General features: G+C 65.5%; 412 protein-coding genes, 1 other RNA gene, 7 pseudogenes and 1 riboswitch (1 of these 421 cut by a window edge). Of the genes and pseudogenes, 205 read left to right on the top strand and 215 right to left on the bottom strand.

The features are described 5' to 3' along the window. The 3 genes from ASG11_RS07170 to queF form a co-directional block, all read right to left on the bottom strand. Window positions 1–1183: the 5' portion of a glycoside hydrolase family 130 protein gene (locus ASG11_RS07170; RefSeq protein ID WP_055777048.1), read on the bottom strand. 104 nt of this gene lie to the left of the window's left edge; 1183 of the gene's 1287 nt are visible here — the first part of the coding sequence; it begins with the start codon at window positions 1181–1183; its stop codon lies beyond the left edge, outside the window. Window positions 1184–1228: 45 nt separating this feature from the next. After that, window positions 1229–3499: a glycosyltransferase family 4 protein gene (locus tag ASG11_RS07165; RefSeq protein WP_055777046.1), complete on the bottom strand. Its 2271-nt coding sequence runs from the start codon at window positions 3497–3499 to the stop codon at window positions 1229–1231. 179 nt (window positions 3500–3678) lie between these two features. Continuing rightward, window positions 3679–4125 carry a preQ(1) synthase gene (gene queF / locus ASG11_RS07160; protein ID WP_055777043.1) on the bottom strand — a complete coding sequence of 149 codons (447 nt, stop codon included), beginning with the start codon at window positions 4123–4125 and terminating at the stop codon, window positions 3679–3681. A gap of 134 nt (window positions 4126–4259) precedes the next feature. On the opposite strand from queF, the gene sseA reads away from it, so the two are divergent. The 3 genes from sseA to ASG11_RS07145 all read left to right on the top strand — a co-directional run bounded on the left by sseA (window position 4260) and on the right by ASG11_RS07145 (window position 7605). Beyond that, entirely contained in the window at window positions 4260–5099 is an 840-nt protein-coding gene (sseA, locus tag ASG11_RS07155) for a 3-mercaptopyruvate sulfurtransferase (RefSeq protein WP_055777040.1), read from the top strand. A gap of 142 nt (window positions 5100–5241) precedes the next feature. Continuing rightward, window positions 5242–6438: a cystathionine beta-lyase gene (metC, locus tag ASG11_RS07150; RefSeq protein WP_055777037.1), complete on the top strand. Its 1197-nt coding sequence runs from the start codon at window positions 5242–5244 to the stop codon at window positions 6436–6438. Between the two features lie 393 nt (window positions 6439–6831). Further along, window positions 6832–7605 carry a TorF family putative porin gene (locus tag ASG11_RS07145; RefSeq protein ID WP_055777034.1) on the top strand — a complete coding sequence of 258 codons (774 nt, stop codon included), beginning with the start codon at window positions 6832–6834 and terminating at the stop codon, window positions 7603–7605. A 295-nt stretch (window positions 7606–7900) separates the two neighbouring features. Here the strand turns inward: ASG11_RS07145 and ASG11_RS07140 are convergent, their stop codons facing one another. The 8 genes from ASG11_RS07140 to ASG11_RS07105 form a co-directional block, all read right to left on the bottom strand. Continuing rightward, window positions 7901–8320 carry a DUF3035 domain-containing protein gene (locus ASG11_RS07140; RefSeq protein ID WP_055777031.1) on the bottom strand — a complete coding sequence of 140 codons (420 nt, stop codon included), beginning with the start codon at window positions 8318–8320 and terminating at the stop codon, window positions 7901–7903. After that, window positions 8313–8855: a signal peptidase II gene (gene lspA / locus ASG11_RS07135; RefSeq protein WP_055777028.1), complete on the bottom strand. Its 543-nt coding sequence runs from the start codon at window positions 8853–8855 to the stop codon at window positions 8313–8315. Before lspA ends, ASG11_RS07140 begins: the two co-directional genes overlap by 8 nt. Beyond that, complete coding sequence (gene ileS, locus ASG11_RS07130) at window positions 8852–11737, bottom strand: isoleucine--tRNA ligase (RefSeq protein ID WP_055777025.1); 2886 nt, start codon at window positions 11735–11737, stop codon at window positions 8852–8854. The genes lspA and ileS overlap by 4 nt, the downstream gene beginning before the upstream one ends. A gap of 336 nt (window positions 11738–12073) precedes the next feature. Further along, entirely contained in the window at window positions 12074–13003 is a 930-nt protein-coding gene (locus ASG11_RS07125; protein WP_055777022.1) for a bifunctional riboflavin kinase/FAD synthetase, read from the bottom strand. Window positions 13004–13179: 176 nt separating this feature from the next. Continuing rightward, window positions 13180–14346, bottom strand: a complete 1167-nt coding sequence (locus ASG11_RS07120; RefSeq protein ID WP_055777019.1) for a dipeptidase — start codon at window positions 14344–14346, stop codon at window positions 13180–13182. A 19-nt stretch (window positions 14347–14365) separates the two neighbouring features. Next, entirely contained in the window at window positions 14366–14833 is a 468-nt protein-coding gene (locus tag ASG11_RS07115; RefSeq protein WP_055777018.1) for a dihydrofolate reductase, read from the bottom strand. 42 nt (window positions 14834–14875) lie between these two features. After that, window positions 14876–15397, bottom strand: a complete 522-nt coding sequence (locus ASG11_RS07110; protein WP_236697413.1) for a hemerythrin domain-containing protein — start codon at window positions 15395–15397, stop codon at window positions 14876–14878. 74 nt (window positions 15398–15471) lie between these two features. Beyond that, entirely contained in the window at window positions 15472–16266 is a 795-nt protein-coding gene (locus ASG11_RS07105) for a thymidylate synthase (RefSeq protein ID WP_055777015.1), read from the bottom strand. A 34-nt stretch (window positions 16267–16300) separates the two neighbouring features. Here ASG11_RS07105 and ASG11_RS07100 point away from each other — a divergent pair, with 34 nt between their 5' ends. Next, window positions 16301–16759 (top strand): JAB domain-containing protein, encoded by a 459-nt coding sequence (locus tag ASG11_RS07100; RefSeq protein WP_330218893.1) that lies wholly within the window; start codon window positions 16301–16303, stop codon window positions 16757–16759. Between the two features lie 3 nt (window positions 16760–16762). Here ASG11_RS07100 and ASG11_RS07095 read toward each other — a convergent pair whose 3' ends face one another. The 5 genes from ASG11_RS07095 to ASG11_RS19250 form a co-directional block, all read right to left on the bottom strand. Further along, window positions 16763–17467, bottom strand: coding sequence for a class I SAM-dependent methyltransferase (locus tag ASG11_RS07095; protein ID WP_055780476.1), 705 nt, complete (start codon window positions 17465–17467; stop codon window positions 16763–16765). Window positions 17468–17496: 29 nt separating this feature from the next. Continuing rightward, the gene (gene prfB, locus ASG11_RS07090) at window positions 17497–18624 is read right to left on the bottom strand and encodes a peptide chain release factor 2 (protein ID WP_055777012.1); all 1128 of its coding nucleotides are present in this window, start codon (window positions 18622–18624) and stop codon (window positions 17497–17499) included. Window positions 18625–18741: 117 nt separating this feature from the next. Continuing rightward, window positions 18742–21279, bottom strand: coding sequence for a penicillin-binding protein 1A (locus tag ASG11_RS07085; protein WP_055777010.1), 2538 nt, complete (start codon window positions 21277–21279; stop codon window positions 18742–18744). Window positions 21280–21373: 94 nt separating this feature from the next. After that, a complete protein-coding gene (locus tag ASG11_RS07080) occupies window positions 21374–21790 on the bottom strand; it encodes a hypothetical protein (RefSeq protein ID WP_201781292.1) in 417 nt (138 codons plus the stop codon). A gap of 88 nt (window positions 21791–21878) precedes the next feature. Continuing rightward, window positions 21879–22334: a hypothetical protein gene (locus ASG11_RS19250; RefSeq protein ID WP_236697412.1), complete on the bottom strand. Its 456-nt coding sequence runs from the start codon at window positions 22332–22334 to the stop codon at window positions 21879–21881. A 412-nt stretch (window positions 22335–22746) separates the two neighbouring features. Between ASG11_RS19250 and ASG11_RS07070 the strand changes: the two genes are divergently transcribed. Together ASG11_RS07070 and ASG11_RS18355 are read left to right on the top strand one after the other, a co-directional pair. Then, window positions 22747–22971, top strand: coding sequence for a hypothetical protein (locus ASG11_RS07070; RefSeq protein ID WP_055777007.1), 225 nt, complete (start codon window positions 22747–22749; stop codon window positions 22969–22971). Between the two features lie 377 nt (window positions 22972–23348). Then, window positions 23349–25340, top strand: coding sequence for an ATP-binding protein (locus tag ASG11_RS18355; RefSeq protein WP_168371710.1), 1992 nt, complete (start codon window positions 23349–23351; stop codon window positions 25338–25340). Window positions 25341–25394: 54 nt separating this feature from the next. On the opposite strand, the gene uvrA is transcribed toward ASG11_RS18355, so the two are convergent. Continuing rightward, window positions 25395–28277 carry an excinuclease ABC subunit UvrA gene (gene uvrA / locus ASG11_RS07065; protein ID WP_055777004.1) on the bottom strand — a complete coding sequence of 961 codons (2883 nt, stop codon included), beginning with the start codon at window positions 28275–28277 and terminating at the stop codon, window positions 25395–25397. Between the two features lie 197 nt (window positions 28278–28474). Here uvrA and ASG11_RS07060 point away from each other — a divergent pair, with 197 nt between their 5' ends. Next, window positions 28475–30586 (top strand): TonB-dependent receptor domain-containing protein, encoded by a 2112-nt coding sequence (locus ASG11_RS07060; RefSeq protein ID WP_055777001.1) that lies wholly within the window; start codon window positions 28475–28477, stop codon window positions 30584–30586. A 325-nt stretch (window positions 30587–30911) separates the two neighbouring features. Here the strand turns inward: ASG11_RS07060 and ASG11_RS07055 are convergent, their stop codons facing one another. The 3 genes from ASG11_RS07055 to ASG11_RS07045 form a co-directional block, all read right to left on the bottom strand. After that, window positions 30912–31694, bottom strand: coding sequence for a SapC family protein (locus ASG11_RS07055; RefSeq protein ID WP_055776998.1), 783 nt, complete (start codon window positions 31692–31694; stop codon window positions 30912–30914). 65 nt (window positions 31695–31759) lie between these two features. Next, the gene (locus ASG11_RS07050) at window positions 31760–33232 is read right to left on the bottom strand and encodes an FAD-binding oxidoreductase (RefSeq protein ID WP_055776993.1); all 1473 of its coding nucleotides are present in this window, start codon (window positions 33230–33232) and stop codon (window positions 31760–31762) included. Between the two features lie 116 nt (window positions 33233–33348). Beyond that, a complete protein-coding gene (locus ASG11_RS07045; RefSeq protein WP_055776990.1) occupies window positions 33349–33936 on the bottom strand; it encodes a PEPxxWA-CTERM sorting domain-containing protein in 588 nt (195 codons plus the stop codon). Window positions 33937–34244: 308 nt separating this feature from the next. On the opposite strand from ASG11_RS07045, the gene ASG11_RS07040 reads away from it, so the two are divergent. From ASG11_RS07040 to ASG11_RS07030, 3 genes are all read left to right on the top strand, one after another. Continuing rightward, window positions 34245–34715 (top strand): hypothetical protein, encoded by a 471-nt coding sequence (locus tag ASG11_RS07040; protein WP_055776987.1) that lies wholly within the window; start codon window positions 34245–34247, stop codon window positions 34713–34715. Between the two features lie 107 nt (window positions 34716–34822). Beyond that, on the top strand, window positions 34823–36361 hold the full coding sequence (locus tag ASG11_RS07035; RefSeq protein WP_055776985.1) for a DEAD/DEAH box helicase: 1539 nt from the start codon (window positions 34823–34825) through the stop codon (window positions 36359–36361). An 11-nt stretch (window positions 36362–36372) separates the two neighbouring features. Next, the gene (locus ASG11_RS07030; protein WP_201781291.1) at window positions 36373–36585 is read left to right on the top strand and encodes a DUF1289 domain-containing protein; all 213 of its coding nucleotides are present in this window, start codon (window positions 36373–36375) and stop codon (window positions 36583–36585) included. Between the two features lie 242 nt (window positions 36586–36827). On the opposite strand, the gene ASG11_RS07025 is transcribed toward ASG11_RS07030, so the two are convergent. From ASG11_RS07025 to ASG11_RS06995, 7 genes are all read right to left on the bottom strand, one after another. After that, on the bottom strand, window positions 36828–37463 hold the full coding sequence (locus ASG11_RS07025; RefSeq protein WP_055776982.1) for a glutathione S-transferase family protein: 636 nt from the start codon (window positions 37461–37463) through the stop codon (window positions 36828–36830). Between the two features lie 16 nt (window positions 37464–37479). Further along, the gene (locus ASG11_RS07020; RefSeq protein ID WP_055776979.1) at window positions 37480–38337 is read right to left on the bottom strand and encodes a dienelactone hydrolase family protein; all 858 of its coding nucleotides are present in this window, start codon (window positions 38335–38337) and stop codon (window positions 37480–37482) included. Window positions 38338–38669: 332 nt separating this feature from the next. Then, window positions 38670–39770: an MBL fold metallo-hydrolase gene (locus ASG11_RS07015; protein ID WP_055776976.1), complete on the bottom strand. Its 1101-nt coding sequence runs from the start codon at window positions 39768–39770 to the stop codon at window positions 38670–38672. 186 nt (window positions 39771–39956) lie between these two features. After that, on the bottom strand, window positions 39957–40634 hold the full coding sequence (locus ASG11_RS07010; protein WP_055776973.1) for a DUF1013 domain-containing protein: 678 nt from the start codon (window positions 40632–40634) through the stop codon (window positions 39957–39959). Window positions 40635–40739: 105 nt separating this feature from the next. Further along, window positions 40740–41765 carry a glycosyltransferase family 4 protein gene (locus ASG11_RS07005; protein ID WP_055776970.1) on the bottom strand — a complete coding sequence of 342 codons (1026 nt, stop codon included), beginning with the start codon at window positions 41763–41765 and terminating at the stop codon, window positions 40740–40742. A 5-nt stretch (window positions 41766–41770) separates the two neighbouring features. Next, complete coding sequence (locus ASG11_RS07000; RefSeq protein WP_055776967.1) at window positions 41771–42661, bottom strand: UDP-2,3-diacylglucosamine diphosphatase; 891 nt, start codon at window positions 42659–42661, stop codon at window positions 41771–41773. 201 nt (window positions 42662–42862) lie between these two features. Continuing rightward, entirely contained in the window at window positions 42863–43864 is a 1002-nt protein-coding gene (locus ASG11_RS06995) for an NAD(P)H-quinone oxidoreductase (RefSeq protein WP_201781290.1), read from the bottom strand. Between the two features lie 75 nt (window positions 43865–43939). Here ASG11_RS06995 and ASG11_RS06990 point away from each other — a divergent pair, with 75 nt between their 5' ends. The 5 genes from ASG11_RS06990 to ASG11_RS06970 all read left to right on the top strand — a co-directional run bounded on the left by ASG11_RS06990 (window position 43940) and on the right by ASG11_RS06970 (window position 50642). Beyond that, window positions 43940–44137 (top strand): DUF1192 domain-containing protein, encoded by a 198-nt coding sequence (locus ASG11_RS06990; protein WP_055780460.1) that lies wholly within the window; start codon window positions 43940–43942, stop codon window positions 44135–44137. 150 nt (window positions 44138–44287) lie between these two features. Then, window positions 44288–46603 (top strand): ATP-dependent Clp protease ATP-binding subunit ClpA, encoded by a 2316-nt coding sequence (clpA, locus tag ASG11_RS06985; RefSeq protein WP_055776964.1) that lies wholly within the window; start codon window positions 44288–44290, stop codon window positions 46601–46603. Between the two features lie 154 nt (window positions 46604–46757). Then, a complete protein-coding gene (locus ASG11_RS06980) occupies window positions 46758–48455 on the top strand; it encodes a GGDEF domain-containing protein (RefSeq protein WP_055776961.1) in 1698 nt (565 codons plus the stop codon). Between the two features lie 67 nt (window positions 48456–48522). Further along, a complete protein-coding gene (locus ASG11_RS06975) occupies window positions 48523–48720 on the top strand; it encodes a hypothetical protein (RefSeq protein WP_055776960.1) in 198 nt (65 codons plus the stop codon). Between the two features lie 299 nt (window positions 48721–49019). Continuing rightward, window positions 49020–50642, top strand: coding sequence for an AMP-binding protein (locus ASG11_RS06970; protein ID WP_236697499.1), 1623 nt, complete (start codon window positions 49020–49022; stop codon window positions 50640–50642). Here the strand turns inward: ASG11_RS06970 and ASG11_RS06965 are convergent. The 3 genes from ASG11_RS06965 to ASG11_RS06955 all read right to left on the bottom strand — a co-directional run bounded on the left by ASG11_RS06965 (window position 50602) and on the right by ASG11_RS06955 (window position 53259). Then, on the bottom strand, window positions 50602–51369 hold the full coding sequence (locus ASG11_RS06965) for a PAS domain S-box protein (protein WP_055776954.1): 768 nt from the start codon (window positions 51367–51369) through the stop codon (window positions 50602–50604). The two genes, ASG11_RS06970 and ASG11_RS06965, sit on opposite strands and share 41 nt — an antisense overlap. Before the next feature lie 157 nt (window positions 51370–51526). Continuing rightward, on the bottom strand, window positions 51527–51850 hold the full coding sequence (locus tag ASG11_RS06960; RefSeq protein ID WP_055776952.1) for a hypothetical protein: 324 nt from the start codon (window positions 51848–51850) through the stop codon (window positions 51527–51529). A gap of 50 nt (window positions 51851–51900) precedes the next feature. Continuing rightward, on the bottom strand, window positions 51901–53259 hold the full coding sequence (locus ASG11_RS06955; protein ID WP_055776949.1) for an NAD-dependent succinate-semialdehyde dehydrogenase: 1359 nt from the start codon (window positions 53257–53259) through the stop codon (window positions 51901–51903). A gap of 102 nt (window positions 53260–53361) precedes the next feature. On the opposite strand from ASG11_RS06955, the gene ASG11_RS06950 reads away from it, so the two are divergent. From ASG11_RS06950 to ASG11_RS06920, 9 genes and pseudogenes are all read left to right on the top strand, one after another. After that, on the top strand, window positions 53362–53601 hold the full coding sequence (locus tag ASG11_RS06950) for an exodeoxyribonuclease VII small subunit (RefSeq protein ID WP_055780456.1): 240 nt from the start codon (window positions 53362–53364) through the stop codon (window positions 53599–53601). Between the two features lie 5 nt (window positions 53602–53606). Then, window positions 53607–54506 (top strand): polyprenyl synthetase family protein, encoded by a 900-nt coding sequence (locus ASG11_RS06945; protein WP_082472641.1) that lies wholly within the window; start codon window positions 53607–53609, stop codon window positions 54504–54506. A 109-nt stretch (window positions 54507–54615) separates the two neighbouring features. Beyond that, a complete protein-coding gene (coaD, locus tag ASG11_RS06940) occupies window positions 54616–55122 on the top strand; it encodes a pantetheine-phosphate adenylyltransferase (protein WP_055776945.1) in 507 nt (168 codons plus the stop codon). A 255-nt stretch (window positions 55123–55377) separates the two neighbouring features. After that, complete coding sequence (locus tag ASG11_RS06935; RefSeq protein WP_443024478.1) at window positions 55378–56112, top strand: peptidylprolyl isomerase; 735 nt, start codon at window positions 55378–55380, stop codon at window positions 56110–56112. 31 nt (window positions 56113–56143) lie between these two features. After that, window positions 56144–57181, top strand: coding sequence for a tRNA preQ1(34) S-adenosylmethionine ribosyltransferase-isomerase QueA (gene queA, locus ASG11_RS06930; RefSeq protein WP_055776940.1), 1038 nt, complete (start codon window positions 56144–56146; stop codon window positions 57179–57181). A 150-nt stretch (window positions 57182–57331) separates the two neighbouring features. Beyond that, window positions 57332–57439 (top strand): annotated as a pseudogene (locus tag ASG11_RS18350) (PEPxxWA-CTERM sorting domain-containing protein); the annotation flags it as partial. 408 nt (window positions 57440–57847) lie between these two features. Beyond that, a pseudogene (locus tag ASG11_RS18345) lies at window positions 57848–58042 on the top strand (S-adenosylmethionine:tRNA ribosyltransferase-isomerase); the annotation flags it as partial. 136 nt (window positions 58043–58178) lie between these two features. Further along, window positions 58179–58835 (top strand): PEPxxWA-CTERM sorting domain-containing protein, encoded by a 657-nt coding sequence (locus tag ASG11_RS06925; protein WP_055776937.1) that lies wholly within the window; start codon window positions 58179–58181, stop codon window positions 58833–58835. Window positions 58836–59021: 186 nt separating this feature from the next. Then, a complete protein-coding gene (locus tag ASG11_RS06920) occupies window positions 59022–59891 on the top strand; it encodes a hypothetical protein (RefSeq protein WP_055776934.1) in 870 nt (289 codons plus the stop codon). On the opposite strand, the gene ASG11_RS06915 is transcribed toward ASG11_RS06920, so the two are convergent. Beyond that, window positions 59888–61414 carry a hypothetical protein gene (locus tag ASG11_RS06915; protein WP_055776931.1) on the bottom strand — a complete coding sequence of 509 codons (1527 nt, stop codon included), beginning with the start codon at window positions 61412–61414 and terminating at the stop codon, window positions 59888–59890. The two genes, ASG11_RS06920 and ASG11_RS06915, sit on opposite strands and share 4 nt — an antisense overlap. Before the next feature lie 227 nt (window positions 61415–61641). Between ASG11_RS06915 and ASG11_RS06910 the strand changes: the two genes are divergently transcribed. Beyond that, entirely contained in the window at window positions 61642–61839 is a 198-nt protein-coding gene (locus tag ASG11_RS06910; RefSeq protein WP_055780450.1) for a hypothetical protein, read from the top strand. 632 nt (window positions 61840–62471) lie between these two features. Here the strand turns inward: ASG11_RS06910 and ASG11_RS06900 are convergent. Continuing rightward, the gene (locus ASG11_RS06900; protein WP_168371709.1) at window positions 62472–63233 is read right to left on the bottom strand and encodes an FkbM family methyltransferase; all 762 of its coding nucleotides are present in this window, start codon (window positions 63231–63233) and stop codon (window positions 62472–62474) included. A 264-nt stretch (window positions 63234–63497) separates the two neighbouring features. Then, complete coding sequence (locus ASG11_RS06895; protein WP_055776922.1) at window positions 63498–64541, bottom strand: GGDEF domain-containing protein; 1044 nt, start codon at window positions 64539–64541, stop codon at window positions 63498–63500. A gap of 136 nt (window positions 64542–64677) precedes the next feature. On the opposite strand from ASG11_RS06895, the gene ASG11_RS06890 reads away from it, so the two are divergent. The 4 genes from ASG11_RS06890 to ASG11_RS06875 all read left to right on the top strand — a co-directional run bounded on the left by ASG11_RS06890 (window position 64678) and on the right by ASG11_RS06875 (window position 67864). Then, window positions 64678–65178: a hypothetical protein gene (locus tag ASG11_RS06890; RefSeq protein WP_055776920.1), complete on the top strand. Its 501-nt coding sequence runs from the start codon at window positions 64678–64680 to the stop codon at window positions 65176–65178. A gap of 5 nt (window positions 65179–65183) precedes the next feature. Further along, entirely contained in the window at window positions 65184–66326 is a 1143-nt protein-coding gene (gene tgt, locus ASG11_RS06885; protein ID WP_055776916.1) for a tRNA guanosine(34) transglycosylase Tgt, read from the top strand. Window positions 66327–66328: 2 nt separating this feature from the next. Beyond that, window positions 66329–66523: a hypothetical protein gene (locus ASG11_RS06880; RefSeq protein ID WP_082472795.1), complete on the top strand. Its 195-nt coding sequence runs from the start codon at window positions 66329–66331 to the stop codon at window positions 66521–66523. A gap of 252 nt (window positions 66524–66775) precedes the next feature. After that, window positions 66776–67864, top strand: a complete 1089-nt coding sequence (locus ASG11_RS06875; protein WP_055776910.1) for a cell wall hydrolase — start codon at window positions 66776–66778, stop codon at window positions 67862–67864. A gap of 130 nt (window positions 67865–67994) precedes the next feature. Here ASG11_RS06875 and ASG11_RS06870 read toward each other — a convergent pair whose 3' ends face one another. Beyond that, on the bottom strand, window positions 67995–69074 hold the full coding sequence (locus ASG11_RS06870) for an N-acetylmuramoyl-L-alanine amidase family protein (RefSeq protein WP_055776908.1): 1080 nt from the start codon (window positions 69072–69074) through the stop codon (window positions 67995–67997). A gap of 497 nt (window positions 69075–69571) precedes the next feature. Between ASG11_RS06870 and ASG11_RS06865 the strand changes: the two genes are divergently transcribed. The 6 genes from ASG11_RS06865 (at window position 69572) to ASG11_RS06840 (ending at window position 77440) form a co-directional block, all read left to right on the top strand. Next, a complete protein-coding gene (locus ASG11_RS06865) occupies window positions 69572–72319 on the top strand; it encodes an Rne/Rng family ribonuclease (RefSeq protein ID WP_236697410.1) in 2748 nt (915 codons plus the stop codon). 199 nt (window positions 72320–72518) lie between these two features. Beyond that, window positions 72519–73166 carry a hypothetical protein gene (locus ASG11_RS18340; RefSeq protein WP_236697409.1) on the top strand — a complete coding sequence of 216 codons (648 nt, stop codon included), beginning with the start codon at window positions 72519–72521 and terminating at the stop codon, window positions 73164–73166. A gap of 290 nt (window positions 73167–73456) precedes the next feature. Beyond that, window positions 73457–74821 carry a M48 family metalloprotease gene (locus ASG11_RS06855; RefSeq protein ID WP_055780448.1) on the top strand — a complete coding sequence of 455 codons (1365 nt, stop codon included), beginning with the start codon at window positions 73457–73459 and terminating at the stop codon, window positions 74819–74821. Then, window positions 74818–75564 carry a DsbA family protein gene (locus ASG11_RS06850; protein ID WP_443024442.1) on the top strand — a complete coding sequence of 249 codons (747 nt, stop codon included), beginning with the start codon at window positions 74818–74820 and terminating at the stop codon, window positions 75562–75564. The genes ASG11_RS06855 and ASG11_RS06850 overlap by 4 nt, the downstream gene beginning before the upstream one ends. A 173-nt stretch (window positions 75565–75737) precedes the next feature. Further along, window positions 75738–76667 carry an ABC transporter ATP-binding protein gene (locus ASG11_RS06845; protein WP_055776897.1) on the top strand — a complete coding sequence of 310 codons (930 nt, stop codon included), beginning with the start codon at window positions 75738–75740 and terminating at the stop codon, window positions 76665–76667. Continuing rightward, window positions 76664–77440, top strand: coding sequence for an ABC transporter permease (locus ASG11_RS06840; protein WP_055776894.1), 777 nt, complete (start codon window positions 76664–76666; stop codon window positions 77438–77440). Before ASG11_RS06845 ends, ASG11_RS06840 begins: the two co-directional genes overlap by 4 nt. Here ASG11_RS06840 and ASG11_RS06835 read toward each other — a convergent pair. From ASG11_RS06835 to ASG11_RS06800, 8 genes are all read right to left on the bottom strand, one after another. Next, on the bottom strand, window positions 77437–79281 hold the full coding sequence (locus ASG11_RS06835) for a CocE/NonD family hydrolase (RefSeq protein WP_055776891.1): 1845 nt from the start codon (window positions 79279–79281) through the stop codon (window positions 77437–77439). The two genes, ASG11_RS06840 and ASG11_RS06835, sit on opposite strands and share 4 nt — an antisense overlap. A gap of 239 nt (window positions 79282–79520) precedes the next feature. Beyond that, the gene (locus ASG11_RS06830) at window positions 79521–79784 is read right to left on the bottom strand and encodes a hypothetical protein (RefSeq protein ID WP_055776888.1); all 264 of its coding nucleotides are present in this window, start codon (window positions 79782–79784) and stop codon (window positions 79521–79523) included. Window positions 79785–79872: 88 nt separating this feature from the next. Then, window positions 79873–80160, bottom strand: coding sequence for a hypothetical protein (locus ASG11_RS06825; protein WP_055776885.1), 288 nt, complete (start codon window positions 80158–80160; stop codon window positions 79873–79875). Between the two features lie 246 nt (window positions 80161–80406). Continuing rightward, window positions 80407–81375, bottom strand: coding sequence for a class II fructose-bisphosphatase (glpX, locus tag ASG11_RS06820; RefSeq protein WP_055776882.1), 969 nt, complete (start codon window positions 81373–81375; stop codon window positions 80407–80409). Between the two features lie 73 nt (window positions 81376–81448). Further along, window positions 81449–82273: a 2,3,4,5-tetrahydropyridine-2,6-dicarboxylate N-succinyltransferase gene (dapD, locus tag ASG11_RS06815; protein WP_236697408.1), complete on the bottom strand. Its 825-nt coding sequence runs from the start codon at window positions 82271–82273 to the stop codon at window positions 81449–81451. Next, window positions 82270–82938 (bottom strand): pyrimidine 5'-nucleotidase, encoded by a 669-nt coding sequence (locus ASG11_RS06810; protein ID WP_055776878.1) that lies wholly within the window; start codon window positions 82936–82938, stop codon window positions 82270–82272. Before ASG11_RS06810 ends, dapD begins: the two co-directional genes overlap by 4 nt. 181 nt (window positions 82939–83119) lie before the next feature. Continuing rightward, window positions 83120–84433 carry an amidohydrolase family protein gene (locus tag ASG11_RS06805; RefSeq protein WP_055776875.1) on the bottom strand — a complete coding sequence of 438 codons (1314 nt, stop codon included), beginning with the start codon at window positions 84431–84433 and terminating at the stop codon, window positions 83120–83122. Continuing rightward, the gene (locus ASG11_RS06800) at window positions 84430–85842 is read right to left on the bottom strand and encodes an amidohydrolase (RefSeq protein ID WP_055776872.1); all 1413 of its coding nucleotides are present in this window, start codon (window positions 85840–85842) and stop codon (window positions 84430–84432) included. The genes ASG11_RS06805 and ASG11_RS06800 overlap by 4 nt, the downstream gene beginning before the upstream one ends. Window positions 85843–86032: 190 nt before the next feature. Between ASG11_RS06800 and ASG11_RS06795 the strand changes: the two genes are divergently transcribed. Beyond that, window positions 86033–86383, top strand: a complete 351-nt coding sequence (locus ASG11_RS06795; protein WP_055776869.1) for a response regulator — start codon at window positions 86033–86035, stop codon at window positions 86381–86383. A 44-nt stretch (window positions 86384–86427) separates the two neighbouring features. Here ASG11_RS06795 and ASG11_RS06790 read toward each other — a convergent pair whose 3' ends face one another. The 4 genes from ASG11_RS06790 to ASG11_RS06775 all read right to left on the bottom strand — a co-directional run bounded on the left by ASG11_RS06790 (window position 86428) and on the right by ASG11_RS06775 (window position 90418). Further along, window positions 86428–87141 carry a phosphocholine cytidylyltransferase family protein gene (locus ASG11_RS06790; RefSeq protein WP_236697406.1) on the bottom strand — a complete coding sequence of 238 codons (714 nt, stop codon included), beginning with the start codon at window positions 87139–87141 and terminating at the stop codon, window positions 86428–86430. A 2-nt stretch (window positions 87142–87143) separates the two neighbouring features. Next, a complete protein-coding gene (locus ASG11_RS06785) occupies window positions 87144–88238 on the bottom strand; it encodes an inositol-3-phosphate synthase (RefSeq protein WP_055776866.1) in 1095 nt (364 codons plus the stop codon). Window positions 88239–88304: 66 nt separating this feature from the next. Beyond that, window positions 88305–89144 carry a CDP-alcohol phosphatidyltransferase family protein gene (locus ASG11_RS06780; protein WP_055776863.1) on the bottom strand — a complete coding sequence of 280 codons (840 nt, stop codon included), beginning with the start codon at window positions 89142–89144 and terminating at the stop codon, window positions 88305–88307. Window positions 89145–89260: 116 nt separating this feature from the next. Continuing rightward, the gene (locus ASG11_RS06775) at window positions 89261–90418 is read right to left on the bottom strand and encodes an acyl-CoA dehydrogenase family protein (RefSeq protein ID WP_055776859.1); all 1158 of its coding nucleotides are present in this window, start codon (window positions 90416–90418) and stop codon (window positions 89261–89263) included. 127 nt (window positions 90419–90545) lie between these two features. Here ASG11_RS06775 and ASG11_RS06770 point away from each other — a divergent pair, with 127 nt between their 5' ends. Next, window positions 90546–91550 (top strand): fumarylacetoacetate hydrolase family protein, encoded by a 1005-nt coding sequence (locus ASG11_RS06770; protein WP_055776856.1) that lies wholly within the window; start codon window positions 90546–90548, stop codon window positions 91548–91550. Between the two features lie 137 nt (window positions 91551–91687). Here ASG11_RS06770 and ASG11_RS06765 read toward each other — a convergent pair whose 3' ends face one another. After that, window positions 91688–91906, bottom strand: coding sequence for a hypothetical protein (locus ASG11_RS06765; protein WP_168371708.1), 219 nt, complete (start codon window positions 91904–91906; stop codon window positions 91688–91690). Between the two features lie 198 nt (window positions 91907–92104). Here ASG11_RS06765 and ASG11_RS06760 point away from each other — a divergent pair, with 198 nt between their 5' ends. The 4 genes from ASG11_RS06760 (at window position 92105) to pepF (ending at window position 98024) form a co-directional block, all read left to right on the top strand. Then, window positions 92105–93394, top strand: coding sequence for a thiamine pyrophosphate-dependent enzyme (locus ASG11_RS06760; protein WP_055776849.1), 1290 nt, complete (start codon window positions 92105–92107; stop codon window positions 93392–93394). Window positions 93395–93453: 59 nt separating this feature from the next. Next, window positions 93454–94458, top strand: coding sequence for an alpha-ketoacid dehydrogenase subunit beta (locus ASG11_RS06755; protein ID WP_055780440.1), 1005 nt, complete (start codon window positions 93454–93456; stop codon window positions 94456–94458). Between the two features lie 101 nt (window positions 94459–94559). Next, entirely contained in the window at window positions 94560–95912 is a 1353-nt protein-coding gene (locus ASG11_RS06750) for a dihydrolipoamide acetyltransferase family protein (protein WP_055776847.1), read from the top strand. Between the two features lie 243 nt (window positions 95913–96155). Continuing rightward, a complete protein-coding gene (gene pepF / locus ASG11_RS06745; RefSeq protein ID WP_055776844.1) occupies window positions 96156–98024 on the top strand; it encodes an oligoendopeptidase F in 1869 nt (622 codons plus the stop codon). Window positions 98025–98069: 45 nt separating this feature from the next. Here pepF and ASG11_RS06740 read toward each other — a convergent pair whose 3' ends face one another. Together ASG11_RS06740 and ASG11_RS06735 are read right to left on the bottom strand one after the other, a co-directional pair. After that, entirely contained in the window at window positions 98070–98579 is a 510-nt protein-coding gene (locus ASG11_RS06740) for a hypothetical protein (protein WP_156363681.1), read from the bottom strand. Window positions 98580–98743: 164 nt separating this feature from the next. Further along, on the bottom strand, window positions 98744–99799 hold the full coding sequence (locus ASG11_RS06735) for a mannose-1-phosphate guanylyltransferase/mannose-6-phosphate isomerase (protein WP_082472635.1): 1056 nt from the start codon (window positions 99797–99799) through the stop codon (window positions 98744–98746). 417 nt (window positions 99800–100216) lie between these two features. On the opposite strand from ASG11_RS06735, the gene ASG11_RS06730 reads away from it, so the two are divergent. From ASG11_RS06730 to ASG11_RS06705, 6 genes are all read left to right on the top strand, one after another. Further along, window positions 100217–101605, top strand: coding sequence for a TIGR03013 family XrtA/PEP-CTERM system glycosyltransferase (locus tag ASG11_RS06730; protein ID WP_055776837.1), 1389 nt, complete (start codon window positions 100217–100219; stop codon window positions 101603–101605). Window positions 101606–101609: 4 nt separating this feature from the next. Then, window positions 101610–103661: an XrtA/PEP-CTERM system histidine kinase PrsK gene (prsK, locus tag ASG11_RS06725; RefSeq protein WP_055776834.1), complete on the top strand. Its 2052-nt coding sequence runs from the start codon at window positions 101610–101612 to the stop codon at window positions 103659–103661. 172 nt (window positions 103662–103833) lie between these two features. Beyond that, window positions 103834–105186 (top strand): PEP-CTERM-box response regulator transcription factor, encoded by a 1353-nt coding sequence (gene prsR, locus ASG11_RS06720; RefSeq protein ID WP_055780437.1) that lies wholly within the window; start codon window positions 103834–103836, stop codon window positions 105184–105186. Continuing rightward, window positions 105179–107356, top strand: a complete 2178-nt coding sequence (locus ASG11_RS06715) for a tetratricopeptide repeat protein (RefSeq protein ID WP_082472634.1) — start codon at window positions 105179–105181, stop codon at window positions 107354–107356. Before prsR ends, ASG11_RS06715 begins: the two co-directional genes overlap by 8 nt. A 150-nt stretch (window positions 107357–107506) precedes the next feature. Beyond that, window positions 107507–108319: an ATP-binding protein gene (locus tag ASG11_RS06710; RefSeq protein WP_055776831.1), complete on the top strand. Its 813-nt coding sequence runs from the start codon at window positions 107507–107509 to the stop codon at window positions 108317–108319. 39 nt (window positions 108320–108358) lie between these two features. Then, entirely contained in the window at window positions 108359–109402 is a 1044-nt protein-coding gene (locus ASG11_RS06705; RefSeq protein WP_055776829.1) for a sensor histidine kinase, read from the top strand. A gap of 289 nt (window positions 109403–109691) precedes the next feature. On the opposite strand, the gene ASG11_RS19490 is transcribed toward ASG11_RS06705, so the two are convergent. The 3 genes and pseudogenes from ASG11_RS19490 to ASG11_RS19480 form a co-directional block, all read right to left on the bottom strand. Next, the gene (locus ASG11_RS19490; RefSeq protein ID WP_443024477.1) at window positions 109692–109919 is read right to left on the bottom strand and encodes an ABC transporter C-terminal domain-containing protein; all 228 of its coding nucleotides are present in this window, start codon (window positions 109917–109919) and stop codon (window positions 109692–109694) included. A gap of 324 nt (window positions 109920–110243) precedes the next feature. Then, a pseudogene (locus ASG11_RS19485) lies at window positions 110244–110579 on the bottom strand (ATP-binding cassette domain-containing protein); the annotation flags it as partial. A gap of 516 nt (window positions 110580–111095) precedes the next feature. Next, window positions 111096–111482 (bottom strand): annotated as a pseudogene (locus tag ASG11_RS19480) (ATP-binding cassette domain-containing protein); the annotation flags it as partial. A 100-nt stretch (window positions 111483–111582) separates the two neighbouring features. On the opposite strand from ASG11_RS19480, the gene ASG11_RS06690 reads away from it, so the two are divergent. The 3 genes from ASG11_RS06690 to ASG11_RS06680 all read left to right on the top strand — a co-directional run bounded on the left by ASG11_RS06690 (window position 111583) and on the right by ASG11_RS06680 (window position 114080). Then, window positions 111583–111888, top strand: a complete 306-nt coding sequence (locus ASG11_RS06690; protein WP_055780429.1) for a PepSY domain-containing protein — start codon at window positions 111583–111585, stop codon at window positions 111886–111888. A gap of 47 nt (window positions 111889–111935) precedes the next feature. Further along, a complete protein-coding gene (locus ASG11_RS06685) occupies window positions 111936–112601 on the top strand; it encodes a response regulator transcription factor (RefSeq protein WP_055776818.1) in 666 nt (221 codons plus the stop codon). Window positions 112602–112682: 81 nt separating this feature from the next. Further along, window positions 112683–114080, top strand: coding sequence for a sensor histidine kinase (locus ASG11_RS06680; RefSeq protein ID WP_055776815.1), 1398 nt, complete (start codon window positions 112683–112685; stop codon window positions 114078–114080). A gap of 120 nt (window positions 114081–114200) precedes the next feature. Here ASG11_RS06680 and ASG11_RS06675 read toward each other — a convergent pair whose 3' ends face one another. After that, window positions 114201–115199 carry an LLM class flavin-dependent oxidoreductase gene (locus ASG11_RS06675; protein ID WP_055776812.1) on the bottom strand — a complete coding sequence of 333 codons (999 nt, stop codon included), beginning with the start codon at window positions 115197–115199 and terminating at the stop codon, window positions 114201–114203. Between the two features lie 256 nt (window positions 115200–115455). Between ASG11_RS06675 and ASG11_RS06670 the strand changes: the two genes are divergently transcribed. After that, on the top strand, window positions 115456–116877 hold the full coding sequence (locus ASG11_RS06670) for a DEAD/DEAH box helicase (RefSeq protein ID WP_055776809.1): 1422 nt from the start codon (window positions 115456–115458) through the stop codon (window positions 116875–116877). 128 nt (window positions 116878–117005) lie between these two features. On the opposite strand, the gene ASG11_RS06665 is transcribed toward ASG11_RS06670, so the two are convergent. After that, on the bottom strand, window positions 117006–117671 hold the full coding sequence (locus ASG11_RS06665; RefSeq protein WP_055776807.1) for a nitroreductase: 666 nt from the start codon (window positions 117669–117671) through the stop codon (window positions 117006–117008). Between the two features lie 92 nt (window positions 117672–117763). Between ASG11_RS06665 and ASG11_RS06660 the strand changes: the two genes are divergently transcribed. From ASG11_RS06660 to ASG11_RS06650, 3 genes are all read left to right on the top strand, one after another. Continuing rightward, on the top strand, window positions 117764–118933 hold the full coding sequence (locus ASG11_RS06660) for an acetyl-CoA C-acetyltransferase (protein WP_055776804.1): 1170 nt from the start codon (window positions 117764–117766) through the stop codon (window positions 118931–118933). 126 nt (window positions 118934–119059) lie between these two features. Continuing rightward, complete coding sequence (locus ASG11_RS06655; RefSeq protein WP_055780427.1) at window positions 119060–119842, top strand: SDR family NAD(P)-dependent oxidoreductase; 783 nt, start codon at window positions 119060–119062, stop codon at window positions 119840–119842. 149 nt (window positions 119843–119991) lie between these two features. Then, complete coding sequence (locus ASG11_RS06650; RefSeq protein WP_055776801.1) at window positions 119992–120426, top strand: acyl-CoA thioesterase; 435 nt, start codon at window positions 119992–119994, stop codon at window positions 120424–120426. Window positions 120427–120536: 110 nt separating this feature from the next. Here ASG11_RS06650 and ASG11_RS06645 read toward each other — a convergent pair whose 3' ends face one another. After that, window positions 120537–121316, bottom strand: a complete 780-nt coding sequence (locus tag ASG11_RS06645) for a crotonase/enoyl-CoA hydratase family protein (RefSeq protein ID WP_055776799.1) — start codon at window positions 121314–121316, stop codon at window positions 120537–120539. 112 nt (window positions 121317–121428) lie between these two features. Then, entirely contained in the window at window positions 121429–122961 is a 1533-nt protein-coding gene (locus ASG11_RS06640) for an acyl-CoA synthetase (protein WP_201781288.1), read from the bottom strand. Window positions 122962–123103: 142 nt separating this feature from the next. Here ASG11_RS06640 and ASG11_RS06635 point away from each other — a divergent pair, with 142 nt between their 5' ends. Further along, window positions 123104–123541 (top strand): PaaI family thioesterase, encoded by a 438-nt coding sequence (locus tag ASG11_RS06635; protein WP_055776793.1) that lies wholly within the window; start codon window positions 123104–123106, stop codon window positions 123539–123541. Then, window positions 123541–123921: a PaaI family thioesterase gene (locus ASG11_RS06630; protein WP_055776790.1), complete on the top strand. Its 381-nt coding sequence runs from the start codon at window positions 123541–123543 to the stop codon at window positions 123919–123921. Before ASG11_RS06635 ends, ASG11_RS06630 begins: the two co-directional genes overlap by 1 nt. Window positions 123922–124048: 127 nt before the next feature. Here ASG11_RS06630 and ASG11_RS06625 read toward each other — a convergent pair whose 3' ends face one another. Then, window positions 124049–125179 (bottom strand): PQQ-dependent sugar dehydrogenase, encoded by a 1131-nt coding sequence (locus ASG11_RS06625; RefSeq protein WP_055776788.1) that lies wholly within the window; start codon window positions 125177–125179, stop codon window positions 124049–124051. 229 nt (window positions 125180–125408) lie between these two features. Here ASG11_RS06625 and rimP point away from each other — a divergent pair, with 229 nt between their 5' ends. The 15 genes from rimP to ASG11_RS06550 all read left to right on the top strand — a co-directional run bounded on the left by rimP (window position 125409) and on the right by ASG11_RS06550 (window position 138641). Continuing rightward, entirely contained in the window at window positions 125409–125996 is a 588-nt protein-coding gene (gene rimP, locus ASG11_RS06620; RefSeq protein ID WP_055776786.1) for a ribosome maturation protein RimP, read from the top strand. A 3-nt stretch (window positions 125997–125999) separates the two neighbouring features. Next, the gene (nusA, locus tag ASG11_RS06615) at window positions 126000–127601 is read left to right on the top strand and encodes a transcription termination factor NusA (RefSeq protein ID WP_055776783.1); all 1602 of its coding nucleotides are present in this window, start codon (window positions 126000–126002) and stop codon (window positions 127599–127601) included. Beyond that, window positions 127601–127828, top strand: a complete 228-nt coding sequence (locus ASG11_RS06610) for a tautomerase family protein (protein WP_055776779.1) — start codon at window positions 127601–127603, stop codon at window positions 127826–127828. The genes nusA and ASG11_RS06610 overlap by 1 nt, the downstream gene beginning before the upstream one ends. Window positions 127829–128035: 207 nt before the next feature. Then, window positions 128036–128752, top strand: a complete 717-nt coding sequence (locus ASG11_RS06605) for a DUF448 domain-containing protein (protein WP_055776776.1) — start codon at window positions 128036–128038, stop codon at window positions 128750–128752. Continuing rightward, window positions 128749–131454 carry a translation initiation factor IF-2 gene (gene infB, locus ASG11_RS06600; protein WP_055776773.1) on the top strand — a complete coding sequence of 902 codons (2706 nt, stop codon included), beginning with the start codon at window positions 128749–128751 and terminating at the stop codon, window positions 131452–131454. The genes ASG11_RS06605 and infB overlap by 4 nt, the downstream gene beginning before the upstream one ends. 48 nt (window positions 131455–131502) lie before the next feature. Next, on the top strand, window positions 131503–131904 hold the full coding sequence (rbfA, locus tag ASG11_RS06595; protein ID WP_055776770.1) for a 30S ribosome-binding factor RbfA: 402 nt from the start codon (window positions 131503–131505) through the stop codon (window positions 131902–131904). 31 nt (window positions 131905–131935) lie between these two features. Beyond that, on the top strand, window positions 131936–132202 hold the full coding sequence (locus ASG11_RS06590) for an AbrB/MazE/SpoVT family DNA-binding domain-containing protein (RefSeq protein ID WP_055776768.1): 267 nt from the start codon (window positions 131936–131938) through the stop codon (window positions 132200–132202). Further along, window positions 132199–132591: a type II toxin-antitoxin system VapC family toxin gene (locus tag ASG11_RS06585; protein ID WP_055776765.1), complete on the top strand. Its 393-nt coding sequence runs from the start codon at window positions 132199–132201 to the stop codon at window positions 132589–132591. Before ASG11_RS06590 ends, ASG11_RS06585 begins: the two co-directional genes overlap by 4 nt. Continuing rightward, entirely contained in the window at window positions 132591–133175 is a 585-nt protein-coding gene (locus ASG11_RS06580) for a thymidine kinase (protein ID WP_055776762.1), read from the top strand. Before ASG11_RS06585 ends, ASG11_RS06580 begins: the two co-directional genes overlap by 1 nt. A gap of 6 nt (window positions 133176–133181) precedes the next feature. Continuing rightward, window positions 133182–134138, top strand: a complete 957-nt coding sequence (gene truB / locus ASG11_RS06575; RefSeq protein ID WP_055776758.1) for a tRNA pseudouridine(55) synthase TruB — start codon at window positions 133182–133184, stop codon at window positions 134136–134138. A 19-nt stretch (window positions 134139–134157) separates the two neighbouring features. Then, the gene (gene rpsO / locus ASG11_RS06570) at window positions 134158–134427 is read left to right on the top strand and encodes a 30S ribosomal protein S15 (RefSeq protein WP_055776754.1); all 270 of its coding nucleotides are present in this window, start codon (window positions 134158–134160) and stop codon (window positions 134425–134427) included. Between the two features lie 233 nt (window positions 134428–134660). Further along, the gene (pnp, locus tag ASG11_RS06565) at window positions 134661–137033 is read left to right on the top strand and encodes a polyribonucleotide nucleotidyltransferase (protein ID WP_055776751.1); all 2373 of its coding nucleotides are present in this window, start codon (window positions 134661–134663) and stop codon (window positions 137031–137033) included. Window positions 137034–137208: 175 nt separating this feature from the next. Beyond that, window positions 137209–137589, top strand: coding sequence for a hypothetical protein (locus tag ASG11_RS06560; protein WP_055776748.1), 381 nt, complete (start codon window positions 137209–137211; stop codon window positions 137587–137589). Window positions 137590–137739: 150 nt separating this feature from the next. Next, complete coding sequence (locus tag ASG11_RS06555; protein ID WP_055776745.1) at window positions 137740–138414, top strand: hypothetical protein; 675 nt, start codon at window positions 137740–137742, stop codon at window positions 138412–138414. Window positions 138415–138467: 53 nt separating this feature from the next. Next, window positions 138468–138641 (top strand): hypothetical protein, encoded by a 174-nt coding sequence (locus ASG11_RS06550; protein WP_156363680.1) that lies wholly within the window; start codon window positions 138468–138470, stop codon window positions 138639–138641. A 160-nt stretch (window positions 138642–138801) separates the two neighbouring features. On the opposite strand, the gene ASG11_RS06545 is transcribed toward ASG11_RS06550, so the two are convergent. Beyond that, window positions 138802–139086: a chorismate mutase gene (locus ASG11_RS06545; protein WP_055776739.1), complete on the bottom strand. Its 285-nt coding sequence runs from the start codon at window positions 139084–139086 to the stop codon at window positions 138802–138804. Between the two features lie 117 nt (window positions 139087–139203). Between ASG11_RS06545 and ASG11_RS06540 the strand changes: the two genes are divergently transcribed. Continuing rightward, window positions 139204–140217, top strand: coding sequence for a polyprenyl synthetase family protein (locus tag ASG11_RS06540; RefSeq protein WP_055776737.1), 1014 nt, complete (start codon window positions 139204–139206; stop codon window positions 140215–140217). Window positions 140218–140248: 31 nt separating this feature from the next. On the opposite strand, the gene ASG11_RS06535 is transcribed toward ASG11_RS06540, so the two are convergent. After that, window positions 140249–140599 carry a DUF3147 family protein gene (locus tag ASG11_RS06535; protein WP_055776734.1) on the bottom strand — a complete coding sequence of 117 codons (351 nt, stop codon included), beginning with the start codon at window positions 140597–140599 and terminating at the stop codon, window positions 140249–140251. A 4-nt stretch (window positions 140600–140603) separates the two neighbouring features. Next, window positions 140604–141581: a cation diffusion facilitator family transporter gene (locus tag ASG11_RS06530; protein WP_236697405.1), complete on the bottom strand. Its 978-nt coding sequence runs from the start codon at window positions 141579–141581 to the stop codon at window positions 140604–140606. A 114-nt stretch (window positions 141582–141695) separates the two neighbouring features. Between ASG11_RS06530 and hrpB the strand changes: the two are divergent. Both hrpB and ASG11_RS06520 read left to right on the top strand, forming a co-directional pair. Beyond that, window positions 141696–144207: pseudogene (gene hrpB / locus ASG11_RS19475) on the top strand (ATP-dependent helicase HrpB). A 28-nt stretch (window positions 144208–144235) separates the two neighbouring features. After that, entirely contained in the window at window positions 144236–144517 is a 282-nt protein-coding gene (locus ASG11_RS06520) for an ETC complex I subunit (RefSeq protein ID WP_055776726.1), read from the top strand. Between the two features lie 163 nt (window positions 144518–144680). Here the strand turns inward: ASG11_RS06520 and ASG11_RS06515 are convergent, their stop codons facing one another. Genes ASG11_RS06515 through ASG11_RS06500 form a run of 4 tightly spaced genes read right to left on the bottom strand, consistent with a single transcriptional unit; the run spans window position 144681 to window position 147374 of the window. Then, window positions 144681–145199, bottom strand: coding sequence for an NUDIX hydrolase (locus tag ASG11_RS06515; protein ID WP_055776723.1), 519 nt, complete (start codon window positions 145197–145199; stop codon window positions 144681–144683). Beyond that, on the bottom strand, window positions 145196–145867 hold the full coding sequence (locus tag ASG11_RS06510; protein ID WP_055776720.1) for a TPM domain-containing protein: 672 nt from the start codon (window positions 145865–145867) through the stop codon (window positions 145196–145198). The genes ASG11_RS06515 and ASG11_RS06510 overlap by 4 nt, the downstream gene beginning before the upstream one ends. After that, the gene (locus ASG11_RS06505; RefSeq protein WP_055776717.1) at window positions 145867–146757 is read right to left on the bottom strand and encodes a TPM domain-containing protein; all 891 of its coding nucleotides are present in this window, start codon (window positions 146755–146757) and stop codon (window positions 145867–145869) included. Before ASG11_RS06505 ends, ASG11_RS06510 begins: the two co-directional genes overlap by 1 nt. Before the next feature lie 26 nt (window positions 146758–146783). Then, window positions 146784–147374, bottom strand: a complete 591-nt coding sequence (locus ASG11_RS06500) for a LemA family protein (protein ID WP_055776711.1) — start codon at window positions 147372–147374, stop codon at window positions 146784–146786. A gap of 82 nt (window positions 147375–147456) precedes the next feature. On the opposite strand from ASG11_RS06500, the gene mscL reads away from it, so the two are divergent. Then, window positions 147457–147897, top strand: a complete 441-nt coding sequence (gene mscL / locus ASG11_RS06495; protein ID WP_055776708.1) for a large conductance mechanosensitive channel protein MscL — start codon at window positions 147457–147459, stop codon at window positions 147895–147897. Between the two features lie 131 nt (window positions 147898–148028). Here the strand turns inward: mscL and ASG11_RS06490 are convergent, their stop codons facing one another. Next, window positions 148029–148460: an RrF2 family transcriptional regulator gene (locus ASG11_RS06490; RefSeq protein WP_055776704.1), complete on the bottom strand. Its 432-nt coding sequence runs from the start codon at window positions 148458–148460 to the stop codon at window positions 148029–148031. A 42-nt stretch (window positions 148461–148502) separates the two neighbouring features. Between ASG11_RS06490 and ssrA the strand changes: the two genes are divergently transcribed. From ssrA to ASG11_RS06480, 3 genes are all read left to right on the top strand, one after another. Further along, window positions 148503–148854: a transfer-messenger RNA gene (gene ssrA, locus ASG11_RS18335) on the top strand. A gap of 139 nt (window positions 148855–148993) precedes the next feature. Then, a complete protein-coding gene (locus ASG11_RS06485; protein ID WP_055776701.1) occupies window positions 148994–151834 on the top strand; it encodes a M16 family metallopeptidase in 2841 nt (946 codons plus the stop codon). Further along, the gene (locus tag ASG11_RS06480) at window positions 151834–152136 is read left to right on the top strand and encodes a hypothetical protein (RefSeq protein ID WP_055776698.1); all 303 of its coding nucleotides are present in this window, start codon (window positions 151834–151836) and stop codon (window positions 152134–152136) included. The genes ASG11_RS06485 and ASG11_RS06480 overlap by 1 nt, the downstream gene beginning before the upstream one ends. Before the next feature lie 386 nt (window positions 152137–152522). On the opposite strand, the gene ASG11_RS06475 is transcribed toward ASG11_RS06480, so the two are convergent. The 4 genes from ASG11_RS06475 to ASG11_RS06460 are packed head-to-tail and all read right to left on the bottom strand — an operon-like array spanning window position 152523 to window position 156020. Beyond that, window positions 152523–153104, bottom strand: a complete 582-nt coding sequence (locus tag ASG11_RS06475) for an ABC-type transport auxiliary lipoprotein family protein (protein ID WP_055776695.1) — start codon at window positions 153102–153104, stop codon at window positions 152523–152525. 11 nt (window positions 153105–153115) lie between these two features. Next, on the bottom strand, window positions 153116–154081 hold the full coding sequence (locus ASG11_RS06470; RefSeq protein WP_055776692.1) for an MlaD family protein: 966 nt from the start codon (window positions 154079–154081) through the stop codon (window positions 153116–153118). Beyond that, on the bottom strand, window positions 154081–154923 hold the full coding sequence (locus ASG11_RS06465) for an ABC transporter ATP-binding protein (protein ID WP_055776689.1): 843 nt from the start codon (window positions 154921–154923) through the stop codon (window positions 154081–154083). The genes ASG11_RS06470 and ASG11_RS06465 overlap by 1 nt, the downstream gene beginning before the upstream one ends. Next, window positions 154923–156020, bottom strand: coding sequence for an ABC transporter permease (locus tag ASG11_RS06460; RefSeq protein ID WP_055780424.1), 1098 nt, complete (start codon window positions 156018–156020; stop codon window positions 154923–154925). The genes ASG11_RS06465 and ASG11_RS06460 overlap by 1 nt, the downstream gene beginning before the upstream one ends. Before the next feature lie 62 nt (window positions 156021–156082). On the opposite strand from ASG11_RS06460, the gene ASG11_RS06455 reads away from it, so the two are divergent. Beyond that, window positions 156083–156751: an HAD family hydrolase gene (locus ASG11_RS06455; protein ID WP_055776686.1), complete on the top strand. Its 669-nt coding sequence runs from the start codon at window positions 156083–156085 to the stop codon at window positions 156749–156751. A 20-nt stretch (window positions 156752–156771) separates the two neighbouring features. Here the strand turns inward: ASG11_RS06455 and ASG11_RS06450 are convergent, their stop codons facing one another. The 3 genes from ASG11_RS06450 to ASG11_RS06440 form a co-directional block, all read right to left on the bottom strand. Then, the gene (locus tag ASG11_RS06450) at window positions 156772–157977 is read right to left on the bottom strand and encodes a DUF445 domain-containing protein (RefSeq protein ID WP_156363781.1); all 1206 of its coding nucleotides are present in this window, start codon (window positions 157975–157977) and stop codon (window positions 156772–156774) included. A 293-nt stretch (window positions 157978–158270) separates the two neighbouring features. Further along, complete coding sequence (locus tag ASG11_RS06445) at window positions 158271–161417, bottom strand: efflux RND transporter permease subunit (protein ID WP_055776680.1); 3147 nt, start codon at window positions 161415–161417, stop codon at window positions 158271–158273. A gap of 5 nt (window positions 161418–161422) precedes the next feature. Then, the gene (locus ASG11_RS06440; protein WP_055776677.1) at window positions 161423–162595 is read right to left on the bottom strand and encodes an efflux RND transporter periplasmic adaptor subunit; all 1173 of its coding nucleotides are present in this window, start codon (window positions 162593–162595) and stop codon (window positions 161423–161425) included. 281 nt (window positions 162596–162876) lie between these two features. Between ASG11_RS06440 and ASG11_RS06435 the strand changes: the two genes are divergently transcribed. Next, on the top strand, window positions 162877–163137 hold the full coding sequence (locus tag ASG11_RS06435; protein ID WP_055776675.1) for a GlsB/YeaQ/YmgE family stress response membrane protein: 261 nt from the start codon (window positions 162877–162879) through the stop codon (window positions 163135–163137). Window positions 163138–163233: 96 nt separating this feature from the next. Beyond that, window positions 163234–163965, top strand: coding sequence for an SIMPL domain-containing protein (locus tag ASG11_RS06430; protein WP_055776672.1), 732 nt, complete (start codon window positions 163234–163236; stop codon window positions 163963–163965). 66 nt (window positions 163966–164031) lie between these two features. Here ASG11_RS06430 and ASG11_RS06425 read toward each other — a convergent pair whose 3' ends face one another. From ASG11_RS06425 to ASG11_RS06415, 3 genes are all read right to left on the bottom strand, one after another. Further along, window positions 164032–164283, bottom strand: coding sequence for a GlsB/YeaQ/YmgE family stress response membrane protein (locus ASG11_RS06425; RefSeq protein WP_055776669.1), 252 nt, complete (start codon window positions 164281–164283; stop codon window positions 164032–164034). Between the two features lie 153 nt (window positions 164284–164436). After that, window positions 164437–164736 (bottom strand): CtrA inhibitor SciP, encoded by a 300-nt coding sequence (gene sciP, locus ASG11_RS06420; protein ID WP_055776666.1) that lies wholly within the window; start codon window positions 164734–164736, stop codon window positions 164437–164439. 118 nt (window positions 164737–164854) lie between these two features. Beyond that, the gene (locus tag ASG11_RS06415) at window positions 164855–165082 is read right to left on the bottom strand and encodes a hypothetical protein (RefSeq protein WP_055776663.1); all 228 of its coding nucleotides are present in this window, start codon (window positions 165080–165082) and stop codon (window positions 164855–164857) included. Window positions 165083–165214: 132 nt separating this feature from the next. Between ASG11_RS06415 and mnmA the strand changes: the two genes are divergently transcribed. Next, on the top strand, window positions 165215–166324 hold the full coding sequence (gene mnmA, locus ASG11_RS06410) for a tRNA 2-thiouridine(34) synthase MnmA (protein WP_055780421.1): 1110 nt from the start codon (window positions 165215–165217) through the stop codon (window positions 166322–166324). Between the two features lie 111 nt (window positions 166325–166435). On the opposite strand, the gene ASG11_RS06405 is transcribed toward mnmA, so the two are convergent. The 3 genes from ASG11_RS06405 to pdxH form a co-directional block, all read right to left on the bottom strand. After that, window positions 166436–167227 (bottom strand): PhzF family phenazine biosynthesis protein, encoded by a 792-nt coding sequence (locus ASG11_RS06405; protein ID WP_055776660.1) that lies wholly within the window; start codon window positions 167225–167227, stop codon window positions 166436–166438. A gap of 83 nt (window positions 167228–167310) precedes the next feature. Further along, window positions 167311–168255: a cation diffusion facilitator family transporter gene (locus ASG11_RS06400; protein ID WP_055776659.1), complete on the bottom strand. Its 945-nt coding sequence runs from the start codon at window positions 168253–168255 to the stop codon at window positions 167311–167313. Further along, window positions 168252–168836 (bottom strand): pyridoxamine 5'-phosphate oxidase, encoded by a 585-nt coding sequence (pdxH, locus tag ASG11_RS06395; RefSeq protein WP_055776656.1) that lies wholly within the window; start codon window positions 168834–168836, stop codon window positions 168252–168254. The genes ASG11_RS06400 and pdxH overlap by 4 nt, the downstream gene beginning before the upstream one ends. Window positions 168837–169189: 353 nt before the next feature. Here pdxH and ASG11_RS06390 point away from each other — a divergent pair, with 353 nt between their 5' ends. The 8 genes from ASG11_RS06390 (at window position 169190) to ASG11_RS06360 (ending at window position 177563) form a co-directional block, all read left to right on the top strand. Continuing rightward, window positions 169190–171673: a circularly permuted type 2 ATP-grasp protein gene (locus tag ASG11_RS06390; protein ID WP_055776653.1), complete on the top strand. Its 2484-nt coding sequence runs from the start codon at window positions 169190–169192 to the stop codon at window positions 171671–171673. A gap of 133 nt (window positions 171674–171806) precedes the next feature. Then, window positions 171807–172685, top strand: coding sequence for a transglutaminase family protein (locus ASG11_RS06385; protein WP_055776650.1), 879 nt, complete (start codon window positions 171807–171809; stop codon window positions 172683–172685). 196 nt (window positions 172686–172881) lie between these two features. Beyond that, entirely contained in the window at window positions 172882–173817 is a 936-nt protein-coding gene (locus ASG11_RS06380) for a DnaJ C-terminal domain-containing protein (RefSeq protein ID WP_055776647.1), read from the top strand. A gap of 20 nt (window positions 173818–173837) precedes the next feature. Next, on the top strand, window positions 173838–174803 hold the full coding sequence (locus ASG11_RS06375; protein WP_082472631.1) for a YihY/virulence factor BrkB family protein: 966 nt from the start codon (window positions 173838–173840) through the stop codon (window positions 174801–174803). Further along, window positions 174800–175603 (top strand): enoyl-ACP reductase FabI, encoded by an 804-nt coding sequence (fabI, locus tag ASG11_RS06370; protein ID WP_055776638.1) that lies wholly within the window; start codon window positions 174800–174802, stop codon window positions 175601–175603. Before ASG11_RS06375 ends, fabI begins: the two co-directional genes overlap by 4 nt. Before the next feature lie 63 nt (window positions 175604–175666). Next, on the top strand, window positions 175667–176086 hold the full coding sequence (locus ASG11_RS18330; protein ID WP_082472630.1) for an endonuclease domain-containing protein: 420 nt from the start codon (window positions 175667–175669) through the stop codon (window positions 176084–176086). Further along, on the top strand, window positions 176083–177159 hold the full coding sequence (gene aroC, locus ASG11_RS06365; RefSeq protein WP_055776634.1) for a chorismate synthase: 1077 nt from the start codon (window positions 176083–176085) through the stop codon (window positions 177157–177159). The genes ASG11_RS18330 and aroC overlap by 4 nt, the downstream gene beginning before the upstream one ends. A gap of 101 nt (window positions 177160–177260) precedes the next feature. Further along, the gene (locus ASG11_RS06360) at window positions 177261–177563 is read left to right on the top strand and encodes a hypothetical protein (protein WP_055776631.1); all 303 of its coding nucleotides are present in this window, start codon (window positions 177261–177263) and stop codon (window positions 177561–177563) included. A gap of 184 nt (window positions 177564–177747) precedes the next feature. On the opposite strand, the gene ASG11_RS06355 is transcribed toward ASG11_RS06360, so the two are convergent. The 5 genes from ASG11_RS06355 to ASG11_RS06340 all read right to left on the bottom strand — a co-directional run bounded on the left by ASG11_RS06355 (window position 177748) and on the right by ASG11_RS06340 (window position 183540). Further along, a complete protein-coding gene (locus ASG11_RS06355; protein ID WP_055776624.1) occupies window positions 177748–179037 on the bottom strand; it encodes an adenylosuccinate synthase in 1290 nt (429 codons plus the stop codon). 109 nt (window positions 179038–179146) lie between these two features. Continuing rightward, the gene (locus ASG11_RS06350; RefSeq protein WP_055776623.1) at window positions 179147–180259 is read right to left on the bottom strand and encodes an ATP phosphoribosyltransferase regulatory subunit; all 1113 of its coding nucleotides are present in this window, start codon (window positions 180257–180259) and stop codon (window positions 179147–179149) included. Further along, a complete protein-coding gene (locus ASG11_RS18325; protein WP_082472629.1) occupies window positions 180256–180621 on the bottom strand; it encodes an endonuclease domain-containing protein in 366 nt (121 codons plus the stop codon). The genes ASG11_RS06350 and ASG11_RS18325 overlap by 4 nt, the downstream gene beginning before the upstream one ends. A gap of 96 nt (window positions 180622–180717) precedes the next feature. Next, the gene (gene serA, locus ASG11_RS06345) at window positions 180718–182295 is read right to left on the bottom strand and encodes a phosphoglycerate dehydrogenase (RefSeq protein WP_055776621.1); all 1578 of its coding nucleotides are present in this window, start codon (window positions 182293–182295) and stop codon (window positions 180718–180720) included. Window positions 182296–182397: 102 nt separating this feature from the next. After that, entirely contained in the window at window positions 182398–183540 is a 1143-nt protein-coding gene (locus ASG11_RS06340) for a phosphoserine transaminase (protein WP_055776617.1), read from the bottom strand. Window positions 183541–183688: 148 nt separating this feature from the next. On the opposite strand from ASG11_RS06340, the gene ASG11_RS06335 reads away from it, so the two are divergent. From ASG11_RS06335 to ASG11_RS06320, 4 genes are all read left to right on the top strand, one after another. Further along, complete coding sequence (locus ASG11_RS06335; RefSeq protein ID WP_055776614.1) at window positions 183689–184030, top strand: PadR family transcriptional regulator; 342 nt, start codon at window positions 183689–183691, stop codon at window positions 184028–184030. Further along, on the top strand, window positions 184020–184601 hold the full coding sequence (locus tag ASG11_RS06330; protein WP_055776609.1) for an HAAS signaling domain-containing protein: 582 nt from the start codon (window positions 184020–184022) through the stop codon (window positions 184599–184601). The genes ASG11_RS06335 and ASG11_RS06330 overlap by 11 nt, the downstream gene beginning before the upstream one ends. Before the next feature lie 24 nt (window positions 184602–184625). Continuing rightward, window positions 184626–185288: an extensin family protein gene (locus ASG11_RS06325; protein ID WP_082472628.1), complete on the top strand. Its 663-nt coding sequence runs from the start codon at window positions 184626–184628 to the stop codon at window positions 185286–185288. 65 nt (window positions 185289–185353) lie between these two features. Then, window positions 185354–186247, top strand: a complete 894-nt coding sequence (locus ASG11_RS06320; RefSeq protein ID WP_055776606.1) for a TIGR00730 family Rossman fold protein — start codon at window positions 185354–185356, stop codon at window positions 186245–186247. A gap of 47 nt (window positions 186248–186294) precedes the next feature. On the opposite strand, the gene ASG11_RS06315 is transcribed toward ASG11_RS06320, so the two are convergent. Both ASG11_RS06315 and ASG11_RS06310 read right to left on the bottom strand, forming a co-directional pair. Further along, window positions 186295–186585: a GIY-YIG nuclease family protein gene (locus ASG11_RS06315; protein ID WP_055776602.1), complete on the bottom strand. Its 291-nt coding sequence runs from the start codon at window positions 186583–186585 to the stop codon at window positions 186295–186297. Between the two features lie 171 nt (window positions 186586–186756). Further along, complete coding sequence (locus tag ASG11_RS06310; RefSeq protein WP_055776599.1) at window positions 186757–187440, bottom strand: c-type cytochrome; 684 nt, start codon at window positions 187438–187440, stop codon at window positions 186757–186759. Window positions 187441–187525: 85 nt separating this feature from the next. Between ASG11_RS06310 and ASG11_RS06305 the strand changes: the two genes are divergently transcribed. Beyond that, complete coding sequence (locus tag ASG11_RS06305; protein ID WP_055780414.1) at window positions 187526–188431, top strand: prephenate dehydratase; 906 nt, start codon at window positions 187526–187528, stop codon at window positions 188429–188431. On the opposite strand, the gene ASG11_RS06300 is transcribed toward ASG11_RS06305, so the two are convergent. Then, window positions 188428–189591 (bottom strand): alpha-hydroxy-acid oxidizing protein, encoded by a 1164-nt coding sequence (locus tag ASG11_RS06300; RefSeq protein ID WP_055776596.1) that lies wholly within the window; start codon window positions 189589–189591, stop codon window positions 188428–188430. The genes ASG11_RS06305 and ASG11_RS06300 overlap by 4 nt on opposite strands. Window positions 189592–189795: 204 nt before the next feature. Between ASG11_RS06300 and ASG11_RS06295 the strand changes: the two genes are divergently transcribed. Both ASG11_RS06295 and ASG11_RS06290 read left to right on the top strand, forming a co-directional pair. Then, window positions 189796–191094 carry a dicarboxylate/amino acid:cation symporter gene (locus ASG11_RS06295; protein WP_055776593.1) on the top strand — a complete coding sequence of 433 codons (1299 nt, stop codon included), beginning with the start codon at window positions 189796–189798 and terminating at the stop codon, window positions 191092–191094. Between the two features lie 192 nt (window positions 191095–191286). Continuing rightward, window positions 191287–192585 carry a glycoside hydrolase family 130 protein gene (locus tag ASG11_RS06290; RefSeq protein ID WP_055776590.1) on the top strand — a complete coding sequence of 433 codons (1299 nt, stop codon included), beginning with the start codon at window positions 191287–191289 and terminating at the stop codon, window positions 192583–192585. Window positions 192586–192609: 24 nt separating this feature from the next. Here the strand turns inward: ASG11_RS06290 and ASG11_RS06285 are convergent, their stop codons facing one another. The 3 genes and pseudogenes from ASG11_RS06285 to ASG11_RS06280 form a co-directional block, all read right to left on the bottom strand. Further along, window positions 192610–193062: a MaoC family dehydratase gene (locus ASG11_RS06285; protein ID WP_055776586.1), complete on the bottom strand. Its 453-nt coding sequence runs from the start codon at window positions 193060–193062 to the stop codon at window positions 192610–192612. Between the two features lie 133 nt (window positions 193063–193195). Then, complete coding sequence (locus tag ASG11_RS19470; RefSeq protein ID WP_443024476.1) at window positions 193196–193399, bottom strand: acetyl-CoA carboxylase biotin carboxyl carrier protein subunit; 204 nt, start codon at window positions 193397–193399, stop codon at window positions 193196–193198. 450 nt (window positions 193400–193849) lie between these two features. Next, a pseudogene (locus tag ASG11_RS06280) lies at window positions 193850–195124 on the bottom strand (acetyl-CoA carboxylase biotin carboxylase subunit); the annotation flags it as partial. Between the two features lie 74 nt (window positions 195125–195198). On the opposite strand from ASG11_RS06280, the gene ASG11_RS06275 reads away from it, so the two are divergent. Next, window positions 195199–195528: a GIY-YIG nuclease family protein gene (locus ASG11_RS06275; RefSeq protein ID WP_055776580.1), complete on the top strand. Its 330-nt coding sequence runs from the start codon at window positions 195199–195201 to the stop codon at window positions 195526–195528. A gap of 45 nt (window positions 195529–195573) precedes the next feature. Here ASG11_RS06275 and ASG11_RS06270 read toward each other — a convergent pair whose 3' ends face one another. Both ASG11_RS06270 and ASG11_RS06265 read right to left on the bottom strand, forming a co-directional pair. After that, the gene (locus tag ASG11_RS06270) at window positions 195574–197175 is read right to left on the bottom strand and encodes a carboxyl transferase domain-containing protein (protein ID WP_055780411.1); all 1602 of its coding nucleotides are present in this window, start codon (window positions 197173–197175) and stop codon (window positions 195574–195576) included. A gap of 115 nt (window positions 197176–197290) precedes the next feature. Further along, window positions 197291–198460, bottom strand: a complete 1170-nt coding sequence (locus ASG11_RS06265) for an isovaleryl-CoA dehydrogenase (protein WP_055776577.1) — start codon at window positions 198458–198460, stop codon at window positions 197291–197293. Between the two features lie 163 nt (window positions 198461–198623). Between ASG11_RS06265 and ASG11_RS06260 the strand changes: the two genes are divergently transcribed. Beyond that, a complete protein-coding gene (locus ASG11_RS06260; protein ID WP_055776575.1) occupies window positions 198624–199301 on the top strand; it encodes a response regulator transcription factor in 678 nt (225 codons plus the stop codon). 16 nt (window positions 199302–199317) lie between these two features. Then, complete coding sequence (locus ASG11_RS06255; RefSeq protein WP_055776572.1) at window positions 199318–200655, top strand: sensor histidine kinase; 1338 nt, start codon at window positions 199318–199320, stop codon at window positions 200653–200655. A 178-nt stretch (window positions 200656–200833) separates the two neighbouring features. On the opposite strand, the gene ASG11_RS06250 is transcribed toward ASG11_RS06255, so the two are convergent. Continuing rightward, window positions 200834–203464, bottom strand: a complete 2631-nt coding sequence (locus ASG11_RS06250; RefSeq protein WP_201781287.1) for a TonB-dependent receptor — start codon at window positions 203462–203464, stop codon at window positions 200834–200836. A gap of 393 nt (window positions 203465–203857) precedes the next feature. Here ASG11_RS06250 and ASG11_RS06245 point away from each other — a divergent pair, with 393 nt between their 5' ends. The 4 genes from ASG11_RS06245 to ASG11_RS06230 all read left to right on the top strand — a co-directional run bounded on the left by ASG11_RS06245 (window position 203858) and on the right by ASG11_RS06230 (window position 208715). Then, a complete protein-coding gene (locus tag ASG11_RS06245; protein WP_055776569.1) occupies window positions 203858–204079 on the top strand; it encodes a hypothetical protein in 222 nt (73 codons plus the stop codon). Window positions 204080–204140: 61 nt separating this feature from the next. After that, window positions 204141–204359: riboswitch (cobalamin riboswitch) on the top strand. Between the two features lie 109 nt (window positions 204360–204468). Further along, complete coding sequence (gene metE / locus ASG11_RS06240; RefSeq protein WP_055776566.1) at window positions 204469–206772, top strand: 5-methyltetrahydropteroyltriglutamate--homocysteine S-methyltransferase; 2304 nt, start codon at window positions 204469–204471, stop codon at window positions 206770–206772. Window positions 206773–206776: 4 nt separating this feature from the next. Continuing rightward, a complete protein-coding gene (locus ASG11_RS06235) occupies window positions 206777–207565 on the top strand; it encodes an acyl-CoA thioesterase (protein ID WP_055776563.1) in 789 nt (262 codons plus the stop codon). Between the two features lie 58 nt (window positions 207566–207623). Beyond that, window positions 207624–208715: a catalase family protein gene (locus ASG11_RS06230; protein WP_055776560.1), complete on the top strand. Its 1092-nt coding sequence runs from the start codon at window positions 207624–207626 to the stop codon at window positions 208713–208715. A gap of 145 nt (window positions 208716–208860) precedes the next feature. Here ASG11_RS06230 and ligD read toward each other — a convergent pair whose 3' ends face one another. Together ligD and ku are read right to left on the bottom strand one after the other, a co-directional pair. Beyond that, window positions 208861–211320: a DNA ligase D gene (ligD, locus tag ASG11_RS06225; protein ID WP_055776557.1), complete on the bottom strand. Its 2460-nt coding sequence runs from the start codon at window positions 211318–211320 to the stop codon at window positions 208861–208863. Between the two features lie 30 nt (window positions 211321–211350). Beyond that, window positions 211351–212220 (bottom strand): non-homologous end joining protein Ku, encoded by an 870-nt coding sequence (ku, locus tag ASG11_RS06220; RefSeq protein ID WP_055776554.1) that lies wholly within the window; start codon window positions 212218–212220, stop codon window positions 211351–211353. Between the two features lie 111 nt (window positions 212221–212331). Between ku and ASG11_RS06215 the strand changes: the two genes are divergently transcribed. From ASG11_RS06215 to ASG11_RS06205, 3 genes are read left to right on the top strand one after another with little or no spacing between them, the layout of a single operon-like run. Further along, on the top strand, window positions 212332–213951 hold the full coding sequence (locus tag ASG11_RS06215) for an NAD(P)/FAD-dependent oxidoreductase (RefSeq protein ID WP_055776551.1): 1620 nt from the start codon (window positions 212332–212334) through the stop codon (window positions 213949–213951). Next, a complete protein-coding gene (locus ASG11_RS06210) occupies window positions 213948–214505 on the top strand; it encodes a pseudouridine synthase (protein ID WP_055776547.1) in 558 nt (185 codons plus the stop codon). Before ASG11_RS06215 ends, ASG11_RS06210 begins: the two co-directional genes overlap by 4 nt. Window positions 214506–214563: 58 nt before the next feature. Further along, window positions 214564–215442 carry a hypothetical protein gene (locus ASG11_RS06205; protein WP_055776544.1) on the top strand — a complete coding sequence of 293 codons (879 nt, stop codon included), beginning with the start codon at window positions 214564–214566 and terminating at the stop codon, window positions 215440–215442. A gap of 113 nt (window positions 215443–215555) precedes the next feature. Here the strand turns inward: ASG11_RS06205 and ASG11_RS06200 are convergent, their stop codons facing one another. From ASG11_RS06200 to ASG11_RS06155, 10 genes are all read right to left on the bottom strand, one after another. Continuing rightward, the gene (locus ASG11_RS06200) at window positions 215556–215984 is read right to left on the bottom strand and encodes a nuclear transport factor 2 family protein (protein WP_055776540.1); all 429 of its coding nucleotides are present in this window, start codon (window positions 215982–215984) and stop codon (window positions 215556–215558) included. Continuing rightward, a complete protein-coding gene (locus tag ASG11_RS06195; protein ID WP_055776537.1) occupies window positions 215981–217672 on the bottom strand; it encodes a class I adenylate-forming enzyme family protein in 1692 nt (563 codons plus the stop codon). The genes ASG11_RS06200 and ASG11_RS06195 overlap by 4 nt, the downstream gene beginning before the upstream one ends. 286 nt (window positions 217673–217958) lie before the next feature. After that, complete coding sequence (locus ASG11_RS06190) at window positions 217959–218756, bottom strand: DUF1295 domain-containing protein (protein ID WP_055776534.1); 798 nt, start codon at window positions 218754–218756, stop codon at window positions 217959–217961. 115 nt (window positions 218757–218871) lie between these two features. Beyond that, a complete protein-coding gene (locus tag ASG11_RS06185) occupies window positions 218872–219636 on the bottom strand; it encodes an SDR family oxidoreductase (protein WP_236697404.1) in 765 nt (254 codons plus the stop codon). Beyond that, the gene (locus ASG11_RS06180) at window positions 219636–220166 is read right to left on the bottom strand and encodes a nuclear transport factor 2 family protein (RefSeq protein ID WP_055776533.1); all 531 of its coding nucleotides are present in this window, start codon (window positions 220164–220166) and stop codon (window positions 219636–219638) included. The genes ASG11_RS06185 and ASG11_RS06180 overlap by 1 nt, the downstream gene beginning before the upstream one ends. Beyond that, window positions 220163–221971 (bottom strand): AMP-binding protein, encoded by a 1809-nt coding sequence (locus ASG11_RS06175; protein WP_055776530.1) that lies wholly within the window; start codon window positions 221969–221971, stop codon window positions 220163–220165. The genes ASG11_RS06180 and ASG11_RS06175 overlap by 4 nt, the downstream gene beginning before the upstream one ends. A 2-nt stretch (window positions 221972–221973) precedes the next feature. Next, a complete protein-coding gene (locus ASG11_RS06170; protein WP_168371707.1) occupies window positions 221974–222402 on the bottom strand; it encodes a nuclear transport factor 2 family protein in 429 nt (142 codons plus the stop codon). Window positions 222403–222484: 82 nt separating this feature from the next. Beyond that, complete coding sequence (locus ASG11_RS06165) at window positions 222485–223708, bottom strand: acetyl-CoA acetyltransferase (RefSeq protein ID WP_055776524.1); 1224 nt, start codon at window positions 223706–223708, stop codon at window positions 222485–222487. A 45-nt stretch (window positions 223709–223753) separates the two neighbouring features. Further along, the gene (locus tag ASG11_RS06160) at window positions 223754–225112 is read right to left on the bottom strand and encodes a spinster family MFS transporter (RefSeq protein WP_055776521.1); all 1359 of its coding nucleotides are present in this window, start codon (window positions 225110–225112) and stop codon (window positions 223754–223756) included. A 200-nt stretch (window positions 225113–225312) separates the two neighbouring features. Continuing rightward, a complete protein-coding gene (locus tag ASG11_RS06155; protein ID WP_082472626.1) occupies window positions 225313–225756 on the bottom strand; it encodes a nuclear transport factor 2 family protein in 444 nt (147 codons plus the stop codon). Between the two features lie 207 nt (window positions 225757–225963). Between ASG11_RS06155 and ASG11_RS06150 the strand changes: the two genes are divergently transcribed. From ASG11_RS06150 to ASG11_RS06095, 12 genes are all read left to right on the top strand, one after another. Continuing rightward, window positions 225964–228198, top strand: a complete 2235-nt coding sequence (locus tag ASG11_RS06150; protein ID WP_168371706.1) for a TonB-dependent receptor — start codon at window positions 225964–225966, stop codon at window positions 228196–228198. A gap of 82 nt (window positions 228199–228280) precedes the next feature. After that, complete coding sequence (locus ASG11_RS06145; protein ID WP_055776513.1) at window positions 228281–229759, top strand: carotenoid oxygenase family protein; 1479 nt, start codon at window positions 228281–228283, stop codon at window positions 229757–229759. A 9-nt stretch (window positions 229760–229768) separates the two neighbouring features. Continuing rightward, window positions 229769–230833, top strand: a complete 1065-nt coding sequence (locus tag ASG11_RS06140) for an NAD(P)H-dependent amine dehydrogenase family protein (RefSeq protein WP_156363679.1) — start codon at window positions 229769–229771, stop codon at window positions 230831–230833. Further along, window positions 230830–231975: a beta-ketoacyl synthase N-terminal-like domain-containing protein gene (locus ASG11_RS06135; RefSeq protein ID WP_055776507.1), complete on the top strand. Its 1146-nt coding sequence runs from the start codon at window positions 230830–230832 to the stop codon at window positions 231973–231975. The genes ASG11_RS06140 and ASG11_RS06135 overlap by 4 nt, the downstream gene beginning before the upstream one ends. Next, a complete protein-coding gene (locus ASG11_RS06130) occupies window positions 231972–232904 on the top strand; it encodes an NAD(P)H-dependent flavin oxidoreductase (RefSeq protein WP_055776504.1) in 933 nt (310 codons plus the stop codon). The genes ASG11_RS06135 and ASG11_RS06130 overlap by 4 nt, the downstream gene beginning before the upstream one ends. Window positions 232905–232964: 60 nt before the next feature. After that, on the top strand, window positions 232965–233945 hold the full coding sequence (locus ASG11_RS06125) for a winged helix-turn-helix transcriptional regulator (protein ID WP_201781286.1): 981 nt from the start codon (window positions 232965–232967) through the stop codon (window positions 233943–233945). A 94-nt stretch (window positions 233946–234039) separates the two neighbouring features. Next, the gene (locus tag ASG11_RS06120) at window positions 234040–234909 is read left to right on the top strand and encodes an NAD(P)-dependent oxidoreductase (RefSeq protein WP_055776501.1); all 870 of its coding nucleotides are present in this window, start codon (window positions 234040–234042) and stop codon (window positions 234907–234909) included. Next, entirely contained in the window at window positions 234906–235970 is a 1065-nt protein-coding gene (locus ASG11_RS06115; RefSeq protein WP_055776498.1) for an aromatic ring-hydroxylating dioxygenase subunit alpha, read from the top strand. The genes ASG11_RS06120 and ASG11_RS06115 overlap by 4 nt, the downstream gene beginning before the upstream one ends. 105 nt (window positions 235971–236075) lie before the next feature. Then, a complete protein-coding gene (locus tag ASG11_RS06110; protein ID WP_055776495.1) occupies window positions 236076–237512 on the top strand; it encodes an aldehyde dehydrogenase in 1437 nt (478 codons plus the stop codon). 35 nt (window positions 237513–237547) lie between these two features. After that, window positions 237548–238384, top strand: a complete 837-nt coding sequence (locus tag ASG11_RS06105) for a p-hydroxycinnamoyl CoA hydratase/lyase (RefSeq protein ID WP_055776492.1) — start codon at window positions 237548–237550, stop codon at window positions 238382–238384. A gap of 79 nt (window positions 238385–238463) precedes the next feature. Continuing rightward, window positions 238464–240611, top strand: coding sequence for an acetate--CoA ligase family protein (locus tag ASG11_RS06100; RefSeq protein WP_443024475.1), 2148 nt, complete (start codon window positions 238464–238466; stop codon window positions 240609–240611). Next, on the top strand, window positions 240608–241078 hold the full coding sequence (locus ASG11_RS06095) for a DUF3237 domain-containing protein (RefSeq protein ID WP_055776489.1): 471 nt from the start codon (window positions 240608–240610) through the stop codon (window positions 241076–241078). Before ASG11_RS06100 ends, ASG11_RS06095 begins: the two co-directional genes overlap by 4 nt. A gap of 6 nt (window positions 241079–241084) precedes the next feature. Here ASG11_RS06095 and ASG11_RS06090 read toward each other — a convergent pair whose 3' ends face one another. Together ASG11_RS06090 and ASG11_RS06085 are read right to left on the bottom strand one after the other, a co-directional pair. Next, the gene (locus ASG11_RS06090; protein WP_055776486.1) at window positions 241085–241552 is read right to left on the bottom strand and encodes a MarR family winged helix-turn-helix transcriptional regulator; all 468 of its coding nucleotides are present in this window, start codon (window positions 241550–241552) and stop codon (window positions 241085–241087) included. 28 nt (window positions 241553–241580) lie between these two features. Beyond that, window positions 241581–242885, bottom strand: a complete 1305-nt coding sequence (locus ASG11_RS06085) for an MFS transporter (protein ID WP_055776483.1) — start codon at window positions 242883–242885, stop codon at window positions 241581–241583. Between the two features lie 120 nt (window positions 242886–243005). Between ASG11_RS06085 and ASG11_RS06080 the strand changes: the two genes are divergently transcribed. Continuing rightward, complete coding sequence (locus tag ASG11_RS06080; protein WP_055776480.1) at window positions 243006–243266, top strand: hypothetical protein; 261 nt, start codon at window positions 243006–243008, stop codon at window positions 243264–243266. An 18-nt stretch (window positions 243267–243284) separates the two neighbouring features. Here the strand turns inward: ASG11_RS06080 and ASG11_RS06075 are convergent, their stop codons facing one another. From ASG11_RS06075 to ASG11_RS06065, 3 genes are all read right to left on the bottom strand, one after another. Beyond that, on the bottom strand, window positions 243285–244337 hold the full coding sequence (locus ASG11_RS06075) for a metallophosphoesterase (protein WP_236697402.1): 1053 nt from the start codon (window positions 244335–244337) through the stop codon (window positions 243285–243287). 142 nt (window positions 244338–244479) lie between these two features. Beyond that, a complete protein-coding gene (locus ASG11_RS06070; RefSeq protein WP_082472623.1) occupies window positions 244480–246102 on the bottom strand; it encodes a phospholipase D family protein in 1623 nt (540 codons plus the stop codon). Between the two features lie 3 nt (window positions 246103–246105). Beyond that, window positions 246106–247053 carry a DUF808 domain-containing protein gene (locus tag ASG11_RS06065; RefSeq protein ID WP_055776474.1) on the bottom strand — a complete coding sequence of 316 codons (948 nt, stop codon included), beginning with the start codon at window positions 247051–247053 and terminating at the stop codon, window positions 246106–246108. A 220-nt stretch (window positions 247054–247273) separates the two neighbouring features. Here ASG11_RS06065 and ASG11_RS06060 point away from each other — a divergent pair, with 220 nt between their 5' ends. After that, window positions 247274–247741, top strand: a complete 468-nt coding sequence (locus ASG11_RS06060) for a hypothetical protein (protein ID WP_055776472.1) — start codon at window positions 247274–247276, stop codon at window positions 247739–247741. Between the two features lie 51 nt (window positions 247742–247792). Here ASG11_RS06060 and ASG11_RS06055 read toward each other — a convergent pair whose 3' ends face one another. The 3 genes from ASG11_RS06055 to ASG11_RS06045 all read right to left on the bottom strand — a co-directional run bounded on the left by ASG11_RS06055 (window position 247793) and on the right by ASG11_RS06045 (window position 254852). Next, window positions 247793–250222, bottom strand: a complete 2430-nt coding sequence (locus tag ASG11_RS06055; RefSeq protein WP_055776469.1) for a TonB-dependent receptor — start codon at window positions 250220–250222, stop codon at window positions 247793–247795. A 122-nt stretch (window positions 250223–250344) separates the two neighbouring features. Then, entirely contained in the window at window positions 250345–253935 is a 3591-nt protein-coding gene (locus tag ASG11_RS06050; protein WP_055776465.1) for an ABC transporter permease/M1 family aminopeptidase, read from the bottom strand. 5 nt (window positions 253936–253940) lie between these two features. Next, window positions 253941–254852, bottom strand: coding sequence for an ABC transporter ATP-binding protein (locus tag ASG11_RS06045; RefSeq protein ID WP_055776462.1), 912 nt, complete (start codon window positions 254850–254852; stop codon window positions 253941–253943). 223 nt (window positions 254853–255075) lie between these two features. Here ASG11_RS06045 and ASG11_RS06040 point away from each other — a divergent pair, with 223 nt between their 5' ends. The 3 genes from ASG11_RS06040 to ASG11_RS06030 all read left to right on the top strand — a co-directional run bounded on the left by ASG11_RS06040 (window position 255076) and on the right by ASG11_RS06030 (window position 259430). Further along, window positions 255076–255936, top strand: a complete 861-nt coding sequence (locus tag ASG11_RS06040) for a fatty acid desaturase (protein ID WP_236697401.1) — start codon at window positions 255076–255078, stop codon at window positions 255934–255936. Further along, on the top strand, window positions 255933–256742 hold the full coding sequence (locus tag ASG11_RS06035) for a phosphate/phosphite/phosphonate ABC transporter substrate-binding protein (protein ID WP_201781285.1): 810 nt from the start codon (window positions 255933–255935) through the stop codon (window positions 256740–256742). Before ASG11_RS06040 ends, ASG11_RS06035 begins: the two co-directional genes overlap by 4 nt. Before the next feature lie 210 nt (window positions 256743–256952). Next, the gene (locus tag ASG11_RS06030; RefSeq protein ID WP_055776458.1) at window positions 256953–259430 is read left to right on the top strand and encodes a TonB-dependent receptor; all 2478 of its coding nucleotides are present in this window, start codon (window positions 256953–256955) and stop codon (window positions 259428–259430) included. Window positions 259431–259476: 46 nt separating this feature from the next. Here the strand turns inward: ASG11_RS06030 and ASG11_RS06025 are convergent, their stop codons facing one another. Together ASG11_RS06025 and ASG11_RS06020 are read right to left on the bottom strand one after the other, a co-directional pair. Beyond that, complete coding sequence (locus tag ASG11_RS06025; protein WP_055776455.1) at window positions 259477–260439, bottom strand: DUF6607 family protein; 963 nt, start codon at window positions 260437–260439, stop codon at window positions 259477–259479. Window positions 260440–260447: 8 nt separating this feature from the next. Further along, on the bottom strand, window positions 260448–262775 hold the full coding sequence (locus tag ASG11_RS06020) for a TonB-dependent hemoglobin/transferrin/lactoferrin family receptor (protein WP_055776452.1): 2328 nt from the start codon (window positions 262773–262775) through the stop codon (window positions 260448–260450). Window positions 262776–262854: 79 nt separating this feature from the next. On the opposite strand from ASG11_RS06020, the gene ASG11_RS06015 reads away from it, so the two are divergent. Beyond that, window positions 262855–263685: a DUF4198 domain-containing protein gene (locus ASG11_RS06015; RefSeq protein WP_082472622.1), complete on the top strand. Its 831-nt coding sequence runs from the start codon at window positions 262855–262857 to the stop codon at window positions 263683–263685. A gap of 21 nt (window positions 263686–263706) precedes the next feature. Here ASG11_RS06015 and ASG11_RS06010 read toward each other — a convergent pair whose 3' ends face one another. The 5 genes from ASG11_RS06010 to ASG11_RS05990 form a co-directional block, all read right to left on the bottom strand. Then, window positions 263707–266127, bottom strand: a complete 2421-nt coding sequence (locus tag ASG11_RS06010; RefSeq protein WP_055776445.1) for a TonB-dependent receptor — start codon at window positions 266125–266127, stop codon at window positions 263707–263709. Window positions 266128–266286: 159 nt separating this feature from the next. Then, the gene (locus ASG11_RS06005; RefSeq protein WP_055776442.1) at window positions 266287–267876 is read right to left on the bottom strand and encodes an alkaline phosphatase D family protein; all 1590 of its coding nucleotides are present in this window, start codon (window positions 267874–267876) and stop codon (window positions 266287–266289) included. A 71-nt stretch (window positions 267877–267947) separates the two neighbouring features. Further along, window positions 267948–269384, bottom strand: a complete 1437-nt coding sequence (locus tag ASG11_RS06000; protein WP_055776439.1) for an efflux transporter outer membrane subunit — start codon at window positions 269382–269384, stop codon at window positions 267948–267950. After that, window positions 269381–272506, bottom strand: coding sequence for an efflux RND transporter permease subunit (locus tag ASG11_RS05995; protein WP_055776436.1), 3126 nt, complete (start codon window positions 272504–272506; stop codon window positions 269381–269383). Before ASG11_RS05995 ends, ASG11_RS06000 begins: the two co-directional genes overlap by 4 nt. A gap of 1 nt (window position 272507) precedes the next feature. Continuing rightward, window positions 272508–273635 carry an efflux RND transporter periplasmic adaptor subunit gene (locus ASG11_RS05990; RefSeq protein WP_055776432.1) on the bottom strand — a complete coding sequence of 376 codons (1128 nt, stop codon included), beginning with the start codon at window positions 273633–273635 and terminating at the stop codon, window positions 272508–272510. 240 nt (window positions 273636–273875) lie between these two features. Here ASG11_RS05990 and ASG11_RS05985 point away from each other — a divergent pair, with 240 nt between their 5' ends. From ASG11_RS05985 to ASG11_RS05945, 9 genes are all read left to right on the top strand, one after another. Continuing rightward, complete coding sequence (locus ASG11_RS05985; protein WP_055776429.1) at window positions 273876–274604, top strand: response regulator transcription factor; 729 nt, start codon at window positions 273876–273878, stop codon at window positions 274602–274604. A gap of 8 nt (window positions 274605–274612) precedes the next feature. Continuing rightward, the gene (locus ASG11_RS05980) at window positions 274613–275968 is read left to right on the top strand and encodes an ATP-binding protein (protein ID WP_055780388.1); all 1356 of its coding nucleotides are present in this window, start codon (window positions 274613–274615) and stop codon (window positions 275966–275968) included. A gap of 266 nt (window positions 275969–276234) precedes the next feature. After that, entirely contained in the window at window positions 276235–279171 is a 2937-nt protein-coding gene (locus tag ASG11_RS05975) for a TonB-dependent receptor plug domain-containing protein (RefSeq protein WP_055776426.1), read from the top strand. Window positions 279172–279321: 150 nt separating this feature from the next. Then, window positions 279322–279828 carry a 2Fe-2S iron-sulfur cluster-binding protein gene (locus ASG11_RS05970; protein ID WP_055776422.1) on the top strand — a complete coding sequence of 169 codons (507 nt, stop codon included), beginning with the start codon at window positions 279322–279324 and terminating at the stop codon, window positions 279826–279828. Beyond that, complete coding sequence (locus ASG11_RS05965) at window positions 279825–280817, top strand: FAD binding domain-containing protein (protein ID WP_055776418.1); 993 nt, start codon at window positions 279825–279827, stop codon at window positions 280815–280817. The genes ASG11_RS05970 and ASG11_RS05965 overlap by 4 nt, the downstream gene beginning before the upstream one ends. After that, window positions 280814–283147: a xanthine dehydrogenase family protein molybdopterin-binding subunit gene (locus ASG11_RS05960; protein ID WP_055776415.1), complete on the top strand. Its 2334-nt coding sequence runs from the start codon at window positions 280814–280816 to the stop codon at window positions 283145–283147. Before ASG11_RS05965 ends, ASG11_RS05960 begins: the two co-directional genes overlap by 4 nt. A 128-nt stretch (window positions 283148–283275) precedes the next feature. Further along, complete coding sequence (locus ASG11_RS05955) at window positions 283276–283497, top strand: hypothetical protein (RefSeq protein ID WP_055776412.1); 222 nt, start codon at window positions 283276–283278, stop codon at window positions 283495–283497. A 189-nt stretch (window positions 283498–283686) separates the two neighbouring features. Next, complete coding sequence (locus ASG11_RS05950) at window positions 283687–283992, top strand: antitoxin Xre/MbcA/ParS toxin-binding domain-containing protein (RefSeq protein WP_055776410.1); 306 nt, start codon at window positions 283687–283689, stop codon at window positions 283990–283992. 219 nt (window positions 283993–284211) lie between these two features. Next, complete coding sequence (locus ASG11_RS05945) at window positions 284212–284883, top strand: spermidine synthase (RefSeq protein ID WP_055776407.1); 672 nt, start codon at window positions 284212–284214, stop codon at window positions 284881–284883. 173 nt (window positions 284884–285056) lie between these two features. Here the strand turns inward: ASG11_RS05945 and ASG11_RS19240 are convergent, their stop codons facing one another. From ASG11_RS19240 to cyoA, 8 genes are all read right to left on the bottom strand, one after another. Beyond that, complete coding sequence (locus ASG11_RS19240) at window positions 285057–286301, bottom strand: NF038122 family metalloprotease (RefSeq protein ID WP_055776404.1); 1245 nt, start codon at window positions 286299–286301, stop codon at window positions 285057–285059. Window positions 286302–286573: 272 nt separating this feature from the next. Continuing rightward, window positions 286574–287113, bottom strand: a complete 540-nt coding sequence (locus ASG11_RS05935; RefSeq protein ID WP_055776401.1) for a response regulator transcription factor — start codon at window positions 287111–287113, stop codon at window positions 286574–286576. Then, complete coding sequence (locus ASG11_RS05930) at window positions 287110–288420, bottom strand: ATP-binding protein (protein WP_055776397.1); 1311 nt, start codon at window positions 288418–288420, stop codon at window positions 287110–287112. The genes ASG11_RS05935 and ASG11_RS05930 overlap by 4 nt, the downstream gene beginning before the upstream one ends. Window positions 288421–288429: 9 nt before the next feature. Further along, the gene (locus ASG11_RS05925) at window positions 288430–289113 is read right to left on the bottom strand and encodes an SURF1 family protein (protein WP_055776394.1); all 684 of its coding nucleotides are present in this window, start codon (window positions 289111–289113) and stop codon (window positions 288430–288432) included. Further along, window positions 289110–289487, bottom strand: coding sequence for a cytochrome o ubiquinol oxidase subunit IV (gene cyoD, locus ASG11_RS05920; RefSeq protein ID WP_055776391.1), 378 nt, complete (start codon window positions 289485–289487; stop codon window positions 289110–289112). The genes ASG11_RS05925 and cyoD overlap by 4 nt, the downstream gene beginning before the upstream one ends. Continuing rightward, the gene (gene cyoC, locus ASG11_RS05915) at window positions 289484–290113 is read right to left on the bottom strand and encodes a cytochrome o ubiquinol oxidase subunit III (protein WP_055776388.1); all 630 of its coding nucleotides are present in this window, start codon (window positions 290111–290113) and stop codon (window positions 289484–289486) included. The genes cyoD and cyoC overlap by 4 nt, the downstream gene beginning before the upstream one ends. Before the next feature lie 3 nt (window positions 290114–290116). Further along, window positions 290117–292123, bottom strand: a complete 2007-nt coding sequence (gene cyoB / locus ASG11_RS05910; RefSeq protein WP_156363678.1) for a cytochrome o ubiquinol oxidase subunit I — start codon at window positions 292121–292123, stop codon at window positions 290117–290119. Window positions 292124–292131: 8 nt separating this feature from the next. Continuing rightward, window positions 292132–293220, bottom strand: a complete 1089-nt coding sequence (gene cyoA, locus ASG11_RS05905) for a ubiquinol oxidase subunit II (RefSeq protein ID WP_055776385.1) — start codon at window positions 293218–293220, stop codon at window positions 292132–292134. A 113-nt stretch (window positions 293221–293333) separates the two neighbouring features. Between cyoA and ASG11_RS05900 the strand changes: the two genes are divergently transcribed. Beyond that, window positions 293334–294653: an MFS transporter gene (locus ASG11_RS05900; protein WP_055776382.1), complete on the top strand. Its 1320-nt coding sequence runs from the start codon at window positions 293334–293336 to the stop codon at window positions 294651–294653. Here ASG11_RS05900 and ASG11_RS05895 read toward each other — a convergent pair. Next, entirely contained in the window at window positions 294650–295543 is an 894-nt protein-coding gene (locus ASG11_RS05895; protein WP_055776379.1) for a LysR family transcriptional regulator, read from the bottom strand. The two genes, ASG11_RS05900 and ASG11_RS05895, sit on opposite strands and share 4 nt — an antisense overlap. Before the next feature lie 172 nt (window positions 295544–295715). On the opposite strand from ASG11_RS05895, the gene ASG11_RS05890 reads away from it, so the two are divergent. From ASG11_RS05890 to ASG11_RS05870, 5 genes are all read left to right on the top strand, one after another. Next, entirely contained in the window at window positions 295716–296351 is a 636-nt protein-coding gene (locus ASG11_RS05890; RefSeq protein ID WP_443024474.1) for a PepSY-associated TM helix domain-containing protein, read from the top strand. An 11-nt stretch (window positions 296352–296362) separates the two neighbouring features. Then, window positions 296363–296842 (top strand): DUF2271 domain-containing protein, encoded by a 480-nt coding sequence (locus tag ASG11_RS05885; protein ID WP_055776372.1) that lies wholly within the window; start codon window positions 296363–296365, stop codon window positions 296840–296842. 13 nt (window positions 296843–296855) lie between these two features. Next, on the top strand, window positions 296856–297695 hold the full coding sequence (locus ASG11_RS05880) for a DUF4198 domain-containing protein (protein WP_055776369.1): 840 nt from the start codon (window positions 296856–296858) through the stop codon (window positions 297693–297695). 343 nt (window positions 297696–298038) lie between these two features. After that, the gene (locus ASG11_RS05875) at window positions 298039–299043 is read left to right on the top strand and encodes an FAD:protein FMN transferase (protein WP_236697400.1); all 1005 of its coding nucleotides are present in this window, start codon (window positions 298039–298041) and stop codon (window positions 299041–299043) included. 179 nt (window positions 299044–299222) lie between these two features. Next, window positions 299223–299591, top strand: coding sequence for a reverse transcriptase-like protein (locus ASG11_RS05870; RefSeq protein ID WP_055776366.1), 369 nt, complete (start codon window positions 299223–299225; stop codon window positions 299589–299591). Between the two features lie 22 nt (window positions 299592–299613). Here the strand turns inward: ASG11_RS05870 and ASG11_RS05865 are convergent, their stop codons facing one another. From ASG11_RS05865 to ASG11_RS05840, 6 genes are all read right to left on the bottom strand, one after another. Then, on the bottom strand, window positions 299614–300603 hold the full coding sequence (locus ASG11_RS05865) for an aldo/keto reductase (RefSeq protein WP_055776363.1): 990 nt from the start codon (window positions 300601–300603) through the stop codon (window positions 299614–299616). A 123-nt stretch (window positions 300604–300726) separates the two neighbouring features. After that, on the bottom strand, window positions 300727–301554 hold the full coding sequence (locus ASG11_RS05860) for a GDSL-type esterase/lipase family protein (RefSeq protein ID WP_156363677.1): 828 nt from the start codon (window positions 301552–301554) through the stop codon (window positions 300727–300729). Next, window positions 301551–302249 carry a TetR/AcrR family transcriptional regulator gene (locus ASG11_RS05855; RefSeq protein WP_055776360.1) on the bottom strand — a complete coding sequence of 233 codons (699 nt, stop codon included), beginning with the start codon at window positions 302247–302249 and terminating at the stop codon, window positions 301551–301553. The genes ASG11_RS05860 and ASG11_RS05855 overlap by 4 nt, the downstream gene beginning before the upstream one ends. Before the next feature lie 112 nt (window positions 302250–302361). Continuing rightward, window positions 302362–304596 (bottom strand): TonB-dependent receptor, encoded by a 2235-nt coding sequence (locus ASG11_RS05850; protein WP_055776357.1) that lies wholly within the window; start codon window positions 304594–304596, stop codon window positions 302362–302364. A 443-nt stretch (window positions 304597–305039) separates the two neighbouring features. Continuing rightward, the gene (locus ASG11_RS05845; protein WP_055780378.1) at window positions 305040–306620 is read right to left on the bottom strand and encodes an AMP-binding protein; all 1581 of its coding nucleotides are present in this window, start codon (window positions 306618–306620) and stop codon (window positions 305040–305042) included. Between the two features lie 43 nt (window positions 306621–306663). Further along, window positions 306664–307980, bottom strand: coding sequence for a spinster family MFS transporter (locus ASG11_RS05840; protein ID WP_201781284.1), 1317 nt, complete (start codon window positions 307978–307980; stop codon window positions 306664–306666). Between the two features lie 188 nt (window positions 307981–308168). Here ASG11_RS05840 and ASG11_RS05835 point away from each other — a divergent pair, with 188 nt between their 5' ends. Both ASG11_RS05835 and ASG11_RS05830 read left to right on the top strand, forming a co-directional pair. After that, window positions 308169–308468: a hypothetical protein gene (locus ASG11_RS05835; RefSeq protein WP_156363676.1), complete on the top strand. Its 300-nt coding sequence runs from the start codon at window positions 308169–308171 to the stop codon at window positions 308466–308468. A gap of 16 nt (window positions 308469–308484) precedes the next feature. Continuing rightward, the gene (locus tag ASG11_RS05830) at window positions 308485–309438 is read left to right on the top strand and encodes an alpha/beta hydrolase family esterase (RefSeq protein ID WP_055776349.1); all 954 of its coding nucleotides are present in this window, start codon (window positions 308485–308487) and stop codon (window positions 309436–309438) included. Between the two features lie 57 nt (window positions 309439–309495). Here ASG11_RS05830 and ASG11_RS05825 read toward each other — a convergent pair whose 3' ends face one another. The 3 genes from ASG11_RS05825 to ASG11_RS05815 are packed head-to-tail and all read right to left on the bottom strand — an operon-like array spanning window position 309496 to window position 311125. Beyond that, window positions 309496–310140, bottom strand: a complete 645-nt coding sequence (locus ASG11_RS05825; RefSeq protein WP_055776348.1) for a heme exporter protein CcmB — start codon at window positions 310138–310140, stop codon at window positions 309496–309498. After that, a complete protein-coding gene (gene ccmA, locus ASG11_RS05820) occupies window positions 310131–310721 on the bottom strand; it encodes a heme ABC exporter ATP-binding protein CcmA (protein WP_055776346.1) in 591 nt (196 codons plus the stop codon). The genes ASG11_RS05825 and ccmA overlap by 10 nt, the downstream gene beginning before the upstream one ends. Then, the gene (locus ASG11_RS05815; RefSeq protein ID WP_055776344.1) at window positions 310718–311125 is read right to left on the bottom strand and encodes a metallopeptidase family protein; all 408 of its coding nucleotides are present in this window, start codon (window positions 311123–311125) and stop codon (window positions 310718–310720) included. The genes ccmA and ASG11_RS05815 overlap by 4 nt, the downstream gene beginning before the upstream one ends. Window positions 311126–311174: 49 nt before the next feature. On the opposite strand from ASG11_RS05815, the gene ASG11_RS05810 reads away from it, so the two are divergent. Then, window positions 311175–311468 carry a 4a-hydroxytetrahydrobiopterin dehydratase gene (locus ASG11_RS05810; protein WP_055776343.1) on the top strand — a complete coding sequence of 98 codons (294 nt, stop codon included), beginning with the start codon at window positions 311175–311177 and terminating at the stop codon, window positions 311466–311468. Window positions 311469–311680: 212 nt separating this feature from the next. On the opposite strand, the gene ASG11_RS05805 is transcribed toward ASG11_RS05810, so the two are convergent. Further along, complete coding sequence (locus tag ASG11_RS05805; protein WP_055780375.1) at window positions 311681–312487, bottom strand: SDR family oxidoreductase; 807 nt, start codon at window positions 312485–312487, stop codon at window positions 311681–311683. A 316-nt stretch (window positions 312488–312803) separates the two neighbouring features. Here ASG11_RS05805 and ASG11_RS05800 point away from each other — a divergent pair, with 316 nt between their 5' ends. The 7 genes from ASG11_RS05800 to rutA are packed head-to-tail and all read left to right on the top strand — an operon-like array spanning window position 312804 to window position 319022. After that, a complete protein-coding gene (locus ASG11_RS05800; RefSeq protein WP_055776341.1) occupies window positions 312804–313577 on the top strand; it encodes an ATP-binding cassette domain-containing protein in 774 nt (257 codons plus the stop codon). Further along, the gene (locus ASG11_RS05795; protein WP_055776339.1) at window positions 313574–315118 is read left to right on the top strand and encodes an ABC transporter permease/substrate-binding protein; all 1545 of its coding nucleotides are present in this window, start codon (window positions 313574–313576) and stop codon (window positions 315116–315118) included. The genes ASG11_RS05800 and ASG11_RS05795 overlap by 4 nt, the downstream gene beginning before the upstream one ends. After that, window positions 315115–315951, top strand: a complete 837-nt coding sequence (locus tag ASG11_RS05790) for an oxygenase MpaB family protein (RefSeq protein ID WP_055776337.1) — start codon at window positions 315115–315117, stop codon at window positions 315949–315951. The genes ASG11_RS05795 and ASG11_RS05790 overlap by 4 nt, the downstream gene beginning before the upstream one ends. A gap of 58 nt (window positions 315952–316009) precedes the next feature. Further along, window positions 316010–316735 (top strand): pyrimidine utilization protein B, encoded by a 726-nt coding sequence (gene rutB / locus ASG11_RS05785; protein ID WP_055776335.1) that lies wholly within the window; start codon window positions 316010–316012, stop codon window positions 316733–316735. 43 nt (window positions 316736–316778) lie between these two features. Continuing rightward, complete coding sequence (gene rutC / locus ASG11_RS05780; protein WP_055776333.1) at window positions 316779–317162, top strand: pyrimidine utilization protein C; 384 nt, start codon at window positions 316779–316781, stop codon at window positions 317160–317162. Beyond that, entirely contained in the window at window positions 317155–317940 is a 786-nt protein-coding gene (gene rutD, locus ASG11_RS05775) for a pyrimidine utilization protein D (protein ID WP_055776331.1), read from the top strand. The genes rutC and rutD overlap by 8 nt, the downstream gene beginning before the upstream one ends. 5 nt (window positions 317941–317945) lie before the next feature. Beyond that, entirely contained in the window at window positions 317946–319022 is a 1077-nt protein-coding gene (gene rutA, locus ASG11_RS05770) for a pyrimidine utilization protein A (protein ID WP_055776329.1), read from the top strand. Window positions 319023–319169: 147 nt separating this feature from the next. On the opposite strand, the gene ASG11_RS05765 is transcribed toward rutA, so the two are convergent. From ASG11_RS05765 to ASG11_RS05730, 8 genes are all read right to left on the bottom strand, one after another. Next, window positions 319170–319799, bottom strand: coding sequence for a PilZ domain-containing protein (locus ASG11_RS05765; RefSeq protein ID WP_168371705.1), 630 nt, complete (start codon window positions 319797–319799; stop codon window positions 319170–319172). 2 nt (window positions 319800–319801) lie between these two features. Then, the gene (locus ASG11_RS05760) at window positions 319802–320092 is read right to left on the bottom strand and encodes a hypothetical protein (RefSeq protein ID WP_055776321.1); all 291 of its coding nucleotides are present in this window, start codon (window positions 320090–320092) and stop codon (window positions 319802–319804) included. Between the two features lie 10 nt (window positions 320093–320102). Then, a complete protein-coding gene (locus tag ASG11_RS05755; protein ID WP_055776317.1) occupies window positions 320103–320612 on the bottom strand; it encodes a hypothetical protein in 510 nt (169 codons plus the stop codon). Next, window positions 320609–325648: a DUF11 domain-containing protein gene (locus tag ASG11_RS05750; RefSeq protein WP_082472620.1), complete on the bottom strand. Its 5040-nt coding sequence runs from the start codon at window positions 325646–325648 to the stop codon at window positions 320609–320611. Before ASG11_RS05750 ends, ASG11_RS05755 begins: the two co-directional genes overlap by 4 nt. Before the next feature lie 71 nt (window positions 325649–325719). Continuing rightward, entirely contained in the window at window positions 325720–326838 is a 1119-nt protein-coding gene (locus ASG11_RS05745) for a hypothetical protein (protein WP_236697399.1), read from the bottom strand. 53 nt (window positions 326839–326891) lie between these two features. Continuing rightward, a complete protein-coding gene (locus tag ASG11_RS05740; protein ID WP_055776313.1) occupies window positions 326892–327383 on the bottom strand; it encodes a DUF11 domain-containing protein in 492 nt (163 codons plus the stop codon). An 11-nt stretch (window positions 327384–327394) separates the two neighbouring features. Continuing rightward, complete coding sequence (locus ASG11_RS05735) at window positions 327395–328324, bottom strand: hypothetical protein (protein ID WP_055776310.1); 930 nt, start codon at window positions 328322–328324, stop codon at window positions 327395–327397. A 377-nt stretch (window positions 328325–328701) separates the two neighbouring features. Beyond that, a complete protein-coding gene (locus ASG11_RS05730) occupies window positions 328702–329166 on the bottom strand; it encodes a MarR family transcriptional regulator (RefSeq protein ID WP_055776307.1) in 465 nt (154 codons plus the stop codon). Between the two features lie 170 nt (window positions 329167–329336). Between ASG11_RS05730 and ASG11_RS05725 the strand changes: the two genes are divergently transcribed. The 7 genes from ASG11_RS05725 (at window position 329337) to ASG11_RS05700 (ending at window position 333999) form a co-directional block, all read left to right on the top strand. Next, complete coding sequence (locus ASG11_RS05725; RefSeq protein WP_055776304.1) at window positions 329337–329585, top strand: hypothetical protein; 249 nt, start codon at window positions 329337–329339, stop codon at window positions 329583–329585. A gap of 51 nt (window positions 329586–329636) precedes the next feature. After that, window positions 329637–329813 (top strand): hypothetical protein, encoded by a 177-nt coding sequence (locus ASG11_RS18675; RefSeq protein ID WP_156363674.1) that lies wholly within the window; start codon window positions 329637–329639, stop codon window positions 329811–329813. A gap of 286 nt (window positions 329814–330099) precedes the next feature. Next, window positions 330100–331026 carry a hypothetical protein gene (locus ASG11_RS05720; RefSeq protein WP_055776301.1) on the top strand — a complete coding sequence of 309 codons (927 nt, stop codon included), beginning with the start codon at window positions 330100–330102 and terminating at the stop codon, window positions 331024–331026. Beyond that, window positions 331023–331937, top strand: a complete 915-nt coding sequence (locus ASG11_RS05715; protein ID WP_055776299.1) for a sulfotransferase domain-containing protein — start codon at window positions 331023–331025, stop codon at window positions 331935–331937. The genes ASG11_RS05720 and ASG11_RS05715 overlap by 4 nt, the downstream gene beginning before the upstream one ends. Beyond that, complete coding sequence (locus ASG11_RS05710) at window positions 331934–332197, top strand: PqqD family protein (RefSeq protein WP_055776297.1); 264 nt, start codon at window positions 331934–331936, stop codon at window positions 332195–332197. The genes ASG11_RS05715 and ASG11_RS05710 overlap by 4 nt, the downstream gene beginning before the upstream one ends. After that, window positions 332169–332645: a lasso peptide biosynthesis B2 protein gene (locus tag ASG11_RS05705; RefSeq protein ID WP_055776294.1), complete on the top strand. Its 477-nt coding sequence runs from the start codon at window positions 332169–332171 to the stop codon at window positions 332643–332645. Before ASG11_RS05710 ends, ASG11_RS05705 begins: the two co-directional genes overlap by 29 nt. Window positions 332646–332703: 58 nt before the next feature. Next, the gene (locus tag ASG11_RS05700; RefSeq protein WP_055776292.1) at window positions 332704–333999 is read left to right on the top strand and encodes a sugar MFS transporter; all 1296 of its coding nucleotides are present in this window, start codon (window positions 332704–332706) and stop codon (window positions 333997–333999) included. On the opposite strand, the gene ASG11_RS05695 is transcribed toward ASG11_RS05700, so the two are convergent. Further along, window positions 333996–334955 (bottom strand): bile acid:sodium symporter family protein, encoded by a 960-nt coding sequence (locus ASG11_RS05695; RefSeq protein WP_055780366.1) that lies wholly within the window; start codon window positions 334953–334955, stop codon window positions 333996–333998. The genes ASG11_RS05700 and ASG11_RS05695 overlap by 4 nt on opposite strands. 87 nt (window positions 334956–335042) lie before the next feature. Between ASG11_RS05695 and ASG11_RS05690 the strand changes: the two genes are divergently transcribed. Beyond that, window positions 335043–336866, top strand: a complete 1824-nt coding sequence (locus ASG11_RS05690; protein ID WP_055776289.1) for a DUF885 domain-containing protein — start codon at window positions 335043–335045, stop codon at window positions 336864–336866. 135 nt (window positions 336867–337001) lie between these two features. On the opposite strand, the gene ASG11_RS05685 is transcribed toward ASG11_RS05690, so the two are convergent. Together ASG11_RS05685 and ASG11_RS05680 are read right to left on the bottom strand one after the other, a co-directional pair. Further along, window positions 337002–339497 carry an ABC transporter permease gene (locus ASG11_RS05685; RefSeq protein WP_055776286.1) on the bottom strand — a complete coding sequence of 832 codons (2496 nt, stop codon included), beginning with the start codon at window positions 339495–339497 and terminating at the stop codon, window positions 337002–337004. Continuing rightward, window positions 339497–340159 (bottom strand): ABC transporter ATP-binding protein, encoded by a 663-nt coding sequence (locus ASG11_RS05680; protein WP_055776281.1) that lies wholly within the window; start codon window positions 340157–340159, stop codon window positions 339497–339499. The genes ASG11_RS05685 and ASG11_RS05680 overlap by 1 nt, the downstream gene beginning before the upstream one ends. A gap of 165 nt (window positions 340160–340324) precedes the next feature. On the opposite strand from ASG11_RS05680, the gene ASG11_RS05675 reads away from it, so the two are divergent. Both ASG11_RS05675 and ASG11_RS05670 read left to right on the top strand, forming a co-directional pair. Further along, window positions 340325–340906, top strand: a complete 582-nt coding sequence (locus ASG11_RS05675) for an arylesterase (protein WP_236697398.1) — start codon at window positions 340325–340327, stop codon at window positions 340904–340906. Between the two features lie 66 nt (window positions 340907–340972). Continuing rightward, on the top strand, window positions 340973–342622 hold the full coding sequence (locus ASG11_RS05670) for an FAD-dependent oxidoreductase (protein ID WP_055776273.1): 1650 nt from the start codon (window positions 340973–340975) through the stop codon (window positions 342620–342622). A 10-nt stretch (window positions 342623–342632) separates the two neighbouring features. Here ASG11_RS05670 and ASG11_RS05665 read toward each other — a convergent pair whose 3' ends face one another. After that, window positions 342633–344099: a DUF4403 family protein gene (locus ASG11_RS05665; RefSeq protein WP_236697397.1), complete on the bottom strand. Its 1467-nt coding sequence runs from the start codon at window positions 344097–344099 to the stop codon at window positions 342633–342635. 206 nt (window positions 344100–344305) lie between these two features. Between ASG11_RS05665 and epsC the strand changes: the two genes are divergently transcribed. The 5 genes from epsC (at window position 344306) to ASG11_RS05640 (ending at window position 350081) form a co-directional block, all read left to right on the top strand. Next, a complete protein-coding gene (gene epsC, locus ASG11_RS05660) occupies window positions 344306–345289 on the top strand; it encodes a serine O-acetyltransferase EpsC (RefSeq protein WP_082472615.1) in 984 nt (327 codons plus the stop codon). Next, on the top strand, window positions 345286–346041 hold the full coding sequence (locus ASG11_RS05655; protein WP_055776267.1) for a gamma-glutamyl-gamma-aminobutyrate hydrolase family protein: 756 nt from the start codon (window positions 345286–345288) through the stop codon (window positions 346039–346041). Before epsC ends, ASG11_RS05655 begins: the two co-directional genes overlap by 4 nt. A gap of 31 nt (window positions 346042–346072) precedes the next feature. Further along, entirely contained in the window at window positions 346073–346309 is a 237-nt protein-coding gene (locus ASG11_RS05650; RefSeq protein ID WP_055776265.1) for a hypothetical protein, read from the top strand. Between the two features lie 132 nt (window positions 346310–346441). After that, the gene (locus ASG11_RS05645; RefSeq protein WP_082472786.1) at window positions 346442–348568 is read left to right on the top strand and encodes an alpha/beta hydrolase family protein; all 2127 of its coding nucleotides are present in this window, start codon (window positions 346442–346444) and stop codon (window positions 348566–348568) included. Between the two features lie 13 nt (window positions 348569–348581). After that, the gene (locus ASG11_RS05640; protein WP_055780358.1) at window positions 348582–350081 is read left to right on the top strand and encodes a S10 family peptidase; all 1500 of its coding nucleotides are present in this window, start codon (window positions 348582–348584) and stop codon (window positions 350079–350081) included. Window positions 350082–350214: 133 nt separating this feature from the next. Here the strand turns inward: ASG11_RS05640 and ASG11_RS05635 are convergent, their stop codons facing one another. After that, complete coding sequence (locus tag ASG11_RS05635) at window positions 350215–352038, bottom strand: DUF885 domain-containing protein (protein ID WP_055776262.1); 1824 nt, start codon at window positions 352036–352038, stop codon at window positions 350215–350217. A gap of 205 nt (window positions 352039–352243) precedes the next feature. Between ASG11_RS05635 and ASG11_RS05630 the strand changes: the two genes are divergently transcribed. Both ASG11_RS05630 and ASG11_RS05625 read left to right on the top strand, forming a co-directional pair. Beyond that, entirely contained in the window at window positions 352244–353287 is a 1044-nt protein-coding gene (locus tag ASG11_RS05630; protein WP_055776259.1) for a rod shape-determining protein, read from the top strand. Between the two features lie 100 nt (window positions 353288–353387). After that, entirely contained in the window at window positions 353388–353948 is a 561-nt protein-coding gene (locus ASG11_RS05625; protein WP_055776256.1) for a YkgJ family cysteine cluster protein, read from the top strand. 37 nt (window positions 353949–353985) lie between these two features. Here ASG11_RS05625 and ASG11_RS19090 read toward each other — a convergent pair whose 3' ends face one another. The 4 genes from ASG11_RS19090 to ASG11_RS05610 form a co-directional block, all read right to left on the bottom strand. After that, window positions 353986–354132: an arsenate reductase/protein-tyrosine-phosphatase family protein gene (locus ASG11_RS19090; RefSeq protein WP_236697396.1), complete on the bottom strand. Its 147-nt coding sequence runs from the start codon at window positions 354130–354132 to the stop codon at window positions 353986–353988. A gap of 7 nt (window positions 354133–354139) precedes the next feature. After that, complete coding sequence (locus ASG11_RS05620; protein ID WP_055776253.1) at window positions 354140–354412, bottom strand: DUF1488 family protein; 273 nt, start codon at window positions 354410–354412, stop codon at window positions 354140–354142. A 221-nt stretch (window positions 354413–354633) separates the two neighbouring features. After that, window positions 354634–355029: a DUF4174 domain-containing protein gene (locus ASG11_RS05615; protein WP_055776250.1), complete on the bottom strand. Its 396-nt coding sequence runs from the start codon at window positions 355027–355029 to the stop codon at window positions 354634–354636. A gap of 67 nt (window positions 355030–355096) precedes the next feature. Continuing rightward, window positions 355097–356209, bottom strand: coding sequence for an alpha/beta fold hydrolase (locus tag ASG11_RS05610; RefSeq protein ID WP_055776247.1), 1113 nt, complete (start codon window positions 356207–356209; stop codon window positions 355097–355099). 87 nt (window positions 356210–356296) lie between these two features. Here ASG11_RS05610 and ASG11_RS05605 point away from each other — a divergent pair, with 87 nt between their 5' ends. Continuing rightward, window positions 356297–357988: an FAD/NAD(P)-binding protein gene (locus tag ASG11_RS05605; RefSeq protein WP_330218891.1), complete on the top strand. Its 1692-nt coding sequence runs from the start codon at window positions 356297–356299 to the stop codon at window positions 357986–357988. A 183-nt stretch (window positions 357989–358171) separates the two neighbouring features. Here the strand turns inward: ASG11_RS05605 and ASG11_RS05600 are convergent, their stop codons facing one another. The 6 genes from ASG11_RS05600 to ASG11_RS05575 all read right to left on the bottom strand — a co-directional run bounded on the left by ASG11_RS05600 (window position 358172) and on the right by ASG11_RS05575 (window position 365950). Further along, window positions 358172–358633 carry a VOC family protein gene (locus ASG11_RS05600; protein ID WP_055776242.1) on the bottom strand — a complete coding sequence of 154 codons (462 nt, stop codon included), beginning with the start codon at window positions 358631–358633 and terminating at the stop codon, window positions 358172–358174. Window positions 358634–358803: 170 nt separating this feature from the next. Beyond that, window positions 358804–360096 carry a spinster family MFS transporter gene (locus tag ASG11_RS05595; protein ID WP_055776241.1) on the bottom strand — a complete coding sequence of 431 codons (1293 nt, stop codon included), beginning with the start codon at window positions 360094–360096 and terminating at the stop codon, window positions 358804–358806. Between the two features lie 62 nt (window positions 360097–360158). After that, on the bottom strand, window positions 360159–361313 hold the full coding sequence (locus ASG11_RS05590) for an alpha/beta hydrolase family protein (protein ID WP_082472613.1): 1155 nt from the start codon (window positions 361311–361313) through the stop codon (window positions 360159–360161). Window positions 361314–361364: 51 nt separating this feature from the next. After that, window positions 361365–362474: an FAD-dependent monooxygenase gene (locus ASG11_RS05585; RefSeq protein ID WP_055776235.1), complete on the bottom strand. Its 1110-nt coding sequence runs from the start codon at window positions 362472–362474 to the stop codon at window positions 361365–361367. 28 nt (window positions 362475–362502) lie between these two features. Further along, entirely contained in the window at window positions 362503–363408 is a 906-nt protein-coding gene (locus ASG11_RS05580; protein WP_055776232.1) for a VOC family protein, read from the bottom strand. A 94-nt stretch (window positions 363409–363502) separates the two neighbouring features. After that, window positions 363503–365950 (bottom strand): TonB-dependent receptor, encoded by a 2448-nt coding sequence (locus ASG11_RS05575; protein WP_055776229.1) that lies wholly within the window; start codon window positions 365948–365950, stop codon window positions 363503–363505. Window positions 365951–366157: 207 nt separating this feature from the next. Here ASG11_RS05575 and ASG11_RS05570 point away from each other — a divergent pair, with 207 nt between their 5' ends. Genes ASG11_RS05570 through ASG11_RS05560 form a run of 3 tightly spaced genes read left to right on the top strand, consistent with a single transcriptional unit; the run spans window position 366158 to window position 368241 of the window. After that, window positions 366158–366934 (top strand): SDR family NAD(P)-dependent oxidoreductase, encoded by a 777-nt coding sequence (locus ASG11_RS05570; RefSeq protein WP_055776225.1) that lies wholly within the window; start codon window positions 366158–366160, stop codon window positions 366932–366934. Window position 366935: 1 nt separating this feature from the next. Continuing rightward, a complete protein-coding gene (locus ASG11_RS05565; protein ID WP_055776223.1) occupies window positions 366936–367445 on the top strand; it encodes a cupin domain-containing protein in 510 nt (169 codons plus the stop codon). Between the two features lie 22 nt (window positions 367446–367467). Continuing rightward, entirely contained in the window at window positions 367468–368241 is a 774-nt protein-coding gene (locus ASG11_RS05560; protein WP_156363673.1) for a TetR/AcrR family transcriptional regulator, read from the top strand. Window positions 368242–368250: 9 nt separating this feature from the next. Here the strand turns inward: ASG11_RS05560 and ASG11_RS05555 are convergent, their stop codons facing one another. From ASG11_RS05555 to ASG11_RS05535, 5 genes are read right to left on the bottom strand one after another with little or no spacing between them, the layout of a single operon-like run. Continuing rightward, window positions 368251–368967: an SDR family NAD(P)-dependent oxidoreductase gene (locus ASG11_RS05555; protein WP_055776216.1), complete on the bottom strand. Its 717-nt coding sequence runs from the start codon at window positions 368965–368967 to the stop codon at window positions 368251–368253. A gap of 46 nt (window positions 368968–369013) precedes the next feature. Next, a complete protein-coding gene (locus tag ASG11_RS05550) occupies window positions 369014–369331 on the bottom strand; it encodes a hypothetical protein (protein WP_055776214.1) in 318 nt (105 codons plus the stop codon). A 56-nt stretch (window positions 369332–369387) separates the two neighbouring features. After that, entirely contained in the window at window positions 369388–370743 is a 1356-nt protein-coding gene (hisD, locus tag ASG11_RS05545; RefSeq protein WP_055776211.1) for a histidinol dehydrogenase, read from the bottom strand. Window positions 370744–370761: 18 nt separating this feature from the next. Next, window positions 370762–371061: a putative quinol monooxygenase gene (locus ASG11_RS05540; RefSeq protein WP_055776209.1), complete on the bottom strand. Its 300-nt coding sequence runs from the start codon at window positions 371059–371061 to the stop codon at window positions 370762–370764. Then, complete coding sequence (locus tag ASG11_RS05535; RefSeq protein WP_055776206.1) at window positions 371058–372029, bottom strand: fumarylacetoacetate hydrolase family protein; 972 nt, start codon at window positions 372027–372029, stop codon at window positions 371058–371060. Before ASG11_RS05535 ends, ASG11_RS05540 begins: the two co-directional genes overlap by 4 nt. Before the next feature lie 199 nt (window positions 372030–372228). Here ASG11_RS05535 and ASG11_RS05530 point away from each other — a divergent pair, with 199 nt between their 5' ends. The 3 genes from ASG11_RS05530 to ASG11_RS05520 all read left to right on the top strand — a co-directional run bounded on the left by ASG11_RS05530 (window position 372229) and on the right by ASG11_RS05520 (window position 374994). Further along, the gene (locus ASG11_RS05530; RefSeq protein WP_201781283.1) at window positions 372229–373311 is read left to right on the top strand and encodes a LacI family DNA-binding transcriptional regulator; all 1083 of its coding nucleotides are present in this window, start codon (window positions 372229–372231) and stop codon (window positions 373309–373311) included. 191 nt (window positions 373312–373502) lie between these two features. Beyond that, the gene (locus tag ASG11_RS05525; protein ID WP_236697395.1) at window positions 373503–374063 is read left to right on the top strand and encodes a PRC-barrel domain containing protein; all 561 of its coding nucleotides are present in this window, start codon (window positions 373503–373505) and stop codon (window positions 374061–374063) included. Between the two features lie 10 nt (window positions 374064–374073). Further along, a complete protein-coding gene (locus ASG11_RS05520; protein ID WP_055780348.1) occupies window positions 374074–374994 on the top strand; it encodes an NAD(P)/FAD-dependent oxidoreductase in 921 nt (306 codons plus the stop codon). On the opposite strand, the gene ASG11_RS05515 is transcribed toward ASG11_RS05520, so the two are convergent. From ASG11_RS05515 to ASG11_RS05505, 3 genes are all read right to left on the bottom strand, one after another. After that, window positions 374975–375370: a hypothetical protein gene (locus ASG11_RS05515; RefSeq protein WP_055776204.1), complete on the bottom strand. Its 396-nt coding sequence runs from the start codon at window positions 375368–375370 to the stop codon at window positions 374975–374977. The genes ASG11_RS05520 and ASG11_RS05515 overlap by 20 nt on opposite strands. Further along, window positions 375367–376041 carry a GAF domain-containing protein gene (locus ASG11_RS05510; protein WP_055776201.1) on the bottom strand — a complete coding sequence of 225 codons (675 nt, stop codon included), beginning with the start codon at window positions 376039–376041 and terminating at the stop codon, window positions 375367–375369. The genes ASG11_RS05515 and ASG11_RS05510 overlap by 4 nt, the downstream gene beginning before the upstream one ends. A gap of 318 nt (window positions 376042–376359) precedes the next feature. Further along, on the bottom strand, window positions 376360–377082 hold the full coding sequence (locus tag ASG11_RS05505) for a hypothetical protein (protein WP_055776198.1): 723 nt from the start codon (window positions 377080–377082) through the stop codon (window positions 376360–376362). Between the two features lie 213 nt (window positions 377083–377295). Here ASG11_RS05505 and ASG11_RS05500 point away from each other — a divergent pair, with 213 nt between their 5' ends. The 5 genes from ASG11_RS05500 to ASG11_RS19465 all read left to right on the top strand — a co-directional run bounded on the left by ASG11_RS05500 (window position 377296) and on the right by ASG11_RS19465 (window position 383126). Beyond that, entirely contained in the window at window positions 377296–377712 is a 417-nt protein-coding gene (locus ASG11_RS05500; protein ID WP_055776195.1) for a secondary thiamine-phosphate synthase enzyme YjbQ, read from the top strand. A 173-nt stretch (window positions 377713–377885) separates the two neighbouring features. After that, on the top strand, window positions 377886–378512 hold the full coding sequence (locus ASG11_RS05495) for a YbhB/YbcL family Raf kinase inhibitor-like protein (protein WP_055776192.1): 627 nt from the start codon (window positions 377886–377888) through the stop codon (window positions 378510–378512). 143 nt (window positions 378513–378655) lie between these two features. Continuing rightward, complete coding sequence (locus ASG11_RS05490) at window positions 378656–380107, top strand: ATPase domain-containing protein (RefSeq protein ID WP_055780345.1); 1452 nt, start codon at window positions 378656–378658, stop codon at window positions 380105–380107. 9 nt (window positions 380108–380116) lie between these two features. After that, window positions 380117–382975: a PAS domain-containing protein gene (locus ASG11_RS05485; RefSeq protein WP_055776189.1), complete on the top strand. Its 2859-nt coding sequence runs from the start codon at window positions 380117–380119 to the stop codon at window positions 382973–382975. A 64-nt stretch (window positions 382976–383039) separates the two neighbouring features. Further along, window positions 383040–383126, top strand: a complete 87-nt coding sequence (locus tag ASG11_RS19465) for a hypothetical protein (RefSeq protein WP_443024473.1) — start codon at window positions 383040–383042, stop codon at window positions 383124–383126. 58 nt (window positions 383127–383184) lie between these two features. Here the strand turns inward: ASG11_RS19465 and ASG11_RS05480 are convergent, their stop codons facing one another. The 8 genes from ASG11_RS05480 to ASG11_RS05445 form a co-directional block, all read right to left on the bottom strand. After that, the gene (locus ASG11_RS05480; RefSeq protein ID WP_055776186.1) at window positions 383185–384408 is read right to left on the bottom strand and encodes an MFS transporter; all 1224 of its coding nucleotides are present in this window, start codon (window positions 384406–384408) and stop codon (window positions 383185–383187) included. Between the two features lie 96 nt (window positions 384409–384504). After that, a complete protein-coding gene (locus tag ASG11_RS05475) occupies window positions 384505–384990 on the bottom strand; it encodes a MarR family winged helix-turn-helix transcriptional regulator (protein WP_055776184.1) in 486 nt (161 codons plus the stop codon). Window positions 384991–385054: 64 nt separating this feature from the next. Continuing rightward, window positions 385055–386122: an ABC transporter substrate-binding protein gene (locus ASG11_RS05470; RefSeq protein ID WP_201781282.1), complete on the bottom strand. Its 1068-nt coding sequence runs from the start codon at window positions 386120–386122 to the stop codon at window positions 385055–385057. Next, window positions 386119–387423, bottom strand: a complete 1305-nt coding sequence (locus tag ASG11_RS05465) for a TRAP transporter large permease (protein ID WP_082472611.1) — start codon at window positions 387421–387423, stop codon at window positions 386119–386121. Before ASG11_RS05465 ends, ASG11_RS05470 begins: the two co-directional genes overlap by 4 nt. Further along, on the bottom strand, window positions 387420–387944 hold the full coding sequence (locus ASG11_RS05460; protein ID WP_055776181.1) for a TRAP transporter small permease subunit: 525 nt from the start codon (window positions 387942–387944) through the stop codon (window positions 387420–387422). Before ASG11_RS05460 ends, ASG11_RS05465 begins: the two co-directional genes overlap by 4 nt. Then, entirely contained in the window at window positions 387944–389371 is a 1428-nt protein-coding gene (locus ASG11_RS18990; RefSeq protein ID WP_055776178.1) for an alpha/beta hydrolase domain-containing protein, read from the bottom strand. Before ASG11_RS18990 ends, ASG11_RS05460 begins: the two co-directional genes overlap by 1 nt. Continuing rightward, a complete protein-coding gene (locus tag ASG11_RS05450; protein WP_055776175.1) occupies window positions 389368–391224 on the bottom strand; it encodes a CocE/NonD family hydrolase in 1857 nt (618 codons plus the stop codon). Before ASG11_RS05450 ends, ASG11_RS18990 begins: the two co-directional genes overlap by 4 nt. A gap of 27 nt (window positions 391225–391251) precedes the next feature. Then, entirely contained in the window at window positions 391252–393972 is a 2721-nt protein-coding gene (locus ASG11_RS05445; protein ID WP_236697393.1) for a TonB-dependent receptor domain-containing protein, read from the bottom strand. Between the two features lie 252 nt (window positions 393973–394224). Between ASG11_RS05445 and ASG11_RS05440 the strand changes: the two genes are divergently transcribed. Beyond that, window positions 394225–395478 (top strand): CaiB/BaiF CoA transferase family protein, encoded by a 1254-nt coding sequence (locus ASG11_RS05440; protein WP_055776169.1) that lies wholly within the window; start codon window positions 394225–394227, stop codon window positions 395476–395478. After that, on the top strand, window positions 395478–397691 hold the full coding sequence (locus ASG11_RS05435) for a 2-hydroxyacyl-CoA dehydratase family protein (protein ID WP_055776166.1): 2214 nt from the start codon (window positions 395478–395480) through the stop codon (window positions 397689–397691). The genes ASG11_RS05440 and ASG11_RS05435 overlap by 1 nt, the downstream gene beginning before the upstream one ends. A gap of 70 nt (window positions 397692–397761) precedes the next feature. Here the strand turns inward: ASG11_RS05435 and ASG11_RS05430 are convergent, their stop codons facing one another. Further along, a complete protein-coding gene (locus ASG11_RS05430; RefSeq protein ID WP_156363670.1) occupies window positions 397762–399330 on the bottom strand; it encodes a hypothetical protein in 1569 nt (522 codons plus the stop codon). A gap of 507 nt (window positions 399331–399837) precedes the next feature. Between ASG11_RS05430 and ASG11_RS05425 the strand changes: the two genes are divergently transcribed. The 4 genes from ASG11_RS05425 to ASG11_RS19460 all read left to right on the top strand — a co-directional run bounded on the left by ASG11_RS05425 (window position 399838) and on the right by ASG11_RS19460 (window position 401851). After that, on the top strand, window positions 399838–400443 hold the full coding sequence (locus ASG11_RS05425) for an alpha-ketoglutarate-dependent dioxygenase AlkB (RefSeq protein WP_055776160.1): 606 nt from the start codon (window positions 399838–399840) through the stop codon (window positions 400441–400443). Between the two features lie 46 nt (window positions 400444–400489). Further along, the gene (locus ASG11_RS05420; protein WP_055776157.1) at window positions 400490–400750 is read left to right on the top strand and encodes a DksA/TraR family C4-type zinc finger protein; all 261 of its coding nucleotides are present in this window, start codon (window positions 400490–400492) and stop codon (window positions 400748–400750) included. A gap of 74 nt (window positions 400751–400824) precedes the next feature. After that, a complete protein-coding gene (locus ASG11_RS05415; protein WP_055780335.1) occupies window positions 400825–401388 on the top strand; it encodes a hypothetical protein in 564 nt (187 codons plus the stop codon). An 85-nt stretch (window positions 401389–401473) separates the two neighbouring features. Next, a complete protein-coding gene (locus tag ASG11_RS19460; protein ID WP_443024439.1) occupies window positions 401474–401851 on the top strand; it encodes a DUF6894 family protein in 378 nt (125 codons plus the stop codon). Here the strand turns inward: ASG11_RS19460 and ASG11_RS05410 are convergent. Both ASG11_RS05410 and gntA read right to left on the bottom strand, forming a co-directional pair. Further along, a complete protein-coding gene (locus tag ASG11_RS05410; RefSeq protein WP_055776154.1) occupies window positions 401814–402410 on the bottom strand; it encodes a DUF1989 domain-containing protein in 597 nt (198 codons plus the stop codon). The two genes, ASG11_RS19460 and ASG11_RS05410, sit on opposite strands and share 38 nt — an antisense overlap. Beyond that, window positions 402407–403114, bottom strand: a complete 708-nt coding sequence (gntA, locus tag ASG11_RS05405; RefSeq protein ID WP_055776149.1) for a guanitoxin biosynthesis heme-dependent pre-guanitoxin N-hydroxylase GntA — start codon at window positions 403112–403114, stop codon at window positions 402407–402409. Before gntA ends, ASG11_RS05410 begins: the two co-directional genes overlap by 4 nt. 285 nt (window positions 403115–403399) lie before the next feature. Here gntA and ASG11_RS05395 point away from each other — a divergent pair, with 285 nt between their 5' ends. From ASG11_RS05395 to ASG11_RS05385, 3 genes are all read left to right on the top strand, one after another. After that, window positions 403400–404272: a hypothetical protein gene (locus tag ASG11_RS05395; RefSeq protein WP_055776144.1), complete on the top strand. Its 873-nt coding sequence runs from the start codon at window positions 403400–403402 to the stop codon at window positions 404270–404272. 303 nt (window positions 404273–404575) lie between these two features. After that, window positions 404576–405178 carry a PEPxxWA-CTERM sorting domain-containing protein gene (locus ASG11_RS05390; RefSeq protein WP_156363669.1) on the top strand — a complete coding sequence of 201 codons (603 nt, stop codon included), beginning with the start codon at window positions 404576–404578 and terminating at the stop codon, window positions 405176–405178. A gap of 250 nt (window positions 405179–405428) precedes the next feature. Continuing rightward, window positions 405429–405719, top strand: coding sequence for a hypothetical protein (locus ASG11_RS05385; RefSeq protein WP_055776140.1), 291 nt, complete (start codon window positions 405429–405431; stop codon window positions 405717–405719). Between the two features lie 102 nt (window positions 405720–405821). Here ASG11_RS05385 and ASG11_RS05380 read toward each other — a convergent pair whose 3' ends face one another. The 4 genes from ASG11_RS05380 to katG form a co-directional block, all read right to left on the bottom strand. Then, window positions 405822–406715, bottom strand: coding sequence for a glycosidase (locus ASG11_RS05380; RefSeq protein ID WP_055776137.1), 894 nt, complete (start codon window positions 406713–406715; stop codon window positions 405822–405824). A gap of 3 nt (window positions 406716–406718) precedes the next feature. Beyond that, window positions 406719–407486, bottom strand: coding sequence for an SDR family NAD(P)-dependent oxidoreductase (locus tag ASG11_RS05375; protein ID WP_055776134.1), 768 nt, complete (start codon window positions 407484–407486; stop codon window positions 406719–406721). Between the two features lie 203 nt (window positions 407487–407689). Further along, window positions 407690–408631 (bottom strand): alpha/beta hydrolase, encoded by a 942-nt coding sequence (locus ASG11_RS05370; RefSeq protein WP_055776129.1) that lies wholly within the window; start codon window positions 408629–408631, stop codon window positions 407690–407692. Between the two features lie 243 nt (window positions 408632–408874). Next, window positions 408875–411103, bottom strand: coding sequence for a catalase/peroxidase HPI (gene katG, locus ASG11_RS05365; RefSeq protein WP_082472608.1), 2229 nt, complete (start codon window positions 411101–411103; stop codon window positions 408875–408877). A gap of 93 nt (window positions 411104–411196) precedes the next feature. Between katG and ASG11_RS05360 the strand changes: the two genes are divergently transcribed. Continuing rightward, the gene (locus ASG11_RS05360; protein ID WP_055776122.1) at window positions 411197–412090 is read left to right on the top strand and encodes a LysR substrate-binding domain-containing protein; all 894 of its coding nucleotides are present in this window, start codon (window positions 411197–411199) and stop codon (window positions 412088–412090) included. Here the strand turns inward: ASG11_RS05360 and ASG11_RS05355 are convergent. The 14 genes from ASG11_RS05355 to ASG11_RS05290 form a co-directional block, all read right to left on the bottom strand. Next, entirely contained in the window at window positions 412087–413076 is a 990-nt protein-coding gene (locus ASG11_RS05355; RefSeq protein WP_055776119.1) for an amidohydrolase family protein, read from the bottom strand. The two genes, ASG11_RS05360 and ASG11_RS05355, sit on opposite strands and share 4 nt — an antisense overlap. A gap of 121 nt (window positions 413077–413197) precedes the next feature. Continuing rightward, window positions 413198–413590 (bottom strand): hypothetical protein, encoded by a 393-nt coding sequence (locus tag ASG11_RS05350; protein ID WP_055776116.1) that lies wholly within the window; start codon window positions 413588–413590, stop codon window positions 413198–413200. Between the two features lie 49 nt (window positions 413591–413639). Further along, a complete protein-coding gene (locus tag ASG11_RS05345; protein WP_055776112.1) occupies window positions 413640–414743 on the bottom strand; it encodes an alpha/beta fold hydrolase in 1104 nt (367 codons plus the stop codon). Window positions 414744–415011: 268 nt separating this feature from the next. Continuing rightward, complete coding sequence (locus ASG11_RS05340; RefSeq protein ID WP_055776110.1) at window positions 415012–415422, bottom strand: hypothetical protein; 411 nt, start codon at window positions 415420–415422, stop codon at window positions 415012–415014. Window positions 415423–415529: 107 nt separating this feature from the next. Continuing rightward, window positions 415530–416120: a hypothetical protein gene (locus tag ASG11_RS05335; protein ID WP_055776107.1), complete on the bottom strand. Its 591-nt coding sequence runs from the start codon at window positions 416118–416120 to the stop codon at window positions 415530–415532. Between the two features lie 600 nt (window positions 416121–416720). Continuing rightward, a complete protein-coding gene (locus ASG11_RS05325; RefSeq protein WP_055776102.1) occupies window positions 416721–417548 on the bottom strand; it encodes an SDR family NAD(P)-dependent oxidoreductase in 828 nt (275 codons plus the stop codon). Beyond that, on the bottom strand, window positions 417541–417933 hold the full coding sequence (locus ASG11_RS05320; RefSeq protein ID WP_201781281.1) for a MaoC/PaaZ C-terminal domain-containing protein: 393 nt from the start codon (window positions 417931–417933) through the stop codon (window positions 417541–417543). The genes ASG11_RS05325 and ASG11_RS05320 overlap by 8 nt, the downstream gene beginning before the upstream one ends. A 10-nt stretch (window positions 417934–417943) precedes the next feature. Further along, window positions 417944–418405 (bottom strand): MaoC family dehydratase N-terminal domain-containing protein, encoded by a 462-nt coding sequence (locus ASG11_RS05315; RefSeq protein WP_055776095.1) that lies wholly within the window; start codon window positions 418403–418405, stop codon window positions 417944–417946. Continuing rightward, window positions 418405–419586 carry a lipid-transfer protein gene (locus ASG11_RS05310; RefSeq protein ID WP_055776092.1) on the bottom strand — a complete coding sequence of 394 codons (1182 nt, stop codon included), beginning with the start codon at window positions 419584–419586 and terminating at the stop codon, window positions 418405–418407. The genes ASG11_RS05315 and ASG11_RS05310 overlap by 1 nt, the downstream gene beginning before the upstream one ends. 28 nt (window positions 419587–419614) lie before the next feature. Continuing rightward, window positions 419615–420775 (bottom strand): acyl-CoA dehydrogenase family protein, encoded by a 1161-nt coding sequence (locus ASG11_RS05305; RefSeq protein ID WP_055776089.1) that lies wholly within the window; start codon window positions 420773–420775, stop codon window positions 419615–419617. Continuing rightward, window positions 420765–422336 (bottom strand): AMP-binding protein, encoded by a 1572-nt coding sequence (locus tag ASG11_RS05300; RefSeq protein WP_055776086.1) that lies wholly within the window; start codon window positions 422334–422336, stop codon window positions 420765–420767. Before ASG11_RS05300 ends, ASG11_RS05305 begins: the two co-directional genes overlap by 11 nt. A gap of 184 nt (window positions 422337–422520) precedes the next feature. Continuing rightward, window positions 422521–423144 (bottom strand): TetR/AcrR family transcriptional regulator, encoded by a 624-nt coding sequence (locus ASG11_RS05295; protein WP_055776083.1) that lies wholly within the window; start codon window positions 423142–423144, stop codon window positions 422521–422523. Between the two features lie 494 nt (window positions 423145–423638). Continuing rightward, window positions 423639–423806 carry a DDE-type integrase/transposase/recombinase gene (locus tag ASG11_RS18985; RefSeq protein WP_168371704.1) on the bottom strand — a complete coding sequence of 56 codons (168 nt, stop codon included), beginning with the start codon at window positions 423804–423806 and terminating at the stop codon, window positions 423639–423641. Between the two features lie 32 nt (window positions 423807–423838). Continuing rightward, complete coding sequence (locus ASG11_RS05290) at window positions 423839–424291, bottom strand: VOC family protein (protein ID WP_082472606.1); 453 nt, start codon at window positions 424289–424291, stop codon at window positions 423839–423841. A 229-nt stretch (window positions 424292–424520) separates the two neighbouring features. On the opposite strand from ASG11_RS05290, the gene ASG11_RS05285 reads away from it, so the two are divergent. Further along, a complete protein-coding gene (locus tag ASG11_RS05285) occupies window positions 424521–425807 on the top strand; it encodes an MFS transporter (RefSeq protein WP_236697392.1) in 1287 nt (428 codons plus the stop codon). Window positions 425808–425865: 58 nt separating this feature from the next. Here ASG11_RS05285 and ASG11_RS05280 read toward each other — a convergent pair whose 3' ends face one another. The 10 genes and pseudogenes from ASG11_RS05280 to ASG11_RS19360 all read right to left on the bottom strand — a co-directional run bounded on the left by ASG11_RS05280 (window position 425866) and on the right by ASG11_RS19360 (window position 437693). After that, window positions 425866–427260, bottom strand: coding sequence for an LLM class flavin-dependent oxidoreductase (locus ASG11_RS05280; RefSeq protein ID WP_201781280.1), 1395 nt, complete (start codon window positions 427258–427260; stop codon window positions 425866–425868). After that, the gene (locus tag ASG11_RS05275) at window positions 427169–427936 is read right to left on the bottom strand and encodes an enoyl-CoA hydratase/isomerase family protein (RefSeq protein WP_055776073.1); all 768 of its coding nucleotides are present in this window, start codon (window positions 427934–427936) and stop codon (window positions 427169–427171) included. Before ASG11_RS05275 ends, ASG11_RS05280 begins: the two co-directional genes overlap by 92 nt. Further along, entirely contained in the window at window positions 427936–429186 is a 1251-nt protein-coding gene (locus ASG11_RS05270; RefSeq protein ID WP_055776071.1) for an acetyl-CoA hydrolase/transferase family protein, read from the bottom strand. The genes ASG11_RS05275 and ASG11_RS05270 overlap by 1 nt, the downstream gene beginning before the upstream one ends. Continuing rightward, window positions 429183–430070 carry an HpcH/HpaI aldolase/citrate lyase family protein gene (locus tag ASG11_RS05265; RefSeq protein WP_055776067.1) on the bottom strand — a complete coding sequence of 296 codons (888 nt, stop codon included), beginning with the start codon at window positions 430068–430070 and terminating at the stop codon, window positions 429183–429185. Before ASG11_RS05265 ends, ASG11_RS05270 begins: the two co-directional genes overlap by 4 nt. A gap of 7 nt (window positions 430071–430077) precedes the next feature. Next, complete coding sequence (locus ASG11_RS05260; RefSeq protein WP_055776064.1) at window positions 430078–431244, bottom strand: acyl-CoA dehydrogenase family protein; 1167 nt, start codon at window positions 431242–431244, stop codon at window positions 430078–430080. A 3-nt stretch (window positions 431245–431247) separates the two neighbouring features. Beyond that, on the bottom strand, window positions 431248–432414 hold the full coding sequence (locus tag ASG11_RS05255) for a CaiB/BaiF CoA transferase family protein (RefSeq protein ID WP_082472604.1): 1167 nt from the start codon (window positions 432412–432414) through the stop codon (window positions 431248–431250). A 38-nt stretch (window positions 432415–432452) separates the two neighbouring features. Beyond that, complete coding sequence (locus tag ASG11_RS05250) at window positions 432453–434795, bottom strand: TonB-dependent receptor (protein ID WP_168371702.1); 2343 nt, start codon at window positions 434793–434795, stop codon at window positions 432453–432455. 215 nt (window positions 434796–435010) lie between these two features. Continuing rightward, window positions 435011–436819, bottom strand: a complete 1809-nt coding sequence (locus tag ASG11_RS05245) for a flavin-containing monooxygenase (protein WP_055776055.1) — start codon at window positions 436817–436819, stop codon at window positions 435011–435013. A gap of 197 nt (window positions 436820–437016) precedes the next feature. Continuing rightward, window positions 437017–437443 (bottom strand): annotated as a pseudogene (locus ASG11_RS19365) (SDR family NAD(P)-dependent oxidoreductase). Continuing rightward, complete coding sequence (locus tag ASG11_RS19360) at window positions 437415–437693, bottom strand: SDR family NAD(P)-dependent oxidoreductase (protein ID WP_082472601.1); 279 nt, start codon at window positions 437691–437693, stop codon at window positions 437415–437417. The pseudogene ASG11_RS19365 and the gene ASG11_RS19360 overlap by 29 nt, the downstream one beginning before the upstream one ends. 236 nt (window positions 437694–437929) lie before the next feature. Between ASG11_RS19360 and ASG11_RS05235 the strand changes: the two genes are divergently transcribed. The 4 genes from ASG11_RS05235 (at window position 437930) to ASG11_RS05220 (ending at window position 442650) form a co-directional block, all read left to right on the top strand. Beyond that, entirely contained in the window at window positions 437930–438880 is a 951-nt protein-coding gene (locus ASG11_RS05235; RefSeq protein ID WP_055776052.1) for an NAD(P)-dependent oxidoreductase, read from the top strand. A 77-nt stretch (window positions 438881–438957) separates the two neighbouring features. Beyond that, window positions 438958–440085, top strand: a complete 1128-nt coding sequence (locus ASG11_RS19405; RefSeq protein WP_330218890.1) for a TetR/AcrR family transcriptional regulator — start codon at window positions 438958–438960, stop codon at window positions 440083–440085. A 391-nt stretch (window positions 440086–440476) separates the two neighbouring features. Further along, window positions 440477–441799, top strand: coding sequence for a spinster family MFS transporter (locus ASG11_RS05225; protein WP_082472600.1), 1323 nt, complete (start codon window positions 440477–440479; stop codon window positions 441797–441799). A gap of 14 nt (window positions 441800–441813) precedes the next feature. Beyond that, entirely contained in the window at window positions 441814–442650 is an 837-nt protein-coding gene (locus tag ASG11_RS05220) for an enoyl-CoA hydratase/isomerase family protein (RefSeq protein WP_055776042.1), read from the top strand. Window positions 442651–442659: 9 nt separating this feature from the next. Here the strand turns inward: ASG11_RS05220 and ASG11_RS05215 are convergent, their stop codons facing one another. From ASG11_RS05215 to ASG11_RS05200, 4 genes are read right to left on the bottom strand one after another with little or no spacing between them, the layout of a single operon-like run. Beyond that, a complete protein-coding gene (locus ASG11_RS05215) occupies window positions 442660–443784 on the bottom strand; it encodes an acyl-CoA dehydrogenase family protein (protein WP_236697391.1) in 1125 nt (374 codons plus the stop codon). Next, window positions 443781–444701 carry an acyl-CoA dehydrogenase family protein gene (locus tag ASG11_RS05210; RefSeq protein WP_055776036.1) on the bottom strand — a complete coding sequence of 307 codons (921 nt, stop codon included), beginning with the start codon at window positions 444699–444701 and terminating at the stop codon, window positions 443781–443783. Before ASG11_RS05210 ends, ASG11_RS05215 begins: the two co-directional genes overlap by 4 nt. Then, window positions 444698–445864 (bottom strand): acyl-CoA dehydrogenase family protein, encoded by a 1167-nt coding sequence (locus ASG11_RS05205; RefSeq protein ID WP_055776033.1) that lies wholly within the window; start codon window positions 445862–445864, stop codon window positions 444698–444700. The genes ASG11_RS05210 and ASG11_RS05205 overlap by 4 nt, the downstream gene beginning before the upstream one ends. Continuing rightward, window positions 445864–447531, bottom strand: a complete 1668-nt coding sequence (locus tag ASG11_RS05200; protein ID WP_082472783.1) for an AMP-binding protein — start codon at window positions 447529–447531, stop codon at window positions 445864–445866. The genes ASG11_RS05205 and ASG11_RS05200 overlap by 1 nt, the downstream gene beginning before the upstream one ends. A 63-nt stretch (window positions 447532–447594) precedes the next feature. On the opposite strand from ASG11_RS05200, the gene ASG11_RS05195 reads away from it, so the two are divergent. From ASG11_RS05195 to ASG11_RS05185, 3 genes are all read left to right on the top strand, one after another. Then, a complete protein-coding gene (locus tag ASG11_RS05195) occupies window positions 447595–448809 on the top strand; it encodes an AraC family transcriptional regulator (protein WP_236697496.1) in 1215 nt (404 codons plus the stop codon). A 152-nt stretch (window positions 448810–448961) separates the two neighbouring features. Next, a complete protein-coding gene (locus ASG11_RS05190) occupies window positions 448962–449879 on the top strand; it encodes an acyl-CoA dehydrogenase family protein (protein ID WP_168371701.1) in 918 nt (305 codons plus the stop codon). Beyond that, on the top strand, window positions 449880–450656 hold the full coding sequence (locus ASG11_RS05185; protein WP_055776024.1) for an SDR family NAD(P)-dependent oxidoreductase: 777 nt from the start codon (window positions 449880–449882) through the stop codon (window positions 450654–450656). Window positions 450657–451094: 438 nt separating this feature from the next. On the opposite strand, the gene ASG11_RS18665 is transcribed toward ASG11_RS05185, so the two are convergent. Both ASG11_RS18665 and ASG11_RS05180 read right to left on the bottom strand, forming a co-directional pair. Then, window positions 451095–451538, bottom strand: a complete 444-nt coding sequence (locus ASG11_RS18665; RefSeq protein WP_156363666.1) for a hypothetical protein — start codon at window positions 451536–451538, stop codon at window positions 451095–451097. Continuing rightward, window positions 451483–452121: an RHS repeat-associated core domain-containing protein gene (locus tag ASG11_RS05180; protein WP_168371700.1), complete on the bottom strand. Its 639-nt coding sequence runs from the start codon at window positions 452119–452121 to the stop codon at window positions 451483–451485. Before ASG11_RS05180 ends, ASG11_RS18665 begins: the two co-directional genes overlap by 56 nt. A gap of 277 nt (window positions 452122–452398) precedes the next feature. On the opposite strand from ASG11_RS05180, the gene ASG11_RS18660 reads away from it, so the two are divergent. The 7 genes from ASG11_RS18660 to ASG11_RS05150 all read left to right on the top strand — a co-directional run bounded on the left by ASG11_RS18660 (window position 452399) and on the right by ASG11_RS05150 (window position 459193). After that, a complete protein-coding gene (locus ASG11_RS18660) occupies window positions 452399–452746 on the top strand; it encodes a GFA family protein (protein ID WP_156363664.1) in 348 nt (115 codons plus the stop codon). Window positions 452747–453123: 377 nt separating this feature from the next. Continuing rightward, window positions 453124–454122 (top strand): GlxA family transcriptional regulator, encoded by a 999-nt coding sequence (locus ASG11_RS05175; protein ID WP_055776016.1) that lies wholly within the window; start codon window positions 453124–453126, stop codon window positions 454120–454122. 197 nt (window positions 454123–454319) lie between these two features. Next, on the top strand, window positions 454320–455312 hold the full coding sequence (locus ASG11_RS05170; protein ID WP_055776013.1) for a response regulator: 993 nt from the start codon (window positions 454320–454322) through the stop codon (window positions 455310–455312). 213 nt (window positions 455313–455525) lie between these two features. Beyond that, window positions 455526–455855 (top strand): DUF1905 domain-containing protein, encoded by a 330-nt coding sequence (locus tag ASG11_RS05165; protein ID WP_055780327.1) that lies wholly within the window; start codon window positions 455526–455528, stop codon window positions 455853–455855. Beyond that, on the top strand, window positions 455852–456127 hold the full coding sequence (locus tag ASG11_RS05160; RefSeq protein ID WP_269083368.1) for a DUF3253 domain-containing protein: 276 nt from the start codon (window positions 455852–455854) through the stop codon (window positions 456125–456127). Before ASG11_RS05165 ends, ASG11_RS05160 begins: the two co-directional genes overlap by 4 nt. Before the next feature lie 232 nt (window positions 456128–456359). After that, complete coding sequence (locus ASG11_RS05155; protein ID WP_082472599.1) at window positions 456360–457820, top strand: chloride channel protein; 1461 nt, start codon at window positions 456360–456362, stop codon at window positions 457818–457820. After that, window positions 457736–459193 (top strand): DUF389 domain-containing protein, encoded by a 1458-nt coding sequence (locus tag ASG11_RS05150; protein ID WP_055776010.1) that lies wholly within the window; start codon window positions 457736–457738, stop codon window positions 459191–459193. Before ASG11_RS05155 ends, ASG11_RS05150 begins: the two co-directional genes overlap by 85 nt. 693 nt (window positions 459194–459886) lie before the next feature. Here ASG11_RS05150 and ASG11_RS19225 read toward each other — a convergent pair. Further along, complete coding sequence (locus tag ASG11_RS19225; protein WP_236697390.1) at window positions 459887–460309, bottom strand: helix-turn-helix domain-containing protein; 423 nt, start codon at window positions 460307–460309, stop codon at window positions 459887–459889. Between the two features lie 156 nt (window positions 460310–460465). Between ASG11_RS19225 and ASG11_RS05145 the strand changes: the two genes are divergently transcribed. Then, window positions 460466–460702, top strand: a complete 237-nt coding sequence (locus ASG11_RS05145; RefSeq protein ID WP_055776008.1) for a hypothetical protein — start codon at window positions 460466–460468, stop codon at window positions 460700–460702. Window positions 460703–461373 lie beyond the last annotated feature (671 nt).

The following is a 461373-nucleotide window of genomic DNA, read 5'->3' as shown; positions in this document are numbered from 1 at the left end:
GGATCGCGCCGCAGGTATAGACGACATTGGGCACATAGCCCTCGCGGTCCTGGTCCGCCGCCGCCAGGATCGGGTGGATCGTGCGGCCGATCACCTTGGAGGGATCCTGCTTGTCGAGCAGCACCGCGCCGATCGAATATTTGCGCATCGCGCCGACGCCGTGGGTCAGCAGCAGCCAACCCTCTTCCAGCTCGATCGGCGGGCCGCAATTGCCGATCTGCACCAGCTCCCACGGATATTTGGGTTCGAGCAGGCGGGTGCCCTCCTCCCAATGCGTGAGCGTATCGGATTCGAGCAGGAACAGATTCTCGCCGTCCTGCCGCCCGATCATCAGATACTTGCCGTTCACCTTGCGCGGGAACAGCGCCATGCCCTTGTTGCGGCTGGCGGGGCCGGACATCGGCACCAGATCGAACGCACGGAAATCCCCGGTACGCATCAGTTCCGACTGGATCTGCGAGCCGTTATAGGCGGTGTAGGTGCCCAGCCACTCGACCGATCCGTCGTCATGCGTGAACTGCACGAGCCGCAGATCCTCCAGCCCCTTCGACTGCGCGGCCGTGATCGGGAAAATCACCGTGCCGGACAGCGTCGAATCGCGGTGGCGATAGACGGTGATCGGGCCTTCCGGCAGTTCGTCCTCTTCCTCGCCGATCGCATCGGTCGCGGTCGCGAAGGGCGGTTCGGGGGCAAGCTTCAGCTGGTTCTGATCGGTGATGATGCCTTCGCGAAATGCGACCGAGGAGATGTGCCCCTCACCTACCGCGCGCAAGGACATCAGGATGCGCAGCGATCCCGACGGCATGCCCGACTGGTCGAAATGCGGCGTCGCGCTGGGGTTCATCAGCGCGGCGGCGGCGTAGGAATATTCATGGCAGAAATAGGCGCCGATCAACTGGCGTTTCTCGTCGCCGATCTCGCTACCGTCGAGATCGAGCATCGCCTCGATCTCGTCATAGCGCGTCATGAACACGCGGCGCGTCTGCCAGTGGCGCGCCTCGAAATCCTTGAGCACGACTTCCAGTTCCGCGCGCGTCTGCTGGGTGTCCATCTCCAGCACCTCGCGCACGAGCCGTTCGGTACGGCTGCCGCCATTGCCCGCCCAGGCCAGATGGAACGGCCGCACGACGACCCGCGACGGGTCGGCATGGAGACGCAATGCGTGATGGAACAGCTCTGACACGGACTTCCTCGCTTCGACGCCTCAAACGCGGCGTCGGTAGCGAGGCTAAGCGACGGCGCTCGATGGTCCTGCCACGCTTTCGACGCGCTTTGAAAGCCCAGAAATGGCGCAAGAGGCCAATTGCAGCGCCAGAATCGACTCCGCACCCTGATTTCTGTTCAATCCGGTCGGCATCAGGCCGTCGAAACAGCCGCCATCGGCCTGCGTGGCCAGCGGCATGTCGAGATCGTTCTGCCCAAGATACCAGCGATACGCCCGGTTCGCTTCGTCCACCCAACGCTGATCGGCGGTCGCTGCATGGGCCGCGACGCACGCGTCGACCGTCGCCTGTGCCTCCAGCGGCTGCTGATCGAACGGCAGCGGTTCGGCGTAGACGCGGCCGAAGCTCTCCGTGCCGACCGCGCGGAAGCGGCCCTCGGGCGACGTCTGGCGACCGATGATCCAGTCCAGCGTATCCAGGCCGGACTTGACCAGATCGTTGCGCTTCAGCGCGATTCCGGCGCGGATCATCGCCTCGGGCAGGCGCGCATTGTCGTAGGCGAGAACGATCTCGAACCATTCCCATTCCGGACGGCGGGCCTCGGCGAGCAATGCCAGAAGCTCGTCCGAGAAGCGCGCCAGGATCTGTCGCGCGAGCGCATGACCGGGATGCGCCTCCACAACCGCCGCCGCACCGAGCATGCAGAAGGCATGCGCGCGCGGGGACCCGAGGTCGAGCGCGAGCGACGCGGTCATGTCGAACATCGACATCGCCCAGTCGCGATGCTTCGCCTGGGTCGCGTCACGCGCGGTGACGCCGAGCGCCCACAAGGTCCGGCCGTTCGAATCTTCCGATCCGAACTCTTCGCACCACGTCCGGTCGAAATTCATGAAGTTGCGGAAACGTCGGACGTCGGGGTTCCACGCATATTGGATGAACGACTGATAGATCGTCATCCACTTGTCGCGCGTCGTCTCGTCGAGCTCGTCCATCCGCGTCAGCAGCATCAACGCGCGGACGTTGTCGTCGATGCAATAGCCGTGTCGGCGATCCGGAATCGAATAGATCGAATGCTGCAACATACCGGTCGAATCGCTCATCCGCTCGACGGCGGAAAAGTCGGGCTTGAGCGCGGCGACGCTGGCGCTTTTGGGCAGGCGCCGTGGCTTGGCGGCGACCATGCCGGCGATCTCGCGCACGGCGGTCTCGGCCAAGACGGGCCAGATCATCGTGCGGCCTCGCGCATAGGCGCGTTCCGACAACCGGGTCCGGTTGCGATCGCTGCCCAGCAGCAGGTTGATCTCGCGAGCGAAGGCGGCGCTGTCGCCGAAATCGACCAGCACGCCGTGTCCGTCGGCGAGGATTTCGGTCGCATGCACATAGGGCGTGGAGACCACCGCCTTGCCGACGCCGACCGCATAGCTGAGCGTCCCCGACGTGATCTGCGCCGGGTTGCTGTACGGCGTGGCATAGATGTCCGCCGCCTGCAGATAATCGATCAGCTCGTTATGCTCGAGGAAGGCGTCGATGAACTCGACGTTCCCGCCGACGCCGAGATTGGCTGCCAGCGTCTTCAACCGATCGCGATATTTCTCGCCCTCGTGCGCCACCAGATTGGGATGCGTCGCGCCGAGCACGGCATACAATACGTTCGGGTGCGCCTCGACGATCGCCGGCATCGCCTCGATCAGCGTCTCGATCCCCTTGTTCGGCGCCAGCAGCCCGAAGGTCAGCACGACCTGGCGGCCTTCCCAGCCGAATTGCGCCTTCAGGCTGTTGGGATCGACGAACTCACGATCGGGCACGCCGTGCGGGATCATCACGACGCTGCGCCCGCTCGCGCCATAGACACGCTCGAGGATCTCGCGGCCGCGCTCGGCCATCACGATCACGCGCGAGGCGCGGCGCAACAGGCCCTCCATCACGCGACGTTCGTCGGCGCTCGGCTTTTCGAGGATCGTGTGCAGCGTGACGATCACCGGAATCGATACACGGTCGAGCAACTGGAGGATCATCTCCCCCGCCGCGCCACCGAAAATGCCGTATTCGTGCTGCAGCCAGATCGCCTTGGCCCCGCTCGCCTCGATGGCGCGGGCGGCGGCCAGATACGCCGTCCGATCCCGATCGGGGATGCTCATCGTCACTTCGGACGGATAATCGTACATTCCGGGATGGTCGTCCATCGCATAGACATCGACCTGCATATCGGGGAACCGGGCCTTCAGCGCGGTGAACGTATCGGTGGTGTATGTTGCAAGGCCACATTTGCGCGGCAGAAAATTGCCGATCAGTGCGATGTGATCGATGCCGGAACCTGCCTCTGCCGCGTACGCCATCGTGCTACCTCAAACTCTGGAAAGGGGCTGGGAGCCCCGACTCTGCCTCCCTCGAACGGCTTGAAAACAATATGGTTGCAATCATGTTGCAGTGCAACGTGGGAACGGTCCAGATTCTGGCTGATCGCGATCAACATTGACGACGGATGAACGGATTCCCGCGACGAGTTGAGCGACGATCAGCCGCGTCCGCGATAGGCCGGCACGTCCTGCGACGGCAGCCACAGTCCTTCGGGTGGCATCCCCGATTGCCAGAACACGTCGATCGGCATGCCACCACGCGGATACCAATAGCCGCCGATGCGCAGCCAGAGCGGCTTCATCTCCGCGAACAGCCGCTCGCCGATGCCGACGGTGCAATCCTCGTGGAACGCCTGATGATTGCGAAAGGCCCCGAGAAACAATTTCAGCGACTTGGATTCGACGATCGTCGCGGCCGGCGCGTAATCGATCACCAGATGCGCGAAATCGGGCTGTGCGGTCACCGGACAGAGCGAGGTGAATTCCGGCGCGGTGAAGCGCACCAGATATGGTCGTCCGGTCCGGGGATTGGGAACGTAATCGAGGATCGCCTCTTCCGGGGAGGCCGGGAGCGCGCTGGTCTTGCCGAGATGGGTTGGGGTCATGACGGCTCATTTAGGGAAGATGCAGCGAAATTGGAACGGATGCGCCACATTCCGCGTCTATCGACCCCCGGCTTCACTCGACGGCGCGCCTGGCACTGTCTAGGGAAGTCGAAACGGCACTTTGGAGAGACTGCATGGACTCGCTGGTAACGACGGAATGGCTGGCAGGCGAACTGGGCGCGAACGACCTGCGCATCGTGGACGCGACCTATTTCGCCGGCTTCGGAGACCGCGACGCGGCGGCCGAGTACGAGAAGGCACATATTCCGGGTGCGGTGTTCATGGACCTTGGCGAGATCGCCGATACGTCCAGCGGCCTGCCCTCGATGCTGCCGGCACCCGAAAAGTTCGCCAGTCGCATGCAATCGCTCGGCTTGGGCGACGGAAGCCGCATCGTGCTGTACGACAATTCGCCCTATCACACCGCGGCGCGCGCCTGGTTCATGTTGCGCACGTTCGGCGCGCACGATGTGGCGATCCTCGATGGCGGCCTGGCCAAGTGGCAGGCCGAGGGCCGGGACGTCGCCAGCGGCAAGGAGCAGTTGCGCCATCGTCACTTTACCGTGTGGGCCGACGACAAGGGCGTCAGGACCAAGGACCAGCTGAAGGCCAATCTCGACAGCAAGGCGGAACAGGTGCTCGACGCCCGCTCCGCCGCGCGTTTCACCGGCGAGGAACCTGATCCGCGCGCCGCGACGCACGCCGGACATATCCCGGGTTCCAAGAACCTGCCGGTGGGCGAGCTGTTCAACGAAGACGGCACCTACAAGACCGGCGATGCGCTGAAGGCGGAATTCGAAGGCGCGGGGATCGACTTGGCCAAGCCGCTCGTCACCACCTGCGGCTCCGGCATCACAGCATCGGTGCTGGCGTTCGGCGCGCATCTGCTCGGCAACGAAGCTGCGGTCTATGACGGTAGCTGGTCCGAATGGGGTGCCGCCAGCGACACGCCGAAGGCGACCGGCGCGGCGTGAGCGAAGGGCTTGCCCGTTCCAGCTCTCTCCCGTCATTCCCGCGCAGGCGGGAATCCATACCGGCTGAACATCGGTTCCGTATCCGCCTGTCGGGACTAGTGATCCCCGCCTGCGCGGGGATGTCGGCGGAGGGCAGGTCGGCGTGAAGGGCGACAACGACGAGCCCATCGCCGATGCCACCCGCATCGTCTCCGCCGGCCGGCGCGCGGAGTGGACGCAAGGGATCGTCAACCCACCGGTATGGCGCGCGTCGACGATCCTCTACGACGACGTGGCAAGCCTGCGCGAGCGCGGGTCGAACACGCATCACCGTCTGTTCTACGGTCGCAAGGGCACGCCGACGCAATGGGCGCTGGCCGATGCGCTGACCGAACTGGAACCCGGCGCGGAAGGCACGTTCCTCTATTGCTCGGGCGTCGCGGCGATCGCGGCGGCGTTGCTGTCGGTGCTTTCGCCGGGTGACGAACTGCTCGCGCCCGACAGCGCCTATGATCCGACGCGCGGATTGGCGATGGGCCTGCTCAAGCGCATGGGCATCAAGACGCGCTTCTACGATCCCCTGATCGGGGGCGGTATCGCCGACCTGATCGGCGAGGCTACCCGCGCGATCCTGATGGAAAGCCCCGGTAGCCTGACGTTCGAAGTGCAGGACGTGCCCGCCATCGTCGCCGCCGCGAAGGCACGTGGCGTGACGACGCTGATCGACAATACCTGGGCCACCCCGCTGCTCTTTCCGGCGATCGCGCTGGGCGTGGACCTGACGATCCTCGCCTGCACCAAATATGTCGTCGGCCATTCCGACGTGATGCTCGGCTCCGTTACCGCCGCGCCGGGGCATTTCGCCCGGCTGCGCGACACCAGCTACCAATTGGGTCAGGTCGCCAGCCCAGACGATTGCTGGCTCGGTTCGCGCGGGCTGCGCACGATGGCGGTGCGGCTGAAGCAGCACGAGGCCAGCGCGCTCAAGATCGCGCATTGGCTGGCCGAACAGCCGCAGGTGGCGACGGTGCTTCACCCGGCCCTGCCCGATTGCCCCGGCCACGACCATTTTCTGCGCGATTTCAAGGGATCCTCGGGGCTGTTCTCGTTCGTGCTGAACGGCGGTGGCGAGGAAAGCCGCGCCGCGCTGATTGACGGGCTCGACCTGTTCGGCATCGGCTATAGCTGGGGCGGTTTCGAAAGCCTCGCCCTGCCGGTCGATCCAGCGCGCTATCGCAGCGTGACGAAGCGCGACGATGCCGGCCCGCTGGTACGCCTGCAGATCGGGCTGGAAGACCCGGACGATCTGATCGCCGACCTCGCCGCCAGTCTCCAAAGGTTCGACGCGGCAAAAGCTTAACACCCGACTTCTGTGCGCCGATCGAGATTCCAGGGTCACTCTTCCCGTCATCCCCGCGAAGGCGGGGATCCCGCTGCCCTGTCCCGCACCAAGTAGAAGAAGCGGGATCCTCGCCGTCGGGAGGATGACGGCGATAATTTTGCCGACCGCATAATACCCACCGGACCGACGACGATGATCTTCCGGTGACACGCGGCCCACTGTGGCGCGCCAGCAACACAACAGCAATGTTTCGGACACGTTTCAGAATTATGTTGTGCAGTGCAGCGCCATTCGGCACTTGCGTTGCGTCGGGGATCAGCCGCGCGGGGTGCTTTGAGCGCCCGACAGATGGGGCAAATCTTGACGAAGCAGGCGGGGACTACACGCATTTCTACGTCGAAAGGGACATTGATGCGCATTTCCACGCTAAGCCTGAGCGCACTGCTGCTCGCCACCGCCACCCCCGCATTCGCACAGGATGCGGCCGGGCCAACCGCGCCTCCGCCGGCGATTACCGTCACCGGTGGCGCGACGGTCGTCTCCGATTACCGCTTCCGCGGCATTTCACAGACCGACAAGAAGGTCGCCCTGCAGGGCACCTTCACGATCACGCACGAATCCGGCCTGTACGCCTCGGTCTGGGGGTCCTCGATAGACGATTACGTCGCATTCGGCAGCGATCAGGAGATCGATCTGATCGCCGGTTATTCGCACACCTTCAAGAGCGGTGTGAAGATCGATGGCGGCGTGCTGTATTATTACTACCCCGGCGGCGGGCATAACAAGACCGACTTCGTCGAGCCCTATATCGACGTGTCGGCGACCTATGGTCCGCTGACCGGCAAGATCACCGCCAACTACACGCCCAAGCAGTCGGCCCAGTCGCTCGACGGCATCCGCAACCGGGACAGCACCTATCTCGCCGGGGACCTGTCCGCCGCCATTCCGACGACGCCGTTCAGCGTGACGGCGCATCTCGGCCACACTTTCGGGCCCAGCGTGCTGTCGCTCGGCTACAAGGGCTACACCGATTGGGGACTGGGCGCGAGCTACACCTGGAACCATGTCACGATCGGCGCCAACTACGTCGACACCAACAAGAATTATTTCATCGTCGACGGTCCGGGCAAGCTGCGCAACATCACGTCCGGCGGTTTCGTCGGCTCGATCGGCGTCAGCTTCTAGACATCGCCGATATTCAAAAAAAGGGGACGGCCTCTGGCCGTCCCCTTTTTTGTGTCCGTATTTTTCGCGCGGGCCCGTTCGAAATTCGACGATTTGGACGCGAACTGATCAGCCCTTCCGTCACCCCGGACTTGTTCCGGGGTCCACCAAGCCGCTTTCGATACAGATAGTGATCTGACAGCCGATCTTCCGGCACGGTGGACCCCGGAACAAGTCCGGGGTGACGGTACACCAGAACCGCGCCCTTTACTAAGCTCAGGACAAATGGGGTGATCTACGCGCCCCGAACGCAGGATCAGTTCTTCGGTGGCGTGCTGGCGCGGGCATCCTGTCCGTCGCCTTCCGGCGCCGCGACGATGTCGCGCGTCGTGCCGGCCTTGTCGACCACATTGGTGCCGGGATCGCCCGCATCCGAGCGGATGCCGTCGGCCGCGGCGTCGCCGCCCGCCGCATCGACCACTGCGCCCTCGGACGCGCTGCGCGCCGCCGTTCCGCCGAACAAGGCGTCGAGCGCCTGCGCGTTGGGATTGCCCGACGTGGTCGGAGCGGCACCGGCCGCCGGGGGCACGAGCGAGAAATCGGGCGGGATCACCAACGGCGCCTGGCGCGCGACGGCGAATTCGTCCGGCCGCGCACGATCGTAGCCGCGCTTGCCGCAGGCGGAGAGCGTGGCGGCCAGCGCCAGGCCGGTGGCGACGATAACGAACTTACGCATTAGAATTCTCCACTGGTGCCGCACCGGCCCCCTGCTTGTCGCTGGACTCAGTCCTGGGTTTATCGCGTATCAGAAGCGCGCGTACGAGCAAGACCAGCACGCCGATCGTAATCGCCGCATCGGCGACATTGAAGACCAAAAACGGTCGCCACGTGCCGAAATGCAGGTCGGCGAAATCGACCACATAGCCGAACCGCATGCGATCGAGGATGTTGCCGATCGCGCCGCCCAGCACGAGGCCGAGCGCGATCTGGTCCTGCGGGTTCTTCTCGCGCGTCATCCAGACGCCCACGCCGAACGCGATCGCCGCGGTCAGCGCGACGAGCGCCCAGCGCATCGTGTCGCCGCCCGCCGGCAACAGCCCAAGCGAGATGCCGATATTGGGCACGAAGCGCAGGTCGAAGAACGACACGATCTCCCGGTAGGCACCAAGATGATCGATGCCGAGCGGCCCGGTGACGGCATATTTCACCGCCTGGTCGATCACGAACAGCGTCACGGCGGCGATCACGCCTGCTTTCGGCAGCGCGCTCATGCCACTACCTCCGCGCAGCGATCGCACAGCGTCCCGTCCGTCGTCACTTCGGGCAGATGGCGCCAGCAGCGGCCGCATTTGTGGAAGTCGGTCGGCGTCACGGCGATATCATCCGCCGTCGTCACTTTCGCGACGATGAACAGCTCGGCCAGCGCCTCGTTCGAAAGCGTCGCCCTGGGCACCGTCACCTCGGCCTCCAGACTGGAGCGCACGCGCTTCTCGCGACGCAGCGGCTCGATCGCCTCGGTGACCTGCACGCGCAATGCCCGCACGTCGCCCCATTGCGTCAGCGCGGCATCGTCGCCGGGCAGCGCCGGCAGCTCCGGCCATTCCAGATAATGGACCGACCCGTCCTCACTCGGGTAACGCGCCTGCCACGTCTCCTCGGCGGTGAAGCACAGGATCGGCGCGGCATAACGCACCAGCGCGTGGAACAGGATGTCGAGCACGGTGCGGTACGAGCGCCGCTTGATGTCGGTGGCCGCATCGCAATAGAGCGAGTCCTTGCGGATATCGAAGAAGAACGCCGACAGATCGTCCTGCGCGAAATCGGTCAGCAGGCGCAGGTAGCGATTGAATTCGTACCCCGTCGCCGCCGTCCGCAATTCGACGTCGATCATGCCGAGCCGGTGGAGGACGTAGCGCTCCAGATCCGGCATGTCCTTGACCGCGACCTTCTCCGCATCGCTGAACCCGTCGAGTGCGCCGAGCAGATAGCGGAACGTGTTGCGCAGCTTGCGATACGCGTCGCTCGCCGTGCCGAGCACCTCCTTGCCGATCTTCACATCGTCGAAATAATCGGTCGAGGCGACCCACATGCGCAGGATGTCGGCACCCGATTCCTGGATGATCTTCAGCGGATCGACCACGTTGCCGAGCGATTTCGACATCTTGCGTCCCTGCCCGTCGAGCGCGAAGCCGTGGGTGAGCACGGCATCGTACGGCGCACGCCCGCGCGTGCCGGAGGATTCGAGCAGCGACGACTGGAACCAGCCGCGATGCTGGTCCGACCCTTCGAGATACAGGTTCGCGCGCGTCCCCTCGCCGTAGCGGGCCTCGATCACGAAGGCGTGCGTGCTGCCGCTGTCGAACCACACGTCAAGGATGTCGGTGATCACCTCGTAATCGGCGAGCGCGTAATCGGGGCCGAGCAGCGCCTGATGATCGGCGGCGAACCACGCATCCGCCCCGCCCGCCTTGAACGCCGCGACGATGCGCGCGTTGACGGCCGCGTCGTCGAGATACTCGCCGGTCGCGCGGTTGACGTAGAGCGCGATCGGTACGCCCCAGGCGCGCTGGCGCGAGATCACCCAGTCCGGGCGGCCCTCGACCATCGCGCGAATCCGGTTCTCGCTGCGCGCGGGCACCCAGCGGGTGCGGGCGATCGCATCGAGCGCCACCTCTCGCAAGGTCGCGCCGTTGCCGGCGGACGTCACCCCGGCGAAGGCCGGGGTCTCGTGCGGCTCCTGTCCCGCACCTTCGCCTGAGATCCCAGCCTGCGCTGGGATGACGGTATTGGCATAAGTATCCCGATCCATGGGGATGAACCATTGCGGCGTCGCGCGGAAGATCACCTTCGCCTTCGACCGCCAGCTGTGCGGATAGGAATGCGCGAAATCGTCGCTTGCCGCGAGCAACGCGCCCGCTTCGCGCAGATCGGTGCAGATCGGCCCGTCGGATGCGACGAACTTCTTGTTGATCACGCTTCCCTGCCCGCCGAGCCACGCCCAGTCCGCGCGATACATGCCCGCGCCATCGACCGCGAACACCGGATCGATGCCGTATTGCTTGCACAGCAGGAAATCGTCCTCGCCGTGATCGGGGGCCATATGCACGAGCCCGGTGCCGGCATCGGTGGTGACGAAATCGCCGGGCAGGAACGGGCGGGGGCGGGCGAAGAACCCGCCGAGCGCGTGCATCGGGTGTCGTGCGGTGGCGCCCTCGAGTAAAGTACCGCGAACCTGTCCGTTATCGATGTCCTGCAGATTGCCTGAATTAAGCATTATGCCAGTGCGGCGTTCGAACTCTTCTTTGAGATCGAAAGCGATCAGGAATCTGCGCCCATCTTCGGCTTGGAAAGCCTGATAATGTATCTCCGGCCCATAGCTCAGCGCCTGGTTCACCGGGATCGTCCACGGCGTGGTTGTCCAGATCACCGCATGCGCGCCGACCAGTTCGGGCGCGTTCGGCGCGTCGACGATCTCGAACGCGACGTCGATCTGGGTCGACACCACGTCCTCATATTCCACCTCGGCCTCGGCCAGGGCGGTCTTCTCGACCGGCGACCACATCACCGGCTTCGCGCCGCGATACAGCTGGCCGCTCTCGGCGAACTTCAGCAACTCGCCGACGATCGCCGCCTCGGCATCGAACTTCATCGTCAGATACGGATCGGCCCAGTCGCCCATCACGCCCAGCCGCTCGAACTGTTCGCGCTGCACCGCGACCCATTTCTCGGCGTACGCACGGCATTCGGCGCGGAACTGCGCGACCGGCACCTCGTCCTTGTTCAGCTTCTTCGCGCGATACGCTTCCTCGACCTTCCACTCGATCGGCAGGCCGTGGCAATCCCAGCCCGGCACGTACGGCGCATCCTTGCCCATCAGCGACTGGCTGCGGACGATGATGTCCTTCAGCACCTTGTTCATCGCATGGCCCATATGGATGTCGCCGTTGGCGTAAGGCGGGCCGTCGTGCAGGATGAACCGCTCGCGCCCGGCCCGCTGTTCGCGCAGCCGATCGTAGATGCCGAGCGCCGCCCAGCGCGCCAGGATCGCCGGCTCCTTCTGGGCGAGGCCAGCCTTCATGGGGAAATCGGTCTTCGGCAGGAAGACGGTGTCGCGCCAATCTCTGGCGGCGTCTTGGGCGGGACTGTCGGTCATAGGAGGCGGGCTTTAGCGGGGCTGAGGTGGTTTCACAAATGGCGAAGCGCAGGTCGGCGCGGAGACGCGGGCGGGATAAAAATGGTGATGGGTCTTCAGAATTATTCTCCGCGTCAATGCTGCCGACAGAAGGAAGATGGCCCACACGAAGACACGAAGGCACGAAAAGTAAGGAGGATTGCTCGCGCTAAAGCGCTAAGACGCAAAGAGGTCGCCTCAAACCGGCGCACTTTTGCCGAAGGCATCGATTTTTCCTGATTCGCGTCTTCGCGCGAGCAAATCTTCTTCCCCGTCTTTTCGTGCCTTTGTGCCTTTGTGTGAAACTCCTCCTAAATTCTAAGCCACCGCCAGCAGATCACGAGCCCGCGCGCAATCCGCCTCCATCTGCGCCGTCAACGCCTCCAGCGTATCGAACTTCGCCTCGGGCCGCAGGAATTCGATCAGGTCGACCTCGATTTGCTGGCCATACAGATCCTCGGCGAAGTCGAAGAAATACGGCTCCAGCAATTCCTTCGGCGGATCGAAGGTCGGCCGGATCCCGAGGTTCGCTGCGCCGTCCAGCACGCGTCCGTCGGCCAACCGCCCGCGCACCGCATAGATGCCGTAGGCGGGACGCAGATACTTGCCCATGTCGATATTCGCCGTGGGGTAGCCGATCGTGCGCCCCAATTTATCGCCATGCTGCACCGCCCCCCGGATCGCGAACGGTCGCGTCAGCAATCGAGCGGCCTCCCGCGGATTGCCGGCGATCAGCGCATCGCGGATGTGCGTGGACGATACGATCGCCCCATCCAGCATGACCGCGCCGACCGTTTCGCTCGAAAAACCATGCGCCGCCCCGAACTCCGCCAGCACCCTAGCATTGCCCGCCTTGGCCTTGCCGAACGTGAAATCCTCGCCCGTCACCACCCCGCCGACACCGAGGCAGCCGATCAGCCGCTCGGTCACGAACTGCTCGGCGGTCAATTCGGCCAGCGCGCGATCGAAGTCGAACACCACCATCGCATCCGCCCCGGCGGTGGCGAACAATTCCTGCCGCTGGTCGAGCGTGGTGAGGCGGAACGGCGGCGCATCGGGCCGGAAGTAGCGCACCGGATGCGGATCGAACGTCGCGACCAGAGCCGGCCGCCCTTCGGCCCGCGCACGCGCCACCGCGCGACCGACCACCGCCTGATGGCCGAGATGAAACCCGTCGAAATTGCCGAGCGCCACGATGCCGCCGGCAAGGTGGGCGGGGACCGCTGCGCTGCCGTCCAGCCGCTGCATGGGACGGGCTATAGGAGGGCAGGCAGAAGCGCGCCAGAGCCTCTTGATCCCCCCGGCACGGGGCGGGGGACCGCCCGCGTCTCCAGCGGGTGTTGGAGGGGGCATGTCGCAAGCGCTCCGTTGCCGGCCCGCCCCTCCGTCAACCTCCGGCTGCCACCGCCCCGTACCGGGGAGGATCACCCCTTCGGCACGATCCCTGCGCGCACTACGCGCAGCACGTTGCCGCCCATCACCTTGGCGATATCCGCCCGCGAAAACCCGCGATCCATCAGCGCCTGGGTCACCGCCGCCAGCTGGCTGGTATCGAAGCCCGTCGTCACCGCGCCGTCGAAATCGGAGCCGAGCCCGACATGATCGATCCCGCCGACATCGCGCGCATGCGCGATCGCCGCCGCGACCTGTATCGGTGACGTGCCGCACACCGCCGCGTCCCAATAGCCGATGCCGATCACCCCGCCGGTCGCCGCGACGCCGCGGATCTCGTCGTCGGTCAGGTTGCGGTTGACCTTGCACGTCGCCTGCACGCCGCCATGGCTCGCCACCACCGGGCGCGTGGCGATCTTCAGGATCTCGGCGATCGTCGCGTGGCTGGAATGCGCGATATCGACGATCATGCCGATCCGCTCCATCCGCGCGACCACCTGCCGGCCGAGCGGGGTCAGCCCGCCCTTTTTCTCGCCATGCATCGAACCGGCGACCTCATTGTCGAAGAAGTGCGCCATGCCCGCCATGCGGAAACCGGCCGCGTGCAGCACGTCGAGATTGGCGAGCCTGCCCTCCAGATCCTGCAGCCCTTCGATCGACAACATCCCTCCAGTGATCTTTTCGCCTTTCGCGCGGGCCGCCAGCAATGCATCGAGATCGGCGGGCGTGTGAATCACGCGTAACTTGCCCTCGGACGCAGCGGCGAAGCGATCGAGCTTGGTCGCGTGCCAGAGCGAGCGCTGGAGCAGGGAATTCCATGTCCGCACCGGCTGGAGATCGGCGATCGCCAGCGTCGTGATATTGTCGGTATCGGCGGAATTTGCGTCGTAATTCTGCCCCTTCGGCGTCTTGGTGACCGACGAGAAGACCTGCAACGCGACATTGCCCTCGATCAACCGCGGCAGATCGACCTGCCCGCGTGTCGATCGCGCAAGCAGATCGCGTTTCCACAGCAGCGAATCGGCATGCATGTCGGCGATCTGCAACTGCGCATGCAGCGCGCGTGCCTCGGGCGTGATCTTCAGCGCGACGGGCACGACCTTGTTCATCGATCGCTCGGCCATGCCGGGAGCGAAGATCAGGAAGGCACCGACCGCGACGACGACCAGCGCGACGATCCCGTAAAGCCATGTCTTCATGCTGTGCCCCTCCTGCCCGTCAACCGCGCTCCAGCCTGACGAAGCTGTAAGCGGGCCGATCGCCATCGCCGGGCATATCCTGCCGCGCGGCCTCCCGCCAGCCGGCGAAGGGCGGAACATGCGCGTCGCCCGGCGGCGAGAGGTGGACTTTGGTCAGTTCGATGGCATCGGCGCGGTCCAGGAACAGGGCGAAGATTTCCGCGCCGCCGATCACCATCGCATCATCCCCGGCCAGCGCCAGCGCATCCTCCACCGAATGCACCACCTCCGCGCCCACCGCCGACCAATCAGCGTCGCGCGTCAGGACGATGTGGCGGCGGCCGGGCAATGGGCTCGGGAAACTCTCGAAGGTCTTGCGGCCCATGATCATCGGCTGGCCCATCGTCAGCGCCTTGAAGCGCTTCAGATCGGCCGGCAGATGCCAGGGCAGTTTGCCGTCCACGCCGATGACGCCGTTATCGGCCCGTGCGAGAATGAAGGTGATCATCCCCGCCTCATGCCCGCAAGCACGCAGGAAGGCGAGCGCCGGTCAGCTCGGCGCGTGCTCCTTCACATATTTCTCCGGATCCTTGTCGACCACCTTCACACCGTCCAGATGCCGCGCCTCGAACGTCGCGAACTGCACGGCGAGCGCGTGACGCTCCTCCAGCGTGGCATGCTTGCGGAAGTCGGTCAGGCCCTGGCGCTCTTCCTCCGCCATATGATCGCTATTGGCTTTGTTGCATTCGCCGACCGCCTCGAACCACGCCTTCGAACCGACCCCGTGCTTCTGCACCGCCTCGCCGGTGTCACGAATGTCGTTGTGATCCTCGATCGCGTCCTCGGTCTCTTCTGCGGCCGAATCGGCATCGTTGCCGCCGGTGCCGATCTGCATCAGGCGCGGGTAGAAATAGCGTTCCTCGGCCTCGGCATGCGAATCGAGCAGGTTCTTCAGCCGCCCCCAGATCGCGGTCAGCGCCTCGGTGTCCTTGGGATCGATGCTGTCGATCTGCGCGAACAGGCTCCGCTGCTGGGCGTGTTCGTCGAGGATGAGTTGCGTGATGTCCATCATGGCGTCCCTGTATCAATCGTTACAGGGCTGAACCGTATCTGCGCCGGACGGTTCCTGTTGCGATTCACTCTCGCTCAGACGGCGACCGGTGCCTTGATGTGCGCCTGCGCGACATAGCCGCTCAGTTCGAAATCCTCATATTCGTATCCGTCGATCGCATCCGGCCGGCGCAGGATGTCGAGCGTCGGCAACGGCCCCGGCGTGCGCGACAATTGCTCGCGGGCCTGCTGCAGATGGTTGGAATAGAGATGGCAATCGCCGCCGGTCCAGATGAATTCGCCGACCTCGAGATCGCATTGCTGCGCCAGCATGTGCGTGAGCAGCGCATAGCTGGCGATGTTGAACGGCACGCCCAGGAAGATGTCCGCGCTGCGCTGGTACAGTTGCAGCGACAGCTTGCCGTTCGCGACATAGGTCTGGAACAGGCAATGGCACGGGCTCAGCGCCATCGCGTGCAACTCGCCCGGATTCCACGCGGTGACGATCTGGCGGCGCGATCCGGGATCCTTTTTGATCAGCTCGATCAACCCGGCGATCTGATCGATATGCTCGCCACCGGCCGTCGTCCAATCACGCCACTGCTTGCCGTAGACGGGGCCGAGATCGCCATTCTCGTCGGCCCATTCGTCCCAGATGCTCACCCTGCGATCGCGCAGCCATTGCACGTTGGTGTCGCCGCGCAGGAACCACAGCAGCTCGACGATGATCGATCGCAGATGAAGCTTCTTGGTGGTCAGGACCGGAAAGCCCTTGGCAAGATCGAAGCGCATCTGCGCGCCGAACACGCTCAGCGTGCCGGTGCCGGTGCGGTCCATCTGCTCGGCACCCGAATCGAGCACGCGCTGCATCAGTTCGAGGTAAGGCTGCATCGCTTCGGATTAGCCGAACGACATTAGCGCAGCAATGGACGCGGCGGTGCTTTACCCCGCACCGACGCCCTGCCCAGCGTTCGTCATGGCCCCCGTCCTCACCAAATCGACGGTAATTCGCCATGTTCGCGATCCGGAGGCCGCGCTTCGGCTGTTCAACGCCCTTGTCGCGTCACCAAATGAGATGGTCGCGTTCGCGTATCTTGATCCGGAACGGAGGTTGTTGGGCATGCGTCACACCCAGGCCGGGCGCGTCGATGCGGCCGACGTGCCGGTACGGCTGGTGGTGACCGACGCGCTGGCCTTCGATGCCGCCATGGTGGTGATGGCGCACACGCATCCCGGCGGCGATCCCGCGCCGAGCGAGGCGGACCGGGCGGTCACGCGCCGCCTCGCCCGAGCGCTGCGATCGGTCGAGGTGCGGCTGGTCGATCATCTCGTGCTGGTGCCCGGCGGTGGCGCGAGCAGCTTTCGAGCGATCGGCCTGTTATAGGCCTCAGGCGCGGCGGCTTATCAACTGGCAGGGCCGGATCGCCTCGGGCTCCGGTCGCGGGCCCACCGCCTGGAACGTCGCGAGATACCCGCCCGCCGAGGGCATGTCGGCGGTATCGACCTGGACGTACCCGACCGCGGCGAATTCGCATTTCAGCAGTTCCGGCGGTGTGCCGTGATCCTGCGTGGGGCGATCGGCATCGACCACCACGACCAGACCACCGGGGCGCAGCGACGGGCGCATTCGCCACAGGAACTCGTACGGCTGGTCGATCTCGTGATACATGTGCACCATGAAGATGCGGTCGAAGCTGTTGTCGGGCAGCTTGGGATCGGCCGGATTGCCCAATCTTACGCTAACATTATCAAGCCGTTCGCGCGCCACGCGCTCGGCCAACGCATCGCGAACGCCGGCCACTATGTCCTCGGCCAGGACACGCCCCTCCTTACCCACACGCTGCGCCAGCCGAATCGTGTAATAGCCCTCGCCCGCGCCGATATCCGCGACGGTCATGCCCTTGGTGATGCCGGACTTGGCCATCACCTGACCCGCCTCGTTCAGGCGGTCGCGCGCCTCCTCGGTCGACCAGCGCGAGGACACGATGTGTGCGACGGGGCGGTCGGCGGCGGGGAACGGTCCGGCCTTGTCCTTGACCGTCTTGATCACCGGCGCGGCCTCGCACGCGGCCAGCAGTGCCAGCACGCTCATCAGGGTGGTGATGACCGCCCCCCGCACGATCAATCCACGTCCTCGATCTCGACGGCCTCGCCGGTCACGCGCTGCGACAGGGCCGCGGCCATGAACGCATCGAGATCGCCGTCGAGCACGTCGGATGGCGCGGTCGAGGTGACGCCGGTGCGCAGATCCTTGACCATCTGGTACGGCTGCAGGACGTAGCTGCGGATCTGGTGACCCCAGCCAATGTCGGTCTTGCCGGCATTCTCGGCATTGGCCGCCGCCTCGCGGATCGCGAGTTCGCGTTCGTACAGGCGGGCACGGAGCTGGTTGTACGCCTCGGCCTTGTTCTTGTGCTGCGACCGCTGGTTCTGGCACTGCACAACGATGCCGGTCGGCACGTGCGTGATGCGCACGGCGGAATCGGTGGTGTTGATGTGCTGGCCGCCCGCACCGGACGCGCGGTACGTGTCGATGCGCAGGTCGCTCTCGTTATATTCGACCTGGATGTTGTCGTCGACGACCGGATAGACCCAGACCGAGGCGAACGAGGTGTGCCGCCGCGCCGCGCTGTCATAGGGGCTGATGCGCACCAGGCGGTGCACGCCGCTCTCGGTCTTGGCATAGCCGTAGGCGTTCTCGCCCTTAAGCAGCAGAGTGGCGGACTTAATCCCGGCCTGCTCGCCCGAATGGTGATCGATCAGCTCGACCTTCAGCCCATGACGCTCGCCCCAGCGCTGATACATGCGGCTGAGCATGCCGGCCCAGTCCTGGCTCTCCGTTCCGCCGGCGCCAGCGTTGATCTCGACATAGGTGTCGTTGCCATCGGCCTCGCCGGCCAGCAGCGCCTTGACCTTGTCCTTGTCGGCACGCGCGGCGAGTTCGGCGAGCGAGGCGACGCCGTCCGCCTCCATCTCGGTGTCGCCCTCGGCTTCGGCCATCTCGATCAGTTCGACCGTGTCGCTCAGCTCGCTCTGGATCAGGCGCGTGGCGGTGATCGCCTCGTCGAGACGGCGGCGTTCGCGCATCACCTCCTGCGCGGCCTTGGGATCGTTCCACAAAGCCTGATCCTCGACGCGCGCGTTCAGTTCGTCCAGGCGGCGGAGCGCGCGGTCCCAGTCGAGAAAGCGGCGCAGCAGCGCCAGCGCCTCGTTGATCGTATCTACGTGTGCCTGCGCTTCGGCGCGCATGGGTCTTCTCCAGTACGTCACCCCGGCGAAGTCCGGGGTCTTGTGCGGCGGTCGCCGCGCTTGGTTGCAACGCGATCCCGGCCGGAGCCGGGACGACTGTTCATATAGGGATCGGCGCTAGTAGATTCCGCCCTCTCTCTGCAAGAAATCGCTGTCGCGGCGTTGCTCGATGCGGGCGGCGGCGGCCTTTTCCTCGCGAGCCTTGGCCGCGGCGACGGCGGCGGCGGGGTCGGCCAGCACGCCGGGGCGACGGATCGCGCGGCGCGGTTCGCTCTCCGGCTTGAACGCTTCCCAGATCACCGCCGCCTTGGGATCGGCGGTCGGCCAGGTGCCGAAGACCGGCTTGCCGCTCTGGCGATCGATCCGCACCATGCGCACGCCGAGCGGGGCGCGGAACGGCAGCTTGTCCATCCCTTCATACGCCTTGATCGCCCATTGCTTGAAGATCGGCGCGGCGATCGTGCCACCCTGCGCGTAGCCGCCAAGCGAACGTGGCGCATCGTAGCCGATATAGACGCCGGCGATCATCTGCGGCGTGCCGCCGATGAACCACACGTCGGTCGGGCCGGTGTTCGTACCGGTCTTGCCGAACATCGGACGATCGAGATCGCGTAGCACGGTCGCGGTGCCGCGCTGGATCACGCCCTCGGCGATGTGGATCATCTGGTACGCGCTGATCGCATCGACGACCTGCTTGCCGCGGATCACCGGGCGCGGCATCGCCTTGCCGTTCCAGTCGGCCGCGTTGCAATTGTCGCAAGCGCGCCAGTTCTCCGGCCAGACGACCTTGCCGTGGCGATCCTGCACGAAATCGATCAGCGTGGAGGGATGCGCACGGCCCTGGTTCGCGAGGATCGCATAGGCGTTGACCATGCGCGACACGGTCGTCTCGCCGGCACCCAGCGCGAACGACAGATAGGGCGGATATTTGCCGACGCCGATCCGGTCCATCAACGACACGACCTTGTCCATGCCGGTCTGGCTGGCGGCGCGCACCGTCATCAGGTTGCGGGACTGTTCGACGCCCCAGCGCATCGTGTGCGCGCCGGATCCGCCGCCGCCGCCGAAATTGCGGAAGCATTTCTGGCCCAGCCGCGCACCCTGATAGACGCAGAACGGGCCGTCGACGATGCTCGACGCCGGCGTCATGCCGCCGGCCAACGCGGCGGTGTAGACGATCGGCTTGATCGTCGATCCCGGCTGGCGCTGCGCCTGCGTGGCGCGGTTGAACGAATTGATGCGCGGATCGAACCCTCCCTGCATCGCGAAGACGCGGCCGGTCGCCGGTTCCTCGACCACGAACCCGCCGGAAATCTTCGGGATACTGCGCAGCGCGAACGCATCGCCCTCCGGTGCGACGGCGAGGATGTCACCGACCTTGAAGGCGTTGAACGCGCTGCCGCCGGTCCCGCGCACCGGCATCTGCGCCGCCCAGCGCGGCAGGTCCGCCGTCTCGCCGTTGGAGAAGCCGATCTTGGCGCCCGCGCCGTCGAGGGCGATGACGATCGCGGCGCGCCAATCCTTGTAGTCGAGCCCGATATTGGTGTTGAGCAGCGCCGACTGCCAGTTCTCGCCGTCGATCTCGACATGGCGCAGCGGGCCAGTCCAGCCGCGGCCGCGGTCGAAGCGGAGCAGGCCGTCCTGCAGCGCTTCCTGCGCATATTCCTGCTGCTTGCCGTCGAACGAGGTGCGCACCCACAGCCCGCCGCCATAGACGCTGAAGGGGTTGCGGCCGTCGTCGGAATTCTCGCCGAATTTCTCGATCAGCTGGCGGCGGACCTCCTCGACGAAATAGCCCGAGCCGGCGACTTCGGCCTTGGACGCCTGACGCGGCACGGTGCCGAGCGGTTCGGCGTTCGCCTCGGCGAACTGGGCCTGGGTGATGAAGTTGTTCTTCAGCATTTCCCGCAGGACATAGGCCCGGCGATCCAGCGCACGCTGGGTGTGGCGGATCGGATCGTAGTTGGACGGACCCTTGGGCAGGATCGCGAGATAGGCCATCTGCGCCAGATCGAGCTGCTTCAGTTCCTTGCCGAAATAGGCGTAGCTGGCGGCTTCGACGCCGAAGGCGTTGCGGCCCAGCGCGATCTGGTTGAGATACAATTCCAGGATCTGCGGCTTGGTCAGCGTATCCTCGATGCGGTAGGCGAGGATCGCTTCCTTGAGCTTGCGGCTGTAGTTCGGGGCGTTGCCGATCAGCAAATTCTTGGCGACCTGCTGCGTGATCGTCGAGGCACCGGCGGGGCGCTTGCCGCTGCGGAAATTGTTGATCGCGGCACCGACGATGCCGGGATAATCGACCCCGTGATGCTCGAAGAAGGTCTTGTCCTCGGCCGCCAGGAAGGCGTGGACGAGCTGCTTGGGATATTCCTCGTAGCTCAACTCCACGCGGCGTTCGCGGGCATAGGAGTAGATCGGGGTGCCGTCGACACCGCGAACGTTGGTCGGCAGCGGCGGCTCGTAGGAGCGCAATTTATCGACCGAGGGCAGATCGCGGGCGAACAACAGCCAGACGAGGAACACGCCGACGACGAACAGGCCGAGCAGGATCGCGATCCCCTTGACCCACCAGCGCCGCCACAGCCGCGTCAGGAAACCGACCTCTTCGTCACGGCGAATGCGGAATTCGAAATTGGGGGAGTCGGGTTCGGCCATACAGGCCCAAGCCTCTAGCAAGTTTCACGAGGCTTGCCAGCAGGGGAATGGACAGGGCGGTGCCGAGCCCGGCACCGCCCTCCCCTTCAGAGACTTAGCGGCAACGCGTGTCGTTGTTGCTCTTGTCGATCGCCTGGCCGCCGAGCGCACCGGCGGCACCGCCGATCAGCGCGCCGAGCAGGCCCGAGCCGCCCGGTGCGATCGCCGCGCCCAGCGCGCCGCCGGCGACGCCGCCGACGATCAGACCGGTCGTGCCGTCGTTGCGGCGGCAATAATAGCGGCCGTCATTGCCGCGATAGACGCGATCGTTCGCCGACAGGCGGCGCTCGCGATAGCGGCGATTGTCCTCGCGGTAATAGCGGCCGGCGTCGTAGCCGCCATAAGCGGGATCGGGGTTGTTGTAATCGTAGCGGCGATAGTCGCTGGCATAGCCGGGGCGGCCGCCGCCGTAATCGTTGCAGCCGGCGAGAAGCGTGGAAACGGCCAGCAGGCCGATGGTGAGCGTACGCATGATGATGTCTCCCTGTCGTGTCGGACCCATGCCCAATGCTCGAACCGGCGAATTCGTTGCGTTGCCGGTTCGGCAGGTCATTTTGGTGTCAGTTCGACGCGCCGGTCTGCGCATTCATCGTGCCGGCCTCGCCGACCAAAGACGGCGCGGGGCCAGTGGCGGGACGCAGCGCCTCGCGATCGGCGGCGGACATCGGCGCGTCGATATCCGGGCGGAATTCGATCGGGGCGCGGCCGTCGGTGCCGGGACGCGGCTGGTCCAGCGCGAGATCGGGCGCGTCGTGCTCGGCCGAGCCGGGCGCGGCCCAGGCGGCGATCTGGCGGCGGGCGAGGAAGCCGGCGATGCCCGCGCCGATCGCGAGCAGAGCGGCCCCGGCGGAGAGCGCGCGGTTGCCCTTGGCGGCGGGCTGGCGACGCGGCGCGCGACGGGCGGGCTTGGCGGCGGCGGACTTGGCGGGCGCAGCCTTGGCGCGAGCGGCTCGGGCGGGGGCGGGCTTGGCGGCGGGGGATTTGGCGCCGGGCGTTTTCGAAGGGGTGGTGGCCATGGGACAGGGGCTCCGTGATGAGGGTGCACCGGGTAACAAGCGGCACGCGCGGGCGTTCCGGCGCGGGCGGCGAAATTCACGGAAGGTCACACACTTCGCGGTGTTTCGTCGGCTTGGCCGGGGCGGCGAAGTTCACCCAAGTTCACGCACTCTGCGGTGTTCCATCGGGTTGGCCGGGGCTGCGAAGTTCACCGAAGTTCACACACTCTGCGGTGTTTCGTCAGCGTGGTCGGGGCGGCGAAGTTCACTGAAGTTCACACACTCTGCGGTGTTTCATCAGCGTGGTCGGGGCGGCGAAGTTCACTGAAGTTCACACACTCTGCGGTGTTCCATGGGCTTGCCCGGACCGGCGAAGTTCACCGAAGTTCACGCCCTACACGGTATCGCATCGGACATGCCAAGGCGGAGTGCGGTGGAACGGCACGCTGTCGGTCTCGCGCTGGGCTGCGATGCGGGTGGCGCGGGTGGCGTGGTGCCGATCGGGCCGGTGGCGGGCAACGCGCGCCAAGGCGGCGCGGCGGCGCGATCGTCACCGGGCGACGCGCGGAGGATGAAGGCGCGCGGCACATCGCGCGGGCGCGCGGCGCGGGCGGTTTCTTCGGGATGGTCTGGCATGATCGGCCTCCGGGTTCGATAAGGAGGCGGATTAGATATGCCGGATCGACGCTTGTAGGACAGCCCCGCCGGCGAAGAAATTTGCGCAGCAAATTGCGAGCGGATTAGGCGGGGCCGACCGGCGTCGCCCAAGCGACGACCGACGACGCGGCTTTGCCGCGGCGCTGCATCCATCGTAAGCTGACCAATCCGCTCGATCAGGTATGAATTAGCGGCCTAATTCGTATTGCATCTTACCGTGTCCCCTCGCCGGCCGTCCCAGGCCCAGGTTGGTAGCGATGCGTTTTGGTGTCGAGGGCAGTTACAAACGTAATCGCAGCTTGACCCTAGCTGAAATTGAATCAACCTAACCTCAACAGGGAGGCGGGTGAAACCCGATTTGCAATGAAATTCGATATAATGGGTCGCATCGACAACATGGATTTGCCGGACGGCAAGACGGCCGTCTTATACTCTGTTTACGAAGCTGTCAGTAATTCCATCCATGCCATCAACGATCGGTTTGGGGAGGACATGGCCGCCTCCGAAGGACAGATCTCGATTGACATTCAACTCAACGATAATGACGAAGTAGAAAAGATTTCAATTAAGGACAACGGAATAGGTTTTAACGAAGACAATATAAAGTCCTTTGAAACCAGCGACAGTAGATATAAATATAAAAGAGGGGGTAAGGGAGTCGGACGATTTGTTTGGATAAAGACATTTAAAGAGATATCTGTTAAAAGCATTTATCAGTCTGACTATAATACCGTAGAAACTCGGTTTGACTTTAATCCCGAGTCAGAACCTTCTATCGTTGATCAAAAGGTTAGAGACGCTACCGGCAAGGAAACTGGCTCCGAGATTGTTATTTCCGTACCTCGATCCTATCAGGGCGGAAGAATGAACCATGCCACGTTTATGAAGGATTTAGCGTTACATTTTTTCCCGCTGTATATATCTGATACCTTGCCCAAGATAGAACTAACTTATAATGGCGAGAAAAGAAACTTAACTGAATTTATTCAAGACAAGACCGATAATCCCGTTCGTCAGACCTTATCGTTTGAATCTGACGGAGAACCTTGGTCTATTAATATAGATCACATATTTGTTGATCCTACCATTTCTAAAGAACTAAGAAATGCTTATTTGCTGACTGGACATGGGAGACTTGTTGGAGATCCAGTTTCGATAGATAGAAAATATGCCTTGAAAGAACTAAAAAACGGGAAAGCGTACGTTGCGGTCATAAGTGGCAAACCGCTAGATGATCGCGTTGATCAACAAAGGCTAGGCTTTCGCTTTAACAACGTGCAACGCGATGCTCTTGAACAAGCTATCTTACGTGGGGTTGAGCAGTTTCTCGCTGAACATATTTCTATCGTACGAAATAAGCAAAAAAAGACGGTTGAAAAGGTACTGATGGAACATCCTCAGCTGGCTAGTCAGGTAGGAAATTTAGACGACTACGTATCGCACTTGTCACCTGGAATGGACGATGAGCAAATTGGTCAGAACTTGTTTGTTCTTCTATACCGTGAAGAAAAGGACGCCCGCCAGCGGCTAGCCGATTTAACGATGCTTAAATCATTTAACGATGAGCAAAGAAAAGAGGCTGAAGATACTCTTGATGAATTAAGCGAACAAGAGCGACGTCGCTTGGCTGAACTTGTTGTTAAAAGGCATCAAGTTCTTCAGGCTGCTCATATGCTTCTAAAACATAGCGATGAAACCAGTCAGTCGTATTTTTACGAGAAGGTCATTCATGAGCTCATCTGCCCGATGGGAAGGATGCTCACTTCAGGCGATTACGATGAGCATAATCTCTGGATATTGGATGAATCTCTTTCTGGATATCAGTTTTTTGCTTCCGACAAAACGATAAGATCGATAGTGGGCAAGGAAGGCTCGACTAAAGAGCCAGATCTTGTGTTCTTCAATCCTTTGGGATTTCGCCGTACTGATACAAATGATCCAATATCGATTGTCGAATTTAAAAGGCCAGGAGACAGTTTACCGAGTAAAAATCCTGTAGACCAGGTTCTACAATACATTGAGGAATTAAGAGGACATAAAGTTAAGGATGTTGACGGCGCTATCATTTCAGATATATCCGAAGACACGCCATTTCATTGCTATATAGTTTGTGAATTAACAGATGACACCCGAAAATTGCTCCAGCGCTCCGTGGCCCAAACGCCTACTCCCGACGGCCAGGGCTACTACGGTTGGTCCGCGCCGCATAAAGCTTCAATTCAAGTAGTTTCTTTTGCGAAAATGCTTCGGGACGCGAATGCGAGGAACAAAGCATTTTTTGACGCGGCGGGCTTAGGCAGTCCAGCGCTCTCAGCACGTAAAAAAGCGGCAAAAGCACGCAAACCTAAGCTGAAGGTCGTTATCAGTTGATCTAAAAACGCGCGGCGAACCTTTGTTCGCCGCGCTACTCCGCCGTTACCGCACCTACTTCCCCAACAACCCCTTCAAATACCGCCCCGTAAAGCTCGCCGCGACCTTCACCACGTCCTCCGGCACGCCCTGTGCGACGATCTCGCCGCCCTTCACGCCGCCTTCCGGCCCGAGGTCCAGCACCCAGTCGGCGGTCTTGATGACATCGAGATTGTGTTCGATGACGACGACGGTGTTGCCCTGTTCGACCAGTTGGTGGAGCACTTCGAGCAGCTTGCGGACGTCCTCGAAATGCAGGCCCGTCGTCGGTTCGTCGAGGATGTAGAGCGTCTGGCCGGTGGCGCGCCTGCTGAGTTCCTTGGCGAGCTTCACGCGTTGCGCCTCGCCGCCGGACAGAGTGGTGGCCTGCTGGCCGACCTTGACGTAGCCGAGGCCCACCTCGACCAGCATCGCCATCTTGTCGCGAATGGGCGGCACGGCCTTGAAGAATTCGACCGCGTCCTCGACCGTCATGTCGAGCACGTCGGCGATGCTCTTGCCCTTGAACTTCACCTCCAGCGTCTCGCGATTGTAGCGCGCGCCGTGGCACACGTCGCAGGTGACGTAGACGTCGGGGAGGAAGTGCATCTCGATCTTGAGCAGGCCATCGCCCTGGCACGCCTCGCAGCGGCCGCCCTTGACGTTGAAGCTGAAGCGGCCGGGCTTGTAGCCGCGCGCGGCGCTTTCGGGCAGGCCCGCGAACCAGTCGCGGATCTGGGTGAAGGCGCCGGTATAGGTGGCGGGGTTGCTGCGCGGGGTGCGGCCGATCGGCGACTGATCGATGTCGATCACCTTGTCGAGATATTGCAGGCCGGTGATCTTGTCGTGCTTGCCCTGCACGATGCGCGCGCCGTTCAGCTCGCGCGCGGCGGCGGCGTAGAGCGTGTCGATCGTGAAGCTCGACTTGCCCGAACCGGAGACGCCGGTGATGCAGGTGAAGGTGCCGAGCGGCAGGCTGGCCGTGACGCCGCGCAGGTTGTTGGCGGTGGCGTTGTGGACGGTGAGCTTCTTGCCGTTGCCCTTGCGGCGCTTGGCCGGCACGGGCACCTCGCGCGTGCCGTTGAGGTAATCGGCGGTGATGCTGCCCTTGGTCTTGAGCACCTGTTTCAGCGTGCCCTTGGCGACGATCTCGCCGCCGTGCACGCCGGCGCCCGGCCCCATGTCGATGACGTAATCGGCGGTGCGGATCGCATCCTCGTCATGCTCGACGACGAGCACGGTGTTGCCGAGATCGCGCAGGCGGCGCAGCGTCTTGAGCAGCATGTCGTTATCGCGCTGGTGCAGGCCGATGCTGGGTTCGTCGAGCACGTAGAGCACGCCCGAGAGGCCCGAGCCGATCTGCGAGGCGAGGCGGATGCGCTGGCTCTCGCCGCCCGACAGCGTGCCGCTGGTGCGATCGAGGTTGAGATAATCCAGGCCGACATTGTTGAGGAAGCCGAGCCGTTCGAGGATTTCCTTGAGGATGCGTTCGGCGATCGCATTCTGCTGATCGCCGAGCTGGCCGGGCACGTCCTGGAACCAGGCGAGCGCATCGACAACCGACAGGCGCGTGACCGACGAGATGTCGCGCATGCCGATCTTCACCGCCAGCGCCTCGGGCTTGAGGCGCGCGCCGTGGCAGACCTCGCACGGGGCGGAGGATTGGTACTTGCTCAGCTCCTCGCGCATCCAGGCGGATTCGGTCTGCATCAGGCGGCGGTTGAGATTGCCGATGACGCCCTCGAACGGCTTCTTCACGTCGTACGACTTGCGGCCGTCGATGAAGGTGAGCGTGACCGGCTTGCCCTTGGTGCCGTAGAGGATCGCATCCTGGATCTCGGGCGCGAGATCGGCCCAGGCGGTGTCGAGCCCGAAGCCGAATTCGCGCGCGAGGCTGCCCAGGACCTGCATGTAATAGGGGCTGGGCGGGTTGGATTTCGCCCAGGGGAAGACCGCGCCCTTCTTGATGCTGAGCGCGTGGTTGGGGACGACGAGATCGGCGTCGAACAGCATCTTCTCGCCGAGCCCGTCACAGGCCGGGCATGCGCCCTGCGGGGCGTTGAACGAGAACAGGCGCGGTTCGATCTCGGCGATGGTGAAGCCGCTGACCGGACAGGCGAACTTCTCGCTGAAGACGATGCGGCCGGCGGGGGCGTTGTCGCCGAGGATCTCCTGTTTCGGGGTGTGCGGTTCGACCGGATCGGCGGGGTCGACATAGGCCAGCCCTTCCGCGAGCTTCAGCGCGGCCTCGAAGCTTTCGGCCAGGCGGGTGGCGACGCCCTCCCCCACCACGAGGCGGTCGACCACCACCTCGATATCGTGCTTGTACTTCTTGTCGAGCGCGGGCGCCTCGTCGATCTCGTGGATCGTGCCGTCGATGCGCACGCGGGTGAAGCCGGCCTTCTGCCATTCGGCCAGTTCCTTGCGATACTCGCCCTTGCGCCCGCGCACGACCGGCGCGAGCAGGTACAGCCGCGTGCCCTCGGGCAGCGCCATGACGCGATCGACCATCTGGCTGACGGTCTGCGCGGCGATCGGCAGGCCGGTGGCGGGCGAATACGGAATGCCGACGCGCGCCCAGAGCAGGCGCATGTAATCGTAAATCTCGGTGACGGTCGCCACGGTCGAGCGCGGGTTGCGCGACGTGGTCTTCTGCTCGATCGAGATGGCGGGCGACAGGCCCTCGATATGATCGACGTCGGGCTTCTGCATCAGTTCGAGGAACTGGCGGGCATAGGCGCTGAGCGATTCGACGTAGCGCCGCTGGCCTTCGGCATAGATCGTGTCGAACGCGAGGCTGGATTTGCCCGAGCCGGACAGGCCGGTGATCACCGTGAGCGTATCGCGGGGGATGTCGATGCTGACATCCTTGAGATTATGTTCACGCGCGCCGCGCACGGAGATGTGGGTCAGACTCATGGGGTCGCGTGTTCCATATTTGTTCGGATCGGGCAAGCGGGCGCATCGCCGTACGCTTTGAGATGGGTCGCGCAGGCCGCGCGGGCAAGGCATTGGGCGCGCTTCTTATAAATTGGTCGGATCGGGGGTTGCCAAGGGCGTATTGCCTGGCTAGTACACCTTGCGACTACAACAGTAGTCGTGTGGGAGTGGGTCGCTTGAACAGGCAGGATGTGGTGGCTGCGCTCGGCGTTGCGCTGGGCTTGATCGGGGCGTGCGCGGCGCCGGCGGCGGGGCAGGTGACCGGGGTGCCGGTGCGGGCCGAGCCGCCGTCGCAGGATGCGGCCCTGCCCGGCCCGACCAACGGGCGACAGAATTACGACGCGGCCTATTTCGTCAAATATGCGCCGGCGACCGCGTTGCAGATGGTCGAGCGCATTCCGGGCTTCGTGATCGAAAGCGTCGATCCTTCCGTGCGCGGGTTCGGGCAGACGGCGGGCAACATCGTGATCAACGGACAACGCCCGAGCGCCAAGGGCGAGACGTTGCAGACCCTGTTGTCGCGCATTCCGGCGAGCCGGGTGGCGCGGATCGAGGTCGCGCCGGGCGACCTGTACGGCGCGGACTATACCGGCAAGTCGCAGGTGCTGAACCTGATCCTGTCGGCGGGCGGCGGGCTGGCGGGCACGGTGCAGGCGTCCGCGTCGCGCGATTACACCGGCAAGGTCCGGCCGACCGGCAGCGCGTCCGCGCTGATCAAGCGCGGCAAATCGACCTTCAGCACATCGGTGACGGTGGAGAACAGCCAGACCACCGAGGAGGGCACCGACCGGGTGGTGAGCGTGCCCGACGGACGACTGCTGGAATTCCGCCGCAAAGTGAACTTCGCCGACGAACCCAGCGTCGCGGTGGCCACGTCGTGGGACTATGCCGACGGCACGAACCGCACCGCGCATCTGAACGGACGCGTCTTCATCGACCGGTTCCGGCTGAACCAGGCCAATGCGGTGACTCCGGAAACCGGATCGGTGCGCGACGACATACTGACGCAGCGGCTGCATTACGACACGTACGAACTGGGCGGCGACGTGACCCGCCCGCTGGCCGGCGGCGGGCTGAAGCTGATCGGGTTGACGACGCGGCGCGACCGGCTGAGCAACGACGAATCCTACAATCGCGTCGCGGCGGACACGATCGGTGGCTTTACCCAGCAGTTGAAGGACCGGCTGACCGAGACCCTGCTGCGCGCGGTGTGGAGCCGCCCGAAGCTGCTCGGCTGGACCGTCGAGATCGGGGCGGAGGGCGTGATCAACCGGCTGGCCAGCAAGGTCGACCTGTCGCTGATCGACGGCACCGGCATGGCCACGCCGATCGCGCTGCCGGTGGACGATGCGGTGGTCAAGGAGGTGCGCGGCGAGGCGTTCGTCAATGCCGGACGGCCGATCGATTCCAGGCTGCGCATCGACCTGGGCGTGACGCAGGAGATGTCGCGCATCACCGTGACCGGCGATGCGCAGGCCGAACGATCGCTGAGTTTCCTGAAGCCCAAGGCGACCTTGGACTGGCGCCCCTCGCCGCTGTGGCGCGCGCAGCTTTCGGTGCAGCGCACCGTGGCGCAATTGCAGTTCGAGGATTTCATCAGCGGCGCCGAACTGTCGAACAACCGCGTGAACGGCGGCAATGTCGATCTGTTGCCGCAGCGCGCCTGGGAGACGTTGGCGACGATCGAGCGCAAGCTGCTCGGCGACGGGCTGTACAAGCTGGAGCTGGGCTACAACCGGGTATCGCTGGTGCAGGACCGGGTGCCGACGCCGGAAGGGTTCGACGCGCCGGGCAATCTGGGCAACGGCCATGTCTTCATCTTCCGCAACCGGCTGGACGCGCCGCTCGGCAAGCTCGGCATCAAGGGCGGGCGGCTGACGCTGTACGGCTCCTATGTCTCGACCTCGGTGATCGATCCCTACACGCTGCGCGCCCGCGCGTTCTCGGGCAATTCGTTATTCTATGGCGAGGCGAACTTCCGGCAGGATTTCAAGAAATTCGCCTGGGGCTTCGGGCTGACCGGCGGCACGTCGAGCACCTATTTCCGGCTCGACGAGACCGACCGCAATTACCGCGACGTGCCGCGCGTGACGGCGTTCGTGGAATGGCGCCCGGATGCCCGCACGACGCTGAACCTGAGCGTGGACAATCTGACCAGCGTCTCAGGCCGGCGCGAGCGGACCTTCTATACGCCCGACCGGCGCACGCCGACGGCCTCCTCGATCGAATATCGCGAGCGCAACAGCCATGTCGTGCCGCTGCTGACGGTCAAGCGGACGTTGGGGTAGCGGTTGATGGGCGGCAAACGGGATGACTTTAGATTCAAAACCCGTCCGCTCGTGCTGAGCTTGTCGAAGCACCGTACTTCGTGCCGCCAGCGTGTCGCTTGTCGATCCAAAAACGGTGCTTCGACAAGCTCAGCACGAACGGGCGGGTGACGTCATCATGCTTTAAGCCCCTCGCTTGAAGGGAGGGGCTTTTGAAAGAGCGTCACGCTCGCCGCACCGTCATCCTGACGAAGGTCAGGATCCATTTCCCCACACGTGCGGACAGCCGTCGCGGCGCGCTGGAGGCTGAAACAAGTTCAGCATGACGGCTCTTGGGGCGCGCGGATCAGGATTGCAGCTGGAGTTCGGGCACCGGCATCTTGCCCTGCGACACCTGCATGCCGAAGATCTCGCGCATCAGCGACAGCGAGAAGAGGTGGGCATAGAGCAGCGGCAGCATGCCGTTCTTCTGGATCTTGCGCAGCTGATCGCCGCGCAGGTCGTTGAGCTTTTCCTCGTTGACCATCTGGAAGCCGCGATAGACGAAGGGCTGGTCCGCGCCGTCGGGCTGGATGCTGACCTCGCCGTCCATCAGCAGGCCCAGTTCCTTGAGATCCTGCATGAAATTGTTGGTGCGGGCACCGGCTTCCTCGAAGGTTTCGTTGAACTTGAGGATGTTGGTGGTGATTTCGCTCGGCTTGCCGTCGGTGAACAGGGGATCGCCTTCCTCGAACGCACCGATGATGTCGGTGGTCGGATCGAAGCACAGCGACAATTCCTGCGCATCGGGATGGAGCTTGGCGAGCATGAACGGATAGCGGCGGATATAGGCCGGCACGTAGCCGGTATTGTCCGCGAACTTTCCGTCGTCGGCGACGAACACGTTGACGCCCTCGTTCAGGCCCATCAGCGCGATCGGCACGGGGTTTTCGTCCACGGTGAAGACGATCGGCATCGTGCGCTGCACCAGGGTGAATTCATCGACGGTCAGCGGAATGGCATGGTTGCCGACGACGAATGCCGCCTTGTCGGCGGGGCGCAGCTTGAAATTGGTGTGCGCCTCGGACGAAAGCGGCTCGAGCGCCTGGTAGAAAAGCGGAAGCTGGGACTGCTGCGGCGCGCTGGCCATCGATATTCTCCACTCGACATCTTTTTCGTGCCGCGTGGCCCTCCCCGCGACGAATGGCTTCGGCTCTATGGCTTGGGGGCGTCCGGCGCAAGTGCGGCGAGCGGGGCGAAGGGGGTGGCGACGAGCTTGCCCGGGTTCATCAAACCGTGCGGATCGAGGCCCGCCTTGATCGCGCGCAGCGCCGCGAGCCGGGCCGGCGCGGACAGCCGTTCGAGTTCCGCCAGCTTCATCTGCCCGATACCGTGTTCGGCCGAGATCGACCCGCCCGCCGCGACGACGAGATCGTGGACGAAGCGCGTCACCACCGGCGCCTGCTCCGCGTACCAGTGTGCCGGATCGGTGCCGGGCGCGGCACGGACGTGGAAATGCACGTTGCCGTCGCCGAGATGCCCGAAGCCGCTGGCGTGCGTTCCGGGAAAGCGCGCGTCGCAGGCGGCCGCCGCGTCGATCATGAACCGCGGCATGGCGGCGACGGGCACCGAGATGTCGTGCTGCGCGGCCGGCCCGGTGGCGCGTTCGGATTCGGAGATCGAATCGCGGATCCGCCAGAACGCCTCGGCCTGCGCCTCGCTGGCGGCGATCGTGGCGTCGGCGATGAGCCCGGTTTCGAGCGCGGGGGCGAGCAGGCGTTCAAGCAGGGTGGCGGGCGGCTCGGCCTGGCGATCGGTGGCGACGGCCTCGATCAGCACATGCCAGGGGTGATCGCCGGCCAGCGGCGCACGGGTCTGGGGCACGTGGCGCAGGACCGCGGCGAGCGAATCGTCGGGCAGAAGTTCGAAGCTCTCGATCGCCTGGGTGTGGGCTTCGAGCCGGCGCAGCAGGGTCAGCGCGTCGATCGGGCTGGCGAGGCCGATCCAGGCGACGGCGCGCGCGGCGATCGCGGGCACGAGGCGCAGCGTGACGGCGGTGATCACGCCCAACGTCCCCTCCGCGCCGATCAGCAACTGGTTGAGATCGTAGCCGCGATTGTCCTTCTTGAGCGCGGACAGGCCGTCATGGACCAGGCCGTCGGGCAGCACCGCCTCGACGCCGGCGATCAGCCCGCGCATCGTGCCGAAGCGGAGGACCTGGGTGCCGCCGGCGTTGGTCGAGCTGAGTCCGCCGATCGTCGCGCTGCCCTTGGCCCCCAAAGTCAGCGGAAAGCGCCGGCCGGCGGCCAGCGCGGCGTCGTGCAGGTCGGACAGGATCACGCCGGCTTCCGCGATGGCGAGGTTGTCGTCGGCATCCAGGCTGCGGACGCGGTCGAGGCGGCGCAGCGACAGGATCAGCGCGCTGCCGTCCGCCGGCGGAGTCGCGCCCCCGACCATCGAGGTGTTGCCGCCCTGCGGCACGAGCGCGACGCGGTGTTCGGCGGCGAGCCGGACGATCGTGGCGACGCCGGAAGTGTCGTCGGGCGCGAGGATCGCCGGCGTCGCGCCATGATAGCGCCCGCGCCAGTCGTGCAGCCACGGATCGATCGCGGCGGGATCGGTGATGACGGCCTTGGGGCCGAGCGCGGTGCGGACGGCCTCGATCAGGGCGGATTGCGCGGGAGTCATGACAGCCGCGGTATCATGACGGGCGACACGTCGCCACCGTGCGAGCATGCGACGTCGCAGCAAAAAGCCGCCGGCCTCGCGGCCGACGGCTTTCGCATCTCACGCTGGCAAGCGGATCAGGCGAAGCTGACCGTGGTCTTGCGGCGACGGCTGCGCAGCGCGCCGCCGACCATGCCGAAGCCGCCGATCATCATCGCCCAGGTGGCGGGCTCGGGCACGGCCGATGCCGCCGGCGAGTAGGTGAACGTCACCGTGCCGTTGTTCCAGATCGAATCCGGCAGTTCGCCATCGACGAAGCTGTCGAAATATTCGAGCCGCAGGAGACCGTCCGCGCCAACCGCGAAGCTGAGGCCGAGAGCGACGAGATCGGCGGAGCCGCTATAGCTGGCGGTGCCGGCATTATCGACGCCAACGCCCGGGCTCAGGAACACGCCGTTGGACAGAAGCGAATTGGTGAAGGCCAAAGTGGCCTCGGACAGCCAGCTGGTGCCGCGAGCGGTGATGTTGACGCTGTAGCTGACGCCGGTGATCGTCGAGCCTGCGCCGACATTGTAGGTGCGAACGGTGTTGCCCGCCCCGCCAAAGGCGGCGAAGCCCTGACCACCGGCGACGTTGACGACCAGAGTTGCGGCATTGGCCTGCGCGACCGGCATCACGGCGGCAAGAGCGGTAGCGGCGAGCGCGTATCGTGCGAAATTCTTCATATCAAACCCCTCTGATATCTAGCGTGCGATCTGCAGGCCTGAACAGAAGCTAGCAATCATCGTGCCACCGGTGGAATTGCGGCGTTATCGTGAATGCGATTACTTGATCTGTAAGCAGGAGCGACGGTCTGTTCATGACGAAGCCGCAATCAAATGTCGCGGTAAATGGCCGTATCGGCACCATTATTCGAGACCGGAGAGGTTCTCGATACATGTTGCTTGGTCGCATATGGCGTGTCACCGAAATGTGGCGACGGTCGCCACAATTCATCGACGGTTCAAGCAAATAGACTATTGGTGGGACATTCATGCCGAATCCCCTCCTTCCCTCTCTGCTGCTGCTGCTCGCTCTGCCCGGTGCCGCATTGCCCGGCGAGACCGTGCCGGCGGAGGACATGGACGGCCTGCACCTGGCCCAGCTGACCATCCGGCAGCGCATCGTGATCCGCATTCCGGTGCCGATGAGCCGCGCGCCGATGCCGATGCCGCGCCCGGCGCGACCGGCGATGGAAGAGCGTAAGGGACCGCGCTGCGTCGCGCTCGATACGCTCGCCGGATCGGGCGTCGCGCGCAAGGACAGCGTGGATCTGGCGCTGATCGACGGACAATTGCTCCGCGCCAAGCTGGACGACGATTGCCCGGCGCTGGATTTCTATGCCGGCGTCTACCTGAAGCCCGCGCCCGACGGCAGCATGTGCGCCAAGCGCGACGTGATCCGGGCGCGATCGGGCCGGGCGTGCATGATTGCGTCATTCAAGAAGCTGACACCGAAACGCTGAAGTTCGTCGCGTCGATCACGGGTAAAACTTGACATTTCCGGCTGGTTGCGCAAGCGCGTGGCGGCTGGCCCGGCGGCGTTGCCCAGGCCCTTATTTCCGGACACCGCATGACCTTTGCCGATCTCGGCCTTTCCGACCAGCTTTTGAAAGCCATCGGCGAATCCGGCTATACCGAGCCTACGCCGATTCAGGCGAGCGCGATTCCGTCCGTGCTGATGATGAAGGATCTGGTCGCCATCGCGCAGACCGGCACGGGCAAGACCGCCGCCTTCGTGCTGCCGATGATCGATATCCTGGGCGAAGGGCGCAGCCGCGCGCGCATGCCGCGGTCGTTGATCCTAGAGCCGACGCGCGAACTCGCCGCGCAGGTGGCGGAGAATTTCGAGAAATACGGCAAGTATCACAAGCTTTCGATGGCGCTGCTGATCGGCGGCGTATCGATGGGCGACCAGCAGAAGGCGCTGGAAAAGGGCGTCGACGTGCTGATCGCGACGCCGGGGCGGCTGATGGACCTGTTCCAGCGCGGCAAGATCCTGCTCACCGGCTGCGACCTGCTGGTGATCGACGAGGCGGACCGGATGCTCGACATGGGCTTCATCCCCGACATCGAGGAAATCTGCACCAAGCTGCCCAAGAGCCGCCAGACCCTGTTGTTCTCCGCGACGATGCCGCCGCCGATCAAGAAGCTGGCCGACAAGTTCCTGAACAATCCGAAGACGATCGAGGTCGCGCGCCCCGCGACCGCGAACGTCAACATCAAGCAGTGGGTCGTGCAGGTCAGCGCCGCCAAGAAGCGCGACAAATTGATGGCGCTGCTGCGCGCAGAGCAGGTCAAGACCGGGATCATCTTCTCCAACCGCAAGACGACGGTGCGCGACCTGAACAAGGCGCTGCAACGCGCCGGCTTCGCCTCGGGCGAGATCCATGGCGACATGGAGCAATCGCAGCGCATCGCCGAACTGGAACGGTTCAAGAAAGGCGACATCAACCTGCTGGTCGCCTCCGACGTCGCCGCGCGCGGGATCGACATCAAGGGCGTGAGCCATGTGTTCAACTTCGACGCGCCGTGGCATCCGGACGATTACGTCCACCGCATCGGCCGCACCGGTCGCGCGGGCGCGACGGGCATCGCCTTCACCTTCGTGACGCCGGACGATGCCGAGAATATCGACAATATCGAGAAGCTGACCGGCATGAAGATCGAGCGCTACGGCGCCGGCGATGCCGTGGCGGCGGACGACGTGGCGGACGCTGCCCCGGCAGCCCGCGAGGAACGCGCACCGCGCCGGGGTCGCAAGCCCGCGGTGTCGAAGGCGGCACCGGTCGAGACGGCCGCGCCGGCCGAAGACGCACCGCGCGAGGCGCGTGCGCCGCGTGAGGCGCGCCCTGCCCGTGAGGAACGGCCGGCCCGTGCCGAACGTGCTCCGCGCGAGGATCGCCCGGCTCGCGAGGAGCGCCCCGCTCGTGAAGATCGCGCGGCCCGTCCGCCGCGCGATAGCCGCCCGGCGAGGAACGAAACGCGCGACGCACCGCGCGACGAGCGTCCGGCGCGCCCGGCCCGCATTCCGCAGCAGGATGCGCCGGACGATGGCGGCTGGAACGGCCCGCTGCCGAACTTCCTGAACGCCAAGCTGACCGTCGACTGATCGTCTTCCGCATGGACGACGACGATGGCTTCGAGCGCGTGCCGGTGGTGGCGATCGTCAGCCCGTGCGTGAACGTATGCGAACTGGACGAAGAGCGCGACCTCTGCCTGGGCTGCGCGCGGACGATCGACGAGATCGGGGCGTGGAGTTCGGGCACGCCCGAATGGCGCGCGGCGGTGATGGCGGACTTGCCGGCGCGGCGGGCGGCGCTTTCCAGGGGATAAGCCCCCCTCCCCCGTTCGCCCTGAGCCTGTCGAAGGGCGCGTTCGGGGCATGTGCTTCGACAAGCTCAGCACGAACGGGGATGGTACTATAGCGGAATGATTTTGGTTTGAATCGCTCCATCTCCGTTCGTTTCGAGCGTCGTCGAGAAATCGTGGCGCAGCGCTCAAGGCCCGTTTCTCGACTGCGCTCGAAACGAACGGTTCAAGGTAAAGTCATCTGGCTCTAAGCAACAATACTGCCCTCAAGCGTCCGCGTCCGCCCCCTGCCCCTGCGCCGCCGCGATCAGCGCGTCGTCGATCTCGCCCGCGCGCTTGTAGGCCGGGCGCGCGGTAATGCGGGCGACATAGGCGTCGAAGACATCGCTTTTCGGCAACGACCCGAATTGCGTGCCCCAGGCGATCTGTGACCCGAAATAGACGTCCGCCGCGGTGAAGCGGTCGCCGGCGATGTAATCGCGCTGGCCGATCGTGTCCTGCAGCACCTTCACGACCAGATCGTAATTGCCATAGCCGGCCATCATCTGCTGCCGCTCGTCGGGCGCGACGCCCAGCGACCTGTTGGTCACCGCCTGTTCGATCGGCCCGGCGGCGTAGAACAGCCAGCGATAATAATCGGCGCGATCGGCCGTCGGCGGGGCGAGCCCGGCCTCCGGAAACGCATCGGCCAAATAGGCGCAGATCGCCGCGCCTTCCGTCACCACCTTGCCGTCATGGACGATCGTCGGCACCTTGCCCATCGGATTGATGGCGAGGAAATCCTGCGACTTGGTCTTGCCCCAGTCGAGGATCACCGTGTCGTATTCGGCGCCGGTTTCCTCGATCATCCAGCGCGCGATGCGGCCGCGCGACATCGGGTTGGTGTACAATGTCAGCGTCATTGCGCGCTCCTGCGGGTCAGAGGGATTTCTGGAACAGCGCCAGCATGCGGCCCCACGCCTTGTCGGCCTGCGCGGCATTGTAGACCTTGCTGTCGGGCGGGCACCAGCCGTGCATCGTGCCGGCATAGACCTCGATCTCGGCCGGCAGCTTCGCTTCCTTGAACACCTCGCGCAGCTGTTCCTTGTCGTCGGGGGCGCGCGCATCGTCATTCTCGGCGATCGCAAACAGATACGACGCCTTCATCTTCGGGACCATCCGATGCGGGCTGTCCGGCTTGTCGGTCACGAGGCCGCCGCCGTGGAACGAGGCACCGGCGCGGATGCGATCGGGACGCAGGGCGGCGGTGATCATCGTCATCGGGCCGCCCATGCAATAGCCGGTGCTGGCCATGCCGCGCTGGCGATCGACCGACTTCTGCTGATCGAGGAAATCGGTGAAGGCCTGCGCGTCGCGCGTCGTCGCCTCGGTGGTCAGCGGGGTGCGCCACGGCATGATCTTCGCGCGGATCTCGGGCTGGTCGAAACTCTCGCCGGGTTTCAGGAACGGTGCCTTGGTGCTGCGGTAGAATTGGTTGACGACGAGCACGGCATAGCCGGATTCGGCGAGGCGCTTGCCCATCTGCTGGAAGGCGGGGCGCAGGCCCATGATGTCGGGCCAGACGAGCACGGCGGGATGCCTGCCGGTGGTGGGGGCGACGAACCAGCAATCGGCGGTGCCGTCGGGCGTCTTGATCGACACGTTGCTGCCGCTGACGGTGGCGGCGTTGGCCGGGCTGGGCAGCATCATCGCCAGGCTCATGGCGCCGGCGGCGGCACCGAACTGACGGCGGGAGAGGTAATGCTCGTTATCCTCGGCGGTATGCTCGTCGCACATTCGGACTCTCCTGATTGATTCGCCTTGCGGCTTTGGAGCCGAGGCTAGCGGGTGGTTGGGCGCGCGTCATCCCTGCTTGGTTTTTGGAAGAAGGAAGGTGGTTTCACACGAAGGCACGAAGGCACGAAGAGAAGGAAATAAAAGGAAGAAGGGAGATTGCTCGCGCTAAGACGCAAAGACGCGAAGGGGTCGCATAACCTCGCACCCATTTTGCCGAAGGCATATATTTTCTGCTTCGCGTCTTCGCGTCTTAGCGCGAGCAATACTGCCTTCTTTTCTCTTCTTTTCGTGGCTTCGTGGCTTCGTGTGAAACCCCTTCTTCCCAGCCAAGATCACCCCGCACGATAAAACCACACCCCGTCGCGCACGTCCTTCACCGCCCGCCCCTCGACCTCCAGCCGGCGGAGATGCGCGAGCGCCTCGCCGGTGGCCATGCCGAGCATGTCCGGCCCGATCGCGCGGCGGAACAGGCGGCCGAACACGTCGATGCCGCGCTTGCCGTCCCCCAGGAACGCGTGAAGCTCGTCGAGCCGTTCGCGATGTTCGCGGTCCATCGCGTCGAGCCGTGCGTGCAGGCCGGTGAACGGGTCGCCATGGCCGGGCAGGACCAGCAGGCTGTCGGGCAGCGTCTTGAGCTTCGCGATCGAGGCGAACCATTCGCCGAGCGGATCGGCGTTCGGCTCGGTCACGCCGAGCGACACGTTGGGGCTGATCCGCGGCAACACCTGATCACCCGCGATCAGGATGCCCGCCGCCTCGTTGAGCAGGCAGGCATGTTCCGGGCTGTGGCCCGAGCCGACGACGACGCGCCAGTCCTGCCGGCCGATCGCCAGCGTGTCGCCATCCTTCAACCGCGTGAAACCGAGCGGCAGCGGGGTGACGATGCGGCGGAACCCGGCCCAGCCGCGTTCCCTGGCCTGCGCGATCTGAGCGTCGTCCCAGCCGGCGGCGCGCCAGAAGGCGAGCATGTCGTCCGGCACGCCGTCGCGCGCATCGGCGACCAGCATCCGCGCGGTCAGCCATTCGCCGCGTGTCATCAGCAGCGGCGCATCGTGATGGTCGCACATCCAGCCGGCGAGGCCGATATGATCGGGGTGGAAATGCGTGCCGATCATCTTCGTCACGCGCACGCCCGACATCGCGCCCTTGAACACTGATTTCCACGCCGCGCGCGCCTCGTCGGTGTTCATGCCCGTATCGACCAGAGCGACGCCCTCGCCGCGCGCATCGGCATCGGCGAGCAACCAGCAATTGACGTGCTTGAGCGGCCCAGGGACGCGCAGCCGGACCCAATCGAGGCCGGGGACGATCGGCATGACATCGCCGTCGGCCGGCTCGGCACCGCCGAACGGGTAGGTCAGGCCCTTATGGCTGGTGGCGGTGAAGCTGTCGTCGGGGACGAAGGCGGCATCGGTTTTGAGGACGGTGGACATCGGTTGCGAGTAGCAACGGAATGCGTCGGGTGCCAAGCGCTTGTTGCCTGCGCCACGCCACCCTCCGTCATCCCGGACGTGATCCGGGGTTCATCAAGCGGCTTCGGCAGGGCCGGAAAATCGGGCGATTTCCTGGCCGGCACAATGGATCCCGGATCACGTCCGGGATGACGGCCGCGAAAACACTCAGCTCTTGAACAGATTCTCCGCGGTGCGTTCCACCGGGGCGGCTTCGCCGGCGTCGACCGCTTCGGCGTCGATCGCGGCCTGCGCGCGCTGCTGGCGGAGTTCGGCGATCAGCGCCTCGCGGTCGCCGTCGAGGCGGGTGTCGACCACCGGTTCGAGGCCGGCGGCCTTGCCGGCCTTGGCGACCGCCGCGTCCAGCTCGCGCTGCGTGGTCAGGCCGAGGGTGACCGGATCCTTCGGGGTGATGTTGGCGATGTTCCAGTGGCTGCGGTCCCGGATCGCGGCGATCGTGGTGCGCGTGGTGCCGATCAGATTGCCGATCGCGCCATCGGTGATCTCCGGATGGTTGCGGATGATCCACGCAATGCCGTCCGGCTTGTCCGACCGCTTCGACACCGGCGTGTAGCGCGGGCCCTTGGTGCGGCGGACCTGCTCGGGTCCCTTGATGATCTTCAGCGTGTAATCGGGATCGGCCTGGCCCTTGTCGATCTCCTCCTGCGTCAGCTCGTGCGCGCGGATCGGATCGCGCCCTGTCAGCTTGGTCGCGGCGGTATCGTCGGCGATCGCCTGGATCTCGAGGATGTGCAGGCCGCAGAACTCGGCGATCTGTTCGAACGAGAGCGCGGTGTTGTCGACCAGCCAGGAAGCGGTCGCATGCGGCATGAGCGGCTGGGCCACGGAGAAACTCCTTAGAAACAATAAGGGCCGCCCCTTTCGGAGCGGCCGCGTGTGGCCCCGATCTAGTGCCAATGGCGTCGAGTGGCAAGGTAAGTCTATGTGCGCTCAGGCCGCGAGCGTTTCGCGTTCGAATGCCGGTGCCAGCCCGGCGAGGAACTGCCGCGCGCTCGCCGCCCAGGTGAAGCCTGATCCGTAGCGCGCGCAGGCCGTGCGGCTAAGCGTCAGCGCGCGGGCGATGGCGGTATCGAGATCCTCGTCCATCGCGCCGGTGCGCTCGGTCAGCACGTCGACCGGCCCGGTGACGGGATAGGCCGCGACCGGCGTGCCGCAGGCCAAGGCCTCGATCATCACCAGCCCGAACGTGTCGGTGCGGCTGGGGAAGACGAGGACGTCGGCGGCGGCATAGGCCGCGGCGAGATCCGCGCCGTATCTCGGCCCGAGGAAATGCGCGTCCGGATATTTGGCCTCCAGCGTGGCGCGGGCCGGGCCGTCGCCGACCACCACCTTGCTGCCGGGATGCGCGCCGCCGAGAAACGCCGCGATATTCTTCTCCACCGCGATGCGCCCGACATAGAGCTGCACCGGGCCGGGCAGAGCGGCGATCGCAGCATCGGGCACGACGCGGGCGTGGAACAGCGCAAGGTCCACCCCCCTGCCCCAATGGCGCACGTTGGGCAGGCCATGCGCCTGCAAGGTCGCGGCGATCGAGGCGGTGGAGGCGAGGATCGCCTGTGCGGGGCTATGGAACCAGCGGATGTAGCGCCAGATCCATTCCGGGTTCAGCCCGGTGCGCGCCGCGACATAATCCGGGAATTGCGTGTGATAGGCGGTGGTGAAGGGAAACGCCCGCGCCAGGCACCAGCGGCGCGCGGCGATGCACACCGGCCCTTCGGTCGCGAGGTGGATCGCGTGCGGCCCGAAATCCTCCAGCAACCGCGCGACCGCCCCGGTGCGCGCGAAGGCCAGGCGGATCTCGGGATAGGTCGGGCACGGGATCGAATGGAACAGATCGGGCGAGACGACCAGCACCTGATGCCCCTGTTGCCTGAGTTCGGCGCTGACCGCCTGCAGCGTGCGCACGACGCCGTTGACCTGCGGGCTCCACGCATCGGTGACGATGGCGATGCGCACGCGCGTCAGGCCGCGAGCAATCGGGCCGGCGCCGCGCTTTCCCGCGCGGCGATCTCGTCCGCCCAGTGGAGGATTTCCATCCGCCCGTCGAAATGCTCGACCAGGGCGGTGCAGCCCTCGACCCAATCGCCGTCGTTATAATATTGGATGCCGGCGATCTCGCGGAATTCCGCAGTGTGGATGTGGCCGCAGACCACGCCGTCGACGCCGCGATGCGCCGCCGCCTGCGCCACGACCTCCTCGTAATTCGAGATGAACTCGACCGATTTCTTGACCTTGGCCTTGGCGTGCTTCGACAGCGACCAATAGGGCAGGTTGAAGACGCGGCGATAGGCGTTCAGGGCGCGATTGAACGCCATCAGCAGATTGTACGCGGCATCCCCGACATGCGCGAGCCAGCGGTGCGCGAGCGTGATCGCATCGAATTCGTCGCCGTGCAGCACGAGCAGGCGGCGACCGTCGGCGGTATCGTGGATCGCCTGGCGCACGATCTCCACGCCGCCGAAATCGAGCCCGGTGAACTGGCGGAACACCTCGTCGTGATTGCCGGGGATATAGACGACGCGGGTGCCGCGTCGCGCGCGCTTCAGCAGCCGCCAGACGACGTCGTTGTGCGCGGTCGGCCAGTAGAACTTCTTCTTCAGCCGCCAGCCATCGACGATATCGCCGACCAGATACATCGTCTCGCTGTCGACGTGGTCGAGAAAGTCGATCAGCATGTCGGCATTGCAGCCGCGCGTGCCGAGATGGATGTCGGAGATCCAGATCGTGCGGAACTGCCGCCGCCCGCCGACCAGCCGTTCCGGAATGGCCGGCGCGGAATTGGCGAAATCGGCGAAGTCGCCGAGCGATGCCCCCGCGATACCGGTGGCCGAAATACTGGTGACGACGTTCATGCCGCTTCCCCCGTTCAGGTTGCCCCAACGGTGACGAGCTATGCGCGCGGATTGTTACAGCAGCATCGCGGGGATGTTGCAGTTCTGCGGTCGGGTGCCGCCCTTGTTGGGCGGGTTACGCTTCCCTTTTGAGTGCGGGGCAAGGCAGCGGGATCCCCGCCTTCGCGGGGATGACGGGGGGTCTCAGGAGAGACACCGGCGCTACTCCATCGTCAGGACGATCTTACCGACGTGATCGCCCGCTTCCATCCGTTCGTGCGCCGCCGGTGCCTGGGCGAGCGGGAAGGTACGGTCGAGGATCGGTTTCAGGCGGCCGGCCTCGACGTGCGGCCAGACGGTGCGGGCGAGTTCGTCGGCGACGAGCGACTTGAACGCGGTGTCGCGCGGGCGGAGCGTCGATCCGGTGAGCGTGAGGCGGCGACGCATGATGTCGAACAGCGGGATCGTCGCGGTCATCCCGCCCTGCACCGCGATCGAGACGTGGCGGCCGTCATCGGCCAGGCATTGCAGGTTGCGCGGCACATATTCCCCGCCGACCATGTCGAGCACGACCTGCACGCCCTTGCCGCCGGTGATCGCCTTCACCCGGGCGACGAAATCCTCGGTCTTGTAGTTGATCGCGTGATCCGCGCCGATCTTCCTCGCCGCCGCGCATTTGTCGTCGCTGCCCGCCGTCACGATCACGGTCACGCCGAACAGGTTGCACAGGCCGATCGCCATCGTGCCGATGCCGCTGGTGCCGCCATGGACCAGCACGGTATCGCCCTCCGCCGCGTAACCACGCTCGAACAGGTTCGTCCATACGGTGAACAGAGTCTCGGGCATCGCCGCCGCCTCGACCATGCTCAGCGCCTCGGGCACCGGCAGGCACTGCCCCCAGGGGGCGACGGCGTAATCGGCATAGGCCCCCGCCGTGATCAGCGCGCAGACCGGTTGCCCGATTACCTCCGCCATCACGCCCGGCCCGACCGCGACGATCGTGCCGGAAATCTCCATGCCGAGGATCGACGAGGCGCCGGGCGGCGGGGGGTACAGCCCCTTGCGCTGCATGACCTCGGGCCGGTTGACCCCGGCGGCGGCGACGCGGACGAGCACCTCGCCCTCGCCCGGCACCGGCACCGGGCGCTCCACCACGGTCAGCACCTCCGGCCCGCCCGGCGCTTCGGGATCGATCGCGCGCATCAATTCTGGAATATCGGTCATCATGCCCGCCTGGTTGGCCGGAAACCGGCCCGTGCGTTATTGACATCGCCGGCGACAGGGTCAACTTTCATGCTCATGGATTTGGACGAGATCTTCGCCGGTAAGTCCGACGATCCGCTGACCATGCTGGTGCGGCAGGATCTCGACCCGCTGTCCGTGGCGGAACTGGATGCCAGGATCGCGGCCTTGGAGGCCGAGATAGAACGGACGCGCGGAAAAAAAGAACGCGCCGTTAACCACCGCGCAAGCGCAGACGGCCTATTCAAGAGATAAGCTTGAACGCGTCGGCCGCTCCGGACCCCGAGGAGGATGGGGCGAGGAAATGACGGCGCGATTTTCAAGTGCTTGATGCAGGTGGCCTGCCTTCCAACATAAGGAAAAAGGGCCGCACGTTGTTGCCGGCCCGCTTGGAGTAACCTCGAAATGCCATCTTTCGCCTCCGCGCTGGAAACCACCCTCCACAAGGCGCTCGAAGCCGCGTCGTCGCGGCGCCACGAATATGCGACGCTCGAACATCTGCTGCTCGCGCTGATCGACGACGAACATGCCAGCAAGGTGATGATCTCCTGCGGCGTCGAACTCGACGAACTGAAGGCCACGGTCGGCCATTATCTCGACACCGAACTGGAAGCGCTGAAGGTCGATGCCGCGACCGATCCGTCGCCGACGTCGGGCTTCCAGCGCGTCGTGCAGCGCGCGATCCTGCACGTGCAGTCCTCGGGCCGCGACGAGGTGACCGGAGCGAACGTGCTGGTCGCCCTCTTCAGCGAGCGCGAAAGCTATGCCGTCTATTTCCTCCAGCAGCAGGACATGAGCCGCCTCGATGCCGTCAGCTTCATCAGCCACGGCGTCGGCAAGGGCGGCGCGGCCCCGGAGACTCGCGAAGTGAAGGGTGCCGAGGACGACAAGCCGGCCAAGGGGCAGGAGAAGGGCAAGAGCGAAAGCGCGCTCAAGCAGTTCACCGTCGACCTCAACGAGAAGGCCAAGAACGGCAAGGTCGATCCGCTGATCGGCCGTGGCCCCGAGGTGGATCGCACGATCCAGATCCTGTGCCGCCGCTCGAAGAACAACCCGCTGTATGTGGGCGATCCGGGCGTGGGCAAGACCGCGATCGCCGAGGGTCTCGCGCGCAAGATCATCGAGGGCGACGTGCCCGAGGTGCTGTTGCCGGCGGTGATCTATTCGCTCGACATGGGCGCGCTGCTCGCGGGTACGCGCTATCGCGGCGATTTCGAGGAGCGGCTGAAGGCGGTCGTCAGCGAACTCGAGAAGCTGCCCGATGCGATCCTGTTCATCGACGAGATCCATACCGTGATCGGTGCCGGCGCGACCAGCGGCGGGGCGATGGACGCCTCGAACCTGCTGAAGCCCGCTTTGTCGGGCGGCACGATCCGCTGCATCGGCTCGACCACGTACAAGGAATTCCGCAATCACTTCGAGAAGGACCGCGCGCTGCTGCGGCGCTTCCAGAAGATCGACGTCAACGAGCCGACGATCGAGGATACGATCAAGATCCTCGCCGGCCTGCGCTCGGCGTTCGAGAGCCACCACAAGGTGAAGTACACGCCCGACGCGATCAAGTCGGCGGTGGAGCTCAGCGCGCGCTACATCAACGACCGCAAGCTGCCGGACAAGGCGATCGACGTGATCGACGAGGTCGGCGCGATGCAGATGCTGGTGGCGCCGAACAAGCGCAAGAAGACGATCACGACACGCGAGATCGAACAGGTGATCGCGACGATGGCGCGCATCCCGCCGAAATCGGTCTCGACCGACGATACCAAGGCGCTGGAATCGCTCGAGACCGATCTCAAGCGGGTGGTGTTCGGGCAAAATACCGCGATCGAGAAGCTGGCCTCGGCGATCAAGCTGTCGCGCGCCGGCCTGCGCGATCCGGAGAAGCCGATCGGCAACTATCTGTTCACCGGCCCCACGGGCGTCGGCAAGACGGAAGTGGCCAAGCAGCTCGCCTCGATCATGGGCATTCCGCTCCAGCGCTTCGACATGTCGGAATATATGGAACGACATTCGGTCAGCCGGCTGATCGGTGCGCCTCCCGGCTATGTCGGGTTCGACCAGGGCGGGTTGCTGACCGATGCGATCGACCAGCAGCCGCATTCGGTGCTGCTGCTCGACGAGATCGAGAAGGCGCATCCGGACCTGTTCAACATCCTGTTGCAGGTGATGGACAATGGCCGCCTGACCGACCAGCACGGCAAGACGGTGGACTTCCGCAACGTCATCCTGATCATGACGACCAATGCCGGTGCCTCCGACATGGCGCGCGAGACTTTGGGCTTCGGGCAACTCAGCCGCGAGGGCGAGGACGAGCAGGCGGTGCAGAAGATGTTCACGCCGGAGTTCCGCAACCGCCTGGATGCGATCGTTCCGTTCGGCTATCTGCCGACCGAAGTGGTGGCCCGCGTGGTCGACAAGTTCATCCTGCAGCTCGAACTGCAGCTGGCCGACCGCAACGTGCACATCAACCTGGACGACGAGTCGAAGACGTGGCTGACCGCCAAGGGCTATGACAAGCTCTACGGTGCCCGCCCGATGGGCCGCCTGATCCAGGAGAAGATCAAGCAGCCGCTGGCCGAGGAATTGCTGTTCGGCAAGCTGGTCCATGGCGGCGAGGTGACGGTGAAGATGAAGGACGGTGCACTATCGTTTGAAATCACGCCGGCCGCGCCAAAGAAACCGCGCAAGAAGGGCAAGGCCGAAATCGCCGACGCCAAGTAATGCCAGAAAAGCAGGCATGAAAAAGGCCGGGATGGAGCGATCCGTCCCGGCCTTTTTTCGTGGACGGTGATTTGCCGGCACGGACCAGTACGGCGCGCATCATGGTTCAGTCCGCGTTTACCCAATCTTCGTTCGCGGCGATCTAGACCGGGTCATGGTTCGTTTCTGTCTCGCTGTCCTGATCTTCGCTTCAACGATGGGTATCGCGGCTCCGTCCGCGTCGGCGCAAGGCCTGGCGGGCACGGTCGGGGTGCCGCTGCACCTGTGCGTGCTGCGCGACGCCCCCGGCCTGACCGCGGCGCGCGTGATCAAGAGTCCGGCCGGGTTCAATTGCGCCACGCCGCAGCCGGATTTCGGACCGGGCGATTATTGGTTGATCAGCCATACGCTGCCCGAGGGGCTGTCGCACAATCGCCTGATGGTGCGACAGGCGAGCGTCTGGCAGACCCGGATGACGCTGCATGCGCTGTATCCCGGCGGCCGGATCGCCACGCTCGAAACCGACGGGCGCGGCGCGACGGAGCATCTTCAGCTCGGCGCGATCATCGAACGGTGGCTGCCGCGCAGCGAGACCCGTCCGGTGCGCCTGTTGTGGCATGTCGAGGGCGCGGCGAACCTGCGCGGCATCGTCATCGCGCCGACGATCGCGACGAGCAGCCAATCGGCACGATCGAACACGATCATGAGCGCGGTCTATGCCGGGTTCGCCGGCGTGTGCGTCGCCTTGCTGCTCTACAATCTCGGGCTGGCGCGCGCGCTGCGCTACGCCTTCTTCCCATTCTATTGCCTGATGATGGTGGGAATGCTGCTCTACGCCTTCTCGTCTTCCGGCGCGCTCGCCTGGGCCTTCCCCACGATCCAGAACAACGCGCGGCTCAGCATGAACTACGTGCTGCTGGCGGCGACCGGAATCGCAGCGATCAATTTCCTGCGCCATTTTTTCGAACCGCACGTCATCTCCCCCTGGCTCGGGCGGATCGTGCGCCTGGCATCCCTGGCGGTCGCGCTGCCGGCAATCGGCGTGGCGCTGTTCGCGCCGTGGCACCGATGGGCGTTCGACCTGGCCTACACGTTGGGCTTCGTCGTGCTGCTCGCCACGATCGTGCCGATCCTGGTCGCGGCCTGGCACCGCAAGAGCCAGTATCTGTGGCTGTTCGTGGTCGCGTGGAGCGCGCCGATCGTGCTGGCCGGGATGCGCACCGCGTTCGGGCTGAACCTGATCGGCTATAATTTCTGGCTCGACAATTCGACGATCCTGTCGATGATCTTCGAAGCGTTGCTCTCCAGCCTCGCGATCGCCTATCGCATCCTGCTGATCACCCGCGAGCGCGACGTGGCGCGCGAACAGGAGATCGCCGCGCGGCTGCTCGCCGATGCCGACCCGCTGACCGGGCTGATGAACCGCCGCGCTTTCCTGCGCGAAGCGATCGGGCGCGACGGCGAACAGCAATTGCTGCTGCTCGACATCGACAATTTCAAGGGCGTCAACGACACGATCGGCCATGACGGCGGCGACGAGGTGCTGCGTCTGGTCGCCCGCACTCTGCGCATCGCCAGCCACGCCCAGGCCCTGGTCGCGCGGCTCGGCGGCGAGGAGTTCGCGATCGTTTCCGGGCCGGGCGAACCGGTCGATGCGGAGCGGATCCTTTCCGCCCTGCGCACCGCGCGCATGCCTTACGACCTGACCGTGACGGCCAGTGTCGGGCTGCATCGCGGCACCCTGTTGCGGGAGGCAGATTGGAAGGCGATGTATTGCGCCGCCGATTTCGCCCTGTTCGAGGCCAAGGCCGCGGGGCGGGACCGGGTGCGCGGCAAGGACACGCCGCACTTTCCCGCCGCGATCGCCGCCTGACCCCAAGCTTGCCGCACCCCGGCGAATTCGTTACGGTACAGGCTCAACGCCAACCCAAGGAGCCGGCGTGCGCCACCGTCGTATCACCGGACTGATCCTGGCCGCCGCACTGCTCGTCGTGCTGGCGGTGCGCCATCCCAGCGCGGACATCCGCATCCTGACGCACGATTCGGGCGACCGCTCGCCGGCGCGGGTGCAGGCGGCGATCGATCTCGGCGTGGTGGCGATTTCTGTGCTGGTCACCTGGACGAAACGGCTGGTCTAGGTTCGGTTTTCGACCGGCACGAAACCCACTATCCGTTCGTGCCGAGCCTGTCGAAGCACCTGCCCCAAATACGCGGCCGCGTTGGAACACGTCCTTCAGGCTCAGGACGAACGGGGGGAGAATCCGCCTGGCGCCGATACCCATCCAGCTTGCGAGCGCGGGGCCGCCTGCTTACACGAATGTAAATGACCGACCCGACCCCCGATCCCGCCGGAACCGCCGCCCTCGATCCCGTCTCCGCGTGGACGGAAGCCTATCGCCACCCCACGCCGTGGCGGACCGAATTTCCCCCGCTGTCGATGGTCGAGATGTTCGACACCGCCGCAGCCCGCGCCGGCACCGCCCCGCTGATCAATTTCCTCGGCCGCCACTACAGCTACGCCGAGACGCTTGACGGTGCGAACCGCGTCGCGGCCGGGCTGGCGGCGTTGGGCTATGGGCCGGGCGACCGGATCGGCCTGTTCCTGCCCAATGTGCCGCATTACCTCGCGGCCTATTACGGCATCCTGAAGCTCGGCGCGACGGTGGTGAACTTCTCGCCGCTCTACACGGTCGACGAGCTGGCGCATCAGGTGGCGGATTCGGGCACGAAGTTGCTGTTCACCGTCTCGGCCAAGGCGGTGCTGCCGACCGCGCTGAAGGTGCTGGAGAAAAGCGGGCTGGAGCGCCTGATCGTCGGATCGGTCGCGGGCGTGCTGCCGCCGACCAAGTCGCTGCTCTACCGCCTGTTCAAGCGCAAGGAGACCGCCGAGCGACCGGACGATCCGCGCATCATCGCCTTCTCGAAACTGATCGCCAATGACGGCAGGCACGCCCGCGCGAAGATCGATCCCGAAGCGACGATCGCGCTGATCCAATATACCGGCGGCACCACCGGCGTGCCAAAGGGCGCGATGCTCAGCCACCAGAACCTGACCGCCAATGCCCGGCAGGTGATGGCCATCGATCCGCATGCCGGCGAGGAGGATCGCATCCTGGGCGTGCTGCCGCTGTTCCACGTCTTCGCCAACACCTGCGTGCTCAACCGCACCGTGCTGAACGGCGGGTGCATCGTGATGCTGCCGCGCTTCGACGCCGGGCAGGTGCTGGCCGCGTTGCACCGGACCAAGGCGACCGCCCTGCCCGGCGTGCCGACCATGTATCAGGCGCTGCTCGACCATCCGAAGGCGGCGAGCACCGATTTCGGCAGTCTGCGCGTCTGCATTTCGGGCGGCGCGCCGCTGTCGGCGGAGTTGAAGGCGAAGTTCGAGCGCGTCACCGGCGCGACCGTGGTCGAGGGCTACGGACTTTCGGAAAGCTCGGGCGTCGTCTCGGCCAATCCGTACGAGGTGGACGGCAAGGCCGGGACGATCGGCCAGCCGCTGCCCGCGACCGAGATCCGGCTGGTCGACAAGGCCGATCCGACCCGGCCCGCGCCGAACGGCGAGCCGGGCGAACTGGTGATCAAGGGCCCGCAGATCATGCAGGGCTATTGGGGCCGGCCGGATGCCGACGACGAGGTGTTCGTGCGCGATGCGCATGGGGACGGCTGGCTGCGCACGGGCGATGTCGGCACGATCGACGCGGACGGCTTCGTGCGCATCGTCGATCGCCTGAAGGACATGATCGCGGTCAGCGGCTTCAAGGTCTTTCCGAGCCAGATCGAGGCGATCCTGCACCATCATCCGGCGGTGAAGGAAGCGATGGTGATCGGCCTGCCCGATGCCTATCGCGGCGAACAGCCCCGCGCCTATGTGACGCTGAACGACGGCAGCGCCGCGACCGGCGAGGAGGTACGCGACTGGCTCAACCCGCAGCTGGGCCGGCACGAGCGCGTGGACGAGGTGGTGATCCGCCTCAACATGCCCAAGACGATGATCGGCAAGCTTAGCCGCAAGGATCTTATCGCTGAAGTGACGGCAGGGCCGGCGTCTGAGGGCTGATCGCGCAGACGCCGGCCAGCCTGGCCAGGCGGTGCGACAGATAGCGTTCGAGCCGCCCGTGCGCATCGGCGGTGAGGCGATAGACCGGCGCGGTCGCCACGCCATCGCCGCCCGACTCCAGATCGAACATCCCCTCAGACGCCAGCGCCCGGCCCCAGCGCAACGCGGCGGCCGGCGCGATCCGCGCAGCTCGTGCCATGGCCACGATATCGAGGGTACGGCCCTCCGCCTCGGCGATATAGGCCCTGAGCAGCAGAGCCCAGGCCGGGTTGACGAACAGAATTGGTCCGAACACGTCCTCCCGTGCGGCACGGGCGTCGCACAGGAAGCGCGCCTGAGCGAGCAAAGCGGCGGGCTCGACCTCGTCGGCCGGAGAGGCGATCGGCCGGAACGTCGCGACGATCGTCGGCGCGGCATCGGGAAACTCGACCCGCGTGGTGCTCTGTTCGACCCACACGACCGATCCGTCGCCGCGCTGCATGCGCTTGCGGACGCTGAACGGCTGGCCGGTCCGCCGCAACCGGCTCATGCCGGCAAGGCAGGCCGGGCGATCGTCCGGCACCGTTACCTCCAGGACACCACGGCCGATCATCGTTTCCGCGGCCGCGCGCATGATCGCGCAGAACCCCGAGTCGAGCCCGAGCATCTCGCCTCGCTGGCCAAGCAGGACGTGGCCGATGTCGCTCGATTGCGTGATGATCCGGCTCCTCGATGCCCGCCCCGACATCCCCCAGCCTTCCGTTTAAAGCCCCGAACCGCGGATGCAAAGGCTTGGGGGCCGTGGATGTGAGGCGAGCTATCTCGTCGCGATCACGCGATCATCCCGAAACGCGGTGAGCTGAAACAGCAGCATGCCATACGCGGCCACGGCGAGCATCGCGCCGTCAGTAGAGGTTTCGGACCAGGAGCGGATCGAGGCTGATGCCGTCATGCTGCGCGCGCAGATCATCGAGTTCGGCGCGGGTGCGTTCGAATTCGGGCAGCGGCACCCAGAAGCGCATGCCATCGACCGGCGCGTTGAAATCCTCGCCGACCTCGCGACCATTGCGGGCGGCGAGCTTGTCGATCAACCCGGCCAGCCGGACGAACTGGTCGCGGCTGATCCGCACGGTGCCGCCGGGTTGCAATTCCGCCAGCGCCGCCTGCATCCGCGCCTGTTCCGCATGCGCGGCAGCCACCAACGCCTGATCGTCGAGATTGGGCTCCATACCAGACTGGTAGCCGCAACGTCGTTAACGTTGCGTAACCATCTGGGCGCTCAGCCGACGACGGTCTTCAGGTTCATGAATTCATGCAGCCCGTAGGGCCCGAGTTCGCGACCATGGCCAGAGCGCTTGACGCCACCGAACGGCGCCTCCGGGCTGCTGGCGAGCATCTGGTTCACCGCCGTCATCCCGGCCTCGATCTCGCGTTCGAAGCGTTCGCGTTCGGCCGGATCGTCGGTCCAGACCGAGGAACCCAACCCGAACGGCACGTCGTTGGCGAGCGCGATCGCCGCATCGATATCGTTCGCCTTGAACAGCATCGCGACGGGGCCGAACAGTTCCTCCTGCGCCACCGCATGATCGACCGGCACGTCGACCAGGATGCCCGCCGACATATATGCGCCCTTGCCCGGCAGCGCCTCGCCGCCGAACAGCAGCTTCCCGCCCTCCTTCTCGATCATCGCGATCTGATCGAGCACGGTCTGGCGCTGCTCCTCGCTCGACAGCGGGCCCATGTCGGTCGCCGCATCCATCGGATCGCCGGCCTTCACCGCCCGCATGCCGGCGGCGAATCTCTCGAGGAACGCGTCGTAGACGTCGGCATGGACGATCATGCGCTTGGCGCAGATGCACGATTGCCCGGTATTCTGGATCCGCGCCGTCACCGCCGTCTTCGCCGCCAGATCCAAATCGGCCGAGGGCATGACGATGAACGGATCGGAGCCGCCGAGTTCCAGCACGACCTTCTTGAGCGCGCGGCCCGCCGCCTCGGCGACCTTCATGCCCGCGCCCTCGCTGCCGGTCAGCGTGACGGCGACGATGCGGTCGTCGGCGATCAGCGCGTCGACCTTGTCGCTCTTGATCGCGAGATTCTGGAACACGCCCGCCGGCGCGCCGGCGGCGATCACCATCTCCTCGATCGCCGCCGCGACGCCCTGCACGCTGCTGGCATGTTTCAGCAGACCGACATTGCCGGCCATGATCGTCGGCGCGAGGAAGCGCACCACCTGCCAGTATGGGAAGTTCCACGGCATCACCGCCAGCACCGGCCCCATCGGCAGCCAGCGCGCGGTCGCCTTGCCGCCCGAGGTGGCGAACTCGCGCGAGGCCAGCATCCCCGGCCCTTCCTGCGCGTAATGGCGGAAACCGACCGCGCATTTCTCGACCTCGGCGAGCGCGGATTTCAGCGTCTTGCCCATCTCGCGCACCGCGATCTCGGCGAGACGCTGACGGTTGGCGTCGAACTGGTCGGCGATGGCGGAGAGCAGCTGCGTGCGCGTCTCGTAATCGGTCGCGCGCCACGCCCTAAAGGCGTCGGCCGCCCGCGCGACGCGGGTTTCGATTTCGGCCGCGGTCAGCTCGGCGAAGCTCTCGCCGGCAGTGCCGGTGGCGGGGTTGATGCTGGTGAACATGGCAATTCCTATGCGCGGTCGTCTTCGGGGTCGGCGACTTAACGCAAATCGGCCGCGACGTATCCTTGACCCCCCTCGCCCCCACAGGCCATAGCGCTCACCATGGAAACTCCCGTCGAAGACCTGTCGTTCGAGGCCGCGCTGCGCGAACTCGAACAAATCGTCAGCCGCCTCGAATCCGGCGACGAACCGCTGGACGGCGCGATTGCCCTGTACGAGCGCGGCGATCGGCTGCGCCTGCGCTGCAAGGAACGGCTCGACGCGGCGCAGGCGCGAATCGAGGCGATCCGCACCGACGCCGAAGGCCGCGCCGCCGGCACCCAGCCGTTCGTGGCGGGCTGAGCGAGATGGCTGCTCCCTCCCCGGCCCTGCAGGCGGCGCTCGCCGAGGTCGCGGCGGACATCGACCGCCGTTTCGATACGTTGCTGACCGTGCCGGATGATCCCCGCGCCGATCTGTACCGCGCGATGCGCCATGCCGCGATCGGCGGCGGCAAGCGCCTGCGCCCGATGCTGGTCGCCGCCACCGCGCAACTGTTCGCGGTGGACCGCAATTGCGCCGGTCGCGCCGGCCTCGCGCTGGAATGCATCCACGTCTATTCGCTGATCCACGACGATCTGCCGGCGATGGACGATGACGACATGCGCCACGGCAAGCCCAGCACGCACAAGGCGTTCGACGAGGCGACCGCGATCCTGGCCGGCGATTGCCTGCACGCGCTGGCGTTCGAGGTGCTGGCAGATCCGCTGACCCATGCCGACCCGTACGTGCGCGTCGAACTGCTCGCCGATCTCTCGCGCGCATCGGGGCCGAGCGGCATGGCCGGCGGGCAGATGATGGACCTGCAGGCCGAGAAATCGAGCTTCGACCTGCCGACCGTCACCAAACTGCAGGCGATGAAGACCGGCGCGCTGATCGCCGCCGCGGTCGAGGCCGGGGCGATCCTCGGCCGCCTGCCGATCGAGGGCCGTCGCCACCTGCGCGGCTATGCCCGCGATCTCGGCCTGGCGTTCCAGATCGCCGACGACATCCTCGACGTCGAGGGCAATGAGGAACTGGCCGGCAAGGCGCTGCGCAAGGACGAGAATGCCGGCAAGGAGACGTTCCTGTCGCTGCTCGGCCTCGACCGCGCGCGCGAACAGGCCCGCATGCTGGTCGATCAGGCGATCGCGCATCTGGGGGGCTATGGACCGGAAGCCGATCTGCTGCGCGACATCGCACGCTACGTGACGGCGCGGGATCATTGAACGATATCGTCACTCCGGCGCAGGCCGGGGCCGCCAGGAGGCGGGTGCGGCCCCTGCCTCCCAGCGCCCCCGGCCTGCGCCGGGGTGACGGATTTGGGGAGAGGATGACATGACCACCCGCATCGGCGTCTATCCCGGCACGTTCGATCCGATCACGCTCGGCCATATGGACATCATCCGGCGCGGCGCGAAGCTGGTCGACCGGCTGGTCGTCGGCGTGACCACCAATGCCTCTAAATCGCCGATGTTCAGCATTGCGGAACGGATGGCAACGGTGCGGCGTGAAGTCGCGGGCGTGGATGGCGAGATCGACGTGGTGAGCTTCGATTCGCTGCTGATGGATTTCGCCGAGGCGCAGGGCGCGCGCGTGATCGTGCGCGGCCTGCGCGCGGTCGCCGATTTCGAGTACGAATATCAGATGGCCGGCATGAACCAGCAGATCAATCCGCGCGTCGAGACGGTGTTCCTGATGGCCGATGTCGCGTTGCAGCCGATCGCCAGCAAACTGGTCAAGGAAATCGCGCTGTATGGCGGGGATATCCGCAAGTTCGTGCCGCCTCTGGTGTCCGACGAGGTGGTCGCGCGGGTGACCGAGATCGGCCGCAAGGGCAGCTAAAGGCCGGTCCCCCTTCGAAGGGGCGCTTGTTCACCCCCCCCCTTCGTCATCCCGGACCCGTTCGGGGGCAACGATTCTTACGGCAAAGACAATTCTCGAAATAGCCGACGACCGACTGTGGCGCGCAGCCCGCGTGCGGACAGGAATTTTAACGCTCTGCCCTCGCGACTTCACGTTGGCGGGGCGGCGGATTTGCTCTAGACGCATCGCCACTGCCGGTATTTTCGCGGGGATATGATGCGTTCGATGACCAGGATGTTTGCGCTTGCGGGCGCGCTGATCGCTACCGTGCTGGCCGGACCCGCGATCGCACAGAAGGCCCCTGAAAAGGCCAAGCCGCTGGAGCATGTGGAGGCGCCTACCGTCTTCGCGCCGCGCCTCGCCCCGGCCTCGGCGACCGATCCCGAAAACCTGCTCTATCTCGATCTGTCGACCGGCGGGCGCGTGATCGTCTGGCTGCGCCCGGATGTCGCGCCGCACATGGTCGAGCGCATCAAGACGCTGACCCGCCAGCATTTCTACGACGGCCTGCTGTTCCACCGCGTGATCGACGGCTTCATGGCGCAGGGCGGCGATCCCAAGGGCGACGGCACCGGCGGATCGACGCTGCCCGACGTGAAGGCCGAGTTCAATTACCTGCCGCACGTGCGCGGCGCGGTGTCCGCGGCGCGCTCCGACAAGGAAGACAGCGCCAACAGCCAGTTCTTCATCGTCTTCCAGCCGCGCCTCAGCCTCGACAAGAAATACACCGTGTTCGGCCGCGTGATCGACGGCATGCAATATGTCGACGCGATCGAGCGCGGCGAGCCGCCGGCGAACCCCTCGCGCATCCTGCACGCTTATGTCGCGGCGGATTCGCCCCCGGCCTATGTCGCCGCGCCAGCCGCTCCGCTGCCTACGCTGGGCGCGCCCACGAAGCTGCCCGGTGCCGGTGCGGCGACGGTCTCGAAGACGCCGATCAAGCCCAAGCTCGCGCCGAAAAAGAAGTGAGGCCATCCGCCCTGCGGGGCGGGACTCCGCGATGAACGTCGATCTGTTCGATTTCGATCTGCCGCCGGAGCGGATCGCGCTGCGCCCCGCCGCGCCGCGCGATGCCGCGCGGCTGCTGGTGCTCGACGGTGCCGGTCCGGACGGCAGCACGCGCGATCTATCGGTCGGCGACCTGCCCGGCCAGTTGCGGCGCGGCGACCTGCTCGTGTTCAACGACACCCGCGTGATCCCGGCGCAGCTCGAAGGGCGCAAGGGCGATGCGAAAATCGGCGCGACGCTGCACAAGCGCGAGGGGCCGCGCCGCTGGCGCGCGTTCGTGCGCAACGGGCGGCGGTTGCGCGACGGCGATGCGATCGATTTCGGCAACCACGTCTCCGCCACCGCATCGGACAAGGCGGAGGACGGCAGCTTCGCGTTGACCTTCGCCGGCGACGAGCCGGTCGAACTGCTGCTGGAGCGCGCCGGCCGCATGCCGCTACCGCCCTATATCGCCGCCAAGCGCCCGACCGACGCGCAGGATGCGGAGGACTACCAGACGATGTTCGCGGCGGAAAAAGGCGCCGTCGCCGCGCCCACCGCCGCCCTGCACTTCACGCCCGAGCTGATCGCCGCGCTCGACGCCGCCGGGATCGGCCATGCGACGCTGACTTTGCACGTCGGCGCGGGCACGTTCCTGCCGGTCAAGGTCGAGGATACCGACGCGCACCGGATGCATGCCGAATGGGGCCGCATCGACGCCGCCACCGCCGATCGCCTGAACGCCACGCGCGCTGCCGGCGGCCGGGTGATCGCCGTCGGCACCACCAGCCTGCGCCTGATCGAAAGCGCCACCGGCGACGACGGGCTGGTTTGCCCGTTCGAAAACGACACCGCGATCTTCATCACGCCCGGCTATCGCTTCAAAGGCGTGGACGGCCTGATGACCAACTTCCACCTACCGCGCTCGACCCTGTTCATGCTGGTCTCGGCTCTGATGGGTGTCGATAGGATGAAAGCGGCTTACGCTTATGCCATCGGAAACGGCTACCGTTTCTACTCCTACGGAGACGCTTCGCTGCTCCTTCCGTAACTGCCCTCCGGTGGGTGGCAGGTGGGTGCTTACGAAAGGCTCTTTCAGTCAGTTGCTCCTTCGCCCGGAGCTCTTAATGCCTTCCACGCTTGCCTCGCACTCCTGATGCGGGAGTCACAGGTTCGAGTCGTTAACATCGTTCCCGCCGCCGCGGCTGTCCCCGAGCCCGCAACTTGGGGCATGATGATCGCAGGCTTCGGCATGATGGGCGCGGCAATGCGCACGCGTCGTCGTTCTACCAAGGTCACTTTCGCCTAACAGTTCGTTGGAAGACGAACACTAAGCCGCTGGCCTTCGGGCTGGCGGCATTTTTTTGCTGTGCTCGGCTGCCTGAGATAGTTGGCAATCGCTCATGTTGCAGATGATCTCTGCGATCATGCCCGCCTAACTGCTGACGAACGGTCGGTCGCCTCTTAGCTTCTGACCAAATGACCGCTTCTCACCACAATGCGACACTCCGCGCTCTTCGCGGGTATCGAAAAGCAGGCAGGCCGCTTACGCCCAAAAGCCGATATTGATGCTGTCGCGATGGGGACGCACTATCTTACCTGATGGCGTTCAAGGCAGACTGATCTGGTTTGCGATTACAGCATCGGCTTTTCTCATGTGGCGCTTTGTCATGCTCCGCTTTGCCTCTAACGCATGAATTTCATAGTAAATTGCTGGCCGATTCTAAATCTGTTTATGCTTGTCTCGGCGCTGACGGGACGCGCGCGGATGCAGGCGGCATATGCTCATGCGATCAAGCATGGCCACCGTTGCTATTCCTATGGGGATGCGTCGCCACTGCTGCCCCGAGCCTCTCGTGAGAATTCATCGGCGAGCCGCCCGGGCTTGGAGAAAAGAAGCTTAAGTGGTTAAAACACTGTAAGAAAATCTTACGATAACTTCGTCTCCCGCCGCCGTTTACCATTGTCTGGACCGCAAATCGGCGATTGGCACGGTGATTGCTCTTATCGGAGCATCGCCGCTTGGTGGCTTGGAACGGGATAGAACAATGAAGACGATGATGAAGACTCTGCTGGCGGGTGCCGCGATTGTCGGCAGCATGGCGATGATCGCGATGCCCGCGTCCGCATCGGTGATCGATTTTTCCGATGTGACCAGCGGCTCCTGCGCCTATGCCGGCGCGAGCCTGACCAGCGGCGGCTTTACGTTTTCTGCGCCGGGCAACGCCGTATTCGTCTGCAATTCCGGCGTTCTCGCCCAGAATACCAGCGCAGCGATCGTCGCCGCCAACGGCTTGTCGGTCCTGAACTTCGCCCCGGTTGCGGGCGGCGTATTCTCGCTGAACGGGTTCCAGGCCGGATCGCGCACCGCGGACTTCAACATCACGACCGGCAGCACCCAGTCGGCCACGGGCATCCTGGTCGAAGGATTGTCGGGCTCGATCGTCGTAGCCAGCACCTCGTTCTCCTTCACCGGCTTCGACTTCTCGACGTTCCAGCTGTCGAACGCGTTTTCGGGTCTGACCTCGGCACGCATCACGGCGACCGGGCCGAATGCCAACGCGGAATTCGTCCTCGACAATGTGGTGGTCAACGCCGCTGCCGTGCCCGAGCCCGCAACCTGGGGCATGATGATCCTCGGCTTCGGCATGATCGGCGCGGCCGCGCGCAGCCGCAAGGTCAAGACGAGCGTCGCCTTCGCCTGATCGCGTCTCTCCGGGGGGAGACCGAAGCCGCTGGCCGAAAGGCCGGCGGCTTCTTGCTGGCCCTTTCGACGTCGATCGAACGGGCAACCTATTCCGGCATCTGGCGTTGACGGTCTGCGACGAAACACGCGGTCCGTTCTGGCATCGGCCAGCCCGCAAAGGCTCCGCGTTCCTGGGAGACAGGTCATGCGGTTCGAACTCGCCGGCATTTTTCTGGTCGGAGGATTGGCTTCGGGCGTTTGGACGGTTCCGGCCCAGGCCCAATCGACCGGGCTCGAGGACATGGCCGGTGCGCGCGCCGGGCAGGCGGAGGGAGAGTTGCAGCGGCGTGGCTATCGCAACGTGCGCGGCGAAAAGGGCGACGATCGCAGCTATGCCTACTGGTGGAATGCCGACCGCCGCCAATGCGTCACGATCGCGACGATGAACGGCCGCTACAGTTCGATCACGCCGACCACGCCGCCCGACTGCCGACAATCGGCCAATCTCCGCCCGCGTCCGGATTACACCGTGCCGGACCGACCCGTCAGCCGCCCCCGGCCCGGCTATGAACCGAATCCGAACTTTTCACGGCCGCCCTATCCGAATGCGGACGAGCGCCCCGGCTATCCCGGCGCTGGCCCGGTCGTTGGCGGGCGGCCGGTCGATCTTGGCCTGGTCTGTTTCGGCGACGGATCGAAGAACGGTATCACCAGCGGAACGACCTGGACATGGAACGCCGATCGCGACCGGTATGAACATGGCCGCTACAACCAGTCGACGACCGAGCTGTTCGACGCATCGCTGATGATCCAGCTATGGGGAGACGGCGGCCGCATCCGTCTGCCCAAATCGCTGATCCCGCCGATCAATTCGCGCGGCAATAACGGCTGGTGGGATCTCTACGCCGTGCGAAGCGGGCGAGACGTGATCACCGCCAGCTATCGTCTCAACGGACTCAACAAGCCGCGCATTACGATCGACCGGCGTTCCGGTCGCATCACCGTCCAGGGCACCGCGAGTTACGGGTTCCGGGGGAATTGCGACCTGATCGGAGCGAACGACCGCCGGTTCTAGCGGTTGGCGTTCGCGTCGATGATGGCGCGCCGCTTCGGCGAGGCCTGACCGGTATAATCATGCTGCCCCCAACTCCCCCATTTGGAGGTCGTCCCGGTGGCGTTGTAGAGCATGAGCGGTCCGGTGTGAACCCTCAGGAGATCGGCGAGGTAGCGATCGTATGCCGCGCCCATCGAAGTGCTCGCCTGCATCGCCTCGTTCACCGCCGCGTTGACGTCGCTCGAGACCGTACCCTGGCCACCTTCGTAGATCATCGACAGCTTGCCATAGGCCTTGGCGCTGGCGGCGACATTGGTGGTGTGGCCGATGGCCACGACGCGCGCGGTTTCGACCAACGCGAACAATGCGGCCTGCGCCAGCGTATTGGGCGTGTCCGTGTTCAGAACTTCGGTCCCGAAATACGGCGCGTCGGCGAGCGCATCGACCCATTGCGCGGTGTCGCGGAAGGCCATGAACTGGTCGATGCCCGGGGTGTTGCCGGACTGGAACGACGCGACGCGGACCAGGCGCGCACGCTGATCCTTGAACACGTCGGTGATGATCTTGTTCTGCTCCACCGTCTTCTCGGCGTAGCGCAGCATCGTGTTGTCCCACTTGTTCAGGCTGAGGTTCTCGGCGATCCCCTCGTTCAACGCCTGCGTCGTGACCAGGAAACCCCAGTTCCAAACTTCGTTGCCGGTCTCGAAATAGGCCTTGCCCTTCAGCGTGTCGCGGATCAGCGTCGCCATGCGCCGGACATAATCGTCGTCGGCGTTCCACGGCACGGTGAACCATGCATCGGCACCGGCGGCGTTGGCGATCTCGATCTGGTCTTCCAGCGGCTGGTCCGCGGTGACGTACGCGGTGCCGGGCAGCGCCCGCGTCGCCCAGGTGATCGGCAGATTGTTGTTGGCGTTGGACCAGTCGAGGAAGCGGATGGTGCCGTAGATCTTCATGTCGTCGACATAGCGCTGGTCGAGCCGACCATTGGTGACGACCCCCGCCTCGCGACAGTCGAGATTGCGGAACGTGCCGTCGCTCTGCGACAGATCGAACCAGATTACGCCGTGCTTGCCCGGCACGCCCTGCGGCACCCACACCACCGTCGCGGTGTGATCGCCGTAGGTCGTCTGCGACATGCCGCCGATATGGGCCTTGCCGGCGCCCTGCCAGGTGCAGGTGATTTTGGTCGATTGACCGCTATAGACCGCGTTCGGCGCGGTCAGATAGATCCGGCCCGCGGTGTTGGGATTGCCGACGGTGTTGTAGCCGCCGACCACGTTCATCCACTCGCTGGAGCGGTAGGCGAGATTGGCCCAGATCCGCTCGGTACCGTAATAGATTTGCGGCACTGCGCTGACCCCGATCCGCGGCTTGGCGACGCTGGCCGTCGGCGTGGGAGTGGGGCTCGGCGTCGGGCTGGGCTGCGGTTCGGGCGTCTTGGTGCCCGCCGGCACGACCGAGACGTCGGCGGCGGGCGCGGCGCCCGATCCCCCACACGATGCCAGCAGGATGGCGGCGGAGATCACGCCGGTCCACTTCATCGGGAATGCTCCGCGGGCACGGTTTTCCGACCCCGATGACAAACCATCTTCGCTCTTCATTTCATACCCTCGATGCGTCGAAGGGATTGATAAATAAGGATAGTGAAGATAGGGTTAGCGCCGCCAGGATAGCTGCCGCTTCATCGGGAGCATCGCCATGGCACCGTCCCCGCGCTTGCGCGTTATCGCCTCAGACCGCAGCCTCCTGCGCGGTGACGGAGTATGACATGACCGATGACGCCACGACCACGACCTCGAACGGCAAGACCGCGCTGTCGGATGCGTTCCGCGAACATTTTTCCGGCGATGCGCCGATCACCGAAAAGGCCAAGAGCTTCGCCAAGGCCCGGCCCTGGACCAGCGCCGCATTTCTCGGCGTCGCCGCGATCGCGGTGCTGAACACGCTGCGGGGCACGCGCGACTGAGCTTCAATGTCACGGGCACCGCTGGCGGACAAAGCCGGCGGTGCCCGTCGACGATCGGATCGGGCAGGTGCCCCGATAACCGCCGAGGGTCTGAGGGGTGGCTATCGGGACGCGGGCAGCGTTGGCACCCCATCCTCCGATACGCAAGGGCCGCTGCAGACAGTCAGGACGCGGGCTGCAATTGCCCGGCCACAATGTTCGTCCGGACGCTTTTCCACGACCGCGTGGAACGAGAAAGCAGATCGCCGGTTCGCTCGTTGAAACGAACGCCAGTCGCTTGACAGCCATGTCGAGCGGATGCGTTTCGGCAAGAGACCGCGGAGCGACACTATCTATGGCCCAGATCATATCCTTGCTCGTGTCGATCGCGATCGCTGTCGCAATATTCCGCGTTATCGGCGAGATCCGGCGGGAGACGGCGCGCCTATCCGAAAACGCCAGAACATGGTCCCGACAGTCACTGCCCGAGGATCGGGCCGAGACGATCCCGGCCACCGTCACATCGTCCGTCGGTCAGAGCTAAGACACTGCTACTCCGATAGCATCGGCGGAAAGCCAGGTGCCAACCCGATCTGCAATTTCCTTCGTCCCATGAAGGTCACGCGCGCCCGACCTCCGCAGTGCCATGGCGATCACTTAACGCTTCGCGCCTTTGCGCCGAGCCGTGCGATGTCCGATGCGAAATTCACACCGGAATGGATCGCCAGGAAATCGTTCTCGTATTCCGCGCCTTGGCCATCCGACGGCACTTCCACGAAGTTCGATTTGTCTCTGGCCAGTTGGAAGAAGCGATAGCCCATTCGTTCTAGCGCCATCACCGAGGTCCGCTCGAAGAAGGGCGGTTCGCCATGCGCGTTGGATTCGAAGATCACGATATCGGCCGGATGAGCGCTCAGATACGGCTCGCACGCTTCCAGCACCGCGCCTTCATGACCTTCGACATCGATCTTCACCATCCGGATGTGCGGAATGGCCAGGTCCGTCAGGACTGTCAGCGCGTTCTTGACCGGTACCGAGACCGCATGCCAGTCGCCATCGCCGGTCGGCTCGGCCAGGCGTGCCGCGCCCGAATTGCCCGACAGAATGTGCAAGGTCATCTGACTGTCTTCGTTCGACAAGGCGAACTCGTTGAGCGTGACCTGGCTCAGCCGATTGATGGCGATGGTTTCGCGCAACATCGCGGCGATATTCGGTTGCGGTTCGAACGCGATCACCCGTCCATGTTCCCCGACGAGCGGAGCCGCCGTGGCAACGAACCAGCCGACATTGGCCCCGATATCGATCACGGTATCGCCGGGATCGAGCAACGCGCGGATAACCGAGCTAATGCGGGGCTGGAAATCGCCCATCGCGTAGAGAACGCGGCCGACATGATCGTCGGTATTGACGCGCACCGACAATCCATTGCGCAACGTAGCAAGCGCGGACCGTTCCCCGACGGCGAAAAACCCCACGGATTTGCTGAAGGCTATACGTTCGAAATCGTCGGGATTTCTTCGTGACCGCAGATACTGCCGGTACAATGAACCGACACTACGAATGGGCGGCGTCGATGATATCTTGGTTGCCAGACCTCGAACTATTCCCATCGATCTTTCCCGCCCGATAAATGTTTCACGCAAATCTGCACCACATCGCAAAGCCTGGCAATGTTCTGCTCAAGCCGCGATGGCCGCCGGAGCATCTGGTGGGTCCGCGGCCCAAATTACGCGATCGCGGCCTTCCGTCTTGGCGCGATATAGCAGGGCGTCGGCGGCAGTGATCGCCTCTTCCGCCTTGCCGTCCGCTACCATCACCACGCCGGCCGAAAGCGTGATCGGCTCCAGCGCCTCGCCGGTATCGCGGATCCGGAAGACGCGGTTCTGCAGGGTCCGGTTCGAGCGCACGACGATGTCGGCGGCGGTGGCGAGCGGCACACCTTCCATCACCACGACGAACTCCTCCCCACCCCAGCGCGCGACGAGGTGCGGTTCGCAACTGGCGGCGATCGATTCGGCGACCGCCCTTATCACCCGGTCGCCGACCTGATGTCCGTGCCGGTCGTTGATCGCTTTGAAGCGATCGATGTCGCAGATCGCGATCGCGGTGCAGCCGCCGGGTTCGAGCGCGTCGAGATGGAGTTGCAGGCCGCGGCGGTTGGCCAAGCCGGTCAGCGCGTCGCGCGCGGCGTCGGTCTTGGCCGCCATGAGTTCCGAATTGAGCGAATCGATCTGTTGCATCGCCGCGCTCAGGCGTGCCTCGGTCTCGCCGGTGCGGTCGATCATCGCGGCGATGGTAGCGGCGAACGGCGGGCTATCCTGATCCAGATCATCCAGATGCTGGCTCAGATCGCGCCCGAACTGGCCGGTCGCGGTCATCGCGGCACCGGTCAGCTCGGCCAGGTGCCGGGTCTGATGGCGGAGTTCGGCATGGCCCGCCGTTTCCTCCTCGCTCTCCCGCCGCCCACCGCCGAGTGCGCGATAGGCACCGACGATATGATCGGCCTGAGCCTGGCTAACGGTGTCGCCGCCGATCAGGATCGCGTCGATCGCGCGCGCGGCCAGGCTGTCACCGTCGTTGGCGCGGATATAGGCCAGTTCGTAGTTGACCGGCGTGGGCCGCAAGCCCTGTTCCGCCAGAAATCGCAGAATCGCGGACACGGCCAGCTCGTCCTCGACGACGGCGGCGCAATCCGGGATTTCCTGTCGCTTCCGTTTGAACACCGCCGCCTCGTCCGCATTTCCGGCGACCGGACTAACCGCATAATCTTAACAAGCGGCGCAACGATCACTCGGGCACCACGGTCCTTGCCCCGGGCGCTGCCTTGGCGGATAGGCCGTGCAACTTGGGATGCTCCGAATGCCGAAACCGATACCCTTTATCTGCCTGGCTCTGGCGCTCGCCGCCGCGCCGCCGGCCGGCGCCCAGCAGGCACCGACCACCACGCCTTCGGCCCCCGCGCCGACCATGCGACCACAGCCCTTCGCGACGATCGTGTTCGAACCGGCAGCGATGCTGATCGCCGCGTGCGACGCGAATTTCGACGCGATCGTCACGCGCGACGAACTCCATGCCTGCCTCAAGCGCAGCTTCGCGAGCGTCGCGCAGGGCAAGCCCGATATCGGCTATATCGATTATAGCGACTGGGCGAAGACCTGGCTGGGCGATGCCAATGTCGTGCCCAGCCCCTATTCGGTCGACACCGACGACGACAATCGCATCACCTTGGCCGAATTGCAGGCCGAGTTCGATCGCTTCTTCGACCGGTTCGACGTCGACAGGAACGGATCGGTGACTCGGGCCGAACTGCTCACGCTGCGCACCGCGCCCTCCGTCATTCCCGGCAAGAAGAAGCGCTGATCCCCATGCCACCCCGGTTCGACTTCACCATCCTCGCGCGCGACGGCAAGGCGCGCACCGGCGCGATCGCGATGCGCCGCGGCACGATCCGCACCCCCGCCTTCATGCCGGTCGGCACCGCCGCCACCGTCAAGGCGATGAAGCCCGGCGACGTGCGCGCGAGCGGCGCTGACATCATCCTGGGCAACACCTATCATCTGATGCTGCGCCCCACCGCCGAGCGAGTCGCGCGATTGGGCGGGCTGCACGATTTCATGGGCTGGGACCGCCCGATCCTGACCGATTCGGGCGGCTATCAGGTGATGAGCCTCAGCGACCTGACCAAGCGCGACGAAAATGGCGTGACGTTCAAGAGCCATCTCGACGGCACGCGCCATACGCTGTCCCCGGAACGCTCGATCGAGATCCAGCGCCTGCTCGGTTCCGACATCGTCATGGCGTTCGACGAACTGGTGCCGACCACCTCGACCCGCGAGGTGCAGGCCGCCGCGATGGCGCGATCGATGCGCTGGGCGAAACGCAGCCGCGACGCGTTCGATGGCGGCGGCGAACATGCCGAGCACGCGGCGATCTTCGGCATCCAGCAGGGCGCGCTCGACGAACGGCTGCGCGCGGAAAGCGCGGGTGAGTTGGCCGCGATCGGCTTCGACGGCTACGCGGTCGGCGGCCTCGCGGTCGGCGAAGGACAGGAGGCGATGTTCGGCTGCCTCGATTTCGCGCCGGGACAATTGCCCGAGGACAAGCCGCGCTACCTGATGGGCGTGGGCAAGCCGGACGATATCGTCGGCGCGGTCGAACGCGGCATCGACATGTTCGATTGCGTGCTGCCGACCCGTTCCGGACGCACCGGGCAGGCCTTCACGCGCGCCGGCCCGATCAACATCCGCAACGCGAAGTTCGCCGAGGATCAGGGCCCGCTCGATCCGGCCTGCGCCTGCCCGGTCTGCGCCGGCTGGACGCGCGCCTATCTCCACCATCTCGTGCGATCGGGCGAGATGCTGGGCGCGATGCTGATGACCGAGCACAATCTGTACTTCTATCAGGCACTGATGGCCGATCTGCGCGCCGCGATCGCCGGTGGCACGTTGAGTATGTTTGCCAATGGGTTCCGCGCGGAATATCGCGGGGCAAAGCAGAACGGAGAGTGAGCGTGTCCGATAAGGAACCCAACGAGATCGTCGCCGCGGCCAAGCACCATCAGGCCGCCAAGGAGCGCGCCGGCGCCAAGGACGTCAAGAAGGACGGCAAGAACTGGCCGATCGGAGCGATCGGGCTCGGCGTGGGCATCGGATCGGCGGCGGTGGCCGCGGCGATGATCTTCGCCGGGCGCGGCAAGAAGGACTGAACCGCCGGTTCGGTGAGGGCGGCGCACGGCGTAACGGTGCCCACCACCGTCATCCCCGCGCCGGCGGGGATCCCGCTTCTTCTACCGAGTGCGGGGCAACAGCGGGATCCCGGATCAAGTCCGGGATGACGGGAGCGGTTCAAGGGCCGCGAACCCCGCCCCCGTTCGGGCTGAGCCTGTCATGACGGACGGTGCATGGGTCCCCACGCCCGTCAGCAACACGTTAAGGCCTGATCGGCTACACGCGTCGGCGTGACGCCGACATCCATCACGCTCTGGCTCCGTAAGCACCTGCCCACCCCGCTGGGCGTGGCCGCGCTCATCGCCCTGGTCGGCGCGGGGATGTCGGCGCACGCCACCCTGCGCGCGATCACCGCGCAGGACGCGCCGGCCATAGTGCCGGCGATCCACGCCACCGGCTACGAAGCGGAGGATCATTTTCCCGGTGCCGCCGATCTCTACGCCGCCGACGACCATGCCGCCCCGGCGGCGGGCGCGACCGGGACGGCCAGCCTGCCCGATCTGCCGATCCCGCCCGAGGCGGCGGTGCTCACGCCGGACAGGACCGTCACCCCGGCCCAGCCTTTCTCGACACGTCTCGCCAGCGCGGTCGACCGCGGGCGCGCGCTCGAATGCCTGACCGCCGCGATCTATTACGAGGCCGGGAGCGAACCGGACGACGGGCAGCGCGCGGTGGCGCAGGTGATCCTCAACCGCGTGCGCCATCCGGCCTTTCCGGCCACGGTGTGCGGCGTGGTCTATCAGGGGTCGGAGCGCGCCAGCGGGTGCCAATTCTCCTTCGCCTGCGATGGCGCGATGGCGCGGCCGCCGGCCCGGGCGTCGTGGACCCGCGCGATGCGCATCGCGGCGGCGGCGCTGTACGGATCGGTGCTCGCATCGGTCGGTGAGGCGACGCATTACCACACCTATGCCGTGACGCCGGGCTGGAACCGCAGCCTGGTGATGACGGCCGCGATCGGCGCGCATTTCTTTCATCGCTGGCAGGGCTATTGGGGCACGCCGCAAGCCTTCAGACAGGTCTATCGCGGCGGCGAGCCCGTGCCGGGCCCGCACCCGCGCACGCTGATGCCCGAATCGATCGCGCCGGAAACGATAGCCACGGTGGCGACGGCTCCCACGACGATCGCGGCCTCGGCCAAGGCTCCGCAAACCTCGCCCCCGACGACCGCGGTAGCGGCGATCCAGCCGGCCTACGCACAGAGCGGAACGCCGGTGGCGGGCTACAGCAAGCCGGTCGCGGCCGTGGCGGCGAAGTCGGGCAGAACCGACGATTCGCAGATCCTCGACCGGTGGAAGGATTCGGGCAAGCCGCTGCGGTAAACCGCGCGCTTCGCGTCCTCGTCATGCTGAACTCGTTTCAGCATCCAGGCGCGTTCATCCGCCAAACGGACACGGTCACTGGCACTCCCGACCGCGCCTGGATCCGGAAACAAGTTCAGGATGACGACGATCAATTCGCCGCCAGCCGCCGCGCGAAATGCACCTCCACCGCGCGCCGCACGCTCTCCGCGATGCGCTTGCGCCCTTCGGCCGAGTCGATGAACGCTGCGTCGCTGGGGTTGGAGATATAGCCGGTCTCGAACAGGATCGAGGGCATGTCCGGTGCCTTCAGCACGATAAGCGAGGCCATGCGGTGGAAGTTCGGCTTCAGCGGGATCAGCGGCTGCGCCTCGCGCCCGAGCAGACGGGCGAAATTGGCCGAGGCGTTCATCGTCTCGCGCTGCGTCAGGTCGATCAGGATCGAGGAGATGTCGGCCGGCGCGCCGCCGAGATCGAGCCCGGCGATGATGTCCGCCTTGTTCTCGCGTGCCGCCAGCTTGGCCGATTCCTTGTCCGATGCGACCTCCGACAGGGTGTAGACCGACGCGCCGCTGGCCAGCCCCGATCCGACGCTGTCGCAATGGATCGAGATGAACAGGCTCGCCTTCAAGCGTCGCGCAATGCCGTAGCGCTCCTGCAGAACTAGGAAGCGATCGTCCTCCCGCGTCAGCGCGACGCGCACGCGGCCCGACTTCAGCAGTTCGTCCCGGATCGCGCGGGCGATGCGCAGCGTTACGTCCTTCTCGCGCAGGCCATCGGCCTGTGAGATCGCGCCCGGGTCCATTCCGCCATGTCCGGCATCGATCACCACCAGCGGGCGGCTGTCGTCATCGCCATAGACTCGCGGCAGCGCCAGCGTCCGGATCGCCTTGGGCACCTTGCGCGACACTTCGTATCTGCGCGGTGCCGCCCCGAGCGTGCTGAGGTCGAGCGTCAATTCGGGGCGCCTCGCGCCCGACGCGCCGATCGCCGACGGATTCGCGCCCATGACCTCGCGTGCAAAACGGTTCGGCTCAACCACCACCAGCGCAGTGGCATCCGCCAGCCGCTGATCGAACCGCACCACCACCCGGTCGCGCGTCACGTCGACGCCATCGACCATCGTCGCCAAGGCGGGGGTGCCGGCGAACCAGCAGGCCAACAAGGCGAGTATCAGCGACACCCTGATGTATTGCCGTGCCGGAACAGGCGCGGTCCAGTCAAAAACCATCGGCGGGCCAGTCCCGGTACGAGTTGCGCGGGCGATGCCGGGGCCGGCCACGCTCGCTTGTCCGGGCCATGCTAAAGGTGACATGGTTAACAGGCCGTTGATCATTATATTGCCCGTGCGCGGGCGAAAATGTGTCGGTTGCCGTCTGTATCCGGCGGTGCTAGTCAGGATATTGCACCGGAAAAACTGATTCAGGTTTACCGGTTCTCATGGCCGCACCGGAATCCCCGGTACGCGGCACATCCAGGTTGACGTTCGCATGATGCATTTCCCCTGCCCTCCGCTCCGCCCGGCTTTTGCCGGCGGGAGCGCGGACGCGGCAGGTGCCCAGGGCCAGATGCCGGGGCATGCCATGCGGGCAGAGGCAAATTCGTCCATCTCGAAACCTTCAGAAACCGGCACGCATCGGGGCGGCATACCGCCCCAGGCACCGCCGAATCACAATCGCGCGCGGCGGCCCTTCACCGGGTCCGGACCGCGCGCCCGGAGAATATTACATGACAATGCGTATGCTGATCGACGCGCGCCACCGGGAAGAGACCCGTGTGGCGGTCGTCAACGGAACCCGTATCGAGGAATTTGATTTCGAATCCTCGGAGCACAAGCAGCTCAAGGGCAATATCTATCTCGCCAAGGTCACCCGCGTGGAGCCGTCGCTCCAGGCGGCGTTCGTCGATTACGGCGGCAATCGCCACGGCTTCCTCGCCTTCAGCGAGATCCACCCCGATTATTACCAGATCCCAAAGGAAGATCGCGACGCCCTGTTGCGCGAAGAGGCCGAGCATGCCGCCGAAGAGGCGGCGCTCCGCGCCGAGCATGAGGATGATGAGGACGAGCTTCACGATGAAGAGGGCCACGCTGAGGAAGATCACGGCGATGACATCGACGAGGATTCGGTCGAGCGTTTCGAGGATGACGGCGGCGTAGACGCCGAAGTCGCCGCGGAGGAATCCGGCCAGGAACGCCCGCGCCGTCGCAAGCGCAGCGCCGCCGATGCCGCGGTCGACGATCTGCGCGAGCGTCGCAGCAACCTGCGCCACCGCTACAAGATCCAGGACGTGATCCGCCGCCGTCAGGTGCTGCTGGTCCAGGTCGTCAAGGAAGAGCGCGGCAACAAGGGCGCGGCGCTGACGACGTATCTCAGCCTCGCCGGCCGCTATTGCGTGCTGATGCCGAACACGTCGCATGGCGGCGGGATCAGCCGGAAGATTTCGAACGCTGGCGATCGCAAGCGGCTGAAGTCGATCATGGCCGACATGCAGCTGCCGCCGTCGATGGGGTGCATCGTGCGCACCGCCGGGCTGCAGCGCACGCGGCAGGAAATCAAGCGCGACTTCGATTATCTGGCGCGTCTGTGGGACGGGATCCGCGAGACCACCCTCGCCTCCTCCGCGCCCGCTCTGGTCTATGGCGACAGCGATCTGCTGAAGCGTGCGATCCGCGACATCTACAATAAGGATATCGACGAGGTGATCGTCGAGGGCGAGGACGGCTATCGTCAGGCCCGGGAATTCATGAAGCTGCTGATGCCGAGCCATGCGCGCAAGGTGAAGCATTATTCCGACGCCGTGCCGCTATTCCAGCGCGCGCATGTCGAGGATCAGTTGGGCGCGATGTACCACCCGGTGGTGCAGCTGAAATCGGGCGGTTATCTGGTCATCAACCCGACCGAGGCTTTGGTGTCGATCGACATCAACTCCGGCCGCAGCACGCGCGAACATTCGATCGAACAGACCGCCACCGCCACCAACCTCGAAGCGACGCAAGAGATCGCCCGTCAGCTGCGGCTGCGCGACATGGCCGGCCTCGTCGTGATCGACTTCATCGACATGGATAACGGCTCGAACGTCCGCAAGGTCGAGAAGGCGATGAAGGAAGCGCTGAAGAACGATCGCGCGCGCATCCAGGTCGGTCGCATCTCGTCGTTCGGCCTGATGGAGATGAGCCGCCAGCGCCTGCGCACCGGCGTGCTCGAGGCCTCGACCCGTGCCTGCCCGCACTGCGAGGGCACCGGGCTGGTGCGCACCGCATCGTCGGCCGGCGTCGGCGCGCTGCGGCTGATCGAGGAAGAGGCTGCGCAGGGCCGCGGCTCGGTCCTGACGCTGCACGCCAGCGTCGAGGCCGCCTTCTACCTGCTCAACCGCAAGCGCGCCGATCTCGCCGAGATCGAGGATCGCTACGGCGTGACGGTCGAGGTCACGCCCGACGGCGAGCAGGAAGGCGCGCGCATGTCGGTCGAGGTGTCCGGCCCGCCGCCGGCCCACGCCCCGCGCTTCGCCGCCCCGATCCAGGAAGTCGAGGAAGACTATCCCGAGGAGATCGAGGACGAGATCGAAGAGATCGAGGACGAGGAGGACGAGGCCCCCCGCCAGGCGCGCGAGCCGCGCGAGCGTGGCGAACGCGCCGAGCGGTCGGCCGACGATGAGGGCGGGCGCAAGCGCCGCCGCCGTCGCGGTCGGCGCGGTCGCAACCGTCCCGAAGGCGAGGAAAACCGTGCCGAGGGTTCGGAGGACGAAGCCGCTTCGTCCGACGATACCGAGGTCGAGAACGACGTCGCCGCCGAAGCGTCCGCCGAGTTCGCCGGCGAGCAGCCGGTCGCCGGTGACGAGGAAGGCGAAAGCCGTCGTCGTCGTGGCCGTCGCGGTCGTCGTGGCGGTCGCCGCAGCGAGGGCGAGCGTTCGCGCGAAGGCCAGTCCGAAGGGGAGACCGTGCGTCTGGCCGAGCCGCAGGACGACATCCTCGTCGTCGCCGAACCGGTGCCCGAGGCCGAGGCCGAAGCGGAAGCCCCCAAGAAGGGCCGCCGCCGTCCCCGCGCGCGCGACGCCGAGGCTGCACCGGTAAAGGCCGCCAAGGCCGAAGCCCCCGTGGTCGAGGCACCGGTCGCCGAGACCGAGGTCGAAGCCCCGGCCAAGCCGAAGCGCGGTCGTCGCAAGGCCGCCACCGCCGATGTCGCCCCGACCGAAGAGCCAGCGGTCGAAAGCCCGGCGATGATGGACGTGCCGGTCTCGGAAGAGCCCGCCCCCAAGCCCAAGCGCAAGCCCCGCGCCAAGAAGGCGGATGTCGCGGCGGAAGCCGAAGCCCCCGCCATCCCGCTCCCGGCCGATGGCCTGGACGGCGCGGCTCCGGTCGACGACGCCGCCGGCGGGCCGGCCACGGCGCCATCGGGCGAGCGCGAGATCGACGCCGACCCCGGCGAAGCCGGCAGCCCCCGCCGCGGCTGGTGGCAACGCACCTTCGGCGCGTGATCCGCTGAGCGGTTAAAGAAAAGGCCCTCTCCCATACCGGGAGGGGGCCTTTTCTTCGTTCTGCTCCCCTACCTGAAAGGTAGCGGAGCAGAAAGCGGCAACTATCGACACCCCCGACGTCATCCCAGCGCAGGCTGGGATCTTAGGCAATAGGCCAGCAGCTCGCCCAAGAAATCCCAGCCTGCGCTGGGATTACGGTGTGGGAATAGAAGCTTTCTGCTACGTCGGGCTGTTTGGGCTACACAGCGAACAGGCAAAGCGTAAAATTGACAGCGACTTAATAAATGGATTCGGTGAGCAAATGACTGAAATAGTCCCGTGGTTAGAAGCTCATGACAAACTTGCAGGATGGGCACAGTTTGTCGGCGCGACCCTTGCGTTGGGGCTGACCTACTTCACAGCTTTTGCACCGCATTGGCAGCGCAAACGTCAATTGCGCAGCGCCGGTAATAGACTGCTGGCGAATGGATATGAAGGACTAGAAAGTTTCCATCGCACCTCGGCACATTTTCTGCCTCAGGCAATAAATCTTAAAGGCGCGTCTTTGATACTAAGGGGCATTATCAATGAGATAAATCGTTTCCCGATTTACGAATTGGACGATCAGGGCAGCAATTCGCTCGCACGGCGCTTGGTTGCTGTCAGCAGCACGTTGGAGGGAACGTGCCTGGTTTTGGACGACATGGCCGATCGCCTTGGGCCTGAAATCATGTCCGAAGAGGACCGCGACTTTATGCGCGAATGGGTGGGAGATCGCCTTGATGCGGTCTCGTCTCTCTTGATTGGCAAACCTCTTAAAAGACCAAATCCCGCGGATTTCGTCACCGCCCCCGTCAAGACAGATTAGATTTAAGCTTACTTGTAATGTTGGACCGGAGGTGAAAATCTATCTCCACTCTTTGACATCACTCCAGTCTTCTATTTTCCACGCCCGCGTATCGACACTGTACCCCGGGTGTCGCCCAGGTGTCGCGTCGCGGTCACGTTTCGAGTGCATCGGGTTTGAAAACCCCGCCAGCGCTTCAACATATTCAACATTCGCGGGGCCATCCCCTTCACCCGGCATTCAGCCCCCTATCGCCAAAACCGGCGCGCGATGCGATTGCCTCCGCACCGAAACTCCCCGATATGAGCAGCATGAAACGCGCAGGACATACCAAATGGGTCGCGGGTCTCGCGGCCTCCCTCCTGCTCTGGGCGCAGCCGGCCGTCGCGCAATCCATCCTGCGCGATGCCGAGACCGAGGCGATGTTCGCGAACATGTCGCGGCCGTTAATCGTCGCCGCCGGTCTCTCGCCGGCGAACGTCAAGGTCGTGCTGATCAACGACGATTCGATCAACGCCTTCGTCGCCGGCGGGCAGACGGTGTACGTCCATTCGGGCCTGATCCAGGCGGCGGATAATGCCAACGAGGTGCAGGGCGTGATCGCGCACGAGCTCGGCCATATCGCCGACGGACACGTCGTGCTGCAGGATAACGGCGCGCGCCCGGCGCTCGGCATCTCGATCCTCAGCATGGTCGTCGGTCTGGCCGCCGCGGTCGCCGGTGCGGGCGATGCCGGCATGGCGATCATGGGCATGGGCCAGGCCGCCGCGCAGGGCAAGTTCCTCGCCTTCACCCGCGTGCAGGAGGCGACGGCGGACGCCGCGGGCGCCAAATATCTCAACACCTCGGGCGTCAGCGGGCGCGGCATGCTCTCCTTCTTCCGCAAGCTGCAGAACGAGGAATATGCCTACGGCCTGAAGAATATCGATCCGTTTGCGCAGAGCCATCCCTTGAGCGGCCAGCGGATCGAGAATCTCAAGAACGATCTGATGAACGGCGCATCGTGGAACGCCAAGCTCGATCCCGCACTGGAGGAGCGCTTCAAGCGCGTGAAGGCGAAGCTGCGCGGTTATGTCGCCGATCCGAAGATCACGCTCAACGTCTTCCCCGAAAGCGATCAGAGCGTCTACGCGCATTACGCCCGCGCATACGCGTTCCACAAATCCGGCTATCCCGACAAGGCCGATGCCGAGGCGGCGGCGCTCATCAAGGCCGATCCGCACGACCCCTATTTCCTCGAGATCCAGGGCCAGATCCTGCTCGAGGCGGGTAAGCCGGCCGAGGCTCTGGTGCCGTTGCGGGAGGCGACGGCGCGGTCGAACAACGCGCCGCTGATCGCCACCACGTTCGGCCACGCGCTGATCGCGACCGACGACAAGAAGAATTATCCCGAGGCGATCACGATTCTGCGCCAGGCGGTGCAGCGCGACGATCAGAACCCGTTCGCCTGGTATCAGCTCGGTACCGTCTACGAACGCACCGGCGACACCGCCCGCGCGATGCTGGCAACGGCCGAACAGGCGAGCCAGAACGGCAATTCGCGCCTCGCCGCCTACACCGCGCGCGGCGCGCTGGCCGGCCTCACGCCCAATTCCTCGGACTGGATCCGCGCACAGGACATCGCGATGACCGCGCAGAACGACCTGGACGACAACCCGAAGCAGAAACGCCGGTGATCGAGCAGCTGACGAAGAGCCCGCTGGCGCTGGCCGGCGTGACGGTGGTTGCGCTGCTGCTCGGCGCGGGCGGCATGTGGGTGGCGGAGCGTGCTGCGCCGGGGTCGCTGTCGGGGGTCGATCAGGCGCGCGTCGAAGGCGTCGTGCGCGACTATGTGCTGGCGCACCCGGAGATCATTCCCGAGGCGATGGACCGGCTAAAACGGCGCGACGCGGCCAAGCTGATCGCTGCCAACCGCAAGGCGATCCTCGAGCCGTTCGGCGATGCCTGGGCCGGCAACCCGGACGGCGACGTCACGCTGGTCGAATATTTCGATTACAATTGCGGCTTCTGCCGGTCGAGCCTGCCGACGATCGCCGAGTTGATCCGCCGCGATCCCAAGGTGCGCGTGGTGTTCCGCGAATTTCCGATCCTCGCGCCGGAAAGCGCGGCGGCGGCGAAGCTCAGCCTCGCGGCGGCGGACCAGGGCAAGTTCAAGGCGTTCCACGACGCGCTCTACGCCGCCGGCCCGGTGAGCGAGGCGACGCTGGCCGCGGCCGCGAAAGCGGCAGGCGTGGATATGGCCAAGGCCGCCGCCATGGCCCCGCGCGCCGAAACCGAGATCGCCACCAACACCGCGGTAGCGCAGCAACTCGGCATGACCGGCACGCCGAGCTGGGTGATCGGCGACAAGGTCGTCTCGGCCGCCCTGCCGCTGGAGGAACTGGAAAAAGCCGTGCGCGAGGCGCGGGAGCGGAGTTGAGACGTCGTCATGCTGAACTCGGTTCAGCATCCATGCGCGGTCATCTGCCGAATAGACGACGTGGATGGATCGACTGAACACGCCTGGATCCTGAAACAAGTTCAGGATGACGGAGCCTGTGGTTGTACCGCCCACTTCGCCCCCTTACCTTTGGTCCCGAACAGGGGACGCTCTTGAACACCATTCTTTCGATCGCCGGGGTCTCGAAGACCTACGGCTCCGGCACCACCGCACTTTCGCCGATCGACCTCGATATCGCCAAGGGCGAGATCTTCGCGTTGCTCGGCCCGAACGGCGCGGGCAAGACGACGTTGATCAGCATCGTCTGCGGTATCGTCACGCCGTCGTCCGGCACCGTCACGGTGATGGGCCACGATGCGATCCGCGACTATCGCACCACGCGCCGTCTGGTCGGCCTCGTGCCGCAGGAACTGTCGGTCGACATGTTCGAAACGGTGCTGGCAACGGTGAAGTTCAGCCGGCGCCTGTTCGGCAAATCGGGCCATGACGCCTATATCGAGGAAGTGCTTCGCGACCTGTCGCTATGGGACAAGCGCGATTCCAAGATTATGGAACTCTCCGGCGGTATGAAACGCCGCGTGCTGATCGCCAAGGCGCTGTCTCACGAGCCCGATATCCTGTTCCTCGACGAACCGACCGCCGGCGTGGACGTGTCGCTGCGCCGCGACATGTGGAAGCTGATCCACAAGCTGCGCGACAAGGGCGTAACGATCATCCTGACCACGCATTATATCGAGGAGGCCGAGGAAATGGCCGACCGCGTCGGCGTGATCGCCAAGGGCAAGTTGATGCTGGTCGAGGAGAAGACCGAACTCATGAAGCGGCTGGGCAAGCGGCAGGCCCTGGTCACGCTCGCCGAGCCGATGCGCGCGGTTCCGGCAGACCTTGCCGATTGGGATCTGACGCTGGAGGAGGACGGCACGAAACTGCGCTATGTGTTCGTCTCCGAAGACGAGGGCGTCCCGGCGCTGCTCGCCAAACTCGGCGCGCTCGGCATCGGCGTCACCGATCTGGAAACGTATCGCAGTTCGCTGGAGGACATCTTCGTCGATCTCGTCTCCGCACCGGGAGAGGCCGCATGAGCACGCCCGCACTTAACACGCACGGCATCTGGGCGATCTACCGCTTCGAGATGGCGCGGGCGCTGCGTACGCTGTGGCAGAGCGTGGCGACTCCGGTCATCACCACGTCGCTCTATTTCGTCGTGTTCGGCGGCGCGATCGGCAGCCGCATGCAGACGGTGGACGGCGTCGGCTATGGCAGCTTCATCGTGCCCGGCCTGATCATGCTCTCGCTGTTGACGCAGAGCATCTCCAACGCCTCGATCGGCATCTACTTCCCGAAATTCACCGGCACGATCTACGAACTGCTCTCCGCACCCGTCTCCGCGATGGAGATGGTGTTGGGCTATGTCGGCGCGGCGGCGACCAAGTCGGTGATCCTCGGCCTGATCATCCTGGCGACCGCGATGCTGTTCGTGCCGCTGCCGATCGCGCATCCGCTGGCGATGCTGGCATTCCTGGTGCTGACCAGCGTGGCGTTCAGCCTGTTCGGCTTCATCATCGGCGTCTGGGCGAAGGGGTTCGAACAGTTGAACTTCATCCCCTCGCTGCTGATCACCCCGCTGACCTTTCTCGGCGGTGCCTTCTATTCGATCGACATGCTGCCCCAGCCGTGGCGCACGGTCAGCCTGTTCAATCCGGTCGTCTACCTGGTCAGCGGCTTCCGCTGGGCGTTCTTCGACAAGGGCGATGTCAGCGTGGGGTTGAGCCTTGGCGTGACGGCGCTGTTCCTGGTGCTGTGCCTTGCCGTGATCGCGGTGATCTTCCGCACCGGCTGGCGCATGAAGAACTAACGGATCACCGGCAGCACCACCTTCGACCCCGCGCACACCTTCTGCGTTGCCTTCACGAAATCGCTGGCCTTGGCGCGCGCGATGTTCGGCACGAAAGTCTGCGGGTTGCGATCGATCACCGGGAACCAGGAGGATTGCACCTGCACCATGATGCGGTGCCCCTTCAGGAAGACGTGATCATGATCGCGTAACGGCACGTCCCACGCGGTCACCTTGCCCGGAACCAGTGGCTGCGGGGCGGTATCGCTGGCCAGGAACTTGCCGCGCCGTACCTCCATCGCGATCGGCAATTGGTATCCGTTCAACTGCATCGGATACGCCCCCAAAGGTGCCTTCTGATCGAACGGCGCATAATCGTCGGGCAGCACGTCGATCAGCTTGACGACGAAATCGCTGTCGGTCCCGCTGGTCGAGGCCATCAGCTTGGCCACGATATTGCCCGCCACGGTCAGGTCTTCCGTCAGCGGCGCGCTCGTATAGCTTAGCACGTCGGGCCGGTGATCGACGAAGCGCTGGTCCTCCGCCTCCCACCAACGCCATTCGGGCCGCGGATAGGTCGCCGAGATCGGCCGCGGGCGGAACGGTACGGGATTGGCCGGGTCGGACACGTAATCGCGGCACGCATCCCCAACCGGCGCGGTGAACGACAAGGACCCGTCCGCCTGCAGGTACAGATCGGTCGCCTTCGCTTCCTTTGGCGGCCAGGAGGTGTAGCTCTTCCACACGTTCGATCCGGATTCGAACATGCGCGCGCGGAAGTTGGGCCGTTCGCCCGTGCCATGCAGCCAGTAGCGGAAGAACGGCGCCTGGATCTGGTCGCGGAAATCCTGCCCGCTATTGCCTCCCAGCGGCACGCGGCCGAGCATCGACGTATCGCCCTGCCAACCGCCATGCGCCCATGGCCCGGCGACCATCAGGCTCAGGTGGTTCGGATCGTTCTCCTGCTGCTTGGCGTAGATTTTCCACGATCCGAGCGGATCTTCCTGGTCCCAGAAACCGGCGACGTTCAGCGTCGGCACGGTCGTCTTGCCCAGCGCATCGGTCCAGCGCTGGTCGGTATAGAAGGCATCGTGATCGGGATGATCGAGCAGCGCCGTGAACATCGGCGAGGCGCCCTTGAAATGGACCTTGTCGATGGTCTCGACCGGCCCCTGTTTCAGGAACCACGCATAGGTGTCGACCGTGTCGTAGGCGACGTCCTTGTTCTGCGTCTTGTCCGCCTGCAGGCTGTAGAGCCAGTCCGTCGCATAGGACAGGCGCAGCGCGCCGTTGCGGTGCAGATCGTCGTTCACCCAATAGTCGTTCCACGCCGCCTGCGGGGACACCGCCTTCAGCGCGGGATGCGGTTTGGCGAGCGCGACGGCGGCGGCGAAGCCGGGATAGGAGACGCCCCACATCCCGACCTTGCCGTTGTTCGGTTTCACGTTCTTCACCAGCCAGTCGACCGCGTCATAGGCATCGGTCGCCTCGTCCACCGCCGTCGCATCCTTCGGATGCACGGCGGTCGAGAAGGTGAACACCCCGTCCGACTTGAAGCGCCCGCGCATCGACTGGAACACGAAGACGTAGCCGTCGCCGGCCAGAGTCTGCCAGTTCTTCGGGATGGTGGCAGGCGCCACCCCGGGCACGCCGTACGGCGTGCGCTGGAGCAGGATCGGCAGCGCCCCCCTGGCATCGCGCGGGCGCATGATCACGGTCTGCAACTTCGCTCCGTCGCGCATCGGCACCATCACCTCCTCATAAAGGAAGGGGGATGCAGTAGCCGTCGTCGCGGGGGCGGATTGCGGGCGGGCGCTCGACAGCGGCAGCGCCAGTAGAACGAGCGCGGCGACCCCGGCCAATGTCGAACATGTCGAAGCGCCCGACGACCTCGATACCGCCCCCGCGTAACCGCGAATGTTGAATATGTTGAACCGCGCAAGGCGCAAGTGGCGCGGAGCGTGGGCGACGGCGGGGTGCAGATGGTTGGACATTAGGACAGAGTGCCGAATTCGGGCCGTATGGGACAGCCCGATTCTCGAAGTCCTTGCAACTTTTGGCTATCATAGGCCCGACGATCCGACCTCGGCATATCCGAGGGTTACCGGTCTGGACGATCCTGCGGATAATCCTCGGGCTTTACCGTGCTAACATTCGTCCGGTCCGCGACATCCTCCACAGGTTGCCCGCCGGGAGTTCCCTCCTGCCCACGATCCAGCGTGTCGCTGGGGCTGCGGGCATCGCCCTCCTTCTGATGCTCGGTCGAAAGCTCGGGCGAAGGCTGCGTCGTCGTCTGGCTATTCTCGGCCAAGCCTTTTGGAGCGGGCTGCAAGGACTGATCGGTGGTCTCATTGGCATCGGTCATGACAAGGTTCCTGTGTATCTGTCGGGGGCGCCGGGTAGGGATGCTCGAATGCGACCGCCACGGGCGATGGACGGCGCGATCGTGAAGCTCAGCCGTCCGGTTCGGCACCGGCGGGACTGTCCACGTCGTAATCCTCCCCTTTCTGTCCGCCGCCGGCTCCGATGCCGCTTCCGGCCACGCCGCCGTTCTTGGGCAGGTTCCTGCGCTGCTGTTCGGCCCGCCATGCCGATTGTCCGGCGCTGTCATATTCCTGGCCGGAATAGCCGTCGCCCGTTCCGACATCACCCAAGCCCTTTCTTATGGAAGTCGAGAATGTCGGTCGTTCACCATTGTCGGGCGGGATGTCGCGGTCGTCGCGCGGATCGGCGTCGGTCATAATGAGGTGTCCTGTTGTGAGGCTCGCCCGACACAACGCACGGGCATCGCTTTCCGCCCCTCGTCAGGATCGAGGCTCCACGCCCGGGACAAAAATACCTTCGTTTGTGCGCTGTAGCGGCGTTTCAGCCGCGCACGACGCGACGCCCGCAAACGGCCGCCGGCCATCCGCACCCAGCTTCGCGTCGGCCGCGTTCGCGACCGTGCGTATCGAAATTGCGCCGACCTCAGCCGATCGGAACCCACCTCAGATCCGATGCTCGCCCTTGACCCAGCGCACCGTGCCCGAACTCGCGCGCATCACCACGCTCTCGGTGGTCATCGTGCCGCCCTTGCGCTTCACGCCGGCGAGCAGCGAGCCGTCCGTCACGCCGGTCGCGGCGAAGATGCAGTCGCCCTTGGCCAGTTCGGTCAGGTCGTATTGCTTGTCGAGATCGGTCACGCCCCACTTCGCGGCACGCGCGCGTTCGTCGTCGTTGCGGAACAGCAACCGGCCCTTGAACTGCCCGCCGACGCAGCGCAGTGCCGCCGCCGCCAGCACGCCCTCCGGCGCGCCGCCCGATCCCATATAGATGTCGATCGTGGTGTCGGGATTGGTCGTCGCGATCACACCCGCCACGTCGCCGTCGCCGATCAGCATGATGCCGACGCCCAGAGCGCGCAGTTCCGCGATCAGCTTCTCGTGCCGCGGGCGATCCAGCACGCAGGCGATGATCTCGCCCGGCTCCACGCCCTTGGCCGCCGCCACCGCGCGGACGTTCTCGCTCGGCGTCCGATCGAGATCGATGATGCCCTCGGGATAGCCCGGGCCGACCGCGATCTTGTCCATGTACACGTCGGGTGCGTTGAGCAGGCCGCCTTGCTCGGCGATCGCCAGCACGGCCAGGCTGTTCGGCCCCGCCGTGGCGCAGATCGTCGTGCCCTCCAGCGGATCGAGCGCGATATCGATCTTCGGGCCGGTGCCGATCGCGGACCCGACCTTCTCGCCGATGAACAGCATCGGCGCCTCGTCGCGCTCGCCCTCGCCGATCACCACCGTGCCGTCCATATACAGCGAATTGAGCGCCTCGCGCATCGCCTCCACCGCCGCGGCATCGGCCGCCTTCTCGTCCCCGCGCCCGACCAGCTTCGACGCGGCGACCGCCGCCGCCTCGGTCACGCGGACCATTTCGAGGACGAGAACGCGGTCGAGAACCTGGCTGGCGGCAGTGGTCATGTGTAGAATCCCCTCTTGTCTCCGCCGTCGTTAAGCGGCGTGTGTTACTGTGTCGAGAAGTTCGATCGCCCGATCAGTCCCGCAGCAATTCGTTGATGCTGGTCTTGCTGCGGGTCTGCGCGTCCACGCGCTTGACGATTACCGCGCAATACAGGCTGGGCTTGCCGTCCCCGCCGCCCATCGCGCCGGGCACGACCACCGAATAGGGCGGCACATGGCCCCGGAACACCTCGCCGGTCTCGCGATCGACGATCTTCGTGCTGGCACCCAGATAGACGCCCATCGATAGCACCGCGCCCTCGCCGACGCGCACGCCCTCCGCCACTTCGCTGCGCGCGCCGATGAACGCGCCGTCCCCGATGATGACCGGATCGGCCTGGAGCGGCTCCAGCACGCCGCCGATCCCCGCCCCGCCGGAGATGTGCACGTTGGCACCGATCTGCGCGCAGGAGCCGACCGTCGCCCAAGCGTCGATCATCGAATTCTCGCCGACATAGCCGCCGATATTGACGAAGCTGGGCATCAGCACCGCGCCCTTGGCGATATAGGCCCCGCGCCGTACGATGCTGCCCGGCACGCTGCGGAAACCCGCCTCGCGGTAGCGGTTCTCGCCCCAGCCTTCGAATTTCGACGGCACCTTGTCGAACCAGTTCGCGGCACCCGGGCCGGGAATGATCTCGTTGTCGTTGAGGCGGAAGCTGAGCAGCACCGCCTTCTTCAGCCACTGATTGACCGTCCAGCCACCCTGCCCGTCCGGCTCGGCGACGCGCGCCTCGCCCGAATCGAGCTGTTCCAGCGCCGCATCCACCGCCGCGCGGACCGAACCGATCGTGTGGAACCCGAGATCCGCACGGTCTTCCCACGCAGCGTCGATCGTCGTCTGCAATTGCTGGCTCAACTGTCGGCCTCCAATATCATGTGCAGCCATTGGCTGATGTCGTCGGTGATGAAATCGACATGCTCATGGCTTTCGTCCGGCGTCTGTTCGGAGCCGTTGTCGACCCACAACGTGGTCATGCCGATCGCCTTCGCGGGTTTCAGATTGCGCGCCATATCCTCGGCAAACAGCGAGGCGTGCGGATCCAGATCGAACGCCGCGCACAGGCCGGCATAGGCCGATTCCTGCGGCTTGGGCGCGAGGTCCATCGCATGGATGTCGTGGATCGCCTCGAAGCTTTCGCCGAGGCCGAGCCGGCCGAGCACCTTCGTCGCATAGGGCGTATCGGCATTGGTGAAGACGATCTTGCGCCCCGGCAGCCGGGCGATCGCGGCGGCGAGCGGCGCGTTTTCCTCCAGCACGTCCATCTCGATATCGTGCACGAAGGCGAGGAATTCGTGCGGATCCACGTCGTGATCGGCCATCATCCCGGCCAGGGTAGTGCCATGGGCGTAGAAATAGCCCTTCTGGATGCGGTGCGCCTCGACGAGATCGACGTTCAGCCGCTCGGCGAGATACGCCGTCATCTTGGCATCGATCTGGTCGAACAGCCGTGCGTTCGCCGGATACAGCGTGTTGTCCAGATCGAAGATCCAGTTGCGGATATGGGCAAGGCGCGGGTCCATCTGCGCGCGGCTGTAGGGGGACGGAGCGTGCCGGGCAAGGTGGAGTGATCAAGAGCTGCGGGAGTATATCCCACCCCCGTTCGCCCTGAGCCTGTCGAAGGGCTGTCCTTGTTCGTGCCGCATGCATGCCGAACGAAGAAAGAACGGTGCTTCGACAAGCTCAGCACGAACGGAGGAAGCTTTAACGCTCGTAAGCCTTGGGCAACGCCCCTTCCTCGGGCCGCATGTACCGGTTGCGCAGCAATTCCTGCCGCGTGGTCAGCGGCTGCTTCACCCCGTCGATATAGACCGTCAGCGCCGCCGCATCGAGTTCGAGCGGATCGTTCGACCAGATCACCACGTCGCCTCGCCGCCCCGGGCGCAGGCTGCCGATCTCGCCGCCCATCCCGATCGCATCCGCCGTGACCGAGGTGATTGCGGCAAAGGCGGCATCCCAGGCGAGGCCGGTCGCGCCGGGAATCTTGGTCAGCGCGACGAGGTTGCCGGCATACTGCTTCTCCAGCCGCGCCTGCCGCGCCTCGTTGTCGTTGATCATGCCGATCCCGACCATGACCCCCGCCGCCTTCATCCGCCCGACGTTAGACTGGGTCGAGGCAAGCTGTTCGAACGACGCGGGAAGGTCGATCAGCGCGCTGGCGATCACCGGAATGCCAGCCGCTGCGATCTGCGCCGCGACCGTCCAGCCTTCGCCCGCACCGACGAACACCAGCTTCAGCGCCGGGAATTCGCGCTTCAGGTCGATCAGCGCGAGAATGTCCGACGCGCGCTCGACATGTACCAGCAACGGCATGCGCCCCGCGACCACCGGCACCAGAGCCTCGGCATCGGCTCGGGTCAGCAACGCCTCCTTGCCGACGTCGCTGTATCCGTTCGGGTTGCGCGAATACTCGCGCACCTGCGCCAGCGCATTGCGGAACTGCGCGATCGCCGCAGGGCGGCTGCCGCCGGCGGCGCGTGCACCGCTCTCGCCATATTCCATGAACTGGAACGCGCGCGGGCGGGTCACCGCCTGGGCATCCGCGCCGAGATCAATCACCGCGCCCATGCCGGCGAAGATCGATCCGTTATTGTCCGGCGCGACGATCGCCCGCGTGATCCCTTCCGCACGGTTGAGCGGGATCGAACTCGACCTGGGATTGACCGCCGGCGCGATATCGAGAGCGGCGTGGAACGGGCTCTTGTCCGCCCCGGCATCGTTGGTCTGTTCGACTCCGTCGACCTCGACGATCCCCATCCGCGTAAAGCCGGCAACGATGCCCGGCGTCACGAAGCGCCCACCGGCATCGACCGTCTCGACATTGGCGGGCACGGCCACGCCCCTGCCCGCGGCGACCACCTTGCCGTCACGGATCACCACCGTGGCCCCGTCGATCGGCGCGGAGCCGTCACCGATCACCAGCTTGGCATTGAGGATCGCGACCGACTGCGCGGCAGCGGGCGTGGCGAAGAGGGCGAGACCCAGGAGGGAGGCGCCGAGCAGCAGGGAGCGCTTCATTTGGTGTCTCCCGCACCGGGCTGGCCGAGTTCGAAATCGGAGACCGGCCGCAATTTCGGATTGTCGGCATCGTAGAGCATCGCCCCGTCGATCCAGACCTTTTCCGGTCGCGAATAGACGCTGAACGGATTACCGTTCCACAACACCACGTCCGCCATCTTGCCCGGCTTCAGGCTGCCGGTCTTGTCGGCGATGCCGAGCGCCCTGGCGGGGTTGATCGTCAGCCATTCCCACGCCGTCGCGTCGGAAATCTGGATCCCCGCGCGCCGCCCGGCGGCCAAGGCCTTGGCGACCTCCTGGTTCAGCCGCTGGATGCCGTTCTCGTCATCGCTGTGGATCATCGCGCACGCGCCGGCATTCTGCAGCAAGGCGAGGTTCTCGCTGATCGCGTCGTAGCTTTCCATCTTGAAGCCCCACCAATCGGCCCACACCGCCGCGCAGGTGCCGTTTGCCTTCAATAGATCGGCGATCTTGTATGCTTCGACCGCGTGGTGGAACGCGCCGACATGATAGCCGAATTCCTTGGCCATATCGAGCACGATGGCCATCTCGTCGGCGCGGTAGCAATGGTTCTGGACGAGGATCTCGCCCGACAGCACGCCGCGCAGCGTGTCCATCGCGATATCGCGGCCGGGCGCTTCGCCGCCGTCCTTCTCGAACTTGTCCCACTTGCGCTTGTACTCGACCGCCTTGGCCCAGGTCTGGCGATCGACCGCGATATTGCCCATCCGGGTCGAGGGCTGGCGGCCCTTGCTGCCATAGACGCGCTTCGGGTTCTCGCCGCACGCCATCTTCAGGCCGTACGGCGCGCCGGGGAATTTCATGCCCTGTTCGGTCCGCGCATAGACGTTCTTGATCACGACCGATCGACCGCCCATCAGGTTCGCCGAGCCGGGCAGGATCTGGATCGTGGTCACGCCGCCGTTGACGAGCGCGCGGCTGAAACCCGGATCCTGCGGCCACACGCTGTGCTCGGCCCAGACGTCGGCGGTGATCGGGCCGGTCGCCTCGTTGCCGTCCGAATTGGCCTGCACGCCGGGCGAGGGATAGTCGCCGAGATGGCTGTGGATATCGATGATGCCCGGCGTCACGACCTTGCCCGCGCCGTCGATCACCCTGGCCCCCGCCGGCGCGGTCAGGTTCTGCCCGACCGCGACGATCTTGCCGTCGGCGAACAGCACGGAACCGCCGGTGATGCTGCCGCCCTCGCCATCGAACACCGTGACGTTGGTCAGCAGCGTCGGCACGCCGGGATACGGCTTGTAGGTCGAGGGATAGGGATCGTGGGCATAGCCCTTGCCCGCGCCCGGCCCGGCCTGCTTGCCCGAACTGGCGCTCTTGGGGCCTTCGGCCTTCCCGTCCGTCGCGCAGGCGGAAAGCAGAGACAGCGCCGCCACGGCGCCCGCCATGCGAAACGACCAGCCGCTCGCCCGAAATCCGATTGCCATGCTCACCCCTGTCTCGCCGCCGCGTATCGCTTCCGGTGAGCGAGAAATCCGGCACTGCCGTCACCGTGTCAACGGCCTGCGAAAATAAGTTCGAACATCCGGGCCCGATTGTTGCTGCCGGATGTTTGATTTATGTTAAAGGTATTCCCAGGTGTGTCATGTACTTATCATCGAAGACGAGGCGTTGATCGCGCTCGATCTGCAGGATGTGCTGACCGGCGTCGGCGCGACCAGCTTCGACTTCGCCGAAACTAGGTCCGAAGCGGTCACCGCCGCCCGATTGCGGCGACCCGACGTGATCACCTCCGACGTGATGTTGCGCGAAGGTACCGGGCCGGATGCCGTCGCCGACATCATCGGCGAACTGGGGCCGCTCCCCGTGATCTTCATCACCGCGACCCCGGGGGCCTGCATCCCCTGTCCCGCCACGTCGCCGATCCTGGCCAAGCCGGTGCGAAATTCCGCGTTGTGCGAGGCGTTCCGGGCAGTGGCCCCGCATTGAGCGCGGGCGGCTCGCTGGATCGGCTGCCGCGCGCCTAGGCCCGATCAGCCCACCAGCGCCCCGGCCCAGGCATTCGCCGCCGCCAGGGCCTTGGGGTCGTCCACGTCGATCCAGTCGAGATCGCTGCAATCCACCGTCAAGGCGGTACCCTGGACGATCAGCGCCCGAACCGCCTCGGTGATCGACGGCGCATCCAGCTCCGCCAGCGCGGCGAAGAACGCCGGCCCCACCGCGAACACGCCGGTATCGTAGCAATCGTGCGGCGCCATCTCCTTGCCGATCGCCGTGATGCGTTCGCCCTCGGTCGCCACGAAGGTCACGTCGAGCGGATCGACCCAGGGATGCCCCAACCGCCGGTCGATGCCCAGCCTGAGGCCCGCGCCGGCCCCGGCCGCCGCCATCCGCGCATACAGCGCCGGCTCGACCAGATGATCGCACATCGCCAGCAACGTCTCCGCTCCGCCCAGCAACGGTGCGGCGGCGAGCGCCGACACGCCGTTGGGCTGGCGCCAGTCGGCGGTGCGCGCGGTCTCGACCGTCACCGGCCAGTCGCGCGCGGCGAGATGCGCCTCGAGTCCCTCGGCACGGTAGCCGGTCGTCACGATCACCCGCGAGATCCCCGCGCGGGCCAGCCGTTCGATCGCATGATCGATCAGCGGCTTCCCCGCGACCGCGCATAACGGCTTCGACTCGGCGGCCTCGCGCAGGCGCGTTCCCGCGCCCGCCGCGAGCAGGACCGCCGTGTCGATCGCGCCCACGCTCAGGCGGCGGCGGCGATGAAGTCTTCGACCGCGATCTGCGCGAGATCGTCGGTCATCTGGATCGGCGGGTGCTTGCAGAAATAGGCCGAGGCGGGATGCACCGGACCGGCCAGACCGCGATCGCTGGCGAGCTTCGCGCAGCGGATCATGTCGATCGCGACGCCGGCCGAGTTCGGGCTGTCCTCGACCGACAGGCGCATTTCCAGGTTCATCGGCACGCCGCCGAACATCGTGCCTTCCATGCGCAGGAAGCAGACCTTGTTGTCGTTCTGCCACGGCACGTAATCGCTGGGGCCGATATGCACGTTGTCGTCGGTCAGACGCTCGGCCGCGACCGACTGCACCGCTTCGGTCTTGCTGATCTTCTTCGATTCCAGGCGGCGATGGTTCGACATGTTGAGGAAGTCGGTATTGCCGCCGGTGTTCAGCTGATAGGTCCGTTCCAGCTTCACGCCGCGCTTGGCGAACAGGTCGGTCAGCACGCGGTGGACGATCGTCGCGCCGAGCTGCGCCTTGATGTCGTCGCCGACGATCGGGACGCCGGCATCGGTGAACTTCTTGGCCCAGACCTCGTCGCTGGCGATGAAGACGGGGATGTTGTTGACGAAGGCGACGCCGGCCTCGATCGCGCATTCGGCGTAGAATTCGGTCGCCTTCTGGCTGCCGACCGGCAGGTAGTTCATCAAAACGTGCGCGCCGCTCGCCTTCAGCGCGGCGACCACCTCGGCCTTGCTCGGCTGCGCGACATCGGCGACGATGAAGGTGCGGTCGTCCTTGTAGTCGGCCATATGCTCGGCGACGCCGTCCAGCACGTTGCCCATCGCGACCGTCACGCCGCTCGCCGGCACGTCGGCACAGAAGACCGCGGTGCAGTTCGGCTTGGCGAAGATCGCCTCCGCCACGTCCACGCCCACCTTGCGCGCGTCCACGTCCCAGGCCGCGACCACCTTGATGTCGCTCGGCTTGTAGCCGCCCAGATCCCAATGCATCAGGCCGACATGGTCGTTCTGGCCCTTGTGGTAATAAGCCAGGCCCTGGATCAGCGAACTGGCGCAATTGCCGATGCCGATCACCGCGACGTTGATGGTGTTCATGGTTGGAGGGGCCCTTCGATTCTCAAATGATGTGGTGTGAAACGGCGCGCGGAGCGCCAAAAGCAGTCATGTATTGACGGATGTCGCGCCGCCAGGATGCACCAAGGCGGCTTCCACGCGCCGATGCCAGACAAGGGTGGCAATGATCAAGAGGGTCAGCGGCACGATCTCGAACCACCAGAACAGCCGCGGATTGCCGGCCATGCAGGCCAGGAAGATCGCCAATACGCGCATATTGGCGCTTTCCAGCGCCATCACCTTCATCGGAGCCACGGCACGGGCGGCATATTCGCGCCCGAAACGCAGCGGATCGCGACTGTGCTCCAGCGCGCGATCGAACGGATCGGCGGCACGATTTACCCCGCGCGAGATATCGTCGTAGAGCTTTTCGAGCAGCCCGCCGGTGCGCGCCGGCGGCGTGGTGCCCCAATCCCCCTTGGCACGGCGATGAAAGCGCGCGCGCTCGCCTTCGAACAGGCTGGACTGGCCGATATGCGCCGCGCCCGCCGTCAGCGCCAAGGCCCAGCCCTCGACCGTACCGATCGATGTGGCCAGGACGACGTAGATCAGGATGAAGACGCCGTGATCGACGACGCCGTCGAGCAATCGCCCGAACGCGGACGCAGTGCGAGTCGCGCGCGCGACCATGCCGTCCAGCCCGTCGGCAATCAGCCAGCCGATCGACAGCAGCAGCCCGATCGCGACCGCCAGGGGGCTGGTCCAATGCGCATAGGCGATCGCCGCGCCGATCCCGAGCAGGAGGCCCATGCACGAGACTGCGTTGGCGGAGATTCCGGCTTTCAACGCCAGCGGCAACAGAAAACGCGACGCGGGGTGGATCAGCCAGAGATTGGTTGGATCCTCTATCCGCCTGTCTCGGGAGCCATCGGGCGGAGCAAGTTTCATCAGGCGTTCATAATGCCGTCACGTAAGCGACGATGCAAGGCAAGATGCGACAAGCCGCAACCGGGCACGGCAGGCGGAAGGCGACGGTGCCGGGGATGGAGCACCGCCGCCGTCCTTCACAGGCTGCGCCCGATCAACTCCTTCATGATCTCGTTGGTTCCGCCGAAAATCCGCGTCACGCGCGCCGCGCGCCAGGCCCGGGCGATCGGATATTCGTTCATGTACCCCGCGCCGCCATGCAATTGCAGGCACTTGTCCATGATCTCCCATTGCAGGTCGGTGTGCCACAATTTCGCGGCCGCGCCCTCCTCGTTGGTCAACTCGCCCTTCAGATGGCGGGCGATCGCCCAGTCGAGATGCGCCCAGCCGACCTGCAGCTTGGCCTTGATGTCGGCCAGCACGAAGCGCGTGTTCTGGAAATCGAAGACCATGCCGGCGAACGCCTTGCGCGTCTTGGTGAACTCGACCGTCTCGTCGAACGCCTTCTGGCTCGACGCCATCACCGACACCGCGATCGACAGGCGCTCCTGCGGCAATTGGCTCATCAGGTAGATGAAGCCCTTGCCCTCCTCACCGAGACAATTGGTGATCGGCACGCGCACGTCCTCGAAGAACAGTTCGGACGTGTCGGCAGCCTCCTGCCCGATCTTGTCGAGCTTGCGGCCCTTCTTGAACCCTTCGCGATCGCTCTCGACCAGGATGATCGACATGCCCTTCCACGCCGGAACGGCGGTCGGATCGGTCTTGGCGACGACCAGGGTCAGATCGGTGTTCTGGCCGTTGGTGATATAGGTCTTCGATCCGTTGATGACGTAATGGTTGCCGTCCTTCTTCGCGGTCGTGCGGATCGCCTGGAGATCGCTGCCCGTGCCCGGCTCGGTCATCGCGATCGCGGTGATGACGTCGCCCGACACCATTCTCGGCAGCCATTCGGCCTTCTGCTCCTCCGATCCGTAATGTTCGATATAGCCGCTGACGATGTCCGATTGCAGCGAGAAGCCGGCCGGCACGCCGTTATACGACATCTCCTCGTCGACGATCGCGTTATAGCCGAAATCGAGGCCCAGCCCGCCATAGGCCTCCGGCACCGTCGGACACAGCATCCCGATCTCGCCCGCCTTGCGCCAGAAATCCTTGGGGACGAGGCGGTCCTCCTCCCATCGCCCGACATTGGGCACGCCTTCCTTCTGCAGGAACGCGCGTACGGTCTGGCGAAACGCCTCGTGGTCCTCGGTATAGGCGAAGCGTCCGGCAACGGTATCGAGCGACGACATGGGATAAGTCCTCTCTTGCAACTTGTTTTCACCGATGTGCGGGCAGTTTACGCGAGCGTCAACCCATTCCCACTTTCGCGCTGGCGACGGGCCGGTCTATGGTCGGCCCCAGAACAAAGGAGAGCGCATGAAACTGGCCAGTCTCAAGAGTGGGCGCGACGGCAAACTCGTCATCGTCTCGGACGATCTCGCCTGGTATGCCGACGCCGGACATATCGCGCCGACCCTGCAGGCGGCGCTCGACGATTGGGATCGGGTGCTGCCCGACCTCATCGTGCTGGCGACCGACGTGCGCAACAGCGCGATCCCGCTGGAACGCTTCCACGAACACGATGCCGCCGCCCCCCTGCCCCGCGCCTATCAATGGGCGGATGGCTCCGCCTATGTGAACCACGTCGCCCTGGTCCGGCAGGCGCGCGCGGCGGAAATGCCCGAGACGTTCTGGCACGATCCGCTGATGTACCAGGGCGGCAGCGACGGTTTCCTGGGCCCGCGCGATCCGATCCCGCTGGTCGACGAAAGCTGGGGCTGCGATCTCGAGGCCGAGGTGGTCGTCGTCACCGGCGACGTGCCGCTCGGCGCGACTCGCGAGGAAGCGCTCGACGCGGTGCGGCTGGTCGGGCTGACCAACGACGTCTCGCTGCGCAACCTGATCCCGGGCGAACTCGCCAAGGGGTTCGGGTTCTTCCAGTCCAAGCCGGCCAGCGCGTTCTCGCCCGTGTTCGTCACGCCCGATGCGCTGGGCGACTGGTGGAGGGACGGCAAGCTGCATCGCAAGCTGATGGTCGATCTCAACGGCCAGCCCTTCGGTCGCGCCGAGGCAGGCGAGGACATGACGTTCGATTTCGGCACGCTGATCGCCCACGCCGCGAAGACCCGGAAGCTGGGCGCGGGCACGATCGTCGGGTCGGGCACGGTTTCGAATCGCGGCGCGGACGGTGGCCCGGGCAAGCCGATCTCGGAGGGCGGCGTCGGCTATTCCTGCCTGGCCGAGGTGCGCACCGTGGAGACCATCCAGGGCGGCAAGGCGGTCACGCCGTTTTTGAAGGCCGGCGACACGATCCGCATCTGGGCGGAGGACGACAGGCATCACCCGATCTTCGGCGCGATCGAACAGACGGTGGGGGGTTAGCGCGGACCAAGTTCCAAAACGTCATGCTGAACTCGTTTCAGCATCCAGGCGCGGTCATCGGCCTAAACTGACACCATCCTTTTGGCTGTTGATCGCGCCTGGATCCTGAAACGAGTTCAGGATGACAATGCGATACCTCAGCGCCCCAGGGCGACCTGCCCGGCATAATCGACCATATCGAGCAGCGCGTGCGGGGCCTTGACCAACCCGCGCGCGCCGAGCGCGACGACGGCATAGACCGCGTACCCGGCCAGGAACGGCACCATGACGACTGCCGAGATCGGCAGGACGACCAGCCCGGTCAAACGCTGGGCCGTGGTGGAAACGGGGGCTTTGGCGGCAGTGATCGGGGCCATGTACATCGGGTGCGTCCTTTGCTGACGCGGCCATGATGCGGCCGATTGGTTAACGAAACGTGCAGATCCGCACATCCGATTTTCCGGCTCGGCGAAAAGCCCCTCTCGCCATTGCCGTTGAAATTTTATAACAAGGCTCGAAATACCGAGTCCGCGCGTTCCCACGCAGCGAGGCTTCGGGGCAACATTGGAGACACCATGGCAAGCGACGATCGCCGCGCCAATCTGCAGCCGCTATCGCTCTACGTGCCCGAACCCAAGTTCCGGCCCGGCGACGCGGTGGACTTCACCTCGGTCCGCCTGCCCCCCGCCGGCGAGACCCGCCGTCCCGACACCGCCGACAAGGCCGAGACGTTCATCGATCTCGCCTACGAACTCGTGCGCGTGCTGGACGACGATCACCAGGCGGTCGGGCCATGGAACCCGCGCCTCTCGCCCGATACGATGCGCTCGATGCTGCGCAGCATGGCGCTGGTCCGCGCGTTCGACGAACGCATGTTCCGCGCCCAGCGCCAGGGCAAGACCAGCTTCTACATGAAGTGCACCGGCGAGGAGGCGGTCGCGGTGTCGGCGGCGTTCGCGCTCGATTACGAGGATATGTGCTTCCCGTCCTATCGCCAGCAGGGCCTGCTCATCGCGCGCGGCTGGTCGATGGTCGACATGATGAACCAGATCTATTCGAACTCGGCCGACCGGCTTCAGGGCAAGCAATTGCCGATCATGTATTCGGTGCGCGAGGCGGGCTTCTTCTCGATCTCCGGCAACCTCGCGACGCAATATCCTCAGGCGGTCGGCTGGGCGATGGCCAGCGCCGCCAAGGGCGACACGCGGATCGCCGCGACATGGTGCGGCGAAGGATCGACCGCCGAGGGCGACTTCCATTCCGCCTGCACCTTCGCCAGCGTGTACCGTGCGCCGGTGATCTTCAACGTCGTCAACAACCAGTGGGCGATCTCGTCCTTCTCCGGTTTCGCCGGCGCCGAATCGACGACCTTCGCGGCGCGCGCGGTCGGCTATGGAATCGCCGGCCTGCGCGTGGACGGCAACGATGCGCTCGCGGTCTATGCCGCCACCGCATGGGCCGCCGAGCGTGCACGGACCAATCAGGGGCCGACGCTGATCGAGCATTTCACCTACCGCGCCGAGGGCCATTCCACCTCCGACGATCCGGGCCAGTATCGGTCCGAAGGCGAACCCAATGCCTGGCCGCTCGGCGATCCGATCCGCCGCCTCAAGGATCATCTGATCGCGATCGGCGAATGGGACGAGGAGCGCCATGTCGCGCAAGACAAGGATCTCGCCGAAGAGGTGAAGCGCGCGCAGAAGGAGGCCGAGAAGAACGGCATCCTCGGCCACGGCCTCCACCAGCCGCTCGACACCCTGTTCGACGGCGTGTTCGAGGAACTGCCCTGGCATCTGAGGGAACAGCAGGCGCAGATGCTGGCGGAAGAGACGGCGTCCGGCCGTCCGTGGGCGCGGAAATCGTGAGCGACATGACCGAAACCGAAACACAGACCGCAATCGCCGTTGAAGGCGAAACCACCCGCATGAACATGATCCAGGCGATCAATTCCGCGATGGACGTGATGATGGCGCGCGATCCCGACGTGATCGTGATGGGCGAGGATGTCGGCTATTTCGGCGGCGTGTTCCGCGCGACCGCCGGCCTGCAGGCGAAGTACGGCAAACAGCGCGTGTTCGATACGCCGATCACCGAATGCGGCATCATCGGCGTCGCCGTCGGCATGGGGGCCTACGGCCTGCGCCCGGTGCCGGAGATCCAGTTCGCGGACTATATCTATCCCGCGCTCGACCAGCTGGTGTCGGAAGCCGCGCGGCTGCGCTATCGCTCGGCCGGCGAGTTCATCGCGCCGATGACGGTGCGCTCGCCGTTCGGCGGCGGCATCTTCGGCGGGCAGACGCACAGCCAGTCGCCCGAGGGCATCTTCACCCACGTCTCGGGCGTGAAGACGGTAATCCCCTCGACACCGTACGACGCCAAGGGCCTGCTGATCGCGGCGATCGAGGACAACGATCCGACGATCTTCTTCGAGCCCAAGCGCATCTACAACGGCCCGTTCGACGGATATTGGGACCGGCCGGCGCAGAACTGGTCGAAGCACCCGGCAGGCGAGGTGCCGACCGGCTATTACAAGATCGAGCTCGGCAAGGCGAAGGTCGTGCGCGCCGGCGAGGCGCTGACCGTGCTCGCCTACGGCACGATGGTGCACGTCGCGCAGGCGGTGATCGCCGATGCCGGGATCGACGCCGAGATCATCGACCTGCGCACGCTCGTACCGCTCGATATCGACACGATCGAGGCGTCGGTGAAGAAGACCGGGCGCTGCATGATCATCCACGAGGCGACGCGCACCTCCGGCTTCGGCGCGGAACTGTCGGCGATCGTGCAGGAACGCTGCTTCTACCATCTGGAGGCGCCGATCGAGCGCGTCACCGGCTTCGACACCCCGTACCCGCACAGCCTGGAATGGGCATATTTCCCCGGCCCCGTCCGCATCGGCGAGGCCCTGAAGAAAGTGATGAAGGACTAGCGCCTTCGCCGATACCCACCCCCGTTCGTTTCGAGCGAAGTCGAGAAACGGGGCTTGAGACAGGTTTCTCGACTTCGCTCGAAACGAACGGATCTAGAGTCATGGCACGCTTCACCTTCAAACTCCCCGACATCGGCGAAGGCATTTCCGAGGCCGAGATCGTCGCGTGGCACGTCGCCGTCGGCGACCGGATCGAGGAAGACCAGCAGATCGCCGACATGATGACCGACAAGGCCACGGTCGAGATGGAATCGCCCGTCTCGGGGATCGTGGTCGAACTGGCCGGCGAGGTCGGCGATCAGGTGTCGATCGGCGCGGCGCTGGTGGTGATCGAGACCGAGGGCGACGTTTCGGCGGAGGAAGCGCCGGCGCTCGGGCCGGTGACGACCGAGGTGAAGGCCGTTCCCGCCAGCCCCGCTCAGGAAGAGGTGGCCGATCAGTACGAGGCGGAGAATCCGGGGGTGGAAACGCAACCTGCTCCCCTCCCGCTTGCGGGAGGGGCTGGGGGTGGGCTCCCGACCTCAACGGGAGCTCCCATGGACGACGCGAGCCCACCCCCGACCCCTCCCGCAAGCGGGAGGGGGGAAGAAAGGTCGCACGCCCTCGCCTCGCCCGCCGTGCGCGCGCGCGCGGCGGATCTCGGCATCGACCTCGCCCAGGTGAAGACCGAAACCGACCGCGTCCGCCATTCGGATCTCGACGCCTATCTGCGCTATGGCAGCGGCCAGGGCTATCAGCGCCCTCATGCCAGCAACGTGCGCGCCGACGTTCCGGTCAAGGTCATCGGCATGCGCCGCCGCATCGCCGAGAACATGGCCGCATCGAAGCGCGCGATCCCGCACTTCACCTATGTCGAGGAAATCGACGTCACCGCGCTGGAGGACATGCGTGCGGACCTGAACGCCAATCGCGGCGGGCGACCGAAGCTGACGATGCTGCCGCTGATGATCGTCGCGATCTGCAAGGCGATCCCGGATTTCCCGATGATCAACGCCCGGTACGACGACGAGGCGGGCGTCGTGACCCGCTACGGCGCGGTGCATCTCGGCATGGCGACGCAGACCGACGCCGGGCTGATGGTGCCGGTGATCCGCGACGCGCAGGATCGCAACGTGTGGCAGCTCGCCACCGAGATCGGCCGTCTTGCCGAAGCCGCGCGTACCGGCAAGGCGACGTCGGCCGAACTGAGCGGTTCGACGCTGACGATCACGTCGCTCGGGCCGCTCGGCGGGATCGCGACGACGCCGGTGATCAACCGTCCGGAAGTGGCGATCATCGGGCCGAACAAGATCGTCGAACGCCCGGTCTTCGACGGCGACGAAATCCGCCGCGCGAAGCTGATGAACCTGTCGATCAGTTGCGACCACCGCGTGGTCGATGGCTGGGATGCGGCGAGCTACGTCCAGGCGCTCAAGAAGTATCTCGAGACGCCGGTTCTGCTGTTCGCGGATTGAGCCCTCCCCCTCACCGTTCGTGCTGAGCCTGTCGAAGCACGTGCCTCGAACGCACCCCTTCGACAGGCTCAGGGCGAACGGTTTAGGTGGCGTTGCGATTACAAGACCTTACCCCGATACGCCATCGCCACATCGCACCCCGGACAGCCGCGCACTTGGATCGGTTGCGACATCCCCCTTTTCTTCGGGGATGAAGCGCGACACATTGGCGGCATCCCGATCCACCGTCTCGAGGTGCCGAGCATGATTCCCCTGAACCGCCGCGAGGCGCTGGTCGCCGCGACCTTTTCCACGCTTGCCGCCGCGATGCCCGCCTGGGCGCAGGACAAGGCGTCCGCGCCGGACGCGGCGGCATGGGATCTGCGCGATCTCTACGCCGACGATGCCGCCTGGGATGCCGCGCGCAAATCCGCGCTCGCCGCCGTGCCGGGCCTGGCGAAGTACAAGGGCACGCTCGGGCAGAGCGCCGATGCCCTGGCCGCCGCATTGGTCGCGCAATCCGATCTCGGGCGCACGATCGGTCGAATTTACACCTATATCAGCCTGAAGAGCGACGCCGACGTGCGCATTTCCGCCAATCAGGAAAAGCAGGCGCAGGCGATCGATCTGTACACCGCGTTCGCGGAGGCGACGTCCTGGATCTCCCCCGAACTGCTTGCCCTGGGCAAGGCCAGGATCGATCGCTTCGTCGCGGCCAATGCGGTGCTCGTGAAGCGGTTCGATTTCTACCTCGCCAACGTCCTGCGCCAGGCGGATCACACGCTGTCGCCCGAGGGCGAGACCCTGCTGGCCGGCACCGCAGCGCCGTTTTCCGGGCCGGGCGACATCCGCTCGCAACTCGTCGCGTCGGACATCCCCTGGCCGAGCGTCACGCTGTCGACCGGCAAGACGGTGCGGCTGAACGACCAGGCCTATACGCTCAATCGCGACGCGCCGGTCCGGGCCGATCGCAAGCTGGTGTTCGACACCTTCTGGGCGGAATACGGCAAGTTCCAGAGTTCGCTCGGCGCCGCCTATCTTAGCCATGTGAAGGCCGACGTGTTCGCCAAGAAGGCTCGGAAATATCCCACCTCGCTTGCCATGGCGCTGTCGGGAAACAACGTGCCGGAGGCGGTGTATCGCAGCCTGGTGCGTGAGACGAACGCCGGTCTGCCGCAGCTTCACCGCTATTTCGAACTGCGCCGTCGGCTGCTGAAACTGCCCGATATGGCCTATTACGATCTCTATCCGCCGCTCGTCGCGCTCGACAAGACCGTGACGATCGCGGAGATGCGCGACATCACGATCGCCGCGCTGAAACCGCTCGGTCCGGAATATGGCGGCATCTTCGCCACGGCGTCGGCGGCGAAATGGGTGGATCCGCTGCCCCGCCCCGGCAAGAAATCGGGCGCGTACATGAATCCCGGAGCGGCGTACGACGTGCACCCCTATCTGCTGCTCAACGTCGGCGAGAATTATGAGGGGCTCACAACCTACGCGCACGAATGGGGCCATGCGATGCACAGCCTGCTCGCCAACCGGAACCAGGTCTACGACAAGTCGGACTATCCGATCTTCCTCGCCGAGATCGCCTCGACCTGCAACGAACTGCTGCTTTCCGCCTATATGGTCGCTAATGCGAAGAGCAAGGCGGAGAAGCTTTTCTACCTTGGCCAGCAACTCGAAAGCATTCGCGGCACCTATTTCCGCCAGACGATGCTCGCCGAATTCGAACTTGCCGTGCACGACAAGGCGGAAGCGGGCGAAGGTTTGTCGGGCGAGAGCCTGAGCAGGATCTACCTCGATCTGCTGCGCCGATATCACGGGCCGAAGGTCGCCGTGGCCGACGGCTATGGCGCGGAATGGGCCTATATCCCGCATTTCTACAACAGCTTCTACGTCTATCAATATGCGACGTGCGTTTCCGCCGCGTCCTATTTCGCGCGCGAGATTTTGAAGGGCGGAGCGAAGGAGCGCGACAATTATCTTGGCGTGCTGAAGGCCGGCGGATCGGACCATCCGGTCGACATCCTGAAGCGCGCCGGCCTGGATATGACGAGCGCCACCCCGTACCGGGCGATCGTCGCGACGTTCAAGGATACGCTGGACCAGTGCGAAGCGCTGATGCGATAGGTCGGCGGACGCCGCCTGACCCTGCGGTCGCGGCGAAGGTGAAACCTACGCCGCCTCTTGCGTCACCGTGTTCAGCCGATCCTCGATCAGTTCGAGCGGCAGCGCCAGGTGCGCGCCGATCAGGCCGTCGCCGATCCGGTCCATCAGCGCGATCGAGGCGTCGAGCATCACCTTGACCTGTTCATATTTGTCCATGTCGCTGCTGCGGCGGATCGACATCTCGCTGATCAGGCGCTGCAATACCATTGCGGGCGAAGCCGGCTTGCTCATCACCGGAATGTCGCGATCGTCGCTCAGCATCTCGTCCGGCAGCCGGTTGCCGGTGAACATCACGAACGGCGTATTGTGGTCGAACAGATGCCGCGCGACCGGGGTCACGTCGCGATCGATCAACTGGCCGTCGAGCACCGCGCCGTCGACCACGGTATCGACCAGGGTCTCCATCGCCTCGGCGACCGACCCGAACGGACCGACCACCGTGCCGTTCAGGCTTTCGATATGGTGAGCGAGGTCCATGCCGGTCATCGGCTCGTCCTCGACGATCAGAATCCGCATCTTATCCAGCATAACCGTCCCCACGCCCAACACGACATACCCGGAAATCCTGGCAGTGGCGTGGAGTCCACGCACGAACATTCGAGTGCCAAGGTACTCGGGTGAGAATGAATAACATTCCTTAAAATAGCAAGTACGCCGTCTTTCCGATATTTTTCAACGCGTTAGCCGTCTTTCATCGCTTCGATCAGTTTCTTGACCTCCTGGCTGCGACCGCGCGGCAGGATGAGGATGTCGTTGCCGCTCGCCACGACGATCAGATCCTCGACACCGACCATCGCGATGCGCACGCCGTCGCTGCGCACGAGGCAATTGACCGTATCGATCGCGACCACGTCACCGCGATGCGCGTTGCCGTTATCGTCGCGCGGGCTGATCGCATGCAGCGCATCCCAGCTGCCCAGATCGCTCCAGCCCATGCTGACCGGCACCACCGCGACCTGCCCGGCCTTTTCCATCACCGCGTAATCGATCGAGTCCGACGGCGAGGCGGCGAACGCCTCGGCATCCGGGAATACCCGCCGCCCCTCGTGCCGCGCCTTGGCCATCGCCGTTTCGCACGCCTGCAGCATGTCGGGCGCATGCAGTGCCAGCGCGCCGAGATAGGCATCGGCGCGGAACAGGAAGATCCCGCCGTTCCAGGCATGGTCGCCGCCCGCGACCATCGCCTCCGCCTTGTCGCGTGGCGGCTTCTCGACGAAGCGGACGACGCGGTTGACCCCGGGCGCAATCTGCTCGCCGACCTGGATGTAGCCGTAGCCGGTTTCGGGGGCATCGGGCGCGATACCGAACGTCGCCAGCCAGCCATCCTCGACCATCGGCATCGCGGCATGGATCGCGGCGTGGAAGGCGGGGACATCGTCGATCACGTGATCGGACGGCATCACCAGCAGCACGTCCGGGCCGCTTCCGGCGGCGATGGCGGCGAGTGCGATCGCCGGTGCGGTGTTGCGTCCGGCCGGCTCCAGGATCACGGCCTGCGCGCCCGCCGCAACCGCGCCGAGCTGCTCGTCGATCATGTCGGCATGGCGCGCATTGGCGACGACGATCGGCGCGGCGAAGCGCTCGCCAGTCGCCCGCGTCGCCGTCAGTTGCAGCATCGTTTCCTCGGCGGTCAGGGCCAGCATCTGCTTGGGCCGTTCGGGCCGCGACATCGGCCATAACCGCGTGCCCGATCCGCCCGACAGAATGACGGGAACGATCGGTCGGGAAAGCGGCATAGGGAATCCTCCTGTTGGGTCGTCTGTAGGCGACGGTATCCGATTGCGAAACTGCTCTCGATCAAGAACGATCCGGCCCGTTCAAGGTTTGCTCCTCTCCGAGGGCCGATCGACATTCAGCCGTTGGAAGGCATTTTGCTTTCCACCCACCGTCACCCCGGACCTGTTCCTGGGTCCACCGTGCCGCAGGTTCGCCGTTCAATTTACAGGTCGTGTCGAAAGCCGCCTGGTGGACCCCGGAACGGGTCCGGGGTGACGGGGAAATGCTGAATGTCGATCCGTCCTAGGTTTGTCTCTCTTCAAGGTTTGCCCCTCTTCAAGGTTTGCCCCTCTTCAAGGTTTGTTTGTCAATTTCTGCGACAGCGATCCGCCCATGTCGGAAAAACTTACAGCACGCGGGCGAAGAGCGAGACGAACATGATCAGGCTGTTCAAGCATTATGTGCCCCATGCCGTGCTGCTGCTCGGGCTGTTCGACGTGATGCTGCTGATCGCGGCGGCTGAGTTCGGATGGGTCTATCGCGCCGATCAGATCGGCATGAAGGTCGAGCCGATCCATACGCGGATCCCGCAATTGCTGAGCTTCGCTGCCAGCCTCGAAGTCGCGATGATCGCGGTCGGCGTGTACGGGGCCAATTCGCTGCAATCGCTGCGCCACGCCGCCGCGCGGATTCTGGTCGCCGTGTCGCTCGGCGTCATCCTGCTCAGCGTGATCTATTTCATGCTGCCGGGCATGACCTTCTGGCGCTCGAACCTGCTGTATTCGATGCCTGCCGCGGTCGTGCTGCTGTTCGCGCTGCGCGTGCTGCTCGGCAAGATGATCGGCGGCCAGGCGTTCAAGCGTCGCGTCGTCGTGCTCGGCGCCGGCGCGCGCGCGGCGCGGCTCAAGGCGCTGGGGCAGACGCCCGGCGCCGGCTTCGTCGTCGTCGGCTACGTCTCGATGAGCGAGCCGCAGCGCGTGATTCCCGAAGCGATCGCCCGCGATGCGATCTACAATCTCGCCGACCATGTCGTGCTGCTCAACGCCTCCGAAGTCGTGCTCGCGCTGGAGGAACGCCGCAACGCGCTGCCGCTGAAGGATCTGTTGCGGATCAAGACGACCGGCGTGCACGTCAACGAGATCTCGACCTTCCTGGAACGCGAGACGGGCCGGGTCGATCTGCAGAGCGTCAATCCCAGCTGGCTGATCTTCTCCGACGGCTTTTCGTCCGGGCGGATGCTGTCCAGCATCTTCAAGCGGCTGTTCGATATCGTGGCCAGCGCCTTGCTGCTGACGCTGATGGCGCCCGTGATCATCCTGACCGCGATCGCGATCAAGCTGGAGAGCAAGGGACCGGCCTTCTATCGCCAGCGCCGCGTCGGGCTGTACGGCGTGGGGTTCGACTGCATCAAGCTGCGTTCGATGCGCCAGGACGCCGAGGTCGCCGGCAAGGCCGTCTGGGCCGAGAAGGACGATCCGCGCATCACCCGCATCGGCCGCTTCATCCGCAAATGCCGGATCGACGAACTGCCGCAGACCTGGAGCGTGCTGAAAGGCGAGATGAGCTTCGTCGGCCCGCGCCCCGAACGTCCGCAATTCGTCGACGACCTCGAACAGCAGCTCAATTATTACGCCGAACGCCACATGGTGAAGCCCGGCATCACCGGCTGGGCGCAGATCAACTATCCCTATGGTGCGTCGATCGAGGACAGCCGGCAGAAGCTGGAATACGACCTCTATTACGCCAAGAACTATTCGCCGTTCCTCGATCTGCTGATCCTGTTGCAGACGATCCGCGTGGTGTTGTGGCCCGAGGGCGTGCGCTGATCCCGTGGCGCTGACGATCATCCTGTGGGGCCATGCGCTCGCGGCATTGCTGTTCTGCATGATCGCCCTGTCGCAACTGCGCGATGCGACCACCGCACTGCCGCGTCTGACCTTCGTCGTCGCGCTGATCGCCACCGCCTTGTGGGCGCTGGCGGTGGCGGGGATCGACGCGCGCGACGTGACCGCTCGGGTGGCGGAAAGCCTGCGCAACCTCGCCTGGCTCGGCTTCATGTTCGCGCTCGTCCGCCGCGATCGGGACGCGCCGCACCTGCGGGCGATCGCCTTCGTCTATGGCGCGGTGGTGCTGATCGTGCTCGCCGGGATCGGCATCGTTCTGGTAGCTGCGATCGATCCGGGGACCGCGCCGCAGCTCGACAGCGCGCGCGTGCTGTTACGCATGATGGTCGCGGTCAGCGCGCTGGTGCTGGTGCATCACCTCTATGCCGCGGTCGCGCCGCGCGCGCGCGGCGGCATCCGCCTGGTCGTGATCGCGCTCGCCGGCATGTGGGGGATGGATTTCGTGTTGTCCGGCATCCGTTATGCCACCGACGGTTACGCGGTGGAGCTGATCGCGGTGCGCGGCGTGGCGATGGCCCTGCTCGCGCCGCTGTTCGCCATCGCCGTGTTGCGCAACGGCGACTGGACGCTGCGCCTGTCGCGCTCGGTCGCTTGGCAGTCGCTGAGCCTCGCCGGCGTCGTGCTGTATCTGCTGATGATGGCGCTGGCGACCAGCGCGATCGCCGCGATCGGCGGCGACAATGCCCGCATGGCGCAGACCGCCTTCGTGTTCGGATCGACCGCCGCGACGCTGACCCTCGTCTCCTCGCCCTGGCTGAAGGCGTGGACCAAGGTGAAGCTGGCCAAGCACCTCTTCCGCCACCGCTATGATTACCGCGCCGAATGGATCCGCTTCACCGATACGCTGGGCAAGCCCGAAGGCGCGGTGGCGCTCGACGCCCGGGTGGTGAAGGCGGTCGCCGACCTGACCGATTCCCCCGCCGGCCTGCTGCTCGTTCCCGACGGCGCGGCGCTCGGCATCGGCGCGGGCTGGAACTGGGACCGCGACACGCTGCCCGCGACCGCCGGCGAAGAGGCGCTGGCCCGCCACATCGCCACCGACGGGCGCATCGTCGAACTCGATTCGGTGCGCGCGACCGGCGCCGTGACGGCCGATGCCGCCAGCGTGCCGCAATGGATGCTCGACCTGCCGGAGGCCTGGGCCGTCGTGCCGCTGGTGCATCTCGACCGGTTGCAGGGCGCGATCCTGCTCGCCCGCCCGCCGGTGGACCGCGCGCTCGACTGGGAGGATTTCGATCTGCTGCGCATCGCCGGACGGCAGGTGGCCAGCTACCTCGCCGAGGCGCGCGCGCAGGAAGCGCTGGCCGAGGGCGAGCGGTTCGACGAATTCAATCGCCGCTTCGCCTTCATCTTGCACGACATCAAGAACCTCGTCAGCCAGTTGACGCTGACCGCGCGCAACGCCGAGCGCCACGCCGACAACCCTGAGTTTCGCGCCGACATGATCGCCACGCTGCAGGATTCGGCCGGCCGCATGAACGATCTGCTCGCGCGCCTGTCGCAGCATCACAGCGCGCGCGGCGAGGATCTGCGCAGCGTCGAGATGCTGCAACTGATCGAGCGGGTCGCGGCGCGGCGGCGGGCGCAGCATCCGGTCGTGACGAAGGGGACGGCGGCGCTCGCGCATGCCGATCCGGTGCGGCTCGAACAATTGCTCGGCCATCTGTTGCAAAACGCGATCGAGGCGAGCGCGCCGACCGATCCGGTGACGATCGCGGTCGGCCGCGACGGCGATGCGGTGACGATCGACGTGATCGATCACGGCTGCGGCATGTCGCCCGCGTTCCTGCGCGATAAATTGTTTAAGCCGTTCGTCTCGTCCAAGCCCGGCGGCTTCGGCATCGGCGCGTTCGAGGCCCGCCAACTGGCCCAGGGCATGGGCGGCGGCGTGTCCGTCACCAGCCGCGAGGGCGCGGGCACGCATTTCCGCATCTCGCTCGCCGCCACCGCACCGCATCACATGGAACAGGCCGCATGAACGTTCACGATACAGCCACAAGCGCACGTCTTCTCCCCTCCCTGGAAGGGAGGGGCCGGGGGTGGGTCGGCATGAGGCGCGGACGGCGTTCCCTCGATAGCAACCCACCCCCAGCCCCTCCCTTCCAGGGAGGGGAGCAAGATGACCTGCCGGCAAACGGAGGCCAGTGGTCGTGACGGTCGGCAAACCGAAACTCCTCATCGTCGAGGACGATCTCGGCCTGCAGCGCCAATTGCGCTGGGCGTATGAGGGTTACGACGTCGTCGTCGCCGGCGACCGCGCCTCCGCGCTCGACGCGCTGCGGTCCGAGGAGCCCGATGTCGTCACGCTCGATCTCGGCCTGCCGCCGGACCCGGACGGCACGACCGAGGGCTTCGCCACGCTGGCCGAGATCCTGAAGCTGAAGCCCGACACCAAGGTGATCGTCGCGTCCGGTCACGGTGCCCGCGACAGCGCGCTGAAGGCGATCGCCGACGGCGCCTGGGATTTCTATGCCAAGCCGATCGACATCGACCAGCTCGGCATGATCGTCGCGCGCGCCTTCCACGTCCATGCGCTGGAGGCCGAGAACCGCCGCCTCGCCGCGCAGGCCGGCGGCACGGCGCTGGGCGGGATGATCACCGCCGCGCCGGAAATGCTCAAGGTGACGCGCACGATCGAGCGTGTCGCGCATGCCGACGTCTCGGTCATGCTGCTCGGCGCGAGCGGTACGGGCAAGGAATTGCTCGCGCGCGGCGTGCACGATTCGTCTCCGCGCGCGAAGGGGGCCTTCGTCGCGATCAACTGCGCCGCGATCCCCGAGACGTTGCTGGAAAGCGAACTCTTCGGCCACGAAAAGGGCGCGTTCACCGGCGCGGTGAAGACCACCGAGGGCAAGATCGAACAGGCCGCCGGCGGCACGCTGTTCCTTGACGAGGTGGGCGACATTCCGCTGCCGCTACAGGTCAAATTGCTGCGTTTCCTGCAGGAGCGGACGATCGAGCGGATCGGCGGGCGCAAGGCGATCGCGGTCGATACGCGGATCGTCTGCGCGACGCATCAGGACGTCGATGCGATGGTCGCCAGCGGCGCGTTCCGCGAGGATCTGTATTACCGCCTCGCCGAGATCGTCGTGCGCATCCCGTCGCTCGCCGAACGCTCGGGCGATGCCGGATTGCTCGCGCAGCATTTCCTCAAGAAATACGCCAAGACGATGGGCTCCGCCGTCACCGGCCTGTCGCCCGATGCGCGCGCCGCGATCGACGCATGGGGCTGGCCCGGCAACGTGCGCGAGCTGGAAAACCGCATGAAGCGTGCCGTGATCATGGCCGAGGGCAAGCTCGTCACCGCCGCCGATCTCGACCTGTCCGAAGACGCCGAGCCGGAACCGCTCAATCTGCGCACGATCCGCGAGACGGCGGATCGCAAGGCGATCCACAACGCGCTGGCCCGCGCCGATGGCAACATCACCAACACCGCCAAGCTGTTGGGGGTGAGCCGACCCACTCTGTACGATCTTTTGAAGAGCTATGATCTCCATGCGTGACCATGCCAGACTTCCCATTCGTGTTGGGCATTCGCTCACCATCCACACCGTCCGTGCTGAGCCTGTCGAAGCACTGCCCTTCCTTTCCAAGGTCGGAAAGAAGGGCAGCCCTTCGACAGGCTCAGGGCGGACGGCGTGGGGGACGACGCTTTTCGCAAGTGGCGCGGCGATCATCGCCGCCACCCTCTTCGCCTTCGCCGCCACCGCCCCCGCACAGGCCGACGCCACCAGCGCGCGGATCTCGGTCGCGCGCAGCCTCACCGCGTTCGGCATCGGCAACATCAGCGCCGCACGCAATCACGCGATGGCCGCGGTCAAGACCGATCCGAGCTGGGGCCTCGCCCATGCCGTACTCGCCCGCGCCTATCTCGCGCTCGGCGATGGGCTCGCCGCGCAGGCCGAACTGGATCGCGCGAAGGCGACCGGCTTCGACGTCAGCCGTGCGCACCAACTCTATGCCCATGCCTATCTGTTGCAGGGCGATGCGGATCGCGCGTTGGACGAGGCAGCCAAAGCCAAGCCGAAATACGCCGGCTACGCGCTGCGCGTCGGCGCACGCGCACTGGCGGCGCAGGGCGATTTCCCCGGCGCGCAGCGATTGCTCGCCACCCTGCTCGCCGCCGCGCCGAACGACAGCGCCGCCTGGTCCGATCTCGGCCGCATCCGCTATGATGGCGGCGACGTGACCGGCGCGATCGACGCCGCGACCCGCGCGACCAGGATCGATCCCGCCAATATGGAGGCGCTGACGCTGCGCGCCGAACTGGTGCGCACGCAATATGGCCTGACCGCCGCATTGCCCTGGTTCGAGGCGACGCTGAAACGCGATTATTATTATCACCCCGCGCTGATCGAATATGCCTCCACCCTGGGCGACGCCGGGCGCTACGGCGACATGCTGGACGCCACGCGCCGCGCGCTCGCCACCCGGCCGGACAGCGCGCAGGCCTTCTATCTGCAGGCCGTGCTGGCGGCGCGGGCCGGCAATTACGATCTGGCGCGCGGCCTGATGCAGCGCACCGGCGATACGCTGGACGGCCTGCCCGGCGCGCTGCTGCTCGGCGGAACGCTCGATTATCAATCGGGCGCGTACGAACTCGCGATCAGCAAATGGCGTCGATTGGTCGGGCAGCAGCCGATGAACATCTCCGCGCGCCGCCTGCTCGGAGCGGCGCTGCTCCGGTCCGGCGATGCTCAGGGCGCGCTCGACATATTGCGTCCGGTCGCGCTGCGCGGCGATGCCGATTCCTATACGCTGACGCTGGTCGCGCGCGCGTTCGAGCGCACCGGCCAGCGCGACTGGGCGGCGAAATTCCTCGATCGCGCGGCCTATCCCGGCAGCGCGACCTCCACGACCTTCGGCGCGGACGATACCGTCGCGGTGCTCGGGGACCTCGCGCGCGACGATCCCGCCGACCCGAGCCTGCGCGTCGGCTATCTGCGCGGACTGGTCGATGCCGGGCAGACCGCTCAGGCATTGGCCCAGGCGCAGGCGCTCGTCCGCATGGCCCCCGGCGCCCCCGCCGCGCAGCTGGCACTCGGCGACACGTTCGCCGCCTTGGGCCGGTATGCCGACGCCGCGGGCGCCTATGGCCGCGCCGCCGACAGCCGTTTCGACGAACCGACGATGCTCCGAGCGGTCGACGCGCTGGATCGCGCCGGGCAACGTCCGCAGGCCGCGAACGTGCTGGCCCTGTTCCTGTCGCAAAACCCGCAAAATATCGTCGCGCAGCGCCTCGCCGCGCATTGGCAGATCGCCGGCGGCGAATATGCCGCCGCGATCGAAACGCTGGAGGCCTTGCGCGAACGCATCGGCAATCGCGACGCGGCGTTGCTGACCGAACTGGCCTATGCCTATATCGGCGACGACGATGCCGAGACGGGCCGGGCTTATGCCAGGGCCGCATATGCCCTCGCCCCGCTCAATCCGGCGACGGCGGACGCCTATGGCTGGGCGCTGTATCAGATGGGCAAGGATGGCCAGGCCGTGCAGTTGCTGGAAAAGGCCGTCGCGATCGCCCCGGACCATGCCGCGCTCCGCTGGCATCTGGCTCAGGTCTATGCGGATGTCGGGCGCGGTGCCGATGCGAAAGGGCAGATCGCGGCGGCGATGCGCGATCCGGGGTTCACCGATCGCGATGCGGCGACTGCGGTGCTGAAGACGCTGTAACCATTTCTACTCCCCTCCCTGGAAGGGAGGGGTTGGGGGTGGGTCGGTGTGGGGCAGTTGCATCGTCATCCGGAGAGCGACCCACCCCCGCCCCTCCCTTCCAGGAGGGGAGAAGATGACGGCGCAACCGGTGCCCGCTATACCCCTCACATGACCGCCCCCCTCGACCGCATCGCCGCCGCGCTCGAACGCATCGCGCCGCCGCCGCCCGCCCCGGCCGATCCGCTCGTGCATCCCGCTTATGTCTGGCGCGGCGACACCTTGGTCGCCGCCCGCGCGTTCACCACCGTGCCGCTGGCGCAACTGCGCGGCGTGGAGACGCAGAAGACCGCGATTCTCGCCAATCTCGATCGCCTCGCCCGGGGCAATGCCGCGCACGACGTGCTGCTCTGGGGTGCGCGCGGCACCGGAAAGTCGGCCTTGGTCAAGAGCGCCGTCGCCCACCTTCAGTCCGAAGGTGCCGACATCGCGCTGATCGAGATCGCCACGGCGAGCCTCGACAGTCTGCCGGCCCTGTTCGCGCTGATCGCCGATTTGCCCCGGGCGTTCGCCCTGTTCATCGACGATCTCGGCTTCGATGCCGCCGGCGATGCCCGCGCGTTGCGTTCGATGCTGGAAGGCGGGGCGGAGGCGCGACCGGCCAATGCGCGACTGCTGGTCACGTCCAATCGCCGCCACCTGATCCCGCGCGACATCGCCGAACAGGAAAGCGCGATCAACGCGCGCGATGTGGTCGACGATCAGCTCGCGCTCGCCGACCGCTTCGGTCTCAGCCTCGGTTTCCACGTAATGGACCAGGATCTCTATCTCGCCGCGGTCCAGGGCTATGCCGCCGCCCACGATCTGCCCTTCGATCCGGCCGAGGCGGTCAATTGGGCCACGCGGCGCGGCAGCCGATCGGGCCGTGTCGCCTGGCACTATATCATCGATCTGGCCGGGCGTCGCGGCAAGGCACTGATTTGACGTTGATCGCAATCAATCGACGCGCGAACGGCACTTGACTTGAACCGCACCGCGCGGCCCATTCCGCGCATGGCCCATCTCGGCGAACTCGATCTGTGCGACCGTCTCGCCCCGACCGTCCCGGTCTGGGTGACCCAGGTCGGCGTCGGCGTGTGCACCGCCGGTGGCGCGGGCATTGTCCGGCTGTTCTTCGATCTCGTCGCCCCGGGTGCGGCGCCGTTCGCTTTGGTCTATCCCGCCCTGATCGTCGCCACCCTGTTCGCACGCTGGGGCGCCGGATTCGTCAGTGCGTCGCTGTCGATCCTCTATGCCTGGTATTATCTGCTTCCGGTCGCGAATTCGTTCCACTTCGCCGACGCCAAGGGTCCGTTCACCCTCGGCGTCATCGTGGTCACCTCGATCATCACCACCACGATAGCCGAACTCTTCCGCCGCTCCGCGCGGCTGGCGACCGAGGAGCGCGATCGCGAGATCGCCGACCGTGATCTGTTCCTCAGCGAATTCGATCATCGGATGAAGAACAATTTCGCGATCGTCGCCAGCCTGCTCGACATGCAGAAGCGCCGCGCGACCGATCCGGCGACGATCGAGGCGCTGGCCAGCGCGCAGGCCCGCGTCGACAGCATCGCCCGCGCGCACCGCCATCTCTATCGCGGCAGCGGCCAGCCCGGACTGGTCGAGATGAAGGAGTATCTCGGCGATCTGTGCGCCGCTTTGTCCGAGGCCCTGTTCCTTCAGGGCGGCATCGCCCTGTCGTGCGACACCGACACCGCGGACGTGCCGCGCGACCGCGCGGTCTCGATCGGGCTGATCATCAACGAACTCGTCACCAACGCCGCCAAGCACGCTTTTGTCGGCCGCGACATCGGCACGATCGCGGTGACGTTCCGCACGCACAGGAAGGGCTGGACCGTGGTGGTGACCGACGACGGAGTCGGCCTGCCGGAAATGCCGGCCAAGCCGGGCCCGCACAACGGCCTCGGCTCCCGCCTGATCGAAGCGTTCGCACGCCAGGCCGGGGGCACGCTGACCACCGACAGCGACCGCACGGGCACGCGAGTGACGCTGGAATTGGCGGGTTGATCGGGCGGCGCGAAGTCCAACGCTTCGATATCGCGGGCACCGTGCAGAACGCGGAGGACAAGCACCTCACCATCGCATTCGTCAGTGATTACGCAGCTCTGCCAGACGTCCCGCATCGCGCCGCTTGATGTCTTCCAAAGCGAAATTGCCATCCACTGGTTCGCCGCTGCCCAGCCCTTCCTGAATCAACTGGCGTCGTCGGTCGGATCGATCTTGAGCATGCGTATTGCGTTCACGATGACCTCCCGGCGGACGGACCGATAATATCGCTCCGCCCCCACCGTCGCAATCAGCCTTCGACCATCTCCGCCAGTTCGAGCCAGCGCAATTCCGCCGCCTCCTTCTCGCCGCGGGCCTTGTCGACCGCCTTGGTCAGCGCCTCGAACTTCGCGAAATCCTTCGAATAGAGGGCCGGATCGCTCAGGGCCTTCTCATCGCGCGCGATCGCCGCCTCCAATTCCTCGATCCGCTTGGGCAGGATCTCGAAATCGTGCTTGTCCTTGAAGGTCAGCTTCACCTTGGGAGCGGGCGGCGGCGGAGGCGGCGCGGTGGCCTGCACCTTGCGCGATCCGCCGGCGCGCTTCGGCGCCGCCGCCTTGCGCTTGCGTTCCCAATCCTCATAGCCGCCGGCCACGACATCGACCGTGCCGGAACCGTCCAGCCCAAGCGTGATCGTCACCGTCCGGTCGAGAAAGTCGCGATCGTGGCTGACGATCAGAACCGTCCCGTCATAATCGCCGATCACGTCCTGCAACAGGTCGAGCGTCTCGAGATCGAGATCGTTGGTGGGCTCGTCCAGCACCAGCAGATTGCTCGGCTTGGCGAACTCGCGCGCCAGCAACAGGCGCGATCGCTCCCCGCCCGACAGCGTACCGATCTTGGCATCGAGCACGTTCGGGTCGAACAGAAATTCCTTGAGATACCCGACGACGTGCTTGCGATTACCCTGCACCTCGATCCAGTCGCCACCATCCGCCAGCACGTCGCGCACGGTCTTTTCCGGGGCCATCTTGCTGCGCTGCTGGTCGATGACGATGCGCTCCATCGTCTTGGCGAAACGGATATTGCCCGAATCCGGCTCCAACTCGCCGGTCAGCAGCTTGAGCAGGGTCGATTTGCCCGCGCCGTTCTGCCCGACGATGCCGATGCGATCCTTGCGGGTCACGCGCAGCGACAGGTCGGTGATGATCGGCCGCGCCCCGAAGCTCTTGGAGATATGCTTGGCGTCGATCACCACCTTGGTCTTGGCGTCGTCGGTGCCGATCGTCAGGTTGGCGGACCCTTGCGGCCCGATCATCGACGCACGTTCGGCACGCATCTCGATCAGCTTGGTCAGTCGCCCCTGGTTGCGCTTGCGCCGCCCGGTCACGCCGCGCAGCAGCCAATGCTCCTCCAGCTTCAGCCGGGCGTCCAGCTTCTCGGCATTGCGCGCTTCGTCGGCATAGACCTGCTCGGTCCAGGCATCGAACCCGCCGAACCCGATCTCCGCACGCCGCACCGTGCCGCGGTCCAGCCACAAGGTCTGCTTGGTCAGGCGCGTCAGGAAGGTGCGATCATGGCTGATCACGACGAACGCGCCGTTGAAGCGCGACAGCCATTGCTCGATCCATTCGATCGCGGCGATATCCAGATGGTTGGTCGGCTCGTCGAGCAGGAGCATGTCCGGCTCCAGCGCCAGCGCGCGAACGATCGCCGCGCGTCGCCGCTCGCCGCCACTCGCCGAGGCCGCCTCTCGCGACAGGTCGATGCCCAGTTGGTCGGCGATCGCGTCCGCCTCGTACTCCATCGGCGCGTCGTCACCCGACAGGACGTAGTCCATCAGCGTTTTGTACGCGCGCAGATCCGGCTCCTGTTCGAGCAGGATCACGCGCGTGCCGGGCTGGATCGTGCGCCGCCCCTCGTCGGCCTCGATCGAACCGGCGATCAGCTTCAGCAACGTCGTCTTGCCCGCGCCGTTGCGCCCGATCAGCGCCAATCGATCGCGTGGCCCGACATGGATGTCGAGGCCGCGGAACAGCCACCCCGATCCCTGAACGATGCCGAGATTTTCAAATGCGAGGATCGGTGCGGGGGCTGCCATGGCGGTTCCGTTAGGGGTGTTGCTGCGGCGCGGCAAGTTGTCGACATGCTGACAGGCGTATTCACAGGCTGTTCAAGCCGGTCCCCCTATGCGACATCCGATGAAGATGCCCGTCACCCTCGCTCTGTGCCTGCTTGCCGCCGCACCCGCCGTCGGCGAACCCGCGCCGCCGCAACGCCGTGGCGATCAGGTCGAGGCGTTCGAGGCGCGGCGCCAGGGCAAGATCCTCCCGTTGCGCGAAATCGAACGGCGCATCGTGCCGCAGATGCCCGGGAGCCAGTATCTCGGCGTCGAGCTCGATTCGTACAGCGGCATTTACACGCTGAAATTCCTGCGCAATGGCACGGTGATCTGGGTCGAGGTCGATGGCGCATCGGGCCGGATCGTCGGCCGCACCGGCAATTGAAGCAGGCTGCAGAACAGACACCCAAGAATAGATATTAGGGGAAGAACATGCGCGTCCTGATCGTCGAAGACGAACCCAATCTCGGCCAGCAGCTCAAGACCACGCTGGAAGGCGCCGGCTATGCGATCGACCTCGCCACGGACGGCGAGGAGGGGCATTTCATGGGCTCGACGGAGAATTACGACGCGATCGTACTCGATCTGGGCCTGCCCGAGATCGACGGGCTCACCGTGCTCGATCGCTGGCGCAAGGAAGGCCGCACCGCGCCGGTGCTGGTGCTCACCGCGCGCGACAGCTGGTCGGACAAGGTCGCCGGTCTGGATGCGGGCGCGGACGATTATGTCGCCAAGCCGTTCCAGTCGGAAGAACTGATCGCCCGCCTGCGCGCGCTGATCCGTCGCGCGAGCGGCAACGCCTCGTCGGAACTGACTGCCGGCGATGTGCGCCTCGATACACGTTCGGGCAAGGTAACCAAGGCCGGCGAGCCGGTGAAGCTGACCGCGCAGGAATACAAACTGCTCAGCTACCTGCTCCACCACAAGGGCAAGGTGGTCAGCCGCACCGAGTTGATCGAGCATATCTACGACCAGGATTTCGATCGCGATTCGAACACGATCGAGGTGTTCGTCACGCGCATCCGCAAGAAGCTCGGGCAGGACGTGATCACCACCATCCGGGGCCTCGGCTATTCGCTCGAAGATCCCGATGCCTGACCTCGCCCTCATCCCCGCGAAGGCGGGGATCCCGCTTCTTCTCCACGCTAGACAGGAAGCGGGATCCCCGCCTCCGCTGGGATGACGGAAGACGTCGCAATCTCTCCGGGCGACAGCGAAGTCCTGCCCTCGCGCGGCTATGTCCGCACCACCGGGTCGCTGTCGCGTCGCATGATCCTGATCGCGGCGGTATGGATCCTGCTGCTGCTTTCAGGCGGCGGCTATGCGCTCGATCGCGTGCTGTCCTCCGCGATCACGCGCAATTTCGACGATCAGCTCGAATATGTTCTGACTGCCCTGATCGTCTCGGCCGAGATCGGTCCGGACGGCGAAGTGGTGTTCAACCGCGAACCCGCCGACCAGCGCTTCCTCGAACCCTATTCCGGCCTCTACTGGCAGGTCGCCGCCAAGGGTCGCGAGGCTTTCCCCTCGCGCTCCCTATGGGACCGCCGCCTCGCTTACGGCTCCACGCACATGGACCGCGACGTCCACGTCTATGACAGCCTGCAATTCCCGACCGAGAAATTGCGTATGCTCGAACGCGACGTGAAGCTCCCCGGATCGCCGATCCGCTGGCGCTTTCAGGTCGCGCAGAGCCGCGAGGGGCTCGATGCGCAGATTAACGCCCTGCGCAAGACGCTGGTGCGCAGCTTCGCGCTGCTCGGACTGGGCCTGCTCGTGATGGCCGGACTCCAGACATTCTACGGCCTCTGGCCGCTTCGGAAGGTGCGCGAGGAGATCGCCCGCATGCGCAGCGGCAAATCGCGTCAGATCGAGCGCCCGATGCCGATCGAGGTCGCGCCGATGGTCGAGGAGTTGAACGGCCTGATCGCGCATAACGAGCGCCAGGCGGAGGAAGCCCGCCGCCACGCCGGAAATCTCGCGCATGCGCTGAAGACCCCGCTGACCGTCATCATGAATGCCGCGACGGCGGAATCGGAAGATCTCGCCGAGACGGTGGTGCGCGAGGCGCGGACGATGCGGCGTCAGGTCGATCATCACCTCGCCCGCGCCCGCGCGGTCGGGCGGCGCGGATCGGCGCATAGCCGCGCGGACGTCTGGCCGAGCCTCGAATCCGTCGAACGCGCGGTCGGCGTGCTCTATCGCCACGTCCGCATCGACACCGACGGGCCGAAGGATCTGCAGGTCCATGTCGAGCGACAGGATCTGGACGAGATGCTCGGCAATCTGATCGAGAATGCCGCGAAATATGGCGGCGGCAGCGTGTTCGTGACGGTCGGCCAGCATTCCGGCTTCGTCGAATTCCTGATCGAGGATGACGGCATGGGCATCCCCGAGGAACAACGCATCCGCATCTTCGACCGCGGCGTCCGGCTGGACTCGGGCAAGCCCGGCACTGGCCTTGGCATGGCGATCGTCCGTGACGTTGCGGAAATCTACGAGGGAACGGTGAGCTTGGAGGAGAGCGAGGATCTGGGTGGATTGCTCGTGCGGTTGAGGTTGCCGGCGGCAAATTGAAGCCGATATATTGTAGCAATCACCCGTTCGCCCTGAGCTTGTCGACGGGCATGCCCCAAACCGTTCTTCGACTGACTCAGCACAAACGGAGTGGGGCGTTCCGATAGAATAAAACCAAGTCTAAGCCGCCGCCTTCAACTCCGCCATCGCGTTCGCCGTGATCGTCAGGCTCCGTTTGCGCGCTTCGTGGTCGTAGATCGAACTCGCCACCATGACCTCATCGACCCCGGTGCGCGCGACGAACTCGGCGATGCCGCGCGCAACCTTGGCCGGGCCGCCGACCGCCGAGCATTGCAAGACATGATCGAGGATCGCCTGGCCCTGCGCGCCCAGCGTGTCGCGATAGCCGGCGAGCGGCGGCTTCAGCTTGCCCGGATTGCCGGTCCGCAGCGCCACGAACGACTGCTGCTGCGAGCTGGCGAGCAATTCCGCCTCCGCATCGGTGTCGGCGGCGAAAACGTTGAACCCGGCCATCATATAAGGCCGATCCAGCACCGCCGACGGTTTGAAATCGCGACGGTAGATCGCGATCGCGGAGGCCAGCGCATCGGGCGCGAAGTGCGAGGCGAAAGCATAGGGCAGGCCCAACGCGGCCGCCAGCTGCGCGCCGAACGTGCTCGATCCAAGGATCCACAAATCAACCTTCGCGCCCGCACCCGGTGTCGCGGTGATGCCCGTCTGCCCATCGTCGGCAAACAGGCTCTGCAGTTCCAAGACGTCCTGGGGAAAGGCGTTGGCGTCGCTGTTCAGGCTGCGGCGCATGGCGTGCGCGACGCGCTGATCCGATCCCGGCGCGCGGCCGAGGCCGAGATCGATCCGGCCCGGAAACAGCGCGTCCAGCGTGCCGAACTGCTCGGCGATCGCCAGCGGCGCGTGGTTTGGAAGCATGATCCCGCCCGCACCGATGCGGATGGTGGAGGTGGCAGCAGCGACGTGTCCCAGCACCACAGAGGTCGCCGCGCTGGCAATTCCCGCCATGCCGTGATGCTCAGCCGTCCAATAGCGACGGAACCCGACACTTTCCGCGTGCCGAGCCAGATCAGCGGCATTGGCGAGAGCTTGTGAAACGGACCCGCCTTCGACGACGGGGACGAGATCGAGTAGGGAATAGTCTGTCATGACGACGGATGTGGGGAGACATGCAGCGTTCGCCAACGTCTATTCTGTACCGATCGAAACAAAAGTTGACATTTTGCACCGCAGCATGCATATGGCCGCTATCGAGGCGTCATGCAGCGTGATTGGACTTGAACGTCCGGCTCCGCCTCGGTCGTTACCAAACGGACTTCCCATTTCACGCGGGGTGTCATTCTCCCCCGCCATTCGTGCGTCCGCTCATGCGGCGTGCGCCGATGGCCACTAGGCTATTTATATTATGAATTTCGCACAACTCGGCCTCGCCGATCCCTTGGTCCGCGCGCTCGAAGCAAAGGGCTATACCACTCCCACCCCGATCCAGGCGCAGTCGATCCCGACGCTGCTGCAGGGTCGCGATCTGCTCGGCATCGCGCAGACCGGCACGGGCAAGACTGCGGCCTTCGTGCTGCCGTCGATCCAGCGCATGGTCGAAGCGCCCAAGCAGATCCATCCGACGCATTGTCGCATGCTCGTGCTCGCCCCGACGCGCGAGCTGGCCAGCCAGATCGCCGACAGCGCACGGGACTATGGCAAGTTCAGCAAGATGAGCGTCGCCACCGTATTCGGCGGTACCAGCATCAACAAGAACCGTCAGGACATGAGCCGCGGCGTCGATATCCTCGTCGCCACGCCGGGCCGCCTGCTCGATCTGATCGAACAGCGTTTCGTCAGCCTCGCGATGCTGGAAATCCTCGTCCTCGACGAGGCCGACCAGATGCTCGACTTGGGCTTCATCCACGCCCTGCGCAAGATCGTCCGCATGCTGCCCAAGCAGCGCCAGACCCTGTTCTTCTCGGCCACCATGCCGAATGCGATCCGCGAACTGGCCGACCAGTTCCTGAAGGAGCCGGTCACCGTCAAGGTCGCCCCGGTCTCGACCACGGCGGAGCGGGTCGAGCAGTTCGCCACGCACGTCAATCAGGGTGAGAAGCAGGCGCTGCTGACGATCCACCTGCGCAACCCGGAGATCGAGCGCTGCCTGGTCTTCACCCGCACCAAGCACGGCGCCGATCGCGTCGTGAAGCTGCTGGGTCATGCCGGCATTCCCGCCAACGCGATCCACGGCAACAAAAGCCAGCCGCAGCGCGAACGCGCGCTCGGCGAGTTCAAGCAGGGCAAGGTCAAGGTGCTGATCGCGACCGACATCGCCGCGCGCGGCATCGACGTCTCGGGCGTGAGCCACGTGTTCAACTTCGAACTGCCCAACGTGCCGGAGCAGTACGTCCACCGCATCGGCCGCACCGCGCGTGCGGGAGCCAGCGGCGTGGCGATCAGCTTCGTGGCGGATGACGAGAAGAGCTATCTGCGCGACATCGAGAAGCTGACCCGAGTCAAGCCGACGATCATGCCGCTGCCGGAAGGCTTCATGGCCGAAGCGGCGAAGATCAAGGCCAACCGCCCGGCCGGCAGCGACGACGATCGCCGCCGCGACGACAGCGGCCGCCACCGCGCCCCGCCCAAGGCGACGCACAGCGCCCGCCCGACCGGCGCGCGTCCCGAAGGTGCCGGCCGTCCGGCCGGTGGCGCGGGTCGCCCGGCCGGCGGCGCAGGCCGCCCCGGCGGTCAGGGTCGCCCGGGCGGCCAGGGTCGCCCCGGTGGCAACGGCCCACGCCGTCAGGGTGCCGGCGGCGGTGGCCGTCGCTCGCCAGCGGCGGGCTGATCTAAATTCCTCCCAGGCACGGGGAGGTGGCAGCTACAGGCTGACGGAAGGGGATCTCCACGAGCGCTACGTTCGCGGAGAGCCCCCTCCACCGCTTCGCGGCCCCCCTCCCCGTGCCCGGGAGGATTTCAAGATCTCACGGTCAGCCATTCCGCCTCATCGGCCCGCGCACTACGCAAGCGGTTGGCAGGTTCCGCCGGGTCTTCGAACCCGATCGCCATGCCGCAGAACAGCATCCGCTCGTCCGGCGTTCCGAGGAACGCGGTCACGGTGTCCGGATACATCGCCCAGCATTCCTGCGCGCAGGTCGCCAAACCCGCTTCCACCGCCAACAGCATCACGGTCTGCAGATACATTCCCAGGTCCGACCATTGCGGCGGGCCCATCTGGCGATCGACCGTGCAGAACAAGGCCGCCGGCGCGCCGAAGAACTGGAAGTTGCGCGCGAACCACATCCGCCGCGCCGCCTTGTCCTCACGCGGGATGCCGATCTCACGATACATCGCTTCGCCGATCGCGAAGCGCCGGTCGCGATAGGGCGCGGTCAGCATTGGCGGATAGATCGCATAGGCCGGCTCCTCGGCCTCGCCGGCGCTCAGCTTGGCCGCCATGATCGCCTTCAGCTCGGCCAGCGACTCGCCCGATACCAGGTCGATATGCCAGGGTTGCAGATTGCCCCCCGTGGCCGCGCGCGCCGCCTTGCGCACGATCTCTTCCAGCACCGCCGGATCGACCGGCTCGTCCAGAAACCCGCGCACCGATCGCCTTGCCGCTACGGCTTCGCTGACATCCACCCGATCATCCTCTCGCTGACAAAGCCGACTCTTGCCGAGTGCGCCGCTTTGGGCAAGAGAGGTTGCAAAGCACAACTGATTGGAGAGTCGGAATGCCCGAAGCCTATATCGTCGAAGCCGTGCGCACCGCCGGCGGCAAACGCGGCGGCAAGCTCGCCGGATGGCACCCCGCCGACATGGGCGGCGCGGTGCTCGATGCCGTGGTCGATCGCACCGGGATCGATCCGGCGGCGGTCGAGGACGTCATCATGGGCTGCGTCAGCCAGGGTGGCGAACAGAGCTTCCAGATCGGGCGCGGTTCGGTGCTGGCATCGAAGCTGCCCGAAAGCGTGCCGGCCGTGACGATCGATCGCCAGTGCGGGTCCAGCCAACAGGCGATTCAGTTCGCCGCGCAGGCGATCATGTCGGGAACGCAGGACGTGGTGATCGCATCCGGGGTGGAGAGCATGACGCGCGTACCGATGGGCTCCACCGGTATGCTGTTCGCCAAGGCCGGCCTCGGCACCTCCAAGTCGTCGCGACAGGAGGCACGCTATCCCGGCGTTCAGTTCAGCCAGTTCATGGGCGCGCAGATGATTGCCGACAAATACGGTTTCTCGCGCGACGAACTCGATCGCTACGCGCTCGAATCGCACCGTCGCGCAGCGGCGGCGACCGAGCGCGGCGACTTCAAGGACGAGATCGTCGGCCTGATGATCGAAACGCCGGAGGGCGAGATCTGCCACGTCACCGACGAGGGTATCCGCTTCGACGCGACGTTCGAAGGCATTCATTCGGTCAAGCTATTGCAGGAAGGCGGTGTGATCTCGGCCGCCAATGCCAGCCAGATCTGCGACGGGGCGAGCGCGGTGCTGATCGTCAGCGAGAAAGCGCTGAAGGAACATGGACTGACCCCGCTCGCGCGCATCCACAACCTCACCGTTACCGGCGGCGATCCGGTGGTGATGCTGGAAGAGCCCCTGTTCGCGACCGACAAGGCGCTGAAGCGCGCCGGCATGAAGATCGAGGATATCGATCTTTACGAGGTGAACGAGGCGTTCGCGCCGGTGCCGCTGGCCTGGCTGAAGCATGTCGGCGGCGATCCGGCCAAGCTCAACGTCAACGGCGGCGCGATCGCGCTCGGCCATCCGCTCGGCGCCTCCGGCACGAAGCTGATGGCGACCCTGGTTCACGCGTTGCACAAGAGTGGCGGGCGCTACGGCCTGCAGACGATGTGCGAAGGCGGCGGCATCGCCAACGTCACGATCGTCGAGCGGCTGTAAGCACCGACACCCGAACCACCACATTCGTCACCCCAGCGCAGGCTGGGGTCTCTGTGGGGCAGCCGCACCGCGCGCCTCAATGAGATCCCGGCCTTCGCCGAAATGACGATCAAGGAGAAAAACCACATGAAACTCGATTCGACCACCGCCGCCGTCGTCACCGGCGGCTCCTCCGGCCTCGGCGAGGCCACCGCGCGAGCGCTTGCCGCCAGAGGCGTCAAGGTCGCGATCTTCGATCTGCAGGCCGAAAAGGGCGAGGCCGTCGCGGCGGATATCGGCGGCGTCTTTTGCGAAGTGAACGTCACCAGCGACGAGAGCGTCGATGCCGGCTTCGCCAAGGCGCGCGCGGCGCACGGCCAGGAATCGGTGCTCGTGTGCTGCGCCGGGACCGGCAACGCGATGAAGACCGCCAGCCGTTCGAAGGAAGACGGCAGCATCAAGCATTTCAGCCTCGAAGCATTCAACTGGCTGATCCAGATCAATCTGGTCGGCACGTTTCGTTGCGTCGCCAAGTCTGCGGCCGGCATGTTGACGCTGGAGCCGGGCGAAGACGGCGAGCGCGGCGCGATCGTGATGACCGCCTCGGTCGCCGCCGAGGACGGCCAGATGGGCCAGGCCGCCTACAGTGCGTCCAAGGGTGGCGTCGTCGGCATGACCCTGCCGATCGCGCGCGACCTGATGAGCGAAGGAATCCGCATCAACACGATCCTGCCCGGCATCTTTAACACGCCGCTGATGCAGGGCGCGCCGCAAGCGGTAAAGGACAATCTCGCCGCCAGCGTCCCCTTCCCCAAGCGCCTCGGCAACGCACCCGAATATGCCAGCCTCGCGATGACGATGCTGGAAAACAGCTATTTCAACGGCGAGGACGTACGGCTGGACGGCGCGATCCGCATGGCTCCACGCTGAGGGCGGACGGGTGCATGGCGTCGCGCTGATCTTCTCCCCTCCCGCTTGCGGGAGGGGGCGGGGGAGGGCATGACGAATAGGCTTTTGTCGCTTACGATAGCCCCTCCCCTAACCCCTCCCACAAGCGGGAGGGGGATAGAAAGAAGACGATGGCAAGACCCGAACCCTGGCGGCTCGACCCCGCATCCTATCCGCACCGCGATGTGATCCAGACCCGGTTCCAGGACCTCGATCCGCTAGGCCATGTCAACAACGTGGCGATGGCGGGGGTGTTCGAAACGGCACGCGTGCGCTTCAACCGATCGATGGGATTGAGCGGCTGGCACGGTCATCGCTGGCTCGTCGCCAACATCAACATCAACTATCTCGCTGAAGCGCACTTCCCCACCGACATCGATGTCGCGACCGGGATCAGCGACATCGGCACGCGCAGCTGGCACATTCTGGCCGCGGCGTGGCAGGAGGACGAATGCATCGCCACATGCGACGCGGTGCTGGTGATGAGCGGCGGTGGCGGCGCCACCGCGCTGCCAGATGATTTCCGGGCGGGGCTCGAGCAGCACAAGGTCAGGCAACCGCTTTAGCCCGTTTCCTCCCTCCACGCGTCACCCCGGCGCAGCCTGGGATCTCAAGCGGCTCTTGCCAGCGCTCTCCGCAAAGATTCCAGCCTGCTCGGGGGTGACGATGACGGATATCAATCCACGAACACCGCAGCCCGCTTCCCCATGTTCGCCGCCACCGCCTCCATCATGTTCGGCTTGCCGATCACCTTCACCTGCTCGTCCGTTTCAGCGACCAGCATCGCGCGCGGATCGGCGTCGTGCGCCATGTTGCACAGTCGCTTGGCACCACGGATCGCGTGCGGGCTGCGCCCGGCGATCTGCTTGGCCAAGTCGATTGCCGCCGCATGCGGATCCTTCGCCATGCGCGTGACGAAGCCGTGCCCCAGTGCTTCGTCGGCGTCGAATTCGCGCGCGGTATAGACCAGCTCGCGCAGCACATCGTCGCGCACGAGCCCGCGCCAGATCGGAAAGCCGGCCATGTCCGGCACGAGCCCCCAATAGGTCTCTCGGATCGCGAAGCGCGTTCCCGGCGCGGCAATGCGGATGTCCGCACCCGACATGATCTGGAACCCGCCGCCCATCGCCACGCCGTGCACCGCCGCGATCACCGGCATCGGCAGGTTGCGCCAGCCCCAGGTCACGTGCTGCGGCAGGATGCTGCCCTGATCGTTGCGCTCGCGCCCGGTGCCGGAGCCGCCCGCCGCCATGCTCGCCATGTCGAGCCCGGCGCAGAACCCCCGTCCCTCGCCCGACAACACCACGCAGCGCACATCCTTGCGGCCCGCCAGTTCGTCGATCGCCGCGCCGATCCCGGTAAACATCGCCGGGTCGATCGCGTTCATCTTGTCGGCGCGGGTCAGACGGACATCGGCGATCTGGTCGGTGACGGTGATCGATACGCGGTCGTTCATTTCTCTCTCCTCATTCCACACACCGTCACCCCAGCGCAGGCTGGGGTTTCATGGGGCGTGCGCATCGCGCGCCTCATGAAGATCCCAGCCTGCGCCGGGATGACGATCGGAGTTAAACAATCCGGCTGCCGCTCTCGCCCCAATAGCGGTCGCGAAGCAAGCGCTTGTACAGCTTGCCCGTCGCGTGCCGCGGCAATTCCTCGGCGAAATCGATCTGGCGCGGCGTCTTCACGCCCGACAGTTCGGCCCGGCACCAGGCGGTCAGTTCCGCCGCCAGCGCCTCGCCCGCCTCGGCCATGTCCAGCGGCTGAACCACCGCGATCACGCGCTCGCCCATTTCCGCATCCGGCCCGCCGATCACGGCGACATCGGCGACGCGCGGATGGGTGATCAGGCGGTTCTCGATCTCCTGCGGATAGATGTTCACGCCGCCGGAAATGATCATGAAGCTCTTGCGATCGGTGAGATACAGGAAGCCATCGGCATCGATCCGCCCGATATCGCCCAGCGTCGTCCAGCCCTTCGCGTGCCGGGTCTCGGCGGTCTTGTCCGGATCGTTATGATATTCGAACGTACCGCCGCCGCTGAAATAGATCAGCCCCTCGGCATCGGCGCCGAGTTCCTCGCCCGCCTCGTCGCACACGTGCAGCGCGCCATATACCGCGCGCCCGACCGATCCGGGATGCGCCAGCCACTGCGCGGAATCGATCGCGGTCAGGCCGTTGCCTTCCGATCCGGCATAATATTCGAACAGCACCGGCCCCCACCAGTCGATCATCGCCTGCTTCACGGGTACCGGGCACGGCGCAGCGGCATGAATCGCGACCTTCAAGCTGGACAGGTCGTAGGTAGCGCGCACCGCAGGATCGAGTTTCAGCATGCGCACGAAATGCGTCGGCACCCACTGGCTCGCCGTCACCTTGTACCGCGCGATCGCGCCCAACGCGGCCTCCGGATCGAAATGCTGCATCATCACCACGGTGCCGCCGAGCCGCATCACCGTCATCGACCAGCGCAAGGGCGCGGCGTGATAGAGCGGCGCGGGACTGAGGTAGATCGTGTCCGGCCCCAGCCCGTACAACGCCTGCGCAAGTTGCATCAGCACGTTGGGCGTGGCGATATCGGGATCCTCCGGCAACGCGACGCGCACGCCCTTCGGCCGCCCGGTCGTGCCGGAGGAATAAAGCATGTCCACGCCGGCGCGCTGGTCCGGGATCGGCGTGTCGGGCATCGCCGAAGCACCGGCGCGCCAATCCTCGAACCCCGCCACCGGCCCCACCGCGAACCCAAGGCATGATCCAAGATCGATCTGCGTCGCGGTGCCTGCCAGCGCCTCGCCCACGACGAGCAGTTTCGCCCCCGAATCGCGCACGATATACTCTACCTCCGGCGCGGTCAGCTTCGAGGAGATGCAGACATAGAACAGACCGCTGCGCTGCGCGCCCCACACCAGATCGTAATATTCCGGCACATTGTCGATGAAGAGGGCGATCGTATCGCCGACGCCCAGCCCGCGCGCGCGAAACAGATGCGCCGCCCGGTTCGATCGACGGTCGAGTTCACCGTAGCTGATCGTCTCACCCGTCTCGGCGACGATCAGGGCGGGCTTGTCGGCGTTTGCGGCGGCATGGACGCTGGGATGCATTTCCATCTCCTATCGGTTGTGTTTTGCAACCTAAGCTAGCCCGCCCCGCCGCCCTCGGCAATGGCGTGATTGGGCGCGCGATTTGGGGTGCGGGACGGGGGCCGTGTTTGCGCTTCGTGGCGCCTTGTGTAGAGCCGCGATCATGACCACGCCCGCCTTCGTCTTCGATCCCGAACGTTTCCTGAAGAACGGTGCCGGCGGGCATGGCCGACATCTCGGCCTGTCCTATCACGCGCATGGGCCGAACTGGGTCGAGATGGCGATGCCCTACGATCCCCGGCTGATCGGCGACCCCGAAAGCGGCGTCATCGCCTCCGGCCCGATCCTGTCGATGATGGACATGGCGACCAGCATGGCGGTGTGGCTGAAGCTCAACACCTTCCGCCCACATGCCACGCTCGACCTGCGCGTCGATTATCTCCGTCCCGCGACGCCGGGCAAGACGGTGATCGGGCGCGGAGAATGCTACCGCGTATCCCGCTCGATCGCATTCGTGCGCGGTCAGGCGCATGACGGCGATCCGGACGATCCGCTGGCGCACGTCGCCGGCACCTTCATGGCGCCGGAGGGCTATTTCTGATGCTGCCGCCTTATGCCGATACGCTCGGGCTGAGCGTCGATCCCGACGATGCCGAGGGCTGCACGTTGATCATGCCCTATGCCGATGGCGTGCTGGGCCGCCCCGGCTTCCTGCACGGCGGCGCGATCAGCGGCCTGATGGAGATGGCCGCGATCGTCGCATTGCGCCGGGCGCTGGCGGGTGAGGGCGGCGGCAGAATCAAGCCGATCAATGTCACCGTAGACTTCATGCGCGGTGGGCGGGACAAACTGACCTACAGCAAGGGGCTGGTGACACGCCTCGGCACTCGGGTGGCGAATGTCGAAACGACCGCTTGGCAGGACGATCGCGCGAAACCGATCGCGGCGGCACGGATGAATTATCTGATGGTGCGGCCTTAGTCTTCAAAGCCCTTCCAGATCCTCCCAATATCGTCATCCCGGCGCAGGCCGGGATCTCATGCGGATGGCGCGGGACATGAACCGCTTAATATCCCGGCCTTCGCCGGGATGACGATATTTGGGAGGGTCAAACCTTTGGCGTCAGCTTGATCAACCGCCCCTGCGATCCATCCGCACCATCTTCCAACACGTAGATCGCACCGTCCGGTCCCTGCTCGACCTCGCGGATGCGGGCACCCATGTCCCATTGCCCGCCCTTCTTCGCGTTCGTGCCGTCGAGATCGACGCGGATCAGCGCCTTGCTCGACAGACCGCCGATGAACGCATCGCCCTTCCAGGCCGGGAACAGATCGCCCGAATAGATCATCAGCCCACCCGGCGAGATCACCGGATTCCACGACACCTTTGGGGCCTCAAACCCGTCGCCAGGCGTGTGATCGGGGATGTCGCGGCCGTCGTAATGGCTGCCGTTCGACGCCTTTGGCCAGCCGTAATTCTTGCCCGGCTGGATCAGATTGACCTCGTCGCCGCCCTTTGGACCCATCTCTTGTTCCCACAAATTACCCTGCGCATCGAATGCGATGCCGAGCAGGTTGCGGTGGCCGTACGACCAGATCGCCGGGTTGAACCCCTGCGCGGCGAGCGGATTGCCCGGCGCCGGCTTGCCGTCCAGGGTCAGGCGCAGCACCTTGCCGAGCGTGGATTTCGGATCCTGCGCCGGATCGAACTTCTGCCGCTCGCCATTGGAGAAGAACAGATATTTTCCGTCCGGCGAGAAGGCGATGCGCCCGGAATAATGGCCGTTGCCCGAAACGAACGGAGTCGCGCGGAACAGCACCTCGATCTCGCCGAGCCGCTCACCGCCGCTGCCATCTGCGCGCAGCCGTCCGCGCGCCAGCACCACGCCCTTGCCGCCCTCTCCGGCCGCAGAATAGCTGAAATAAACCCGCTTGCTCGACGCAAAATCGGGCGCGAGCACCACGTCCATCAACGCGCCCTGCCCGGCCGAATCGACGCCGATGGTCGCCACCGTCTGCCGCGTCTTTCCATCCGCCGAGACGAGCAGCATCGCGCCGGTCTTCTCCGTCACCAGCATGCGCTTGTCGGGCAGGAACGTCATCGCCCAGGGCGAATCGAAATCGGCGACGACGGTTTCGTTGAACGGCTTGCTCGCATTTGCAGCCGGGACGTCCCCCTGCGGCGCGGCGGAGCAAGCGGTACCGACCATCAGGCCGGCGAGCAGAAAACTGGACTTCATCGAATTTCTCCGGATCTTTGCAGCCATACCCCCGCCACCCCGGACTTGTTCCGGGGTTCGCGAGGCCGCACAGACCAGCAACGGAAAATTACATACCATGGTGAGCGCTTGCCACCACGCCATGACCGGACTATATCGCGCTCACTCTCTACATCGTCAGGTGAAGAGGCTGGAGCCACCCGGTTCCGGCGCCGCTCCTCTTTGTCTGACTCTCATGTCTGGAACATACTTGGCCGACATCGCCAAACTGACCGCGCTGATCGCACCCGAAGCCGAGGCCCTCGGCTTCGATCTCGTGCGTGTGAAGCTGTTCGGCGGCGCGGGCGACATCACTCTGCAGGTGATGGCCGAGCGCCCGGACACGCGCCAGTTGACGATCGACGATTGCGCCGAACTGTCGCGCCGCATCTCCGATGTGATGGATGCCGAGGACCCGATCGAGAGCGAATATCGTCTCGAAGTCTCCTCGCCGGGCATCGATCGCCCGCTGACGCGACTCAAGGATTTCGCCGACTGGGCGGATTACGAAGCGCGCATCCACCTCGCCGCGCCGATCGAAGGCCGCAAGGTGCTCACCGGAACGCTCAAGGGCGTTGAAGGCGACTGGATCACGATCGACCTGCCGAAGCATGGCCTGATGACGATCGGGTTCGAGCAGGTCGGCAACGCCAAGCTGGTGCTGACCGATGCGCTGATCGCCGCGACGCGCCCGCTTTCGCTCGACGGCGTCGAGGAAGAAGAGATCGAAGACACCGACGACATCGAAGACACAGACGAAGAGGCGCTGGAAAGCGCCGATATCAAGGACGAAGGATAAATCATGGCTCTCAGCGCCGTTTCCGCCAACAAGGCCGAATTGCTCGCCATCGCGAATGCCGTCGCGACCGAGAAGATGATCGACAAGGCGATCGTGATCGAGGCGATGGAGGACGCGATCCAGCGTGCCGCCCGCTCGCGTTACGGTGCCGAGAACGACATCCGCGCCAAGCTGGACGGCCAGACCGGCGACCTGCGCTTGTGGCGCGTCGTCGAAGTGGTCGAGGCGGTCGACGATTATTTCAAGCAGGTGAACCTGAAGGAAGCGCAGAAGCTTCAGGCCGGTGCGGTCGTCGGCGATTACATCGTCGATCCGCTGCCCCCGATCGAATTCGGCCGCATCGCCGCGCAGGCCGCCAAGCAGGTGATCTTCCAGAAGGTCCGCGATGCCGAGCGCGAGCGCCAGTTCGAGGAATTCAAGGATCGCATGGGTGAGATCATTACCGGCGTGGTCAAGCGCGTCGAGTTTGGTCACGTCGTGGTCGATCTGGGCCGTGCGGAAGGCGTGATTCGCCGCGACGCGCAAATTCCGCGCGAGGTGGTGCGCGTCAACGATCGCATCCGTTCGCTGATCCTCAACGTCCGCCGCGAAAATCGTGGGCCGCAAATCTTCCTCAGCCGCGCCCACCCCGATTTCATGAAGAAGCTGTTCGCGCAGGAAGTGCCGGAAATCTACGACGGCATCATCGAGATCAAGGCCGCCGCGCGCGATCCGGGCTCGCGCGCCAAGATCGGCGTCATCTCGCATGATTCCTCGATCGATCCGGTCGGCGCCTGCGTCGGCATGAAGGGCAGTCGCGTGCAGGCCGTCGTGCAGGAAATGCAGGGCGAGAAGATCGACATCATCCCCTGGTCGCCGGACACCGCGACCTTCGTCGTCAACGCGCTTCAGCCCGCCAGCGTATCGCGCGTCGTGATCGACGAGGAAGAGGATCGCATCGAGGTCGTCGTCCCCGACGATCAGCTCAGCCTCGCGATCGGCCGTCGTGGCCAGAACGTGCGCCTCGCCAGCCAGTTGACCGGCAAGGCGATCGACATCCTGACCGAGGCCGATGCGTCCGAGAAGCGCCAGAAGGAATTTCTCGAGCGCACCGAGATGTTCCAGACCGAGCTGGACGTCGATGAGACGCTGGCCCAGCTGCTCGTCGCCGAAGGCTTTGGCGCGCTGGAAGAGGTCGCCTATGTCGAGGCCGCCGAAATCGCGACGATCGAAGGTTTCGACGAAGATCTCGCCGCCGAGCTGCAAAGCCGCGCCACCGAAGCGCTGGAGCGCCGCGAGGAAGCCAACCGCGCCACGCGTCGCGAGATGGGCGTATCGGACGACCTCGCCGCGCTGCCGCACCTCAACGAGGCGATGCTCGTCACTTTGGGCAAGGCCGGCATCCTCACGCTCGACGATCTCGCCGATCTGGCGACCGACGAACTGGTCCAGAAGAAGCGTCAGGAACAGCGTCGCCGCGCCGAAACCGAGAACAAGCGCCCCGAGGACAAGGGCGGCGTACTCGGCGAATATGGCCTGAGCGACGAGCAGGGCAACGAGATCATCATGGCTGCCCGTGCGCACTGGTTCGAAGACGAAGCCGTGGATGAGGACGCGAAAGCCTGATGCCGTTCGTCAGCATCCGCATCTCGGGCTCGGCGAGCCGCGACCAGAAAGCTGGGATCGTCGCCGACGTCACCGCCAGCCTGGTCGCGCGCCTCGGCAAGAACCCGCAAGCGGTGCAGATCGTGATCGAGGAAGTGAGCACGGAGAATTACGGCGCGGGCGGTCAGCTGATCGCCGACCGTGACGCGCCGAAAAGGGAGGACGCGCATGCGGTTCCCCCACGATGAGGCGCTAGGGCTTCAGCCATCCGCGAACGCTTCGTCACCCCGGACCTGTTCCGGGGTCTACGTACCCGTACGCGTTTCCGTGATCCTGAAAGCGTTTCAGGATCCATGCGCGCTCGTCGGTCAGCCGGACACCGTCCCTGAATCAGCTGATCGCACCTGGATTTTAAAACAGGTTCAGCATGCCGGCAGTTGTCGAGTGAACCCGGCATGACCGCCGCCGACCCCATCCGCCGCTGCATTCTGCTCGGCGACCGCGCGCCGCGCGCCGCGCTCGTGCGGCTTGCGCTCAGCCCGGACGGCGATGTGCTGCCCGACGTTCGCGCCAAGGCCCCCGGCCGTGGCGCATGGATCGGCGTGACCAGGGCCGAACTCGAAACCGCCATTCTGAAGGGCAAGCTGAGGGGCGCGCTGGCCCGCGCGTTCAAAATCGGACCGATAGCGATTCCCAACGATCTCCCCGCCAAGATCGAAGCCGCACTGGAACGCGCAGCGCTCGATCGACTCGGCCTCGAATCGCGCTCCGGCGGACTGTTCTCCGGTGCCGAGAAGATCGAAACGGCCGCGCGTTCCGGCAAGCTGCACCTGCTGCTCCATGCCTGTGATGCCGGCACGGACGGCAACCGCAAGCTCGATCAGGCATGGCGCGTCGGCTCCGATCGCGAGGGCGAAGACGTCAGGGGCTTGGTTCTGCCTGTCCCGCGCACCATATTGGCCGTGGCACTGGGCAGGCAGAATGTGGTACATATCGGCCTGACTGATCCCGATGCTGCAAAGCGCGTGCGTGAAACGCTCGACCGCTGGCTGCATTTCATCGGCCCTGACCCAATTTCCACGCCTTGCGAAACGGCCTCGCAGGGCGCATCGGCGTCCCCCACGGAGGCCGGTGAAAATTCGGCCACCGAACATTACGAGGAATACGAGTGAGCGATACCGACAACGAAAAGCCGAAACTGGGCATGCGCGCGCCGCTGGGGCTGAAGCGCACGGTCGAGACGGGCAAGGTGAAGCAGAGCTTCAGCCATGGCCGTTCGAACACCGTGGTCGTGGAAGTGAAGCGCCGCCGTATCCTGGGGCCTGGCGCCGCGCAGGAAGCGCCGGCCGTCGAGGAAGCCGCTCCGGCACCGGTCGCGGCACCGCCCGCGCCGCCGCCGCCCGCGCCCGCGCCGGCCCAGTCACCCGCCAACTCGCTGCTGTCCCGCCAGGAACTGCAGACCAAGCTGCTGCGCGAAGCCGACGAGGCGCGCATGAACGCCCTGGAGGAAACGCGCCGTCGCGAAGAGCGCGATCGTGCCGAGGCGCAGGAAGCCGAACGCAAGCGGGCGGAGGAAGCACGCCGCGCCGGTGATGCCGCCGACAGCCCCGCAGCACCGGACCCAACGCCGCAGCCGGCGGCCGCCCCGGTCGAAGTCGCCGCGGCACCTGCCGCGGCCGCGCCGGACGCCGCCCCAGCGCCGGAGCCGGTGGCCCCACCGCCGCCGCCTGCGCCGCCTCCGCCTTTGACGTTCGGGCTGGATCCGAGCATGCCCGCGCCGCGTCGCTTCACGCCCGTGCCGCGCCCCGAGCGTCCCAAGCCAGCGCCCGCTCCGGTCGCCGCGCCCGAGGAAAAGACCCCGGCCAGCACGACCGCGTCGCCCTCGGCCCCGGCAAACCCGGGCAGTCCGATCAAGCGCGCCGGCGAGACGCTGCAGCGTCCGCAGCAGACGCCGTCGCGCGGCCGCACCGGCGACGAACGTCGTGGCGGCAAGCTGACCGTCAATCGTGCGCTGAACGATGGCGATGGTGCCCGTGCGCGCTCGCTCGCCGCGCTGAAACGTGCGCGTGAGAAGGAAAACCGTCGTCTCGGCGGCCCGCGCGAGGCCCAGGCCAAGCAGATTCGCGACGTCGTCGTGCCGGAAGCGATCACCGTCCAGGAACTCGCCAATCGCATGGCCGAAAAGGGCGCGGATCTGGTCAAGACGCTGTTCAAGATGGGCATGCCCGTCACGATGACTCAGACGATCGATCAGGACACGGCGGAGCTGCTGGTCACCGAATTCGGCCACAACATCGTCCGCGTCGCCGATTCCGATATTGACCTGACCAACGACACGCATGAGGATGTCGATGAGAACGCGAAGCCGCGTCCTCCGGTCGTCACGATCATGGGCCATGTCGATCACGGCAAGACTTCGCTGCTCGATGCCCTGCGCGGCACCGATGTGGTCAGGGGCGAGGCCGGCGGCATCACGCAGCATATCGGCGCCTATCAGGTCACGCTGAAGGACAAGTCGAAGATCACGTTCCTCGATACGCCGGGCCATGAAGCGTTTACCGAAATGCGCCAGCGCGGCGCCAACGTGACCGACATCGTCGTGCTCGTGGTGGCGGCGGACGACAGCATAAAGCCGCAGACGATCGAAGCGATCAATCATACCAAGGCGGCCGGCGTGCCGATGATCGTGGCGATCAACAAGGTCGACAAGCACGGTGCCAATCCGCAGAAGGTCCGCGAGGAACTGCTGCAGTATGAGGTGATCGTCGAGGAGATGTCGGGCGACGTGCAGGACGTGGAAGTCTCCGCACTGCAGAAGACCGGGCTCGACGAGCTGATCGAGAAGATCCAGCTGCAGGCCGAACTGCTCGAACTGAAGGCCAATCCCGATCGCCCGGCCGAGGGCACCGTGATCGAGGCGAAGCTCGACAAGGGCCGTGGCCCGGTCGCGACGATCCTCGTGAACCGCGGTACGCTAAAGGTCGGCGACATCTTCGTCGTGGGTGCGGAAAGCGGCAAGGTCCGCGCGATGACCAACGACAAGGGACAGCAGATCAAGGAAGCGGGTCCGTCGATGCCGATCGAGGTGCTCGGGCTCTCCGGCGTGCCCCGCGCGGGCGATCCGCTGTCGGTGGTCGAGAACGAGGCGCGTGCCCGTGAGGTCGCCGATTATCGTCAGGGCGTCATCACCTCCAAGCGCACCGGCGGTGGTCCGGCGAGCCTGGAATCGATGTTCTCGGCGCTGAAGGAAAAGCAGGCGATCGAATATCCGCTGGTGGTCAAGGCCGACACGCAAGGGTCGGTCGAGGCGATCGTGAATGCGATCAACAAGATCTCGACCGATCTGATCAAGGCGCGCGTGCTGCATGCCGGCGTCGGCGGGATCACCGAGAGCGACGTGACTCTTGCTGGGGCGTCCGGCGCGCCGATCATCGGCTTCAACGTCCGCGCCAATGCCAAGGCGCGCGAGATCGCCGAACGTCAGAAGGTCGCGCTCAAATATTACGACGTGATCTACACGCTGACCGACGAGATCCGCGCCGGCATGGCGGGCGAACTCGGCCCCGAGGCGTTCGAAACGGTCGTCGGCCGCGCCGAAATCCGCGAGGTCTTCTCGGCCGGCAAGCACGGCAAGGCGGCCGGTATCCTGGTCACCGAGGGGATCATCCGCAAGGCGCTCAAGGCGCGTATCACCAGGGCGGATGTCATCATCTACCAAGGCGAGATCGCCTCGCTGCGTCGCTTCAAGGACGATGTCGCCGAAGTGCGCGCCGGCCTGGAATGCGGCGTGACGTTCACGCAGAACTTCGTGGACATCAAGGCGGGCGACTTCCTCGAGACGTTCGAAGTCGAACTTCGCGAACGAACGCTGTAATCTAAAAGCCCTCTCTCGTTCTTGCGGGAGAGGGCTAAGGTTTCCAATATGAAGTCTGCCGAAACCCCGGAAGCCCGCTCCGTCCGCGTCCTGCGCGTGGGCGAACAGATGCGTCACACGCTGAGCGATATCCTTGCGCGCGGCGATGTGCATGACGAGACGCTGGCCAAGCACATGGTCACGGTCACCGAAGTGCGCATGTCGCCCGACCTCCGCCACGCAACCGTGTTCATCAAGCCATTGCTCGGCAAGGACGAGGAAAAGGTGCTGAAGGCGCTGCGTACGAACACCGCCTACCTCCAGCGGGAAGTCGCCGCTCGGGTGCAGATGAAGTACGCTGCGAAGCTAAAATTCCTCGCCGACGAAAGCTTCGACGAGGGGAGCCATATCGACAAGCTGCTGCGCGATCCGAAGGTTGCGCGGGATTTGACGAGCAGCGCCGAGGATTGACACCGGGCGCGGTAAGACGCATCTTACCAGCATGAGCATCGAGATTTCTATTTCGTCAAAGGGTCAGATCGTCATTCCGAAAGACGTTCGCGATGCCTTACAATTGAAAGCCGGTGAGAAGCTGATCTTGTCTCGGGTCGGCCGACGTATCGTGCTCGATGCGCCCGAACTGCCGCGCGAAACCATCAGTTATGACGAGTTCCGCAAACGCATGCCAAAATATTTCGGGCCTTCTGTCGCGATCGAGGACATGACCGTGGACTTCGACCGGCTCTGGCATGAGCGCGACGAAGGTTGATAGCCGTCGATACCAACGTCATTCTGCGGCTGGTGCTGGATGACGACGACGCACAGGTGGCGGCAGCGCGGGCGCTGATGCTTCGGGCGCCGCTTTTCGTATCGCTAAGTGTTTTGCTTGAAACGGGATGGGTTCTACAAAGTCGGTATCGTTTCCCACGGGCCGAGGTGGCCGATGCACTTCAGCTGGTCGTTAACCTCAACGGCGTTATTGTGGCGCGGCTGCCAATCGTTTTGTGGGCTATCGGCCGTTATCGCGAGGGTGCCGATCTGGCAGATATGATCCATTTGGCATCCGCAGCGAAAATCGGAGCGTTCGCCACGTTCGATCGCGGTATCGAAGCCAAAAGCGGCACCGGTGCCCCTATTGAAATCGAAACGCTCACCTGATGGCCAAGCTCTATTTCTACTACGCGTCGATGAACGCGGGCAAATCGACCAACCTGTTGCAGGCCGATTTCAATTATCGCGAGCGCGGCATGCGGACGGTGCTGCTCACCGCGGGCGTAGACGATCGGTTCGCCGCGGGCACGATCACGTCGCGCATCGGTCTGCACGAAAACGCCATCGCGTTCGAGCGCGACACCGATCTGCTCGCGATCGTCCACCGCGAGGGCGAGGCGTTGCCGGCCTGCGTGCTGGTCGATGAGGCCCAGTTCCTGACCGCCAAACAGGTCGATCAGCTCGCCGAACTGGCGGACGTGCACAACGTGCCGGTGCTTGCCTACGGGTTGCGCACCGATTTCCAAGGGCAGTTGTTCGAAGGATCCGCGCGGTTGCTGGCGATCGCGGATTCGCTGGTCGAGATCAAATCGGTCTGCGTATGCGGGCGCAAGGCGACGATGAACCTGCGCGTCGATGCCAGCGGAGATCCGGTCGCCGAGGGGCGGCAGACCGAGATCGGCGGCAACGACCGTTATGTCGCGTTGTGCCGGCGGCATTTTTCCGAAGCCTTCCGCGCGTCGCGGGGCTGATCCGGAATGCATGGCTGGATCATTCTCGACAAGCCGTTGGGGCTTGGATCGACGCAGGGCGTGTCGGCGGTGAAACGCGCGCTGCGCCAAGGCGGATACGACAAGGTCAAGGTCGGGCACGGCGGCACGCTCGATCCGTTGGCGACCGGGGTGCTGCCGATCGCGGTCGGCGAGGCGACCAAGCTGGCTGGCCGCATGCTCGACAGCGACAAGATATACGAGTTCACGATCCGGTTCGGGGTGCAGACGGATACGCTGGATCTGGAAGGTGTCGAAGTTGGCGCCAGTGGGGTGCGTCCGAGCATGTTGGAGATCGCGGCGGTGCTGCCGCTCTTCACCGGGCCGATCGAGCAAATACCGCCGGCCTATTCCGCGCTGAAGGTGGATGGGCAGCGCGCCTACGATCTGGCGCGCGCGGGGGAAGTGGTCGTGTTGGCGAGTCGATCGGTGACGATCCACGCGCTCGACGTCGCCCCGGCGGAGGCCACGGCCGTTGAAAAGCATGGCGTGACGTTTGCCCCGAACGCGGCGGCCCCGGCCTCCGCCGGGGCGACGGTAGACGAGGTCACCCTCACCGCCCATGTCTCCAAGGGCACCTATATCCGCAGCCTGGCGCGCGACATCGCCATCGCGCTCGGCACGGTCGGGCACGTCACCATGCTCCGCCGCACCAAGGCCGGGCCGTTCGACCTCGAACACGCGATATCGCTGGACAAACTGACCGAATTGGCTATGGCACGCGCGCTAGAAGACGTAACTTTGCCCTTGAGGGCGGCGCTGGACGACATCCCGGCCCTTCCTCTCACCCCCGACCAGGCAGGGGCGCTCCGACAGGGGCGTGTTTTGGTCGGGATCGCCGCAGACGATGGCCAATATTTCGCGTGCATCGGGAACACTCCGGTCGCGCTGGTAGCGGTTCAGGACCATGAGGTCCGTGTCGTCCGGGGCTTCAATCTGGATTGATGTCGAAGGAAGAACACACATGACGATTACCGCAGAGCGCAAGGACGCGCTGGTCAAGGATCACGGCCGCGCCACCGGCGACACCGGTTCCACCGAAGTTCAGGTCGCGATCCTCACCGAGCGCATCCGCAACCTGACCGAGCATTTCAAGACGCACAAGAAGGACAACCATTCGCGCCGCGGGCTGCTGATGATGGTCAACAAGCGTCGCTCGTTGCTGGATTATCTCCGTCACAAGGACGGCCAGCGCTACACCGATCTGATCGCCAAGCTTGGGTTGCGCAAGTAACCCCAATCAACAACGGACGGCTCCCGAAAGGGGGCCGTTTCGCTTTTCGGGCATGGCGGCAATTCGGCCACCCTGCCCGGCAACACCACCACCGTTCGCCCCGAGCTTGTCGAAGGGTACGGGCTTAGGCTTCGACAAGCTCAGCCCGAACGGCTGTGGAAATGAAGTCGAACCAACATTGGTTCGCACATAGGCCCCAACGGCATCTGGCCGTTGGCGTTGAAGGAAACACAATGTTCGATACCAAAACCGTAAGCACCCAGTGGGGCGGCAAGACGCTCACGCTGGAAACCGGCCGCGTCGCACGCCAGGCCAATGGCGCCGTGCTCGCCACGCTGGGCGAAACCGTCGTCCTGTGCGCCGTCACCGCCGCACGCACCGTGAAGGAAGGGCAGGATTTCTTCCCGCTCACCGTTCACTATCAGGAAAAGTATTCCGCGGCCGGCCGCATCCCCGGTGGCTTCTTCAAGCGTGAGCGCGGCGCGACCGAAAAGGAAACGCTGACCAGCCGCCTGATCGATCGCCCGATCCGTCCGCTCTTCCCGGAAGGCTTCTACAACGAAATCAACGTCATCGCCCAGGTGCTGAGCTATGATGGCGAGAACGAGCCGGACATGCTGGCGATGGTCGCCGCATCGGCCGCGCTCACCATCTCGGGCGTGCCGTTCATGGGCCCGATCGGCGCCGCGCGCGTCGGCTACATCGACGGCGAGTACATCCTCAACCCGACGCTCGACCAGATCAAGGAAGGCGAACTCGACCTCGTCGTCGCCGCCACCGGCAACGCCGTGATGATGGTCGAATCCGAAGCCAAGGAGCTTTCGGAAGAGGTCATGCTCGGTGCCGTGCAGTTCGCCCACAAGGCGTGCCGCGAAGCCGCGAACCTGATCATCGATCTGGCCGAAGTCGCCGCCAAGGAGCCGTGGGAAATGGCCGAGCAGGCTGACCTGTCGGCCGCCAAGGACAAGCTGAAGAAGCTGATCGGCAAGGACATCGCCGCCGCCTATAAGGTGACCGACAAGTCCAAGCGTTCGGATCTGCTGAACGCCGCCCGCGCCAAGGGCAAGGATGCGTTCTCGGACGCCGCCCCGCAGGACCAGATGGCCGCCGGCAAGCTGATGAAGAAGCTGGAAGCGGAAATCGTCCGCGGTGCCATCCTGAAGGACGGCAAGCGCATCGACGGCCGCACCACCACGCAGATCCGTCCGATCGAAGCGATGGTGCACTTCCTGCCGCGTACGCACGGCTCGGCCTTGTTCACGCGCGGCGAGACTCAGTCGATCTGCACCACCACGCTGGGCACGCGCGACGCGGAGCAGATGATCGACGGCCTGAACGGCCTCAGCTACGAAAACTTCATGCTGCACTACAACTTCCCGCCCTATTCGGTCGGCGAAGTCGGCCGCTTCGGTGCGCCGGGCCGTCGTGAAGTCGGCCATGGCAAGCTCGCCTGGCGCGCGCTGCACCCCGTGCTGCCCTCGAAGGAGGATTTCCCCTACACGATCCGCGTCCTCAGCGACATCACGGAGAGCAACGGCTCCTCGTCGATGGCGACGGTCTGCGGCGGTTCGCTGTCGATGATGGATGCCGGCGTGCCGCTGAAGCGCCCGGTTTCGGGCATCGCAATGGGCCTGATCCTGGAAGGCAAGGACTTCGCCGTCCTGTCCGACATCCTGGGCGACGAGGATCACCTGGGCGACATGGACTTCAAGGTCGCCGGCACGTCCGAAGGCATCACCACGATGCAGATGGACATCAAGATCGCCGGCATCACCGAAGAGATCATGGGCCAGGCACTGGCACAGGCCAAGGAAGGCCGGGCGCATATCCTGGGCGAAATGGCCAAGGCGCTGGATCACACCCGTGAGGAACTGTCCTCGCACGCTCCGCGCATCGAGACGATCACGATCGACAAGTCGAAGATCCGTGAAGTCATCGGCACCGGCGGCAAGGTGATCCGCGAGATCGTCGCGCAGACCGGCGCCAAGGTCGACATCGACGACGAGGGCGTGATCAAGGTTTCGTCCAACGATCACGCGCAGATCGAAGCCGCGATCAAGTGGATCAAGGGCCTCGTGGAAGAAGCGGAAGTCGGCAAGGTCTATGACGGCAAGGTCGTCAATCTGGTCGATTTCGGCGCGTTCGTGAACTTCATGGGCGGCAAGGACGGCCTCGTCCACGTGTCGGAAATCCGCAACGAGCGCACCGAGAAGGTTTCCGACGTTCTTTCGGAAGGCCAGGCCGTGAAGGTCAAGGTTCTCGAGATCGATCCGCGCGGCAAGGTTCGCCTGTCGATGCGCGTCGTCGATCAGGAAACCGGTGCCGAGCTGGAAGACACACGCCCGGCGCGCGAAACCCGCGAAGGCGGCGATCGTCCGCGTGGCGATCGTCCGCGTCGTGACGGCGATGGCGGTCGTGGTCCACGTGGTGATGGCGGCGGTCGCGGTGAAGGCCGTGGCGATCGCGGCCCGCGCCGTGACGGCGATGGTGGCCGTGGGCCCCGCCGCGATGGTGGCGGCGAGCGCGCGCCGCGCGCCGAGCGTTCGGACGATAACGGCCCCGCGCCGGAATTTGCCCCGGCGTTCCTGACGGGGGATCGCGACTGAGCCGTTCGCTTGGTCGAAGACAAGAAAGGGGCTCGGGCGACCGGGCCCCTTTTTTTGTCTAACGATGTCAATTTTTTACAAGCCCGATATTTATCGAGGACGCCGCTCGACATTTGTGAGATGAACCGATTCCGGCGTGCGGGAGGGGACACCTGCGCATCGGACGGAGGGGCGTATGACGGGCGGGACACCGGACAGCGGCGCGCAGGATCACGACGCGCCGACACGCGAGCGACTGGTACAAGAGGCGCGACGCTCGATCATCGCCCGCCGTGCGCTGACCGGTCGCCTGCCCCCCGCCTTCATTCCCGATCCCGCGCTCGATTTCCTGAAGGCGCTTTACGTCGCTCAGGCGGAAGGACGCGGCATGAGCCGGCGCGAACTCTGCGATCAGACCACGGTCGCGCCGAGCGTCGCCGCGCGTTGGATCGGGGCGCTGGTAGCCGAGGCGCTGGCGTTCGAACGGGCTGGTGAGGTGCACCTCAGCGCGCACGGCCTGAGCGTCGTCGAAGACGGTATGAGAGCGGTCATCGCCGCCACCAGCGACTTGCCCTGACGCCAGCTAACCGATCGTCGGGCAGGCCAGAGCGCAAGTCGTCATAGCGATCGGTTATGGATTTCTCACGTAGCCCAATGTATTCGGAACATCATTTGTTTGGCTGGCACGCCACGACGAAAGTTGTTCATGAAGAATGCGGGTAGAATTGTGATCGATGCTTCCGGTACGATCCTGGAGGCCGATGACACGTTCTCGGCGACGATGCGCGAGACCAAGAGCATGGTCGGCGTCAATGCGCTGGATATCACGGCCCTGGGCGATCGCGCGCGGTGTGCGGGGCTCGTCGCCAAAATCGTTGCTGATGGCGAGCCGATCGTCACCGACAAACGCCTGGCCCGCGCCGATGGGTCGAACATCTGGGTGCGCAACCAGCTGCGTTCGATCGGCACGCCGGACGCACCGCGGATCGAGATCCATCTCGAACAGAGCCTGATGCCCGAGGATTGGGTGTCGCCGCACAAGCTGCTGCTCGTCGCTCGCCTGGTGTTCGACAGTCGACGTCAACGTGCGCAGACCTTCGGTGCCGACCTGTTCACCGATCATGCCTGGGACCTGCTGCTCGCCGCCTATATCTGCGAGGCGGAAGGGTCGCTGATCACCATCGCCAAGGCGCATGCCTGGGCCGGCATCTCGCTCGCCACCGGATCGCGCTGGATCCGCGCGCTCGCCGCCGAGGGGCTGCTGGAATATGAGGATGGCGGCAACAGCGCCCTCGTCACCACGTCGTTCCGCCTGACCGCCAGTGCGCATCACAAGTTCGAGGTCTACCTGTCGGATCTGTACGAAAAAGGTGCCAACGGGCACGAAATTGCGTTAGGTTGAAGACGTATCGCTGAAAGAGTCGCAACTTACGCGGCGGTACTGGAGTGGGCAGGATGGACGAGAATACGATCATGGAATGCGTCGCGCACATCCGCGCCGCCGCCAAGTTCTGCGAGGATGCCGGAATGCTCGCGTATTGGGCCAGCCTGCTTGGCGTTGCCGATCAACTGCTCGAGACCGTGGACATTTCGACTCTCGGCGTAAGCGACCTGCGCCCGAACGCGTAAGCGCTCAAGCGCTCGGCCTGTCGGCGCATAGGCGACAAGCGGAAGAGGTGACGCCACCCCGGCCGCCGCGGTGCCGGCGAACGGCACCGCGACATGGCCAAGCCGCTGTCGATCATCGCACCGCCGGTCCCCGTGGGTATCGCCACGTGCCGTGTTCGCGCTAACCTTCGGCCGCGAGCTTCTCGTGATGGCGGATCACCTCGTCGATGATGAACCGCAGGAACTTCTCGCTGAATTCGGGATCCAGGTTCGCATCCTTCGCCAACCCGCGCAGCCGCGCGATCTGTGCTTCCTCGCGCGTCGGATCGGCCGGCGGCAGGTCGGTCGCCGCCTTGTAGCGCCCCACCGCCTGCGTGACCTTGAAGCGTTCGGCGAGCAGGAAGACGAGCGCCGCATCGATATTGTCGATGCTCTGGCGATAGCCGCTCAGCGTTTCGTCGGTCACAGCCCCTCCTGAAGCGAAGTTTCGCCGCCTTTTGCGGGCGTCGCGCCCCATGCGCAAGCCCGGTCGGACCGAGTTGGGGTTGCCTTTGTGCGCCCGCCCCGCCACATCGGCGCCACGATGAGCGCCACCATCCACCGCATCGACAAAAACCCCGCCCCCTCGCTCGACCCGATGGTCCGGCTGGTCGCGGGCGACATGAATCTGGTCAACGCCGTGATCCTGTCGCGGATGGAATCGCAGATCCCGCTGATCCCCGAACTGGCCGGTCACCTGATCGCCGGCGGCGGCAAGCGCATGCGCCCGATGCTGACGCTCGCGAGTGCACGGCTGCTCGGCTATACCGGCACGCGCCATCACAAGCTCGCGGCGTCGGTCGAATTCATCCACACCGCCACGTTGCTGCACGACGATGTGGTGGATGGCAGCGACCTGCGCCGCGGCAAGCGCACCGCGAACCTGATCTGGGGCAATCCCGCCAGCGTGCTGGTCGGCGATTTCCTGTTCAGCCGCAGCTTCGAACTGATGGTCGAGGACGGCAGCCTGAAGGTGCTGAAAATCCTCTCCAACGCCTCGGCCGTGATCGCGGAAGGCGAGGTCCACCAGCTCACCGCCGCGCGCCGCGTCGAGACGACCGAGGAGCGCTATCTCGACATCATCGGCGCGAAGACCGCCGCTCTGTTCGCCGCCGCCTGCCGCATCTCCGCCGTCGTCGCCGAACGCCCGGAGGCGGAGGAAGCCGCGCTCGACGCCTATGGCCGCAACCTCGGCATCGCGTTCCAGCTGGTCGACGACGCGATCGATTACGTCTCCGACGCGGGCACGATGGGCAAGGATGCCGGCGACGATTTCCGCGAAGGCAAGGCCACCCTGCCCGTCATCCTCGCTTATGCGCGCGGCAACCCGGAAGACCGCGTGTTCTGGAAGGCCGCGATGGAAGGCCACCGCGCCCGCGACGAGGATTTCGCCCACGCCGTCTCGCTGATCCGGTCGACCCGCGCGATCGACGACACGCTCGCCCGCGCCCGCCATTACGGCCAGCGCGCGATCGACGCTCTGGGCGGGTTCGCCAACGGCCAGGCGAAGGATGCGATGGTCGAAGCGGTCGAGTTCGCGACCGCGCGGGCCTATTGAGGTAGCGACCCGGCCATTCGCGCCGACGCGCTCAGAGGTGCAGTCCGAAGCGCGGGGCCAGCCAGGTCATGATCGCATACAGCGATATCGTCAGGCAGCATCCCGCCGCCAGTGCGACCCAAAAGCCCACGCCGTGCCGCAGCAGGGCGGGGATGAGCAGGAACATCGGCAGCGAGGGCAGCACGTACCAGAACGTCGCCCCGGCATGCGCGGCCATGTTCTCCGCGTCGGGCCGGTCGTGCCACAGCCAGATCATGCCCAGCACCGACACCAACGGCAGCGAGGCGATGAGCGCGCCGAAGCCGGGATAACGCTTGGCCAGCGTGGATGCGACGGCGATCAGTGCGCCGGAGATCAATGCCTTGGCGATCAGGTAGAGCATCGGCTCAGACCCCGCTCTCGCATCCCAGGCAGGCGCCGTCCGTCTCGACCTGCAACGTCGCATGGCCGATGCCGAAGCGGTCGTGCAGCATCGTCTTGGCACTGGCGAGGAAGCCGTCGCCCGGCACGCCGCCCGGCATCACCAGATGCGCGGTCAGCACCGGCTCGGTCGTGCTCATCGGCCAGATGTGCAGATCGTGCACGCGCGCGACGCCATCCAGTCCGCACAATGCCTCGTCCACGCGATCGAAATCGATCCCGCGCGGCACCGCGTCCAGCGACATCTCGACCGACTCGCGCAGCAGGCCCCAGGTCTGCCAGAAGATCAACGCCGCGATCACCAGGCTCACCGCCGGATCGATCCAGCCGAGCCCGGTGCGCCAGATCACCAGCCCCGCCACCACGACGCCCGCCGACACCAGCGCATCGGCCGCCATGTGCAGGAACGCGCCGCGAATGTTGATGTCGCCCTTGCGCCCGCTAGCGAACAGCCACGCCGTCACGCCGTTGACGACGATGCCGACGCCCGCGACCACCGCCACCGTCGGCCCCATCACCCCGGCCGGTTCGCCGAAGCGCTGCACCGCCTCCAGCACGATCGCGCCCAGCGCGACCATCAGCAGCAGCGCGTTGAGCAAGGCGGCAAGGATCGACGATCCGCGCAGGCCGTAGGTGAAGCGCTTCGACGGCGGCCGCGCCGCCAGCGCCGCGCCGGCCCAGGCCACCGCCAGCCCCAGCACGTCGGACAGGTTGTGCCCGGCATCGGCCAGCAACGCGACCGAGTTCGCCGCGAAGCCATAGCCTGCCTCGACGATCACGAAGCCGAGGTTGAGCGCGATGCCGATCGCAAAGGCGCGACTGAAATTGGTGGGAACGGAATGATCGTGGCCGTGATGGCCGCCGCCGCCATGCGCCCCCTCCTCACGGCCGTGCGAATGCCCGTGGCCATGCCCATGGCCGTGATGATGATCGTGTCCGGCCACGCAGATTCTCCGTTGTGCAGCGCAGCTTAGCATCGCGATATCGTGAGATACTAGGACGTGACCGGCTGAAAATGCGGCTGTCCGAGGACCGCCGGATCGTGCGACAGGAGCGGCGTGACCTTGCTGCCGATCCACACCGTCCTGCCGGACTTGCTCGCCGCTTTGCGCTCCTGCCCCAACGCCGTGCTGGTCGCCCCGCCCGGCGCCGGCAAGACGACTGCGGTGGCACCGGCTTTGCTCGGCGAGGATTGGTGCACCGGCGAGATTCTGCTGCTCTCCCCCCGACGCCTCGCCGCGCGCGCCGCCGCCGAACGCATGGCGGGGCAAGCCGGCGAAGCGCCCGGCCAGACCTATGGCTATGCCACGCGGATGGACAGCAAGCGCTCGACGAAGACGCGCGTGACAGTCGTCACCGAGGGCATCTTCGTCAATCGCATCCAGTCCGATCCCGAACTCGCCGGCGTCTCGGCGGTGCTGTTCGACGAGGTCCACGAACGCAGCCTCGACAGCGATTTCGGCCTCGCGCTCGCGCTCGACGTGCAGGGCGCGCTCCGCCCCGATCTGCGCCTCGTCGCCATGTCCGCGACGCTCGATGGCGCACGCTTTTCCGGTCTGATGACTGGCGCACCGGTGATCGAGAGCGAGGGCCGTTCCTACCCGCTGACCCTCAGGCATATCGGCCGCGCCGCCGAAGCGCGGATCGAGGATTCGGTCGCCGCCGCGTGTCGCCTCGCGCTGCGCGAGGAACAGGGCGGCATCCTCGCCTTCCTGCCCGGCGTGGCCGAGATCGAACGCACCGCCGAGCGGCTCGACGGTCTGGGCGAGGCCATCGTCCTGCACCGCCTGCACGGCAGCCTCGACCCGCAGGCGCAGCGCGCGGCGATCCAGCCCGACCCCCATGGCCGCCGCAAGATCGTGCTCGCCACCGCGATCGCTGAAACCAGCCTGACGCTGGACGGCATCCGCGTGGTGATCGATTCCGGCCTCGCCCGCCGCCCACGCTACGATCGCGCGGCGGGCATGACGCGCCTCGTCACCGAGCGCGCGAGCCAGGCCTCCGTCACGCAACGCGCCGGTCGCGCCGCGCGACAGGGGCCGGGCACGGCCTATCGTCTGTGGGAGGAAGCGGCGACCGCCGGCCTGCCGCGCTTCGATCCGCCGGAGATACTGGAGGCCGATCTTTCCGCGCTGACGCTGGACTGCGCGCTGTGGGGCGTCGCCGATCCTCGGATACTGGCTTGGCTCGATCCACCCCCTGCCGCCGCCGTCGCTGAGGCGCGCACGCGTCTGACCGCGCTGGATGCGATCGATATGGATGGCCGGCCCACGCCGCACGGCCACGCCATCGCCAAATTGCCCTTGCCGCCGAGGCTCGGCCATATGCTGGTCCGCGCCGGCGAAATGGGTCTGGCGCAGACGGCGGCGGAGGTAGCGGTGCTGCTGGGCGAGCGTGGTCTTGGCGGTAACGATCCCGATCTCGAATCGCGCCTGCGCCGATGGCGCGGCGAACGCGGGCCACGGGCGGAAGGCGGGCGCAAGCTGGCGAAGCGCTGGACGCAACTCGCTCCCTTCCCGCTTGCGGGGGGGGCTGGGGGAGGGCCTGTGCGATCGCCCGGCCCCTCCCGCAAGCGGGAGGGGAGAAGAGGTTGCGATCGCCATCGCGCTCGCCTTCCCCGACCGCATCGCCCGCCGCCGCGACACCTCCGGCGAAACCTGGGCCTCGGCCGGCGGCCGCGGCTTCAAGCTCGATCCCACGTCCGCACTCGCGCGCAACGACTGGCTCGCCGTCGCGGAGACGCAGGGCATGGCGTCCGGCGCGCGCATCCTCTCTGCCGCCGCCATTCCTCAAGCCACCGTCGAAACGCTGTTCGGCGACCGGATCCTAACCCGCCGCACCGTCTCCTTCGATCCCGCCACCGGCGGCGTACAGGCGATGCGCGAACGCCGCCTCGGCGCGATCCGGCTGACCAGCGGCCCGGACGCCGCCGCCGACCCGGCCGACATCGCAGCGGCCCTGCTGGCGGGCGTGCGCGCCCATGGCCTGTCGCAACTCCCGTGGAGCGATGCCGCCCTCGCCCTGCGCCACCGCGCCGCCTTTGCCGCCGCTCATGGCGGTGCGGATCTCGACCTCGGCGACGACAGCCTGCTCGCCCGCGCCGAGGACTGGCTCATGCCGCTGCTCGAGGGAAAGCGCCGTCTGTCCGCGATCGACCCGGGCGCGCTGACCGAAGCCTTGCGCAACATCATCGGCTGGGACGCACTTCGCGCGATCGACCGCCTCGCCCCAACGCATTTCGACAGCCCGGCCGGATCCAGCCATCGAATCGATTACGAAGCCGAGGGCGGGCCACGCGTCGATCTGCGCCCGCAGCAACTCTTCGGCCTCGCCACGCATCCGATGATCGGCGGCGGGCGCGTGCCATTGGTCCTCAGCCTCACCTCCCCCGCCGGACGGCCGATCCAGACGACGCGCGATTTGCCCGGTTTCTGGGCGGGCAGCTGGGCCGATGTCGCGCGCGAGATGCGCGGGCGCTATCCCCGCCACCCCTGGCCCGACGACCCGGCTCTCGCCACCGCCACCAGCGCCACGAAAAATGCGGATGCGCGCGCGCGCCAACCGCGATAAAGCGAAGTCGATTCGAAGGACGAAACCCATGCCCACCGCCCGCATCTATCAGCGCCCGAAGAACGCCATGCAGTCCGGCCGCGCCCGGACCGACGCCTGGGTGCTCGATTTCGCGCCCGCCGAAGCCAAGCAGCCCGATCCGCTGACCGGCTGGGCCGGTTCCGGCGACACCCGCGATCAGTTGCGCCTCGGCTTCCCCACACAGGAAGCGGCCATCGCTTACGCAGAGCGCGAGGGCCTGGCTTTCACGGTGATCGCAGCACCGGAGCGCAAGCTGAAGCTGCAGGCGTATGCGGATAATTTCCGGTGAATGCCTATCCCGTTCGTGCCGAGTAGAGACCGAGTAGCCGAAGGCGGATCGAGGGCTCGTAGCGACGCACCGTTGGAGCGCGGGACGCCTGTCCTTCGATACGCCCTCTCGATACGCCCTGCGGGCTACTCGATGGCTACTCAGGACGAACGGAGATCGGGTTTCATCCCAATAAATAGGGGCTCAACAGCAGCAGCATCTTCACGTCGATCCCGACGCCCGCCGTCCGCTTCTCCTCCACGAACACCGGCAGATCGGCCAGCGCGACCCGGTGCACGACGATATCCTCATCCGCCGTCCCGCCACCCTCACTTACCCTGGTCAGCCCGGTAGCGCGCACCAGCGTGAACCCCTCGCTCACCATCCCCGGCGAAGAGAAATAGTCGCCCATCGATTCGACGCGATCCGCGCGATAACCCGTCTCTTCCTCTAACTCGCGTGCGGCGGACGTCAGAACGTCCTCCCCCGCCTGTTCGTCCCCGACCAGCCCGGCCGGCAGTTCGAGACAGCGGCGACCGAGCGGCACGCGGAACTGTTCGACCAGGATGACGTGCCCATCCTCGATCGCCACGATCACCGCCGCCTGAATGCCGCGCGCGCGGGACACATATTCCCATTGGCCGCGGCGCTTGGCGGCGATGAACTTGCCTTGCCAGACGGTCTCTTCGGCCGCCTCGCTCACAATTCGATCAGCCGATCGGGCAGTTCGTTACGGTCGTCGTCGGCTCGCGGAAAATGCTCGGCCAGAACGATGCCGACCTGCGCCACGGCCTCCGCCATGCCATCGCCGGGGCGCCCGTCCTTCACCGCCGCGATCAGCGCCGCCATCGCCGCGCCCCAGGTCTCGGGCGCGACCTTGGCGTGGATGCCGGCGTCGGCGATCAGTTCGGCGCGATGTTCGTCCAGGCTGAGATAGATCAGTACCCCGGTCGCGCCGATCGTGCGCTTTTCCGCGCTCGTGCGGAACAGGTCGAGCGCCCGCGCCCGCACCCGCCGCGCCTTGGTCGCGCCCGGCGTCACCGCGATGCGGATGCGAAGCGACGCGAGCGCATAACGCCCGACGAGGAAGCCGATCGCCGAGAGGACCAACGCGATGCCGAACAGAGCACCCAAATGCGGTGCATCGCCCCACGGGTCGTAGAACAGCGCGTGGATCCACTCGGCGATGCCGGGCCACACCGACAGTGCCGCCAGCACCAACAACATCGCCAGCACCCCGCCATGCGCCGCCACGTCGTTGTAGCGATCGGACCGGCGCGCCACGACGGTGACGATCTCGCCCGCCGTGTGCAGTTCGGCGGCGGTCACGGCCGCCGTCACCTTGGCGCGATCCTGTGCGGTCAAGCGCATCACCAACTCCCCGAGGCGCCGCCGCCTCCGCCAGATCCGCCGCCGCCGCCGGTGAAGCCGCCGCCACCCCAACCGCCACCGCCGGAATCCCCGTCATCACCACCGCCCCAGCCACCACCGCCGCCGCCACGCAGGGCGCTGTTGCCGATTTCGTTGGCGATCGACCACAAGACGACCGGCAATATTCCGCTGCCGCCGCTGCTTCCGCCATCGGCATCGCGATAGCGCTGCCCGGTTTCGCTCCTGCGCCGGAAGAAGGACAGGACGATGAACCCAACGATCAATGCCCAGAAGATCAATCCGAACGGCACGCCACTGCTTCGTTTACCGGCGTGCGGCTGGGCCTTGTTGAATTCGGCAACCGCAGCATTGACGCGCGCCTGGGCTTCTTCGGGCGACGAGCGCAATTGCTGGATCAACGCATCCGTCCCGGCCGTCATGGCACCGGGAATGTCACCCGCGCGCAGTCTCGGCAGCATGTCGTTATTGATGATCACGCTGGACAGAGCGTCGGTGATGAAGGGTTCGAGGCCATAGCCGACCTCGATCCGTACACCTCGCTGCCCCGCCGGCGCGTTAGGTGAGATGAACAGGATCGCGCCGTTATTGACGTCCTTGAGACCAACGCCCCAGGCGCGCAGCAGCTTGTAGCCGTATTCCTCCTTGGGATAGCCCTGCATATCGCCGATCGTCGCGACGACGAGTTGCCGGTTGGTGTCCTTCTGCAGCGCCTGCAGCTTGGCCGTCAGGTCGGCCTTTACGTTGGCCGGCAGAACATTGGCATCATCCACGACCAACCCGGTGAACTTCGGGAAGGTCTGGGCGAAAGCCGGGCTCGCGCCGATCAGGACGAGCCCGACCAGCGCGAACAACAGACGGAGATGACGCATGACGCTGTCCTTCGAAGGCGAAAACGTCAGCTGTTATTCCCGAAGGCGTTGGCCACCGACGGTGCCTTGTCCGCCCCCGGCGTGGTCGCTTCGAACGGGGTGAGCGGCTTCGCACCGTAGAAGATCTTCGCGCCGATCGCGTCGGGGAAGGTGCGGATGCGGGTGTTATACGCCTGCACCGCCGAGTTGTAATCGGTGCGCGCGATCGTCACGCGGTTCTCGGTCCCCTCCAGCTGGCTCATCAACGTGGTGTAATTGCCCTGGCTCTTCAGCTCCGGATAGGCCTCCTGCAGTCGCTGCAGCGACAGCGTCACGCCGGCCTGGGCGCGCTGATAGGCCGCCATCTTGTTGGGATCGGTCAGATCGTTGGCCGATACCTGAACCTGATTGGCCGAGGCGCGTGCCTGAGTCACTTCGGTCAGGATCGCCTTTTCCTGCGCGCCGGCGGCCTTCACCGTGGCGACGAGGTTGGGGATCAGATCGGACCGGCGCTGATACTGGTTCTGAACGTCGGCCCACTTGGCCTTGGCGTTCTCCTCGGCGGTCGGCACGCTGTTGATTCCGCAGGCGCTGAGCGCGACGGCAGACATCATCACTAAGACGGCACGATAGTTCATCTGGTCCCTCCAAAGCCTTGGCAAACGCCTTGATAGGCGCGTAGCATCGCCAAGCGTAAGAGAAATCGGAAGGGAGTGCGTCATGTTCAAGGAGTTCAAGACCTTCATCATGCGCGGCAACGTGCTGGATCTGGCCGTTGCGGTAATCATCGGCGCGGCGTTCGGCAAGATCGTCACTTCGCTGACCGACGACGTCATCATGCCGATCGTCGGCAAGATCTTCGGCGGGCTCGATTTCTCCAGCTACTTCGTCATCCTCGGCAAGGTGCCCGAGGCGCTGGCCGGATCGTCGGACTATGCCGCGCTGAAGAAGGCCGGCGTGCCGGTGTTCGGCTATGGCGCGTTCATCACCGCCGCGGTCAATTTCCTGATTCTCGCCTTCATCATCTTTCTGCTGATCCGCGCGGTGAACCGGCTGATGCCCAAGGCGGACGAAGCCCCGGCAGCACCGGCGGCGGAACCGGCGGATATCGCATTGCTGCGCGAAATCCGGGATGAGTTGAAGGCGCGGCCTCGGGTTTGAAAAGCCCCTTGCCCCTCATGCGTTCGTCCTGAGCCTGTCGAACGACGGCCCTTCTCCTCCACTGTCGAAAAGAAAAGCAGCCCTTCGACAGGCTCAGCGCGAACGGGGTCTGGGCATTTCAGCCCAAAAACTCAGGCCGCGACCAGTTCCTCGGCCGCCGCATCGGCGAGGCTCGTGCCATCCAGGATCCGCGCGGTCTCGTCGCGCACGCGCATCATCGCGTGGCGGATCGCGCAGGTCGCCTCGTCCTTGCAATCGTTGCAGGAGCGATAGGCGGTGCGGCTGACGCACGGCACCAGCGCCAAGGGCCCCTCGATCACGCGGATGATCTCGCCCAGCGAGATCAGGTGCGTCGGGCGAGCCAGGCAATATCCGCCCATCTTGCCGCGATGGCTGTGCAGGAACCCCGCCTCGCGCAGATCGGCCAGGATCAGTTCCAGGAACTTGCGCGGCACGTTGGCGCTTTCCGCGATCCGGTTCATCGGGATCGGCGGGCCACCGGCGGGTGCCTCGGCGAGGAACAGCATGGCGCGAAGGGCGTAGCGGGAACGCTGGGTAAGCATGATATCCTAGCCCATGGACCGGATTTGTGGCGAGTAAAAGGCGGGCTTGGCAAATCGATCCGCAAAACCCATATAGACTTTGTCATAAGGGGCTTGCCCCGGAGACTATGGTGATAAAGTGCAGCGTAAAATAGACGCAACGGACCCGGGGGCAGTACCCGGCGGCTCCACCACAACCCGCCCGAAAGGACGGGCTATGACGGGGCCGAAGCAGGATCGACGTGTGTTCAAAGGCGCTGTTTTTGCCACGGCTGAGTAACCGTTTATAGGCTCAAAACCACAAGTGCTAACGACAACGATGCACTCGCGATTGCGGCGTAAACCGGACCTAACGGTCTAGTTTACTAACGACAAAAGCGCGGTTGGACCGCACCGGGCAACAGAAGCGGATTCCGGCGGTACGGGGAGCACCGAGCAACAGAAGCTCCCCACCTTGCTCCTCGATAGCGATTCACCGAACGCCGCATCGTTGCGCGCCGTCCGGCGACGCTGCTATGCACCGGCAATACGGTCGCTTTCGAGGAACATCCTGCATGACATTTCGGACTCTGGCGCTTTCGGGCGTGGCCCTTTCGGCTGTGATGTCGGCGCCGGCCCTCGCCGCGCCCCCCGCCGCCAAGCCAGCGCCGGTCGCCGCGCTCGTCAAGCAGGTCGATATTCCCTATCAGCAATTCACCCTGCCCAACGGCCTGCGCGTGATCGTGCATACCGATCGCAAGGCTCCGATCGTCGCCGTCTCCGTATGGTACGATGTGGGCTCGAAGCACGAGCCCAAGGGCAAATCCGGCTTCGCGCATCTGTTCGAGCATCTGATGTTCAACGGCAGCGAGAATGCGCCGAACGATTTCTTCGAACCATTGAAGCAGGTCGGCGCGACCGATTTCAACGGCACGACCTATTTCGACCGTACCAACTATTTCGAAACGGTGCCGACCGCCGCGCTGGATCGCGCGCTGTTCCTCGAATCCGATCGCATGGGCTACCTGACCGGTGCGATCACGCAGAGCGTGCTCGATGAGCAGCGCGGCGTCGTGCAGAACGAGAAGCGCGGCAACGACAACCAGCCTTACGGCCTGATCCGGTACAAGATGAACGAGGGCATCTTCCCGGCGGATCATCCCTACGGCCACACCACGATCGGGTCGATGGCGGATCTCGACGGCGCCAGCCTGGCCGACGTGAAGGCATGGTTCAAGGATCATTACGGGCCGAACAACGCCGTGCTGGTGCTGGCGGGCGACGTCGATCTCGCCACCGCCAAGCGGCTCGTGGAAAAGAACTTCGCGGCGATCCCGCGCGGCCCACAGTCGGTGCTGCCGACCGCCCCGATTCCCGTGCTGGCAACCACGAAGGCCGAGACGATGAAGGATCGCGTCGCGGCCACGCTGCTGGTCCGGTCGTGGCCGGTGCCGGGGCTGAACGACAAGGATTCCGCCGCGCTCGACGTGGCGGCGGGTGCGCTGGGTGGCCTGTCCAGTTCGCGGCTGCAGAACGCGCTGGTGCGACAGGAGAAGCTCGCGGTCGAGGTCAGCATCGGCAACCAAAGCTTCGCGCAGGTCGGGACGTTCGACCTCTATGTGGTCGTGCGCCCCGGCGTCGATCCGGCGGTGGTGGCCAAGCGCACCGACGAGATCATCGCCGATTTCCTGAAGACCGGCCCGAGCGCGGACGAAGTGCAGCGCTACGTCACCGACACCGCGGTCGACCGCATCCAGGGCCTGGAATCGGTCGGCGGGTTCGGCGGCAAGGCGGTCGCCCTGGCCGAGGGCGCGCTCTATTCGAACGATCCCGGCTTCTACAAGAAACAGCTCGCCGAGCTTGCCGCGCAGACGCCGGCGAGCGTGAAGGCGGCGGCGGACAAGTGGCTGTCGCGCCCGTCCTACAACCTGACCGTCGTGCCCGGCCCCCGCGACGCCTATGCCGAGGCTCAGGTGCCCAAGGAAGTGAAGATCGTGCAGGCCGCGACCGCCAAGCCCAAGGGCACGCGCGGTGCCCTGCCGGCGGTCGGCGAGGTCGCCGGCCTCACCTTCCCGCCGGTCACGCGCGCCCGGCTGAAGAACGGCATCGAACTGGTCTATGCGCAGCGCGGCGCGGTGCCGATCACGCAGGCGGTGATCAGCTTCGACGCCGGCGTCGCGGCCGACGTGGCCGGCAAGCTCGGCACGCAGCAACTGACGCTGAACATGATGGACGAGGGCACAACCCACCTCGATTCGAAGCAATTGGCCGAGGCACGCGAACGGCTGGGCATGGACATCCACAGCGATGCGAGCCTCGATCGCACGACCGTGTCGATGTCCGCGCCGAGCGCCAATCTGGGCGCGGCGATCGACCTCTTCGCGGACGTGACGCGCAACCCCGCCTTCGCCCCGGCCGAGGTGGCGCGAATCAAGCAGCAGCAACTGGCCAGCATCGCGCAGGAACTCACCAACCCCGGCGGCCTTGCCGGGCGGGTGATGCCCAAGCTGATCTACGGCCCGTCCTCGCCCTACGCGAAATCGCTGGGCGGCGGCGATCCGGCGGCGGTGGCCAATCTGACGCGGGACGACCTGATCGCGTTTCAACAGGCCTGGCTGCGCCCGGACAAGGCGAAGATCTTCGTCGTCAGCGATCTGCCGCTCGCCACCGTCAAGGCCGCGCTGGACCAGAGCTTCGCCGACTGGAAAGGCACCGGCGTCGCCGGCACCAAGACGTTCGGCCCGATCACCGGCACCTCCGCTGCGAAGATCGTCCTGGTCGATCGCCCGGATTCGCCGCAGTCGCAGATTTCCGCCGGCCTCGTCACCGGGCTGAACGGCAGCGACGACCTGCTGCCCGTGCTGACCGCGAACGATGCGCTGGGGGGCAGCTTCCTGAGCCGCATCAACATGGACCTGCGCGAGGGCAAGCACTGGTCCTACGGCGTCAGCGGCGGCTTCCAGCGCAGCGAGAACGGCGCACCATATGTCATCAGCGCACCGGTGCAGGCCGACAAGACCGGCGACTCGATCAAGGCGTTGCGTGACGATGTCGCCGAGTTCGTGACGACCAAGCCGATCACGCAATTCGAGTTCGATCGCGCGATCACCGGGGCCACGCGATCGCTGTCGGGCAATTTCGAAACCTCCGACGACGTGCTGCGCGCGATGCAGCAGAACGACCTCTACAAGCGCCCCGACGATTATTACGCGACGATCACGCAAAAATATAAGGCGATGACCTTGCCGCAGCTTGACGCTGCGGCACGCGCGGCGATCGACCCCAAGAAGTTCGTCTGGGTGGTGGTCGGCGATGCAAAGGTGGTCCGCCCGCAGCTTGACAGCCTCGGCCTGCCCGTCGAATTGGTGTCGGCAGCGTCCGTTGCGGGTGCTGGAAAAGCTTCAGGAGAGAAATGATGGCCGCAGTGGATGGCGTTTGGGACACCGTTGTTAAGTCGCCGCTGGGCGACCAGAAGAGCACGCTGACGGTCAAGAGCGACGGCGACAGCTTCACCGGCAGCAACGCCGGCGCGATGGGTTCGGTCGATATCACCGATGGCAAGGTCGACGGCAACACGCTGACCTGGACGATGAAGATGACCGTGCCGATGCCGATGACGCTGGATTGCAGCGCGACGATCGACGGCGACACGATCACCGGAAGCGTCGGCGCGGGCGCGTTCGGCAGCTTCCCGATGTCGGGATCGCGCGCGGGCTGAACCGTCGCGACTTCGATGACATCAAGAGGCCCGTCTCCGGTGAGGAGGCGGGCCTTTTTCGTGCTGGCCAAGGACGTGATCGATTGGCCGTTCGGTGGGAATTCCGCTGCCAATCTGACAGGCGAAGTTCACACAAAGTCACACGGTATCGGGGTCGTCGCGCAGGGACGCGGTTTGCAGAAAAGGCCGACGATTGGAAACAGCGCTTAGAGTATGGCGGATGGCGCGCCTGTAGGACAGAGGCAGCTGCCGATGCTCAAGAATCCGTCATTCCCGCGCAGGCGGGGATCTATCGTCGCCACACTCCGCGTGGCTCACGGCATCCAGCCAGCATGGTTTCCCGCCTTCGCGGGAACGACGAGCTATGTTCAGAGCCGATCGACGGCTTACTTCCCCACCCAGTCCGCGACCTCGCCGGCGACCTGATTGGCGGCCTGGTTGATCCCGCGCGCGGCGTTGCCGGCATCGATCGCGGTGACGGGCACGCGTGCCTCGAAGCGGCGTTTCTCGACCACCTCACCGGTGGTGCGGATCAGCGCCGCGTCGAACGTCACGACCGCCTCGCTGGTCGATCCGTCCAGCCCGAAGTTGCGCAATTCGCCGGATAGGCGTGCGCCGGGATCGGAGAAGCTCTGCGCGGTGCTCAGCACGACCCGGCCGGTCTTCGCGGCCACCGTATCGGCGGTCATCCGCGCGAACAGGCGGGCGGGCAGCTCGACCCATTGCGCGTCCTTGACATAGGCCAGCGACGTGCCGGTCGACTGCACCGGCACGCGTGTCGTCGCCAGCGCCTGCGACACCGACGGCACGGCGATGGTGATCGTCGCCGCATTGGCCGAACTGCGCGTCTCGCCAGCGGGCACGCTCTGCGCGGATTGCAGCGTCAGCAGCGAGGGCGGCGGCTTGGCCCCGAAGCTGATGCACGCGCTGAGCGGCAAGGCGGCGAGCAGGATGAGCGTCTTCTTCATGGTCACGCGCCTCACTTTTTGGGCTTGTAATCGGGCAGCTTGGGCGAACCGACCAATGCCCCTGCCCCGCCCTGATCGATCTTCTCCGCGACCGAGGTGAGCGCGGAGGACATCACGCGCAGGTCGCGAACCAATTGCCCCACTTCCGGGATCGTCTGCTTGCTGAACGCCTGGAGACCAGGCCGAGCGTCGCCGATCGCCGCGTTCAGCGATTCCATGCTCTTCTGCGCACTGGCGACCGCCTTGTTGAGGTTCGCCGCGGCCGGGCGGACGTCCTCGGACAGCATCGTGTTGGTCGTGCCGGCCAGTTGCCCGATCTGCTCCGCCGCCGTGCCCGCCTTCTGGATCGCCACCCGGGTTTCGGCCAAGGTGGCGGCGATTTCAGGCCCGCGATCGGCCAGCGCGCTGGTCAGGCGGTTGGTGTTGGCCAGGATGCCGGCGATCGAATTCTGGTTGCGATCGGACAGCATGTCGGTCAGCCGCTCGGTGAGCGTCGACAGGCGTTCCAGCAATTGCGGCGCGGAACTGAGCAGCGCGCCGAAGCCGATCGACTTGGTCGGGATCACCGGTACGCCGTACGGGCAGGCGGTCTCGGTATTCTCGGCGGGGCAGGCGATCGGCGGCGCGCCCTTCTTGGCACCGTCCAACTGGATCGTGCTGGTGCCGGTGAAGCTGCCCTGCACGCCCGCGGTCGTGCCTTCCAGCACCGGGGTTTCGTCCTTGACCGTGATGCGCACGCGCACGAACTGCGGATCACGTTTCCACAAGGCGATCTCCTTCACCTGGCCCAGCGGCACGCCGGAAAAGGTGACGACCGATCCCGTGGCCAGCCCATCGACCGATTGCTTGAAGAAGATGTCATACTCCTTCTCGCTCGTCCCGTTCAGGCGCGCGATCCACACGGTGAACAGCGCCAGCACGGCGAGAAGGATCAGCACGACGGCACCGACCAGCACATGGTTCGAACGCGTTTCCATCAGCCTTCAGTCCCTCTTGCACCGGCAGCTTCGTCCGGCGCCGCTTCGCGCAATTCCGCCGCCCGTTCGACCGACGCCGTCGCGGCGCGGCCACGCGGCCCGTTGAAATATTCCTGGATCCACGGATGATCCAACGCGAGAAGCTCCGGAATCGTCCCCACGCCGATCACCTTCTTGTCCGCCAGCACCGCGATACGATCACAAATGGCGTACAATGTGTCCAGATCGTGCGTGATCAGGAACACGGTGAGGCCGAGCGTCTTCTGCATCGACTTGGTCAGTTCGTCGAACGCCGCCGCGCCGATCGGATCGAGGCCGGCGGTCGGCTCGTCGAGGAACAGCAGTTCCGGATCCATCGCCAGCGCCCGAGCGAGGCCCGCACGCTTCTTCATGCCGCCCGAAAGTTCGGCGGGAAATTTGGGGCCGGCATCGGCGGGGAGGCCCGACATCACGACCTTGTAGGCGGCGATCTCGTCGATCAGCGCCGGATCCAGATCGGGATAGAATTCGCGCAGCGGCACCTGAACGTTCTCGGCCACGGTCAGCGTGGAGAACAATGCGCCGCCCTGGAACAGCACGCCCCAGCGCTTGCGCACGTCGATCGCGTCGGTGTCCTCGCGATCGATCATCTCCTCGCCGAACACGGTGATGTCGCCCTCGATCGGCGTCTGCAGCCCGATGATCGAGCGCATCAGCACCGACTTGCCGGTACCGGAGCCTCCGACCACGCCGAAGATCTCGCCGCGCTTCACCTCAAGGTTCAGCCCGTCATGCACGATCTGGTCGCCGAAGCCGTTCTTCAGCCCCTTCACGACGATGACGTTTTCGTCCTGCTTCGCCATCACACCCACCCGACCCAGGTGAAGAACATCGCGAAGAACGCGTCGAGCACGATGACCAGGAAGATCGCCTGCACGACCGCGGCGGTGGTGCGGATGCCGACCTGTTCCGAATCGGATTCGACCATCATGCCCTGGAAACAGCCGGCGATGGCGATGATCGCGCCGAACACCGGCGCCTTGACCAGGCAGATGAACAGATCGGTGATCGGCACGACCTCGCGAATGCGCTGGATGAACGTCACCGGCGGGATGCCGAGCGAGACCCAGCACAGCAATCCGCCGCCGATGATCGCGATCAGCGAGGAATAGAAAGCGAGCAGCGGCATCATCATCACCACCGCCAGCGTGCGCGGCACGACCAACGCCTCCATCGGCGACACGCCGATCGTGCGCATCGCGTCGATCTCCTCGGTCAGCTTCATCGTGCCGAGCTGCGCGGCGAAGGCCGATCCGGAGCGCCCGGCGACCATGATCGCGGTCATCAGCACGCCCAGTTCGCGCAGCGTCAGCCGCCCGACCAGGTTGATCGTGAACACCTCCGCACCGAACTGGCGCAACTGCACCGCGCCCTGCTGTGCGATGACGATGCCGATCAGGAAGCTCATCAACCCGATGATGCCGAGCGCGGATACGCCGACCACCTCGAAGCGCTGCACCGTCGCGTTGAAGCGGAAACTGCGCGGATTGCGCAGCAGATGCCCGAACGCCAGCACCGTCGCGCCGAGGAAGCCGAGCAGGCCGTACAGCGTCTTGAACGCGGTCGTCGTCGCATCGCCGACTTCGCCGAGCACGCGGGAGAAGCCGCCGACGTGCGCCGGCCGCATCTCGACCGGCTGGTCGGCATTCTGCACCTGCGTCAGCAGATGCTGGCTGTCTTCGTTCAGCCCAGCGATCTCGGCATCGTGTTCGGCGGCGAAGCGCTGCACGATCCAGGCCCCGACGGTGTCGATGCGATCGACGCCCGACAGGTCCAGCTTCGTGACCTTTCCGTCATAGGCGCGCAGCCGTTCGGCGAGGTCGCCGATCCGCGCCAGCGTCAGGAACCCGGAGAATCGCAGGGTATCCTGTTCCGGGTCGAAGGTGGCGGTTTGACTCATCGGCTCGTTCATTGCTGCAATCGCGCTGGAACGGCAAGCGGGTTGGCGCGTAAGGCACCAGAATGACACACAAGCTCGCCATCTACGATATGGACAAGACGATCACGGTGAAGGCCACCTGGGGTGGATTCGTGATCGGCGCGGCGCGGCGACAGGCGCCGTGGCGGCTGGCGTTCCTGCCGCTGGTCGGGCTGGCGAGCGCGGCCTATGGCGTGAAGGTGATCGATCGCGCGCGGCTGAAGCAGGTCGCGCAACGCCTGCTGCTCGGCCGAACCATGAGTGCCGCCGCGACCGCCGCCGCCGCCGAGCGCTTCGCCGGGCGCGTGCGGTTGTACGACGGCGCGCGGGAGCGCATCGCGGCCGATCGCGCGGCGGGCTACCGACTGGTCATGGCGACCGCGTCCTACCGTTTCTACGTCACCGCGATCGCCGAACGACTGGGCTTCGACGCGGTGATCGCGACCCTGTCCAAGGATGGCGGCGACGGCGCGGTGCGCGCCGGGATCTTCGGCGAGAATTGCTACGGCCCGGCCAAATTGCGCATGATCGAGGATTGGATGGCCGAACAGGGCATCGCGCGCGCGGATGCCGAAATCCGCTTCTACAGCGATCACGTGTCGGACGCGCCGACGCTGGCCTGGGCGGACGATGCGTTCGCGGTGAACCCGCATCCGCCGCTTCGCGCGCTGGCCGCGATCAAGGGCTGGACGATTCTCGACTGGGAGGGATGATCGTCCCGATCGGGCGATGCTCACAAAACCACGTCCACCGTGTGGATCACCAGGCCGACGAGCCCGCCGACCAAAGTGCCGTTGACGCGGATATATTGCAGATCCTTGCCCACGGCGTTTTCCAGCCGGGTGGTGATCGTGTCGGCATCCCAGCTGCGCACGGTTTCCGACACCAGACGGACGATGCCGTCGCCATAGTCCGCCGCCGTGCCGACGACCGCGCGGCGCACGTAGCGGTTGAGCGTCGCGCGCAGGCGGGGATCGTTCTGCAGCGTCTCGCCCAATTGGCGCAACGCGTCGCCGGCCTTGCCCGCCAGCATCTTTTCCGGATTCTGCGCGATGCGCAGCATGGCGGTGCGCGCCTGTTCCCACAGGCCGTTGATCCAGGTCTGCATCGCCGGATTGTCGAGCATCGCCAGCTTCAGCGCATCGACGCGGGCGCGCATTTCGGGCGAGTGCTGGAGGTCGTGCGCGAGCTGTGCCAGCCCTTCCTCCGCCTTGTCGCGCAGCGGATGGGCGTCATCCTCAGCCATGTCACGGAGTAGGCCGTTTAGACCGTCGATGATCTTGTTCGACAGCGTCTCGTCCAGCCCGGTCCAGCGCATGATCGATCCGGCGCGGTCGTGCACCATCGCCCGCACCAGATGTTCGTTCGCCTCGAGGATCTGCCCGGCCCAGCGCACGATGCCGGCCAGGATCGGCAGATGGCGCTTGTCGGCGATCGCCGCCCCCAGCGCCTGGCCCAATAACGGCGCGAGATCGAGATCGCGCACCTGCTTGACCATCGCGCCGCGCACCATGCCGCCGAGCCGATCCTGATCGAGCGATTGCAATATTTCGACCGCGATGCGCGATGCGCCGCGCGTCAGGCGCTGGCTCGCCACGCCGGGATTGGCCAGCCATGCCCCGGCGATCCCCGCCATGTCCATCCGCCGCATCCGCCGCGAGATCACTACGGGGGTGAGGAAATTGTCGCGCAGGAAGGTGGCGAGCGTGTCGCCGATGCGATCCTTGTTGCGCGGGATGATCGCCGTGTGCGGGATCGGCAGGCCGAGCGGGTGGCGGAATAGAGCGGTCACCGCGAACCAGTCGGCCAGGCCACCGACCATCGCCGCCTCGGCGAACGCGCGGACGAAGCCGAACACCGGATGCCCGGTATCGAGCGCGCGACTGACGAGGAACAGGATCGCCATCGCCACCAGCAGCCCGGTCGCGACGATCCGCATGCGCCTGAGGCCCGGCGGCGGGGCCTCCGACTGACCCGAAGATCGGCCCAGATACCGATGGGGCGCACGGGCGAACAGCTTCATGGGTGAAACAATCCCCGAAAGCCGGGAATGTTCAAGTGGCGATGCGTGTTTGCGCGATTATCGGACTGCGTGCGAATCTGTGCGCACTACGTCCGTTCGTCCTGAGCCTGTCGAAGGACGTGCCAAGAACACGCCCTTCGACAGGCTCAGGACGAACGGTAAGAGGGTTGTGCAGGGTGAACAGGGCGCGAGTAGCTCACCCGCCCCCCTTACTCCGCCGGCTGGGGTTCGTCGCCGCCCTTGCCCAGGCGTGGCGGGGCGCCGGGCAGTTGCGCCTTCGGATCGTGGTCGATCACCGGCAGGCCGTCGTCGCCCGGCTGATAGGTCAGCAGCGAGCGCCGCAGCTTCGGCCCGATCCACACCTCGATGCTGGCCGCGAGGCTGAAGCTGGCGGGCACGATCAGTAGGGTCAGCAGCGTCGAGAGCGACAGGCCGCCGATCACCATGATGCCCATCGGCACGCGCGCCGAGCCATCGCCGTTCAACGCCAGCGCGGTCGGCAGCATGCCGGCGACCATCGCCACCGTCGTCATCACGATCGGCTGCGCGCGCTTGTGCCCGGCATCGATGATCGCGTCGAACAACGGCACGCCCTTCTGCAATTCCTCCAGCGCGAAATCGATCAGCAGGATCGAGTTCTTGGCGACGATGCCGAACAGCATGATGATGCCGATATAGACCGGCATCGACATCGGGATGCCGGTGATCAGCAGGCCGATCAGACCGCCCAGCGGCGCGAGCAGCAGCGATCCCATGTTGACCAGAGGCGGCAGCACGCGGCGATAGAGCAGCACCAGCACCGCGAAGACCAGGAAGCAGCCCGCGCCGAGGGCGACGGCGAAATTGGTGATCATCTCCGCCTGCCACTTGTCCGACCCGACGACGAGTTCGCCGACACCGATCGGCAAGTTCTTCATCGTCGGCAGATCGTGGATCAGCTTCTGCGCCGTGCCGCTGACCAGACCGGGGGCGAGATCGGTGCCGATCGTCAACTGGCGCTTCTGCGCGACGCGTTCGATCTGCGTCGGTCCGGCGCCGAAGCCGATCGTCGCGACGAGGCTGAGCGGCACCGAGGCCCCGCTCTGAGTCGCGACCGGCAGATTCTGGATCGTCGACATGCGCTGGCGCGAACTCTGATCGAGCGCCACGCGGATCGGCACCTGACGATCGCTCAACGAGAACTTGGCGCTGTTCTGATCGATGTCTCCCAGCGTCGCGATGCGGATCGCCGAGGACAGGGCCTGGGTGGTGACGCCCATGCTGGCCGCCAGATCCATGTGCGGCGTGATGACGATCTCCGGCCGCAACAGATCGCCTTCGATGCGCGGTGCGATCAGCCCCGGCACCTTGGCCATCTCGCCGACCAGCTTGAGCGCGGTCTGGGTCAGTTGCTTGGGATCGTCGCCGCCGAGCACGATCGACAATTGTCGGGCGTTGTTGCCCCAGCCACCCTGCGCGCGGAACGACACGCGCGCGTCGGGAATCGTCGCCAGTTGCGGCGCCAACTGCCGTTCGAACTGGCTGCTGGTGAGCGATTTCGGCTTCTTGTACATCGCCGTCACGCGGCCGTTGCCGACGAAGGCGCGGGAATAGACGTGATCGACATCGGGTTGGCGACGGAACAGGTCGGCCACGCGGTTCACCACCACCTGGGTCTCGGCCAGGGTGGTGCCAGGCACCATCGTGACGAGCGCGGTCGACGAATCGAGATCGCGATCCGGGTTGAACGTCTTGGGCAGGCCGATCATCAGCGCGATCGTCATCGTGAACGCCACCACGCCGGCGACCACCGCCGACCAGCGATGCCGGAGCGTCCAGCGCAGCGTCTTGATATAGACGTCCATTAGCCAGCCTTCGCCATGCGACGCCTGACCCTTGGCCTTCAGGAAATAGGCCGCGATCATCGGCGTGATCAGACGCGCGACCGCGAGACTGAGCAGCACCGAGACGACCACCGTCAGGCCGAAATTCTTGAAGAATTCACCCGACACGCCCGGCATCAGCCCGACCGGCAGGAACACCGCGACGATCGACATGGTGGTGGCGAGCACGGCGAGGCCGATCTCGTCCGCCGCGTCGATCGACGCCTGATACGCACTCTTGCCCATGCGCATGTGGCGGACGATGTTCTCGATCTCGACGATCGCGTCGTCGACCAGCACGCCCGCCACCAGGCTCAGGGCCATCAACGTCATGTTGTTGAGCGTGAACCCAAGCAGATCCATGAACCAGAAGGTCGGGATCGCCGACAGCGGAATGGCCAGCGCGGAGATGATCGTCGAGCGCCAGTCGCGCAGGAACAGGAACACCACGACGACCGCGAGCAATGCGCCCTCGACCATCGCCTCCATCGCCGAATGGTATTGCGCCTCGGTATATTTGACGCTGTTGCTGATCATCTGGAAATGCACTTGCGGGTTGCGCTTCTCCAGCGCCGCCAGCTTCTTCTGCGCTTCCTTGAACACCGTGACGTCCGAGCCGCCCTTGGCGCGCTGGAAATCGAAGCTCAGCACCTGACGCCCGTCGAGCTGCGAGGCGGAGCGCTGTTCGGCATACAGATCGCGCACCTGACCGAGATCGTCGAGCCGCACGGTGCGGCCGCCGCCGACCGTGATCTGCGTCTGCCCCAGCGCATAGGCGGTCCGGGCATTGCCGAGCACGCGCACCGATTCCTCCGACCCGCCGATCTCGGCCCGCCCGCCGGCCGCGTTCAGATTGACCTGGCGCAATTGCTGGTTGACCGCGCTGGCGGTGATGCCCTGCGCCTGCAGCTTGAGCGGATCGAGGATCACGCGGATCTCGCGATCGACGCCGCCGTTGCGATCGACGCCGGCCATGCCCTGCACGCTGAGCAGTTCCTTGGCGACGGTATTGTCGATGTACCAGCTGAGCTGTTCGACCGTCATGTCGGTCGAGATCGCGGCATAGCTGGCGAGATCCTGGCCGGTGGTGTTGGCGCGCATGACCTGCGGCTCGAGAATGCCGTCCGGCAGATCGCTGCGGATCTGCTGGATCGCCGAACGCACGTCCTCGACCGCGCGGTCGATCGGCGTGCCGAGCGCCAGCTGGATGACGGTGGTGGTATGGCCTTCCTGCACGGTCGAATCGATCTCGTCGATGCCCTGCAGGCTGCGGACCGCCGACTCGACCTTCTGCGTGATCTGGTTTTCCAGTTCGGTCGGCGCGGCGCCCGGCTGGCTGATTTCCACCACCACGACCGGGAAATCGATATCCGGCTGGTTGTTGACGTCCATCCGCATGAAGCTGACCAGCCCCGCCACGGTGAGCATGACGAACAGCACGATCGAGGGGATCGGGTTCCGGATCGACCAGGCGGAGATGTTGCGGAAGCTCATCGGGTTCAGCCTTGCGCGTTCTTGAGGATCGGCTTCACCTTCTGACCGGGGCTGAGGAAGGCGCCTGCCGACAGCACCACCCGTTCCGTACCGCTCAGGCCGCTGGCGACCATGACGCCCTCGTCGGACACGCCACCCAGCGTGATCTGACGCCGCACCACGCGATCCTGCGCGTCGAGGACATAAACGTAATTGCCCGCCGCGTCGCTCTGAATCGCCGAATTGGGCAGTTGCGGCGCGCGCGCGCCGCCGCTGGTGATCTGCGCCGCCGCGAAGCCGCCGGGCCGCAGACCGGGATCGTAGGACAGAGCGATGCGGGCGATACCCTGTCGCGTGGTCGGGTCGATCACCGGGGACACCTGCCACACCTGCCCCTTGAAGCTCTGCGACGCGCCGACCGGGGTGACGCTGGCGGCGACGCCGACCGGCAGGCCGGCGAGATCAGCCTCGGACAGGGCCGCGCGCATCTCCATCTCGCCACCCTTGGCCATGCGGAACAACGTGCCCGATCCCGAACTGACGATCTGGCCCGGCTCCACGCTGCGCGTCAGGATCAGGCCCGCCGCCGGTGCGCGGATATCGAGCCGGCCGTTGCGGGCGCGCTGTTCGCCGAGCGTTGCCTGCGCGACGTTGACGCGCGCCAGCGCCGCATCGCGCGTCGCCGCCTTGCGCTCCAGATCCGCCTTCGAGATGAAGCCGCGATCGACCAGCGACTCCGCGCGCTTCAGCTCCGACTGCGCGATCGCCGCGTCGGAGCGGGCAACGTTGATCTGGGCCGCGAGGCTTGCCGCGGTCTGCGACTGGACCGAGCGATCGACCTGCGCCAGCACCTGGCCGGACTGCACCCACTGGCCGGGTTCGACCAGCACGCGCGTCACCATCCCGCCCTCGCCCGCGACGCCCACCGGCATTTCGCGACGCGCCGCCAGCGATCCGGTCGCGGAGACGACGCGCGGCACGATCTTGCTGCCCGGCACCACGATCGAGACGTTGGGCAATTCTTCCTTCTTGGCGGCGACCGCGGTCGGCTTGGCGCTGTGCTTGAAGCCGAAATAGGCCACACCGATCGCCAGCATGGCGGCGACGATCCCGATGATCCACCACCGGCGATTCGGGCGCGCATCGCCTTCGATCGCCAAGCGTCCGTCATTGTCGAACGTCGCGGTTTCGTACTTCATCCCTGCCACTTCCCGATGCCCTCACCCAGCGTTCGCGCCGGTCTCTTCCAGCTGTATTATCGAAATAACTCACCGGCCTCAAGGGCCTCTTTTCGCCCCTGACCAACGATGATCCTGCCCGCCCCCGCGCGAAGGTAGCGCGCCAATGCCCTTTCCGGCCGTCAACCGCAAGGCGAACCGCCCGGCGGCCGATATCGTTACGTCGAAGAAACGGTTGCAATCCCCGGCGGCGGCGTAGACGGTGTGTCGCCTACAATCGAGCATGGAACGGGATTGCGGACATGGAGCACAGCATTCTGGGCTGGCTGGCGATCGGCCTGGTCGCGGGCATTCTCGGTAAGCTCATCATGCCCGGTCGCGATCCCGGCGGGATCGTGGTCACCATCGTCATCGGCATAGCGGGTGCGCTGCTCGCCGGGTTCGTCGCGCAGTCGATGGGCTGGGAGATCGGCGGCGGCTGGCGCAACTATGCCGCGGCGACCGCCGGCGCGGTGGTGTTGCTCGCGCTCTATCGCATGGTGCTGACGCGGCGGGGACGCTGAACCGCGCACGACGATCTCGTTCAGCTTTCATTGTTTGGCGCTTCGGCATGGCCGGTGGCAGAAGGCCGACCGGCTTTCCCACGACAGGAGTTCGAAATGAAGTTGCTCGCGACCGCGCTGGTCCTCGTCGCCGTGCCTCTGGCCGGTGCTTCCGCCCAAACCGTCACCACCGTGGAACCGATGATCCCGGCAAGCGGCACGGTGCTGGACGTTTCGGCCACCGGCCGCACCACGCGCGTGCCCGACGTGGCGACGATCCGATCGGGCGTGGTGACGCAGAGCGCTACCGCTGCCGCCGCGCTGTCCGACAACGCCACGCGCATGGCCCGCGTGCTCGCCGCGCTGAAGAAGGCCGGCGTCGCCCCGCGCGACATCGCCACCGCCAACGTGTCGCTCGCACCGCAATATCGCTACGAGAACAACGTGCCGCCGGTGATCACCGGCTATCAGGCGAGCAACACCGTATCGGTGCGCTTCCGCGACATCGCCAAATCGGGTGCGATCCTGGATGCGCTGGTGAAGGAGGGGGCGAACCAGATCGACGGGCCGAGCCTGTCGCTCGACAATCCCGACGCGGCGCTGGACGAAGCGCGCACCGAAGCCGTGAAGGCGGCGCGCGCCCGCGCCGAACTGTATGCCAGGGCCGCCGGGATGAGCGTGGCGCGGATCGTCTCGATCGGCGAGGGCGGCGAGAATGCCGGCAACCAGCCGCCGATGCCGCAGTTCCGCATGCTCAAGATGTCCGCCGACGCCGCGCCGCCGACCCAGATCGCCTCCGGCGAGACCGACGTGACGGTGACGCTGAACGTCCGCTTCCTGCTGAAATGACGAAGAAAGGGCCGCCCGGTCGCCCGGACGGCCCTCCTCTTCCGACCCTGTTACAGGGGTCTTAACTCAGCGTACGCTGCCGCGACGCACGAGGTTGACGATCGCGAGTAGAATGATCGCGCCGATCAACGAATAGATGAACGTCATCACGGTGATCGCCTGGTTGATGCCGGCGCCGAAGATGAACGACGCGATCACCGAACCGATGATGCCGACGACCACGTTCAGGATGATGCCCTGCTGCCCGTCGGTGCGCATGATCATGCTGGCGATCCAGCCGCAAATACCACCGATGATGAGCCAGATGATGATACCCATTGTCGCTTCCCTCTGTATCCGCCCGCCGTTCGGGCTACGGGAAGGAAGACTCGCAGGACGGTAAATTTGTTCCGGTAGCGGTTTGTTTTGCCGGCGAAATAGAACGGCCCGTCGCCGGATCGGACGCGGGCCGTTTAATAACCTACTGTTATATCAGTATTTCTGCTGACGGTCGTACAGCGAGCGATAATGCTGGATCCGAGTCACGCGCAGGCCCGGCATGCCGGAGCGATCGATCGCGCGCTGCCAGCCGGCGAATTCCTCGACCGTCAGGCTGTACCGATCGCAGACCTCGTCGACCGACAGCAGCCCGCCATTCACCGCCGCGACCACCTCGGCCTTGCGCCGCACGACCCAACGCGTCGTCTCGGGCGGCGGCAGGCTGTCCAGCGTCAGCGGCTCGCCGAGCGGGCCGATGACTTTTGCCGGACGGATTTTCTGGTTCTCGATCATTCTAACCTCGTATCGGGGCGGGGGGCCCCCTGAAACGTTTCTGCGTTCGTCATTGTAGGCAACGGTGGCTATCATCCGGATTTGAACGCCGGCTAAAGCGGCTCGGTAAACAACGGCTTCATCTTTGTTTCCAACGTATGAGCGCGGCGGCGACGTCGGCGTTGAACGCGCCGTGCACCGGGGCGAACAGACCGCGCACCCGTTCGAAGCCGAGCAGCGCCGCCTGCGAGCGTGCGGTTGGGCTCGCCGCCTGGCGCGCCGCGACCCCGACCATCATCACCGCCAGGTCCGCCGGCAGCACGGTCAGGGGAGCGTCGAACTCGAAACGGGAAAAACTGAGGTCCAAGCGCACTCTTTCGATTCAACCGAACAGAGCCCCCTGATACCGCCGACCTCTGAAGGGCCGGTAAAGCGGACGAAAATTGTTTGGAAAGCATCTGTTTTGCAATGGGACACTTCGCGCCTTATGTGGGCGGCGATGACCGAAATCGGCGATTTTCAGCTCGGGGGCGACCTCAGGGGCAAGCGCATCGTGGTGGCGATGTCCGGCGGAGTCGATTCGTCGGTGGTCGCCGCGCTGGCCGCGCAGACCGGTGCCGAGACGATCGGCATCACGCTGCAGCTCTACGATCATGGCGAGGCGGTAGGCCGGGCCGGATCGTGCTGCGCCGGCCGCGACATCCGCGATGCGCGCGCGGTGTGCGACCGGCTGGGCATCGCGCATTACGTCTACGATCACGAATCGAGCTTTCGCGCGCAGGTGATCGACGGGTTCGCCGACGAATATCTCGCCGGCCGTACCCCGATCCCCTGCGTCCGCTGCAACATGGGTCCGAAATTCACCGATCTGTTCGGCTTGGCGCGCGATCTCGGCGCGGATTGCCTGGCGACCGGCCATTACGTGCGCCGCGTCGCCGGGGCCGAGGGGGCGGAACTGCATCGCGCGATCGATCCGGCGCGCGACCAGAGCTATTTCCTGTTCGCCTCCACGCAGGATCAGCTCGACTATCTGCGCTTCCCCCTCGGCGCCCTGCCCAAGGCGAAGGTGCGCGAATTGGCGGCGGAACTGGGGCTGGGCGTCGCGGCCAAGCCCGACAGCCAGGACATCTGCTTCGTGCCCGACGGCAATTACGCCGATCTGGTGCGCAAGCTCAGGCCAGAGGCGGATGCCGGCGGCGAGATCGTCGACGAGAGCGGCCGCGCGCTGGGCACGCATCGCGGCATCGTCAATTATACGGTCGGGCAGCGCCGCGGGCTGGAGATCGGCGGCACGCCCGAGCCGCTATATGTCGTGCGCCTCGAACCCGAGAGCCGCCGCGTAGTGGTCGGCCCGCGCACCGCGCTGGCGGTGGATGCGGCACGGCTGACCGAGATCAACTGGATCGGCGGCGACACGTCTGGTCCGCTGACGGTGAAGGTGCGATCGATGGCCAAGCCGGTGTCGGCGCGGCTGGAGTCGGGCCGCCTGCTGTTCGACGCGCCGGAATATGGCGTGTCGCCGGGGCAGGCGGCGGTGTTCTATTCCGGCGAGCGCGTGATGGGCGGCGGCTGGATCGCGGAGACCGAACGCGCCCGCATCGCGGCCTAGGAGCTGCGGCGCGCCACATTCCGGTTGTCGAAGTATGTACCCCAAACATGCGCGCGCTTGGGACACGTCCTTCGACAGGCTCAGGACGAACGGAGAAGGGGGCGCGGCGGTTTACAGGAAGAACGTGCCCTCGATCACGGTGACGCAGGTGCCGCCGAGCACGACGCGATCCCCGTCCAGCCGGCAGGTCAGATGCCCGCCCCGAGCGCTCGCCTGATAGGCCGTGAAGCGGTCGCGGCCTAGGCGCTTGGCCCAATACGGCACCATCACAGCGTGGGCCGATCCGGTGACCGGATCCTCGTCGATCGCATAAGCCGGGGTGAAGACTCGGCTGACCACGTCGGTGTCGCGACCCGGCGCGGAGACGACCGCGACGATCGGCCCTTCCGCCGCCAGCGCGCGCAGGTCCGGCCGGATATCGCGAACCTCGGCTTCGCTGGACACGATCACCAGCGCATAGCCCTTGTCATACCACAGCGTCTCGACGGCCGAGACGCCCAGCGCGGACACGATGCCCGGCATGTCCCTGGCCACGGGGGCCCAGGCGGGCAGAGCGAGCGCATAGCCGTCGCCATCGCGCGCGACCTCGAGCATGCCGGCCTGCCGCGTGCGGAAACGGACGCGATCGCGCGTCGGATCGGACGACAAGACGAAATGGCCGCTGGCCAGCGTGGCATGACCGCACAGCGCGACCTCGGCCCCCGGCGTGAACCAGCGCAGATCGAAATCGGCCTCGTCATCGCTCGCCGCGACCAGGAAAGCGGTTTCGCTGAGATTGTTCTCCACCGCGATCGCCTGCAGCGTCGCGTCGTCGAGCCACGCCCCGAGCGGCATCACCGCTGCCGGATTGCCGGTGAACGTCTTGTCGGCGAACGCATCGATCTGAACGAACGGTATTCTCATATGCGCTTTCCGAACCCCTTGCGCCTTGCAGGCGCTTTCCGAACCCCGTGCGCCTTATGGGCGCTTGCCGAACCCCACGCGCCTTACAGGCGCTTGCCGAACCAATGCGGCGTCACATCCGCCTCGACCAGCGGATTGTCGGTATCGACATGCCCTTCCGGATCGAGATGGATCAGCACCTCGACCTTCGGATAGGCCCGGCGCAGCGCGCGTTCCACGCCCTCGACGATATCGTGCGCGGCATAGACGGTCAGGTCGCGCCCGACCTCCATGTGGAATTGCGCGAATTCGTGACTGCCGGAGCGCCGCGTGCGGAAATCGTGGATGCCCTTGATCCCCGGCTGGCGCGCCGCGACCTCGATGAAGCGCGCGCGTTCCGCCTCGGGCCATTCCTTGTCCATCAACTGGTCGATCGCGTTGGAAGATGCCTGGAACGCGCCCCAGGCCAACCACAACGCGATGACGATGCCCATTACCGGATCGGCGCCGCGAATGCCGATATATTGATCGAGCACCAGCGCCAGGATCACCGATCCGTTGAGCAACACGTCCGACTGGTAGTGCACGTTGTCGGCCATGATCGCGACCGAACCGGTCTGGCGGATGATGCGGCGTTGATAGGCGAGCAGGACGATCGTCGCGAGGATCGCGACCAAGGACACGCCGATGCCGAAATCCGCGCCTTGGGTCGGCGTGGTCTCGCCGAAGGCCAGGATCGCGCGCCATGCGATGCCGACGGCGGAGGCGGTGATCAACGCGACCTGGAACAACGCCGCCAGCGCCTCGGCCTTGCCGTGGCCGAAGCGGTGATCGTGATCGGCCGGCTCGGACGCGAGCTTCACGCCATACAACGTCACCAGGCTGGCGAGCAGATCGAGCCCGGTATCGGCGAGCGAGCCGAGCATCGCCACCGATCCGGTCGCCCAGGCGGCATAGCCCTTCAGCAACAGCAGGAAGCACGCCATGCCCACGCTGGCGAGCGCGGCGCGGACGGCGAAGGGAATGGCGCGGCGTTGTTCGTCGGTCATGGGTAGAGCAGGCCCATGTCAGCCCAAACTCCATTTTGCTGGGCAAGGAATATCCGCCGTTCGTGCAGGCGGTGGGCGCGATCCTGCCAGAATTCGATATCGAGCGGAACGACGCGGTATCCACCCCAGTGCGGCGGGCGCGGAACGTCACCCCCCTCGAAGCGCGTTTTCATTTCGTCAAAGCGCGTTTCGAAAAAGTCCCGACTCGGCAAGGGCCGCGATTGATCGGATGCCCAAGCGCCAAGCTGGGAATCTCGCCCGCGCGATGCGAAGTAAGCGTCTGCTTCCTGATCGGTTACGCGTTCGACGTGCCCCTCGATGCGAATTTGGCGACGCAGTGACTTCCAGTGAAACAACAAGGCGACTTGCTGATTTTCGGCCAGATTGTTCGCCTTGCGGCTTTCGAGGTTGGTATAGAAAACAAAACCTCGCGCGTCGTGTCCCTTCAGCAGGACCATGCGAACGGACGGATTGCCGCCCTCATCCGCCGTCGCCAATGCCATCGCGTTGGGATCGTTCGGCTCGCTCTGCTTCGCGTCCGCGAACCAGGCATCGAACAGGGCAAAGGGATCGTCGGCCATGCCCGCGCTGTAGCGAAGGTCGCGACGAAACGAAACCTGCTCTCGTATCCAATCCCCCGGCGATGGCCCGGGCTGGCAGCAACGGTTCCTTTGTCACCCTGGACTTGTTCCGGGGTCCACCGTGCCGCAACCTTTACGTTCCATTCATTGTGCGTAGCAAAGCCGCTTGGTGGACCCCGGAACAAGTCCGGGGTGACGATGCGTGAAGGACGAATGCACTCCGATTGCCGAACGTCGATCGGCGCTTTCCGAACAAGTCGCGTGTTGCGCCCGCGAAAGGTTTGTGGTCGAGTCCGCGCCCAAGCGGGGAACGGGACCATCGACATGGCGGATACGGGAGCAATCCAGGGCTGATGGCCACCATGCCCGCGCCTTCCCTGCTCGATTCGGGCGTGCATGCGCAGCGCTGGATCGCCGACTATTGCCAGCAGGCGCTGCAGGGCGACGTATTGTGCGCCCGGCCGGACGATCCCGCCTGGACCGCGACCTTCGAGGAACTGGCGGCGGTGGCGGGCGACGATCTGGGCCATGCGCGCGAACGGGCGCAGCGCCATGCCGAGGATATCGGCACCGGCTTCCGCATCATCGGCGAGAGCGACGAGCGGCCGTGGCCGGTATCGCCGGTGCCGTTGCTGATCGACAGCGAAACCTGGTCGCACATCGCCGCGGGCGTGAAACAGCGTGCCGAGCTGATGGAGACGCTGCTCGCCGATCTTTACGATCAGGCGCGGCATGTCGAAAGCGGGCTGATCCCGGCGGCATTGATCGGCGGCAGCCCGTATTTCCTGCGCCCGATGGTCGGACTGACCCCGCCGGGCGGGCATCATCTGCATTTCATCGCGGTCGATCTCGGGCGTGGGCCGACCGGCGAGTGGCGCGTGCTCGGCGATCATCTGCGCGCGCCGGCCGGGGCCGGTTATGCGCTGGAGAACCGGCTGGCGGTGTCGCGGACGCTGGGCGGCCTGCAATCGCGGCTGAACGTCGAGCGGCACGCGCCGTTCTTCGCCGCGTTCCGAGAAGGGTTGGCCGCCGCGTGCCGCCGGGTCGAGCCGCGCATCGGATTGCTGACGCCGGGGCGCTATTCCGCCAGCTATGCCGAGCAGGCCCATCTCGCGCGCTATCTCGGGCTGTTGCTGGTCGAGGGCGACGATCTCGCGGTGCTGGAGGATCGATTGTACGTCCGCACGATCGGCGGGCTGAAGCGGATCGACGCGATCTGGCATCGCAGCGATCCGCGCATGCTCGATCCGCTGGCGTTCGATTCGCATTCGCGCATCGGCGTACCCGGCCTGATCGACGCGATGGCCGCGGGCGAGGTCGTGATTTCCAACGCGCCGGGCGCGGGCGTGCTGGAGAGCGCGGCGTTCGGGGCGTTCCTGCCGCGGCTGGCCGCACGGCTGACCGGGCGCGACCTGATCCTGCCCAATATCGCCACCTGGTGGTGCGGGCAGGACGCCGAGCGGGCGCGGGTAATCGAGGATTTCGACGCCTTGCTGATCGGCCCGGCGTTCGGCGTCGCGCCCCTGGGCCTGCCCGGCGGTCGTCCGGTGCACGGCGCCGACCTCGCGCCCGAAGATCGCGCGGCGTTGCTGGCGGATATCGAACGCCGGCCGCAGGATTATGTCGCGCAGGAGGTCGTGCGCCTGTCGACCATGCCGGTCGTCGCCGAGAATGCCTTGGTCGCCCGCCCCTTCACGTTGCGCGTGTTCGCCGCGCGCGACGGGCAAGGCCAGTGGGTCGTGCTGCCCGGCGGGTTCGCGCGGATCGGCGACGACAGCGATCCGCGCGCCAGCGTGATGGGCGAAGGCGCGTGGTCGGCCGATGTCGTGGTGCACGGCGCCGATGCGGTCGAGCCGGTGTCGCTGCTGCCCGCCACCGATTCGGTGCATATCCGCCGCAACCCCGGCACGCTGCCGAGCCGGGTGGCGGACAATTTCTTCTGGCTGGGGCGCTATCTCGAACGCGGCGAGGCGTTGCTGAACGTGATCCGCGTGATGCTGGGCAATTCGATCGACGCCGATGCGGGCGCGGCCCTGGGGCTGGCGACGGTCGGCAAGCTGGTCGGGATGGTGGTCAATGCCGGCAGCGCGCCGCACCCGCCGAGCCTGCGCCGCGCCGATCTGACGCAGTTCGCGCGCACCGCGATGGATGCCGACAGCGAATGGCAGAGCGTGCGCGGGATCAACCGTCATGCGCGCAGCATCGGCCAGGGATCGCGCGATCGCCTGTCCGCCGATGTCGTGCGACTGCTGGATGCGCCGCACCCGACGCGCGGCGGCATGCTCGACCGCGCCGGATCGCTGCAACGCCGCTATGCCGCCCTGTCGGGGCTGTCGGCGGAGCATATGAGCCGCACCGCATCGTGGCGCTTCCACGATCTCGGCCGGCGGATCGAACGCGCGCTGGCCGTTTCCCGCGCGCTATGGGCGTTCGGGCTGGCGGGTGCGAGCGCGGACGACCTGTCCACCCTGCTCGACCTCGCCGACAGCCAGATCAGCTATCGCCAACGCTACCTGACCGGCATCGCCCGCGTGCCGGTGGTCGATCTGGTCGCGCTCGACCCGGGCAATCCGCGCTCGCTGGCGTTCCAGATCGAAGCGATCTGCGCGCATATGAAGGCGCTGCCGGTGCTGGAGGATGACGGCATGGACGAGGCGCAACAGGCGCAGGCGACCGGGCTGGTCGCGATCGTCTCGACCGCGACGGCGGCGGGGCTGAACGCGGAGATCCTGGGCGATATCGAGCGCCGCCTGTGTGCGCTGGCGAACGCGGTGGCGCGGCGGTATTTCCTGCAGGGCGCGGAGCCGCTGCGCGCGGCGGGGATGACGCTGGCGTGATGTTCTTCGCTTTGCCGTCACCCCGGACTCGTTCCGGGGTCCACCGTGCAGCAAACCAATCGGCCGCCGATCTTGTGGAACAGTGGACCCCGGAACAAGTCCGGGGTGACGGATCAGGTTTGAGGCAGCGCGCATGATTTACGACATCCGTCACGTCACGCGGTTCGATTACGGCAACAACGTCAACTTCGCGCGCTGCAACCTGCGACTGAAGCCGATCCACTGGTCGGGCCAGAGCCTGGAGGATTATCGCCTGACCATCTCGCCCTCGGGCCGCACCGCACCGGCGCGGGCGGAGGCTGGGCTGGCCAATGTCACGCGGCTGGTGATCGAGGAGCCGGTGCGGCATCTGGTGATCGAAAGCGTGTCGCGCATCGTCGTTGACCGGCTGATCCCGATCCCCGCCCCGACCGATCCGACCTTGGCCGAGATCGCCGCGCAGGCGCGCGCCAGCCGCGACCCCTCGCCTGCCGGGCCGGCTTATTATCTGTTCCCCTCCCCGCTGATCCCGCTCGACCGCGACATCGCCGACTGGTGTGCGATCGATCTCGCGCCCGACCGGCCGTGCCTGGAGGCGGCGATCGCGCTCGCCCGGCGCATCCAGGACGAGTTCGAATTCGATACCGAGGCGACCCTGGTCGACACCAAGCCGCACGACGCGTTCGTCAAGCGCGGCGGGGTGTGCCAGGATTTCGCGCAGATCATGATCACCGGCCTGCGTGCCGCCGGCCTGCCCGCGGCCTATGCCTCGGGCTATATCCGCACGATTCCCCCGCCCGGCGAGGAACGGCTGGTCGGTGCCGACGCCACGCATGCCTGGGTGTTGTTGTGGTGCGGCGAGCAGTTGGGCTGGGTCGGCGTCGATCCGACCAACGGCATCTGGATGGCGGGCGACCATATCGTGATGGCGATCGGCCGCGATTATGCCGAAATCGCGCCGATCGACGGGATCGTGCTGGGATCGGGCGCGCAGCAGATGGACGTCAGCGTCGACGTCGCGCCGGTGGGGTAGCAATAAGAAGACACCGTCATCCTGAACTCGTTTCAGGATCCAGGCGCGGTCCTCCGCCAAACGGACATCGTCATTGGGTCAACTGACCGCGCATGGATGCTGAAACAAGTTCAGCATGACGGTTATCGGTCGGGGGGTTTGCACTCGCCTTCGCGATCCCCCAAATAGGCGCGAACCCAATCACCAGAGGAAACACGTGGCCGATCCCTATAAAACGCTCGGCTTAGAACGCACCGCCAGCGAGGCCGAGATCAAGAAGGCGTATCGCAAGCTGGCCAAGGAGCTGCATCCGGACCGCAACAAGGATAATCCCAAGGCGACCGAGCGCTTCAGCGCGGCGACCAATGCGTACGATCTGCTGACCGACAAAGACAAGCGCGCGCGCTTCGATCGCGGCGAGATCGACGGCGAGGGCAACCCCGCCGCGCCGTTCGGCTTCGGCGCGGGCGGCGGTGGCGGCGGCGGCGGACAGGGTGGCTTCCAGGGCGGCAATTTCGGCGGCGACGGCGTCGATGTCAGCGATCTGTTCGAAGGCCTGTTCGGCGGCGGGCAACGCGGCGGCGGTGGTTTTTCCAGCGGATTCGGCGGTTTCGGGCGCAAGCAGCCGCAGCCCAAGGGCGCGAATATCGGCTATAAACTCAACGTCTCCTTCACCGATGCCGCGACGCTCGCGCCGCAGCGCGTGACGCTGGCCGACGGCAAGACGATCGACCTGAAACTGCCCGCCGGATTCGAGAACGGTATGCAGATGCGCCTGACCGGCAAGGGCCAGGCAGGCCCCGGCGGCCATGGCGACGGCATGGTGACGATCACCGTACAGCCGCACCGCTTCTTCACCCGCGACGGCGACGACGTGCGGCTCGACCTGCCGGTCAGCCTGTCCGAAGCGGTGCTGGGCGCGAGCGTGCGCGTGCCGACGGTGGAGGGCGCGGTGAATCTGACCGTCCCCGCCGGATCGACCTCGGGCAAGACGCTGCGCCTGCGCGGGCGCGGTTTCCACCGCAAGGACGGTACGCGCGGCGATCAGCTGGTGACGTTGATGGTCGACCTGCCGGTCGGCGACGATGCGCTGGTCGAATTCGCCAAGGGCTGGGAAAACAAGGGGAACCCGCGCGGCAACTTGGGCGTCTGAGTCCTGAAAAGGACGGTATATTGAACGACATTTCCCCTGCCTCGCCCGAACATCGCGCCGAACATGGCGAGGCGGGGGTTGATCCGCAGGACGCCCCGCCCGCCGCCAAGCCGTTCGCTTATGCGTGGCGCACGTTCAAGCGTGTCGCGATCGGCGTCTATACCGAAGGCTTCATGCATGCGGGCAATCTGGCCTATCTGACGTTGATGACGGTCTTTCCGTTCTTCATCGTCGCCGCCGCCGTATTGTCCCTGTTCGGCCAGAACGACGAGACCCAGCGCGCGGTATCGTCGTTCCTCCACGTGCTGCCTCCCAATGTCGGCGATCTGTTGCGCAAACCCATCAGCGACGTGCTGGCGGCGCGCACGGGATCGCTGCTGTGGCTGGGGGCGCTGGTCGGCCTCTGGACGGTGGGGAGTTTCGTGGAGACGATCCGCGACATCTTCCGCAAGGCCTATGGGACGGTCAGCACCGCGCCGATCTGGCGCGCGCGGCTCGGGCTCAGCCTCGCCATCGTGCTGTCGGTGATCCTGGCGTTGATCTCGTTCTTGATCCAGGGCCTCCTGACCGCCGCCGAGCAGTTCATCTATCGCCTGTTGCCGTTCGCGAAGGACGCGGCGGCGTGGGTCGGCATTTCCCGCGCGATTCCCGGCGTCGTGATGTTCGGCGCGCTCTACATGCTGTTCTATTCGGTGACGCCGTCCAAGTATCGCAAGTCGAAATGCCCGAAATGGCCGGGTGCCCTGTTCACCACCGCTTGGTGGGTGACGATCACCGCGTTGCTGCCGTTCGTCTTGTCGCAATTGGGCGGCTACGATCTGACCTATGGCAGCTTGGCGGGTGTCGTGGTGATGCTGTTGTTCTTCTATCTCGTCGGGCTGGGCCTGGTATTCGGCGCGCATTTGAACGCGGCACTGGCGGAACCCCCCGAACCCGTCGTACAGGGTCCGGCTAAGAACGCGACTTTGGAGGCGGCGACGGCGTGAACGGATTGATGCAGGGCAAGCGCGGGCTGATCATGGGGCTCGCCAACGACAAGTCGCTCGCCTGGGGTATCGCGCAGAAGCTGGCCGAGCATGGCGCGGAACTGGCGTTCAGCTTCCAGGGCGAGGCGCTCGAAAAGCGCGTACGACCGCTGGCGGCGCAACTGGGGCAGGACTTCCTGATCCCGTGCGACGTCTCGGACATGGCCGATCTCGATGCGTGCTTCGCGACGCTGGCGGAGCGCTGGCCGACAATCGACTTCGTCGTCCATGCGATCGGCTTTTCGGACAAGAACGAGCTGCGTGGCGGCTATGTCGATACCAGCCTCGACAACTTCCTGATGACGATGAATATCAGCGTCTATTCGTTCGTCGCGGTCGCGCAGCGCGCGCAGAAGATGATGCCGGATGGCGGATCGTTGCTGACGCTCAGCTATTACGGCGCGGAAAAGGTGATCCCGCATTACAACGTGATGGGCGTGGCCAAGGCGGCGCTGGAGACCAGCGTGCAATATCTGGCGGTCGATCTCGGCCGCGAGAACATTCGCGTCAATGCGATTTCCGCCGGCCCGATCAAGACGCTGGCGGCGAGCGGGATCGGCGATTTCCGCCTGATCCTGAAATGGAACGAGTTGAACTCGCCGCTGAAGCGCAACGTGACGATCGAGGATGTCGGCGGGGCGGGCCTGTATCTGCTCAGCGATCTGGCGAGCGGCGTGACCGGCGAGACCCACCATGTCGACGCCGGCTACAACGTGATCGGCATGAAGGCCGAGGACGCACCGGATATCGCGTTGGTATAAACCCCTCTCCCCTCGGGGGAGAGGGAGGGGCCCATGCGCAGCATGGGAGGGTGAGGGGCGGTAGTGAGATCGCGCTACGCTGCAAACGACGGTTCCGTCGCCCGCGCCCGGGAGCTCCGCCAGGCCGCTACGCCAGCCGAAAACAAACTATGGGCGATCGTGCGCGGCCGGGCGCTTGACGGCCGCAAGTTCCGTCGTCAGCAACGCCTGGGGCCGTTCTACGCCGATTTCGTTTGCCAGGCAGAGCGGCTGGTGATTGAGATCGACGGCGATACACATGGCGGAACCGAGCTTGAAGATGCCCGACGGACGGCATTCCTCGAACGAGAAGGCTATCGCGTGCTGCGCCTCACCAATGCCGATGTGATGACGAATATCGAGGGCGTTGCGGAGGCGATCCGGGCGTCGCTCGTCCCCTCACCTTCCCACTCGGCTGCGCCGAGCGGGCCCCTTCCTCTCCCCCGATGGGGAGAGGAGATTTGAGCTACAACACCTTCGGTCGCGTCTTCCGGTTCACCACCTGGGGCGAGAGCCACGGCCCGGCGCTGGGCGCGGTGGTCGATGGCTGCCCGCCCGGTCTGGCGCTCGGCGAAGCCGATATCCAGCCGTTCCTCGACCAGCGGCGGCCCGGCACGTCGCGCTTCACGACGCAGCGGCAGGAGCCGGATCAGGTGAAGATCCTCTCGGGCGTGTTCGAGGGCCGCACCACCGGCACGCCGATCAGCCTGATGATCGAGAATGTCGATCAGCGCTCGAAGGATTATTCCGAGGTCGCGGTCGCCTATCGGCCCGGCCATGCCGATTACGCCTATGACGCGAAATACGGTTTCCGCGACTATCGCGGCGGTGGACGGTCGTCCGCGCGCGAGACGGCGGCGCGGGTCGCCGCGGGGGCGGTGGCCCGGCTGGTGATCCCGCAGGTGCGAATCCGCGCCTGGGTCGAGGCGATCGGCGGGGACGCGATCGATCCGGCCAATTTCGATGCCGACGAGATCGGGCGCAACCCGTTCTTCTGTCCCGACGCGGTGGCCGCGCTGCGCTGGGAAAGCCTGATCGACGCCGCGCGCAAGTCCGGATCGTCTTTGGGCGCGGTGATCGCGTGCGAGGCGACCGGCGTGCCGGCCGGCTGGGGCGCGCCGCTTTATGCCAAGCTGGACAGCGAACTGGCGGCCGCGTGCATGAGCATCAATGCCGTGAAGGGCGTGGAGATCGGCGACGGTTTTGCCGCTGCTGCGTTGCGCGGCGAGGACAATGCCGATGCGATGCGCCCCGGGCAGGCGGGTTCGGACGGCCCGGAATTCCTCGCCAACCATGCCGGCGGCATCGCCGGCGGCATATCGACCGGCCAGCCGGTGCTGGTCCGCGTCGCCTTCAAGCCGACCAGTTCGATCCTCACCCCCGTCCCCACCATCACCCGCGATGGCGCGGCGACCGAGATCATGACCAAGGGCCGCCACGATCCGTGCGTCGGTATTCGTGGTGCGCCAGTAGTAGAAGCGATGATGGCACTGGTGCTGGCCGACCAAGCGTTGCTCCAGCGCGCCCAATGTGGATGAGGATCGGCCAGCGGTTCGAATCCAGAGATGAAGGGAGCGACCTTTCAAGCATAAGATCGTTTTATCCTACGACCCGAATGTTTCGGGAAAGGAGAAGAACGATGCGTAACTTGATCCTTGGATTTGCAGCAATTGGCCTGTCGACCGCAGCTATTGCACAGAATGCTCCGGCAACGCCGCAGACCACGCCGGGCACCAACACGACGCCGACGATGCCTGCACCGGCTACCCCAGCCGATACGCCCACCACGACCGACATGAGCACGGTCGACCCGAGCGCACCTGCCACGACGACGGCACCGGCCACGACCGAAACGCCGAGTGCCGATCAGGCGACGACGACGTCGGCCGATCCGGCAACGACTTCCGAGACACCGAAGAAGTCGAAGAAGAAGCCGAAATAAGCTTCGAACGAACCTAGTTTCGTCAGCCGGCCGCGAACCTCGTGTTCGCGGCCGGTTTTTTTATTGCGTCCGCAAGCGGGCCAAAAAAACTCTGTTCGAGCTCAGCTTGTCGAAGCACATGCCCCGAACGCGCCCTTTTCGACAGGCTCAGGGCGACGGAAGGGGGATACGTCTAAGCCGACGATCAATCCGCGAACGGATCGCGCACCAGGATCGTGTCCTCGCGCTCCGGACTGGTCGAGACCAGCGCCACCGGGCAGTTGATCAGTTCCTCGATGCGGCGGATATACTTGATCGCCTGACCCGGCAAATCGGCCCAGCTGCGTGCGCCGGCGGTGGATTCGCTCCAGCCGGGCATCGTCTCGTAGACCGGCACGACCTGCGCCTGATCGGCGGCGTGCGAGGGGAAGTAATCCAGCGTTTCGCCGTTCAGCGTGTAGCCGGTGCAGATCTTCACCTCCTCGAACCCGTCGAGCACGTCGATCTTGGTCAGCGCGATGCCGGTGATCCCGCCGACCGCCGCCGATTGCCGCACCAGCACCGCATCGAACCAGCCGCAGCGGCGCTTGCGACCGGTTACGGTGCCGAATTCGTGGCCGCGCACGCCCAGCCGCTCGCCGGTCTCGTCCTCCAACTCGGTCGGGAACGGGCCGGAGCCGACGCGGGTCGTATAGGCCTTGGCGATGCCGAGCACGAAGCCCACCGCACTCGGGCCGAGGCCGGAGCCGCCCGCCGCGGTGCCCGAGATCGTGTTCGACGAGGTGACGAATGGATACGTGCCGTGATCGACATCGAGCAGCACGCCCTGCGCGCCTTCGAACAGGATGCGCCGCCCGCGGGCGCGCAGCGCGTTGAGGTCGCGCCACACCGGCTTGGCGAATTGCAGCACGAAGCCGGCGATCTCGCGCAGTTCGGCCAGCAGTGCCTCACGATCGATCGGCGGCTCGCCGAAGCCGGCGCGCAGCGCGTCGTGATGCGCGGTCAGGCGATCGAATTGCGGCCCGAGCGCATCGAGATGCGCCAGATCGCACACCCGGATCGCACGCCGGCCGACCTTGTCCTCATAGGCCGGGCCGATGCCGCGCCGCGTGGTGCCGATCTTGCCCGCGCCGCTGGCATCCTCGCGCAGCGAATCGAGATCGCGGTGGAACGGCAGGATCAGCGCGCAATTGTCGGCGATCATCAGCGTCTCGGGGCTGATCGCCACCCCCTGCCCGGCCAGCTTCTCGATCTCGGCCTTGAGCGCCCAGGGATCGAGCACCACGCCATTGCCGATCACCGACGGCGTACCGCGCACGATCCCCGAGGGCAGCAGCGACAGCTTGTAGACCTTCTCGCCGACGACCAGAGTGTGACCGGCATTGTGACCGCCCTGGAAGCGCACGACGACATCGGCGCGCTCGGCGAGCCAGTCGACGATCTTGCCCTTGCCCTCATCGCCCCATTGGGCGCCGATCACTGCTACGTTTGCCATGAATACGAGTCTCCGCCTGCCGGGCAACTCCACGCGCCCTTCGACAGGGCTCGACGCGCGGAGGGTTCAGAAACTGCGCGTGCGCCCCTGCCGGGGTGCCGCGCGGGTGTCAAGCCGAGAGCGGCCTCGCCACGCCGTGGCTCAGGATATGCGTGCACAATTGCGCCTCGGGCGTATCGCCTGCTTCCAGCGCAGCGACCGTCACCCAGCCATCGGTGCGCATGCGGGCGGCCAGCGCCGCATCGCTGCCGAGCGGCACGAACAGCCGCCGCCGCGCGATGCCGCCGATGCCCGCCGCGACGATGCCGTCGGCGAACAGCGAGAATCCCATCGCGGCCTCCTCCGCGCCGTTTTCGTGCACGATCGTGTAGCTGCCGCCGCGCCCGATCTCGCCGCGCACCGCATCCGCGAAGATCGAGAAGCCGAGCCAGCTTTGATATTCGAAGCCGTGCCGCTCGGTCGGATCGAGCGTGAGCGCGACCCGGCCCTTGAGGCTTTCGGCGATCTTCCACAGCGCATCGAGCCGACTGGTCAGCGCGCCACCGGCATCGAAGGCGCACAGCCGCTGGTGCGCCGCCTCGAACGGGCCGGCCGCCTCGATCAGCGGAAGGTAGGCGGGGGCGATCGCCGTGACGCCACCGGCATCCTTGGCATCGAGCCGGTCGCGCAGCAGATCGATCTTGTCGGCGGCGACCGGAAACGGACCGGCGGCGAGGATGTCGACCAGATCGGGCAAGGTGAAATCGATCGACACGCCGGTGACGCCCGCCGCCGCGAGCGCCTCGACCGCGACCTGCGTCACCTCGACCGCCGCCGCCACCGTATCCAGCCCGATCAACTCGCAGCCGATCTGGCGCAGTTCGCGCTCCGGGCTGAGTTGCGAGGCGCGCAGTTTCAGGATCGGGCCGGCATAGGACAGGCGGACGGGGCGCGGGTGATGCCCCATCCGAGTCGCGGCGATCCGCCCGATCTGCGCCGTGATGTCGGGTCGAACCGCCAGCGTCGCCTGGCTGACCGGATCGACGAAGCGCACCGAATCCTGCGCCCGTGCCGATTTCAGCCGCCCGGCGAGCCCCGCCTCGAATTCGGCCAAGGCTGGGTCGGCACGTTCGTAGCCATGCGCGTACGCAGCCCCCAACACCGCCGCCTCCAGCCGCGCGGCGGCATCGGCATAAGGGGGCAGGCGGTCACGGAAACCTTCTGGGAGAAGGGCATTGGTCATAAGGAAGATGAACCTGACTCCCTCTCCCCGCTTGCGGGGAGAGGGTTGGGGAGAGGGGCAGTTGCAAGCGCGGCAATGATGGCTTCAAGGACCGACGCCTCATTGATCATGACATCGGAATTCGCAAACCGGATAACACGATACCCCTGCCGTTCAAGCCACGCGGTCCGTTGCGCATCCCGCGCCTCGTTGCCTGCATGCGTATCGCCATCAAGCTCGATGACGAGGCGATGCGACCGAGCGGCGAAATCGGCAATGAAAGCCCCGATCACGACCTGGCGGCTGAATTTTACGCCGTTCAAGCGCTTTGCACGAAGATGATACCATAATCGCGCCTCCGGTCCGGTCGGCTCGCTGCGCATGACCTTAGCGCAATCAAGTATCGTTCCGGACGTTCTGGTTCGCGGCACGGCCCCTCTCCCCGGCCCTCTCCCCGCAAGCGGGGAGAGGGAGATGTCCTAGAAGCTCAGGCCCATCGCGGTGCGGACGCCGGCCAGGGCGCGCACCTTGGCGAGGAGTTCCGCCGACACCGGTTCGTCGACCGACAGCAGCAGCACCGCCTCGCCACCGGCCGAGCGGCGGCCGAGGTGGAAGGTGCCGATGTTGACGCCCTGCTCGCCGAGCAGCGAGCCCAAACGACCGATGAAGCCGGGCGCGTCCTCGTTGACGACGTACAGCATGTGCCCGGCCAGGTCGGCCTCGACCTTGATGCCGAACAGCTCGACCAGGCGCGGCGCGGCATCGCCGAACAGCGTGCCGGCGACCGAACGCTCGCCCGCGTCAGTCTTGACCGAGACGCGCAGCAGCGTGTGGTAATCGCCCTCGCGCTCGGTGCGCACCTCACGCACCTCGATGCCGCGTTCCTTGGCGAGCAAAGGCGCGTTGACCATATTGACGGTGTCGGTCTGCGTGCGCAGGAACCCGGCCAGCACGGCGGAGACCATCGGCTTTGGGTTCAGCTCGGCCGCGGCGCCCTCGGTATGGACCGAGATGCGGCCGATCGACCCGGTGGTGAGCTGGCCGACCAGCGACCCGAGCTTCTCGGCGAGCGCCATGTACGGCTTCAGGCGCGGCGCTTCCTCGGCGGACAGCGACGGCACGTTGAGCGCGTTGGTCACGCCGCCCGACACGAGATAGTCCGCCATCTGCTCGGCGACCTGGATCGCCACATTGACCTGAGCCTCGTTGGTCGAGGCACCCAGATGCGGGGTGGAAACGAAGTTGGGCGTGCCGAACAACGGGTTCTCCTTGGCCGGCTCCTGCACGAACACGTCGAGCGCCGCGCCGCCGATATGGCCCGAATCGAGCCCGGCCTTCAGCGCCGCCTCGTCGATCAGCCCACCGCGCGCGCAATTGATGATGCGCACGCCCGGCTTGGTCTTGGCGAGATTCTCCGCCGACAGGATGTTGCGCGTCTGGTCGGTCAGCGGCGTGTGCAAAGTGATGAAGTCGGCGCGGGCGAGCAGATCGTCCAGCTCGACCTTCTCGACGCCCAGTTCGAGCGCGCGTTCCGGCGACAGGAAGGGATCGAACGCAATGACCTTCATCTTCAGGCCGCGCGCACGATCGGCGACGATGCCGCCGATATTGCCCGCGCCGATCAGGCCCAATGTCTTGGCGGTCAGCTCGACGCCCATGAAGCGGTTCTTCTCCCATTTGCCGGCCTGCGTGCTGGCGTCCGCCTCGGGAAGCTGGCGGGCGAGCGCGAACATCAGCGCGATGGCGTGTTCGGCGGTGGTGATCGAATTGCCGAACGGGGTGTTCATCACGACCACGCCCTGCGCCGAGGCGGCGGGGATATCGACATTGTCCACGCCGATCCCGGCGCGGCCGATGACCTTGAGATTGGTCGCGGCGGCGAGAATCGCCTTGGTCACCTTGGTGGAAGAGCGGATCGCGAGGCCGTCATAGTCGCCGATGATCGCGATCAGTTCCTCGGGCGTCTTGCCGGTGATCTCGTCCACTTCGACGCCGCGCTCGCGGAAGATCTGCGCGGCCTTGGGGTCCATTGCGTCGCTGATGAGTACTTTTGGCATGGGGAATATCTTTCGAAACAGCCGTCATCCCCGCGCAGGCGGGGATCCATAATCGCTGACGGCACTTGGTATGGATCCCCGCCTGCGCGGGGATGACGAGAATTAAGCGGCGACCTGCGCCTTCACGGTCGCATAGGCCCAGTCGAGCCACGGCCCGAGCGCCTCGATATCGGCGGTGTCCACCGTCGCGCCGCACCAGATGCGCAAGCCCGCCGGCGCATCGCGGTAGCCGGCGATGTCGTACGCCGCATCGGCCTTTTCGAGGAGAGCCGCGAACGCCTTGATGAACGCCTCGTCGGCACCCTCGACGGTGAGGCACACGCTGGTCTTCGAACGCGACGCTTCGTCCGCCGCCAGATGCCCGAGCCAGTCGCGCTCGGCGACGATCTTGCCCAAGGCCGCCGCGTTGGCGTCGCTGCGCGCGATCAGCCCGTCCGCGCCGCCGACCGATTTCGCCCATTCCAGCGCGAGTATCGCATCCTCCACCGCCAGCATCGACGGGGTGTTGATCGTCTCGCCCTTGAACACGCCCTCGGTCAGCTTGCCCTTGGAAACGAGGCGGAACACCTTGGGCAGCGGCCAGGCCGGCGCGTAGCTTTCGAGCCGTTCGACCGCGCGGGGGCCGAGGATCAGCACGCCGTGGCCGCCCTCCCCGCCCAGCACCTTCTGCCAGCTGAACGTGGCGACATCGATCTTCGTCCAGTCGATGTCATAGGCGAACACGCCCGACGTCGCGTCGGCGAAGCTCAGCCCCTCGCGGTCGGCCGGGATCCAGTCGGCATTCGGCACGCGCACGCCCGAGGTGGTGCCGTTCCAGGTGAACAGCACGTCGTTCGACCAATCGACCGCGGCGAGATCGGGCAGCTGGCCGTAGTCGGCGCGGATAACGGTCGGGTCGATCTTGAGCTGCTTGACGGCGTCCATCACCCAGCCTTCGCCGAAGCTTTCCCAGGCGAGCGTCGTGACAGGCCTGGCACCCAGCATCGTCCACATCGCCATCTCGAACGCGCCGGTATCCGATCCCGGGACGATGCCGATGCGGTGCGTGTCGGGCAGGCGCAGCAGCTCGCGCATCAGATCGATCGCATATTGCAGGCGCACCTTGCCGAGCTTCGAGCGATGCGAGCGGCCGAGGACGGCGGTATCGAGTTTCTCGGGGCTCCAGCCGGGCGGCTTCGCGCACGGGCCGCTGGAAAAATACGGACGCGCCGGCTTATGCGCCGGGGCGGCAGGTAGATCAGTCATGTAGTCTCTCCTCACAGAGAGCACGCGCGGCGTTGGGACCGCGTGGCCCGTCGCCGCCTCTAGAGATGTGGGATGAGGTGTCAATCGGCGATGTCGATGCTACGCATGCATCCTTGCATAGCATGACTAGTTTAGCTATGACGTCGGTATGGAGATCGAAGCCTGGCAATCGCAGTTGAGAAAGGGCGCCGCCGAACTGGTCGTGCTGTCGGCGCTATCGGACGGCGAAGCGTATGGCCTGCAGATCCTGCGCCGCGCCAATGCCGGTGGCGATCTGGTCAGCGAGGGCACGTTGTATCCGTTGCTCGCGCGGCTGGAAAGAAGTGGGCGAATTTCGGCGCGTTGGTCGCCACCCGAGCCCGGCGCGAACCCGCGCAAATATTATGCGCTGACGCCGCAAGGCCGCGCGCTGGCCGAGACGATGCGGCTGCGCTGGGCCGATTTCCGCAACATGGTTTCCGCCGCAGTGGAGCAAGAACATGCCGCATGACGAGACGCCGACCGAGATCGATCACTATGTCCGTAAGCTGTTATGGGGCTTGCAGAGCCTGCCGCACGAGGATCGGCTGAGCATCGCCGCGGAAATCCACAGCCATTTGACCGATTGCGCCGCCGATGGTTCGGATGCGCTGGAACGCGCCCGCGCACGGCTCGGGGCGCCGCACATGCTCGCCGCACGCTATGTCGAGGAATACGCCCTGAGCGGCGCGCTCGCCCGCATCGCGCCGGGCCATCTGCTGCTGGCGGTGATCGATCGCGGATCCCGCAGCGTCGGAGCCGCCTTGGCCGGGTTCGGTGCGGCGATGAGCTATCTGTTCGTGCTGGCCTTCGCCGTGATCGCCATCGCCAAACCGATCGTGCCGCAGAATGTCGGATTATGGAAAGAGCGAGGCGGTGCCCTGACCGCCGGACTGGTGGCGAATCGCCCGTCGGGGGCGGATGAGTTGCTCGGGCTGTGGATCGTGCCGCTCGCGATCGGCGCGGCACTGGCCTGCTATCTGTTCGGCACGCAGGTGCTGCGCTCCGTCGCACGGCGGCGGCTGGCGGCTATTCCGCGCTGACCCGGTTCGGCTTACGCAGAGCCGGTGAAGCGTTATCCACTCCTCGTCCTTCTACTGCTTTCCGCCTGTAGCGGCGGCAGCGACAGCAATCGCCCGCCGCCCCGCCCGGCGGGCGCTCGGCCGGTGACGCTGAACATCCCGACGTCGAGCGAGACACGGGCGTGCTTCGCCGATCTGTCGCGCATCGGCGTGCGTTATTCGCCGCTGCCGGATCGCGATTTCGGCGGCGGGTGTCAGGTGATCGGCGCGGTGCAGCTGATCGATGTCGGGCTGCCCGTCACCGGCATAAAGGGCATGCGCTGCGGTCTTGCCCGCGCGTTCATCGGCTGGGCGCGCAGCGGCGTGGCGCCGGCCGCGCACCAGATCCTCGGCAGCGACGTGGTGAAGATTGAGACGATGGGCACCTATGCCTGCCGCAACACGGTCGGCACCGCCAGCGCCTATACGCGCCTGTCCGGCCATGCCACGGCCAATGCGGTCGATATCTCGGGCTTCGTGCTGGCCGACGGGCGGCGCATCACGATCCAGCAGGACTGGCGATCGACCGATCCGGCGGTGCTCGATTTCCTGCGCACGATCCGCGCCTCGGCGTGCAAGCGCTTCGGCACGGTGCTGAGCCCCGATTACAATGCGGCGCATTACAACCACCTGCATTTCGAGGACGATCGCGCCAACTTCTGCCGCTGATGCCCTGTTCAAGAAGCGCCGAGAGACATCTTCAAACGCTCGTCGCTTTGCTCTAAGGGCCGTTGATGACCGATACACACGTTCCATCGCGCGTCTTTCCGCGCGCCCGCCAGGATGCCGAGACCGCCAATGCCGGCGTGCACACTCCGCAGACCGAAAACCCCAGCTTCCGCCTCGCATTCCAAGACATGGATTTCCTGCTGCGCGAGGATCTGCGCCCGGTGCGCTTCCAGCTCGAACTGCTGAAGCCGGAGCTGATCCTGGAAGAGGCGAACATCGCCTCGACCTTCGTGTTCTATGGATCGGCGCGTATCCCGGAGCCGGACAAGGCGCAGGCGCTGCTCGACATCGCGCGCGCTGCTGAAGGCGACAATGTGCAGGGCATCCGTATCGCCGAGAGCCTGGTCGCCAAGTCGAAATATTACGAGGTCGCGCGCGATCTCGCCCGCAAGGTCAGCCAGTGCCCGCTCGACGAAGCCGGCAAGCGCCAGTTCGTCGTCTGCTCGGGCGGCGGGCCGTCGATCATGGAGGCGGCGAATCGCGGTGCCGCGGACGAAGGCCAGGAATCGATCGGCCTGAACATCGTCCTGCCGCACGAACAGGCACCGAACCCGTACGTCACGCCGCACCTGTCGATGCAGTTCCACTATTTCGCGCTGCGCAAGATGCACTTCCTGCTCCACGCCCGCGCACTGGCGGCGTTCCCGGGCGGGTTCGGCACGTTCGACGAGCTGTTCGAACTGCTGACGCTCATTCAGACCGGCAAGATCAAACCGATCCCGGTGCTGCTGTTCGGCAAGGAATTCTGGAACAAGGTGGTGAATTTCCAGGCGCTGGTCGACGAGGGCGTGGTCTCGCCGCGCGACATGAACCTGTTCACCTTCGTCGAGACGGCGGACGAAGCCTGGGCCGTGGTGCAGGACTTCTACCGCGAGCCTTCGATCGCGGCGGCGGAATAGCCTCAAGCCCGTCCTCCCCGCGCAGGCGGGGATGACGGGCCGCGAGGCTATCCGTCGATCTCGAAGAACAGGTCGCGCCAATCGGGATTGCCGCGCTGGATCAGCGCGATCTTCCACGCGCGATTCCAACCCTTGAGCGCCTTTTCACGGGCAATGGCGTCGGCAATCGTTTCCGACGCCTCGACATATATCAGCTTGTCGATGCCGTATTTGATGCAGAACGCGCTGCCCTTGCGGGCGCGATGCTCGGCCATCCGGCGCGCGATTCCGTTCGTTACACCAATGTAGAGCGCGCCGTTGCGGCGATTGGCGATGATGTAGACGTAGGCGCGGGCCATCGCGCCCTCACGCCGTCATCCCCGCGAAAGCGGGGACCCATCTCGCACCGATGCCCACAACGCAACCATTGTGATAAAGGAAAGCGTAGGAGATGGGTCCCCGCTTTCGCGGGGATGACGGGGGTAGGGATAACGGGGAGATCGACCGAGCGACCATCCCCGCCAGTCACATCACTTCTTCGCGTCTTCCTTCGCGCCGCGTACGGCGGCGGCCGGGTCGATCGAGGGCGCGCCGGTCGCCGGGGCGGCCTTGTTGCCGAGATCGTCGGTCGTCGGGGCGGCCTTGCCGCCAGGATCGGCGGGGGCACCGGCCGGCGCCGTCGCGGCGGGGGCCGCCGGGAGCGGCAGGTTGCTGCCCATCGAATTGATGTAGGCCAACACGTTGGCGCGATCCTGGCCGTTGCCGATGCCGGCGAAGGTCATCTTTGTGCCCGGGGCGAACTTGCGCGGGGACGTGAGCCAGGCGCTCATCGTCTCGAAATCCCACTTGCCGCCCTTGGCCTTCAGCGCGTCCGAGAAGGCGAAGCCGCCCTTGCCCTCGGCCACGCCTTCGCCCAGCGTGCCGTACAGGTTCGGGCCGATGCCGTTCGCGCCACCCTGGTTGATGGTGTGGCAGGCGGCGCATTTCTTGAACACTTCCGCGCCCTTGGCCGGATCGGCGCTGGCGAGCAGAGTCGCGATCGGCACTTCCGCCGCGCCGCCGGCGTCGCCGCCTTCATCCGCAGCCTCGATCGGGAAGCCGAATTTCTCGGGCTTTTCGGCGTGGAACACCAAGCCGCCGACGATCGACAGCCCCAGCGCCGCGCCGCATGCCGCCAGCACCCAGCCCGCGATCGTGTTCGTCCGATTGTCCATTTCTGCCCCAGCCTGTTCGCAAAAGTCGGTTTCCTTTAGATTCGCGTTGCCCGCACCGCAAGCGGCGCTTAAGCGCGGCGGCCTCATGGAGAATTTTGCCGCCCCCGCCCGCCCGATCGTGGCGCGGATGACCGCCGCCGCCGCAGCCGACCCGTCGCGCGCCGTGGCGTTCCAGGGCGCGCCCGGCGCGAACAGCCATGTTGCGGCGGTGGAAGCCTTTCCGGATGGGCTGCCCTTGCCCTGTTTCGATTTCGCCGATGCGATCGACGCGGTGCGCGACGGGCGGGCGGATTGCGCGATCATCCCGATCGAAAATTCCTTGCACGGCCGCGTTGCCGACATGCACTTCCTGCTGCCCGAATCGGGCCTGGTGATCACCGGCGAACATTTCCTCGGCATCAAGCATGCGCTGATGGGACTCGGCACGCGCGACGAGGTGCGCGAGGCGATGAGCCATCCGCAGGCGCTGGGCCAGTGCCGCCACTGGCTGCGCGAGCACGATATCCAGCCGGTATCCTATCCCGACACGGCGGGCGCGGCGGCGGTGGTCGCGGAACGCGGCGATCCGACGATCGCCGCGCTCGCCCCGCCCGGCGCGGCGGCGATCTACGGGCTGAACCTGCTTGCCGAGGGGCTGGCCGATGCCGATCACAACACGACGCGCTTCGTGGTGCTGGCGCGCGCGGGCCACGCCACGCCAGAAGGTCAGAGGGGCGGCGACGGGCCGTACATGACGACCCTGATCTTCGAGGTGAAGAACGTGCCGGCCGCACTGTACAAGGCGATGGGCGGGTTCGCGACCAACGGCGTCAACATGACCAAGCTGGAAAGCTATCAGCGCGGCGGCACCTTCGCGGCGACCGAATTCTTCGCCGATGTCGAGGGCAAGCCCGGCGACCCGGGGCTCGACCGCGCGCTGGAGGAATTGCGCTTCCATTCGAAATGGGTGCGCCTGCTCGGCACCTATCGGCAGGCGCGCGCGCGGGGCTAATCCAGCCGCCGCGCACCCTCCGCGCGCACCGCGGCGATCGTCGGATAGCCGTTGACCGCCATCATCAGGTCCGCCTCGGCCAGGATGCATTTCAGCACATGCGCCGCCCCCGCCGCGCCATCCAGCGCGAGGCCGTAGCTGTAGGGCCGCCCGACTCCGACCGCCGTCGCCCCCAGCGCCAGCGCCTTGACCACGTCGCTGCCCGATCGGATTCCCGAATCGAACATTACCGGCACGCCCCCCGCCCCGGCGACCACCTCCGGCAGCAAATCGATCGCGGCGATGCCGCCATTGGCCTGCCGTCCGCCATGATTGGAGCAATAGATGCCGCCCGCCCCGGCATCGACCGCGCGGCGCGCATCGTCGCCGTGGCAGATGCCCTTCAGCACGATCGGCAGCTTGGTCAGCGATTTCAACCAAGGCATGTCGTCCCAGGTCAGCACCTTGCCGAACAGGCGGCTCCACAGCCCGATCGCCTCGGGCAGATTGCCCGCGACCGGCTTGCCGAGCAGGCGCTGGAAGACAGGATCGCAGAAGTAATTCTCCAGCACGTGCCCGCGCAATTGCGGGAAGTTGCCGGTGTTCAGGTCGCGCGGTCGCCAGCCCGTCACCCAGGTGTCCAGCGTGACGACGATCGCCTTGTAGCCCGCCGCCTCGGCCCGACCGACCAGACTGGCGGCGAGATCCGGATCGCGCGGGGTGTAAAGCTGGAACAGGCCGGGCGTCTCGCCGCTCGCCTTCAGCACATCCTCCATGGAATCGTTGGCCAAGGTCGAGGCGCACAACGGCACGCCGGTGATCGCGGCGGCCTTGGCCGCGGCGATGTCGCCATGCCCGTCCTGCGTGCAGATGCCGGTGACGCCGATCGGGCACATGAACAGAGGCGTGGGGAGTTTCATGCCGAGCAGGTCGATCGACAGATCGCGCTCGCCGGCATCGACCATCATGCGCGGGACCATGCCCCAATGGTCGAACGCGCTGCGGTTGCGGTTCTGCGTGGTCTCGTCGCCGCACCCGCCCTGCACGTAGTTCAACACATAAGGCGGCATCGCGGCCTCGGCCCGGGCGACGAGGGTCGCGTAATCGACCGGCACCTTGGGCAACACGCCACCGAGGCCCGCGCCGTAGATCTCGTTCTGATAGGCGCCGTAATTGGGCATGCTTCCGCTCCGTGCTTTGCTTTTGCAGTATTGTGCCAGATCGTCGCACTATTCGTCACCCCGGACTTGTTCCGGGGTCCACCGAGCGGCTAGGCCACACGCAAGGGTCGCGCGCCAAGAACGCGGCACGGTGGACCCCGGAACACGTCCGGGGTGACGGTGGCCGAGGCGTCTGCGAACGCCGAGGCTCTTGAGGGGACCAAGATGAAGATAGCGACCGATACGCCCCTTACCCCGCCGCCGCACGTTCCGTTCTACAAGATCCTCTACGTCCAGGTGATCGTGGCGATCGTCGCCGGCGCGCTGCTCGGGCATTTCTCGGCCGAAACGGGCGAGGCGATGAAGCCGCTGGGCGATTTCTTCATCAAGCTGGTCAAAATGATCATCGCGCCCGTCATCTTCCTGAGCGTCGTCAGCGGCATCGCGGGGATGCGCGAATTGAAGACGGTCGGGCGTGTCGCGGCCAAGGCGTTCGGATACTTCCTGTTCTTCTCGACGGTCGCGCTGATCGTCGGGCTGATCGTCGCCAATCTCGTGCGCCCGGGCGCGGGGATGAACATCGATCCGGCGACGCTCGATGCCGGGGCGGTCGCGACCTATAGCCACGCCGCCGCTGAGACGAGCACGGTCGGCTTCATCATGGCGATCGTGCCGACCACGATGGTGTCGGCACTGACCGACGGGTCGATCCTGCAGACGTTGTTCGTCGCGATCCTGTTCGGCATCGCGCTGAGCCTGGTCGGCGAACCGGCCGGGCCGGTGCTGGACCTGATCGAGCGGCTGTCGATCGTCGTGTTCCGGCTGGTCGGCATATTGATGCGCGTGGCGCCGATCGGCGCGTTCGGGGCGATCGCCTTCACGGTCGGCAAATATGGCGCGGGCAGCCTCGTCAATCTCGGCGGGCTGGTGGCGACCTTCTACCTCACCTCGATCTTCTTCGTGCTGGTGATCCTGGGCGCGGTCGCGCGGCTGCACGGATTCTCGATCCTGAAGCTGATCGCCTATCTTAAGGCCGAATTGCTGCTGGTGCTGGGCACCTCCTCGTCTGAAGCGGCACTGCCCAACCTGATCGCCAAGATGGAACGCGCGGGATGCGACAAATCGGTCGTCGGGCTGGTCGTGCCGACCGGCTATTCGTTCAATCTGGACGGCACCAACATCTACATGACGCTGGCCGCGTTGTTCATCGCGCAGGCGTGCAACGTGCATCTGACGCTGGGCGACGAACTGGCGCTGCTCGGCGTGGCGATGCTGTCGTCGAAGGGCGCGGCGGGGGTGACCGGCGCGGGGTTCATCACGCTCGCCGCGACGCTGTCGATCGTGCCGAGCGTGCCGGTGGCGGGCATGGCGCTGATCCTCGGCGTCGATCGCTTCATGAGCGAATGCCGCAGCCTGACCAACTTCATGGGCAATGCCGTCGCCTCGGTGGTGATCGCGCGGTGGGAGAATGCGCTGGACCGGGACGCGCTGGCGGCGGCGCTCGGGGGAAAGACGGCGCGCTAGTCGTACGAAGGCTCCCCTCCCTGGAAGGGAGGGGCTGGGGGTGGGTCGCTCACGAGGGAGCGTTGACTTCACCCCATACCGACCCACCCCCGCCCCCTCCCTTCCAGGGAGGGGCGGAATGATCGGGACCGTTCCAGCGGACCGCGCGTTCACGCGAACGACCCCTCCCCCGCGCCCCGAAAAGGACTTTTCATGCCAGATGGCCAGCCCGTTCTCGACCATCACGACATCATCCTCCGCCCCGATCCCGCCCGCACCGTCGTCCGCCCCTTTTCGCTCGAATATCCCGAAGCCTTTCGCGTCGAGGGAAGCTCGCGCACCCAGGCGATCGTCGATCGCATCCTGACGCTCAGCGAGGCGGAACTGGAGAGCGAACTCGAACTGCTCACCCATTCGCTCGACGAGCGGCACCGCGACGTCGACGACATGCTGCGCCGTCGCTATGCGGAAATCGCCAAGCAACTCTCCGGGCCGGTCGATGCGTGCGATGCGCATCAGCGGCTGATCGGCGCCTATTTCAGCGAGGAATTCTCGTTCGAGGCCGCCGCCCTGTTCAACCCGAGCGCGGTGGAGATGGACGATCAGTCGGGCGCGACGGACGGCGGCGTGCGCTTCGTCATCTCGCTGCGCGGGATCGGCGAAGGGCATGTGTCCTCGGTCACGTTCCGCACCGGCCATTGGGTGCCGGGCGGCGAGATCACGGTCGATCCGGCAAGCGCGACGGCGGTGCCGCCGGTGGTCGAAGGCGACGACGAGGACAATACGCACACCACCGTGCAGCTGCATTGCGGCGGCAGCCGGGAGATATCGGAGACGGTGCTGTTCCCCGTCCTGCCCAGCCAGCGCCAGGGGATCGAGGATCTGCGGCTGGTGCGGTTCGTCGACGACGATGGCGACGTGACCTATCACGGCACCTATACCGCGTTCAGCGGGGCGGCGGCGCGGCCGGAACTGCTGACCGGCATCGATTTCCGAAATTTCGAGATGCGCGCGCTGTCCGGCGATGCGGCCGGCGCCAAGGGCATGGCGCTGTTCCCGCGCCGGATCGACGGGCAATATGTCATGCTTGGGCGGCAGGACAGCGAGAGCATCTGGCTGCACCGGTCCGACGACATCCTGGTGTGGAACGGCGGGGTGAAGGTGGTCTCGCCGAAATATCCGTGGGAATTCGTCCAGATGGGCAATTGCGGTTCGCCGATCGAGATCGACGAGGGCTGGCTGGTGTTCACCCACGGCGTCGGTACGGTGCGCAATTACTGCATGGGCGCATGCCTGCTCGACAAGGCCGATCCTTCGAAACTGCTCGCGCGCACGCCGGAGCCGATCCTGACGCCGAGCCCGAACGAGCGCGACGGATACGTGCCCAATGTCGTCTACAGCTGCGGCGCGCTGCTCAAGGGGCGCGACGTGATGATCCCGTACGGCGTGGCGGACAATTTCGCCGCGTTCGCGACGACGACGGTGGAACGGTTGCTGGCGGTGATGGAGTAGCGAGTTGCGTGCTACCCGCCCCCGTTAGCCGGCCCGCCGCAACAACAGCGCGCTGCGCAGGCACTGGCAGACGATCTGGTCGCGCTGGTTTATCAGCCGGTGCGTGAAGGTGACGATGCCGGCATTGGGCCGCGACCGGCTGTCCTTCAACTCGGACACCTCGGTCTCGGCGCGCATCGTATCGCCGATGAATACCGGGTTCGGCATGACCAGCTTGTCGTAGCCGAGATTGGCGACCAGCGTGCCGAGCGTCGTATCGCCGACCGACAGGCCGATCATCAGCGCGAAGGTGAAGGTGCCGTTGACGAGAATTTGTCCGAACTCGCTGGCCTTCGCCGCCTCGATATCGAGGTGCAGCGGCTGCGGGTTGTGCGTCATCGTCGAGAACAGCAGATTGTCGGTTTCCGTCACCGTGCGGCGGATCTCGTGGGTCAGGCGATCGCCGACCTGCCATTCGTCGTAATAGCGGCCGGCCATTATCTTTGTCCCCGCCCAAACAGCCGTTCGCCCTGAGCTTGTCGAAGGGCTGTTCTACTTTCTCCCAGAGACGACGAAGACCAAGAAAGGCGGTGCTTCGACAGGCTCAGCACGAACGGGGAGAAGACGGCGCTCATGCCTCGTCCTTCTCGATGTGGATCAGGACCGCACCCTCGCTAACCTGTCCGCCGGTGACGGCGTTCAGTTCGGCGACCGTCCCGTCGAACGGCGCGACCAGACTGTGCTCCATCTTCATCGCCTCCAGCGTGACGAGCTTCTGGCCCTTGGTAACCGTGTCGCCGGCGGCGACCTCCACCGCGATGATGCGGCCGGGCATGGGGGACAGGATCGCGCCGTCGGCGGCGGCGCCTGCGGCAGCGCCGGAAACGCGAACGGGCGATGCCAACAGGGTCACGCCATCTTCGTAGACCACTACGCCGCCGCCGATCGGCTCGCCCGACACTTCAAGCTGGCGCCAGTCTTTCGGAAGCGAGACTATGTGCGTGGCGCCGTCAACCGAGATGGCAACATCCTGTCGTGCAGCGGCATTGAGCCTAAATCCGATGGCAGCACGCCATGGATCGCACTGATGACCGTCGAGATGGTCCTCCGGGATGGCGAACAGGTGCCTCGGCTGGCCGTAATATTCCTGAACCAATACAGCCACCGCCGCGCGCTCAAGCATCGGATTGCTTGGAGACGGCGGCACGAGCGCATCGCCCTTGTTGGCGATAAACCCGGTATCGATCCGTCCGGTTCGAAAATCCTCATCCTCAAGACAATGGACCAGAAACGAAGCATTGGTCTTGAGCGGATACACTACGGTTTGCGCACAAGCGGCAGCCAACCATTCGCAAGCAGATTCGCGGTCCGGCTCGTGCACCACGATCTTGGCGATCATCGGGTCGTAATATCCCGTGATCTCGGAGCCTTCGGAAACTCCCGTTTCGAACCTGGATCCGGAATGGGGGCGCAGAATTTCTATTCTGCCCATGCTCGGCAGAAATCCCTTGGCGGGATCCTCCGCATACAACCGCGCTTCCATCGCCCAGCCGTCGATCGCCAGTTCATCCTGCCGCTTCGGCAGCGTCTCGCCACTCGCGACGCGCAATTGCCATTCGACCAGATCCTGGCCGGTGATCTCCTCCGTCACCGGATGTTCGACCTGGAGGCGCGTGTTCATTTCCATGAACCAGATGCGATCGGCGCGCAGGCCTTCGCTGGCGTCGGCGATGAACTCGATCGTGCCCGCGCCGACATAGTCGACCGCCCGCGCCGCCTTGACCGCCGCATCGCAGATCGCGGCGCGCGTGGCCTCGTCCATGCCGGGCGCGGGGGCTTCCTCGATCACCTTCTGGTGGCGGCGCTGGAGGCTGCAATCGCGTTCGAACAGATGGACGACGTTGCCGTGCGTGTCGCCGAACACCTGCACCTCGATGTGGCGGGGCGAGAGGATGTACTTCTCGATCAGCACGTCGGTATTGCCGAACGAGGACGCCGCCTCGCGCTGGCACGAGACGAGCGCGTCGGCGAATTCGGCGGGATCGTCCACGCGGCGCATGCCCTTGCCGCCACCGCCCGCGACCGCCTTGATCAGCACGGGATAGCCAACCTTCTCCGCCTCGGCGGCGAGCCGTTCGGGCGACTGGTCCGCGCCGAGATAGCCCGGCGTCACCGGCACGCCGGCCGCGATCATGCGCTGCTTGGCGGCATCCTTCAGCCCCATCGCGCGGATGCTGTCGGGATTCGGTCCGACCCAGATCAGGCCGGCATCGATCACGCTTTGCGCGAAATCGGCGTTTTCGGACAGGAAGCCGTAACCCGGATGGATCGCCTCCGCGCCCGTCGCCAGCGCCGCGGCGATGATCTTCTCGCCGACCAGGTAGCTTTCGCGCGCCGGGCTGGGGCCGATATGCACCGCTTCGTCGGCCTGGCGAACGTGCAGCGCCTTGGCATCGGCGTCGGAATAGACCGCGATGGTGCGGATGCCCATCGCCCGCGCGGTGCGGATGATCCGGCAGGCGATCTCGCCACGATTGGCGATGAGCAGGGATTTCAGCATGTGACCAACTTCCCGTCATGCTGAACTTGTTTCAGCATCCACCCTGCGGCAGGCTGCCGAGTGGAGAGTGCGCGATGCCCAAGCAGCCCTGCGTGTATATGCTCGCCAACGGGCGGATCGGTGCGATCTATATCGGCGTGACGTCCAACCTGCTGGCACGCCTGCATCAGCATCGGTCCGGCCGCATTCCCGGCTTCACCGCGCGCTACGGTATATGTCGGCTGGTCCGTTTCGAGATGTTCGCCGACATGCCCATGGCAATCGCGCGGGAGAAGCAGTTGAAGCGGTGGCATCGCGACTGGAAGATGAACCTGATCGAGCGCGACAATCCGGATTGGGACGATCTTGCGGTGGGCCTGGGACTCGAGCCGCTCTGTTCGCCTTCGCGGCGCGCTGGATCCTGAAACGAGTTCAGGATGACGGAGATCGGTGGGCATCTTCATCTCGCATCACATCCGGAACACCCCGAACGCGGGGCGTTCGGGAATGGGGGCGTTGAGGGTCGCGGCGAAGGCTAACCCAAGCACATCGCGGGTCTGCGCGGGGTCGATGATGCCGTCGTCCCACAGGCGGGCGGTGGCGTACCACGGGTTGCCCTCGTCCTCGTATTTCTGGCGCACCGGGGCCTTGAACGCTTCGGCCTGGTCCTCGGTCCAGCTTTCGGCGTCGCGGTGGACGGTGGCGAGCACGGAGGCGGCCTGTTCGCCGCCCATTACGCTGATGCGGCTGTTGGGCCAGCTGAACAGGAAGCGCGGGGAGTAGGCCCGGCCGCACATGCCGTAATTGCCCGCTCCGAAGGAGCCGCCGATCAGGACGGTGATCTTGGGCACCGTGGCGGTGGCGACCGCCGTCACCAGCTTCGCGCCATGCTTGGCGATGCCCTCAGCCTCGTATCGGCCGCCGACCATGAAGCCGGAGATGTTCTGCAGGAACAGCAAGGGAATGCGCCGCTGGCAGGCGAGTTCGATGAAATGCGCACCCTTCTGCGCGGACTCGCTGAACAGCACGCCATTGTTCGCCAAAATTGCGACCGGAATGCCCCAGATGTGCGCGAAGCCGCAGACCAAAGAAGTGCCGTAGAGCGATTTGAACTCGTGGAATTCGCTGCCGTCGACCAGCCGCGCGATGATCTCGTGCACGTCGTAGGGCGCGCGGACGTCGCTCGGCACCACGCCGTACAGTTCCTCGGCGTCGAACTTGGGCGGGCGCGGTTCCTTGAGGTTCACGTCGCCGCCGCGCTGCGGTTGCAACGTCGAGACGATGTCGCGAACGATGGTCAGCGCATGTTCGTCATTCTCGGCGACGTGATCGACCACGCCGGACTTGCGCCCGTGCGTGTCCGCGCCGCCCAGTTCCTCGGCCGAGATCACCTCGCCGGTCGCGGCCTTCACCAGCGGTGGCCCGGCGAGGAAGATCGTCCCCTGCCCGCGCACGATGATCGTCTCGTCGGACATCGCCGGAACGTAGGCGCCGCCCGCCGTGCAACTGCCCATCACGCAGGCGATCTGCGGGATGCCCTTCGCGCTCATCTGCGCCTGATTGTAGAAGATGCGGCCGAAATGATCGCGGTCGGGAAACACCTCGGCCTGATGCGGCAGGTTCGCGCCGCCGCTGTCGACGAGGTAGATGCACGGCAGGTGGTTGGCCTCGGCGATCTCCTGCGCGCGGAGGTGCTTCTTGACGGTCAGCGGGTAATAGGTGCCGCCCTTCACCGTCGCGTCGTTGCACAGGATCATGCACTGGCGGCCGGAGACGCGACCGATGCCGGCGATCACGCCCGCGCCGGGGACCTCGTCGTCGTACAAGCCGTTCGCGGCGAGCTGGCCGATTTCGAGGAACGGGCTGCCGGGATCGAGCAGCCGTTCGACCCGGTCGCGCGGAAGCAGCTTGCCACGCGCGGTATGGCGTTCGCGCGACTTCGCGTTGCCGCCGAGCGCGGTGCGGGCGACGTCGGCGCGCAGGGTTTCGGCGAGCGCCCGGTTGTGGGTGGCGTTCGCGCGGAACTGCTCGCTGTCGGGGGAGAGGTTTGTGGTGAGGGTCGGGGCGGTCACCACACACCGCCGTCATGCTGAACTTGTTTCAGCATCCACCGTGCAACAATGGCTGGCTTTCCAAGTGGAGGAGTGGATCCTGAAACAAGTTCAGGATGACGGCAGCTATCCGGACTCACTGCGCCACCCTCTCGCTCGCGCCGATCAGCTCCCGGCCGATCAGCATCCGGCGGATCTCGTTCGTGCCCGCGCCGATATCGAGCAGCTTCGCGTCGCGCAGGAAGCGTTCGACCGGCCAGTCCTTGGTATAACCCGCGCCGCCCAGCGCCTGCACCGCTTCGTTCGCCACCTTCACCGCATTCTCGCTCGCCAGCAGGATCGCGCCGGCCGCGTCGAAGCGCGTCGTCTTGCCCGCGTCGCACGATTTGGCCACGGCATAGACATAGGCACGCGCCGAATTGAGCGCGACGTACATGTCGGCGATCTTGGCCTGGATCAGCTGGAAGCTGCCGATCGGCTGGCCGAACTGCTTGCGCTCGCGCACGTACGGCACGACCACGTCGAGGCACGCCTGCATGATGCCGAGCTGAATGCCCGCCAGCACGGTGCGTTCGTAATCCAGACCGCTCATCAGCACGCCGACGCCGCCGTTCATCGGCCCCATGACGTTCTCGTCCGGAACCTCGCAATCGTCGAACACCAGTTCGGCGGTCGGGCTGCCCCGCATGCCCATCTTGTCGATCTTCTGGCCGATCGAGAACCCGGGCATGTCCTTCTCGATCAGGAAGGTGGTGATGCCACGGCTGCCCTCCCCCGTCTTGGCGTAGACGACGAGCGTGTCGGCATAGGCCGCGTTCGTGATCCAGAACTTCGTGCCGTTCAGGACATAGCCGCTGTCGGTCTTGCGCGCCTGGAGCTTCATCGAGACGACGTCGGACCCGGCCCCGGCCTCGGACATCGCGAGACTGCCGACATGTTCGCCCGAGATCAGCCTGGGCAGGTATTTGGCCTTCTGCTCCGGATTCGCCCAGCGCGCGATCTGGTTGACGCACAGGTTGCTGTGCGCGCCATAGCTCAGCCCGATCGAGGCCGAGGCGCGCGACACTTCCTCGCACGCGATGACGTGTTCGAGATAGCCGAGGCCCAGCCCGCCGAATTCCTCCTCGACCGTGATGCCGTGCAGGCCGAGTTCGCCCATCGCCGTCCACAGCTCGTCGCGCGGGAACCAGTCCTCGGCGTCGATCCGTTTCGCCAGCGGCATGATCCTGTCGGTGGCGAAACGCTGCGTGGTCTCGCGGATCATGTCCGCGGTCTCTCCCAGCGCGAAATCGAAATCGGGGGTCATGCTCTCTCCATTGTTCTGGGTGGCGGTCTAGGCCGTGCGCCCGATGCCCGCAACAATAGTGAATGCGTTCGCGTGGCGGGGACTTGGCTGGGACACGGGTGGGGCATTGAATCGCCGCGTCAAAACTGTGATTGCTGCACGAACACCGGGCGGGGCCAAAGCGATGCGATTGCTGATTGTCGAAGACGATGCGCGCGCCGCCAAGCAGCTGGTGGCCGATGTCGAGGAACTGGGCCACGAGACCGCGCTCGCCGCCGACGGGCGCGCCGCGCTGGCGCTGGCGACCGACGGGAAGTTCGATGCCGTGCTGCTCGACGTGATGCTGCCGTTCGTGGACGGCGTGGACGTCACCCGGCTGCTGCGCGAGCGGCGGATCGGCGTGCCGATCATCATGCTCACCGCGCTCGGCGATCTCGACCAGCGGCTTGCCGGGCTGGAGGCGGGCGCGGACGATTATCTGGTCAAGCCGGCCGCCCCGGCGGAAATCGACGCGCGGCTGAAGGCGATTCTGCGGCGCACCGCGCATGCCGGCGATTCGGGCGTGATGCGCGCCGGCGATATCGAGGTGAACGAGGTGAAGTTCCGCGCCACGCGGGGCGGCCGCCTGCTGAACCTGCAGAAGCTGGAATTCCTGCTGCTGTGCGAACTTGTCCGCAATGCCGACAGCGTGGTCACGCGGCGGATGCTGTATCAGAACGTGTGGCACTACGATTTCGAGCCGACCACCAACATCGCCGAATCCTATATCCGCCGGCTGCGCGGGCAATTGAACGCCGCCGACGAGGTCGATCCGATCGTGACGCTGCGCGGCGTGGGCTACATGTTGAAAAGCGTGCCGTGATGCGGCCCCGACGGTGATGCGACCACGCTCGCTGCGGGCGATCCTGACTCTGTACGTCGCGATCATCCTGAGCGCGCTCGTGGTCGTGCGCATCACCAGTTACGTCGTCACGCACAATGCGCTGGGGGTCGAGGTCGATCGCCGCCTGGCGACCGAGGCGGCGGCGGTGGCGGGCGACACGCCCGATGTCGCGGCGATGGCCGGGCGCATCGCGGCAGCGCAGGCGGATCACGATACGGCAGACCTGTATTACGCTCTTTTCGACCCAGCCGGACGCCACATAGCCGGCAAGCTCGATCTGCGCCGGATGCCGCCGCAGGGCTATTCGCATTTCGGAACGGAGGCTCGGGTGCCGGGCGTGGCACACGGGCGCGCGCTGGTGCGACGGATCGACGGCGGCGGAGCGCTGGTATTGGTGTCCGACAACGACGTGATCGACGGCTTCGATACCCTGCTGCTGCGCGTGCAGCTCGCCAGTCTGGGCACGACCGCCTTGATCGTGATCGGCGGCGCGATCGGCATCTGGCGCGCGATCAAGGCGCGGATGCGCGCGATGCAGGCGACCGTCGATGCGGTGATCGCCGGCGACATCCGCCAGCGCATTCCGGTGGACGGCAGCCGCAGCGAGTTCGACCGGCAGGCCGCCGCGTTCAACCGCATGCTCGACCGGATCGAGGCGCTGATGGGCAATGTGAAGCATGCCGCCAAGGACGTGGCGCACGAACTGAAGAGCCCGCTGGCCCGCCTGCGCGCGCGCACCGCCACGCTGCAGCGGCAGTCCCGGAGCGCACCGGTATCGGCCGCCGAGATCGAGGATCTGCTGGCCCAGACCGACGACGTGCTGGAGGTCTTCGCCAGCATGATGCGGTTGTGGGAAGTGGAGGGCGGGCATCGGCGCGAGCGCTTCGCGGACCTAGATCTCGGCGCGCTGGCGATCGAGGTCGGCGAGGGATTGCAGGCGGTGGCCGAGGATGCCGGGCGCACGCTCGTGCTGCCGGTCGCATCGGCGATCGCGATGCGCGGCGACGTCGCCTTGCTGCGCCAGTTGCTGGTCAACCTGATCGAGAACGCGATCCGCCACACGCCGCCCGGCACGCGCATCACCGTCGATACGGAAGTGCGCGGCGAATCCGTGCAGGTGATCGTCGCCGATGACGGGCCGGGGATCCCGGCGAGCGAGCATGCCGCGATGGTGCGGCGTTTCGGCCGGGGCGAGGCATCGGCCAGCCTGCCCGGGCAGGGCCTGGGACTGACCCTGGTCGATGCGATCGCGCGGCTGCATCACGGACGGTTGATACTGGAGGATGCCGCGCCGGGCCTGCGCGCGGTGGTGAAACTGCCCCTGGCGGGTTGACCCCTAGAGCATGACGACGTGAGGTTGAAGCTCATCCTCCGTCATTCCCGCGAAAGCGGGAATGACGATGCAAAAACACCGCGACTCAACCCAAAGTCGTCAAGCTCCCGGTCGCAGACAAAACCCTGGGGGTGACGATCACCGCCCGGACCCTGTCTCGATCGCCTGACGGGAAGCTCTAGAACTTCGCCGACACTTCCAGCCCCCAGGTGCGGGGCGGGTTGAAGTTGGCATAATCGCCGAGGATGCCGCCGTAATTGGTCGATATCAGCGCACCGTTCGCGCCGACGTTCAGCACCGGCGACGAATTCGCCGCCGAACGACGATAGATGTACGTCGTGTCGAACAGGTTGCGCGCCCATACCGATAGGGTGACCTTGTTGTGATCGTTCACCGCGATATCGGCCAGCGCGAGGCGCCCGTTTACGACGAAGCTGGCATCGGTCTTGGTCGGCTCGAGCTGGAAGCTGTACTGGCTGCTGGCGTAGTTGCCGTCGAGGTGGAAGCGCACCTTGGTCGTGTCGCCGCCGACCGGGATTTCATAGTCGATCGTGCCGGACGCGGCATTATTCGGCGTATAGACGATGTACAATTGCTGCAGCCCGCCGCCCAGCGGGCTCACCGCCGACGGCGCCTTCCAGTACGTGTAGGCGTAGGAACCGCCCAGCGTCAGCCCGTCGACCGGCTTCACCGTGAGATCGGCTTCGATCCCGCGGATCTTGCTGTTGCCGGCATTGATGGTCTGCTCGAGATGGCTGCCGTTGGTGATGCTCGAACCGTTCGTATCGAAATAGTCGAAGTCGAACTGCGTGTTGCTGCGGTCCATGATGTAGCCGGCCAGGTTCAGGCGCGCGCGATGCTGGAAGAAGTCCATCTTCGCGCCGACTTCGTACGATTTGACCGATTCGGGGCCGAACGCGTTGAACTGGAGCGAGCGGTCGTTGGCGCCGCCGGCGCGGAAGCCCGTGGCATATTTGGCGTAGAGATGGACGTCCGGCGTCGCGTCGAACGCGATGTTGAACATCGGATCGAACCGGCTGATGCTGTTCTTGAACGAGAACGGCGACACGACGCCGGTCGTGATCAGATCGGAACGGTTGTTGACGACGTAGAGCGTGCCGTGGCGATCGTCCTTGGTCCAGCGCCCGCCGGCCGTGATGTGCACGACGTCGCCCAGCGCTTCCGGCGAGAAGGTCAGATTGCCGAACAGCGAGTAATTGTGGTCCGTGGCCTGGCTGGCGCGCGTGATGAACTGGCAGCTGTTGGCGAACTGGGGCACCGTTGCGCCCAGCGTGTTGTTGCACGACGGATCGTATTGCTGATAGCCGGAATTGGCGCTGGTGATCGCGGAGGAATTGCCCGGGATCGGGCTGCGCACGGTATAGGCCGTGCCGTCGCTGTTCCACTGGTTGCTGAGCGGCGTCGCGGCATATTCGGTCGCGTGTTCGGTGTAGTAATATGCGCCGACGACGTAATCGAACTGCGGCACGCTGCCGACGGCCTGGAATTCCTGGCTGAACTGGTGCTGGCGGAGGTACGACAGACTGTAGCGGCTGAACGTGCCGGTCGTGTTGATGGCGGTCGGATTGGCCGTATTGGGGACGAAGGGCGCGAACGTGCTGCGCTCCGGGCCGCCGGAATTATCCCACTGATCGGTGCTGACGCCGCGCCATGCGGTAATCGAGCGCAGCTCGATCCACGGTGCGAGCTTGTACTTCAAATTGGCCGAGAAACCATGCGTGATATCGACGCTCGGCTGCTGGGGAACGCCGACGTCGGCGACGGTCTGGCGTTCGGGATGCACGCCGACCAACGGCCCCTTCGGCGCGATGCAGATGGGCTTGGTGCTGCCGGCGGCGATGGTGCCGCCGCAGGCGACGCCATTGAGCAGCAATGCGCCCGCGGCGTTGTACGTGCCGACGGCATAGCCGTTGGGATTGTAGTTGATCAGCTGGCTGTATTGCGGCGTGTTCTCGTCCTTCGCGTAGTCGTACGCGAAATCCGCGGTGAAGCCGTCGACCGGCTGCCAGCGCGCGGCGATCCTACCGCCCTTGCGATCGTAATAGTTCCAGCCGGTGGAGCCGGAAAGCGGATCCTTCACGGTCGGGTCCTGATGCTGGTACACGCCGTCGATCTTCACCGCGATGTCGTGGAAGGCCGGCAGGTCGAGATGCACGTCGGCATTGCGCGCACCGTAATTGCCCACCCCGCCGGTGACGCGACCGCCGAACACGCCGCTCGGTGCCTTGGACACGAGCGACAGCGCGCCGCCTTCGGTATTGCGGCCGAACAGCGTGCCCTGCGGACCTTTCAGCACTTCGATCCGCTCGATATCGAACAAGGCGGCGTTCAGGCCCTGAGTCTTTCCGAGCGCCACGCCGTCGATATAGACGCCGACGCCGCCGTCGCGCGCGGTCTGGTTCTGGTCGTACGGGACGATCCCGCGGATGCCGATCGTCAGCGCCGACTGGCGTGCCTCGAACGTCGCGATGCGCAGCGATGGGATCGAGCCGTCGGCCAGATTGAACAGGCTGAGCACATGACGATCCGCGATCGCCTGGGTGCTGAGCACGCTGATCGAGATCGGAGTCTTCTGCAGATTGGTCTCGCGGCGAGTCGCGGTGACGACGACTTCGCTCAGCTGATCGTCACCGGCCGGGGCGGGATCGGCGGCGGGAACGGGGTCGGCCACGGGGGTGGCGGCCGGGGCGGCCACCGGCGTTTCGGCGGCGAACACCGGCGACGCGGTCGCGGCGATCAGCGCGGTGCCGATCAACAGACGCAGCCGGAGGTTGGAGTGAGAACGCATGTGAAGCCCCTTTGGTTTTTAGAAACTCGTTACGGGGGCCGCTACACAGCATATGGGTCAGGATTGTTACGAAGACTGTAACACAAATAGTATTGTAAGGTTATTTTGGCGTCATAATCCATATTTTCAAAGTATAGCTTCTTTTAATACTATCTTCATCTTCAGCAGAAATCAGCTCTCCGCCATCAATGACACGACTTGCTAGAAATAACATCGATGTATTATTGAGAAAATGTCACATCGGTCAGGCTTTAAATTAAAGTCTTGCCCTTGCGGTTCAAGCGATCGACCGACGCCGTGCCAACGACATGATCTTGCGGCATAATGCTTTCGGGTGATATCCTGTGACGGTTACATGACCCGCCAGAGGTCGATTCCTTTAGGAGAAAGTCGGTGCACTGCGAACAGCATCTCGCCCTGAAAGCCATCCTGATCGGCCTGCGCCGCAGCGGCACGATCGATCGCCACGCGGTCAAGACGATCGTCTCGACGCTGCAGGAGACCGCGGCCAAGGCCCGCCCCAATTGCCCGGAAAGCGCGGACGGCCTGCTGCAACTTGCCGATGCGCTGGCCGAGGGTCCGGCCAAGACCTGCATGGTCGAGGTCGCCGCCTGATCTATTCGATCTCATATAAAGATTTCTTTATATGACACCTTGACCCCGTCCCCCGTTGCTGGGATGTTTGGCGGGTCGAGGTTCTCCGTGCATGCGGATGCGCGGAGCTAAGACGGGAAGCCGGTGCGCGCCTTGACGGGCGCAATGCCGGCGCTGCCCCCGCAACTGTAAGCGGCGAGCGGCGGCCATCGAGTGTCACTGACGGTGCGAGCCGTCGGGAAGGCCAGGCCGACGTGACGACCCGCGAGCCAGGAGACCTGCCTCCGACGCGATAACGTCCACCGGCGGGGTGTCCGGGCTGGCCGCTTGCATGCCGTGGCCGGGCCTTGTCCGTTCGCGCGTCCTGCTCGTGTCCCGTCTCTGCCCCGCTTCTCATCGGGGTATGAAGAATGACCGTCACCGTCGCCACCTTGGGCTTTCCGCGCATCGGCCCGCGCCGCGAACTGAAGTTCGCGCTCGAAAATTATTGGTCGGGCAAATCGAGCGAGGCCGACCTGCTCGAATCCGCCGCCGGCCTGCGCACCGCCGCCTGGGCGCGCCAGCGCGCGCTGGGAGCCGATTGGCTGCCCTCCAACGACTTCTCGCTCTACGATCATGTGCTCGACACCAGCGTGATGCTCGGCGCGATCCCCGAGCGCTACGGCGCGGCGCATGGCGAGGCCGATCTGGCGACCTATTTCGCGATGGCGCGTGGCACGACCGGGGCGGGCGACGATTGCGGCCACGGCCATGCCAGCCAGACGGCGTGCGAGATGACCAAATGGTTCGACACCAACTATCACTACATGGTGCCGGAACTGCAGGCCGGGCAGAAGCTGGCGCTCAACACGCTGAAGATCGTCGACGAATATCGCGAGGCCAAGGCGCAAGGATATGAGACCCGCCCGGTGCTGCTCGGCCCGGTGACGTGGCTGAGCCTGGCCAAGGGTCGCGACGTCGATCCGTTCGATTTCCTCGATGAGGTCCTGGGCCTCTACACCGTCATCCTCGGGCAGTTGGCCAATGCCGGCGCGGCCTGGGTGCAGATCGACGAGCCGGTGCTGGTGCTCGATCTGGACGAGAGGCAGCGCAAGGCGCTGACGCGCGCTTATGCCCGGCTGTCGCGCAGCGGACCCAGCCTGATGCTGACGACCTATTTCGGCGGGCTGGACGACAATCTGTCCTTCGCGGCCTCGCTGCCGGTCGCCGGGCTTCACGTCGATCTGGTCCGCGCGCCGCAGCAACTCGATGCCGTGCTGGCCAGCGCGCCCAGATCGCTGCTGCTGTCGCTGGGCGTGATCGACGGGCGCAACATCTGGCGCGCCGATCTCGCGGCCCTGCTCGACCGGATCGCCCCGATCGCCGCGACGCGCGACCTCATCCTCGCGCCGTCCTGCTCGCTGCTGCACGTGCCGGTCGATCTCGCCCTGGAGCGGAAGCTGGACGACGAGGTGACGCAATGGTTGGCCTTCGCGGTGCAGAAGATCGAGGAACTCGCGATCCTGAAGCGCGCGCTCAACGATGGCCGCGCCAGCGTCGCCACCGCGCTGTCGGCCTCGACCGAGGCCGCCGCCGCGCGCAAGGTGTCGCCGCGCATCCACGATCCGAAGGTCGCGGCGCGCATCGCCGCCGCCACGCCCGACCAGCGCGAGCGGCGGTCGGGCCATCCCGAGCGGATCGCGGCGCAGGCGGCGGTGCTGAACCTGCCCGCCTTCCCGACCACCACGATCGGCTCCTTCCCGCAGACCGCCGAGGTGCGCCACGCCCGCGCCGAGCATGTTCGCGGCAATCTGGGCGATGCGGAATACCAGGATTTCCTGCGCGAGGAGACCGCGCGCGCGGTGCGCTGGCAGGAGGAGATCGGGCTCGACATGCTCGTCCACGGCGAATTCGAACGTAACGACATGGTGCAGTATTTCGGCGAGCAACTCGCCGGTTTCGCCTTCACCGTCAGCGGCTGGGTGCAGAGCTACGGGTCGCGCTGCGTGCGGCCGCCGATCCTGTTCGGCGATGTTTCGCGACCCGAACCGATGACGGTCGCGTGGTGGCGCTATGCGCAGGGCCTGACCGACAGGCCGATGAAGGGCATGCTGACCGGCCCGGTGACGATCCTCAACTGGTCGTTCGTGCGTGACGATCAACCGCGCGAGGCATCGTGCCGCCAGATCGCCTTCGCGATCCGCGACGAGGTGACCGATCTCGAAGCGGCGGGTTGCAAGGCGATCCAGATCGACGAAGCCGCGCTGCGCGAGGGCCTGCCGCTGCGCAAGCGCGACTGGCAGCACTATCTCGACTGGGCGGTCGATTGCTTCCGGCTCTCGGCGGCGGGGGTCGGCGATGCGACCCAGATCCACACCCATATGTGCTATTCGGAGTTCAACGACATCCTGCCGGCGATCGGCGCGATGGACACCGATGTGATCTCGATCGAGACGGCGCGGTCGCAGATGGAGCTGCTCGACGGCTTCGCGCGCTATCGCTATCCGAGCGCGATCGGGCCGGGGGTGTACGACATCCACGCCCCGCGCGTTCCGGGCGAGGACGAGATGGTCGCGCTGATGCGACTGGCCCAGCTTCACCTCCATCCCGACCAATTGTGGGTCAATCCCGATTGCGGGCTGAAGACGCGCAAGTGGGAAGAGGTGAAGCCGGCGATCGCGGCGATGGTCGCGGCGGCGCGGACGTTGCGCGCCGATCTGATGGTCGAGGCGTAAGGCGATGGCGGCGGTGACGCATTCGGCGGGCGTCGTCCGGTTGATCGACATGATCTTTCCGGGCGACACCAACCATCACGGCACGCTGTTCGGCGGCGTGGCGCTGGCGCATATGGACAAGGTGGCGTTCCTTGCCGCCTCGCGCCATGGCCGCGCGCCGTTCGTCACCGCCGCCTCGCAACGCATCGATTTCACCGCGCCCGCTCTGAAGGGCGAACTGATCGAGGCGACCGGGCGGATCGTGCGCGTCGGGGCGCGGTCCTGCGATGTCGAGGTCGAACTGGTGGCGGAGGCATTGCTCAGCGGCGAGCGGCGCCTGTGCACGCGCGGGGCCTTCACCCTGGTCGCGGCGAAAAACGATTGCGGCCCCCTGCCCCCAATCCTGCCCGAACCGCCCGCGGCCGACGACGCGCTGCACATGATGGACATGGTCTTCCCACCGCAGACCAACCATTACGGCACGCTGTTCGGCGGCGATGCGCTGCGCATGCTGGGCAAGGCCGCGTTCATCGCCGCGACTCGCCATGCCAGAGCGGTGATGGTGATGGCGGCGTCCGATCGGATCGATTTCCGCGCGCCGATCCGCGAGGGCGAGATGATCGAACTGATCGCGCGCGTCAGCATGGCCGGGCGCAGTTCGCTGCGGGTGGACGTGCAATTGTGGTCGGAGGATCTGCTGACGGCGGAGCGCCGCCACGCGGCATCGGCCGAATTCGTCATGGTTGCGGTCGGCTCCGACGGGCGATCACGGGCTATCTCACAACGATCAGGGGAAAATAATCCGGCGGATTGAGCCAAAATCCGGATCGGGGCGTTGATCATGAGACATCCTCAACGAAGGACCATCTTTGATGAACAGCCCCGTCGCCTATGCCCCGTCCGTCGAACAGCCCAAGCCCGACGAAGCCGAAACCGTTCAGGGCCTGAAGGCCGCGTTCAAGACGATCCTCGACACGACGTCGAAGGATTACGGTCATGCCGTGCGCAGCGTGCACGCCAAGGGGCATGGCATCGTCACCGGCACCTTCACCGTGCTGGACGATCTGCCCCCGGAACTGGCGCAGGGCCTGTTCGCCGAAGCCGGCGAATATGACGCGGTGCTGCGCATCTCGACCGCGCCCGGCGATATCCTGGACGATTCGGTCAGTTCGGGCCGCGGTGTCGCGCTCAAGGTGTTCGGCGTGCCGGGTGAACGGCTGCCGGGCGCGGAAGATGGCGAGCAGGACTTCATCATGGTCAACGCGCCCGTCTTCGGCGCGCCGGACCCCGCGAGCTTCCTCAAGAACCTGAAGCTGCTGGCCGCGACCACCGACAAGGCGGAGGGCGCCAAGAAGGTGCTGTCGGCCACGCTGCGCGTGGTGGAAAGCGCGATCGAGGCGCTGGGCGGAAAATCCGCTCTGGTCACGCAGCTCGGCGGTGCGCCCGAGGTGCATCCGTTGGGCGAGACCTATTTCTCGCAAACCCCCTATCGCTACGGCGACCATATCGCGAAATTCTCGCTGCGGCCGGTGTCGGCCGGCCTGACCGAGGTGACCGGCGACATCGTGAATGTTCACGGCCGCCCCGATGCGTTGCGCGAGGACGTACGCGAGCGGATCATCGAGAATGGCGGCACATGGCAATTCTGCGTGCAGCTCTGCACCGATCTGGAGAAGATGCCGGTCGAGGATCCGACGGTGGAGTGGGACGAGAAGCTCAGTCCGTTCATTCCGGTCGCGACCCTGACGGTCGCGGCCCAACTGTCTTGGGAAAACGGCGCGAGCCAGGCGCGCGAGGATGTGCTGTCCTTCAGCCCGTGGCACGGCCTGGCCGCGCATCAGCCGCTCGGCGGCGTAAACCGCGCCCGACGGGAGGCGTACGAATATTCCGCCGGCTATCGCGCCGATTTCAACGGCTGCCCGATGCATCAGGTGAAGCAGCTGGAGGATCTCGACGCACGCTGATCCGGGCCAACTTAGGGCACAATGACTTTAAACCCGTTCGTGCCGAGCTTGTCGAAGCACGTGTTCCACAATCTCCGGCGGCGATCGGAACGCGTCCTTCGACAAGCTCAGGACGAACGGTGGTCAAATCTCAAGTCATGAGCGATTACAGGTCCGGCAGCACCTGCCGGGCCACCCCCCACCCGGCGAGCGACGCGTCCGACGCCCGCTCCAATAGCGCCTGCTCATCCCCGACATGCCACCTGGCCGGCGTATCGGTGTCGGCCAGTTCGCCCCACGTCACCGGCACCGCGACCGGCGCGCCGGAACGGGCGCGGACGGTATAAGGCATCACGGCCGTGGCGCCGCGCTGGTTGCGCAGCCAGTCGATGAAGATCTTGCCCTTGCGCTTGGCCTTGGACATGGTCGCGGTGAAGCGTTCCGGCTCCGCCTGTGCCAGCGCCTGGGCGAAGCGATCTGCGAAATCCTTGACCGCCGGCCATTCCGCCTCGGGCGTCAGCGGCACGACGACGTGCACGCCCTTGCCGCCCGAGAGCAAAGCGAAACTGACCAGCCCGATTTCCGCCAGATGCGCCTTCAGGTCCGCCGCGGCCGTCTTGACCTCGTCGAAGCCCAGCCCCTCGTCCGGGTCGAGATCGAACACCAGGCGGTCGGGCTTCTCGACATCGCCGATGCCGGCGCCCCAGCCATGGAACTCGATCGTCCCCATCTGCACGCACGCGACCAGCCCGTCGGCATCGTCGAGATAGAGATAGGGTTCGGTCGAGCCGTCCTTTTCCCGGATATCGACCTGATGGACATGCTTCCCGAACGATCCGGCGTCGTGCTTCTGGAAGAAGCAATGCTTGCCGCGCCCCTGCGGGCAACGCACCAGGCTGATCGGGCGGTTGCCGGCGAACGGCAGGATCACCGGCGCCATCGCCTCGTAGAACGCGGCGAGATCGCCCTTGGTCACGGTCGAATCCTCGAACAGCCGGCGTTCCGGATGCGTGATCGTGATGCTGGACGCGGCCGGCGCGGGCGCGGCCTTGGGCTGTTCCGCGACCACCTCGTCCGCCGCCTTGTCCTCGCGCAGGCCGAGGAAACTGGAATGGCGCAGCACGCCGTCCGGCGTCACCTCGGCAAAGGCGATTTCGGCGACGAGGCTCGGCGTCACCCACCGCGCGCCGCGCACCGCCGCCTTGGGCGCATCGACGGTCGGCGTCTTGCGCGCCAGCCGCTCCAGCTTCGCCCCGATATCGGCCATCACGTCCTGCGAGAAGCCGGTGCCGACCTTGCCGGCATAGCGGAGCGTGCCGCCGTCATTGACGCCGAGCAGCAGCGAGCGGAAGCCGCGGGTCTTGTCGCTCGGCAACCAGCCTACGATCAGGAATTCCTGGCGATGCAGGCATTTGATCTTCAGCCAGTTCTGCGTGCGCTTGCCGGAATATGGCGCATCGGCGCGCTTTGAAACCACGCCCTCATAGCCCTCGCGGCACATCGCCTCGAACAGTTTCTCGCCCGCGCCGACGATATGTTCGGCGAAGTGCAGCCGCTCGTCCGCCCCGTCCAGAATCGCGCGCAGCCGATCCTTGCGCTGCACGTTGGGCAGTTTCTCGAGCCGCTCGCCATCCAGTTCGAGCAGGTCGAAGGCGAACAGCGACATCGCCTTGTTGTTCGAGATCGCATCCTTCAGCGTCGAGAAATCCGGCCGACCGTCCTTGAACGCGACGATCTCGCCGTCGATCAGCGCGGATGCCACCGGCAGCCCGGCGGCGGCCTCGGCGATGCCGGGGAATTTGTCGCTCCAGTCCAGGCCGCTGCGCGTGAACACCTTGGCCTTGCCGCCGGCCACCGCGATCAGCGCGCGGTAGCCGTCATATTTCACCTCGTGGATCCAGCCCGATCCGGTCGGGACGCTATCGACCAAGGTGCACAGTTGCGGCGTCTCGAAGTTCGGCATCGTTCCGTCGCGTCGTGCCGTCGGCTTGCGCGCCTTGGGTTTGGCGACCGGCGCGCGCAGCTTTTTCCACGCCGCCAGATCCTTCGCCGCCTTGCCGGCCGCGATCTGCTGCATCGTCCGCCCGGTCCTGACGCTGGTCAGCGCGCCCTCGACCAGATCGTCCGAGCCGGCGGCGAACGCATCGTCGACCTTACGCAGCAGCCAGTTGGTATTGCGCTCCTTGCCCCGCGGTTTCAGCCGGATGAGCAGCCACTCGCCCTTCATCCGCACGCCATCCAGCACGAAATGCAGATGACCCTTCTCCAGATCCGCGGCCGATTTGCCCGGCACCGGCGCCCAGGTGCCGTCGTCCCACAGCATCACCGTGCCGCCGCCATATTCGCCTGCCGGGATCGTGCCTTCGAAATCGGAATAGCTTAAGGGATGATCCTCGGTCTGCACGGCGAGGCGCTTGTCGGCGGGATCGAGGCTGGGGCCACGCGTCACCGCCCAGCTTTTCATCACGCCGTCCACCTCGAGCCGAAGATCCCAGTGGAGCCGGGTGGCATCGTGCTTCTGCACCATGAAGCGGTTGCCGTGACCGGGCTCCAGCGTGCCGCGCGGCTCGGCGGTCTTCGCGAAATCGCGCTTGGCATTGTATTTTTCGAGTGGATCGGTGGTCATCTAACGCCGCCCCCCACGATCGATTGCGCTCTACGCACGCTTCTTCGCCGGGGCTTTTTTCGCCGAAGCCTTAGCCACAGGCGCCTTAGCTGCCGCGGCCTTGGCGGCCGGCTTCTCGATCGATTTCTTCAGCGCCGCCATCAGATCGACGACGTTCGACCCGGACCGCGCGGCGCCGTCATCCTTGTCCTCGATGATCTTGCGGTTCGATTTCGACTTCTGCTTGCGCGCGATCAGATCCCTGAGCGCGTCGATGTAGCGATCATGGAACTTGGCCGGATCGAACGTAGCGGTCTTCTTGTCGATCAACGTCGTCGCCAGGTCGAGCAGGTCGGCATCCGGCTTGTCGTCGGGAATGTCGCGGAAATAACCCTGTGCCTTGTTCACCTCGTCGGCGTAGCGCAGCGTTTCCAGCACCATGCCGCGCCCGCACGGCTTCAGGCTGACGACATATTCGCGCCCGCGCATCGCAAGCTGCCCCAGCCCGACCTTCTTCGCCTGGCGCAGCGCCTCGCGCAGCACGATAAAGGCTTCCTCCGCCAGATCGTCGGCGGGCACGACGAAATACGGCCGCTCGTAATACAGCACGTCGATCTCGCTCGCGTCCACGAACTGAGTCAGTTCCAGCGTCTTCTTGGATTCCAGCTTCACCGCGTCGATCTCGTCCTGGTCGAGCAGCACGTAATCGCCCTTGTCGACCTCGTAGCCCTTGACGATCTCGTCCGTGTCGATCGCGCCGAGACCGGGCACGACCTTCTCGTATTTCACGCGCTTGCCCGACGGTTCATGAATCTGATGGAACGCGATCTGCGCGCCGGATTTGGTGGCGGAGAAGATTTCGACCGGAATCGAGACGAGGGCCAGCCTGATCTGCCCCTGCCAATAGGCGCGCGCGGCCATCGTATTGATCTCCCCTTCATTTCGGAGCCGATTCAACCCGGGGAGGGGGGCGTTCGTTCCGCCGCGCGCGGAATTGGCACAGCGCGTGCCCACGCGCTAAGGCCAGCGGCGATGCTACGCCTGACCGAACTGACCCTGCCGCTCCACCACCCCGACGAGGCGCTGCCCGCCGCGATCTGCAAGCGGCTGCGCATCACCCCGCGTGAGTTGGTGCGCTACGTCGTCGCGCGACGCGGCCACGACGCGCGCGACAAGACCGCTATCCAGCTCGTCTATTCGGTCGACGTGAACGTGAAGGACGAGCCGGCCGTGCTCGCGCGCTTCCGCAAGGACCGGAACGTCCAGCAGACGCCGAACACCAGCTATCGCTTCGCCACGCGCGCGCCGGCCGGCGAGTTCGCACGGCCGGTGGTGATCGGCGCGGGGCCGTGCGGCCTGTTCGCCGGGCTGATCCTGGCCCAACTCGGCTATCGCCCGATCATCCTCGATCGCGGCAAGGTGGTGCGCGAACGGACCAAGGACACCTGGGCCTTATGGCGCAAATCGGTGCTCGACCCCGAATCCAACGTGCAGTTCGGCGAGGGCGGCGCCGGCACCTTTTCCGACGGCAAGCTCTACAGCCGGATCAAGGATCCCCGGCATCTCGACCGCAAGGTACTGACCGAGTTCGTCAAGGCCGGCGCGCCGCCCGAGATCCTGACCGAGGCGCATCCGCACATCGGCACGTTCCGCCTCGTCACGATGGTCGAGACCATGCGCGCGACGATCGAGGCGCTGGGCGGCGAATATCGCTGGCAGAGCCGTGTCGACGGGCTCGACATCGCCACCGATGCGGGCGGCGAGCGGCGGATGCGCGGGCTGCACCTGCACGACGGCGGCTATATCGCGGCGGATCATGTCGTGCTGGCGATCGGCCACAGCGCGCGCGACACGTTCACGATGCTCCATGAGGCGGGCGTGCATGTCGAGGCCAAGCCCTTCTCGATCGGCGTGCGGATCGAACATCCGCAAAGCTGGATCGACCGCTCGCGCTTCGGCAGCGACGCCGGCAACGCGATCCTCGGCGCGGCGGAATATCATATCTCGCATCACTGCTCGAACGGGCGCACGGTCTACAGTTTCTGTATGTGCCCCGGCGGCACCGTGGTCGCCGCCACGTCGGAAGAAGGGCGGGTCGCGACCAACGGGATGAGCCAATATTCGCGCAACGAACGCAACGCCAATTCGGGCTTCGTCGTCGCGATCGATCCGGCGCGCGACTTTCCCGGCGATCCGCTCGCCGGCATCGCGCTGCAACGCCATTGGGAGGAGCGCGCGTTCGTCGCCGGCGGATCGAACTACAAGGCGCCGGCGCAGCGGCTGGGCGATTTCCTCGCCGGGAGGCCGTCGCAGGCGCTGGGATCGGTCGTTCCCTCCTATCGCCCGGGCGTGACGCCGACCGATCTCGCGGAATGCCTGCCCGATTTCGCGGTGACCGCGATGCGCGAGGCGATCCCGGTATTCGGTCGCCAGATCCCCGGCTACGACCATCCCGACGTGGTGATGACCGGTGTCGAGACACGCACCTCCTCTCCCGTCCGCTTCACGCGCGGCGAGGATCTGCAGAGCCTCAATACGATCGGCCTGTTCCCGGCGGGCGAAGGCGCGGGCTATGCCGGCGGCATCCTGTCGGCTGCGGTGGACGGCATCAAGGTCGCCGAGGCGGTGGCGACGAGCATCGCCGCCGCGTGACGCTGATCCTGTTCAACAAGCCGTTCGACGTGCTGTGCCAGTTCACCGACGCCGGCAGCCCCTCCCCGCGTCGCACGCTCTCGGAATTCATCGACCTGCCCGGCGTCTATCCTGCCGGCCGGCTCGACCGCGACAGCGAAGGGCTGCTGCTGCTGACCGACGACGGCCGCTTGCAGGCGCGCATCGCGGACCCGAAGTTCAAGCTCCCCAAGACCTATCTCGTACAGGTCGAGGGCGAGCCGCAGGACATGGATCTCGAAGCGCTCCGGCACGGCGTGGGGCTGAAGGACGGCATGACCCGCCCGGCCGAAGTCGAGCGCATCGCCCCACCCGATCTGTGGCCGCGCGATCCGCCGGTGCGGTTCCGCAAGACCGTGCCCGACAGCTGGATCAAGCTGACGATCCGCGAGGGGCGCAACCGGCAGGTCCGCCGGATGACGGCGGCGATCGGGTTTCCCACGTTGCGGCTGGTGCGGTGGAGCATCGGCGAGTGGACCGCCGATGGACTCGCGCCGGGCACATGGCGCGAAGCTCCGCCCGGGACCGGCAAATAGCGACGTTTGCTCGACACCCGCCACCCTTTTGAATACGCGCCGACGATCGGAGAGGCTGATGTTCGGACCATTGTCGCTGATCGCTCTGGCCTCGGCCGCCATCGCCGATCCACGCCCCGCATCGCCGCCCTTGCTGCGCCGGGAGATCACGCTTGGGCGCTGCCGCATCACCGCCTTTTCGAACGGGGTCGATCGCGCCGGCGCGGCCATACCCGATCGCTCGCCCGCGATGCGCAACACTTTCCTGTTGGTGGTGGACGGCCACCATATCCTGATCGGCCCGTCCGCCTCCGGCGCCGAGTTGCGCGCTGCCCTGTCGAGCCTGGGCTATCGCGCCTCCGACGTGGACACCGTGATCGTGACGGCGCTCGACGACGCGCAGGGCGGCGGAATGCTTGACGGCGATCGACCGGCCTTCCCCACCGCCACGGTCTTCGTGGATCGCTGGGCGGTCGATCATATCGGCGATCGGGCAGCGACCGGCCCGACGATCGCAAAGGCGCTGGACGCCTATCGCGCACGGAGCCGCCTGCGCACCCCCGATTTTGATCTGGACGTCGTGCCCGGCGTGCGCATGGCCGTTACGTCCGAAGGTCCGCGCACCGGATCGGTTCGCGTCCGCTGCGGCGCGACGGTGCTGGTCTTCTGGAACGGCGACCTTCGCGAACAGGATCGCGCGACCGGCACCGGCCCAGCCGTCGTGCCGCCCGATCGCCAGCGCTTTCTGGAAGAAGCGGTCGCCAGGGATCACCTCGTCGCGACCGCGATCGGCCCCTTCCCCGGTTTCGGCCACGTCTATCGCCTGGCCGACGGCTTCCACTGGGGCGCGATCGAAGCCCGTGGTCCCAGAAGCAAACCCCGTCGCCGAGGCGAGATTTATATCGAGCCGGGCAACGATGTCCCGGTCGAACGCGAGGTGCCCGTTCCACAAAAGTGATCGGCAACCGGCACGCGCGATAGTCGCGCTAAGTGCTCGTCTCGCTCATCAATTCCGCTTGTCGTTCATCCGAAACATACCGAGAGATCAAACCGTCGGCCAGCGGCACACCCTCAGTCCTGTCGCAACCGCGCGACCAGCGCGACGACGTGCGCCGGGGCCGGCGCGCCTTCGCGCAGCTTTTCCATCCGGCGCGTGTCGATGTAATCGCGCCAAGCGACGATCCGGTCGTCGGCGAATTCGATCACCGCGGCATAGGGCATCGCGACGGCGGTGCCGGTGCGGCGGGTGTACGCGTCGATCCCTTCGACGAACAGACGATCGCCCGCCTCGGCATGATGGCCGATGCTCCAGCGCGTCTCGGCCATGTCGGCACGCAGCGCCTCCAGGAAACCGCGCACCGCCGCCTTGCCGTCCAGCGGGGCGAGCGCCCCGGCGGCGACGTGCCAGACTACCGCCTCGTCCATGCCGGCCAGCGCCGCGTCGATGTCGCCGGCGTTCCACGCCGCGATCACCGCGGCGAACCGGTCGTATAGGGTCATGCGAGCAGGCCGATCACCGTCTCGCGCAGGTCGCGGCGCGACACCTTGTTCATCGCGTTGCGCGGCAGCGCGTCCACCGTGACCATCAGTTCGGGCAGCTTGAACACCGCCAGCCCCTGCGCCTTCAGCCAGCCGGAAATCTCGCCCAGATCCGGTGCCTGCCCGTCGGCGGGCACTGCGGCGACGCACATCCGCTCGCCCAGCCGTTCGTCCGGCACGCCGACCACCGCCGCCTCGCGCAGCGCCGGATGGCCGGCGAGCAGATCGTCGATCTCGGCCGGCGAGATGTTCACGCCGCCGCGCACGATGATGTCCTTGCAGCGCCCGACGAAGCGATAGAAGCGATCCTCGGCGATCTCGAACAGGTCGCCGGTGCGGTAGAAGCCCTGCGCGTCGAACGCGTTCGCGCTGATTTCCGGGCTTTCGAAATAGCCGCCGAAGGTCGCCGCGCCCTGGAAACGCAATTCGCCCGGGCGGCCGGGTTCGGTGATATCCTCCTCGGTGTCGATATCGACCAGACGGGTCTGGATCATCGCCGAACTCTCGCTCCCCGGCCAGGCGATCCCGGCCACGCCCATGCGCGGGAAATAGCGCGCGCGGTCATGATGATCGGGCACCTGCCGCGCGTCGCTGAACAGCGAGGCACCTTCGTTCGATCCGTAGATGTTGCACACTTCGATGCCGTGATCGTGCGCGAATCCCTCGATCATCCACGGGCTGAGCGGCGCGGAGCCGGAGCCGATCGCGCGCAGCGAGGACAGGTCGACGCTGTCCAGCAGCCCCGGCGTCTTGAGCAGGGCATTGAGGATCGCGGGCGCGGCGATCGTGTAGTTGACGCGCTCGGCGGCGATCTGCGCCAGGAACACCTTCAGGTCGAAGGGATGGTGCAGCACCAGCGTGCCGCGATGCATCAGCCACGGCGTGACGAGGCCGAACGACCCGATATTGACCAGCGGAAACGGGTTGAGCAGCACCTCGCCCTCGCGGATGTCGGCCGCCTCGGCGACCATCTTGGCGTTGACGATCCAGTGGTTCTGGTCGCGCGGCACGCCCTTGGGCCGCGCCTCGGTGCCGGAAGTCCAGAAGATCGTGAAGACGTCGCCCGGCCGCATCGGCTGGGCATCGTGATAGGCGGCGGCCCGAGCCGGATCGGCGGCGGCGATGGCGGCATCGAAGTCGATGCTGCCCTGCGGCGCTTCGCCGCCCAGCACCAGCACCTGGCACGCGCGCCCGCCGGCGAGCGCCAGTGCCATCGCGGCATGATCATGGCCCGCGAAGTGCGCGCGCGTGACGATCGCGCTCGGGCGGACCTTGTCGATCACATAGCCCAGTTCATGCGCGCGGTACGGCATGACGACCGGCGAGATGATCAGGCCGATGCGCGAACAGGCCAGCGCCAGGATCACCGTGTCGGTGACGTTCGGCAGCTGATAGGTCAGCACGTCGTCCTTCTTCAGGCCGAGATCGAGCAACGCCGCCGCGACCCGATCGACTTCGGTGCCCAGTTCGGCCCAGGTGAAGCGGCGCGGTGGCGTACCGTCGAGATCGGCACGATTCATCGGATCGACCAGAGCGAGGCGATCGGCCACCTCGACCCGATTGCGCTGTAGCCAGTCGTCGAGCGTGAGATCGCCCCACCAGCCGCGCGCGGTGAAATCGTCGATCCGGGATTGCGGGGTCAGTTGCATGTCATTTCTCCATCGCCCCGCACTCCCACTCCGTTCGCCCTGAGCCTGTCGAAGGGCACGCGCGGCACTTGGGCTTCGACAAGCTCAGCCCGAACGGAGGTGAGGATGCGGGTTGCATCACAGCCGCGTCGGCGCCGATGCATCAGGTCCGAAGGTGTGCATGCCCCACCAACCGTCCGTGCTGAGCTTGTCGAAGCATTGCCCTGTTCTTTCATTGCTCGAGAGAAAGGGCAGTCCGTCGACAGGCTCAGGACGGACGTGAATTGGGGCGGACGCACCCGCAACCTCACAGCCGCTTCGGCGGCCAGGGCACGAAACCCGATGTGGTCGCGATATAGTCGGCATATTGCGGCTTGGTCTTGCGCATGCGGAATTCGAGCGTCGGCGCGCCGGACCATTTCATCAGCGTCCAGGTCAGCAGGATCGGCCCCGGCAGGGCGAACCAGCCGATGCCGGTTTCCGCACCGATCGCGAACAGGCCCCACCAGACGCAGGCATCGCCGAAGTAATTCGGGTGGCGCGTGTAGCGCCACAGGCCGGTGTTCAGCACCTTGCCGGCATTGGCGGGGTTCTTGCGGAACCGGGTCAGCTGGAAATCGCCGATGCTCTCGAACGCGATGCCGAACAGCGCCAGCGCCGCGCCGGCATAGGCCAGGCCACCGAGCGCCACCGGCTCGGCCTGGATCTGGCCCAGCATCACCGGCAGCGCGACGATGAACTGCAACGGCGCCTGCGTGACGAACACCAGCCAGAAGCTGGCGCGGGCATAGCCCCAGCCGCGCTTCTCCTGCGCCTTTTCCATCATGCGGACATAGCGGCGGTCCGGCCCGTGATCGCGCCAGCGCCAGAACAGATAGCCCCCCAGCCGGAACGCCCACAGCGCGCACAGGCCGAGCAGCAGCACGCGGCGATCGGTCGCCACGTCCATCTGCACGAACGTCGCCAGCGCGAGCAGCGCCATGCCGAGCGCCCACCACGCATCGACCATCGTCACGTCGCGGATCGACGAACAGATCGCCCAGAGCGTGGTGAAGGCGATCACCACCGTCACCGCGTCGATCGCCAGTATCTTCAGGATTTCCATCGCATCTTTCCCCCTTCGGCCATCCGTGTTCCCCCGCGAAGGCGGGCGTCCAGGGCCACGACCGTCGCCGCCGCTGACCCCCGACCCCCGCTCGCGCGGAGGAATGGCGTGACGGTCACCGTCCCGTGCTGATCGTGTCCATGTCGAGCATCCGCGCCAGCGCGCGCTCCTGCGCCTTGGGGTCGCGCGCCTTGTTCGCACGCACCTCCACCGCCATGCGATCGGTATCCACCTCGTCCAGCCCGCGTTTGATCGCCGACAAACCGATCTTGGCGATGTCCTCGGGCTTCTCCTTCGCGCCGCCGACATGCGCGGCCATGCGCGTATCGACCGATCCGACGATCAGCGCGGACACGCTCGTGCCCTGCTTGGCCAGTTCGGCGCGAATCGAGGTGGTCGCGGCGCGGGCGGCGAATTTGGACGGGCTGTAACCACCCATCGCCGGCACCGCGACGACACCGCCGGAGGACAGGACGTTGACGATCGCGCCCCCGCCATTGGCCTTCAGCACGCCGGCAAAGGCGCGGCACATGCCTAGCACGCCGAAATAATTGACCTCCATCTCCTCGCGCGCGGCGGCCATCGTCTCGGCCCCGATCAGCCGCTGGTTCACGAACGCACCGGCATTGTTGACGAGGATCGAGACGTCGGGGCAGGCGGCGGCCGCCGCCGCGATCTGGTCCGGCTGCGACACGTCGAGCGCCAGCGCCACGATCCTGCCCTGCCCTTCCTCCACCAGATGCCGCGCATTGGCGACGTTGCGCGTGCCGACATAGACCTTGGCCGCGCCCGCGCCGATCAGCGCGCGGACGAACGCCTCGCCGATGCCGCGATTGCCCCCGGTGACGAGCCCGACCGCGCCGGTAATGTCCATCGCCATCAGTGCGCCGCCATCTGATAGAGCACGTCGTGCGGATGCTTCGCACCGCGCGTCAGTTCGGTGCCTTCGGGGAACATCATGCCGCGGCCCCAGCTTTCGGTCAGCGGCATCTCGTGGTTCCACTCCCACGCCAAGCGGCGCAGCGCGATCTTCCACTTGCCGTCGCGGCGTTCGAACCGGTCGACCGCACGCGCCAGCGTCAGCGTGTCGAACTTGTCGCCGCCCTTCTCCTTCATCCGGGCGAAGGCGAGGATGTAATGCTCGGCACGGGCGACGTCGCCGTCCACCTCGATCACGATGTTGGTGGCGAGGTGGTTCATGATTCCACCCTTGGGCAGCATCTTGGCCATCAGCGCGACATAGTCCGACGCGGGGCCGTGATAGACTCCGCCATGATCCTCGACGGCATCGGGATGATAGGCGTCGGCGATCAGTGGGATATCGGCGCGGTCGGCGCCGCGCAGGTACAGGTTGATGACGTCGGTGATCTCCTGCTTGTCGAGCAGGGTCTGGATGCGGGGATCGGTCATGATGGCTCCTGGAGCAGGATGATGTCGGGATCGGGGATGTCGGCGTAGAGCCGGTCGATGTCGCCCTTGCGCCGGTCGATCACCGCGCGGCGGTTGATCGTGCCCTTGTCGGACATCTCGTGCGCGTTGGGATCGGGCGGCACGTCGAGCAGCAGGGCGCGGCGGATGCGCGACGATCCGCCATGCTGCGCGGCGTTGAAGGTCTTGAGCGCTGCCGTGATGCGGTCGCGGTCGCCCTCCGGCGTCCGCCACAGCATCAGCGTGAGGTATTCGCGATTCTCGTCGCACAGCACCAGATCGCGCACCATCGGCGTCAGCGCTTTCAGCAGGCCGTCGCGCAGCGACCCGCCATAGACCCACGCGCCGCTCGACAGCTTGAACTCCTCCGCCGCGCGGCCCGCGAAGGCCAGGCCCTTTTCCGGATCGGCGGGATCGTTGAACACCGCCATGTCGCCGGTGCGGTAGAAGCCCTCCTCGTCGAACGCCTCGGCGTTCTTGGCCGGTTCGTCGAGATAGCCGCGCGTCACGTTCGGCCCCGCCGCGCGCACCTCGTAGCGATCGCCCGACGGCACCAGCTTCACCACCGCGCCGGGTGCCGGCAGGCCGATGCCGACGCGGTCGGTCTCGAAATGGATCGCCATGAACGCCGACACCGTCTCGGTCGAGCCATAGCCCGAGGTCAGCATGATGCGGTGCCCGGTCTCGGCGATCGCCGCGGCCTGCAGGCGATCGTAGACCGGCTGGCTCAATCCGGCACCGCCGTACAGCATCACCTTCAACTGCGAGAAGAACGTCCGCCGCAGGTCGGGATCGCTCTCCAGCGCCTCGACCAGCATGCCGTAGCCCAGCGGCACGTTGTTGAAGAAGCGCACCGGGATCTCGCGCAGGTTGCGCAGCGATTCGGCGAACAGGCCGGGCATCGGCTTGCCGTCGTCGATGTACAGCGTGCCGCCCTCGGTCAGCGTCGTGCGCAGCACGAACGCGCCGGCGGCGTGGTGCCAGGGCAGCCAGTCGAGCATCACGTCGTGCCAGCCCGCCGCCTCGCCGATCATCTGCCGGCACTGCGCGCTGTTCGCGGCGAGATTGTCGAACGTGATCGCGACCATCTTGGGCAGGCCGGTCGATCCCGAAGTGAGCATGTACGCGGCGAGATCGTCGGCCCGGATCGCCTCGACCGCGATCGTCACCGCCTCGGTCGCCGTCGTGGCGAGCAGGGCATCGATCGCGACCGCGGGCTTGGCCACCAGCGCAGGATCGCCGGTGACGAGGATCGCGTCGCCGAGATCGAGCGCGGCCAGCGCCGGCGCCAGCTTCGCCGAATTCTCCGCGAACACCACGCCCGGCTTCACCTTCGCCACGACATGCGCGAGCCGCCCGTAATCGCCGCCGAGCGCGCCGTAGGCGGTGCTGACCGGACACACCGGCAGGCCCGCCGCCCAGGCCGCGAACGTGGCGATCGCGAACGCCGGCGTATTGTCCGCGATCAGCAGCATCGGCCGGCCCTCCGGCGCATGATCGATCAGCCATTGCGCCGCGGCGTCGATCCTGGCCTTCAGCTCGGCATAATTGAGCGTCGCCCAGCCCTCGCGGCCCGTCTCGCGCCACGCCAGCGCCGGCTTGTCCGGCTGGCGCGCGGCGGAGCGCGCCAGATCGGCGGGAATGTTCGCATCATAGTCCGCGATGGCGACGCGCGACCGGAGCAGGATCGTGCCGTCGTCGCGCCGCTCGACCGCGAGATCGACCGGCATCAGCCTCGCCTCGCGGAATCCCGGCAGCGCGTCGTCCAGAACTGGAGCGGTGGCCATGATCAGACCGCCGGCCGCGCGAGCATCGCGTCCACCGTATCGCGCACGCCCTTGCCGGCGACCTGCTCCTCCTGCAGCCGGCCCTCGAAATATTCGCGCCAGTGGCGGATCACGCCGCCTTCGTAATCGAGGATCCCGCAATAGGGGATGGCGACACGCGTGCCGTCCATCGTGTCGAACTCGTCGACCCCCTCCATCCACACCGTGTCGCCGACCGCCGCGACATCGAACAGGCGCCAGCGATTGTTCTTCAGCCGCCCCTTCATCGCCTCCAGCGTCTTGCGCATCTGCGCCTTGCCTTGGATCGGCGGCTTCAGGCCGCCGGAATTGTTCCAGGTGATGTCCTCGTGCAGGCAGGACAGCACGCCCTCGACATCGGCTTCGTGCCAGCTGCTGATGACCTTGCGGAGCGTGGCGATGTTATCGGGCATAAGTCTCTCCTTGGAAGCGGCCGGGAAGGTCATGGCCAGAGCCGCGCCCCCGATCATGATGGTACGTCGGGTGATCATCGGGTCATCGGGCCGCCTGGACGACGAGGCTGACGGTCGTCGTAGTGGACCCGCCGATGTTGAGCGTCTGGGCGGTCTTCGCGCCCTCGACCTGATAGTCGCCGGCGGTGCCGGTCACCTGCTTGAACGCGTCGAGCGCCATGCGCACCCCGGTCGCGCCGACCGGGTGGCCGCAGCCGATCAGCCCGCCCGAGGGGTTGACGGGAATGCGCCCGCCGGCCTCGATGCTGCCGTCCTCGATCGCCTTCCACGCCTCGCCCGGCGCGGCGATGCCGAGATGCTCGATCGCCATATATTCGGTCGCCGTGAAGCAATCGTGCAGCTCGATCAGGTCGACCTGGTCGAGCGCCACGCCGGCGCGCGCGCGCGCGTCGTCGGCGGCGCGCTTCACCTGCGGGAAGACATAGGCGTCGTTCGCGCTCGCCTGTACCTTGCGGCTGTACGAGATCGGGGCGGAGCGGTGGCCCCAGCCGGTGATGCGCGGCAGGCTGTCGAGCGGGATGCCGCGCTTCTCGGCATAGTCCGCCGCGCGTTTGGGGGAAGCGAGGAAGATCACGCTGGCGCCGTCGGTCACCTGGCCGCAATCGGTCTTGCGCATCCGCCCCTCGACCACCGGGTTGGCGACATCGTCCTGCGTGAAGCTTTCCGGCGTGAACTGCCAGTCGCGCGACTGAGCGTTGGGATTGCGCTTGCCGTTGGCGAAGTTGATCTCGGCGATGCGGCTCAGATGGCGCGCGTCGATGCCGTAGCGGCGGTCATATTCCTCCGTCAGGTCCGAGAACGCACGCGGCCAGACGAATTGCGCGTCGCCGAATTCGTGGCCGGTCCAGGCCGCCGCGCCCAGGTGCTGCGCCGCCGTCCTGCCCGGCACGTTGCGCATCTGCTCCATCCCCAGCACGCAGGCGAGGTCGTAGCGCCCGGCCTCCAGCTCCGCGGTGGCGGCGAGGATCGCGACCGAACCCGAGGCGCAGGCCGCTTCGTGACGCGAGGTCGGCAGCCCGTCGAAATCGGGATGGACCAGCCCGAAAAACCCGCCGAGCAACCCCTGCCCGGCGAACAGTTCGCCGACGAAATTGCCGACATGCCCGGTCTCTACGTCCTTAGGATCGAGTTTCGTCGCCTCCAGCCCGGCCTCGATCGTCTCGGAAAAGGCGTCGGCCATGTCGATGCCGCGCCGCGCCCAATTGTCGGAAAAGTCGCTCTGCCAGCCGCCGAGGATATAGGTCATGTCCGCTCCGATTCGCCGACGATTAGTCAGTCTCTTTAAACAAGCTTATGCCGCTTTGGCGGCCGTGGCAAGCGCATCCACCGCGGATGCGAACGGCCGGATCGCGCTCAGCACCAGCAGCCCCGCGATCGGGCCGAGCACGGCCGTGGCCAGCGCGATAGCTGGCCCAAGCGCGTTCGGATCGTGGAACAGATGCTCGGTGATCAGCGCGACGCTGACCGGGCCGACCGTCAGCCCGACGATGCCGAGGACGAAATAATAGAGTGCCGCCGTCCGCCCGCGCAGGTTGCCGGGTGCCGCCTCGCACAGGGCCGATACCGCCAGTCCGCCCGATGCGGTGAAGAAGACCATCGCCGGCGCGAGGATGAACACCGCCGTCCAGCCGTCGCGCGCGAGGCACGCGGCGACCAGCAACGGCGTGACGATCAGGATCGACCAGCCGGTGATCTTCAGGCTCGCCGCCTTCACCCCGCGCACCGCGAGATGCGACGACAGCCAGCCGGCAAAGGCCAGTCCGAAGCCGCCGAACACCGTCACCACCAGCCCGTAGCGCAGGCCGACCTGCCCCGGCGTCCAGCCGAAGGTGCGGATGAAATAGGCCGGCATCCAGGACAGGACGCCGTAGATCAGCACGCAATACAGCGCCATGCCGCCGAGATGCCGCAGGTGAAAGGCGCGGTGGCGGTTGAGATGCGGGATCAGTCCGCTGCCGCTTTCCTCGCGCACCAGCACCTCGCGCCGGACGGGTTCGGTGACGAACGCGAGCAGCAGCACGACGATCAACCCGGCCAGCCCGACCAGAATGAACGTCGCCTGCCACGGCGCGACCTCGCCCACGATCGGCAGGGCGAAACGCGGTTGCGCCGAGATCAGCTGGATCACCGTCCCGCCGACCATCAGCGCGAGACCCGCGCCGACCGACGAGGCCATCGAATAGACGCTGATCGGAAACGCGCGGCGCTCGGCCGGAAAGCTGTCGCCGATCATCGAGATCGCCGCCGGGGAAAGGCTCGCCTCTCCCGCCCCCACGCCCATCCGGGCGAGGAACAGGTGCCAGAAATTTCCCGCCAGCCCGCACGCCGCCGTCGCCAGGCACCAGGTCGTCACGCCGATCGCCACCACCCGTCGCCGCGACGTGCGATCGACCAGCCAGCCGAGCGGCATGCCCATCACGGTATAGAACAGGCCGAACGCCAGCCCCTGCAGCAACGCGATCTGCGTGTCGCTCAATCCCAGATCGGCCTTGATCGGATCGATCAACAGGCTGAGGATCGTGCGATCGACGAACGACACGGTGTAGCCTAGAGTCAGCACCGCCACCGCGAACCAGCTGCGCGCCGGGTTCGGCCAAGCCGCGACGGGCGCGAGTGCTGGGACGGCGGTGGGGCTAGGACGGATCGACATTCAGCATCTCTTCGTCACCCCGGGCTTGTTCCGGGGTCCACCAGGCGGCTTTTGACACCGATAGCGAATTGAACGCCGGGTTTGCGGCACGGCGGACCCCGGAAAAGGGCCCTGCTGAGCGAAGTCGAAGTATCCGGGGTGACGGTGAACGGATAGCAAGACGCTCTCCGACGGCCGACTGTCGATCGGCGACGGCCATGTCAGCGGGTCTCGTGGTCGAAGTCCGTCGCGACGCCCATTTCGCTCAGCAATTGCCCGCGATCGTAATATTCGCGCCACACCTTGATCAGGCCGTCGCCGTCGAATTCGAACACGCCCGTCACCGGCACCGCGCCGGTCTTGCCGTTGTACACGAAACGATCGACCCGCTCCATGTACAGGATCCCGTTGATCACGCCCATGTTGCTGACGTCGAGGACGATCTCGGTCGCCAGTTCCCCCAGGCCGGAAATGCGCTTGTGGATCGCCTCGCGGCCCTCGATCGGATCGACCATCATCGAATGCAGCACGCCGTTCTCGGCGAACAAAGCGGCGGCTGCGTCCCAGTCCATCGCCTTCCACGCGGCGATCATCCGAGTCGCGATATCGATCTTGTGCGCGTCGCTGGTCGTGTCGTTGCGCGCGTCGAGTGCCGTGTCGGTCATGCTGCTCTCCTATGACAGTCGTTTTATGCAAGTGAGGTTGGCGCAGCGCGGCGGACGTGTCAATCGAGTTAGTCTTGACAAGCAAGTCACATTGGCGAAAACAGCATCGGCTTGCTTAAGAAGACCGAGTGAGCGCGACACGGCCAACAAGGCCGGACGACATCTTTGGGAGGGACTGAAATGGCCACGAACACCTGTGCGCGTGTAATGCGTCTAGCCTTGGCGTCGGCGAGCATCGCCGCTTTGGGTACGGCCCTGCCGGCTCTCGCCCAATCGACCGCCGGTCCGGCGACGCCGATCGATGCGCCCGCTCAGGTCGAGGAAGGGCCGCAGCTCGAAGAGATCATCGTCACCGCGCGCAAGCGGTCGGAAAGCCTGCAGAACGTGCCGATCGCGGTCACCGCGTTCAGCGGCACGGCGTTGCGCGACGGCCAGATCACCGATCTGTCGGCGATCGCCGGGCGCACGCCGAGCTTCACCTTCCAGGCGCAAGGGTCGCTGGAGCAGGAAGCGTTCATTCGCGGCGTCGGCACGGTGCGCCTGACCAGCGCCAGCGCGGATCCTTCGATCGGCCTGTTCATCAACGAAGTCTATATCGGCCGCCGTGGCTCGGCGACGCCGCCGATCTTCGATGTCGAGCGCGTCGAGGTGCTGCGCGGGCCGCAGGGTACCATCTTCGGCAAGAACGTCGTCGGCGGCGCGGTGAGCATCATCACCGCCACCCCGAAATTCGATTTCGGTGCCGGCGGCTATGTCTCGGTCGGCAACTACGGCACGATCCAGTCCGAGGCGAACGTGACCGGGGCGCTGTCGGACTCGACCGCCGCGCGCATCTCGTTCCAGCAGAACCGGCACGACGGGTTCAGCCGCAACATCGTCAACGGCCAGGAACTCGACGATGCCGAAGGCTATGCCGGCCGCGCCTCCGTGCTGGTCAATGCCAGCGACCGGCTGACGCTGAACTTCATCGCCGATGCCAGCCACGACGAGGGCGGCGGGCAGGCGCGCCACGCGGTCGACGATCCGACGCGGGCCGGGATCGGCCCGATCACTGCCGGGCAGATCTCGAAGGATCCGCGCGTCACCGAAACGCCCTATCTCCAATATAATCGCCGTAACACCTACGGCTTCACCGCCCGTGCCGATTACGATCTCGGCCAGGCCAAGCTGACCTATCTCGCCGCGCTCCGCCTCGGCAATTCGGGCCAGCGCTTCAGCCAGGCCGGGGCCGGCGCACCGCCGTCCTTCACCGATTCGGTGCTGACCCAGTCGGAAAAGTATAGCGGCATCACGCAGGAAGTGCGGCTCGCCTCCGACAAGAGCGGTCCGTTCAGCTGGCTGGTCGGCCTCTATTATCTGCGCGAGGATACGCGGCGCAGTTCGCAGAATACCGCCCGCTCGGCGCTGCCCGGCGGCCCCGGCGGCACGCGCGACAGTCTGGATGGCGACAACGTCTTCCGCCAGGCCGGCATCACCTCGAACTATGCGGCGTTCGGCGAACTGGAATATGAAATCCTGCCCGGCTTCACCGCCTCGGCCGGCGCGCGGTACACGATCGATCACAAGGATATGGACGCCACCGCGCGGATCCTGAGCTTTGGCCCCGCCGGCGACATCCTGTCCCCGGCACCGCTCAAGACGCCCTATGCGATCAGCGTCAAGAAGACGTGGAAGGAAGCCACGCCGCGCTTCGCGCTGGAATGGAAGGCGACTCCGTCGATCCTGCTCTACGCCTCGGCGGCGAAGGGCTTCAAGGGCGGCGGCTGGCAGGCGGCGACTCCCGATGCCGCCACCGCCTCGCGCCCGTTCGATCCGGAAACCGCGTGGAACTACGAACTGGGCTTCAAGAGCGACCTGTTCGACCGCCGCGTGCGCCTGAACCTCGCCGCGTTCCGGCTCGATTTCAGCAATCTGCAGGTCGAACAGCTCGACGACGTCCTGCTCACCACGGTCGTGACCAACGCCGCCAGCGCCAAGATCCAGGGCATCGAGGGCGAATTGTCGGTCGCGATCACCGACGGGCTGTCGCTTTCGGGGTCCGGATCGGTGCTCGACGCCAAATACAAGAACTACACCGATCCCCGGCGCAACATCGTCTATACCGGCAACAAGCTGGCACGCACCGCCGACTATCAATATTCGATCGCGGCGGACTACAAGCTGCCGGTCGGCGATCGCTATGCGATCAAGGCGCACGCCGATTACACCTATCAGGACAAGTTCTTCTACGGCCCGGAGAATCTGAATTTCGAACCCGGCTACGGCCTGCTCGATGCGCGGATCGGCTTCGGCCGGGCGGACGAGCGCTGGGCGGTGACCTTGTGGGCGAAGAATCTGACCAACAAGCTCTATCGCACCAGCGTGATCCCGTTCCTCGGCGACGAGGCGTCGCTGTACGGCGCGCCGCGGACCTATGGTGTGCGCCTGTCGGGCAAATTCTGACAGGGCATCAGGCACTTGCTTGTCACTTGCTTTACAAGACCGGCGCTGTTAGTCGAGCCGATCAGGATATGAGGACGCACCCATGAAGCTCGAACGACATCCGCCGGTCGTCACCAGCCTCGAACCGAGCAACCACCCGTATCTCAACGGCGCGTGGACGCCGCTGCACGAGGAGGTCGACGCCGAGGATCTCGACGTGATCGAAGGCGTGATTCCGTCCGACATCGACGGCGTCTACCTCCGCAACACCGAGAATCAGCTCCATCAACCCCTCGGCCGCCACCACCCCTTCGACGGCGATGCGATGATCCACCAGATCTCGTTCAACCAGGGCACGGCATCGTATCGCAATCGCTTCGTTCGCACGCGCTGTTTCCAGGCGGAGCAGGAGGCGGGCAGGTCGCTGTGGGGCGGCCTTGCCGATCCGGTCGGCACGTCGGTGCGCCCGGGCTATGGCGCGCATGGCAGCCTGAAGGACAATGCCAGCACCGACGTGGTCGTGCATGCCGGCAAGTTGCTGTCGACCTTCTATCAGTGCGGCGAGGCCTATACGATGGATCCCGAGACGCTCGAGGATCTCGGCGTCGCGCCCTGGGCACCGATCGACGGCGTGTCGGCGCATTGCAAGGTCGACGAGGCGACCGGCGAACTCTTGTTCTTCAACTATTCGAAGCATGCGCCGTACATGCATTACGGCGTGGTCGGCGCGGATGGGAAGCTGAAGAGCTATATCCCGATTCCCCTGCCCGGTCCGCGACTGCCGCACGACATGGCCTTCAGCGAAAAATACTCGATCTTCAACGATTTCCCGGTCTTCTGGGATCCGAAGCTGCTCGAACGCGACGTGCATGCGGTGCGCTTCTTTCGCGACATGAAGTCGCGCTTCGCGGTCGTGCCGCGGCACGGTGGGCCCGAAGACATCAAGTGGTTCGAGGCCGCACCCTGCTACGTCCTGCATTTCCTCAACGCCTATGAAGAGGGCGAAGAACTCGTGCTCGACGGCTATTTCCAGGAGGATCCCACGCCGCGTCCGCTCGCCGGCTCGGTCGAGGGACACGAGCATATGATGGCGTTGCTCGACATGCACAGTTTCCGCAGCCGACTGCATCGCTGGCGCTTCAATCTCGCGACCGGCGAGACGCGCGAGGAGCGGCTGTCGGACGAGACGGTCGAATTCGGCATGATGAATGCGCGCGTCGCCGGCAAGCCCTATCGTTATGCCTATTCGGTCACGTCAAAGCCGGGCTGGTTCCTGTTCAACGGCCTGATCAAGCACGATTTGAAAACCGGCACCGACGAACGCGTGACCCTGCCCGAGGGCGTCTATGCCAGCGAAGCGCCGTTTGCGCCACGCATCGGCGCGGTGGACGAGGATGACGGCTATATCGTCAGCTTCCTGATCGACGAGAATCGCGGGCGATCGGAATGCGTGCTGATCGACGCGAAGAATTTCGCCGCCGGGCCGGTGTGCCGCATCGCCCTGCCGCACAAATTGAGCAGCGGGACGCACGCGGTATGGGCCGACCGGGCGTTCATCGAGACCGGCCGCAGCGCCGCCTGAAGCGTGACGTTGCCGAGACCGATCCGCGTCATCCAATGGGCGACGGGGGCGATGGGCCGCACGGCGCTGCGCCGCATCATCGACCATCCCGATCTCGAACTGGTGGGCGTGTACGTCTATTCGCCCAAGAAGGCCGGGCGCGACGCGGGCGAAATCGCCAAGCGCCCGGCGACGGGGGTAATCTGCACCGGCGATATCGACCGGATCCTGGCGCTGGACGCGGATGTCGTGATTCACACGCCGCGCATCACGCTGCCTTATGACGCGATGAACGCGGATGTCGCGCGCCTGCTGGCCAGCGGCAAGAACGTCATTTCAACCGCAGGCTTCCATTACCCCGAGGCGCACGGCGCGGACTATGTCGCACCGTTGCTGTTGGCGTGCGCGGAAGGCGGAACGACGCTCACCGGCTTGGGCGTCAATCCCGGATTCGTGGTCGAGCGGCTGACTTTGGCCGCGACCGGGCTGTGCCATGAGATCGAGCGGATCACGATTAGCGAAACGGTCGATGCGTCGGCGATGGCATCGGCGGACTTCGTCTTCGGCCTGATGGGGTTCGGCGCCGATCCAGCGAGAAACGACATCACGCAGGGGCCGCTCGCCGCGCTCTATACCTCGCTGTTTTCCGAGGTCTTGTACCTTGCGGCACACGGGCTGAACGACGCGGTGGCGAAGATCACGCCGGCGCACGAGGTGACGACAGCCCCGCGCGACATCGTCCTTCCCGCCGGCACGATTCCCGCCGGCACCGTCGCCGCGACCCGCTGGCGCTGGATCGCGACGCTCGCCAGCGGGATCGACCTGACCCTGTCGATCCTGTGGACCGCCGACCCTGCACTGCACCCCGAACAGGGGCTGGGCCATTGGAACGTGCATATCGAAGGACGACCGAACGTGCGCCTAACGCTGGCGATCGACGAGGGCGATCCGACTGCGCCGCCCGCACGCGCGCTCACCGATGCGACGATCGCCGTCGCCATCGCCGGCATTCCGGCGGTGCTCGCAGCAACGCCGGGCTTTTTCGCATTCCCCGCGCCGACCCCGTTCCATGCCCGATTGGAGCCAGCGACATGACCGTGTATATCCGTGATGCCGTGCGCACGCCGCGTGGCAAGGCCCGGCCCGATGGTGGGTTGGCACAACAGACTCCGCAGGGCCTGATCGTCGCTCTGGTCGCGGCGCTAGATGCTCGTGCGCCCGGGGCCAAGAAAACCGAGGCGCTCATGCTCGGCTGTGTCGGGCAGATCGGCGCGCAGGGCGGGAATATCGCGATGGTCGCAAAGCTTACCTCCGGCCTGCCCGACCACGCCACGGCCCAGACGATCAACGCCTATTGCGCCTCCGGACTCGTCGCGATCGGCCAGGCGGCGGCGCTGATCGAAAGCGGCGTGATCGACACTGCGCTCGCCGGCGGGGTGGAAATGATGTCGGCGGTCGGCTTCATGGCCGACAAGGCCAGCTTCTACACCGACCGCGACCTGCCGCGGGCCGCGCAATATCTGCCGGTCGCGGTCGCCGCCGACCGCCTGTCCACCCGCGAAGCCATATCGCGCGAGGCGATGGATTCCGCCACCGCCGCCTCGCAGACCCGCGCCGCCGCAGCGGAGGGCAATTCCGCGCTCTCCGCCTCGCGCATCGGGATCGGCGATCTCGCGGCCGACGAATGCGTCCGCGCCCTCACGCCCGAAAAACTTGCCGCCCTGCAGCCGGCCTTTGCCGACCTCGGCAGCGGTTATGCCGATGTCCTCGGCGACGAGGCGATCGCCTATACCCATACCGTCGCGCACGCGCCGCCGGTCTGCGACGGTGCCGGCCTCGCCGCGCTCAGTGGGGACGCCGCGAACGCCCGCGCGAAGATCGTCGCTTATAGCGAGATCGGCGGGGATCCGGCCGCGTCGCTCACCGCCGGGTTCGCCGCGATGGACAAGGTGCTCACCCGCGCCAAGCTGACGCTGGCGGACATGGACCGGATCGAATTCATGGAGGCGTTCGCCGTCGCCATCGCCAAGTTCCTGCGCGATTACGATGTCGATCCGGCCAGGGTGAACGCGTCGGGCGGGCATCTTGCCAAGGGGCATCCAATGGGCGCGACCGGTGCGATCCTGTTGTCCACCTTGCTCGACACGCTCGATGCCTGCGATGGCCGTTACGGCCTTGTCGTCGTCACTGGAGCCTCTGGGGTCGGCGCGGCGATGATCGTCGAGCGGATCGCATGAACCGGCTTGGCCTCAACTTGCGGCTGCCGGTGATCGCCGCGCCGATGTTCCTCGTCTCCGGCCCGGCGCTCGTCATCGCCGCGTGTCGCGCGGGCATCGTCGGATCCTTCCCGACGACCAATTGCCGCACCGCCGCCGAAGTCGATGCGTGGATGGGCGAGATCACCGCCGCGATCGACGGTGCCCCCTGGGCCGCGAACCTCATCACGCATTCGACCAACACCCGCCGCGCCGACGATCTCGCGCTCGTCGCTAAGTACAGACCGCCACTGGTGATCACCGCGCTCGGCAGTCCAGCGCCGGTGATCGAGACCGTGCACGCTTATGGCGGCACGGTGCTGGCCGACGTGATCGACCCCACACTCGCGCGCAAGGCGCTGGCGGCGGGGGCGGACGGCCTTGCCTGCGTTGCGACCGGCGCCGGTGGCCATACCGGCAAATACTCGCCCCTCGCCTTCGTCTCGGCGGTCCGCGCCTTTTTCGATGGGCCGCTGGCGCTTGGCGGCGGCATCGCCGACGGTGCAGGCGTCGCGGCGGCGGTCGCGGCCGGTGCGGACCTGATCTACATGGGCACGCGCTTCGTCGGCGCGACCGAGAGCCTTGCCGTCCCCGCCTACAAGGCGATGGTGGCGGAGGCCGGCATCGACGACATCGTCGTGAGCGGTGCCGTCACCGGCACGCCCGCCTCGTGGCTGCGCGCCAGTTTCGATGCCGCGGGCTACACGGTGGACGGCGGCGCGCCGGAGCGAAACTACGATTCCGCCGCGGACGGCCGCGCGCGCTGGCGCGACATCTGGTCCGCCGGTCAGGGGGTGCATGCCACCACCGGCGAGCAAACGACGGCGGCGATCGTCGACGATCTGGACCGTGGGTTCAGCGCCGCGCAGGTGCGTCTCGCCAGCTGGTGCGGCCGTACGGGACATTCATAACGCTTCCTCTCCGCGCTGCTTGGGCTACGGTAACTTTATGTTGCCAAGCCGAGGTGCAGGTTGAAGTCCGAGAAAAACCCCGCCGTCGAAACGGATGTCGAGCCGCACGCGGACGGCGTTTCGGATTCGGGGCATCGCCTCAAGTCGAATTCGGCGCGGCGCGCGCTCGATATCCTCGGCGACCGCTGGACGCTGATGATCCTGCATCTGGCGTTCAAGCGCGTGCGCCGGTTCGACGATTTTCGAGCACGTATCGGCATCGCGCGCAGCCTGCTCACGGATCGCCTGCGACGCATGGAAGTCGCAGGCATCATTCGCCGCGAACGCTATCAGGAACGCCCGCCGCGCGACGAATATCGCCTGACCGAGATGGGGCTCGACCTGTTCGGCGCGTCGCTGATGATCATCCGCTGGGAAAAGCGCTGGTTTCCCGACGACCGGGTCGACGTGCACAGCCTGCGGCATAGTTGCGGCAACGTGTTCCTGCCCGAACTGCGCTGCGCCACCTGCGGCGAGGAGGTGACGGCGCGCGACGTGATCGCGGGGGACGGCCCGGGCGCGGGTTTCGAACCCCCGCAACGCGCGCGTGCGCAACGCCGATCAATCATCGCGCGCGGAGAACTCGACCCGCATCAACGCATGCTGGAGCGCGCGATCGACGTGCTCGGCGACCGCTGGACCGCGCAGACGATCGCCTCCGCCTTTATCGGCATCCGCCGCTTCGGCGCATTCGAGGCCGATCTCGGCGTCGCCCCGAACATCCTCGCCGATCGACTGGTCCGCCTCGTCGACCTCGGCGTCCTCGACCGCAAGCCCTATCAGGAAAAACCCGAGCGCTTCGAATATCGCCTGACGCCGGAGGGGCTGGACCTGTTTCCGCTGATCGTCGAGCTGATTCGCTGGGGCGACCGCTGGCTGGCGGGCAAGGCCGGCCCGCCACAGGTGATCCGCCATCGCACCTGCGGCGCGGAGCTGGTGCCGGTGATCACGTGCGATCAGTGCGGACAAACTGTCGGGCCGCTATCCACCACGATCGGCTAGGCTGACAGGCGAGGCGAAACGCACTTCAGGAAATTCAATAGCGGCGCGGCGATTGGATTGGCGGTGCCGGGCGTGCCGGCGCAAGCCGGATGATATGGCGGACAAAGATCCAGCACTTGCATTCATCGGTTTTGGAGAGGCCGGTGCGGCATTCGCGAGCGGCATAGGAATTGCCGCCATCGCCTACGATTGCGCGAACAAGGCCGAAGCGTGCCGAAGCCACGGCGTTGCTTTCGCCACCAGCAATGCCGCCGCCGTCCAGAATGCCGGATTGATCCTGTCGGTCGTCACCGCCGATCAGGCGCTGGCTGCCGCGCGAGAGACGGCGCGAGGCATCGTGCGGGATGCGCTGTATTGCGATTGCAACAGCGTCGCGCCCGATACCAAGCGCGCGGCGCGAGACGCGATCGAAGCCGCTGGCGGGCGGTATGTCGATGTGGCGGTGATGGCGCCGGTGCACCCGGCCGGACGCGGCGTGCCCTTGCTGGTGTCCGGCGCGCATGCCGAGGCCGGTGCCGCGGCGCTGCAGGCTGCGGGGTTTGCCAAGGTGCGGGTGGTGCCGGGCGAGGTCGGCCGCGCCTCGTCGATCAAGATGATCCGGTCGGTGATGGTCAAGGGGCTTGAGGCGCTGACCGCCGAATGCGTCCTCGCCGCCGATCGCGCCGGTGTCCTGGGCGAGGTGCTCGACTCGCTGGACGCCAGCCCGCCGCCGCCGGACTGGCATAGCCGCGCCGATTACAATCTTGAACGGATGATGGCGCACGGCCTGCGCCGCGCGGCCGAGATGGAGGAAGTGGTCAAGACACTCGATGCCCTTGGCACCGGCAGCGCGATGACGCGCGGCACGGTAGTGCGGCAACGGGCGATCGGCGCACTGACGATTGCCGCGCCCGCCACGCTGAACCAAAAACTCGCCGCGCTCGCCCGATCCGAGGCAGCGCCCAAACGACGGAATTTCGCATGACCACCGATACGTTCATCCGCAACGCCTGGTATGTCGCGGGATGGGATGCGGAGATCGACTCCGCACCGATTGCCCGCACGATCTGCGGCGTGCCGATGATGTTCTATCGCACGCTCGACCGGTCGGTGGTGGCGATGCGCGATGCCTGCCCGCATCGCATGCTGCCGCTGTCGATGGGCATCCGCGAAGGCGATTCGATCCGCTGCCGCTATCACGGCCTGAAACTTTCGCGCGACGGCGTGGCCGAGGAGATGCCGCTGAAGAGCGATGCGGCCAACCCGCGCATCTGCGTCGAGACGTACGTCGTGGCCGAGCGGCACCGCTTCGTCTGGGTCTGGGTCGGCGAGAAGGCGCTGGCCGATCCGGCGCTGATTCCGGACCTATGGCCATGTTCGGCGGATGGCTGGACGTTCGATGGCGGCTACAATCATGTCGGCTGCGATTACCGCCTGATGATCGACAATCTGATGGACCTGACGCACGAGACGCATGTCCATTCCGGATCGATCGGCCAGCCCGAACTGATGCACGCGCCGATCGACACGCGCGTCGATGGCGAGCGTGTCTTCGTCACGCGATGGATGCCGGGCGTCGATGCACCGCCGTTCTGGCGCGGCGCACTGAAGCAGGATGGGCCGGTCGATCGCTGGCAGATCTGCGAATTCATCGCCCCGTCTTCCGTGATCATCGATGTCGGCGTGGCGCCGGTGACGGGCGGCGCCACGGTCGAGGCCCATGACAGCGCGACGTGCGGCGGCGTGCGCGGCTTCGTGATCGATTCGATGACCCCGGAAAGCGCGACGAGCATGCACTATTTCTGGGGCATGGCGCGCAGCTTCGACATCGACGATGCCGGTTTCACCGCGCGGTTCAAGCGCGCGCAGGGCGGCGTCTTCGCTGAAGATGTCGAGATATTGGAGGCGCAGCAGGAGGCGATTCTCGCCAATCCCGACCTCAAGCTCACCGCGTACAATATCGATCAGGGCGGGGTGCGCGCGCGGCAGATCATCGCGCGCAAGATCGCTGCGCAGCGGACCGCGACCGCGACCGCCGAGGCGTAAACACCGGCCACGCGCCGAACACGTCCAAGTGCCCCGACACCTCGCGAAAACATTTGCACGTCCCGAAAAATAAGCTATGTATTATAGCAATTAGGAGGGAGTGTCATGGCAACCGTGATTTCTTCGGACGCGCATCGCGCATCCGCGACGTTCGATCGTCTGAACCCGATGACCGGGGCGGTCGCATCCACCGCATCGGCGGCGACCGTGGCCGATGCGGCGGCGGCCTGCGATGCCGCCGCCGCCGCCTTCCCGGCCTGGTCGGCACTCGGCCCCAACGCCCGCCGCGCGATCCTGACCAAGGCGGCCGCCGCGCTCGAAGCCCGCGCACCGCAGTTCATCGAGGCGATGATGACGGAAATCGGCGCCACCCAGGGTTGGGCCGGCTTCAACCTGATGCTCGCCGCCGGTATAGTGCGCGAAGCGGCGGCGATGACGACGCAGATCCAGGGCGAGGTGATCCCGTCCGACAAGCCCGGCTGCATCGCGATGGCACTGCGCGAGCCGGTCGGCGTGATGGTCGGCATCGCGCCGTGGAACGCGCCGATCATCCTTGGCGTGCGCGCGATCGCGATGCCGCTCGCCTGCGGCAATACCGTCATTCTGAAAGCGAGCGAGCAATGCCCGCGCACGCATGCCCTGATCGTCGAAGCGTTCGTGGAAGCTGGCATGGGCGACGGCATCGTCAATCTCGTCACCAACGCGCCCGAAGATGCCGGTGAGATCGTCGGCGCGCTGATCGATCATCCGGCGGTCCGGCGCATCAACTTCACCGGCTCCACACATGTCGGCAGGATCATCGCCAAGCGTGCGGCGGAGCATCTGAAACCGGTATTGCTCGAACTCGGCGGCAAGGCCCCGCTGATCGTACTGGACGATGCCGACCTCGACGAGGCGGTGAAGGCGGCCGCATTCGGCGCATTCATGAACCAGGGCCAGATCTGCATGTCGACCGAGCGCATAATCGTCGTCGACAGCGTGGCCGAAGCCTTTGCCGAGAAGTTCGCCGCGAAGGTCGGCTCGATGCCGGTCGGCGATCCGCGCGAGGGCAAGACGCCGCTCGGCGCGGTGGTCGATGCCAAGACCGTCGCGCATGTCCAGTCGCTGGTCTCGGACGCGCTGGGACACGGCGCGGTGCAGTTGAACGGCGGCGCGTCGGACGGTGTGTTGATGCCCGCGCATGTGATCGACAAGGTCACGCCCGAGATGAAACTGTTCCGCGACGAGAGCTTCGGACCCGTGGTCGGCATCGCCCGCGCGCGTGACGAAGCGCATGCCATCGCGCTCGCCAACGATACCGAATACGGCCTGTCCGCCGCGATCTTCACCCGAGACACCGCGCGCGGCCTGCGCATCGCCAGGGCCATCAAGTCCGGCATCTGCCATATCAACGGCCCGACCGTGCACGACGAAGCGCAGATGCCGTTCGGCGGGGTCAAATCGTCCGGTTACGGCCGCTTCGGCGGCAAGGCCGGGATCGACAGCTTCACCGAACTGCGCTGGATCACGATCGAGACGCAGCCCGGCCATTATCCGATCTGACGATCATTCCCCATATTTCGACACGAGGACATTCCATGACCGAATTGAGCAGCAACGGCACCGTCGCCTATGACGTGATCGATCGTATCGCCTGGGTTCGCTTCAACCGCCCCGAAAAGCGCAATTGCATGTCGCCGACGCTAAACCGCGACATGATGGAAGTGCTCGACGCGTTAGAATTCCGCGCGGATGTGGGCGTGCTGGTGCTGTCGGGCGAAGGCAGCGCCTGGTCCGCCGGCATGGACCTCAAGGAATATTTCCGCGAGACCGAGGCGAAGGGTCTCGGCGCGTCGCGACAGGCACAGCGCGAGAGCTATGGCTGGTGGCGCCGCCTGCGCTGGTATCAGAAGCCGACGATCGCGATGGTCAATGGCTGGTGTTTCGGTGGCGGATATGGCCCGCTGTTCGCCTGCGATCTCGCCTTCGCGGCGGAGGACGCGCAGTTCGGCCTCAGCGAGATCAATTGGGGCATCCTGCCAGGCGGCGGCGCGACCAAGGTGGCGACCGAATTGCTGCCGTTCCGCAAGGCGATGTACCATGCGATGATGGGCGAGAATGTCGACGGCGCGACCGCCGCCGAATGGGGCCTGGTCAACGAAGCGATGCCGCTCGACCAGCTCAAGACGCGCGTAACCGAGGTCGCAAGCGTTCTGCTCAAAAAAAATCCGGTGGCGTTGAAGGCGACGAAGGATGCGGTGCGGCGTGTTGGTGTGCTGAGTTATGACGACGCCGAGGACTATTTGATCCGCGCGCAGGAAGCGGCCAATTCCTACGACAATGAAGGTCGCAAGGAAGGCATCAAGCAGTTCATCGACGACAAGACCTTCAAACCCGGCCTCGGCGCCTACGACACGTCGAAGCAAAAGGCCTGAATTCAAACCGCCACCCGGCATCAGCCGGGTGGCGGTTCGACACGCGCATCGCACGCCTCACCCGGAGACCGACGTGACCATCGACACCGTGGCCCCTGCCGAAACGACGTCCGCTGAAGCCACCGGCGCGCGTTCGCTCGACCGTCTGCTCCGGCCCCGCTCGGTCGCGATCCTCGGCGCGTCGGACAAGCCCGGCGCGCTCGGCAACCAGGTGCTGGCGAATCTCGAGCGCCACGGCTTCGCCGGCGACATCTTCCTGATCAACCCGAAGCGCGACGAGATCGCCGGCCGCGCGTGCCTGCGCTCGGTCGCCGACCTGCCCGAAGGCGTGGACACGGCGGTGCTGGCCATTCCGGGCGGCGCGGTGCTGGACTCGGTCCGAGCGCTGGCGGCGCGCGGCGTCGGCGCGGCGGTGATCTTCTCGGCCGGGTTTGCCGAAGGCGGCGAGGAGGGGCTTGCCGCGCAACGCGAGGTGGCGCGCATCGCCGATGAAACCGGCATGATCATCGAAGGCCCGAACTGCCTGGGCATGACCAATTACGTCCACGGCATCCCACTGACCTTCGTCGAGACGCCGCCGATCCGGCTCGCCGGGCGGCCCGGGATCGGCATCGTGTCGCAATCGGGCGCGATGGCGGTCGTGCTCGGCACGACGCTGATGGCCAAGGATCTCGGCATCTCCGTCTCGGTCTCGACCGGCAACGAAGCGGCGAGCGGGGTCGAGGATTATGTCGACTATCTGCTCGACGATCCCGACACCCGCGCGATCGCGATGATCGTCGAACAATTCCGCAAGCCGGCGCGCTTCCTCGCGCTGGCGGCCCGCGCGCGCGCTATCGGCAAGCCGATCGTCCTGCTCCACCCGGGCCGCAGCAGCGCGGCGCGCGAGTCGGCCGCCACGCATACCGGCGCGATGGCCGGCGATTATCAGGTGATGCGCACCAAGGTGGAGCGCGCCGGGGTGATCCTGGTCGATGGCCTGGAGGAACTGGGCGACGTGATCGACATCGCGATACGCTGCGGTCCGGTTCCGACCGGCGGCACGGCGGTGCTGACCGAATCGGGCGCGTTCAAGGCGCTGACGCTCGACCTTTGCGAGACGCTCAATCTGGCTTTGCCAGCACCCTCCGCCGAGACCGAAGCGGCGTTGCGCGCGACGATGCCGGACTTCATTCCGGTCAGCAATCCGATGGACCTGACCGCGCAGGCTTTGGTCGACCCCGATCTCTACCGCCGTACCATGCAGCCGTTGCTGGCCGATCCGGCGTTCGGCAGCATCGTCCTCGGCATCATCCAGACCGACGAGGCGACCGCCCGCCTCAAGTTCGAACCGATCATCGCCGCGGTCGATGCGCTGAAGCCGCAAAAGCCAGTGATCTTCGCCGGCCTCGATGACGGCGCGCCGGTGCCGGCCGCCTATCTCGCCGGCCTGCGCGCACTGGGCGTACCGTATTTCCCCTCGCCCGATCGCGCGTTCCGCGCGCTCGCCCGGATCGCCGCCGCCAATGCGCGCGATTATACCGCCGCCGAGGATGCCCCCGTCGCCGCGACGCTGCCGCATCGCGGCGTGATCGCCGAATATCGCGCCAAGGCTTTGCTCGCCCCGCTCGGCATCCCCTTCCCCAAAGGCGATTTCACCGCGACGCCGGCAGAGGCAAAGGCGATCGCCGGACGGATCGGCTATCCGGTGGTGATCAAGGCCCAGGCGCAGGCGCTGTCGCACAAGAGCGATGCCGGCGGCGTGATCCTGAACCTGGCCGACGATGCCGCGCTGACCGAAGGCTGGGCGCGGCTCCACGCCAATGTCCGCGCTCATGCGCCGGATGTCGCGCTGGATGGCGTGCTGGTCGAGGCGATGGGCGCACGCGGCGTCGAACTGATCATCGGCGCGCGCAACGATCCCGATTGGGGGCCGGTGATCCTGGCCGGCTTCGGCGGCGTGCAAGCCGAGATCCTGCAGGACGTGCGCCTGCTCGCACCGGACCTGACGCGCGACGCGATCATCGTCGAATTGCGCATGTTGAAGAGCGGTGCGTTACTCGACGGCTGGCGCGGTTCTCCTGCGCTGGATGTCGGGGCGGTCGCCGATATCGTCATCGCGATCGGCCGGCTGCTGCGCGGTACGCCCGCGATCCGCGAGATCGATCTCAACCCGGTCGTCGTCTATCCCGAGGGCCAGGGTGCGGTCGCGCTGGACGCACTGATCCTCGCCGACGATCCGGCATGACTTTGCTGCCCACGCCACGACTGATCCCGGCGCTGGAGGCGACGGTGTCGATCGGCCTGCCGCTCGACCTCGGGCGGGTCGATGGCGCGCTACGGCGCTTCGTGCCGATCACCGGCGGCCATGTGGAGGGCCCGCGTTTCTCGGGCGAGATCCTGCCGGGTGGCGGTGATTGGCAGACGTGGCGCGGCGACGGAACGCTGGACGTCGTCGCCCGCTACACGCTGCGCGCCGATGATGGCGCGATCGTCTCGGTGTTCAACACCGGCTACCGCCGAGCATCGCCCGAGATCGCCGATCGCATCGCGGCGGGCGAGGAGGTCGATCCGGCGCGCTATTATTTCCGCACCACGCCGCGCTTCGAGGTGGCATCGGGCAGCCCGCATGGCTGGCTGGCGGAAACGGTGTTCGTCGCCACCGCCGCGCGGTATCTCGATCGCGTGGTGCTGTCGATCTTCGCGGTCGACTGACGCACCTCAGCTACGCTCCTTCGCCTCGATCCGCAGCAACAACGCGATCAGCCGCGCGCGATCGGCGACGCCCACGCCCAACAGCATCTCCTCTTCATGCACGCGGATGCGCGCGAGGCATTCGTCCAGCATGGCCTGGCCCGCCGGGCTGAGGCACAAGGCGAAAGCGCGACGATCGTCCTTCGACGCCCGGCGTTCGATCAGCTCGCGATCGACCAGTTCGTTGATCAGCGCCACCATGTTGGCGCGCTGTATGCCCAGTGCACGGCCCACCGCACCCTGGTTTATGTCGGGGTTGGCCGCGACCACCGACAGGATGCCGAACAGCACCTGCCGCATTCCGGTGCCCTCCAACGCGCGGGCGAAATCGGCGGCGAACACGGCCGACGCACGGCGCAGATGATAACCGGCGAACTCGCTCAACGCCCCCAGATCGACGCTGTCGTCGGGTGGATCCTGCGGCAGTGTCGCCATGGTCGTCGTCTCCCTGCGCGACCCCGGCCTATGTCGCTTCGCCCCTGTTGCCCAAAGCCAGCAGCGCAAGCAAGGCTATGACCGATCCCGACGCCATCAGGATCGCTACCGTCTGCAGCCCGTACCCGGCGGCGAACAGGAACCCGGCCAGCGCCGGGGCCAGGGCAGATCCGCCCCGCCCGACGCCGATCGCGAAGCCGGTGGCGGTCGCGCGCACGTCGGTCGGGAAGGATCGCGCGAGCAACGCGTACAGCCCGACGATCCCACCATTGGTGAAGAAACCGGTGATCGCGGCGATCCATGCCAGTTCGCCATAGCTGCCCTGCCCGCGCCCGAACCACGACACCATGATCGCCGACACCGCCATCGTCGCGATCGTCAGCGTGCGCACCTTGATTTTCGCGGTCAGCAGGCCGAGCAGCAGCGATCCCACCAGCCCGCCGCAATTGGCGAACACCAGGATGCTGCCAGCCGAGCTTGGCGCGAAGCCCATGTCAACGACGATCTTGGGGATCCATTTCAGCAGGAAGTAGAATGTCATCAGCTGCGCGGTGTAGGCCAGCGTGATCAGTAGCGTGATGCGCGCCAGAGCAGGCGAGAACAGGGCCGCCAGCGGCATCGCGGCGCCGACGGCCTTTTCCGGCGGCAGCGCATCGACCGTGCGATGCCCCATCCGCGCCAGCGTGCGGTTGACCGCCGCGAGCGTGCCGGGGCGGCGGCGCTGCAATTCGAATGCGATCGATTCCGGGGCGCGCCACAGCACGATCGGGATGAAGCATAAGGTGACGATCCCGCCGAACTGGAACACCACCGGCCAGTCGAAATGTCGGAGCAGCGCGGACGAGATCGACCCGCCGACGATCGCGCCGAGCGGATAGCCCGCCGCCATGATTACCACCGCAAGATTGCGCCGCGCGATGTTCGATGCCTCCGACACCGCGGCGTTGGTCGTCGCAAGCATGCCGCCGATGCCGAGGCCGGTGAGGACCCGCCAGATGGACAGCGTCACCACGTCGTGCGCGGTCGATGCCGCGAACATGCCGGCCGCCATCACGACGAGACAGCCCAGAATCGTGCGCCGCCGCCCGAACCGGTCCGCCACGCCGCCGAGCACGATCGAGCCGACCGCCATGCCGATCAACTCCATCGACAGGACGAGGCCCAACGCCGCGCGATCGATTCCCCAATCCTTGACGATCCCGGGCGACGCGAAGCTGATCGACAGCACGTCGAACCCGTCGAGCGCGTTCAGCCCGACCATGATCGCGACGACGACCCATTGGAACCGCGACATCGGCTCCCGATCGATGATCTCGCGTGGATCGTCTGCCATGGAATCCCCTCGTCTTTTTCGTTGCGCGGAGTATCGCGGCAAACGTTATGCGATGCAACAATGCTTCCGGCGCAGATTTACGCGAGCCATGCTGCCGCAGGGGCGTTATCACGCGACGCCATGGCGAAGAAGAACCGTTACCTGACCGCGACGATGGCCGACGGCTATGTGAAGACGATCGGCCCGACCGCCGCGCCCTTCACCCATTATTGGCGGATCGTCGCGCATGTTCGGGGTGGCAAGACCGAGGTGTTCTGGGGACATGCCAAATCGCTCAGGGAGGCGGCGGGCAAGAAGGAGGCCACCAAGGAGGCGGCGCGGCAGCGCGGCTGGGAACGTTTCGATTTCGAAGTGGTTGAACTCACCGAGACGTTCGGCTGACGGGTCGCCCACGAGTGGTCATTGCGGCGCCCGCAGCGTGATCCGGGTCATCTCAGACGGCCGGCCCAGGCGCAGCGCGAAGCCGGGCCACAACGCCGTGCCGTTGCTGACATAGAGCGTCATCCCCTCAACATCGTAGCGCCCTGACACGAAACCGCCATTTCCGTTCGCGACGAGGCGATCCAGCCCGACGATCATGCCGCCATGCGTATGACCCGACAGCTGGAGCGCGATGCCGCGCGCGGCCGCCCGCCGGGCGTTGCGCGGCTGGTGATCGAGCAGGAGGACGGGCACGTCGTTCGGCGCACCGGCAAGGGCCGCGCCGAGATCCGGACCGGCCTGCCCATGGCCCGGCGCGGACAAGTCCGTGACGCCGGCAAGAACGAGTCGGCCACCGCCGCGCTTCAGGATCGCGTGCGCATTCGGCAGCATGCGGATGCCCATGCCGGCAAGGTGCCGCATCCAGGCGGCATAATCGAAGAAATATTCGTGGTTGCCGGGGATCGCATAGACCCCGTCCGGCGCGCGCAGAGCGCCGAGCGGCGCCACGTCCCCACGGCGCATGTCGACCGAACCGTCGATGAAGTCGCCCGTCACGACGATCAGGTCGACGCCGGACGCATTGGCGCGATCGACCATTGCCCTCGCCCAGTTCGCCGGGAACAGGCGGCTCACGTGCAGGTCGGTCAGTTGCAGCAACCGATAACCGTCGAACTCCGGCGGCAGACCGCGGATCGCGACCTGGATTTCCTTCACCGGCGGGACGCGCAGTGCGTTCGCGACGGCGATCGCCGCGAGCAATGCCGCGCCGGCCGCGACAGCGTATCGCACCGTGTCGGGCACGCCGACCGCGCCCTGCCGCACCAGCATCGTCGCCAGCGTGCCGAGATCGAGCAGGATCTGCAGCACGGCGACCAGCACGATGACGCCGAACGCCCAATTGAACAGGATGACGATGAAGCGCGGAAATTCCGGCGCGAACACCGATCCCGAAGAGAGCCGGCTCCAGAAATGATATTGCGAGACGAAGAGCAGCAGCACCGCGATCGCGCCCTTGCTCCACAGCGGCAACGACAGCGGCCACAGCCAGCGGACGACGACGAGCAGGCTCGGAACGGCAAAGATAAGGTGAAAGATCGTCAGTCTCCGTCTGGCAGCCTAGCGCTGCGATTGCAGGCTTGTGTCACAGCGGCCGCTGCACCGAAAATGTTCCTCACAACAGCCATTCGATCGGCAGGTGCGACAGCGCCCATATGCCGGTGCGCTGCAGCCATGTCGTGCCCGGTTCGGTTCGGTGACGGATCTCGCGCCCACCGGTGCGTTCGATCCACATCAGGTCGCCGGCGTCGTCTAACACCACTTCATAGGCATCGAGCGGGATCGTGGTCGTGAAACTGTCCTGCAGCCGCTCGGCGAGCGGCGCGCTGTCGATGACGAAGCCGAGTTCCGTATTGAGGTGCATCGAGCGCGGATCGAAATTGAACGATCCGACGAACAGGTGGCGGCGATCGACCGTGAAGGTCTTGGCGTGCAGCGTGGATTTGCTCGACCGCAGCACGGTGCCGGTGGGCGACCCCGAGCCCGAGCCCGAGCCGGTGATGCCGAAGCCGGAGCCTGCGCCCAGGATATTGCGCGACGACGCCGTCTCGCCGTCTCCCGCCGGACGGCGCATCTCGAACAGGTGCACCCCGCCGCGCAACAGCGCCTTGCGCCGATGCGCATAGCCGGCATGGACGATGCCGACATCGGTCGCCTCCAGCGCGTTGCTCATGATGCTGACGCCGACCCCGTCGCGGGCTAGTTTGACGAACGCCTCCTCGCCCGCCTTGGTCGGCACGAAATAGCCCGATACTAGCCCGAGTTCGCTGGTTGGCGTGCCGATGATCCTGGCCAGCGCCGTGGTCAGCAGGCCCCGGGGGCCGGCCTTGCCCAGCGTCTTGGCCGGGTCGTCGCACACCATCCGCACCGGTGCCCATTCGAAGGGCAGCGTACCCGCCTTGGCCTGTTCGATGAACGGAAGCGCTCGGATCGCCTCGACATAGGCCCGTGCCGCCGGGTCGCGGGTGGACCGGTGGGCGGCGGCGGCGATCTCCGCCATCCGCTCGGCCCCGACCGCCGGCAGGATGCGGGCGGCGGGATAGGCGGATTGGCTCGCCCAATATTGATCGAACTCGTCCGAGACGTCGGCCACCGCAGATCCGACCGCCAGCACGTCGAGATCGGCGAACAGTCCCTGGTCGCGCGCGCCGAAATATTCGTCGCCGACGTTGCGGCCGCCGATGATCGTCATCTGGTTGTCGGCGGTGAAGCTCTTGTTGTGCATGCGCCGGTTGAGCCGGGGAAAGTCCGCGAGATAACCGATCGCCTTGGGGCGGCGCACGACGAACGGATTGTACAGCCGCACCTCGATATTCAGATGGGCGTCCAGCGCGGCGAACGGCACGTCGAGCCCGGCGATGCCGTTGTCGTCGACCAGCAGGCGCACGCGTACGCCGCGATCGGCGGCGGCGTGGATCTCCTCGAGCAGCAGCGATCCCGAGAGATCGCCGTGCCAGATGTAATATTGCACATCCAGGCTACGCGTCGCCGACCGCGCCAGCAACACCCGCGCGGCAAAGGCGCTGCGCCCGTCGTCGAGCATGTGCAGCCCGGTCAATCCGGGATGCGCCGCCGCCACCGCCGCGACACCGCGCCCGAGCGGCGTATCCTGCGTGTCGCGCAACGCCCGCGAGGGCCGGCGCGGTTCCAGCTTCGGGAGCGGATTGAACAGGCGGATCGCGAAGCCGGTGACGATCGTCGCCAGCAGCAGGACGGCGATGATCCGCAGCACGATCACCCGTCAGGCTTTCTTGCCGAACATTCGCGACAGCGGCGGCACGAGGAGCGCGAGCACCCCGCCGACCATAAGCCCAACCAGAGCGGAGGCGACCGCGAAGCCGAGCCACGCCCCGAGGCCGGGCGCGAACGGCATCAGCCCGGCGATCGCGTCGCCCACCGCCTCCGCCGCATGCGGGATGGTTTCGAGATGGAATTCCTCCAGCCCATGGATCAGGATGCCGCCGCCGACCCACAGCATCGCGGCCGTGCCGATCTTCGCCAGCACCGCAAGTACCACCGGCATGCCCTTGACCAGACCACGCCCGACGGCGGGCAGCACCCCGCCCGACCGCCGGGCGAGATGCAGGCCGATATCGTCCATCTTAACGATCAGCCCGACCACGCCATAGACGCCACCGGTGATCAACAGCGACACCGCGATCAGCGCCGCCGCCTGCGTGCCGATCGACCGGTCCGCAACTTCGGACAGCGCGATCGCCATGATCTCCCCCGACAGGATCAGGTCGGTACGGATCGCTCCGCCCACCTTGCGATTCTCGATCTCCTCGGCCGTCTCGCTCGTCTCGGTCTCGTCGGTGGCGGCGTGGCCGTGGCCGAGCAGCGCGCCGAGGATCTTCTCCGCGCCCTCATAGGAAAGGTACAGGCCGCCGAGCATCAGGATCGGCGTGATCGCCCAGGGCAGGAACGCGCTGAGCAGCAATGCCGCCGGCAACAGGAACAGCAGCTTGTTGCGCAACGATCCTTTCGCGATCCGCCAGATGATCGGCAATTCACGCGCCGGGGTCAGCCCGGAGACGTATTTCGGCGTGACCGCGGCATCGTCCACCACGACGCCGAACGCCTTGGACGATGCCTTCATCGATGCGGCGGCGATATCGTCGACCGAGGCCGCCGCCAGCCGGGCGATCGCGGCGACATCGTCGAGCAGGGCTACGAGGCCGGTGGGCATGACGTCTGTTTCCTGATTGGGGTGTCGACACCCGTTGTAGGGTTTGCGCCCGTCATGCAATTGCCGACCGGTCGCATGCAGTAGCGTAACGACTTTCGCCACGTTCCGTTCAATGCCGGGCGGTGAAGATTGCACGCGAAACCGACATGGCCTGACGCGGGCAGCGGTGATAGTCGATGGCGGTGCGCAGTCATCGCCCCTCATGCCCGCAGGCGCAGCGATGGTGACCCGCGCACAACAGGCCGCGCTGAACCTGGTCGAGGCGCGCGGCCTGCGCGCGGCGGGCCAGTCCTATCGCGAGATCGGCCGGCATCTCGGACTCAGTTCCGGGCAACTCGGCCATATCCGCCGCGCGCTGAAGCGGGAAAAGGCCGGCCGGACGCGGCTGCTCAACGCCATGCCGGACGCCGCCGAGCGCGATCTGCCGATCGGCCGGTCGGTCCTCCCCTCGGGCTTGCGCCGCTTGCTGACCTCGGCCGGCTACCGCACGCTCGGCGATCTCGCCGACCGACTGGCCGATCCCGATCTTCCCGGCCTCCAGATCCTGCCCGGCATCGGCCCGCACCGCGCGCGCATGATCGACGCGCTGCTCGACCATTATGGATTGCGCGAGGGGTCCGGCGATCTGCAGGCCGAGATCGAACGGCTATTTCCGGAACTGTCGGCACCCGCCGATCAGGCCCGGTAGAACGGGCACGGGGCAGAACCAGAGCACGTGATCCGCGTCCTGCCCATTCGTTCAGAACCCGACGCTGATCGTGCCGAACACCTGGCGCGGCGCGAGCGGGAATTGGTTGAACGTGCCGGAAGCCGCGCCGATCGACAGGGTGGACGCGCCGGTCTTGTCGGTAATGTTTGTGACGTTGAGGCTCAGCGACACGGTCTTGACGACCGACCCCCGCGACAGCGGGATCTGTGCGCCGATCCGGCCGGCCAGCGTGAAGTAGCCCGGCACCGAAAGGTCGTTGGTGAAGGTCGCGAACCTCTTGCCGAGATAATCGCCGACCAGCTGAACATCGAACATGCCGTAATTCGCCGACACGACCGTCTTGTTCAGCCAGGCCGGCGACGCCGGCACCTTCTTGCCCGCGGTCGGCACCACCGTCTGCGCGATGCCGACGAGGTAATTCTGCTGGAAGCGCGAATTGTTGTACGACAGCGCGTTGTAGATCGAGACATGCGACCCGAAGCGCAGCGTGCCGGCGATATCCACGCCGTCCGTCTTCACGCTGCCGACATTGTTCACGATCGCCGCACCGCTGATGATCGAGGTGATCACCGTCGTCGGGCTGATGGCGAGCAGGCGATTGCTGAAATCGACGTGATAATAGCTGATCTGCCCCTCGAAGCCGCTGAGCGGCCCGAGATCGAGCGACGCCCGCGTGCGCAGGCCGCCCTCATAGGTCCAGCTCGTCTCAGGCTTCACCGTGCGCTTGAAATCGTCGAACACCTGCTGGCTGCCGAGCGCGAAGGGCGAGAGACCGGTTGCGGCGCTGGTCTGGAACTGGCGGATGTTCTGCTGCGCGTTGACGAACACCTGCGTGCTGGCGCTGACGTCCCACAGCGCGCCGATCTGCGGCAGAAACACCTTGTCGGTGTTGATCCGCCCGACCGGCAGCGCGGTCGAATTGCTGAACGATCCGGGGATCGGCTGAACCGGCACGGACTGCGTCGCCTTCTGGAACGTGCTCTTGAAGCCGGCCAGTACGGTGACGCTGGGCAGGACATGCCAGCTGTCCTGGATATGCGTCTGGATCTCGTCGACGCGGATCTCGCTGCCATATTGCGTGATCAGCGGCGTCAGCGTGTCGCCCGGACGCTGATAGGGCGTCGAGGGATTGTTGACGTCGAGCGCGTACCAACGCCGGAACGCGGACGAACTCTGATGCTCGTACCAGCCGCCGAGTTCGATTTTGTGGTCGCCGAGTTCGGCGGTGAGCGTGGAGAGGAGGCCGCCGCGATCGATGCGATATTCGGTCGTCCGCGTGGCGAAGCCCGATCCGCCGAAGATACCGGTCAGCCGCGCCAGATTGGCCGCGCTCGTCGGGTTGCTGTCCGCCGGATTGGGAAAATAATAGGAGAACAGCCCCGGCAGGCCGGCGACGTCGATCGGCCCCGCCACCACGCCGACACCGTCATTGTGATGATAATAGGCCTGGTTCGACCACGTGATCCGATCGCTCACCTTCCAGTCGTATTTGATATAGCCGAGATAGTCGGTGCGCTGCGCATCGCTGTAGTAATTGCGATAGTTCGATCCCGCAGACCGATATGCGCCGGACGACAGATAGGTGCGCGCGGCGGTGGAATCGGGATAGAGGAACGGGCGCGTGTAGGGGGCGGTCGCGCGGTTCGCCGGGGTGATGACGGTCGCATCCTCGTTCGGTTCGGTCTTGTCGGAATAGGCACCGTAGATCGTCAGCGTGCCGATCGAATCGTCGTGCACGAACTTGCCGTTGGCCTGGTATCCGCCCTGCCTGCCGTTGAAATCCCACGCGCGGCCATCCTGCCGCACGCCCGACAGATAGAGCGAATTGCCATTGCCGAACGTGCCGGTATCGACGCGGACGAAGGTGCGGAAGCTGGAATAGCTGCCCACCGTCTGCGCGATCGTGGCACCCCGTTCCGCCTTCGGATCGCTGGAGAAGGTGTCGATCGTGCCGCCGAGGTTGCTGGTCGATGCGGTGCCGAGATCGCCCGCGCCGCTCGCCAGCGTCACGCGACCGACATTCTCCGAGATGATCGCGCGCTGTGGCGAAAGGCCGTTGTAATTGCCGTAGGTCTGGTCGCCCAGCGGCACGCCGTCGAGCGTGTAGCCCAGCTGCTGCGCGTTGAAGCCGTGCACGAACAGCGAGATATTCTGTTCGTTATTGCCCCACGGATCGGCGGTGAGGAAGGTGACGCCGGGCAGCGTCTGCAGCGCCTTCAGCGGGCTGACGCCGGGCAGGATCTTCTGAATCTCGATCGCGGAAATCTGGCTGACCGAGCGCGTGGTGCGGCCGGTGACGACGATCTCGCCCGCCTGCGCATCCTCGCCCGTCGGCTCGTCGGGGATCGCAGCGGGGGTCGCGGCAACCGGTGCCGGCGCATCCTTCGCAAACGCCGCGCCCGCCGGCAGGAGTGAGGCAGCCGCTACGCCGCCGAGCAGCCGCACGATCGAATTCCGCATGATGATGTCCCCAATCGAGCCCGTTGGTCGGGCCGTCCGTTGGGGCGCGGTTAGGCGTCAATTGCGACGCATTTCGTAAGGTACGGTTGCAGTTCCGTGAATCCTGCTGAAAAGCGCGACCGTCACCGGTTCGTAACGGCCGCGATATTGTCGTCGCCGTTGCGGTCGATGTAGAAATTGTAGGGATCCACGCCGGCGAAAGCGGGCTTGCGCTTCGTCACGATCCTGACGGTCTGTTCCCCGGACACGATCGGGCGGCGTTCCTTGAGGATAACGTCCTTGGCGGCAAAACTGCCCAAGCCGGGGCGCTGGTCGAAGACGCCCACGTCGATCGTGTCGGCAAGCGGCGCCTCCTTCTCCACGCCCGTCCCGCTGGCGTAATATTTGGCGGCATCGATCGTCACGATCGTTTCGTAGGTGCCGTCGGGCAGTCTCCGCGTCTCGGCCGATTTCGCCTTCAGATCATAGACCGTAATGCGATCGACCAGATCGAGCACCAATTGCCGCTCCGCCGGATTTCGCGCCAGCGACAGGAAGCCGGCGACGAGGTCGAGCGAGCGCGGGTATGGCTTGCCCTTGAAGCGATAGCGATCGAGCAGTCCGCGCAGCATCGCGTTGACGCGCGCCTCGCCCAGACGATCCTGCAGCAGGTACATCACCAGCGAACCCTTGCGGTAGTGAATGTAGCCCTGATTCTCGACCCGATCGAGCGGCACTTCCTCTACCGTCTCGCCACCGCGCGAGCGCAGGTAGGAATCGAGTTCGTATTTCAGGAAGCGGCGGATCTTATCGTCGCCATATTGGTGTTTCATCACCATCAGCGCGGAATATTGCGCCATCGTCTCGATCAGCATCGTTCCGCCCTGCATGTCGGCGCTGACCAGCTGATGGCCCCAATATTGATGGCCGAGTTCATGCGCGGTGACATAGCTGACATAGTCGATCCGGTCGGGATCCCGCGTGTCGGCGATGAAGCCGATCCGTTCCGAATAGGGGATCGTGCCGGCAAAGGCCTGCGCGAAGCTGGCATAGCCGGGGAATTCCAGGATACGGGCGTAATCGAACTGATACGGCCCGAAATTGGCGCGATAGTAACGCAGCGAACGCTGCATCGCGTCGAGCATGCGATCCACGTTATAGGCGTGCTGCGGATCGTAGAACACGGTCAGCTTCGTGCCGTCCACGGCGCGCGACTTCTCGGCATACGCGGCGGATTGCACGGAGAAGAAGGCGAGGATCGGCACGGTGGAGACGAACCGCGCGGTGCGCCGCCCGCCGCTCGTCGTATCGGCGACCTTGCGGCCGGGTGCCACTGGCACCTGCCCGGCGATGGTCGAGACGGTGATGTCGGAGCGAACCCAGGGTGCGTTGCCCAGCAAGTTGCGCGCCTGGGCGGAGCGGTCCTCCAGCTTGGCCGGACGCAATTCGGCGGACAGGCCGTATTTGCGACGCTTGGCGCGGTCCCGCATCAACCCGTCCTGGCTCATGCCGAAGATCGGCGCGAACTCGCCATTGTTGAGGAAGGTGCCGTTGCCGACGACGCGCGTGTCGTCGTTATTGGCGACCAGCCCGCGCTGCCAGCGCGTGGACCGGAACGTCATCGTGCCGCGCGCACCCGGTGCCAGCGGCGTCGCGAACCGGTAGATGCGATAGTGCAGATCCGCGTCGTCCATCACCAGCCGCGCCCCCGGGATGGCGACCGCGCCGAGTCGGGTCTGGTCGTCCATCAGACGCACGTGCAGGTCCGAGAGCGGCGCGCCGGTGTCGTTGACGAAATCGTACCTGCCGTCCGCCTCCATCCGGCGCTGATCGGGATACAGCGCGACGTTCAGCCGCATGTCGGTGATCGAAGGCTGCTTCAGCGTGGCGTATTTGAGGTATTTCTTCTCATACTCCGCCAGCCGCTTTTCGCCGTCCTGCGTGGTGCGGTACGTGTTGATCACGTCCATGTCGCGGTACAGATACGCGCCGCTCGCCGCCGTGACGACCAACGCGCCGACCAGCACCGCGCCCGGCGCGCCGAGCAACCGGCGCGGCGCCTGGCGCAGCCGCACCTTCAACCGGGTCTCCGTGCCCCGCCGCCACAGCAGATGCGCGAAGACGCACAAGGCCAGCGCGGCCGAGCCCCAATAGAGCCGCAACCACCACGCGCGCGGTCCGCCGACCTCGGCCCCGTTCATGTCCGACAGCTGCACTGTGCCGGTGCTGCCATATTGATAGAGCGGGTGTTCGAACCCCATGCTGACGAGCGTGATCGTGGCGACGAGGTAGACGACCATAATCGCCCAGCCGACATATTTGTTCGGGCTGAGCGCCTGGACGAATACCGCGAGGATCGCGAGGATCAGCGCATCCACCGTCATCGGCAGCACCCACCACGCGAAATAATGGCCGAGTGCCAGATCGGTCTGCCCGCGCGCCAATTGGATCGTGCACGCCATGATCACCGACATGACGATCGTCGCGAACAGCACGCCGGTAACGGCCAGCACCTTGGGCACCAGATAGGCCCAGTTGGGCAGCGAGGTCGCATCGACGATCTCATGCATGCCGCGTTCGCGATCGCGCCAGACCAGTTCGCCCGAATAATAGATCGCGATGATCAGCGGGATGATGCTGAAACTGCCCTCCAGCGTGCCGATCACCGCGAAGGTCAGCTGGCGGATCGGCGCACCGAACATCTCGTTGGCGAACAGCAGCCCGCCCAGCGTGTTGAACAGGCCGACGATCAGCAGCACGATGAAGGCCGGCCCGCGGAACACCAACGCCATCTCGAACCGGCAGCGCGCGATCAGCCGCGTCCAGCCGGCCTGCGACGAGCGCGCGGGCGGCAGGCGATCGACGATCGCCGGCGCGGTCGCCGCCAGTTTCGCAGCGGTGCGTTGCTGGCGGCGCAGCTTGCGCTTCGACACGCCGCGCTCGGTGAACGAGAAGCGGGCATAGGCGACGACCAACGCGACCAGGGCGACGCCGATCGCGATCAACCGGTTCCACAGGATCACCCCGGCGAACGCGGGCATCCCGGCATTCGCCTCGCTCGCCGTCCAGTATCGCGTTGTGGTGGTGAACGCGCCGATGCCGAACAGTTCGAAATAGCTGCCGGTCGGGCGCCACTCGGGCTTCGCGCGCAAGGTCGCGGTCAGCGCGATGTACAGCATCAGGAAGACGACGACGCCGAGATAGGAATACATCATCGATCGCGTCATCGTCGCGACCGCGAAGAAGATCGCCGAGGTCAGGAAGATGCTGGGCAGGCCGAGCAGGAAATACGCATAGGCATAATCGCGCAACCGGTTCGGCCCGAGCGTCTCGGCATCGACCCATGGCATCAGCGATCCCAGCCAGATCGCCAGCGGCACCGCCGCGAAGGCGAGCGACGCGGCGACGAACGCGCCGAGGAAGCGGGCGATCAGGTAGTCGAACTTGCTCACCCGGGTGACGCGCACCATCGGCCCGAACCCGCTTTCGTCGTCGCGCACGATCACGTTGGCGACGAAGGCGGTCGTCACGAACATGAAGAACAGCGACATGATCTGGTGGATCTGCGCGATCGCGACCGGCGCGTTCTTGTGGATGTTGGCACCGCTGCCGATCTTGATCTGGTCGATCGTGATCGAACCGAAGGTCAGCAGGAAGAACAGGATCGAGACGGTCCAGAAGACGGGATTGCGCAATTGATAGCGCAGCTCGAAGCGGGCGATCTGGCCGAACATTGCGCTCAGGCCGCGACGGTGGAGGACATGGGCTCAGCCGCCGGGACCCGGCGCGATCGGGCGAGCGTGGAGAAATACACGTCCTCCAGCCCGCCGTGCGCGGCCGCGAAGCCCTCGCCGGGATCGTCGTGCGACAGGATGTGGATGATCGTCCGGCCGGCGAACAGCCGCGTCGAGATCACCTCGTAGCGCAACCGCGCCTCGTCCAGCTCCTCGCGCCCGATGGTCTTGGCCCACACGTTGCCGCGGGTCTTGTCGATCAGGTCGAGCGGGGCGCCCTCGAGCTGGATCCGCCCGGCCGCCAGCACCGCCATGCGCGGGCACAGATCCGCCACGTCCTCGACGATATGCGTCGAGAGGATGACGACGACATTTTCGCCGATCTCGGCCAGCAAATTGAGGAAGCGGTTGCGTTCTTCCGGGTCGAGGCCGGCGGTCGGTTCGTCGACGATGATCAGTTCCGGGTTGCCGATCAGCGCCTGGGCGATGCCGAACCGCTGCCGCATGCCGCCCGAGAAACCCGCGATCGCCTTCTTGCGCACGGCCCAGAGATTGGTCTGGTTGAGCAGGGTCTCGACCGTCTCCTTGCGTTCGCGCGCCGAGGCGATGCCCTTAAGCACCGCCATATGATCCAGCATGTCGTAGGCTGAAACGCGCGGATAGACGCCGAAATCCTGCGGCAGATAGCCCAACGTCTCGCGCAACGCCTCGGGATCGGCGATCACGTCGATCGCACCGAACCGGATCGTGCCCGCCGTCGGCGTCTGCAACGTCGCGACAGTCCGCATCAACGTCGATTTGCCCGCGCCGTTCGGGCCGAGCAGGCCGAACATACCCTTCGGCACGCTCAGGCTGACATCGTCGAGCGCTTTCGTCCCGTTCGCGTAGATGTGCGTGACGCCGTTCAGCTCGAGCATTGAAATCCCCCGTGATCGTTGGGAGCGAAGCTAACGTCGTGTGTTACTGTTGTAAAGCACACCCTGTTACATCCCCTCGCCCCGCCAAATCGCGGAAATAGCCCAGCTTATCGCGCCGAAAGATTTGCGCCCTTCAATTCCCATCAGATTGGTGGATTATCTGCATCGGTCAGGAGAGCGTATGGCGTTGCGAGCGAGACGACGGCAGGGACGGGCTTTGGAGGTGCCGACGCTCATAGTCGCTGCCGTCATCTATGCCGGCTGGCTCGCCGCGACCTATTGGCACGCCGCGATCCCCGACCCTCTGCTCTTGGCGATCGGCGCGTGGCTGATCGCCTGGCACGGATCGCTGCAGCACGAGACGATCCACGGCCATCCCTCGCGCTGGCGGGCATTCAACACATCGATCGGCTTTCCGCCGCTCTCGCTCTGGCTGCCGTACGCGATCTATCGGCGCAGCCACATCGCGCATCATCGCAGTCCGTCGATCACCGACCCGACGCTCGACCCCGAATCGCGCTATGCCGCGCGGGTCGCTGGCTTGGGTGCCTTGGCGACGCGCGTGCAAGCGACGCTAATCGGCCGCATGCTGTTCGGGCCACCGATCGCGATCGGCGCGCTGCTCGCGGAGGAGGCGCGCCGCCTCATTCGGGATCCCCGCGCCGTCGCGCGCGATTGGCTGCCGCATCTGTTGGGTGGGGCACTGATCTGCGCCTGGCTCATGTGGACGCAGTTCGGGATGGGCCGCTACCTGCTGCTGTTCGTCTATCCCGGCATGGCGCTGACCCTGCTTCGCTCGTTCGCCGAACATCGCGCCGATCTGGATGCGCCCGGCCGCGCGGCGACGGTGGAACGCGGCGGCCTGCTCGGCCTTCTGTATCTCAACAACAATCTGCACGCCGCGCACCACGATCGGCCCGGCCTCGCCTGGTATCGCCTGCCCGCCTATCATCGCCAGCATCACCCGCGCCTCGTCGGCCCGGATGCGCGCGCCTATCGCGGCTATGGCCAGATCCTCCGCCGCTTCGCGTTGCGCCGGCATCACGTGCTCGTCCATCCTGCGCACGAGACGCCCGGAACATGAGCAGGGCCATCGCCTCGCTCGGGATGTACGATCACCCCGGACAACGCCGCGCGAACGACCGGCTCTGGGCCGGGATCGCGCGCCGCCTCGACGCGCACGGCATCGCGGTACCCGCCACGCTCGATCGCTCGCGTTCGGTGGAGGCGGCCTGGCGCGATCCGACCCTGCTGTTCGGCCAGATCTGCGGTTATCCCCTGCTCAGCGATCCGGACCTCGCGCTGCGCGTCATCGGCGTACCCGTCTACGACGTGCCTGATTGCGCCGCCGGGCAGCATGTCAGCCACATCGTCACCCGGAACGACGATCCGGGCACCACGCTCGCCGACTATCGCGGCCGCCGCGCCGCGATCAACGCGCGCAATTCCAACACCGGGCATAATCTGTTCCGCGCGGCCATCGCCCCACTCGCTCACGACGGGCGGTTCTTCGATAGCGTGATCGAAACCGGATCGCACCGCGCCAGCGTGGCGGCCGTCGCGCGCGGCGATGCCGAGATCGCGGCGATCGACGCCGTCACCCACGCCGCGCTGCGCCGCTTCGAGCCAGACGCCGCCGCGGGCCTCCGTATCCTCGACGTCACCGCCCCCTCACCTACCTTGCCCTTCGTCACCGCGCGATCGACCAGCATCGAAACCGTCGCCGCGTTGCGCATCGCGCTGGCCGAGATCATCGCCGACCCCGCGCTCGCCGAGGCGCGCGACGCGCTGTTCTTGACCAACATCGCTCCCCCCGACAGCGACCTCCTCGCCCCCATCCGGGCCTATGAAACCGCCGCGATCGCCGCCGGCTACCCCACGCTGCGATGAGAAATCACGGGTGTTACGCGCAATGATGCTGGAGCCACGCTCGAGTAATTCCCTGACCAAGCAAATATTTCGCAAACCGGCTGATAAAATTTCTTCGCACCGCAACACCCTAAAAAAGCCGAAGGCCATTTTTCGACAAGCGCAGGACTGCGACCAAGCAGCATCGCTTCAGGGATCGAGATTTTCGAAATCGCAAAAGGGACTGCTATCGTGACCAACCTTCGCCCACTCCTTGCCCTCGCCGCCTCGACGCTGGCGCTGAGCCATGCCGTCGCCGCCGGCGCGCAGACCGCTCCGGTCGAAACCGCCACCCCGGAGGCCGCGGCACCGGCGGACGAAAGCGAGATCGTCGTCACCGGCACGCGCACCGTGGGTCGCTCGCGGCTCGAAAGCACGTCGCCGGTCGACGTGCTGAGCGCGACCAGCCTGCAGCGGCAGGGCACGACGGAATTGGGCGCGGCGCTGGCGGCGATCGTTCCGTCGATCGATTTCCCGCGCTCCTCGGCGGTGGACGGCACGGATTCGATCCGCCCCGCCACGCTGCGCGGTCTCTCGCCGGATCAGACGCTGGTGCTGATCAACGGCGTACGGGCGCACACCTCCGCCTTGCTGAACACCAACGGTTCGGTTGGGCGCGGATCGGCGGCGGTCGATCTCAACACCATCCCCTCGGTCGCGCTCGACCGGATCGAGGTGCTGCGCGACGGGGCCGCCGCGCAATACGGGTCGGACGCGATCGCCGGCGTGGTCAACCTGCGCCTGCGTGAAGCGCGCAGCGGCGGCGGCGCTACGGTCAGCTACGGCCAGTACATCACCGACGTCGAAACCGCGCGCGGACGGCGCAAGGAGCATGATGGCGAGACCGTCACCGCCTCCGCCTGGCAGGGCATCGGCCTGGGATCGGACGGTTTCCTCACCGTGTCCGGCGAATATCTCAACCGCAACCCGACCAGCCGTGGCGATTTCGATCCGCGCAAGGAACCGATCCGCGTCCGTTCGCGCTTCGGTGATCCGGACGTCGAACAATATAGCGGCTACATCAACGCCGGTAAGCCGCTCGGGGACAGCGGCTGGACGCTCTACGGCTTCGGCGGCTACCAGCACCGCGACAGCGTTAGCGCCGCGACACCGCGCATCGTCGGCGGCATCGGCAGCAACGCCAATGCCAGCGCCGACGCACTCGCGAGCCTGTATCCGGACGGTTTCACCCCGCTGATCGCGGTCAAGTCGATCGATCTCACCGCCACCGGCGGCGCGCGCGGCGAACTGTCCGGCTGGAACGTCGATCTCAACGTATCCTACGGCCGCAACAAGCTGACCTTCGAAACGCGCAATTCGGGTAACGCCACCTATGGCGCGAATTCGCAGCGCAACTTCTACGACGGCACGCTGACCTACGATCAGCTTGTCGGCGGGATCGACGTGTCGAAGGAGCTGCCGCTCGGCGACGGCACGATCAACGTCGCGTTCGGTGAGGAATATCGCCGCGAGGGCTTCAAGATCGGTGCCGGCGAGCCGGCATCGTACAACCGTGCGCCGGGCGCCAGCGCGACGCTCGGGTCGGGCGCGCAGGGTTTCCCCGGCTTCCAGCCTTCGAATCAGGTCAACGTCCACCGCGACAACGTGTCGGGCTATCTCGATCTCGAAGCCAAGCCGAACGACAAATTGACGCTGGGCATTGCCGGTCGCGCGGAGAGCTATTCCGATTTCGGCGAGACCGCGACCGGCAAGGTCAGCGCGCGCTACGAATTCGCCCCGTGGTTCGCGCTGCGCGCCACCGCCTCGACCGGCTTCCGCGCGCCGTCGCTGCAGCAGCAATATTTCACCTCCACCGCCTCGGTGCTGACCAACGGCACGATCGTCGAGACCGGACTGTTCCCCTCGATCAGCCCGGTCGGCATCGCGCTGGGCGGCAAACCGCTCAAGGCGGAGAAGGCACGCAACCTGTCGGTCGGCACGGTCCTGCGTTCCGGCGGGTTCGACCTCTCCATCGACGCCTATCAGATCAAGATCCGCGACCAGATCGCCTTGTCCGAAAATCTTAGCGGCACCGTCGTCGCCGCCTTGCTGGCGGCGAACCCGGCGACCAGCAGCGTGACCGCCGGGCGCTATTTCCTCAACGGCATCCGGTCGACCACCAAGGGCATCGACGTGGTCGCGCACTACCGCACCCGGACAGACAATCTCGGCACGTTCGATCTGACCGCGGCAGGCAATTTCAACGACATCAAGGTGACGCGCGCTCCGGCCGCGGCGACGATCACGTCGTCGGCCGGCACCACCACGCTGCCGATCTTCAGTCGCCAGCGCATCATTTCCTTCGAACAGGGCACGCCGCGTACCAAGCTGGTCGGCACGGTCGATTGGTCGCTGAAGGATCTCGGGGTCACTGCTCGCGCGTCCTATTACGGCGACGTGACCCAGCCGAGCAGCAACGGGTTCGCCGAGGACGACATCCACACCGGCAAGCACACGATCTTCGATCTCGAGGCGCGCTATCAGGTCGTGAAGAACCTGAACGTGGCACTGGGCGCGAACAATCTGTTCGATACCTATCCGGATTATGTGAAGCTCGCCTCGTCGCGCGGCACGGTGCTCAACAGCACCGGTCTGGTCGGCTTCCCCTATTACTCGCCGTTCGGGTTCAACGGCCGCTATCTGTACGCACGCGTCGGGGTGACCTGGTAATTTGAGACGAGGGTCCCGGGGAGCGGTGGTGCTCCCCGGACTCCACTCACTTGGTGCTGCGCGCGATCAAGTCGGCCGCTTCCGTCCTCGCCTGGTCGATCTTCGTTTCTCCGGTGACGAGATCGTCGGCGATCAGCATCAGTTCGTGGCCGGTGACGGAGCCGTTATTGGCCTCTTCCTTGAGCGTTATACCGGTGCCCGAGGCGATCGCACGGTCCCAATCCGCGCGGACGGCGGACCAATACGCCTTCGTCTTCGCCCAATAGGAATCGGCTGCGGCGATCGCGAAGTCGCTCGCCGGAACATAGGTGTTGATGACATATTCGTGGACGAAGGTGGCTGGCTTGCCGTCCTTCGTGCCGATCTTGGCATTGTCTTGTTCGTGTACCCAGCCCGACGGTGTCAGGACGTGACGGTTGGTGCCGAAATAATGGTCGTAGGGCGGATTCCGCGTCGCATCCCGGCGGGCCAGCGGGCGGCGCGTCTCGTCGCTCGTCCAGCGGGTCGCGCCGTCGTCGTAGCGCCAGCGCCCGATGCCACCGTAGCGCGGCGAATCGTCGGTCTGCCACACGGTCTGCGACCAGGCGCCCTTGCGCTCCGCCTCCGGCACCGCGCGCAGGGTCCAGCGCCCGGGGCCGGCATAGGTCAGCACGGTCTTGGGCTGCCACGTCCAATCCTGCCGCCAATGCTTGATCACCATCGTCTTGCCGTTGCCGTCGGTAACGACCAGCAGATGCTGCAGCACGATCAGGTCCGGCGTATCGACGATCGCGCGCACCACCTCGTGCCCGCCGCTCAGCTTCGCCGGATACGGCGTGTAGCCCGCCACCAGCGGCGTCGTCTCGCGCATGTCGAACGTGACCTTGAAGGTGCCGGCCATCGCCAGGATCGCCGCCCGATCCCGCGCCTTGTCGCCATAGGCGGCGCCGATTTGAGCGGACGCCGCGAACGGCAAGGCGGGGATGGCGGCGGCCAGCAGGAGAGTGGCGAGCAGAGTGGATCGGATCATGGTCGGGCTCACAGGCTGAAGGAAACGGATACGCCGGCGTTTCGGCCAGGCTGGGAATAGGCATCCTGCACGACCGACGTCGCGGACAGGCCACGCACGTCGCTCCACCAGAAATACTTTTTGTCGGTGATGTTGAACACGCCGGCGCGCACCGTGGCATGATCGCGCACCTTGAGCGAGACAGTCGCATCGAAGATCCAGAAGCCCGGCGGGGTGAAGCAGTAGGTCGCGGGCACCGCCGGGGTGGTCGACGTCGCGGCGCGCGCCGGGACGTTGCAGCTGTTGTTGGTATCGGACAATTTCTTGCCCGCCGCGTGCGTCGCGGCCAGTTCTGCGCGGACCGGACCGTCTTCGGGCTGGTAGAAGATGCCGGCAACGAATTTCACCGGATCGACGCTGTCGAGCGGCAGCGTCTCCACCACCCCGGTCGTGGCATTGGGCGATTCCACACGTCCCTTCGCGTAGGAGGCCGCCGCCCGCACGCCCAGGCCGATCGGCAGCCGCGCCTCGCCTCGGGCCTCCAACCCCTCGATCTTCACCCGGCCGCGATTGATATATTGGAAAACCGCCGGACTGGCCGCGGTGAACGCGCCGCTGACCTGGACCTGATCGATGAAGTCGCGGAAGCGGCTGCGGAACGCCGTGCCGCTCAGCGACCAGCGTTGGCCGTTCAGCCGCACGCCGCCTTCGATGCTGTTGCTTGTTTCCGGTTTCAGATCGGGATTGGGGATCGAGCGGTAGTTCGACACCAGATTGGCAAAGCCGTTGTTGATCTGGTTCGGCTCGGGCGGCTTGAAGCCCTGGCTGTAATTCGCGAACAACCGGATATTCCCGGTCAGCTTCGCCACCGCGCCGAGCCGCGGGGTGAAGCGCGACGCGCTCTGCCCGCGCGGGACGAAGGTGGTGAACAACGGATCGGTCTGCGGACTGAGCTTGTAGTGATCGTAGCGGATCGATGGGAAGAGCGTCAGCAATCCATCCGCGATCCCGATCTCGTCCTGCGCGAAAACGCCGACCAGCGTGTAATCGGTCGTCGGGAAAGCGCGCGTCGGATAGGTCTCGCCGGCCGGCGGCACGGTGCCGTCTCGCACACCCGTTTGCCGGGTGTGCGAGTAATCGGCGCCATAGGCGAACAGGTGGGAGAACAGTCCGGTAGCGAGACGGCTTTCGAGCTGTAGCATGCCGCCGTAAACCTCGTTGTCGAAGCGGTTGATGCGGATCCGGTCGAGCGCGGTATTGCGATCTTCCCAGCCGGTCTGATCGGTCTTGCTCTGCTGATAATATGCGGCGGCGCGGATGCCGCTGATCGCGCCATCGCCGATGTAGCGATAGTCGATCGTGCCCCGGTCGCGCGACGTCGTGTCGAGCGCCCGAAGGCCGAGCACTGCCGTCGACGCCAGCGGTGCGGGCGGCAGAGGCTTGGTGATTGCGCTGAGCACGTCGGAATCGACTACCGACGCGAACCGCTCATAGGTCAGGCGCACGCGGCTGCCGTCGGTCGGCGTCCAGACCAGACGCGCGAGCAGGGCGTTCGATACGATATCCTGGGGAATGGCCGTCGTGCGATCGGTATTGGCACTGTCGTTGGTGCCCTTCGTCTCGATGCCGTGTCCGTCGCGCCGAGTGAAGGCGACGATCGCCTGGATGTCGCCTGCCTTGCCCGCAACCACCAACCCCTTGGTCCAGCTGTTGTCGGCACCGTCATAGCCGACGCGCAAACCACCGCCGACCAGTTTGCCGTCCTTCAGGAAATCCTGCGGATCCTTGGTGATGAAGCTCACCGCACCGGCCACGCCGTCGCTGCCGTACAGCGCCGATGCCGGACCGCGCAGGATCTCGACCGATTTCAGCAGATCGAGATCGACATAATCGCCGCGCCCGACTGATTGCGCGCCGAAGGCGAAAGCATCCGGCACGCGCACGCCATCCACCGTGATCAGGACGCGGTTGCCCTCCAGCCCGCGAATATTGAACCCGCTGTCGCGATCGCGCCCGGTCGAAGCGCCGGCGGCGGTGAAGCGCGCCGGCGCGCGGCGCACGCTGACGCCCGGTTCGTAGCGCACCAGATCCTTGATGTCGGAGATGAGGCGATCGTCGATCGTCGTCGTGTCGATCACCGATACCGTCGCGGGCACATCCTCGACCGGCTTTTCGGTGCGGGTCGCGGTGACCGTGATCACGCCGTTCTGGTCCTCGACATCCGGCGCGGACGCGACATCCGTTCCGGTAGTCGCCTCGAACACCACCGGATCGGCGGATGATGCTGAGGCCGGTGCGACGGCAGCGACAACGAACGCGACAGGCGAGATGCCCAACAACAGACCGGCAAGTTTCATGGCGATTCCCTTTGTGATGACGGCTTGCTAGTGCGAGTCATTCTCGTTAGCAAGAGTCCATCGATATGGGAGCGAAACGATGATGTTGGGACGGATACGGTCCGGCGTTTTGAAGCGCCGCACGACAGCGACGATGCTGGAAATCTGCGCGGTTGCGGTGACGATTGCATCGGCGCTATCGCCTGCCATGGGCCATATGCCCTATGTGTTGCCCAGTGCGTTCGAGGCGGCGCGCGACCGGATCACGATCGAGGCTTCGTTCGGCGAGGATGCCTTCCGCCCCGAAATCGCGATGAAGGATGCGCCGTTCGAGGTGACCAGGCCCGATGGCAAGACCGTGCCGCTCGCCGCGCCAACGCTCGCCAGCGACTTGACGGTCGTCGAAGCGTCGCTGCCCGTCGAGGGCCTGTATCGCGTGTCGTCCGGCCAGCGGCTCGGACGGGTCGGCAAGATGTATCGAACCGGAAATGTCTGGACGATCGTCGGCGAAGGCGCTGCGCCCCCCGCAGGCGCGACCTTCGTTGACGTGCGTAGCGCGACGATCGCCGACGCCTATGTGCTGCGCGGCAAGCCCGGCGCGTCCGGCGCTCTCACGGTTCGCGGCAAGGCGCTCGAAATCCACCCGCTCGGCGATCCGGCAAGCTATTCGCCGGGCGCACCGGCGGCGTTCGAAATCCTCTACGACGGCAAGCCGTTGGCCGGCGAAGCGGTCACGCTCTTCCGCGAGGCCGGTGTGTATGACGGGCGCAAACAGGCGGGCACCGCGACCACGGACGAGGCCGGCAGGATCACGCTCACCCCGCCCGATGCCGGCCGCTACCTGCTCCTGGCCCGCCACCGCACCGCCACGCCCGCCGGTCGCGACGCCTATACCAGCTTCACCGCGACCTTGGCGTTCGAGGCACTGTGATCTTGTCGGTTCAGCTGCGCATCACATCCGGACCTTCGCCGTGATGCCGAAGGTGCGCGGATTGCCGGCATAGCCCGTCACGATCCCGGTCGCCTTGGTCAGGCCGAGCAGGTTGGAATAATAAGCCTTGTCGAACAGATTCTCGACCCACAGCTGAAGATCCAGCCGATCGCCCATCAGCAACGTGCCGACGCGTGCGCTGGTCAGCGCATAGGCACCGATCTCCGCCGCCGGATCGAGCGTGATCGTGGTATTCTGCTTCGAGCGCCAGTTGACGTCGACCAGCCCGTAGACCTTCACGTCGTTGCTGACTGCGGTCGTGTAATCGGCGGTGAAATCGGCGGTCCATTTCGGTGCCCAGGCGACTTGCCGGCCGGTCAGGTCGCAGGTGAGTGCGGTGAACTGCGCAGGGCAGACCGAGTTCGGGAAGGACGAATAGATTGCCTTGTTATACGCGACGAAGCCCTTGGTGTGGAACCCGGCGAACAGCCAGGTCTGCGCCTCGACCTCGACGCCCTTCGACGTCAGCGAGCCAACATTGGCGAGGAAGCGGATCGCGTTGCTCCCCGACCCCACCGCCTGATTGGCCTGATAGTTCTTCACGTTGGTGTGGAACGCGGTGACGTTCAGCAGCACCTTGTGGTCGAAGAATTCGCTCTTCACGCCGACCTCGAAATTGTCGGCGGTCTCGCCCTTCACCGTCTGTTGCGCGCCGAGCGCGATCGCCGAGGCGACGCCGCTGTCGGGGTTGGTGCTGTTGTACGGCAGCAGGTTGAACCCGGCCGATTTGTTGCCGCGCGCATATTTGCCATAGGCGAAGACGTCCGGCGTGAATTTGTAGTTGATTCCGATCTCGCCGGACAGCGACCTGTCCTTCAGGCTGGTGTCGACATGGCCGAGCTGCGCGTTCGCGCCACTGGGGGACAGTGCGTTCAACTGCGCGGTCGTCAGGTTGCCGGGGTTGGATGCGACGACGCCGTCATACACTTCCGAGCGGCGCTCCCATGTCTGGCGCAGGCCGACGTCGATCGCCACGCGGCGCGCCGTGTCCGGGTGCCACGTGACGTTGCCGAACACCGCGTCGGTATCGGTGTGGAACACGGCCTGGCTGCGGAAGCCCGCACCGGTCAGCGCGGCGGCATAGGCACCCTGCGCCCAGGTCCGCCCGCCGATGGTGGGGAAAGCCGTCGCCGAGGGGTTGGCGGCCCAGATGTGATATTGCGTGCCGAACCGGATGCGCGAATCCACCTGCAGGCGCTGGCGGCTGAGGAACCCGCCGATCGTCGCCTCGACCGGCTGGTCCTTGGGGCTGGACCAGCGCAGCTCCTGGCTGAACTGGCGCTCCTTATTGCACGACCCATAATCCCGCACCGCGTCCAACTGCGTGAAATCATTGTCGTTGTTGGTGAAGCATTCCCAGCGCTCGTAGGCGGTGATCGAGGTGACATTTCCGAGGTCGCCGAGATTGTAATCCACCTCGCCGCTCGCCGAATCCAGTTTCGTCGTCGCGTTCAACGGGCTGTCGATGTTCACGTTGCGGTCGCGCACGGTGCTGGTCAGCAGGGTATAGCCCGCCGCCGCCATCCGCGCCTGCAACGCCGCGGGGTTGTAGATCGAGAAGATGATCGGCGAGATCGTCGGGAAACTCTGCCGGCCGTGCGTGCCGATCAGGCGGACCGTGAGATCCTCGCTCGGCGTGGCGAGCAATTGCGCGCGCACGCCCCAGCCCTGCCGCGCATTCTGGTAGTTGCCGTACAGCAGATTCTTATAGTTGCCGTCGCGGTCGCTGTAGAAACCCGACACGCGCAGCGCGAGCTTGTCGGCGATCAGGGGCCCGGTAACGCTGCCCTTGAATTCCTTGAAATCGTAGTTGCCGTAGGTCGCTTCCCCGCTCGCGCCGAACGTCATGCTCGGCTTCAACGTGTTGATGATCACCGCGCCTGCCGTGGTGTTCTTGCCGAACAACGTGCCCTGCGGCCCGCGCAGTAGTTCGACATCGGCGATGTCGTTGAAATCGCTCGACACCATACCCTGCCGCCCGGTGTAGACGCCATCGACGAAGATGCCGACCGAACCGTCGATGCCGTCGGTGTTGAAGCCGTTATTGCCGATCCCGCGAATGCCGAGATTCAACTGCTTCGGATTGGTCAGATAGACCGAAAAGGCCGGAAACTTGGTCTGGAAGGTCGTGAAATTGGTCAGGTTCTGGCGGCTCAGTTCCTTCTCGCCGATCACCGTGATCGGGATCGGCACCTGCTGGCTGTTCTCGGACTTCTTGCGCGCGACGACGAGGATCTCGCTGCCGTCATCGGTCGGCACGGCGTCCGGCGACACATCGGTGGATTCGGCATGCACGACGACCGTTTGCGCCCCGGCCGCCGTAGCGATCGACAACAGACTCGCCGAGAGCAAGAAGGCGACAGGCTTGAGCTTCGAATACATGCAGATACCCCCAAATATACCGGACGCAGGTGCACGGCCCCGGCCAGTTGCCCGGCCGGGCTCATGTCTTGATCGCGCTCTTCTTGGATCGGGCGCCCCTGCGTTGCGTCGCCGGTAGGACGGTTCTGTGTATCTATTGTGACAAAGTAATGCTGGATTTCATCCCGCGGACATATTCAGTCCCGGCTTGCCCGGCTCCAACATGAAGCGCGCGATATCGGCGATGGCCGAGTTCTCGCGCCGCGAATCGTCCAGCCCGCGAAACACCATCTCGCCCCCGGACGGAGTCAGATCGAGGCGACCGTAACCGCGCTTCGCATCCTCCGCGAAACCGAGGCTGTTGCGCGCGGCCAGCGCCTTGTAGCTTGGATCATGCAGCAGCGAGGTGATCGATCCGCCGACGAATTCCGTGCCGATCGCCGCGCCATCGGGCCGGGCCGGATCGCGGATGTCGGCGGCGGCGAAGGCGTGGATGTCGCCGCCCAATGCGATCGGATTGCCGGTGCCGACCTCGGCCCAGCGGCGGAATATCCGATCCCGCGCCGCCGGGAAGCCCGACCAGGTATCGGCACCATATTGATCGCCGCGTTCGGGATGGCCGGAATCGATCCGCACCTGCTGGTGCATCAGCGTCTGCTGCGCCAGCACGTTCCATTGCGCGCGCGTTGATGCCAGTGCCGCCATCAACCAGCGCTCCTGCTCTGCGCCCAGCATCGTGCGGTGCGGATCGCCGAGCGTCGCGCAGGCCGGGATCAGGCTGCGATATCTCAGATGGCGCTCGGCCAGTTCCGGTGGCTGGCACGCGGGCAGCCCGCGATACTGGCGGTCGTCGAGGATCTGGAACTGCGCCAGCCGGCCCCAGTCCAGCGTGCGATACAGATGCATGCCGCCGTCGCGATCGGGCCGGGTCGCGGCGCGCAGCGGCTGATGTTCGTAATAGGCCCGATAGGCGGCGGCGCGGCGGCGCAGGAAGACGGCGGGATCGGAATTGTTCTGGTCGCGCGCGTCGCCGTAATCGTTGGCGACCTCGTGATCGTCCCAGGTCAGCACCCAGGGCGCAGCCCGATGCGCGGCCTGTAACAACGGATCGAGCTTGTAGGCGGCGTAGCGCGCACGATACCCGGCCAGATCGACCGCCTCGCTCAGGTCGAAGCGGCGCACCGCCTCGTCGCCATCCTTCACCTTGTCCTCGTAGATATAGTCGCCGAGGAACAGCACCAGATCGGGATCGTCGGCGACGATGTGGCGGTACGCGCCGTAGCGTCCGACCTCGTATTTCTGGCACGATCCGAAGCACACGCGCAGCCGATCGACCCTCGCGCCCGGGGCCGGCGCGGTGATCGTCCGCCCGACCGGGCTTGCCTCGCCGCCGGCGATGAAGCGATAGAAATAGCGCCGCGCCGGGCGCAGGCCGGCGACATCGACATGCACCGAATGGGTCCATTGCGCGTCCGCCCGCGCGACGCCGGATCGCACGATCCGCGCGAAGCCCTCGTCGTCCGAGACCTCCCAGCGCACCGGGACGGACACCGGCGGCATGCCGCCATCCGGTTCGAGCGGCGCAGGGGCGAGCCGAGTCCACAAGACGATGCCGTCCGGGGTGGGATCGCCCGACGCGATGCCGAGCGTGAACAGGCCCTGCGGCAGGTGCAGCGCGCCACGCGCGCCGACGGACAGCAAGGCAGCCGACCCGGCGGCACCGAGAATGACGGTCCGGCGGGAGAGCGCGGCGGGTTCGAAACGACTCATGGGCAGCCTTATAACGACTGCCGGGCCTTCGCGGCGAATTGTTGCTCGGTGATGACGATCGGCGGAGACGTTTACCGCACCTCCATCGACCCCAAGCTCTCGTCCGATCCGATCGCCTGATACAAGGTGACGCGGTTGGCCACGTCCTCCAGCTGCACCGAGATCGCCGCCTGGCGCGCGGAATACAGCGTGCGCTGCGCGACCAAGGCGGTGAGGAAGCTGTCGGTGCCGGCACGATAGCGGGCGTCGGCGATCGTGTAGCTGCGGTTGGCGGCGGCAACCAAGCGCGCCTGGGCGGTGCGCTGCCGCGCGATCGTGCCCTGCCGCGCCAGACCGTCGGCGACATCGCGGAACGCGGTCTGGATCGCCTTCTCGTAGAGCGCCTGATAATAATCCGCCTGCGCCTTCGCATAGTCCAGATTGCCGCGATTGGTGCCGCCCAGGATCGGCAGCGACACGCTCGGCGATGCCGACCAGCTCACCACGCCGCCGGTGAACAGCGAGGTCAACGCGCTGCTGGCGACGCCGATCGCGGAGGTGAGCGAAATCTGCGGGAAGAACGCCGCCTTGGCCGCGCCGATGCTGGCATAGGCGCTTTTCACGCGATGTTCGGCCTCGACCACGTCGGGGCGCTCCGCCAGCACGCTGGACGACAGCCCCGCCGGCACGTTGCCGACCGCCTTGTCGACCCCGTCGAGCGAGGCCGGCAACAGCGCATCCGCCACCGCCGCGCCGACCAGCAGGTTCAGCGCATTGCGGTCCTGCGCGACCTGCGTGGTGTAGCGTTCGACATCGGATTGCGCCTGCGCCAGCACGGTCTCGGCATCGGCGAGATCGCTGCCCGTGACGAGCCCGACATCGTGCAACGATTGCGTGAGTTTCACGGTACGTTGGCCGCTGCCGACCATCTCGGTCGCGACCCGGAGCAATTCGCCGTCCGCGGCGAGCGTCGCATAAGCGGAGGCGGTGTCGGCGACGAGGATCAATCGCGTCGATCGCGCCCCGGATTCGGTCGCGAGATATTGTTCGAACGCGGCGCGCGAGAGGTTCTTCTGTCGTCCGAACAGATCGAGTTCAAACGCGCTGACGCCGACATCAGCGCTGAACGTGCTGTACGATGCACCTGCCGGATTGGTCAGGTTGCCGGTGCCGCCCGATCCGCTGATCGTGCGCGAGATCGTCGCCCCGCCGCTGGCCGCCAGCGTCGGGAATTGGGCCGAGCGCTGCACGCGATATTGCGCGCGGGCCGAGGCGATGTTGGCCACCGCCGCACGCAGATCGCGATTGTTGGCCAGCGCCTGCGAAATCACCTGCTGGAGCTTCGCATCGCCGAAGACCGTGCGCCACGGCAACCCGGCCTGGCCGGCGGCGGCCGGAGCATAGGCCGCGCCGGCCGGCCATTGCTGCGGCGCGACGTCGGCGGTGGTGCGAACGTATTTCGGTGCCATGTCGCAGGCGGCAAGGCTGGATGCCGCCAGCAGCAAGGCGAGCGTGCGGATGCGGATCATGCCTCGGCCTCCTTGGGCGCGCGGTGGAACAGGCGAGCGACCACGACGAAGAACATCGGTACGTAGAAGATCGCCAGAACCGTCGCGGTGATCATCCCGCCAACCACCGCCGTGCCGATCGCGATACGGCTGTTCGCGCCCGCCCCGCTCGCGATCGCCAGCGGCAGCACGCCGGCGACGAAGGCGAGGCTGGTCATCAGGATCGGACGCAAACGCACCCGCGCCGCCTCCAGCACCGATTCGACCACGTCCTTGCCCTCGCGCCGCGCCATTTCGGCGAACTCGACGATCAGGATCGCGTTTTTGGAGGCGAGGCCGATCGTCGTGAGCAGGCCGACCTGGAAATAGATGTTGTTCTCCAGGCCACGCAGCGTCACCGCCAGCACCGCGCCGATCACGCCCAATGGCATCACCAGCAGCACCGCGAACGGCACGGACCAGCTTTCATACAGGGCGGCAAGGCACAGGAACACGACCAGCACCGAAAGGCTGTAGAGCATCGGTGCCTGACCGCTGGTCTGGTTCTCCTGATAGGAAAGCCCGGCCCAGGCATAGCCTGTGCCCGGTGCCAGTTGCTGCTGCAATTCCACGATCCGCTTCATCGCATCGCCCGAGCTGGCGCCGACACCGGGCGCACCCTGAATCTCGTAGGACGAACGTCCGCTGAAGCGCGACAGGCTGGTCGGCCCCTTTTCCCAACGCGTCGTGGCGAAGGCGGAGAAGGGCACCATGTTGCCGTTGACGGAGGAGCGGACGAACCAATTGTCGAGATCGCCGGGCAGCATGCGATACGCGGCATCCGCCTGGATGAAGACCCGCTTCACGCGCCCGCGATCGACGAAATCGTTGACGTACGTGCTGCCCCAGGCGGAGCTGAGCGTACCGGTCACGTCGGCCTCGGTCAGCCCGAGCACGGCAAGCTTCGCATCGTCGATATCGACGCGCAGCTGCGGCGTATCCGGCAATGTCGAGGCGCGGACCTGGGCGAGCAACGGATCCTTGTTCGCCGCCGCGATCAGCTTGTCGCGCAGCCCCAGGAACTTGTCCTGCGCCATCCCGCTGGTGTTGAGCAGTTCGAAGGTGAAGCCGCTCGACTGTCCGAGGCCAGAGATTGCCGGCGGCGTCAGCGCGAAGACCTGAGCGTCGCGGATGCTCGAAAACGTCTGCGTGGCGCGCGTCGTGATGGCTGGAGCACCGTTCACACTGCCCTTGCGGTCGGCGAACGGCGCGAGGCTGGCAAAGGCGATGCCGGCATTCTGCCCGGACCCCGAGAAACCGAAGCCGGTGATCGCGAAGATATTGCCGATATTGGCCTTCTCGTCGGTCAGGAAGAATTTCTCCACCCGGTCCCGCACGACGCCGGTGCGTTCGCTGGTGGCACCGGCCGGCAGGGTGAACTGCACCATGGCGATGCCCTGATCCTCATCCGGCAGGAAACTGGTCGGCAGGCGCACGAAGAGGAATGCGAGCAGGACGACGATACCGGCAAAGATGCCGAGATGCAGGAAACGATGCCCGATCACGCTCTTGGTCGCGCCGACATAGCGTGTCGTGGAACGGTCGAACCAGCGGTTGAAGCGCCCGAACAGGCCCTTGCGCTTCAACGGATCGTGATCGCCGCCTTTCAGCAAGGTGGCGCACAAGGCCGGCGACAGGATCAGCGCGACCAGCACCGACAGCAGCATCGCCGCGACGATCGTGACCGAGAACTGGCGATAGATCACGCCGGTCGATCCGCCGAAGAACGCCATCGGCAGGAACACCGCCGACAGCACCATGGCGATGCCGACCAGCGCGGACCCGATCTCGTCCATCGACTTGATCGTCGCATCGCGCGGCGACAGCTGTTCCTCGGTCATCAAACGTTCGACATTCTCGACCACGACGATCGCGTCGTCGACCAGCAGGCCGATCGCCAGTACCATCGCGAACAAGGTCAGCGTGTTGATCGAATAGCCGAACAGCGCCAGCACGCCGAACGTCCCGAGCAGCACGACCGGCACCGCGATCGCCGGGATCAGCGTCGCACGCCAGCTTTGCAGGAACAGGAACATCACCACGACCACCAGTACGACGGCGATGATCAGTGTCTCGACCACCTCGTGCACCGACAGCTTGATGAATTCGGTGGTGTCGTACGGGAACGCCAAGGTGTAGCCGGGGGGCATCTTCGCGGCGAGTTCCTGCACGCGCGCCTTCACCGCCGTCGCGGTCTTCAGCGCATCGGCACCGGGCGCGAGCTGAATCGCCATGCCGGAGCCGGGATGACCGTCGAGCTGGGCCGAGGAGGTGTAATCCTCCTGCCCCAATTCGACCCGCGCTACGTCCGACAGCTTGACGACCGAGCCGTCGGTCTTGGTCTTGACGATGATGTCGCGGAATTGCTCGGGCGTCTGCAGGCGCGACTTGGCGGTCACGACGGCGTTGAGCATCTGGCCCTTGATCGCCGGCGTCTGGCCGATCTGACCGGCGGCGACCTCGGTATTCTGCGCGGTGATCGCGCTGGAGATGTCGGACGGCATCAGCTGCACCGCCGCCATCTTCACCGGATCGAGCCAGATCCGCATGGCATATTGCGATCCGAACACCTGGCTCGATCCGACGCCGTCGACGCGGGCCAGATCGTCCTGGAAATTGCTCACCAGGTAGTCGGCGATGTCGCTGTCGGTCGACTTGTCGGTCTTGTCGTAGAGGGCGACGATCAGCAGGAAATCCGAATTGGATTTGGTGACCGACAGGCCCTGCAACTGCACCGCGCTCGGCAGGCGGGATACCGCGCGCTGCACCTTGTTCTGCACCTGCACCTGCGCGGTATCGGGGTCGGTGCCCTTGGCGAAGGTGACGGTGATCTGCGCGGTGCCGGCCGAGCTCGAGCTGGACGAGAAATACAGCAGCCCGTCGATCCCGGTCAGCTGCTGCTCCAGGATCTGGGTCACGCTGGTTTCCAGCGTCTCCGCCGAGGCGCCGGGATAGGTCGCGCTGACGCTGACCGAAGGCGGCGCGACGTCGGGATATTGCGCGATGGCCAGCGACATGATCGATCCGACGCCCGCCAGCATCACCGCGATCGCGATCACCCAGGCGAAGATCGGGCGATCGACGAAGAACTTGCTGATGCCCATATTACTGGGCCGTCTTGATAGCGACGGGCTTGACGGTCGCGCCGGGCATCGCCTTGTCCGTGCCCTCGACGATCAGGCGGTCACCGGCCTTCAGCCCGTCGGTCACCAGCCACTTGTTGCCGACCGCCTTCGCCGTCGTCACGTTGCGCTGCGCCACCTTGTTGTCGGCACCGACCACCAGGGCCGTGGCGCTGCCCTTCGCATCGCGGGCGATGCCCTGCTGCGGTACGAGGATGCCGTTCGGTACCACGCCCTGTGGCGTTTCGACGCGCACGAACATGCCGGGCAGCAGGATGCCCTCGCGATTGGGGAAGCGCGCGCGCAGCGTCACGGTGCCGGCGTTCTGGTCGACCGTGACTTCGGAGAATTCGATCCGCCCGACGCCGGGATACAGCGTGCCATCCTCCAGCTTCAGCCGCACGCTGGCATTGGCGGGCAGGATATCGCCCTGCGCCAACTGACGGCGCAGCGCGAGCAGTTGCTGGCTCGATTGGGTGATGTCGACGAAGATCGGGTCGAGCTGCTGGATCGTCGCCATGGCGGTCGTCTGGCTCGCGGTGACCAGCGCGCCCTTGGTCACGGCCGATCGACCGATCCGCCCGGAGATCGGCGCATAGACCCGCGTGAAACCGACATTGATCTTCGCGGTCTGCAGGCTGGCGCGATATTGATGGACGTTGGCCAGCGCCTGGCGCGCGGCGGCATTGGCATCGTCGATATCCTGGCGACTGACCGCATCGATCTCGGTCAGCTTCGAATAGCGCGCGGCCTTGGCCTGCGCGGTGACATAAGCGGCCTGCGCATTTTCGAGCTGCGCGGCGGTCTGATCACGCGACGCGCGATAGAGGCGCGCGTCGATCTGGTAGAGCGGCTGGCCGGCGCGGACCAGCGAGCCCTCCTCGAACAGGCGCGCCTGGACGATGCCATCGACCTGCGGACGCACATCGGCCGTTTCGGTCGAGGCGGTGCGGCCGGTCAGTTCGGTCGAGACGGCGACCGGCCCGGCCGTCAACGTGACATATCCGACCTCGGCCGGCGGCTGCGCAGGCGGCGTCTTGGCCCCGCCACAGGCGGCGAGCGCGAAGGCCAAGGCAAGCGGCGCGGTGCGCACGATCGTCACGACGCGCATCACGACCGTGTCCGGGGCGACGCGGGCAGCACTGGGAAACAATATAGGCCGCACATGAATCGAACTCCGCGAAATCCGGGTAAAGCAAAGAGCGCAGATGGCGATCCCTTCGCAGGTGCAACAGAGAGAATTGATTTCTCTTCTTGGCTGCACGTGGCCGCGCGTAGGGTTCCGTCGCATAGTGTATCGCGATGTATCAGGTAACAGACAGCGCCGATGCCGCTGCCTATACCCACAAGGATGGAAGACCTCAACATACCCCATATGGACCGCCTGATCGTCGCCGACGACGATGCCGACATCCGCGATCTGATGATCGGGCAACTGGCACGCGAGGGGTATGACGTGCGCGCGGCGGGAAGCATCGCCGGAGTCCGCGATGCTCTGGCCGAGGATCATGCCGACCTGATCGTCCTCGATCTCAATCTGCCGGACGGCGACGGGCTGACCTTGTGCCGCGAATTGCGGGCCGAGGGACATGATGGCGCGATCATCATGGTCACCGCGCGCGACGGCGCGATCGATCGCGTGCTGGGGCTAGAACTCGGTGCCGACGATTACCTGACCAAGCCGTTCGAACCGCGCGAGCTGCTCGCGCGCATCCGCAACCTGCTGCGCCGCACCCGCCACGAGGAGACGCAGCGTCCCCGCGGCGCGCGCTTCGCGAGATTCGGCGCGTGGCAGCTCGATCTGCTCAAACGTCGCCTGATCACCACCGATGGCCGCCTGGTGATGCTGTCCTCGGCGGAATTCCGCTTGTTGTCGCGTTTCATCGATGCCCCCAACGAGGTGTTGTCGCGTGAAGCGCTGTTGCCCGAACGCCATGCCACGGTCGCGTTCGACCGCTCGATCGACCTTCAGATCAGCCGCCTGCGCCAGAAACTCGCCGCCGCGCCGGATGGGGACACGCTGATCCTGACGGTGCGCAACGAAGGCTATGTCCTGGCCAGCGACGTGACGTTCCTGTGATCCGCCGGATGATCGCCGGGGCATGGGGGTTTGCCGGGTCGCTCGCCGGCCGGCTGGCACTGCTTCTGACGATCGGCATGTCGATCTCGGCGATCACCGCGCTGTTCGTGGCCGAGGAAGCGCGCCGCCACGATTTCGCGCAATTCCTCGACGAGCGGCTGGTCGTCAGCGCGGTCGATATCGTCGGGCGCATGACGCGGGCGCCGGACGAGACCGCCGCGCTGCTCGATCATAACCAGATCATCGGCGCGCATCGCGCCAACCCCCGGCTCGCCGTGCCGACCGGCAGCGATTCGTCGCTCGACGCGGCGTTGCGGGACCGGCTCGGCGTGCGCGCCAGGGCGCGTGGGCTGCAGGTGCCGTGGCAATATTGCTTCGCGCGCATCCCCTATGAATGGACCCACCGCGCCGCCGGCTTCTTCGTGCCGCAGCTGCCGGGCTGCTGGGTGGTCAGTTACAACGATGCCAAAGGCCAGCGCATCTCCTTGGCATTCGATCTGCCGACCCTATCCCTGCCCCCGAGCGCCATGCTCAATCCGCTGTTCCTGCTGCTGATCGTCGCGGCGAGCGGCGCGCTATCGGTCGTCGTTTCGCGCCTCGCCACCGCGCCGCTGCGCCGCCTCACCTCTGCATCGCGCGCCTTTGCACGCACGATCGACGCCGAACCGGTCGCCGAACGCGGCCCGTCCGACGTGCGCGAGACGATGGTCGCGTTCAACACGATGCAGAGCCGCGTGCGGGAGGGCGTACGCGAACGTACCCGCATCCTGGCCTCGATCAGCCACGATCTGCAGACTCCGCTCACCCGCCTGCGATTGCGACTCGAACAGGTCCAAGACGCGACGCTCAGGGATCGCCTGATCGCCGATCTCGGCGCGACCCTGGCGCTGGTGCGCGATGGCCTCGACCTCGCGCGCAGCAGCGAGAGCCGCGAGGAATGGTCGGTGATCGATCTCGATTCCCTGCTCTCCGCGCTGGCCGAGGATGCGGCCGAATTCGGTGCCAAGGTCCACTTCGTCGGCGGCTGCGGCGCGCAGGCGAGGGTCAAGCCCGACGCGCTGTCACGCTGCGTCACCAACCTGATCGACAATGCTGTGCGCTATGGCGGCGGGGCGGACGTGTCCTGCACGCGCCGCGCCGATGCGATCGAGATCGCGATCCGCGATTACGGCCCGGGAATCGCGGAGGATCTGCTGCCCAAGATCTTCGAACCCTTCGTCCGCGGCAGCGGCGACAGCATGGACAACGGCACCGGCATCGGCCTGACCATCGCGCGCGCGCAGGCCGAGACCTTCGGGGCACAGGTAAACCTGTCGAACCATCCGGGCGGCGGCATGGTGGCGGTCGTCCGGATAGTCGGCTGACGGCAGCGCACTCCCCCAACTCCGGCAGCGACTGACCTGTTTACAATAAATTACGAACGCGAAACAAAACTGTAACCATATTACCACGGTGTCAGAAATTTACAAAAATTGCGATGAGCCGAGCTTTACGCTTGCCCCGGCCGCTCGCATTGGGGCGCCGGACATTCGGCGCGGCTCCTATTGGGGGGAGCAGGGGCGTCGGCGCTGACGGTCGTGCCCGTCCGCTTTTCAGGCGGACGGGATCGTCAAGCCCAAGGAACGTCACAATGACTGATAATCGTCGCACTCGCCGCCAGATCCTCCTGCGCGGTGTCGCCTTGCCTATCCTGATCGCCGCCGGAACTGGCCTCGCGCTGCCGGCCACGGCGCAGGATGCCGCCCCGATCGTGCCGCCAGCAACCTCGACCGTTCAGACCCCGCCGGCCGCCACGCCGCAGACCACCGAAGCCGCTCCGGCTGACGCCGCAGGCGACGAAGGCAATATCGTCGTCACCGGCAGTCTCTTCCGTCGCCGCATCGATGCCGAGACGCCGTCGCCGCTGACCGTGCTGACCTCGGAGAACCTCGCGCGCGCCGGCATCACGACGGCATCGGATGCGGTGCGGTCGATCTCGGCCGACAGCTCGGGCTCGATCCCGACCGCCTTCTCCAACGGTTTCGGCGCGGGATCGTCGGCGGTGTCGCTGCGCGGCCTGACCGTGAACTCAACGCTCACGCTGGTCGACGGCGTGCGCACCGCCGCCTATCCGCTTGCCGATGACGGTCAACGCTCGTTCGTCGATCTCAACACCATTCCCAATGCGACGATCGACCGGGTCGAAGTGCTGAAGGACGGCGCCTCGTCCAGCTACGGCGCGGATGCGATCGCCGGCGTGGTGAACATCATCACGAAGAAGGAAATCACCGGCATCCAGGGTACGGTCGAAGCCGGTGCTACGCAGCGCGGCGATGGCGGCACCCAGCGCGCGACGCTGACCGTCGGCCACGGCAAGCTGAAGGAAGATGGCTACAACGTCTATATCAGCGGCGAATATCAGCACGACAATCCGATCTGGGCGCGCGATCGCGGCTATCCGTTCAACACCAACGACCTGTCGGGCATCGGTGGCGACAACAACAATGCCGGTTCGATCGTTCCGGGCACGACCACCAGCGCGATCGTCGCGCCGAGCCAGCAGACCATCGCCGGCAACCCGCTGTCCGGTTCCGGCCTGACCAGCGGCCCGTGGCGGATTCTCAATCCGAATGGCTGCGCGGCCGGCCAGCTCCGGGTGACCGGTGCGCAGGGCGTCGGCTGCGAGCAAAATCTGGTGTCCGATTACGGCCAGATCCAGCCCGAGCAGACGCGCTTCGGTGGCACGATCCACGCGACCGCGGACATCGGTGCCAACTCGCAGGCCTATGGCTCGGTATCGTACTTCCAGAATACGGTGATCTCGTCGGGCAGTCCGAACCCGATCCGTTCGGCCAACCCGGTGAATACGCTCAGCATCGTGCTGCCCGCGGTGTTGACCAACGGACAGCTCAACCCGAACAACCCGTTCGCGGCTAGCGGCCAGGCCGCGGCGATTCGTTACCTGTTCGGCGACATCGCGACACGCTCCGAATACAAGAACCGGGTGCTGCGCGGCCAGGCCGGCATCTCCGGCAAGTTCGGTGACGGCTGGACCTATTCGTTCGATGCCACCGCTGCCAAATCGTGGCTCGACATCGATCAGGACGGGTACATCAACCTGCCGGCCCTGATCACCGCGATCAACACGGGCAGCTACAATTTCGTCGATCCCAGCCAGAACTCGTCGGCGGTGCGCAGTGCCCTGTCGCCGCGCGTCTCGACTCGCGCGACCAGCGATCTGGACATGGTCCAGGGTGTGGTGACGAAGAACCTGTTCAGCCTGCCGGGCGGCGATCTGCAGCTCGGCGTGGGCGGCTCGTTCCGCTACGAGGCGGTCAACGATCCCAACCAGAACGCCAATGCGCAGACGATCGGCCTGAACCAGTATACCGCCGTCGGCCATCGCTACGTCACCTCGGGCTATTTCGAGGTGAACGCGCCGGTGCTGACCTCGCTCGAGATCAACGCGTCGGGCCGGTACGATCACTATTCGGACGGCTTCAACAACTTTTCGCCCAAGATCGGCGCGAAGTTCCAGCCGATCCGCGAGATCGCGCTGCGCGGCACCTTCTCGAAGGGCTTCCGCGCACCGAGCTTCGCCGAACTCGGCGGTTCGGTGGTCGGCTTCACCAGCGGTCGTCCGCCCTGCTCGCTACAGGTGCAGCACGGCGCGACGTCCAACCCGGACGGCACCTGCTCGGGCGGCAGCTCCTACAACCAGACCTATGGCTTCGGTTTCCAGACCATCGGCGATGCCAACCTGAAGCCGGAGAAATCGACCAGCTTCACCGGCGGCTTCATCGCTCAGCCGACCCGCTGGCTGAGCTTCACGGCGGATTATTACAACATCCGCAAGACCAACGTGATCTCCGCGGCACCGTTGTCGGGTGATGCCCTGTCGGCATATTATGCGGGTACGGCGCTGCCGGCCGGCTATTCGGTGACGCTCGATGCGATCGATCCCGCGTTCCCGAACGCGCCACGCCGCGTGCTGTTCGTCAACGGGCCCTTCGCCAATGCGGCGGCGTTGCGCACGCAGGGCATCGATTTCTCGGCGCAGGTGCAGTTCAAGCCGACCGACGAACTGAAGCTGACCAGCCGGGCCGAGGCGACGTACATCCTGAGCTACAAGTTCAAGCCAAGCGCCGACAGCGCCTACCAGGATTTCGTCGGGACGCAGGCCCCCTATGTCACGTCGTCGGGCGCGGGCACGCCGCAGTGGCGCGGCAACTGGCAGAACGCGGTGCAGTACGGGCCGTACTCGCTCACCGGCACGGCCTATTACACCAAGGGCTTCAAGGCGGTGGCCGAGGACCAGTTCGGCGGTACGGACTGCGCGAGCAGCAGCACGTATCAGGGCAGCGATCCGAACTTCAACTGCAAGGTCAATTCGTTCATCGACGTCGATCTGGTCGGCAGCGTCGACGTGAACGACCGCTTCCAGTTCTACTTCAACGTGATCAACCTGCTCGATGCCAAGGCTCCGCTCAATGCGGGCAATTATGCCGCGGCGAACTACAACCCGACCTATCACCAGATCGGCGCGGTCGGCCGTACCTTCAAGGTCGGCGCCAACTTCAAGTTCTGAAGTTGCTTCGGGCGATCGGCAGTGCCGGTCGCCCGTTTTTCTTGGTGCGCGGGCCAAAACGACTATCGTATTTCCTCCGACACGCGCATCATGGCACCGGTTGCGGCGTAGATCGTTCCGTTGCCGAGTGTACCGCCAGGAGGGTCTCCCATGCCGATAACCGTCAACGGATCGCAGTTCGCGGTTCCCGCCGATCCGCGCGTGTCGCTGCTCGATTTCCTGCGCGAGGATCTGCGCTTCCCCGGTACCAAGAAGGGTTGCAACCAGGGCGCATGCGGTGCCTGCACCGTGCTGGTGGACGGACAGCGCATCCTCTCCTGCCTCTCGCTTGCGGTACAATATGACGGGCGCGAGATCACCACGATCGAGGGGCTGGCCGACGAGCACGGCCTGCATCCGCTGCAACAGGCGTTCATCGAGCATGACGGGTTCCAGTGCGGCTATTGCACCCCCGGCCAGATCTGTTCGGCGATCGGCATGGCGGCCGAGGCGAAGCGCGGCGTGCCCAGCCATGTCAGCGCCGATCTGTCGGCCGACATCGCCCTGACGCGCGAGGAACTTCAGGAGCGGATGAGCGGCAATCTGTGCCGCTGCGGCGCGCATAACGGGATCATCGACGCGATCCGCGAAACGGTGGCGGCGGAGATGGCGGCATGACCCCGTTCGATTATGCCCGCGCCGGCGACACCGCCGAAGCGCTGCGGCTCGGCGCGACCGCCGACGCCGCGACCGCCTATCTCGGCGGCGGCACCAATCTGGTCGACCTGATGCGGGAAAACGTGGCGCGGCCCGAGCGGCTCGTGGACGTCACCGGATTTTCCGATGCGATCGCGCAGACCGACGCCGGCGGCCTGCTGATCGGCGCGGCGGTGCGCAACACGGCGGTGGCCGAACATCGCTTCGTGCGCACGCACTATCCGATGCTGACCCGAGCGATCCTGGCCGGCGCGTCCGCTCAGATCCGGAACATGGCGACGGTCGGCGGCAATCTGCTGCAACGCACGCGCTGTACCTATTTTTACGACACGGACGGGTCGCGCTGCAACAAGCGTACCCCCGGCCAGGGCTGCGACGCGATCGACGGCTTCAACCGCATCCACGCGATCGTCGGCGCGTCCCCGGCGTGCGTCGCGACGCATCCATCGGACATGTGCGTCGCGCTCGCCGCCTTGGATGCGACCGTGCATCTGGAGGGCGGACGCGGTCGGCGGAGCCTGCCGTTCGCCGATCTGCACCGCCTGCCCGGCGAGCATCCCGAACTGGACACCGTATTGGAGCCGGGCGACCTGATCACCGCGATCGAACTGCCGCCGCTGCCGATCGCGGCCAATTCCACCTATCGCAAGGTCCGCGACCGGGCGAGCTACGCGTTCGCTCTGATCTCGGTCGCGGCCGCGCTGGAGATCGAGGGCGGCCAGATCAAGGACGTCCGGATCGCGCTCGGCGGCGTCGCGCACAAGCCGTGGCGCGCGTCGAAGGCCGAGGCGGCGTTGCGCGGCGGCCCGGCGAACGAACAGGCGTTTCGCGATGCCGCGATCGCCGAACTCAGCGACGCCCGGCCGCTACGCGACAACGGCTTCAAGATCGAACTCGCCAAGCGCACCCTCGTCGCCGTCCTCGCCGAACTTTCCGGAGCCGCCGCATGAGCATCGTCGATACCGCCAAGGAAACCGCCCAGGCGCTGATGCAGGGCGCGATGGCCAAACTGGTGCCGCTCGCACCCGATCGCTGGATTCCCGGCGGCGTGCCCGATCCGCTGATCGCGCGGAAGCACGGCTTGATCGGCACGTCGGTCTCGCGGCTCGACGGGCCGCTGAAGGTCAAGGGCGACGCGCGCTTCGCCGCCGAATTCGTGTACGAGGACATGACCTATGCCACGCTGGTCTTCGCGACGATCCCGCGCGGGCGTATCGCCACGCTCGACACCGCCGCCGCGGAGGCCGCACCGGGCGTGGTCACCGTGATGACCCACAAGAACGCGCCGCGCATGAACAAGCCGGCCGTGTTCGGGTCGTCGCCCACCGCCGCCGGGCCGGCCGACCTGCCGATCATGCAGGACGATCGCATCCACTGGAACGGTCAGCCGATCGCCCTGGTCCTCGCCGAGACGCAGGAACAGGCCGATCATGCGGCATCGCTGATCGTTGCCACCTATGCCGCCGAACCCTCGACCACCTCGTTCGCGGCGGCGAAGGCGGCCGGCGCGCAGCCCGGCCTGTTCATGGGCCAGCCGCTGCTCAACGAGATCGGCGATGCCGAGGCGGAGCTGGCGAAGGCCCCGCGCCGGATCGACCATGTCTACACCACGCCGCGTCACAACCATAATGCGATCGAACCGCATGCGACGACGGTGGCCTGGATCGGCGACGAACTGATCATCCATGATGCGAGCCAGCTCGTCACCGCCGAGGCGATCACGATCGCCGACGTGTTCGATCTGAAACCCGAACAGGTGCGCGTCACCTCGCCTTATGTCGGTGGCGGGTTCGGCGGCAAATGCCTGTGGGATCACCAGATCATGGGTGCCGCCGCCGCGAAACTGGCCGGGCGTCCGGTGCGCATCACCCTGTCGCGCGAAGGCGTGTACCGCACGGTCGGCGGGCGTACGGTGACGGAACAGCGCGTCGCGCTCGGGGCGCGGCCGGATGGCCATTTCACTTCGCTGATCCAGACCGGCACGATCGCGATGACGCCGCACAACAACATGCCCGAACCGTTCATTACCGGCACCCGCTCCTCCTACGCATCCGACAGCCTGAAGCTGTCGGTCGATACGGTGACGATGAACATGCTCGCCAACACCTTCATGCGCGCGCCCGGCGAGTCCGTCGGCACGTTTGCCATGGAATCGGCGATCGACGAATTGGCGGTCGAACTCGGCATGGACCCGATCGAGCTGCGCATCGCGAACGAGCCGGACAAGGATCCGATCTCCGGCCTGCCCTTCTCCTCGCGCCACATCGTCGAGGCGTGGAGGGCGGGCGCGGAGAAGTTCGGCTGGACCGCGCGCAATGCGGTGCCGAGCAGCCGGCGCGAGGGTGAATGGCTGGTCGGCATGGGCTGTGCGAAGGGCACCTATCCCTATTATCGGATGCCGGGGGCCGCGGCGCGGATCACCCTGACGCGCGACGCGCATGCCACGGTCGAGGTCGCCGCGCACGAAATGGGCATGGGCACCTCCACCACCACCGCGATGGTCGCGGCCGAGCGGCTCGGACTGCCGCTCGATCAGGTGTCCGTGGGCTATGGCGAATCGATCATCCCCGGCGCGATCCTTGCCGGCGGGTCGCAACAGACCGCGGCGATCGGCGCGGCGGTGATCGCGGCGCACCGCGCGCTGGTCACCGAACTGCTCAAGCTCGCCGGCAACGATTCCCCGCTCGCCGGCCTGTCGCCGGACGAGGTGGGCAGCGAGGATGGTGGCCTCGCCAAACTCGACGAGCCGGGCCGGCGCGAAAGCTATGCCTCGATCCTCGGCCGGGCGCAGCGCGACAGCGTGGTTGTGACCGAGGAGGCGTCGCCGCCGCTCGAACTGATGCACTGGTCGATGCACTCGCACAGTGCGATCTTCTGCGAGGTGCGCGTCAACACCGTCACCGCCGAGACTCGCGTGAGCCGCGTGCTCGGGTCGTTCGACTGCGGCCGTATCCTCAACCCCAAGACGGCGCGCAGCCAGTTCCGGGGCGGGATCATCATGGGCCTGGGCATGGCGCTGATGGAGGAGACTCAGTTCGACGAGCGCAACGGTCGTATCATGAATCCCAGCCTGGCCGAATATCACCTGCCCGTGCATCTCGACGTGCCCGAGATCGACGTGATCTGGACCGACATCGCCGATCCGCACACGCCGATGGGCGCGCACGGCGTGGGCGAGATCGGCATCACCGGTGTTGCCGCAGCGGTCGCCAACGCGATCTACAACGCGACCGGGAAGCGTGTGCGCGACCTGCCGATCACGTTGGACAAATTGCTGTAACAAGGTTTCGCTTTCGCCCGCGATTGTTTCGGCGGCGACAACACCCCATATGGGTGTCATCGCGCCAACGCTTCGGGCATGGCTGCGACTGAGAGACGTGATGCTCCCGCTCATACCGAGGAAGCTGCATGTCTCGCGCACTGAATTTGAGCGTACCCCAGGCCGATGTCGCCGCGATGTGTGCCCGCCATGGCGTGACGATCAGCGCGATCGAGGCTCTGCGCAGCGGCGGCACACGGGTCGTGCTGATGAATCTCGACGATACCGCCGTGATCGCTAAGGCGTTCAGGTCGAAGCTGATCACCGGAGCCGTGGCGCGCGTGCCGCTGGTCGGCCGCATGGGGCGTTAGAGCAAGATGACTTTGCTTGGATCGCCTTTTTCCCCGTTCGTTTCGAGCGCAGTCGAGAAACAGGCCACATGCACGATGCCAGGGTTCATCGACTGCGATAGAAACGAACGGAGGATGAGTTTGTGACCTTCAAGTCCCCCGCCTTCCGACATCTTTCGAACTTTCGAGATCAATAAAAGGAATAGCCCGATGGCTGGACTTTCAGCACCCGCCGCTCCCGCGGCGATCGACACCCCTTCGCTCTATGACAAGCCGGCCAAGAACCGCTTCGCCAAGCGCCACAACCAGCCCAAGCTGTCAGCCGAACAGGCCGCCCGTCAGGGGCGCGCGGTGTCCGCCGCATTGCGCTCCTTCTCCGGGGCCGGGGCCGCGATGGATTTTCTCAACGCCGATCATGACGGGCTCGGGCGGCCACTGGATCTGGCGATCGAGAGCGCAGCAGGGCTGATCGCGGTCGAAGAGGCGTTGGCGCGCCGGGCATCGGCGCAATCCTAGAGGCTGATGACGTCAGGTTGAACCATATCTTCCGTCATTCCCGCGAAGGCGGGAATCCATACTGGCTGAGCGGAGTGGGTCTCATGAAGTACAGTGATTATGGATTCCCGCCTTCACGGGAATGACGATGTGCGAAACCGCGATTCGACTAAAGTCATCAAGCTTCAGAACCACAACGCACATCCAACTGCGTCGCGACGCTAAAAAGAACGGGGCCCCATGCATCCAGTAGAAGTCGTCGATACCGCCGAGATTCCCGGCGGGGGTCAACTCCGCCTGTTACGGTCGGGGCCGGAATATTCGATCCGTTTCGGCGAAGACGAACTGATGGGCAGCGAGGCACCGCAATCCGAAAAGGCCTTGGCCACGCTCGCGCATCTCCGGATGGGCGCGCGGCGGGACCGGGTACTGATCGGCGGGCTGGGCATGGGCTTCACGCTAGGTGCGGCCTTGAACGCGTTTCCGGACAGCACGAAGATCGTCGTGGCGGAACTGGTGCCGCAAGTCGTCACCTGGGCGAACGGGCCGCTCGCGCATCTGTTCGGCAACTCCCTCACCGATCCGCGCGTCACGCTGGAAATCCGCGACGTGCACGATGTGATCGCGGAAGCGCCCGAAGGATTCGACGGTATCCTGCTCGACGTCGATAACGGCCCGGACGGGTTCATCCACGTCGCCAATGATCGTCTCTATTGCAATTGGGGCCTGCGATCGGCGCATGCGGCGCTCAGGCCTGGCGGCGTGCTGGCGATCTGGTCGGCCTATATCGACGATGCGTTCGTCGGTCGCCTCGAGCAATGTGGTTTCGCCGTGGAGCAGGCGAGCATCCCCGCCGAGTGCGGTCGTGATCGCTCGCCCTACACGATCTGGTTCGCGTCCAAAGCGGAGTGAGCCGCCGTCACCTCTCGGGCCGCCGAGCCGGAAGTATCCAAGCTCAATCCCTCCCCGTTCGCGCTGAGCTTGTCGAAGCACATGCCCGCCCACGCCTTGGCAGGTCCGGCACCCAAAGAAAAAGCCGCCGACCTTTCGGCCGGCGGCTTTCCCCCCGTTTAACTCAGTGAGGTTCAGGCGAACGAAACGGTCGTCGAAACCTTGCGACGGCGCATCGCGCCACCAACCAGGCCGAAGCCCATCAGCATCATCGCCCAGGTTGCCGGCTCAGGCACGGCGCCTGCGTTGGCGAACCGGGTGTAGATCTGGCCGGTGCTGGTCAGGTAGCTGGCACCGCGCGAGTCGAGCGCCAGATTGTAACCGATCGCATCGAATGCCGCGAGATCGAGCGCGGTGATGTAGCCGGTCTGACCGAAGCAGAAGGTCGGATCCATGATGCCGTTGCCGATGGCGCAGCCTGCCGTGTCCTTCCAGTGCGACGCCTGGTTGCCGTCGCCGTTGTAATCGCCGGTCGAGAAGGTGTTGCCGTACAACGCCGTCAGGCCGCCATCGATCGAGAAGTACTTCGTGCCGCCGAGCGAGAGATCGAGCGACGGACCCGTACCGGGTGCGATATTCGTCGGATCGGTGCTGTAGCGGAACATGTCCAACGCCGAGAAGATCGACGTCGTGTCGAAGTTGAATTGCGTACCGGTGCGGCCGGGGCCGTTGGGGGTGCCGTAATAGTCGAGATAGTCGACGCCCGAAACGAAGCCCAGCGCATGGCCGATCTCGTGGATGGCGACGCCGATGAAATCGAACGTATTCGCCGTGATGCCGTCGGTCGGGTTGAAATCGAAGTTGAAGTTCGTGCTGAACTGCACTTGACCGTCGAGCTGCTGGGTATTCGTAGCATCGTACACCGCAGTGCCGCCGATTGCCTTCACATTTGCGGTATTGAGATACAGCACCTTGTTGTTTGTGGAAGCGGCACCCGTCGTGCTGTTATCGTAACGAAGCGTGGTGGAGTTGATGCCGGTGTTGTTTGCGGTATTCGCAGGACCGTTGGTGATGAACGCAGCCGCGCCATTGGTCAGCGTCGGTAGAACGATACCCGTGTCGGTCGCCGAGTTGCTCTTCGTCGCGTTGACGCCGGCTTCCCAGTTCGCGACGCTGTAGTCCATACCGGAGCTGCCGGTCGAACCGATGATCCCGGTGCCGAGCGCGGCCGTACCGACGCCGAGCTTGATCGTGATGTTGTTGGTCAGCGTCGCGCCCCAATAGGCGGCGGCGATCTGGAAGCCCATGCGGAACTGTGCCTGTTGCGCAGCCGTGCCGGCGAAGCCCTGATCGACCAGAACGATCGTCGCGGCATTCGCGCCACCGGTCGCGAGCGCAACCATCGCGGCACCGCCGCAGAGAAGAGCCTTCAACTTCATACTGTATCCCCTTTATGATCGAGCGGCCCGCAGCCGTCGATTTCGCATCCCGCCCCTGCTCTGCATGCTCCGTGCCAAGCCCGGAAATCCAAGGAAAAAGCCGATCCCGGAGACCGATCTTAACGCAATTGTAAGAAATTATTACAAGCGCCGCAGTACTTTGACAGAATCTGTTCACGCTCCCCCGCGTCAATGCAATAAATGACGATATCGTCTATTTTGGCATCGGTCGGTTTTCGTCGGGCGACCTGGAAGTCGTCTTTGCGCGATGGTCAGGATTTCGGCAGATGGCTCTTCGCCAGCTTTCGCGCGAGCGTGCGGCGATGCATGCCGAGCCGGCGCGCGGCTTCCGAGACGTTGAAGTCCGCCTCGGCCAGCGCCTGATGGATATGCTCCCATTCCAGCGTCTTGATCGAGGTCGGGCGCACCGCGAGATCCGCCTCGGCGTCGCCATCCACCCGACCGAAGGCGCGTTCGATATCGTCGCTGTCGGAGGGTTTCGTGAGATAGTTGGTGGCGCCGAGCTTGATCGCCTCGACCGCGGTCGAGATGCTGGCGAACCCGGTCAGCACGACGATGCGCATCGCCGGATCGCGGGCGTGCAACGCGGCCACGCAGGTCAGGCCGGAAGCCCCGCCGAGTCTGAGGTCCACCACCGCGAACTCCGGTGCGAACACCTCCAGCAACGCCGGCAGTCCGGCCGCGTCGTTCAGCGCGCGCACCTCGTACCCGCGCCGCTCGAACGACCGGGTCAGGGTGCGCGCGAAGCCGGCATCGTCCTCCACGATCAGCAGCCGGCGCAGACCGGTCATGCCGCATCCTCCAGCGCGAGCGCGGCGAGCGGCACCGACAGCGTCACCTCCGCGCCCCGATCGGCCGCGTTGCGCACCTCCACCGATCCGCCGAGCTTGCGCATCACGTTGACCGCCAGGAACAGGCCCAGCCCGGCACCGCGCCGGTCCTTGCTCGATCGATAGGGCTTGCCGACGCCCGCCAGCATCTCCGCCGGAAAGCCGCGCCCGTCGTCGCGCACCGTCAGCACCAGATCGCCCTCGATGCGCTCGGCGATCAGCTGCACGCGCGTCGCCCCGGCCTCGGCGGCATTGTCGAGCACGTTGGTCAGGATCTGCGCCAGCGTGCGATCGGCGGCGATGACCCGATCGCCGCCGAGCCGATCGGCGAAGGTCAGCAGGTCCGGCCGCTGCGCGCGCCATTGGTCGACCACGCCGAGCAGGAAGGCGCGCAACGTCGTGCGTTCCAGATCCTCGCTGCGCGCCTCGCCCGAGGCGTAGAGGATGCCGCCGACGATCTCCTTGCAGCGCGCCACCGCCGCCTGCATGTCGCCGATCTCCTCGGCCAGCCCGGGATCGGCGGCGAAGGCGGGCTGTCTGCGCCAATCGCCCAGGATCACCGACAGCGAGGACAAAGGCGTGCCGAGTTCATGCGCCGCGCCCGATGCCAGCAGGCCCATGCGCACGATATGATCCTCCTCCGCCGCGCGCTGCCGCATCTCGGCGAGGCTCGCGTCGCGGGTTCGCAGGTTGCGGCCGATGCGCGTGACGAAGAACACCAGCAGCACCGCGGCGAGGACGAAGTTGATCCAGCTCGCCAGCAGATGCACCGGCGACAGCGTGCTCGCCAGCCCCGGCGGCAGGATCAGTTCGCGGTGGTATACGGCCAGCAGTCCGAAGGCGGCGCTGTGCAAGGCGACCAGCGACCAGCTCGACCAGGGCCGCAGCAGCACCGCGCCGATCACCACCTGCAACAGGCCGATCGGCGCGAACGGGTTGGTCGCGCCGCCGCTCATATAGAGTTGCGCGGTCAGCGCCGCGAAATCGATCAGCAGCGCCGCGAACAATTCCCAGTTCGCCACCTCCCGCCCGCGTACGAGCGCCATGAGCGTCGCCACGTTGAGCGCGGCCAGCCCGCCCGCCACCGCGATCATCGGCCCGACCGGCAGGCTGACGTGCATCAGGAAATGGACGACCAGGATCGTGGCCACCTGCCCCAGCACTGCGATCCAGCGCAGATGGGTGAGCAGCAACATGTTGCGCGAGCCCACCGCGTCGGCGCTGCGCAGCGCCTGATCCCGCCAGTTGAAGATGCGCGCCTCGGCCATGGCGCGACGTTAGGGCCGGCCGCGCCCGAACGCCATCCACAGGCTCGCGCCGGCCAGCATCGCCGCCATCGCGAACCAGGTGAGCGCGTACTGCAGATGGTTGTTGGCGAACGCGATCACCGTCAGCCCGCCGCGCGGCGAACCGGGTTCGGACACGGCATCGGCGTCGACGAAATAGGGGGCGACATGCGTCAGCCCGCGCGTGGCCGCAATCGCCGCGACGTCGCGCGAATACCAGCGGTTCCCCCCCGGATCATTGTGGCGCAAGAATCCGCCGCCGGGCTCGCTTACCCGCAACAGCCCGGTGATCGTGACCTCTCCCGTCGCCCGCCGCGGACCGATCTTCCGTTCGGGCGGCACGAAACCGCGATTGACCAGCACGGTGAACCCGCGATCGGTCATCAGCGGGGTCAGCACCCAATAGCCGCCGCCGAGCGCCGTCGCCGCCTGCACCAGGGTCTCGCGATCCTGCGCGAACACGCCGTGCACCGTCACGCGGGTATAGGCATCGTCGCGTCCGATCCGCCGCCAATCTCCCGGCCCCGGCGCGGGCACCGGCGCGGTGGCCAGACGACGCTCCACCTGCGCGATCAGCGCCAGCTTCCAGGTGCGCCGCTCGAGCTGCCAAACGCCCAGCGCGATCAGCCCCGCGATCGCCAGCAGCGCAAGCGCACCGACGATCCAGCGCCTCACATCGCGCTCGTGTCGTTCATTTCCATGCCGGGCATCATGTTCAGGTTCATGTGATGCATCACCCACAACGACCCGATCAGCCCGATCGCGACCAGCACGATCGTGAAGATCAGCGCCATCATGTTCCAGCCGCCCTCCGATCGCGTGTTCATGTGCAGGAAGTAGATCATGTGCACGATCACCTGCACCAGCGCGAAACCCATGATGATCAGGGCGGTCAACTGCTTGTCGGCGATCGCGCCGCTCATCACCAGCCAGAACGGGATCGCGGTCAGCACCACCGACAGCGCGAAGCCGATCAGATAGGATCTGCGCGTGCCGTGGCCCGGCGCATCGTGATGCCCATCGTCATGGGCGTGGGTTTCGGCGCTCATCTGAGGACTCCGAGCAGATAGACGAAGGTGAAGACGCCGATCCAGATGACGTCGAGGAAATGCCAGAACAGCGACAGGCACATCAGCCGGCGTTTGTTGGCCACGGTCAATCCGAACCGCCCGACCTGCGCCATCAACGTCACCAGCCAGACGATCCCGAGCGATACGTGCAGCCCGTGCGTGCCGACCAGCAGGAAGAAGGACGACAGGAACGCGCTGCGTTGCGGCGTCGCGCCTTCGTGAATCAAGGCCGAGAATTCGTAGAGTTCGATGCCGATGAAGCACAGGCCGAACAGCCCGGTGATCGCCAGCCAGGCAAGCGTGCCGGTCTTGCGTTTTTCCTCCATCGCCAGCATCGCGAAGCCGTAGGTGATCGACGACAGCAGCAGCATCGTCGTGTTCACCGCGACCAGCGGCAGTTCGAAGATCTCGGCCGGCGTCGGCCCGCCGGCATAGCTGCCGCCGAACACGCCGTAGCACGCGAACAGCATCGCGAAGATGAGGCAATCGCTCATCAGATAGATCCAGAAGCCGAGCATCGTGCTGCCGCCGGCCTCGTGATCGTGCTCGTCGGCCAGATAGAAGATTTCGCGGTCGGGCAGCGCCTGTGCCTGTGCTTGCGCCATGGGTCAGGCCTCCAGCGCCGCGAGGCTGCGCGTACGCGCATCCTCGGACGTCACGATGTCTTCGCGCGAGATGTGGAACTCGCGGTCGTAGTTGAAGCTGTGATGGATCGCGACGGCGACGATGCCGATCAGGCTGAGCCCGGCGAGCCACCACACGTACCAGATCAGCGCCACGCCGCACACCGCGCTCAACACCGCCAGATACAGGCCGGTCGGCGTGTTGCGCGGCATCAGGATCGCGCGGAACCCCTCGGTCGGACGCGTATGATTGCGGCTTTTCATGTCGTACCACGCGTCGAGATCGTGGATCACCGGGGTGAAGGCGAAATTGTAGGCCGGCGGCGGCGAGCTGGTCGCCCATTCCAAGGTGCGCCCGCCCCACGGATCGCCGGTCGCGTCGCGCAGCCGATCGGTGTTGCGATCGCGAATGCTGACATAGAACATGATCAGCTGCGACAGGATGCCGAGCGCGACCAGGAACGCGCCGAACGCCGCGATGATGAACCAGATCTGCAGGCTCGGATCGTCGAAGTGGCGCAACCGGCGCGTCACCCCCATCAGCCCCAGCACGTAGAGCGGCGTGAACGCGAACCAATAGCCCGCGACCCAGAACCAGAAGGCCAGCTTGCCCCAGAATTCGTCGAGCTTGAAGCCGAATGCCTTGGGAAACCAGTAGGTGATGCCGGCGAACATGCCGAACACCACGCCGCCGATGATCACGTTGTGGAAATGCGCGACCAGGAACAGCGAATTGTGCAGCACGAAATCGGCCGGCGGCACGGCGAGCAGCACGCCGGTCATGCCCCCGACGGTGAAGGTCAGCATGAAGGCGACCGTCCACATCATCGGCAGTTCGAAGCGCACCCGCCCGTGATACATCGTGAACAGCCAGTTGAAGATCTTCGCGCCCGTCGGGATCGAGATGATCATCGTCGTGATGCCGAAGAAGCTGTTGACGCTGGCACCCGACCCCATCGTGAAGAAATGGTGCAGCCACACGAGGTAGGACAGGATCGTGATGACCACCGTGGCATAGACCATCGAGGTATAACCGAAGAGGCGCTTGTCACTGAATGTCGAGGTGACTTCGCTGAACACGCCGAACGCCGGCAGGATCAGGATGTAGACCTCCGGATGGCCCCAGATCCAGATCATGTTGACGTACATCATGGGGTTGCCGCCCATGGTGTTGGTGAAGAAGTGCGTACCGAGATAGCGATCGGCCCCGAGCAGGGCGAGCACCGCCGTCAGCACCGGGAAGGCGGCGACGATCAGGATGTTGGTGCAGAGCGCCGTCCAGGTGAAGACCGGCATCTTCATCATCGTCATGCCCGGCGCGCGCATCTTGACGATCGTCGCGACCAGATTGATGCCGGACAGCAAGGTGCCGACCCCGGCGACCTGCAACGCCCAGATATAATAATCCACCCCCACGCTCGGCGATGCGTCGATCCCCGATAGCGGTGCCATCGCGAGCCAGCCGGTGGTGGCGAATTCGCCGACGAACAGGCTCATCATCACGATCGCCGCGCCCATCGCGGTCATCCAGAAGCTGAAATTGTTGAGGAACGGGAAGGATACGTCGCGCGCGCCGATCTGCAGCGGCACGACGAAGTTCATCAGGCCGGTGACGAACGGCATGGCGACGAAGAAGATCATGATCACGCCGTGCGCGGTGAACACCTGGTCGTAATGGTGCGCGGGCAGATATCCGTCGTTGGCGCCGAACGCCATCGCCTGTTGCAGGCGCATCATGATCGCGTCCGAAAAACCGCGCAGCAGCATGATCAGGCCGAGGATCATGTACATCACGCCGATCCGCTTGTGATCGACGGAGGTGAACCATTCGGTCCACAGATACCCCCATACCTTGTAATAGGTCAGCACCGCGATCAGCGCCGCACCGCCCGCCGCCACCGCCAGGAACGTCATGACGACGATCGGCTCGTGCAGCGGCAGCGCATCGAGCGTGAAGCGCCCGAACAGGATCTTGAGAAGCTCAGGGGACATGATCGGCCTTAGCGATGATCTGGGTGAGTGGCGGGATCGACTGGCGTGGAGGCGGCGGGCGGACGGGCCGATTTGCCCAGCTCCTTGGGATCGCGGAGCAGCGCGCCTTCCGTCTCGTTCGGCTTGGCATTGTCGTTGGTCGGCGCGGGCATCGCATGGCCCATCGTGCCGCCCATCTTGCCCCGCATGTCGTGCGCCATCGTCTCGGACATGCACTGCGTGCCGGGCACGACGCACATCTGGACGATACGATCGAACAGCTTCGGCTCGACCGAGGACCAGCGCAGCGGTGCGACGTTCTCGGTCGGACGTTCGATCGCGCGATACGCCTTGGCATCGATCAGCCCGCCGCCGACCTTCGTGCGCGCGACCCAATTCTCGAACCCGGCCTCGTCCATGCCCGCGACGGCGAACTTCATGCCCGAAAATCCCGCGCCGCTGTAATTGGCGGAGAAGCCCTCGAACCGCCCGGGCGTGTTCAGCACCGCGTGCAGCTTCGTCTCCATGCCGGGCATGGCGTAGATCTGCCCGGCGAGCGCGGGGACGTAGAAGGAGTTCATGACCGTGCTCGAGGTGATGCGGAAACGCACCTCGCGGTTCAGCGGCAGGACCAGCTGGTTGACGGTGGCCACGCCCTGTTCGGGATAGATGAACAGCCATTTCCAGTCGAGCGCGACGACCTGAATTTCCAGCGGCTTGGCGTTCGCCGCCACGGCCCGGCCCGGCGCGATCCGGCCGAGCCGGCGATAGGGATCCAAGGTGTGCGTGCTGATCCAGGTGATCGCCCCCAAAGCGATGACGATCAGCAGGGGCGCGGCCCAGATGACCAGTTCCAGCCCCGTCGAATGGTCCCAGTCCGGCTTGTGCTCGACCTTCGTGTTCGATGCGCGGTAGCGCCAGGCGAACAGCACCGTGAGGGCCATCACCGGGATGATGATCAGCAGCATCAGCCCGGTCGACACGAGCAGGATGTGCGCCTGCTGCCGCGCGACGTCGCCGGCGGGATCCAGCACCTGCATGCCGCATCCGCCGAGCGCGAGGAGCGCCAGCGGCGCGATGGTGCCCGCAAGACTGCGGCGAAGGCGGTTCGAGAACATCCTCGCCGCCTACGCCCGCATCCGGCACATCACGATTGGACAATTTGTCCTATGCCCATCGGCGGCGATCCCGCGCTACAAGGCCGGATCGAATTTTAGGACGGAACCGCCGGATGGCCACCAACGCATCCTCGAGCCAGATCGAGCACGATGCCCGCGCGATCAACACGCACGGCGATCACCAGGTGCATCCCGGCGAGATCGCGATCGGGGTGATCATCGGGCGCACGTCTGAATTCTTCGACTTCTTCGTCTATGCCATCGCCTCGGTATTGGTCTTCCCGCAGATCGTGTTTCCCTATCTTGATCGCCTGACCGGCACCTTGTGGTCGTTCGCGATCTTCGCGCTGGCGTTCGTGGCGCGGCCGATCGGGTCGCTGATCTTCATGGGCGTGGATCGCAATTACGGGCGCGGCATCAAGCTGACGATCGCGTTGTTCCTGCTCGGCACCTCGACCGTCGCGGTCGCGTTCCTGCCCGGCTACGCCCAGGTCGGCGCGCTGTCGGCGGCGATCCTGTGCGTCCTCCGTATCGGCCAGGGCATCGCGCTGGGCGGCGCGTGGGACGGGCTCGCCTCGCTGCTCGCGCTGAACGCGCCTGAAAAACATCGCGGCTGGTACGCGATGATCCCGCAACTCGGCGCGCCGCTCGGCCTGATCGTGGCGAGCGGGCTGTTCGCCTATTTCCTCGCCAACCTGTCGTCGACGGATTTCCTCGACTGGGGTTGGCGCTATCCGTTCTTCGTCGCCTTCGCGCTCAACGTCGTCGCCTTGTTCGCGCGGCTGCGCATGGTCGTCGCGCCGGAATACGACACCTTGTTCCGCAACCAGGAATTGCGCGCCTCGCGCGTCACCGCGACGATCCGGTCGGACGGCTGGAAGATCGTCGTCGGCGCGTTCGCCCCGCTCGCCAGCTTCGCCCTGTTCCACATGGTCACGGTGTTCCCGCTGTCCTGGGTGGTGCTGTTCACCGCCGAGACCGCGCCGCGCTTCCTGATGGTCGAGATCGTCGGCGCGACCGTCGGGCTGCTGGCGATCGTCAGTTCGGGCCTGCTCGCCGATCGCTACGGCCGGCGCTCGGTGCTCGGCGTCTCGGCGGCGGCGATCGCGGTGTATAGCGGCTTCGCCCCGCAATTGCTCGACACCGGCGAGGTCGGCGCGGCGGCGTTCATGATCATCGGCTTCGCCCTGCTCGGCCTGTCGTTCGGGCAATCCTCGGGCGCGGTCGCCTCCAGCTTCTCGACCGAATCGCGCTATACCGGCTCGGCGCTCGTATCCGATCTGGCGTGGCTGTTCGGCGCGGGCTTCGCGCCGCTGGTCGCGTTGCTGCTCGCGACCCGGCTCGGGCTGCTCGCGGCCGGGCTGTACCTGCTGTCGGGCGCGATCGGCACCCTGGTGGCGCTGGGCGTGAACAAGAACCTCGCCGGCCGCTAATCGCGATAGCGCAGCGCTTCCACCAGCAGCGAAAACGCCGCCGAAGGCTGACGCCGGCTCGGATAATAGAGGTGGTAGCCCGGAAAGGACGGGCACCATTCCTGCAGCACGCGCACCAGCCGCCCGTCGCGCAGATGCTCGCTCACCGCGCTTTCCATCACGAAGCCGAGGCCAAGCCCGCTCGCGGCCGCGCGCACGATCATCGTCGAGTTGTTGCAGGCGAACTGCCCCTCGACGCGGACGCGCAGCTCGCGGTCACCCTGCTCCAATTCCCAGGCATACAGACCGCCCGAACTGAGCATGCGCAGGTTGATGCAATTGTGCGCGGCCAGATCCTGCGGCGTCAGCGGGGCCGGGTGCCGCGCGAAATAGTCCGGCGACCCGACCACCGCCATCGTCATGTCCGGGCCGATCCGCGCCGCGACCATGTCCCGCGCCAGCGCCTCGCCCAGCCGCACCCCAGCATCGAAACGGTCGGTCACGATATCGGTCAGGCTGGAATCGATACTCAGTTCGACCTGCACGTCGGGATAGGCCGGCAGGAAGCGTTCGAGCGCCGGCCACAGGATCGTCGTCGCGGCATGTTCGGACGTGGTGATACGGATCGTGCCGGTCGGCCGATCGCGCAGATCGCCGAGCGACATCAGTTCCGCCCCGATACTGTCGAACGCCGGCCCCAGCGTCGCCAGCAACCGCTCGCCCGCGATGGTCGGCGCGACGCTGCGCGTCGTGCGCGTCAGCAACCGCACGCCGAGCCGGGTCTCCAGCCGCCGCACCGTATGGCTCAGCGCCGATTGCGACGTGCCCAGCCGCGCCGCCGCCCGCGTGAAGCTGCGCGCCTCCGCCACGGCCATGAAGGCGTTCAGGTCGACCAGGTCTTCGCGTTGCATCCACCGACCCTAAAGGGCGTTCCCACCTTCGTCACCCCGGACCTGTCCGGATGCTGTGCTCCGTATTCGTCATTCCCGCGAAGGCTTTCCCATGAACATGATAATCATTCGCAACAATATTGAAATCGCCGCCCAACCCCGCTAGGCGGCGAACGTGACTCGCCACGAACCCATCACCGCCGCGCCCGCGCGCAAGCCGAAACGCAGATGGCGTGGCTGGTGGCTGAAGCAGTTGCACACCTGGCACTGGATGAGCGCCGCCGTGTCGCTGATCGGCATGCTGTTGTTCGCGATCACCGGCATCACGCTGAACCATGCCGCATCGATCGACGCCACGCCGGTCGTGGCCGACAAGGCCGGCATGCTGCCGCCCGCGCTCCTGCCGCAGTTGAAGACGCCCGCCGCCGGCGACGCCCCGCTGCCCGCGCCGGTCGCCGCCGCCGTGAAGCAGGCGGTCGGCCTCGATCCCGCCGGCAAGCCGGGCGAATGGTCCGACGCGGAGGTCTATGTCGCTTTGCCCCGCCCCGGCGGCGACGGCTGGGTCAGCATCGATCGCACCAGCGGCAGGATCACGTCCGAAAAGACCGATCGCGGCTGGATCGCCTATCTCAACGATCTCCACAAGGGCCGCAATTCGGGTGCGGCATGGAGCTGGTTCATCGACATCTTCGCCGTCGCGTGCGTGCTGTTCACGCTCACCGGCCTGTTGCTGCTGCAACTCCATGCGCGGCACCGCCCGACGACCTGGCCGATCGTCGCCGCCGGGCTGATCGTGCCCGTCCTGCTCGCCATCATCTTCATCCACTAAGGGGATCCGTCATGCGCGCATCGAATCTGGTTCTGTTGAGCGGCGTCCTCGCCGGCCCGGCGATGGCGGGCACGATCACCGTCACCATTCCGGCGCAGAAGGTCGCCGAATATCACCGGCCATACGTGGCGATCTGGCTCGAGCCCGCCGGCGGCGGCACGGCGCGCACGATCGCCCTGTGGTACGAGACCAAGAAGACCGGCAAGGAGGCCGGCACCAAATATCTCGCCGATCTGCGTGCCTGGTGGCGCAAGGGCGGACGATCGATGACGGTGCCGGCCGACGGCATCAGCGGCGCGACGCGCGCGCCCGGCCAGTACAGCGTGAAGCTGCCCGACAATATCAAGCCCGGCCAATACGTGCTGAACGTCGAGGCCGCGCGCGAGACGGGGGGGCGCGAACTCATCACCCTGCCGCTCACCGTCCCCAACCCCGCCGCGCGCGGCTCCGGCAAGGCCGAGCTTGGCGCCGTCACCGTTTCCGCCCGCTAAGAGGACCGATCCCATGAAGCGCTTCACCGCCCACCTGCTCGCCGCCGCCGCCTTGGTCTCGGTGCCCGCGATGCTCTCCGCCCACCGCATGTGGATGCTGCCCTCGGGCACGGTCTTCTCCGGCCCCGACGCCTGGGTGACGATCGACGCCGCCGTGTCGAACGACCTGTTTTTCGCCGATCACCAGCCGCTTCGGCTCGACGGCGTGAAGGTGTGGCAGCCCGATGGCAGCGAGGGCAAATTGCAGAACGCATCGACCGGTCGCTACCGGTCGGTGTTCGATATCGAACTCGACAAGCCCGGCACGTGGAAGGTCGGCACGGCGATGTCGAACGTGATGGGCAGCTTCACGGTGGACGGCGTGGAGAAGCGCGTCGGCGGTCGTGGCGGCCCGCCGCGCCCCGGCATGCCCGCCCTGCTGACCATCGCCGACATCCCCGCCAACGCCACCAACGTGAAGATCGCAGAAGTGTCGATGCGCAACGAAGTGTTCCTCACCTCGGGCGAACCGACCACGAAAGTGTTCGCGACGACCGGCAAGGGCCTGGAATTCGCGCCCGTCACCCACCCCGACGAACTCGTCGCGGGCGAAACGGCGAAGTTCAGGTTCCTGATCGACGGCAAGCCCGCCGCCGGCCTGAAGGTGACGGTGATCCCCGGCGGCAAGCGCTATCGCAACGCCGAGGGCGCGATGGACCTGACCACCGGCGCGGACGGCATACTGAGCGTAAAATGGCCGACCGCCGGCATGTACTGGCTCAACGCCACCGCCACCGACGCCAGGACCACCACCCCGCGCGCCACCGAGCGGCGCATGAGCTATATCACGACGCTGGAAGTGCTGACGCCGTGATGCCCGCCTCTCGCCGTTGACACGCCCCCGGCGAAGGAAAGATTCGTCATCCCGGACTTGTTCCGGGATCCACCGTGCCAAATTCTCTACCGTCTTTGAATGTGCTGCACGGTGGACCCCGAAACAGGTCAGCGCTTATACCTCTTGAGCAAGTATGAAGCCGTCATCCCCGCGAAGGCGGGGATCCATAAGCTCTGACGCCGTTTATGAAGCGAAAGGTAAGCCAGTATGGATTCCCGCCTGCGCGGGAATGACGAATACTCGTTCGAAGGGGATAAGCACCGACGCGTTCCGGGATCACGATGTTGGTTCTTGGGTGCGCGAGCAGAGGATCAGTCCGCGCATGCCGATCGCCTCTGAAACCATTGCGCCGAGGATCGCCCTGCCCGCGACGATCTCCCCGGCGGCATTCGACGGCCTCGATCCGACCACCACGATCACCAATCTCGGCGGCGAGGCGATGGGAACGTGCTGGAACGTCCGGGCCATCCTGCCGCCGGGGGTAACGGCCGCCAGTGTCGACGCCGCGATCGTCGCCCGGCTCGACAAAATCGTTGCCGAGATGAGCCATTGGTCGCCGACCTCATTGCTGTCGCGCTTCAACCGTTCGGCCGGCGGACGCTGGGCGACGCTCCCGCCCGATTTCGCGCACGTCATATCCGAAGGGCTGGCGATCGCGAAGGCCACTAGCGGCGCCTTCGATCCCGCGATCGGTTGGCTGGTCGACCTGCACGGCTTCGGCCCCGAACCTGCCGATCGCGCCCCGACTGCCGCTGAGATAGCTGCCGCACGTGAGTCATCCGGCTGGCACCGGCTGACCTTCACGCCCGCCGACCGCCGCCTGCACCAGCCCGGCGGCCTGTCGCTCGATCTGTCGGGCATCGCCAAGGGCCATGCGGTGGACGCGGTCGCCGATCTGCTCGGCACATTGGGCATCGTGCATGCACTGGTCGAGATCGGCGGCGAACTGGTCGGGCGCGGCGTGCGTCCCGACGGTCAGCCATGGTGGGTCGATCTCGAAACCCCGCCCGGCCAGACCCTCGCGCCGATGCGGATCGCACTGCACGGTCTCGCGGTGGCGACCTCGGGCGATTACCGGCGCGGCAGCCACACGATCGATCCGCGCACCGGCTGGCCCACCGCCAACGGCGTGGTGTCGGCGAGCGTCATCCATATCTCCGCGCTTGCCGCCGACGCCTGGGCGACGGCGCTCACGGTGCTGGGGGCTCGGGATGGGATGGCGCTGGCGGGCGAGCGGGGACTTGCGGCGCGGATCCTGACCCTGGGCGAGGGGGGAATTCTAGAGCACATATCTCCGGCGCTGATTGCGATGCTCACCGAAAACTGAACTCTCCCAACTGTCCCAAACCCCACTACCCGTTCGCCCTGAGCTTGTCGAAGGGCTGCTTTTTTCTTCGTGCCACCGGAATTGTCCAACGAAGAAAGAACAGTTCTTCGACAAGCTCAGCACGAACGGGTTTGGTGCAGGGATTGCCCCCAACCCAAACCATCGCCACCACCCCGCCAATGCGCACCAAGATCTTCTTCGACGGCGGCTGCCGCCCCAATCCCGGCGCGATGGAGATCGCGGTCGTCATTGCCGGGCAGGCGCACGTCGTTCCCGACCTCGGCTTCGGCACGAGCATGGACGCCGAATGGCTCGCGCTGATCCACGCCGTGCGCCTCGCGCAGCATCACGGACTGACCGATTTCGTCCTGCTCGGCGATGCCGCCGCCGTGATCGGGCAGGCCAATGGCACGGTCAAATGTCGCGGCGTCGGCCGTACCCACATGCCGGCATTCCGCGCGCTCGCCGAAACCCCGCCGCGCGTCCGCTACATCAAGCGCACGCAGAACCTCGCCGGGATCGCGCTCGACCGCCTGCACGACCGCTGATCGTGCAGGCGATCGTTTGGCCTTATCGCCCTACCGAGGCCATCAACTGCTCGGGATAGCGCGCCCCCTCGACGTCGATGTCGGACAGAGCGTGGGCGATCCCGCCCAGATCGGCCTCGCTCAGTACGAGGTCGGCCGCAGCGATATTCTCCTCGAAGCGATGCAGCTTGGTCGTGCCCGGGATCGGCACGATCCACGGCCTCTGCGCCAGGAGCCAGGCCAGCGCGACCTGCGCCGGCGTCGCGCCCTTGTCGCCCGCGATCCGCTTGAGCAAGTCGATCAGCGCCTGATTTGTCTCCATCGCCTCCGGCGTGAAGCGCGGCAGCGTCTTGCGGAAATCGCCCTCGCCGAACCGCGTGTCCTTGCTCATCGCGCCGGTCAGGAAGCCACGACCGAGCGGGCTGAACGCGACCAGGGCGATGCCGAGTTCCTCGCACGTGTCGAGGATACCGTTGCTTTCCACGTCGCGCGTCCACAGCGAAAATTCGTTCTGCGTCGCGCTCACCGGCTGCACCGCATGCGCCCGGCGCAAGGTCTGCGCGCCGGCTTCGGACATGCCGAAATGGCGCACCTTGCCCGCCGCGATCAGATCCTTGACGGCGCCGGCGACATCCTCGATCGGCACGTTCGGATCGACTCGGTGCTGATAGAACAGGTCGATCGTCTCCACGCCGAGCCGCTTGAGCGAGGCATCGGCCACCGCCCGGATATGGTCGGGCCGGCTGTCGGTGCCGACATTCTTGCCATCGACGATGTCGAAGCCGAACTTGGTCGCGATCGTCACTTGATCTCGCACCGGTGTCAGCGCCTCGCCGACGATTTCCTCGTTGGTGTACGGCCCGTAAGCCTCGGCGGTGTCGAAGAACGTCTCGCCGCGCTCCACCGCCTGGCGGATCAGCGCGATGCTCTGGTCGCGGCCGAGCGCCTGGCCGTACGCGAAATCGAGCCCCATGCAGCCGAAGCCGATCGCCGAAACCTCCAGCCCGTTCCTGCCCAATACGCGCGTTTGCATGGTCGTATCTCCTGCATCGTGTTCCGATGCGCCGGAGATAAGTGTGCGACGATGCCGCCATTAGACCGCACGATCGGCATGCCGTCATATCCGCGGTTCATCAATGCCGCGGAGTGATCCGGTCTATTCGGCCGTGACCGACGCGCTCAACGCTCGGATCGCGGCATAACCCTTGGCGTTCGGATGCACCCCGTCCAGCGTCATCGCCGGCTGCATCGCGCCCTCCGGCGTCGCCAACAGCGCGTGATAATCGACATAGGTCGCGCCGACCTTGGCCGCATAATCCTTCAGCCACGCATTCATCGCCCGCACCTGCGGCTCCGGGGCCAGCGCCGGCCGCCACGGGAATTTCAACGCCGGCGGTACGGAGGCGAGCACCACGCGGATATGGTTCGCCTTCGCCAACGTCACCATCGCGACGATGTTGTTCTGCACATCGCCGAATGTCTGCGGCCCGGTATTCCCGGCAATGTCGTTGGTCCCGGCCATGATATGCACCATCGCCGGCTGCAGCGCGATCACATCTCCTTGAAATCGCAGCAACATTTGCGCGGTCGTCTGCCCGCTGATCCCGCGGTTGATCCGCCCGGCGCTGAAGAATTCGGGATCGGCCAGCCCCCACGCCTCGGTGATCGAGTCCCCCATATACACGACGCGACGCCCCGACGGCGCCAACTTCGCCACCTTCCGATTTTCCGCCCGGTAATGGCACAGATCGGCCCAGTCCCGCCCCTTCATCGCGTCTTGCGCCGCTTTGTATGCGGCCATGTCGGCGGCCGGCGGCGGCACCGGCTTCCCCGCCAGCAGCGAGCGAAAATAGTCGAGCATGGAGGCAGGCCTGACCGGCGCGCCGACGCACGGATCGGCGACGATGCCGACCGGTGCCCCGTCCTGCGCGAAGGCCGGCGCGGCGATCAGGGCCGCGGCGAGAAGCAGCGGGCAGGCACTCATGCCGCCTTGTCGCGCTCGGCCGCGCGGGCGGCACAGGTCGCGATGAAGCCGGCCGCCATGAAGTTCGCCATTCGCGCCTTCACCGCGGCGAAATCGTCCGACCGGCACAGGCCGTGCGACAATTTGTCGATCCGCCCGGTTCGCGCCAGCGTCAGCATCAGCGCGCCGGTGACGAAATGATAGCCCCAGAACAGGTCTTCCTCCGCGCACTCGGGCAGCGCCAGCTTGAGCAAACCGATCAGTCGCAGCACGACCACGTCGAAATGCGTATCCATCAGTTCCGCGCCCCATTCCGGCGTGTTGCTGATCAACGCACCGAGCGCGCCATACCGCCGCCAGCCATCGTCGGACTGGCTGTAGAGATCGAGATCGGTGTCGAGATAGGCGTGCAGCGCGCCCTCGACCGTCGGCTTGCCGCCGCATTCCTGCTCATAGGCGGCGAGCGCGGCCATCCGACGTTCGGTCGTGATCGGCGCGCGGCGCGCGATCACCGCATCGAACAGCGCCTTCTTGTCGTCGAAATAATAATGCAGCAGCGAGGTGTGGACGCCGACGCGCTTGGCCACGTCCTTCAATGTCACGCCGTGCAGCCCGCCTTCGGAAAACAGATATTCCGCGGCATCCAGAATCTGTTCGAGACTCTCGGCGCGCTGCTCGGCCTTGGTCCGCCGGGGTTTCTCCGCAATCTTCGTCATCGATCCTCCGTCGGCGGGCGGGCGATCATATCGCGCTGCAGCGAAATTGGCACGAGACAAATCGTCCGGGCGTGTCGGGCGGCGATCACGCCGTCCGACACGCCCGATCGGATCAGAAGGTCTTGGTCACGCGGATGCCGTACTGGCGCGGTGCCGCCGCCAGGCGACGGATACCATTCAGCGAACCGATATAATGCTGGTCGGTCAGGTTGGTGCCGTACCCCGCGATCGACCAGTCGCCGCGCATCGCCAGCGTCAGCTGCGCGTTCAGGATGTTGCGCTCGCCCAGATAGTCGCCGAGCTGCGGCTTCTGGAACAGCGTGCCCCAGACCGCCGAGATATGCGCGAAATCAACCCGCGGCGTGAGCGTGACGCCGTCGCGGACGGGGATCGCATATTGAGCGCCCGCACTCAGCGTGAACTGCGGCGAGTAGCTCTGGCGTCGACCACCCAGATCGATACAGCCAGACGCCGACGCCGGACCGGTCACGGGATCGCAGGTGCCGGTCGTCCCAAGCCGCGGATCGCGGGCGAAGAACTGTCCGACTTCGGAATGCGAGATCGAGGTCGAGAAATCGAACTGGAAACGGTCGAACGATCCCTGCGCCGAGGCTTCGAGGCCGTAGAGCTTGGTCGCGTTGGGCACGTTGAAGATCGACGTGTAGTTCGGCGTGGCCGGATCGACGATCGTGACCTGGAAATTCTTGTAATGGTTGTAATAGCCGCCGATCTGCGTGCGCAGATGGCCGTCGAACAGCGTGCCCTTGTAGCCCAGTTCGTAGTCCGTCACCTTCTCCGGCACGAACCCACGCGGCGTCGCCCCGAACAGATTGGCACCGTTCAGCCCGCCCGCTTTCGTGCCGGTGGCGACGAAGGCGTAGAAGAAGTTGTTCGGATCGACCGTCCAGTTCAGCGCGACCTTGCCATCGACATTCTTGTTGGCGTTGAAATCGTGCTGCGTCAGCGTCACGGGGACGTTCGTCGGCCCCCCGAAATTGAGCAGGATCGGATAGTTCACGTCGTTGCGCGAGGTCGTGCGCGACCAGCGGCCGCCGACGGTGAGCTGCAGAGCGTCGGTCAGCTTGTAGCCGACCTGGCCGAACGCGGCGAGCGCGGTGTGCGGGTTGGTGCCTTCGATGCGCAGCGAACGCAGCGCGCCGGTCGTCGCGATCGACACGTACCCGTTGCCGACCGGGAAATCATATTTGTCGTATTGGTAGTAGCCGCCGACCAGCCAGGTGAACCGGCCGGTATCGGGCGACACGATGTTCAGCTCCTGCGAGAAGATCTTCTCGTTGGCGAAGTCCTGGAACGTGTTGCTCGCGGTGCTGGTGCCGTCCGCATCCAGTTCCTCCTGCGTCGTTCCCTTCTGATAGCCGGTGATCGACCGCAGCGTCAGGCCGCTGTCGAACGTATAGCTGACGTTCGCCGAGATGCGCCCGAACTCGTCCTGGCCGGACAGCGGCGCATTGCTGGTGACGAAGAACGGATCGCTGGTGTTCAGGATCGGTGCCGCCGCCGTGCCGAAATAGGCCGGCGTATTCGGGAAACCGCCATAATTGATCTTGTTGTAATCGCCCTTGATCAGCACGCGCAGATGCGTGTCGGGCTGCCACAACAGGCTCGCACGCCCGCTGATCGCATCCAGGTCGCCCGGATTGCCGGTCCACGGCCCGGTCACCTTGAAGAAGGTGTCGCGGCGTTCGTAATTACCGGCAAAACGCAGCGCCAGCGTGTCGCTGATCGGCAGGTTGATCGCGCCCTGAACCTTGGCATCGTTGTAATTGCCGTATTGCGCCAGGGCATAGCCCTTCACGCGATCGAACGAAGGGTTGGTCTCGGTGATGAACACCGCGCCACCGGTCGCGTTACCGCCGGCGAAGGTGCCCTGCGGTCCGCGCAGAACCTCGACCGAGGCGAGATCGTAATAGGGCTCGGTCTGGAAATATCCCGGGAAGGTCGCGACGCCGTCGCGATACGTGACGACGCCGACGCCGACCGAGCTGGTAATCTCGGTCTTGCCGATACCGCGGATGTTGAAGCTGTTGGCCTGGCCCGACGTATTGACGGTCAGCGAGGGCGTGGCGAACTGAAGCTGCTCGACCGTGCTGATGCTCTTGCGCACGATATCCTCGCCGGTCAGCACGCTCGCCGCGACGCCGGTGCGCTGCAGGCTGGTCGAGCGCCGCTCGGCGGTGACGACGATTTCCTGCGACAGGTCGTCGCCGCCCGTCGCCGCTGCGGCAGGGTCGGTCGTCGGTGCATTTTGTGCGTAGGCCGCGCCGCTGGTCATGCCGGCGCTGATCAATGCGGCAGCCGATACGGACAGCCAGAAACCCGTCTTCATGGAACCCTCCCAAAGTGTCGCACTCTTGGGTGCGTGATGCTGGAGATACAGCAAACCACCGCCGCGTCAACATTCATTCATTTTATAATCAGGATTATGTAGAGGTGTGGCGGCGGAGCCACAATTCACCTCCTTTTTGGGCATCGCTTGGCGATTTCTTCCTTCAAGGGGCTGATGACGTGAGGTTGAACCATCCCCTTTCCGTTCCTCGTGAGCCTGTCGAAGGACATGTTCCAAGCGCAGCCGGAGATTGTGGGACATGTGCCTCGCCAGGCTCAGCACGACGATTCTATTTGAAGCCGTCCCCGCAAAGGCGGGAATTCACGGGCTTCGACGCCGTTTCGAAAACGAGACGCAAGCCAGTCTGAATTCCCGCCTACGCGGGAATGACGGACATTTCTCGCAAGGCTGCAATCGATGTGCCGTATCGGATCTTGCCGGCCTCAGCCGAACTCCGCGCGCAGGGCTTTCTTGTCGATCTTGCCGGTGAAGGCGAGCGGCATGCGCGCGACCCGGATGATCTCGTCGGGCATCCACCAGCGCGGTACCCGGCCGTCGAGCGCATCCGACAATTCGGCGTCGCTGATCGACTGGTTCTGCCGTTCCTCCATCACGAGCACCGGACGCTCACCCCATTTCGCGTGCACGCGTCCGACCACCGCGACGAGTCCGACCGCCGGCAACGCGCCGACGATCGCCTCGATCTCGCCGGGGTTGATCCATTCGCCGCCCGACTTGATCAGATCCTTGGATCGTCCGGTGATCGCGAGGTTGCCGTCACCGTCGATGATCGCGAGGTCGCCGGTGTCGAACCATCCCTCCGCATCGGTCGCCGGTTCGTCATGCCCGAAATAGCGCTCGACCACGCTCGCACCCTTGACCTGCAACCGCCCCTCGACACCCCGCTGTTTCGCCAGCGCCGCCCCTTCGGCATCGGCGACGCGCAGATCGACCCCGACCGGCGGGCGGCCCGATTTGCCCGACAGGCGGGGCTCCGCGCTGGCCGACGCGACGGTGCCGATCGGCGACAATTCGGTCATCCCCCAACTCGTCTGCGCGGTGACGCCGAGACGCCGTTCGATCCGGTCCATCAACGCCTGCGGCACCGGCGATCCGCCGAGCAGCACGCGCTCGAGCGAGGGCAGTTCGCCGCCGGTCGCGTCGAGATGATCGATCAGGGCGAGCCATACCGTCGCGACTCCGATCGCGATCGTCACCTTCTCGCGCGCGATCAGTTCGGCCAGGCTCGCGCCGTCATTGTGCCGCCCCGGCAACACGAACCGCGCCCCCACCGCCGGCGCGGCGAAAGGCAGTCCCCAGCCATTGGCATGGAACATGGGCACCGCGGCCAGCACGACGTCGCGCGCGCCGAGTGCCATCATGTCGGCCTGCAGCACGTTCAGCGTCATCAGATAGTTCGAACGGTGCGTGTAGGTGACGCCCTTCGGAGCACCGGTGGTACCGGAGGTGAAGCACAAACCAGCCTCGGCATTCTCGTCGAACCCGCCCCAGGCCGCATCGGCCCCAAGCGTGTCGATCAATTCCTGCTGCATCCAGACGCGCGCGCGGCCTGCCACCGGCGGGGCCATCTCCGCGCCACCCGGTTCGTCCAGCACCAGCACATGGGCGATGCTCGGGCAGGCCGCGACCAGTTCGTCGGCGAGCGCCGCCTGATCCGGGCTGATCGCCAGCACGCGATCCTCCGCCTGGCGCACCATCGCGCCAAGCTGCTCCGCTCCGATGCGCGGATTGAGCGTATGGCACACGACACCAATACCGAGTGCCGCATACCAGCATTCCATATGCGCCTGACTGTTCCAGGCGAGCGTCGCGATCCGATCGCCGAGCGTCAGGCCGAGCGCGGCGAACGCACCGGACAGCAATTTGCTGCGCTCGCGGAGTGCAGCATAATCCACCCGTCCGGCGGGCGCGCCCGCGCCGCCGCCGGTGACCACTTCGGTCTGCGGATGCCATTTCGCGGCGTGATCGATGAACTTGTCGAGTGTCAGCGCGTACGGTTGCATCGTCAGTTCACCGCGCAACGAGCCGGCAACCGGCGTAGGATTTTCATGCGAAGTCTCCGGAAGCATCCTCACGGCGCAGGGCGCGAGCGAGAACGAGGAATAGGATGATGGCCAGGATGTAGAAGGGCACCAGGGTGTAGAAGGCGAGTTGCAGCGGATTGCCCGGATGGCCGGCGCGGAACCAGTCGCTCGCCGCGCCCAGCCAGGTCGGACCGAAGCCGAGACCGATCAGGTTCATCACCAGCAGCAGCAGCGCGCCGGCCAAAGTCCGTTGGTTCGCGGGCACCGAATTCTGCACCAACGCCACCGCCGGCGAGAGATAGAAGTAATTCAGGAAGGTCGGTCCGGCGAGGAACAGCATCGCGATCGGCCAGGTCGGCGCGTGGACGAAGCCGATGAAGAACGGCACCGCCAGCGCGAGACCCACCGCCGGGATCAGCGCATAGGCGGTCCGCGTCTTCGAGGTCAGCCGATCGAGCAGCCAGCCCGAGAAATAGATTCCGGTGCTCACCGCGATCCCGAGCAGCAGCGCATACCAGATCGCGACCTCGCCCAGCGTCATGCCCTTTTCGCGCATCAGGAACAAAGTGGTGAAGTTGAGCGTGGCATAAGTGACGAACTGCGTTGCGCCCGATGCCAGCGCGACGAGGATCAGGATCGGTCGGGTGAAGAAGGCCCGCGCCGCCTGGCCGAAGCGCACCTTCTCCTCATCGACCGACGGCACATGGGACGGCGCCGGATCGCTCGCCCCGCGCTTCGGTTCGCGCACGATCAGCCACACCGCGACGGCCGCGAAGATCCCGACGATGCCGAGCGACACGAACGCGGTCCGCCAATCGTAGCGCGCGGCGATCGTCGCGCCGAACGCGACGCCCAGCGCCTGCCCGATCGGCGGCCCGAGGTTGAACAGCCCGAGCGCGCGACCGCGCTGGTCGATCGCGAAATAGTCCGAGATGATCGAATAGGATGGCGGCACGCCCCCCGCCTCGCCGACGCCGACCGCCATACGCGCCATCACCAGTTGCGGATAGCTCGCCGCCAGGCCGCAGGCGATCGTCGCCGCGCTCCACAACGCGCAGGCGATGCTCAATACACGCACCCGGTTGCCGCGATCCGCCATCCACGCGACGGGGATCGAAATGAAGCAATAGAAGACCGCGAAATACAGTCCGCCCAACCGCCCGAGTTGCCCGTCGGTGACGTGCAGATCGTCCTGGATCGGCTTGGCGAGGATCGACAGCAGTTGCCGGTCGAGGAAGTTCAGCACATAGACGAAGCACAGGATGGCCAGCACGACCCATTTGTAGCTGCTCTTGTCGCGTCCCGTGGCGGGGTCGCGCCGGGCCGTATCGCCCGCCATCGCTTCGCTCGTCATACGATCCTGCCCCCTGAAGATGACCTCTACGCTCTGACGGCGTGTGCAGGCTCTGCATGGCACCGACGCGGGGCATCTGTCAACGTTCACTAATTATCTAGTGAATATCATTCCGATCTGATATCGCCGTAACAGCGAGCCGGACCAACCGGCCGCGAATGGGAGAGCGATGGATGAGCGTATTGCGCCGATTTCCGGTCACGCTGCAGGGCTTTTACGCCATGCCGCTGCTGCTCGCCGCCTGTTCGCCGCACGCCCACGACTCGCAAAAATCCGACGTCGTGAAGGTCGTTCCCGCCGCGCAGCGCCCTGCCCCGCGCGCCGCGCCATCCCCCATTCCGCGCCCGACACCGACCGTCGCCCAGCCGATCCGCATGACGCCGCGCAAGACCTTCACTGATCCGCCCTTGCCGCCGGAACTGCGCGACGATGGCGGCCTCACGCCGCTGCCCCCGCCGCCACCCAAACCATAACAAGAGGAGAGGAACGATGACTCACGATACGAGCAAGATCATGCGACGCATCCTGCAACTGCTTGCACTGCTGATCGCCATCCTGACCGTCACCGGCACCGCACAGGCCGCGCCGTGTGCGACAAACTGCCTGAAACCCGGCGATTATCGCATCGTCACGCTATCGGGCGGCCTCCCGCGGTCCTACCTGATCCACGTGCCGGTCAGCTATACCGGCACCACCGCCGTGCCGCTGCTGCTCGATCTGCACGGCTTCACCAGCTACGCCGCCGATGAGCGCAAGTATTCCGGGCAATTGCAGCAATCCGACCAGCGCGGCTTCATCGCCGTATGGCCGGACGGCATCGCGCTCAGCTGGAACGCTTATGGCTGCTGCGCAGTTGGCGACGCCGCGAACGTGGACGATGTCGGCTTCCTGCGCTCGGTGATCGTCGCGATGAAGGGCCGCGCCAATATCGACGATACGCGCGTATTCGTCACCGGCATCTCCAATGGCGGCGGCATGGCGCAGCGCATGGCGTGCGAGGCGGCCGATCTGGTCCGCGCCGCCGCCTCCGTCTCCTTCCCGCTCAACACCAACACCTGCCGCCCGGCCAAGCCGATCGGCGTGACCGAGATCGCCGCCACCGGCGATGCGACCATTTCCTATTACGGCGGATCGTCATCGCTGCCGCCACTGCCGGACGACACCGCCGGCGTGCCCCTGGGCGTGCAGGGTGCGCGCGAAAGCTTGGCCGAGTGGAAGCGGATCGCCCATTGCAGCGACGATCTGACCCGGACCCAGCTTCTGCCCGACGTCCGCGTGGAAGAATATCGCACGTGCGACGGCGGCGTGCGTCAAGGCCTGGTCACGGTGATCGGCGGCAAGCACGTGCTGTACAGCAATTATGTCGGCCTGGGCTATACCGGCGACTATGTCGCGCCGATCGATGTCGCCAGCTACATCTGGCAGAACGTGTTCAACCTGTGATCCGATGACGCCCGTCCCCGTTCGCGGCCGCGGGTCGCGGACGGGGACGTCGCCGGCCTAGTCCAGCGCCGCGCGCATCGCCGCACCCGCCACGAACGGCGCGCCCGCCAGCAGCAACAGGCTGACCGCCGCGAGCAGCTTGACCGCCCCCGCCCCGCCCTCGATCGAGCCCGCGCCGAAAATCAGCAGCGGCACGGCGAGCGGCAGCATCACCAGCCCCGCCACCGCGCCCGCGCCGCGCACCCCGGCAACCAGGGCGGAGGTCGCCACCGCCAGCGCCGCCAGCCCCGGGGTGCCGATCAGCAGCCCGATCTCGACCGCCAGCAACGTCGCGCCGGACAGATCGAGCAACCCCGCCGCCGCCACCGCCGCCAGCATCAGCGGCGGGCCGAAACCCAACCAATGCGCCACGATCTTCGCCGTCGCGACGCTCGTCATGCCGACGCCGCGCACGACGAACTGATCCAGCACGCCGGCATCCGCATCGGGCGCAACCAGCCGTTCGACCGGCAACAGCGCCGCGAGCAAGGCGGCGGCCCAGATCACCCCGCCGCCGACCCGTGCCAGCAGCGCCGCGTCCGGCCCGATCGCGAAGGGAAACAGGATCGTCGCGAGCAGGAAGAACGCCACCACGAGCGTCACCCCGCCACCGGCCCAGGCGCGGCGCACGTCGCGCGCGATCAGGGCGACCGTCATCCCCATGACGACGACGCTCCAAGGTCGATATGCTGCGCAGCATGGATCGCGATCGGCGTGTGCGTCGCGACGAGCGCGATGCCGCCGCGCGCGCGGTGCACGATGATCGCCGCCTCCAGCATCGCCACTGCGCCGGCGTCCAGCCCGTTGGCCGGCTCGTCCAGCAGCCACAGATCCGCACCGCTCGTTACGATCCGCGCGAGTCCGGCGCGTCTGCGCTGCCCGGTCGAGAGCAATCGCATCGGCACATTGGCAAGCGCACTCAGATCGAATGCTGCCAGCGCCTCCTCGATCATATCCGCCCGCCCGTCGATCCGCGCCCAGAAGCCGAGCGCGCGTACCAGCGGCAGTTCCGGATCGAGCGCACTCGCCTCTCCCAGCAGGGCACGCGCCCCTCTCGCGCTGATCGCGCCGCGCATCGGGCGCAGCAATCCCGCAGCAAGACGCACCAGGCTCGATTTGCCCACCCCGTTCGGCCCGACCACCAGGGCCGCCCCGCCCGGTGCCAGCGTGAAGGACAGATCGGCGAACAAGACCCGCCCGCCCCGCGCGCACGTCACGCCATCGAACGCGAGCGCGGCGCTCAAGCGACCGCATCCTCCAGCGCGTGCATATCATCGTCCGAAAGACCGAAATGGTGGCCGATCTCGTGGATCATGACATGCGCGACGAGATCGTCGAGGCTCACCCCGGTCTCGATCCATTCCTCCAGGATCGCGCGGCGATAGAGGTGGATGCGATCCGGCACCGCGCCGGAATCGCTCGAGGATTTCTCGCCGACCGGGCGGCCGTGATACACCCCGCTCAAATCGAGCGGATGCTCGATACCGAGCGCCGCCAGAGTCTCGTCGTCGGCATAATCCTCGACGATCAGCACCACCTCGCCCAGGTGCGCGCGGAATGCTTCCGGCAATCCCTCCAGCGTGGCGAGCGCGATTTCCTCGATCGCCTGCGCATCCGGGGCGGTGAACGGTTGATCGGGCGCGGCCATGGCCCTAGCCATACGGCGAAGGCGCGCGCCGCGCCAGCAGGAGGGAAGCATGGCCATCGAACCGCTGAGCGAGGCCGAGCGCGCCGAGGCGCTGGATGCGCTGGACGAGTGGGATTACGACGAGGCCCGCGACGCGATCACCCGCACGATCACCTTCGCCGATTTCAGCGAAGCCTTCGGCTTCATGGCGCGGGTCGCGCTTCTGGCCGAGAAAGCGGACCACCATCCCGAATGGTCGAACGTGTGGAACCGGGTGGACATCCTGCTCACCACGCACGACGCGGGCGGCCTGTCGCACCGCGATGTCGACATGGCCGAGGCAATCGACGCTCTGGTCGATTGATATCACGAGCCAAGAGACCAAACCCCGTTCGCCGTGAGCCTGCCAAAGGGTAGGCGCTTCGCTTGGGCTTCGACAGGCTCAGCGCGAACGGGTTGGATCCCGCTCCCACCCCGCGTCATGTCGGCGCAGGCTGGGATCTTATGGAGGCGCGCGACCGGCCAGCCCCATAAAGCTCCCAGCCTGCGCCGGGATGACGGCGGAAGGTGGGAGAACTACCCCGCTTGCGTGCCGATCCCCCGCTTCATCATCTTGCGCAATTTCCCCGGCATCCAGCGCGCGGCGAACGCCATGCGGTGCGCGGTCTTGCCGACATAGGTGTGGAGCTTGTCGCCATGCACCGCCGCCCAGGCGGCCAGCGCGACATCTTCGGCCGAGGTCAATTCCAGGCCCGCCCCCGTCACCGTCTCGCGGATCGACCGGTTCGATCCACCGACCGGGCGGGTCAGCAACGGCGTATCGATGAAGCCGGGAATGATGTCGCGCACCTTGATGCCCACCGCGGCCCATTCGCCGTCCAGCGCCTCGGTCATCGCGCGCACGCCGAACTTGGTCGCGGAATAGGGCACGAGTCCGGACGAACCGTAGATTGCCGAGGCGCTCGCGGTATTGAGCAGGCAGGATCCCGGCGTCCGTGCGAGATAGGCGTAACCGATCCGCGCGCCGTTCAACGCGCCGACCAGATTGATCGCGATCACCCGGTCGATCTCGGCGAACTCCGTCTCGGCGAGCGGGCCGCCGGAGCCGATCCCGGCATTGTTGAACAGCACGTCGAGCCGCCCGCCGCTGGTGGCGGTGAACGCGTCGAGGCTCGCGACCCACGCATCGCGATCCCGCACGTCCATCTCGTACGTGCTGGCCATGCCGGCGGGCAGCAGCGCCGCGGTCTCGGCCAGACCCGCGACGTTGACGTCGGCCAGCCCGACCCGCCAACCGCGCGCCGCGAACACTTGCGCCGTCGCCCGCCCGATGCCCGATCCGCCACCGGTGATGAAGATCGCCTGCTGCGCTGTGCCCGTCATATCGACCTCCATACCGTCTATTCGATTGAACGCCGTGTGCGACACGATGGACGGTGGTTCAAGGTAGTTTTTCAGGAGTCCCGCCTGGTCCCAAACCATACTCCTTCATCGGGACACCAAACGCAAATCCCGTCTACGCCGTCATGCTGAACTTGTTTCAGCATCCAGGCGCGGTCAGCTGACCGACGGACAGGCTCCTTGAGGCGAGTGACCGCGCCTGGATCCTGAAACGAGTTCAGGAGACCGGAAGCTCATCGAACGAAGCACTACGCTTCACGTTTGACGCCGCCCACCGCCTCCCCCACAACCCTGTGTGATGCCACAGGATTCTCCCGGACCAGCGGTCGCCTTCACCGGCGTCACCAAATCCTATCCGGGCGGAACGCTCGCGGTGGACGACGTGTCGGTCGAGATCGCGGGCGGCAGCTTCGTGGCGCTGGTCGGCGCATCGGGATCGGGCAAGTCCACCTTGCTCAAGACGATCAACCGGCTGGTCGATCCGACCGCCGGCACCGTGACGATCGGCAACGAAGATGTGACTGTCGCCTCGACGCACGCGCTACGCCGCCGGATCGGCTACGTCTTTCAGAATATCGGCCTGTTCCCGCACATGAACGTCGCCGAGAATATCGCCATCGGCCTGCGCATCGCCGGTGGAAAAGCCACCGACGACCGGGTGGCCGAATTGCTCGTTCTGGTCGATCTGCCGCCCGATTTCGCCAAACGCATGCCCTCGGCCCTGTCCGGCGGCCAGCGCCAGCGCGTCGGCGTCGCCCGCGCGCTCGCCACCGAACCCGGCCTGATGCTGATGGACGAACCGTTCGGCGCGCTCGACCCCGTCACGCGCGATCAATTGGGCACCAGCATCCGGGCGCTGCACGACCGGCTCGGCCTCACCACGATCATGGTGACGCACGACATGGCTGAGGCGCTGTTGCTCGCCGATCGCGTGCTGGTGATGGAGCGCGGCCGGATCGTCGCCGACGCCACGCCGCGCGATCTGATCGCCGGCAAGGGCGGGGCGGCGGCGGATGCGCTGGTCGCGGTGCCGCGCGAACAGAGCCGGCGGCTGGCGGCGCTGGAAGCATGAGCCCTTTCCTCGAAGCCATGACCCGCGTGCCGGAACTGCTCGCCGCGCATCTGCTCGTCGCGGGGTCGGCACTGATCCTCGGGCTGGTCATCAGCCTGCCGCTGGCGGTGTGGTCGGCGCGACATTCCAATGTCGCGCGCGTGACCCTGGGGTTCGCCAGCCTGATCCAGACGATCCCTTCACTCGCCTTGCTGGCATTGTTCTACCCGCTGCTGCTGTCGCTTTCGACGCTCGTCGGCGGCGGCATCCCCGCTTTGGGATTCCTGCCCTCGCTGCTCGCGCTGACACTCTACGCGCTGCTGCCGATCCTGCGGAACGGCGTGACCGGCCTGACCGGTCTCGACCCGGCGGTGATCGAAGCGGCGGACGGCGTCGGCATGACGCCCGCGCAGAAGCTCCGGCTGGTGGAGGCTCCGCTCGTCGCGCCGGTCTTGATGGCCGGCATTCGCACGGCCGCCGTCTGGACGATCGGCGCGGCGACGCTTTCCACCACGGTGGGACAGCCGAGCCTCGGCGACATGATCTTCGCCGGATTGCAGACGCAGAATTGGGCGCTGGTTCTGGCCGGTTGCCTCAGCGCCGCCGCGCTCGCACTGGCGGTGGACGCCATCCTCGGCATCATCGAACACGGCATCCGCCACCGCCGACGGGCGCAGATCTGGAGCGCCGCCGCGATACTCGGGCTGGGCGTGGCGCTTGCGCTCGCTCCGCTCTGGCCGCGCGCCGGCGACGACAAGGTCGTTACGATCGGTGCCAAGGGGTTCTCCGAACAATATATCCTCGCCCGGCTGATCGGCCACCGGCTGGAGCGCGCCGGATACCGCGTGCGCTACCGCGAGGGCCTCGGCTCGGCGGTGGTGTTCGGCGCACTGAAAGGCGGCGATATCGACGCCTATGTCGATTATTCCGGCACGATCTGGGCCAACGAGATGCGCCGCAGCGACGTACCGGAACGCGTGGCGATGCTCGGCGGGATCGCGGATTGGGCGCTGAAGACGTCGGGCGTGAAGCTGCTCGGCGCTTTGGGCTTCGAGAATGCCTATGCCTTCGCGATGCGCGGCGACGATGCGAAGACGCGCGGCATCACATCGTTGGCCGATCTGGTGGCGGCCGCACCGGCCCTCAATTTCGCCGCCGATCTCGAATTTCTCGAACGGCCCGAATGGGCGGCGGTACGCCGCGCCTATCCGCTGAAGTTCAAGACCGCGCACGCCTACAACCCGACCTTCATGTACCGCGCGCTCGACAGCAAGCAGGCCGATGTGATCTCCGCCTTCTCGTCGGACGGCCGGATCGCGGCACAGCATCTCGCCGTCCTCTCCGACCCGCGCCGCGCGATCCCCGGCTATGACGCGATCCTCTTGCTGTCGCCCGACCGCGCGAAAGACGCCCGCTTCGCCGCCGCGCTCGCGCCGCTGATCGGCCGTATCCCGGTCGAGGCGATGCGTGAGGCGAATTACATGGTCGATCGCGACGATAGGAAGGCCAGTCCGGAACAGGCCGCGCGCTGGCTGGAAAAGAAGATCGGCCTCCCCGAATGACCCTGCGCGCCCGCCTGAAACGCCGTCTCGTCGGGGAGGTGCGCGCGGTGTTCAACGATCGCGCGAAAGGCGAACAACCCGTGCAACGCCGCGACGACGGTCTGTTCGGCCCGCAGTCCGCCGCCTGGGCCGTGCACGGCGATGTCACGACGATGATGGTCGGCGGCGTCGCGGCGCTGCTGTTGCAGATGCTCCACCCCGCGGTGCTCGCCGGCGTGTGGGACCATAGCGAGTTCCGCCACGACATGCTCGGCCGACTCCGGCGCACGGCGCGCTTCATCGCCGTCACGACGTTCGGCGCGCGCGAGGATGCGCAAGCCGCGATCGATCGCGTGCGGACGATCCACACCCGCGTCGCCGGTACATTGCCCGACGGCACCCCCTACCGCGCCGACGATCCGCGCCTGCTCGCCTGGGTGCATGTGACCGAGATGACGAGCTTCCTCGACGCCTGGCTGACCTACGGCAACCCGGCGATGTCGGCTGCCGATCAGGACCGCTATTTCGCCGAAACCGCCCTGATCGCCCGCGAACTCGGCGCCGATCCGGTCCCCACGACCAAATCCGAAGCGCTCGCCCTCATCGCCGAAATGCGCCCCGAATTGATTGCCGACGCACGCAGCCGGGAAGTCGCCCGCCTGGTCTTGTCGCAACGCGCCCCGAAGCTCGCCGCGCAACCGGTCCAATCGATGACCTTCCAGGCGGCGGTCGACCTGCTGCCGCGCTGGGCCCGCGAGATGCACGGCCTCCACGCCTCCACGCTTCGCAGACCCCTGGTCGCGGCCGGTACGCTCGGGCTGGCCAAGACGCTGCGCTGGGCATTCCACGACTGATCATCCATTCGGCGCTTTCGCGCTTGCGATCTCAGCCTCGCGCTAGCAGACTTGCCTCATGACAATAACCGTCACCACCGCGGGCGCGGATACCGCCCGGTCCGGCGTTACCCTGATGGCCCGGCCCGAACCGCTGCGCATGGCGCCCGAGGAAACGGCCGTCGTCGTGATCGACATGCAGAACGCCTATGCGAGCCCGGGCGGCTATGTCGATCTGGCGGGCTTCGATATTTCCGGCGCGGCGGCGGCGATCGAGCGGGTCGGCACCGTGCTGGACACCGCGCGCAAGGCCGGGGTGCAGGTGGTCTATCTGCAAAATGGCTGGGATGCGGAATACGACGAGGCTGGCGGCCCCGGTTCGCCCAATTGGTACAAATCCAACGCGCTGAAGACGATGCGCGCGCGGCCCGAACTGCACGGCCAGTTGCTCGCGCGCGGCACATGGGATTACGAGATCGTCGATGCGCTGACCCCGCGACCGGGCGACCTGCGCGTCCACAAGACGCGCTATTCCGCGTTCTTCAATTCCCAGCTCGACAGCGTGCTCAGGTCGCGTGGCATCCGCAACATCGTGTTCGTCGGCATCGCCACCAACGTCTGCGTCGAAAGCACGCTGCGCGACGGCTTCCATCTCGAATATTTCGGCGTGATGCTGGAGGATGCCACGCACCATCTGGGGCCGCCCATGATGCAGGAAGCCACGGTCTACAATATCGAGAAGTTCTTCGGCTGGGTCTCGACGGTCGCCGATTTCTGCGGTTCGTTCGGGCAGGTGCCGGAGTGACCTTGGCCTCAGCCTCCCGAACGTATCGGAACAAGGAAACGCAATGCCATTCACGCCCATAAACCCACCGCAATTCCCCACCCCGATCGCGCCGTATTCGGCCGGTGCGAAGGCGGGCAACACGGTCTACGTCTCCGGCGTCCTGGCGCTCGGCGAGGGCGGCACCGTACTGCATGTCGGCGACGCCGCCGCACAGACGCGCCACATCCTAGACGTCATCAAGATCACGCTCGAGGCCGGCGGCGCGACACTCGAGGACGTGGCGATGAACCACATCTTCCTGAAGAATCTGGAAGATTATGCTGCGTTCAACGGCGTCTATGCCGAATATTTCCCCGGCGCGAAGCCGGCGCGCTATTGCATCAAATGCGATCTGGTGAAGCCCGATTGCCTGGTCGAGATCGCTTCGGTCGCGCACATTGGCTGAAGCGGCCGGACTCTATTACGAACGACAGGGACCGTCCGACGCCCCGCCACTTATCCTGTCCTCGGGTCTCGGCGGCTCGGCGAATTACTGGAAACCCAACCTCCCCGCGCTGGCCGAACGCTTCCACGTCATCACCTACGACCATCGCGGCACCGGACGCAGCGACCGCGCCTTGCCCGAGAGCGTGACGGTCGATGATTTCGCCGACGATATCCTCGCGCTGATGGACGCGCTGGAAATCGACCGCGCGCATATCGTCGGCCATGCCGCGGGCGGCGTCGCGGGACTATCCCTCGCGCTCGAAGCTCCCGAACGGCTTGACAAGCTCGTCGTGGTCAATGGCTGGGCCAAGGCCGATCCGCACTTCCTGCGCTGCTTCGAGGCGCGGCTGAACCTGTTGCGTCATGCCGGGGTCGAGGCGTTCCTCCGCGCGCAACCGATCTTCCTCTATCCCGCCAACTGGATCTCGACGCACACCGCCGAGCTCGACGCCGAACTGCCGCATCAGACCGCCGACTTTCCCGGCGCGGCGACGATGGAAAACCGCATCGCCGCGCTCGCCGCATTCGACGTGCGCGGCCGGTTGCGCGATCTCACCGACGCGGTGCTGGTGCTGATCGCCGACGACGACATGCTCGTCCCAGCGCTCGCCGGCGAAAGACTGGCCGAGGAACTGGGCGGCGCGGACATGGCACGGATGGCGATCGGCGGCCACGCCTGCAACGTCACCGATCCCGACACCTTCAACGCCCACATCATCGATTTTCTGGGGAGCTAAACACAATGCAGGTCGGCGTCTTCGTGCCCATCAACAACAATGGCTGGCTGATTTCGGAGAATGCCCCGCAATACAAGCCGAGCTTCGACATGAACAAGCAGATCGCTCTGTCGGCGGAGAAGCACGGGCTCGATTTCCTTTTGTCGATGATCAAGCTGCGCGGTTTCGGCGGCAAGACCGAATTCTGGGAATACGGCCTGGAAAGCTTCACGCTGATGGCCGGCCTCGCCGCCGTGACCGAGCGCATCAGGATCTACGCCACCTGCCCCACGCTCATCATCCCCCCGGCCTTCGCGGCACGAATGTGCAACACGATCGACTCGATCAGCCATGGGCGCTTCGGGCTGAACCTGATCACCGGCTGGCAGCGCCCCGAATATAGCCAGATGGGTTTGTGGCCCGGCGACGAGCATTTCCGCAACCGCTACAAGATGCTCGACGAATATGCCCATATCCTGCGCGAGGTGTGGGAAACCGGAGAGAGCGACTTCAAGGGCGATTACTACCAGATGGACGATTGCCGGGTGAAGCCGCAGCCGACCGGCGACATGAAGATCATCTGCGCGGGGTCGTCCGAGGAAGGCCTCGCCTTCTCGGCGAAATGGGCCGATTACGCCTTCTGCCTCGGCAAGGGCGTCAACACCCCGACCGCCTTTTCCGGCAACAACGACAAGCTTGCCGCCGCCACCGCCAAGACCGGGCGCGACGTATCGATCTTCGTGCTCGTCATGATCATCGCCGCCGAAACCGACGAGGAAGCGCAGGCGAAATGGAAATCGTACAATGACGGCGTCGATCTCGATGCGATCGCGTGGCTCGCCGATCAGGGGGCGGCCGACAAGCACAACAAGGACACCAACGTCCGCCAGCTTGCTGCTCCGGAAGGCGCGGTGAACATCAACATGGGCACGCTGGTCGGTTCCTACGAAAGCATCGCTCGGATGCTCGACGAGATGGCGGCAGTGCCCAATACCGGCGGCGTATTGCTGACCTTCGACGATTTCATCGCGGGCGTCGAGACGTTCGGCACACGCATCCAGCCTCTGATGAAATGCCGCGAGCATATCGCGCCGGCCCCCTGAATCGGATCGGTCAGGACGGAAGGACGTTCAGTTTTTGAACGGCTCGATGCGAACATATTCTCCCGCGAAAGCGGGACCCGGAATTGTAAGCGATGCCCGTGGCCCCGGCCCCCCGCGTGCGCGGAGACCAGCGGATGTCGATTGGCCTCAGCCCTCCAGACAATCCCGAAGATTGCCCAGCGGCAGCGGGGTCGAAAAATGCATGCCGAAGGCATTGCCCTCCGCCCAGCGCACCGTGCCGAACAGGCAGATGTGCTGCGCGGACAGCATGATCTGACCGGTCTGGCCCGGCTCGACCGGCACATCGGCTTCGAGCCGCACGCCACCGGGCGAAAGGTTGACGATCCGCGCCGGGAACTGCCGCCCGCCCAGGCGGACGACCGCGTCCATATCGACGGCGAAGCGCGGTGCGCGGGCGACCAGCCCGTCTTCGCTCATCAGGCTGAACACAGGATCGATATTCTGCCGCTGCGCGAATTGCAGGCCGGCCTTCATCCCGTTGATCCAGCGGACGTGCGCCACGCACCGCGGCAGACCGCGCAATTCGATCTCCACCACATCGCCCACCGCCGGCGTGAAGCTCAACCGCGCCATCAGGCCATGTTCGGACAGGTTCAGCACCAGGCACGCACTATCGCTCGCGCCGTCGCTGACCTTGCCGATCAGCAACACGGTCGACGGGCGCGCCGTCGCGCGCCGGTCTGCAGGCTCCGCCGCGCGACCGCCGGGATCGACGGCAGCGCTGGATCGGGGTGAAGGGAAAGGCTGGTGGAACATCGTCATACGCTCCGTTCACTGGATCGATAAGTTCGGCGATCGTCGAAGTCCTCGCTGCCGGAGTCCGGCGTGATCGCGCGGAGCAAGCGGGCGCGAAATTTCACGCGTTGCCAGAACGTTGCGTCGTTCAGCCGCCATTGCCGGATCGCCTCGGTGCAGAAGGCCGTGATCAGGAGCTCGCTTTCGACCTGATCGTTCAGCGCGAAGCTCGCGGCGAATTGATCCAGCGCCGCCGCCTGTTCGTGAAGCGCCGGCGTCCGCATCGCGTGCAGCCCGATGGGATATAAGGTCATCGTGCCGCGCCTATTTCAACATCACGCGATAGCGCAGACGGAACGATCCGCCGGCCGTCATCGCGCCCGTGCTCATCGTCACGCGAATGCTTCGGACATTGCCGTCGTAACCGGTGCCATCGTCCTGCGGCACGTAGTTCCAGGATACGCCGTCATAATATTCGACGCCGGCATAGGTCAGGCCGCTCGAACCAAGCGGGATGGTCAGCAGGTTGCCGTTGGTGAATTCCACCGGACCCGATCCGCTGCCATAGGGCAGCACACGGAACTTGACCGAGGCAGGAATGACATCGACGATCACCACCCGTCTGATCACCACCAGATTGAGCGCCGGATTGGTAACGTTGAGCGAATAATCGATCGTCGCGCCGGGCAGGTTGCGCGCCGGGGTGAGCGTGTTGACCTGGTCGGCGACCGGCGTGCTCGATTTGTCGACCGTCAGGTCCGCGGCCTGCGCCGGAAGCGCGACACATGCCAGCATCAGCGCGACGATCAGCCTGAAGACGTGGCGTGCGATCATTTGCGTCCTCCGAAGATCGCGCGGGTGGCGTTGCCCAGCGTCCGCTGGTCGAACTTCAAGCGCATCGTCACATAGGGTCCCCGGCGGGTGTAGCGATCATCCTCGAAATCGCGGTCGCGATAACCGGAGATGTTGTAGCAGCCGGTGATCCACACGTTCTTGGCCGGCGACACGCCGACCGACGGTCCGCCGCTGAACGAGACGGCCCCGCGATCCCACGCATGCTGCACCGAGCCCTGCATCCCGATGTCGAAGCGCGTGCCGATATCCTTGCGCAATTCGAACCCCGTCACGTCGATATAGCCGGTATAGACATCGTCCTGGAACCGCCCACGGACATATTTGGACCCGTAATACACCGTCGCCTCGAACCCGTGCCCGTTGCCTTCCGGCCCGGAACGATAGTTGATCGCGAGATTGTTGATCACCCGGCTGGTGACCTGATCGCCCGCGCCATAGGCCGGCACGCCCAGCACATTGCTGTCGGTGAACCCGGCATCGGCGCTTTCGTGGCGCAGTTCGAGCCGTTCGAGGATCGACCAGCGGCTGTCGAATGGGCGCAGTGCCAGCGCCAGATCGGCCGAGACATAGGATGCGACCGCGCCGCTCTTGTCGGTCGACTTGTACGCGCGGATCGAGGAGGCCAGCGTCTGCCCCTCGCCCAGCGAGCGCAGGAAGTTCGAGGTCAGGCCGAGCCGGTCGTCCTCCGTCGAGTCGCGGTATTCGATCCGCCCGTTCCACGACCAGCGCGCCGCACGGTACGCCGCACCCAGGGTGGCGGCGGTGAAGTTGCCATTGGTGGCGTTCGTCCCGCTGCCGCTCGTGCCGCCGAACGACCCGCCGGTGAACGATCCGCCCCCAAAGGAACCTCCGGATGCGACCGGCTGGAACGCGTTGATCACCGCGCCGCTCGGGATCCGCCCGCTGATCGTCGAGGCCGCGTCCAGCGTCGCATCCACGGTCCAGCGCTTCCCGATCGGCAGCGACTGGCTCATGCCGTACTGCGCGAAGGTGCGCCCGCCATTCTCGCCCACCGCCTGCTGGTTGAGCGTGCTCATCAGCTTGGCCCCGGTCCACGGCGCGACGTCGAAACCGACCTGCTTGGTGTGGACGACGAAATCCTTGCCGTCGGCGATCTCATACCCGCCGATCAGCCGGATGCCGGGGGTGATGCGATAGGCGGCGGTCAATTGGTGGCGGATGGGGAAATCGACGCTGTCCTTGTCGCCGCCCGGCGCGAATTGCGTCTGCCCGGCCAGCGTCAGCTTGCCGCCGAACAGGATCTGGCTGCCGCCCAGGGTGAGCAGGCGGGAGTCGCGATCCCGGCCGTCGCTGCCGCGATCCATCGCCACCTGCGCGCCGACGAAGATCGTGCCGGTGTCGCGGCGATATTCCAACCGCACGTCACCGGCGGTGCGCGTGCCCGCGCCGTCCAGCTGCTGCTGATGCCAGGCCGTGCCGGTCACGCTCCAGCGGCTGTCGAGATGCACCTTGCCGTCGAAACCGAACTTGCGCGTACCGGCCTCGACGAAATTCTGCTGCCCGACGCCGAAGGTCGCATCCTGCTGCCGCGCATAGGCCAGCACGTCGATCGTCGGGCCGTGATGCTCGACCTCGGCCAGGAACGCCTGGCCCTCGCGGATGCCGCCACGCCCGCCGGTCGCGGCCTCGGCGCGGACGATCGTGTTCGCGGTGACGTTCGCCTTCAGGTCCACGCCGGCCACGGTCGCGCGGCCGATCGTATCGTCGCGAATGCCGCTGATGCCCACTTCGACCCGGCCCTTGGCCAGCTTGGCGGCGACCCGCGCGGCGGCGACCAGCTTGTTGCTGCGCCCGCCCTCGACCTCGTAATCGGCGACGATGAAGATCGGATTCAGGTTCAGGTCGCGGCTCAGCACGGGTTCGCGGAAGCGGATCGTGCCGGCCAGCGTGTCGATGTCGTAATCGATGTGGCGGGTCAGCGCGCGGCTCGACACGATCAGTTCGGAGCGGAAGCGATCGCGCACCTCGATCTGCAACTTGTCGCTGTTCGGCACGATGTTGCGACCGGACAGGCGATACGGGCCGGACAGGCCGTTGCCCTGGATCTCGTCGCGCGAATACAGCGTGTCGGTGCTGGCGGCGAAGCCGGTGGCGCGCAGGCGGTTGCCCTCGTACGCCGCCTTCACGCCGTTCAACGTGCGGCTGTAGCGGGTCAGTTGCGTATCGGTGAAGCCGGTCTCGAAATCGCCGAACAAGGCATAGAATTCGCGGCGTTCCAGGCGCAGGTACAGCTTGCGGCGCGTCGGCGCGTCGTAGCCCTGCTGCGATCCGTCGCCATAGACGGTGTAATAGCGGTTCGGGTCGATCACGCCGAGCAGGCCGCGATCGGGATCGTATTTCCGGTCGCTGTCATAGGCGATGGTCAGCAGCCACGAACCCTTGACGCGGCCCTTGGCATAGAAGCTCAGTTGGCCGTCGGTCACGACCTTGTTGCGCTCGTCGACCGGCAGGCCGCTGGCATGCTTGCGCAGCGTGTCGTAGCCGAGCGTGCCCGAACCGAAGCCGACGACCATCCAGTCCTTGGCCGAACCGGCCAGCCAGGCGCGGATCTCGCTGGTGCGCGTGATCTTGTCGTCGTTCAGATTGACTTTCAGGTTCACCGCACCCGCCTGCGTGGTCGGTTGCAGCGCGATGAACGCCAGGCCGTCGTCGCCGACGACCCGCACGGTGTTGGCGGCGCGATCCCGCCCGGCGAGCTGGCGGCCCTGTTCGAGTTCGGCTTCGACCGCGGCGGTATAGGGCTGGTCGACGGTGAACGGCACCAGGCTGCCGTCATGCACCGGACGTCCATCCTTGTCGGTCACGCGCACCGCGATCAGCGGACGGGTCAGGCCGTCGGCGATCAGGCGGCTGTGCGTGGCGTCGTACACGGCGAGCGTGGCATTGCCCGAGACGGTGACGGTCCGCGTGATCGTCTGCACCTCGCGGCCATCGGCAGCCAGCACGCGCGCCACCAGCCGGTTCTCCCCGGGCTGCAGCGGAATGCCGGACCAGCGCGTCACCGCGACCCCGCTCTTATCGTCCACGTCGGTGCCGTCGAACGCCAGAGTCTCGCTGCGCACGCCGTTGATCGTCAGCGCGACGTTCTGGCCGGGCGCGTGCTTCACGACGACGCGGGTGACGGGCGCGCGCGGGTTGTAGGTCTCGGTCGGGAACAGCATCGCGATGCCGGCGGTCTGGCCGGTCAGCCAGTCGCGGTTGCCCGCGGCCGTGGCGTCGTCCACGGGGGTAACCGGCAAGGCTGCCAGGGGTGCAGCAGCCTTGCCGGTCGGGCGGAGCTGGAAGTCCACGCGCTTCAACAGTCCACCATCTCCTTCGACGAAGCGCGAAATCGCGCTTCCGGCCTGTCGCGTGTCGACGTCGCATGCCACCGCCTCGTAGGAGGCGGGGATGCTCGCGGTGTCGATCTGCACGACGTGGCGGCCGGGCCTGACGCCCTCGATATGGTACAATCCGTCGCGATCGGTGACGACGAAGGTGCCGTCCTCCATCAGCAGGCGGATTCCGGCGATGCCCTTGCGATGGCTCGCGGGATCGCCGCAATTGCCTTCGCTGACGCGGCCGATGATCGTCATCGCGTCGGTGAACAGCAAGGCGCGCAGCCGTACCGAGGCCATCGCCTCGTTGCTCTGCACGCCCGGCCCGCGGACCTGCGCGCGGTTGAGCGCTTCGCCGATCGGCGCGCCGGGTGCGACGGTGACGACGTAGCGTACCTCCGCCGTGCCGCTGCCGGGGATGCTCGGAATGGTGAAGTCCAGCGTGCGCCCGTCGGTCGCCGCCACCGGCTCCGCGCCACCACGCGTCGAGCCGCGCTCGTAGCGCAGACCGGTGGGCAAGACGTCCGAAACGTGCAGGTTCGTCGCGGCGACGTTATCCCGATTGGTTATCTGCAGGCGATATTGGATGAAATCGCCGGGCGACGCGTCGCGCACCGACGCGGTCTTGGTCAGCAGCAACGAGGCATTGGCGGCCCGGTCGAGCGGAATGTCGCTATAGAAGGGTTCGGGCGTGACCAGCGTCAGCGCGCCGCCGAAACTGGTGTCATTGATGATATAGGCGAACCCATCTGGTGCCTTCAACTTGGCCAGCGTCGCCCGATCCTGCGTCGAGGGCGCGGTATAGTCGCCCGGCGGCTCGATCCGCAGCGAATAGGTGCCGGGCGCGGCCAGCGGAAAGCGGAAGCGACCGGTCTGGCCGGGATAGACCCGCCCGCTGCCATCGCTCACCGTCGCGCCGCTAACCACGCTGGAGGGATACAGGCTGACACCATCGTCGCCATAGACCGTCGCCGGCCGCCCCGATGCGTCGACCAGGGTGACTCGCGTGCCGTCGACCAGTGCGCCGGTGCGGGAATCGAACGTGAAGCCGGCCGGATCGATCAGCAGGGATGCCGTCGAACCCAGGCTGAAGCCGTCCTCCGCGAAACTCAGCGTGATGCGGTCGCCACGCTTGCCGCGCGGATCGCACGGCCGCAGCTCGGGATATTTGCCGGTCGCGGTCGCCGGTATGCCGCCGGCGAAGATGCCGGTGTTCGGCCCGGTCTCGACCAGCGTCAGCGTGGTGCGCACCGATCCGACCGTCGCGTTGATCACCGATGTCTCGCGCACCAGCGGATCGCGGTTGCCGCCCTGGTTGTCGAGCGCCAGGATCATGTCGGTATAGATGTCGATCGCCTCCACGACGGGCGATTCGGCAAAGGTCGCCTCGTCGATCGGCGCGGGCGTGAACAGGGGAACGGGCGACGTCTGGCATTTCATACCGGTCAGCGCGTATCCGGGCGGAACAAGGTGGAAACTGAGTTTCGTCGGCCGTTTCAATACGCTGACGTCGAGGGAAACCGTGTTGGATGGCACCGTGCGGCTGCCGCCTTCCACCTGATAGGTCAGGGAGGCGGTGTTCGAGACGCGCGTCGTCTGGGCCTGGAGCGCGGATACGCTGCTGCACAGGCCGAGGGCGACGGCGCCGAAGCGCGCAAGGGCATGAAGTCTGGACATAAGGGGTCGCTGTCCGGCGCGCGGGGTTTTCCGCGCGCCGGAGGGCAAGGCTCCTGTCTTGGGGGTCGGAGTTAGTTGATCAGGACCTGGAAACTCACCGCGAGCGATGTGCCGCCGAGCAACGTCGGAATGCCGGCCGTCACCGTCTTGGTCGTCGCGTTGAACGATCCCGAATAGGGACTGAGCGGCACCGGGGATCCGTCGTCGTTGACCGAGAAGCCGTTGAGCAGGCACACCCCGCCGGTTCCGAGCCCGCCGACCTTGATCGATCCCGGTACGTACGTGGTGTTTGCCGGGATGACGTCGGTCAGGCTGATATTGCTCGCCGGCACCAGCAACGTGCTGTTCTGCACCGTCAGGCAATATTGCACCGTTGCTCCGGGGATCGCCTTGGGATTGAGCGTGCTGACACCGTCGGTCAGCACGGTCGAGGTCTTGACGATGCTGAGATTCACCGCGCGCGCGCCGACCTCATATTCGAGATAGGCCCGGCCCTGCCCGTTGCGCGCGATATCCGCGCCGAGCAGCCCGTCCGAATCGTTGTCCGCGAACACGATGTCGAGATCGGCGTTCTGGTTGATGAGGTTCAGGTCGGTCGGGATCAGCGCCGCGCCCTGCGTCCCCTGCGCGCCGCCCGCCGCGACGGTCGCATTGAGCGATACGGTGGCGTAATTGGCGCCGTTGATCGTCGGCACATCGGATACGATGAACACGACCGCGGATGCGTCCGGCAGCAATTCGTCGATGAACGTCGCGGTGTCGACCCCGGCGTCGTACACGCCGTTATTGTTGGAATCGACGAACACCCGGACGTTGGTCACATCGAAATTGTCCGTCCCAGTGCCGCCTGCGCCCAGGTTCTGGTTCGCGTTGAGCAGGAAATCCTGCGTCCCGTTGGTGTTGTTGGTCACGCGGAAGGTCATCACGGCATTGGTCTGGCCGAGGTTGACGATCGTGTTGACGTTCGGATCCGCGACGACCGTAAGGTTCACCTTGCGATCGACGACGAAGGTCGCCGTGTTCGACTGTACCGTCGCGGGCGTGCCGTTGACGGTATAGCTGGCGTTCGCCTGGTTGCTGATGATCGTGCCGGCGTTGGTGCCCGACGCGTACGCCGTGCCTCCCGCGCCGAAAAAGGCGATCGCTGCCGTGCCCGACAGCAGGATACGCCGCATCCCTGTTGCAGTCATTGAAGATACTCCTCGATACAAAGTTTCTGGCTCTTGGGGGGGTGATTGGGGGGTCATTTCAGCACGGCCTGAAAGGCGAGTTGGCCTTGCGCGCCGGCCGCGACTGGGCTCGCAAGGCGCCACCGGACGGTGGTGACATCGTCGGGACCAGCCGCGCGCAGCGCCCCGGTGGCGGTCGCCACGCGCAGGCCGGACAGCGGTCCGAAAGTCTTGCCGTCGACCGAGACCTCGGGCGTGGCGGAGCCGGGATTGCCGGCGCGGTAGGCGATGTTGCGCGGCACCGGATTGGCCAGCACGAGGTTCGCGATCGGCTGGGTGCCGGTGTTGCGATAGGTCAGCACGAAGACGACGCGGTCGCCCGGCACGACCTTGTCGGCCTTGACCAGCACCGTCCGGGTCGTGCCGTCGGCGGCGGCGACGCGCTTTTCGACGCGCACCTCGCTGACCAGCGACAACGGCCCGGCGATCGCCGGCGTGGCGGCGGCCAGGGCCGCGGTCATCGCCAACGCGGCAGCGACCGGAACGATGATTGTACGCGAACACATCTTCACTCTCCTCATTGGATCACGACTTTGAACTGGACGGTGTGGACGGCGGGATCGGTCAGCGCGCCGAGCGCGATCGAGATGCCGGTGGCGGTGGCGACGCCCGCATCGCCGTCGCCCGCGTCGGTCAGCGACGCGGCGTCGAGCATCAGGCTGCCGGGCACGTAGCTGGTGCCGGCCGGGATCGGATCGTCGATCCGCACGCCGCTGGACGGTGCCGGCACGCTTGCCGTCAGCGTATAGGTGATGATCGCGCCGCGAATCGCGCGCGCCGACCCGTCCGGCGCCAGCACCGACTGCGTCTTGACCAGCGCGCCCTGCGCGCTCTGCACGATCGTCGGCACGACGATCTGCGCCTGCGCGCCCGTCGGCCCGACTACCGCATCGCTAGTGTTGTCGCCCTTGCCCGCGAAGACGGTGCCCGGCGCGCCATAGCCGGTCACCGCACGCGCGGTGATGGTGTTCTGGACGCCGTCGAACTGCCCGGCCACGTCGCCAAGCAGCAGCAATTGCACCGTCGCGCCGGGGGCCAGTACGGGGGTGGTGGCCCCTGGCAGCAGCTGGTCGCGCGCCGGGTCGTACAGGCCGTCGCCATCCACATCGATCGCGAACTGGGTCGGCGGGGTGGCCGTGCCGTCGACCGTGGAGAGCGTGAACGCCTCCTGCCCGTTGCCACGATTGGTCAGCAGCAGCGGAATGGCGGTCGTGGTGCGTGTGATCGGCCCGCTGCCGCGACGCGCCAGGGCGACGTCGAGCCGTTCCGCCACCAGGATCGTCGCCTGGTTGGACTGGACGACATTGCTCTCGCCGCCGACATCGTAGTGCATCGTGGCAGTATTGACGATGCTCGTTCCGGCGACTGTTTGCGCGGCGGCGTATTGGGGAAATGCACCGGCAGTCAAAATCAGCGCGGACGCCAGGCATGACTTGCCGATCGGCATGCCTTTCCTGGTCCCTTGTCCCACCTGATGTACGCCTGAACGCATTATTGCCCCGATATTCAAATCAGGGGAATTTTCGGCGATATGGCTTAATGAAAAGCTACGACTTCACTTTGGATTTACTTGCAACCAAAGCGGGATCGATACTGTTTTGGTTTGATTTCGCCCCGCAATGGGCGTCGGCCTTGTCTCCGTGAAATATCGTATGCAAGTCGAAATGGTTCGACTTTGCCGGTCGAACCGTCTGCGGCAAAAAGCCGTCGAAACGACGCATTTACAGCCGTTTACCATGATGGTTCAGCGCCGGGTCAGGCGTAAGGACGGTTCGCGGTCCGCAAGACCGCGCTAGGTCGGGCCGATCGCCGAGCCCGGGCGAATCACCCGACGACGACGTCTTTCAGATACCGGGTCATGGCGTCGTGCCCGCGCTCGCTGAGCGAGATGTCGATCCGGCGGCGGTCGATCGTATCGGTCACGCGATCGATCAGCCCGGATTTGTGGAGATGATCGATCCAGCGCTGCGACGTCGTCGCCGGCGCGTCGCTGCACGACACCAGCGCCTTGACGTTCATCGTATGCTCGCCCTCGTAGATGATGAACAAGGCCATCAGCATCTCCCACGCCGGCTCGTGGAACAGGTCCGCCGGGAAGAATTTCCGCCGTGCCTTGCGCGACGCCATGATGTTGCGCGCCCGCGCGACGAGATCGACCGGGCCATCGGCAACATTATCGGGCAGGATGCGCCCGGACGAAATGATCTGATCGGCGCGCGCACCGAACTCGCCGGCGATGCTGCCCAGCTTCGCGCTGAAGTCCCTGATCAGGTCTTCGACCGTTTCCATCCCTTTTCAGCTCCATCCGTATCAAAACAACACAGACCGCCCCCGGCCATTCGTCCCTTCGATCACTCCAGCTTGCCAGCCAACGACCGACACTTAAAGACATTTGTCAGTCTATTCCAACTTGCTTTCTACAATGGTTCGATTTTCTTACTATTACGATATCGCCGAGCATGAGCCGACTGCGTGCCCGCGACACGTTCGGTTGCCGGCTCGGCTCCCGTGAAAATGACGTCAAGATTCCGAATACGGTCGACGACCCGTTCCATCCGGGAAGATCGCCGATGTTCCGGTCGATCACGCGACCGAAAGCCCCGATTTGCGTCTATTCGCACCTGCAAGATTTTCCGGAAAGAAAATCCGCGATCGGCGTTGGGACCTCGCATGTATTGCCTGTTTCGGTGCGATGGGTGCGCGTGTAGACGAAACGGCACCGGGCGACCTCGCCCCGACCAACCCGAGTGGAGATCGAAATGGACGCCCTGCGAATTTATTCGCTTTTGCAGGAGGCTTGCCGCGCGCTCGAAGCTGCTGGCGATCACGGGATCGCCGCGCATGTCGGCCACAGCATGGCACTGGTCCAGGAAAAATACGGCGTAGGGCAGGACCATCTCGACATATCCGGCCCGGACTCTCGGCCGCACGCCTGACCGTTACCGTAGTTGCGCGCTCCCGAGCGCAAACCACGATCTCTCTTACAGCATCAAATCCCGCCTCCGGGCCACGGTGTTCAGCCGATACGAAATTGTGCAAGTCTTACAACACGATCGTGCGCCGGGCTCGACGACGTTGCAATATCGCGTTCGGGCCATACCGCTCACGCAAAACGCCGTCGCGACCATCGCGAGGGTGGGCGACGCGCTCAATATCGGTTAATGGCCGTGCGTTGGCGAAGTCGCGCATCCGATTGCATGTCGGTGCGAGCCAGGAGTCGGAATGTTTTCTTACATCATCTCGGGACTATCGGTGGCCTGCGACCTGGCATTGCCGGGCCTGATCGCCCTTCCCGACCTGCCGGCCGAGCCCGACGTCAGCATCCGCTCGGGCCAGGTGCCGGAGGCGCTGTCCGACGCATCCGGCGGCGGCCCGAACTGGTGGATCGCGGCCGATCGGTTTCTGATCGCGGTGCCCGGCATCATCCGCATGCTGATGGCCACCGGCAACCGCATCACCTATCAGCTCGAGCGCGACACCAGCCCGGCCGACGCCGCGATCTTCCTCAGCGGCACCGGCTTCGGCATCCTGCTGCAACAGCGCAAACGGATCGTGCTGCATGCCAGCGCGGTGCGGGTGCGCGACCAGGCGGTATTGTTCTGCGGCCCCTCGGGCGCCGGCAAATCGACTCTGGCCGCCGCGCTGGGAGATGCCGGCTATGATCTCGTCACCGACGATTTCTGCGGCATTTCGATCGAGGACGGCCTGCCGTGGGTGCAGCCCGACGGGCGGCAGCTGAAACTCTGGCAGAATTCGATCGACCGCCTGTCGCTCGCCGATCGCAAGACGGCACCGGTCCGCACGCGGCTCGAGAAATTCTACGTCGAACCGCGCGCCGCGATCGCGGCACCCTTGCCGCTGGCCGCCGTCTATGTGCTGCGCGAAGCCCGGCCGCCCAATGCGCCGCCGGGAATCGAGCGGCCCAACATCGTCGATGGCGCGGTGTTGGTCAGGACCAATGCGTATCGGCCGCAGCTGGTGAACCGGATGGGGCAACAGGAGCTCTATTTCCAGGCGGCGGCGACGATCGGGCAGCGCTCCGGCGTCTTCACGCTCACCCGTCCGCTCGACTTCAAGCTCTTCCCGACGGTGATCGGATGGCTGGAGACGCACTGGCGCGACCTCGGGTTGCTGGAGCGGGCGGCTTGAACCGGATCGTCTGGCTCGCCTCCTACCCCAAATCGGGCAACACCTGGTTCCGCCTGCTGGTGGCCAATCTGCAGCGCGACGTGCCGGTCGATATCAACGACGTGCCCGAACGCGGCGGCATCGCCAGCGCGCGCCACTGGTTCGACAATGTCATGATGTTCCCGGCCGGGCTGCTGACGCACGAGGAATGCGATGCGCTGCGGCCGCGCGTCTATCAGGCGATCGCGGCCGACCAGGAGTCGCAGGAGCCGGAGGAGGAGGCCGCCGAAACGCGGTTCGGCGGCGTGCGCTTCGTCAAATCGCACGACGCCTATACCTATACGACGGGCGGCGAGCCCTTGCTCGGCGGGCCTTCGGCGGCGGCGGGCGCGATCCTGATCGTGCGCGATCCGCGCGACGTCGCGCCCTCGCTCGCCAATCACAACAACCAGTCCGTGGACGAGGCGATCGCCTTCATGGGATCGGCGACCTCCAGCCTGTCCGGGCGCTCCGATCGACAGGTCAGCCAGCTGCGCCAGCAATTGCCGACCTGGGCCGGCTATAATGTCAGCTGGATCAACCAGGGCGACATCCCCCTCCACCTCCTCCGCTACGAGGATCTGCGCGCCGATACCGCCGGCGTGCTGCGCGAGGCGCTGGCGTTTGCCGGGATCGCGGTGTCCCGGGCCGATTGCGAGCAGGCCGCGCGCTTCGCCAATTTCGACGCCCTGAAGCAGCAGGAGAGCGAGCGCGGCTTTCGCGAGGCACCCCGCGCCAACCCGGCGGGCAAGTTCTTCCGCCGCGGCATCGCCGGGGGATGGCGCGACGAACTCACTGCCGAGCAGGTCGCGCGGATCGAGACGGATCAGGCTGTGATGATGGCGCGTCTCGGCTATGGACTAGTGCGCGATGACGAAAGGATGAAGGCGTGATCAGGCGTTCGGGAGACTGGCTCAGCGCGCGGGTCGGCGACGAGATCATGATGATGAGCGCGGCGCGCGGCAATTATCTCGGCGTCAACGAGGTCGGCGCGCGGATCTGGGAATTGATCGAAACGCCCAGCGACATCGACACGATCTGCACTACCTTGGTGCAGGAATTCGCGATCGACCTCGACACCTGCCGCGCCGAAGTGACCCAGTTCGTCAGCGAGATGGAGAAGCATGGCGCGATCGCCGTCGATCCTGCGTAAGCTGCGCACCCTCGCGGGCGTCGGGGCGAGGCGGCAATGGCTCGTCACGGAAGCCGCGGCGAGCATGCTCAGCGCACGCGTGATCGTGCTGCTGCGCCCGTTTCCGAAAGTGTCGGCGAAATTCGGCACCTTCGTGCCACCGAGCGACCCGCGCGTCACCGCGCACGGTGTAGGCGCGACACCCGAACAGGCGCGTATCGCGAAGGACATCGGCTGGGCCGTCGCCGCCGCCGCGCCGTTCATGCCGTTCCGTTCCGTCTGCCTGCAACAGGCGATGGCCGCGCACGCCATGCTCCGTCGGCGCGGGATCGCCAGCGTAATGCATTTCGGCGCCAGCCGCGGCGAGCAGAAACCGATCGACGCGCATGCCTGGCTCGATGCAGCGGGGGTCGAGGTCGTCGGCTATCCGGTGGCAAAGAACATGCCCGAACTGGGCTGCTTCGTCTGAGGGCTGGACGCGGCCCATCCCGGCGATAGAACGGCGCGGATCTTCAGGAGACAGGCATATGGCCCTCGCGCCGGCACACGACACGACCAGCGCCGACGCGGCGGAGCGGGGACATGACGAGCATGTCGATGCGCCCGATCTGCGCATCTTCGTCTTCGCCCTCTTCTTCACCTTCGGCGGCATCACCAGCCTGAACGACATCATCATCCCGAAGCTGCAGGAGCTGTTCACGCTCAACCATGCGACGGCGATGCTCGTGCAATCGGCCTTCTTCCTCGCCTACGCACTGTTCTCGCTGCCCGCCGCAGCGATCGTGCGCCGGCTGGGCTATATGCGCACCGCCTCGGTCGGGCTGCTTGTGATGACGGTCGGCTGCCTGTTGTTCATCCCGGCCTCGTCCTCGGCGATGTTCGGCATGTTCCTGCTGGCCTTGTTCGTGCTCGGCGCGGGAATCACGATCGTGCAGGTCGTCGCCAACCCGCTGATCTCGCTGCTCGGCAAGCCGAAGACGGCATCCAGCCGCCTGACGTTCGCGCAGGCCTTCAACTCGCTCGGCACGACGATCTTCCCCCGCGTCGGCTCCACCCTGATCCTCGGTGGTCTCGCCGGGGTCAGCGCGGCGTCGCTGTCGGGCGCGGCGCTCGACGATTACCGCGTGGCCGCCTCGCGCGTCATCGTCCACACCTATCTCGGCCTCGCGGTCGCGTTGCTGATCATCGCCGGCGTGGTATGGACGCGGCGCAACCGGCTGCAGGAAAAGCAGATCGCCGGCGTCGGCATGTTCCATCCGCTCACCCTGCTCAGCCGCCCGCGCTTCTCCGCCGGTGCGGCCTGCATCTTCCTCTATGTCGGGGCCGAGGTCGCGATCGGATCGATGATCGTCAATTATCTCAGCCAGTCGACCGTCTGGGCGGTCGATCGCCAGACGGCAGGCGATTATGTCGCGCTCTATTGGGCCGGCGCGCTGATCGGACGCTTCGTCGGTGCGCTCGCATTGCAGTTTTTCTCACCGGGCAAGGTGCTGGCCGGCGTCGCCACCGGCGCGATCGCTCTGGTCCTGCTCTCCGCCAATACCGATGGCGTCGTGGCCGGTTGGGCGCTGCTGGCGATCGGCCTGATGAACGCGATCATGTTCCCGACGATCTTCACGCTGGCCAGCGAAGGCCTCGGCGCGCGCGCCTCCGAAGGGTCGGGCGTCATCGCCACGGCCATCGTCGGCGGTGCGGTGATCCCGCCGCTCACCGGCTACGTCAGCGACGTGAGCCACAGTCTGGCCTTCGCGCTGATCGTCCCGGCAGCCTGCTACGCGGTGATCCTGGCCTACGGCCTCTACGCGCGAAAGCCTGTGGCTTAGGTCTCCACCCGGCCGGCATAATGCCGGGCGATCACCGCACAGGCGATCAGTTGGATCTGGTGGAACAGCATCAGCGGCAGCAGCACGACACCGACCTGCGCCGCCGGGAACAGCACGCCGGCCATCGGCACGCCGGAGGCAAGACTCTTCTTAGATCCGCAGAATTGCAGCACGATGGCGTCTTCCAGCCTCAATCCCATCAGCCGCCCCAGCGCCCACGTCGCCAGCAGCACCAGCGCCAGCAACACGGTGCACAAGCCGAAGATGATCGCCAGATCGGTCGGCGACAGGCGATGCCACAACCCGCCGACCACCGCCGCGCCGAACGCGCTGTAGACGACCAGCAGGATCGACCCGCGATCGACGATCGACAGCACCGCCTTGTGCCGCGCCACGAACCCGCCGATCAGCGGCCGCAACAGATGCCCGGCCACGAACGGCACGAGCAGTTGCAGCACGATCGTCTCGATCGACGCCAGAGAGATGCCGCCGTCGCCCTGCATCAGCAACGCGACCAGAGCCGGCGTCACGATGATGCCGAGCAGGTTGGAGAAGGACGCGCTGCACACCGCCGCCGCCACATTGCCGCGCGCGATCGCGGTGAAGGCGATCGAGGATTGCACGGTCGAGGGCAGCAGCGTCAGGAACAGCATCCCCGCCGCCGCCGGACCGCTAAGGAACGGCAGCGTGCCGAGCCCCAGCCCGAGCAGCGGGAACAGCACGAACGTCACCCCCAGCACGGCGAGATGCAGCCGCCAGTGCCGCACGCCGTCATAGATCGCCGCGCGCGACAGCTTCGCCCCGTGCAGGAAGAACAACAGAACGATGCCCACATCGGCGGCGACCGAGAACATCTCGGTCCACGCGCCCCGCGCGGGCAGGAATGTGGCCAGCACCACGGTGCCGAGCAGCATCAGGATGAAGGGCTCGAAGATCGAGAGGATACGACGCATCATGCCCGCCGATGTCCGCGAGCCGGCCGGCGCCGTCAAGCCGCAAGCAACGCTTGCCCGATGCCCCGCACGCGCATAGTCCATGCCGCCATGACATCGCCAAAGACGCGCCTCCGCGCCCTGCTCGCCACAACCCTCCTCGCCGCCTGCGCCGCTCCGCTGCTGGCCCAGACCCCGCCGCCCGTCGCGCTGCCCGGCGACGGGCCGGAGGACGCCAAACTCAAGCAACTGTTCCACGACAGCGACGAAGCCGGCCTGAAACGCAACCCGATCGGCGCGATTTTCCGCGGCGACCTGCGCTACGCCGACCGGCTCGGCGATTTCTTCTCCTATCAGGCGATCGATGCCGAGCGCGCCGCCGGGCAGGACGATCTGCGCCGCCTGAACGCCATCGACCGCACGAAGCTCACCCCCACCGACCAGATCGCCTACGACGTCTTCCGCCACAGCACGGTGATCGGCCTGAAGGGCATGACGCCAGATATCGTCGCGCTCACTGCCGTGCGCCCGCTCGATCATTTCAACGGCGTCCAGGGTTTCTACCCCGATTTCGCCTCGGGGCAGGGTGCCGCGCCATTCAAGACCCTGGTCGATTATGAGAACAACCTGAAGCGCAACGTGCAATATGCCGCGCAGCTCGACCTCGCGATCGTACGCTTCCGCGAGGGTATGAAATCCGGCGTGGTCCAGCCCAAGCTCGTCGTGCGCAACATGATCGAGCAGTTCGACAATATCATCAAGGAGGGCGTCGAAGGATCGACCTTCTACGGCCCGGTGAAGAAATTTCCCGAAGGCATTTCCGCTTCCGATCAGGCGCGGCTGAAGACGGCGTACGCCACGCAGATCCGCGACGTACTGATCCCCGCGCATCAGCGGATGCGCGATTTCCTGGCCAACACCTATCTCGCCGCCGCGCGCGACAGCGTCGGCCTGTCGGCGATGCCGGGCGGCGCGAAACTGTACGACTACCTGATCGAATCGAGCACCACCCTGCCGCTCAAGGCCGACGAGGTGCACCAGCTCGGCCTGTCCGAAGTCGCGCGCATCCTGAAGCAGATGGAGACCCAGAAGCAGAAGGTCGGCTTCAAGGGCACGCTGCCGCAATTCTTCGAATTCCTGCGCACCGACAAGCAGTTCGTACCTAAATCGGCCGACGATCTGCGGTTGCGCTACGAGGCGATCGGAAAGCGCGTGGATTCGCGCGTGCGCGAGCAATTCTCGCTGATCCCCAAGTCGAAACTCGAGATCCGCCCGGTCCCGGCCTACAAGGAAAAGACCGATGCCGGCGGCTCCTACCAGCAGGGCACGCCGGACGGCTCGCGGCCCGGCGTGTTCTTCTACAACACCTACGATCTGCCATCGCGTTACATGTGGGAGATGGAAACGTTGTTCCTCCACGAAGCGGTGCCGGGGCATCACTTCCAGATCAGCCTAGCGGCGGAAAACGAGAAACTGCCGGCCTTCATGCGCTTCGGCGGCAACACCGCCTATGTCGAAGGCTGGGCGCTCTATGCCGAGAGCCTGTGGCCGGACCTCGGCATGGAGACCGACCCATATCAGCGCATGGGCGGCCTGAACGACGAGATGCTGCGCGCGATGCGCCTCGTGGTCGATACCGGCATCCATTCCAAGGGTTGGACCCGCGATCAGTCGATCGCTTATATGATGGCCAATTCCCCGATGGCCCGGACCGACGCCACCGCCGAGGTCGAACGCTATATCGCCATTCCCGGTCAGGCGCTCGCCTACAAGATCGGCCAGTTGACGATCCTGCGCACCAAGGCGAAGGCCAAGGCGGCGCTGGGCGCGAAGTTCGATCCGCGCGCGTTTCATGCCGAAGTGCTCGATACCGGATCGTTGCCGATGCCGGTGCTGGAAAAGAAGATCGACGACTGGATCGCGCGTACGAAGTGAGGCTCACCTCCTTTCTCCGGTCGTGCTGAGCCTGTCGAAGCACTGCCCTTCTTTTCCACCGTCGAGAAGAAAGGCATTGCTTCGACAGGCTCAGCACGGACGGGCTATGGGAATACCGGCTGGCTAAAACACAGCCTAAATCTGTCGCAACGCCCGCGCCGGCCGCGCACTCAGGATCGGCCACGCCCCGGCCAGTCCAATCGCCACGGTCAGGCCCAGTCCGGCGAACAAGGTCGTCGCCACCACCAGCGGATCGGGTGCCCAGGTGAAGCTGAACAGCCCCACCACGACATACCACGCTCCCGCCAGCCCAATCCCGACCGCGACCAGAGCCACGACACTGCCCAGCAGTAGATATTCGATCACCTGTCCGGCCAGCAGTTGCATCCGCGTTGCGCCCAGCATGCGCAACACCACCGCATCATAGGTCCGCGCCTCCCGCGCCGCCGCGATCGCGCCGATCAAGACCGCGATTCCCGCCGCGATCGCCACGCTGGCGGCGGCGGCGATGGCGGCGGCGACCTGCCCGACCAGATCCTGCACCTGCGCCAGCACGCCGCGCACCTCGATTACCGACACCGAGGGAAACGGCCCAAGCAAGGCCCGCGTCACCGCATCCTCGCGACCCTTGGGGAGGTCGATCGTCGCCGCCAGATTATGCGGCGCGTCGATCAGCGTGTTCGGCGAGAAGACCAGCACGAAGTTGAAGCCCAAAGTATCCCACTCGATCCGCCGGAGCGAGGCGACGCGCGCGGTACGCTCCACGCCGAGCAGGCTGACGGTGATCGCATCGCCCAGCTTCAGGTCGAGCGCCTGCGCAAGCCGCTCGTCCACCGAGACCAGTGGCGGCCCGGCATAATCCTTTGCCCACCATGTGCCGCTCACCAGCGTACTGCCCTCGGGCAAGGTCGCCGCATAGGTCAGCCCGCGTTCGCCGCGCAGCGCCCAGGCCCCCTCCGGCAGCGTCTTGAGATCGGCGACGCGCACGTCGCGATACGCTGTGATCGTGCCGCGCAGGATCGGCACGGTGCGGATCACGGCCGCGGGCGCGGCCCTGGTCACCACGCGGCGGAACTCCGCCTCACGCGGACGCGGCACGTCGAGAGCGAACAGGGCCGGCGCGCGGGCCGGCACGGTCGTCGCGATATTGGCGTCGATGCTGGTGCGGATCGCCGCCAGCAACACGAACAGCGTCAGCCCGAGGCCGAGCGCGACGACCAAAGCCTCGGTCCGCGCGCCCGGCCGATACATTGCGGTCAACGCCAGTCGGATCAGCGGCCGGCGCGGGCGTGGTGCACGCGCGGCAGCGATCCGGACGAGGCGGCCCAACCCCGCCAGCAGCAGCAAGGTGCCCGCGACGGCGGCAAGGAACATCGCCGCCAGCCCCGGTTGCTGCGACGTCCCGATCGCCAGCGCGATCGCCGCCAGCCCAGCCCCGAGTGCGACGATCCGCCCGCGCCACGACGGTGCGCTGAGCGGGGCGAGCGCGCCGCGCAACAGCCCGGCGGCGGAGGTGCGGCCGGCCGCGGCCAGCGGCGGCGCGGCGAAAGCCACCGCGATCAGCACGCCATACGCCGCCGCCCGCACCAGCGGCCACGGTTCGATCGGCAGGTCGGTCGCCACCGGCAGCACGCTCCCGAGCAAACGCACCAGCACCGGCACCGCCGCCGCGCCGACCAGCAGCCCGCCAACGATCCCGACCAGCGCCGCCACCGCGATCTCGATCGCATAGATTCTCGCGATATCCGCAGAGGTGGCGCCCAGCACCTTCAGCGTCGCGATCCCGGCGCGTCGCCCGGCCAGGAACGATCCCACGCCATTGCCAACGCCGATCCCGGCGATCGCCAACGCCGCTAGGCCGACCAACGTGAGGAATTCACCCATCCGGTCGACGAAGCGCGACGCCCCCGGCGACGCCCGGTCGCGCGTCTTGCCCTCCCAGCCACCGGCTGGAAACGCCTTGCGGAAATCGGACACCACCGTGGCGGGGGTGCGAAATAGGGGCAGGCGCACACGATATTTCGTGGCGTACAGGCTGCCCGGCTGGATCAATCCGGTCGCCGGCAGCGCGGACATCGGCACGATCGCCACCGGCCCAAGCGTGAAGCCCTCGCCCAGCCGATCCGGCTCGTCGGCGATGATCCCGCCGACCGCGATGCTTGCCGCGCCGATCCGGATCGTCGCGCCGCGCTTGAGGCCTAGCCGATCGGCCAGCGATCGCCCGATCCACGCCTGCCCGGCGGGCGGCGCGGCGACGTACCGCCCGTCCGTCAGCTTCACCGCGCCGTAGAGCGGATACGCCCCATCCACCGCCTTCAGCTGGATCGGCGCCCCGGTCGCGCCGGCAAGCGCGTTGGCCTGCATCCTAACGGTTTCCGAAACCTGCCCCAGCCGGGCCATAGCCACGCGCTCCGCCGGCTCGGCCAGCCGTTGCGACGTCGCGAACTCCACGTCGCCACCAAGAATGCTCGCCCCGCGCGAGGCCAGTTCGCCGCCGACCGCATCGGCCAGGCTGCCGATCGCCGCCAGCGCACCGACGCCAAGGAACAGGCAAGCCACCAGCAGCCGGAGCCCGCGAAAACGCCAGTCCAGTTCGCGCCGCGCCAGTCCCCAGGCAAACGACCAGCCCATCAAACCACCCGCCCGTCGGCCAGCGTCACGACCCGATCGCAACGCTCCGCCAGCGCGCGATCATGCGTGATCACCACCAAGGTTGCACCCAGATCGGCACGGCGATCGAACAGCAAATCCATGATCGAAGCACCGGTCGCGGTATCGAGATTGCCGGTCGGCTCGTCGGCGAACACCAGCGGCGGACGCGGCCCGAGCGCACGGGCGATCGCCACGCGCTGCTGTTCCCCGCCCGACAATTGCGCAGGATAATGATCCAGCCGATGCCCCAGCCCGACCGCCGCCAGCTCAGCCTCCGCCCGTGCCCAGGCATCGGCGCTACCGGCCAGTTCCATCGGCACGGCGACATTCTCCCGTGCCGTCATCGTCGGTAACAGATGGAAAGCCTGCAATACGATGCCAATCCGCCCGCGCCGCGCATGGGCCAAGGCATCCTCGTCGAGCGATCCGAAATCCAGCCCGGCGACCAGCACCTGTCCCGCGCTCGCGCGTTCCAACCCGGTCAGGATCGCCATCAGTGACGACTTGCCCGAACCCGACGCGCCGAGCAAAGCGACGCTCTCGCCCGGCACAACGGACAGGTCCACGCCGCGCAGGATCGCGGTGTCGCCCAGCGTCAACGTGACATTGCGGGCGTCGATCACCATAGAAGGTTCGGTCATGTCGGAGGATTTGCCTTGGTCGGAGCATTGCCGTTGAGCCGATATGCGGTGGCGTTCGCGCTTATCCAAGCCCTGTTCCTCTCGGCTTTGTTGTCTGCCTGCGGTGGCCCCGCCCCGACGCCCACGCCCACGCCCACGCCCTCGGCAAACCCGATGGTGGCGAAAGTGGCGCGACCCGCGGGTCCGGAACGGCTCATTCTCGCGTTCGGCGACAGCCTGTACGCCGGCTACGGGCTCGATCGCGGCCAAAGCCTGCCCGATGTCGTACAGGTCCGACTGCGGCGCGACGGGATCAACGCGACGATCGTCAATGCCGGCGTCTCCGGCGATACCAGCGCGGCGGGGCGGCAGCGTCTGGCCTTCGTGCTCGACAATCTGCCACGCAAGCCGGACCTCGTCATGCTCGGCCTCGGCGGCAACGACGTCCTGCGCCAGATCCCGCCGACCGAAACCCGTGCCAATATGGCCGCGATGCTGGACGAACTGGAGAAACGCGGCCTTCCGGTCTTGCTCACCGGCATGAAGGCGCCGCCCAATCTCGGTCCGGAGTACGTCGCCGCGTTCGATCGCATCTGGCCGGAGCTGGCCGCGTCGCACAAGGACACGCTCTACCCCTTCATCCTCGACGGCGTGATCGGCAATCCTGCGCTCATGCAAGGGGACCATGTTCATCCCAATGTTCAAGGCGTCGCCCGCATCGCCGACAAGCTTGCCCCGCTGGTGGGTGGGCAGTTCAAGGACCGCTGAGCCGTTGCCGCAGCCTTCTATGAAGCGTAAGTCTCGGACCATGGCGCATCAGGCGAGGGCCTCCCAATGAGCTTGAGCGACACCCGCGCCGACCAGATGTTCCCGACCTTCGACGCCGTGCAGATGGAGTCGGCGCAGCGCTTCGCCAGCGGCCCGGCGCGGAGCTTCGCGGCCGGTGAGCACGTATTCAGGATCGCCGACGAACACAGCCCGGCCTGGCTGGTGCTGGACGGGTCGATCGAGGTCGTCCGCCGCGACGGGCTGAACCATGAAACACCGATCGTCACCTATCATCGCGGCCAGTTGACCGGCGAAGTCGCGCAATTGTCCGGCCGGCCGGCACTCGCCGGCGGGCATGCCGGGCCAGAGGGTTGCCGTGCGCTGCCATTCGACGCGGCGCATCTGCGCGCGCTGATGATCGGATCCGCGGACATCGGCGAGATCGTCATGCGTGCATTGATCCTGCGCCGCGTCGGGCTCATCCAGGAGGGCGCAGGCACGATCCTGATCGGCGTGCCGGGCAGCGCGGACATCACGCGCCTGCAGAACTTCCTCAACCGCAGCGGCCATCCCAATCTGGTGCTCGACGTGCGATCCGACGAGGAAGGGCGCGCCTTCGTCGAGCGCGCCGGCGTCCTGCCGCAGGAATTGCCCCTGGTCGTGTGCCCCAACGGCGCGATCCTGAAGCGGCCGAGCGAAACCGAGATGGCGGCCTGCCTGGGCCTGACGCCCGAACTGGCTCCGGACGCGCTGTACGACGTCGCGATCGTCGGTGCCGGCCCCTCCGGCCTGGCCGCCGCGGTCTATGCCGCGTCCGAAGGCTTGTCGGTGATCGTGCTGGACGAACATACGATGGGCGGACAGGCCGGCGCGTCGGCCCGGATCGAGAACTATCTCGGCTTCCCGACCGGCATTTCCGGACAGGCGCTGGCCGGTCGCGCCTTCAACCAGGCGCTGAAGTTCGGTGCCGAAATGGCCATTCCGCTCGGCGTGAAGCAATTGGAATGCGCCGACGCGCACGGCGCGGGATCGCCCCTGTCGCTCCGGCTTGCCGACGATCAGCGCATTCGCGCGCGCACCGTGATCGTCGCGTCCGGCGCACGCTATCGCCGGCCCGACATCGCCGAACTGTCGAAGTTCGAAGGCGCCGGCGTGTCGTATTGGGTATCGCCGACCGAGGCGAAGCTGTGTGACGGCGAGGAGGTCGCATTGGTCGGCGGCGGCAATTCGGCGGGGCAGGCGATCGCGTTCCTCGCGCCCAAGGTGAAGCGGTTGCATCTGATCGTCCGGCGCCCTCTCGCCGCGACGATGTCGCGCTACCTAATCGATCGGATCGCCGCGCTGCCCAACGTCACGATGCATGTCGGAAGCGAGATCGTAGGACTTGAGGGCGACGCCGCCGGCGCGTTGCAGGCCGCGACCTTCCGCCGCGTAGCCGACGGCACCATTTCGCGCTGCACGCTGCACCACGTCTTCCTGTTCATCGGTGCCGATCCCAATGCCGGCTGGCTGGAAGGCTGTGTCGAGACCGACGACAAGGGTTTCATCGTCACCGGGCGGACCGGCCGGCCGCTGGAAACGAGCCTGCCCGGCGTGTTCGCGATCGGCGACGTCCGCGCCGGATCGACCAAGCGCGTGGCATCGGCGGTGGGCGAAGGCGCCGCCGTCGTCGCGCAGATCCACGCCACGCTCGCCGAGCATTTCCCCGCGGCGTGAGCCGGGAACCCTATCGCGGCCTGTACGCGATCGTCGCTTGGCCCGTGGCGCGCACCGGCATGAACAGCCCCTGCCCGGTCACCGCCAGCGTGCCGTTCTCCACCTTGGTCACGTCCGCCGAGAGCAGGAAATCGCCCTCGCGCCGCGCACCGATCGCCTTGCGCGCGGACGCCAGCACCTTCGCGTAATCCGGCGCGAAATCATGCGTCAGGCCCTGCGCGATACTGTCGCGGATCGAGGTGTCCTTGAACAACGCGACGAGCAGGTTGGTGATGCTATTGTCGGTGTTCGTCGCCAGGGTCAGATCGCGCACGCGCACGAGCTGCGAATTGGCCACATTGTAGGGCACGGCGGTCAACCAGACCTCGCCCTTGGTCGACAGCAACGAATTCTGCTTCGCCTTCGCCTCGGCGACGACGCCGACCGCGAGATGTCCGCCATCGGTGGCATAGACCGTGACCTTGCCGAACGTGACGTCGACCGGCCCGACACCGGCGAGCGTGATGCCCTTCTGCGCACGCTTGAGCAGAGCACGGCGTACGACGGGTTCCAGCTGCGCATAATCGGCCAGTACGGGGATGAAGAAATTGAGCCCACGCTGACCGATCGCGGCGGCAGGCGGCGGCAAGGGCGTGACGGCGGGATCGGCCGGCCGATCGCCCACGAACGTCTCCGTATACGCCTCGGCCGACAGCAGCAGTTCCAGATTGCGCCGCTGGATCCGGTAGCCGCCGAACCCGATCCGCTTTGGCGTGATCCGCATCCACGCCGGCGGGCGTTCGCGGTTGAGCATGATCGAGGTGAAACCCTGCTTCCAGGCGCCGGCCAGCTTGGCGCGGAGGTTCAATTTGTCGAGTTCGCGCGGCAGCGTCTGCTCGAGCCTGGCGATCACCGGCTTCAACCGTGCATCGGCCTTGCTCACGAATTCGATCCGCTGGCCGAGGAAATCGACCCCCGGCGGGGTGGTCCAGTCATAGGCGATCGACACCCTGGCGGACGGGCGCCAGTTTCCGACGATCGACAGCCGCGCGACGGCATGGACGACGGCATCGCCGGTCGCGGTCTTCGACACCACGCCGCCGACCTTCTGCGCCGCGATCGCCGCGTGGATCGGCATCGTGATCGTCAGCCGATCGCCGCTTCCGCCGAGCGTGATCTTGCCGCGCCGCACATCGCCGACGATGCGACAGCCAAGGTTCGGCACCACCTTCAGCCTGGCGATGCCCAGATCGACGCGCTTCTCCCCGACGCATGTGTCCAGCCGCTTGTCGATGCCCCACAGGCGGCGCGGCAGTTGCTGTTCCAGCGCGCGCTGCAGATCGTCGAGCGAGCTGGAAATCGGCACGACGATGGTCGAGGTCTGGAGCGGAAAATCCGGCGCGGTCTCCACCTTGGGCGGCGCGGGCGACGTGACCGAATGGCTGCACCCGGTCGCCAGCAACATGCCCGACATCGCCAGCAGATATGGAGCGCGCAAGCCCATCCCCTTTTCAAAGCCCCCCGGCCCAACGCCGTCAACCGCGCTAAACGCTGATGCGGCGCGAAGTTCCCATGTCGGCCAACGATTGTCGAACCGTCTTCGTATCACGCAAACCGCATCCGCAAAGGCCTGCTTTGCCCCGGCGAAGCATTTCTATGAATTCCCATCGTGTGAGTAGGATATGCTCAGGGTCGGAGGCAGCAATGACCGCGCAGCAGACCGACACCCGCCACGACACCCGGGCGGTCACCGTCAAGGAATTCTCGGTCGGCGACGCCATTGCCGATCTGCGCGCGGCCCGCGAAGATTGGCGGGCGCGGCAGGACGAAGCTCGCGACGTCGTCAGCTTTCCGTCGCGTGCGGCGTTGGAACAGATCGTGCGGCAATTGTCCGCCGCGCTCTACCCGCGCCGGCTGGGCCAGTTTCGCGGCAACCTCGCCGACGAAGACAATTTCGTCGCCGCCAAGCTGCTCGCCGCGCTGACCGACCTGGAACGCGAGATCGGCAACGAACTGGGCTATTGGCAGCCCGAGGCGGGGCTGTTCGATGCCGATCAGGCACCGGCGATCGTCCGGCTGTTCGCCGCGGCTCTGGGCGATATCAGGCGGCTGGTGGACAGCGATGTCGAGGCGGCCTTTCTGGGCGATCCGGCGGCGCGCAGCGTGGACGAGATCCTGGTTTGCTATCCCGGCGCGATCGCCAGCCTGCATCACCGCATCGCGCACGAACTGAACGCGCTGGGCGCGCCGATCGTCGCGCGGCTGATCTCCGAACTCGCCAACGAACGCACCGGCATCGACATCCATCCCGGCGCGACAATCGGCGAGAGCTTCTTCATCGATCACGGCACCGGCGTCGTGATCGGCGAGACCGCGATCATCGGCGCGCGCGTGCGGCTGTACCAGCATGTCACGCTGGGTGCGCGCAGCCCGATCGGCGCGACGCCGCACGACGTGCGCGAACGCCATGCCCGCCATCCGATCGTCGGCGACGATGTGGTGATCTATGCCGGCGCGACGATCCTCGGCCGCGTCACGATCGGTGCGCGATCGACCATCGGTGGAAATGTCTGGCTGCTGTCCGACGTGCCCGACGACAGCGTGCTGGTGCAGCCCGAGGCGCAGCGACTCGATACCGAAGCCGGCCTCGCGCTGCGCGACGTGCTCTTGCGGGCGGCTTCGGCATGAGCGCCGAGCGCGCCACGCCGCGCCCGATCGTCGGCGTCCTGTGCTGCAACGAGGCGGTCGTTCGCCCCGTCCAGACCGTCGCCACCCGCTTCGTCGCGCCGCTCTCGCGCTTTTCCGATGCGACGGTGGTGCTCGTGCCCGCGGTGATCGAGGCGGTCGATATCTCCGCGATGGCGATCATGCTCGACGGGCTGTTGCTTACCGGATCGCGCTCCAACGTCGCGCCGGCCCGCTATGGCGGCGCGCCACTGCCGGCCGGGCAATGCACCGATCCTGAGCGCGATGAGGTGGCGCTGGCGCTCGCCGGCAAGATGATCGAGGCGGGCAAGCCGGTGTTCGGCATCTGTCGTGGCCTGCAGGAGATCAACGTGCTGTTCGGCGGCACGCTCTCCACCGATGCCTGTCACGGGCGGCATCACCGCGGATCGTGGGACGGGTGCTTCGACGAACTGTTCGGCCATTGCCACGATGTCGAGCTGAACGACGCCGGTCTGCTCGCGCGCGCCACCGGTCGGCGGCGCATGTCGGTCAATTCGGTGCACGAACAGGGCATCGATCGGTTGGGCGGCGGCCTGTCGATCGAGGCGATCGCGGCCGAGGACGGGTTGATCGAGGCGATCTGGGCACGGCCGTGCGGCGCGGACGTGCTGGCGGTGCAATGGCACCCGGAATGGAATGTCGATCGATCGGCCGAAAGCCGCGCGTTCTTCTCGCTCGTCGGCAGCTCGCTGCGCGCATCGGTCGCAGCATGACGATCATCTCACCACCGAAGAAGGAGTTTCCATGAAGAAGATCAATCTGGCCCTGCCGATCCTGCTCGGCACCGCACTGACGGTATCCGCCTGCGCGAAGCAGGACGAGACGACCAACATCACGTCGAGCGACGTCGTGCTGAACGACGAGAGCCCCGTGACGGACGGCAATTTCGCCGGCGGCGCCGATCCGCTCGCCGACAATGCGGCCGGCCCGGACAATGCCGTCGTCGACAATGCCGCGGGCGAACTCGGCAACGGCCAATAGGATTTCCCGCCGAGGCGGCACCGAAACACGCCGGGTAAGCTCCCTAGCGTAACCTCCGGCCCGACAGCGCCCCTGTCGGGCCGTTTTTATGTCCAGCGAATGGCGGTTGCGCGGGCACGGCGATCGGGCATGATGCTCCGGCCTTTATCGAAGGAGCCATCCGTGCGTTTGTCCCTCGCCTTCCTGATCCTTGCCGCGACGCCGGCCGTCGCGCAGCAGCAGCCGAACGCCGCGCCCGCCGACGCGCCGTCGCGCGTGTTCACCGGCGCGGATCTATTCGGCCTGTCGATCGCCGCCGATCCGCAGATCAGCCCGGACGGACGCTCGATCGTCTATGTGCGGCGCTCCGGCGACGTGATGAACGACCGGATGCAATCGTCGCTCTGGCTGATCGATGTCGCGTCCGGCCGCCAGTCGCCTTTGGTTGCGCAAGGATCGAGCCCGCGCTGGTCGCCGGATGGCACGCGCATCGCCTATGCCGCCGGCGACGGCAGCGGATCCCAACTGTTCGTGCGCTGGATCGCGAGCGGGGCCAGCGCGCGGGTGACGAGCTTCCCCGGCGATCCGCAGGCGCTCGCCTGGTCGCCGGACGGCACGCGCCTGGCCTATGTCGCGACCGTGGCGGGCGAGGCGACGACGCTGGGCAAAGCGCCGCCCAAGCCCGAGGGGGCGAAATGGGCCGAGCCGCTGACCGTCATCGACCGGGTCAATTATCGCAACGACGGTCCCGGCTACGTCAAGCCGGACCGCGACCATCTGTTCGTCGTCGCGGCGGATGGAGGCGCGGCGCGGCAATTGACGTTCGGCGCGTTCGACGATGGCGGGCCATTGTCCTGGACGCCCGATGGCCGGGAGATCGTGTTCGCCGCGATCCGCGGTCCCGAGGCCGAACGGCAGGTGATGAATTCCGACGTGATCGCGATCGACGTGGCGAGCGGCGCGCTGCGCATGCTGACGACGCGCGACGGGCCGGACGGCCAGCCATTGGTGTCGCCGGACGGCAATCGCATCGCCTGGCTGGGGTTCGATGACAAGAGGCGCAGTTACGAGAATGCGCAGCTCTATGTGGGCGATCGCGATGCCGCCGGCCCGCGCTCGCTCACAGCATCGCTGGATCGCGGGATCGAGGCCACGGCCTGGGCGGCGGACGGGCGCAGCCTGTATGCCAGCTATGACGATCATGGCCGCCGCCGGATCGCGCGCATCGGCCTCGACGGGAAACTTTCGCCGCTGATCGACAATGTCGAGGGCGGCGGGCTCGACCGGCCCTATACCGGCGGCGAGTTCTCGGTCTCGCGCGGCGGCACGATCGCCTATACCGGCGGCGATGCCGGCGCGCCCGCCGACGTCTGGGTGTGGAGCGGCGGCAAGCCGCGCCGTCTGACGCAACTCAATGCCGTGATGACGGCGTCCAAGGCACTGGCTCCGGTGCGCAAGATCGCAGTGACGGCCCCCGATGGCCGGTCGATCGACGCGTGGCTGGCGACGCCACCGGGGCGCACGGCCGGACAGCGCGTTCCGCTGATCCTCGAAATCCATGGCGGCCCAAACAGCGCCTATGGCCCGAGCTTCGCGACCGACGTGCAACTCTACGCCGCCGCGGGTTATGCCGTGCTGTGGACCAATCCGCGCGGATCGACCTCCTACGGAGCCGAATTCGCCAACCTGATCGACAAGGCCTATCCGTCGGCCGATTACGACGACCTGATGGCCGCGGTCGATGCCGCGATCGCCGACGGGACGGCGGATGCGAACAACCTGTTCGTCACCGGCGGATCGGGCGGCGGCGTGCTGACCGCCTGGATCGTCGGCAAGACCGACCGGTTCAAGGCCGCCGCGACGCAGAAGCCGGTGATCAACTGGGTCAGCGAGGCGCTGACGATGGACAATACGTTGTTCACGTCGCGCTACTGGTTCACCAAGCTGCCGTGGGAGGATCCGATGAGCTATTGGAACCGGTCGCCGCTGAGCCTGGTCGGCAACGTCAAGACGCCGACCCTGGTGGTGGTGGGAAGCGAGGATTATCGGACGCCGGTTTCCGAATCCGAGCAATATTATGCCGCGCTGCAGATCCGAGGCGTACCCACCGCGTTGGTCAAGCTGCCGGGCGCGAGCCATGGCGGCTTCACCTCGCGGCCGTCGCAATCGGCGGCCAAGGCCTCGGCGATCCTCGCCTGGTTCGATCGCTATCGCGCGTCCGCCGCGCCCGCCCCCGCCCCTTCCCCCGCCCCTGCCCCCGCCATCGCCGGCAAGCAGTAAGAAAGTGATTCCGTTGACCGCCACCCGCCTCCTGTCCGCCGCTCTCCTGCTGTTCGCCACCGCCACCGCCGCGCATGCCCAGGCCGACAAGACCACCACCACGGTCGAGAAGAAGACGGAGGAAGGCCCCAAGCTGCCGCCGATGTCCGCCGACAAGACGATCACGCAGACCGCGAGGATCGGTGGCCGCGCGATCACCTATCAGGCGAGCGTCGGGATGATTTCCGTGCGCGACGACAAGGGCAAGGAGATCGGGCAGGTCGTCTACACCGCCTATACCGTGCCCGGCCGCGATCCCGCGCGCCCCGTGACCTTCGCGTTCAACGGCGGGCCGGGCGCGGCGTCGGTCTATCTGAACCTCGGCGCGGTGGGGCCGAAGCGCGTGCAGTTCGGTGCGCAGGGCGACGCCCCGTCCGACGCGCCGATCGCGCGTGACAATCCCAACAGCTGGCTCGATTTCACCGATCTGGTCTTCATCGATCCGGTCGGCACCGGGTTCAGCCGCAGCCTGGTCGACGAGGCGGAGACGAAGAAGGCTTTCTACGCCAACGACCCCGACATCAAATATCTGTCGAAGGTCGTCTATGACTGGCTGGTCAAGGCCGGGCGGTTGCGCTCGCCGAAGTACATCATGGGCGAAAGCTATGGCGGCTATCGTGCGCCGCGCATCGCCTATGAGCTGCAATCGCAGATTGGCGTGGGCGTGAACGGCCTGATCATGGTCTCGCCCTATCTCGACCCGGCTTCGGGCGACGATGCCACGGCGCTGTCGCCCCTGCCGTGGATGATCGACCTGCCCTCGATGGCAGCGGCCAATCTCGAGCGGCAGGGGCGGCTGACCCCGGCGGCGATGAGCGATGTCGAGGCCTATACGCGCGGCGATTTCGCGCGCGATCTGTTGCGCGGACGCTCGGACCCCGAGGCGACGGCGCGGATCGTGGGCCGCGTGACCGAGCTGACCGGGCTGGATCCCGCACTGGTCCGCCGGCTCGGCGGGCGGATCGACAGCCGCACGTTTCTGCGCGAGGTCCACCGCAACGACGGCACGATCGGCAGCGTCTACGATTCCAACGTCACCGCGTTCGATCCCTTTCCATGGTCGCCGCAACAGAAGTCGAACGATCCGATCCTCGACGCGCTGATCGCGCCGACCACCAGCGCGATGGTCGATTTCGTAACGCGCGAAGTGGGCTGGAAGACGGAGGCGCGATATAACGCCCTCTCCTACGCCGTGAACCGCGCCTGGGATCGCGGCAAGCCGGACGACACGCCGGTGTCCGATCTGCGCAAGGCGATCGCCGCCGATGCCAAGATGCGCGTGCTGATCGTGCACGGCTGGGACGATCTGTCCTGCCCGTTCTTCGCCTCGCGCCTGATCGTCGATCAGATGCCGGCCTTCGGCGTGGCGGAGCGCGTGCAGTTGCGCGTCTATCCCGGCGGGCACATGTTCTACAGCCGCGGCGACAGTGGCGCCCGCTTCAAGGCCGACGCGGAGGCGCTGTACCGCAATTAGGGCGATCAGCCCCGAACCCTACCCGTCTGCCCTGAGCTTGTCGAAGGGCCGCCTTTCTTCGGGCCGGTGGAACTGCCGAACGAAGAAAAGGGCAGTGCTCCGACAAGCTCAGCACGGACGGCATTAGACTATCTCAGCCCTTCGGAACCGTCCCGATATAGCGCGTGACGTTGTCCGCCAGCACGTTCAGCGGCACGTTGCCGCCTTCCACCACGGCCTGGTCGAAATCGCGCAGGTCGAAGCGCGCGCCCATCGCCTTCTTGGCCCGGTCGCGCTGGGCGACGACCTCGGTCTGGCCGAGCTTGTAGCCGCACGCCTGCCCCGGCCACGCGCAATAGCGATCGACTTCGCTGGCCGCGTTGCTGCGCGGCAGGCCGGTCGCGGCGATGAATTCGTCCAGTGCCCGCTCGCGCGACCAGCCCATGGCGTGAATGCCGGTATCGACCACGAGCCGCACCGCGCGCCACGACAGGCCCATCAGATAGCCGAGCCGCCCAGCGGGATCGTCGTCATACATACCCAGTTCGTCGGCGAGCTGTTCCGCATAGAGCGCCCAGCCCTCGGAATAGGCGTTGAACGCCAGGATCGAGCGGATCAGCGGCAATTGCTGCGCATAATCCCCCTGCCAGACATGGCCCGGTATCCCTTCGTGAAACACCAGATCCGGAATCGTGACCTTGTTGTGGATCTTGGGGTCCGCCAGATTGACCCAGATCCGGCCGGGATTGCTCCCGTCGAGCGACCCTGGCCCGCCATACGCGGCTGGCGCACCCGGCTCCTGCGCCAACGGCATGCGCCGGATTTCGAGATTGCCTTTCACCAGCCGCCGGAAGGCCTGAGGCAGGCGCGGGCGGATCGCGTCGATCTTGCCCTGCATATAGGCGACGATCTGGCGGCGACCCTCGTCATCGTTGGGAAAGCCGATGCCGGGCCGCTCCTGCAGCGCGGTGGCGCGCGCCGCGACGCTGCCTTCGGCGAGGCCGAAGCCCTTCAGGATCGTGTCCATCCGCGCCTGCAGATCGATCAGCTGCGCCCGGCCGATCGCATGGATCTCGGCCGGATTGCGGTTCGTGGTGGTGCTGGCACGCAGCCCCCAGGCGTACCATTCGGGGCCATGCGGGCGCGTGCCCAAACCTGCCGCATCGGTCGCCACCGCTCGTTCCGCGCGCAATTCGGCGAGTTGCCGCTCAAACGCGGGGATGATCGCGCTCCGCACGACCCGCACGGCGCGATCCGTCCAATCGCCGGGAATCGCGGTCACCTTGCGCGCGAGCGGGCCGATGAAGGGCCCGTCCCTCTGCGCCGCCTCGGCGATCGTTTGCGTCACGCCCACGATCGTCTTGTCGAGCAGGAAGGCGGGCGGCACCAGACCCTGCTGCCGCGCGCTCCCGATCCGCATCGTCTCGCCATCGAGCTGCGCGGGCGTGGCGGACAGGCGCGCGAGATAGGCCTCCGCATCGGCGGCGGTGCGCACGGGCTGGTCGCCGTCGAGCAGTTGCGGAACGTCGAGCCACGCCCCGACATTCTGGATCACGCCATAGGGCGTATTGCGCCAGCTGCCGATCGTCGCGACTCCGTACGGCAGCTCCATGCCCTCCAGTGCGTTGCGGAACGCGCTTTCCGTCACCGCCAGGCTGGTCAGCGTGGAAGGGTCGAGCCCGGCACGGGAAACGCGCTTCAGCGCCGTCAGCGCGTCGGACAGGAATGTGCGGCTCCGCGCGACCCCCGCCGGCGAGCGATCGTCCAGCTTGCCGCGAAGCGCTGAATGCACGCCGGTATCGACGCCGAGCCGGGTCGCCTCGCCCGGTTGCAGTTCGAGCAGTCCCCAGGCGAGCCGATCGAGCAGGGCGGCGGCGGGCGTTCGCGCCGCAGCAGCCCGGACCGGAGCGGCGGCGAGCGCGGCGGTGGCGGCGACCGCGGTGAGCGCCTCGCGGCGCGACAAGTCTGATGGGTTCATGGCCGTGAGACTAATGGCCGGAGGTCGGAGGTCAACATCGGCCGCAGCGAATGCGCTCTCATCCCGATCGAGCGACGATCAAGAATGTCTGCTGGCTCAAATATGCATCCGTCCGTCCTGATCCGGCTGGCGTCGGGAGAAAATTAGTCGGATGCGCAGGCGGGCGGGTCGCCCGTCTTGTCCGACAACAAAAGATTGAATCGCAATGGGGCTTTCCCGGTTTTTCTCGCTCGCGTCCAACGACCTGGCGATCGACCTCGGCACGGTGAATACGGTGGTCTATGTGCGGGGCAAGGGAATCGTCCTGAACGAACCTTCGGTGGTGGCGATCGAGACGATCGACGGCGTTTCCCGCACCCGTGCGATCGGTGCCGAGGCGAAGCTGATGCTCGGCAAGACGCCGGACACGATCCGCACCGTTCGCCCGATGCGCGACGGCGTGATCGCCGACATCGACGTCGCCGAGCAGATGATCAAGCATTTCATCGACAAGGCGCATGGCGGCGCGAGCCGCCTGCCGCGCCGCCCGAGCATCGCGATCTGCATCCCCGCGAGCGCGACGATGGTCGAACGCCGGGCGATCCGACAGGCGGCCTTCAATGCCGGTGCCGGAAAGGTCTCGCTGATCGAGGAATCGATGGCTGCGGCGATCGGTGCCGGCCTGCCGGTGACCGAGCCGATCGGGGCGATGGTCGTCGATATCGGCGGCGGCACGACCGAAGTGGCCGTATTGTCGCTGCGGGGCCTAGCGTACAGCAACTCCGTCCGGGTCGGCGGTGACCGGATGGACGAGGCGATCGCCTCCGGCATCCGGCGCCGCCACAATCTGATGATCGGCGAAGCCACCGCCGAGCGGATCAAGGTCGATATCGGCTCCGCGCGTGCGCCTTCCTCTGGGAACGGCACATCGTTGCGCGTGAAGGGACGGGATCTGCTGCATGGCGTCCCGGCCGAGATCACGGTGACCGAGGAGGAAATCGCCGGCTTTCTGGGCGATCTGGTGGGCCAGATCGTCGAGGCCGTCCTGTCCGCGCTCGAGAAGACCGAACCGGAACTGGCCGCGGACATCCTGGATCGCGGGATCGTGATGACGGGCGGGGGCAGTTTGCTGACCCGGCTCGATCAGGTTCTGTCGGATGCCACCGGCCTTCCCGTGATCGTCGCGGAGAATGCGCTGACCTGCGTGGCTCGGGGTGCCGGGCTGGCGCTGGAAGACCCCGTCTTCCAGGGGGTGATGACCGACACCTGACGCGCCTTGCGCCGGGGTTTTCGGCGTCGGCCCCTCGCGTCGCTCGGCGCTCCGCCCCGGGTCTTGTCTTTCTATCCCCGCAGAGGCACTCCCGACACGAATGGACACTGAGGCCGATCTCGAGACCATTTTGCTGGGGCCGGTCCTGCCCGATCGGGCGTGTGGCGAGTGCACGGCGTGCTGCACCGTCCTGACCGTGGACACGCCCGAATTCAAGAAACTCGCTGGCACGCCCTGCGTCCATCTTTCGGCCCGGGGATGCGGGATCCATGCCGAACGCCCGCGCATCTGCCGGACGTGGTTCTGCGCCTGGCGAAGGGTCGCGAGCATGCCCGATGCCGCCCGGCCCGACCGGTCCGGCCTGCTCGTGTCGCTCAATTTCGTCCAGCAGCCGCAAAACTGCTTCGAGGGCGTATCGATCACCGTTCGGGCGCTCAACGGTGCCGACGCGATCGAGAAGGGCATGGCCGCCGCCGTCCTTGACAGCGTGTGCGATCAACTGGTTCCCGTGTGGTTCAGCGATGGATCACGGAAGATGCTGATGCACCCCGAGAACGATGTCGCCCGTCTGGTCCTGTCGGGAGACCCTGCGCCTGCGCATCTGCACGACGAAGTCGCCGCCTGGCGCGAACGTTACGGCGTTTTCGCTTCGAACGGATAGAAGCCGCGCGGTCGCCTGCGCACGCCGGTCGGGCGGATCACCGACATGCCAGCCCCGATGCCGGCGGAAGCGATATCCCATCATGACGCCGGTACGATCGGCGTTCCCGACGGAAGGCTGCTTCCGCCAGCGGCGAACGGCAGATGTTGGCGAGACAGACGAGAAGCACCCGCGTCGCCGGCATGGCGAGATTATTCGAGGTCGTTTTCGCTGATCACGATCATCGCCGGATCGCTGTCACGCGCCAGCGCGGCTAGACCGGCTTCGGCGATCTCGTCGCTGAACATGTTGAACATCTGGACCGCATCGTCTTCCGGCTCATCCCCGCTCAGCGCCTTCAGCACCGAATATTGCACGCCGAAATCATAATCCTCGCCATCGACCTCGGCGCTGAATTCCACCATCCGTTCCTCGACATTGTCGAGGATCGTCGCCTGATCGATGTCCATCTTGTCGGCCGCCATATCATTTCCTTCCTGTTTCGTCTTTTGGTCGCGGTGAGTGCAGACCGTCCATCAGGTGGGTGCAACGCGTGGCCGAGCCTTATGTTCGAGGCAAGGTGTGACCGGACGCCTTTGATGAAATTTTACAAATCCAGGACGGGATCTCCCTTCATTTCCGAAGGGCGCAATGGGCGTGGGGCTCTCGTCGCCCAAACCGATGCGGTGCCCGCCGGCCGGGAAAATTACCGCTTACCGGCCTGACGCATCGGCATGGCATCGATGGTTCGTTCGAGCACGATGGCGGGAATGGGATGCGCGCTGCGCAGTTTTTCACCGCCGTCCTTGCCGATCAGGATCGCGGCGAAACCTGTCGCGGGCAACCGATACGTCTTGCGGAGCGCGGCGGCGGTATCGTTCGCGCCCGATACCGTCTGGGCAACCACTTCCACGATGCTCAGGTCGCGGGCCGCACTCTCGTCCTTCCAGCGAGCGATGATGCGGCGCTGCGCGGCAAGCTCGGCGGTCTTCGCGCTCGGTGCGCTGATCAGCAGCACGCGTCGCTCCCATTTCATCGCAGCGATGCTGCCGGGGTCGGCGACGAGCAGGGCGACCGAGGCGAGCAGAGGAAGACCGTTCATCCGAAGCCAACGCGTTGCCGGATAGGCCGTTCCAACGCTGGGGCCGGCCTGGACCGCCAAGGGCAGACTATTCCGGCACCCGCTCCGTCCGCGCCAGCAGATCGGCAAGATCGGCCTTCCAGTTGACGGCCCAGGTGTGCGTCCCGTGCCCGTGCGTGTCGGTCGTCTCGGGAATCAGGCGGAACCGCGCGGACTTCATCTGCCGAACCGCGCGCACGGGATAATCCAGATTGCGCGGATTGATGAAATCGTCCGCCGAATTGATCCAGACGAGCGGCGCGGTGATCGCCGCGAGCTTCGCCGAGGGATCGTAGGTCCGCGAGGCGTCGACCTGATAGATCAGGTCGTTCGCGTCGAGCAGCGGCAACGCCTTGGCGACCCGGTCCTGCGCAAAGGCAGATGCGGCATCGCGCATTGGATAAGATGCCTGAAGATTGAGCGGCGCGGCACCGGCGATGAACAAGGCGGTCTGGGCCGTTCGCAGACCCTGCAGCGGCTGCGTCTTGTAATCGCCGCCGGCCCATGCGGGATCCGCCTTGATCCCATCGATCACCAACTGCCGCCACATGCGGTTCAACCCGGCGATCGGCACCGGCTCGCACGCCAGTGGCATCAGCGCACGCGCGAAATCCGGATGCGTCTCGCCCCACATCAGGCCATGCATGCAGCCCATCGACGTGCCCATGATCAGCCGCATCCGACGGATCCCCAGCCCTTCGCTCAGCAGCCGATATTGCGCGTCGACCATGTCGGCATAATCGTAATGGGGGAACCGCATCCTCAGCCCGTCGGAGGGTTTGGACGACCCGCCATGCCCGATGCCATCGGGCAGGATGATCCAGTAGCGACGGATGTCGAGCGGCTGGCCCGGGCCATAGAGTTCGTCCGCGAATTGCGGAGCGAGGAACTGCTTGCCGGTGCCGCCCGTCCCGTGCAGCACCATCACCGCATTGTCGATGTCCCCCCGCGCATTGCGGTGCGGCTGGCCCAGCGTCGTGTAGTGGATCCGCAGGTCCGCCAGCGTCTCCCCCGAGACGAAGCGAAAATCCCTGATGCTGAAATCGGCTTCGCGTGTCGGCCATCGCGGTGCCGCGGTCGGCGCGGGAGCAGATACGGCAAGCGGGGGTGCCGCGGGGGCGGCGGCGGCCTGGGCGGCGAGCAGAAGCAGCGTGGAAAACATCGCAGCGGTGTGCCCGGACGCGGTGCCGCTGCCAAGAGGACTTTATGCGGCCCCGCACCGTCTGCCACCACCGAACCGGGCGACACGATGCGGTGCGACATCCGCGCGATGCCACGAATTCGCACGACGGGCGTTCCCGTTCGCATGTCCTTGTCCATTGCCTTTGTCGGTGCCGGCCCGACCACGATCTACACTCTGTGCGCGCTTCTCGACGAGGAGATCCTGCCAGGGGAGATCACCATCTTCGAGGAGCAGCCGCGCGCCGGGCTCGGGACGCCATACCGGCCGGGATGGAACGATCCGGCGATGCTGTCGAACATCGCCAGTGTCGAGATTCCGCCGATCGACGAAACTTTGATCGCGTGGCTCGAGCGACAGCCCCGTGCGCGGCTCGTCCGTCTCGGCATCGATCCTGACCAGATCGACGATCACGCTTTCTATCCGCGCCTGGCGCTAGGCGAATATTTCCTGGATCAGTTCACCGCGTTGATCGCCCGCGCACGCGACCATGGCATCACGGTCGAGATCGCGACGCGCTGCCGGGTCCTCGACATTGCGGCCGTGGCGGATGGCCTGTGCCTTTCGGTCGCTCCGACAAAGGGAGCACCATATCAAAGCAGGTTCGACCGGGTCGTGCTCGCCACCGGGCATCGATGGCCCGAGGAGCCCGAGGTCCGCCCCGGTTACTTCCTCAGCCCGTGGCCGGCGACCGCGTTGCAGCGTATTCCCGCCGCCAAGGTCGGCATTCGCGGCAGTTCGCTGACCGCGATCGATGCCGCGGTCGCGCTGGCGGTGGCGCACGGCACGTTCATCGAGACCGACCATCAGGCGATCGACTATCGCCTCAATCCCGGGGCCGAGGCGTTCGACATGACCATGATGTCCCGCAAGGGGTTGTTGCCGGAGGCGGATTTCCATCACCCGGTGCCCTACGAACCACTCGCGATCTGCACGCCCGAAGCAGTGAACCTGCTGATCGAAGAGCAGTGCGACACCTTGCTTGAACAGTCCTACGCGCTGTTCAAGCAGGAGTTGCTGCGGGCCGATCCGGACTACGCCGCCCGGGTCGGGCTCGCGGGGCTTGCACTGGAGGATTTCGCCGATCGCTACTTCGCCGAGCGCGTCGCGACCGACCCGTTCGCCTGGGCCGAGACCAATCTCGCCGAGGCACGCGCGAATTACGCGGCGGCCGTCACCGTGCCGTGGCGCTATGCCATCCTGCGCATGCACGAAGTGCTCGCCCTGATCGCGCCGCATCTCAATGTCGAAGCGCTCGAACGGTTCAACCGCTATCTGAAGCCGGTCTTCGTCGACGAATATGCGACCGTCCCCCATGTCTCGATCGAGCGGATGATGGCGCTGCATCGGGCTGGGCGGCTCAGCGTCACCGCGCTCGGCGACGGCGCGCGGATCGATACGCACGGCAGGGAATCCGGGGCCACCGTCCTATGCAATAGCGAGCGGGAGCATTACCCGGTCTTCATCGAAGCCACCGGGCAACGCCCGCTCGCCATCGACACTTTCCCGTTCCCGACCTTGCTCGAACAGGGCGTGGTCCGCGATGCCGCGGAGGGCGATGAGAACGGCCCCAAGGGAGTCGCGATCGACGAAACCTTTCACCCGGTTTCCGAACACCCTGCGGCGCGAGGACTTTATTGCCTCAGTATCCCGTACATCCTGGGACGACATCCGTTCATCCAGGGGATTACCAGCTCACACGACATGGGCAATATCGTCGGGGCGGAATTGGCCAAACCGATCGATACGCCGACGATATGATCGCGCCGCAATTGGCCCGTATTCCGGCACCGAGCCACAACCGGAGCCTTCCGCCAGCATCGCCCGTCCAACGTCGCGCTGTCCCCGAAGTTTCACACCGAGTTGAAACGCTCGTTCATGGTTGGGCGGTAGCGGCTCCGCGCCACTGTCCGGCAGGGCTTTGGCCACCCGATACCGCGATCGTCAGGCGGGCGTGGTGGATCGCACGTCCTGTAGAAACGCCTGATGGTCCTCCACGCGCGCGCGCTGCATGAATTCGATCAGATTACCCTCGTGATCGCGGATGAACGCGTTGATCCGCCCGCCGCCATTGTCCTTGATCCAGACGACGTCACCGCCGCGGGAACGGATGTCCTCGATCGCGGCCGGCACATCGGCGCAGGCGAACGAGATGTGCTTGTTGCCGCAGGTCTTGAGATCCTCGTCGGGGATGGTACGCTCCGGCGGGACCGGAACGGAGCCGGGCACGCACAACAATTCGACGTGCATGTCGCCGTTCCGCAGCATTGCCATGTCGGCCGGGATATTGGGGTTGTGGAAGCGCCCCTGGCATCGAAAGCCAAGTACCCGCGCATACCAGTCGATCGAACCCTCGAAGTCCGTCACGCTCAAGCCGACGTGATGAAACCAATATTCCTGTGCCATCTCTAAACCGTCCCGAAAGTCCCACGCTCTTGGCTGATCACCGCCGGCAAGAGCATTCCGGCCAAGACATGTAGTCCGTCGCAGCGACCGGATGCCGGCATCATGGCAACCTGCGTCGATCGGTTCGCGGCGGTTTCCCGATCGGATCGAGAGGCGGCAGCCGCACCGCTTCAGCCCGCAACGATGCGGCGGCGCGCGATCCACAGCAGCAACGATGCCAGCAGCGGCGTCACCAGCATCAGCGTCAATCCGTGACGCAGCGCCTCCTCGCCATAGCTCGGCCGGAACGCATCGCTTGCGGCGCCGACGATCAGCGGCGCGAGCGCGAAGGCGATGATCGTCTGTACGATCAGCATGATCGTCGAGGTCAGGCCGCGCCTGTTCGGCGAGACCAGCGACACCGCCAGCGCGACGCAGGGCCCGAGCGAACTCGACAACATGAAGTTCATCACCCCGATCCCGATCATCACCACCGGTAGCGACGGCGCGAACAGGAACAGCGCGAACGCCGGTACCGCCAGCGGCAAGGCAACGATCGGCACGATCAGCCCGGCCCGGCGATTGCCGCTGCGCGCGATCAGCCTGCTGGAGAAGATACCTGACAGGATCGTGCCGGCAAGGCCGCCGATCACTGCCGGCGGGCCGACCACGGCACCGATATGAGCGAGTTCCACGCCGTGGGACCGCAGCAGGAAGGCGGGAGCCCAGGTCGGCAGGCAGGCCAGCATCATGTTCGAGACGGCATAGCCGAAAGCGAGCCAAGCGAAGCCGGGAACCGTCAGAATGGCGCGCACCGCTGGCAGCAATCGACCGTCTTCGGGCGGAACCCCGCCGTTTTCCAGCTCCTTCGGGCCGTGCGCGGCGGTGCGCGGCGTCGGTCGCATCGTAAACGCGATCAGCAGGACGACCAGCGCCCCGACCACGCCGAAAAGTCCGAACGTCGCGCGCCAGCCGAACGATGCCGCCAAAAGCCCGGCCAGCACCGCGCCGGCCATGATTCCGACGCCGCCGCTCGCCTGGAAGATGGAGACCGAGCGTGACAGCCGGGGGCCTGGATAGAGATCGGCCAGAAGCGACAAGGCGACCGGAAAGACGGTCGCCTCGCCCACGCCGATGAGCATGCGGCACAAGGCGAGAGAGACGAACCCCTGTGCCAGGCCGGTCGCCGCCGTCGCGGCCGACCATAAGGCCACCCCCAAAGCGAGGATCAACCGGCGATTGCCACGATCGACCCAGCGCGCGATGGCGATCCCGGCGATCAGGTAGAACAGGGAGAAGGCGAAGCCCGAAACGATGCTGATCTGGGTGTCGTTGAGCAGCAATTCCTTGCGGATCGGCTCGACAACAATGCCGAGCAGGCTGCGATCGGCATAGTTCAGCATGTTGGCGAGGAACAGCAAGGTCAGGCCGTAGGCTGCGACCGGGCCTTTGCGCGGTAGCGTGCCAGTCTGCGTCACGTCCATATCCGTTCCTCTCCGCTCAGGCATCGTGTCGAATGGGCTCCGGCAGTATCGCCGCGCCCGCCTCAACCGGCCTGGCTGTCTTTATGCTGCGCGAGCTTCTTTAGCAGCCAGGGGACGATGATGTCCTTGATCGTCCGCTCCGGGCCCCATCCGGCACCGAAGCCCATGTGGACGCCCTTGGGATTGATCCAGGCTTCCTTCGCGTCGCCGCGCTGGAGCAGCAGCAGTTGGTCGGCGATCGGCACCTGGCTGTCCTTAGCACCGTTCATCACCAGCATCGGTGCGGTCGGCAGATCGATCTGGTCGTCGATCAGCAGCGACATGCGCGGGCCGTATTCGAGGAACTCGTCGAGCGTCTTGACCCCGAACACGTTTGCGCGCGCGCCGAACAGATCCATGAGATATTCACGCGTGCCGAGCGCTTTCAACTGCCATTCCGGCTGGAAGAAATGATGCACCGCGCCGCCATGGTTGATCGCGCCGAGCAGGCGATCCTTCTCGGCGATCGCGACCCGCGTCGCCCAGTGGCCGCCCCAGCTGACACCACGCATGAACATGCGCGTGCCGTCGATATCGGGGCGGGTCTGCGCCCAGTCGAATACGGTCGTGAACATCCGCTCCGCACCGACATCGCCCTTGATCGGGGCCTGGCCGGTGCCGGGCATGTCGAGCCCCATCACGCAGATGCCGTGCGGCAGATAGTTGAGCGCCTCGTCGGCGACCTGTTCCTTCCAGTAATCGAGGCCGCCGCACTGGACCATCAGCGGGAACGGACCGGCGCCTTCGGGCTTGCGGAAATACCCGATGATCTCCTTGCCTTCGAAGGGGATGCGGACGACCTCCAGCTTCTGCGGCAGCAACTCGGCGTAGCGCATGTATGCCTCGATCGCCTTGCCGTAGGAGGTCTGCTTGCCGGGCGTCGTGGGGGTCGGGAACCGCCCCATCGTATAGGTCGAAAAGGCCGTCTTGTAGAGCTCGCGCTGCGCGTCGGGGCTGGCGACGCGTTCGGCCTCCGCGATCACGCCATCGCCCGCCGCCATCCACACCTTCGCCCAATCGTCGGGGTCGAGCGAGGACAGTTCGGCCATCGCGACCTCGGCATCGGCCAGGCGAATGCCCCGGCCGGGATAGCCGTTGCCCTTGATCCGCCTGATCGTGTCCTCACGCAACTCTTCCAGCGTGCGGGACGGCGCAATGCGCGGGTCTGAAAAGCTCATGGATCGATCCTGTCTGTTTGCCGCCGCGAACGGTCGCGCGACGCCGCCATGTCAGTAAGGTTGCGCCAGCGTCTTGTTCGCGGCCGCCATGATGCCGGTCTGAGGTGCGCCCGCGATTTCCAGTTCGCCCGACTTGACCGAGGTCTCGACCACCAGTTTGGCGCGCTCGAACCGGCGATCCATGAAGCCGCGCAAGGCTACCGCGATGTCGTCGGTCTTGGACAGTTCGTCGGCGAGCACCAGCCCGTCCTCGACCGCCAACCCCGCGCCGGACGCCATCTGCGGCGTCGTCGCGTGCGCGGCATCGCCGATCAGGACGACGCGCCCCTTGTACCAGGGATCGGGCAGCAACAGCCATTCGAGCGGCCGATAGACGATGTTCGAATCGTCGCCGAGCGCCGCGCGGATCGCCGGGATGTGTCCGCCGAAGGGAGCCATCAATTCGCTCAGATGCGCGACATGCGTTTCCGGCGCGAACCACGGGTTGCCGGGAACATGCTCGAGCAGGAAGACATACATCTGGTCCTGCGAGATCGGCGACATGCCGATCTTCATCGGTCCGCCGAAATAGATCTCCGCGCGATCGATCTCCGGCGGTCGATCGGCGACGATCCGCCAGCACCCCTGATCGGTGAATTTGGGCTTCGGCGCATCCGGGAAGAGCATCGTGCGCATCGTCGAAAAGATGCCGTCGGCACCGACGACGAGATCATAGCGCTCCTTGGTGCCGTCGTTCAGGACGACATCGACGCCGGTGTCGTCCTGGTCGATGGCCTGGACCGCGACCCCGAGCCGCACGTCGATCCCCGTCGCCCGCACGCGCGTCGACAGGATGTCGTGCAGGACGGGACGCATGATGCCACCCCCGAGCATGACCGGTGGCGCATTTTCGGCGGCGAGCGGCGGTCCGGGCAGCACTTCGCCGGTAAAGCGGCGCGGCCGCATCCCGTTGTGCACGAAGCCGCGTGCGCGAATGTCATCGAGCACGCCGAGATCGTCGAACGCGCGCAGCGACATGCCGGTGATCGTGATTCCCGCGCCGTAGACACGCCAATTGGGATCGGAATCGATCAGCGCCACCTGCATGCCGCGCCGGGTGAGCGCCAGCGCCGCCGACATCCCGCCGATGCCGCCACCGACGACGAGAACGTTCTTCACCATGACCTGCCGGATCCTCGCGTCCCCCGGTTCAAGCCGGTACGCACCACAGACCCTTGTCGGCTTCCGCCGTCTGATGCGGCACGTTGCCGGGGATGATCCGGCCGGTGCCCCATTGATCGGAGATCTGGGCGTTCATCTCATAGGTGTTGGGCACCCATTCGTCGTCGCACTCTTCGACATCGGAGGTATATTCGACCGCGTTGCCGTTGGGCGTCAGATAATAAGTGAACGTGTTGTTGCCGGCGGTGTGGCGGCCCGGCCCCCAGCTCAGCGTCACGCCTTCCCTGGTCAAACGGCCCAGGCCGCGCATCATCTCATCGATGGAGCTGACGTCGAACGCGACGTGGTTGAGCGCCGGCTTGCCGGGCATGATGGCAAGCCGGTGGTGCGCCGGATTGCAGCGCAGGAATACCATGAACTCACCCAGCCAGTCCGAGACCTTGAAGCCGAGGACGTCCTGATAGAATTTCGTCAGGCCCTTGTGATCGGGGGAATGGAACACGACGTGGCTTATCCCGATCGGGATCGACTCGCCCTTGGCGAGCGTGCGCGACGCGCGCTTGGTGACGTCGCAGATCACTTCGAGCGCCCGACCTTCGGGATCGAAGAAACGCGCCGCATACCCCCCTTGCGGCCCCTCGGCCGGACCGGGCTCGCGGATCGATTTCATACCCGCGGCGATCGCCTGGGCGTAAATCGCATCCACGTCGGCCTTCGACTCCGCCGAGAATCCGATCAGATCGGTCTTCTTCTCGTCGTCCTGCCGCAGGCGAATGACGAACGGATGCTCGGAGCCTTCCGCCGCGAAATAGACCTTCCCATCTTCTTCCGCGACCTCCGTCAGGCCCCAGGTCTCGCCATAGAATTTGCGTTCCGCGACCAGATCCGGGACCGCGTGGGCGACATAATGAAGATCGGTGACTCGGGCCGTCATGATGCTTTCCTACTCAGCGTTGCTGTCCACGTAGATAATTGATGCATTCGTCAATTACAAGGCCCGCGAGCGTCTCGCTCGGGGTCCGGCCCACTTATTTGAACCGTCCCCCGATGCGGATGCCGTAGGTTCGCGGGGCCGTGGCGATGGCCGACTGCGTGCTCAACGTGCCGTTGACGTTGGACTGCGTGATGCGGCGCTTGTCTTCGATATTGTTGACGAAGGCTGTGACGAACCAGCCGTCCGAGTCGGGCGCGAGCGTCAACGACGCGTCCGACTGGAATGCCGCCTTTGAGATCACCCAGGGCTGGTAGGTAGTGGCAGCGTAGAAATCGCCGCGCCAGCGGGTTCCGCCCTGTGCGACCAGCCTGAAGCCGTCGAGCTTGATCGTTTGTTCGATATTGGCGTTAAACGACCATTTCGGCGAGAATAACGCCTGCTTGCCGGAACAATCCACGCGGTAGAAGCCGCCGACGATCGGCGCCGGGCAGGCGTAGTTCGGCGGGGTGGGAGCGGCAGTCGTAACGTTGAAGATGAACGTGTCGTAGCTTGTGTCGAGATATTGGACGCTACCGCCGATCCGCGTGGTCGGCGTCACCCGGGCGTCGAGATCGACATCGACGCCCTTGATCGTGCTGCTGCCGATATTGGTGGTGTAGAAGACCGAGATCGGCGGCGTGCTGAAATCGGTGCCGAACTGGCTGACCTGCTGGTCCTTGTACTTCCAGTAGAAGCCTTCGATGTTCAACTGCACGCGGTTGCCGAAGAACCGGTTCTTGGAGCCGACCGTAAAGGCGCGGATCGACTCCGGCTTGTAGGTTTCGACTCCCTTCCCGAAGCTGAAACCGCCGGCATGGAAACCGGTCTCGTAGCTGGCATAGAGCAGGTTCGACGGCGTGAGCTGCAGGTCTGCGGCGAGGCGATAGGTGAACTTCTTCGTCTCCAGCGTCGCGTCGATCGGAATCTGGGTATTCAGGACGCGCGGCGTGTTGAGCACCGGAGCCGGGTTCACGCCATTGTTGCCGACGAGGATTCCACGCGAGGTATAGAAGGCGATGAGCTCCGCCGGCGTACGGACGAGCGGCACCAACGGCAATGTCGGGCACAGGTCCTGCGGGGGCGCGAAGGGATTGCCGCAGTTCAGCGTGAAGACGTTGCTCAGGCCGCTCATGTATTTGCTGTCGTCGGTGTAGCGGCCGGCCGCCGTGAGCGTCAGTGCATCGGTGGCATGCAGCGCGAGGCGCCCGAACACGGCCTTCGAGTTGGTGCCGGTCTTGTAGGTCTGGAACGGGACCGTGACGATCTGGTTGATCGAGTTCGCGGCGTCGATATCCTCGTCGAACAGGAACGCGCCCACCAGATAATCGACCGGGCCGGCCTTTCCGGCGAAGCGCGCCTCGAGCGTGGCCTGATCGGTGTGCTCGTCAGCATAGGCGCCGCGGAAGTTGGACGTGGTCGACAGCGCATTAATGTCGGACTGGCGATAGGCGGCCTGGACCGTCAGCGTTCCCGCACCGGTCGTCCAGTTGGTTTCGTTGGTGATGCCCCATACCGCGTTGTTCTGGCTGGGCAGCGTGCCGGTGGCCTCGGAGGTTCGACCGACCTGCGAGACGAAGATGTTCTGGACGAATGCTTCGGTGCGGGGATCGTGTACCCCGACCTTGGGGCCGAACTGCGGCGTCGGCGTGAAGACGAAGCCGGTGGCCGGAGCATATGCATAGGTGCCGTAGAGATAGGAACCGGTGCCCCGGCCACCCTGATGCGCGTAATCGACACCGATCCGCGTGGTCAGCGCGGGCGTCAGATCGGCCAGCACCTGCGCGCGCAGGGCATATTCCTTCTGGTCGCTGGTGCCGTCCGACAGATAGCCGTCGTGCCGGTTGATCGCGCCCGCCAGGCGGAACGCCCCGCTGCCGCCGATCGGCAGGTTCAGCGCGCCTTGCGCCTGGATGGCATTGTAGTTGCCGTAGCTGGCCTGAACTTCTCCACTGGTCACGCCGAGTTCGGGACGGTTGGGCAGGACGTTGATCGCGCCGCCGGTCGCATTGCGGCCATAGAGCGTGCCCTGCGGCCCCTTCAGCACTTCGATGCGCTGCAGGTCGTAGAAGAAACCCTGGGTCGAGTTCGGGCGACCGATATAGACGCCGTCGTAATTGAACGAGATCGCCGGGTCGCTGTACGAATTGGTCGTGGTGTTGCCGACACCGCGCACGAAGAAGCTGGTATTGGCACCGCCCGATGCGGTCGCCACCAACGCCGGCACGACACGCGACAGATCCTCTGCGCGCGTGACGTTCTGGCGGATCAGCTCCTCGGGCCGGACCACCGCGATCGCGATCGGTGCCTTTTGCGCCGACTGCTCGGTCCGCTGCGCGGTAACGATAATCTCTTCGAGTTCTCCCTCGTGCCCGACGACGGTCTGCGGAATTTCCGCCTGCGGCCCGGAGCCGTTCTGCGTCGCATCCGAAGGCGCGCCTTGCGCGTGCGCCGGCACGGCGAAAATCGCCAGGACAGACGCCGATCCCAACATGAAGCCTTTCATAACCCTCCTCCAAACGGTTCTTTCCGACCGACTATTGACGGTAACATCAATTAATGTGGGAATGCAAACGAAAATTAGCAGACGTCGTCCTATCTCGACGCTTTCGGCGCTCCGCACGCTTTCGACCCCGCTTGTCTCGATAACAGTAATTGATTATGTCATCAATAAAGAATGGCGTGAGAGGATGACGATGAGAGTTGAGCCACGATGAAGAACCTGTTCGATCTTTCGGGACGGGTCGCGATCGTCACCGGGTCGAGCCGCGGCCTGGGCTATGCGATCGCCGAGGCGATGGTGGCGCATGGAGCGACGGTGGTCGTGTCGAGCGAAAACGCCGAGGACACCGCCGCTGCCGCCGAGACTCTTAATGCCGGCGAGAACACGGGTCGCGCGACGGGCATCGTTTGCGACGTGTCCGACGATGCCGCCATCGCATCTTTGGTGGCGCAGACGGTGGACCGGTTCGGCGGCATCGACATTCTGGTGTCCAATGCCGGCATCCAGGGTGGCCCGGCGGCGGATCCGCTCGACATGTCCGTTTTCGATCGGGTCCTGGCGATCAATCTGCGCTCGATGGTGGTGCTGACCAAGCACGCTTTGCCGCACATGGCCAAGCGCGAGGGCGCGTCGGTGATCCTCACCGCGAGCATTTCGGCGCTGCGCGGCAATGCCAAGATCGATGCCTATGCGCTCGCCAAGGCGGGCGTCACCCAACTGGCGCGCAACATCGCCGTGCAATGGGGCCCGAAGGGCGTGCGCGCCAACGCGATCGCGCCCGGGCTTATCGACACGCGCCTGGCCGACCATCTGAAAGCCGATGCCGCCTTTATGGCGCGACGGATGCAGATGACCCCGCTGCGCCGCATGGGCCAGCCATACGAGATCGCCGGCACCGCGGTCTTTCTTGCCGCGCCGGCCGGCGGCTTCGTCAATGGCCAGGTGCTCACCGTCGATGGCGGCACCGTGATTACCGATGGGAGCTGATATGCCGACCTTGCCCCCCGTACGCCGCATCGTCACCGGGCATGATGCCGCCGGCAAGGCTGTAGTGCTGTCCGACGCCGCGTTCGATGGCGTGCCCAATCCCAGCGGAACGTCGCTGCATACGACGATCTGGTCGTCGCAGGGCCTGCCGGTCGATAATGACGACGCCAGCGATGGCCGCGAACGGAAGCTCGATCTGACCCTGCCGGGCGGGTCGATCATCCGAGTTGTCGATATGCTGCCGGGCACCGTTGCGCCGATGCATCGCACCAACAGCTTGGATTACGGCATCGTCATTTCGGGTGCGATCGAACTTATCCTGGACGACAGACACTCCACCTTGGTCGAACCCGGCGGCATCGTCGTGCAGCGCGGCACCATCCACAGCTGGCGCAACCCCAGTGCGGACGTAACAGCACGGGTCGCCTTCGTCCTGATCGACGCCACGCCGGCCACCGTGAACGATGTCCCGCTGCGCGAGATTCATCCGCGCGAAGGCTTGAAGCCCTAGCGGGTGCCAGAACACTTTTGCCGTGACTGGCCAAGCAGGCGGGCTGCGCGAGCGTCGAAAGCCGAATCACGCCGACCCGCCGCGCGGCGCGCAACCCGTGGTTGCCAGCCGAGCCAGGAAACAGGATACCGCCGCAATGACGCAACCTGATCCAGTCTCGAAAGCGGCCCCGAAGCGTGGCAAAGGGCGGCCCGTGCCGGGCAAGAACGATGTCGGCCGCGAAGGCCTGCTCGCTGCCACGGAAAAACTTCTGCGCACGATACCACCGGCACGGGTGACCATTCCACGCGTTGCGCGGGAAGCGAACGTCACGCCCTCACTGGTCTATTATCACTTCGGCAGCCGCGATGCCTTGCTCCTGGCCGTGGTGGACCGCGTGACCGTTCACGACCACCGCGAGCCGCCGAAAGGAGACCCCGCCACCGCGCTGGCGGCTCATATCGCGCAAACCGTCAAGCTCGTTCGCCGCGCTCCGTACATGAATCGCCTGATGATCGACGAGCTGGCGCAGGCCGAACCGGACGAAACCAGGGATCGCGTCCGTCACATGAATCTCGAGCTGATCGACTTCTATCGCACGTTGCTGAAAGCCGACGGGGGCAAGCAACTGGTCGAGGCCGATCCCTTCTATCTGTTCGTCGCCGTGCTCGGGGCGAGCGACTTCCTGTCATCCGCCGGACCGCTGATCCAGGGGCTGCTGCCGAAGAATACCGACATGGATAAATTGGCCGATGGCTATCAGGCGTTTCTGGTCAAACTTTTGATGCATGGCATGATGAAGTCCGCAGCGGACTGACCGGCGGCGTCAGTCCGCCGTCCAGCCGCCATCGACGACCAGGCTTGTGCCGGTCATCAGCGCCGACGCGTCCGCGGCGAGAAACAGGATCGCACCCATCAGATCCTCGACTTGGCCGAGCCTGCCGAGCTTGATTTTCGCCAGCACGCTTGCCTTGAAGACGGGGTCTTCGAAGAACGGGCGGGTCAGCGGCGTCTCGATGAAGGTCGGCGCGATCGTGTTGCTACGGATATCGTGCGCGGCCAGATCGAGCGCGAATGCCTTGCTCATGCCCTCGAGCGCCCATTTCGACGCGCAATACAGCGATCGATTCGGCCCGCCGACATGGCCCATCTGCGATCCCATATGGATCAGGCTGCCGGCGATCCGATCGGACAGCATCCGCTTCACGCAATGCTGCGCGACGAAAAAGGCGCTCTTCAGGTTGAGATCGAGCACCGCATCGTAATCGGCTTCGCTCACCTCGACCATCGCCTTAGGCCGATTGGTCCCGGCATTGTTGACGAGGACGTGGAATGCCGGCCGCGCGGCGAAGAACCCGGCGACAGCCTCGAGGTCGGATACGTCGAGCGTTACGGATTCGGCCGTTCCGCCCGCCGTGCGGATCGCGTCCGCGCCCGCCGCGATCTCGTCGCCGGTGCGCGCGATCAACGTCACCGCCGCACCCGCTTCGGCGAGCGCGGCGGCCGCGGCGAGCCCGATGCCCCGCCCGGCCCCCGTCACCATGGCGCGGCGGCCGTCGAGCCGGAAGCTCGGCGTGCGCGGAAGTCGCTCAGCCACCAGTCGCCCCACGTCGACGGCCAGACGCCGGTACCGTGTCGGCAGACCAGGTCGCTTCCTCGTCGAACCTCGTGACCTTGATCGTGGGCGTATCGATCGCGCCGCTCTGCTTCACCACCGTGTCGAACAACATGGCAGCACAGGCCGTGGCGTCGGGATCGTCGCGCGGGCCGAGCATTTCCATGACTTCGTCATCTGTCATTGCGTGAACCGCGCCCGCGACCCGCGCCGCACCATCCCAAAGTACGGCCATGTTGGCCAGCGTGAGTTCGAGCAAGACACAAACTCGTCCAGTGTCGTCGCGGACCATGTTTGCCCCCAAGCAAATGTGACCATTACGGCGTAGGACGTCGGCGTTTACCGACGTCAAATGTGGTTTGTGGCCGGCTCGTGCCGCAGCGCCGTAGCCCCCGACGGCGCGACTGCGCCGGCATAGGGCACGTTCCGGCCGCCATAGCGGCGCACGCGGATGTTGGCCTGTTCGCCGTGGCCGGCAAAACCTTCCAAAGCGCACAGCCGGCTGCAATATTCGCCGATCAGCGCGGACGCCGCATCGGTCGTGACGTTCTGGTAGGTGCAGGTCTTGATGAACTTGCCCACCCACAAGCCGCCGGTATAGCGCGCCGCCTTCTTCGTCGGCAGAGTATGGTTGGTCCCAATCACCTTGTCGCCGAACGCCACGTTGGTGCGCGGGCCGAGGAACAGGGCACCGTAATTGGTCATCGTGTTCAGGAAATACTCCGGATCACGCGTCATCACCTGCACATGCTCGTTGGCGTAATCGTCTGCGATGCGGGCCATCTCGGCCTCGTCCTCGCAAACGATGATCTCGCCATACGTCTCCCACGCCTTGGCGGCGATCGACGCGGTCGGCAGGATCGTCAGTAGCCGCTCGATCTCGCGCATCGTGTCGCGTGCCAGCTTCTCCGAATTGGTGATCAGGATCGCCGGGCTGTCGGGGCCGTGTTCGGCCTGGCCGAGCAGGTCGGTCGCGCAGATCTCGCCATCGACGCTGTCGTCGGCGATCACCATCGTCTCGGTCGGGCCGGCGAACAGGTCGATGCCGACGCGGCCGAACAATTGCCGCTTGGCCTCCGCGACGAAGGCGTTGCCCGGGCCGACCAGCATATCGACGCGTTCGATGCTCTCGGTGCCCAGCGCCATCGCGCCGATCGCCTGGATGCCACCCAACGCATAGATTGCGTCGGCGCCGGCCATGTGTTGCGCGGCGACGATGGCGGGGGCGGGCTTGCCCTCGAACGGCGGCGCGCAGGTGATGACGCGCGGGACGCCCGCGACCTTGGCGGTGATGACCGACATATGCGCCGAGGCGAGCAGCGGGTATTTGCCACCGGGGACGTAGCAGCCCGCTGCATTGACCGGGATGTGCTTGTGGCCGAGCACGACGCCGGGCAGCGTCTCGACCTCGACGTCCTTCATGCTGTTGCGCTGGATCTGCGCGAAGTTGCGGACCTGCGTCTGCGCGAACTCGATGTCTTTCAGATCCTGCCCGGTTAGCTGGTCCATGCAGTCCTGGATTTCGCGATCGCTCAGCCGATAATCGTCGCGGTCCCATGTGTCGAACTTGATCGAGAGATCGCGCACGGCAGCATCGCCCCGCGTCTCGATATCGGCGAGCGTGCTTTCCACCACGTCGCGCACCTTGCGGTCCAGATCGGCACGCGCCGCCGCCGTCGACCCCTGTTTGAGCCAGATTGCCATGTGTCGTTCCTTTGGTCTTCAGAAGCTAATGATCACGCGTTCGACATGGTCGACGCGCGGTGGGGCGGCGAAATGCGGGCCGACAAGGCGGCGCCACGCCTGAAATCCTGTGCTGTCGCGGAAATGCACCATATGATCCTCGACGCTGTCCCAGCCGACCGTCAGGCGATAGCGCTGCGGATGCTCGATCCCGCGGGTGAGCGCGAAGCTGCGGCAACCGCGCGCCGCCTTGAAATGCGGCGCGGCCTCGGCGACGCCCGCTTCGAATGCGGTTTCGTGCCCCGCGATCACGTCGATCTCGGCGATTTCGAAGATCATGCCGGCACGACCTTCTGGTCGATCACGCCGAACAGCGGCGCGCCGTCGGGCAGCGTCGCTTCCATCCGCACGCGATCACCGAATTTCATGAATTCGGTCCGCGGCTTGCCCTCGTCGAGCGCCTCGATTCCGCGCCGCTCGGCGATGCACGACGATCCGACCTCGCGGTAATTCTCGTTCGAAACCGTACCGCCGCCGATGATCGTGCCGGCGCACAGCGACCGGGTCAGCGCGGCGTGCGCCACGTGCTCCGGGAACGACCAGCTCATATGATAGCCCTGCGCCGCGCCGAAGCGCTCGCCGTTCCAGTCGACCAGCAGCGGCAGGTCGACCCGCCCGTCGCGCCAGTGCACGCCCAGTTCGTCGGGCGTGATCGCGACCGGAGCGACGCTGCACGGCGGCTTGGCCTGCACCCAGCCGAAGCCGATCGCCGACTCGCGTCCTGCGAAACCCCGCAACGACCAATCGTTGATCAGCACGATCAGCTTGATGTGCGACGCGGCCTCCTCGGCCGTCGTTCCCATCGGCACGTCATCGACGATGATCCCGAATTCACCCTCGAAATCGATGTTGTGGCTTTCGCTCGGCGCCGGAAAATCGGCGGTGCTCGCATAGAAGGTGTGCGACACGCCCTGATACATCAGCGGCCCCGGAGGAGGAGCCGCGCGCCCCGACACCGACCGCAGCAGCGCGCCGTGGCTGTCATAGGCGGAGCCGTCGAGCCACTGCCATGCGCGTGGCAGCGGGGCGAGCGCATCGCCCGCCACGAAATCGATCGCATCGTTCAGGTCACCGCTTTCGAGCGCTACGGCACGGGCGCGAAGCGGTGCCTCGACCACGCTCCACCGCTCGAGCGCCTCCTGCAGAGTCGCCGCGATGCCATCGGCTGACGCTGCGCGCGCGTGATCGCGGGAGACGAGGAAAAGGCGGCCATCGCGGGTACCGTCATCCAGGGTGGCGAGTTTCACAGAATGTCTCCCAGCTGCACGTCTCATGATCGCTGCACGCCGATACCGCGCGGATCAGCGTCCTGGGCTTTGCACCTACATGCCCACAACCGGCCGTGCAAGCGTATTCACGTTTTCGTCAATTAAAGCCTCGTAATATCGAATTTGTTAGTAAATTTCTGCCATAAATATCGACGGATACGCTTCCACGATTGCTTTCATGATGGCGATGGACGATGCGGTGAGGATGGAGCGTGCGATCGGTAGCAGGATTGCGTTGGCGACCGCGGTCGACGTCGCGCATGCGGCAGGGGTCTCGCAGGCAACGGTCTCCCGCGCGTTCACGCCGGGATCGAGCATCAGCGAGGCGACCCGCGATCGTATCTTCCGGATCGCCGAACAACTCGGCTATCAGCCCAATCTGATCGCGCGCTCGCTGACCAGCGGACGGTCCAATCTCGTCGGCATTGGTATCGAAAATCTGCGCAATCCGTTCTTTTCCGAGACGCTGGAAGCGATGTCGCTGGAGCTGGCCAAGGCCGGCCTAAGGTCGATGCTGTTCACGACCCGCGACGATGAGACCGCCGACACGCCGGTCCAGGATGTATTGCGCTACCGCCTCGATGCGCTGGTGCTGGTGTCGGCGACGTTCTCGTCCGGCTTCGCTTCGCAATGCCAGGCGGCACGCGTGCCGGTCATCCTCTATAATCGCACGAACGGCGACGAGAGGATCTCCAGCGTCACCGGCGACAACGTCTTCGGTGCCCGGGCGCTCGCAGCGTTTCTGATCGCGGGCGGCCACCGGCGCTTCGCCTTCATCGCGGGGCTAGAGGATTCATCGACCAGCCGCGCCCGCGAAAGCGGCTTCAACGCCTATCTGTCGGAACACGGTTTCGCCGCCCCGCTGCGTGCGACCGGCGACTTTACCTATGAGGGCGCGGCCGCCGCCACGCGCCGTTTGTTGCTGTCGCCCGATCGTCCGGACGCGATCTTCTGCGCCAACGATCACATGGCCACCGCGGCGATCGACATCGCGCAATTCGAATTCGGGCTCGAGGTGGGGCGCGAACTCTCGATCGTCGGCTTCGACGATATCCAGGCGGCCAGCCGGCCATGCTACTCGCTCACCACCTTCGCGCAGCGTGCCGACCTGATGGTACGGGCGACGATCGACATTATCCGGGGATTGCGCGCGAACGACGCCCCCGCCGCGCCGGTGCATCGGATCATAAACGGCGAACTTGTTATCCGCACGAGTGCCCGACGCCCCACCCGCTCAGCCATCACTGCATCCACGACCTGAACCGCGCCGTCGCCCACGCCTCCGCAATGTTGCGCCGCAATTCGCACTGACCTCGATCAATCCCGGCAACGCTTGGGCGAGACGGCGCGTTGGCGAAATGAACGGTGGCATTTCCGCCGGTACAATCCTCGGAAAGTGGACTCGTCATCAGCATCTCGGATCTTGCCGGTTGGATCGCTCCGGTCGCGACGATGATCGCCGCGATCATGACCGCGGCCAATCTCGGCACGCGCATCACGGGCTGGGGCTTCATCGTCTTCATGATCGGCTCGGTCGCCTGGTCGACGGTGGCGATCGGCACAGGGCAGACCAATCTTTTATGGACCAACGGCTTCCTCACGATCGTCAACGCCATCGGTATCTGGCGCTGGCTCGGTCGCGAAGCGCGCCATGAGGACGGACGTGAAGCGGCAACCGCCCACAGCGCCGAAAGCACCGATGTCGCCACCTTGTTCGGCATGGGATCGATCGTCGGCGCACCGCTCACCGGGCGGGGCGGCGGCCGCCTGGGCACCATCGTCGATGGCATGATGCGATGCGATAATCGCGACCTGGCGTATCTCGTCGTGTCCGAAGGCGGCATGGCAGGCCTCGGGGAGCGACTACACGCACTCGATCCTAGTGCGGTTCATTTCTCGCCCGCCGGCGCACGCTGCGATCTGACTGCGTCCGATCTCCAAGAACTAGCGATACTCGAGCAGGGCGAGTGGCCCGCCGAGATTCCCAAAACCCGGCTCGATGTCCGACGATAGCGAGATGAACATGACCAACATCACCGATTGTCTGATCGTCGGTGCCGGGCCGGCGGGCCTCACGGCCGCGATCTACCTGGCGCGTTTCAACCTTTCGATCCGCGTCGTGGACGACGGCAAGAGCCGGTGCGCCACGATCCCTCGCACGCGCAACCATGCCGGATATCCGGGGGGGATAGCGGGTATCGAGCTGCTTGATCGCATGCGCGATCAGGCCGCCGAATTCGGCGTGCATGTCGTCGCGTCCCGGATCGATCGGATCGCACGCGACGACGCCGGGCACTTCGCGGTCGCGCTAAAGGGCGACACGCTGAGTGCCCGAACCGTCCTGCTCGCCACGGGCGTGGTGAACAATCGTCCGCGCATGGACGACGAGGATCATGATCGTGCCGTCGAGCGCGGCCTGCTGCGATACTGCCCGATCTGTGACGGCTACGAAGTCATCGACCGTCAGATCGGTGTAATCGGCACCCGTACCCACGGCTTCAATGAGGCCGTTTTTCTGCGGATGTATTCCAAGCGCGTCACGTTGATCGCGCCGGACTCGATCCACGATCTATCGCCGGAACAGCGTCGGACGTTGGCCGACCTCGGCATCGACGCGGTCGACGGCCCCTGTGACGACCTCGGCATCGATGGCGACGCTATCGTCGCGCCCACCGCTGACGGCTTGATTAGGTTCGACACGATCTACCCTGCTTTGGGGTCGGTCATTCGTTCGGATCTCGCCGTGGCGCTGGGCGCGAAGGCCACGGACGAGGGATGCCTCGTCGTCGACGATCATCAGCGCACCAGCATCGCGGGCCTCTACGCCGCCGGGGATGTGTCGAAAGGTCTCGACCAGATCAGCCATGCGATGGGCGAGGCGGGCGTCGCGGCGACCACGATCAGAAACGACCTCGCCAAGACGATCAGCTTGGTCCGCCAGTAGCGGAGAGCCCAACGGAATCGCCGAAGGCATCGATCGTCGCGCCGATCCTGTCGACCCCCCGGCTCGTTAAGGCCAACACTCCGGAACGTCCGCCATCGGCAAGCTGGACTAGGCCATCATCCTGCAGCGCGACGATCCAACGCCAGGTGACGTTGGCCGATCGTCCGCGACGTCTGATCGCCTCGTTGGCGGTGATGCCTTCATCGCCCGCGGCCGCCAGAAAAAGCTCGAGCATCAGCTCGAGAGCGATGTTCGCGGCAAAATGCGAACCGAATTTGCTTGCTATAGCCTCCTGCGCCGAAAGCATCTTCCGGCCGAGGACGAGACGCTGGTCGTCCTTGGCCTGGTGCGCGGCAGGCTCGTACTCAGTCATCATGATCCATGCCGATCTCGTGTGGAACATTCATCTGAAATCTCGCCGACAACGTCTATGACCGTTTCAAGTTGCGCCAGCGCGGCCGTCGCACCGACCTGTGATAGCGCGGCTGCCGCCTGGTCCAGTAAGGACCTCGCATGCTCGATCCACACGCCGTCGCTGAGCGGCCGCCCGTGCTGCGCTTCCTGCAAGTCGCGACGAATTTCGAGCGCGGCCACTGCGCGCCGAGCGAGCGCCTCGAGACTGACATGCTCGTCGGGCTGCAGACCGGTCCTGGCCTTGCTATCGATCACGCACAGCGTCCCGATCCGCGTGCCATCGCGAACCTTCAGCGGGATGCCGGCATAAAAGCGGATATCGCCGCGATTGACGGCTCGCAGATCGCGAAACCGCTCGTCGAGGCTGGCATCCTCCACGATGAAAGCATTGCCCTGGCGCACCGCTATCGCGCAAATCGACTGATCGATTGGGTCGCCATCGTGATCGAGGCCGACCTTGGCCTTGAACCATTGCCGCGTGTCATCGATCATCGAGATGGTCGAGATCGGTGCCCCGGTGAGAAACGCGGCATCCCGAACGATCTGGTCGAAAACCTCCTCCGGTGCCGTATCCATAATTTTATACCGGCTCAGGATTTTCGCGCGTTCGGCTTCGTCGTTCGCATCGCCCATATTCACATCGGCCCTATTTTCGACGACACCGTCGCGATTGCAGCTTTATTCACCGTCGATTTATCGATCGACTCGCGTTTCGGCAACAACGGGGCATCCAGCCTAAACAAAAGCGCCGCTCCCTTCGATATTCAGAGAAGAAGCTGGGCGTACAGTGTCGTCGGTAGGCGGATCATCTGGAGGACCGACACGAAATCCGGATCCGACTACATCGAAGAGGTTTGTCTTGGTTTCCAGAACAAGTGCAGTTGTTCGAACAGCCCCTCCATCCCAATTCAAAGCACACGACGAGCGCGCTGGCGGCGCATGGTCGATCGATCAGGCGTGGCGGGTCGGTTCGTGAGGCGAATCCTCGTAGATGGTCGCCCCGCCGCCCGATCCGCCGCCCAAACCGCCACCACCTCCTCCACCGTTCGCGCCACCGCCTCCACTGCCCTTCCCAGCATCCTCCTTGCCGCCTGCGCCCCTGCCGCCCCCGCCGGACGCACCGGGCCGGGTAGGCCCCTGGATCGACAGCGTCAGATCCGCCGGTATCGGATCGAGGTCGAGCGCTTCGCGGACGAACGCCCGCAACGAAACGACCAGCTCGTAGGTGTGTACCGGATGGCCGGCGACCAGCTCCTTCACCGCCCGGTCCGCGAGCCGCACATGCTCCTCGGTGCCCAGCAGGATGATGTCCGACAATGCCGCCTCGACGGCGTCGCGGATGCGACGATTGCGATCCGATCGGGACGCGCCCTCGGCGGAAAGGTCCAGCGCCGCCATCGGCTCGGTCGCACCGACGGTCGACCCGCGCGACCGCAGGTCGCGCTTGTGTGCCGGGTCGACGGTGAGGTCACCGGTGAAGGATCCGCCGAGCGTTTTGTAGGCCGCGATCAGGGTTCGCAGGCGCTCGTTGATCTGCCGGTTCAGACGTTCCCGGCGCTGCTGGAACGTCATCTGTGTCAGCAGCCGGATGCCGACGCCGAGCAGGGTGACGAGCGTCAGGCCGAAGAGCGTGGCAAGCAGGCTTTGCCACGAACTGAAATCGATGTTGCGCACACTATATCCTCCGCTTTCCCGCCGAACGCCCACCGACGGGCAATGTGCCGCGCGCCGGAGAAATGTCGATCGAACGGATCCCATAGTCGGTGTCGACACAGCCCCCCGGGGATCTTCGCGCAGAGGATAGCCGTTCACCTTGCGGAAACCGGGCGTTCCGGCCGGACTTCGAGATGTTCGGTAACGTCCGCCCCTCAAATCATCGGAGCAGCCATGCGACAGGCTTATACCAAATTGACGATCGGCACCCGCCGGCAGGGTCTGAGCGACATCACCCGCGACATCGCGGCGTGGGTCGCGGCGCAGTCGATCGAGACCGGGCTGCTGACGATATTCTGCCGCCACACCTCGGCATCGCTGCTTATTCAGGAGAATGCGGCGCGGGAGGTCCGCAGTGATATCGAAGACTATTTCGCGCACATCGCGCCGGAAGGCGCGGATTACGCGCATGACGACGAAGGCCCCGACGACATGCCGGCCCACCTTCGTACCGCCCTGACGCAGGTGCAGCTGTCGATTCCCATCGTCGACGCGACGATGGTGCTCGGCACGTGGCAGGGCATTTATCTGTTCGAACATCGCAGACGGCCCCATCGGCGCGAGATCGTCCTGCATGTGATGGGGCAATGACGGCGGTCTGCTGAGCTTGGGACGACACGAGACACCGCCAGTGACCATGCCGCCGAGCAAGATGTGCAGCAATTCCCCCGCAGCCGGGCGATCCGCGACGCGGAACCGACGCCGGGCTTAAGGCTTATCCTACAGGACCGCACGTCCCCCGACATCGTGCGAAGGAGATCGATATGCTCGAACATGTTCCTGGCTGGCTCGGCAATCTGCTTCGCAACCAACGCGCTGGCCATGAGAAACTCGTCATCGCCGATCGGGGGTTAGGGCTCGGCGTCGAGACGATCGATCTCTCGAGCCCGTCGTTCGCGCCGGGCGGCAGGCTGCCGACCCGTTTCACCGCCGACGGCGAGGGCGTATCGCCTGCCTTGAACTGGTCGGAGGTGCCGCAAGGTACCGCCAGCATCGCCCTGATCGTCGAGGATCCCGATGCCCCCACGCCCAGCCCGTTGGTCCACGCCATCCTGTGGGGGATGTCGCCCGACGAGCGCAGCCTCGCCGAAGGTGCGATCGTGCCCGACGGTGCCGGTGGTCCACATGGAGATGTCGGGCGAAACAGCTATCTACGCGAAGGGTGGCTTCCGCCCGATCCGCCGACGGGTCACGGCGAGCACGATTACGTTTTTCAGCTGTTCGCGCTGTCCCAGCATCCCGTGCTCACCAATCCTGGCAGAAGCGCGTTCATCAAAGCGATTTCCGGGATCGTCTTGGGGAGCGGGCTGCTGGTCGGTACATATTCGCGTAACGACTCCGCCAGTGACCGATCGGTAAACACGTCCGATCTCCAGCCCGCCCCCATCTAGATCTTGATGTAAAGTCGAAGGACAACTCTGCGATCGGATTGCGCTCGCAACCGAGCATTACTCTCGATCAATTTCCTTCGCGACGCTAGCTTGTAGCAGAACGCGACAGTAGGAGCGAAAGCGTGAAGAACTGTGCGACCGGCGTGGCCGGGCTCGACGAGATCCTAGCCGGCGGTTTGGCGCGCGGTCGGCTCTTCCTGCTGGAGGGAAGCCCCGGTACCGGCAAGACGACGATCGCCACGCAATTTCTGATGGCCGGCGCGGCGGCTGGCGAGCGCGTACTCTACATCACGTTGTCGGAGACGGATGAGGAATTGCGCGCCGGGGCGGCGTCGCACGGGTGGGATTTCGCGCCGTCGTTCGAGGTGTTCGAATTGGTCCCGCCCGAAACGTTGCTCGACGAGGATCAGCAGCAAAGCTTGCTCTATTCGTCCGATCTGGAACTCGGCGAGACGACGAAACGGATCTTCGAGGTGTTCGAACGGATCAGGCCGTCGCGGATCGTACTCGACAGCCTGTCCGAAATCCGCCTTCTGGCGCAGAGTTCGCTCCGCTATCGGCGGCAGATTCTCGCGCTCAAACATTATTTCTCGCGGCACGACGCGACCGTGCTAATGCTGGACGATCTCACCGCGGACGTCATGGACAAGACGGTCCACAGCGTCGCGCACGCGGTCATTCGACTTGAGGAATTGTCACCCAATTACGGCGCGGAACGGCGACGCATGCGCGTACTGAAGTATCGGGGGCGCAAATATCGCGGCGGATATCATGATTTCGTGATCGATACCGGCGGGGTTCGCGCCTTTCCCCGTCTGGTGTCGGCGGAACACCGCACGCCTTTCGACCGGACCACCATCGCCGTCGACAATCGCGCTTTGAACGGGTTGATCGGCGGCGGGTTCGAACGCGGTGCGAGCACGCTCGTTCTGGGTCCGGCGGGTACCGGAAAATCCCTGCTGGTGCTCAGCTTCGTGAAGTCGGCGATCGCCCGGGGCGAGAGCGCCGCCATGTTCATCTTCGACGAGGAACTCGGGCTCCTGTTCGATCGGGCGAAGGGGCTGGACATCGATCTGCAGGCGATGGTGGACAGCGGTCGGCTGCTGATCGAGCAGATCGACGCCGCCGAACTGACCCCCGGCGAGTTTTCCGAACGGGTGCGCAACTGCGTCGAGAAGCGTGGGGCGCAAACCGTGGTGATCGACAGCTTGAACGGGTATCAGGCGGCGATGCCCGAGGAGCAGGCGCTGATCCTGCACATGCACGAACTCCTGCAATATCTGAACCGGCGAGGCGCGATGACCTTCCTGACGGTGGCGCAGCACGGGCTGGTCGGTGACATGAAGTCACCGGTGGATGTCACCTACCTGGCCGACACGGTGATCCTGCTTCGATATTTCGAGGCATTGGGACGGGTCCGACGTGCCATCTCGGTCGTTAAAAAGCGGACCGGTTACCATGAAGACACGATCCGCGAATTTGTGATCGGCAGCGATGGCATCACGCTGGGTGAGCCACTGACTGCCTTCCAGGGGGTTTTGCGGGGCGTACCGACATTGGTCGGAGACGGTGAGCGGCTGTTGGATGTGGATTAGGGCCTGCCGTTGAACCGTACTTTTGCCGAAGGCGCCGTCATTCTCGCTCCACGAGGCCGCGATGCGTCCATCGCGATGGCGATGCTTGCGGAGGGCGGACTGGAGGCAAGCATCGCCGCCGGGCTGGCCAACTTCGTGGCGATGCTGCGAAACGGTGCCGGCTTCGCGATCATCACCGAAGAAGCGTTGCGGGGGGCCGATCTCAAGGAGTTGGCGGGCTTCATCGCCGATCAGGCGGAATGGTCGGATCTGCCCTTCATCGTTCTGACCGAGCGGGGCGGCGGACTCGAACGCAATCCGGGCGCGGTGCGGCTTCTCGAGACCTTGGGCAACGTGACCTTTCTGGAACGGCCGTTCCATCCCACCACTCTGCTGTCGCTGGCCCGGTCGGCGCGGCGGGCGCGGCTGCGACAATATGAGGCGCGCAAGCGGCTCGAGGACATTCACCGCGGCCAGGAGCAGTTGAAGCTCGCGCTCGCCGCAGGCGGGCTCGGCGCATGGGTGATCGATCTCACGACGCTGTCGTTGACCGCCGAAGCGGATAGCAAGGCGCATTTCGGTCGAACCAAGGACGACCCGTTCAGCTACGAGGATCTGTTCGCCGATATCCATCCCGACGATCGCGCGGCCGTCCGACAGGCTGCGGTGGCCTCGATCGAGACCGGCATCGACTATAGCGCGGAATATCGCTGTATCTGGCCGGACGGCTCGCTCCATTGGGTGCAGACCAATGGGCGGGTCGAGCGCAACGCCGATGGACGGGCGATCCGGTTGATCGGCGTGTCGCATGAAATCACCGATCGGCGCATCGTCGAGGCACGACAACAGGCCCTGCTGACCCTGAGCGACCGGCTTCGCGAGGCGGGCGACGCCGCGCAGATGTCGTTCGACGCGGCGGAGATTTTGGGAACGACGCTCGCGGTGAGCCGCGCCGGCTATGGCAAGGTCGACACGGTCAAGGAAACGATCACGATCGAGCGCGACTGGAACATGCCTGGCATCGAAAGCCTGGCGGGCACGCTGCATTTTCGCGATTACGGATCGTATATCGAGGATCTGAAGGCGGGCCGAACCGCGGCGATCGCGGATGCGCGGCTCGACCCCCGCACCGCCGGCACCGCGGCGGCGCTCGAGAAAATTTCGGCACGCTCGCTGCTCAACATGCCGATCGTCGAGAATGGCGCGTTCGTCGCATTGCTGTATCTGAGTCACGCGGCACCGCGCGCCTGGTCCGAAGACGATTTCGCGTTTATCCGCGACGTGGCCGACCGCACCCAGGCGGCGATCGAGCGGCGTACCGCCGAACTGTCGCTGGCCGCGCTGGCCGAGACGCTCGAACGGCAGGTCGAGGAACGGACCCGCGAACGGGACCGGACGTGGCAGAATTCACAGGACCTGCTCGCGATCGTGTCGTCGGACGGCGAATTCCTTGCAGTCAATCCGGCATGGACTACCATTCTGGGTTGGGTGCCGAACGAGGTGGTCGGACAGCAGCACGTCGATTTCAGTCATCCCGACGATCGTGCCGCCAGTGCGGACGCGCTGGGGCGCGCACTGCTCGGCCCGTTGCGGCAATATGAGAACCGCGTGCGGCACAAGGACGGATCCTATCGGTGGATATCCTGGGTCGCGACGGTCGCTGGCGACAGAGTGTATGCCAGCGGTCGACATATCACCGCCGAACGCGAAGCTCAGGCGGAGTTGGAACAGGCACAGGACCAGTTGCGCCAGGCCCAGAAGATGGAGGCCGTAGGGCAGCTGACCGGCGGCTTGGCGCATGATTTCAACAACCTGCTGACCGCGATTTCAGGCAGCCTGGAATTGATCCAGACGCGCGTGCGTCAAGGGCGTCCGGATGCGATAGATCGCTACATCGACATGGCGCAACAAGGGGCCAAGCGCGCGGCGGCGCTGACGCATCGCCTGCTCGCGTTTTCGCGACGCCAGACCCTCGATCCGCGCCCGACCGATATCAACCGGCTGATCGTCAGTCTGGACGATCTGCTGCGCCGGTCGGTCGGACCGGGGATCGAACTGGAAGTGGTCGGCGCGGGGGGGCTGTGGACGACGTTGATCGACCCGAACCAATTGGAGAACGCCCTGCTCAATCTGTGCATCAACGCGCGCGACGCGATGCCGGACGGTGGGCGGATCACGATCGAGACGGCGAACAAGTGGCTCGACCGGCGTGCGGCCAAGGAACGCGATCTGCAGCCCGGCCAATACGTCTCGCTGTGCGTCACCGATACCGGGACCGGCATGTCGGCCGAGACGATCGAGCGAGCGTTCGATCCCTTCTACACGACCAAGCCGATGGGCGAGGGAACCGGGTTGGGCCTTTCGATGATCTATGGCTTCGTGCGTCAGTCCGGGGGTCAGGTGCGCATCTATTCGGAGATCGGACAAGGCACGACCATGTGCTTGTACCTCCCACGATCGAATGCCGAAGCCGACGACGAGGCGGAAGCCGAATATCCCCGCGATCAGCTCGGCGCTGGGAGCGGCGAAACCGTACTCGTGGTCGATGACGAACCGGCGATCCGGGTCCTCGTCGCGGACACGCTCGCCGATCTCGGCTATCACGCGATCGAGGCCAAGGACGGCCCGGCCGGTCTCGCCATCCTCGAATCGACGACCCGGATCGATCTCCTCATCACCGACGTCGGCCTGCCCAAGGGGATGAACGGGCGGCAGCTCGCCGATGCCGCGCGGGTCGGCCGGCCTGATCTGAAGATATTGTTCATCACTGGCTATGCGGAAAACGCGGTGGTGGGAAACGGGCAGCTCGAGCGGGGCATGCATGTGCTGACCAAGCCTTTCGGAATGGACGTCCTGGCCTCGCGCATTCGGGAACTGATCGGCGCATAAGCGCATCATCGCGCATTTCGAGACGCTCTGGCAGGACAATGACGTCGTCGCGCACGGCGAACGGGTGAAGCGCATCCGTCACCCGGTCGCCGGATCGCTCGCGATGGCGTTTTCGTCGTTCGCCGTCGAAGGCGGCCGGAGCCCGGCATGATCATCTACAAGCCGGCATCGCCGGCGGATGCCGACCGATTGCGCATGCTATTGAATGGTCACCCGGACGGACCGGTATCGGACGATCCCGGATGATCTCGATTCCAGATATCGGGCTCGGTCAGAAAGAGCAGGAAGGCCGCCGTGGCCAATAGCGCGCCCGCCGACGTCGTCGCCGTCCAACCTCCCCAGTCCAGGCTTAGGGTGGCAAGCGTGGAGCCAAGGGCTCCCGCGAGGAACATCGCGGTCATGTAGACCGAGTTGATGCGTCCGCGCGCCTTCGGATTGATCGAGAAGAGTACGCGCTGGCCAAGCACCTGATTCAGCTGCGTCGCGCCATCGATCAGGACAGCGGCCGCCGCGAGCATGATCAGCGCCTGCGCCGCAGCGGCCCAACCCGCGATCAGGAAGGCGACGATCGCCGAGGCGAGCGCCGCCGCCGTTCCCGCCCGAACGTGCCCGCGATCCCCGAGCCGTCCGGCGATCGGGGCAGCGAGGGCACCGCCCGCGCCGGCGAGCGCGAACAACGCGATGCCACCCTGTCCGAGGCCGAACTGCCTCGCGAGCAGCAAGGGCACTGCCGTCCAGAACAGGTTGAACGTCGCGAACATCGTCGCCTGATAGGCAGCGCGTCGCCGGATTGCCGGCGTGTTCACCAGCAGGGAAAGGCTGGACCGCAAAAGCTGCCCGTATCGCAATTCTGGCTCGGGGCGTCGTTCCGGAATGGTGCGGGCAATCAGCAACGCTAGCGCGGCCATGCTAATTGCCGACAGCCCGAAGATCGCACGCCAGCCCGCCACGGCGGCGAGCCCGTTCGCCAGGGGGCGGGCCAGCATGATCCCGGTGATCAGCCCGCCCATGATGTTGCCGACCACCCGGCCGCGGCTGTGCTCGGGCGCCAGATGGGCAGCGAGCGGTACCATGACCTGCGCGCCGACCGAGCAGAAGCCCGTCATGAAGGAGAAGAACAGAAATTGTATTGCGTCGGCCGCCATCCAGGTGCCGAACAGTCCAAGGCATGCGCCCACCGTGAGCAGCAGGATCAACCGCTTGTTCTCGACCCGGTCCGCCAGCGAGACCACGAAGAACAGGCCCGCGCCATAACCCAGCTGGGTCAACGTGACGATCAATCCAGCGGCCCCGCCATGGAGGCCCAGCGCCGGCGCGATTTCGCCGATCAGCGCCTGAGCGTAATAGAGATTCGCCACCATCAGGCCACATGCGACGGCGAATATGGCGGTTAGCCCCATGCCGATGCCCGGCGCGCTCGTCGTGTTCGTCATCGTGCCCCCTTGGCGGCTCCACCGCTCTCGGACTGCCGATCACCAAACGTGCGCGACAAGTCGAGAACTATCGCTCAGCGATCGGTCGTCGACGGGCTAGCCGCGAAAGCAGCTCTGGTAGATACCGTCGAGCGCACGGTTCAGCATCAGGAGTTCGCTCGAGGTCAGCGATCGAAGAGCGGCATCCTCGGTTTCCGCGAGGATCTCGAAAACGCGATCGAGCATGATTTTGCCCTGGTCCGTGAGATGGATGGCATAACGTCGCCGGTCGTTGGCGACGCGGACGCGCTTGGTCCAACCGTTCTGGCCGAGTTCGTCCAGCAAGGCGACCGCCGCCGACGCATCCATGCCGATCTCGCGTGCGACGACCGCCTGCGATATTCCGGGATTGGCCTCGATGATCGCCAGGGCGCTCAACGCTCCACTGCGCAGACCATATTCCTGAGTGCGCTCCGAAAAACTGCGCGAAAGATGATTCTGGATCCGCCGTAAGCGAAAGCCGATAAAGCCGTTCAACCGGCCCATCTCCACCGGATCGTCGGCCGCACCCTCTTTGACGGCGGCTGGAGGTTCGATCGTCATGCGTTTTCCGTAATGAATGCGCGATCCTCTTTCCCGCTTCCGCCGCGATCTTCAATCCCCGGCATCATTTGGACGTTGCGACAGCACAGTCCGGGGGCCGGCCGGCGTTGATCGCCGCCAGAACGGCCTGAGCGCGACCGAAGATCGGACCGCCGTCGATGCCGAAGGCCCGCAGATGCTGTGCAGCCCGGGCGGCCTGAGCGTTGTAAAGCCGATCGAAGCGGGCTTGCGATGCGGGATCGAACGGAACGAACTGCATTCCTTCGCTACGTCCGTAGGCGGCCCCGCTCGTCTCCGCCGCTCCCAGTTCCCTGGCGATCGCCGCTTCCCAAACGGTTTGGCTACGCCGCACGATCGCCTGCAGATCCGGGGGCAGACGACGCAAGGCGACGAAGCCGATCGCTCGCGCGGGATACCCGCCCCGCGCGATTCGCACCTGATTGAAATAGCGTGCCACCTCGCCGAAATGCAGGCTCTTGAGCGTATCGGCCGGCGCGACCACGCCATCGATCACCCCCTTGGCCATCGCGGGATAGACGTCGGACATCGGCATATCGAGCGGATCGGCACCGAGTTCGCGCAGCAACGGCACCAATTCACCTGGCGCACGCAACCGCATTCCGCGCAGATCCTCCAGCCGACGCACCGGCCTTCCCCGCGTGACGATGCCGAGAACGTTCCCGCCCTGCACGGCGAGCACGTGCAATCCCGCGACCTCCTGGTTCAGGACCGGGAACTCCGCCGCGAGGCAACGATAGACGGCGACCTGCTGATCGATCGATCGCTCACCGCCATAGAAGCCGGCCTGACCGCGAATGGCGTGGGTGCCGCCTTTGGCATATATCGGGGTGATCGTCGCGACATCGGCCACGCCGTGGCGCAGTTCGACCATATTGTGCTCGGACGAGATGAGGCCGCCGGCCCAGGACGGCCGCACCTCGATGCGTCCGCCGCTGGCCCGTTCGATCCAACGCATCCACGTCTGGTCCGCACGGCTGAGCGGATGCCCCGGCGTATAGGGTGACGCATAGCGCAAGACATAATGGCCGGGCTCCGTTTGCGCGCCGCAACTCGCCAGCACGAGCATTCCGACCATCGCCAACGCAGCGCGGACCGCGCGAACCATCGTCATCGGGCGAGCATCCCGGGAAGCCACATGACCGTCGCCGGCACCGCGATCAGCAGCGCGATGTGCAGGAAATCGGACAGCAGAAACGGCATCACGCCGCGGAAGATCGTGCCGAGCGGCACATCCTTGGCGATCCCCTGGATGATGTAGACGCTCATGCCGAGCGGCGGATGGACAAGACCGAGCTCGATCGTGCGGACGACGAAAATCCCGAACCAGATCGGGCTGAGGCCCAGCCCCGCCATCATCGGCAGGAAGATCGGGACGGTCAGCAACATCAAGGCCATGCCGTCCAGCAGCGACCCCAGCAGCAGCAATACGATCACGATGAGGATCGCCGCCCCGGTCGCGCCGAGGTTCGTCGCGATGACGAGGTCGGTCAGATGCCGCGCGATGCCGGTCGCGCCGAGGAACACGCTGAAGATGACCGCGCCGATGATGATCGCGTAGATCAGTCCGGACGTCCTGAGCGTTTCGCGCAACGCGTGGGTCAGGTTCGCCCGGCTCAGCCGCCCGCGTTTCAGGCAGAGCAATAGCGCCAAGACCGATCCGACCGAGGCCGCTTCGGTCGGCGTGAACCAGCCGACCGAAAGCCCGCCGATGACGATCACGATCAGCAGGGACACATCGGCGACGCGGCGGATCGCCGCCCAACGCTCGCCCCAGCTCGCCTTGGGCGTCACCGGCCCCAGCGCCGGATCGAGCCGGCACAGGATGACGATCGTGGCGATGTAGAACAAAGCCTGGGTTGCGACCGGGATCAGCGCGCCGGTGAACAATTTGCTGATCGGCTGCTCGGCGATGATGCCATAGACGATGAGCATGCCGCTGGGCGGGACGAGCGCGCCAAGCGTTCCTCCGGCCGCGATCGCTCCGGTCGACAGCGACGGGGCGTAATTGCGTTTGCGCATCTCGGGCAACGCCACCAGCCCCACCGTCGCCGCCGTCGCCAGACTGGATCCGCTGATCGCGCCGAAACCACCGCAGCCCGCGATCGACGCGATCGCCAGCCCGCCGCGCCGATGCCCGAACAGCCGGGCGGCGGCGTCGAAGAAGTCGCGGCTGGCCCCGGCCGCGAAACACAGATGCGCCATCAGCAGGAACAGCGGCAGGACGCCCAGTTCGTAGCGCGAGATCGTTTCCCAGGCGACGACGCCGGCCTTGATCACGCCGGCCTCGGGCGAGGCGATCGCCGCCAGGCCCAGCACGCCGACCAGACCGAGCGCGGCGGCGATTGGAATGCCGGTCGCCAGCAGGGCCAGCAACGCGACGATCGCGACGATGCCGATCGATTCGGGGCTCATGCGCGACCCCGGATCGCACCCGCGAGCCGCACCAGGAAGATCGCGGCGGCCGCACCGAACGCCGCGGTGGCGAAGATGCGGAGCGGCAGGATCGGGAGCGCGAGCAATTCCGACTGTTCCTGCCCGGCGTGCAGATCCCACGCCACCCAGCCACAGCCGAGGGTCAGGATCGCGAAGAAGAGGGCCGCCAGCGTGTTGGCGGAGATCGACAGCAGCCGACGCATCGGCGGTGCCACCCGATCGGTGACGATATGGATCGACGCATGCGCCCCGACCAGGGTCGCACCGACGATCGCCGACGCCCCCGTGACGCTCGCCGCCGCCTGAACCACCTCGATCGATCCGAGGAGCGGTATGCCGATGTGCCGTCCTGCAACGGCGATCGCGTCGCTCGACATCGCCACGAGCAAGGCGACCGAACCGGTGACGAACACGATCCTGCCAAGCAGGGATCGCGGCTCCTCCAGCGGGCGGGGATCGTCCACGAGATCGGCGAGGGGTTCGACGGCGATGCGTGCCATCAGAAGCTTTTGCTCGCCTGTGCGGATGCCGCCAATACCGCGACCGCCTCGGGCAACAGCCAGCGTTCGGCGACCAGCCGTTCGGCGGCGCTCCGGACCTTGGCGACATAGGCGGCATGATCGCCGTGCAAGGCGCGTTTGCGTTGTTCGGTGAAGGGCGAGGTATAGCCGAAATTGCGGCATTGCCCGGTGCCGACGCCGTAGGCGGCGGCCGGCACGGAAACCGGCGGCAGCCGCAGGCCGCCGATCGCGTTGCCGTCGGGATCGAGCAATGTCGCGCCGGCGGCATCGGTGGCGATCAGCGGCGCACGGGGCGGAGCCACGCCCTTTTCGATCCAGTCGAACATGTTAGCGAGCATCGCATCCACCACCAGATGCACCGGATAATCGTTTTGCGACGATCCGGCCGGAAACCCGGCATAGCAGGCCGCAGGCGAGAATTTGGGCAAGCCCGCCGCCTCGGGCACGGTGATCGTCGGCGGCTTGGCACGGGTCAGTGGACGCTCGATCGTCACGTGCGAGGCACCGGCGAGTTCGTAATGCCGCGCGCGCCCGGCCATATCGTCACGATCCGGGGTGCGGGCGGCGATGCCGCCGGTACCGTTGAACTCGCTCTGCGTATTGAGTCGCATCACCGGCACGTCGAGCGGCTGCACGAAGGTGGCGCAGGCCATCGGCAGGTACCCGTCGATCAACGGGCGGCCGTTTGCGGATCGGGCGCGGTCGTGGTGGAAGTTGGCAAAGTTGGCGCAGACGACGCCGGTATAGGAATAGCCGGTGAGCACCTGGCGGCGGACGCGGCCGCCGGGCAGCAGCCCGCCGGGCGCGCGCGACAGCGTGGCGGCATCGATGACCGCATCCCACAATTGCGTCGGATGAACGGACGTTACGCCTTCGTAACGTTTCGGCGCGACCTGCAGGAGGCCGGGCAGCGTGAGCGGTGGCTGCACGCCGATATAGGCGTCGCCGCGCCGGGCGAGCATTTCGTGGCTATGGCCCCAGACGATGCTCCGCCCGCCGCCGCCGGGGTGCAGCACCTCGATCACCACGTTGCCGCTGAACGCCTTCCAGTCCGCCGGGCGATAGACGAGGACACGGGTCGCATAAGGCTGGTTGGCGCTCACCACCTTGCGGGTGAAATCGCGATTGGCGAAATCCGCCGCGCCGTCGCGCTTCGACATGTCGACCGCATCCGCCATCGATACCGATTGCAGCACGTCGGCCTGCCCCGACATCACATATTCCTCGGCGACATAGCCGAGGCCGCCGACGTCCCAAACCAGCACGCCGTATTTTCCGGCCTCGGGCAAAGCGCGCAACCTGGGCATCGCCCGCGTCGCCGCGCGGGCGATGCCGGGCAGCAAGGCACCGGCCCCGGCGGCGACCCCGAGAGCCAGCGCCTGGCGACGGTTGGTGTTCGGCATCATGACGCAGGATCCTTTTTCGGCAGACGATCGACCGGCAGCAACGTCAGTTCGACCGACGAGGCCGAGGCTCCGCCAGTCGTGATATCCCAGACGGGTGCCGGATCGGTCCTGAGCTCCGCCAGATTGCGCTGCCGCTGGTCGGCGCCGGTGAAGGAGAGACGCAGGCGATGCCCGGCGGCGATGATGCGCGAGGTCGGGCTCAGGTCGAACGCCAGATCGGCGGTCTTGCCCGGCACCATCGGCCGGGCATCGGCGCGCAGGCCGGTGTGCCAGGGCAAGCCGAAATTGTCGTAGGGCGGCGCACCTTCCTTGCGCTGCGACGCGAGCAGCCGGCCATGCGCGACCAGGATCGACGTGCCGTCCGGCGCGACATCCTCGAGATATCCGAAGAGATAGGCCTCGGGGGTCGAGCTGGCGAGCGCCAGGCGCACGACGGAAAAACCCGACAGCCACATGTCCGCCGTCATCGGCGCGGTGACATAGGGTTTCGCGGCGGCGGGATCGACACAGGCCCACAGGCCCGGCTGCGGCAGGGCGCCGGGCACCGGCTTCACCGCGAGGTCGGTCGCGGTCGGCCGGGGCACGCTCCACGCCGGCGGGGCGCAGCCGACCCGGTAGGTCACGGCGTAGCGATCCTTCGTCGCCCGGCGCGGCCGATCGGCGACCAGCATACCGCCCGGCGAGAGATAGAGCCGGCGCGGCGGATCCTCCGCCAGCGGCAGGCGGCGCGCGAAACGCCATGCGCCGTCCGCCGGCAGCCCGATCGTCTTGAACCAGATCGGCGGCTCGCGATCGATGCCGTTGTCGACCCCCTTCAGCACATGATCGAAGTAGCGCAGATGTTCGGCGAAACTGTCGATCGTATCGACGTCGCAATGCCCGCCCGGCCCCATGATGAGCTTGGTCAGACCGCGCCCGCCGGCCATGTTCCGATAGGCGATCATCGCCTGGTCGGCGGGCTCGTCCATCCAATTGCCCCAGGCATAGACCGAGATGCCCGCCGCCCGCATCTCCGCGATCTTGGGATAGGGCGAGGAGAGCGGCCAGTATTGGATATCCCCGGCTTTGGTCCGATCGTCTCGATAGGCGAGCTCGGCGACCAGATCCGACATCTGCCCGTTCGCCGCATGCTGGGCGAGCGCCGCCTGTTTAAACGTCCCGTCGCGATCGGCATCGACGGGTGCGGTCGGCAGGTCCTCGTCCACGCTTTGCGGCCGGGTGTTGAACTGGCCGGAAATGCCACCGCGCCGGACGTTGCGATAGCTGTCGAACTGCGCCGCCTGCGGGAAGATCGCGCGCAGATGCGGAGGCACGTTGCGCGCGGTGGCCCATTGCGTGCCCCCGACATAGGAGCATCCGAACATGCCGACCCTGGCATTGGCCCAGGGCTGCGCGGCGAGCCATTCGACCAGATCGCGCCCGTCCTCACCCTCATGCTGGTCGGCATAGCCCGAACGGACCCCGAACGAGGATCCCTTGCCGCGGACGTCGGCGACCGCGACGACATAGCCGTAGCGCGCCATCTCCACGAACGGCCGGTTACGCGGATTGGGCGTCGCCAGCGTGTCGACCGCCTTGCCCGCCGCATCGATGCGCCGGGCGAGGTAGGGCGTGAAACTGAACAGGACCGGCAGCGGATCGGTCACCGCCATGCCGTTCACCGCCGGCCGATAGACGCTGACCGCCAGCCGCACGCCGTCGCGCACCGGCACCAGCTCGGTCGTGCGCACGACGCCCTGATACCGTTCCGTGCCATAGCCTTCGTACACGCCGGGAGACGAGCGTTTCGGGCCGGCCTCCGCCATGCTCGGCACGGCCAGCAGCACGATCGTCGCGAAATACAGCCGCTTCATTGCGCGTCTCCCGAAATGCCTGGAGCTTCAGAACTTCAGCGTGACACCCACCGTGATCAGCCGCCCGAGCGGGTTTGCGTTCTGCACGTCGAACCCGCCGCTCTGGTTCGCGCTGGGCGCGAGCGCGTCATAAGGCGGATCGCGATCGAACAGGTTGGTCGCATTCACGTTGAACGTGGCCGTGTCCAGGCCGGGGAAGTTGGTGTTCTTGATCGTGTAGGACAGGTCCAGGTCGATCGTGGTCCAGCTCTTGATCCTCTGCACCGGCGTGATCGTGTCGTTGCGGTAGGACGGCACGTAATTGGCGAACGTGTTGACCGCAAAGCCGTCCTTCGACCAGCCGAGATTGCCGCGGACGCGGTATTTGACCGGATAGTTGATGAAGCCGAGCCGCTCCAGCACCGGCGCGGTGGCGGTCTGCGCGACCTTGTAGGTCGTGTAGTAGATTCCGTTCGCGCCGATCTGGAACGTGCCGGCCCGCTCCGTATCGAACCGGTACCGGGCCGAGAAATCGATACCGTCGGTCTGGGTGATGCCCAGATTGGCCGGTCGCGCATCGACGATCACGGCGGGGTTGGCGAGCGCGACGCCGCGGATCGGCAATCGCGACGTCAGCGATTCGACGAACGCGGCGGTCGGATTGCGAATGATGAAGCTGCTGAACAGCGCCGAGCGCTGCAACACCGACAGGTCGCCGAGCAGCGACGAGATCTGCCCCTCATACTTTACGTTGAAATAGCTGAGCGTCAGCGAGAAGCCCGGCAGCGCGCGCGGTGTGAGATCCGCCCCCAGCGACCAGGTTGTCGCCGTTTCCGGCTTAAGGTCGAGATTGCCCTCGGTCCAGGCATAGCCCTGCGTGAACCCGGTGGCGGACAGCGGATCGGGGAAATTCTGCACCGTGAGCGACGGGTTGCTCGACACCAGAGACCCGAGGTTCGGCGCGCGGAACGACGTGCCGTAACTGCCGCGCAGCATCAGCCCGTCGACCGGCGAATAGTTCACGCCGATCTTCGGATTCCACGTGTCGCCGACATCGCTGTAACTGTCGTAGCGGCCGGCGATATCGATATCGAGTTTGCGGATGCCGCCCACCGCATTGTCGTTGCCGAACAGCGGGATCAACACCTCGCCATAGGCCGATTTGAACGAGCGGCCGAGGTTGAAAACCGTCCCGGTCAACGATCCGATCGGCCCGGTGAAACTGCCGTTGGCGACGCGGACCCGATTGTATTCCGCGCCCACCGCGAGCCGGACGTCGCCGCCGGGCAGGGCGAACAGCGATCCGTCCAGCTTCGCCTGGATCTGCGTCTGCTTGGTCCGGCCGATCGCGGCGAGCGAGACGAAATTGCCGATCGCGCTGGAGACAGCGGCGGAGTTTCCGCCGCCATACGGGTTGAACGCGGTCAAGGGGTTGCTGCTGGCCAAGGCCGAGGTGAGCGCTGCGGCGTTCACGCCGTAATTGTAGGCCGAATCCTTGTTGTGGCCGAACGATCCGTTGACCTCCGCCTTCCAGCCGTGCGGCAGATCGACCTGAACGCCGATCGTGCCCTGATACGTTTCGGAGCCGCCGTCGAAGGCCAGCGTATTGCCCAGTTCCTGGCCGAAGAAGTAGTTCACGCTCTCGCTCGCCGGGTTTGTGCCGGGCGGGCGAACGTAGAAGGCGTTGCTGCTCGGCACGGTCAGCGACTGGGCCGTGGCGGCGACGTTGCGCACGAAGCTGCGCTTGTACCAGAAGGCGTCGCCGATGATCCGGATGCCGGAGGTGATATCCTGCGAGAAGGTGGCGACGACGCCGTCCTTGCTGATCTTCGGAATCACGTCGGTGAACGCGCCGATGTCGCAGCGGTTGATCGTGCCCGGCACCAGCGCGCCGGCCGTACCCGGCGTGACGCCGCCCGCCGGAATCGCATAGGTGACGCCGCCGGCGGTGATCGTGCCGGGATTGCAAGTGGCGACGCGGAAATCCGGACCGCCGAAGCCGCGCTGGTCGGACCGGATGTAGCTGCGGTCGAGGCCGTTCAGCGCCGAATGGTAGCTGTGTTCGTAGGTGAGCATCAACTGGCCGGTCGCCCATTTCTTGCCGACCGCGATGCCGTATTGCCGGGTGGTGTAGTTGTCAGCCACGCCGTTGCGGGCGTTCATCTCCACTCCGTCCAGATCGCGCCGCAGGATCAGGTTGACGACGCCCGCGACCGCATCCGACCCGTAGATCGCGGATGCGCCATCGGCCACGACCTCGACCCGCTGCAGCGCGAGCAACGGCACGATCGAGGTATCGGAAAGATTGCCGCCGGTGCCGCTGCCGGGCAGGCGATGCCCGTTGAGCAGGGTCAGCGTCGCGCTCGGCCCGATGCCGCGCAGATTGACAGAATTGACATAGGTGATGTTGCCCGCACCGCCTTGTGCGCCGCGATTGGTTTCGTTGACGCCGATATTGATCGCCTGCGGCACATCCTTGAACAAATCGGCGGTGGAGACCGCCGAGGTCGCCTTGAAGTCGGCACGGCCGACCGCGATCACGCTCGACCCGACCGGGGCGACGCCGCGAATGCGGCTGCCGGTGACGACGATCTCGTCGGCCGCGGCCTGATCGGCGGCCGCCGCCGTCGCGGCGGGATCGGCCTCGGCGGTGACGGGATCGGCGGACGCTGGCGCCTGAGTCGGCGGAACGGTCTGCGCCTGCACGCTGCCCGCGCTCAACGCGGCGAGCGCCGCCCCCAGCAACAGGCGACGTGTTTCGGATTGCATACGATTGCCCATCATTCTCTCCCGCCGATACGTCGGCTTGGACCCGACTGTTTACGTTCATAACAGTTTATATGATCCACTTTCGTTGTCAATCGGCTGATCCATGCGCAGCCAAGAAATCGTTTTTGCACCGCAGCAACAGGGTGTTCACGGAGTGGATGCGGATCTAGCGGCTTGACGCTGCACAAATAATAGTTGAACATTACAACTAATAAGAAACGCATATTTTGCCGGTATCGGCTGGAGAAGAGAATGATCGACGCCCTGTCCGCCTGCGGTCGACCACTCGAGGGCTTGCGCGTCATCGACCTTACCCGGGCGCTCGCCGGCCCTTATGCGACCCTGCTGCTCGCCGGGCTCGGGGCCGAGGTGATCAAGGTGGAGGATCCGCGGCACGGCGATCTGGCGCGCGAGAACAGCCCCTATGTCGGACGGGACGGCGTGGGGGTGCAGAAGGTGCACGACGACGACGTGTCGGTCTCGCATCTGTCGCGGGCGCGGGGCAAATACGGCGTGTCGCTGAACTTCAAGCAGCCGGGTGCGAAGGAGGTCTTCGCCGATCTGGTGCGCGGCGCCGATATCGTGGTGGAGAATTTCAGCAGCGGCACGGCCGAACGACTCGGCATCGGCTATGCGGACGCCCGGGCGATCAACCCGCGGATCGTCTATTGCTCGCTCAGCGGGTTCGGCCAGAATGTCGATGCCGGCGCGAAGGCGATGGACGTGATCGTGCAGGCGCTGAGCGGCGCGATGTACGCGAGCGGCGGGCCCGGCGAACCGCCGGTCCGCATGGGCATTCCGATCGCCGACATGCTCGCGCCCGTGTTCGGGGTGATCGGGATCCTCGCGGCGATCGAGCAACGGCACCGCACCGGCCTCGGCCAGCAGGTCGACGTCTCCATGCTCGGCGCGCTGACCTCGTTCGTCGCGATCGAGAATTGGCATGCCATGCGGCTGGCGGGAATGGAGGGGCGTACCGGCCTGACCGTGCATCGCCTGTCGCCGTTCGGCATCTTCGCCTGCCTGGACGGCCATATCGCGATCGTCGCGACGCACGATCCGCTGGCGATCGGATTGATTCGGGCGATGGGCGAGGAGGACATGCTGGCCGATCCGCGCTACACCAACCGCGATTCCCGCGTCGCCAACGCGCGATCGCTGGAGGAACGCGTCACGGCCTGGACCAGCACGTTGAGCGTCGCCGACGCGGTCGCCGCGCTGGACGCGCAAGGGGTGCCCGTCGCGCCGGTACGACATCCCGAAGCCGCGCTCGCCGACCCCCGCGTCGTGGCACGGGGCGAAACGGTGCGCACGATCCACCCCAAGTACGAAACCCCGGCGGATCTGCGCACGGCGGGCATTCCGATCCAGTTCTCGGGCGGGGCGACGGGTTTCGACGACGTGATGCCGATCCATATCGGCGAGCATAACGACCGCATCTACGGCGACCTGCTGGGCTATTCCGCCGATCGCATCGCCGCGCTGAAGGCGGAGGGCGCGATCTGATGGCGGGGGGGGCCATCGCCTGTATCGGCGGCGACCTGCCGAACGCGCTGATCCGCGCCGCCGGCCTCGAGCCGGTCCATGTCGTGCCGGACCGCCGACGCGCGACTCCGCTGGTCGACGCGCTCGGCCTTGCCGTCACGATGGGTACGGCGGCGCGCACCGTGCTGGAGACGATCGCCGAGAATGCCGATGCGTGGGGCGGCGTGCTGCTGTCCCATGCGGATGCCGCCGCCCCCCAGGTGTTCGCGGCGCTGCGCGCGCTGCCCGAACTGCGCCTGACGCCCGACCGCGTGTTTCTGTGCGATGTGCTGCGGCTCGATCGGCCGGCATCGCTGACGTACAGCCTGTGCCGGATGGAGCGACTGCGCCGGTGGCTGGAAGCGATCGGCACGCCGTTCGACGATAACGAGCTGCGGGCGGCGATCGCGGTGGAGGAGTCGCGCCGGCAGGACGCGATCGCCGCGCAGGCACGGCGGCTGGCGGTGCCCGGGCGGCGGATCCTGCTGACCGGCGGCACGCAAGGCGAGCGCTGGGCGTATGACGCGATCGCGGTCGGCGGGGCGACGATCGTCGCGGAGGACGGTGCGGCGGGTGCGCTGGCGCGGCCCGAAGCGATCGATCCCACGCTGCCGCCGATGACCGCGCTGACGCAACAGGCGATGCGGTGGCCGGGCGGAGCGTTCGCCGGCATCGCACGCTATCGCTCGGACCTCGCGGCGCTGATCGCCCGCGTACGCCCGGACGCCGTGCTCCATCTGTCATATGCCGATGACGAGGCCGCCGCCTGGACCGTGCGGCCCGCCGCAGAGCTTTGCGCCGAAACCGCCACGCCGCTGCTGGCGCTGCACGTGTCCGACACGCAGGCGGAGACCCTTGCCGCGTTCGCGGCGGAACGCCCGCTGCCGCCGCCGCCGCCCGCGCGCGCACCGCGCGCGGTCCGGCCCGTCGGGTCGCCGGCGCCGCGCGAGCGCAGCCGCAAGGCGCTTGCCTCGGTCGCGAATTTCGGCGCGTACCAACGCGAATGGTTCGCCACCGTTCGCGATCAGGCCGCCGCGGGCGAGCCGTTCGCGATCGTCAACGCCAACGCCCCCCAGGAAATCCTCCGCGCCTTCGACATCCCGTTCGTCGTCAATCAATGGTGGGCCTCGATCGTCGCCGCCAAGCAGCAGTCGAAACGCTATGCGGCGTTGCTGCGCGACCACCGCTATCCCGCGACCGTCGAAGCCTATAGCGCTCAGGGCCTCGCCGCCGTGTTCGACGAGGATGCCGCGCTGGCACCGTGGGGCGGCCTGCCCCGCCCGACGATGCTGCATGCCGTGGCCGACAGCGATGCCACGCGCAATCTGTTCGACCTGTGGGCCGAGGCGACCGGGGCGGACCTGCATCTCTACGAACGCTCGATCGAATCGCGCTGGGCCCTGCCGGACGCTTGGTGGGACCGGCTGCACGATGATTGGGAGGCCACGATCGAAACGGAACGGCTCGATCTCATGACGGCCGATCTGAACCGTTCCGTCAAACGCATCGAACAGACCACCGGACGCACGTTCGATCGTCAGCGCTTTGCCGAGGTGATGGCGCTGGTCAACGAACAGGAGGATTATTATCGCCGCACCCGCGATCTGATCGCCGCCACCCGCCCCGCGCCGGCCTCGATCGTCGACACGATGCCCGCGACGATGGTGCCGCAATGGCACCGCGGCACCGTATGGGCCCGCGACGCCGCGCGCGCCTTCTACGAAGAGGTACGCGCGCGTGTCGCGGCGGGCGATGCCGCCGTCGCCGGCGAGCGGCTCCGGCTGATGTGGGTGGGACGAGGTCTCTGGAACGACACGGCGTTCTACCAGCGCTGGGAAGCAAGCCATGGCGCGGTGTTCGTCTGGTCGATGTATCTCGGGCTCGCCGCGGACGGATATATCCGTCGCTGCGGGCCCGGGCAGGATCCGATGCGTGCGCTGGCCGCGCGCTTCGTCACGATGGGCGACGAACTGCGCATGCCGACCTGGGCGGGGGCGTGGCACGTGAAGGAAGCGTGGACGCACGGCGTGGATGCCGCGATCGCCATCGACGATGCCGATCCGCTGGTGCTGCGCGCGCTCGAAGCCGCCGGCGTTCCGGTCCTGAAGCTGTCCATGTCCAACCATGGCGACGACGCGGATATCGCGATCGACGCGCAAGTCGCGACGTTTCTAGACCAGCTTGCCGATCGCTGATCGACCTGGCTCGACAAGCCATTTCGGCGGCCCCACCCGGAACCGTCGCATTATTCTGTTTCGGACCTCGTCATTTCGCGATGGCGTCGAGAATGGCACGCCGCTTCGGAGACGCCTGGCCGGTATATTCGTGCTGCCCCCAACTGCCGTACCTGGTGGTCGTGCCGGTGGCATTGTAGAGCATGAGCGGGCCGGTGTGGACCGCCTTCAGATCGGCGAGGTAGCGATCATAGGCTGCGCCCATCAACGGGCTGCGCTGCATTTCTTCGTTGATCGCGGCATTGACGTCGGTCGAGACGGTACCCTGACCGCCTTCATAGATCATCGATAGCTTGCCATAGGCCTTGGCGCTCGCGGCGACGTTGGTCGTGTGGCCGATCGCCGCTACGCGCGCGGTTTCCACCAATGCGAACAGATCGGCGAGGGTCAGCGCGGTCGGCGTCTCCGTGTTCAGCACCTCGGTCCCGAAATAGGGTGCGTCGGCAAGCGCATCGACCCATTGCGCGGTGTCGCGGAAGGCCATGAACTGGTCGATGCCCGGGGTGTTGCCCGACTGGAAGGAGGCGACGCGCACCAGCCGGGTCGGCTGAGCCTTGAATATGTCGGTGATGATCTTGTTCTGCTCCACCGTCTTTTCGGCATAGCGCAGCATGACATTGGTCCACCGGTCTGGACTGAGATTTTCCGCGAGCCCCTCGTTCAATGCCTGGGTCGTGACCTTGAACGCCCAGTTCCATACCTCGTTACTCGTCTCAAAATACGCTTTGCCCTTCAGGGTGTCGCGGATCAGCGTCGCCATGCGCCGGACGTAATCGTCGTCGGCATTCCATGGCACGGTGAACCACGCGTCTGCTCCGGCGGCGTTGGCGATCTCGATCTGATCCTCCAGCGGCTGGTCTTCGTTGACGTACGCGGTGCCGGGCAACGCCCGTGTCGCCCAGGTGATGGGGAGGTTGTTGTTTGCGTTCGACCAGTCGAGGAAGCGGATGACGCCGTACAACTTCATATCGTCGACATAACGCTGGTCGAGGCGACCATTGGCGACGACCCCGGCCTCGCGGCAATCGAGATTGCGGAACGTACCGTCGCTCTGCGACAGATCGAACCACAAGACCCCATGCTTGCCCGGCACGCCCTGCGGCACCCACACCACCGTCGCGGTATGATCGCCATAGGTCGTCTGCGACATGCCGCCGAGATGTGCGATGCCGGCACCTTCCCACGTGCACGTGATCGCAGTGGACTGTCCGCTGTAGACGGCATTTGGTGCCGCGAGATAGATTCGACCGGCCGTGTTGGGATTGCCGACAGAGTTGTAGCCGCCGACCACGTTCATCCACTCGCTGGAGCGGTAGGCGAGATTGGCCCAGATCCGCTCGGTTCCATAATAGATTTGCGGCACCGCGCTAACCCCGACCGGCGACCTGGACGGGCTGGCCGTCGGCGTCGGCGTTGGGGTGGGTTGCGGCTCCGGCGTCTTGGGCGCTCCCAGGGCAACGACAGAAACGTCGTCGGTCGTGCCCGATCCCCCACAGGATGCCAGTAAAAGGGCGGCGGAGATCGCACCCGCCCAATGCGTCGCGAGCCCGCGAGGGTCGCGCTCTTCCTGCCCCGGTGCCACGCCGTCCGCGCTGATCATCTCAAATTCTCTCTGGATCTAATGGATTGATGCATGAAGATCGATGCCCGGCGCGACGATCCAGCCGGCAGGCGCCTGCGCTCCGCGCGAGATCACGGCGAGACGATAGCCGACAAGCCGATGGCATGCCCCGGGCATTGCGGAACACGCGAAGACGACGCGTTAAACGGTGCGGCCCCATGCGCACGATCCCCCTATCGGACCGCAAATCGCCGTCCGATGCCGTCGTGTAAGCGGCGACGGAGGCGAGGATAAACCCGTCGGCATACGACACGTCGCCGACAGAGACCGGACTGGCGACAATTGTGTGATAAATCAGTCGGGTAGCAGCATCCGACAACGCGATCTCGCATTGGACGACAGCGGAATGTGCTCCCGACCCACTTCGCCCCATCTTTCCCTCGCGCCTCTTCAGCCGTCGCGAAAAAACCCTTGCCGCGACGCCTGCGACAAGCCCAACGTGGCGACGTTTCCGCACACCGCAGGCACGCTCATCAGCGACGGACTATGCTCGACCTCTTCGACACCCCTCTCCTGCCCGGTCTTCGATCGATGGACGCATTCGTGTCACGGCAGGACGCGCCGGTGCTGATCGCCGCGATCGACGACGCCCCCCTCTCGCCGTTCCGCTTTCAGGGCTGGCTCGGCAAGCGGCTGACCCACAGTTTCGGTTGGCACTATGATTTCGACACCGGAGCGTTCGCGGCGGTCGCGCCGATCCCGGACTGGCTCGAACCTTTGCGCGCCCGCGCGGAGGACTTTGCCGGGCTGACGCGCGGATCGCTCGTCCAGGCGCTGGTGATCCGCTACGACATCGGTGCCGGTATCGGCTGGCATCGCGATCGCCCGCATTTCGAGCATGTCGTCGGAATTTCACTCGGGAGCCTCGCCATCATGCGGTTCCGGCGGCGCATCGGCGCGCGCTTCGAGCGGGTGAATCTTCCGCTCGTCCCATGCGGCGCTTATCATCTGAGCGGCGAGGCGCGCCACGACTGGGAACACAGCATCGCCGAGATGAGCGAACCGCGCTGGTCGATCACCTTCCGCAGCCTGTCCGACACGGGCCGCGCGCTATTCGCGGCCGCCACGGCGCTAGGTGTAAATCGCCGATAGAATACCCATATCGGTCAGATACTTGATCAAAGCGAAGAAACGGAAAATGGCAGGCGGTTGGACGCGCGATGGCGCGGTACAGGATCAGATCGACGATACGGTGATGGACGCCGTGCTCGCCGCGCGTGCGACGATGCCGAGTGGGGACAGCGAACCGTGGTGCGTGGTGTGCGGCGAGGACATTCCCGAGGGGCGCCGGCAGGCGCTCCCGGGGGTCAAAACCTGTGTGACCTGCCAGAGCGGACGAGACCGACCCGCGGCAAATCTTTTCAACCGGCGTGGCAGCAAGGACAGCCAGTTGCGGTAACCTCGGCGGCGGCGGTTGGCAGGGGCAGCGCGCCGATGCTGCCGCCAGCGCCTTTCGCGCGTTGGGAATCGATCATGGCGCGCCAGCAGAAACTCAAGGTCTTTCGAACTCCGATCGGGTTTCACGACGCCTATGTCGCTGCGCCGAGCCGGAAGGCTGCGCTGGAGGCCTGGGGATCGGACCGCGATCTATTCGGGCGCGGTGTCGCCGAGCAGGTCACCGACGAAGCGCTGATGCGCGAGCCGCTGGCGCATCCGGGCACGGTGATCAAACTGTCGCGCGGCACCATGGCCCAACAGCTGGCCGCCCTGCCCGACGATCCGCCACCGCCGTCCGCGAAACCGGACGCGACCTCCTCACGCGCTGGATCCGATGACCGCGTCAAACCAGAAAAAAAGGCGTCAAAGCCCAAGCCCAAGCCCGATCGCGGACCGCTCGATCGCGCCCGGGAGGCGCTCGACGCGGCAGAAGCCGGATTCGAGGCGGAACGGACCGACTTCAAACGCCGCGCCGATGACCTTGCGCGCGAGCGGGCCGAGATGGAAAAGCGCGAAAAGGCCGAACGCGACAAGCTCGACCGTGCGCTCGACAAAGCCGATGCCGAATATCGGCAACGCATGCGCGCATGGCGGGGTTGAGCGCTCGAAGATCGCAACCCTTCGTGATCGACGAGAGCTGCTTGATCTAAGTTGTGTGGGTTTATCAATTCGCGACGTATGACAAATGCGTCACTGGCGTTCTTGGCTGCCGGTGATTGTGAGACAGGGCTTGTGCTCCCGCCGATCGCGTGGAGTTCCTATGCCCCTATACCATTTCGCTGTCGCCGATCGGTTTCCTCCCCAGGTTGCCGACGCTGTCGAACTGCCCACGATCGCGCTTGCCCGGGCACACGCGTTGCGATTTGCAGCCCAGACATTGAACGATCAGCTTCCGACATTCTGGGACGCGGACGAATGGGTTCTGACGGTCAGCGACGCGGAGCGGCTCACGCTCTTCACGATTACCGTTCTTCCTTCGAATGCAGCGGGGACGGCGCCAACCGCCAAACATCGTTCAGCATCGTCTACGGATTGTCGTCTATCCGGTAGTGGATCGGCTTGAACGTACCGCCATTGCTATCGGGTGCCGAACAGGCGGTCAGGCCGATGATCAGATCCATCTGCGCCCGAAACACGATGTGGTCACCCGCGCGACTGAGCGGAGGCAACACAGCCAGCTTGCCGGTGGCGCCGTCGATCGGCACGTTCATGAAACAGTTGAACGCTACCGGGATCTGGTCCGCCATAATGCCATATGGCTCCAGCGCCGCCGCCAGATTGCCGAAACAGCCACGATGCGGCTGAAGCGTCGGATAGAAGTGGTGAAACGTGTCGTAAGAACACGGCGTCAGCAGGAAATCGTGCCGCCCCACCGTATCCTGTTCGATCACCAGCATCGGGCGACTGCGGTTCGAATAGAGCGTATGTCCTTTCGTCAGATACAATGTCTCGGCATAATCGAGCGTGCGGCCGGAGGAGATGACATGGCCGGTATCGGCCTGATCGAACGCCAGCAGATCCGCGACCTGCTCGCCCCGAGGATCGATCACGGAGAGCAACTCGCCTTTCCTGATGGTGAATGCCGTTCCGCTGCGCTTCGGTATCTCGATCGTCTCGCTCATCGCGGATCGCCGCTATAGTGAAACGGGCACTTCCACGTCTCGTCGACATGCCGCCCCGAATATTGCGGGGCCGCGCTGGCCGCGCCGTGCCGCTCGAGCATCGGGTTTCGCGTACCGGCCAAAGCTTCGTCGCGAGACATGATCTTTTCCCGCATCGTCTCGTATTTGTTCTGCGCACGCAGGATCTCGAACTGGTCGTGCAGATTGAAGATCATCGCAGGATGCGGAAACCGGCGGGCCGGCCGGCTGGCGTTCGGATGCAGGCCGACGATGAAGAACGCCTCGCCACCGAAGCTCAGCGAGAAATGCGGGCTCTCCGGGTCGTGGCTCACCGCCTCATCATACGACTGACCACGCCACACGTCCTTGTCTGAGATCGACTGCACACGCTTCCAGAGCTCCGCTTCGAAGGCCGCCTCGGAGAGGTTGTCGGGGCCCTCGAACACGACGGCGAAGCTTCGGAAAAGCGATGGCTCCTCGTTATACGCCGAGGCGAAGCGCAAGAGTCCGTCATGGATCCGCAGATCGTCCCATCCGCTGTCGATGCGGTTGCACGCCAGGACCTGAAGCGTCCCCTTGGCAAGCGCGGCCTTCGCGCCGACGCATGGAAATGACGGGTCGGCGACGTGCGTGTGCATCAACGCTTCGAGGTCCGTCTGGGCGTCGTGTCGCCAGCGGTACAAGGGTGTTTCTGGAACGGGCATGGGGATGAAGACTCTTGGCGACGCGCGAGCGTTCCAGAAAAGATCGCTGATCCGGATCAACTAAAATGGTCGGCGGTCGCGCACTTGCGGTCCCGCAAGGCATATACCGCACCACCATCCGGCGGCATCTCATCGTCGGCATTGTGCCATCGATCGTCGACAATGTGCTGCGTCGCCAGGTCATCGCGAACACAGGGCACGATCAGCGAAGCCTTGACATCGACACCGGTCGCACAGGAAACATGAACCCGCCCTAAGCGCGCCAGACCTTGTCCCGGAGATCGTGTGACCGAGCCCTCGTCCGACCTGACATCGCTGCTGAGCGCTCTTTTCGGCCATTTCACGGTCGATGACAAAACCGCGATGGGTCGAGTGAACGCGGCACTGCTGGCTGGATTGGTCACAACCGGTTTGGGGGCGATGGCCGCGGTAGGTGTAGCACTCGGCAAAGCGCTCATCACCCTGGCCAGCGCGATCGTCAATCGGCACATCATCGTGCAAAAGCTGACGCTCGCTCCGGTACGACTGACGGAGGAAGATGCGCGCCGAGTGGCGGTCCGCTGCCTGTTGATACGCTTCGGTACCGACCTCTATTTCGAAAAACTCGCATCGGATCAGGAACGCTACGAAGGGCGGCTGCAAAACCGTATACTTCGCAACCGCGCCACCGCGGCCGATCGGGACAATGGATGGGTCGCATCGCAGTTCAACCTCCCGATCCACAATCGGCTTGGAACCCAGTTCAAGTTTTTTCTGGAGGTCGAGGAGCCGGACGCGCCGCTTGGCGGCATCATGATGCAGGTCAGCGACAAGATCGAGGAGGTCGCCCGCCGCGAACGTTATTTCCGCATCCGGCTCCCGCGCGAAGGCATGGCGCCCGAAATGCTGGTGACCATGGGAGAAAACGCCGAGCAGGCAGCGGCGAGTGCATCTGCTCCGTCCTCCGAACGGGCATATGACGAGCGATCCGAGGCCTATCGCATCGCGTGCACATTGGCCGATGCTTACAACCTGCCCAAACAGGATATCGTCAGACGCTATAAACGCAAGGCGATGCGTCGCAGCGTCCTGTGTTACCGCCTGTGGTTCACGCTAGCGGACTTTCCGCGCGTGAAGACTGCCGATGGATTGGAAAACAATATGGCGTTTCCGATCTGACACCCGCAAGGCGATGGTGCGATCCATAACATCCACCAATCATGAAAAGGGCTGGGCCGCGACGTCGAGAATGGCGTCAGGCTTCCAGGGCGCCGTCCTCCGGAACTTGTGACTGTTCGCGAACCAGCCTTTCCGACCAGCAGAGGACATCGTTAAGTGGTTAGGATCCTGTAAGAAGTTCTTACGCTTCCGCTGTCCGCCGTTGCCGTTTACCATCGTCCCCTTCGCGAAAGCACCGATGGCACGGTGATTGCTAAGATCACGTCGACGCCTGGGAACAGGTTTTTGCACGAGGATCCGACGATGAAGATGACGAACTTGTTGCTCGCTGCCACCGTGGCGATTTCCGGGCTGACCGCGGCGACGGCGGCGGACGCTGCGGTGACGATCAACATTACCCAGCTGGGCGCGAATGTGGCGCTGACGGCCAGCGGTACGTTCAACACCGCGCTCGCGACGCTGATCGATTCACCGGCGTCGTTCGGTCAGCTGGTCGGCCCCTCGTATGCCTTTGCCGGCTTCGGCACGCAGGGCAGCGTCAACACGTACGTCGCGACCGGCCCATCCAGCTTCGGTCCATCGAGCACCCTGACGAACACCACTGGCAATACCGGGCTCGGGATCGGGATCTACGGAGCCTTCCCCGACTTCATCCTGTCCACCGCGTATGTGAGCAACTCGCAGATCAATTCCGCTGGCTTCGTCAACAATGCGACATTGGCATCGATCGGTCTGACCGCTGGCGTGTACAATTATACGGTCGGGGGCAACACCGTCACCGTCAACATCGGGCAGGCCGCGGCCGTTCCCGAACCGGCGACCTGGGGGCTGATGATCCTCGGGTTCGGCATGATCGGCGCGGCCGCCCGCAGCCGCAAGATCAAGACGACCGTCGCCTACGCATAAGAGTTTCTTCTCCCGAAGAACGCTGAGCCGCTAGCCGAAAGGCTAGCGGCTTTTTGCTGCGATACGGCCCGGACACCTGCAGACGCGATGAGGTCGATTCGTCGCGGCGAGCGCCTTTTCGAGGCGGTTGCGTTCGACTCCGCAAAGGGCTCTCTATGTCGCCGGACAGCGATGACTTTATGACACCGCTGTTTTCGGATTGCACCGGTATCGTGATATGCGCAGGTCAATAAAATAGGGGCTGAGCCTGATGATCACGACGAGCGACCGCGTTGGAAATCCCGGAAACTGGCGCGTCGCGATGTGGGCCGCGATCCTCGGGTTGCTCGCCTGTCCGTTGATCGCCATGCAGTTTACGACCGAGGTGCGGTGGGATGCGGCCGATTTCGCCGCCGCCGCGATGCTTCTTTTCGCTCTCGGCGCAGTGGTCGAATGCGCTTTTCGTTTCTCCGCCCGATCACTGACGCGCGCGAGCATCGTCAGTGCCGCCGTGCTGATCGTCATGGTTATTTGGGCCGATGCCGCCGTCGGGATCTGGTGACCTATCGCCGATCGCCCGAAACGGGTTCGCGATTAAAATCCCAGCTGTCTATCGTCCCGTCGCGATAGGACGTGCCCGGCGAGCAGACCGAATGCCCAACGCCTACGCATAGCGACGGATCAGGGCGCGGCGCAGGATGCGATCCTCGAGCGAGAAATAGAGTGCGATGCGCTGCTCCTCCATCACGGTCGAGGCGGCAAAGGCGATATCCGTCGAATCGCGGTGCGTGGGTGGCGGCGGGACCAGCATCGGCTCCAGTCCGCGCCCGGTCACTCGAGTGAAATCCCGGTCGAAGCTCACCCAGCCGATCCGCCAGCGCGCGTCGTGCGTCGCGCCATTGTAGAACATCACCGGATCCTGGCCGTCGATCATGGTCATCGGCCCCGTGGACAGGTGCCAATTGTCCCAGCTGTCCTCGCGAATGCCGAACGGGTCGGGCAGCACGGTCCATGGACCTTCGGCCGTCGGTCCGCCGGCCATGCCGATCCGCGAGGCCTCGTGCGCGGCGTATTCGTAGAACAGTCGCCACTCGCCGGTGGAAGTCTGGGCGAGCGTCGCTTCCTTGATATTGCCCTCGTCGGGTGGCGCCTTCAGCACCAGCTTCGACTTGACCAGGGATTCGAGATTGGGCCCCTCGGCCATGATCATCGAGCCTTGCGTACGGGCCGCATCGACGCCGGTATAATAGACCAGGACGCGATCGTCGGGTAGCACCACGACGGTGGGATCCTCACATCCGCCGGCATCGTCGGGGTCCGGCCCCGGCACGATGGCGAGCTTGTCCTGCATCTCGAAGGTCAGCCCGTCGGCACTGCGCCCGCCGGCGATGATGCCGGTCGGATCTTTCGGCCCAAGCGGCCACGGCACGCCGCGCACCATGATGCGATAGCCGCCGCCCTCGCGCCAGACGAACGGGCTCATCAGGTCGAAGCCCTGGCCGAGCGGTCCACCGATCAGCGCGACCTCGTCGAGTTGCTCCACCGCATAGGTGACCATGTCTCAGGCCCCCTGCGCTACGGTCAGCGACAACGCGCCATCGATCGTGACGGTCGTGCCGGTGATATACTCCGCCGCCGGCGAGAGCAGGAACGCGACCAGATCGGCGACCTCGTCCGGCCGCCCGGCCCGCCGCCACGGGATCGCCGCTTCCTTCGCGGCCAGTTCCTGCGGATGATCGAGCGCGGACTGGTTCATCGGCGTCAGGATCATGCCCGGCGCCACGCCGTTCACCGCGATACGCTTGGGCGCGAGTTCCAGCGCGAGCGTGGCGGTCAGTTGCGAGAGACCGCCCTTCGCCGAATCGTAATCGACGCCGCCCGGACGCGGAGCGCGTTCATGGATCGAGGAGATGTTGACGATCCGCCCCGTCACGCCCCGGCGTTCGATCGCGCGGACGAAACGGCGGCACGTCAGGAACGGCCCGTAGAGATCGGATCGGATCACGCGGTCGAACTGGGCAAGCTCCATGTCGACCAGATTGGTGCCGCTCATGTTGAGACCGGCCGAATTGACGAGCAACGTGGCGGGGCCGAATGCCTGTTCGACCGTATCGAACAATCTGCCGACCGCAGCCTCATCCGCAACGTCGGTCTGGATCGCGATCGCTCGGTCCCTGCCGCCGATCGCCGCACAGATCGTCTCGGCCGCCGCCGCGTCGCGGTAATAGGTAATCGCGACCCGCGCGCCCGCCGCCCCCAGTTTCGTGGCGCAGGCCGCGCCGATGCCTGATTCTCCGCCCGTGACGATGGCGACCGCGTCAGTGAACATGCCGAGTTCCAAATTCTGTTCGGAGGAGCCTTCCTTGCCGTCGTACAGGCGCGATGATGACGCCCGGCGGAAGGTCGCATGTCGTAATGTTCATACTGACGCGCGCCCCCGCCGCCTGTTGCGGTCCGAAACCAGACGCCGCCTGATGCCGCTACCGGGCGACGCACACGGCCGGACGACCGTGGCGGGTCGATCGCCGAAGGTTACCGCAGGAAACGCTTGAGCGCTGCGGCATGATCGGTGCGGGCGCGGACCGCGACCGCCGCGGTCGGATGGATGTCGAAGCCATGAAACGCGCCCGGGTAGACATGGAGTTCGGTCGGCACGCCTGCGCGGATGAGCCGTCGGGCGTAATCGAGATCCTCCTCCAGGAACAGGTCGAGTGCGCCAGTCGTGATGAAGGTCGGCGGCAACCCGGCAAGATCGTCCGCCCGCGCCGCGGCTGCATAAGGCGACACGCCTTCGACCCCGGGCGCGTGGCCGAGCAGGGCCGACCAGCCGAAATGGTTGCTGGCGGGCGTCCAGATATATCGCCCGACATGCGGATGAGGTTCGGCGTTCACCGTGCGGTCGTCGATCATCGGATAGACGAGCAGCTGAAACGCCAGGGCAAAGTCACCGCGGTCGCGCGCCAGAAGCGCCAGCGCCGCGGCGAGCCCGCCGCCTGCGCTTTCACCGGTGACGCCGAGCCGAGCGACATCGACATTCAGGGTTGCGGCGTTGGCGACAACCCAGGCCAGCCCGGCATAGCAATCCTCCACCGGCCCCGGGTGCGCCGTCTCCGGCGCGAGACGATAGTCCACCGACACGATCACCGCGCCCAGGTCCTCGGCGAGCGGGCGGTGGCGGAACTCGAGCGACGCGGCGTCGCCCATCACATACCCGCCGCCGTGGATGTGATAGATACAGGGAAACGGACCCGCGCCCTGCGGGGTGTAGACGGTCAGCACGATCTCGGGGGCGCCCGGGGGTCCGGGCACGCGATGCTGGGTCCTTAAGACCTGATTGGCGACGATCGGCGGGATCGGCAAGGTCCGTCCGCCGGTACGGATGTCGGCCAGCATCGCCGCGTCGAGCGTCAGCGTCGGCCACATATCGAGCAACGGGCGGAGTTCGGGATCGATCAGGTCAAGAGCTTCGGACATCGCTACCTCTCGTCAAGCGCATACGGCGGACGCTTTGCACGAAAATCCTGCCCGGGGGCAATTTCGGATCGAACGAGAATGTCGGCACCCGCCTCGCCTCGACGGCCGTGCCCGGCGCCTCGGCCTCGGTTCGGCTCACGGAGCTTGCTGCCGAAGGCGCGCGGCCCGCATCCAGGGTGCCCGACGGCCCAAAAAAAAGGCGATCGCTTTCGCGACCGCCTTCTTTTCCCGTTCACATTGCGATCAGGTCGCGATGTTCGAGCTCATCGGCTTGGCCGTCACGTCGAAGCGGTCGGCATCCATCACCTTCACCCAGGCCTTGACGAAGTCCTTGACGAACTTTTCCTCATTGCCGTTTTCGGCATAGACCTCGGCGGTTGCACGCAATTGCGAGTTCGAACCGAAGACCAGGTCGGTGCGCGTGGCGCGCCACTTCTCGCCCTTGCCACCGCGGTCGTGCCCGACGAACTCCTCGTCGCTCGACGGATCGACGAGCTGCCAGAAAGTTTCGTTGTCCAGCAGATTGACGAAGAAGTCGTTGGTCAGCTGCCCCTTTCGGTTGGTCAACACGCCCTCGGGCTTGTCGCCGTGATTGGCGCCCAACACGCGGAGGCCGCCGAGCAGCACCGTCATCTCGGGAGCCGACAGACCCAGCAGCGAGGCCTTGTCGAGCAGCAGTTCCTCGGTCTTCACGGTCTGGCGCGTCCGCAGATAGTTGCGGAAGCCATCGGCCTGCGGCTCCATCCATGCGAAGCTCTCGACCTCGGTCCAGTCCTGGGTCGCATCGCCGCGACCACCGGTGAAGGGCACCTTGACCTCGAAACCGGCATCTTTCGCAGCCTTCTCGATCGCCACCGACCCCGCGAGGACGATCGCGTCGGCAAGCGACATGCCACCGCGCAACTCGTCGAGCTTGGCAAGCACCGTCGCAAGCTCCGCGGGCTCGTTGATCGCCCAGTTCTTCTGAGGCTCAAGCGCGATGCGGGCACCGTTCGCTCCGCCACGATGGTCGGATTTGCGATAGGTCGAGGCGGATGCCCATGCTGTCTTGACCAACTGGCCGACGCTGAGGCCGGAGGCTAGCACCTTCTCCGCGAAGGCCGCGACTTCGCCGTCGCTGGGTGCCGTTCCCTCGGGCACCGGATCCTGCCAGATGAGCGTTTCCTCCGGAACCTCTGGGCCGAGGTAGCGAGCCTTCGGACCCATGTCGCGGTGGGTCAGCTTGAACCAAGCACGCGCGAATGCGTCGTCCAGTGCCGCCTGATCGTCGCGGAAGCGTTCGGAGATCGCGCGGAATTCGGGATCCATCTTCAGCGCCATGTCGGCGGTCGTCATTATCGTCGGCACGCGCTTGCTGGGATCACGCGCATCGGGTGCCATATCTTCCCACTCGGGATTGACCGGCGTCCATTGCTTCGCGCCGGCCGGGCTGGACGTCAGCTCATAGTCGTACTTGAACAGCAGGCGGAAATAATCGCCGGTCCACTGCGTCGGATTATTCGACCACGAGCCTTCGATCCCGGACGTCGTGATATGGCCCTTGCCGATCTCGTCACTGTCGGTGAGCCAGCCGAGACCCTGCATGTGCACGGCTTCCGACGCAGGCTCCTTGCCGAACGTATCGGCGGGTTTCGCTCCGTGCGTCTTGCCGAATGCGTGGCCGCCGGCGGTGAGCGCGACCGTCTCCTCCGAGTTCATCGCCATGCGGGAGAAGGTCGCGCGCATGTCGCGAGCGGACCCGAGAGGATCGGGGTTGCCGCCCGGGCCTTCCGGATTGACGTAGATCAGGCCCATCGAGTCGGCGGCCAGTGGGCCGTCCAGATCGAGCTGCTCGTCCGGGCGGATACGGGTCTTGTGATCGGCATGACCGATCCACTGCTCCTCGGCACCCCAATAGGTGTCGCCCTCGGACTGATAGACGTCCTTGCGGCCGCCGGCGAAGCCGAAGGTCGGCCCGCCCATGCTCTCGATCGCGACATTGCCGGCCAGGATGAACAGATCCGCCCAGCTGATGTGCTTGCCGTATTTCTGCTTGATCGGCCACAGCAGGCGCCGCGCCTTGTCGAGATTGCCGTTGTCCGGCCAGCTGTTGAGCGGTTCGAAGCGCTGCTGGCCCGAAGCCGCGCCACCGCGCCCGTCGGTGACCCGATACGTGCCCGCGGCATGCCAGGCCATGCGGATCATGAACGGACCGTAATGCCCGTAATCCGCCGGCCACCACGGCTTGCTGTCCGTCATCAGCGCGGTGAGATCGGCTTTCAGCGCGTCGTAATCGAGCGCCTTGAAGGCCTCGGCATAGTCGTAATCCTCGCCCATCGGGTCGGGCGACACGCCGTGCTGGTGCAGGATCTCGACGGGCAATGCATCGGGCCACCAGTCCTTGTTGGTACGACCAAGCAGTGAGCGAACGGTGCCCGCACCGCCGCCATTCCGGCCCATCGGGCAGCGCTCGCTTGGATCTTCGTCAGCCATGGTCTCACTCCTTTTGTGGGGTTGTTGCCGCTTTAATGGCCGGGGACAAATTTATCTAATGAATTGAAACAATTTCTGCTATCGGTTCAATCGATGAATCCAATCCCGTCGCTCAGGCAATTGTCCTATCTGATCGCTCTCCATGAGCATGGCCATTTCGGGAATGCGGCCACCGCCTGCTTCGTCTCGCAATCCACGTTATCGGTGGGCATCGCCGAACTCGAGCGGCTCTTGGGCACGCGCCTGGTCGAGCGTTCCAAACGCCATGTCCGGTTCACCCCGATCGGGGAGGAGATCGTGGTGCGCGCCGGGCAAACCGTGCGCGCGGCGGAGGATCTGTTTGCCGCGGCCCAACGCCCCCATGAGCCGCTGGTAGGTCCGCTACGGATGGCGGTGATCCCGACCGTCGCGCCGTTTTTGCTGTCGAGCATCCTGCCAAGCCTCGAACGCGACTGGCCACGGCTGCAATTGTACGTGCGTGAGATGGTGACGAGCGTCGCCTGCGAGGCGATGGAACGCAGCACGATCGATTGCGTGCTGCTCGCCCTGCCGGTGGAGTGCGGCGACGTCGAGAGCATGGACATCCTGGTCGACCGCCTGATCCTCGTCGCCGCCAAGGGACGGGACGAGATGGCGTCTCCGTTATGCGACGCCGACAACGACCGACTGCTTCTGCTCGGAGACGGACACTGCCTCAAAGCGCATGCTCTCGCGGTTTGCAACCGTGCGGCCGCGGAGGCCGACAGCCGGCTGGTCGCCGCCACGCTGCACACGCTCGTTCAACTGGTCGATGCGGGTCTCGGCTATACGCTGCTTCCGCAGATGGCGATCGACGCCGGCATCCTCGATGGCACGTCGGTCGAGACGCGGCCGGCACAGAGCCTTCACGCGACGCGCACGATCGCGCTGGTTTGGCGTAGCGGCCATCCGCGTACGAGCGATTTCAGGCTGCTCGGCGAGACGATCCGACGCGCGGTGGGTGCCTAGTCGGCCGCCGCGCCGATCAGTCGTTCCCAGTTGGCAAAGGCGAGACCACGCCGCGCCGCATCATCGAGATCGACCGTCTCGAGAAATCGCCGGGGTTCGCGGCCGGGACGATATTGGTAGGGGAAATCGGTCGAGAAGAGCAGGCGATCCGGCCCGACGATCTCCAGGCACCGCTTGAGGTAGGGTTCGCTCCACATGCCGCTGCCCGTTACATAGAGATTGCGACGCGCGTAATCGCCGAGCGATCGATCGAGCTTCAATGCCCGATTCAGAACGGCCTCCGTCCGTTCGAGGTAGAACAACACCACCTCGCCCCAATGGCCAAGAATGATCTGGAGTCCGGGCAGTTCATCGAAGACGCCCGCCGCCGCCAGACGAACCCATTCCAATCCCGCCTCGTAATGCCAACCCAGGCCGAAGGCGGCGAGGGCGAGGTCCGCCTGCGCACCGATCCCGGAATAATTGGCCTGGCGAACCTCCGGCGACGGTGTCTGCGGATGGATGAAGAGTGGAACGCCCAGCTCCGCCGCCTTTGCCAGCATGGGCTGGAGGGCAGGATGGTCGAGATGCCGCTCGCGTGTCCGCCCGCACACCAACGCACCTTTGAGGCCGAGTTCGCGCACGGCGCGCTCCAACTCGCGCGGGGCCGCGTCCGGATCAGCCGTCGGCACGGCCGCAAACCCTTGGAACCGGGTCGGATGACGATTGCACGCATCCGCGATGAGATCGTTGACGCGACGCGCCTCTTCCACCGCCGAGCGGGGTTCCAGATTGTGGAGGCCGGGCGTGGTCAGCGAAAGCACCTGCACGTCGACGCCCTGCTCGTCCATCAACGCCAGACGATGTTCACCGAGATCGGCCAGGCGCTCGCCCGTCTCGCCCCCGTCCGCGATGGCGGATACCGGGTCGTGCGGCGGCGGCGCGGAAGCCCACGCCTCGCGGACGTGGAGCGGCAGGATATGTTCTTCGATCGCTATCAGGCGCATATACGTCTCGCATTTGGCTGGCGAAGAACCATTGGGCGCGGCGTAAGGTTTCCGCAGTTCGTCTTCGCCTGGCGCGCAGGGAGCCGATGAGCCGCCAGGCATCCCGCGAAACGGAACTGCGCTATTTGATCTTGGACACGGGACCGCTCTTGAACTCGATCCGGATCGCGACGAACGGCGCCTGTCCACGGTTCGTGACGGCATGCAACCCTTCAGGCTCGCCTCTCACGGTCTGAGACGTCGTGAAGGCAGGCGCATCGAAGCGCTCCGTTTCGACCGGCTTTCCGTCGATCAGCGTGTAGGTGATGTAGGTGATCGGCTGAGGCCGTTCGAAATACATCACACTCGGCCAGCGGTGATCGTGAACGGGTTCGGTCACGCCGGGCGGCACCTCAACCCGCAAGACGCGGATCTGTTCGTCTTCCAGAAGAACGCGATGACTGTTCGGCGCAGCGACCACGGCATCGAAACTCGCAGGCGCAGCCTGAAGAGCCAAAAACACTATACCGAACATCGCATCCCCCAATTACCGGCTCAGACTATCACCGATCCGATAGTGGACGCTAGCTCGGCGGACCGTCGCCCGCGCGTTCCGCGATCGGGCGGGCGTACCGGAGGAGGGAGACCAAAACCTTGCCAGGCTCTTCGCTCATGACCTCATGCGCCGAGTTTTCGAACCAAACGAATTGTTTGCTCGGCGCGCGAACGCGTTCGAACCATTCGTGGGCGAGTGCCGAATTGACCGTGCGATCGTAGCGCCCCTCGAACAGGATCAGAGGGCATTTGAGTTCGGTGAGCGTGCTGAGGTTCAGACTTACGATAGAGCTGAACAAATACTTTTGAGAGAAATCGTTGCCGTCATAGACCCGCATGGCCTCTTCGTCGGTATAATCCGGCGACAAGCGTGCCGCGATCCCGTCGCTCTGTCCGTTGCGGAACGCCATTGCGCCACCGAAAAAGTCAGACCATTTCCTTTCCAAGGCGATATCCTTGAGCGGGATCACCGCACCCGGCGAGGCATACGGGATGATCGTCTCGAGTTCCGTTATCGCCGTCTCGTTCCGCGCAGCCTTGGCCGCCGCGAGTGTGGCCGCGAAGCCGCGCCTTTCGCTCTCCGGCGAGTTGGTCGCTTGACCGGTACCGATATAGGCATGAAGCCATTCGGGACGTCGACGAGCGAGCTCCAACCCGACATAGCTGCCCCAAGAATGGCCGAGAACGAATACCTTCTGCTTGTGCAGATCCTTGCGCAGCCAACCCACCAATTCTTCGGCATCCGAAACGAAGCGTTCCGGCTTCATAGTCGCCGCAACAGCATCGGGATCGTTCATGAGGTAGGTCTTGCCGGATCCTCGTTGGTCCCATTCCACGATCGTGAAATATTCTTCCAGCGTTCTAGTGTTCCACCATGCGAGGGGGGTTTCGGGAAAGCCGGGGCCCCCGTGCAGGATGAGGAGAACCGGATTTCGCCGGTCGGTTCCGCGGATATTTACGTATTGGTCGATGCCGCCGATGCGCACCCGTTCCGCGCGCTCGATGCCGTTCGGCGTAACGATGCGGCGCAGATCGCGGATAACGGCGGTCGCTTCGGCCCGATTTCTCGGTTTGGCCAACTCCGCTGGCGTCGAGACTGGCGCGATCAACGCGAGGACGAGCGGCAACAACATGATGTATCTCCATCTGCGAGGTCTTAAATCGCATTAAATCCAGCAAGATCGGGCGCGTGAACGGTTGCATTGGTCCGATCAGCGGTACGATGATGCGGAAGCCGGTGCCGCGACCGATCGGCGCGTGCTTCGTTCTGTCGGAGTGCTCGTGCCACGGGGCCGCCGGGTTTCCTTGGCGGCCGATATACGAGCATCGCGCTCGTCGCGAGCCGTGCGGAGCGCCGATCGGTCGCGTGGTTTTCCGATACGCAGTCGGACAGACAAAGGTTCACCGTCCACCTCGAAGCGGTCCTGCTTCACGTATGGCAACGATCAGGCCGAGCGCGCCGAGCACGACCGCGGCCGTCCACGCGAAGAACCCGTTGCCGTGCGCGATAAGCGGTCCGGGGCCGCCATCATTCGGATAATCATGCCACGCGACTGCGTCCGCCAGTGCCAGGAGCATGATGATCAGGACGAAGGCCTTTACTCGCGGACCGGAGGAACTTCGCCTCGAGAGCGCGGTCACGATCGCGAATATCAAACACGGCGTCGCAAGCCATCCGAATTGTCCATCGAGCATGCCGAATGGACCCATGTACAATAGCTCGTAGCCCATGATCGTGGTGAGGCCCTGGGTTTGCCGTGCGGTCGCAACCGGCAGCACCAGCGATGCGGCAAACAGTGCGGCCGCCGCCACCCCGATCGCCGCGTGCCACCGATTATGCCCAGAATTTACCATCGAACGATCCTGCTGTGGCTCACGTCAAGCGCGACGGGGGGCCGATGCGGCCTTTGCGATCGACGCTATGACGCGGTCCATCCCTTCGCGCGCAGCCATGTCGCCAGCGGACGATCGGGATCCAGCCCGGTGGTGCCGGGCACAACGGCGACCTGACTGCCATCGGGTCGGACCACGACATAGGGGTCATAGGAACCCGCGCCGTCGCGGCGATAGCGATGTTGCTGGACCACGAGATATCCGCGCCACGACCCGTTGCGCAACACGCCGTACAGGCCACCGTCGGTGACATACCGCGCAGTTCCGGTCCGAACGTCTATCTGATGGATCGCCGGCGAGGTCACATAGGCGTCGGCCTCGACATAGACATAGCCGCCATCGAGAGAAAAGTCCGGATTCGCCAGACTTGCGCGGTTGCGCTTCGGATCCGCGGAACCGCTCCCACGAAACACTTGCCGGCTGACGCCCGTTACCGTGTCGGTCAACCAGAGCGCGGTCGCTGGTTCGCCGCTCGCGCCCGCCGGGCCTTCGACCGGTTTGACCCATGCCCTAAGACGACCATCGGGCGATCTGGCCTCGCGTCGATCGGCGGCCGATGCCGGAACGAGTGTAGCGAGCAAAATCCCCGAAACGATCGCATACCGTAAGGCCATCATGTCACTCTCCATCGTCTGGACACAACCGGAGACGTGATCAGCGTCGGTTCAATCGACAATCGATCGCGCCACGACCGGTCGACGCGTCCCAGTCGAGGAACGTCACGGTCAAGCTGCGCACCCTCCCCGCCGGATCGCTCGCGGTGCATTGCTGCGTCGCACCGGGCCGGGTCGGCAAATATCGCGGACACTGGACATGGTTGGTGCGGAAGCCGGCCTTCCACAGCGGCGTCATGCACGCCGGGCCCACCTGCCCCGACGGCATCATCGTACCACGCGGCCCGGGGCGGCCGAGCCGTGCTCGCCGAGCGTCCGGAGAGGATCCAGCCGGCGTCGGCGCGTTCACATGAGCGCCCGGGCCAAATCTCGGCACTGGGGCGACCGGCTCGACCACTTGAGCAGCCGTGGCGCCCCCGAATATGATGCTGGCCAGGAAGATTGCGGTACGCTGCATCTCACTCTCCGTCGGTATCCGCACCTTATATCGGCATGTTTCCGAGCGTCCAATGCCGCGAAACCGGGCGCGTGAGGGTCTTTCCTTTGCTGTCGGTCAAATCGACGGGAACGCACCGCTGCCATGCCATCGCGCGGAGCCGTGTGTCAGAAGCTGATCCCGCCGCCCACGAGCAGCACCTGCCCGCTGATGTAATCGCTCTCCGGCTGGCACAGAAGGTACACGCTGCCCGCCGCTTCCTCCGCGGTCCCGGCGCGGCCAAGCGGGATCATGGACTTGAACGTATCGAGTGCTTGCGCCGGTACACCGGTCTGGATCGTCCTCCCCTCGATCTCGATCCGCGTCTCGGGGTCATCGTTCGCCTTGGTCAGCCGGGTTTCGATGAAGCCGAAGGCAACGCAATTCACGCACACCTTGAACCGGCCCCATTCCTTCGACATCGTCTTGGTCATGCCGACCAAAGCCGCCTTGGCGGACGAATAGTTCACCTGTCCCGGATTGCCGTTCGTGCCTGCCATCGAGGAGATGTTGACGACCTTGCGGATCACCTCGCGACCTTCGGCCGCTTCTTGCTTGGCCATCAGTCGGATCGGCTCGGCCGCAGCGCGCAGGATGCGGAACGGCGCGGTGACATGCACGTCGATCATCGCCTGGAACTGTTCGTCGGTCTGCTTCTGGATCACACCGTCACGCGTGTAGCCGGCATTGTTGATGATGATGTCCAGCCCGTCGAAAGTATCGATCGCGGTCTTCACGAAGCGCTCGCCGAAGTCCTCGGCGGTAACGTTGCCGACGCACGCGACCGCCTTGCCCCCCGCCGCTTCGATCGTTGCCACCGTCTCTTTGGCGGGATCTTCGTCTAGATCGTTGACGACGATCGACGCCCCTTCCGATGCCAGCTTGAGCGCGATCGCGCGTCCGATGCCGCGGCCCGATCCTGAGATGATCGCGACCTTGCCCGTGAGATTACCCAAGTGCCGTTCCTTCGAGTGTCACGACGGCTTCGCCGTCGAGCGTTTGCACGCCTGTGTCCGTCCACGCGCCGATCCTGATCCGCGCACGGCGTTCGCCGTCTTGCTCGTAGATCTCGTCGACGATCCCCCGGCACTGCACCACCGCGCCCAACGGCGTGATCGCGGTGAAACGCGCGTTCCACGTTTCCAGCCGTTCCTGCGGCACCCAGCTTTTCAGGGCCTGAGCGAGATAGGCCATCGACAGCATCCCGTGCGCGAACACGTCGTCCATGCCGAAGCCCTTCGCCACGTCGCTGTCGATGTGGAACGGCACGTGATCGTGGCTCGCGCCCGCAAACAAGGCGAGCGTCGCGCGCGTGATCGGGCCTCGGACGAGCTCGGGCAAGTCCTGCCCCTCAACCATGCCGCACCACCGTCACCATGCGCATCTCGGCGCATGTCTCACCGGCATCGTTCACCGCTTCGGTATCCTGCACGATGAATTCCAGCGTGCCGCCCTTCTTGGTATAGATGTCGCTGGTCGTGGTGGTCAGCGTCAGCCGGTCGCCGGCATGGATCGGCTTGTGATACGTAAAGCTCTGTTCGCCATGCAGCACCTTGGCCAGTTCTACCCCGATGCCATTCTCGATATCGAACACGTCGCCACGGCTCGAGGGCGCGGAGAGCGCAAGCGAGAAGAGATAGGTCGGCGGCATCGGCAAGCCTGGATGGCCCGCAGCAAGCGCCGCCGCCTCGTCGAAATAGACCGGATCGGTTTCTCCGGTCGCTTTTGCGAAGAATTTCAGGAAGCCCGCCTCGACCTGCACGACGCGAGGTTCAGAGATCGTGCCGACATGGCGCTCGCGATCGATCGCCATTACGCCCGCCCATACAAGGTGACAACGCACGCACCGCCAAGCCCGACATTGTGCTGCAAGCCGTAGCGGATCCCCTCGACCTGTCGCGCCCCCGCCGTCCCCCTCAACTGGTGCGTCAGTTCGTAACATTGCGCGAGCCCCGTCGCCCCCAGCGGATGCCCTTTCGACAGCAAGCCGCCAGACGGGTTGGTCACATGCTTGCCGCCATACGTGTTCTGCGCGTCGCGGATATAGGCCTCGGCCCGCCCTTCCCCACACAGGTCCAGCGCCTCGTAGGAAATCAGCTCGTTCGGCGTGAAGCAGTCGTGCAGCTCGACCGCCTGCACGTCGTCCGGCCCGACGCCCGCCGCCTCGTAGACCTGCCGCGCGGCTTCCTTCGCCATGTCGTAGCCGACGACGCTCATCATGCCGCGCCCTTCGAACGTACCCGGCACGTCGGTGGTCAGCGCCTGCGCGACGATCTCGACCGATGCGGCGAGCCCGTGCTTCGCCGCGAACGCTGGCGACACCAGCACCGCCGCCGCCGCACCGCAGGTCGGCGGGCACGCCTGGAAGCGCGTGATCGGGCCGTAGAGATGCTTCGACGCCATCACCTCGTCCAGCGTGATGGGCGTGCGGAACAGCGCCAACGGATTGTTCGCCGCGTGACGGCGCGCCTTGACGCTGATCAGTCCGAACGCCTCGTCGCTGGTACCGTAGCGCGCCTGGTGATCGAGCCCGGCACCGCCGAATTGCTGCGCGGCGAACGGCGAATGATCATCCTTCTCCTGCAACTCGTCCTGCCGCACCAGCGCCATGTCGAGCGTGCGCTTGCGATCGGCAAACACCATGCCGAGCGCGCCCGGCAGCATCTGTTCGAACCCCAATGCGAGTATGCAGTCCGCCGCCCCGCTCGCCACCATCTGCCGCGCGAGATACAGAGCGGTCGATCCGGTCGAGCAATTGTTGTTCACGTTGACGATCGGTATCCCGGTCACGCCGACGCGGTACAGCGACGACTGGCCGGCGGTGGAATCGGCATAGACATAACCGACATAGGCCTGCTGCACCTGAGCGTAGGTCACGCCGGCGTCGGCCAGCGCCTGCCGGACGGCCTTTTCCGCCATCACGTCCCAATCCTCGCTCTGCCCCGGCTTGGTGAACGGGATCATGCCGACGCCGGCGACGCGTACCTTGGTCATTTTGAACCTCCTGTCGTACCGCGCGCCCTCACAGAGCGCGCGCGATGATCAGCTTCATGATTTCGTTGGCGCCGCCATAGACGCGGCTCACCCGGGCATCGGCGAACAAACGTGCGATCGGATATTCGGTCATATAGCCATAACCGCCGAACAGTTGCTGGCACGCGTCGATCACCTTGAACTGCGTGTCGGTCGTCCACAGCTTCACTTTCGCGGCGGTGACCGGATCGAGATCGTCGGCCAGGAGCCGCGTCATCATCGTATCGATCATCGCCCGAGCGACGGTGGCCTGCGTCGCGCATTCGGCGAGCACGAACTGCGTGTTCTGGAACTCGATCAGGGCCTTGCCGAAAGCGTTCCGCTCCCGCGCATAGGACGTGGTCAACGCGACCGCGCGCTCCATATTGACCACCGAGTCCAGCCCGATGATCATCCGTTCCCATGCCAGCTGATTCATCAGTTGCGGAAAGCCGGCACCCAGCGGGCCGAGCACATTGTCCCCGGACACTAACACGTCGTCGAAGAAGAGTTCCGACGTGTCCTGCGCATGCATGCCGAGCTTGTCGAGATTGCGCCCGCGACGGAAACCCTCCGCTTGTTCGGTTTCCACGACCAATAGCGAGATGCCCTTGGCACCGGCATCCCCGGTACGCGCCGCGACGACGACCAGATCGGCATTCTGTCCGTTCGAGATGAACGTCTTCTGCCCGCTCAGCAGCCAACCGCCCTGGGCCGGCACGGCGCGGGTGCGGATGTTCTGCAAATCGGACCCCGCCCCCGGTTCCGTCATTGCGATCGCCCCAATGCGCGTACCGGTCGCCATGTCCGGCAGCCAACGCCGCTTCTGGTCTTCGGCCCCATAGGCCAGGATGTAATGCGCGACGATGCCCGAGCTGATCGTATTACCCACGCCGAAACCGCCGCCCAGTCCCGCACGCGCGATCTCTTGGATGATCACGGCTTCGTGCGCGCGCGTGCCACCGCCGCCGCCATATTCCACCGGCACGCTGGCGCACAGGATTCCCGCTTCGCCCGCCTTGATCCAGGCGGCGCGATCGACCAGCCCTGCGCAGTCCCACCGTTCCGCCTCGGGCACCATTTCACGCGCGAGAAAGCGCGCGACCTGATCGCCGAGCATCGCCAGTTCGTCGTCGATCCACGGAGATCGGAGGCTCGCGTCAGGCGACATTGCGTGTTCGTCCTTGCCAATGGGGTGCGCGCAGATCGGCTTTCAGCACCTTGCCCGCCGCCGACAGCGGCAGCGCGTCCCGGAATTCGATGCTGCGCGGAACCTTGTACCCGGCGATCAATGTGCGGCAGTGCGCGACGATCATGTCGTCGCCGACCATATCGCCGGACCGGAGCACGATCACCGCATGCACCCGCTCGCCCCAGCGAGCATCGGGCACGCCGATGACCGCAACCTGCGCCACCGCCGGATGCAGTCCGATCGCGCTTTCGACCTCCGCGGAATAGATATTCTCGCCGCCCGAAACGATCATGTCCTTGATCCGGTCGACGACGTACAACACCCCGCTGTCGTCGATCCGCCCGCCATCGCCGGTGTGCATCCAGCCGTCGCGGACCGCAGCCGCGGTCATTGCGGGCTGGTTCCAATAGCCCAGCATGACGCCGGGCCCGCGCACGATGATCTCGCCCACCGCCCCCGTCGGCATGTGCGCGCCCTCGTCGTTCGAAATGGCGATCTCGGTAGTGCCGAGCGGCAGCCCCGCACCACGATGCCGCCCAGCCGCGCGGTGCTCGCCACGATGATGCTCGGGCCGCAGGAGGGTCGCGGTGCACGAGGTTTCGGTCATGCCATACGCCTGGTAGAAATCGACATGCGGCGCGGCGGCGATGATCCGGTCGATCACCGCCTCTGGCATCTGCGACGCGCCGTACAGGATCCGCTGCAGCGACGTGAGCTTCCCGGCCGCGAAGCCCGGCGCGTCGATCAGCAGCTGGATCATCGTCGGAACGAGCAGCGCATCGATCACCCGCTCCTCGGCAATCAGGTCGAGTGTCCCGACGGGGTCGAATGCCGCGGCGATCACCGCCGTCCCGCCGGCGAGCATGGTCATCGACAGCGCCGCCCCGGCTGCAAGATGAAACAGCGGCGCGACGATCAACATCCGCGTGCCATCCGGGCAAAGACCCTCGTCGCGCATCGCCTGGCAATTGCCGACCAGCCCAGCATGGCTGATCATCACGCCCTTCGACCGCCCGGTCGTGCCGCCGGTATAATAGATCGTCAAAATGTCGTTGCCGTCGCGCGGCACTTGCTCGGCCGGTGCGCTTGCCAGCAATGCGTCGAGCGGGGTCCATTCCGGTCGCCCCTTGCCCAACGCCACCACGGTCAGGCGATCGGCGCGTTCCGCCAGCATGTCGACATTGGCCGCGGCGAAATCGTCGCTGAGGAACAGTACGCGCGGGCTGCAATCGTCGAGCGCGAAGGCGTTCTCGGCCACGCTCCAGCGGTAATTGAGCGGCGCCAGCACGCCTCCTGCCCAGGGCACGGCGAGATACAAGACCATGTATTCGGCACTGTTGGCCGACAGGATCGCCACCCGATCGCCCGGCTCCAGCCCAAGCGCCAGTAACCCGCCGGCGATCCGCGCCGCGCGATCGAGCGTTTCGCGCCACGATCGCTCGCCACCGTCGAAGATCGAGGCGGACGCATCGAGATTTTTCTCGGCTGCCGCCCTGATCGCACTGACATAATTCACCACGACCGCCCCCTCGCCCGACATGCCAGCGATCGAATCGCCGCTCGGGAATCATCTGGGTAGCCATGTTACCGGCGAGTAGCAATATTTCTTATTTTATCGAAATTCGCGTCGTTGAGGTGCGGCGTTTCCGCGAAACGCCGTACATCTTGCCTAGGTTTTTCGTATGAAGAGAGACGCAGCACCCAATTGAACATTGCCACCGACATCAGCGCGGCCGAAGCCCCGCGCCCAACTGATTGACGTAAATCTCGGCGATCGACGCCGTATCCAGCCCCTCTCCCGCGCGATACCAGCGCCCGATTCCGTTGATCGCCCCGGCGATCATGAACGCGGTTAGCTTCACGTCGCAATGCGCAATCGATCCATCCGCGATACCTTGGCTCAGCAGGTCGCGAATGCGCCGATCGATCGTCGCCTTGCCGTCCCTCACGCCCCTACCGACGCTGTCGCTCAGATCCGCGCTGCTGAGCTGCGTAAGGCACATTCCGAAATCGGTCGCCGAGATTTCGGCATAGTTGCGCAAGAAAACGCGCAATTGTTCATAGGCGCTGGAATGCGGATCGAACGGCAAATCGACGAGCATCTGCTGCAACGCGCGCTCCATCACCGCGACGATCAGGTCCTCCTTGTTCTTCGCGTAATAATACAAGGTGGGCTTGGTGATCCCCAACTGCTCGGCAATGTCATCCAGCGACGTGCGGTAATAGCCGTTCCGTCCGAACGCCTGCGCGGCAGCATGCAGCACCGCCTCGCGCTTGGCCTCGCGCTCGCTCGATCGATCGCGGCCTGCCCAGGGCGAAGCACCCGATTTCACTGTCGCCTTCGCCATACCGACCTTTCCATCCGGTGCCGACCGACCCGGATATCTCGTTCCCGCGAGAATCCAATGGTCGTCCTCGCGGCCTTGCTACCGTGCGGTAACTCGAAGCTGCGGTACTCCGAGAGATCCGCCCAAGCAAGAACGAGCGCTTGCTCGAAGGAGAATGACAAGATGGGCATTGCCGGAATGGCCAGCGTGACGCTGTCAGTCTAATGCGAACCGCTCTCCGCACGATGCAGTTCGTTCTTTGAGGGCAACCGCCTAGCTTGCGACGATGCTCCACTCAGCCATTGCGGCTGAGCGGCGTTCCATATAGATCTGGCGGTCAACGAGATAGAAGTGATTGTGAACGTTGGCATGTACGTCGGCTAACTTCTGTTGCGTCTTCATTCGCCTGAACCAGAGTATTGCGCGCTCTCGTCGTCGGAATGGCCGATGGCTGTTCTCAACTCGGTTATTAGCTCAGCGTCCGACCTCCTGCTTCTCGCTATAACCAAGCTCTTTCATGGCTGACGATGGGAGCGCAGACCGTCTTTAGTGATCGCCTCCGGTGTGCGGTGACGGTTCAGCGCCTTCTTCACGAAGCCAAGCGCCGCATCCTTATTGCGAGTCTTGGAGCTGTCACTCTCGAGGATTTCGCCCTCCTGATCCACCGCCCGCCAGAGGTACACGCACTCGCTGTTTAGTTTCACGATGTTAGTGACTAAGCCATTGAATTCGTCTGAATCAGCTCGACCGGATAGCCGTCCGGATCCGTGATGAATGCGACGGCAGGGCCGCCCACCACCAATATCGTCGGTGCCATGGTAATCTTCGCGCCGGCGGCTTCAAGCGCCGCGATCGCCACGACCATATTAGGCACGCCGATCGCGAAATGGGTTGTGCCGGGGATGATGTCCGAGTCGTCCCATTTGTGCGTCAGTTCTAGCAGCCCGCCACGATCGAACCCACCATACCCTATATACGCGCCGGAGACACGGCGGACGGGTACATCGAAGCGATCGAATACCGTCATACCGAAACCTTCGACGTAAAAACGCAGCGAAGCCTCCATGTCGCGTACCCGGATCATCGCGTGGAGCAGGCGGGGTGCGGGATCGGCGGTGCCCCATTGCCAATAGCGCAGATCAAATTCCGCAGGTGCCGCGTCGGCCATTCCGCGCTCCTCCCATTCGTGTGATGTGCACGTGCCGCGATGGCTTATGGTGGCGAACTTTCTTGGTCTACCGGCGTCCGGCGCGCTGACCTGGAATGTCCTGTTTATGTCGGCTGCTGTCTGCCGTCCTCACATTGCGGCGCTTTAATCGCCGTCACTTCAACAGTACGATCGGGGACAAGAGGGGATGCCGGCCACACGAAACAGGTTCGTGCGCATGCGTGCAGACGTGTCCGACCCCGCCCAAAGGGAGATCGATATGCCCACGCCCCCTGCCCAAGTGCCTTTCTATGGCTGGCGCATGGTGGGCCTCGCCTTCCTGACCTACAATCTCGGATTGACGGTGGTGATCAACGCGTTCGGGCCGGCCTTGCCGGTGTTGCAACGCGAACTGGGCTTGTCGCGTGCCGCCGCCTCACTGCCGTTTGGCGTCCTGCTGCTGGCGATGGGGGTGATGGCGCCGTTCGTCGGAAATCTGACCCAGCGCTTCAAGCTCCGCACGCTGATGATGACGGGATCCGCCTGTCACGCGCTCGGCTTCGCATTGCTCGCCTTCGCCACCACACTACCACAGGTCCTGTTGTTGTTTGCGGTGATGATCGGCGCGGGCTGTTGCCTGATGGCAATCATCTCGGCGCCGACGCTGATCAGCCGCTGGTTCGAACGGGATCGCGGAAAGGCGCTGGGGTTCGGGCTGGTGCAGGTGTTCGGCATCGCCGCCGCCCCACTCGCCGCATGGCTAGTATCGCAGGGCGGGCGGCAGTTGCTGTTCCTGTGTCTCGCCGGTTTGTTCGCGGCGATGATTCCAGTGATGCGTTTTGCGATCGAATTTCCAGAGGATGTCGGTCAGCAACCGCGCCGCGACGCCGAGCAACCGGTTGTTGCCGTTGCCGTCCAACCGCTGCTCGGCAACCGCGCGATCTTCACCGATCCGGCTTTCTGGCTTATCAGCTTGGCGATCGGCATCGTTTCCGCCGCCGGCACCGCCTTCACCGCGCACGGCCCTGCGATGGCGGCTGCTAACGGCATCAGCCCAACGCTCGCTTCCACTATGCTGTCAGGTGCGGGGATCGGGGCGCTTTTCGGGGCGTTGCTCTACGGCTGGCTGATCGACCGGATCGGACCGTTCCATGCGCTCGTCCTGGTCCTGCTGCAGGCCGCAGCCACTTGGTTCCTCTTCTCGCTGGTGACGTCACCCGGACCTATGATCCTCGTGTCCGTGCTGCTTGGTGCGGCGATGGGCCCAGCAATTACCCTGCACAGTGCTTGCATCAACGAACGCTATGGCGCAGCATCGTTCAGCCGCGTGATCGGTTACAGCTATTTCACCAAGATCCCATTCATGTTCGGCTCGGCGCCGCTGGCGGGCAAGCTTTTCGACATGTCGGGGAGCTATGCCTCAACCTATGTAGTGATGATCGCGGCGCTCCTGCTTGCAGGAGGCGCGGCGATCATGCTTTCGATGCCGCGCAACAGCCGCCGGATCGGGACGCTGGCGACAAGTCCCGTGCTTTAACTAGAAAGGGGCGCACTTTGGCGAAACTGCGCCCAATTTTTGTGCCAAGCCGAACGGATCAGGCAGCCACGGCATCCGGCCCGCGCAATTCCAGGCTGAGGGAAGCGTCCAGCTTGTGAATTACGGGCAGTACTTCCTCAGCGAACAGGCGAACGCTCTTGATCGCATCCTCATACGGCATGGTGCCGAAGTTCGGGACGAGCGTAAGTTCGGAGAAGCCGCACGCCTTTTGTGCCGCGATGATGCGTTCGATCACTTGGTCGGGATTACCGATCAGCAAATTGGAGGGGTGATAGCCCGGCATTTTGGGCCTCTCTGCAGGCTGGTCGCCGGTGACAGCGGAGGCGAGGATCGCCGTTGCCGCGCCGGCCCGTGCCGCATAGGATTCATAACCCTTCACACCGACGAAATTGGACGGATCGGCGAACTTGTAGTGCAGCGTGACGTCGCGATTGGCCGTCCACATCCATTCGTCAGTGCGCGCGACGTCGCTCGCATCGGGACTGCAATACATGAACATCACGTTCTTCGGCTGGCACGGAGTGAAACCCTCCTCGGCGCGGAAACGGTTGACCTGCTTCACTTCCTCGCCTGCCGCCTCGATCGGCTTATTGCCCACAAATAGCGGCACAATGCCGCGTCGCGAGAGGATTTCGAGCGACTCCGGCGTAGCGGCTGATCCGAAGACGCGCTCGCTCAGGTCTGCACTGAACGGTTGCGGGCGGAGCGACATTTCCGGGATCTTGAAGATCTCGCCATCGTAGGAGAAGCGCTCAGTGGTGAGCGCAAGCTTGATGATGTCGAGCGTCTCGTTGAAGCGTTCGCGGCTTTCCTCCCGCGGCACGCCCAACGCCTCGAACTCGGACTTGGCGACGCCACGCCCCATGCCGATCGTGGTGTAGCGACCTTTGGAAACGATATCGAGGTAGGCTATCTGATGTGCCAGCCGCACCGGGTTCCACCACGGCGCGACACACACCATCGTGCCGAACGTCACGCGTTCGGTTCGGCCGGCAAAATAGGTCAGCGTCTGCAGAGGATTGGGGCACATCCCGTAGGGCGTACCAAAATGCTCGGGCGCCCAGATCCCGTCATAGCCGAGCGGCTCGGCGAGATCGGCGATGGCTAGCGCCGCCTCGACGCTTTTCCAATCCGGGCTTTCCGGCGGGACGCTCCAATTTTCGTTAGCGATGCGTTCCCAATCCTGGGAGTTCTGCACCGAAATGCCCATGTTCACTTTCATCTTCTCTCTCCCGGTCGGGTATTTGATCCGAGGCTTGTCCTGCCGGCCAGGCGAGTCAATCGCGACGAGCCGCGAGACGCACGGAGGCATATCTTTGTCGCGTGATGTGCAGTCCACGTCACGATCCGGTCCAGCGCGGGGTGCGCTTCTCGGCGAAGGCGCGGGGTCCCTCCTGAGCATCATCGCTGCGATACAGCACTTCGGCGGCATGGCGCGCGGCCGTAAGCGCAGCGGCGCGCCCCATCTCCGTAGCCAGCATCACCATCTCGCGCCCGACGCGAACGGAGAGCGGCGCGCCTTCCAGGACCTCGCGTGCCAAAGCCAGTGCGATGTCGAGCAGAGTTTCTGGCTCGGCGAGGCGATTGACCAGCCCGATCTCATAGGCTCGTCTGGCATCGATCGGCCTGCCGGTCAGCACGATCTCCATCATGATCCGCTGCGGAATCATGTGGATCAGCGGTGCAGCCCAGGGGGAACTGCGCCCGACCTTGACCTCAGTGATGGCGAAGCGCGCGTTTGTGCTGGCGACGCACAGATCGCAGGCCTGCGCAATCATCCAGCCCCCGGCAAAGGCTAAACCATTCACCGCCGCGATGGTCGGCTTGGTCAGCTCGATCGTGTCGCCAGGCAGCGGAAACATATTGCGCGGCGGCACCGCCATCGCGGTGTCGGTCATCTCCTTTAGATCGCCACCGGCGCAGAAGGCGCGGTCGCCGGCGCCGGTGAGGATGGCGATACGAAGATCGGGATCGCGCTCGAAACGATCCCAGGCGACAAACAGCCCTTCTCGGATCTCCCGCGAGAGAGCATTGCGTGCCGCAGGCCGGTTGAGTGTGATGATGGCGATGCCGTCGGGGCGCGCATCAAACAGAATGGCATCGTCCATCAGAACCCTCTGCGTGCGATGTCGTGCGCGACCCGATCTAGACCCGCGCGAAAGTCTGGATGCGCGATGGCGACGAGGCGACGGGCGCGATCGGCCAGCGTCCGCCCCTTCAGTTCCGCGGCACCATACTCGGTGACGATCACGTCGACATCGCTGCGCGCGGTGGTGACCGGGCCGGTAAGATGCGTGACAATGCGGCTGACCGTGCCGCCACGCGCGGTCGCCGGCAGAGCGATGATCGAATGGCCGCCGGGTGAGCGGGCGCCGGCGCGGACGAAATCGACCTGCCCGCCGGTGCCGCCGAGATAGGAATCGCCGCTCTGTTCGGCATTGACCTGTCCGGTAAGATCGACTTCCAGCGCGGAATTGATCGTCACCAGCCGGTCGAGCCGCGCCAGCACCGACGGATCGTGCGTGTAGTCCGTGCCGCACATTCGAACCGCGGTATTGCGGTGCGCAAAATCATAAAGCCGTCGCGTGCCGATCAGCGCGCCGGTGATCGAGACACCCGGATCGATGGTCTTACGCGTGTTGGTAACCACCCCCGCCTCGACCAATTCGACCAAGCCGTCGCCCATCATGCCCGAATGCACGCCAAGATCGCGGCGGTCGCTGAGCAGGCGCAGGATCGCATCGGGCACCGCGCCGATCCCGGTCTGAAGCACCGCGCCATCGCCGATAAAGGCTGCGGTATGCGCGGCAATGGCAGCGTCAACCGCGCCGATCGCGGCGGGAACGACTTCGACCGGGGCACGCGACGTGGGCACCGCGAGGGTGATGCGCGCCGCGGACAGCATCGGGCCATTGGTGAACGGAACGCGATCATTGACTTCCGCGATCACGATGCGCGCCTTGGCGACCGCCGCCCCGACATGATCGTTGATCAGCCCGAAGCTGTGATTGCCGCCTGCATCCGCCAGGCTGACCTGCACCAACGCCACGTCGCAGCCGATCCGGCCATCGGCGATCATCGGCGCGATCTGGCTGACGTGACAGGGGATGATACCGAGGCGATTGGCCTTGGCGACGCTACGCAGCGCGCCGATCGCCCCCATGCTGCCAAGCGCGAAACTGCCCGTCGCCGCAGGGGTGAACAGGCCGGAAAAGCTCGTCGCGATGAAGGCGGAGAGATTGCCGATCGCCGCCCCCTGATCGATCAGCGCCTCGACCAGACTGGTCGGCTCGCCGCACGCCTGGCCTATGACGATCCGGTCGCCCGGGCGCAGGTAGCGGGCAAGATCCACCGTCATCCGCCCGCCCGGGCGAGCAGCGCCTGCGCCCGCGCCAGATGCGGGCGATCGAGCATCGCACCGTTATAGCCGATCGCGCCCACCCCCGGATGCGCGGCGAACAGAGCGACGATCTCGCGGGCGGCGGCGATTTCCCCGGCGCCGGGCGTGAAGGCGGCATTGATCACGTCGACCTGCGCCGGGTGGATCGCCAGCATGCCGCGATAGCCGTCGCGTCGGACCTTCTCGGCGCGCGCGCGCAGGCCGTCCAGATCGCGGAAGTCGCCATGAATCGTCTCGATCGCCGCGACGCCGGCAGCCGCCGCGCCTAGCAAGCAGAGGCTGCGCGCCAACTCGTAGGTGAAGGAATAGCCGCCCTGCCCGTCGCGATTGTCGCTTGCGCCGATCGAATCCGCCAGATCCTCTGCACCCCAAGTGAGCGCGACCAGGCGGGGTGCGCCGCGATAGCTGCCAGTGGTGAACATCGCCTCAGCCACCTCCGTCACCAGCGCAATTACCCGGGTGCACCCGCGCGGCGCGTCGCCCGCTGCCTCGAATGCGGTGAGATAATGGTCGAGCAGTTCGACATCGGCGAGACCGCTTACCTTTGGCACCATGATACCGCCGGGCCGGCCAGGCATGATCGCGGCGAGATCATCGAGCGCATGATCGCCGTCCAACGGATTGATCCGTACCCAGAGGCGATCGCGAGCAAGGCCGTCGCGGGCCAGAAAATCTCGCACCATGCGACGCGCATCGGGCTTATTGTCTGCCGCAACGGCGTCTTCGAGATCGAATATCACGGCGTCGGCCGGTCCGTTAACGGCCTTGTCCATTTTGCGCGCGCTGTCGCCCGGCGCGAAGAGCCAAGATCGGGGTGGAGAGTGTGGCGGGGGCGTCGTCATGTCCGCATCAATAGGATTTCGGCAGGCCAAGCGCCTTTTCGGCGATGAAGTTCAGGATCATGTGCGGGCTGACCGGCGCGGTGCGTGGGATCAGCACTTCGCGCATCAGCCGCTCGACATGATATTCTTGGGCATAGCCCATGCCCCCAAGCGTCAGCATCGCTGTATGGCACGCTTCGAACGCGGCCTCGGCGGCAAGATACTTGCCGGCATTCGCCTCTAGCCCACATTCGTCGCCGCGATCGAAAAGCGTCGCAGCCTTCAAAACCATTAGGTTAGCCGCCTCCAGTTGTGCCCAGCATTTGGCGAGCGGATGCTGGATGCCCTGGTTCATACCGATCGGGCGATCGAACACGATGCGTTCGCGGGCATAGCGTGCCGCACGGGCTAGCGCGGCACGACCGATCCCGACCGCCTCCGCACCGAGCAATATGCGTTCCGGGTTCAGCCCCTTCAGGATGATGCGGAAGCCGTCGCCCTCCGCGCCGATTCGGTCCTCTTCGGGCACGAACAGGTCGTCGATGAACAGCATATTCGAATCGACCGCATGGCGGCCCATCTTGTGAATTAGCCGCACGTCGATCTTCGTCCGATCGAGATCGGTAAAGAATAGCGACAGGCCGTCGGTCTTGCGCTTTACCTGATCGAGCGGCGTGGTGCGCACAAGCAGCATCATTTTATTGGCGACCTGCGCGACCGAAATCCAGATCTTTTCGCCGGTCACGCGGTATCCACCGTCGCAACGTCCGGCGCGCGTCTTCAGCTTGGTCGTATCGAGCCCGGCATTAGGCTCGGTGACGGCGAAGCACATCACGTCGGTGCCTCTCAGAATCGGCGGGATCATGCGCTGCTGCTGCGCTTCGGTGCCGAACAGTGCGACAGGCTCCAGGCTGAAAACGGGGCCGTGGATCGCCGATGCGGCGGTCATCCCGCCGCCGGCTTCGGCCACAGCCTGCATCATGATCGCGGCTTCGGTGATGCCGAGGCCAGAGCCGCCCACGGCCTCCGGCATGGCGATGCCGAGCCAGCCGGCATCGGCCATCGAGCGGTGGAATTCGGTGGGAAAGCGCGCCTCGTTATCGAGCGCCAGCCAGTCATCGTCGCTGAACTGCGCGCAATGCTTCAGGACCGCATCGCGAATATTCTGCTGATCGGATGTCAGGGCGAAATTCACTGTCTATTCTCCGACGGCGGTACGGCGCGTGGCCAGTTCGGCGCGGATCGTGTCATTATGTTCCCCCAGCATCGGTGCGCCGGAGAGTATCCGACCCGGCGTGACCGACAGCGACACCGGCACGCCCGGAAAGCGCACCGGGCCGTGCTGCGTGGCAACCGTTTCGAAAAAGCCGACCGCGTCCAGATGCGGGCTGTCGAACAACTGCGCCGGCGTCTGGATCGCGGCTGCGGGGATTTCCAGGCGGTGGAACAGCTCCAGCCACTCAACGGTGGTACGCTCCAGCATCGTCTCGGCGACGCCAGCATAGACGCGTTCGATTACGCGCGCGCGTTCCCCCACGGTGGCGAAGCAGCGGTCGGCGGCCCAGGCCGGGCGGACCGCACCGACGAACGCATTCCAATGCTTGTCGTTGTAAATCAGCGCGGCGATATATCCGTCGCGCGTACGGTATGGCCGTCGATCCCGCGCAACCGGGCGGCGATAAAATGCCGGGCCTGTCGGTGGATCGAACAGCGCACCATTGGCATGTTCGACCAGCATGAACGAGGCCATCGTCTCGAACATGCCGACCTCCACTTCCTGCCCCTCCCCGCTACGTTCACGATGGAACAGCGCCATCATCGTCGCGTAGAGCGCGGTGAGGCCCGTTACCTTGTCGGCGACTATGCTGCCGACGAAACCAGGCGTGCCGGTGAGCATCTCCTGCACCGACGCCAGCCCGCATTCGGCCTGGATCGTGTCGTCATAGGCGGGCCGGCCGGCGTCAGGCCCGCGCCGCCCGTAACCGTAACAATTGGTGTAGACGATTTGCGGATTGATCCGCGCCACTGCGGCGTAATCGAAACCCAGCCGAGCGATTGCGCGGGCGCGCATCGAATGGATGAAGACGTCGGCCGTCTCGATCAAGCCCCGCAGCACCGCCCGGTCCGCCTCAACGGCGAGATCCAGTACGATGCTGCGCTTGCCGCGATTGGCGTTGGCGAACACCCCGCTCATGCCGTGTTCCGGCCCGTCCGAGATATAGCGAGTCACATCGCCTGCGGGGGGCTCCACTTTGATCACGTCTGCGCCCATGTCCGCCATGATCTGCGTGCAATAAGGGCCCATCACCACCGCAGTCAGATCGACTATTCGGATGCCCGTTAGCGGACCCGAGCGTGTTACCACCGGAATGCCATAGGCCTGCGCATTCGCTTGTCGCTCGATCAGAAGGTTACGCTTATGCCGACGCCATATTCGGCCTGCGGCGCATATTTGACGGAATCATCACCGCGCGTATTGGCGACAAGATCGGTGTGATAGAGTTTGTTGGTCAGATTATTGCCGAAAATTGAATAGGTGACGCGCTCGTCGGGCTGGGTCCAGGCAAGCCTTGCGTTAAGAAGGAAATACGGGTTTTCAGGCGAAAGATTGCCCGGCTGCCAGAAGAATTTGCCCGTATAGGAGCCGTTGACATTGGCATTCAGTTTGCCGCCCCCCACGTCGCCCGCATAATTGATACGGCCGTTCGCGGTCACCTTGGGCGCGCGTACCATCTGACTGCCCGTCGCATTATAGTTTGTACGGGAAGCCTTGTTAATACCGGCCGTGGCAGGATTTGCGTTGTTGGCGGCGATTTCCGCAGCCGTTAGCGGAGTGACGGCCAATGCGGTGTTGTAGAGCCCGTAATTCAACTTGGGCTCGTAACTGACACCGGCATTGAAAGAGAAGCCGCCGCCGATGTTCCCGTCAGCCGTGAACTCGACTCCGCGCATCTTGGCCTTGGTCGCGTTGCTCAACGCGACGGTCAACGTGCCGTTGACGGTTACGTATGAGGAGAGCTGGATGTCCTTGTAATCATAGGCGTAGGCGGCACCGGTAAAGGTGATTCCCGCAGCACGGACTTTCGCGCCGATTTCATACGCCTGAATCTTTTCCGGATTTACCGCGGGGTTGGTCGGCGAATATCCGTTGAACACGCCGGATTTGAAGCCGTTGCTGACCGACACATAGACGTTCGCATTGGGCGCGAGATCGTAGCGCGCGACCGCACGGTACGTCGCGCTGTTCCAGCGCCGTGCCTGATCGTACACCGTGGTGTTCGTGACGCCGCCCAAGATCAATTGCTGATAATGGAAGTCCTTACGCTCAGTGTTATATCGCAGACCGCCGGTCAGGTGCAGTTCCGGCGTGACGTTATAGGTAATTTCGCCGAATGCCGCGATCGCTTCGGTCTTCACGTTGTTGGTGAAATTCGATGTGATCCGGCTGCCTGCTACCGACGTCGAGGGAAGACCGGTGAAGCCTTGCGCGTCGCCAAGACCCTGGCGAAAATACGGATTGCCGGCCGAGCCATGGAAATAATAACCGCCCAACAGCCACGTAAATGGCGACGTGGCGCTACCGCCCGAAAGGTTGAACTCCTGGCTGAACGCGTTCTCATATTGGTTGAGCGCATTCCAGCTACTGGTCACGCTCGTCGCGGGCGTCGTCGGGAAGACGTACGTGCCCGACAAGCTCGTGCGATCCGTATCCGACTGAGAAACCACTTGCACGCGGCGGAAGCCAGTCAGCGAGCGGAGCGTGATATCGTCCGTCGCCTCCCAGTGCGCGTCGAGGCTCGTGCCCCAGCCATGCAGGTCAGCCTTTGGCTGCGTGCTGCCGGCGTAGCGGTTGGTGGTGCTGGGAATTACGCCAGGAACCGAAGGGAAGGGATTAACGTCGTTATTCACTTCCGAAATGAAGACGCTGTCATTCTGTTGGCTGAACGTATCGAGCGCAAGCACGGCCTCGAACCTCGTTGATGGCCTGAACAGGAGCTTCCCTCGGACCAGATAATTGTCCGGTGCGCCGTAATACCGCCCCGCATTCGGACCGCTGCCGCCGATGAATCCCCTACCCTTGCGTACCGAACCCGAAAGCGAAGCGGCGAGAGTGTCCGATAGCCCGGTCGTGACATAGCCGTTCAATCGGAGTTCGTTGAAATGGATACCGTAGTCGGCACTGACATTGCCGCTGGTATTGAACGACGGGGTTCGCGTGATGATACGGATGGCGCCGCCAGTCGCATTGCGACCGAACAGCGTTCCCTGCGGCCCTTTCAGAACCTCGATGCGCTCGATGTCGCTGAGATCGAAGAAGCCGGCGATTGGCGCGCCGACTGAAATATCGTCAAGATAGATCGCAACGTTCAGGGCGTCGCCCGGCGAAGTGCCCGACGACGCGATCCCGCGGATCAGCGGCAGGAAGCCAAAGCCGTTGTTGACGGTGACCAGACCCGGCGTGGTCTGCTGTAGATTTACGGTCGAGACGATGCCTGACTTGACGAGTTGTTCGCCGGATACGACCGAGATCGACATTGGCACATCGATCAGACGTTCGGATCGCTTCTGTGCCGTGACGATAATTTCAGGGGCATCTTGCGGCTCAGCGGTCGCAGCCGACTGTCCTTCCGGCGCGGCGGTGGCCGGCTGCGCGACCGCGCTTTCCACTTGGGCGGAAGCAATGCTAGCATGACTGGCGCAGCCCATGATGGCGGCAATCAAAAGCGCGCAAGGTCTTGTGGTCACGATTGGTCCTCCCCGATTTGCGTGTCCGGTTGGCCGATCTCGCAAGAGATGCGCATCAGCGTCCGGTATCTGTCCGCCGACGCTATCAACCTCGTCGTACGGGGTCTTGATGTTTGGCGACATGCGCATCGCTGGCGACGACATCACGACGCATCGCGCGCATTGGCGCGATCGTGCCACATCGGAATATACATCGCCGGTGCCGGACCGGCGGATCACTTCACATCAAGTCCGGCCATGTCGCCAGCCGCCCGCCAATTCTCCAACAGGGTGAAAAAGGCGGCGGGGCCGTCGCCATAGCCGCCGTTGCGTTTGGCGGCCTCGGCGCGGATCTGTCCCTCGGCGTTCATATAGCCGGGCGTACAGCTTGCTAGAAAGTCGATGTTGATCTGGGCGTGATCGATGATCGTCTGCACCCAGTCATTCTCGGCTTCCCATGTCGCCTCGATCCGCGTCGCGCCGCGGTCGGTCGCGCTGCGCAGAAGATGCGCGAGATGCTTGGCCTGTTCGTCCAGCGCATGCGTGAAGTTGGGCGTATGGGCCGATTGATCGCGCATGAAGACGAAGAGATTGGGGAAGCCGTGGACGTGCATGCCGTGCAGCGAGGACAGGCCGTTGGCCCATTTCTGCGACAGCTTCACCCCGCCTGCGCCGATGACGTCATAGCCCGACCGGCTGATATAATTGGTGCCCAGCTCGAAGCCAGTGGCAAAGACCAAGCAATCGACCTCGTACTCCGTGCCATCCACCACGACGCCGCGTTCAGTGATCCGCTCCACGCCCATGCCGCCGGTATCGACCAGCGAGACGTTGGCGCGATTGAATGTCGGCAGATACTGGTCGTGGAAACACGGCCGTTTGCAGAACTGCCGGTAATAGGGCTTCAGCGCCTCTGCCGTGCCGGGATCCGCGACGATCGTATCGACGCGTTTGCGGATCTCCTCCATCTTGGCGAAATCGGCCAGCTCGACCGCCTCGGGTGGGGCCTGGGTCGGCGCGCCCGATCCGTCGCTGCCTGTGATGCTCGTCAGGCGCAGGAACTTGGTCGTGACGTCGGTCCAGCCATCCTGGATCAGATCGACCTCGGCATAACCACCCGTCACGATCGTGGTGAAGTTCGCCATCCGCTCCTTCTGCCAGCCGGGCTTCAGGCCGTTCCACCAGTCGGGATCGGTCGGCTTGTCGTTGCGTACGTCGATCGAGGAGGGCGTGCGCTGAAAGACGTAAAGCTGTTTGGCGGCCTCGCCCAGATGCGGGATGCATTGCACTGCCGTCGCGCCGGTGCCGATCACGCCGACGCGCACGTCGCCGAGCTTGTCGAGCCCGCCATCCGGGCCGCCGCCGGTGTAATCATAGTCCCAGCGCGTGGTGTGGAAGGAATGGCCCTTGAATTCCTCGATGCCGGGGATGCCGGGCAGCTTGGGCTTGTGCGCCGGTCCATTGGCCATAGCGACATATTTCGCGCGCATCTCGTCGCCGCGATTGGTTCGCACGATCCAGCGTAGCGCTTGCTCGTCCCAGCGAAGCTCGGTCACTTGCGTCTGGAAGCAGACGTTGCGGTACAGGTCGAACCGCTCGGCGATGCGATGGCAATAATCGAGGATCTCCGCCGCCGGCGTGTATTTACGGCGCGGCATGAAACCCATTTCTTCGAGCAGCGGCAGATAGATATAGGATTCGACGTCGCAGGCCGCGCCCGGATAGCGGTTCCAGTACCAGGTGCCGCCGAAGTCGCCGCCCTTCTCGATCAGGCGGATATCCTCGAACCCCGCCTCGCGCAGCCGCGCCCCCGCGAGCAAACCGCCGAAGCCACCGCCGATCAGGATGATCTCCGTTTCGTCCTTGAGCGGATCGCGTTCGAACCGTTCAGTATAGGGATCGTCGAGATAGGATGCGAAGCGGCCACCCATCTCGATATACTGGTTGTTGCCGTCGGCCCGCAGGCGCTTGTCGCGTTCGGCCTCGTATTTGCGGCGCAGGTCCTCGGCATTGAAATCGAGCGGGCGGGGCGTGTCGATCGTCACGTGATGTCTCTCCGCTGTGGGGTCACACGCCTGGGTTCGGCGCGCCTCTCCACATTTGTCCCCGGGGATATGACGAGTGGGCGAAGGCCGCCACGACAGAAGCTTGATGGCTGGCGACAGGCGGCGGATCAGGTCAGCGCGACACCGCCGTCGACGAGATGGATGCCGCCGGTGACGAAACTCGCCTCATCGCTCAGTCACCAGGCAACGAAGTTCGCGATCTCGCCCGGTGCGGCGACGCGGCCCAGCGGATGGCTCGCCACCGCACCGGCCAGCCGATCGCCGAACGACTCGTCCAGCATCGCAGTGTCGGTGAAGCCGGGGCAGACGGCGTTGACGCGAATGTTCTGGGCTGCGCTTTCCAACGCCGCGACACGGGTGAGATGGACGACCGCCGCCTTGGACGTGCCGTAAGCGGCGGAGTTCAGATATGCCTCGATCGTCGCGATCGAGGCGGTATTGACGATCGCCCCGTGTCGTCCACCCGCGATCATCGCGCGCAGCACCGACTGCAGTCCGAGGAACACCGCGCAGGTTCACCGCCAATACGCGGTCGAAATCCTCCGCCGGCATATCGATCAGCCGCGTACGAGGCTCAAGAATACCGGCATTGTTGGCAAACATATCGACCCCGCCGAACCTTTCCACCGTCTGCTCGACATAGAATCGGCAACCCACCCTCGGTGGAAACGTCGGCGGCGATGACAATCAGGCCGGCATTCTCAGGACAAGCGCGCCGCATCGCCTCGGCATCGAGATCGACTCCGGCGACTGTGCATCCTTCGGCAAGCAGCCGCGCGACGATCGCCGCACCGATACCGCCGGTCGCTCCGGTGACGATCGCCGTCCTGCCCGCCAAACCGGATAGCTTCATCGTGCCGGCCGAGAGCGTCGAGCGGAAATGACGTCCGGCAGCCGAAGGCGAGCGTGGAGATGCCGATGGTTGCACCACCAGCGGAAGGCGTCCTTTTCCATGAGCACAGCGCGGGTCAGGACGACGTATTGGAGTGTTTGCATCGCCAGCCTCCTTTCGATCGGTGGATTGTCACGTGAAACACTGTGCAGCGCCAACCCGCCATGCTGTGATACATCTCTGGAGAGGACGAGCCCATGACGCAGCGACGGCCACTGGCGCTGGTGACGCTGCCGCGCGATGTCGGGGCAGCGGATGCGGCCGCGCAGATATGTGAGGTGGTTGTCTGGCCGGAAGTGGCGGACCCGGCGACGTTTCTTGCCGAGCGCGCTGGCATGGTGCAGGCGATTGTCACCGCCAGCACCCTGCCTTTTCCGGCTCCCATCAAAAGCTTCCCTGCCCTTAGCCTGCTGGCGTTCTTCGGCGCAGGCTATGCGACCCCGGCGACGGATGCCTGCCGCGATCGCGGCATCGCGGTGAGCAACGGCCCGGCGACCAATCATCTCGACGTCGCAGATATGGCGGTGGGCCTGACCATCGCCACGATCCGGCGGATCGCGGAGAGCGACCGATTGATCCGCGCCGGCGGCTGGAGCAGGCTGCACCCAGTGGCGATGGCACCATCGCTCAGGACCTTGCGCTACGGCATCGTCGGGCTGGGCGCGATCGGCACGGCGGTGGCTGAGCGGCTGGCGGCGTTCGGTGGCGGCATCGCCTGGTGGGGTCCGCGCGCCAAGCCGGACGCCCGCTGGCCACGCGCCGCCAGCCTGATCGATCTGGCGCAGACGAGCGACGTGTTGATCGTCGCGGTGCGCGCCGACGCGGACAGTCACGACCTGATCGATGCGGGGGTGATTGCGGCACTCGGGCCGGGCGGATATCTCGTAAACGTCTCGCGCGGGTTCGTAGTCGACGAGGACGCCCTCATCGAGGCGTTGCGGCATCGCCGCCTGGCCGGCGCGGGCCTCGACGTGTTCGCGCAGGAGCCGACCGGTCCGGCGCGCTGGGCCGGGATCGAAGGCGTCGTCCTCTCCCCGCACATCGCCGGCTGGACGCACACCAGCATCGCCGCCGCGCAGGATCTGTTGACCGAGAACCTGCGCCGTCACTTCGCCGGCCAGCCACTGCTGACGCCAGTGACAAGCTGATTGCGCCGGCATCTTTTCAGCGTGAGGCCATCCGGATTACCCCGTCCAGTCGGATCACACTGCCGTTCAGCGTCGGATTGGCGAGATCGCTGCCCCGCCACACAGCCCTTGGACGAACCGAAGGCGGCCTGTCCAATGCGTCCGTAAAAGGCGGCGACCAAGGCGGTGTTGACGATCACACTCGGTTATTGCCGGCGATCTGGCCCGCGTCGAACTGCGCGATCATGTTAAACCGGGTCGATCAGGTTGATCTCGATCGCCTTGCGGTACGCAGCAAGCGGCTGTTCCATTCCTGCTTTGCTGACGATCCGGATCGCACGCGCAAACCCCAGCGCAATCGGCCCGGGTGCGCGCTGCCGTTCGCCGCCAACATCGTCGCGGTCGCCGGACCCATTCCGGATGCGCTATCAGTCGCAATGGCTGCGCAGCTCCTGATGCCCATCTCGCCTCTCCCCCTTTCCCGCCTGGCGGGATTCCGCAATTGCCTACCAGAACGAATAGACTTACCAGCGAGTAGCTTTAATACGCATGCGATGCTGTCAAGGACGCGGATGACGACCCGTAATGCTTCGACTCCTGCGATCGCCTCGCCGTTTCGAGCGACCCGCTCGACTGCTGAGGAACGCCAGGACAAGCGCGACGCTTTGCTGCTGGCGGCGGTGAGGATGTTCAACGAGCGCGGATTTCACGCGACATCACTGGAGGATGTCGCGGCCAGCCTGGGTGTGACCAAACCAGTGATCTATCATCACCTTGGCAACAAGGATCAGGTATTGTTCGAATGCGTGCGCATCGGGCTTGAGGAACTGCGCAGCGCCGCGGCGCACGCCCGCGAGATGCCGGGCAGCGGGCTCGATCGGCTGCGTGCATTCCTGTGCCGATACTCCGAGATAATTATGGGCGCATTCGGCACATGCGTTATCCGCACCGGCGACGAACTGCTGTCGCCCGACGCGCGGCGGCGCTTCCGTGCCCTAAAGCGGGAGATCGACGATGCCCTGTGCGACGCAATCACCGAAGCGGCGGCGGACGGATCAGCGCAGGTGCCCGACGTGCGTATCACAGCCTTCGCCTTTGCCGGTGCGCTCAACTGGCCTGCGCGTTGGTTCGACAGCGAAAAAGCGACACCGCCGGGTAAAATGGCCGCCGCCTTGGTCGAGGCGCTCATTGCCGGAATCGAGCGTACGGCACGACCGCGGAATTGACCGCGCAGCTTACCGACCCCGCTGAGCCGGCAACCGATTTCGCGGCCGACCTCGCCATGGCGCACGGATCCTGTGCCGTTGATTCGATCTGACCTCGTCGCTGTAGGCTAGCGCCGGCGAGGAGGTCGCGCGCGTGGCGCGCGAGGGGTGGTGCCAAGGCATCCACGATCATACCGAACTCAGGATTTCCACATCACTGCGCACCCGCCCGTGTCGCCAAACGTCAAACCTGTGTCGTGGTGAGCTTGCGCGCGGCGGGGTAGGGGTTGGCAATAGGACAAACATGTCGGCAGCGGCATTTCAGGGGAAGAGGGCACGTGGCAAGATTAAGCCGCCGACAGGGCTGTCACGGCAGGCCTCGCCAAGCCTATACTGACCGAGCGCCAACCGCGTGAACGTACCCGTCGCCGTTGCGCCGGGAGATAGCATTCCTGTCAATTCGGACGGCGCGCCGACATCGCCACACGCTTACCCCCTGTCCGGACGCGGCGGGGTGATCGTCGGGCTATTGCTGCTGATCAACGTCGTCAATTTTGTCGATCGGCAACTGCCCTTCATCCTGATCGGATCGATCAAGGCGGATCTGCGGTTAAGCGACGCGCAGATCGGGCTGATGGCCGGCCTGTCCTTCGCGATCGTCTATTCTTTCGCTGCCTTGCCGCTGGCTCATATTGCCGACCGCTGGAGCCCGCGCTGGGTATTGATCCTGTCGCTTGGAACATGGAGCGCGATGACGGCTGCCGCCGGGCTCGCCAACAGCTTCGCGCATCTGGTCTTTGCCCGTGCCGGCGTCGCGGCAAGCGAGGCAGGCTGCACGCCGAGCGCGCACGCACTCATCGCCCGGCTTATTCTGCCGCGTCGGCGCGCGCTGGCGCTGGCGATCTTCTCTATCGGCGTGCCGATCGGCAGCACATTGGGTCTCATGCTCGGCGGCTGGATCAACGATGTCGCGGACTGGCGCACGGCGTTTTTCGTCGTTGGACTGCCGGGCCTTGCGATCGCGATGATCGCGTGGCTGACGCTGCCGAGATTGCCGCCTGCGCAGACGACGCGGATCGCGCCACCGCACTTCCTGGCCACCGTGCGGCACCTCTTCGCGATGCCATCGTTCCGATACATGGCGACGGCCAGCGCGCTCTACGCCTGTGGCAGCTATGCGATCAATGTCTTCGCCCCAGCCTTTCTGATGCGCGTCCACGGCCTCACCGCAAGCCAGGCCGGATTGCGCATGGGCATCGTATTCGGAGTCGGCGGCCTGATCGGCACCTTTGCCGGCGGCGTGCTGGCCGACAAGCTGGCGCAGCGCGACGAAGCGTGGCGGCAACGCTTGCCCGCAATCGGGCAATGGTTATCCCTGCCATTCGCGATCGTCGCGTGGCTGACGCCGAACCTCGATCTAGCGGTGTTCGCTCTCACGATCAGCTATATGATGGGTCTGCTCTATTTCGCGCCGACCTTCGCCGCCGCGCAGTCTCTGGTGCCGGACCGGATCCGCGCCACCGCATCGGCGGTGCTGATTTTCTGCCTGACAATCGTCGGATCGTCGGTCGGCCCGTTGTTCGTCGGCTGGCTTAGCGATCTGCTGGTGCCTACTTATGGCGCGCTTTCACTGCGCTATGCGCTGTGTTCGATGGGCGTCACGATCACACTGTCGGCGATCTTCTTCCACCTCGCCAGCCGGGCTTTGCCCGGCGACATGCGCCGCTCGCTCTGATTGGGGGACGATCCATGGCTTCGCTCAAATCCGTACCGCACTCCGATCCACAGCCTTTGTTGTTTACGGTCGACGAAGGCATCGCCCTTCTCACGTTTAACCGGCCGGCCCGGGGGAATTCACTCAATCCGGACCTGTTGCTTGCGCTGGAGGAGGCGTGGGCGCGCGTCGAGGCGGACGATGCGATCCGCGTCGTCGTGATCACCGGCGCCGGCGAGAAGCATTTTTGCACCGGCGCTGAGGTGCAGACGCTGCGCCTCGGAATGGGTGGTTTGCAGAACCAGCCTTACGAACAGGCCAATCGTTTCTCGCCGCGCATGGCCAAGGTGAGCAAGCCGGTGATCTGCGCAGTCAACGGTCTGTGCAACGCCGGCGGACTACACTTCGTCGCCGACAGCGACATCGTCATCGCCTGCCGCGATGCACAGTTTATGGACAGCCACGTCACGATCGGACAGGTTTCCGCTCTGGAGGCACAGGGGATCGCGCGTCGCGCGGGAATCGGCAGTGCGCTGCTGATGGGGCTGGCCGGGCGCAATTACCGAATGCCCGCCGAGCGCGCGTGGATGCTGGGCATGATCGATCTGCTGGAAGAGAATGCCGCCGCCGTGATGGCGCGCGCGATGGACCTGGCGCGCGATATTTGCGGCAATTCCCCGCAAGCGATGGCGCTGACCAAACGCGCGATCTGGGCGACGACCGAGCTGCCGGATCCCGCCGCGCCGGTTCACGGCTGGGAACTCCTCAAGTCGCAATGGGCGCATCCCGATTTCGTCGAAGGCCCGAAGGCGTTCGAGCAAGGCCGCGATCCCGTTTGGGACCCGAACCCCAACGCTCGCATCAAGCCCTGAACCTGCGGCTCAGCGAGGCCCCTTGGGCAGGCCGAGCACGCGTTCGCCGATGATGTTGCGCTGAATTTCCGCCGTGCCTCCAGCAATCGTCTCGGAAAAAGCATCAAGATAATCGTGGCCAAGACCATGCGTGCCGAGCACCTTGGCGGATTGTACCCCGTACAGGTCGATCGCGGCGGCCTGCACCTTCTTGCCGAACTCCGCGAAGGCGAGCCGCACCAGCGAAGCGCTCGCATCCGGAACCGACTGTTCGGCATCCAGTGCGACGCGGTACGCCATCGCCTGGATCGCCGCACCCTCCGCGCTCAAGAGCGCGAGGCGACCCAGCATCAGCGCGCGCGACGATGGGCAGTCGTCCAGCATCGCATCGACCTGCAGCGTCAGCGCGATCATCAACCCCAGGCTCGCCGTGCCGCGCTCGAACGCCAGAGTCGACATCGCAGTTGCCCAGCCATTGTTCAGCCCGCCGACCACGTTGGTAAGCGGAATCCGCACGTCGTCGTAGAACACTTCGCAGAATTTGTTGGGGCCGGCGATGGTGCGGATCGGGCGGATCGTGATGCCCGGTGCGTCCATCGGACAGATCGCCCAAGTCAACGCCGCGCCGGTCCGCGCATCGGGGTCGGTGCGGACAAGCAATTCCTGATAATCTGCCATGTCGGCAAAGCTCGACCAGATCTTGTGCCCGTCGATCACCAGATCGTTGCCGTCCACCCGGCCGCGCGTACGGATCGCGGCAAGATCGGAACCGGCCCCAGGTTCGGAGAAACCCTGGCACCAGATCGCCTCGCCGTTCAGGATGCGCGGCAGATGGAAAGCTTTCTGCTCGGGCGTACCGCACGCGAACAGGGTAGGCCCGGCATGATTGAGCGCAACGAACATCGCGCTCAGCGAAGACGGCGCACCGGCCCGGGCATATTCCTCGAACCAGACGATCTGTTCCAGTACCGACAGGCCGCGCCCGCCAACGTCTCGGGGCCAGGCCAGCCCGGCCCAGCCGCCCTCGGCCTGCTTTCTCTGCCAGGCAAGCGCGAAGGCGCGGCCCTCCGCACCGTGGGCCGGTGCCGGCCCGGCGGGCACGTTGGCGGCCAGCCACGCGCGCGCGCTGTTCCGGAACACGGCGATATCGCTCACGCTGATTCACCCCAAACTGCATCGGCCAGTGCCCGCGCCTGCAGGCTTGCCCCGCCTAGGTCACTGGCCAACGCGCGTAATCGGTACGTCCACAGGTGCAGCGGGAACTCCAGCGTCAGCCCCATCGCCCCGGCGAACTGATGCAGATCGTAGGTAAAGCCGGCGATGCGGCTCTGCGCGAATCCGGCGGCCAGCGCCGCATCCCCGTCATCATCCGACCATGCCGCGCGCAATGCCAACCAGCGGGTCGATTCCGCAGTTTCCGCCGCCATAGCCAGCCGGTGGTGGATCGCCTGGAACGACCCCAAAGGTCGCCCGAAGGCGAAGCGCGACGTGACGTGATCGACGATCGCCGCCAGCGCCGCCGCCATGCACCCTGCCGCCTCCGCCGCAAGCGCAATGCGCCAGCGCCGCCGCACCCCGCCGATATCGTCAAAGCGAGTGCCTCTGCCCGAGTCGCCTTCGGGAAGCCTGCCGAACGGATAGGCGAGCAATGTCTCGACCGGCACGACGGTATCGGGATCGACCGGCAGCAGCAGCGCATGATCGCCGCGATCGACCACAAGCAGTTTCGCCATCGGTAGGAACCGCGCGGCGCCGCCGGCATCCCCCGACAGTATTGCGATCGGGCGGATACCTACGTCGACGGGCAGCAACGGTGCGATCAATGCCGAGACACCAACCTCCACCACCTGAATCGCGCGCGCGACACGTTCGACCACCAGTGCCGCATCGAGCGGCCCGAAGCCGTCCTCGCGCGCGATGTCGAGAAACCCGGCCTCGGCGAGTGCCGCGTCCAACCCAGCCGAATAGACATGTGTCACGGCGTGCTGCAGCCCATTCTCGCCGGCCTGGCCCAGCAACTGGTCGAGCCCGGACATGACGCTCGCCTGATCGTCCGTGAGGGAAAAATTCATGTGCGTGCCGGCTCCCCGGGAAGGCCCAGCCAGCGGCGGGCGATAAGGTTCAACTGGATTTCAGCCGCACCCGAGGCGACCCCGGCGGCAATCGCGCGCTGATGATGCGCCTGCTGCATCGGATCGGCGCCGAGAAGTCCGTCGGGAAGGAATTCGGTCATGAAGTCGTTTACGCCGTTATCCGCCTGGACCACCGCCCAGCGCGCCACGCTGGCGAAGGCGTCAGGCGGCAGGTTGCGCGCCTTGCCATCGACCACGCGGTAGACCAGCATCCGCGCGGCCTCGCACAGCATCAGCGCGCGCGCCGCCCGGTCGCGGATAACCGCATCGCCCCAACGCCCCTGCGTCTTCAATCGCTCGACGGCGCGATCGAGCATGCGGCGCGAAAACTCGTAGCGCGCGATCCCGACACGTTCATTTTGCAGCGCGAAGCCGATGATTTCCCATGCCTGCCCCTCCGCACCCAGCCGGTCGGCAGCAGGCACGAATACATCATCGAAGAACACCTCATGAATATCGCCATCGCCGAGCAGAGCCGGGATCGGCTTCACCTGAATTCCCTGCGATCGCATGTCCGTCAAAAGGATAACGATCGCAGCCTTGCCCGCGGCACCACCTTCGACGGGCGGGATGCGCGCGAGCAGGAAGCAGGTGTCGGCCTGGGCGGCATATGACGTCCAGATCTTCGCGCCGGTGACACGGTATCCACCCTCCACCGGCACGGCGGTGGTGCGCAATGCCGCCAGATCGGAGCCGGCGGACGGCTCCGAAAACCCCTGACACCAGATCGATTCACCGCGCCTGACCGGCGGCAGATATTTCTCCAGTTGCGCCGGCGTGCCGAATTTCATCAGCACTGGCCCGACCCAATTGACGTTCATGTATTGCGCGCCACGCGGTTCGCCCGCCGCCCACATTTCCTCGCCCAGGATGAACTGCTGCCACACCGGCGAATCCTCGCCGCCATGCTCTGCGGGCCAGTGCGGCACGAGCAATCCCCGTTCGGCAAGGATCGCGCAGAACTCCTTCGAGTAGGCAGTCTGCGCATCGCTGCCCGGACCATGCAACGAGATTTCGTCCCAATCCGGCGGCAGCGTTTCGTCGAGCAAGGTACGGATACGGCGGCGATGGGCCTGCTCCTCCTCGGTCCAGCCGAATTCCATTATCGCTCCTTTGCGGCGAGCAGCGCCGCGCGTATCTCGTGTTTCAGGATCTTGCCGGTGGCGTTCTTCGGTAGTGCGCTGAGCAATTCGAGCCGTTCCGGCAGCTTGAAGCTCGCCACCCCCCGGGCCTTCAGAAACGCGCACAGTGTCGACAGGTGGAGCGCGGCGCCGGGTGCCGGGACGATGACTGCGCACGCGCGCTCGCCCGTCGCCGCATCGGGCAGTCCGACAATCGCGATTTCGGCAATATCGGGATGGCCGGCGAGTAGATCCTCGACCTCCTTGGGCGAAATATTCTCGCCGTTGCGGATGATAATATCCTTGGCACGGCCAGATATGACGAGAAAATCGTCGTCCACCCAGTGTCCGAGATCGCCGGTGCGGTAATAGCCATCGGTATCGAACACGCTCGCCTCGTCCGCGGCATGGACATAGCCCACCAGCATTTGCGGGCCGCGTGCGTATATCTCGCCCTCACCCGCACCGGTCGCCGCGACGTGAGCGACCAGCTTGACATCGGCCGCCCCGCGCCGTCCATCGGTCTGCGAGGCGTGTACCACGTCGCTACGATCGATCGTGCCAACGGTTGTCACCGGAACCTCGGTCGATCCATAAGCCCGCGTCACTACGGCGCGTTCCAGCCAGTTTGCCGCCGCCTCGATGAGAGTCGGCGCCACCGCGGCACCACCGCAGATGAACACTTTCAGCGAGGGCAGGCGATCGTTCGCGTTCCGCGCCGCGCCAAGGAGTTGTTCCAAGAACGGCGTTGCTCCAGCGGTGTGGGTACAGGCATAGCGCCCTATCAGATCGACCGCGACCTCCGGCTCCCATCGCTCCATCAGCACGGCGGAAGTGCCGCGCAGGATCGGCAGTTCGAAGGCATAGATCGATCCACCGATATGACTGATCGGCGATGGCACGAGAAACGCGTCGCCTGCCCCCACGAGCCAATGGTCGCCAAGCTGGCGCACCAACGCATGGATCGAATTTTCGCTGTGCATCACGCCCTTCGGCGTACCGGTCGTGCCCGAGGTATAGAGGATCATGCGAACCGCATCGGGATCGACCTGCGGCAGCGCGGCGTCGTGCGTCTCGCGCAGCATCTCGTCGTAAGCAACGCCGCTGGAAGCCGTGCCGCGCAGTACCACCACTTCTGGCGGCGCGGCGATCCCGGCACATACTGCCCCGAGCATTGCAGCGAAATCCCGGCCGCGGAAATCGGCCGGCACGAAGATCATCCGGCTGCCGATATCGGGCAGCATGAACGCGAGATCGCTTTCCCTAAGCGACGGCAGGATCGGGTGGATCACCATCCCGGCAAGACTCGCACCCAGATAGATCGCCGCCGCCTCATGCCAATTGGGCAGCATAAAAGAGATCACGCTACCTGCCGCGAAGCGCGACAGCATCGCGCCGGCCAGCGCGCGTGCGTCACGGTACAGCGTCGCGCAATCGACATGCTTTTCGCCGTCGATGAGCAGCACGCGGTCCGGAGCGTCCGCCGCCGCCCGCTCTAGCGCCGCGCCGAGCGTATCGCGCGTCCACCAGCCGGCTCCATATGCAGCAGCGGCGCGTGCTGTATCCCAGCGAACCGAGCGTCCACAGATCTCACGACGGCCGGCCACGACCGCGCGCTCCCGATCCCCTGCCGCGTCGCTGGCCAGCATTATCTCTCCATTCTCATTGTCCTGTCGCTGCGCATAGGCTGCGCCCGCCGCCCCGTCTTGATCGTGCACGACAACCGCGTCGCACACCGCGACCCGCGATGGCTACCCGCCGGTAGGTTTGCCTTGCGTGCGTGTCGCGTAAAGTCTATTTCTGAACTTGCGACCGCGTCGTGCAAGCGCGGCGCATCAGGAGAGATCGTCGTGACACACGCGATACGGACGCAGGACCGGCATACCAGCGACGATGCGGGCTTCGACATCGTCCATGCCGACGCATTGAAATATTTCTCTGAACTGGTTGTCGAACTCGGCGGCTCGCCCGAACAGTTGATGCGAGATGCGCGGATCGACCCGGCGATGCTCGGCCAGCCGGACTACGCGCTCGAATATCGCTCGCTCGTCTTCCTCCTTGCCCATGCGGCAGCGCGCACCGGCGTGGTCGATTTCGGCCTGCGCCTTGCCGAGCGACAGCGCGGCGGCAAAGTGATCGGTCCGGTCGGTGTAGTGATGAAGAACTCCGTCACAATGGGCCAGGCGATCGGTTATTGCGCCAAGCACACCCATGCCTACAGCCTAGCGACAAAGATCAGCTTCCGCCCCGACCGCGCGAATCACAAGCTGTTCCTCGCTTTCGATCTGTTACTGGATCAGGTCGCCGATACGCGACAGGTGGTGGAACACGCATTGTCGCTGGCCAACCTCAACATCATCGACATAACCGGCGGCAAGGCGCGGGCCCGACAAATATCGTTCCGTCATGAGCCGGAGATGCCGGTGCGGCAGTATCGCGACCATTTCGGCTGCGATGTTCTGTTTGGCCAGCCGGCCGATGGCCTGACACTGACCGAGACCGACCTGCTGTGCGAGATCTCCGATCCCGACCAGCAGGTCTACGAGATGGCGACCAGCTTCATCGACCAGCGGTTTCCGCGCGAGGCGCCTCCGGTCCACACCCGCGTTCGTGGTCTGATCCTGCGTCATCTTGGGAGCGACGAATGCACCAACGAGCGCGTCGCCTCGCAACTCTGCATGCACCCCCGCACGCTGCAACGACGGTTGCGTTCCGAAGGGCAATCATTCGAGAGCATCAAGGATGAGGTCCGCCGGGAGGTCGCCTTACGCTATTTGCTGCAGGGCGAGATGCCGTTGACCCGCGTAGCCGAGAAGCTCGGCTATGCCGAAACGTCGGTGTTGTCACGCAGCTGCTATCGCTGGTTCGAGGCATCGCCGCTGCAATTGCGCCGCCGTCATGCAGAGGCCGGGGAGTTGCCCAGTTAAATAGTCCGGACTCTCGATATGTCGCGGTAAGTCGTGTCTCCGTCTCGTCGGGTCAATACGCTCCTACACCCTTGACGATAGGCCGGCATGCGAGACGGAGGGGACACTGCGCCATGCGACCAGCGCTGCAATATCAACCGGATCAGGAGCAATTGTCGCTCTCCGCCGCGCTGGAGGCGCCGCTCGCCGATCTACTGCCGATCGCGCGGTTGCACGCCGGGGCGATCGGTGAGGATCACTCCGTCTGGCGTCAATTATTCGACCTGGGTATACTGACGGCGGGGCTGGACGAAGCGCGCGGCGGCAGTGGGCTGGGCGCAACCGAACTGGTGTTGATCGCGATTGAACTCGGCAAGCACCTTGTTTCGCCGGCGATCATCGCAACAATGGTTGCGCGCGATGGCACGGAGGAATCCCTGCGCATAGCCACGGGCTTTGGCGGCGAAGAGCCGGTGTGGATCGAAGAGCCGGGCGCCAGCGTGCTACTCGTCCGTACAGATGCCGGCGCTACTTTGCATGCGATGCCCAAAGATGGCCAGATCGCGGACGATTTCATCTGGGGCGTCCGCTTGATCAACGGCCCGATCGGCGCACCTTTGCGCGAACTCGACATGCGCGAAGCCAGCTTGTTGCGCCTGCTCGAAGCTGCGGCTCTCGCGGGCATAGCCGACGCGACATTGGCGATGGCGGTCGATTACGCTAAAACGCGCGAGCAGTTCGGCCGCCCAATCGGCAGCTTTCAGGCCATTAAACATCACTGTGCCAATATGGCGATTTCCGCCCGCGCCGCACGCGACCTGACCACCTTTGCCGCCGTCGCGATGGACACCGGTCGGGCGGATGCTGCGCACCGCACCGAAAGCGCCTTCCTGGTCGCCGCCAACGCCGCGGTCGACAATGCCGGCATGAACATCCAGGTCCATGGCGGCATCGGGTTCAGCGCCGAGGCTGATCCGCACCTATTTCTAAAGCGCGCGCGATTGATCGTCGCGCTGGGCGGCGGCAGCGAGGCCGCAGCCTTGCGCATCGCCGCCGCACACATCACCAACCATTCCGGAACGGACATCTAGATGCAGGTCGCGATCATCACGGGTGCCGGTAGCGGTATTGGGCTCGGCACGGCGGAAAAACTGGCGGCGGCGGGCATTGCAGTGCTCGGTGTCGGGCGGGACGCGGACAAACTCGCGCAACTGGACCATGTGGTGCCGCCGGAACAACTGGCGACGTTGCCGGTCGACCTGACCGACGATGACGCGCCACGCCGCGTGATCGATCTCGCGGTCGAGCGCTGGGGGCAGATCGATATTCTCATCAACAATGCTGGTATCGGTAAGCCCAAACCGGTCCACGAAACCGACGATGCGACGCTCGATTATGTGCTGGCACTCATGCTGCGCGCGCCGTTCCGCCTGATCCGCGAAGCCCTGCCGCACATGCGCGCCGGCTCGGCAGTGATCAACATCAGTTCGACCTACGCGATCGTCGGCGGCATCCGCGGCGGCGCCTATTCCGCCGCCAAAGCGGGCCTTCTCGGCCTCACCACGCACATGGCGGTACAGTACGGACCGCAAGGCATACGCTGCAACGCCGTTGCTCCAGGGGTCATCAACACCCCAATGACCGAGGATAATTTCGAGAGCGAGACGTTCAAGAAAATGAACGACCATATGACGCCCTACCCGCGCCTTGGCACTGTCGAAGACGTGGCGAGCACGATCGCTTTCCTATGCTCGCCCGGCGCAGAATTGATCAACGGCCAGACGATCGTGGTGGACGGCGGCTGGTCCTCTACGAAATACCTGTCTGACTTCGGGCGCTCGTCGAAATGGGTTGCGGCAGAGAGTTGATCAACGGCTATTTGCGGCAACAATTAGAAATCATCGCCTATCGATCTGATATGATCATATAATGATAGGCTCACTGCAGCAATATCGATAAGTAAAGTTATAGCCAGAATTGGTACTACAAGGTGGATAATTTCCATTTAAAAATAATGCTAAATAAATACGTTGCCGCTGCTAAAAACCAATCAAGATTGGCAATACGAAGGGATATTTATGAACAAATTATCGAGAAAATAAAAACCTGCACTTATGTCCGCAATTTTCAATTTTCCTAATAAGATTCCTTAGTGAATAAATATCAGAAAAAACTATCAGTGCGGCAACAAAGAAATCGGCCATCACTTAGCTCCGCAGCGGACAATGTTAGAGAAGGCCGAGAAGTAATTGCTCGCGAGCGCTCCTCCTGTCGCTGCTTTCGCCCCCCTAAATCGCCCACCTAAATCATTCTTCATAAACCGTCCGGTTGCCCCGTTTCGCCACGCGCCGGTGCCGAGCTTCGCAAGGCTTTTTGTTGCCAAACCCGACGCCAGCCGAAAGAACATCACTGAAAATCGCACCCCGATCGCCGTCGGCAATATCTGAACCAAATGTTATAGCTTGCCCACCATAGTCCAAAGTAGCGCCGATGAGGCCAATTGTTGCCCCCACCGGGGGCACAAACACGCCAACTACCAAGCCACCAATTTCCAATGCTGAGCCAAGTATTGAAGCACCGCCGCCCTCAAGGCGCCCCGCACCGGAAAGCGTATAATTCGAGACGCAACCGTTACTCTGCGGCTTAGCTTTAGATTTTGACCTCTTTGCGGTGACAACGATCTCATCATCTCGCTCAGATCTCTCGAAGCCTTTGTTGAAAACTGTCCACAAAATTTCGGATGTTGTCATAGCCAGTAATCGACATGCAGCCGGGACCGAGTGAGCAAACATTAGCTGTCACGGAGATGTATTCCGTCAGTCCGCTAGGATCGCTCCGATTTACGGGGTCGCCGCCGACATAGTCGTACATATTCATTCCATCGCCGTATCCGATCGGATCGGTCTGCATGAATCGGCCAAGCGTCGGCGAGTACATGCGGGCCTTGTAATACCACATGCCCAGTTCGGGAACCCAAGCCTGCCCTGTATAGCCGAAACGTCCCCCGGCATTCGGCACAGCGTTGGCTGCACCAGGGACACCGTTTTCGTCGTAAGAATTGGCCGTCTGCTTGTTGCCGATGCAATCTGCCACCGCCACGATCGTGCCACGCTCGTCGGTGTGGAGAAACCGGGTGCCGGAACAGTTCATCGCACTGCCCTCATCGACGAGGATCGGCTCGTCCGCGCCAAGGCCGAACATATAGCCACGGCGCAGGGCGCCGGTATCGCCGTCATATTCCGCTGCGATATGATCGCCATCGTAGAGGAACTGTGTCTTACCTTGGCTTGGGCTCGCCGTCTGCCACAGGCGGCCTAGTGGATCGTAGCTCAACGTCACTCCGTTTGGCCCCGAGATCATCCGGTTCAGCGGGTCGTAGGTGTAAGTCGACAATCCGAAGTAGCAGTCTTGCAGCGTTGAACGTCCGCAAGTGGGTCAGAGCTGCTTAAACAAATTCAACGTGGCCGTCATCTTTATGCGCAGCGCTCGCAAGCGCGGGCTAGATGGAAATCCATGAATACGTCGAGGTCTCCGAGCCGCTCTCGCACCCGGTTGGTAAAATCAAAGGTTCGTCTTAGCCTGGTGACACCATCGATTGGGAGAATGAGAAATGGCGTTGCACGGAAGCTGTCATTGCAGTGCTGTCAGTTTCAAGGCGCCCGCGCCCGAACAGATCACGCGCTGCAACTGCACTTATTGTGATCGGGTGGGTGCGCTATGGGCGTACTGCCCGCCGGAAGACTTTACCCTGCTGAGTGAACCGGCCGCACTCCTTACCTATGTGCCGAATGAAGGTAGCCACTATAGCTGCTCGACCTGCGGAATGGTCACGCATGGCCGTTCGCCCAACTGTGAGGATCGGGACGGCGAGAAGATGAGTTACAATGTCCGGATGGATGTCGACTTCGACCGGACCGCTATCCATATCATCGATCTCGACGGTCGCCACCAGTGGTAGAAAAATAGTTCTTCATGCGGCTTCGACTTTGGTGACTTCGTCTTAGAGGGATTTTCCATGACCGACCCTTTTTTAGCCACGTCGAGACGTGCGCACGTATGAGCTGATCAGTGAATAACGGTCTTCCAGCCGACGTGAACGAATGACGGAAGTTGGAGAAGGCGAGGAGCGCTCCGAATGACCGCTTCTGGGTCAATGGCGGTTGAGCCGCAAATGGGTCAAGCCAATCACAAACGTTCGTTCCTAATCACTCTTCGAAGACACGCGTCACATGGACGCCCCCGAGCCATTCGTTTGACTGTTATAGCCCTATGGACGGAATGAGCATACATTGATGTCGATCGGTCGCGCAGGACGCGGCCGAGCGGAGGATCGCCGTGCTCATCACGCTCTTCGCCCCTGACAACGTCCATTTGCTTGAGATTGCCGGCGTGCGGGACGCGCTGTTCGAGGCAAATTGCAAGGCACCGATCGGCCGGCCGTATCGAGTCCGGTTGATAACCGAGCACAATACACCTGCCAAAAGTGCCTCCGGCGTAAGCTTCGTCCCGGATGGCGGTATAGAGCAGGCCACCGATCCGTCTGATACGCTGATCGTCGTCGGACCATACGGCATACCGGGCCCACCGACCGAACGGGTCACGGACTGGCTTCGAGATCAGGCCCGACGAGCGCGGCGCTACGGCTCGACCTGTACCGGCGCTTTCCTGCTCGCGCATGCCGGGCTGCTTTCGGGACGACGTGCGACGACGCACTGGCAATATGCCGAGCGTTTGGCCGCCGCCTATCCCGACATATCGGTTGAACCCGATCGCATCTTCGTTCGGGACGGACCTGTGTTCAGTTCGGCCGGAGTGACCGCGGCGATCGACCTGACCTTCTCGTTGATCGAAGAAGATCATGGCCGTGCCCTCGCTCTCTTCGTGGCACGGCGGCTGGTGGTATTCCTAAAACGGCCTGGTGGGCAATCGCAGTTCAGCAACGCGTTGACCGCCCAGACGGCGACGACCGGCCCCATCGACAGGATACGCCTGCTCGTGCTTGAGAACCCTCGAAGGGACTTGGCGCTTGCTTCGCTCGCCAAGGAAATCGGGGTCAGCCCGCGGCACCTGTCGCGCCTGTTTCACGCCAGGCAGGGACAGAGCCTTGCCGCCTATGTCGAAAGCACGCGCATTGAAATCGCCCGGCGGCTGCTGGAGGAAAGCGCCTTTCCGATCAAGGCGATCGCCTTCGCTGCGGGCTTCGGTTCCACCACCACCATAAGGCGTGCTTTCGTCCGCAGCCTCGGCGTCACGCCGCACGAATATCGTATGCGCTTTCAGACGACCGGCGCCGCGCGGTGGAGTGAGGACGAAGGTGATGCTGTTTTGTCCTGAGACGCCGCACCGCGGATGTTGAAGCCGAACCCCCGGTCCCGCACTGTCGCGTCCGGAGGCTCATCCCATGCAATTCACATCCATCGCTCCCTGGGCGCGCTGTTGCGCGCGGAGGCTCGCGCGCCTTTCTCTCGGTAGCACCGACCGCCCAGACCCATCTTCTGGCCTGCCACTGATTGCCGGCTTCGAGCACCGGCATGGCTCGTGACATAACCGACCGGCCGCACACGTGGCGCGTCGTCATCGTTGACGATTCGCGAACCATCCAGGCCATGCTGGACAACGCCTTCAGCAAACGGAAGGACTTCAAGGTAATAGGCTTCTCGGGCGAAGCGACCACGGCGGTCGAACTGATACGACGCCTGCAGCCGGACATCGTGACGATCGACCTTAATATGCCGTATATCGACGGGGCGGCCCTGTTGCGAATGATCGCCGATATGAAGACGGTCTGCAAGATCGTAGTATCGGACGCTCCGCTCAAGAACCTGGCATTGGCGGCAAGCCTGATCCAATCCGGAGCCGCGCTATGCCTCGGCAAAAGCGATCTCGCCGCCAATCCGGACAGATTCTTTGCCCAAGTGAACGCTGCGGTGGAGGATGTTCGCCGGAACAGGATGCTTTATCTAGGCGCGAACAGCGACTTCGGCGACAGAACGGTCGCGGCCCAGGTGCCACCGAACAGCGGAGGAAAAGACTTTCCGATACCAATTGACGAAAAGGACCGTCTCCAGTTCGTCCTGAGGAACAGCCTGGCAAATGGCGAACGCGAGCGGCAATTCGATCTAGTGACCAGGCATGTGACGAGAGTAACGGGCTTTCCCGTCTCTCTGCTGACATTCATGGACCGAGACACGCAATGGATAAAGTCGGCAAGCGGCCTGGACCCAGGGAGTACTCCCAGGGAGGAGGCGTTCTGCAACTACACTATCGCTCAGGGCGGAGCCTTTGTCGTGGCGAACGCGGCCAGCGATCGGCGGTTTGCGCATTTTTCTTCGGTGGCCGGCCCGCCCAGCATTCGATGCTACGCAGGATACCCCGTGACGACCCGTGACGGCATAAATGTCGGAGCTTTATGCGTGATCGACAATCGCGTTCGCAAGGTGTCGAAACAAGTGCTCGATCAGCTTGCCGGGATGGCGGATATCGTGGCCGAGATGATCGATCGGCGTCCGCCCGCTGATGCTTGAAACGAAGTTTACGGCAGTTCGCCGTTGGTCCTGCGCATAAGTACAGCCTTCCGCTTCGCTACGTTCGGAGAGCGCCTAGAACCAGACGGCATTAGTCGCATCGCTATGAACGATCGGGTCCGGAGTCTCCAATGATCAGGACGTGGTGTGGACCGAGCGAAGGCTCCGTCGCTCTCCTTCACAGTTCTGGCGGGGATCGTTAGGCTCGGGGATATGCTGGACGATGCGCCCGACGAAATTGCCTTCGAGGGCCAAGTGATCGAGTGGCGCGGCCCGGCACCGTTCTACTTCGCCAGGATATCGGCGGAGGATGCGCGCGCCTTGCTCCTCGCGGCGCGGCGGGCGAGCTATGGATGGGGATGCGTACCGATGGCCGCGACGATTGGCGTTGTGGAATTCCGCACCTCGCTCTTTCCCAAGGACGGTGGCTTCCTGCTACCGCTGAAGGCCACGGTACGCCAGGTCTTGGCGGTGGTGCCGGGTGACCGGGTTGAAGCCGTCGTGCGAATAGTCCCATCGCGCCGGACCGGACGCCGCGGGTGACCGAACAGGACGCCCGTCGTGTTGCCATGGAACTTCTCGCGCGGCGTTCACCGTCAGCGACCGTGTGCCCGAGCGAGGTGGCACGAGCGCTTGCCAACACATCGGGCGCTGGCCAGACGTTGGAAGACTGGCGCAGCGCGATGCCGATGGTGCACGCGGCCGTCGATCGACTATTGTCCGAAGGGAGCATACAGCTCAGTTGGCAAGGCCGCAGGATGCAGGCGCGCGCCGGTCCCTACCGGATCGGTCGCCGCCAGGACGGCGCAGATTGAGCGGCTCGAAGCTTCTGAGCGACTGCCTACGACTTGGCGCACATTGCGTGGCTGGATCTTCTGCTGGGGTCACGGCGCACGCTTGCCTCACCGACCGGGAGGGCGTGACGATCGGTGTTCGCGCCGAACGAGCAACGAATGTGACGCTCACGAGGGCCCGCAACGGGTCTGAAGCCGCGAACCTGCACGGGAGGGCTGTCCTCGAACTGCCCGGTCGTTCTAAGGAACCTTCATGGCTGGCCTGTTCCATCGCCTTTTACCGGCTAAACGCTGGACGCCGTCGCGCTACCGCGCGTTGTTGCGCACGCGGGGGCCGCGATCAACGCAATTTCGGACACGCACCGCGATCCTTACGGGCGCGATCCTCATCGGTATCGTCGCGACCCTGTTTGCCGAGGCCGCCGACTGGGCTGGCGCGATTTTCGGCCGCTTTGCCACGTCCTGGCACTGGATGCCGCTGATCACGACGCCGCTCACCTTCATGGGGCTGGTCTGGATCACCGGCCGCTATGCGCCGCCCGCCCGGGGATCGGGAATCCCCCAGGTCATCGCCGCCCAGACGAATCCGAACGATGCCACCGGAACGCTGATCTCGATCCGGACGGTGGCGGCCAAGGCGGTGCTGACGATCGGCGCGGTACTGGGTGGCGCCTCTGTCGGCCGGGAAGGGCCGACCGTCCAGCTGGCGGCGGCCGTCATGGGAATCACGCACCGTATCGTTCGCGTGCCCTTGCGCGGCGGCGTCGTCATCGCCGGCGGTGCGGCGGGCGTGGCCGCCGCCTTCAACACGCCGCTCGCCGGGCTCCTGTTCGCGATCGAGGAACTTGCCTCAGCCTATGAGCAGCGGGTGACTTTGCTCGTGCTCGCCGCGATCGTTATCGCCGGTATGGTCGCCCAGTCGGTGCAAGGCGACTATATCTATTTCGGGGCGATCGCCGCGCATATGCCATTGCTGTCCGCACTGATCGTCGCCCCGGTCGCGGGCGTCGCCGGTGGTATGACGGGCGGCGCCTTCTCCCGCACTCTTCTGGCGATGGCGCTCGGCCGCAATCGACTGACGGGTTGGACCCGCGCACGCCCGGTGATGTTCGCCGGGATTTGCGGGTGTGTCGTCGCGGTGCTGGGCGTCGTCACCGGCCTGACCTGGGGAACCGGCTATGCGTCCGCCCGCGCGATGATCGTCGGCGTGGACGCTCCGCTCTGGTTTGGGCCTGCCAAGCTTATCGCCACCGCCGCGACCGCGATTGCCGGCTTGCCGGGCGGGATATTCGCACCCTCGCTCGCCGTCGGCGCTGGCGTCGGCAATCTGCTGCGAGAGATATTTCCTGGCAAGCCGGCCAGCGCGGTCGTGATCCTCGGCATGGTCGCATATTTCGCCGGGGTCGTCCGCGCGCCGTTGACCGCGGTGATAATCCTGTCGGAGACGACCGCCAGCCGTGGCCTCATGCTGCCGATGTTTGCCACGGCCTTCATCGCCGATGCCGCGAGCCAATGGGTGTGCCGGGAAAAACTGTATCACGGCCTGTCCAAAACCTTCGCCATGACGGAGACGACCCGATCCGCCTGCCCCCCCCGAAATTCGTTGCGCTTCCCCGGACGTGGATGGCAATGGCAACAACAGGCGTCGATCACGACGGGGTCCTGCGGCAGATCGCCGAGGAATCGGGCTGGTCGGGCCGGTATGCCTTCCTGATCGTCATCTCGGCGGCGATCTCGCTGCTCGGGCTGCTGATGCCGTCGGTCGCGGTGCTGATCGGCGCGATGCTGCTTTCTCCGCTGATGATGCCGATCATAGGGCTGGGCTTTGGCATCGCCACGCTCGACTTCCCGGAGATACGCCGCGCGGCAACGGCGTTGATCTCGGGCGCGACGATCGCGGTGGCGCTATCGGTCGTGCTGATCCTGCTGTCGCCAGTGCAGACGATCACAAGCGAAATCGCCGGACGAACGCAGCCGACGCTGTTCGACCTGCTCGTCGCGCTGCTCTCGGCGATTGCTGGAGGCTATGCGCTGATCCGCGGACGAGGGGGTACGGTCGTTGGCGTGGCGATCGCGATCGCGTTGATGCCGCCGCTGGTCGTCGTCGGGTTCGGCATCGCGACCTGGAACTGGGTGGTGTTCTCGGGTGCGCTGCTACTGTTCCTGACCAATGCCGTCACCATTGCGCTGACGGCAGCACTCGTGGCGCGCTGTTACGGCTTCGGCAGTCATCTTTCACCCCACCATACCGGCTGGCAGCTCATTCTCTTCGCGGTCGCGATCGGGATCCTGTCCATCCCGCTCGGTGCCGGTTTGCGCCGGATCGCCTTCGAAGCGGTCGCACAGCGACAGGTCCGCGATGCGCTCAATGCGGATTTCCCGACAGGAGCGCGGCTGAGCCAGTTCGAAATCGATCATGGAGCGAACCCCGTACGGGTCCGCGCGGTCATGCTGACGCCACGGATCGAACCGGGCGCGGATCGCAAGCTGGCAGAAGACCTTCGCCAACGGCTCTCCCGGCCGGTCGATGTCCATGTTGATCAGGTGCGTCTGTCCCCCGAAACCGGCATCGTCGAGGCGGCGCAGATCGCGCGGGCGGGCAACAGCGATGGGTTGCGTGCCGCGCGCGAGAGCGATCGTGCCCTGGCGGACGTCGCGCTGATCGCAGGCGTTCCGGTATCGTCAGTGCAACTGGATGCCGCCGAGCGAACGCTCCGCGCTCCCGCCGCGCCGCTGACTGGTCTGGGTCTCGCTGGCTACCGCGACCTCGAACGTCGCGCCGACGCTGCGGTCGCCGACTGGCATGTCATTCTCGATCCGCCGAACGATGTCGTCTTGCCGGAGGTGGCGATCACGTCGGGCGTGATCGACGATCAGGCGCTCGGCCTGGCCGGCTGGGCATCAGCGAGGCTTGCCCGTACGCTCGATGTCCTTGGCGGGAGCATGGCGCAACGCAGGGCGGTCGCGCGAGCCATTGTCGAGCGGGGCGGTCGGGCGACACCCGGCCGCGCCGGCGGTCGCCTGCGCCTGATATGGTCGAGCGACACCAAGCCGTCGGCGTTGAGATCCAATCAGAGCAGGCCATAACTTCGCATAAATTCTTTCGAATACGGCAATATCGCCATGACCCTGCATTGTCTCTCTGATGCGCCTGACGTGGCGCTCCGCCCAGCTCTTGATCGGCTCGCGTATCGTGGGCACGTCGCACGCTTAGCCGCAAGTATGCTGGTTAAACGGAGTAACATCTCAATTTCTTTTCGGCCTTTGCGAAGTATTGGTCCGAACACATCGTTCAGCATTTCGTCGATGGTTGGCCGACGTCAGATTCGTACCAATTCTCACCATTCTCGCCCTTCCATGGCGGCGGTATTTGGACGGTAAAAATACTCTCGATAGCGCATCTAGAACTTTGGTTCCCGCATCTGGGTCATTCGTTGCCGGGGAACGCTGATTACGCAGCTCATTCCGGGAGTCTCAATTAGGCCCGTGGACGGGCCGATTGCCGATTAACGAATGACCGAAGTTGAGCCCCGCCCTCGCGCCGGTGAATGACTACTTTTGGGTCTCTATCCCCCCGCTCAACATAGTCGGCTTCGTTCCCGTTGCTCGAGAACGAGGGCAGCATTCGCCAGCGAGCGGACATCGTTGGCAGCAGCAAGTATGGCGGCCACACGGTCGCCTACCGTAAGGTCACCCGCGTCCATAATCGCAATCGCAGACACATCTTCCATGATCTCGCCGGCTATCGTCAGCAGCCGTTTTTTAAAACGTTATCGTCAGTCATGCCGGGTACGAAGCGACATCTGCCGCGCGCAGTCCATACGCAGCTTTCGACGTTCTTGGTTCAGTCTGCGGGATTACCGAACAAATCGGTGATCGGCACCTCCAGCGCGTCGGCAAGTCGCTGCGCCACGGTATGGTCGGATTGCGCTTACCACGCTCGATGCCGCTCACGTAACTGCGATCGATATCGAACTCGAGCGCGAACCGTTCCTGGCTCATGCCCTTTGCCTTACGCAGACGGCGCATGTTCCTGCCAAAGCGTGTCCGCACGTCCATCATCCGGCATGAGCAAGAATTGCCGGTTATCGCCGGACCATCTGCACCCTGTCGACTGAACAGCGCGCGCTCTGTCTGCGCTACATCAACGTTACGGCAGATGAAGACCAGCGTGCGGTGGCCGTTGCGCAGGATGCTCTGCAACACGGGCTGACCGCGCTGATCCGGCGCCTGTCATGGCGCGACTTCGAGGAACTGGTCGATTCGCTTTCCAGCGCAGCGGCTGGCGTCGCGTGTCGGCTCTCGGGGGCACCGCAAAGGACGTCGATCTTGTCGTCGAGCAACCGCTGACCCGTGCGCATGGCAGTGCAGATCAAGTCGAGGGCCGATCAATCTATCGTCGATGATTATGCAAGGCGTCTCGGCCAGCGTCCAGGCAAAGACCAGCTTATGCTGGTATGCCACTCGCCGACGGGCACCCTCTCCGAACCTGTTGTGTCGGACGGTCGCACGCTTCAGCTGATGCTGACGGAGCAGTTCGCCCGGCTCGCGATGGACGCGGGCTTGGTCTCCTGGATTTCCGCTCGGGTACAATGACAAGCGCAAGTCATTCGTACTCTGCAATCAGATGTCAATTTCTGTTTGCGAAGAAAAATCGAGAGGCCGCCCCGATTGATCCGCTACGGATTAGATGGCCATAAATAAATAAGCGCAAAATTCTGGTGGCCGGGCCGATAACGATTGCACCCTGCTCGCCTTCCATTCACCCATCGGAGACCGGCCGTCCCGCCCTGTCCGGGACGAAGCCAGTTGAACTTCTGACAGGCCATGTTTTAAGAATCGGAGTTTTCGCGCAGGCCTGACCGACTGGATCGTTCAGCGAACGCGCTAGAAAAGCGCGTCTTCTGTCTCGCGATCGTACCACCACGGGATCTTTGCACTTGGTGCCCATGATGGAAGCGGTTCCGGGCAATGACGTTCAGGGAGAGCGAGAGCAGTTAGGCCTTCAGGAGCCATCAGGCGGCACAGATTCGTCGTGAATCTCGGTATTTCACGTGTAAGGTGATCTTCGCCGACTAGAACGTACTTCGCACTTGATACTGCACGGGCTAGTATTTCAGCACCCGGCCCGCCGAATTCGCCATCGTCCACCGTCAACGATGTCCGCACTTCCGCCAGTCTGGCTTCGAAGGTCGCGGCTCGGTCGTTCGCTCTCGCCTCGCCTCCGAACAAGAGGAGGCAAACTCCTGCTATCAACGATCCGCGCA

It is taken from the genome of Sphingomonas sp. Leaf357, from assembly GCF_001423845.1.
Lineage (GTDB): Bacteria > Pseudomonadota > Alphaproteobacteria > Sphingomonadales > Sphingomonadaceae > Sphingomonas.
Note: the sequence above shows the minus strand (reverse complement) of the source record. Positions and strands in the feature narration are given on the sequence as shown.

What these genes read in the sequence shown, in the direction of transcription:
- ASG11_RS07040 (WP_055776987.1), top strand. Translation starts at nt 34,245, where the DNA reads ATGCCGAATCCCCTCCTTCCCTCTCTGCTGCTGCTGCTCGCTCTGCCC.
- ASG11_RS05220 (WP_055776042.1), top strand. Translation starts at nt 441,814, where the DNA reads ATGGCTTCGCTCAAATCCGTACCGCACTCCGATCCACAGCCTTTGTTG.
- ASG11_RS05185 (WP_055776024.1), top strand. Translation starts at nt 449,880, where the DNA reads ATGCAGGTCGCGATCATCACGGGTGCCGGTAGCGGTATTGGGCTCGGC.
- ASG11_RS05645 (WP_082472786.1), top strand. Translation starts at nt 346,442, where the DNA reads ATGCTCCGGCCTTTATCGAAGGAGCCATCCGTGCGTTTGTCCCTCGCC.
- lspA (WP_055777028.1), bottom strand. Translation starts at nt 8,855, where the DNA reads ATGAGCGCGCTGCCGAAAGCAGGCGTGATCGCCGCCGTGACGCTGTTC.
- ASG11_RS06155 (WP_082472626.1), bottom strand. Translation starts at nt 225,756, where the DNA reads ATGACCGACACGGCACTCGACGCGCGCAACGACACGACCAGCGACGCG.
- ASG11_RS05795 (WP_055776339.1), top strand. Translation starts at nt 313,574, where the DNA reads ATGAGCCCTTTCCTCGAAGCCATGACCCGCGTGCCGGAACTGCTCGCC.
- ASG11_RS05470 (WP_201781282.1), bottom strand. Translation starts at nt 386,122, where the DNA reads ATGACGATGGTTCGCGCGGTCCGCGCTGCGTTGGCGATGGTCGGAATG.
- ASG11_RS05810 (WP_055776343.1), top strand. Translation starts at nt 311,175, where the DNA reads ATGGCCATCGAACCGCTGAGCGAGGCCGAGCGCGCCGAGGCGCTGGAT.
- ASG11_RS05445 (WP_236697393.1), bottom strand. Translation starts at nt 393,972, where the DNA reads ATGCAATCCGAAACACGTCGCCTGTTGCTGGGGGCGGCGCTCGCCGCG.
- ASG11_RS05480 (WP_055776186.1), bottom strand. Translation starts at nt 384,408, where the DNA reads ATGACGAACACGACGAGCGCGCCGGGCATCGGCATGGGGCTAACCGCC.
- ASG11_RS05270 (WP_055776071.1), bottom strand. Translation starts at nt 429,186, where the DNA reads ATGACGGTGGATCTTGCCCGCTACCTGCGCCCGGGCGACCGGATCGTC.
- ASG11_RS06320 (WP_055776606.1), top strand. Translation starts at nt 185,354, where the DNA reads ATGACCGATACACACGTTCCATCGCGCGTCTTTCCGCGCGCCCGCCAG.
- ASG11_RS05460 (WP_055776181.1), bottom strand. Translation starts at nt 387,944, where the DNA reads ATGGCACGCATCGCCGTCGAACCCCTCGCCGATCTCGTGGACGATCCC.
- ASG11_RS06660 (WP_055776804.1), top strand. Translation starts at nt 117,764, where the DNA reads ATGCCCGAAGCCTATATCGTCGAAGCCGTGCGCACCGCCGGCGGCAAA.
- ASG11_RS06295 (WP_055776593.1), top strand. Translation starts at nt 189,796, where the DNA reads ATGAAGATAGCGACCGATACGCCCCTTACCCCGCCGCCGCACGTTCCG.
- ASG11_RS07025 (WP_055776982.1), bottom strand. Translation starts at nt 37,463, where the DNA reads ATGACGCTGACATTGTACACCAACCCGATGTCGCGCGGCCGCATCGCG.
- ASG11_RS06250 (WP_201781287.1), bottom strand. Translation starts at nt 203,464, where the DNA reads ATGCGTTCTCACTCCAACCTCCGGCTGCGTCTGTTGATCGGCACCGCG.
- ASG11_RS05575 (WP_055776229.1), bottom strand. Translation starts at nt 365,950, where the DNA reads ATGAAAGGCTTCATGTTGGGATCGGCGTCTGTCCTGGCGATTTTCGCC.
- pdxH (WP_055776656.1), bottom strand. Translation starts at nt 168,836, where the DNA reads ATGGCCGACGATCCCTTTGCCCTGTTCGATGCCTGGTTCGCGGACGCG.
- ASG11_RS05705 (WP_055776294.1), top strand. Translation starts at nt 332,169, where the DNA reads ATGGCGCGATCGCCGTCGATCCTGCGTAAGCTGCGCACCCTCGCGGGC.
- ASG11_RS05970 (WP_055776422.1), top strand. Translation starts at nt 279,322, where the DNA reads ATGCCGATAACCGTCAACGGATCGCAGTTCGCGGTTCCCGCCGATCCG.
- ASG11_RS06430 (WP_055776672.1), top strand. Translation starts at nt 163,234, where the DNA reads ATGAAGTTGCTCGCGACCGCGCTGGTCCTCGTCGCCGTGCCTCTGGCC.
- ASG11_RS07055 (WP_055776998.1), bottom strand. Translation starts at nt 31,694, where the DNA reads ATGGCCAGCGCGCCGCAGCAGTCCCAGCTTCCGCTTTTCTACCAGGCG.
- ASG11_RS06160 (WP_055776521.1), bottom strand. Translation starts at nt 225,112, where the DNA reads ATGTCGATCCGTCCTAGCCCCACCGCCGTCCCAGCACTCGCGCCCGTC.
- ASG11_RS05305 (WP_055776089.1), bottom strand. Translation starts at nt 420,775, where the DNA reads ATGTCGCCTGACGCGAGCCTCCGATCTCCGTGGATCGACGACGAACTG.
- ASG11_RS05290 (WP_082472606.1), bottom strand. Translation starts at nt 424,291, where the DNA reads ATGGCCGACGCGGCACCTGCGGAATTTGATCTGCGCTATTGGCAATGG.
- ASG11_RS05450 (WP_055776175.1), bottom strand. Translation starts at nt 391,224, where the DNA reads ATGAAGCGGCTGTATTTCGCGACGATCGTGCTGCTGGCCGTGCCGAGC.
- ASG11_RS05550 (WP_055776214.1), bottom strand. Translation starts at nt 369,331, where the DNA reads ATGGTCCGCGACGACACTGGACGAGTTTGTGTCTTGCTCGAACTCACG.
- ASG11_RS05975 (WP_055776426.1), top strand. Translation starts at nt 276,235, where the DNA reads ATGACTGATAATCGTCGCACTCGCCGCCAGATCCTCCTGCGCGGTGTC.
- ASG11_RS06445 (WP_055776680.1), bottom strand. Translation starts at nt 161,417, where the DNA reads ATGAGCTTCCGCAACATCTCCGCCTGGTCGATCCGGAACCCGATCCCC.
- ASG11_RS06730 (WP_055776837.1), top strand. Translation starts at nt 100,217, where the DNA reads ATGATCAGGCTGTTCAAGCATTATGTGCCCCATGCCGTGCTGCTGCTC.
- ASG11_RS07095 (WP_055780476.1), bottom strand. Translation starts at nt 17,467, where the DNA reads ATGAGCGTGCTGGCACTGCTGGCCGCGTGCGAGGCCGCGCCGGTGATC.
- ASG11_RS07000 (WP_055776967.1), bottom strand. Translation starts at nt 42,661, where the DNA reads ATGAACGTCGTCACCAGTATTTCGGCCACCGGTATCGCGGGGGCATCG.
- ASG11_RS06005 (WP_055776442.1), bottom strand. Translation starts at nt 267,876, where the DNA reads ATGAGTCGTTTCGAACCCGCCGCGCTCTCCCGCCGGACCGTCATTCTC.
- ASG11_RS06080 (WP_055776480.1), top strand. Translation starts at nt 243,006, where the DNA reads ATGGCGAAGAAGAACCGTTACCTGACCGCGACGATGGCCGACGGCTAT.
- ASG11_RS06260 (WP_055776575.1), top strand. Translation starts at nt 198,624, where the DNA reads ATGCGATTGCTGATTGTCGAAGACGATGCGCGCGCCGCCAAGCAGCTG.
- ASG11_RS06920 (WP_055776934.1), top strand. Translation starts at nt 59,022, where the DNA reads ATGCGGTTCGAACTCGCCGGCATTTTTCTGGTCGGAGGATTGGCTTCG.
- ASG11_RS18675 (WP_156363674.1), top strand. Translation starts at nt 329,637, where the DNA reads ATGGACGCCCTGCGAATTTATTCGCTTTTGCAGGAGGCTTGCCGCGCG.
- ASG11_RS06135 (WP_055776507.1), top strand. Translation starts at nt 230,830, where the DNA reads ATGACCGTGTATATCCGTGATGCCGTGCGCACGCCGCGTGGCAAGGCC.
- queF (WP_055777043.1), bottom strand. Translation starts at nt 4,125, where the DNA reads ATGACCCCAACCCATCTCGGCAAGACCAGCGCGCTCCCGGCCTCCCCG.
- ASG11_RS06200 (WP_055776540.1), bottom strand. Translation starts at nt 215,984, where the DNA reads ATGACCCTATACGACCGGTTCGCCGCGGTGATCGCGGCGTGGAACGCC.
- ASG11_RS06755 (WP_055780440.1), top strand. Translation starts at nt 93,454, where the DNA reads ATGAACATGATCCAGGCGATCAATTCCGCGATGGACGTGATGATGGCG.
- ASG11_RS05425 (WP_055776160.1), top strand. Translation starts at nt 399,838, where the DNA reads ATGCTCGACCTCTTCGACACCCCTCTCCTGCCCGGTCTTCGATCGATG.
- ASG11_RS05350 (WP_055776116.1), bottom strand. Translation starts at nt 413,590, where the DNA reads ATGTTCGGTATAGTGTTTTTGGCTCTTCAGGCTGCGCCTGCGAGTTTC.
- ASG11_RS06440 (WP_055776677.1), bottom strand. Translation starts at nt 162,595, where the DNA reads ATGAAGTACGAAACCGCGACGTTCGACAATGACGGACGCTTGGCGATC.
- ASG11_RS05965 (WP_055776418.1), top strand. Translation starts at nt 279,825, where the DNA reads ATGACCCCGTTCGATTATGCCCGCGCCGGCGACACCGCCGAAGCGCTG.
- ASG11_RS07145 (WP_055777034.1), top strand. Translation starts at nt 6,832, where the DNA reads ATGCGCATTTCCACGCTAAGCCTGAGCGCACTGCTGCTCGCCACCGCC.
- ASG11_RS05420 (WP_055776157.1), top strand. Translation starts at nt 400,490, where the DNA reads ATGGCAGGCGGTTGGACGCGCGATGGCGCGGTACAGGATCAGATCGAC.
- ASG11_RS07080 (WP_201781292.1), bottom strand. Translation starts at nt 21,790, where the DNA reads ATGCGTACGCTCACCATCGGCCTGCTGGCCGTTTCCACGCTTCTCGCC.
- ASG11_RS06890 (WP_055776920.1), top strand. Translation starts at nt 64,678, where the DNA reads ATGCCGAAACCGATACCCTTTATCTGCCTGGCTCTGGCGCTCGCCGCC.
- sseA (WP_055777040.1), top strand. Translation starts at nt 4,260, where the DNA reads ATGGACTCGCTGGTAACGACGGAATGGCTGGCAGGCGAACTGGGCGCG.
- ASG11_RS06675 (WP_055776812.1), bottom strand. Translation starts at nt 115,199, where the DNA reads ATGACAGACTATTCCCTACTCGATCTCGTCCCCGTCGTCGAAGGCGGG.
- ASG11_RS05825 (WP_055776348.1), bottom strand. Translation starts at nt 310,140, where the DNA reads ATGGGGATGACGGTCGCCCTGATCGCGCGCGACGTGCGCCGCGCCTGG.
- ASG11_RS05720 (WP_055776301.1), top strand. Translation starts at nt 330,100, where the DNA reads ATGTTTTCTTACATCATCTCGGGACTATCGGTGGCCTGCGACCTGGCA.
- ASG11_RS06355 (WP_055776624.1), bottom strand. Translation starts at nt 179,037, where the DNA reads ATGGCAAACGTAGCAGTGATCGGCGCCCAATGGGGCGATGAGGGCAAG.
- ASG11_RS05335 (WP_055776107.1), bottom strand. Translation starts at nt 416,120, where the DNA reads ATGATGGCCTTACGGTATGCGATCGTTTCGGGGATTTTGCTCGCTACA.
- ASG11_RS05600 (WP_055776242.1), bottom strand. Translation starts at nt 358,633, where the DNA reads ATGGCACAGGAATATTGGTTTCATCACGTCGGCTTGAGCGTGACGGAC.
- ASG11_RS06785 (WP_055776866.1), bottom strand. Translation starts at nt 88,238, where the DNA reads ATGAACACCATCAACGTCGCGGTGATCGGCATCGGCAATTGCGCCAGT.
- ASG11_RS07165 (WP_055777046.1), bottom strand. Translation starts at nt 3,499, where the DNA reads ATGGCGTACGCGGCAGAGGCAGGTTCCGGCATCGATCACATCGCACTG.
- ASG11_RS06000 (WP_055776439.1), bottom strand. Translation starts at nt 269,384, where the DNA reads ATGATCCGCATCCGCACGCTCGCCTTGCTGCTGGCGGCATCCAGCCTT.
- ASG11_RS19250 (WP_236697412.1), bottom strand. Translation starts at nt 22,334, where the DNA reads ATGGCCACCACCCCTTCGAAAACGCCCGGCGCCAAATCCCCCGCCGCC.
- ASG11_RS18355 (WP_168371710.1), top strand. Translation starts at nt 23,349, where the DNA reads ATGGGTCGCATCGACAACATGGATTTGCCGGACGGCAAGACGGCCGTC.
- ASG11_RS07115 (WP_055777018.1), bottom strand. Translation starts at nt 14,833, where the DNA reads ATGATCACCTTCATTCTCGCACGGGCCGATAACGGCGTCATCGGCGTG.
- ASG11_RS06980 (WP_055776961.1), top strand. Translation starts at nt 46,758, where the DNA reads ATGGTTCGTTTCTGTCTCGCTGTCCTGATCTTCGCTTCAACGATGGGT.
- ASG11_RS05515 (WP_055776204.1), bottom strand. Translation starts at nt 375,370, where the DNA reads ATGATGACTGAGTACGAGCCTGCCGCGCACCAGGCCAAGGACGACCAG.
- mscL (WP_055776708.1), top strand. Translation starts at nt 147,457, where the DNA reads ATGTTCAAGGAGTTCAAGACCTTCATCATGCGCGGCAACGTGCTGGAT.
- ASG11_RS06435 (WP_055776675.1), top strand. Translation starts at nt 162,877, where the DNA reads ATGGAGCACAGCATTCTGGGCTGGCTGGCGATCGGCCTGGTCGCGGGC.
- ASG11_RS06590 (WP_055776768.1), top strand. Translation starts at nt 131,936, where the DNA reads ATGAGCATCGAGATTTCTATTTCGTCAAAGGGTCAGATCGTCATTCCG.
- ASG11_RS07050 (WP_055776993.1), bottom strand. Translation starts at nt 33,232, where the DNA reads ATGACTCCCGCGCAATCCGCCCTGATCGAGGCCGTCCGCACCGCGCTC.
- ASG11_RS05670 (WP_055776273.1), top strand. Translation starts at nt 340,973, where the DNA reads ATGAGCTTGAGCGACACCCGCGCCGACCAGATGTTCCCGACCTTCGAC.
- ASG11_RS06385 (WP_055776650.1), top strand. Translation starts at nt 171,807, where the DNA reads ATGATTTACGACATCCGTCACGTCACGCGGTTCGATTACGGCAACAAC.
- ASG11_RS05275 (WP_055776073.1), bottom strand. Translation starts at nt 427,936, where the DNA reads ATGGACGATGCCATTCTGTTTGATGCGCGCCCCGACGGCATCGCCATC.
- ASG11_RS05875 (WP_236697400.1), top strand. Translation starts at nt 298,039, where the DNA reads ATGCCGATCGCCTCTGAAACCATTGCGCCGAGGATCGCCCTGCCCGCG.
- ASG11_RS06020 (WP_055776452.1), bottom strand. Translation starts at nt 262,775, where the DNA reads ATGAAACTTGCCGGTCTGTTGTTGGGCATCTCGCCTGTCGCGTTCGTT.
- ASG11_RS06715 (WP_082472634.1), top strand. Translation starts at nt 105,179, where the DNA reads ATGCGTGACCATGCCAGACTTCCCATTCGTGTTGGGCATTCGCTCACC.
- ASG11_RS06235 (WP_055776563.1), top strand. Translation starts at nt 206,777, where the DNA reads ATGGCGGCGGTGACGCATTCGGCGGGCGTCGTCCGGTTGATCGACATG.
- ASG11_RS06710 (WP_055776831.1), top strand. Translation starts at nt 107,507, where the DNA reads ATGACCGCCCCCCTCGACCGCATCGCCGCCGCGCTCGAACGCATCGCG.
- nusA (WP_055776783.1), top strand. Translation starts at nt 126,000, where the DNA reads ATGGCTCTCAGCGCCGTTTCCGCCAACAAGGCCGAATTGCTCGCCATC.
- ASG11_RS05990 (WP_055776432.1), bottom strand. Translation starts at nt 273,635, where the DNA reads ATGCGCGTCGTGACGATCGTGCGCACCGCGCCGCTTGCCTTGGCCTTC.
- ASG11_RS06950 (WP_055780456.1), top strand. Translation starts at nt 53,362, where the DNA reads ATGGAAACTCCCGTCGAAGACCTGTCGTTCGAGGCCGCGCTGCGCGAA.
- ASG11_RS05145 (WP_055776008.1), top strand. Translation starts at nt 460,466, where the DNA reads ATGGCAGTGCAGATCAAGTCGAGGGCCGATCAATCTATCGTCGATGAT.
- ASG11_RS06090 (WP_055776486.1), bottom strand. Translation starts at nt 241,552, where the DNA reads ATGGCGACACTGCCGCAGGATCCACCCGACGACAGCGTCGATCTGGGG.
- ASG11_RS05475 (WP_055776184.1), bottom strand. Translation starts at nt 384,990, where the DNA reads ATGACGATCGAACCTCCAGCCGCCGTCAAAGAGGGTGCGGCCGACGAT.
- ASG11_RS06035 (WP_201781285.1), top strand. Translation starts at nt 255,933, where the DNA reads ATGAGCAGGGCCATCGCCTCGCTCGGGATGTACGATCACCCCGGACAA.
- ASG11_RS06490 (WP_055776704.1), bottom strand. Translation starts at nt 148,460, where the DNA reads ATGCTTACCCAGCGTTCCCGCTACGCCCTTCGCGCCATGCTGTTCCTC.
- ASG11_RS07125 (WP_055777022.1), bottom strand. Translation starts at nt 13,003, where the DNA reads ATGCAGCGGCTGGACGGCAGCGCAGCGGTCCCCGCCCACCTTGCCGGC.
- ASG11_RS06045 (WP_055776462.1), bottom strand. Translation starts at nt 254,852, where the DNA reads ATGCTCGAGCTGAACGGCGTCACGCACATCTACGCGAACGGGACGAAA.
- ASG11_RS05895 (WP_055776379.1), bottom strand. Translation starts at nt 295,543, where the DNA reads ATGCAACGCGAAGACCTGGTCGACCTGAACGCCTTCATGGCCGTGGCG.
- ASG11_RS06300 (WP_055776596.1), bottom strand. Translation starts at nt 189,591, where the DNA reads ATGCCCAATTACGGCGCCTATCAGAACGAGATCTACGGCGCGGGCCTC.
- ASG11_RS06010 (WP_055776445.1), bottom strand. Translation starts at nt 266,127, where the DNA reads ATGTATTCGAAGCTCAAGCCTGTCGCCTTCTTGCTCTCGGCGAGTCTG.
- truB (WP_055776758.1), top strand. Translation starts at nt 133,182, where the DNA reads ATGCATGGCTGGATCATTCTCGACAAGCCGTTGGGGCTTGGATCGACG.
- ASG11_RS06455 (WP_055776686.1), top strand. Translation starts at nt 156,083, where the DNA reads ATGACACACAAGCTCGCCATCTACGATATGGACAAGACGATCACGGTG.
- ASG11_RS06990 (WP_055780460.1), top strand. Translation starts at nt 43,940, where the DNA reads ATGGATTTGGACGAGATCTTCGCCGGTAAGTCCGACGATCCGCTGACC.
- ASG11_RS05885 (WP_055776372.1), top strand. Translation starts at nt 296,363, where the DNA reads ATGCGCGCATCGAATCTGGTTCTGTTGAGCGGCGTCCTCGCCGGCCCG.
- ASG11_RS06485 (WP_055776701.1), top strand. Translation starts at nt 148,994, where the DNA reads ATGACATTTCGGACTCTGGCGCTTTCGGGCGTGGCCCTTTCGGCTGTG.
- ASG11_RS06535 (WP_055776734.1), bottom strand. Translation starts at nt 140,599, where the DNA reads ATGCTCTACCTGATCGCCAAGGCATTGATCTCCGGCGCACTGATCGCC.
- ASG11_RS05695 (WP_055780366.1), bottom strand. Translation starts at nt 334,955, where the DNA reads ATGATGCGTCGTATCCTCTCGATCTTCGAGCCCTTCATCCTGATGCTG.
- ASG11_RS05805 (WP_055780375.1), bottom strand. Translation starts at nt 312,487, where the DNA reads ATGACGGGCACAGCGCAGCAGGCGATCTTCATCACCGGTGGCGGATCG.
- ASG11_RS06060 (WP_055776472.1), top strand. Translation starts at nt 247,274, where the DNA reads ATGGTGACCCGCGCACAACAGGCCGCGCTGAACCTGGTCGAGGCGCGC.
- ASG11_RS06185 (WP_236697404.1), bottom strand. Translation starts at nt 219,636, where the DNA reads ATGGCGATGGACATTACCGGCGCGGTCGGGCTCGTCACCGGGGGCAAT.
- ASG11_RS07105 (WP_055777015.1), bottom strand. Translation starts at nt 16,266, where the DNA reads ATGCAGCCTTACCTCGAACTGATGCAGCGCGTGCTCGATTCGGGTGCC.
- ASG11_RS06290 (WP_055776590.1), top strand. Translation starts at nt 191,287, where the DNA reads ATGCCAGATGGCCAGCCCGTTCTCGACCATCACGACATCATCCTCCGC.
- ASG11_RS05950 (WP_055776410.1), top strand. Translation starts at nt 283,687, where the DNA reads ATGGCTGGACTTTCAGCACCCGCCGCTCCCGCGGCGATCGACACCCCT.
- ASG11_RS05585 (WP_055776235.1), bottom strand. Translation starts at nt 362,474, where the DNA reads ATGGTGAAGAACGTTCTCGTCGTCGGTGGCGGCATCGGCGGGATGTCG.
- ASG11_RS06645 (WP_055776799.1), bottom strand. Translation starts at nt 121,316, where the DNA reads ATGAACGACCGCGTATCGATCACCGTCACCGACCAGATCGCCGATGTC.
- ASG11_RS07020 (WP_055776979.1), bottom strand. Translation starts at nt 38,337, where the DNA reads ATGTGCGACGAGCATACCGCCGAGGATAACGAGCATTACCTCTCCCGC.
- ASG11_RS05740 (WP_055776313.1), bottom strand. Translation starts at nt 327,383, where the DNA reads ATGTGTTCGCGTACAATCATCGTTCCGGTCGCTGCCGCGTTGGCGATG.
- cyoD (WP_055776391.1), bottom strand. Translation starts at nt 289,487, where the DNA reads ATGAGCGCCGAAACCCACGCCCATGACGATGGGCATCACGATGCGCCG.
- ASG11_RS05525 (WP_236697395.1), top strand. Translation starts at nt 373,503, where the DNA reads ATGATCGCCGCGATCATGACCGCGGCCAATCTCGGCACGCGCATCACG.
- ASG11_RS05625 (WP_055776256.1), top strand. Translation starts at nt 353,388, where the DNA reads ATGGACACTGAGGCCGATCTCGAGACCATTTTGCTGGGGCCGGTCCTG.
- serA (WP_055776621.1), bottom strand. Translation starts at nt 182,295, where the DNA reads ATGCCAAAAGTACTCATCAGCGACGCAATGGACCCCAAGGCCGCGCAG.
- ASG11_RS05985 (WP_055776429.1), top strand. Translation starts at nt 273,876, where the DNA reads ATGGAAGACCTCAACATACCCCATATGGACCGCCTGATCGTCGCCGAC.
- ASG11_RS07030 (WP_201781291.1), top strand. Translation starts at nt 36,373, where the DNA reads ATGGACGACGACGATGGCTTCGAGCGCGTGCCGGTGGTGGCGATCGTC.
- ASG11_RS06760 (WP_055776849.1), top strand. Translation starts at nt 92,105, where the DNA reads ATGGCAAGCGACGATCGCCGCGCCAATCTGCAGCCGCTATCGCTCTAC.
- ASG11_RS06635 (WP_055776793.1), top strand. Translation starts at nt 123,104, where the DNA reads ATGACCACGCCCGCCTTCGTCTTCGATCCCGAACGTTTCCTGAAGAAC.
- ASG11_RS06340 (WP_055776617.1), bottom strand. Translation starts at nt 183,540, where the DNA reads ATGACTGATCTACCTGCCGCCCCGGCGCATAAGCCGGCGCGTCCGTAT.
- ASG11_RS05310 (WP_055776092.1), bottom strand. Translation starts at nt 419,586, where the DNA reads ATGACCAAGGTACGCGTCGCCGGCGTCGGCATGATCCCGTTCACCAAG.
- epsC (WP_082472615.1), top strand. Translation starts at nt 344,306, where the DNA reads ATGACCGCGCAGCAGACCGACACCCGCCACGACACCCGGGCGGTCACC.
- ASG11_RS06215 (WP_055776551.1), top strand. Translation starts at nt 212,332, where the DNA reads ATGCTACGCCTGACCGAACTGACCCTGCCGCTCCACCACCCCGACGAG.
- ASG11_RS06315 (WP_055776602.1), bottom strand. Translation starts at nt 186,585, where the DNA reads ATGGCCCGCGCCTACGTCTACATCATCGCCAATCGCCGCAACGGCGCG.
- ASG11_RS19240 (WP_055776404.1), bottom strand. Translation starts at nt 286,301, where the DNA reads ATGAAGTTGAAGGCTCTTCTCTGCGGCGGTGCCGCGATGGTTGCGCTC.
- ASG11_RS06130 (WP_055776504.1), top strand. Translation starts at nt 231,972, where the DNA reads ATGAACCGGCTTGGCCTCAACTTGCGGCTGCCGGTGATCGCCGCGCCG.
- ASG11_RS18665 (WP_156363666.1), bottom strand. Translation starts at nt 451,538, where the DNA reads ATGACAACATCCGAAATTTTGTGGACAGTTTTCAACAAAGGCTTCGAG.
- ASG11_RS05415 (WP_055780335.1), top strand. Translation starts at nt 400,825, where the DNA reads ATGGCGCGCCAGCAGAAACTCAAGGTCTTTCGAACTCCGATCGGGTTT.
- ASG11_RS05730 (WP_055776307.1), bottom strand. Translation starts at nt 329,166, where the DNA reads ATGGAAACGGTCGAAGACCTGATCAGGGACTTCAGCGCGAAGCTGGGC.
- ASG11_RS05690 (WP_055776289.1), top strand. Translation starts at nt 335,043, where the DNA reads ATGACATCGCCAAAGACGCGCCTCCGCGCCCTGCTCGCCACAACCCTC.
- ASG11_RS06015 (WP_082472622.1), top strand. Translation starts at nt 262,855, where the DNA reads ATGATGTTGGGACGGATACGGTCCGGCGTTTTGAAGCGCCGCACGACA.
- ASG11_RS06780 (WP_055776863.1), bottom strand. Translation starts at nt 89,144, where the DNA reads ATGAAACTTGCTCCGCCCGATGGCTCCCGAGACAGGCGGATAGAGGAT.
- ASG11_RS06680 (WP_055776815.1), top strand. Translation starts at nt 112,683, where the DNA reads ATGACGGAAGACGTCGCAATCTCTCCGGGCGACAGCGAAGTCCTGCCC.
- ASG11_RS05510 (WP_055776201.1), bottom strand. Translation starts at nt 376,041, where the DNA reads ATGGGCGATGCGAACGACGAAGCCGAACGCGCGAAAATCCTGAGCCGG.
- ASG11_RS06540 (WP_055776737.1), top strand. Translation starts at nt 139,204, where the DNA reads ATGAGCGCCACCATCCACCGCATCGACAAAAACCCCGCCCCCTCGCTC.
- ASG11_RS06965 (WP_055776954.1), bottom strand. Translation starts at nt 51,369, where the DNA reads ATGTCGGGGCGGGCATCGAGGAGCCGGATCATCACGCAATCGAGCGAC.
- ASG11_RS05555 (WP_055776216.1), bottom strand. Translation starts at nt 368,967, where the DNA reads ATGGTGACGGGGGCCGGGCGGGGCATCGGGCTCGCCGCGGCCGCCGCG.
- ASG11_RS05930 (WP_055776397.1), bottom strand. Translation starts at nt 288,420, where the DNA reads ATGGCCGAGGCGCGCATCTTCAACTGGCGGGATCAGGCGCTGCGCAGC.
- ASG11_RS06205 (WP_055776544.1), top strand. Translation starts at nt 214,564, where the DNA reads ATGTTCGGACCATTGTCGCTGATCGCTCTGGCCTCGGCCGCCATCGCC.
- ASG11_RS06805 (WP_055776875.1), bottom strand. Translation starts at nt 84,433, where the DNA reads ATGAAGCGCTCCCTGCTGCTCGGCGCCTCCCTCCTGGGTCTCGCCCTC.
- ASG11_RS07140 (WP_055777031.1), bottom strand. Translation starts at nt 8,320, where the DNA reads ATGCGTAAGTTCGTTATCGTCGCCACCGGCCTGGCGCTGGCCGCCACG.
- ASG11_RS06405 (WP_055776660.1), bottom strand. Translation starts at nt 167,227, where the DNA reads ATGAGAATACCGTTCGTTCAGATCGATGCGTTCGCCGACAAGACGTTC.
- ASG11_RS05850 (WP_055776357.1), bottom strand. Translation starts at nt 304,596, where the DNA reads ATGAAGACGGGTTTCTGGCTGTCCGTATCGGCTGCCGCATTGATCAGC.
- ASG11_RS05840 (WP_201781284.1), bottom strand. Translation starts at nt 307,980, where the DNA reads ATGGCGGGCGATACGGCCCGGCGCGACCCCGCCACGGGACGCGACAAG.
- ASG11_RS18325 (WP_082472629.1), bottom strand. Translation starts at nt 180,621, where the DNA reads ATGCGCAGCGAGCCGACCGGACCGGAGGCGCGATTATGGTATCATCTT.
- ASG11_RS05530 (WP_201781283.1), top strand. Translation starts at nt 372,229, where the DNA reads ATGATGGCGATGGACGATGCGGTGAGGATGGAGCGTGCGATCGGTAGC.
- ASG11_RS06945 (WP_082472641.1), top strand. Translation starts at nt 53,607, where the DNA reads ATGGCTGCTCCCTCCCCGGCCCTGCAGGCGGCGCTCGCCGAGGTCGCG.
- ASG11_RS05935 (WP_055776401.1), bottom strand. Translation starts at nt 287,113, where the DNA reads ATGACCGGTCTGCGCCGGCTGCTGATCGTGGAGGACGATGCCGGCTTC.
- ASG11_RS06425 (WP_055776669.1), bottom strand. Translation starts at nt 164,283, where the DNA reads ATGGGTATCATCATCTGGCTCATCATCGGTGGTATTTGCGGCTGGATC.
- ASG11_RS05465 (WP_082472611.1), bottom strand. Translation starts at nt 387,423, where the DNA reads ATGAGCCCCGAATCGATCGGCATCGTCGCGATCGTCGCGTTGCTGGCC.
- ASG11_RS06480 (WP_055776698.1), top strand. Translation starts at nt 151,834, where the DNA reads ATGGCCGCAGTGGATGGCGTTTGGGACACCGTTGTTAAGTCGCCGCTG.
- ASG11_RS05165 (WP_055780327.1), top strand. Translation starts at nt 455,526, where the DNA reads ATGCTGGACGATGCGCCCGACGAAATTGCCTTCGAGGGCCAAGTGATC.
- ASG11_RS05790 (WP_055776337.1), top strand. Translation starts at nt 315,115, where the DNA reads ATGACCCTGCGCGCCCGCCTGAAACGCCGTCTCGTCGGGGAGGTGCGC.
- ASG11_RS06770 (WP_055776856.1), top strand. Translation starts at nt 90,546, where the DNA reads ATGAAACTGGCCAGTCTCAAGAGTGGGCGCGACGGCAAACTCGTCATC.
- ASG11_RS06230 (WP_055776560.1), top strand. Translation starts at nt 207,624, where the DNA reads ATGAACAGCCCCGTCGCCTATGCCCCGTCCGTCGAACAGCCCAAGCCC.
- cyoB (WP_156363678.1), bottom strand. Translation starts at nt 292,123, where the DNA reads ATGTCCCCTGAGCTTCTCAAGATCCTGTTCGGGCGCTTCACGCTCGAT.
- ASG11_RS05235 (WP_055776052.1), top strand. Translation starts at nt 437,930, where the DNA reads ATGACGCAGCGACGGCCACTGGCGCTGGTGACGCTGCCGCGCGATGTC.
- ASG11_RS06390 (WP_055776653.1), top strand. Translation starts at nt 169,190, where the DNA reads ATGGCCACCATGCCCGCGCCTTCCCTGCTCGATTCGGGCGTGCATGCG.
- ASG11_RS06830 (WP_055776888.1), bottom strand. Translation starts at nt 79,784, where the DNA reads ATGACCGATGCCAATGAGACCACCGATCAGTCCTTGCAGCCCGCTCCA.
- ASG11_RS06810 (WP_055776878.1), bottom strand. Translation starts at nt 82,938, where the DNA reads ATGGACCCGCGCCTTGCCCATATCCGCAACTGGATCTTCGATCTGGAC.
- mnmA (WP_055780421.1), top strand. Translation starts at nt 165,215, where the DNA reads ATGACCGAAATCGGCGATTTTCAGCTCGGGGGCGACCTCAGGGGCAAG.
- ASG11_RS06670 (WP_055776809.1), top strand. Translation starts at nt 115,456, where the DNA reads ATGAATTTCGCACAACTCGGCCTCGCCGATCCCTTGGTCCGCGCGCTC.
- sciP (WP_055776666.1), bottom strand. Translation starts at nt 164,736, where the DNA reads ATGATCGAGAACCAGAAAATCCGTCCGGCAAAAGTCATCGGCCCGCTC.
- ASG11_RS19360 (WP_082472601.1), bottom strand. Translation starts at nt 437,693, where the DNA reads ATGAAGCTATCCGGTTTGGCGGGCAGGACGGCGATCGTCACCGGAGCG.
- cyoC (WP_055776388.1), bottom strand. Translation starts at nt 290,113, where the DNA reads ATGGCGCAAGCACAGGCACAGGCGCTGCCCGACCGCGAAATCTTCTAT.
- ASG11_RS05590 (WP_082472613.1), bottom strand. Translation starts at nt 361,313, where the DNA reads ATGAGCTTTTCAGACCCGCGCATTGCGCCGTCCCGCACGCTGGAAGAG.
- ASG11_RS06970 (WP_236697499.1), top strand. Translation starts at nt 49,020, where the DNA reads ATGGTCGAGATGTTCGACACCGCCGCAGCCCGCGCCGGCACCGCCCCG.
- ASG11_RS05200 (WP_082472783.1), bottom strand. Translation starts at nt 447,531, where the DNA reads ATGCTGGCCAGCGACGCGGCAGGGGATCGGGAGCGCGCGGTCGTGGCC.
- ASG11_RS18660 (WP_156363664.1), top strand. Translation starts at nt 452,399, where the DNA reads ATGGCGTTGCACGGAAGCTGTCATTGCAGTGCTGTCAGTTTCAAGGCG.
- ASG11_RS05830 (WP_055776349.1), top strand. Translation starts at nt 308,485, where the DNA reads ATGACTCACGATACGAGCAAGATCATGCGACGCATCCTGCAACTGCTT.
- pnp (WP_055776751.1), top strand. Translation starts at nt 134,661, where the DNA reads ATGTTCGATACCAAAACCGTAAGCACCCAGTGGGGCGGCAAGACGCTC.
- ASG11_RS05360 (WP_055776122.1), top strand. Translation starts at nt 411,197, where the DNA reads ATGAATCCAATCCCGTCGCTCAGGCAATTGTCCTATCTGATCGCTCTC.
- gntA (WP_055776149.1), bottom strand. Translation starts at nt 403,114, where the DNA reads ATGCCCGTTCCAGAAACACCCTTGTACCGCTGGCGACACGACGCCCAG.
- ASG11_RS05615 (WP_055776250.1), bottom strand. Translation starts at nt 355,029, where the DNA reads ATGAACGGTCTTCCTCTGCTCGCCTCGGTCGCCCTGCTCGTCGCCGAC.
- ASG11_RS06170 (WP_168371707.1), bottom strand. Translation starts at nt 222,402, where the DNA reads ATGCCCGATAACATCGCCACGCTCCGCAAGGTCATCAGCAGCTGGCAC.
- katG (WP_082472608.1), bottom strand. Translation starts at nt 411,103, where the DNA reads ATGGCTGACGAAGATCCAAGCGAGCGCTGCCCGATGGGCCGGAATGGC.
- ASG11_RS06065 (WP_055776474.1), bottom strand. Translation starts at nt 247,053, where the DNA reads ATGCCCACCGGCCTCGTAGCCCTGCTCGACGATGTCGCCGCGATCGCC.
- ASG11_RS06800 (WP_055776872.1), bottom strand. Translation starts at nt 85,842, where the DNA reads ATGGCGGGCGCCGTGGCGGCGCTGTCTCTGCTTTCCGCCTGCGCGACG.
- ASG11_RS05735 (WP_055776310.1), bottom strand. Translation starts at nt 328,324, where the DNA reads ATGCCGATCGGCAAGTCATGCCTGGCGTCCGCGCTGATTTTGACTGCC.
- ASG11_RS06955 (WP_055776949.1), bottom strand. Translation starts at nt 53,259, where the DNA reads ATGTTCACCAGCATCAACCCCGCCACCGGCACTGCCGGCGAGAGCTTC.
- ASG11_RS05745 (WP_236697399.1), bottom strand. Translation starts at nt 326,838, where the DNA reads ATGACTGCAACAGGGATGCGGCGTATCCTGCTGTCGGGCACGGCAGCG.
- ASG11_RS06120 (WP_055776501.1), top strand. Translation starts at nt 234,040, where the DNA reads ATGGCGGACAAAGATCCAGCACTTGCATTCATCGGTTTTGGAGAGGCC.
- ku (WP_055776554.1), bottom strand. Translation starts at nt 212,220, where the DNA reads ATGGCCGCGCGCGCCTATTGGCAGGGGCAGATCAGGCTGGCCCTCGTC.
- ASG11_RS06275 (WP_055776580.1), top strand. Translation starts at nt 195,199, where the DNA reads ATGCCCAAGCAGCCCTGCGTGTATATGCTCGCCAACGGGCGGATCGGT.
- ASG11_RS05345 (WP_055776112.1), bottom strand. Translation starts at nt 414,743, where the DNA reads ATGTTGTTGCCGCTCGTCCTCGCGTTGATCGCGCCAGTCTCGACGCCA.
- ASG11_RS05760 (WP_055776321.1), bottom strand. Translation starts at nt 320,092, where the DNA reads ATGACCTTATATCCCATCGGGCTGCACGCGATGCGGACGCCGGCGCTT.
- ASG11_RS05865 (WP_055776363.1), bottom strand. Translation starts at nt 300,603, where the DNA reads ATGCAAACGCGCGTATTGGGCAGGAACGGGCTGGAGGTTTCGGCGATC.
- ASG11_RS05685 (WP_055776286.1), bottom strand. Translation starts at nt 339,497, where the DNA reads ATGGGCTGGTCGTTTGCCTGGGGACTGGCGCGGCGCGAACTGGACTGG.
- ASG11_RS05210 (WP_055776036.1), bottom strand. Translation starts at nt 444,701, where the DNA reads ATGAATTTTTCCCTCACGGACGATCAGGCGAGCGTCATGTCCGGGCTC.
- ASG11_RS19460 (WP_443024439.1), top strand. Translation starts at nt 401,474, where the DNA reads ATGCGTCACTGGCGTTCTTGGCTGCCGGTGATTGTGAGACAGGGCTTG.
- ASG11_RS07085 (WP_055777010.1), bottom strand. Translation starts at nt 21,279, where the DNA reads ATGGCCGAACCCGACTCCCCCAATTTCGAATTCCGCATTCGCCGTGAC.
- ASG11_RS06310 (WP_055776599.1), bottom strand. Translation starts at nt 187,440, where the DNA reads ATGGACAATCGGACGAACACGATCGCGGGCTGGGTGCTGGCGGCATGC.
- ASG11_RS06640 (WP_201781288.1), bottom strand. Translation starts at nt 122,961, where the DNA reads ATGCATCCCAGCGTCCATGCCGCCGCAAACGCCGACAAGCCCGCCCTG.
- ASG11_RS06050 (WP_055776465.1), bottom strand. Translation starts at nt 253,935, where the DNA reads ATGTTCGGCCAGATCGCCCGCTTCGAGCTGCGCTATCAATTGCGCAAT.
- ASG11_RS06175 (WP_055776530.1), bottom strand. Translation starts at nt 221,971, where the DNA reads ATGGCCACCGCTCCAGTTCTGGACGACGCGCTGCCGGGATTCCGCGAG.
- ASG11_RS07100 (WP_330218893.1), top strand. Translation starts at nt 16,301, where the DNA reads ATGGACGCGGCGGTGCTTTACCCCGCACCGACGCCCTGCCCAGCGTTC.
- ASG11_RS05520 (WP_055780348.1), top strand. Translation starts at nt 374,074, where the DNA reads ATGACCAACATCACCGATTGTCTGATCGTCGGTGCCGGGCCGGCGGGC.
- ASG11_RS06095 (WP_055776489.1), top strand. Translation starts at nt 240,608, where the DNA reads ATGACTTTGCTGCCCACGCCACGACTGATCCCGGCGCTGGAGGCGACG.
- ASG11_RS19090 (WP_236697396.1), bottom strand. Translation starts at nt 354,132, where the DNA reads ATGCCGGCGACGCGGGTGCTTCTCGTCTGTCTCGCCAACATCTGCCGT.
- clpA (WP_055776964.1), top strand. Translation starts at nt 44,288, where the DNA reads ATGCCATCTTTCGCCTCCGCGCTGGAAACCACCCTCCACAAGGCGCTC.
- ASG11_RS05410 (WP_055776154.1), bottom strand. Translation starts at nt 402,410, where the DNA reads ATGAGCGAGACGATCGAGATACCGAAGCGCAGCGGAACGGCATTCACC.
- metE (WP_055776566.1), top strand. Translation starts at nt 204,469, where the DNA reads ATGACCGTCACCGTCGCCACCTTGGGCTTTCCGCGCATCGGCCCGCGC.
- uvrA (WP_055777004.1), bottom strand. Translation starts at nt 28,277, where the DNA reads ATGAGTCTGACCCACATCTCCGTGCGCGGCGCGCGTGAACATAATCTC.
- ASG11_RS05995 (WP_055776436.1), bottom strand. Translation starts at nt 272,506, where the DNA reads ATGGGCATCAGCAAGTTCTTCGTCGATCGCCCGATCTTCGCCTGGGTG.
- ASG11_RS06400 (WP_055776659.1), bottom strand. Translation starts at nt 168,255, where the DNA reads ATGACCGACGAACAACGCCGCGCCATTCCCTTCGCCGTCCGCGCCGCG.
- ASG11_RS06145 (WP_055776513.1), top strand. Translation starts at nt 228,281, where the DNA reads ATGAAGCTCGAACGACATCCGCCGGTCGTCACCAGCCTCGAACCGAGC.
- ASG11_RS05280 (WP_201781280.1), bottom strand. Translation starts at nt 427,260, where the DNA reads ATGCCGCCGAAGTGCTGTATCGCAGCGATGATGCTCAGGAGGGACCCC.
- ASG11_RS05580 (WP_055776232.1), bottom strand. Translation starts at nt 363,408, where the DNA reads ATGACGGCCCGAGTCACCGATCTTCATTATGTCGCCCACGCGGTCCCG.
- ASG11_RS05680 (WP_055776281.1), bottom strand. Translation starts at nt 340,159, where the DNA reads ATGACCGAACCTTCTATGGTGATCGACGCCCGCAATGTCACGTTGACG.
- queA (WP_055776940.1), top strand. Translation starts at nt 56,144, where the DNA reads ATGAACGTCGATCTGTTCGATTTCGATCTGCCGCCGGAGCGGATCGCG.
- ASG11_RS05300 (WP_055776086.1), bottom strand. Translation starts at nt 422,336, where the DNA reads ATGTCGGGCGAGGGGGCGGTCGTGGTGAATTATGTCAGTGCGATCAGG.
- ASG11_RS05435 (WP_055776166.1), top strand. Translation starts at nt 395,478, where the DNA reads ATGGCGGGGGGGGCCATCGCCTGTATCGGCGGCGACCTGCCGAACGCG.
- ASG11_RS06255 (WP_055776572.1), top strand. Translation starts at nt 199,318, where the DNA reads ATGCGACCACGCTCGCTGCGGGCGATCCTGACTCTGTACGTCGCGATC.
- ASG11_RS06580 (WP_055776762.1), top strand. Translation starts at nt 132,591, where the DNA reads ATGGCCAAGCTCTATTTCTACTACGCGTCGATGAACGCGGGCAAATCG.
- ASG11_RS06765 (WP_168371708.1), bottom strand. Translation starts at nt 91,906, where the DNA reads ATGGCCCCGATCACTGCCGCCAAAGCCCCCGTTTCCACCACGGCCCAG.
- ASG11_RS06190 (WP_055776534.1), bottom strand. Translation starts at nt 218,756, where the DNA reads ATGGAAATCCTGAAGATACTGGCGATCGACGCGGTGACGGTGGTGATC.
- ASG11_RS06915 (WP_055776931.1), bottom strand. Translation starts at nt 61,414, where the DNA reads ATGAAGTGGACCGGCGTGATCTCCGCCGCCATCCTGCTGGCATCGTGT.
- ASG11_RS05610 (WP_055776247.1), bottom strand. Translation starts at nt 356,209, where the DNA reads ATGTTTTCCACGCTGCTTCTGCTCGCCGCCCAGGCCGCCGCCGCCCCC.
- ASG11_RS06735 (WP_082472635.1), bottom strand. Translation starts at nt 99,799, where the DNA reads ATGCCGCTTTCCCGACCGATCGTTCCCGTCATTCTGTCGGGCGGATCG.
- ASG11_RS06510 (WP_055776720.1), bottom strand. Translation starts at nt 145,867, where the DNA reads ATGCGCTTGACCGCACAGGATCGCGCCAAGGTGACGGCGGCCGTGACC.
- glpX (WP_055776882.1), bottom strand. Translation starts at nt 81,375, where the DNA reads ATGACCACTGCCGCCAGCCAGGTTCTCGACCGCGTTCTCGTCCTCGAA.
- ASG11_RS06560 (WP_055776748.1), top strand. Translation starts at nt 137,209, where the DNA reads ATGACGGGCGGGACACCGGACAGCGGCGCGCAGGATCACGACGCGCCG.
- ASG11_RS06360 (WP_055776631.1), top strand. Translation starts at nt 177,261, where the DNA reads ATGCGTAACTTGATCCTTGGATTTGCAGCAATTGGCCTGTCGACCGCA.
- rbfA (WP_055776770.1), top strand. Translation starts at nt 131,503, where the DNA reads ATGAAGTCTGCCGAAACCCCGGAAGCCCGCTCCGTCCGCGTCCTGCGC.
- ASG11_RS05650 (WP_055776265.1), top strand. Translation starts at nt 346,073, where the DNA reads ATGAAGAAGATCAATCTGGCCCTGCCGATCCTGCTCGGCACCGCACTG.
- ASG11_RS06775 (WP_055776859.1), bottom strand. Translation starts at nt 90,418, where the DNA reads ATGTCGTCGCTCGATACCGTTGCCGGACGCTTCGCCTATACCGAGGAC.
- ASG11_RS06740 (WP_156363681.1), bottom strand. Translation starts at nt 98,579, where the DNA reads ATGCGGATTCTGATCGTCGAGGACGAGCCGATGACCGGCATGGACCTC.
- ASG11_RS05765 (WP_168371705.1), bottom strand. Translation starts at nt 319,799, where the DNA reads ATGTTCCACCAGCCTTTCCCTTCACCCCGATCCAGCGCTGCCGTCGAT.
- ASG11_RS07045 (WP_055776990.1), bottom strand. Translation starts at nt 33,936, where the DNA reads ATGAAGAATTTCGCACGATACGCGCTCGCCGCTACCGCTCTTGCCGCC.
- ASG11_RS05635 (WP_055776262.1), bottom strand. Translation starts at nt 352,038, where the DNA reads ATGAACCCATCAGACTTGTCGCGCCGCGAGGCGCTCACCGCGGTCGCC.
- ASG11_RS05495 (WP_055776192.1), top strand. Translation starts at nt 377,886, where the DNA reads ATGCTCGAACATGTTCCTGGCTGGCTCGGCAATCTGCTTCGCAACCAA.
- ASG11_RS19470 (WP_443024476.1), bottom strand. Translation starts at nt 193,399, where the DNA reads ATGCCCGGCCGCATCATCGCGGTGGAGGTCGCCGCCGGCGACACGGTT.
- ASG11_RS05700 (WP_055776292.1), top strand. Translation starts at nt 332,704, where the DNA reads ATGGCCCTCGCGCCGGCACACGACACGACCAGCGCCGACGCGGCGGAG.
- ASG11_RS06105 (WP_055776492.1), top strand. Translation starts at nt 237,548, where the DNA reads ATGACCGAATTGAGCAGCAACGGCACCGTCGCCTATGACGTGATCGAT.
- ASG11_RS05380 (WP_055776137.1), bottom strand. Translation starts at nt 406,715, where the DNA reads ATGGTCACCTATGCGGTGGAGCAACTCGACGAGGTCGCGCTGATCGGT.
- ASG11_RS06650 (WP_055776801.1), top strand. Translation starts at nt 119,992, where the DNA reads ATGGCAAGACCCGAACCCTGGCGGCTCGACCCCGCATCCTATCCGCAC.
- ASG11_RS05880 (WP_055776369.1), top strand. Translation starts at nt 296,856, where the DNA reads ATGAAGCGCTTCACCGCCCACCTGCTCGCCGCCGCCGCCTTGGTCTCG.
- ASG11_RS07110 (WP_236697413.1), bottom strand. Translation starts at nt 15,397, where the DNA reads ATGATGGACATCACGCAACTCATCCTCGACGAACACGCCCAGCAGCGG.
- ASG11_RS05370 (WP_055776129.1), bottom strand. Translation starts at nt 408,631, where the DNA reads ATGTCCGAAGCTCTTGACCTGATCGATCCCGAACTCCGCCCGTTGCTC.
- ASG11_RS06910 (WP_055780450.1), top strand. Translation starts at nt 61,642, where the DNA reads ATGACCGATGACGCCACGACCACGACCTCGAACGGCAAGACCGCGCTG.
- ASG11_RS06285 (WP_055776586.1), bottom strand. Translation starts at nt 193,062, where the DNA reads ATGGCCGGCCGCTATTACGACGAATGGCAGGTCGGCGATCGCCTGACC.
- ASG11_RS06470 (WP_055776692.1), bottom strand. Translation starts at nt 154,081, where the DNA reads ATGGAAACGCGTTCGAACCATGTGCTGGTCGGTGCCGTCGTGCTGATC.
- ASG11_RS05375 (WP_055776134.1), bottom strand. Translation starts at nt 407,486, where the DNA reads ATGTTCACTGACGCGGTCGCCATCGTCACGGGCGGAGAATCAGGCATC.
- ASG11_RS05855 (WP_055776360.1), bottom strand. Translation starts at nt 302,249, where the DNA reads ATGACGAAGATTGCGGAGAAACCCCGGCGGACCAAGGCCGAGCAGCGC.
- ASG11_RS06865 (WP_236697410.1), top strand. Translation starts at nt 69,572, where the DNA reads ATGACAATGCGTATGCTGATCGACGCGCGCCACCGGGAAGAGACCCGT.
- ASG11_RS05595 (WP_055776241.1), bottom strand. Translation starts at nt 360,096, where the DNA reads ATGGACGTGACGCAGACTGGCACGCTACCGCGCAAAGGCCCGGTCGCA.
- ASG11_RS06655 (WP_055780427.1), top strand. Translation starts at nt 119,060, where the DNA reads ATGAAACTCGATTCGACCACCGCCGCCGTCGTCACCGGCGGCTCCTCC.
- ASG11_RS05605 (WP_330218891.1), top strand. Translation starts at nt 356,297, where the DNA reads ATGCGGTGCGACATCCGCGCGATGCCACGAATTCGCACGACGGGCGTT.
- ASG11_RS05955 (WP_055776412.1), top strand. Translation starts at nt 283,276, where the DNA reads ATGTCTCGCGCACTGAATTTGAGCGTACCCCAGGCCGATGTCGCCGCG.
- ASG11_RS07015 (WP_055776976.1), bottom strand. Translation starts at nt 39,770, where the DNA reads ATGTCCACCGTCCTCAAAACCGATGCCGCCTTCGTCCCCGACGACAGC.
- ASG11_RS06115 (WP_055776498.1), top strand. Translation starts at nt 234,906, where the DNA reads ATGACCACCGATACGTTCATCCGCAACGCCTGGTATGTCGCGGGATGG.
- ASG11_RS06450 (WP_156363781.1), bottom strand. Translation starts at nt 157,977, where the DNA reads ATGCGGATCGTCGCGACCGGGCTGCTGGTGGCGATGGCGATCCTGTTC.
- ASG11_RS05385 (WP_055776140.1), top strand. Translation starts at nt 405,429, where the DNA reads ATGATCACGACGAGCGACCGCGTTGGAAATCCCGGAAACTGGCGCGTC.
- ASG11_RS06750 (WP_055776847.1), top strand. Translation starts at nt 94,560, where the DNA reads ATGGCACGCTTCACCTTCAAACTCCCCGACATCGGCGAAGGCATTTCC.
- ASG11_RS05265 (WP_055776067.1), bottom strand. Translation starts at nt 430,070, where the DNA reads ATGACGACGCCCCCGCCACACTCTCCACCCCGATCTTGGCTCTTCGCG.
- ASG11_RS05355 (WP_055776119.1), bottom strand. Translation starts at nt 413,076, where the DNA reads ATGCGCCTGATAGCGATCGAAGAACATATCCTGCCGCTCCACGTCCGC.
- ASG11_RS06165 (WP_055776524.1), bottom strand. Translation starts at nt 223,708, where the DNA reads ATGACCTATATCCTCGGCGGCTGGCAGAGCGACTTTTCCGACAATTGG.
- ASG11_RS06475 (WP_055776695.1), bottom strand. Translation starts at nt 153,104, where the DNA reads ATGAAGAAGACGCTCATCCTGCTCGCCGCCTTGCCGCTCAGCGCGTGC.
- ASG11_RS06690 (WP_055780429.1), top strand. Translation starts at nt 111,583, where the DNA reads ATGAAGATGCCCGTCACCCTCGCTCTGTGCCTGCTTGCCGCCGCACCC.
- hisD (WP_055776211.1), bottom strand. Translation starts at nt 370,743, where the DNA reads ATGGCAATCTGGCTCAAACAGGGGTCGACGGCGGCGGCGCGTGCCGAT.
- ASG11_RS06465 (WP_055776689.1), bottom strand. Translation starts at nt 154,923, where the DNA reads ATGGCGAAGCAGGACGAAAACGTCATCGTCGTGAAGGGGCTGAAGAAC.
- ASG11_RS05565 (WP_055776223.1), top strand. Translation starts at nt 366,936, where the DNA reads ATGCCGACCTTGCCCCCCGTACGCCGCATCGTCACCGGGCATGATGCC.
- ASG11_RS05980 (WP_055780388.1), top strand. Translation starts at nt 274,613, where the DNA reads ATGATCGCCGGGGCATGGGGGTTTGCCGGGTCGCTCGCCGGCCGGCTG.
- ASG11_RS06505 (WP_055776717.1), bottom strand. Translation starts at nt 146,757, where the DNA reads ATGCGTCATCTCCGTCTGTTGTTCGCGCTGGTCGGGCTCGTCCTGATC.
- rutA (WP_055776329.1), top strand. Translation starts at nt 317,946, where the DNA reads ATGCAGGTCGGCGTCTTCGTGCCCATCAACAACAATGGCTGGCTGATT.
- prfB (WP_055777012.1), bottom strand. Translation starts at nt 18,624, where the DNA reads ATGCGCGCCGAAGCGCAGGCACACGTAGATACGATCAACGAGGCGCTG.
- ASG11_RS05800 (WP_055776341.1), top strand. Translation starts at nt 312,804, where the DNA reads ATGCCACAGGATTCTCCCGGACCAGCGGTCGCCTTCACCGGCGTCACC.
- ASG11_RS05150 (WP_055776010.1), top strand. Translation starts at nt 457,736, where the DNA reads ATGGCAACAACAGGCGTCGATCACGACGGGGTCCTGCGGCAGATCGCC.
- ASG11_RS05755 (WP_055776317.1), bottom strand. Translation starts at nt 320,612, where the DNA reads ATGATCGCACGCCACGTCTTCAGGCTGATCGTCGCGCTGATGCTGGCA.
- ASG11_RS05945 (WP_055776407.1), top strand. Translation starts at nt 284,212, where the DNA reads ATGCATCCAGTAGAAGTCGTCGATACCGCCGAGATTCCCGGCGGGGGT.
- ASG11_RS06960 (WP_055776952.1), bottom strand. Translation starts at nt 51,850, where the DNA reads ATGGAGCCCAATCTCGACGATCAGGCGTTGGTGGCTGCCGCGCATGCG.
- ileS (WP_055777025.1), bottom strand. Translation starts at nt 11,737, where the DNA reads ATGACCGACAGTCCCGCCCAAGACGCCGCCAGAGATTGGCGCGACACC.
- ASG11_RS05815 (WP_055776344.1), bottom strand. Translation starts at nt 311,125, where the DNA reads ATGGCCGCGCCCGATCAACCGTTCACCGCCCCGGATGCGCAGGCGATC.
- ASG11_RS06330 (WP_055776609.1), top strand. Translation starts at nt 184,020, where the DNA reads ATGCCGCATGACGAGACGCCGACCGAGATCGATCACTATGTCCGTAAG.
- ASG11_RS06935 (WP_443024478.1), top strand. Translation starts at nt 55,378, where the DNA reads ATGTTTGCGCTTGCGGGCGCGCTGATCGCTACCGTGCTGGCCGGACCC.
- ASG11_RS07035 (WP_055776985.1), top strand. Translation starts at nt 34,823, where the DNA reads ATGACCTTTGCCGATCTCGGCCTTTCCGACCAGCTTTTGAAAGCCATC.
- ASG11_RS06085 (WP_055776483.1), bottom strand. Translation starts at nt 242,885, where the DNA reads ATGGCAGACGATCCACGCGAGATCATCGATCGGGAGCCGATGTCGCGG.
- ASG11_RS06625 (WP_055776788.1), bottom strand. Translation starts at nt 125,179, where the DNA reads ATGAAGTCCAGTTTTCTGCTCGCCGGCCTGATGGTCGGTACCGCTTGC.
- ASG11_RS05540 (WP_055776209.1), bottom strand. Translation starts at nt 371,061, where the DNA reads ATGATCTTCGAAATCGCCGAGATCGACGTGATCGCGGGGCACGAAACC.
- ASG11_RS06825 (WP_055776885.1), bottom strand. Translation starts at nt 80,160, where the DNA reads ATGACCGACGCCGATCCGCGCGACGACCGCGACATCCCGCCCGACAAT.
- ASG11_RS06180 (WP_055776533.1), bottom strand. Translation starts at nt 220,166, where the DNA reads ATGACCGATCCCCGCATCCAGACCCTGCTCGACAAGCAGGAGATCACC.
- ASG11_RS05900 (WP_055776382.1), top strand. Translation starts at nt 293,334, where the DNA reads ATGGCCACCAACGCATCCTCGAGCCAGATCGAGCACGATGCCCGCGCG.
- ASG11_RS06150 (WP_168371706.1), top strand. Translation starts at nt 225,964, where the DNA reads ATGCGTCTAGCCTTGGCGTCGGCGAGCATCGCCGCTTTGGGTACGGCC.
- pepF (WP_055776844.1), top strand. Translation starts at nt 96,156, where the DNA reads ATGATTCCCCTGAACCGCCGCGAGGCGCTGGTCGCCGCGACCTTTTCC.
- ASG11_RS05315 (WP_055776095.1), bottom strand. Translation starts at nt 418,405, where the DNA reads ATGGCGATCGATCGCGAGCGCCATGTCGGCACGATCTCTGAACCTCGC.
- ASG11_RS05205 (WP_055776033.1), bottom strand. Translation starts at nt 445,864, where the DNA reads ATGGAATTCGGCTGGACCGAGGAGGAGCAGGCCCATCGCCGCCGTATC.
- ASG11_RS05750 (WP_082472620.1), bottom strand. Translation starts at nt 325,648, where the DNA reads ATGTCCAGACTTCATGCCCTTGCGCGCTTCGGCGCCGTCGCCCTCGGC.
- tgt (WP_055776916.1), top strand. Translation starts at nt 65,184, where the DNA reads ATGCCACCCCGGTTCGACTTCACCATCCTCGCGCGCGACGGCAAGGCG.
- ASG11_RS06630 (WP_055776790.1), top strand. Translation starts at nt 123,541, where the DNA reads ATGCTGCCGCCTTATGCCGATACGCTCGGGCTGAGCGTCGATCCCGAC.
- ASG11_RS05430 (WP_156363670.1), bottom strand. Translation starts at nt 399,330, where the DNA reads ATGATCAGCGCGGACGGCGTGGCACCGGGGCAGGAAGAGCGCGACCCT.
- ASG11_RS06685 (WP_055776818.1), top strand. Translation starts at nt 111,936, where the DNA reads ATGCGCGTCCTGATCGTCGAAGACGAACCCAATCTCGGCCAGCAGCTC.
- rpsO (WP_055776754.1), top strand. Translation starts at nt 134,158, where the DNA reads ATGACGATTACCGCAGAGCGCAAGGACGCGCTGGTCAAGGATCACGGC.
- ASG11_RS05170 (WP_055776013.1), top strand. Translation starts at nt 454,320, where the DNA reads ATGGCTCGTGACATAACCGACCGGCCGCACACGTGGCGCGTCGTCATC.
- ASG11_RS05960 (WP_055776415.1), top strand. Translation starts at nt 280,814, where the DNA reads ATGAGCATCGTCGATACCGCCAAGGAAACCGCCCAGGCGCTGATGCAG.
- ASG11_RS06500 (WP_055776711.1), bottom strand. Translation starts at nt 147,374, where the DNA reads ATGAACTATCGTGCCGTCTTAGTGATGATGTCTGCCGTCGCGCTCAGC.
- rutB (WP_055776335.1), top strand. Translation starts at nt 316,010, where the DNA reads ATGACAATAACCGTCACCACCGCGGGCGCGGATACCGCCCGGTCCGGC.
- ASG11_RS05295 (WP_055776083.1), bottom strand. Translation starts at nt 423,144, where the DNA reads ATGGCGAAGGCGACAGTGAAATCGGGTGCTTCGCCCTGGGCAGGCCGC.
- ASG11_RS05655 (WP_055776267.1), top strand. Translation starts at nt 345,286, where the DNA reads ATGAGCGCCGAGCGCGCCACGCCGCGCCCGATCGTCGGCGTCCTGTGC.
- ASG11_RS06110 (WP_055776495.1), top strand. Translation starts at nt 236,076, where the DNA reads ATGGCAACCGTGATTTCTTCGGACGCGCATCGCGCATCCGCGACGTTC.
- ASG11_RS06520 (WP_055776726.1), top strand. Translation starts at nt 144,236, where the DNA reads ATGCCCACCGCCCGCATCTATCAGCGCCCGAAGAACGCCATGCAGTCC.
- ASG11_RS06025 (WP_055776455.1), bottom strand. Translation starts at nt 260,439, where the DNA reads ATGATCCGATCCACTCTGCTCGCCACTCTCCTGCTGGCCGCCGCCATC.
- ASG11_RS06305 (WP_055780414.1), top strand. Translation starts at nt 187,526, where the DNA reads ATGGAGAATTTTGCCGCCCCCGCCCGCCCGATCGTGGCGCGGATGACC.
- ASG11_RS05870 (WP_055776366.1), top strand. Translation starts at nt 299,223, where the DNA reads ATGCGCACCAAGATCTTCTTCGACGGCGGCTGCCGCCCCAATCCCGGC.
- ASG11_RS05845 (WP_055780378.1), bottom strand. Translation starts at nt 306,620, where the DNA reads ATGCAACCGTACGCGCTGACACTCGACAAGTTCATCGATCACGCCGCG.
- ASG11_RS18990 (WP_055776178.1), bottom strand. Translation starts at nt 389,371, where the DNA reads ATGATGCCGAACACCAACCGTCGCCAGGCGCTGGCTCTCGGGGTCGCC.
- ASG11_RS06265 (WP_055776577.1), bottom strand. Translation starts at nt 198,460, where the DNA reads ATGACCCCCGATTTCGATTTCGCGCTGGGAGAGACCGCGGACATGATC.
- ASG11_RS06350 (WP_055776623.1), bottom strand. Translation starts at nt 180,259, where the DNA reads ATGACCAATGCCCTTCTCCCAGAAGGTTTCCGTGACCGCCTGCCCCCT.
- cyoA (WP_055776385.1), bottom strand. Translation starts at nt 293,220, where the DNA reads ATGTTCTCGAACCGCCTTCGCCGCAGTCTTGCGGGCACCATCGCGCCG.
- ASG11_RS05725 (WP_055776304.1), top strand. Translation starts at nt 329,337, where the DNA reads ATGAGCCGACTGCGTGCCCGCGACACGTTCGGTTGCCGGCTCGGCTCC.
- ASG11_RS06870 (WP_055776908.1), bottom strand. Translation starts at nt 69,074, where the DNA reads ATGGTTTTTGACTGGACCGCGCCTGTTCCGGCACGGCAATACATCAGG.
- ASG11_RS06925 (WP_055776937.1), top strand. Translation starts at nt 58,179, where the DNA reads ATGAAGACGATGATGAAGACTCTGCTGGCGGGTGCCGCGATTGTCGGC.
- ASG11_RS06610 (WP_055776779.1), top strand. Translation starts at nt 127,601, where the DNA reads ATGCCGTTCGTCAGCATCCGCATCTCGGGCTCGGCGAGCCGCGACCAG.
- ASG11_RS05835 (WP_156363676.1), top strand. Translation starts at nt 308,169, where the DNA reads ATGAGCGTATTGCGCCGATTTCCGGTCACGCTGCAGGGCTTTTACGCC.
- ASG11_RS06195 (WP_055776537.1), bottom strand. Translation starts at nt 217,672, where the DNA reads ATGCAACTGACCCCGCAATCCCGGATCGACGATTTCACCGCGCGCGGC.
- ASG11_RS06335 (WP_055776614.1), top strand. Translation starts at nt 183,689, where the DNA reads ATGGAGATCGAAGCCTGGCAATCGCAGTTGAGAAAGGGCGCCGCCGAA.
- ASG11_RS05630 (WP_055776259.1), top strand. Translation starts at nt 352,244, where the DNA reads ATGGGGCTTTCCCGGTTTTTCTCGCTCGCGTCCAACGACCTGGCGATC.
- ASG11_RS05155 (WP_082472599.1), top strand. Translation starts at nt 456,360, where the DNA reads ATGGCTGGCCTGTTCCATCGCCTTTTACCGGCTAAACGCTGGACGCCG.
- ASG11_RS07120 (WP_055777019.1), bottom strand. Translation starts at nt 14,346, where the DNA reads ATGAAGACATGGCTTTACGGGATCGTCGCGCTGGTCGTCGTCGCGGTC.
- ASG11_RS06550 (WP_156363680.1), top strand. Translation starts at nt 138,468, where the DNA reads ATGGACGAGAATACGATCATGGAATGCGTCGCGCACATCCGCGCCGCC.
- coaD (WP_055776945.1), top strand. Translation starts at nt 54,616, where the DNA reads ATGACCACCCGCATCGGCGTCTATCCCGGCACGTTCGATCCGATCACG.
- ASG11_RS05390 (WP_156363669.1), top strand. Translation starts at nt 404,576, where the DNA reads ATGAAGATGACGAACTTGTTGCTCGCTGCCACCGTGGCGATTTCCGGG.
- ASG11_RS06460 (WP_055780424.1), bottom strand. Translation starts at nt 156,020, where the DNA reads ATGAGTCAAACCGCCACCTTCGACCCGGAACAGGATACCCTGCGATTC.
- ASG11_RS05860 (WP_156363677.1), bottom strand. Translation starts at nt 301,554, where the DNA reads ATGAGTGCCTGCCCGCTGCTTCTCGCCGCGGCCCTGATCGCCGCGCCG.
- rutC (WP_055776333.1), top strand. Translation starts at nt 316,779, where the DNA reads ATGCCATTCACGCCCATAAACCCACCGCAATTCCCCACCCCGATCGCG.
- ASG11_RS05500 (WP_055776195.1), top strand. Translation starts at nt 377,296, where the DNA reads ATGCGACAGGCTTATACCAAATTGACGATCGGCACCCGCCGGCAGGGT.
- ASG11_RS06055 (WP_055776469.1), bottom strand. Translation starts at nt 250,222, where the DNA reads ATGCGGAATTCGATCGTGCGGCTGCTCGGCGGCGTAGCGGCTGCCTCA.
- ASG11_RS06840 (WP_055776894.1), top strand. Translation starts at nt 76,664, where the DNA reads ATGAGCACGCCCGCACTTAACACGCACGGCATCTGGGCGATCTACCGC.
- ligD (WP_055776557.1), bottom strand. Translation starts at nt 211,320, where the DNA reads ATGACCACCGATCCACTCGAAAAATACAATGCCAAGCGCGATTTCGCG.
- ASG11_RS05620 (WP_055776253.1), bottom strand. Translation starts at nt 354,412, where the DNA reads ATGGCGGCCGACAAGATGGACATCGATCAGGCGACGATCCTCGACAAT.
- ASG11_RS06995 (WP_201781290.1), bottom strand. Translation starts at nt 43,864, where the DNA reads ATGACCGATATTCCAGAATTGATGCGCGCGATCGATCCCGAAGCGCCG.
- ASG11_RS06855 (WP_055780448.1), top strand. Translation starts at nt 73,457, where the DNA reads ATGAAACGCGCAGGACATACCAAATGGGTCGCGGGTCTCGCGGCCTCC.
- ASG11_RS05440 (WP_055776169.1), top strand. Translation starts at nt 394,225, where the DNA reads ATGATCGACGCCCTGTCCGCCTGCGGTCGACCACTCGAGGGCTTGCGC.
- ASG11_RS06605 (WP_055776776.1), top strand. Translation starts at nt 128,036, where the DNA reads ATGACCGCCGCCGACCCCATCCGCCGCTGCATTCTGCTCGGCGACCGC.
- ASG11_RS05570 (WP_055776225.1), top strand. Translation starts at nt 366,158, where the DNA reads ATGAAGAACCTGTTCGATCTTTCGGGACGGGTCGCGATCGTCACCGGG.